The organism is Corynebacterium minutissimum (assembly GCF_016889765.1).
In the GTDB taxonomy this organism is placed as follows: domain Bacteria; phylum Actinomycetota; class Actinomycetes; order Mycobacteriales; family Mycobacteriaceae; genus Corynebacterium; species Corynebacterium minutissimum_B.
Window position 1 is genome coordinate 1493092 of sequence record NZ_CP069533.1, and the last position, 453931, is coordinate 1947022.

436 protein-coding genes, 5 tRNA genes, 10 pseudogenes and 1 riboswitch (2 of these 452 running past the window's edge) are annotated in these 453931 nt (G+C 60.9%); of the genes and pseudogenes, 248 read left to right on the plus strand and 203 right to left on the minus strand.

Annotated features, from left to right (window positions below; genetic code table 11):
- The 3 genes in view from I6J26_RS06900 to I6J26_RS06910 are tightly spaced (at most 18 nt apart) and all read left to right on the plus strand, a layout consistent with a single transcriptional unit that may run on beyond the window.
- Positions 1–7, plus strand: the end of a protein-coding gene (locus tag I6J26_RS06900) for a DUF4177 domain-containing protein (protein WP_010189965.1). 155 nt of this gene lie to the left of the window's left edge; only the last 7 of its 162 coding nucleotides appear in the window; its start codon lies beyond the left edge, outside the window; it ends in the stop codon at positions 5–7.
- A complete protein-coding gene (locus I6J26_RS06905; RefSeq protein WP_115021027.1) occupies positions 8–466 on the plus strand; it encodes a RidA family protein in 459 nt (152 codons plus the stop codon). It abuts the gene before it with no gap.
- Between the two features lie 18 nt (positions 467–484).
- Complete coding sequence (locus I6J26_RS06910) at positions 485–1297, plus strand: MBL fold metallo-hydrolase (RefSeq protein ID WP_115021028.1); 813 nt, start codon at positions 485–487, stop codon at positions 1295–1297.
- Positions 1298–1415: 118 nt separating this feature from the next.
- On the opposite strand, the gene glxR is transcribed toward I6J26_RS06910, so the two are convergent.
- Positions 1416–2099, minus strand: coding sequence for a CRP-like cAMP-activated global transcriptional regulator GlxR (glxR, locus tag I6J26_RS06915; RefSeq protein ID WP_070671488.1), 684 nt, complete (start codon positions 2097–2099; stop codon positions 1416–1418).
- 303 nt (positions 2100–2402) lie between these two features.
- On the opposite strand from glxR, the gene nth reads away from it, so the two are divergent.
- Genes nth through I6J26_RS06940 form a run of 5 tightly spaced genes read left to right on the plus strand, consistent with a single transcriptional unit; the run spans position 2403 to position 6706 of the window.
- A complete protein-coding gene (gene nth / locus I6J26_RS06920; RefSeq protein ID WP_115021029.1) occupies positions 2403–3056 on the plus strand; it encodes an endonuclease III in 654 nt (217 codons plus the stop codon).
- A 9-nt stretch (positions 3057–3065) separates the two neighbouring features.
- Positions 3066–3635 (plus strand): TlpA family protein disulfide reductase, encoded by a 570-nt coding sequence (locus I6J26_RS06925; protein ID WP_115021030.1) that lies wholly within the window; start codon positions 3066–3068, stop codon positions 3633–3635.
- On the plus strand, positions 3632–4309 hold the full coding sequence (locus tag I6J26_RS06930; protein ID WP_115021031.1) for an NUDIX hydrolase: 678 nt from the start codon (positions 3632–3634) through the stop codon (positions 4307–4309). The genes I6J26_RS06925 and I6J26_RS06930 overlap by 4 nt, the downstream gene beginning before the upstream one ends.
- A 30-nt stretch (positions 4310–4339) precedes the next feature.
- Positions 4340–5527 carry a MarP family serine protease gene (locus I6J26_RS06935; RefSeq protein ID WP_115024211.1) on the plus strand — a complete coding sequence of 396 codons (1188 nt, stop codon included), beginning with the start codon at positions 4340–4342 and terminating at the stop codon, positions 5525–5527.
- Between the two features lie 39 nt (positions 5528–5566).
- On the plus strand, positions 5567–6706 hold the full coding sequence (locus I6J26_RS06940; protein ID WP_115021032.1) for an HNH endonuclease signature motif containing protein: 1140 nt from the start codon (positions 5567–5569) through the stop codon (positions 6704–6706).
- A gap of 230 nt (positions 6707–6936) precedes the next feature.
- Here I6J26_RS06940 and I6J26_RS06945 read toward each other — a convergent pair whose 3' ends face one another.
- The 6 genes from I6J26_RS06945 to I6J26_RS06970 form a co-directional block, all read right to left on the minus strand.
- Entirely contained in the window at positions 6937–8706 is a 1770-nt protein-coding gene (locus I6J26_RS06945) for an ABC transporter ATP-binding protein (RefSeq protein ID WP_115021033.1), read from the minus strand.
- Positions 8706–9665: an ABC transporter permease gene (locus I6J26_RS06950; protein ID WP_115021034.1), complete on the minus strand. Its 960-nt coding sequence runs from the start codon at positions 9663–9665 to the stop codon at positions 8706–8708. The genes I6J26_RS06945 and I6J26_RS06950 overlap by 1 nt, the downstream gene beginning before the upstream one ends.
- Complete coding sequence (locus I6J26_RS06955) at positions 9658–10584, minus strand: ABC transporter permease (protein ID WP_070516350.1); 927 nt, start codon at positions 10582–10584, stop codon at positions 9658–9660. The genes I6J26_RS06950 and I6J26_RS06955 overlap by 8 nt, the downstream gene beginning before the upstream one ends.
- Positions 10585–10787: 203 nt before the next feature.
- Positions 10788–12386 (minus strand): peptide ABC transporter substrate-binding protein, encoded by a 1599-nt coding sequence (locus I6J26_RS06960; protein ID WP_115021035.1) that lies wholly within the window; start codon positions 12384–12386, stop codon positions 10788–10790.
- A gap of 222 nt (positions 12387–12608) precedes the next feature.
- The gene (locus I6J26_RS06965) at positions 12609–13511 is read right to left on the minus strand and encodes an alpha/beta fold hydrolase (RefSeq protein WP_115021036.1); all 903 of its coding nucleotides are present in this window, start codon (positions 13509–13511) and stop codon (positions 12609–12611) included.
- 83 nt (positions 13512–13594) lie between these two features.
- Entirely contained in the window at positions 13595–14089 is a 495-nt protein-coding gene (locus I6J26_RS06970) for a phage holin family protein (protein ID WP_039673347.1), read from the minus strand.
- 111 nt (positions 14090–14200) lie between these two features.
- Between I6J26_RS06970 and I6J26_RS06975 the strand changes: the two genes are divergently transcribed.
- Complete coding sequence (locus I6J26_RS06975; RefSeq protein WP_309473123.1) at positions 14201–14884, plus strand: oxidoreductase; 684 nt, start codon at positions 14201–14203, stop codon at positions 14882–14884.
- 3 nt (positions 14885–14887) lie between these two features.
- On the opposite strand, the gene I6J26_RS06980 is transcribed toward I6J26_RS06975, so the two are convergent.
- The 3 genes from I6J26_RS06980 to cmtR (I6J26_RS06990) form a co-directional block, all read right to left on the minus strand.
- Complete coding sequence (locus I6J26_RS06980) at positions 14888–15727, minus strand: HAD family hydrolase (protein ID WP_115021038.1); 840 nt, start codon at positions 15725–15727, stop codon at positions 14888–14890.
- Between the two features lie 340 nt (positions 15728–16067).
- The gene (locus tag I6J26_RS06985) at positions 16068–17960 is read right to left on the minus strand and encodes a heavy metal translocating P-type ATPase (RefSeq protein ID WP_115021039.1); all 1893 of its coding nucleotides are present in this window, start codon (positions 17958–17960) and stop codon (positions 16068–16070) included.
- On the minus strand, positions 17957–18316 hold the full coding sequence (gene cmtR, locus I6J26_RS06990; RefSeq protein WP_115021040.1) for a Cd(II)/Pb(II)-sensing metalloregulatory transcriptional regulator CmtR: 360 nt from the start codon (positions 18314–18316) through the stop codon (positions 17957–17959). Before cmtR (I6J26_RS06990) ends, I6J26_RS06985 begins: the two co-directional genes overlap by 4 nt.
- 621 nt (positions 18317–18937) lie before the next feature.
- On the opposite strand from cmtR (I6J26_RS06990), the gene ssd reads away from it, so the two are divergent.
- Genes ssd through I6J26_RS07025 form a run of 7 tightly spaced genes read left to right on the plus strand, consistent with a single transcriptional unit; the run spans position 18938 to position 23277 of the window.
- Positions 18938–19957: a septum site-determining protein Ssd gene (gene ssd / locus I6J26_RS06995; RefSeq protein ID WP_115021041.1), complete on the plus strand. Its 1020-nt coding sequence runs from the start codon at positions 18938–18940 to the stop codon at positions 19955–19957.
- The gene (locus tag I6J26_RS07000) at positions 19954–21090 is read left to right on the plus strand and encodes a TadA family conjugal transfer-associated ATPase (protein WP_115021042.1); all 1137 of its coding nucleotides are present in this window, start codon (positions 19954–19956) and stop codon (positions 21088–21090) included. The genes ssd and I6J26_RS07000 overlap by 4 nt, the downstream gene beginning before the upstream one ends.
- Positions 21087–21836, plus strand: a complete 750-nt coding sequence (locus I6J26_RS07005; protein ID WP_115021043.1) for a type II secretion system F family protein — start codon at positions 21087–21089, stop codon at positions 21834–21836. The genes I6J26_RS07000 and I6J26_RS07005 overlap by 4 nt, the downstream gene beginning before the upstream one ends.
- Entirely contained in the window at positions 21833–22387 is a 555-nt protein-coding gene (locus tag I6J26_RS07010) for a type II secretion system F family protein (protein WP_115021044.1), read from the plus strand. The genes I6J26_RS07005 and I6J26_RS07010 overlap by 4 nt, the downstream gene beginning before the upstream one ends.
- A gap of 37 nt (positions 22388–22424) precedes the next feature.
- Positions 22425–22613 carry a DUF4244 domain-containing protein gene (locus tag I6J26_RS07015; protein ID WP_070669696.1) on the plus strand — a complete coding sequence of 63 codons (189 nt, stop codon included), beginning with the start codon at positions 22425–22427 and terminating at the stop codon, positions 22611–22613.
- Positions 22613–22936, plus strand: a complete 324-nt coding sequence (locus tag I6J26_RS07020; protein ID WP_115021045.1) for a hypothetical protein — start codon at positions 22613–22615, stop codon at positions 22934–22936. Before I6J26_RS07015 ends, I6J26_RS07020 begins: the two co-directional genes overlap by 1 nt.
- A complete protein-coding gene (locus I6J26_RS07025) occupies positions 22933–23277 on the plus strand; it encodes an Rv3654c family TadE-like protein (protein ID WP_115021046.1) in 345 nt (114 codons plus the stop codon). The genes I6J26_RS07020 and I6J26_RS07025 overlap by 4 nt, the downstream gene beginning before the upstream one ends.
- Positions 23278–23293: 16 nt before the next feature.
- On the opposite strand, the gene I6J26_RS07030 is transcribed toward I6J26_RS07025, so the two are convergent.
- Entirely contained in the window at positions 23294–25651 is a 2358-nt protein-coding gene (locus I6J26_RS07030) for a DEAD/DEAH box helicase (protein ID WP_181815421.1), read from the minus strand.
- A gap of 106 nt (positions 25652–25757) precedes the next feature.
- Here I6J26_RS07030 and I6J26_RS07035 point away from each other — a divergent pair, with 106 nt between their 5' ends.
- Positions 25758–25961: a cold-shock protein gene (locus tag I6J26_RS07035; protein WP_115021048.1), complete on the plus strand. Its 204-nt coding sequence runs from the start codon at positions 25758–25760 to the stop codon at positions 25959–25961.
- Here I6J26_RS07035 and I6J26_RS07040 read toward each other — a convergent pair.
- Positions 25958–26551: a DedA family protein gene (locus I6J26_RS07040; protein WP_395858311.1), complete on the minus strand. Its 594-nt coding sequence runs from the start codon at positions 26549–26551 to the stop codon at positions 25958–25960. The two genes, I6J26_RS07035 and I6J26_RS07040, sit on opposite strands and share 4 nt — an antisense overlap.
- A 200-nt stretch (positions 26552–26751) precedes the next feature.
- Between I6J26_RS07040 and topA the strand changes: the two genes are divergently transcribed.
- The gene (gene topA, locus I6J26_RS07045; RefSeq protein WP_115021049.1) at positions 26752–29682 is read left to right on the plus strand and encodes a type I DNA topoisomerase; all 2931 of its coding nucleotides are present in this window, start codon (positions 26752–26754) and stop codon (positions 29680–29682) included.
- Between the two features lie 533 nt (positions 29683–30215).
- On the opposite strand, the gene I6J26_RS07050 is transcribed toward topA, so the two are convergent.
- Positions 30216–31607 carry a DUF418 domain-containing protein gene (locus I6J26_RS07050; RefSeq protein ID WP_115021050.1) on the minus strand — a complete coding sequence of 464 codons (1392 nt, stop codon included), beginning with the start codon at positions 31605–31607 and terminating at the stop codon, positions 30216–30218.
- Between the two features lie 33 nt (positions 31608–31640).
- Positions 31641–33173, minus strand: coding sequence for an adenylate/guanylate cyclase domain-containing protein (locus tag I6J26_RS07055; RefSeq protein WP_115021051.1), 1533 nt, complete (start codon positions 33171–33173; stop codon positions 31641–31643).
- Between I6J26_RS07055 and I6J26_RS07060 the strand changes: the two genes are divergently transcribed.
- Positions 33172–34419, plus strand: a complete 1248-nt coding sequence (locus I6J26_RS07060; RefSeq protein ID WP_115021052.1) for a DNA polymerase III subunit delta' — start codon at positions 33172–33174, stop codon at positions 34417–34419. The two genes, I6J26_RS07055 and I6J26_RS07060, sit on opposite strands and share 2 nt — an antisense overlap.
- 102 nt (positions 34420–34521) lie before the next feature.
- Positions 34522–34597, plus strand: a tRNA-Thr gene (locus I6J26_RS07065).
- Between the two features lie 393 nt (positions 34598–34990).
- Here the strand turns inward: I6J26_RS07065 and I6J26_RS07070 are convergent.
- The gene (locus tag I6J26_RS07070) at positions 34991–35446 is read right to left on the minus strand and encodes a DUF4442 domain-containing protein (protein WP_115021053.1); all 456 of its coding nucleotides are present in this window, start codon (positions 35444–35446) and stop codon (positions 34991–34993) included.
- A 194-nt stretch (positions 35447–35640) separates the two neighbouring features.
- Between I6J26_RS07070 and I6J26_RS07075 the strand changes: the two genes are divergently transcribed.
- From I6J26_RS07075 to nagE, 4 genes are all read left to right on the plus strand, one after another.
- Positions 35641–36519, plus strand: a complete 879-nt coding sequence (locus I6J26_RS07075) for a hypothetical protein (RefSeq protein ID WP_115021054.1) — start codon at positions 35641–35643, stop codon at positions 36517–36519.
- Between the two features lie 174 nt (positions 36520–36693).
- On the plus strand, positions 36694–37860 hold the full coding sequence (locus I6J26_RS07080; RefSeq protein WP_115021055.1) for an N-acetylglucosamine-6-phosphate deacetylase: 1167 nt from the start codon (positions 36694–36696) through the stop codon (positions 37858–37860).
- A 32-nt stretch (positions 37861–37892) separates the two neighbouring features.
- Positions 37893–38654, plus strand: coding sequence for a glucosamine-6-phosphate deaminase (gene nagB / locus I6J26_RS07085; RefSeq protein WP_115021056.1), 762 nt, complete (start codon positions 37893–37895; stop codon positions 38652–38654).
- Between the two features lie 60 nt (positions 38655–38714).
- A complete protein-coding gene (nagE, locus tag I6J26_RS07090; RefSeq protein WP_115021057.1) occupies positions 38715–40880 on the plus strand; it encodes an N-acetylglucosamine-specific PTS transporter subunit IIBC in 2166 nt (721 codons plus the stop codon).
- Positions 40881–41046: 166 nt separating this feature from the next.
- Here the strand turns inward: nagE and I6J26_RS07095 are convergent, their stop codons facing one another.
- Complete coding sequence (locus tag I6J26_RS07095) at positions 41047–42708, minus strand: AMP-binding protein (RefSeq protein WP_115021058.1); 1662 nt, start codon at positions 42706–42708, stop codon at positions 41047–41049.
- A 163-nt stretch (positions 42709–42871) separates the two neighbouring features.
- Between I6J26_RS07095 and I6J26_RS07100 the strand changes: the two genes are divergently transcribed.
- The 3 genes from I6J26_RS07100 to I6J26_RS07110 all read left to right on the plus strand — a co-directional run bounded on the left by I6J26_RS07100 (position 42872) and on the right by I6J26_RS07110 (position 45579).
- Positions 42872–43687: a GDSL-type esterase/lipase family protein gene (locus I6J26_RS07100; RefSeq protein ID WP_115021059.1), complete on the plus strand. Its 816-nt coding sequence runs from the start codon at positions 42872–42874 to the stop codon at positions 43685–43687.
- A 66-nt stretch (positions 43688–43753) separates the two neighbouring features.
- Positions 43754–44902, plus strand: a complete 1149-nt coding sequence (locus I6J26_RS07105) for an S-(hydroxymethyl)mycothiol dehydrogenase (RefSeq protein ID WP_115021060.1) — start codon at positions 43754–43756, stop codon at positions 44900–44902.
- A 56-nt stretch (positions 44903–44958) separates the two neighbouring features.
- A complete protein-coding gene (locus I6J26_RS07110) occupies positions 44959–45579 on the plus strand; it encodes an MBL fold metallo-hydrolase (RefSeq protein ID WP_115021061.1) in 621 nt (206 codons plus the stop codon).
- A 29-nt stretch (positions 45580–45608) separates the two neighbouring features.
- On the opposite strand, the gene I6J26_RS07115 is transcribed toward I6J26_RS07110, so the two are convergent.
- The 9 genes from I6J26_RS07115 to I6J26_RS07155 all read right to left on the minus strand — a co-directional run bounded on the left by I6J26_RS07115 (position 45609) and on the right by I6J26_RS07155 (position 56402).
- Positions 45609–46403 carry a cytochrome c biogenesis CcdA family protein gene (locus I6J26_RS07115; RefSeq protein WP_115021062.1) on the minus strand — a complete coding sequence of 265 codons (795 nt, stop codon included), beginning with the start codon at positions 46401–46403 and terminating at the stop codon, positions 45609–45611.
- A gap of 81 nt (positions 46404–46484) precedes the next feature.
- Positions 46485–47357 carry a DsbA family protein gene (locus I6J26_RS07120; protein WP_115021063.1) on the minus strand — a complete coding sequence of 291 codons (873 nt, stop codon included), beginning with the start codon at positions 47355–47357 and terminating at the stop codon, positions 46485–46487.
- A gap of 52 nt (positions 47358–47409) precedes the next feature.
- Positions 47410–48285 (minus strand): glucose-1-phosphate thymidylyltransferase RfbA, encoded by an 876-nt coding sequence (gene rfbA, locus I6J26_RS07125; protein WP_115021064.1) that lies wholly within the window; start codon positions 48283–48285, stop codon positions 47410–47412.
- A 126-nt stretch (positions 48286–48411) separates the two neighbouring features.
- On the minus strand, positions 48412–49845 hold the full coding sequence (locus I6J26_RS07130; protein WP_115021065.1) for an ATP-binding protein: 1434 nt from the start codon (positions 49843–49845) through the stop codon (positions 48412–48414).
- Between the two features lie 78 nt (positions 49846–49923).
- Entirely contained in the window at positions 49924–51288 is a 1365-nt protein-coding gene (locus tag I6J26_RS07135; RefSeq protein ID WP_115021066.1) for a sugar nucleotide-binding protein, read from the minus strand.
- A gap of 6 nt (positions 51289–51294) precedes the next feature.
- Positions 51295–52290 (minus strand): dTDP-glucose 4,6-dehydratase, encoded by a 996-nt coding sequence (gene rfbB, locus I6J26_RS07140; RefSeq protein ID WP_181815423.1) that lies wholly within the window; start codon positions 52288–52290, stop codon positions 51295–51297.
- Between the two features lie 41 nt (positions 52291–52331).
- Complete coding sequence (locus tag I6J26_RS07145) at positions 52332–53690, minus strand: M1 family metallopeptidase (protein WP_115021068.1); 1359 nt, start codon at positions 53688–53690, stop codon at positions 52332–52334.
- Positions 53691–53766: 76 nt separating this feature from the next.
- Positions 53767–54846, minus strand: a complete 1080-nt coding sequence (locus I6J26_RS07150; protein WP_115021069.1) for an alpha/beta hydrolase — start codon at positions 54844–54846, stop codon at positions 53767–53769.
- A 38-nt stretch (positions 54847–54884) separates the two neighbouring features.
- The gene (locus I6J26_RS07155) at positions 54885–56402 is read right to left on the minus strand and encodes an alpha/beta hydrolase (RefSeq protein WP_115021070.1); all 1518 of its coding nucleotides are present in this window, start codon (positions 56400–56402) and stop codon (positions 54885–54887) included.
- A 657-nt stretch (positions 56403–57059) separates the two neighbouring features.
- On the opposite strand from I6J26_RS07155, the gene lpdA reads away from it, so the two are divergent.
- Positions 57060–58472 (plus strand): dihydrolipoyl dehydrogenase, encoded by a 1413-nt coding sequence (gene lpdA, locus I6J26_RS07160; protein WP_039673426.1) that lies wholly within the window; start codon positions 57060–57062, stop codon positions 58470–58472.
- A gap of 600 nt (positions 58473–59072) precedes the next feature.
- On the opposite strand, the gene ramB is transcribed toward lpdA, so the two are convergent.
- A complete protein-coding gene (gene ramB / locus I6J26_RS07165) occupies positions 59073–60479 on the minus strand; it encodes an acetate metabolism transcriptional regulator RamB (RefSeq protein ID WP_115021071.1) in 1407 nt (468 codons plus the stop codon).
- Positions 60480–60882: 403 nt separating this feature from the next.
- On the opposite strand from ramB, the gene I6J26_RS07170 reads away from it, so the two are divergent.
- The 8 genes from I6J26_RS07170 (at position 60883) to I6J26_RS07205 (ending at position 68188) form a co-directional block, all read left to right on the plus strand.
- Positions 60883–61638 carry a succinate dehydrogenase cytochrome b subunit gene (locus tag I6J26_RS07170; protein WP_115021072.1) on the plus strand — a complete coding sequence of 252 codons (756 nt, stop codon included), beginning with the start codon at positions 60883–60885 and terminating at the stop codon, positions 61636–61638.
- A 15-nt stretch (positions 61639–61653) separates the two neighbouring features.
- On the plus strand, positions 61654–63717 hold the full coding sequence (locus I6J26_RS07175) for a fumarate reductase/succinate dehydrogenase flavoprotein subunit (protein ID WP_115021073.1): 2064 nt from the start codon (positions 61654–61656) through the stop codon (positions 63715–63717).
- Complete coding sequence (locus tag I6J26_RS07180) at positions 63717–64466, plus strand: succinate dehydrogenase/fumarate reductase iron-sulfur subunit (protein ID WP_115021074.1); 750 nt, start codon at positions 63717–63719, stop codon at positions 64464–64466. The genes I6J26_RS07175 and I6J26_RS07180 overlap by 1 nt, the downstream gene beginning before the upstream one ends.
- 47 nt (positions 64467–64513) lie before the next feature.
- On the plus strand, positions 64514–64885 hold the full coding sequence (locus I6J26_RS07185) for a hypothetical protein (RefSeq protein ID WP_115021075.1): 372 nt from the start codon (positions 64514–64516) through the stop codon (positions 64883–64885).
- 766 nt (positions 64886–65651) lie between these two features.
- Positions 65652–66986, plus strand: a complete 1335-nt coding sequence (locus I6J26_RS07190) for a DUF445 domain-containing protein (RefSeq protein ID WP_115021076.1) — start codon at positions 65652–65654, stop codon at positions 66984–66986.
- A 15-nt stretch (positions 66987–67001) separates the two neighbouring features.
- A complete protein-coding gene (locus tag I6J26_RS07195; protein ID WP_115024213.1) occupies positions 67002–67454 on the plus strand; it encodes a CGLAU_01105 family protein in 453 nt (150 codons plus the stop codon).
- A gap of 3 nt (positions 67455–67457) precedes the next feature.
- Positions 67458–67748, plus strand: a complete 291-nt coding sequence (locus I6J26_RS07200) for a DUF2516 family protein (protein WP_115021077.1) — start codon at positions 67458–67460, stop codon at positions 67746–67748.
- The gene (locus I6J26_RS07205) at positions 67748–68188 is read left to right on the plus strand and encodes a deoxyribose-phosphate aldolase (RefSeq protein ID WP_115021078.1); all 441 of its coding nucleotides are present in this window, start codon (positions 67748–67750) and stop codon (positions 68186–68188) included. Before I6J26_RS07200 ends, I6J26_RS07205 begins: the two co-directional genes overlap by 1 nt.
- Here I6J26_RS07205 and I6J26_RS07210 read toward each other — a convergent pair.
- Genes I6J26_RS07210 through I6J26_RS07220 form a run of 3 tightly spaced genes read right to left on the minus strand, consistent with a single transcriptional unit; the run spans position 68185 to position 70335 of the window.
- The gene (locus I6J26_RS07210) at positions 68185–68985 is read right to left on the minus strand and encodes an LmeA family phospholipid-binding protein (RefSeq protein WP_115021079.1); all 801 of its coding nucleotides are present in this window, start codon (positions 68983–68985) and stop codon (positions 68185–68187) included. The genes I6J26_RS07205 and I6J26_RS07210 overlap by 4 nt on opposite strands.
- Before the next feature lie 23 nt (positions 68986–69008).
- Positions 69009–69818 carry a class I SAM-dependent methyltransferase gene (locus I6J26_RS07215; RefSeq protein WP_115021080.1) on the minus strand — a complete coding sequence of 270 codons (810 nt, stop codon included), beginning with the start codon at positions 69816–69818 and terminating at the stop codon, positions 69009–69011.
- A gap of 25 nt (positions 69819–69843) precedes the next feature.
- On the minus strand, positions 69844–70335 hold the full coding sequence (locus I6J26_RS07220) for a DUF2505 domain-containing protein (RefSeq protein ID WP_115021081.1): 492 nt from the start codon (positions 70333–70335) through the stop codon (positions 69844–69846).
- A gap of 39 nt (positions 70336–70374) precedes the next feature.
- Between I6J26_RS07220 and I6J26_RS07225 the strand changes: the two genes are divergently transcribed.
- Both I6J26_RS07225 and I6J26_RS07230 read left to right on the plus strand, forming a co-directional pair.
- Positions 70375–71472 (plus strand): UDP-N-acetylmuramate dehydrogenase, encoded by a 1098-nt coding sequence (locus tag I6J26_RS07225; RefSeq protein ID WP_181815326.1) that lies wholly within the window; start codon positions 70375–70377, stop codon positions 71470–71472.
- Positions 71473–71546: 74 nt separating this feature from the next.
- Positions 71547–71744: a hypothetical protein gene (locus tag I6J26_RS07230; protein ID WP_042529085.1), complete on the plus strand. Its 198-nt coding sequence runs from the start codon at positions 71547–71549 to the stop codon at positions 71742–71744.
- Between the two features lie 3 nt (positions 71745–71747).
- On the opposite strand, the gene I6J26_RS07235 is transcribed toward I6J26_RS07230, so the two are convergent.
- Positions 71748–72224, minus strand: coding sequence for an S-ribosylhomocysteine lyase (locus I6J26_RS07235; protein WP_070669624.1), 477 nt, complete (start codon positions 72222–72224; stop codon positions 71748–71750).
- A gap of 84 nt (positions 72225–72308) precedes the next feature.
- Between I6J26_RS07235 and I6J26_RS07240 the strand changes: the two genes are divergently transcribed.
- On the plus strand, positions 72309–73463 hold the full coding sequence (locus I6J26_RS07240; RefSeq protein ID WP_181815327.1) for a YihY/virulence factor BrkB family protein: 1155 nt from the start codon (positions 72309–72311) through the stop codon (positions 73461–73463).
- Between the two features lie 7 nt (positions 73464–73470).
- On the opposite strand, the gene I6J26_RS07245 is transcribed toward I6J26_RS07240, so the two are convergent.
- From I6J26_RS07245 to I6J26_RS07260, 4 genes are all read right to left on the minus strand, one after another.
- Positions 73471–74271 carry a hypothetical protein gene (locus I6J26_RS07245; protein WP_115021083.1) on the minus strand — a complete coding sequence of 267 codons (801 nt, stop codon included), beginning with the start codon at positions 74269–74271 and terminating at the stop codon, positions 73471–73473.
- A gap of 58 nt (positions 74272–74329) precedes the next feature.
- Positions 74330–74770: a hypothetical protein gene (locus tag I6J26_RS07250; protein WP_115021084.1), complete on the minus strand. Its 441-nt coding sequence runs from the start codon at positions 74768–74770 to the stop codon at positions 74330–74332.
- Between the two features lie 6 nt (positions 74771–74776).
- A complete protein-coding gene (locus tag I6J26_RS07255) occupies positions 74777–75802 on the minus strand; it encodes a DUF308 domain-containing protein (protein WP_115021085.1) in 1026 nt (341 codons plus the stop codon).
- 101 nt (positions 75803–75903) lie between these two features.
- Positions 75904–84801, minus strand: a complete 8898-nt coding sequence (locus tag I6J26_RS07260; protein ID WP_115021086.1) for a type I polyketide synthase — start codon at positions 84799–84801, stop codon at positions 75904–75906.
- Positions 84802–85115: 314 nt separating this feature from the next.
- Between I6J26_RS07260 and I6J26_RS07265 the strand changes: the two genes are divergently transcribed.
- The gene (locus I6J26_RS07265; RefSeq protein ID WP_147279302.1) at positions 85116–86105 is read left to right on the plus strand and encodes a hypothetical protein; all 990 of its coding nucleotides are present in this window, start codon (positions 85116–85118) and stop codon (positions 86103–86105) included.
- A gap of 2 nt (positions 86106–86107) precedes the next feature.
- On the opposite strand, the gene I6J26_RS07270 is transcribed toward I6J26_RS07265, so the two are convergent.
- Both I6J26_RS07270 and I6J26_RS07275 read right to left on the minus strand, forming a co-directional pair.
- Positions 86108–87841, minus strand: coding sequence for a long-chain-fatty-acid--CoA ligase (locus tag I6J26_RS07270; protein WP_115021089.1), 1734 nt, complete (start codon positions 87839–87841; stop codon positions 86108–86110).
- A gap of 420 nt (positions 87842–88261) precedes the next feature.
- Entirely contained in the window at positions 88262–89974 is a 1713-nt protein-coding gene (locus I6J26_RS07275; protein WP_115021090.1) for a long-chain-fatty-acid--CoA ligase, read from the minus strand.
- Between the two features lie 76 nt (positions 89975–90050).
- Here I6J26_RS07275 and mshA point away from each other — a divergent pair, with 76 nt between their 5' ends.
- From mshA to I6J26_RS07295, 4 genes are all read left to right on the plus strand, one after another.
- The gene (gene mshA / locus I6J26_RS07280) at positions 90051–91316 is read left to right on the plus strand and encodes a D-inositol-3-phosphate glycosyltransferase (RefSeq protein WP_115021091.1); all 1266 of its coding nucleotides are present in this window, start codon (positions 90051–90053) and stop codon (positions 91314–91316) included.
- A 43-nt stretch (positions 91317–91359) separates the two neighbouring features.
- Positions 91360–92109 carry a phosphoglyceromutase gene (locus I6J26_RS07285; protein WP_115024215.1) on the plus strand — a complete coding sequence of 250 codons (750 nt, stop codon included), beginning with the start codon at positions 91360–91362 and terminating at the stop codon, positions 92107–92109.
- Positions 92110–92185: 76 nt separating this feature from the next.
- Positions 92186–93445 (plus strand): sensor histidine kinase, encoded by a 1260-nt coding sequence (locus I6J26_RS07290; RefSeq protein ID WP_181815328.1) that lies wholly within the window; start codon positions 92186–92188, stop codon positions 93443–93445.
- Positions 93442–94140: a response regulator transcription factor gene (locus I6J26_RS07295; RefSeq protein WP_039673479.1), complete on the plus strand. Its 699-nt coding sequence runs from the start codon at positions 93442–93444 to the stop codon at positions 94138–94140. The genes I6J26_RS07290 and I6J26_RS07295 overlap by 4 nt, the downstream gene beginning before the upstream one ends.
- Here I6J26_RS07295 and I6J26_RS07300 read toward each other — a convergent pair.
- Positions 94137–95018: a hypothetical protein gene (locus I6J26_RS07300; protein WP_115021093.1), complete on the minus strand. Its 882-nt coding sequence runs from the start codon at positions 95016–95018 to the stop codon at positions 94137–94139. The genes I6J26_RS07295 and I6J26_RS07300 overlap by 4 nt on opposite strands.
- A gap of 33 nt (positions 95019–95051) precedes the next feature.
- On the opposite strand from I6J26_RS07300, the gene I6J26_RS07305 reads away from it, so the two are divergent.
- From I6J26_RS07305 to I6J26_RS07325, 5 genes are all read left to right on the plus strand, one after another.
- Positions 95052–95981 carry a Ppx/GppA phosphatase family protein gene (locus I6J26_RS07305; protein ID WP_115021094.1) on the plus strand — a complete coding sequence of 310 codons (930 nt, stop codon included), beginning with the start codon at positions 95052–95054 and terminating at the stop codon, positions 95979–95981.
- A 9-nt stretch (positions 95982–95990) separates the two neighbouring features.
- Positions 95991–96770: a hypothetical protein gene (locus tag I6J26_RS07310; protein ID WP_115021095.1), complete on the plus strand. Its 780-nt coding sequence runs from the start codon at positions 95991–95993 to the stop codon at positions 96768–96770.
- Between the two features lie 32 nt (positions 96771–96802).
- The gene (gene proC, locus I6J26_RS07315; protein ID WP_115024216.1) at positions 96803–97594 is read left to right on the plus strand and encodes a pyrroline-5-carboxylate reductase; all 792 of its coding nucleotides are present in this window, start codon (positions 96803–96805) and stop codon (positions 97592–97594) included.
- A gap of 200 nt (positions 97595–97794) precedes the next feature.
- Entirely contained in the window at positions 97795–97983 is a 189-nt protein-coding gene (locus I6J26_RS07320) for a helix-turn-helix domain-containing protein (RefSeq protein WP_010189818.1), read from the plus strand.
- Between the two features lie 240 nt (positions 97984–98223).
- Positions 98224–98325: a 30S ribosomal protein bS22 gene (locus I6J26_RS07325; protein WP_003855542.1), complete on the plus strand. Its 102-nt coding sequence runs from the start codon at positions 98224–98226 to the stop codon at positions 98323–98325.
- A gap of 159 nt (positions 98326–98484) precedes the next feature.
- Here the strand turns inward: I6J26_RS07325 and I6J26_RS07330 are convergent, their stop codons facing one another.
- On the minus strand, positions 98485–99732 hold the full coding sequence (locus I6J26_RS07330) for an HNH endonuclease signature motif containing protein (RefSeq protein ID WP_239121742.1): 1248 nt from the start codon (positions 99730–99732) through the stop codon (positions 98485–98487).
- Positions 99733–99939: 207 nt separating this feature from the next.
- On the opposite strand from I6J26_RS07330, the gene I6J26_RS07335 reads away from it, so the two are divergent.
- The gene (locus I6J26_RS07335) at positions 99940–100518 is read left to right on the plus strand and encodes an LURP-one-related/scramblase family protein (protein ID WP_115021096.1); all 579 of its coding nucleotides are present in this window, start codon (positions 99940–99942) and stop codon (positions 100516–100518) included.
- Here the strand turns inward: I6J26_RS07335 and I6J26_RS07340 are convergent.
- Positions 100515–101534 (minus strand): HAD-IB family hydrolase, encoded by a 1020-nt coding sequence (locus I6J26_RS07340; RefSeq protein ID WP_115021097.1) that lies wholly within the window; start codon positions 101532–101534, stop codon positions 100515–100517. The genes I6J26_RS07335 and I6J26_RS07340 overlap by 4 nt on opposite strands.
- 109 nt (positions 101535–101643) lie before the next feature.
- Between I6J26_RS07340 and I6J26_RS07345 the strand changes: the two genes are divergently transcribed.
- From I6J26_RS07345 to I6J26_RS07385, 9 genes are all read left to right on the plus strand, one after another.
- Positions 101644–101883, plus strand: coding sequence for a glutaredoxin family protein (locus I6J26_RS07345; protein WP_070669593.1), 240 nt, complete (start codon positions 101644–101646; stop codon positions 101881–101883).
- Between the two features lie 101 nt (positions 101884–101984).
- Positions 101985–103358, plus strand: a complete 1374-nt coding sequence (locus I6J26_RS07350) for a glutamyl-tRNA reductase (RefSeq protein ID WP_115021098.1) — start codon at positions 101985–101987, stop codon at positions 103356–103358.
- Complete coding sequence (gene hemC, locus I6J26_RS07355; protein WP_115021099.1) at positions 103359–104246, plus strand: hydroxymethylbilane synthase; 888 nt, start codon at positions 103359–103361, stop codon at positions 104244–104246. It begins immediately after the preceding gene.
- Positions 104247–104408: 162 nt separating this feature from the next.
- The gene (locus I6J26_RS07360) at positions 104409–106097 is read left to right on the plus strand and encodes a uroporphyrinogen-III synthase (protein ID WP_115021100.1); all 1689 of its coding nucleotides are present in this window, start codon (positions 104409–104411) and stop codon (positions 106095–106097) included.
- Positions 106098–106160: 63 nt separating this feature from the next.
- The gene (hemB, locus tag I6J26_RS07365) at positions 106161–107138 is read left to right on the plus strand and encodes a porphobilinogen synthase (protein WP_115021101.1); all 978 of its coding nucleotides are present in this window, start codon (positions 106161–106163) and stop codon (positions 107136–107138) included.
- Positions 107139–107160: 22 nt separating this feature from the next.
- On the plus strand, positions 107161–107859 hold the full coding sequence (locus tag I6J26_RS07370; RefSeq protein WP_239121743.1) for a hypothetical protein: 699 nt from the start codon (positions 107161–107163) through the stop codon (positions 107857–107859).
- Positions 107856–108353: a tellurium resistance protein TerC gene (locus tag I6J26_RS07375; protein ID WP_115021102.1), complete on the plus strand. Its 498-nt coding sequence runs from the start codon at positions 107856–107858 to the stop codon at positions 108351–108353. The genes I6J26_RS07370 and I6J26_RS07375 overlap by 4 nt, the downstream gene beginning before the upstream one ends.
- A 38-nt stretch (positions 108354–108391) precedes the next feature.
- Positions 108392–109432, plus strand: coding sequence for a uroporphyrinogen decarboxylase (hemE, locus tag I6J26_RS07380; RefSeq protein ID WP_115021103.1), 1041 nt, complete (start codon positions 108392–108394; stop codon positions 109430–109432).
- Complete coding sequence (locus I6J26_RS07385) at positions 109433–110800, plus strand: protoporphyrinogen oxidase (RefSeq protein ID WP_115021104.1); 1368 nt, start codon at positions 109433–109435, stop codon at positions 110798–110800.
- Positions 110801–110939: 139 nt separating this feature from the next.
- Here I6J26_RS07385 and I6J26_RS07390 read toward each other — a convergent pair whose 3' ends face one another.
- The 3 genes from I6J26_RS07390 to I6J26_RS07400 all read right to left on the minus strand — a co-directional run bounded on the left by I6J26_RS07390 (position 110940) and on the right by I6J26_RS07400 (position 114238).
- On the minus strand, positions 110940–112559 hold the full coding sequence (locus I6J26_RS07390; RefSeq protein WP_239121744.1) for an ATP-binding cassette domain-containing protein: 1620 nt from the start codon (positions 112557–112559) through the stop codon (positions 110940–110942).
- Between the two features lie 84 nt (positions 112560–112643).
- Positions 112644–113660, minus strand: a complete 1017-nt coding sequence (locus I6J26_RS07395; protein ID WP_115021105.1) for an ABC transporter permease — start codon at positions 113658–113660, stop codon at positions 112644–112646.
- Positions 113660–114238: an ABC transporter ATP-binding protein gene (locus tag I6J26_RS07400; RefSeq protein ID WP_115021106.1), complete on the minus strand. Its 579-nt coding sequence runs from the start codon at positions 114236–114238 to the stop codon at positions 113660–113662. The genes I6J26_RS07395 and I6J26_RS07400 overlap by 1 nt, the downstream gene beginning before the upstream one ends.
- Positions 114239–114455: 217 nt before the next feature.
- Here I6J26_RS07400 and I6J26_RS07405 point away from each other — a divergent pair, with 217 nt between their 5' ends.
- Both I6J26_RS07405 and I6J26_RS07410 read left to right on the plus strand, forming a co-directional pair.
- Positions 114456–114593 (plus strand): hypothetical protein, encoded by a 138-nt coding sequence (locus tag I6J26_RS07405; RefSeq protein WP_169744698.1) that lies wholly within the window; start codon positions 114456–114458, stop codon positions 114591–114593.
- Between the two features lie 59 nt (positions 114594–114652).
- Positions 114653–114841, plus strand: coding sequence for a hypothetical protein (locus I6J26_RS07410; RefSeq protein ID WP_126297590.1), 189 nt, complete (start codon positions 114653–114655; stop codon positions 114839–114841).
- A gap of 40 nt (positions 114842–114881) precedes the next feature.
- Here the strand turns inward: I6J26_RS07410 and I6J26_RS07415 are convergent, their stop codons facing one another.
- A complete protein-coding gene (locus I6J26_RS07415) occupies positions 114882–115721 on the minus strand; it encodes an NAD(P)-dependent oxidoreductase (protein WP_115021107.1) in 840 nt (279 codons plus the stop codon).
- 73 nt (positions 115722–115794) lie between these two features.
- Here I6J26_RS07415 and I6J26_RS07420 point away from each other — a divergent pair, with 73 nt between their 5' ends.
- On the plus strand, positions 115795–116109 hold the full coding sequence (locus I6J26_RS07420) for a DMT family transporter (RefSeq protein ID WP_115021108.1): 315 nt from the start codon (positions 115795–115797) through the stop codon (positions 116107–116109).
- Between the two features lie 33 nt (positions 116110–116142).
- Here I6J26_RS07420 and I6J26_RS07425 read toward each other — a convergent pair whose 3' ends face one another.
- The 4 genes from I6J26_RS07425 to I6J26_RS07440 all read right to left on the minus strand — a co-directional run bounded on the left by I6J26_RS07425 (position 116143) and on the right by I6J26_RS07440 (position 120362).
- Complete coding sequence (locus I6J26_RS07425; protein WP_115021109.1) at positions 116143–117438, minus strand: ABC transporter permease; 1296 nt, start codon at positions 117436–117438, stop codon at positions 116143–116145.
- On the minus strand, positions 117435–118109 hold the full coding sequence (locus tag I6J26_RS07430; RefSeq protein WP_115021110.1) for an ABC transporter ATP-binding protein: 675 nt from the start codon (positions 118107–118109) through the stop codon (positions 117435–117437). Before I6J26_RS07430 ends, I6J26_RS07425 begins: the two co-directional genes overlap by 4 nt.
- Entirely contained in the window at positions 118106–119713 is a 1608-nt protein-coding gene (locus I6J26_RS07435; RefSeq protein WP_115021111.1) for an HlyD family efflux transporter periplasmic adaptor subunit, read from the minus strand. The genes I6J26_RS07430 and I6J26_RS07435 overlap by 4 nt, the downstream gene beginning before the upstream one ends.
- A gap of 142 nt (positions 119714–119855) precedes the next feature.
- Positions 119856–120362, minus strand: a complete 507-nt coding sequence (locus tag I6J26_RS07440) for a hypothetical protein (RefSeq protein WP_115021112.1) — start codon at positions 120360–120362, stop codon at positions 119856–119858.
- Positions 120363–120566: 204 nt separating this feature from the next.
- Between I6J26_RS07440 and hemL the strand changes: the two genes are divergently transcribed.
- The 7 genes from hemL (at position 120567) to I6J26_RS07475 (ending at position 127012) form a co-directional block, all read left to right on the plus strand.
- Positions 120567–121904 carry a glutamate-1-semialdehyde 2,1-aminomutase gene (gene hemL, locus I6J26_RS07445; RefSeq protein WP_115021113.1) on the plus strand — a complete coding sequence of 446 codons (1338 nt, stop codon included), beginning with the start codon at positions 120567–120569 and terminating at the stop codon, positions 121902–121904.
- A 32-nt stretch (positions 121905–121936) separates the two neighbouring features.
- Positions 121937–122545, plus strand: a complete 609-nt coding sequence (locus tag I6J26_RS07450) for a histidine phosphatase family protein (protein WP_115021114.1) — start codon at positions 121937–121939, stop codon at positions 122543–122545.
- Positions 122545–123144, plus strand: coding sequence for a TlpA disulfide reductase family protein (locus I6J26_RS07455; RefSeq protein ID WP_115021115.1), 600 nt, complete (start codon positions 122545–122547; stop codon positions 123142–123144). Before I6J26_RS07450 ends, I6J26_RS07455 begins: the two co-directional genes overlap by 1 nt.
- A complete protein-coding gene (locus I6J26_RS07460) occupies positions 123141–123959 on the plus strand; it encodes a cytochrome c biogenesis CcdA family protein (protein ID WP_115021116.1) in 819 nt (272 codons plus the stop codon). The genes I6J26_RS07455 and I6J26_RS07460 overlap by 4 nt, the downstream gene beginning before the upstream one ends.
- Positions 123960–123971: 12 nt before the next feature.
- A complete protein-coding gene (locus I6J26_RS07465; RefSeq protein ID WP_115021117.1) occupies positions 123972–125603 on the plus strand; it encodes a cytochrome c biogenesis protein ResB in 1632 nt (543 codons plus the stop codon).
- A gap of 125 nt (positions 125604–125728) precedes the next feature.
- Positions 125729–126745, plus strand: coding sequence for a c-type cytochrome biogenesis protein CcsB (ccsB, locus tag I6J26_RS07470; protein WP_115021118.1), 1017 nt, complete (start codon positions 125729–125731; stop codon positions 126743–126745).
- Positions 126746–127012, plus strand: coding sequence for a helix-turn-helix domain-containing protein (locus tag I6J26_RS07475; RefSeq protein ID WP_070537506.1), 267 nt, complete (start codon positions 126746–126748; stop codon positions 127010–127012).
- Here I6J26_RS07475 and I6J26_RS07480 read toward each other — a convergent pair.
- Positions 127009–127299 carry a hypothetical protein gene (locus tag I6J26_RS07480; protein WP_115021119.1) on the minus strand — a complete coding sequence of 97 codons (291 nt, stop codon included), beginning with the start codon at positions 127297–127299 and terminating at the stop codon, positions 127009–127011. The two genes, I6J26_RS07475 and I6J26_RS07480, sit on opposite strands and share 4 nt — an antisense overlap.
- Positions 127300–127342: 43 nt before the next feature.
- Here I6J26_RS07480 and I6J26_RS07485 point away from each other — a divergent pair, with 43 nt between their 5' ends.
- Positions 127343–127684: a DUF4229 domain-containing protein gene (locus tag I6J26_RS07485; protein ID WP_070537504.1), complete on the plus strand. Its 342-nt coding sequence runs from the start codon at positions 127343–127345 to the stop codon at positions 127682–127684.
- Here I6J26_RS07485 and I6J26_RS07490 read toward each other — a convergent pair.
- Genes I6J26_RS07490 through I6J26_RS07510 form a run of 5 tightly spaced genes read right to left on the minus strand, consistent with a single transcriptional unit; the run spans position 127681 to position 131909 of the window.
- Positions 127681–128565 carry a 1,4-dihydroxy-2-naphthoate polyprenyltransferase gene (locus I6J26_RS07490; RefSeq protein ID WP_070537503.1) on the minus strand — a complete coding sequence of 295 codons (885 nt, stop codon included), beginning with the start codon at positions 128563–128565 and terminating at the stop codon, positions 127681–127683. The two genes, I6J26_RS07485 and I6J26_RS07490, sit on opposite strands and share 4 nt — an antisense overlap.
- Positions 128566–128570: 5 nt before the next feature.
- Positions 128571–129425 (minus strand): metal ABC transporter permease, encoded by an 855-nt coding sequence (locus I6J26_RS07495; protein ID WP_010189755.1) that lies wholly within the window; start codon positions 129423–129425, stop codon positions 128571–128573.
- Positions 129422–130276 (minus strand): metal ABC transporter permease, encoded by an 855-nt coding sequence (locus tag I6J26_RS07500; protein WP_010189752.1) that lies wholly within the window; start codon positions 130274–130276, stop codon positions 129422–129424. The genes I6J26_RS07495 and I6J26_RS07500 overlap by 4 nt, the downstream gene beginning before the upstream one ends.
- Positions 130273–130983: a metal ABC transporter ATP-binding protein gene (locus I6J26_RS07505; RefSeq protein ID WP_010189751.1), complete on the minus strand. Its 711-nt coding sequence runs from the start codon at positions 130981–130983 to the stop codon at positions 130273–130275. The genes I6J26_RS07500 and I6J26_RS07505 overlap by 4 nt, the downstream gene beginning before the upstream one ends.
- A complete protein-coding gene (locus tag I6J26_RS07510) occupies positions 130983–131909 on the minus strand; it encodes a metal ABC transporter substrate-binding protein (RefSeq protein ID WP_070537502.1) in 927 nt (308 codons plus the stop codon). The genes I6J26_RS07505 and I6J26_RS07510 overlap by 1 nt, the downstream gene beginning before the upstream one ends.
- A 107-nt stretch (positions 131910–132016) precedes the next feature.
- On the opposite strand from I6J26_RS07510, the gene I6J26_RS07515 reads away from it, so the two are divergent.
- Positions 132017–132706, plus strand: coding sequence for a metal-dependent transcriptional regulator (locus I6J26_RS07515; protein WP_070537501.1), 690 nt, complete (start codon positions 132017–132019; stop codon positions 132704–132706).
- Here the strand turns inward: I6J26_RS07515 and menE are convergent.
- The 6 genes from menE to dcuC form a co-directional block, all read right to left on the minus strand.
- Complete coding sequence (gene menE, locus I6J26_RS07520; protein ID WP_070537500.1) at positions 132703–133851, minus strand: o-succinylbenzoate--CoA ligase; 1149 nt, start codon at positions 133849–133851, stop codon at positions 132703–132705. The genes I6J26_RS07515 and menE overlap by 4 nt on opposite strands.
- Positions 133852–133862: 11 nt before the next feature.
- Complete coding sequence (locus I6J26_RS07525; RefSeq protein WP_010189743.1) at positions 133863–134024, minus strand: hypothetical protein; 162 nt, start codon at positions 134022–134024, stop codon at positions 133863–133865.
- 84 nt (positions 134025–134108) lie between these two features.
- Positions 134109–134327 carry a hypothetical protein gene (locus I6J26_RS07530; RefSeq protein WP_039673551.1) on the minus strand — a complete coding sequence of 73 codons (219 nt, stop codon included), beginning with the start codon at positions 134325–134327 and terminating at the stop codon, positions 134109–134111.
- Positions 134328–134430: 103 nt separating this feature from the next.
- Complete coding sequence (locus I6J26_RS07535; protein WP_115021120.1) at positions 134431–135411, minus strand: 1,4-dihydroxy-2-naphthoyl-CoA synthase; 981 nt, start codon at positions 135409–135411, stop codon at positions 134431–134433.
- Between the two features lie 343 nt (positions 135412–135754).
- Positions 135755–136216: a DIP1984 family protein gene (locus tag I6J26_RS07540; RefSeq protein WP_039673555.1), complete on the minus strand. Its 462-nt coding sequence runs from the start codon at positions 136214–136216 to the stop codon at positions 135755–135757.
- A 258-nt stretch (positions 136217–136474) separates the two neighbouring features.
- Positions 136475–137884, minus strand: a complete 1410-nt coding sequence (dcuC, locus tag I6J26_RS07545; RefSeq protein WP_115021121.1) for a C4-dicarboxylate transporter DcuC — start codon at positions 137882–137884, stop codon at positions 136475–136477.
- Between the two features lie 85 nt (positions 137885–137969).
- On the opposite strand from dcuC, the gene I6J26_RS07550 reads away from it, so the two are divergent.
- The 7 genes from I6J26_RS07550 (at position 137970) to I6J26_RS07580 (ending at position 146029) form a co-directional block, all read left to right on the plus strand.
- On the plus strand, positions 137970–138989 hold the full coding sequence (locus I6J26_RS07550; RefSeq protein WP_181815329.1) for an o-succinylbenzoate synthase: 1020 nt from the start codon (positions 137970–137972) through the stop codon (positions 138987–138989).
- Between the two features lie 48 nt (positions 138990–139037).
- Positions 139038–141374 (plus strand): ATP-binding cassette domain-containing protein, encoded by a 2337-nt coding sequence (locus tag I6J26_RS07555; RefSeq protein WP_115021123.1) that lies wholly within the window; start codon positions 139038–139040, stop codon positions 141372–141374.
- A gap of 23 nt (positions 141375–141397) precedes the next feature.
- A complete protein-coding gene (locus I6J26_RS07560) occupies positions 141398–141991 on the plus strand; it encodes a hypothetical protein (RefSeq protein WP_115021124.1) in 594 nt (197 codons plus the stop codon).
- Positions 141984–143675, plus strand: a complete 1692-nt coding sequence (gene menD / locus I6J26_RS07565) for a 2-succinyl-5-enolpyruvyl-6-hydroxy-3-cyclohexene-1-carboxylic-acid synthase (RefSeq protein WP_115021125.1) — start codon at positions 141984–141986, stop codon at positions 143673–143675. The genes I6J26_RS07560 and menD overlap by 8 nt, the downstream gene beginning before the upstream one ends.
- Positions 143676–143736: 61 nt before the next feature.
- Positions 143737–144120, plus strand: coding sequence for a DUF3592 domain-containing protein (locus I6J26_RS07570; RefSeq protein WP_231913989.1), 384 nt, complete (start codon positions 143737–143739; stop codon positions 144118–144120).
- A gap of 8 nt (positions 144121–144128) precedes the next feature.
- Positions 144129–145328, plus strand: coding sequence for a glycosyltransferase family 4 protein (locus tag I6J26_RS07575; RefSeq protein ID WP_070669548.1), 1200 nt, complete (start codon positions 144129–144131; stop codon positions 145326–145328).
- 11 nt (positions 145329–145339) lie between these two features.
- Positions 145340–146029, plus strand: coding sequence for a demethylmenaquinone methyltransferase (locus I6J26_RS07580; RefSeq protein ID WP_115021126.1), 690 nt, complete (start codon positions 145340–145342; stop codon positions 146027–146029).
- Positions 146030–146050: 21 nt separating this feature from the next.
- Here the strand turns inward: I6J26_RS07580 and I6J26_RS07585 are convergent, their stop codons facing one another.
- Positions 146051–147289 carry a geranylgeranyl reductase family protein gene (locus tag I6J26_RS07585; protein WP_115021127.1) on the minus strand — a complete coding sequence of 413 codons (1239 nt, stop codon included), beginning with the start codon at positions 147287–147289 and terminating at the stop codon, positions 146051–146053.
- A 94-nt stretch (positions 147290–147383) separates the two neighbouring features.
- Between I6J26_RS07585 and I6J26_RS07590 the strand changes: the two genes are divergently transcribed.
- The 9 genes from I6J26_RS07590 to rplA all read left to right on the plus strand — a co-directional run bounded on the left by I6J26_RS07590 (position 147384) and on the right by rplA (position 151997).
- Positions 147384–148388: a polyprenyl synthetase family protein gene (locus I6J26_RS07590; RefSeq protein WP_070669545.1), complete on the plus strand. Its 1005-nt coding sequence runs from the start codon at positions 147384–147386 to the stop codon at positions 148386–148388.
- 76 nt (positions 148389–148464) lie between these two features.
- Positions 148465–148546 (plus strand) — tRNA-Tyr (locus tag I6J26_RS07595).
- A gap of 245 nt (positions 148547–148791) precedes the next feature.
- A tRNA-Thr gene (locus I6J26_RS07600) sits at positions 148792–148867 on the plus strand.
- Positions 148868–148901: 34 nt separating this feature from the next.
- Positions 148902–148973: transfer RNA gene (locus tag I6J26_RS07605), tRNA-Met, on the plus strand.
- A 128-nt stretch (positions 148974–149101) separates the two neighbouring features.
- A tRNA-Trp gene (locus tag I6J26_RS07610) sits at positions 149102–149177 on the plus strand.
- Between the two features lie 24 nt (positions 149178–149201).
- On the plus strand, positions 149202–149528 hold the full coding sequence (gene secE / locus I6J26_RS07615; protein WP_115021128.1) for a preprotein translocase subunit SecE: 327 nt from the start codon (positions 149202–149204) through the stop codon (positions 149526–149528).
- A gap of 126 nt (positions 149529–149654) precedes the next feature.
- Positions 149655–150584, plus strand: coding sequence for a transcription termination/antitermination protein NusG (gene nusG, locus I6J26_RS07620; RefSeq protein ID WP_115021129.1), 930 nt, complete (start codon positions 149655–149657; stop codon positions 150582–150584).
- A gap of 165 nt (positions 150585–150749) precedes the next feature.
- A complete protein-coding gene (rplK, locus tag I6J26_RS07625) occupies positions 150750–151193 on the plus strand; it encodes a 50S ribosomal protein L11 (protein ID WP_070520976.1) in 444 nt (147 codons plus the stop codon).
- A gap of 99 nt (positions 151194–151292) precedes the next feature.
- The gene (gene rplA, locus I6J26_RS07630) at positions 151293–151997 is read left to right on the plus strand and encodes a 50S ribosomal protein L1 (protein WP_070821634.1); all 705 of its coding nucleotides are present in this window, start codon (positions 151293–151295) and stop codon (positions 151995–151997) included.
- 103 nt (positions 151998–152100) lie between these two features.
- Here rplA and I6J26_RS07635 read toward each other — a convergent pair whose 3' ends face one another.
- The 6 genes and pseudogenes from I6J26_RS07635 to I6J26_RS12910 all read right to left on the minus strand — a co-directional run bounded on the left by I6J26_RS07635 (position 152101) and on the right by I6J26_RS12910 (position 156851).
- Positions 152101–153489, minus strand: a complete 1389-nt coding sequence (locus I6J26_RS07635; RefSeq protein WP_115021130.1) for a Y4yA family PLP-dependent enzyme — start codon at positions 153487–153489, stop codon at positions 152101–152103.
- Complete coding sequence (locus tag I6J26_RS07640) at positions 153486–154787, minus strand: FAD/NAD(P)-binding protein (RefSeq protein ID WP_115021131.1); 1302 nt, start codon at positions 154785–154787, stop codon at positions 153486–153488. Before I6J26_RS07640 ends, I6J26_RS07635 begins: the two co-directional genes overlap by 4 nt.
- Positions 154784–155800: a pyridoxal-phosphate dependent enzyme gene (locus I6J26_RS07645; protein ID WP_115021132.1), complete on the minus strand. Its 1017-nt coding sequence runs from the start codon at positions 155798–155800 to the stop codon at positions 154784–154786. Before I6J26_RS07645 ends, I6J26_RS07640 begins: the two co-directional genes overlap by 4 nt.
- A 33-nt stretch (positions 155801–155833) precedes the next feature.
- Positions 155834–156034: pseudogene (locus I6J26_RS07650) on the minus strand (FAD-binding domain-containing protein); the annotation flags it as partial.
- A 322-nt stretch (positions 156035–156356) separates the two neighbouring features.
- Positions 156357–156576 (minus strand): annotated as a pseudogene (locus tag I6J26_RS07655) (IS1249 family transposase); the annotation flags it as partial.
- A gap of 128 nt (positions 156577–156704) precedes the next feature.
- Positions 156705–156851 (minus strand): hypothetical protein, encoded by a 147-nt coding sequence (locus I6J26_RS12910; RefSeq protein ID WP_309473136.1) that lies wholly within the window; start codon positions 156849–156851, stop codon positions 156705–156707.
- A 29-nt stretch (positions 156852–156880) separates the two neighbouring features.
- On the opposite strand from I6J26_RS12910, the gene I6J26_RS07665 reads away from it, so the two are divergent.
- Entirely contained in the window at positions 156881–157258 is a 378-nt protein-coding gene (locus I6J26_RS07665) for a hypothetical protein (protein WP_070821673.1), read from the plus strand.
- Between the two features lie 54 nt (positions 157259–157312).
- Here the strand turns inward: I6J26_RS07665 and I6J26_RS07670 are convergent, their stop codons facing one another.
- Positions 157313–158053: an ABC transporter permease gene (locus I6J26_RS07670; RefSeq protein WP_309473130.1), complete on the minus strand. Its 741-nt coding sequence runs from the start codon at positions 158051–158053 to the stop codon at positions 157313–157315.
- Positions 158050–158751 carry an ABC transporter ATP-binding protein gene (locus I6J26_RS07675; RefSeq protein WP_083789488.1) on the minus strand — a complete coding sequence of 234 codons (702 nt, stop codon included), beginning with the start codon at positions 158749–158751 and terminating at the stop codon, positions 158050–158052. Before I6J26_RS07675 ends, I6J26_RS07670 begins: the two co-directional genes overlap by 4 nt.
- A gap of 38 nt (positions 158752–158789) precedes the next feature.
- On the opposite strand from I6J26_RS07675, the gene I6J26_RS07680 reads away from it, so the two are divergent.
- Positions 158790–159410 (plus strand): TetR/AcrR family transcriptional regulator, encoded by a 621-nt coding sequence (locus I6J26_RS07680; RefSeq protein ID WP_084226138.1) that lies wholly within the window; start codon positions 158790–158792, stop codon positions 159408–159410.
- Between the two features lie 43 nt (positions 159411–159453).
- Here the strand turns inward: I6J26_RS07680 and I6J26_RS07685 are convergent, their stop codons facing one another.
- Both I6J26_RS07685 and I6J26_RS07690 read right to left on the minus strand, forming a co-directional pair.
- On the minus strand, positions 159454–159747 hold the full coding sequence (locus tag I6J26_RS07685; protein WP_115021133.1) for a hypothetical protein: 294 nt from the start codon (positions 159745–159747) through the stop codon (positions 159454–159456).
- A gap of 747 nt (positions 159748–160494) precedes the next feature.
- Complete coding sequence (locus tag I6J26_RS07690) at positions 160495–161289, minus strand: siderophore-interacting protein (protein ID WP_115021134.1); 795 nt, start codon at positions 161287–161289, stop codon at positions 160495–160497.
- 125 nt (positions 161290–161414) lie between these two features.
- Here I6J26_RS07690 and I6J26_RS07695 point away from each other — a divergent pair, with 125 nt between their 5' ends.
- The 9 genes from I6J26_RS07695 (at position 161415) to I6J26_RS07735 (ending at position 175591) form a co-directional block, all read left to right on the plus strand.
- Positions 161415–162359, plus strand: a complete 945-nt coding sequence (locus I6J26_RS07695; protein WP_115021135.1) for an ABC transporter substrate-binding protein — start codon at positions 161415–161417, stop codon at positions 162357–162359.
- The gene (locus I6J26_RS07700; protein ID WP_115021136.1) at positions 162360–163427 is read left to right on the plus strand and encodes a FecCD family ABC transporter permease; all 1068 of its coding nucleotides are present in this window, start codon (positions 162360–162362) and stop codon (positions 163425–163427) included.
- On the plus strand, positions 163424–164476 hold the full coding sequence (locus I6J26_RS07705; RefSeq protein ID WP_115021137.1) for a FecCD family ABC transporter permease: 1053 nt from the start codon (positions 163424–163426) through the stop codon (positions 164474–164476). The genes I6J26_RS07700 and I6J26_RS07705 overlap by 4 nt, the downstream gene beginning before the upstream one ends.
- A 6-nt stretch (positions 164477–164482) precedes the next feature.
- A complete protein-coding gene (locus I6J26_RS07710) occupies positions 164483–165277 on the plus strand; it encodes an ABC transporter ATP-binding protein (RefSeq protein ID WP_115021138.1) in 795 nt (264 codons plus the stop codon).
- Between the two features lie 345 nt (positions 165278–165622).
- On the plus strand, positions 165623–166144 hold the full coding sequence (gene rplJ / locus I6J26_RS07715) for a 50S ribosomal protein L10 (protein WP_039673585.1): 522 nt from the start codon (positions 165623–165625) through the stop codon (positions 166142–166144).
- 88 nt (positions 166145–166232) lie between these two features.
- Positions 166233–166619, plus strand: a complete 387-nt coding sequence (gene rplL / locus I6J26_RS07720; protein WP_039673587.1) for a 50S ribosomal protein L7/L12 — start codon at positions 166233–166235, stop codon at positions 166617–166619.
- Positions 166620–166743: 124 nt separating this feature from the next.
- The gene (locus I6J26_RS07725; RefSeq protein WP_115021139.1) at positions 166744–167700 is read left to right on the plus strand and encodes a DUF3068 domain-containing protein; all 957 of its coding nucleotides are present in this window, start codon (positions 166744–166746) and stop codon (positions 167698–167700) included.
- A gap of 294 nt (positions 167701–167994) precedes the next feature.
- Positions 167995–171474, plus strand: a complete 3480-nt coding sequence (locus I6J26_RS07730) for a DNA-directed RNA polymerase subunit beta (protein ID WP_039673593.1) — start codon at positions 167995–167997, stop codon at positions 171472–171474.
- A gap of 121 nt (positions 171475–171595) precedes the next feature.
- Complete coding sequence (locus I6J26_RS07735) at positions 171596–175591, plus strand: DNA-directed RNA polymerase subunit beta' (protein WP_115021140.1); 3996 nt, start codon at positions 171596–171598, stop codon at positions 175589–175591.
- A gap of 454 nt (positions 175592–176045) precedes the next feature.
- Here I6J26_RS07735 and I6J26_RS07740 read toward each other — a convergent pair whose 3' ends face one another.
- Positions 176046–177101, minus strand: coding sequence for an acyl-CoA thioester hydrolase/BAAT C-terminal domain-containing protein (locus I6J26_RS07740; protein WP_115021141.1), 1056 nt, complete (start codon positions 177099–177101; stop codon positions 176046–176048).
- 166 nt (positions 177102–177267) lie between these two features.
- Positions 177268–177405: riboswitch (TPP riboswitch) on the plus strand.
- Between I6J26_RS07740 and I6J26_RS07745 the strand changes: the two genes are divergently transcribed.
- The 9 genes from I6J26_RS07745 (at position 177395) to I6J26_RS07785 (ending at position 186904) form a co-directional block, all read left to right on the plus strand.
- Positions 177395–178024, plus strand: a complete 630-nt coding sequence (locus I6J26_RS07745; RefSeq protein ID WP_115021142.1) for an ECF transporter S component — start codon at positions 177395–177397, stop codon at positions 178022–178024. It overlaps the preceding riboswitch by 11 nt.
- Positions 178025–178079: 55 nt before the next feature.
- Positions 178080–179489 (plus strand): ABC transporter ATP-binding protein, encoded by a 1410-nt coding sequence (locus I6J26_RS07750; RefSeq protein ID WP_115021143.1) that lies wholly within the window; start codon positions 178080–178082, stop codon positions 179487–179489.
- Between the two features lie 94 nt (positions 179490–179583).
- Complete coding sequence (locus I6J26_RS07755) at positions 179584–180306, plus strand: energy-coupling factor transporter transmembrane component T family protein (RefSeq protein ID WP_115024221.1); 723 nt, start codon at positions 179584–179586, stop codon at positions 180304–180306.
- A gap of 57 nt (positions 180307–180363) precedes the next feature.
- Complete coding sequence (locus I6J26_RS07760; RefSeq protein WP_115021144.1) at positions 180364–180942, plus strand: isopentenyl transferase family protein; 579 nt, start codon at positions 180364–180366, stop codon at positions 180940–180942.
- A 218-nt stretch (positions 180943–181160) separates the two neighbouring features.
- The gene (rpsL, locus tag I6J26_RS07765; RefSeq protein WP_039673673.1) at positions 181161–181532 is read left to right on the plus strand and encodes a 30S ribosomal protein S12; all 372 of its coding nucleotides are present in this window, start codon (positions 181161–181163) and stop codon (positions 181530–181532) included.
- Between the two features lie 6 nt (positions 181533–181538).
- On the plus strand, positions 181539–182006 hold the full coding sequence (gene rpsG, locus I6J26_RS07770) for a 30S ribosomal protein S7 (RefSeq protein WP_039673675.1): 468 nt from the start codon (positions 181539–181541) through the stop codon (positions 182004–182006).
- Between the two features lie 385 nt (positions 182007–182391).
- Positions 182392–184521 carry an elongation factor G gene (gene fusA / locus I6J26_RS07775; protein ID WP_115021145.1) on the plus strand — a complete coding sequence of 710 codons (2130 nt, stop codon included), beginning with the start codon at positions 182392–182394 and terminating at the stop codon, positions 184519–184521.
- 363 nt (positions 184522–184884) lie between these two features.
- Positions 184885–186075: an elongation factor Tu gene (gene tuf, locus I6J26_RS07780; RefSeq protein WP_115021146.1), complete on the plus strand. Its 1191-nt coding sequence runs from the start codon at positions 184885–184887 to the stop codon at positions 186073–186075.
- Positions 186076–186175: 100 nt separating this feature from the next.
- Complete coding sequence (locus I6J26_RS07785; protein WP_115021147.1) at positions 186176–186904, plus strand: hypothetical protein; 729 nt, start codon at positions 186176–186178, stop codon at positions 186902–186904.
- 154 nt (positions 186905–187058) lie between these two features.
- Here the strand turns inward: I6J26_RS07785 and I6J26_RS07790 are convergent, their stop codons facing one another.
- From I6J26_RS07790 to I6J26_RS07820, 7 genes are all read right to left on the minus strand, one after another.
- Positions 187059–188168: an HNH endonuclease signature motif containing protein gene (locus tag I6J26_RS07790; RefSeq protein WP_115021148.1), complete on the minus strand. Its 1110-nt coding sequence runs from the start codon at positions 188166–188168 to the stop codon at positions 187059–187061.
- An 85-nt stretch (positions 188169–188253) separates the two neighbouring features.
- Complete coding sequence (locus I6J26_RS07795) at positions 188254–188820, minus strand: alkaline shock response membrane anchor protein AmaP (RefSeq protein WP_115021149.1); 567 nt, start codon at positions 188818–188820, stop codon at positions 188254–188256.
- A complete protein-coding gene (locus tag I6J26_RS07800) occupies positions 188813–189391 on the minus strand; it encodes a DUF6286 domain-containing protein (RefSeq protein ID WP_115021150.1) in 579 nt (192 codons plus the stop codon). The genes I6J26_RS07795 and I6J26_RS07800 overlap by 8 nt, the downstream gene beginning before the upstream one ends.
- A complete protein-coding gene (locus I6J26_RS07805; RefSeq protein ID WP_239121745.1) occupies positions 189384–190289 on the minus strand; it encodes an Asp23/Gls24 family envelope stress response protein in 906 nt (301 codons plus the stop codon). The genes I6J26_RS07800 and I6J26_RS07805 overlap by 8 nt, the downstream gene beginning before the upstream one ends.
- Positions 190289–190483 carry a hypothetical protein gene (locus I6J26_RS07810; protein WP_042529283.1) on the minus strand — a complete coding sequence of 65 codons (195 nt, stop codon included), beginning with the start codon at positions 190481–190483 and terminating at the stop codon, positions 190289–190291. Before I6J26_RS07810 ends, I6J26_RS07805 begins: the two co-directional genes overlap by 1 nt.
- Positions 190484–190492: 9 nt before the next feature.
- A complete protein-coding gene (locus I6J26_RS07815) occupies positions 190493–190831 on the minus strand; it encodes a hypothetical protein (RefSeq protein ID WP_181815331.1) in 339 nt (112 codons plus the stop codon).
- Positions 190832–191320: an Asp23/Gls24 family envelope stress response protein gene (locus I6J26_RS07820; protein WP_039673696.1), complete on the minus strand. Its 489-nt coding sequence runs from the start codon at positions 191318–191320 to the stop codon at positions 190832–190834.
- A gap of 661 nt (positions 191321–191981) precedes the next feature.
- Here I6J26_RS07820 and rpsJ point away from each other — a divergent pair.
- The 15 genes and pseudogenes from rpsJ to I6J26_RS07895 all read left to right on the plus strand — a co-directional run bounded on the left by rpsJ (position 191982) and on the right by I6J26_RS07895 (position 199730).
- Positions 191982–192287: a 30S ribosomal protein S10 gene (rpsJ, locus tag I6J26_RS07825; protein WP_003848085.1), complete on the plus strand. Its 306-nt coding sequence runs from the start codon at positions 191982–191984 to the stop codon at positions 192285–192287.
- A gap of 35 nt (positions 192288–192322) precedes the next feature.
- The gene (gene rplC / locus I6J26_RS07830) at positions 192323–192979 is read left to right on the plus strand and encodes a 50S ribosomal protein L3 (RefSeq protein ID WP_070673486.1); all 657 of its coding nucleotides are present in this window, start codon (positions 192323–192325) and stop codon (positions 192977–192979) included.
- Complete coding sequence (gene rplD / locus I6J26_RS07835; RefSeq protein ID WP_039673702.1) at positions 192976–193638, plus strand: 50S ribosomal protein L4; 663 nt, start codon at positions 192976–192978, stop codon at positions 193636–193638. The genes rplC and rplD overlap by 4 nt, the downstream gene beginning before the upstream one ends.
- Positions 193638–193943, plus strand: coding sequence for a 50S ribosomal protein L23 (gene rplW / locus I6J26_RS07840; RefSeq protein WP_039673704.1), 306 nt, complete (start codon positions 193638–193640; stop codon positions 193941–193943). Before rplD ends, rplW begins: the two co-directional genes overlap by 1 nt.
- Positions 193944–193982: 39 nt before the next feature.
- Positions 193983–194819 (plus strand): 50S ribosomal protein L2, encoded by an 837-nt coding sequence (rplB, locus tag I6J26_RS07845; protein ID WP_039673706.1) that lies wholly within the window; start codon positions 193983–193985, stop codon positions 194817–194819.
- A 13-nt stretch (positions 194820–194832) separates the two neighbouring features.
- Positions 194833–195111 carry a 30S ribosomal protein S19 gene (gene rpsS / locus I6J26_RS07850; RefSeq protein ID WP_010189646.1) on the plus strand — a complete coding sequence of 93 codons (279 nt, stop codon included), beginning with the start codon at positions 194833–194835 and terminating at the stop codon, positions 195109–195111.
- A 3-nt stretch (positions 195112–195114) separates the two neighbouring features.
- Complete coding sequence (gene rplV, locus I6J26_RS07855; protein ID WP_039673710.1) at positions 195115–195477, plus strand: 50S ribosomal protein L22; 363 nt, start codon at positions 195115–195117, stop codon at positions 195475–195477.
- A complete protein-coding gene (rpsC, locus tag I6J26_RS07860) occupies positions 195477–196223 on the plus strand; it encodes a 30S ribosomal protein S3 (RefSeq protein WP_070673489.1) in 747 nt (248 codons plus the stop codon). The genes rplV and rpsC overlap by 1 nt, the downstream gene beginning before the upstream one ends.
- 3 nt (positions 196224–196226) lie before the next feature.
- Positions 196227–196643: a 50S ribosomal protein L16 gene (gene rplP, locus I6J26_RS07865; protein WP_070673490.1), complete on the plus strand. Its 417-nt coding sequence runs from the start codon at positions 196227–196229 to the stop codon at positions 196641–196643.
- A complete protein-coding gene (rpmC, locus tag I6J26_RS07870) occupies positions 196643–196873 on the plus strand; it encodes a 50S ribosomal protein L29 (RefSeq protein ID WP_005276944.1) in 231 nt (76 codons plus the stop codon). The genes rplP and rpmC overlap by 1 nt, the downstream gene beginning before the upstream one ends.
- A 2-nt stretch (positions 196874–196875) precedes the next feature.
- Positions 196876–197157: a 30S ribosomal protein S17 gene (gene rpsQ / locus I6J26_RS07875; RefSeq protein WP_039673717.1), complete on the plus strand. Its 282-nt coding sequence runs from the start codon at positions 196876–196878 to the stop codon at positions 197155–197157.
- 223 nt (positions 197158–197380) lie between these two features.
- On the plus strand, positions 197381–198910 hold the full coding sequence (locus I6J26_RS07880; protein WP_115024224.1) for an IS1634 family transposase: 1530 nt from the start codon (positions 197381–197383) through the stop codon (positions 198908–198910).
- 12 nt (positions 198911–198922) lie between these two features.
- Positions 198923–199030, plus strand: a pseudogene (gene rpsQ / locus I6J26_RS07885) (30S ribosomal protein S17); the annotation flags it as partial.
- Between the two features lie 97 nt (positions 199031–199127).
- The gene (locus I6J26_RS07890) at positions 199128–199334 is read left to right on the plus strand and encodes a CopG family transcriptional regulator (protein WP_115021151.1); all 207 of its coding nucleotides are present in this window, start codon (positions 199128–199130) and stop codon (positions 199332–199334) included.
- A 6-nt stretch (positions 199335–199340) separates the two neighbouring features.
- Complete coding sequence (locus I6J26_RS07895) at positions 199341–199730, plus strand: type II toxin-antitoxin system death-on-curing family toxin (RefSeq protein ID WP_115021152.1); 390 nt, start codon at positions 199341–199343, stop codon at positions 199728–199730.
- Here I6J26_RS07895 and I6J26_RS07900 read toward each other — a convergent pair.
- The gene (locus tag I6J26_RS07900) at positions 199727–200110 is read right to left on the minus strand and encodes a hypothetical protein (protein ID WP_115021153.1); all 384 of its coding nucleotides are present in this window, start codon (positions 200108–200110) and stop codon (positions 199727–199729) included. The genes I6J26_RS07895 and I6J26_RS07900 overlap by 4 nt on opposite strands.
- 435 nt (positions 200111–200545) lie before the next feature.
- Between I6J26_RS07900 and rplN the strand changes: the two genes are divergently transcribed.
- Genes rplN through rplE form a run of 3 tightly spaced genes read left to right on the plus strand, consistent with a single transcriptional unit; the run spans position 200546 to position 201786 of the window.
- Positions 200546–200914 (plus strand): 50S ribosomal protein L14, encoded by a 369-nt coding sequence (gene rplN / locus I6J26_RS07905; protein WP_070673493.1) that lies wholly within the window; start codon positions 200546–200548, stop codon positions 200912–200914.
- A gap of 4 nt (positions 200915–200918) precedes the next feature.
- Positions 200919–201233 (plus strand): 50S ribosomal protein L24, encoded by a 315-nt coding sequence (gene rplX / locus I6J26_RS07910; RefSeq protein WP_039673728.1) that lies wholly within the window; start codon positions 200919–200921, stop codon positions 201231–201233.
- 1 nt (position 201234) lies between these two features.
- On the plus strand, positions 201235–201786 hold the full coding sequence (gene rplE, locus I6J26_RS07915) for a 50S ribosomal protein L5 (protein WP_070673494.1): 552 nt from the start codon (positions 201235–201237) through the stop codon (positions 201784–201786).
- A 57-nt stretch (positions 201787–201843) separates the two neighbouring features.
- Here the strand turns inward: rplE and I6J26_RS07920 are convergent, their stop codons facing one another.
- Genes I6J26_RS07920 through I6J26_RS07930 form a run of 3 tightly spaced genes read right to left on the minus strand, consistent with a single transcriptional unit; the run spans position 201844 to position 204409 of the window.
- Positions 201844–202416, minus strand: coding sequence for a hypothetical protein (locus I6J26_RS07920; protein WP_115021154.1), 573 nt, complete (start codon positions 202414–202416; stop codon positions 201844–201846).
- Complete coding sequence (locus I6J26_RS07925) at positions 202413–203666, minus strand: hypothetical protein (RefSeq protein WP_115021155.1); 1254 nt, start codon at positions 203664–203666, stop codon at positions 202413–202415. The genes I6J26_RS07920 and I6J26_RS07925 overlap by 4 nt, the downstream gene beginning before the upstream one ends.
- Entirely contained in the window at positions 203663–204409 is a 747-nt protein-coding gene (locus tag I6J26_RS07930; RefSeq protein ID WP_115021156.1) for an ABC transporter ATP-binding protein, read from the minus strand. The genes I6J26_RS07925 and I6J26_RS07930 overlap by 4 nt, the downstream gene beginning before the upstream one ends.
- Before the next feature lie 125 nt (positions 204410–204534).
- On the opposite strand from I6J26_RS07930, the gene I6J26_RS07935 reads away from it, so the two are divergent.
- Entirely contained in the window at positions 204535–205320 is a 786-nt protein-coding gene (locus I6J26_RS07935; protein ID WP_115021157.1) for a formate/nitrite transporter family protein, read from the plus strand.
- Here the strand turns inward: I6J26_RS07935 and fdhD are convergent.
- Together fdhD and I6J26_RS07945 are read right to left on the minus strand one after the other, a co-directional pair.
- A complete protein-coding gene (fdhD, locus tag I6J26_RS07940) occupies positions 205289–206140 on the minus strand; it encodes a formate dehydrogenase accessory sulfurtransferase FdhD (RefSeq protein ID WP_115021158.1) in 852 nt (283 codons plus the stop codon). The two genes, I6J26_RS07935 and fdhD, sit on opposite strands and share 32 nt — an antisense overlap.
- A complete protein-coding gene (locus tag I6J26_RS07945) occupies positions 206137–206385 on the minus strand; it encodes a DUF6457 domain-containing protein (RefSeq protein WP_039673736.1) in 249 nt (82 codons plus the stop codon). Before I6J26_RS07945 ends, fdhD begins: the two co-directional genes overlap by 4 nt.
- A 309-nt stretch (positions 206386–206694) precedes the next feature.
- Here I6J26_RS07945 and rpsH point away from each other — a divergent pair, with 309 nt between their 5' ends.
- From rpsH to I6J26_RS07980, 7 genes are all read left to right on the plus strand, one after another.
- On the plus strand, positions 206695–207078 hold the full coding sequence (rpsH, locus tag I6J26_RS07950; RefSeq protein ID WP_039673739.1) for a 30S ribosomal protein S8: 384 nt from the start codon (positions 206695–206697) through the stop codon (positions 207076–207078).
- A 14-nt stretch (positions 207079–207092) separates the two neighbouring features.
- Positions 207093–207629: a 50S ribosomal protein L6 gene (rplF, locus tag I6J26_RS07955; RefSeq protein WP_039673741.1), complete on the plus strand. Its 537-nt coding sequence runs from the start codon at positions 207093–207095 to the stop codon at positions 207627–207629.
- 3 nt (positions 207630–207632) lie between these two features.
- On the plus strand, positions 207633–208034 hold the full coding sequence (gene rplR / locus I6J26_RS07960) for a 50S ribosomal protein L18 (protein WP_115021159.1): 402 nt from the start codon (positions 207633–207635) through the stop codon (positions 208032–208034).
- A gap of 40 nt (positions 208035–208074) precedes the next feature.
- On the plus strand, positions 208075–208701 hold the full coding sequence (gene rpsE / locus I6J26_RS07965) for a 30S ribosomal protein S5 (protein ID WP_039673745.1): 627 nt from the start codon (positions 208075–208077) through the stop codon (positions 208699–208701).
- A 3-nt stretch (positions 208702–208704) separates the two neighbouring features.
- Complete coding sequence (rpmD, locus tag I6J26_RS07970) at positions 208705–208890, plus strand: 50S ribosomal protein L30 (RefSeq protein WP_039673747.1); 186 nt, start codon at positions 208705–208707, stop codon at positions 208888–208890.
- Between the two features lie 3 nt (positions 208891–208893).
- Positions 208894–209340 (plus strand): 50S ribosomal protein L15, encoded by a 447-nt coding sequence (gene rplO / locus I6J26_RS07975; protein ID WP_039673748.1) that lies wholly within the window; start codon positions 208894–208896, stop codon positions 209338–209340.
- 450 nt (positions 209341–209790) lie between these two features.
- Complete coding sequence (locus tag I6J26_RS07980; protein WP_115021160.1) at positions 209791–210168, plus strand: hypothetical protein; 378 nt, start codon at positions 209791–209793, stop codon at positions 210166–210168.
- A 79-nt stretch (positions 210169–210247) separates the two neighbouring features.
- Here I6J26_RS07980 and I6J26_RS07985 read toward each other — a convergent pair whose 3' ends face one another.
- Positions 210248–211735 (minus strand): FAD-binding oxidoreductase, encoded by a 1488-nt coding sequence (locus tag I6J26_RS07985; protein ID WP_115024225.1) that lies wholly within the window; start codon positions 211733–211735, stop codon positions 210248–210250.
- Between the two features lie 13 nt (positions 211736–211748).
- A complete protein-coding gene (locus I6J26_RS07990; protein WP_115021161.1) occupies positions 211749–213056 on the minus strand; it encodes a class I SAM-dependent methyltransferase in 1308 nt (435 codons plus the stop codon).
- A 446-nt stretch (positions 213057–213502) separates the two neighbouring features.
- Here I6J26_RS07990 and secY point away from each other — a divergent pair, with 446 nt between their 5' ends.
- From secY to eccB, 13 genes are all read left to right on the plus strand, one after another.
- On the plus strand, positions 213503–214828 hold the full coding sequence (gene secY, locus I6J26_RS07995) for a preprotein translocase subunit SecY (RefSeq protein ID WP_115021162.1): 1326 nt from the start codon (positions 213503–213505) through the stop codon (positions 214826–214828).
- A complete protein-coding gene (locus I6J26_RS08000; RefSeq protein WP_115021163.1) occupies positions 214828–215373 on the plus strand; it encodes an adenylate kinase in 546 nt (181 codons plus the stop codon). Before secY ends, I6J26_RS08000 begins: the two co-directional genes overlap by 1 nt.
- A gap of 11 nt (positions 215374–215384) precedes the next feature.
- Positions 215385–216182: a type I methionyl aminopeptidase gene (gene map / locus I6J26_RS08005; protein ID WP_115021164.1), complete on the plus strand. Its 798-nt coding sequence runs from the start codon at positions 215385–215387 to the stop codon at positions 216180–216182.
- Positions 216183–216219: 37 nt separating this feature from the next.
- Entirely contained in the window at positions 216220–217011 is a 792-nt protein-coding gene (locus I6J26_RS08010; protein ID WP_115021165.1) for a L,D-transpeptidase, read from the plus strand.
- A gap of 296 nt (positions 217012–217307) precedes the next feature.
- Positions 217308–217526, plus strand: coding sequence for a translation initiation factor IF-1 (gene infA / locus I6J26_RS08015; protein WP_003854422.1), 219 nt, complete (start codon positions 217308–217310; stop codon positions 217524–217526).
- Positions 217527–217712: 186 nt separating this feature from the next.
- Entirely contained in the window at positions 217713–218081 is a 369-nt protein-coding gene (rpsM, locus tag I6J26_RS08020) for a 30S ribosomal protein S13 (protein WP_039673764.1), read from the plus strand.
- A gap of 3 nt (positions 218082–218084) precedes the next feature.
- Positions 218085–218489, plus strand: a complete 405-nt coding sequence (gene rpsK, locus I6J26_RS08025; protein ID WP_039673766.1) for a 30S ribosomal protein S11 — start codon at positions 218085–218087, stop codon at positions 218487–218489.
- Positions 218490–218510: 21 nt separating this feature from the next.
- Positions 218511–219116: a 30S ribosomal protein S4 gene (gene rpsD / locus I6J26_RS08030; RefSeq protein ID WP_039673768.1), complete on the plus strand. Its 606-nt coding sequence runs from the start codon at positions 218511–218513 to the stop codon at positions 219114–219116.
- Between the two features lie 69 nt (positions 219117–219185).
- Positions 219186–220196: a DNA-directed RNA polymerase subunit alpha gene (locus I6J26_RS08035; protein ID WP_039673770.1), complete on the plus strand. Its 1011-nt coding sequence runs from the start codon at positions 219186–219188 to the stop codon at positions 220194–220196.
- A 77-nt stretch (positions 220197–220273) separates the two neighbouring features.
- Positions 220274–220795 (plus strand): 50S ribosomal protein L17, encoded by a 522-nt coding sequence (rplQ, locus tag I6J26_RS08040; RefSeq protein WP_115021166.1) that lies wholly within the window; start codon positions 220274–220276, stop codon positions 220793–220795.
- A 101-nt stretch (positions 220796–220896) separates the two neighbouring features.
- The gene (locus I6J26_RS08045) at positions 220897–221730 is read left to right on the plus strand and encodes a trimeric intracellular cation channel family protein (protein ID WP_039674330.1); all 834 of its coding nucleotides are present in this window, start codon (positions 220897–220899) and stop codon (positions 221728–221730) included.
- A gap of 15 nt (positions 221731–221745) precedes the next feature.
- Positions 221746–222603, plus strand: a complete 858-nt coding sequence (gene truA / locus I6J26_RS08050; protein WP_039673774.1) for a tRNA pseudouridine(38-40) synthase TruA — start codon at positions 221746–221748, stop codon at positions 222601–222603.
- A 55-nt stretch (positions 222604–222658) separates the two neighbouring features.
- Complete coding sequence (eccB, locus tag I6J26_RS08055; RefSeq protein WP_115021167.1) at positions 222659–223945, plus strand: type VII secretion protein EccB; 1287 nt, start codon at positions 222659–222661, stop codon at positions 223943–223945.
- Between the two features lie 157 nt (positions 223946–224102).
- Here the strand turns inward: eccB and I6J26_RS08060 are convergent.
- Both I6J26_RS08060 and eccD read right to left on the minus strand, forming a co-directional pair.
- Positions 224103–225071 (minus strand): annotated as a pseudogene (locus I6J26_RS08060) (S8 family serine peptidase); the annotation flags it as partial.
- The gene (eccD, locus tag I6J26_RS08065; RefSeq protein WP_115021168.1) at positions 225068–226375 is read right to left on the minus strand and encodes a type VII secretion integral membrane protein EccD; all 1308 of its coding nucleotides are present in this window, start codon (positions 226373–226375) and stop codon (positions 225068–225070) included. The pseudogene I6J26_RS08060 and the gene eccD, both read right to left, overlap by 4 nt.
- 129 nt (positions 226376–226504) lie before the next feature.
- Between eccD and eccCa the strand changes: the two genes are divergently transcribed.
- The 8 genes from eccCa (at position 226505) to I6J26_RS08105 (ending at position 235863) form a co-directional block, all read left to right on the plus strand.
- Positions 226505–230188 (plus strand): type VII secretion protein EccCa, encoded by a 3684-nt coding sequence (gene eccCa / locus I6J26_RS08070; RefSeq protein ID WP_181815332.1) that lies wholly within the window; start codon positions 226505–226507, stop codon positions 230186–230188.
- A 26-nt stretch (positions 230189–230214) separates the two neighbouring features.
- Positions 230215–231315: a type VII secretion-associated protein gene (locus I6J26_RS08075; protein WP_115021170.1), complete on the plus strand. Its 1101-nt coding sequence runs from the start codon at positions 230215–230217 to the stop codon at positions 231313–231315.
- A 183-nt stretch (positions 231316–231498) separates the two neighbouring features.
- Entirely contained in the window at positions 231499–231816 is a 318-nt protein-coding gene (locus I6J26_RS08080; RefSeq protein WP_039673786.1) for a WXG100 family type VII secretion target, read from the plus strand.
- A 54-nt stretch (positions 231817–231870) separates the two neighbouring features.
- On the plus strand, positions 231871–232158 hold the full coding sequence (locus I6J26_RS08085; protein ID WP_115021171.1) for a WXG100 family type VII secretion target: 288 nt from the start codon (positions 231871–231873) through the stop codon (positions 232156–232158).
- Between the two features lie 418 nt (positions 232159–232576).
- Positions 232577–233020: a 50S ribosomal protein L13 gene (rplM, locus tag I6J26_RS08090; RefSeq protein WP_010189505.1), complete on the plus strand. Its 444-nt coding sequence runs from the start codon at positions 232577–232579 to the stop codon at positions 233018–233020.
- On the plus strand, positions 233020–233556 hold the full coding sequence (gene rpsI / locus I6J26_RS08095) for a 30S ribosomal protein S9 (RefSeq protein ID WP_115021172.1): 537 nt from the start codon (positions 233020–233022) through the stop codon (positions 233554–233556). Before rplM ends, rpsI begins: the two co-directional genes overlap by 1 nt.
- 184 nt (positions 233557–233740) lie before the next feature.
- On the plus strand, positions 233741–235162 hold the full coding sequence (locus I6J26_RS08100; protein WP_115021173.1) for a hypothetical protein: 1422 nt from the start codon (positions 233741–233743) through the stop codon (positions 235160–235162).
- Positions 235163–235173: 11 nt separating this feature from the next.
- A complete protein-coding gene (locus I6J26_RS08105; protein ID WP_147279304.1) occupies positions 235174–235863 on the plus strand; it encodes a hypothetical protein in 690 nt (229 codons plus the stop codon).
- 41 nt (positions 235864–235904) lie between these two features.
- On the opposite strand, the gene I6J26_RS08110 is transcribed toward I6J26_RS08105, so the two are convergent.
- The 3 genes from I6J26_RS08110 to I6J26_RS08120 are packed head-to-tail and all read right to left on the minus strand — an operon-like array spanning position 235905 to position 237660.
- Positions 235905–236567 carry a hypothetical protein gene (locus I6J26_RS08110; RefSeq protein WP_115021175.1) on the minus strand — a complete coding sequence of 221 codons (663 nt, stop codon included), beginning with the start codon at positions 236565–236567 and terminating at the stop codon, positions 235905–235907.
- A complete protein-coding gene (locus tag I6J26_RS08115; protein ID WP_147279305.1) occupies positions 236564–237115 on the minus strand; it encodes a hypothetical protein in 552 nt (183 codons plus the stop codon). Before I6J26_RS08115 ends, I6J26_RS08110 begins: the two co-directional genes overlap by 4 nt.
- Complete coding sequence (locus I6J26_RS08120) at positions 237112–237660, minus strand: hypothetical protein (RefSeq protein ID WP_147279306.1); 549 nt, start codon at positions 237658–237660, stop codon at positions 237112–237114. Before I6J26_RS08120 ends, I6J26_RS08115 begins: the two co-directional genes overlap by 4 nt.
- A 143-nt stretch (positions 237661–237803) precedes the next feature.
- Between I6J26_RS08120 and glmM the strand changes: the two genes are divergently transcribed.
- From glmM to I6J26_RS08140, 4 genes are all read left to right on the plus strand, one after another.
- Complete coding sequence (glmM, locus tag I6J26_RS08125; protein ID WP_070673517.1) at positions 237804–239147, plus strand: phosphoglucosamine mutase; 1344 nt, start codon at positions 237804–237806, stop codon at positions 239145–239147.
- 141 nt (positions 239148–239288) lie between these two features.
- Complete coding sequence (locus I6J26_RS08130) at positions 239289–239600, plus strand: hypothetical protein (protein WP_147279307.1); 312 nt, start codon at positions 239289–239291, stop codon at positions 239598–239600.
- A gap of 8 nt (positions 239601–239608) precedes the next feature.
- On the plus strand, positions 239609–241300 hold the full coding sequence (locus I6J26_RS08135; protein ID WP_239121868.1) for a zinc metalloprotease: 1692 nt from the start codon (positions 239609–239611) through the stop codon (positions 241298–241300).
- Between the two features lie 355 nt (positions 241301–241655).
- A complete protein-coding gene (locus I6J26_RS08140) occupies positions 241656–241874 on the plus strand; it encodes a hypothetical protein (protein WP_115021180.1) in 219 nt (72 codons plus the stop codon).
- 64 nt (positions 241875–241938) lie between these two features.
- On the opposite strand, the gene I6J26_RS08145 is transcribed toward I6J26_RS08140, so the two are convergent.
- Positions 241939–242769, minus strand: coding sequence for a dienelactone hydrolase family protein (locus I6J26_RS08145; RefSeq protein ID WP_115021181.1), 831 nt, complete (start codon positions 242767–242769; stop codon positions 241939–241941).
- Between the two features lie 152 nt (positions 242770–242921).
- Here I6J26_RS08145 and glmS point away from each other — a divergent pair, with 152 nt between their 5' ends.
- The 11 genes from glmS (at position 242922) to groL (ending at position 253694) form a co-directional block, all read left to right on the plus strand.
- Positions 242922–244793 carry a glutamine--fructose-6-phosphate transaminase (isomerizing) gene (gene glmS / locus I6J26_RS08150; protein WP_115021182.1) on the plus strand — a complete coding sequence of 624 codons (1872 nt, stop codon included), beginning with the start codon at positions 242922–242924 and terminating at the stop codon, positions 244791–244793.
- Between the two features lie 67 nt (positions 244794–244860).
- Positions 244861–245958 carry an alanine racemase gene (gene alr / locus I6J26_RS08155; protein WP_115021183.1) on the plus strand — a complete coding sequence of 366 codons (1098 nt, stop codon included), beginning with the start codon at positions 244861–244863 and terminating at the stop codon, positions 245956–245958.
- Positions 245948–246412: a tRNA (adenosine(37)-N6)-threonylcarbamoyltransferase complex ATPase subunit type 1 TsaE gene (tsaE, locus tag I6J26_RS08160; protein WP_115021184.1), complete on the plus strand. Its 465-nt coding sequence runs from the start codon at positions 245948–245950 to the stop codon at positions 246410–246412. The genes alr and tsaE overlap by 11 nt, the downstream gene beginning before the upstream one ends.
- A gap of 1 nt (position 246413) precedes the next feature.
- The gene (locus I6J26_RS08165) at positions 246414–248006 is read left to right on the plus strand and encodes an aspartate:alanine exchanger family transporter (RefSeq protein ID WP_115021185.1); all 1593 of its coding nucleotides are present in this window, start codon (positions 246414–246416) and stop codon (positions 248004–248006) included.
- Between the two features lie 96 nt (positions 248007–248102).
- Positions 248103–248624: a hypothetical protein gene (locus I6J26_RS08170; protein WP_115021186.1), complete on the plus strand. Its 522-nt coding sequence runs from the start codon at positions 248103–248105 to the stop codon at positions 248622–248624.
- The gene (tsaB, locus tag I6J26_RS08175) at positions 248624–249298 is read left to right on the plus strand and encodes a tRNA (adenosine(37)-N6)-threonylcarbamoyltransferase complex dimerization subunit type 1 TsaB (protein ID WP_115021187.1); all 675 of its coding nucleotides are present in this window, start codon (positions 248624–248626) and stop codon (positions 249296–249298) included. Before I6J26_RS08170 ends, tsaB begins: the two co-directional genes overlap by 1 nt.
- Complete coding sequence (locus tag I6J26_RS08180; protein WP_115021188.1) at positions 249295–249876, plus strand: GNAT family N-acetyltransferase; 582 nt, start codon at positions 249295–249297, stop codon at positions 249874–249876. The genes tsaB and I6J26_RS08180 overlap by 4 nt, the downstream gene beginning before the upstream one ends.
- Complete coding sequence (tsaD, locus tag I6J26_RS08185; RefSeq protein ID WP_115021189.1) at positions 249873–250925, plus strand: tRNA (adenosine(37)-N6)-threonylcarbamoyltransferase complex transferase subunit TsaD; 1053 nt, start codon at positions 249873–249875, stop codon at positions 250923–250925. The genes I6J26_RS08180 and tsaD overlap by 4 nt, the downstream gene beginning before the upstream one ends.
- 75 nt (positions 250926–251000) lie before the next feature.
- Complete coding sequence (locus I6J26_RS08190) at positions 251001–251429, plus strand: hypothetical protein (RefSeq protein WP_115021190.1); 429 nt, start codon at positions 251001–251003, stop codon at positions 251427–251429.
- A 330-nt stretch (positions 251430–251759) separates the two neighbouring features.
- Complete coding sequence (gene groES, locus I6J26_RS08195; protein WP_167595557.1) at positions 251760–252059, plus strand: co-chaperone GroES; 300 nt, start codon at positions 251760–251762, stop codon at positions 252057–252059.
- A 12-nt stretch (positions 252060–252071) separates the two neighbouring features.
- Positions 252072–253694 (plus strand): chaperonin GroEL, encoded by a 1623-nt coding sequence (gene groL / locus I6J26_RS08200; protein WP_115021191.1) that lies wholly within the window; start codon positions 252072–252074, stop codon positions 253692–253694.
- Here the strand turns inward: groL and I6J26_RS08205 are convergent.
- Positions 253691–253981 (minus strand): hypothetical protein, encoded by a 291-nt coding sequence (locus tag I6J26_RS08205; RefSeq protein WP_147279308.1) that lies wholly within the window; start codon positions 253979–253981, stop codon positions 253691–253693. The two genes, groL and I6J26_RS08205, sit on opposite strands and share 4 nt — an antisense overlap.
- 76 nt (positions 253982–254057) lie before the next feature.
- Positions 254058–254357: a WhiB family transcriptional regulator gene (locus I6J26_RS08210; protein ID WP_039674337.1), complete on the minus strand. Its 300-nt coding sequence runs from the start codon at positions 254355–254357 to the stop codon at positions 254058–254060.
- A 347-nt stretch (positions 254358–254704) separates the two neighbouring features.
- Here I6J26_RS08210 and I6J26_RS08215 point away from each other — a divergent pair, with 347 nt between their 5' ends.
- Together I6J26_RS08215 and I6J26_RS08220 are read left to right on the plus strand one after the other, a co-directional pair.
- Positions 254705–255319, plus strand: a complete 615-nt coding sequence (locus tag I6J26_RS08215) for a sigma-70 family RNA polymerase sigma factor (RefSeq protein WP_115021192.1) — start codon at positions 254705–254707, stop codon at positions 255317–255319.
- Between the two features lie 68 nt (positions 255320–255387).
- Positions 255388–256230 (plus strand): hypothetical protein, encoded by an 843-nt coding sequence (locus I6J26_RS08220; protein ID WP_239121746.1) that lies wholly within the window; start codon positions 255388–255390, stop codon positions 256228–256230.
- A 69-nt stretch (positions 256231–256299) separates the two neighbouring features.
- Here the strand turns inward: I6J26_RS08220 and I6J26_RS08225 are convergent, their stop codons facing one another.
- Positions 256300–256674 carry a DUF5319 domain-containing protein gene (locus tag I6J26_RS08225; protein ID WP_039673837.1) on the minus strand — a complete coding sequence of 125 codons (375 nt, stop codon included), beginning with the start codon at positions 256672–256674 and terminating at the stop codon, positions 256300–256302.
- A 136-nt stretch (positions 256675–256810) separates the two neighbouring features.
- Here I6J26_RS08225 and guaB point away from each other — a divergent pair, with 136 nt between their 5' ends.
- On the plus strand, positions 256811–258325 hold the full coding sequence (gene guaB, locus I6J26_RS08230; protein ID WP_115021193.1) for an IMP dehydrogenase: 1515 nt from the start codon (positions 256811–256813) through the stop codon (positions 258323–258325).
- 9 nt (positions 258326–258334) lie between these two features.
- Complete coding sequence (locus I6J26_RS08235) at positions 258335–259477, plus strand: GuaB3 family IMP dehydrogenase-related protein (protein ID WP_115021194.1); 1143 nt, start codon at positions 258335–258337, stop codon at positions 259475–259477.
- On the opposite strand, the gene I6J26_RS08240 is transcribed toward I6J26_RS08235, so the two are convergent.
- Positions 259474–260061 (minus strand): EamA family transporter, encoded by a 588-nt coding sequence (locus I6J26_RS08240; RefSeq protein WP_239121747.1) that lies wholly within the window; start codon positions 260059–260061, stop codon positions 259474–259476. The genes I6J26_RS08235 and I6J26_RS08240 overlap by 4 nt on opposite strands.
- Before the next feature lie 226 nt (positions 260062–260287).
- Here I6J26_RS08240 and guaA point away from each other — a divergent pair, with 226 nt between their 5' ends.
- A complete protein-coding gene (gene guaA, locus I6J26_RS08245; RefSeq protein WP_181815333.1) occupies positions 260288–261850 on the plus strand; it encodes a glutamine-hydrolyzing GMP synthase in 1563 nt (520 codons plus the stop codon).
- A 104-nt stretch (positions 261851–261954) separates the two neighbouring features.
- Here guaA and I6J26_RS08250 read toward each other — a convergent pair whose 3' ends face one another.
- The 4 genes from I6J26_RS08250 to I6J26_RS08265 all read right to left on the minus strand — a co-directional run bounded on the left by I6J26_RS08250 (position 261955) and on the right by I6J26_RS08265 (position 265986).
- Positions 261955–262533: a hypothetical protein gene (locus tag I6J26_RS08250; protein WP_115021195.1), complete on the minus strand. Its 579-nt coding sequence runs from the start codon at positions 262531–262533 to the stop codon at positions 261955–261957.
- Between the two features lie 226 nt (positions 262534–262759).
- Positions 262760–263839, minus strand: a complete 1080-nt coding sequence (locus I6J26_RS08255) for an HNH endonuclease signature motif containing protein (RefSeq protein ID WP_115021196.1) — start codon at positions 263837–263839, stop codon at positions 262760–262762.
- A 33-nt stretch (positions 263840–263872) separates the two neighbouring features.
- Positions 263873–264916 carry a threonine aldolase family protein gene (locus tag I6J26_RS08260; protein ID WP_115021197.1) on the minus strand — a complete coding sequence of 348 codons (1044 nt, stop codon included), beginning with the start codon at positions 264914–264916 and terminating at the stop codon, positions 263873–263875.
- A gap of 11 nt (positions 264917–264927) precedes the next feature.
- Entirely contained in the window at positions 264928–265986 is a 1059-nt protein-coding gene (locus I6J26_RS08265) for a PspC domain-containing protein (protein WP_115021198.1), read from the minus strand.
- Positions 265987–266099: 113 nt separating this feature from the next.
- On the opposite strand from I6J26_RS08265, the gene I6J26_RS08270 reads away from it, so the two are divergent.
- Positions 266100–267245, plus strand: a complete 1146-nt coding sequence (locus I6J26_RS08270) for an ATP-binding protein (RefSeq protein ID WP_115021199.1) — start codon at positions 266100–266102, stop codon at positions 267243–267245.
- A gap of 2 nt (positions 267246–267247) precedes the next feature.
- Positions 267248–267901: a response regulator gene (locus I6J26_RS08275; protein WP_115021200.1), complete on the plus strand. Its 654-nt coding sequence runs from the start codon at positions 267248–267250 to the stop codon at positions 267899–267901.
- A 6-nt stretch (positions 267902–267907) separates the two neighbouring features.
- Here the strand turns inward: I6J26_RS08275 and I6J26_RS08280 are convergent, their stop codons facing one another.
- The gene (locus I6J26_RS08280; RefSeq protein ID WP_115021201.1) at positions 267908–268309 is read right to left on the minus strand and encodes a hypothetical protein; all 402 of its coding nucleotides are present in this window, start codon (positions 268307–268309) and stop codon (positions 267908–267910) included.
- A 59-nt stretch (positions 268310–268368) separates the two neighbouring features.
- On the opposite strand from I6J26_RS08280, the gene I6J26_RS08285 reads away from it, so the two are divergent.
- A complete protein-coding gene (locus tag I6J26_RS08285; protein ID WP_115021202.1) occupies positions 268369–269049 on the plus strand; it encodes a hypothetical protein in 681 nt (226 codons plus the stop codon).
- Positions 269046–270578, plus strand: coding sequence for a DNA polymerase Y family protein (locus I6J26_RS08290; protein ID WP_115021203.1), 1533 nt, complete (start codon positions 269046–269048; stop codon positions 270576–270578). The genes I6J26_RS08285 and I6J26_RS08290 overlap by 4 nt, the downstream gene beginning before the upstream one ends.
- Here the strand turns inward: I6J26_RS08290 and I6J26_RS08295 are convergent.
- A complete protein-coding gene (locus I6J26_RS08295; RefSeq protein WP_115021204.1) occupies positions 270575–271201 on the minus strand; it encodes an AMIN-like domain-containing (lipo)protein in 627 nt (208 codons plus the stop codon). The two genes, I6J26_RS08290 and I6J26_RS08295, sit on opposite strands and share 4 nt — an antisense overlap.
- Before the next feature lie 98 nt (positions 271202–271299).
- Between I6J26_RS08295 and I6J26_RS08300 the strand changes: the two genes are divergently transcribed.
- Positions 271300–272166 (plus strand): sucrase ferredoxin, encoded by an 867-nt coding sequence (locus I6J26_RS08300; protein WP_115021205.1) that lies wholly within the window; start codon positions 271300–271302, stop codon positions 272164–272166.
- On the opposite strand, the gene I6J26_RS08305 is transcribed toward I6J26_RS08300, so the two are convergent.
- The 3 genes from I6J26_RS08305 to I6J26_RS08315 form a co-directional block, all read right to left on the minus strand.
- Positions 272163–272843: a methionine ABC transporter permease gene (locus I6J26_RS08305; RefSeq protein ID WP_115021206.1), complete on the minus strand. Its 681-nt coding sequence runs from the start codon at positions 272841–272843 to the stop codon at positions 272163–272165. The genes I6J26_RS08300 and I6J26_RS08305 overlap by 4 nt on opposite strands.
- Positions 272840–273883 carry a methionine ABC transporter ATP-binding protein gene (locus tag I6J26_RS08310; RefSeq protein WP_115021207.1) on the minus strand — a complete coding sequence of 348 codons (1044 nt, stop codon included), beginning with the start codon at positions 273881–273883 and terminating at the stop codon, positions 272840–272842. Before I6J26_RS08310 ends, I6J26_RS08305 begins: the two co-directional genes overlap by 4 nt.
- A 103-nt stretch (positions 273884–273986) precedes the next feature.
- Positions 273987–274883, minus strand: a complete 897-nt coding sequence (locus tag I6J26_RS08315; protein ID WP_115021208.1) for a MetQ/NlpA family ABC transporter substrate-binding protein — start codon at positions 274881–274883, stop codon at positions 273987–273989.
- A gap of 164 nt (positions 274884–275047) precedes the next feature.
- On the opposite strand from I6J26_RS08315, the gene I6J26_RS08320 reads away from it, so the two are divergent.
- Positions 275048–278185 (plus strand): error-prone DNA polymerase, encoded by a 3138-nt coding sequence (locus I6J26_RS08320; RefSeq protein WP_115021209.1) that lies wholly within the window; start codon positions 275048–275050, stop codon positions 278183–278185.
- A 6-nt stretch (positions 278186–278191) separates the two neighbouring features.
- Here the strand turns inward: I6J26_RS08320 and I6J26_RS08325 are convergent, their stop codons facing one another.
- Together I6J26_RS08325 and I6J26_RS08330 are read right to left on the minus strand one after the other, a co-directional pair.
- The gene (locus I6J26_RS08325) at positions 278192–278662 is read right to left on the minus strand and encodes a hypothetical protein (RefSeq protein WP_115021210.1); all 471 of its coding nucleotides are present in this window, start codon (positions 278660–278662) and stop codon (positions 278192–278194) included.
- Between the two features lie 7 nt (positions 278663–278669).
- Complete coding sequence (locus I6J26_RS08330) at positions 278670–278930, minus strand: helix-turn-helix transcriptional regulator (protein ID WP_115021211.1); 261 nt, start codon at positions 278928–278930, stop codon at positions 278670–278672.
- A gap of 58 nt (positions 278931–278988) precedes the next feature.
- On the opposite strand from I6J26_RS08330, the gene I6J26_RS08335 reads away from it, so the two are divergent.
- Positions 278989–279438, plus strand: coding sequence for a PH domain-containing protein (locus I6J26_RS08335; RefSeq protein ID WP_115021212.1), 450 nt, complete (start codon positions 278989–278991; stop codon positions 279436–279438).
- Positions 279435–280850, plus strand: a complete 1416-nt coding sequence (locus I6J26_RS08340) for a PH domain-containing protein (protein ID WP_115021213.1) — start codon at positions 279435–279437, stop codon at positions 280848–280850. Before I6J26_RS08335 ends, I6J26_RS08340 begins: the two co-directional genes overlap by 4 nt.
- Here I6J26_RS08340 and I6J26_RS08345 read toward each other — a convergent pair.
- The 5 genes from I6J26_RS08345 to I6J26_RS08365 all read right to left on the minus strand — a co-directional run bounded on the left by I6J26_RS08345 (position 280822) and on the right by I6J26_RS08365 (position 285782).
- Positions 280822–281091 carry a FeoC-like transcriptional regulator gene (locus I6J26_RS08345; protein ID WP_115021214.1) on the minus strand — a complete coding sequence of 90 codons (270 nt, stop codon included), beginning with the start codon at positions 281089–281091 and terminating at the stop codon, positions 280822–280824. The two genes, I6J26_RS08340 and I6J26_RS08345, sit on opposite strands and share 29 nt — an antisense overlap.
- On the minus strand, positions 281091–283022 hold the full coding sequence (gene feoB, locus I6J26_RS08350; protein ID WP_115021215.1) for a ferrous iron transport protein B: 1932 nt from the start codon (positions 283020–283022) through the stop codon (positions 281091–281093). The genes I6J26_RS08345 and feoB overlap by 1 nt, the downstream gene beginning before the upstream one ends.
- A gap of 2 nt (positions 283023–283024) precedes the next feature.
- Positions 283025–283270: a FeoA family protein gene (locus tag I6J26_RS08355; protein WP_083306697.1), complete on the minus strand. Its 246-nt coding sequence runs from the start codon at positions 283268–283270 to the stop codon at positions 283025–283027.
- A 133-nt stretch (positions 283271–283403) separates the two neighbouring features.
- Positions 283404–285266, minus strand: coding sequence for a pyruvate kinase (locus I6J26_RS08360; protein ID WP_115021216.1), 1863 nt, complete (start codon positions 285264–285266; stop codon positions 283404–283406).
- Positions 285267–285311: 45 nt separating this feature from the next.
- Positions 285312–285782, minus strand: coding sequence for a tRNA (cytidine(34)-2'-O)-methyltransferase (locus I6J26_RS08365; RefSeq protein WP_115021217.1), 471 nt, complete (start codon positions 285780–285782; stop codon positions 285312–285314).
- Positions 285783–285806: 24 nt separating this feature from the next.
- Between I6J26_RS08365 and I6J26_RS08370 the strand changes: the two genes are divergently transcribed.
- Positions 285807–286661, plus strand: a complete 855-nt coding sequence (locus I6J26_RS08370; RefSeq protein WP_070511410.1) for a bifunctional methylenetetrahydrofolate dehydrogenase/methenyltetrahydrofolate cyclohydrolase — start codon at positions 285807–285809, stop codon at positions 286659–286661.
- A gap of 8 nt (positions 286662–286669) precedes the next feature.
- Positions 286670–287038 (plus strand): DUF3017 domain-containing protein, encoded by a 369-nt coding sequence (locus I6J26_RS08375; RefSeq protein ID WP_070511412.1) that lies wholly within the window; start codon positions 286670–286672, stop codon positions 287036–287038.
- Positions 287039–287073: 35 nt separating this feature from the next.
- Here I6J26_RS08375 and metX read toward each other — a convergent pair whose 3' ends face one another.
- On the minus strand, positions 287074–288273 hold the full coding sequence (gene metX, locus I6J26_RS08380) for a homoserine O-acetyltransferase MetX (protein ID WP_239121748.1): 1200 nt from the start codon (positions 288271–288273) through the stop codon (positions 287074–287076).
- Positions 288221–289540 carry an O-acetylhomoserine/O-acetylserine sulfhydrylase gene (locus I6J26_RS08385; RefSeq protein WP_115021218.1) on the minus strand — a complete coding sequence of 440 codons (1320 nt, stop codon included), beginning with the start codon at positions 289538–289540 and terminating at the stop codon, positions 288221–288223. Before I6J26_RS08385 ends, metX begins: the two co-directional genes overlap by 53 nt.
- A 311-nt stretch (positions 289541–289851) precedes the next feature.
- Between I6J26_RS08385 and I6J26_RS08390 the strand changes: the two genes are divergently transcribed.
- The 4 genes from I6J26_RS08390 (at position 289852) to I6J26_RS08405 (ending at position 292735) form a co-directional block, all read left to right on the plus strand.
- Positions 289852–290856 carry a hypothetical protein gene (locus I6J26_RS08390; RefSeq protein WP_147279309.1) on the plus strand — a complete coding sequence of 335 codons (1005 nt, stop codon included), beginning with the start codon at positions 289852–289854 and terminating at the stop codon, positions 290854–290856.
- Positions 290801–291478 (plus strand): response regulator transcription factor, encoded by a 678-nt coding sequence (locus I6J26_RS08395; RefSeq protein WP_115021219.1) that lies wholly within the window; start codon positions 290801–290803, stop codon positions 291476–291478. Before I6J26_RS08390 ends, I6J26_RS08395 begins: the two co-directional genes overlap by 56 nt.
- 210 nt (positions 291479–291688) lie before the next feature.
- The gene (locus tag I6J26_RS08400; RefSeq protein ID WP_039673899.1) at positions 291689–292258 is read left to right on the plus strand and encodes a hypothetical protein; all 570 of its coding nucleotides are present in this window, start codon (positions 291689–291691) and stop codon (positions 292256–292258) included.
- 99 nt (positions 292259–292357) lie between these two features.
- Positions 292358–292735, plus strand: coding sequence for a hypothetical protein (locus I6J26_RS08405; RefSeq protein WP_147279311.1), 378 nt, complete (start codon positions 292358–292360; stop codon positions 292733–292735).
- Between the two features lie 6 nt (positions 292736–292741).
- On the opposite strand, the gene I6J26_RS08410 is transcribed toward I6J26_RS08405, so the two are convergent.
- On the minus strand, positions 292742–293344 hold the full coding sequence (locus I6J26_RS08410) for an MBL fold metallo-hydrolase (protein WP_115024228.1): 603 nt from the start codon (positions 293342–293344) through the stop codon (positions 292742–292744).
- Positions 293345–293354: 10 nt separating this feature from the next.
- Positions 293355–294938 carry a cytochrome c biogenesis protein CcdA gene (locus tag I6J26_RS08415; protein WP_115021221.1) on the minus strand — a complete coding sequence of 528 codons (1584 nt, stop codon included), beginning with the start codon at positions 294936–294938 and terminating at the stop codon, positions 293355–293357.
- A gap of 171 nt (positions 294939–295109) precedes the next feature.
- Between I6J26_RS08415 and I6J26_RS08420 the strand changes: the two genes are divergently transcribed.
- The 3 genes from I6J26_RS08420 to I6J26_RS08430 are packed head-to-tail and all read left to right on the plus strand — an operon-like array spanning position 295110 to position 296540.
- Entirely contained in the window at positions 295110–295295 is a 186-nt protein-coding gene (locus I6J26_RS08420) for a hypothetical protein (RefSeq protein ID WP_115021222.1), read from the plus strand.
- A 7-nt stretch (positions 295296–295302) separates the two neighbouring features.
- Positions 295303–295911, plus strand: a complete 609-nt coding sequence (locus I6J26_RS08425; protein ID WP_115021223.1) for a sigma-70 family RNA polymerase sigma factor — start codon at positions 295303–295305, stop codon at positions 295909–295911.
- On the plus strand, positions 295908–296540 hold the full coding sequence (locus tag I6J26_RS08430; RefSeq protein ID WP_115021224.1) for an anti-sigma factor: 633 nt from the start codon (positions 295908–295910) through the stop codon (positions 296538–296540). Before I6J26_RS08425 ends, I6J26_RS08430 begins: the two co-directional genes overlap by 4 nt.
- 3 nt (positions 296541–296543) lie before the next feature.
- On the opposite strand, the gene I6J26_RS08435 is transcribed toward I6J26_RS08430, so the two are convergent.
- Positions 296544–297845 (minus strand): PLP-dependent aminotransferase family protein, encoded by a 1302-nt coding sequence (locus I6J26_RS08435; protein WP_115021225.1) that lies wholly within the window; start codon positions 297843–297845, stop codon positions 296544–296546.
- Between the two features lie 81 nt (positions 297846–297926).
- Here I6J26_RS08435 and pdxS point away from each other — a divergent pair, with 81 nt between their 5' ends.
- From pdxS to I6J26_RS08450, 3 genes and pseudogenes are all read left to right on the plus strand, one after another.
- Positions 297927–298829 carry a pyridoxal 5'-phosphate synthase lyase subunit PdxS gene (pdxS, locus tag I6J26_RS08440; RefSeq protein WP_039673915.1) on the plus strand — a complete coding sequence of 301 codons (903 nt, stop codon included), beginning with the start codon at positions 297927–297929 and terminating at the stop codon, positions 298827–298829.
- On the plus strand, positions 298823–299404 hold the full coding sequence (pdxT, locus tag I6J26_RS08445; RefSeq protein WP_115021226.1) for a pyridoxal 5'-phosphate synthase glutaminase subunit PdxT: 582 nt from the start codon (positions 298823–298825) through the stop codon (positions 299402–299404). Before pdxS ends, pdxT begins: the two co-directional genes overlap by 7 nt.
- Before the next feature lie 99 nt (positions 299405–299503).
- A pseudogene (locus I6J26_RS08450) lies at positions 299504–299968 on the plus strand (phosphoenolpyruvate carboxylase); the annotation flags it as partial.
- 46 nt (positions 299969–300014) lie between these two features.
- On the opposite strand, the gene I6J26_RS08455 reads toward I6J26_RS08450, so the two are convergent.
- A protein-coding gene (locus tag I6J26_RS08455; RefSeq protein WP_115021451.1) for an IS3 family transposase occupies positions 300015–301231 on the minus strand; the annotation gives its coding sequence in 2 pieces (ribosomal slippage) (positions 300015–300970 and positions 300970–301231; 1218 coding nt in all).
- 88 nt (positions 301232–301319) lie between these two features.
- Here I6J26_RS08455 and ppc point away from each other — a divergent pair.
- Positions 301320–303566 (plus strand): annotated as a pseudogene (ppc, locus tag I6J26_RS08460) (phosphoenolpyruvate carboxylase); the annotation flags it as partial.
- Positions 303567–303739: 173 nt separating this feature from the next.
- Here the strand turns inward: ppc and I6J26_RS08465 are convergent.
- From I6J26_RS08465 to I6J26_RS08485, 5 genes are all read right to left on the minus strand, one after another.
- A complete protein-coding gene (locus I6J26_RS08465; RefSeq protein WP_115021228.1) occupies positions 303740–304768 on the minus strand; it encodes an HNH endonuclease signature motif containing protein in 1029 nt (342 codons plus the stop codon).
- Between the two features lie 163 nt (positions 304769–304931).
- Positions 304932–306965 carry a M3 family metallopeptidase gene (locus tag I6J26_RS08470; protein WP_115021229.1) on the minus strand — a complete coding sequence of 678 codons (2034 nt, stop codon included), beginning with the start codon at positions 306963–306965 and terminating at the stop codon, positions 304932–304934.
- A 29-nt stretch (positions 306966–306994) separates the two neighbouring features.
- Positions 306995–308365: a PepSY-associated TM helix domain-containing protein gene (locus I6J26_RS08475; protein WP_115021230.1), complete on the minus strand. Its 1371-nt coding sequence runs from the start codon at positions 308363–308365 to the stop codon at positions 306995–306997.
- A gap of 313 nt (positions 308366–308678) precedes the next feature.
- Positions 308679–310157 (minus strand): RNA-binding domain-containing protein, encoded by a 1479-nt coding sequence (locus I6J26_RS08480; protein ID WP_115021231.1) that lies wholly within the window; start codon positions 310155–310157, stop codon positions 308679–308681.
- 179 nt (positions 310158–310336) lie between these two features.
- The gene (locus I6J26_RS08485; protein ID WP_115021232.1) at positions 310337–312520 is read right to left on the minus strand and encodes an NADP-dependent isocitrate dehydrogenase; all 2184 of its coding nucleotides are present in this window, start codon (positions 312518–312520) and stop codon (positions 310337–310339) included.
- A gap of 182 nt (positions 312521–312702) precedes the next feature.
- On the opposite strand from I6J26_RS08485, the gene I6J26_RS08490 reads away from it, so the two are divergent.
- From I6J26_RS08490 to I6J26_RS08515, 6 genes are all read left to right on the plus strand, one after another.
- Positions 312703–313944, plus strand: coding sequence for an MFS transporter (locus I6J26_RS08490; RefSeq protein WP_115024229.1), 1242 nt, complete (start codon positions 312703–312705; stop codon positions 313942–313944).
- Positions 313945–313954: 10 nt separating this feature from the next.
- Positions 313955–314854 carry an exodeoxyribonuclease III gene (locus tag I6J26_RS08495; RefSeq protein WP_115021233.1) on the plus strand — a complete coding sequence of 300 codons (900 nt, stop codon included), beginning with the start codon at positions 313955–313957 and terminating at the stop codon, positions 314852–314854.
- Between the two features lie 64 nt (positions 314855–314918).
- Positions 314919–315110, plus strand: a complete 192-nt coding sequence (locus tag I6J26_RS08500; protein WP_115021234.1) for a hypothetical protein — start codon at positions 314919–314921, stop codon at positions 315108–315110.
- Between the two features lie 47 nt (positions 315111–315157).
- Complete coding sequence (trpS, locus tag I6J26_RS08505; RefSeq protein WP_115021235.1) at positions 315158–316192, plus strand: tryptophan--tRNA ligase; 1035 nt, start codon at positions 315158–315160, stop codon at positions 316190–316192.
- A 52-nt stretch (positions 316193–316244) separates the two neighbouring features.
- Complete coding sequence (locus tag I6J26_RS08510) at positions 316245–317327, plus strand: YhjD/YihY/BrkB family envelope integrity protein (RefSeq protein WP_115021236.1); 1083 nt, start codon at positions 316245–316247, stop codon at positions 317325–317327.
- 4 nt (positions 317328–317331) lie between these two features.
- Positions 317332–318141 (plus strand): RDD family protein, encoded by an 810-nt coding sequence (locus I6J26_RS08515; protein ID WP_115021237.1) that lies wholly within the window; start codon positions 317332–317334, stop codon positions 318139–318141.
- Here I6J26_RS08515 and I6J26_RS08520 read toward each other — a convergent pair.
- On the minus strand, positions 318116–319342 hold the full coding sequence (locus tag I6J26_RS08520) for a D-alanyl-D-alanine carboxypeptidase family protein (protein WP_115021238.1): 1227 nt from the start codon (positions 319340–319342) through the stop codon (positions 318116–318118). The genes I6J26_RS08515 and I6J26_RS08520 overlap by 26 nt on opposite strands.
- 39 nt (positions 319343–319381) lie before the next feature.
- Between I6J26_RS08520 and I6J26_RS08525 the strand changes: the two genes are divergently transcribed.
- Positions 319382–320242, plus strand: coding sequence for an adenosine deaminase (locus tag I6J26_RS08525; RefSeq protein WP_181815334.1), 861 nt, complete (start codon positions 319382–319384; stop codon positions 320240–320242).
- Between the two features lie 21 nt (positions 320243–320263).
- On the opposite strand, the gene I6J26_RS08530 is transcribed toward I6J26_RS08525, so the two are convergent.
- From I6J26_RS08530 to I6J26_RS08540, 3 genes are read right to left on the minus strand one after another with little or no spacing between them, the layout of a single operon-like run.
- On the minus strand, positions 320264–321502 hold the full coding sequence (locus tag I6J26_RS08530) for a hypothetical protein (RefSeq protein WP_115021240.1): 1239 nt from the start codon (positions 321500–321502) through the stop codon (positions 320264–320266).
- An 11-nt stretch (positions 321503–321513) separates the two neighbouring features.
- Positions 321514–322383, minus strand: a complete 870-nt coding sequence (locus I6J26_RS08535) for a C40 family peptidase (RefSeq protein ID WP_115024230.1) — start codon at positions 322381–322383, stop codon at positions 321514–321516.
- On the minus strand, positions 322383–322667 hold the full coding sequence (locus I6J26_RS08540; RefSeq protein WP_115021241.1) for a hypothetical protein: 285 nt from the start codon (positions 322665–322667) through the stop codon (positions 322383–322385). The genes I6J26_RS08535 and I6J26_RS08540 overlap by 1 nt, the downstream gene beginning before the upstream one ends.
- A 61-nt stretch (positions 322668–322728) precedes the next feature.
- Between I6J26_RS08540 and upp the strand changes: the two genes are divergently transcribed.
- The 3 genes from upp to I6J26_RS08555 all read left to right on the plus strand — a co-directional run bounded on the left by upp (position 322729) and on the right by I6J26_RS08555 (position 326147).
- Positions 322729–323364 (plus strand): uracil phosphoribosyltransferase, encoded by a 636-nt coding sequence (gene upp, locus I6J26_RS08545; protein WP_039673948.1) that lies wholly within the window; start codon positions 322729–322731, stop codon positions 323362–323364.
- 104 nt (positions 323365–323468) lie between these two features.
- Complete coding sequence (locus I6J26_RS08550; protein WP_395858287.1) at positions 323469–324665, plus strand: M20 family metallopeptidase; 1197 nt, start codon at positions 323469–323471, stop codon at positions 324663–324665.
- A gap of 57 nt (positions 324666–324722) precedes the next feature.
- Positions 324723–326147, plus strand: coding sequence for an NAD(P)H-quinone dehydrogenase (locus I6J26_RS08555; protein ID WP_039673950.1), 1425 nt, complete (start codon positions 324723–324725; stop codon positions 326145–326147).
- 18 nt (positions 326148–326165) lie between these two features.
- Here the strand turns inward: I6J26_RS08555 and I6J26_RS08560 are convergent, their stop codons facing one another.
- Positions 326166–326960 (minus strand): Ltp family lipoprotein, encoded by a 795-nt coding sequence (locus tag I6J26_RS08560; protein WP_115021242.1) that lies wholly within the window; start codon positions 326958–326960, stop codon positions 326166–326168.
- A 121-nt stretch (positions 326961–327081) separates the two neighbouring features.
- Positions 327082–328389 carry a short-chain fatty acyl-CoA regulator family protein gene (locus I6J26_RS08565; protein ID WP_115021243.1) on the minus strand — a complete coding sequence of 436 codons (1308 nt, stop codon included), beginning with the start codon at positions 328387–328389 and terminating at the stop codon, positions 327082–327084.
- A 169-nt stretch (positions 328390–328558) separates the two neighbouring features.
- Here I6J26_RS08565 and prpD point away from each other — a divergent pair, with 169 nt between their 5' ends.
- The 5 genes from prpD (at position 328559) to I6J26_RS08590 (ending at position 337470) form a co-directional block, all read left to right on the plus strand.
- Positions 328559–330070 (plus strand): 2-methylcitrate dehydratase PrpD, encoded by a 1512-nt coding sequence (prpD, locus tag I6J26_RS08570; protein WP_115021244.1) that lies wholly within the window; start codon positions 328559–328561, stop codon positions 330068–330070.
- Entirely contained in the window at positions 330071–331003 is a 933-nt protein-coding gene (gene prpB / locus I6J26_RS08575; protein ID WP_115021245.1) for a methylisocitrate lyase, read from the plus strand.
- Positions 331004–331102: 99 nt separating this feature from the next.
- Positions 331103–332566: a DDE-type integrase/transposase/recombinase gene (locus I6J26_RS08580; protein WP_115021246.1), complete on the plus strand. Its 1464-nt coding sequence runs from the start codon at positions 331103–331105 to the stop codon at positions 332564–332566.
- Between the two features lie 145 nt (positions 332567–332711).
- Positions 332712–333860: a bifunctional 2-methylcitrate synthase/citrate synthase gene (locus I6J26_RS08585; RefSeq protein ID WP_062042047.1), complete on the plus strand. Its 1149-nt coding sequence runs from the start codon at positions 332712–332714 to the stop codon at positions 333858–333860.
- Positions 333861–334038: 178 nt separating this feature from the next.
- Positions 334039–337470, plus strand: coding sequence for a pyruvate carboxylase (locus tag I6J26_RS08590; RefSeq protein WP_115021247.1), 3432 nt, complete (start codon positions 334039–334041; stop codon positions 337468–337470).
- A 157-nt stretch (positions 337471–337627) separates the two neighbouring features.
- Here I6J26_RS08590 and I6J26_RS08595 read toward each other — a convergent pair whose 3' ends face one another.
- The 3 genes from I6J26_RS08595 to I6J26_RS08605 form a co-directional block, all read right to left on the minus strand.
- Complete coding sequence (locus I6J26_RS08595) at positions 337628–338185, minus strand: GNAT family N-acetyltransferase (RefSeq protein ID WP_115021248.1); 558 nt, start codon at positions 338183–338185, stop codon at positions 337628–337630.
- 260 nt (positions 338186–338445) lie between these two features.
- Positions 338446–340218, minus strand: coding sequence for a biotin carboxylase N-terminal domain-containing protein (locus tag I6J26_RS08600; protein WP_115021249.1), 1773 nt, complete (start codon positions 340216–340218; stop codon positions 338446–338448).
- Positions 340219–340359: 141 nt separating this feature from the next.
- Positions 340360–341220, minus strand: coding sequence for a sulfurtransferase (locus tag I6J26_RS08605; protein WP_115021250.1), 861 nt, complete (start codon positions 341218–341220; stop codon positions 340360–340362).
- 281 nt (positions 341221–341501) lie between these two features.
- Between I6J26_RS08605 and I6J26_RS08610 the strand changes: the two genes are divergently transcribed.
- Both I6J26_RS08610 and I6J26_RS08615 read left to right on the plus strand, forming a co-directional pair.
- Positions 341502–342560 carry a Cj0069 family protein gene (locus I6J26_RS08610; protein ID WP_039673975.1) on the plus strand — a complete coding sequence of 353 codons (1059 nt, stop codon included), beginning with the start codon at positions 341502–341504 and terminating at the stop codon, positions 342558–342560.
- Between the two features lie 193 nt (positions 342561–342753).
- Positions 342754–344163: a DUF4282 domain-containing protein gene (locus I6J26_RS08615; protein ID WP_115021251.1), complete on the plus strand. Its 1410-nt coding sequence runs from the start codon at positions 342754–342756 to the stop codon at positions 344161–344163.
- A gap of 270 nt (positions 344164–344433) precedes the next feature.
- Here the strand turns inward: I6J26_RS08615 and I6J26_RS08620 are convergent, their stop codons facing one another.
- The 12 genes from I6J26_RS08620 to I6J26_RS08675 all read right to left on the minus strand — a co-directional run bounded on the left by I6J26_RS08620 (position 344434) and on the right by I6J26_RS08675 (position 356225).
- Complete coding sequence (locus I6J26_RS08620) at positions 344434–344850, minus strand: DUF3151 domain-containing protein (protein WP_115021252.1); 417 nt, start codon at positions 344848–344850, stop codon at positions 344434–344436.
- 76 nt (positions 344851–344926) lie between these two features.
- Positions 344927–345517, minus strand: a complete 591-nt coding sequence (locus I6J26_RS08625) for a Maf family protein (protein ID WP_115021253.1) — start codon at positions 345515–345517, stop codon at positions 344927–344929.
- Positions 345518–345521: 4 nt separating this feature from the next.
- Complete coding sequence (locus tag I6J26_RS08630; RefSeq protein WP_039673984.1) at positions 345522–345716, minus strand: acyl-CoA carboxylase subunit epsilon; 195 nt, start codon at positions 345714–345716, stop codon at positions 345522–345524.
- Positions 345717–345724: 8 nt separating this feature from the next.
- On the minus strand, positions 345725–347056 hold the full coding sequence (locus I6J26_RS08635; RefSeq protein ID WP_115021254.1) for a carboxyl transferase domain-containing protein: 1332 nt from the start codon (positions 347054–347056) through the stop codon (positions 345725–345727).
- 48 nt (positions 347057–347104) lie between these two features.
- Entirely contained in the window at positions 347105–348718 is a 1614-nt protein-coding gene (locus I6J26_RS08640) for an acyl-CoA carboxylase subunit beta (protein WP_115021255.1), read from the minus strand.
- A 231-nt stretch (positions 348719–348949) separates the two neighbouring features.
- A complete protein-coding gene (locus I6J26_RS08645) occupies positions 348950–349201 on the minus strand; it encodes a hypothetical protein (protein WP_115021256.1) in 252 nt (83 codons plus the stop codon).
- A 909-nt stretch (positions 349202–350110) separates the two neighbouring features.
- Positions 350111–351613: an alpha-amylase family protein gene (locus I6J26_RS08650; RefSeq protein WP_115021257.1), complete on the minus strand. Its 1503-nt coding sequence runs from the start codon at positions 351611–351613 to the stop codon at positions 350111–350113.
- Positions 351610–351795 carry a hypothetical protein gene (locus I6J26_RS08655; protein ID WP_115021258.1) on the minus strand — a complete coding sequence of 62 codons (186 nt, stop codon included), beginning with the start codon at positions 351793–351795 and terminating at the stop codon, positions 351610–351612. Before I6J26_RS08655 ends, I6J26_RS08650 begins: the two co-directional genes overlap by 4 nt.
- Complete coding sequence (locus I6J26_RS08660; RefSeq protein WP_115021259.1) at positions 351795–352616, minus strand: carbohydrate ABC transporter permease; 822 nt, start codon at positions 352614–352616, stop codon at positions 351795–351797. Before I6J26_RS08660 ends, I6J26_RS08655 begins: the two co-directional genes overlap by 1 nt.
- Entirely contained in the window at positions 352613–353605 is a 993-nt protein-coding gene (locus I6J26_RS08665) for a carbohydrate ABC transporter permease (protein ID WP_115021260.1), read from the minus strand. The genes I6J26_RS08660 and I6J26_RS08665 overlap by 4 nt, the downstream gene beginning before the upstream one ends.
- Before the next feature lie 211 nt (positions 353606–353816).
- Positions 353817–355103 carry an ABC transporter substrate-binding protein gene (locus I6J26_RS08670; RefSeq protein WP_115021261.1) on the minus strand — a complete coding sequence of 429 codons (1287 nt, stop codon included), beginning with the start codon at positions 355101–355103 and terminating at the stop codon, positions 353817–353819.
- Positions 355104–355235: 132 nt separating this feature from the next.
- The gene (locus I6J26_RS08675) at positions 355236–356225 is read right to left on the minus strand and encodes an ABC transporter ATP-binding protein (protein WP_070673647.1); all 990 of its coding nucleotides are present in this window, start codon (positions 356223–356225) and stop codon (positions 355236–355238) included.
- Positions 356226–356300: 75 nt separating this feature from the next.
- On the opposite strand from I6J26_RS08675, the gene I6J26_RS08680 reads away from it, so the two are divergent.
- Together I6J26_RS08680 and I6J26_RS08685 are read left to right on the plus strand one after the other, a co-directional pair.
- Positions 356301–357176, plus strand: coding sequence for a biotin--[acetyl-CoA-carboxylase] ligase (locus I6J26_RS08680; protein WP_115021262.1), 876 nt, complete (start codon positions 356301–356303; stop codon positions 357174–357176).
- A 258-nt stretch (positions 357177–357434) separates the two neighbouring features.
- On the plus strand, positions 357435–357878 hold the full coding sequence (locus I6J26_RS08685; RefSeq protein ID WP_070673649.1) for a hypothetical protein: 444 nt from the start codon (positions 357435–357437) through the stop codon (positions 357876–357878).
- Here I6J26_RS08685 and budA read toward each other — a convergent pair.
- Positions 357875–358594, minus strand: a complete 720-nt coding sequence (gene budA / locus I6J26_RS08690) for an acetolactate decarboxylase (protein ID WP_115021263.1) — start codon at positions 358592–358594, stop codon at positions 357875–357877. The two genes, I6J26_RS08685 and budA, sit on opposite strands and share 4 nt — an antisense overlap.
- Here budA and I6J26_RS08695 point away from each other — a divergent pair.
- Complete coding sequence (locus I6J26_RS08695) at positions 358580–359857, plus strand: 5-(carboxyamino)imidazole ribonucleotide synthase (RefSeq protein ID WP_115021264.1); 1278 nt, start codon at positions 358580–358582, stop codon at positions 359855–359857. The genes budA and I6J26_RS08695 overlap by 15 nt on opposite strands.
- A gap of 12 nt (positions 359858–359869) precedes the next feature.
- Positions 359870–360370 carry a 5-(carboxyamino)imidazole ribonucleotide mutase gene (gene purE / locus I6J26_RS08700; RefSeq protein WP_115021265.1) on the plus strand — a complete coding sequence of 167 codons (501 nt, stop codon included), beginning with the start codon at positions 359870–359872 and terminating at the stop codon, positions 360368–360370.
- On the opposite strand, the gene I6J26_RS08705 is transcribed toward purE, so the two are convergent.
- Positions 360371–361261, minus strand: coding sequence for a ribokinase (locus I6J26_RS08705; protein ID WP_181815335.1), 891 nt, complete (start codon positions 361259–361261; stop codon positions 360371–360373).
- 31 nt (positions 361262–361292) lie between these two features.
- On the opposite strand from I6J26_RS08705, the gene I6J26_RS08710 reads away from it, so the two are divergent.
- Complete coding sequence (locus tag I6J26_RS08710) at positions 361293–361757, plus strand: YdcF family protein (RefSeq protein WP_239121749.1); 465 nt, start codon at positions 361293–361295, stop codon at positions 361755–361757.
- A 57-nt stretch (positions 361758–361814) separates the two neighbouring features.
- Here I6J26_RS08710 and I6J26_RS08715 read toward each other — a convergent pair whose 3' ends face one another.
- From I6J26_RS08715 to I6J26_RS08725, 3 genes are read right to left on the minus strand one after another with little or no spacing between them, the layout of a single operon-like run.
- A complete protein-coding gene (locus I6J26_RS08715) occupies positions 361815–362285 on the minus strand; it encodes a hypothetical protein (protein ID WP_115021268.1) in 471 nt (156 codons plus the stop codon).
- A 38-nt stretch (positions 362286–362323) separates the two neighbouring features.
- On the minus strand, positions 362324–363364 hold the full coding sequence (locus I6J26_RS08720; RefSeq protein WP_115021269.1) for a ribonuclease HI: 1041 nt from the start codon (positions 363362–363364) through the stop codon (positions 362324–362326).
- Between the two features lie 18 nt (positions 363365–363382).
- Positions 363383–363964 (minus strand): hypothetical protein, encoded by a 582-nt coding sequence (locus tag I6J26_RS08725; protein WP_115021270.1) that lies wholly within the window; start codon positions 363962–363964, stop codon positions 363383–363385.
- Between the two features lie 85 nt (positions 363965–364049).
- On the opposite strand from I6J26_RS08725, the gene I6J26_RS08730 reads away from it, so the two are divergent.
- Positions 364050–364544 (plus strand): RNA polymerase sigma factor, encoded by a 495-nt coding sequence (locus I6J26_RS08730; protein WP_115021271.1) that lies wholly within the window; start codon positions 364050–364052, stop codon positions 364542–364544.
- Positions 364537–365586 carry a hypothetical protein gene (locus I6J26_RS08735; protein ID WP_115021272.1) on the plus strand — a complete coding sequence of 350 codons (1050 nt, stop codon included), beginning with the start codon at positions 364537–364539 and terminating at the stop codon, positions 365584–365586. The genes I6J26_RS08730 and I6J26_RS08735 overlap by 8 nt, the downstream gene beginning before the upstream one ends.
- On the opposite strand, the gene I6J26_RS08740 is transcribed toward I6J26_RS08735, so the two are convergent.
- Entirely contained in the window at positions 365583–366140 is a 558-nt protein-coding gene (locus I6J26_RS08740; protein WP_115021273.1) for a TetR/AcrR family transcriptional regulator, read from the minus strand. The two genes, I6J26_RS08735 and I6J26_RS08740, sit on opposite strands and share 4 nt — an antisense overlap.
- Positions 366141–366260: 120 nt before the next feature.
- On the opposite strand from I6J26_RS08740, the gene I6J26_RS08745 reads away from it, so the two are divergent.
- Complete coding sequence (locus tag I6J26_RS08745; protein WP_115021274.1) at positions 366261–367436, plus strand: acyl-CoA dehydrogenase family protein; 1176 nt, start codon at positions 366261–366263, stop codon at positions 367434–367436.
- A gap of 133 nt (positions 367437–367569) precedes the next feature.
- Here I6J26_RS08745 and I6J26_RS08750 read toward each other — a convergent pair whose 3' ends face one another.
- Together I6J26_RS08750 and I6J26_RS08755 are read right to left on the minus strand one after the other, a co-directional pair.
- Positions 367570–368172, minus strand: a complete 603-nt coding sequence (locus tag I6J26_RS08750) for a DDE-type integrase/transposase/recombinase (RefSeq protein WP_070523112.1) — start codon at positions 368170–368172, stop codon at positions 367570–367572.
- A gap of 93 nt (positions 368173–368265) precedes the next feature.
- Complete coding sequence (locus I6J26_RS08755) at positions 368266–368976, minus strand: IS6 family transposase (RefSeq protein WP_005326899.1); 711 nt, start codon at positions 368974–368976, stop codon at positions 368266–368268.
- Positions 368977–369232: 256 nt separating this feature from the next.
- On the opposite strand from I6J26_RS08755, the gene cmtR (I6J26_RS08760) reads away from it, so the two are divergent.
- A complete protein-coding gene (cmtR, locus tag I6J26_RS08760) occupies positions 369233–369592 on the plus strand; it encodes a Cd(II)/Pb(II)-sensing metalloregulatory transcriptional regulator CmtR (RefSeq protein WP_003849933.1) in 360 nt (119 codons plus the stop codon).
- The gene (locus I6J26_RS08765) at positions 369589–370188 is read left to right on the plus strand and encodes a cadmium resistance transporter (protein WP_115021275.1); all 600 of its coding nucleotides are present in this window, start codon (positions 369589–369591) and stop codon (positions 370186–370188) included. Before cmtR (I6J26_RS08760) ends, I6J26_RS08765 begins: the two co-directional genes overlap by 4 nt.
- Before the next feature lie 754 nt (positions 370189–370942).
- Here I6J26_RS08765 and I6J26_RS08770 read toward each other — a convergent pair.
- The 5 genes from I6J26_RS08770 to I6J26_RS08790 all read right to left on the minus strand — a co-directional run bounded on the left by I6J26_RS08770 (position 370943) and on the right by I6J26_RS08790 (position 375352).
- The gene (locus I6J26_RS08770; RefSeq protein ID WP_070523555.1) at positions 370943–371653 is read right to left on the minus strand and encodes an ASCH domain-containing protein; all 711 of its coding nucleotides are present in this window, start codon (positions 371651–371653) and stop codon (positions 370943–370945) included.
- A 253-nt stretch (positions 371654–371906) separates the two neighbouring features.
- On the minus strand, positions 371907–373349 hold the full coding sequence (gene merA, locus I6J26_RS08775) for a mercury(II) reductase (protein ID WP_005532160.1): 1443 nt from the start codon (positions 373347–373349) through the stop codon (positions 371907–371909).
- A 163-nt stretch (positions 373350–373512) separates the two neighbouring features.
- Positions 373513–374016 carry a thioredoxin domain-containing protein gene (locus I6J26_RS08780; RefSeq protein ID WP_239121750.1) on the minus strand — a complete coding sequence of 168 codons (504 nt, stop codon included), beginning with the start codon at positions 374014–374016 and terminating at the stop codon, positions 373513–373515.
- Positions 374013–374978: a cytochrome c biogenesis CcdA family protein gene (locus I6J26_RS08785; protein WP_115021276.1), complete on the minus strand. Its 966-nt coding sequence runs from the start codon at positions 374976–374978 to the stop codon at positions 374013–374015. The genes I6J26_RS08780 and I6J26_RS08785 overlap by 4 nt, the downstream gene beginning before the upstream one ends.
- Positions 374975–375352: a hypothetical protein gene (locus I6J26_RS08790; protein ID WP_034973490.1), complete on the minus strand. Its 378-nt coding sequence runs from the start codon at positions 375350–375352 to the stop codon at positions 374975–374977. Before I6J26_RS08790 ends, I6J26_RS08785 begins: the two co-directional genes overlap by 4 nt.
- 227 nt (positions 375353–375579) lie before the next feature.
- On the opposite strand from I6J26_RS08790, the gene I6J26_RS08795 reads away from it, so the two are divergent.
- The gene (locus I6J26_RS08795; RefSeq protein ID WP_369815758.1) at positions 375580–375963 is read left to right on the plus strand and encodes a heavy metal-responsive transcriptional regulator; all 384 of its coding nucleotides are present in this window, start codon (positions 375580–375582) and stop codon (positions 375961–375963) included.
- Between the two features lie 62 nt (positions 375964–376025).
- Here the strand turns inward: I6J26_RS08795 and I6J26_RS08800 are convergent, their stop codons facing one another.
- Positions 376026–376298, minus strand: coding sequence for an alkyl hydroperoxide reductase (locus I6J26_RS08800; protein ID WP_115021277.1), 273 nt, complete (start codon positions 376296–376298; stop codon positions 376026–376028).
- 297 nt (positions 376299–376595) lie between these two features.
- Here I6J26_RS08800 and I6J26_RS08805 point away from each other — a divergent pair.
- Positions 376596–377336 (plus strand): annotated as a pseudogene (locus tag I6J26_RS08805) (IS3 family transposase); the annotation flags it as partial.
- Between the two features lie 16 nt (positions 377337–377352).
- On the opposite strand, the gene I6J26_RS08810 reads toward I6J26_RS08805, so the two are convergent.
- From I6J26_RS08810 to I6J26_RS08820, 3 genes are all read right to left on the minus strand, one after another.
- Entirely contained in the window at positions 377353–377649 is a 297-nt protein-coding gene (locus I6J26_RS08810) for a hypothetical protein (protein ID WP_239107286.1), read from the minus strand.
- Between the two features lie 503 nt (positions 377650–378152).
- Entirely contained in the window at positions 378153–380339 is a 2187-nt protein-coding gene (locus I6J26_RS12980; RefSeq protein WP_115021279.1) for a 3-hydroxyacyl-CoA dehydrogenase/enoyl-CoA hydratase family protein, read from the minus strand.
- Positions 380340–381500, minus strand: coding sequence for an acetyl-CoA C-acyltransferase (locus I6J26_RS08820; protein ID WP_115021280.1), 1161 nt, complete (start codon positions 381498–381500; stop codon positions 380340–380342).
- 279 nt (positions 381501–381779) lie between these two features.
- Between I6J26_RS08820 and I6J26_RS08825 the strand changes: the two genes are divergently transcribed.
- From I6J26_RS08825 to I6J26_RS08835, 3 genes and pseudogenes are all read left to right on the plus strand, one after another.
- Positions 381780–382943 carry an NRAMP family divalent metal transporter gene (locus tag I6J26_RS08825; RefSeq protein WP_115024232.1) on the plus strand — a complete coding sequence of 388 codons (1164 nt, stop codon included), beginning with the start codon at positions 381780–381782 and terminating at the stop codon, positions 382941–382943.
- Positions 382934–383713: a putative hydro-lyase gene (locus I6J26_RS08830; RefSeq protein ID WP_181815337.1), complete on the plus strand. Its 780-nt coding sequence runs from the start codon at positions 382934–382936 to the stop codon at positions 383711–383713. Before I6J26_RS08825 ends, I6J26_RS08830 begins: the two co-directional genes overlap by 10 nt.
- A gap of 81 nt (positions 383714–383794) precedes the next feature.
- Positions 383795–384574, plus strand: a pseudogene (locus tag I6J26_RS08835) (IS3 family transposase); the annotation flags it as partial.
- Positions 384575–384707: 133 nt separating this feature from the next.
- On the opposite strand, the gene I6J26_RS08840 reads toward I6J26_RS08835, so the two are convergent.
- The 10 genes and pseudogenes from I6J26_RS08840 to I6J26_RS08885 all read right to left on the minus strand — a co-directional run bounded on the left by I6J26_RS08840 (position 384708) and on the right by I6J26_RS08885 (position 396175).
- Positions 384708–385442, minus strand: a complete 735-nt coding sequence (locus I6J26_RS08840; RefSeq protein ID WP_016456434.1) for an ATP-binding cassette domain-containing protein — start codon at positions 385440–385442, stop codon at positions 384708–384710.
- Positions 385429–387435 (minus strand): hypothetical protein, encoded by a 2007-nt coding sequence (locus I6J26_RS08845; protein ID WP_115021283.1) that lies wholly within the window; start codon positions 387433–387435, stop codon positions 385429–385431. Before I6J26_RS08845 ends, I6J26_RS08840 begins: the two co-directional genes overlap by 14 nt.
- Before the next feature lie 57 nt (positions 387436–387492).
- Positions 387493–388720 (minus strand): annotated as a pseudogene (locus I6J26_RS08850) (IS3 family transposase).
- A 46-nt stretch (positions 388721–388766) separates the two neighbouring features.
- Positions 388767–389036, minus strand: coding sequence for a lactococcin 972 family bacteriocin (locus I6J26_RS08855; RefSeq protein WP_115021284.1), 270 nt, complete (start codon positions 389034–389036; stop codon positions 388767–388769).
- Positions 389037–389419: 383 nt separating this feature from the next.
- On the minus strand, positions 389420–390019 hold the full coding sequence (locus I6J26_RS08860; RefSeq protein WP_115021285.1) for a GntR family transcriptional regulator: 600 nt from the start codon (positions 390017–390019) through the stop codon (positions 389420–389422).
- Between the two features lie 22 nt (positions 390020–390041).
- On the minus strand, positions 390042–391841 hold the full coding sequence (locus I6J26_RS08865; RefSeq protein ID WP_115021286.1) for an acetyl/propionyl/methylcrotonyl-CoA carboxylase subunit alpha: 1800 nt from the start codon (positions 391839–391841) through the stop codon (positions 390042–390044).
- 18 nt (positions 391842–391859) lie between these two features.
- Positions 391860–393407, minus strand: a complete 1548-nt coding sequence (locus I6J26_RS08870) for a 5-oxoprolinase/urea amidolyase family protein (protein WP_115021287.1) — start codon at positions 393405–393407, stop codon at positions 391860–391862.
- Positions 393407–394168, minus strand: coding sequence for a LamB/YcsF family protein (locus I6J26_RS08875; protein ID WP_115021288.1), 762 nt, complete (start codon positions 394166–394168; stop codon positions 393407–393409). The genes I6J26_RS08870 and I6J26_RS08875 overlap by 1 nt, the downstream gene beginning before the upstream one ends.
- Before the next feature lie 371 nt (positions 394169–394539).
- Positions 394540–395229 (minus strand): hypothetical protein, encoded by a 690-nt coding sequence (locus tag I6J26_RS08880; RefSeq protein WP_115021289.1) that lies wholly within the window; start codon positions 395227–395229, stop codon positions 394540–394542.
- A gap of 247 nt (positions 395230–395476) precedes the next feature.
- Positions 395477–396175 (minus strand): hypothetical protein, encoded by a 699-nt coding sequence (locus tag I6J26_RS08885; protein WP_181815472.1) that lies wholly within the window; start codon positions 396173–396175, stop codon positions 395477–395479.
- Positions 396176–396583: 408 nt separating this feature from the next.
- On the opposite strand from I6J26_RS08885, the gene I6J26_RS08890 reads away from it, so the two are divergent.
- Positions 396584–398164 carry a peptide ABC transporter substrate-binding protein gene (locus tag I6J26_RS08890; RefSeq protein WP_115021290.1) on the plus strand — a complete coding sequence of 527 codons (1581 nt, stop codon included), beginning with the start codon at positions 396584–396586 and terminating at the stop codon, positions 398162–398164.
- A gap of 80 nt (positions 398165–398244) precedes the next feature.
- Here the strand turns inward: I6J26_RS08890 and I6J26_RS08895 are convergent, their stop codons facing one another.
- The 5 genes from I6J26_RS08895 to I6J26_RS08915 all read right to left on the minus strand — a co-directional run bounded on the left by I6J26_RS08895 (position 398245) and on the right by I6J26_RS08915 (position 402778).
- Entirely contained in the window at positions 398245–398862 is a 618-nt protein-coding gene (locus I6J26_RS08895) for a hypothetical protein (protein WP_115021291.1), read from the minus strand.
- A 220-nt stretch (positions 398863–399082) separates the two neighbouring features.
- A complete protein-coding gene (locus I6J26_RS08900; RefSeq protein ID WP_115021292.1) occupies positions 399083–399892 on the minus strand; it encodes a hypothetical protein in 810 nt (269 codons plus the stop codon).
- 313 nt (positions 399893–400205) lie between these two features.
- Positions 400206–401195, minus strand: coding sequence for a hypothetical protein (locus tag I6J26_RS12925; protein ID WP_239121751.1), 990 nt, complete (start codon positions 401193–401195; stop codon positions 400206–400208).
- Positions 401196–401236: 41 nt separating this feature from the next.
- Positions 401237–402190, minus strand: coding sequence for a DUF2891 family protein (locus I6J26_RS08910; protein WP_115021294.1), 954 nt, complete (start codon positions 402188–402190; stop codon positions 401237–401239).
- A gap of 60 nt (positions 402191–402250) precedes the next feature.
- On the minus strand, positions 402251–402778 hold the full coding sequence (locus I6J26_RS08915) for a hypothetical protein (protein WP_115021295.1): 528 nt from the start codon (positions 402776–402778) through the stop codon (positions 402251–402253).
- Positions 402779–403094: 316 nt separating this feature from the next.
- Between I6J26_RS08915 and I6J26_RS08920 the strand changes: the two genes are divergently transcribed.
- Both I6J26_RS08920 and I6J26_RS08925 read left to right on the plus strand, forming a co-directional pair.
- Positions 403095–403937, plus strand: coding sequence for a hypothetical protein (locus I6J26_RS08920; RefSeq protein ID WP_115021296.1), 843 nt, complete (start codon positions 403095–403097; stop codon positions 403935–403937).
- Position 403938: 1 nt separating this feature from the next.
- Complete coding sequence (locus tag I6J26_RS08925) at positions 403939–404169, plus strand: hypothetical protein (RefSeq protein WP_039674063.1); 231 nt, start codon at positions 403939–403941, stop codon at positions 404167–404169.
- 34 nt (positions 404170–404203) lie between these two features.
- Here I6J26_RS08925 and I6J26_RS08930 read toward each other — a convergent pair whose 3' ends face one another.
- The 7 genes from I6J26_RS08930 to I6J26_RS08960 all read right to left on the minus strand — a co-directional run bounded on the left by I6J26_RS08930 (position 404204) and on the right by I6J26_RS08960 (position 411638).
- Positions 404204–404551 (minus strand): DUF2200 domain-containing protein, encoded by a 348-nt coding sequence (locus I6J26_RS08930; protein ID WP_115021297.1) that lies wholly within the window; start codon positions 404549–404551, stop codon positions 404204–404206.
- A gap of 28 nt (positions 404552–404579) precedes the next feature.
- Positions 404580–405833, minus strand: coding sequence for an ATP-binding protein (locus I6J26_RS08935; RefSeq protein ID WP_115021298.1), 1254 nt, complete (start codon positions 405831–405833; stop codon positions 404580–404582).
- 241 nt (positions 405834–406074) lie between these two features.
- Positions 406075–406656: a hypothetical protein gene (locus I6J26_RS08940; protein WP_115021299.1), complete on the minus strand. Its 582-nt coding sequence runs from the start codon at positions 406654–406656 to the stop codon at positions 406075–406077.
- Positions 406657–406659: 3 nt separating this feature from the next.
- Positions 406660–407232 (minus strand): hypothetical protein, encoded by a 573-nt coding sequence (locus I6J26_RS08945; protein WP_070669715.1) that lies wholly within the window; start codon positions 407230–407232, stop codon positions 406660–406662.
- A gap of 33 nt (positions 407233–407265) precedes the next feature.
- Complete coding sequence (locus I6J26_RS08950; RefSeq protein ID WP_181815428.1) at positions 407266–408504, minus strand: hypothetical protein; 1239 nt, start codon at positions 408502–408504, stop codon at positions 407266–407268.
- Between the two features lie 557 nt (positions 408505–409061).
- Complete coding sequence (locus tag I6J26_RS08955) at positions 409062–410378, minus strand: septum formation initiator (RefSeq protein ID WP_395858290.1); 1317 nt, start codon at positions 410376–410378, stop codon at positions 409062–409064.
- A gap of 12 nt (positions 410379–410390) precedes the next feature.
- Complete coding sequence (locus tag I6J26_RS08960) at positions 410391–411638, minus strand: arginine deiminase (RefSeq protein WP_115021301.1); 1248 nt, start codon at positions 411636–411638, stop codon at positions 410391–410393.
- 884 nt (positions 411639–412522) lie between these two features.
- Here I6J26_RS08960 and I6J26_RS08965 point away from each other — a divergent pair.
- The 3 genes from I6J26_RS08965 (at position 412523) to I6J26_RS08975 (ending at position 416776) form a co-directional block, all read left to right on the plus strand.
- Positions 412523–414190: a bifunctional metallophosphatase/5'-nucleotidase gene (locus I6J26_RS08965; RefSeq protein WP_115021302.1), complete on the plus strand. Its 1668-nt coding sequence runs from the start codon at positions 412523–412525 to the stop codon at positions 414188–414190.
- A gap of 175 nt (positions 414191–414365) precedes the next feature.
- Entirely contained in the window at positions 414366–415187 is an 822-nt protein-coding gene (locus tag I6J26_RS08970) for a PTS sugar transporter subunit IIA (protein ID WP_115021303.1), read from the plus strand.
- 11 nt (positions 415188–415198) lie between these two features.
- Positions 415199–416776 (plus strand): PTS ascorbate transporter subunit IIC, encoded by a 1578-nt coding sequence (locus I6J26_RS08975; RefSeq protein WP_115021304.1) that lies wholly within the window; start codon positions 415199–415201, stop codon positions 416774–416776.
- A gap of 329 nt (positions 416777–417105) precedes the next feature.
- On the opposite strand, the gene I6J26_RS08980 is transcribed toward I6J26_RS08975, so the two are convergent.
- Both I6J26_RS08980 and I6J26_RS12930 read right to left on the minus strand, forming a co-directional pair.
- Positions 417106–417612 (minus strand): GNAT family N-acetyltransferase, encoded by a 507-nt coding sequence (locus I6J26_RS08980; protein ID WP_115021305.1) that lies wholly within the window; start codon positions 417610–417612, stop codon positions 417106–417108.
- A gap of 37 nt (positions 417613–417649) precedes the next feature.
- Positions 417650–418084, minus strand: coding sequence for a hypothetical protein (locus tag I6J26_RS12930; protein ID WP_239121752.1), 435 nt, complete (start codon positions 418082–418084; stop codon positions 417650–417652).
- Positions 418085–418155: 71 nt separating this feature from the next.
- On the opposite strand from I6J26_RS12930, the pseudogene I6J26_RS12985 reads away from it, so the two are divergent.
- Positions 418156–418389 (plus strand): annotated as a pseudogene (locus I6J26_RS12985) (3'-5' exonuclease); the annotation flags it as partial.
- A 58-nt stretch (positions 418390–418447) separates the two neighbouring features.
- Here I6J26_RS12985 and I6J26_RS08995 read toward each other — a convergent pair.
- The gene (locus I6J26_RS08995; RefSeq protein WP_115021306.1) at positions 418448–419077 is read right to left on the minus strand and encodes a hypothetical protein; all 630 of its coding nucleotides are present in this window, start codon (positions 419075–419077) and stop codon (positions 418448–418450) included.
- Positions 419077–420582: an AAA family ATPase gene (locus tag I6J26_RS09000; protein WP_115021307.1), complete on the minus strand. Its 1506-nt coding sequence runs from the start codon at positions 420580–420582 to the stop codon at positions 419077–419079. The genes I6J26_RS08995 and I6J26_RS09000 overlap by 1 nt, the downstream gene beginning before the upstream one ends.
- On the opposite strand from I6J26_RS09000, the gene I6J26_RS09005 reads away from it, so the two are divergent.
- The 7 genes from I6J26_RS09005 (at position 420581) to I6J26_RS09035 (ending at position 427181) form a co-directional block, all read left to right on the plus strand.
- The gene (locus tag I6J26_RS09005; protein WP_115021308.1) at positions 420581–421357 is read left to right on the plus strand and encodes a GntR family transcriptional regulator; all 777 of its coding nucleotides are present in this window, start codon (positions 420581–420583) and stop codon (positions 421355–421357) included. The genes I6J26_RS09000 and I6J26_RS09005 overlap by 2 nt on opposite strands.
- Positions 421358–421551: 194 nt before the next feature.
- Positions 421552–422691 (plus strand): extracellular solute-binding protein, encoded by a 1140-nt coding sequence (locus tag I6J26_RS09010; RefSeq protein ID WP_181815341.1) that lies wholly within the window; start codon positions 421552–421554, stop codon positions 422689–422691.
- A gap of 3 nt (positions 422692–422694) precedes the next feature.
- Complete coding sequence (locus tag I6J26_RS09015) at positions 422695–423585, plus strand: ABC transporter permease (RefSeq protein ID WP_115021309.1); 891 nt, start codon at positions 422695–422697, stop codon at positions 423583–423585.
- Positions 423573–424493: an ABC transporter permease gene (locus I6J26_RS09020; RefSeq protein WP_115021310.1), complete on the plus strand. Its 921-nt coding sequence runs from the start codon at positions 423573–423575 to the stop codon at positions 424491–424493. Before I6J26_RS09015 ends, I6J26_RS09020 begins: the two co-directional genes overlap by 13 nt.
- A gap of 14 nt (positions 424494–424507) precedes the next feature.
- On the plus strand, positions 424508–425635 hold the full coding sequence (locus tag I6J26_RS09025; RefSeq protein ID WP_115021311.1) for an ABC transporter ATP-binding protein: 1128 nt from the start codon (positions 424508–424510) through the stop codon (positions 425633–425635).
- Entirely contained in the window at positions 425635–426276 is a 642-nt protein-coding gene (locus I6J26_RS09030) for an HAD family hydrolase (RefSeq protein ID WP_115021312.1), read from the plus strand. The genes I6J26_RS09025 and I6J26_RS09030 overlap by 1 nt, the downstream gene beginning before the upstream one ends.
- A 17-nt stretch (positions 426277–426293) precedes the next feature.
- Positions 426294–427181, plus strand: a complete 888-nt coding sequence (locus tag I6J26_RS09035; RefSeq protein WP_115021313.1) for an endonuclease/exonuclease/phosphatase family protein — start codon at positions 426294–426296, stop codon at positions 427179–427181.
- 126 nt (positions 427182–427307) lie between these two features.
- Here the strand turns inward: I6J26_RS09035 and I6J26_RS09040 are convergent, their stop codons facing one another.
- A complete protein-coding gene (locus I6J26_RS09040; protein WP_115021314.1) occupies positions 427308–427862 on the minus strand; it encodes a CAP domain-containing protein in 555 nt (184 codons plus the stop codon).
- 485 nt (positions 427863–428347) lie between these two features.
- Between I6J26_RS09040 and mmuM the strand changes: the two genes are divergently transcribed.
- Genes mmuM through I6J26_RS09055 form a run of 3 tightly spaced genes read left to right on the plus strand, consistent with a single transcriptional unit; the run spans position 428348 to position 430219 of the window.
- The gene (gene mmuM, locus I6J26_RS09045; RefSeq protein ID WP_115021315.1) at positions 428348–429238 is read left to right on the plus strand and encodes a homocysteine S-methyltransferase; all 891 of its coding nucleotides are present in this window, start codon (positions 428348–428350) and stop codon (positions 429236–429238) included.
- Between the two features lie 44 nt (positions 429239–429282).
- Positions 429283–429669, plus strand: coding sequence for a hypothetical protein (locus tag I6J26_RS09050; protein ID WP_115021316.1), 387 nt, complete (start codon positions 429283–429285; stop codon positions 429667–429669).
- A 58-nt stretch (positions 429670–429727) separates the two neighbouring features.
- Positions 429728–430219 (plus strand): gluconokinase, encoded by a 492-nt coding sequence (locus I6J26_RS09055; RefSeq protein ID WP_115021317.1) that lies wholly within the window; start codon positions 429728–429730, stop codon positions 430217–430219.
- A 512-nt stretch (positions 430220–430731) separates the two neighbouring features.
- Here the strand turns inward: I6J26_RS09055 and I6J26_RS09060 are convergent.
- The 6 genes from I6J26_RS09060 to I6J26_RS09085 all read right to left on the minus strand — a co-directional run bounded on the left by I6J26_RS09060 (position 430732) and on the right by I6J26_RS09085 (position 438596).
- On the minus strand, positions 430732–432126 hold the full coding sequence (locus I6J26_RS09060; RefSeq protein WP_115021318.1) for a GntP family permease: 1395 nt from the start codon (positions 432124–432126) through the stop codon (positions 430732–430734).
- 119 nt (positions 432127–432245) lie between these two features.
- Positions 432246–433403: an alpha/beta hydrolase gene (locus tag I6J26_RS09065; protein ID WP_115021319.1), complete on the minus strand. Its 1158-nt coding sequence runs from the start codon at positions 433401–433403 to the stop codon at positions 432246–432248.
- A 257-nt stretch (positions 433404–433660) separates the two neighbouring features.
- Entirely contained in the window at positions 433661–435043 is a 1383-nt protein-coding gene (locus tag I6J26_RS09070) for a hypothetical protein (RefSeq protein ID WP_115021320.1), read from the minus strand.
- 419 nt (positions 435044–435462) lie between these two features.
- Positions 435463–436071: a cation transporter gene (locus tag I6J26_RS09075; RefSeq protein WP_115021321.1), complete on the minus strand. Its 609-nt coding sequence runs from the start codon at positions 436069–436071 to the stop codon at positions 435463–435465.
- A 50-nt stretch (positions 436072–436121) separates the two neighbouring features.
- Positions 436122–437321 (minus strand): MFS transporter, encoded by a 1200-nt coding sequence (locus I6J26_RS09080; protein ID WP_115021322.1) that lies wholly within the window; start codon positions 437319–437321, stop codon positions 436122–436124.
- A gap of 144 nt (positions 437322–437465) precedes the next feature.
- Positions 437466–438596 carry a helix-turn-helix domain-containing protein gene (locus tag I6J26_RS09085; protein WP_115021323.1) on the minus strand — a complete coding sequence of 377 codons (1131 nt, stop codon included), beginning with the start codon at positions 438594–438596 and terminating at the stop codon, positions 437466–437468.
- 99 nt (positions 438597–438695) lie between these two features.
- Between I6J26_RS09085 and I6J26_RS09090 the strand changes: the two genes are divergently transcribed.
- Together I6J26_RS09090 and I6J26_RS09095 are read left to right on the plus strand one after the other, a co-directional pair.
- Positions 438696–440288 carry an amidohydrolase gene (locus tag I6J26_RS09090; protein ID WP_115021324.1) on the plus strand — a complete coding sequence of 531 codons (1593 nt, stop codon included), beginning with the start codon at positions 438696–438698 and terminating at the stop codon, positions 440286–440288.
- Between the two features lie 10 nt (positions 440289–440298).
- Positions 440299–441534, plus strand: a complete 1236-nt coding sequence (locus I6J26_RS09095) for a M20 family metallo-hydrolase (protein ID WP_115021325.1) — start codon at positions 440299–440301, stop codon at positions 441532–441534.
- Positions 441535–441559: 25 nt separating this feature from the next.
- On the opposite strand, the gene I6J26_RS09100 is transcribed toward I6J26_RS09095, so the two are convergent.
- The gene (locus I6J26_RS09100; protein ID WP_115021326.1) at positions 441560–442006 is read right to left on the minus strand and encodes a MarR family winged helix-turn-helix transcriptional regulator; all 447 of its coding nucleotides are present in this window, start codon (positions 442004–442006) and stop codon (positions 441560–441562) included.
- Positions 442007–442384: 378 nt separating this feature from the next.
- Between I6J26_RS09100 and I6J26_RS09105 the strand changes: the two genes are divergently transcribed.
- Entirely contained in the window at positions 442385–443260 is an 876-nt protein-coding gene (locus tag I6J26_RS09105; protein ID WP_115021327.1) for a hypothetical protein, read from the plus strand.
- Positions 443261–443872: 612 nt separating this feature from the next.
- Here the strand turns inward: I6J26_RS09105 and I6J26_RS09110 are convergent.
- From I6J26_RS09110 to I6J26_RS09120, 3 genes are read right to left on the minus strand one after another with little or no spacing between them, the layout of a single operon-like run.
- Complete coding sequence (locus I6J26_RS09110) at positions 443873–444673, minus strand: enoyl-CoA hydratase-related protein (RefSeq protein ID WP_115021328.1); 801 nt, start codon at positions 444671–444673, stop codon at positions 443873–443875.
- Between the two features lie 3 nt (positions 444674–444676).
- Positions 444677–445648 carry an NAD(P)H-dependent flavin oxidoreductase gene (locus I6J26_RS09115; protein WP_115021329.1) on the minus strand — a complete coding sequence of 324 codons (972 nt, stop codon included), beginning with the start codon at positions 445646–445648 and terminating at the stop codon, positions 444677–444679.
- 22 nt (positions 445649–445670) lie between these two features.
- The gene (locus tag I6J26_RS09120; protein WP_115021330.1) at positions 445671–446081 is read right to left on the minus strand and encodes an acyl-CoA thioesterase; all 411 of its coding nucleotides are present in this window, start codon (positions 446079–446081) and stop codon (positions 445671–445673) included.
- 82 nt (positions 446082–446163) lie between these two features.
- On the opposite strand from I6J26_RS09120, the gene I6J26_RS09125 reads away from it, so the two are divergent.
- Positions 446164–447348: an acyl-CoA dehydrogenase family protein gene (locus tag I6J26_RS09125; protein WP_115021331.1), complete on the plus strand. Its 1185-nt coding sequence runs from the start codon at positions 446164–446166 to the stop codon at positions 447346–447348.
- Here I6J26_RS09125 and I6J26_RS09130 read toward each other — a convergent pair.
- The 5 genes from I6J26_RS09130 to I6J26_RS09150 form a co-directional block, all read right to left on the minus strand.
- Positions 447345–448859: a hypothetical protein gene (locus I6J26_RS09130; RefSeq protein ID WP_115021332.1), complete on the minus strand. Its 1515-nt coding sequence runs from the start codon at positions 448857–448859 to the stop codon at positions 447345–447347. The genes I6J26_RS09125 and I6J26_RS09130 overlap by 4 nt on opposite strands.
- Before the next feature lie 81 nt (positions 448860–448940).
- Complete coding sequence (locus I6J26_RS09135) at positions 448941–450059, minus strand: alcohol dehydrogenase catalytic domain-containing protein (RefSeq protein ID WP_115021333.1); 1119 nt, start codon at positions 450057–450059, stop codon at positions 448941–448943.
- Positions 450060–450177: 118 nt separating this feature from the next.
- Positions 450178–451896, minus strand: a complete 1719-nt coding sequence (locus I6J26_RS09140) for a helix-turn-helix domain-containing protein (RefSeq protein WP_115021334.1) — start codon at positions 451894–451896, stop codon at positions 450178–450180.
- A gap of 18 nt (positions 451897–451914) precedes the next feature.
- Positions 451915–453225: a YkvI family membrane protein gene (locus I6J26_RS09145; protein ID WP_115021335.1), complete on the minus strand. Its 1311-nt coding sequence runs from the start codon at positions 453223–453225 to the stop codon at positions 451915–451917.
- Between the two features lie 99 nt (positions 453226–453324).
- Positions 453325–453931 carry the 3' portion of an alpha/beta hydrolase gene (locus I6J26_RS09150; RefSeq protein WP_115021336.1) on the minus strand. 374 nt of this gene lie beyond the right edge of the window, so the window shows 607 of its 981 coding nt (coding positions 375–981); its start codon lies off the right edge, out of view; the stop codon is at positions 453325–453327.

Here is a 453931-nt window from a genome sequence, read left to right on the forward strand (position 1 = left end):
ATCCTAAATGACTGCGCGCGCACGTCTGGAGGAGCTCGGCATCGAGCTCCCATCCGTTGCCGCTCCGCTCGCGTCATATGTCCCTGCCACCCGTGTGGGCGGCCAGGTGTGGACCTCTGGCCAGCTGCCCGTCGTTGACGGCGAGCTGCCTGCCACAGGAAAGGTTGGCGCGGAAGTTTCCGTTGAACGCGCCCAGGAGCTGGCTCGCACTGCGGCCCTCAATGCGCTCGCGGCCATTGATGCTGAAGTGGGGATGGATAACATCACCCGCGTGGTTAAGGTCGTGGGCTTCGTCGCCTCGGATCCTTCCTTCGCTGAGCAGGCCGCGGTTATTGATGGTGCCTCGGAATTCTTGGGAGAGCTCTTTGGCGAGGCCGGTGTGCATGCACGGTCTGCCGTGGGAGTGGCGGTGCTGCCGAAGGACTCTCCCGTTGAGATCGAAGTCATCGTAGAAATCGCTGAGTAATCGGATAGGGTTAGAACCATGGAGCATCCTGCATATAGCCAATTGCGTCCCGTGAGCAAGTCCGTCGGTGTCGTGCTGTGTGATAACCCCAGCTACACCGCTCTGGAAGGCACCAACACGTGGATTATTCGTGCGGGGGAGGATTCCCGCGCCATTGTTGTTGATCCGGGTCCCGAGGACGAGGGTCACCTTAACGTCGTCACCGCCAAGGCGGGCGAGGTTGCGCTGATCCTTCTGACCCACCGTCACGATGACCACGCGTCGGGTGCGCAGCGCCTGCGCCAGCTCACCGGCGCTCCGATCCGCTCTTTCGACCCGAACTACTGCAATGGGGCCGACGCGCTTGTCGACGGTGAAGTGATCGACATCGACGGCGTCACCCCCCAACTTGAGGTCGTCCACACTCCAGGCCACACTGCTGATTCCACCTGTTTCTTCGTGTGGTCCGACGAAGCCAAGAACTCCACCCTGGAGGGCATCCTCACCGGTGACACTATGGCCGGCCGTCACACCGTCTTGCTCTCTGAGACCGATGGTGACTTGGGCGATTACCTCAAGACCTTGGACCTCTTGGAGGAGCGCGGCAAGGACGTTCCGCTGTTCCCGGGCCATGGTCCGGACTTGGAGGACACCTCGGCGTTTGCCCGTAAATACATCGACCGCCGTCACCACCGCCTCAACCAGATCAAGGAAGTTCGTTCCCGCTTGGGTGAGGATGTCGACGTCAAGACGTTGGTGGATGAGATGTATGACGACGTTGACCCGGTCCTGCGCCACGCGGCCGAGCAGTCCACGCGGACCGCGTTAAAGTACCTCGACGCTGAGAAGTAAGCCGAAAACCACGAAGTCCCCCGGATTTCCGGGGGACTTTTTCGTATGCAGTGGTGCGCGTGGAACGCCCTCAGCGTTCCTTATGGTTCCTTATGCGGCGCTTCCAGCGCGCCACAGGTTAGCGCGCGCGGCGGGCGAGGTGCTCGGTATCGACGATGAGCACCGACTTGCCCTCGAGGCGAATCCAGCCGCGGTGGGCAAAGGTAGCCAGGGCCTTGTTCACGGTCTCACGGGAAGCACCGACCAGCTGGGCGATCTCTTCCTGGGTGAGGTCGTGGTTGACGCGCAGGGCGCCGCCTTCCTGGGAACCGAAGCGGTTGGCCAGCTGCAGCAGGGTCTTTGCTACGCGGCCAGGCACGTCGGTGAAGATGAGGTCAGCCAGGTTAGCGTTGGTACGGCGCAGGCGACGCGCCAGCACGCGAAGAAGCTGCTGGGCAATCGCCGGGTGGTCACCAACCCACTGCTTGAGCATCTCAGAGTTCATCGTTGCGGCGGTGACCTCGGTGACGCACACAGCGGAGGAGGTGCGCGGGCCCGGATCGAAGATGGACAGCTCGCCGAACATATCGGACGGGCCCATCACCGTCAGAAGGTTCTCACGACCGTCCGGGGCGTGGCGAGCAAGCTTAATCTTGCCCGAGGTGATGATGTAGAGACGGTCACCCGGCTCGCCCTCATCGAAGATGGTGGTGCCGCGCGGGAAGCGGACAGTCTCCATCTGCTCAATCAGATTCTGAACTGCCACTGGGTCAACGCCTTGGAAAATTCCAGCGCGAGAGAGGATGTCCTGTACGCCTTCCACTGTTACTCCTTAAAGCCTGCGCAGAGGATGGATTGATGCACACGCAAGCAAGTTGTGTTTGTTGTTGACGCAGCTGCTCTGGCAGTGCGTCAAGAGGCACTGTCCAATATCATACAGTGTAATTTGTCACCTTTTCCAGCGGGCTGAGAAATAATCACACGGTATGAGAAGATAACTAGTTCTCGAAGGCATTTGCCTCAAGCTTTTCCATCAGAATGGCAAAGAGCGCGAGGCCCAGCGGGACAAGCAGAACAAGCGAAATCATGCGTCCCACCTTACCCGGCCGCCAGTAGAATGAGACGCATGCCTCTCGACAATCACCGCGACTCCACCGCTACCGCTGAGCGCGCCGACCACATCCGCGCTGCCCTCGCGTCGGAATACCCGGACGCTGATTGTGAGCTAAATTTTTCCAACGCGCTCGAGCTTCTCGTCGCCACGGTGCTGTCGGCGCAATGCACGGATGAACGCGTCAACCAGGTCACTCCGCACCTTTTCGCGACCTACCCCACCGCCCCAGACTATGCTGCGGCCGACCGAACGGAATTGGAGAGCATCCTGCGCCCGCTGGGCTTCCAGCGAGCAAAAGCCGGCCACCTCATCGGCATCGGGGAGAAACTTGTCGGCGAATTCGATGGCCAGGTTCCGCACGGCATCGATGAGCTCACATCGCTTCCGGGAGTCGGCCGCAAAACCGCTCTCGTCGTCCGCGGCAACGCCTTTGGTCTTCCTGGTATCACCGTGGATACGCACGTCACGCGACTGAGCCAGCGCCTAGGCCTGACCAAGGCGAAGACGCCGCGGGCGATTGAGAGAGACGTCGCCAAGCTCGTGCCCGAAGACGAGCAGACCGCGTTTTCTCACCAAGTCATTCTCCACGGCCGGCGCGTCTGCACCGCCCGTTCGCCGCGGTGTGGGGCCTGCGTCCTTGCCCCGTGGTGCCCGTCGCGGGGTTAAGGTGGAGCAATGAGCCAATACTCCGGGTGGCCTCGATACGTGAAGGTCAGCATCATTGCCATCAGCATCCTGGCGGCACTCGCGCTGGTCGGCGTGGTCAACCTCCTTGAGAATGATGAGCCGGAAGTTGCCGTGCCGCAATCTCAAGAAGCGGACGTGGCTTCGCGCCCCAAGTGCCCGGAAGGCCCCATCGCCGGGGTGGAGCTGCCGTGCCTGGGTGCCGCCAGCACGGCCGCAGCGAAGAATATCCAAATCGTCACCGTGTGGGCCTGGTGGTGCGAGCCGTGCCGAACAGAGCTGCCCTTCTTCCAAGACATTGCGCGCTCGCACTCCACGTGGAATGTCGTCGGCGTGCACGCAGACCCGAACGCGGCAAACGGCGCGGCACTCCTGGGTGACCTTGGTGTTGATATTCCCAGTTATCAAGATGAAAAGGGCATTTTTGCCGGCGAGCTCGGTCTGCCGGGGGTCATCCCCATCACGCTGGTGGTGCGCGATGGCCAGGTCGTGGAAAAGTTCGTCAAACCTTTCACCTCTACTAAGGAGTTAGAAGAGGCTATCGATGAGGTGCTCGAGTGAGTTGCCTTCACCCTGCCCGTGCCCCTGAATGGTTGCGTCCGGCACTGGGCGTCGATACGCGCACAGTGCAAGAGCGCCTCATCCACCATGTGAGGCCCGCGAAACGTCGCCGTGAATCGGCGGTGTTAGTGCTGCTCAAAGGCGAGAGCTTCGAGGATGGCGAAGTGCTGCTCACGCACCGTTCGCCGTCGCTGCGCTCGCACTCCGGCCAGATTGCCTTTCCCGGCGGGCGCAGGGATGAGGGGGACGCCTCGCTTGTCGACGCCGCCCTGCGCGAAGCCGAAGAAGAAACCGGCCTCGACCGCTCCACGGTCACGCCTTTGGAGCAGTGGGGAAAGCTGGACATCCGGGCGACCGGCAACACGGTGAGCCCGGTTTTGGCCTACTGGCATACTCCCGGCACTGTGTGGCCGGCCAGCCCTGCCGAGACCGATGATGTCTTCACCGTCCCGCTGCGGGAGCTGGCAGACCCGGCAAACCGCATGATGGTGGGGAACAGCCGCTGGAAGGGGCCAGCCTTTCGGTCGCGAGGCTACCTGGTGTGGGGCTTTACTGCGGGGGTGTTATCGGGATTGATGGATCATGCAGGCTGGTCCGTAGAGTGGGATAAAAATAAGGTCCATGATCTGCGTGAATCACTCACTCGCTCACTTAATAATGAGAAGATAGTTTAGTTCTGCTGCCTTTGCGTGAAAGTGTTCTCCGTGTCCCTAGCTGTTGACATCGCCATTGTGATTGCCGTGCTCCTCGCCGTGCGCGTGGGCTGGCGTCAGGGTGCGCTGACCGCCGTGCTTGCAGCGGTAGGTGTCATTGCAGGTCTGGTGCTCGGAACGGTCGCCGCCCCAGCGGCGATGCAACTGGCGGACCAGCCAGCAGTGCGTTTCCTGCTGGCTGTCGGCGTGCTTATTCTGTTGGTGGGGCTGGGGCAGTTGGTGGGGGCGTCGCTAGGCGCGGCGTTGCGGGATCGTATGCGCACGCGCTCGGGGCAGCGCGTGGATTCTTCCATCGGTGCGGTCTTCCAGTCGGTGGCGGCGGTTGTGGTGATTTGGTTGGTGTCCCTGCCGTTGGCCTCCAACCTGGGTGGGCAGCCAGGCCAGGCGCTGCGTGAATCGCGTATTCTCAGCGGCCTTAACGCCGCCGCTCCTGACCGTTTAGCTTCGTTGCCCAATGGTCTGGCAGCCATGCTCAACGATTCCGGCCTTCCGCCTTTGGTGTCGCCGTGGGAACGATCCGGCACGGACGTCGAGGTGGAGGCCCCTGAGCTAGAGATTGGGGACCCGGAGCTGCTGGAGCGCGTCCGGCCTTCTGTCATCCACGTTCTGGGTGACGCTGAGGCTTGTTCGCGGCGCCTTATGGGCTCGGGTTTTGTTACGGAGCCGGATTACGTCATCACGAATGCGCATGTTGTGGCCGGTACGGATAAGGTGCGCCTCGATACGGTGTTGGGGCTGAAGGAAGCGGACGTGGTGTATTACAACTCGGACGTGGACATTGCTGTGCTGCATAGCCCGGGCCTGGGCTTGGAGCCCCTTCCGTGGGCAGAGGATGTTGCGGTGACCGGCGATGACGCAGTTGTTCTGGGATTCCCGCAGTCTGGTCCGTTCAGCGCGGAGACCGCGCGTATTCGGGACCGCCTCACCATCGCCGGGCCGGACATCTACTCCACCGGCCGCGTGGAGCGCGACGCCTACACCGTGCGCGGCAACATCCGGCAGGGCAATTCCGGTGGCCCGATGATTACCCCGGAGGGCCAGGTGCTGGGCGTGGTGTTTGGTGCGTCCGTGGAGGATTCCGACACCGGCTATGCCCTCACCGCGGACGAGGTGCGCGGCCACGTTGGTGACGTCACTTTGCTTGACGACGCCACCCCCACCGGCTCCTGCGTCGGCTAACTGTTGCGCGCGTGCCTGAGGTGTTTTAGTCTTTGGCGCATGGGGGTATTAGAAACCTACTTCCACTACCGCAACTCGGGGATCGCGCTAGTGGAACAAGCATCCAGCTCACCCGATGAGCTCCGCACGCTCGGCGCCGACACCGCCGATGCTACAGAACTCGCCCACCTTCACCGCACCTACTTCGGGCAAACTCGCTTTACCGGCAAACAACGCAAAGCCCGTGCTGCTGCGGTGGCACAGAAACATAGCCTTAGCGTTCTTGCCCTGATTGAGTCCTACACCGCCAAAGTGAAAAAAGACCTTGATGCCTGGAACCTACGCATCAAGCTTGCTGGCACCCCTGCTCACCGTATCCGCCAGGTTGCCACCACCCGCCTAAAAGAACTTCAGTCCAAGCGCACCGCTAAACCCGGAGTACGCTTCACCTACCGATCCAAGGGCCCGAACTCCATCACCATCACCGACGCCCCGACTGTCATCGCCGATATCCGAGGCACGTTAGAATCCGTTAATAAAACAAACCTGCTTGATGCTGCCCGCACCGTCATTGTCACCGGTGGTATTGGCACCAAACCCGCCGTACATGCTCAAGTCGTTGTCACTCTCAACGAGCTCGACCAAATTATTAACGGTGATGGGGAGGAAATCGAACTTAACCTCACCAACGGCGGGCGCATGACCGGGGCAGACTTTTTGGCCTACAAGTTTGCTGAGATTGGCTACGCCACCCTCATCCACCCTTTGGAAGGACCTGTTAACTCTTATAGGATTCAGCGGCATGCCAGCTGGAAACAACGCATCAGCCTGGCAGCTGAATTCCAAACCTGCTCTAGGCCCGGCTGCAACAAACCCGCTGATTACTGCGAAGTCCACCACCTCATCCCCTGGCAAGCAGGAGGTTTTACTAACCTCAAAAACCTCACCTTCTTGTGCGCCTACCACAACGGTATTAACGACGATGACCCTAAACGCCCCACAGGCAGGGGTTACATGTTCCGGCTGAATACTGGGGTGAGCTACATCCCGCCCTGGGGTGTGCCGATTACCGCCATGCCCGAATACCAAGAAGCCACAGCCCGACTCGCTTCTGAGAAAGCAGCACGACAAACAACAGAGCAACCACCCGACCCACCGCCAGGAACAGGGCAACCACCCGACCCACCGGGTGCAAGCTGAAGCTTGGCACCCACGCCGAGACGCCGAAACCCGCCAACCACACCACGGTTAGCGGGCACATCGGCGATCCCGCAGCTAGTCGAGGCAAGCGCGGAGACGACGAAACCCGCCAACCACACCATGGTCAGCGGGCACATCGGCGATCCTGGATTTGGCCGAGGTGAATGCAGAGACGATGAAACCCGCCGACCAGAGGAGGTTGGCGGGTTGGGGGCGTCGCTAAGCGCAGGCTAGTGGCCGGTACCGATTTCCAGGTGCATACCCGGAACCGAATTGATGAGGTTGCGGGTGTAGTCCTGCTGGGCGTTCTCGAAGATGTCGTCGGCGGTGCCCTGCTCGACGGCCTGGCCCTTCTTCATAACTACGATGTCATCGGCAGTCTGGCGGACCACCGCGAGATCGTGGGTAATGAAGAGATAGGAGAGGCTGAGCTCGGACTGAAGTTCGGCCAGCAGCTGGATGATCTGGTTCTGCACCAACACATCCAAGGCGGAGACGGCCTCATCGAGGACGATGACCTCCGGCTTCAACGCCAACGCGCGGGCAATGGCGATGCGCTGGCGCTGACCGCCGGACAGCTCGTTGGGGTAGCGGCGCATAGCCGAGCGCGGCATGGAGACCATGTCGAGAAGCTCGGCCACTCGGGCCTCGCGTTCCTTGCGGGAACCAACCCTGTGCAGGGCGAGGGGTTCCTCGATGCACTTATAAATCGAGTACATCGGGTCCAGCGAGCCATAGGGGTTCTGGAAGACCACCTGCATCTTGCGGCGGAGCTTGAACAGCTCGTTCTTGGACAGCGTCGACGTATCGCGGCCTTCGAATTCGATGGTGCCGGAGGTTGGCTCCAGCAAGCCCAGCACCATGTTGGCCACCGTGGACTTGCCGGAACCAGACTCGCCCACCAAGGCCAAGGTGGTGCCGCGGCGGATGTCGAAGGAGACATCGTCCACGGCCTTGAGGTGTTTCTTTTCGCCGCGCTGGCCGCGGATGTTGAACTCCTTGGTCAGGTTGCGCACCGAAATTACCGGCTCCGCAGCGCCTGGCGCTGTGGCATCAGAGGTCGCTGACTGCGCGGAAAGCGGCACAGCGGAACCAGGCTCCGCCGCAGAGGTTCCGGCGCTGCCGTGGGCGCCGTCGGCAGCAGCGGCCTCGCCGGTCTTCAGCTCCTTCGCTTCCACGCCGGCCTCCTTGGCGGCGCGGATGCGGGAGGAGGCGAGGGAGGGGGCGGCGTCGACAAGCCGGCGCGTGTACGGGTGCTGCGGGGAGCGCAGAATCTCGCGCGAGGGGCCCGACTCGACGATGCGGCCGCGGTGCATCACGATGAGGTGCTCAGCGCGCTCCGCCGCCAGGCCCAGGTCGTGGGTAATGAAGAGCACCGCGTTGCCCAGCTCTTCAGTGAGGTGATCCAAGTGGTCAAGGATGGTCTTCTGCACCGTCACGTCAAGTGCGGACGTCGGCTCGTCGGCGATGAGCAGCTTCGGGCGTGCGGCGAGGCCAATAGCGATGAGCGCGCGCTGGCGCATACCGCCGGAGAACTCGTGAGGATACTGCTTGGCGCGGCGTTCGGCGTCGGGAAGCCCGGCCTCTTCCAGCAGCTCGACGACGCGCTTGTGGCGCTCGGAGCCCTCCACGACGTTGTTAGCTTTGAGGGATTCCTCGACCTGCGTGCCGATGCGCCACACCGGGTTGAGGTTGGACATCGGATCCTGCGGGACCAGGCCAATCTTGTCACCGCGCAGCGACTCGAATTGCTTGTTGTTGTAGTGAGTGATGTCCTCGCCCTCGAAGAGGATCTGGCCGCCGGTGACCTTACCGGTGCCCGGCAGCAGGCCCAAGATGGACATCGCCGTGGTGGACTTGCCGGAGCCGGACTCGCCCACGATGGCCACGGACTGGCCCGGGTAGATGGACATGTTGACGCCACGCACTGCTTCAACCACACCGGTAGATGTGGTGAAGGAGATCTGGACGTCCTTCATTTCAAGAAGTGGGTTAGTCATTAACGCTTCCTCGCCTTCGGATCGAGTGCATCGCGGACGACGTCACCCATCATGATGAAGCTCAACACGGTCAGGCCCAACGCGCCCGCCGGGTAGAACAGGACTGCCGGGGCCACGCGCAGGGACGCCTGCGCGTCGGAGATGTCGCCGCCCCAGGACACGAACGTCGGCGGCAGACCAATGCCCAGGAAGGACAAGGTAGCCTCCGCCACGATGTAGGTACCCAGCGCCACGGTGGCATAGGAAATGATGGGGGCGGCAGCGTTCGGCAAGATGTGGCTGAACAGGATGTGCCAGTTCGAAGCTCCAATGGAGCGCGCGGACTGGACGAACTCCTCGTTCTTGATGGAGACCACCGCGCCGCGGGTAATGCGGGCGATGGACACCCAGCCGAAGAGACCGAGGACTAAGACCACCGTGATAATGGTGCGGTGCTCCTTGAACATCTGCATGACCACGATGGCGGCCAGCACCAGCGGGATAGCGAAGAAAATATCGGTGATGCGGGAGAGCACGGAGTCGATCCAGCCGCCGAAGTAGCCAGCGACGGCACCAATAAGGGAGCCCAGAACCACCACGAGAAGCGTGGTGAGGACACCCACGGCTACCGATGCCCGTGCACCGTAAATGACTCGGGAGTAAATATCGCACCCCTGGCGGTTAAAGCCGAACGGGTGGCCAGGCTCAGCCGGGGCGAGGGACTTGGACAGCTCGCACAGGCGCGGGTCCGTATTGGTAAACAGGCCCGGGACGACGGCCATAAGGACGGCGACGAGAATCATGACGGCCGCAACCCAAAACAGTGGGCGGCGGCGCAGATAGCGCCAAGCTTCGCCCCACTGGGAGGAAGGCGCGGATTCATCCTTGACGGCGTCGACTGCGCCGAGGCCCGTCTCGTCGGTTTCGGAGACGAAGTGCTCTTGGCCCGGGTAGAGGGTAGTTTTCTCGAAGTTAGGCATAGCGGATCCTCGGATCAAGTACGGCGTACAGGAGGTCAACGAGCAGGTTGGCGATGATGTAGATGATCACCAGGACCGTCGTAAAGGACACAATCGTGGTCGGCTCGCCGCGCAGGATGGCCTGGTACATAGTGCCGCCGACGCCGTTGATGCCGAAGATGCCCTCGGTCACAATCGCACCGGTCATGAGCGCACCAATGTCAGCACCGATGAAGGTGGCCACGGGAATCAGCGAGTTGCGCAGCACGTGGCGGCGGGTCACCGCGCCGTTGGAGAGTCCCTTCGCGCGTGCGGTGCGCACGTAATCAGCGCGCAGGTTCTCCGCCACGGACTGGCGGGTCAGGCGGATGACGTAGGCCAGGGACAGCGCGCCGAGCACCATCGCCGGCATGAGGAGTGACTTCACGGTGGCGTTCGCGCCGACGGTCACCGGCAAAACACCCCACTTGATGCCCACGAGGTACTGGAAGACGAAGCCGATGACGAAGGAGGGCACGGCGATGACTAGCAAAGAGATGACCAGTACGGTGGAGTCGAAGAAGCCGCCGCGGCGCATGCCGGCGACAACGCCGAAGAAGATGCCGAAGACAGCCTCGAAGATGATGGCCATGACAGTGAGCTTGACGGTGACCGGGAAGGCGTTTGCCATCACTTGGGTCACGGGCACGCCGGAGAAGGTCGTGCCGAAGTCCAGCATGAAGATGCCCTTGATATAGAGCAGATATTGGATGATGAACGGCTTGTCGAGGTTGTATTCGGCCTCGATGCGGGCGCGGGCAGCCTCAGTAAGGCCGCGGTCACCGCCGAGGGCTTCGACAGGGTCGCCGGGCATCAAGAAGACGAGCGCGTAGATGAGCAGGGTGGCTCCGAAGAACACCGGAATCATCTGGAGCACTCGGCGCCCGATATAGCGCAGCATAGTGTGGTCCTTTACTCGTTTGTGGGCAGGTGCTTGTCGACGCCCCGTTACCAGGCGTCACGTAGCTCATAAGGATTTTAGTGTGTGAACCAAGGCTAAGAGAAATCTATAGAGCGTTTCGAATCACACTTATGGGTAAAAACGTGGGGAGACCCCCGCTCCACCAAGGTTGCGGGGGTCCTAAGAAAAAGCCAGGGGAAGGCTTATTTCTTGGTGATGTTGTAGTACACCGGCTGGGACTTCCAGGAGAAGACGACGTTGTCGACGTTCTCGGAGTAGCCACCGGTGGCGTTGGCGTACCACAGCGGAATGGCCGGCAGATCCTTGAACAGGACCTCCTGGGCCTCGATGTACTTCTTGTTGGCCTCGTCGTCGGAGTGGGCGGTCAGGGCTTCGTCGAGAGCCTTGTCAAAGTCCGAGTTCGCGTAGTCGCCATCGTTGGAGGAGCCGCCGGTCCTGTAAAGCGGAGCAAGGAAGTTGCCTTGGCTCGGGTAGTCGGCCTGCCAGCCGGTGCGGAAAGCGGTCTTAATAGTGCGGTTGGTGACCTCATCGCGCAGGGACTTGAAGTCCGGGTACGGAGCGCCAACGGCCTCGATGCCGAGGGCGTTCTTGATGGAGTTGGTGGTGGCGTCTACCCAGCTCTTGTGGCCGCCGTCGGAGTTGTAGGCAATCTCCACGCTCGGGTTGTCCCACTTCTTGATCTTGTCTGCTTCTGCCCAGAGCTTCTTGGCCTTCTCCGGGTCATATTCCAAGACCTCATTGCCCTTGATGCCCTCGGAGTAGCCCGGCAGAACCGGGGAGGTGAAGTCCTTGGCCGGGGTGCGGGTGCCCTTGAAGATGGTCTCGGTGATCTCCTCGCGGTTGATGGCGTGGGAGATGGCCTGGCGGCGCAGGGCGCCTTCCTCGCCGGAGAAGTGCTCAAGGTTTTCTCCCAGGGTGAAGGACTGGAACACGGCGGTGGGCTGGTTTACAGCGCGCTCACCGAGGTCAGTCTCGTAGACGTCGAAGGCGGCGTCCGGGATGGCGTCGAGGACATCCAGGTTGCCTGCCAGTAGGTCGGAGTAGGCCGCGTCCTGGGAGGCGTAGAAGACGAACTTCTTAATGCCGTCGTTCTGCGGGGTCTGGCCGCCCTTGTATTCCTCATTCGGAACGACGGTGGCGTCTTGATTGTGGTTCCACTCGGACAGCTTGTACGGGCCGTTGGTGATCGGGTTCTGGCCGTACGCATCCATGTCGTCGTACGCAGACTCATGGAGCGGGTAGAACGCGGAGTAGCCCAGCTGTGCCGGGAAGTTCTGCTCCGGGCTGTTCAGGGCGATGGTGAAGGTGAGGTCGTCGACGACCTTGAGGCCCTCCAGCTTCTCGACGCCCTCCTTAAAGCCCTTGATGTTGGAGAAGAAGGAGGCATTGAGCTGGTCGTTAGCCACGGCGTAGTTCCACGCATCGACGAAGTTGTTCGCGGTGACTGGGGAGCCATCGGAGAAGGTGGACTCCTTGAGCTTGACGGTGAACTCGGTGTTGTCATCGTTCGGCTCGATAGACTCGGCGAGCTCGTTCTGTGCTTCGCCGTCGCCGTCGTAGTAGACGAGGCCGGAGTAGAGCGAGTCAACGATGCGGCCGCCGCCAACTTCATTGGTGTTGGCCGGAATCAGCGGGTTCTGCGGCTCGGAGCCGTTCACAACAATGATTCCGTCGCCGGAACCGGATGCAGCGGTGGAGCCGGAATTATCGCCGCCACAGGCCGCGAGTGTGAGCGGCAAGGTGGCAACGGAAACAACGGCAAGCGTCTTCTTGAGCGTCATGTGGGTCTTAGACCTCCGTGGTGCGAAAGATGTAGAAAACCTGTGGTTTTGGTTTGTTATGAAGCTACCGTGTGCCGTGACTTACATACAAGGAATCGGAAAATATGTCCTGTGATAAAAGCTATAGTTTGCTAGGTATTCGCCGCCGACCTGCGTTTTCCTAGAAGAATAAAAATGTACCCCACCCCCTGTGTGGGGTAGGACACTGAATTTCTATGTATGTTACGTACTTCGCATCCACTGGATGAGGGTCTGGGCGAACCCACGCGGGTTTTCCAGGAGGGGCAGATTCTTCGTTCCGGGAATCGTCGTGGCGGTAAAACTCCCTCGGCAGCGCTTTGCTGCGCGGCGGGCCACCGGTCGCCACAGCAATTGATCGGCATGGATGAACAACACCGGCGCGGCAACGGTCAGGTCGAGCCAACTCAGCGGCACGACGGCCGTGCGCAGACGGTGGTTCCACAAAATGCCGCGGCGCACATTGCCAATCCGGGAAGCGGCAATGCGCAAGCGAAGTGATTCCTCGCGTGCGTCAGCACTGAAGGACCCCAGCGCATCGAGATCCATTTCCCGGCGATAGGTAGATTCGCGCATCAGCAATCGCGGCGTGTGTAGCCATCCCAATCGGCATAGCGTGGCGCGCAGGAGTACCCACCCAAAATCCCACGGGCGAGCAGCAATCGCGCGGCGCAGGTCAGCCGGGTGCGCGGCGGAAACAGACACCAGTCCCCGGACACGTTCGGGGCGCTCCGTCGCCAGCGCCCACGCCACCGCACCACCGGTATCAGCACCAACGAGGAAAGCATCGTCATGGCCTAGCGCCCGGATCGCACCACTGACGTCTCCCACCGCGACACGAATATCTTGCCCGGGTTCCAGAGGGGGCTTATCCGACATTCCGAAGCCGCGCATGTCGAGGGCGGCGACGTGGAAGCCGGCGTCGGCAAGCACTGCGATAACATCCCTAAAGTCGAACCATCCGCCGAAGGACCCGTGCAACAGCACGACGAGGGGATTCTCCGGATTGCCAGCAGTCGCGGCGTGGAGGCGGATGCCGCGCGTGTGGAGGAATTCGTGTTCAAAGGGGCCGTCGAGCTCCACCACGGACGGGGGCAGGGGCGTCATTGCTGCAGGCCTTTCAATAGACGAAATCCGCCCCTCGGGGGAAGAGGGGCGGGGTATAGGGGAAAGCGAAAGGACCCTAAAATTTAGGTGTAGAGGCCGCTCTCGATGGACTTCTCAGCTCGGCCGGGCACCAGTTTCTTGAGTTCCTTCGTGGACTCAATGGTTTTCTCCGGTGCCTTAACCTGCTTAACCTGCTTGAAGCCGATAAAGGCCACAATGGCGGCGATGACCACCATGATGAGGAAGACAATCAGGAACGCAGCCCAGCGGTCGAGCCAGACCGCCAGCAGCTCTGCCAGAAAGAAGAAAAAGAAGAAGGAGCTGTACAGCGCCACGGTGCCGGCGACGCCGAACATGCCCGCGCCGATGCCGCCCTTCTTGGCGGAGGCGGCGAGCTCGGTCTTAGCCAGCTCCACCTCGGAGCGCACCAACTGGGACATCTGCTCGGTAGCGTTAGAGACCAGCTGGCCGATGGACGCTTCGCCGCGGCGGGAGGTATCGGCATCACTCAGGGGGATGCTGTCTACCTTCGGGGCGAACTGGTTGGACCCGTCAGTGAATAGTCCGTCGTTGCTCACGGTTAAAAACTCCTACTGTTTTGTCGCAATCTATATCGGCCATAGTAATGAACTTTTCAGAGTCCATGTGGTGCGGCCCGCAATTGTGGGTACGGCGTTATTGTAATGGGTATGCCTAGTTCTGACCCGCTGACCCCGCTGATGGCCCTATCCGGGGTAGAGGAGAACGCGGCGGCGGCAGTCAGTGCTATCGCCCGCGTGCACCGCCGGCCCGAGGGGTTGCGCAAGTTTGAGGTGATTTCTTCGGAGTCCCTGCTGCGCGGGGCGCGGGCGTGCGCGGCAATTGATGGAGCCTCGCTGGCGCTTGCCGACGTCCCCCCAACCGTCAGCGCCTACTCCCTCCTTGCCCCCGAGGTTCAGGCCACGACGGTGCGCACCTTCGCGCGGGCTCCGCTGCAGGTCCTAGCCCGAATCGACGTCGCTTCGGGAGGGCCCGGCAAGCCCGCCCAGGAACCTGCGGTGGCGCACGCGCTAGCGCAACTCATCACGCGTGGAGCTGGCGTGGACTATGACCGCTTGTTGCCGGTCGTGCTGCATGCGGAGATTGCCGCCCGCGAACTCTTTGGGGAGCGTAGCACCGTCGTAGCGCTCGTTGCTGCTCGCACCGCAGCAATCCATACCGGCTTCGATCCGCGCGGCTTCGCCGTGCCGGAGACGTACCTCAACCGCAACCGCACCGCGTATCGCTCGGCACTATCCACCTATGGCGAGGCCCCTACTGAGCTGCTCACACTGTTGCTGCACGCCTGGACGGCCGGCGCGAAGGAAGCCGACGGTATCGCCCGCGCGGCTTAAATTTTAGGCTCGACAGTCCGAGATCTGCCGTGACTTGTTGCGCTGGCGCGCGAGCAGCACGCCACCGACGATGAGTGCCGCAATCCCCGCCAACACCGCTGAGCCAATCCCAAATTCGCGGGCACTCGGTGGGGTGAAAAGCGGCACAGGGTCTTTAAATGTACGGGTCTCCCAGCCATTATCTGCGGCATGTTTCTTCAGGAGCCGATCCGGGTTGACTGCCACCGGGTGCCCAACCTGCTTGAGCATCGGGATATCCGTGGCGGAATCCGAGTATGCGTAGGAAGCGTCCTTGTCCACGCCAAGCTTCTGTGCCATGCGCTCTAGCGCCTCGGCCTTCGCGGCGCCTTTGCAATAGAAAAGAATCTCCCCGGTAAACCGGCCGTCCTCCTCCGCCAGTTCTGTGGCCACGACGTGTTCAATCCCCAATTCCTCAGCGATGGGCTTGACCAGCACGCTTGCCGACGCCGAAATGATCACCACCTCATGGCCCTTTTCGCGATGCGCGGCAATGAGATCACGTGCCTCGGCATAGATAGTGGGGGTAACCACCGTGTGCATCGTCTCCACCGCGATGTCATGGACCTTTTGTACCGACCAGCCAGCGACCATGGCGGCAAGCTGATCTCGGGTGGCATCCATGTGTTCGCTGCTGTGCCCGGCAAGCATGTAACTAGCTTTGGCCAGCGACAACTGCAATGCCTCAGTGTGGGTAATGAGCCCATTGTGCATGAACTCCCGGCCAAAAGCGTAGGCCGAGGAGGTGGCGATGATGGTCTTGTCCAAGTCGAAGAACGCGGCCACGCGAGCGTTGTCGCTGGGCGTAGAAAAGTGTTCGGTCATGGAGTGCACCTTGCCGGTATCTGTGCGAGTTACTGTGCTCATCGTAGCCTCTCAGCAGCACAAATCGGGCGCGCAGCGACGCTCTTAAAAGATTCTCAAGGAATGTTGCCTCAAGCTGTTGTCATCTTTTCCCAGCCGTGCCATAATGTGTGGTGCAAGGCCCCGATATACAGTGCGGCCTGCCCCGGCGCACCCCCCGATGCCGGGTTACAGATGGCCCGCGCACACCCCCCCGAGGCGCGGGCCATCACCTATTTCTGCCGAAACGGCGGTTGCCCGTTTCAAAGCCCCAAACTCATAGATCAAAGGGGTTAGGCCATAACACTCGCCGGTCGCAGCCTCAGCGCTTCGTTCGTGCGGCGCGCAGACCGTTCAAGATCACGATGACCTCGGCAACCTCGTGGACCAACACCACGGCCGCCAGGCCCAGCACGCCGGTGATCGCCAGTGGCATCAACACGATGATGATGGCCAGAGACAGCACGATGTTTTGGTTGATGATCCTGCTGCCTCGGCGGGCGTGCTGCAATGCCTTCGGGATCAGCCGGAGGTCGTGGCCGGTGAAGGCGACGTCAGCGGACTCGATCGCGGCGTCGGAGCCGGTCGCTCCCATCGCTATGCCTACCGTCGCGCCCGCCAGTGCCGGCGCGTCGTTGATGCCGTCGCCGATCATCGCCGTCGGCGTCTTGGAGGAGAATTCGGCGACGATGCTTGCCTTGTCCTCCGGGCGCAGCTCGGCGCGCACGTCGTCGATTCCGGCGATTTCAGCCAGCGCCCGGGCGGTGCGAGTGTTGTCGCCGGTGAGCATGCTTACTTCCACGTCGTTGGCGTGCAGGGCCTCCACGGCTTCGGGCACCTCGGGGCGCAACTCGTCGCGGACCCCGATCGCCCCGGCGAGAGCGTCATCGACGGTGACAAGGACGCAGGTCTGGCCCTCGGATTCCATGCGCTCAACGTCCGCTTTCAGTGGCCCGGCATCGATCCATCGGGGGCTGCCGACCAGCACGCGTCGACCTTCGACGGTGCCGCCGATGCCATGCCCAGCTTCCTCGCTGATGTCCGAGGCGGTGGGCGCTTCGGGCCCCGCTGCCGCGATCGCCGCGGCGAGGGGGTGCGTCGATTGCTGCTCAACCGCCGCCGCGAAGGAAAGCACCTGCGCCCGATCGAATCCGTCTGCCGGGACCACTCCGGTAACCTCGGGCTGGTTGCGGGTAAGGGTTCCGGTTTTGTCCACTGCCAGGTGACGGATGCCGCCGAGTCGCTCGAACGCCGCGCCGGACTTGATGACCACTCCGAACTGGCTGGCCGCGCCGATCGCGGCCACGACCGTCAGCGGCACGGAGATTGCCAGCGCGCACGGCGACGCTGCGACCAGGACCACCAGCGCACGGGTGATCCACGTCTCGGGGTCGCCCAGCAGCGAGCCGATCACGCCGACCAGCACCGCCAGGATCATCACCCCGGGCACTAGGGGTTGGGCAATTCGGTCGGCGATCCGGGCGCGGTCACCCTTCTCCGCCTGCGCCTGCTCGACCAGGTCCACGAGTGTGGTTAGCGAGTTGTCCGTTCCAGCTGCGGTCGTCTCGACCTCCAGCACACCGGCGGAGTTGATCGCTCCCGCGGGTACCTCGTCGCCGGGCGCAACTTCCTCCGGAATGGATTCTCCGGTGATCGCTGAGGTGTCAAGGCTGGAGCGCCCGGACCGAATGATGCCGTCCGTGGCGATCCGCTCCCCGGGGCGCACGAGCATTAGCTCGCCAACCTCGAGGTCCTTCGCTGCGACCTCGGCCGCTATGCCGTCGCGCAGCACCGTCGCGGTCTGCGGTACCAGCTTCAACAGCGCCCGCAGTCCGCCTTGGGCCCGGTCCATCGCCTTGTCTTCCAGTGCCTCGGCGATCGAGTACAGGAACGCCAGCGCCGCGGCCTCTCCGACGTAACCGAGGATCACTGCACCGACCGCGCTGATTGTCATTAGCAAGCCGATGCCGAGCTTGCGCTTCGTAACAAGGTTCCGGATCGCGCCGGGCGCGAACGTATACGCCCCTAGCAGCAGGCTGACCCAGAACAGTACTGTCGCGGGTGTCTCCAAGTCGGACCAGTCCAGCGCCAGTCCTGTTATGAGGGCTACGCCGGAGAATATCGGCAGCAGCAATTCTGGGTCCTTCCACCATGGCAGGCCGGCCTCTTCAACCTCCATGGCTGGTTTGTGTTCGCAACCACACGCCGAGGTCATGCGTCCGCTCCCTTCGCGTCGCAGCCGGGCACCGAGCACTCAGGGTCAATGCACGGGGCGTTTTCGTCGACAGCTAGCGTCGCGTTGACCAGCGCTTCGAGTGCCGCCGCGAGGTGCGGATCGGCAATTTCGTAGCGGGTCTTACGGCCTTCTGGCTCGGCGACGACGATGCCACAGTCGCGCAAGCAGGTCAGGTGGTTCGAGACGTTCGGGCGGGTCAGATCCAGGTCGCGCGAGAGCACAGCCGGGTAGCTCGGGCCGTCGAGTAGGGACATTAGAATTCGGGAACGCGTCGGATCAGCCATGGCCTGGCCGAGCCGGTTCATGACGTCGAGGCGTGAAGCAATAGTCAGCATGTACTGAACTATACAGCGATTGCTGAACTATGGCAAAGTGCGAAGAACCCGCCGCTCGCTCTGTCGATACCGGCGACGGTCGTCAGCGGCCCGCGACAACCGCGGCAACCGGCAGGAACTGCCTACGTTTTGCACATCGGCTAAGCTGCCTTCCCGCCGTATAAAGCGCAAAAAGGAGCAGTTGACGTGACAGATTCGTTGGGTGCGCAGTAGATCCGTCGAGGACGCCTTCGCCGATGAAAGCGCGAAACTGCTAATCATTTCACACTCTAATTCTCACTTTGAAGGTTAATCGGCGAATAAGGGCAGGTAGTGAAAGTGCGAAATGTGATCGGCTTTCATTCGCAGATTGACACGTTGATTCTCAGTTTGACGCAAAGTGGGAATCTCAGACTGCATCCGGGTAGTGCGCCAGGGCCGGGTGTCGGACGCAGCGTGCGACACCCAATCTCTTCTTATGCTTCGTTTGGGGCTCTAGCTTGCCACCAGAGCTCCGAGTTTCACAGGGCATTTGTTGAAGAGCTAACTAAAGCAGCCGAAAAGTGCAGTTCTGGCAAGAGTTATCCACAGGTGGCGAAGTGACCCTAGCGCCCGTGTGGTGCGCTCGAGCATGCTTCAGGCATGAGCACATTCCACCTTCTCATCGCCGTTGGAGATTCGGCCTTGCGAGCCGAAGCGGCCTCCACCGCTGCGGCCAGTACCGCTGAGGTCAGCACCGTTGAGGACCCGCGTGATTTCCCGCGCTACCTGCCCAAAGTAAATGCGGTGCTGGCGGATTCGCTGACCGCAGGCCTCGTGGAGGGCCACCCGCGGGTCTACTTTTTGACACCCGACCCAGGGCCCATCGACTACGAAGCGGCACTGCGCTGCCATGCTGCTGCGGCATTTATCCTTCCTGCGCAATCCAAGGAACTGTTAGCGGCCCTTGCCGCTGATACCCACCCCGAGACACAGGCGGCTGCCGCGGGGCTGACCATTGCGGTGACCGGATCTGCTGGTGGGGTGGGTGCTTCCACGCTGGCGGCAGCGTTGGCGCGGCATGCCAAGGCGGCACTGCTTGTCGATGCTTCGCCCTTGTCCGGTGGTCTCGACCTCCTGTTGGGAATGGAGAATAAACCCGGCGCGCGGTGGCCAGACCTTGCAGCAGGAACGGGAACGGTGGACCCGGGTGACCTCGCTCGTGCTTTGCCCACCACGTCAGATGGCATCGCGGTGCTTGCAGCAGCACGTACCACCAGCGCTGGTGCCACCACGCTTAGCGCAACAAGGCGTGCGGCGATACTGCAGGCAGCCTGCGCGCACCCAGGAGTCGTCGTGGTGGATTGCCCGCCGTGGGATATTCCGGATGCCGCAGACCACGTCGTCGTGGTGACCGCGGCAGAGGTGCGGGCGGCTGCTGCGTGTGCGGAAGTTATTGCTGAACTGCGGGCACGGCCGCAGGATTGCTCTGTGGTGCTGCGCCATAGGCAGTGGTCGGGGATTGATGAGGGGGACGTCGCCAAGCTCACGCACGCTGACCCCGTCGCACAGCTGCCGACAGTGCGCGGTCTAACCCGCGCGGTGGAAACTGGCGGACTCCCGCAGCGTCTTCCGCGCCCGCTCGCCCGTGCCGCGCGGGATATTTGGGAGGCGGTGGCATGAGTCTTATCGATACGATGCGCACCATCGTGGCTACGGAGCCACAGCTAGCGCATGATGCGTCGGCGTTGGCCCGGCGGATTAGGGAAGAAGCCGGCGTCATTAGTGATGTCGACGTGTTCGACCTCTTGCAGCGCCTTCGCCACGATTCCTTGGGGTTGGGATTACTGGAGCCGGTGCTGTCGCTGCCGGGGCTTACCGACGTCGTCGTGAACGGCCCCGACTCCTGCTTCGTGGACTGCGGCCACGGATTGCAGCCCAAGGAGGTCGGTTTTAGCGATGACGCAGAGGTACGTCAGCTCGCAACACGGCTGGCAGCTGTTGCCGGCGTGCGGCTTGATGATGCACAGCCGTTTGCTGATGGCCGCCTTACGCGCCCCGATGGCACCCGTATTCGCCTTCATGCGCTGTTGGCGCCGCCCTCAGCAAGCGGGACGTGCATCAGCCTGCGCGTGCTGCGCCAAGCCCAGACGAGCCTGGCACAACTGGTGGCCAACGGCAGCATTGACTCGGGGGTGGAGGGGCTGCTGCGGGGGATCGTCGATAAGCGTGCGTCTTTCCTCGTCACCGGCGGAACCGGTTCGGGCAAGACGACGTTGCTCGCGGCACTTTTGGGCTGCGTGCCGGCGACCGAGCGTCTGCTCATTATTGAGGACACTCCCGAGCTAGCGCCGGCGCATCCGCATGTGGTGACCTTGGTGTCGCGCCGGGCTAATGCGGAAGGCCGGGGTGAGATCTCGATGTCGCTCCTGTTGCGCCAGGCGCTGCGCATGCGTCCAGACCGCATTGTGGTCGGCGAGATCCGCGGCGCGGAGGTAGTCGAGCTGCTCGCTGCACTCAATACCGGACACGATGGTGGCGCCGGTACGGTCCATGCCAATTCCGTCGATGAGGTACCTGCGCGCATGGAAGCGTTAGCGGCGCTTGGTGGGTTGGACCGGGTGGCCCTGCATTCGCAGTTGGCTGCCGCGGTGCACGTGGTGCTGGGTATGGAGCGCGGCCCCGCGGGACGGCGCTTGGCTCACATCGGTGTGCTCGAGGGCAACCCCGTAAAGCCCCGGCTGGTGTGGACCGCTGATGACGGTCCGCGTTCCGGGTTCGACGAGCTGTGTGCGCGGATGGGAGTTCAGCCATGATGTGGCTTTATCTCGCCGCTGCATGCCTGTTGTCCCCACCCAGGGCGGCGTCGCGCCTGTCAGCGCCGAAGGCGCGGTCAGTGACGCCTGCCGTGCTCTTCCTCGGCGTGGGATGCTGCGTCTTCTTCGGCAGGCCCACCGTAGTGATAGCTGCCGGCTGCATCCTAGCCTGTGCGCTGTGGTTCTTAAATGATCTCGCCTCCGCCCGACGTGAGCGCCGTGGTGCTGAGGCCCTCGCCTCCTATTTCGGCACGCTTGCCGCGGAGCTACGCGCTGGTTCCACCACTGCGAATGCCTTGCGCCGTGGTACGGATTCGTTACCCGACACCACACCGGAAAACCTCCGCGGTGCGCTGAGCACCGCAGCTGGCCTCGCCGCACAGGGCGGGTCGCCGTCGGTTGCTCTCACCACGCCGGAACTGTCCCGCTTCGCTGCGTTGTTAAACGTCTCCGGCCGCCATGGCGTGGCATTGGCTGACCTAGTGGAACAGGCACAAAGTCAGCTCGATACAGCCCGGCGTCATGCACGGGAAACCGCTGCTTCCTTGCAGGGTCCACAGGCCACGGCAGTGGTCCTGGCGTGTCTTCCGGTAGCCGGGATTCTCATGGGCGGGGCTATGGGGGCGGATTCGCTTGGGTTCCTGGTGGGCGGTGGTGTGGGCGGCGTGCTTCTCGACGTCGGCGTGGCCCTCGTCTGCGCCGGTTTTTGCTGGTCACGCCTCATCCTGCGAAAGGCTGCGCAATGACTCCGACAACCTATGTCGCCACCGCACTTCTCGCCGCAGCATTGGCTGTTGCTCGTGCCTCTCCCGCGGGCCGCGTGGGGGTGGGAGGGACACGCACACCCCGGCCGAAAACCCCGCGCGATGGACCTGACTATGGTCCGCTCGATGCCGCGAGCGACCTAGAGCTTTTTGCCGCTTGCTTGGAAGCAGGCCTCTCTCCGCGCACGGCTGTCGTGGCGGTGGCCGATGCTTCCTCCGTGTGGTCAGAGGCAGCCGCGCTCATTGGTGTGGGCGTCCCTATGAGCAGCGCCTGGCAGGTTTTAGCCGCACAGGAATGCTTGGTGGATCTCGTGCGGCTGGCGAAGCTCTCAGGTGACTCCGGCACAGCCATGGCTTCTGGATGCCACCGCGTGGCGACACAGCTGCGCGCCGACGCTGCGGCGCAGGCAACCGCGAAGGCGGAGCGCGCTGGCGTGTTCATCGCCGCGCCGCTCGCCGTCTGTTTCTTACCCGCTTTCCTGGTCTTAGGACTGGTGCCCGTCATCATCAGTCTGGGCCAGCAACTTCTTTAAAGCCACAACAAAAACGACACGAAAGATAGGTACAATCATGCAGAAAACACTCGATAACAAGGCGAAACTCCTTAATGAGGACGGGATGTCAACGATTGAGTACGCCATGGGTTCACTCGCGGCAGCTGCCCTTGCCGCGGTGCTCTACGCCGTGATCAACGGCGGCCAAGTGAGCAGCGCTATCACGTCCATCATCACCGACGCGCTTTCCAATACTCCGGTCTAATGCAGATGCTTGACGACGCCGGCTCGGTCACCATCGAGGCCGCCCTCGCTCTCGCCTCGCTCGTCATCGTGGCCGCGGGAATTGTAGGCGGTATAGCGACGCTTTCTGCTCACCTCGCTGCCGTTGATGCGGCGGGTGCCGCTGCGCGATCTGCTGCAATTGGGGTGGATTACCAGCGTGAGGGAGTTGCGGTCACCATTACTGAATCCTCCGGCCTGGTTACGGCGCATGCAGCCGTCCCAGCGCCTTTGGGAACGATGCGCGCGCAGGCGGTCTTTCCTGCGGAGATCGGAGCGGGTAGAGACTCAGGAGCGCGACCGTGAGGCGTCGTCAACGCAGCTGGGGGCGAACTCTGGCCGGTGACGACGGCTATGCCACCGTCGTCACCGCCGGGATCATCGCCGCTGTCGCCTCGCTGCTGTTGGCTGTAGCAGCAGTCGGTTCTGCCGTTGCTGCACGCCACGCAGCGCAGGTAGCGGCCGATCTTGCCGCCGTGGCCGGGGCCTGGGATCTGGCCAAGGGCAGGGACGCCTGCTCGAAAGCTGAGGAGGTTGCCGCTTTAAACAACGCGCGTCTTGACTCCTGTGCCGTTGATGACCGCGACGTTGAAGTCACCGCGCTGATACGCGGCCGCAGTGCCATCGCCCGTGCTGGCCCAATCTAAGAAGCTGCAGCTCCGCTTATTTCGTCATGGTGACCAGCGCGCCGAGGAGGGCCACGGCACCGGCCTTATCCAGCGGGTTGTTGCCGTTTCCGCACTTGGGGGATTGCACGCAGGACGGGCAGCCGGACTCGCAGGGACAGGAGCGCACGGCTTCAAAAGTAGCCTCGATCCACTCGGGGAAGCGGCGGAATCCCTCCTCGGCGAAGCCGGCACCGCCGGGGTGGCCGTCGTAGACGAAGACCGTGGGCAGGCCCGTATCCGCATGTTGTGCGGTGGACACGCCGCCAATGTCCCAGCGGTCACACGTGGCAATGAGCGGCAGCAAGCCAATGGCGGCATGCTCGGCTGCATGCAAAGTGCCCGGTGTGCGTCCCGCGGTGACTCCCATCGCTGCGAGTGCCAGCGGATCGATGGTGTAGGCCACCGCGCGGGTCACCAGGCGCTGCTCTGGAAGGTCGAGGGGAACGTCCTCACCCACGGAGCCATCGGGAAGCCTGACCTGGTAGCCGGTTACCTTGTCGGTCACCTCCACCTCCAAGCTTGCCACCCATAGGCCCGGCGCGTAGTTCACGAGCTCGTCGGCCTCGCGGAGGATACGGATATCCGTCGTGGACTTCGGCTGGGTGGTGTAGTCCGGTGTCTTCGGCACGGCCAGGGCCACGCCCGGCTCAGGGGACGCAGAACCATCAGCACTACCAAGTTGTAGGTCCTCGATGACGAAGCTTTCGCCGCGATGCAGGTAGACCGCGCCGGGGTGAACTTGGCTCACGGCGCGGGCGGCGTCGATGGTGCCGAGGAGGCGGCCGTCGGAGGCATCGACAATCATGACCTCTTCGCCTGACCCGCCGCGCAGGGAGACAGCCGCGTGGGCGGTTTCCGGGGTAAGGTCAGCCGAGCCGGCAGGTAGGGGAGTAGCAAACCAGCCCTGGGGGCGTCGGCGCAACAGGCCCTGCTGCGCTAGGTCCTCGACCACGGCTTCGGCCCGGAAAGCAGCAACGTCGGCATCGGATAGTGGCTTTTCCACCGCCGCGCAATAGACGTGTCCGCCAAGGATATAGGGGTTAGCCGGGTTAAACACGCTCGCTTCGACTGGCCGTCCCAACAGGGCCTCTGGGTGATGTACGAGGTAGGTGTCCATCGGCTCATCGCGGGCAACGAGTACGACGAGTGAGCCCTGTCCGCGGCGGCCCGCGCGTCCGGCCTGTTGCCAGAAGCTCGCCACTGTACCGGGGAAGCCAGCTGTGACCACGGCATCAAGCCCGCCGACATCGATGCCAAGCTCCAGCGCAGATGTCGTGGCCACACCAAGGAGGGAGCCGTCGTCGAGGGCTTGTTCCAGTGCGCGACGGTCCTCAGCTAAGTAACCAGCACGGTAGGCGGCAATACGCCGCGCGAAATCCGGGCGGCCCAGCCTGCCGGAGAGCTCCTCCGCTGCCCGTAACGCCGTGGCTTCCGCCGCGCGTCGCGAGCGAACAAACGTCAACGTTCGCGCTCCCTGCGCCACTAACGCGGCCATCATCCACGCAGCTTCCGTGGTGGCAGCACGACGCACCGGTGCGCCGTGCTGCCCCTCGACGCCCTCCATAAACCCGGGCTCCCACAAGGCCACGGTCCGCGCACCCGTCGGCGCGCCGTCCTCAGTGACAGCGAGCATGTCCCGCCCCGTCAGCCGCAGCGCGTGGGCGGCGGGATCCCGCATGGTGGCCGAGGCGGCAATAATCACCGGTTGCGAGCCATAATGTGCGCACAGGCGCATAAGCCGGCGCACGACCAGTGCCACGTTCGCCCCAAACACGCCGCGGTACGCATGTGCTTCATCGATGACGATGAACCTTAGATGCCGCAGCACCCGCGCCCAGCGTTGATGCGCGCCCAACAGGGAGGAATGAATCATGTCCGGATTAGAGAAAATGAACCGCGCGTGGTCACGGATGCCGGCGCGTGCCTCGGTGGGGGTATCGCCGTCGTAGGGGGCGGGGTGGACGTCGTGAAGCGCGGCGATACCCTGCGTGAGCTCCAGCACCGCACGCAACTGGTCCGAGCCCAGCGCCTTCGTCGGCGTGATGTACAGCGCGCAGGCAGTAGGGTCCTGCGCCAGGCGGGTGAGAATGGGCAGGCGGTAGCCTAGGGACTTTCCCGAACTCGTGCCCGTGGCCACCACCACGTCTTTGCCAGACCACGCGGCCTCTGCCACGGCGACCTGGTGAGCATAGAGCTTGGCGACGCCCCTCCTGTCCAACTCCGCCCGCAACTCCGGCAGGACCCACTCGGGCCACGGTGCATAGTGGGCTGGCTGGGCTGGCAGCGTCGTGGAGTGCGTCAGCTCGGATTCGGCGAAGCGCTCGACCAGGTGCTCGACGAGCTCCTCGCCCATAGGGTTTTCATTCACGCTCGCCTCCACATTTCTGCCATGTATTCCCAAAACGTGGCACACTAGTGCAACAGATTGAGCATTGTATATCCGCAAAGGACAACTCTTCATGGCATACGGTACCGTCAAGTTCTTCAACGCCGAAAAAGGTTATGGATTCATCGAGCAGGAGGACGGCTCCGGCGATCTCTTCGTGCACTACACCGAAATCCAGGGCACGGGTTTCCGTACGTTGGAAGATAACCAGCGCGTTTCCTTTGAGGTCAGCGAAGGCCCCAAAGGGCCGCAGGCCACCCATGTCGAGACGGTCTAGGGAGTTTCCGCGTAGCCGCGGCGGGTATCCCACCATTCCGTGAGCTTGTTCTGGCCTTTTTGCAGGCCAAAGCCAATGATGACCGCGGCGATGATGGAAATGATCATGGCGATGGCCGGCGAGCCCGAAAAAGCCACACCGCCCAAGTAGCCAATGGCTAGCGCCTGAATTACCCATAGCAGCACGCCGATGGTGTCGAAGAAGAAAAACAGCGGCCAGGGGTAGCGCATGGAGCCCAGCAGGATCGTCATGAACAGGCGGGCTGAGGGGATAAAACGCGCAATGATGATGGCCGCACCACCGCTGCGTCGAATGTTGCGCTTGACCCACGTTAAGGCGTCGTAGGCCTTGGTGCCTTTTTGGGCTCTATTAATAAGGGCAATGAGCCGCGTGCCTAAAAGGAAGCACAAATTATCGCCCAAGATGGCGGCCACCATGGCGGTGAAAAACATCGTGGGCAGGTGCGGGAAACCTTGCGAGCCGGACCAGGCGCCCACCATGTTGAGGGGGATTTCTGAGGGCAGCACAGGGAAGAAGCAGTCGAAGAAAATCAGGGTGCCCACCAGCGGATAAATCCACTGGGTGGCCATGATGACCTCGAACCATGCGGTAATAGAAGCAATCACGTCTTCTCCCTGCGTCACGCTGTAGGGGCCTTTCTCAGACGGCAAGTATAGACCCCTCACGTGTGGACGCACAGCGGCCCGAATAACTACAGTGAGCCTTTATCTGTGTACGCTAGGGGCAATTGCCCAGCAGAGGGTTAGCCATCGGAAGGGATGAAGCAGAAGTGGCAGAAGGTACCGGCCCGGGGAAGACCCTGGTCATCGTCGAGTCAGCAACCAAGGCGAAGAAGATTCAGCCTTATCTCGGCGATAAGTACATCGTCGAGGCCTCCGTCGGTCACATCCGCGACCTTCCGCGCGGCGCTGCCGACGTCCCCGCTAAGTACAAGAAGGAATCCTGGGCGCGCCTTGGTGTGAACCCGGAGGATAACTTCACCCCGCTGTATGTCATCAGCCAAGACAAAAAGAAGAAGGTCGCTGACCTTAAAGCCAAGCTGAAGCAGTGCGATCAGCTCTACCTCGCAACAGACCCCGACCGCGAAGGCGAGGCCATTGCCTGGCACCTGCTGGAAGTGCTCAAGCCGAAGGTGCCGGTGCGCCGCATGGTCTTCAACGAGATCACCAAGTCCGCCATTCTGGAGGCCGCGGAGAACACGCGTGAGCTCGACGCCGATCTTATCGACGCCCAGGAGACCCGCCGTATCCTCGACCGTCTCTACGGCTACGAGGTCTCCCCGGTGCTGTGGAAAAAAGTCATGCCGCGCCTGTCTGCCGGCCGCGTGCAGTCGGTGGCAACCCGCGTCATCGTCGAGCGCGAACGTGAGCGTATGGCGTTTATCCCGGCTGAGTACTGGGATCTCACGGCAACGCTGAAATCCACGCCGGACTTCGATGCCCGTCTGAGTGCCCTCGACGGCAAGCGTGTCGCCGCTGGCCGTGACTTCAACGATAAGGGTGAGCTGAAGGGCGACGAGGTGGTCGTCGTCAAGCAGGCCCAGGCGGAGCAGCTGGCCAGCGCGCTTGAAGGCTCCACCATGACGGTGGCCAGCGTCGAGCACAAGCCTTATTCGCGCAAACCTTCCGCACCGTTTATGACCTCGACGCTGCAGCAGGAGGCCGGCCGCCGCCTGCACTACACCTCGGAGCGCACCATGCGCATTGCGCAGCGTCTCTACGAGAACGGTCACATTACTTATATGCGTACCGACTCGACCTCCCTGTCCAAGCAGGGCTTGGGCGCTGCCCGTGAGGCGGCAACGTCCATTTTCGGTGCCGAGTTCGTGGCCGATGGCCCGCGTACCTATGACCGCAAGGTGAAGAACTCGCAGGAGGCCCACGAGGCCATCCGCCCCGCTGGTGAGCGTTTCGCAACCCCGGGCCAGCTGGCAGGGCAGCTCGACGCCGAGGAGTACAAGCTCTACGAGCTGATTTGGAAGCGCACCGTGGCATCCCAGATGGCTGATGCCAAGGGCACGTCCATGAAGGTCACCGTGCAGGCATCTGCCGATGGCCACGACGTGGACTTCTCCGCTACCGGTCGCACGATTACCTTCCCAGGCTTCCTCAAGGCCTATGAGGATGTGGCGGCGAAGGGTTCAAACGAGGAGTCGCGCCTGCCGCACCTCAACGAGGGCGATACGCTCACGACGTCCGCCGTTACTGCCGACGGCCACTCCACCAACCCGCCGGCGCGCTATACCGAAGCTAGCCTGGTGAAGAAGATGGAGGACCTGGGCATTGGGCGCCCGTCGACGTACGCCTCCATCATCAAGACCATCCAGGACCGTGGCTACGTGCTCTCCCGCGGCAACGCGCTGGTTCCTTCGTGGGTTGCCTTCGCCGTGGTGGGCCTGCTGGAGAATAACTTCACCGAGCTGGTGGACTATGACTTCACCTCCTCCATGGAGGACGAGCTGGACTCCATTGCCGCCGGCCGTGAGAACGGCACGGAGTGGCTGAACAACTTCTACTTTGGCAACACTGAAGCAGGTGAGCAGAAGGCTGCGTCCATTGCGCGCCATGGTGGTCTGAAGTCCTTGGTGGACATTAACCTGGAGGCTATCGACGCCCGCCAGGTCAACTCCCTGCGCCTCTACACCGACGTCGAGGGGCGCGATGTCTTCGTGCGCGTGGGCCGCTACGGTCCCTACATCGAGCGCGCCGTGGGCACCAATGAGGACGGCACGGTGGAGTACCAGCGCGCCAACCTGTCTGAAACCGTCACCCCGGATGAACTCAATGAGGCTTTGGCGGAGAAGCTCTTTGCCACCCCGCAGGGCGGGCGCGAGCTGGGGCAGAACCCGGAGAATGGCCGCACCATCGTGGCCAAGGAAGGCCGTTTCGGCCCGTACGTGACCGAGCAGGTGCGTGACGACGAGCGCGAAAAAGCCGAGGCCGAAGCCGAGGAGATCGTTAAAGAAGAGCGCGCCGCCGAGGACGCCCAGCGCGCTGCCGAGGGCAAGCGCGCGAAGAATTGGGAGACTAAGACCGCGGCGAAGCAGAAGGAAAAGCGCATCGCTGAGTACATTGAGGAGAAGCTCAAGCCAGGCACGGCCTCGCTCTTTGCTTCGATGGAGCCGTCCAGCGTCACCCTCGAGGAAGCCCTCAAGCTGCTGAGCCTCCCGCGTGAGGTGGGCGTGGACCCGTCGGATGGCGAGGTCATCACCGCACAGAACGGCCGCTACGGCCCGTACCTGAAGAAGGGCAAGGACTCGCGGTCTTTGGCCAACGAGGATCAGATTTTCTCCATCACCTTGGATGAGGCGCGCCGCATCTACGCGGAGCCGAAGCGCCGCGGCCGTGCAGCTGCGCAGCCACCGATTAAGCAGCTGGGTGACAACGATGTCTCCGGCAAGCCGATGACGGTCAAGGACGGTCGCTTTGGCCCGTACGTCACCGACGGCACTACGAATGCTTCGCTGCGCCGTGGCGACGATCCGGAGCAGCTTACCGACGCCCGCGCCAACGAGCTCCTCTCCGAGCGCCGCGCCAAGGAAGCCGCTAACGGCGGTGCGAAGAAGACGACCAAGAAAGCCGCCAAGAAATCGACGAAGAAGGCCACCAAGAAGTCGACGCGCAAGGCAACCAAGAAGGCCACGAAGAAGCCCTCCCCAGGCACGAAGAACGTGGTCAAGGCCGGATCGCGCAGGAAGTAGCTAGGCCATGAAGACCAGCTTCGCGCGCGACATGCTGGACCGTACCCAGGAAGGCACCGTCGCCCTCCTGCGCGCGGTGGGCCCAGCCTTTGCCGGCCGCGATCACTTCACGCTCGGCGCGCTCGCTGCGGGGGAGACCGCCGCATGGTCGGGCCTGTTTACCTGGCGCACGCTGGGCACCGCGACGACGATTGCGGCCCCTGTGGCCTTGGCCCTGCGCCCCGACTGCTCACCAGAGACCCGCGTCGGGCTCACCGCTGCTGCCGTGGGCCAAGCCGCCAAGCGTGGTAAACCAACGACGTTTGGTGTGACGTGCGTGAGCGTGCAATACGCGGCGTTTGCCTGGCAGTTGCGCGGTGCGCGCAACGACGCGACGGGGTGGGGCGTGCGTGCGGGCGCGTGGGCGGCTGGCATCTCGCTAGCTCGTACTCGGAGCGAACGCCTTGCCACAGCTGTCGCTGGAATCCCAGCGGCTGCGCTCTCCGCGCTAGCCGGTGACCCGGCCCTGCGTGCTGCCGAATCTACGCAGGGCATCAGCCACGGCGCCAATCTTCTTCTGGCCTCTGAGGCTGCGACGGTGGCGGGAACGCGTGCGGCGCAGCTCCCTGCTGCGGGAACGGCTGTGGGAAAGCTCCTGGCTGCGGGCCAGTCGGCGGCCCAGACGGTAGGCCTGGTGCTGCTGGTGGATGGGCTGGCGCGGAAGGCACAGGGTTAGGCACAGCCCCCAACTCTGGGCGCATCGTCTTGCCGTAGGACAAGCGACGGTGAACCCACTCGAAAGGACCGGGCTTGCCTGCGGCCTCAAGCGCGCAGGCGATAAGGAGCGTTGCTAGCCACACGCCGGCGGCCAGCGCTGCCTGGCCCGTGGCACTGAACTCCGGTCCAATGTTCAGCGTGAAGGGGTAGACCAGCGCCAGGAAAAACACGGACTGCAGCACGTAGCCGGTCATGGAACGCTTGCCCAGCGCGATGAGCGGCCACAGGAACCACGGGCGCGCGCCACGGCGCTGTAGGGGTTCCAAGGCGAGCGTCGTCGCCGCCACGATGCCCGGCCCGGTGAGCATACCGATGCAGCTATTCGCCGCGTTGAGGGGCCCACCCAGCGCCGGATCAATGAATCCGCTGGCGGCCAAGCCCCAAGGCAGACCGATGAAGAGAATGATGGCCGCGGTAATCGCCGTCCAAATCCAAAGCTCGCGGCGGTGTCCGCCCGCCAGTGTGCCGCGGCGCGCCCACACGAAGCCCACGAGCATCACCGGTAGAACCATGAATCCGGTGAAGGGCAGCGAGAAAAGTTGAGCGACCACCATAAAGGCTTGTTCGCCTAGCAGTTCCCAGTAGCTTTGTGCGGAGGAAAAAGCGCCGACATCAATCTTCGACGTATCAATGAACGCGGTGCCTATCCCCATGCCGATACCGCTCAATACTGTGAGCCCGAAGAGCACGTAGGCCACAATCATGAGGACTCTATCGGAGAGGGAAAGTACGAGCGCGATGAGAATACCCATCATTCCGTACAACATCATGATGTCTCCCATAAACAGGAAGAGGCAATGCAGAGCTCCGAACAGAGCCAAGAACCCGTAGCGCTTTGCAATCACCGTCCGCGCGCGGCCCAGCGGGAAACCTCGGCGCCACAGGCTCATCGCGATAAGTCCCACGCCGAAGCCCAAAAGCGTGGAGAACATAGGCAGGCCACGCACGTGGACGAACATGGCGGCAAAGACCACATAAATCTTGTCCGCGAGGGTCTCGACGCCGCCAAAGTAGGCGTCAGGCCCCTCACCGCTGGTGGAGATCCACCCAGTGGTGATGTTGGCTAGAGCAATGCCCAGAAGGGCCATGCCGCGGGCGACATCAGGGACAAGGAGGCGAGGACTCGAGGCCTGGCGTGGTAGGTGGGGCTGGTGCGACTGATGGGGCATGGCTCCGAAGCTACCAGAGTCACAAGGACTTGCTTATCCTTGGGCGCGTTCGGCCAACGTCGGGCGAATGGGGCGTGCCAACTGCGTCATGCGACGGCGCCCACGCAACTCAATGGATTTCATCAGTGTCCAGCGTGCTTGCTCGGCCTCGTTGGCTCCGCGCAGAGTGGCAGAGTTGGTGAGCACCTGGCCCGGGGTGTCCTTGGCCAGCTCGGTCAGGCGTGCGGCTTCATTGACGGCGTCACCAATCACGGTGTACTCAAAGCGGTCCGCACCACCAATGTGGCCGGCCACCACGTGGCCCGCGGCTACGCCTATGCCCGCCTGCAGCTGCAAACCGCGCAGCTCCTGGCGCAGCTCGCGCGCAGCCTGCAGCGCCATGGAGTTGGCATCATAGACCGTGAGTGGCGCGCCGAAGACGGCTAGGGCGGCGTCACCCTGGAATTTGTTGATGATGCCCTTGTTGCGGTGCACTACCTCGACGACGTGCTCGAAGAATTTGTTGAGCTCCTCCACGACCTCTTCCGGGGTGTGGTTGACGGCGAAGGTGGTGGACCCGATGACGTCGATAAACAGCACGGCCACCTTGCGGTCCTCGCCGCCGAGTTCCGGGCGTTCTTCCAGAGCACGCTGTGCCACCTCGGTGCCGACATAGCGGCCGAAGATATCGCGCACGCGCTGGCGCTCACGCAGGCCGCGCATCATTTCGTTGAAGCCGGCCTGGAGAACACCGAGTTCGGAGCCATCGTAGATATCCACCTGGACATCGGTCTCGCCGCGGCGCACGCGGTTAATGGCGTCCTGCAATTCCAGGATGGGGTCCACCACGCTCATCATGGCGAACATGGTGCCGATAAGCCCCGTACCTAACGCGGTGATGCTCAGCGCGATGATGGCGGGAATAATATCGGAGGTTTCGGTGGTGAACATCCCCATCTTCTGGCCCACGTGGACCAAGATGATGCCGATGAGCGGGATACCGGAAGTCATGAGCCACGTGGACATCAGGCGGTACTTAATCGGCGGCTCCAAAGTGGAATCCTCGAAGCGCCGCGCCACGGCCTCCGCCGCGACGGGCCGCACGAGGCGCTCTGCCTGTAGATAGGTGAGCAACACCACGAGCGCACCGGCCAGCGTGGAGGACACTCCCACCACGATTCCCAAGCTCGCTGATTGTTGGCCGGCGAGCACCACAGCCAGGATGATGCCGAGCAACCACACCATAGCGGCAACCCCGGCCTGGTAAATGGGGATGCGCAGCACGAGGTTGCGCACCATGTTGGGGTCGTGGGCCGTGGGGTTGCGTTGCCAATCCAGTACTGGCCGGAAGATGCGCAACGTTACCGCAATGCCGATGATGACGGCGAAGATGACAAAGAGTGAACCGTAGGTCCACAGGTGCGGGGTATCGGAGATGAACTCCGAAATCTCCGGCATGGGGAGGAAGAAGACCACAAAGGTCATAATCGCGATGGCGCCGATAATGTTGGCGCCCAAGACGAGCGCGGCGTACATCGGCCATTGGGTGCTCCACAACCAGCGGGCGCCACGCATCAGTCTATTCATGGTTAATCACTTTAGTTATCCCAGTAGGCTAGGGCGAGTGAACACCTCCAGCGTTGCCGAAAGGCTTGCCGACGCCCCCTCCGTCGCCCACACCATCCTCAGTGCTGCCCGCGCGGCACGCGGCGAGGGTGACCCGCGCGCGATGAGCCATTCCTGGCTGTTAACAGGCCCTCCCGGTGCCGGGCGCTCACTGGCCGCGCAATGCTTTGCCGCGGCGCTCATGTGTACTTCTGCCGATGCGAACGGTGACCCCGGCTGCGGGCGCTGCCCGTCCTGCCAGAGCGTTTTGGAGAATCAAGAGCATACCGACTTGGTCTACGTGGACCCCAAGGAACAGTTCATCACCGTCGGCGAGGCGCGTGAGGTTATCGGGCGCGCGGCCAGCCTGCCCAGTGTGGCGCCGTGGCGCGTGGTCATCTTTAACAAAGCCGACCGCCTGCGCAACGAGGCTGCCAATGCGTTGCTCAAAACCGTGGAGGAGCCGCCGGAGCGCACCGTCATCATCATGGTGGCGCCCTCGGAGGACCCGGAGGATTTCTCGGTTACGCTGCGCTCGCGCTGCCGCCACCTTTATATCCCGGCGCCGAGCGTGGAGGGCGTCGTCAAGCAGCTCGTCGCCGAGGGGGCTAGTGAAGATGACGCCCGCCTCGCTGCCGTCACCACCTTGCGTCATGTGGGCCGCGCGCGCCACCTTGTGCAGGATCAAGCCGCGCAGAAACGCCGCGCCATGGCCATCAACCTGGCCGAGGATGTCTTCCACGGTTCCGTCGCTTTCCAATCCGTCACCACGCTGCTGAAGTTCATTGAGAAGGACGCCAAGGACTCCCATGCGGAAGCTGAGGAGGCGGAGCGCTCCAAGATTGAGCAATCCTTCGGCGTCGGTGCCAAGGGCAAGGGCGCGGCGAAGGCGCAGCGCGACGCCCGCAGTGCCCTGAAAGACTTGGAGGAGCTCCATAAGAAGCGCGCTAAGCGACGCATCGCCGACGGCCTCGACATCGCCCTGGTAGATCTCGCCGGTATTTATCGCGATGCGCTCATGCTCAAAGTTGGCGCTGAGGTGGAGATGACTCACCCGGACTTCGCGGGCCTGGCCGGTGAACTGGCACAGCGCGTGAGCGAAGACGGCCTGCTTGCCGCCCAGTCCGCCATCCGTACCTGCCGCGAGCAACTGCCGCAGAACGTCACCCCACAGGTGGCTTTCGACGGAATGGTGGGCCGCCTGCGCCTTGCCTGCGGTGCGCGCTAACCAGCACGTGTGCTGCGTGCACACTACAGGTGATAGCCCGATTTCTTTCTCAGCCCAGGCCTAGGCTAAACTCTCACGCGGTGCATAAACATGGTGCACCGTGCCGCCTTAGCTCAGTCGGTAGAGCATCTCACTCGTAATGAGAAGGTCGCGAGTTCGATTCTCGCAGGCGGCTCCATTAAGCCCCGGCTAGAACAGTGTTCCAGCTGGGGTATTTTCCTATCGTCACCGGCTACTAAATCGGCCTAAACAACACGTTTTGTCGTTTAGGCCTGTCTTGCAGGCCAAGGTGAGAACAAAGTAAAAATGCCAACCCTCGGAGCAAAGGAATTCTCAGGCCGAAGCCCTACTCCCATTCGGGAACCCAGCTTTATCCTTGTCGGGTTGACGTTGTGCCTCAAGGATAATTGGGCGCGAGGCCTTCCACAACACATAACTTCCCGGAACACATAACTTCCCGGTGTGGACAAAATGGAATCAAACTACCAGGTAAACTCGGCGCCAGAATTTTTGGGAAATACTCCGGTAACCCCAGCATCTGCGACGATGCGCAGGCTTTCGCACTCGCTGCTTATTTCTGCTTGCGTCGGTAATACACCTGCCGGCGCACATGAGCGACGACATCGCCTTCCTCATCGATGATGTTGACGTCGAACCAATGCAGGTACTTCTGACCGTTGGCGGTTTTCTCCTTGATAAGCGCGTAGGTCTCCTCCGGGATGCGCATATCGGCGGTGACTGTGCCACGGCCGGGTTTGAGGTACTTAATCTCACCAGCGGCATCCCAGATGCGGTACTCCTTGCCCAGGCGGTGCATGGAGGCGAGCATGAAGAACGGATCCGTCATGGCGGAGAGCGTGCCGCCGAAGGCAACGCCCATGGCATTCTTGGTCAACATGTTCGGCTTGTGGCTGACCACGACGCGCGTGCCGTCATCAGTGAATTCCTTGATCTTTATGCCCGCGCCCAAGAAGGGTGGCCAGAATCCCATGAAGCGCTTGAGCTGGCGTGCAGAAAAGTGGGCCATGAGGATAGCTCCGTGTGAGTTGTGGGTCAGGTGGGCTAAATGGCGTCAACTCTACCGTTGCGGGATAAGGAGCGCTCGTACTTTATTCTCCGCAAGTGCTTCCCTTCGGGGTGAGTTGGGTCGTGCGCTGTGTACAGGAAAAAGTAGTGCTAGCGCTAGTGCCTTTCGCCCTTGTGAACATCAAAATGTAGAGCATGAAAAAGCTTGTGATTGGCATGATTGCCGTGGTGGCCGTGATTGTGGTGGCGTTTGTCGGGTTTGTTGGATTCATGCAGTGGGTAGACGCAGACAGCGTCACCGGTGATGACGGCGTGGCTGCCGGATACAGCGCTGAGACGGGTGGCCCGCTGGAAGCGTCGTTCGCGGACGAGGGACCGCACGAGGTTGACGTCCGGCGTGATGGCGATGTGACCGTTGCGGCACCGATTGGCGCGGGACCGTTTCCTGCGGTGGTCATGGCTAATGGCACGAACACGCCGTTGAGCAGCTACCTACCCGTGGCGGAACACCTGGCTAGTTGGGGCTTCGTGGTCGTCGGCGATGAGACTCCCCACACCGGAACAGGGGAGAATGTCGTGCACTTAATTGAGAGATTGCCGGAACTGGATTCCCGTGTGGACCGATCGCGGGTCGGTATTTTTGGGCACTCGCAGGGCGGTGCGGGTGCTATCAACGCTGCGGCACAAGTGGAGGTAGCAGCTGTGTATGCGGCGAGCCCGGCCTCCCACAAAGTGGCACAGTCCAATGACTGGGACTACGACGCAGCCGACGTAGAGGAACCGCTTTTCCTGATGACGAGTGATGGCCGTTCAGACCGCTGGTTTGTTAGCCCATGGAAAGACCTGCAGGAAAGCTTTGAATCAGCCGGTGGTCCGGCAATCATTGCCCGCCGCCTGGGCGCGGACCACAAGGACGTTCTAGAGCTCGGGGACGGTTACGCGACCGCGTGGTTCCGCTACATTCTTGCTGATGATCCTGATGCACGAGATGTATTCGTTGGCGCTTCACCGGCGGACGCTGGTGAGCTGGCGAGCAACGAGCTCTGGGACCGAGTGGATACCCGCGGCTGGTAGTTCCCGGGGCCTTTCGCCATCCCGCGTGTACCGAACATACTAAAAGCAACCTGTGCTCACATCCCCCTCAGAAGTAGGCGTGGTTCACAAAAACCGGCAGCCCTGATAAATTTCAAATGAACTATCAACCGGGCGGGTGCCGTGTCTGCCCAGACATACAGAATCGAATGAAATATGCAGCCAGAGGGAACAGGGAGTCAAGGCCACGTCGAGGGCCTCTACATCGATGAAAATTTCGAGCTGCGCGCTGGTGCCGTCACGTTCGGGGAGAGTATTGAGGGTATAGAGCTTGGCGACGTCCCCGCAGCCGAGGCCGCCTGGCGCGCCGGGGACCCGGATGCGTTGCTCTGGGTGCCCGGTTTCGTGGACCTGCACAACCACGGCGGCAACGGCGGGGGATTCCCCAACGGCGATTATGAGCAGTGCCTGGCCGCCGCCCGCTTCCACCGCGCGCACGGCACCACGACGCTGCTGGCCAGCTTGGTTTCCGGCACGCAAGAAGAGCTGTGCGCCAGGGCCGAGCTTTTGGCCCAGCTGGCTGAGGAAGGCGAGATCGCCGGCATCCACATGGAAGGCCCCTTCATCGCGGCGGCCAAGTGCGGCGCGCAGGACCCTTCGCGCATCGTGCCGGGCGACCCGGACTTCTTCCGCGCGGTTATCGCCGCTGCCCGCGGGCACCTTTGCTCCATTACTTTTGCGCCGGAGACGGAAAACGTCGACAAGCTGCTCGAACTCTGCGCGGAGCATGGCATCATCGCCAGCCTGGGGCATACCGAGGCCGATTATGACACCACGCTGAACGCTATCGCCAAGGCCAAGGAGCTCGGCGTCACCGTGACCGGCACGCACCTTTTCAATGCCATGCCCTCCATCCATCACCGCGCGCCGGGCCCGGTGGCCGCCTTGCTCACCGCGGCGAAGGCGGGGAATGCGGCCGTCGAGCTCATCGCCGATGGCGTACATCTTGTCGACGGCACCGTGGACATGGCCCACAACCCCCGGGCGTTCGCGGTGACGGATGCCATGGCGGCCGCTGGAATGGCCGATGGTGACTATGAATTGGGCTCCCTCCCCGTCACCGTGAGCGGGGGAGTAGCGCGCGTGTCCAGCGGCGCTATCGCGGGCGGCACCTCTACTTTGTCCCAACAATTCGCCAGCTTTGCTGTTCGCCATGGTCTGGGCGAGGCAGTGCGTTTTACCTCCACCACGGCCGCGGATGTGATGGGGGAGAAGGATCTAGGCCGCATCGCGGTTGGCGCGCGCGCCAACCTGGTGGGCCTCAATGCTCAGCTGGAACCGGTGCGTGTCATTGTCGGTGGTACCGAATTTATAAACTCTTAAAAAGACTCTCACTCACATCAGGAAGGCAGATCATGGACATCCTTATCCGCTCCACCCCAGCCGAGGTCGCCGTCGCGGCTGCCGATATCCTCGCAAGCTACGCCAACAATTCCGCCACCCTGGGTCTAGCCACGGGTTCCACCCCGGTGGCTACCTACAAGGAGCTTATCGCCCGCCACGAGCGCGGCGAGGTGAGCTTCGCCGGCAGCCGCGCTTTTCTTCTTGACGAGTACCTTGGCCTTCACCCCGAGCATGAGCAGTCCTACTACGCCACCATCCGCCGTGACTTCACCAGCCACGTCGATTTCGATGATGCCTTGGTCAAGAGTCCAGAAGGTAGCGCTGCCGACCCCGTGGCAGCCAGCGCCGCCTATGACCAGGCCATTCGGAATGCCGGAGGCGTCGATGTCCAGTTGCTCGGCATTGGTGCTAATGGCCACATCGGTTTCAACGAGCCGTCGAGCTCCCTGATGTCCCGCACCCGCGTGGTGGCGCTGCACCCGCAGACTGTGAAGGATAACTCCCGTTTCTTCGACAACGTCGAAGAGGTTCCGCGCCACGCAATCACGCAGGGTCTTGGCACGATTAGCGAGGCCCGCCACCTGCTCCTCATCGCCACCGGCAGCAACAAAGCCAACGCGGTGCACGCGATGGTCGAAGGTCCACTTTCAGCGCACTGCCCTGGATCGGTGCTGCAGCTGCACCCGCGCGCGACCGTCATCGTTGATGAATCCGCCGCCTCTCTCCTGGAGGACCGCGAGTACTACCTCTACGCGGATCAGAACCGTCTGTAGAAAAACTTCTCTTTATCTTTTTCATTCCATGTCTCTTCCTGTTAGAAAGGACTCTCCCCTATGAAATTCAATGTGATGGGGCCGCTACAGCGGCTCGGAAAAGCCCTCATGGGTGCCGTGGCGGTGCTGCCCGTCGCGGCGATCCTCAGTGGTGTTGGCTACTGGATCTCCAGCGCCGCTGGCTCGGAGAACCTCGCCGCCCAGCTGCTCATTAGCTCCGGCGACGCGGTGCTGGCCAATCTGGGCTGGATCTTCGCCATTGCGATTTCCTTCGGCCTGGCCAAGGATTCCAACGGTGCTGCCGCACTCTCGGGCTTTTTGGCCTTCGCCACGTTCATGAAGCTGCTGGGCCCCGACGCCGTGGCCGGTTACCGCGGTATCGAAGACCCCACCGCGCTGACTGGCAACGAGGCACTGGAGTGGGCCGCGGAAGGTTGGAACGCCGTGGGCGGCGGCAACGTTCTCTTCGGCATTCTCGCCGGCATCATGGCGGCGTGGGTCTATAACCGCTTCCACGCCACCAAGCTGCCGGACTTCCTGGCCTTCTTCTCTGGACGGCGCCTCGTGCCGATTCTCACCGCCATTTTCGCCATCGTGGTCTCCGGAATCCTCTACTTCGTGTGGCCGTTCATCTACCACGCGCTGTTCAACTTTGGTGCCTCCATCCAAGGCCTGGGTGCTGCAGGCGCTGGTATCTACGGTGTGGCCAACCGCCTACTTATCCCGACGGGCCTGCACCACGCGCTGAACTCCGTCTTCTGGTTCGATGTCATCGGTATCAATGACATTGGCAATTTCCAGAGTGGTCAGAAGACCATCGAGGCAGCCGCCGCCGCTACCTCCGCCGCTGATTGCCCGGGTATCTGGGCTAACGGCCAGTGCACGGTCGAGGGCGTCGTGGGCCGCTACCAGGCTGGATTCTTCCCCGTCATGATGTTTGGCCTACCGGGTGCGGCACTTGCCATGTACCTGCGCGCGGATAAGAGCAAGCGCAAGGTCGTCGGCTCGCTCATGGCCGCTGGCGCCCTGGCTTCCTTCTTCACCGGCGTGACCGAGCCGCTGGAGTTCTCCTTCATGTTCGTTGCCCCGCTGCTCTACGTCGTGCATGCGCTCCTCATGGGTCTCTCCGTCTTCATCGCCGCAGCTATGGAGTGGACCGCCGGCTTCGGCTTCTCTGCCGGTTTCGTGGATATGCTGCTTTCCTCGCAGAATCCGCTGGCCAACAAGTGGTACATGCTGCTGGTCATGGGCGTCGCCTTCTTCGCTCTGTACTTCGTCATCTTCTACTTCCTCATCGGCTGGCTCAACCTCAAGACCCCGGGCCGCGGTGAGGACGATGCTGCCGCAGAGTCCACCGAGGATTCCGGTAGCGGTGATGACAAGACCGCAGTTGACGCCGCCCGCATCATCGAGGGGCTTGGCGGCAAGGACAACATTGACTCCCTGGACTACTGCACCACGCGTCTGCGTGTCGGCGTGAAGGAGCGCGCGCTTGTCGACGACTCCGTGATCAAACGCGCCGCCGTCTCCGGTGTGATACACCCCTCGGAGAAGAGCGTCCAGGTCATCGTGGGCCCGGCTGTGCAGTTCATGTATGACGAGGTCAGCCACCAGCTGCGCCACGGCTCCCCGGCCCTGGCCACTGCTGGCGCTGCGAGCTCGGCAGGTGCCGCGGGTACTGGAGCCAGCGTGCCTGCCAGCGCCGAGGGCGCCAGCAACAGCAGCGCTTCTTCTAGCAGTTCCCACGTCGAGGGCGAAGGCGTCGACGTGCGTGCCCCGTTCGCCGGAGACGTCGTCGAGCTCTCCCAAGTCCCGGATGCGTCCTTTGCGCAGGGCATGGTGGGCGAAGGTTTTGCGGTGATGCCTGATGCCGTCGATGCCTTCGACGTCTGCGCTCCCGTAGACGGCACCATCACCATGATCTTCAAGACGCGCCATGCCTTCGGTATGCAGACCGCGGATGGGCTGGACCTGCTTATCCACATCGGTATCGACACCGTGGAGCTCAAGGGCGAAGGTTTTACGGCCCTGGCCAAGAAGGGCGACACCGTCACCGCCGGCACGCCGATCATCGCGGTGGAGGCAAGCAAGCTGCGCGAGCGCGGCGTCAATCTCATCACCCCGGTGGTGTGCCCGACGGCCAAGCAGGTCGCCGGCATCGACATCGCCCGCGAGGGCCATGCCTTGCCAGGCGAGGTCGCAGCAACCATCAAGCGCAGCAGCTAATCTGCCCCCGGCCCACCTCAGGGACCGGCGGGACTAAAACCCAGACACCAAAAACTGCCCTAGTTGCCAAAACCTTCGCTCCACATCGCATGAAACAAGGTTGGTTTTGGCAACTCGGGCAGTTTTGGCTCGGAGGGTTCTATGTCTTGAGAGGAATAGGCGTGGGCTAGTCGGTGCTGCGCAGCAGGCGCGGCACCACCTTGCCGGTGGCATTGCGTGGCAACTTGTCCAGGAAGTGGACGTCGCGCGGCACGGAGTGGTCGGCGAGGTTCTCGCGGACCCAGGTACGAATGGCGTCGGCAGTCACGGCGTTGCCCAGGGCATCGCGCGTGGTCACGGCCCACACGGCGATGCGCTGGAAGGTGGTCTCATCCTCCACGCCGCCGGCATGTACCTCCGCGATGCCCGGCATGGCCTCAAGCACCTCAGTGACCGACTGCGGGTGCACGTTTTCACCGCCGACGATGATCATGTCATCCGCGCGCCCCACCACATGGAGGTAACCGTCGGGATCGATATAGCCCAGGTCACCGATGGAAATGAGCCCATCCACCTTATTGAGCGGAATCTTCGGGTTGGTATAGCCAATGAGGGCGGTCGAATTGGTCAGGTAAATTTCGCCCACTTCACCGCGGGGAACCTCGTTGCCGTCCTCATCGAGGATGCGCAGTTTGGTGCCGGAGGCAATTTTGCCGCCAATGGTGGGGTCTTTGGCCACCTCCTCCATGCTGGCCGTCGATGCCAACGCGAGCTCCGTCGAACCATAGACATTGCACAGAATCGGGCCGAAGCGCTCGTGGGTTTCCTTGACAATCTCCGGGGTCAGAGCATGACCGGCCGAGGCAATGAACTGCAGGCTCGAGGTATCGAAGCTGGAATCCGGGTCCGCCTCAACCATTTGGCGGAAGAAGACGGGGGAGGAGAGCAGACCATCGAGCTGGTAGCGCTGAATGTCGTCGAGCGCAGCCGTCGGGTCAAAGACGCGCCGCGTCACGATGGTGTTGCGCAGGCCTAGTGCAATGTTGATGCAGGCCCAGCCCCACGTATGGAAAATGGAAGCGGTCATCTGCACCTTCTGGTTCGCACGCCACGGCACCGAGCCCACGATGGAGGCAACGACCACCGGCAGCGTGGGCTCCGGGCGCATGATGCCCTTGGGAATTCCGGTAGTTCCGGACGACATGAGCACGATATGCCCGTGTTGGGGCCAGGCAGGAAGCTTGTGCTTCGCGACGTCCCGCGGGCGCATCACAATCTGGTGCAGCGTAGGGGCCGCAGCCAGCATCGCCGGACGATCCACACCGGATTCATGAGCGATGACGACGGAAAGGCCTTCAGGGAGGTCGCCAGCGGGGTAAAGGCGGTCAATGAACTCGTCATCGATGACGAGCACGTTGATGCGGTTTTCCTCGATGCAGCCGGCCAGCTGCTCCGGGGAGGAACCCACGTTGAGCAAGAAGATGTGCGCGCCCGCATAGCCCTTGGCTGCCAACGGGGTAATGATGCCGCGGCCGTTGCGGGCCATGACGCCTAAGCGGATCTCGTCGAGGTTTTTCGAGAGCAGCCAGCGCGCGAAGGTCTGGGAGTGATCGCGGAGCTGGCGGTAGGTGAGGGCCCCGTCGTCGTCGATAAGCGCCAGGCGTTCCGGGCAGGTCAGGTAGGCCTGCTCGACCTCGCGGGCGGTGGTGAAACGGTAGCGTGCCAAGACAGGCAGGGTCGCAGCCCAAGCGCGGGGCCCACCGGCGGGGCTGATGAGGCCGGCGTGGAAGAGCGAGGGGATAAACCGCGCGATCGCGTTGGCGTGGAAGGTGATATCAGAAAGCTTCATAAGATTCTCGTGGTGGGGTAGAGGCGATAGGGAGGGGATAGAAAGGCCGTCAATCAGAGCAATATGTTAAAGGTGTTGCTATTGTTACATAAGCTTCAATCGTTAGCTTAGTCTATTATGGTTTCGGTCTAGAACATACTCTTTCCCGAAAGGAACTCGTCACGTGAAGTCTACTCGGCGCCTCGCGGCCTTCTGTGCAACCCTCCTCGTGGCAGTTGGCCTGTCCCACGTTCCCCAGGCAGCAGCCGCGGAACGCAACCTCGTTGCCTTTGGCGACTCCGTCCTGGCAGACCCGCAGTTGGACACCTACCTCTCCTCGCGCTTGGGCTCGTCCGGCCGCAATCCCAGCCTGGATTGTCCATCCGGTAATAACTTTGCCAAGCGTACCGCCGCCAAGCTGGGCATGCCGGTGGCGGACTTCTCCTGCTCCGGTGCAGTATCGATGTCCCAGGGTCCACAGATGAACGCGCAGGTTGATGATGCAATTCGCCGTGGCAAGCTCACCGCTGAGACCCAACGCGTGATCTACGCCGGCGGTTTCAATGACACGTACAACAACGCTGGGCTGTCTGATAAGGACATGCGTGCCCGCTGGGTTGGCGCCAACGCGCCGATTATTCACAAGATTCGTGCCGCTGCGCCGAATGCCCGCATTCAGATTGTGGGTTACCCGACTATCGGTTCTGGTGACCGCTACTGCCTTATCCACGTTGGCCCTAAGCCGGCTGATGCCACCGCTTTGCCGATGGTCCAGCGCTATGAGAATGTCACGCAGTGGATGCAGGTGGACCTGGCTCACGCGACCGGCACGGAGTTTGTAGATATGAAGCCGATGACGTGGGACCGTGGCATGTGTGCGGACGCCAATAAGCGCCTGTGGGCGGGCCTCGTGGACTTCTCCGCGGGTCCGGGTAACCTGCCTTTGCATGTCAATGCGCGTGGTCACGAGTTTGTGGCCAACCACCTCGCTAGCTTCTAAAGGCGAACTCGAATTCCCTCTGGGCTCGGGCGACGTCGCCCGAGCCTTTCGCGTACCCTCGCGGGCATGACTGTTAATGAAAATGTAAATGAAAATAGCTCCCAGCAAGGTGCGGAGATTGTCCGCGGCGTCATCGCGCGCTCCAAAGGTGCGCCCGTCGAGACCGTCAACATCGTAGTTCCCGCCCCCGGTGAGCACGATGTCATCGTCAAGGTGCAGGCCTGCGGTGTCTGCCATACCGACTTGGCCTACCGCGATGGTGACATCGAGGATGCTTTCCCCTTCCTGCTGGGCCATGAGGCGGCGGGCGTCGTCGAGCGCGTAGGTTCTGCCGTTACGCACGTCGAGGTCGGCGACTTCGTCATCTTGAACTGGCGCGCGGTGTGCGGTGAGTGCCGTGCCTGCAAGAAGGGCGAGCCGAAGTACTGCTTCAATACCCACAACGCGTCCACGAGCATGAAGCTTGCCGATGGCGACGCGGATGCCGGCACCGAGCTCACCCCGGCGCTCGGCATTGGTTCCTTCGCCGAGAAGACCCTGGTCCACGAGGGCCAGTGCACCAAGGTAGAGGAGACCGACCCGGCCGCCGCCGGTCTGCTCGGCTGCGGCATCATGGCGGGCTTGGGCGCGGCCGTCAACACCGCTGACATCCAGCTTGGCGAGTCCGTGGCTGTCTTCGGCTGCGGTGGTGTGGGCACTGCTGCGATTGCCGGCGCGAAGCTGGCCGGTGCGGCGAAAATTATTGCTGTGGACCTTGATGAAAACAAGCTGGAGACCGCCCGCGAGTTCGGCGCAACTGACACGATTTGCGGCAAGGACCTCTCCGAGGATGAGGTAATCGAGGCCGTGCGTGAGCTTACCGACGGCTTCGGCACCGATGTCACCATTGATGCCGTGGGTATCCAGCCCACGTGGCGCCAGGCTTTCTACTCCCGCGACCACGCCGGCCGCATGGTGATGGTGGGCGTTCCCAATCTCACCGACCATGTCGACATCCCCGCCATCGACCTCTATGGCCGCGGCGGTTCCATCAAGCCGGCGTGGTACGGCGACTGCCTGCCCGAGCGCGACTTCCCGGCCTACGTATCCCTGTCCAAGAACGGCCAGTTCCCGCTGGACAAGTTCGTCTCCGAGCGCATTGCGCTAGACGACGTCGAAGAGGCCTTCGGCACCATGAAGGCCGGCAAGGTTCTGCGGTCCGTCGTCGAATTCTAAAGACAGCCGAATCTTCACAAGCATGCGCTTTACCTCAGCCCGGAAAGGAACCCGAAATGAAGATTGAACAGTTTGTCACCTCTGGCACCTTCCGCCTCGATGGTGGCGAGTGGGACGTGGACAACAACGTCTACATCGTCTCCGGTGGCCAGGAGCTTTACATCGTGGATCCGGCGCACGACGCCGAGCGTATCTACGACGAGGTGGGCGAGCGCTCCGTGACGGGCGTGCTGCTGACCCACGCGCACAACGATCACTGTGAGCTCGCTCCTGAGATTGCTGAGCACTATGGTGTGCAGCTCTACCTCCATCCGGATGACGAGCAGCTGTGGCGCGAAACCCACGCGGAGGCTAACTACGCCGCGCTGGAGGATAACCAGATCTTCAAGATTGGTGGGGAGGACCTCGTGGTCTTCCATACTCCGGGCCACTCCCCGGGCTGCGTCGTGCTGTACGACGCCGCCGATAGCACCCTGCTCTCCGGTGACACCCTCTTCAACGGTGGCCCGGGAGCTACGGGCCGCAAGTACTCCGACTTCGATGTCATCATCGAGTCCCTGCGCAACCGCGTGCTCAACCTTCCGCCGGAGACCCGCGTTCTGCCGGGCCACGGCGATGAGACCACCGTGGGCGCGGAAGCTGCCCGCATCGACGAGTACGTTGCGCGCGGCTATTAACTCCTGAACCCTGGCCTAGGGCTATGCCCCTAGGCCGGCGTGCGGGCAGCCTTAATGCCCACCGCCACCGTGGCGGTAAGGGACAGGCCGAACCAGACCCAGGCATCCGCCACGCCTTCGCTGAAGCTGCGGACCTTGTCCTGCACCGCGAACTGCGCATCCGTGCTCAGCACTGCGGGTAGCGTCGCGCTGCCATAGCTGACGATGAACAGCGCCCCGATGAGCACGAAGAAGGCGCCCGACACGATGGACAGGGTATTCGTGCGCACGGGGCCTAAAGTGACCTCGCGTCCGCGCAGCCATTTCCACGAGCCAACGTCGAGGCGCTCCCACAGCGCAGCCAGTAGGAAGAGTGGTGCGGCCATGCCTGCGGCATACGCCACCATGATGAGTCCGCCATAGAGCGCGCTGCCGGATGCAGCAGCGGTGGTAAGAACAGCGCCCAAGAGCGGGCCCGCGCAAAAACCGGCAAAGCCATATACCGCGCCGAGCAGAAACACTCTGCCCCGGGCCTTACCGGAGAGCGCATCCATGCCGGGGATGCGGAAACCACCGCCCAGTGCGGTAAAGATTCCCAGCGCGATGATGATCCAGCCTGCCACCGTGATGACCTGGCTGCGGTACTGCGCGAGGAGGGCGGCCAGCCCCATGCCGATGGGGACGAGCGTGGTGCACAAGCCGAGGAAGAACACCAGGGTCTTGACGAGCAGTTGGCGCTGCGACTCAAAGGCATAGGCAAAGAAGGCCGGCACCAACAGAGCTGAACAGGGGCTGATCAAGGTCAGCACGCCGGCGATGAGGGCGCCGAAAATTCCGATGCTCATACGCTCACCCCCACCGCATAACCGCCTAGTAGCCCGGTCAGAAGGACGAGCGCGATGAAGACCCACACAATTAGCGGCGGCTTATCCATTGGCTGCCTTTCCTAGCTGCTCTTGGATGATCTGCTCAAATACCTCGGGTGGCTGTGCGCCACCGATGAATTGGTCTCCCACCACGAATGCCGGGGTACCCGTGATACCAATCTGGGAGGCATAGCGAGTGGCCGTCTCGATGACCTCAGTGTAGGTATCGTCCGTGGCCTGCTGGCGGAACTTATCCAGGTCTGCAACGCCGGCTTGCTTGGCAAATTTCATGAAGTCGTCGATGTCGAACTCCGGGTGGCCGCTGATGTCCTTGCTGGCGGTGTAGAGCTCGTGCTTGAACTCCGCGAACTTGCCTTGTGCTGCGGCAGCGCGTCCGGCCTTGGCGGCCTCGATGGCGGCAGGGCCGTTGACGGGGAAGTCGTTCCATTCAATTCTTACCAAGCCCTTCTCCACGTACTTGGTGAGGATATCCGGCTCGGTAACGTTGGCGTGGCGGGAGCAGAACGGGCACTCGAAGTCGGAGAACTCTGAAATCACCACGGGGGCATCCACCGCACCGATGGCGAAAGGATCATCCTCCTTCTTGCGGTGCACCACCGTGATGTCTCCGGACTTGGTGTCACCGCCGGGGCCGAACGTCATCGGGTCCCCCTTCCCGTCGGAGAATTTCGTTCCGGGGGTGGCCTTGGAGGCGTCGGCAGCCATGTCCTTACTGGAGTCCGCAGGGACCGCGCTGGTCTGTACCTGCTCAGCACCCGGTGCCGCGTTATCCTTTCCCGTATTGCGTTCACCGAGTAGGAAGCCAATGACGACCACCAAGAGAAGGATGACCACCAGCATTCCCCACACGATGGGGCTGACCGTGGACAGGGCTGACTTGCGGGAGGATGAGGACTCGCGTGAATTCGGCATGCCGTTACCTTAACCGCTACACGGCGCCGCGCCAGATTAGGGGTGAATTTAATTAGTTGGGACGGCCCTCGTCGGCAGCTGCGAGAAGGTAGTGGCCGTAGCCAGACTTCAGGAGAGGCTGAGCCAGCGCGGTAAGCGCTGCGGCGTCGATGAAACCTTCTGCAAACGCGGCTACTTCCGGTGAGCCAATGACGGTGCCGGTGCGCTTCTGCATGACTTCCACATATGCGGAGGCCTCACTCATGGAGTCCACCGTTCCGGTATCCAGCCACACGTCACCGCGCTGCATGCGCTTGACTCGGAGCCGTCCGCGGCGCAAGTATTCCTCGTTGACGGCGGTGATCTCTAATTCCCCACGCGCGCTGGGCTTAATGCTCTTCGCAATGTCCACCACGGAATTGTCATAGAAGTACAACCCCACCACAGCGTGGTTGGATTTTGGTGTGGCGGGCTTTTCTTCAATGGAGAGGGCCTGGCCGGATTCGTCGAAATCGACGACGCCATAGCGCTGCGGGTCGGAGACCTCGTAGGCAAAGATGATGCCGCCATCGGGGCGGCGGCACTCATTAAGTGCAGTGGAGAAGCCGTGGCCTTCGAAGATGTTGTCACCCAAGACGAGTGCCACGTCGTCATCAGCGATGAAGTCTTCCGCAATGAGGAAGGCTTGGGCCAAGCCTTCTGGGCGCGGCTGGACCGCATAGTGGAGCATGAGGCCCAGTTGGGAACCATCACCCAACAGGCGCTTGAAGGCGTCCTGGTCTTCCGGGGTGGTGATGATGAGGATCTCCCGGATACCGGCCTGAATCAAGGTGGTCAGTGGGTAGTAGACCATCGGCTTGTCGTAAATGGGCATGAGCTGCTTCGAGATGCCCTTGGTGATGGGGTAGAGGCGCGTGCCGGAACCGCCAGCGAGGATGATGCCCTTCATGAGGTTTAAGCTTAACGGAGGAGGGGCCAGCGCTGGGGCGCGGCGGCGCGGGCTGGGGAACATAACACTTAACTTCCCACTTAACATAACACGTGGGAAGTTAAGTGTTATGTTGAGTGTTATGCTCTATTTTCGCAGCCTGTAGCGTTGTTTGGGGCTGCGGCCGGGTTCGGTCTTCTCGGCGATATTATCGCGGATGAGCTCGTTCAGCGCTTTCTGGACTGCTGTCCTGCTCAGCTTTGTAGCCTCAACCAGCTCCGTCGTAGACACGGATGGGCTGTTATGGAGAAGGTGCTCCACGTGGTCGCGAGCCGTGCCGTAGCGTTCCTGGGTGGCCACTTTGCGGCGGTGAAAAATGATGGTGAAACTATCGAGCCGGTTGATAATCTCTGGCTTCGGCATGAGCGCATCGGCCAAAGCTTGGTGGATGGTGGCGATGCCGGTGCCACGGTTTTCTGCAGCAACACCACCTTCCGGCAAGGGGATGTCCTCTAGGAATGTGGCTAGCCGCTGGTTGCGGGTAGAGCTGACCCCAGCCTCTCCCAGATTCCGCAGCGTAACCCCTCCATAAAGACCACCCGGGTTGGTGATTTCCAGGCGGTCAACAAACATGTTGATTTGTACTTGGCTGCCGCGAGCGGTGGGGGAATAGTCGCGGTGCATGAGCGCATTCACCAAGGCCTCACGGACAGCGATTATGGGATAGTCCGGAAGTGCGGTACGAGACTTATCGCCTATAAAACCCGCAGTGCGCATGTTCTTTTTCACAATATCGATGCCCTCGCTCACTAGCTCCGGAATAGTGCCGTGAAGAGTAGCGCTGTCGAGTAGGCGAATGCCCGTGGTGACGTCTCCTTTGGATGTTCCCGGAAAGAGGGCGAAGGTCACGGTGAGTCGGGGGAAGAACTCCTGAGGGTAGTCCCCCATCACGAGCAGTGAAGCCAGGGTTGGGTGGCCGTCCTTGAGGATGCGCAAACGTCTCAACGCTGTGTCATGCCCATTGGCAAAGGTCTTGGGTCGGCGTTCTCGTTGTACTGCAAGAAATGCATCGAGGGTTGCGCCCTCGATATCGTCTAGGGAGGAGTCAGGGATTGCCTCCTCGTCCCACGTGGGCTGGGTGTGCTCCTCAACGAGCCGGTTCACCTCGTACTGCGAGAGCCGTGTATCGCCATCACCTGTGCGAATATAGCTGCCCTTATACAAGCCGCGTTCGGAAACATAGCAGGGCTTGTCGCGGGCGGGGAGTTCATCAATGGCTGCAACAAGTACTGTGCTGCCTTCGAACTCAATGATGTCGATATTGGGGCGAACCGGAGGGATGAGCTGTTGGCAGCGGGTTTCTAGTTGATCTTGGGCTGTGGACGCGGAGAAGTTCTTCATGGGCGTGAAGCCATCGTCCTCTGATAGGCCAACGATGAGTGTGCCGCCGGTGCCATTGGCGAAGGCGCTCAGGGTAGAGAGCACGTCCTTGCCCACAGCGGACTTCACTTCTACGGACTGTTTATTGCTGCCGATAACGCGCAGCTGCGCAATCAACTCATCGAGCTCCGTTGGGGTCATGAGCAGGCCTTTCTTTCTACATGCCACTCAACATAACACATAACATAACACGCGGGAAGTTAAGTGTTATGTTGAGTGTTATGCTGGGTAAAGTCCCAGGTAGAGCGCCAAAGCAGCCCGCCAATTCATCGGTGTGAAGCCGGTGGATTCAATCTTGGATAGATCGAAGGTGGACTCCTTCGGGCGGGGAGCCTCGGGCCCGGCAATCTCGCGGTATTGCTCGGTGCTCACCGGCGTGACATTGGCAGGGTCCTGGCCCACGCCGGTGAAGACGGCCATGGCAATTTCATCGCGGCCCACCACGTCGCCGGAGTTGGAGATGTTGTACACCCCGTACTCGGCATTGGTCTTGAGCAGGTGGATGATGCCCTTGGCTAGGTCTTCGGCAAAGGTGGGGCGTCCGCGCTGATCGTGAATGACGGAGGGCTTGACTCCCTTATTCGCCAGCGAGCGCATCGTGGCCATGAAGTTGGCGCCATCGCCAAAGACCCACGAGGTACGGATGACGTAGTGGCGCGGGGCGGTTTGTGCGGCGGTATCGCCCGCGGCTTTCGACGCCCCGTAGGCCGAGAGAGGTGAGGGCAGTTCCTCTTCATCGTGGACCTCGTGGGAGCCATCGAAGATGTAGTCGCTGGAGACGTGCACCAAGGTGAGATTGTTCTCCGCGGCAATGCGCGCGAGCTTCGCTGGCGCATCGGCGTTGACTGCCCAGGCCGAGGCGCGATCCTCTTCCGCGCCGTTGACGTCGTTATAAGCCGCGCAGTTGATGATGGCTGAATACTGCTTCCACGGACGGGCAGGTGGGGTGGTGATATCGAAGTCCTCGTGCCCGCAGAACTCCACCTGGCCCAGACCAGCGGAGGGCAGAAACTTCTGCAGTGCGCGGCCCAGCTGCCCGCCTGAGCCGGTGACGAGGACGCGGCGAGGGGGCATGGGGGAGACGTCGCCAAGCGCGGGGTGCTCCCTGTCCTTATCGGAAATCTCCGTTGGTTCCAGCGGCCAGTCCACCATGTCCAGGTTGACGCAGGTGTATTCCGCATCCGGGGACCAGTGGTCATTGACCAGGTAGGAGTAGGCGCACGGCTCTAGCGCTTGGAATCCGTTGGCCACCCCACGCGGGACGAACACGGCCGTGTCGGGGCCAATCTCGTTGGTCACCAGTTGGCCAAAGGTGGCTGAGCCCTCGCGCAGATCGCACCATGCGCCGAACACCCGGCCAGACGCCACGGAGACGAACTTATCCCAGGGCTCCGCATGTAGGCCGCGCGTGACACCTTTCTCCGCATTGAAGGAGACGTTATTTTGCACCGGTTGGAAGTCCGGCAAGCCGGCCGCCACCATCTTTTCGCGCTGCCAGTTCTCCTTGAACCAGCCGCGGTTATCGCCGTGGACGTCGAGCTCCACAATGAGAAGGCCCTCAATGGCCGTTGTCTGCACCTTCATGGCTTTTTATTGTCCTTGTTTTGCGTAGTTGGCTTCGACTTCTTCCTTGCCCGCGCGCCACCAGTCCTCGTTAGCGCGGTACCACTCGATGGTGGCGGCGAGGCCCTCCCGCAGGTCCGTGTAGCGCGGGGTCCAGCCCAGCTCGCGGCGCAGCTTGCTGGCGTCCATGGCGTAGCGCTGGTCATGTCCCGGGCGATCCGTCACGTGCTCAAAGCGCGCCTGGCCGTTGTCCGTGGCTCCCATGAGCTCACAAATCATCTCGATGACCTGGCGGTTATTGGTATCCTCCTGGTCGGCGCCGATGTTATAGGTCTCACCAATCTGCCCGCGGTCCAGAATGGCGAGTACGGCCTCGTTGTGGTCATCCACGTGAATCCAATCCCGCACCTGCTCGCCCGTGCCATAAAGCTTTGCCGGTTGGTCCACAAGCAGATTAGTGATCTGCCGCGGGATGAATTTCTCAATGTGCTGGTAGGGGCCGTAATTATTGGAACAGTTCGATATGGTTGCCCGCAGCCCAAAGCTGCGTACCCACGCGCGCACCAGGTGATCCGAGCCGGCCTTTGTGGCCGAATAGGGCGAGGAAGGGTTATAGGGAGTTTCCTCGGTGAAGTAGGTATCCGCGCCAATGTCCAGGTCGCCGAACACCTCATCGGTAGAGATGTGGTGGAAGCGCACATCGTGCCGGCGGCAGGCTTCAAGCAACACAAACGTGCCCATGACGTTGGTGTGCAGGAAGGGCGAAGGATCCCGCAAGGAGTTGTCATTGTGGGACTCGGCGGCGAAGTGGACGACGACATCGGCGTGGGCCACGAGCTTATCGACGACCCCCTCATCCGCCACATCACCTACCACCAGCGTGGCATCCACGCCGGCGAGGTTGGCGCGGTTACCCGCGTAGGTGAGCTTATCGAGGACAGTAATCTCCACCTCTGGCCGCTGCTGGGCCACGAGTCTGACGAAGTTTGCCCCAATAAAACCGGCACCACCGGTGACAAGCATTCTGCGCATGGTGCTCAAGTGTAGGGCATGGCAGCGAAGTTTTAAGCCGGGAACTTAGGCAGCGCCTCGTGGTTAAGCCACTCATCCAGGAGAGCGTCCACGGCAGCGGGATCAACAGCCACCGCACGCAGACGGCTGATGAGGTCCTCCGGGGTCACCGTGGAATGCTGTGCGGCGGAGAGGTACTCACGAACCGTGAGGAAGAAGATCTCATCACCCAACAGGCGGCGCAGCGCATGGACGGTCAGCGCGCCGCGCTTATAGACACGGTCATCAAACATGTCGCGCGTGCCCGGGTCACTCAGAACAATGTCTTGCCGTTTGCGGGCCAACACCTGGTAATGCGAACGTGCAGAGTCATGCGCCGGGCGGCCATGGGCATGCTCGCGCCACAGCCACTCGCTGTAGCAGGCAAAGCCCTCATTGAGCCAAATATCCTTCCACTCACGCAGACCTACGGAGTTGCCGAACCACTGGTGGGAAAGCTCATGAGCGATGAGCCGCTCGAAGACGTGGTCACCCTTGACGTGGTTGGAACCGAAGATGGACAAGCCCTGGGCCTCCAGAGGGATTTCCAGCTCATCATCGGTGATGACCACCTGGTAATCGGGGAAGGGATACTCACCAAAGAGACCGGAAAAGAAGTCCAGCATCTCTTGCTGCTGAGCAAACTCATCCAGCACCAGTTGCTTGAGGCGGGCTGGCGCCCAGGCACGCACGTTGCGGCCCAGGTTGATTTCCATATATTCGCCTACCTGCACTGTGGCGAGGTAGGTCGCCATTGGGTGCGTGACGCGGTAGTGCCAGCGTGTCATGGAACCACCCGAACGGCGGCGGGAGACCAGCGTGCCGTTGGAGATCACGATGAAAGGATCATCCGCGGTGATGCGGATATCGAAGGTGGCCTTCTCACCAGGGGTGTCATCACACGGGAACCAGCTCGGCGCGCCGTTAGGCTGGCTTGCGACGAGCGAGCCGGAATCGGTCTCCTCCCACCCAATCTCGCCCCACGGCGTGCGCAGCGGGCGCGGCGAGCCACCATAGCGGATATGCAACTCGAATTCTTGGCCTTCTGCGATGCTGTCTGCAAAACTCAAGCGCAGCTTTCCGGCGGAAAGTCGGTGGCGGGCCACGCGCGGGGCATTTTTCGCGGTAACGCGGCGAGCAACCATGGCTCCACCGAGATCCAACGTGAGCTTATCCAGCTCTTCCAATGCGCGGATATGCAGTACCGCGGTGCCTTGGAGCATGTTGGGCTCCACGCGGTAGGTCAGGTCCAAATCATAATGGGTAACCTCAAACCCGACGTTGAAGTCCACTCCCGTATAGCTATCCCGAGTGTGCGCGGCGGTTCCGTGAGCGGCGGTGATATGCGAAAGGGCGGTGGAGAGCAGCTTCATAATGCCGCTATCCTACCGCCCTTATCCCGCAAGACCGAAAAGCTTGGGGCTCTTCGTGAAGGCCTCCACAGAAAGCTTAGGAGTTGAAGGCTGCCTCAAACGTAGGCCAGGACTTCTCCAGATCGTCGGTCCAGCCCGGCCAGGAGTGGGTGCCCACGTTGCGGAAGTTGTAGGTGGCCGGAATGTTCTGCTTATCCAGCTTCGCCTTGAGCATGTGGGTGCAGTGGTTGACGCCTGCCTCAATGACGCCACCCTCCACCTGCAGCTGAGCAGAGCCAACGAAGGCTGCCGCCGGGTTGTAGCCCTTGTTGATCCAGTAGGACGGGGTGTCCTTCTCACCGGCCAGGCCGCTAGCGGAAGAAATGTACAGGTCGGTTCCGCGCAGCTTCTCCGAGTTCATAAGGGCATCGTTGTAGCGGTTGTACGGCGAGCCCATCGGGCCCCACATCTGCTCCGGCTGTGCACCGCCACGGTTGACGGTGACGCGCAGGAACTCGTACTCCAGCGGGTAGGCAGTAGCGGCACATCCTGCGAAGGAGCCCGCAACGTCATAGAAACCCGGATTGTGCTGCGCCAGCAGCAGGGAGGACGTGGCGGACATGGACATGCCAGCGATAGCGCGCTTGTTGTTCGCGTTGAGGCGCTGCTCCAGTGGTCCCGGAAGTTCCTTGGTCAGGAAGGTTTCCCACTTCTGTGGGCCCTTGAGGTACTTTCCATTCGGGTCTTCCTGCCAGTCGGTGTAGTAGGAGAACGCGCCTGACTGTGGGATAACCACATTGACGTCCTTGTCCGCGTAAAAGTCCACCACATTAGAGTTGGCCAGCCAGTCCGTGTCCTGCTCGGCAGAGCCAGCGCCGTTGAGCAGGTAGATGGTGGGGCGGTCCGGGTTCTTTGCCGGAATAACGGCCAGCGGAATAACGCGGCCGTTCATGGACGGCGACGTGGCCTGCAGCTTTAGCAGGCGCGGATCATCCTTGTAGCGGTCGTACCACTTCTGGCCCTCTACCTCGGGATTAGGCTCCAGGTCCGACACGGTGGACAGTGCGGCATCACCTGCAACCTCCTGCGGCTTCAGGGTGGCGGCACTCGCAACGGGGCTGACCAGCGCGGCTGCGGTGAGGGCGCCGGCGGCGAGAAGAGAGCTAAGACGCTTCATGGGGATCCTTATTCGACAATTGTTATGGCGAGTTGAGCTTACTGCTCAGTGGCTTCAGGGTCGACCTTCGGGGCTGAGTCAGAGTCGACCGGCAAGGAGTCAGCGGGGGCAGCAGGGTCTGCCTCTGCCTCGGCCTTGTCCATATCCTGCTTATCGGTATCTTTCGCCTTGGCGTTAGCGTCTGACTCAACGTCAGCATTCTCGACGGCATCTGCCTCAGCCTCAGACTCAGCGTCCTTGTCAGCTGGTGCATTCAACGCGCTGTCCGACGTCCCGCCGCTTACCGGCTCCACCGGAAGATCGAAAGCGCGGGCAAAGGTAGGCCACGAGGAGTTGATGTCATCGAGCCAGCCCGGCCACGAGTGAGTACCGGTCTCGCGGAAGTTGAAGTCCGCGTCGACGCCTTCGCGGTTGAGCTTTGCCCGTAGGTCGTGGGTACACGCGTTCATGGCTGCCTCAATGACGCCACCTTCAATCACCAGAGTCGAGGAAGACTTGAAGGCCTGGGCGGAGCCCAAGCGCTCAATCTTGGAAGAACCCATGTCGGTTGCGCCGGCAAGGCCGGAGTTAGCAGAGACATAGATTTGGGAGTTACCCATGTTGTTCTTCGTGGCGTTGATGAGGCCATCGTTGTAGCGGTTGTAGTCCCCGCCCTTCGGGCCCCACATCTGTGTGGTGCTGCCGCCGCCGCGGTTCACGGTGAGCTGCGCGTAGAAATTCGGCAGCGGGGAGGAGGTTGCTGCACAGCCAGAGTAGGAGCCAATGGCGTCGTAGAAATTCGGGTTGTGCTGAGCCAGCACCAGCGAGGACGTGGCGGACATGGACATGCCTGCGATGCCACGCTTGCCGTTAGCGTTGATGTGCTCCTCAAGTGGTCCCGGAAGCTCCTTGGTCAGGAAGGTTTCCCACTTCTGCGGGCCCTTGAGATAACCGCTGTTCGGAGACTTAATCCAGTCGGTGTAGTAGGAGAAGGCACCTGCCTGCGGGACAACGACGTTGACGTTGCGATCACCGTAGTAATCATCCAGATCCTGGATTCCGTCCTTGTTGGGATCTAGGTCCTGGCCTGCAGTAGACACCAACCAGTCCATACCCTGTTCTGTGCCACCGGCGCCGTTGAGCAGGTAGAGAGTGGGGCGGGAGGAATCGAAGGTACCGTCCGGGGTGACGACAGCCAGCGGCACGTGGCGGTCCATGGCTGGCGCGGTAGCGTTGAGTGCCTTGACGTTCTGGCGGTAATCGGCGTACTTCAGAATGAAGCCCAACCACTGCTTTTCGTCTGGCATCTTGTTGATGTTGACGTCCTCGAACGTCACATTCTTTCCGACGGAAGCCTCGTACTCCTCACGGGAAGGGACAGTCTGACCGGCGTCATTGGTGGGCAGGTACTCCTCAATTTCGCCATAGACATCGAGCTCAGAAATGGTGGACGGCGTTGCCTCACCACGGATCTGCTCCGGGGTGACGTCGGATGCGCTGGCGATAGGGGAAGCCACGGCGCCGAGGGCAAGGGCTGAGGCCGCTGCCAGCGTCGTGAGAGAGCGCGCAAACTTCATGGTGTCTCGCTTTCTAGGTGATGAGCGGAATGTAGGGCAATTCTAAAAGATGCTCTGGATATCCCCTTCGAGAAACTGTAACTGTGCAGGCAGAAGGGTAAATCCGAACCCTCAAGATGAGGGTATCGAGTTTAAACTTACCAAGTTATTGAAGTTATTGGTGGTATTGAAGTTGAAACCGTGTCATAATCTTCACGCGCACTGTCACGCGTTATGTAACGCCGCGGGCGTCTCATTCGCTAGAGGTGCTAGATGCTGTGACTACGTTCGCGATGCCGCCGCGCTGCGGAACCTAGCCGCATGAGACTCCCTTACGCCAATAGAAAGCAGAACAATGAACTTCTTTGACACCATCCTCGTCACCATCAACCAGGTGCTGGGCCAGTTTGTCCACTCCGGTTCTTCCACGTCCTCGAAGGCCGCACTGGACTGGGGCCTCTACTAAAAGAGCACCGCACAGCGTTAGCCCTCACTCACATCTCACGTGAGCGAGGGCTTTTTCCGATCCGACTCTTCCCCACGGGTGGGGTTTAAGCCGACATAGGGACTAGGCCCTGCGATACCTCCTGCCCTTCATTACCGTGTCGTCGTTCACGTCACCCCACACATCGTGGGGGTGGTGAGACATCAGGCACAAAGTTCCGTATTCTGTAGGGCGTGACTAATGAACATTTTGACGTTGTAGTACTCGGCGCGGGCCCCGGCGGCTACGTGTCCGCCATCCGCGCTGCCCAGCTGGGCAAGAAGGTTGCTGTTATTGAGAAGCAGTACTGGGGCGGTGTCTGCCTCAACGTGGGCTGCATCCCCTCCAAAGCGCTGCTCAAGAATGCAGAGGTTGCGCACACCTTTAACCACGAGGCCAAGGCCTTTGGCATCTCCGGCGATGTCTCCTTCGACTTCGGCGTAGCGCACAAGCGCTCCCGTAAGGTTTCTGAAGGCATCGTCAAGGGCGTGCACTACCTGATGAAGAAGAACAAGATTACGGAGATTAATGGCCTCGGCTCCTTCAAGGACGCAAAGACCATTGAAATCACCGAAGGTGATGACAAGGGTAAGACCGTTACCTTTGATAACTGCATCATCGCCACGGGTTCCGTCGTTCGCTCCCTTCCGGGCGTGGAAATTGGCGGCAACATCGTGTCCTTCGAGGAGCAGATTCTTAACGACGACGCTCCGGACTCCATGGTGATTGTCGGCGCTGGTGCCATTGGCATGGAGTTTGCCTACGTTCTGGCCAACTACGGCGTGGACGTGACCATCGTGGAGTTCATGGACCGCGTTCTACCGAACGAGGACAAGGATGTTTCCAAGGCCATTGCCAAGGAATACAAGAAGCTCGGCGTGAAGCTCCTGACGGGCTACAAGACCACCGCAATCAAGGACAACGGCGACAACGTCACCGTTGAGGTCGAGTCCAAGGACGGTTCCAAGACCGATACCCTCACCGTGGATCGCTGCATGGTCTCCATCGGCTTCGCTCCGCGCACCGAAGGTTTCGGTTTGGAGAACACCGGCGTTGAGCTCACTGAGCGCGGCGCTATTGCTATCGACGACTACATGCGCACCAACGTTGATGGCATCTACGCCATCGGTGACGTCACCGCGAAGCTGCAGCTCGCCCACGTGGCTGAGGCGCAGGGCGTTGTTGCTGCGGAAGTTATCGCCGGCGCTGAGACGCAGCTGCTCGGTGATTACATGAACATGCCGCGCGCTACCTTCTGCAACCCGCAGGTTGCCTCCTTTGGCTACACCGAGGAGCAGGCGCGTGAGAAGTTCGCTGACCGTGACATCAAGGTTGCGACCTTCCCGTTCTCCGCTAACGGTAAGGCAGCGGGCCTCAACGAGACTGCTGGATTTGTGAAGCTCATTGCCGATGGCGAGTTTGGTGAGCTCATTGGCGGCCACATGGTGGGCTCCAACGTGTCTGAGCTGCTCCCGGAGCTGACCCTGGCACAGCGCTTCGACCTCACCGCTGAGGAAATTGGACGCAATGTCCACACCCACCCGACTCTCTCTGAGGCTATGAAGGAAGCTGCCGAGGGCATCGGTGGCCACATGATCAACCTCTAACAGAGCGCGACCTAGCCCGAGCCGGGATATTCGACTCGGGCAAGGCGGCGCTGACCCTACTGAGAGGCGCGGTCAGAACCGCTAGCAACGCACAAACTCCCCCTCATCCCGATAGGAATCGGAGGTGAGGGGGAGTTTGTTGTTATGCCGCTGTGGCGCCGAAGCACCTCAGCGTGTCCCACTTACTTGAAAAGGTTGGAGGACAGTACGAACGGTGCGCTCACGACGGTGATGAGGAGCTGCCAAACCTGACCAAGTGCGCCTTTTCCGAAGCTGCTCATAATAAAAATCCTTTCTGGAAGTGTTTAACGGTTCGCAGACCACTATAGACGCTTTACGGTGTCAAGATCAGCGAGGTTTTACTGTGAAAAGCTTTAAAAACATGTGATCTAGCTGAAATGGGGCGAATAGTGATAACTATGTGTGCAGGTCACGCGGATAAGTTGTAGGGATCGCCTGCCGTTCAGTGTGCGCCATCCAAAAACGGTCAGGTGGAGAGTCCTCCCCAGCCCTTTTTATTCTTCCTGGTTTACGGTGTAAAGTATGACCATTTTAATTCGGGGTTGGCGCATGGGGATATGCGGAATTACCGCTTCCTAGCTAGTAGGGGGCAATAGCGGAACGGTGAGCGTCGATAACCAGAGCCTCATTGATTGCCGGGAAGGCGCGCTGGGCACAATTCTGTCGGGGGCAGGTGCGGCAGCCGGCGCCAATCGGGGTGGCAGCGGATAGATCTTCTAAGTTGAGTCCCTCGGCATAGACAATGCGGTCAGCGTGGCGGGCTTCGCAGCCCAAGCCAATGGCGAACAGCTTGTTGGTATCGCCAAAGCGGCCTTGCGGGTAACTCACCGTCCGAGAAATCCATAGATAGTTACGGCCATCCGGCATCTGAGCCAACTGACGGGAAATGGTGTTGGGGCGCGAGAAGGACTCGTAGACGTTCCACAGGGGGCACGTGCCGCCAGAGTTGGAAAAGTGTACGCCCGTGGCGGACTGCCGCTTGGACATGTTGCCCGCACGGTCCACGCGTACGAAGGTAAACGGAATTCCGCGCTTGTTGGGTCGCTGGAGAGTAGAGAGGCGTGAGGCAACAGTCTCGTAACCTACACCGAATACATTGCACAGGTACTCCACGTCGTAGCCAGACTGTTCCGCTTCGGCATGAATTAGGCCATAAGGCAATAGTGTGGCAGCGGCGAAGTAGTTGGCAATACCGCGCTTGGCCAGATTGATGGATGCGTCTGAGGTGAACGGCTCTTCATCCACAAGGCTGTCAATGAGAGGGCCGGCTTCGAGAAAACCAAGCTCAGCCGCCATGCGGAAGGCGCGTTGGCCCACGCTAAGGCGACTAGCCAGACGGAATGTGCCGGTTTCGCTATCGAAGCGGTGCAGGGTGCCATCCATGCGGTCAGTAGTGATGATCTCCACGCCGTGCTGGGAGGCGAGCCTATCCCCGAGAGCCTTTTCAATATCGCGAATGTGGAAAGGCGCTACGCCAAGCTCGCTGGCTACGCCCTCTGCATGGATGTCTAGCTCGTCTAGGTAATTCTGACGGGCGTAGAAGAAGTCACGCACTTCGTCGTGAGGCATCGACAGGGCTTGGCTGCCATCAGAGCGGCGTGAATCTGTTGCGAGCGAGAGCTTGTCACGGATATTGCGGTAGCGCCGGTGAATATCGACGAGCGTGCGAGCAACAGTGGGGTGGTTGTACACCAGCTCGGAGAGTTCCTGAAGTTCGACGGGGGAGGGGCAAATCTCCTGATCTTGAACGACATCCTGAATCTCTGCGAGTAGTCGCGAGTCATCATCACGAGAGAAGAAGGTGGCGTCGACGCCAAATACTTCAGTGATGCGGAGTAGGACCGGCACGGTAAGGGGGCGCACATCGTGCTCGATCTGGTTTACATAGCTTGCGGAAAGCCCCAGCGTAGCGGCGAGGGAGGCTTGGCTGAGATCGCGTTCGCGGCGCAGCTGGCGAAGGCGTGAACCTACGTATGTCTTACTCATGTGAGCTAGGTTACCTATTGCCTTTCGGTCATAACAATAGTTTTGCAAATAATGTGTGAAGTATTTTAACTCCGCTGCGAAGCGGGGGTATTCACAGGGAGCAAGAGCTTAAGTGTAGGTGTGCACCTCATGCGAAAGTTTGACACCTAAAGGGGTGAGTTCGTCACTCGCATCACACGCTGTGAGCAAAGTCTCACGGGCGAAATATTTACGCAATGGCAATATTGCGTAAAAGGGAGTGATCAAGGTAAAGCGGCATAACCACATGCGTAACTTAGGTGATCCATACCTCAAGTATTTTCTGCGGGTGGAGCGAGTGTGGGTAGGCGGTGCCATCTGGCGGGGATTTAACTAGTGGCCAGCGCGAAGTCCTGCGTAAGGTAAGGACGACTATGGAGGTGTCATGTCTGTAAAAAATCCTGACCGTGAAGCCCTCGCTCACGGCCGCATTACTAATGAAACGATTCGTCCTAAGCCGGGAATTCCCTCCTGGGCTTTGAAGCTGACGATGGCTATTACCGGTCTGTTCTTTGCCCTCTTCGTAGTGGGTCACATGGCTGGAAACCTGAAGCTGTACCTGCCGGCTCATGACGGCCAGGAAGCTATCGATGCCTATGGTGCATTCCTGCGCAGTATGGGTGATCCGCTGATTCCGAGCGGCCACCTTCTGTGGATTATCCGCATCGTGCTGCTGGCCTGCGTTATCGCCCACATCTACGGTGCCTTCGCCCTGACGGCTCGTTCTAAGGCAGCTCGTGGCAAGTTCAAGCGCACCAACCTCATGGGTGGCCTGGACTCCTTCGCCACCAAGACCATGCTGGTTACTGGCGTTGTGCTGCTTCTCTTCATCGTCTTCCACATCCTGGACCTGACCATGGGTGTGCAGCCGGTGGCCCCAGAGGCTTTCGTCCACGGCGCAGTGAAGGCCAACATGATTGCTACCTTCTCGCGCTGGCCGGTGACCATCATCTACGTCATCGCTATGCTCTGCCTCTTCCTGCACCTCACCCACGGCATTCGTCTTGCAGCGTCTGACCTGGGCATCACTGGTGCAAAGTGGCGCGAGGTCTTTGTCGTCCTGGCGTACGTCGTCCCGGCCGTCGTGTGCCTGGCGAACATCGTTATGCCGTTGTCCGTCGCCCTGGGCTGGGTCAGCTAAAGGAGTTTTGAACCCATGACTAACGCGAATCCCGTGTCTGCCGCGAACGCAAACGAGAATGCGAACGCGAACACTGATCTGAAGCGCGAGCACCCCAACTTCTCGCACCCGCAGTCCGTCGTCCCGGGCGTCAAGCCGGGCCGCATCTTGGAGTCCCATGAGCCGCACGGCGTCCCGATGAAGGACATGTGGAGCTACCAAAAGGACCACATGGAGCTCGTCTCCCCGCTGAACCGCCGCAAGTTCGAAATCATCGTTGTGGGTACCGGCCTGGCTGCTGGTTCCGCTGCGGCTGCGCTGGGCGAGCTGGGTTACAAGGTAAAGGTCTTCACCTACCACGATTCTCCACGTCGTGCGCACTCCATTGCTGCGCAGGGTGGTGTGAACTCGTCCCGCCACAAGAAGGTGGATAACGACTCTGCTTACCGCCACACCAAGGACACCGTGAAGGGCGGCGACTACCGCTGCCGCGAGTCCGACTGCTGGCGCTTGGCCACCGAGTCCATCCGCGTCATCGACCACATGAACGCCATCGGTGCTCCGTTCGCTCGCGAGTACGGCGGCACCCTGGCTACCCGTTCCTTCGGTGGTGTTCAGGTCTCCCGTACCTACTACACCCGTGGCCAAACAGGCCAGCAGCTGCAGCTGTCCACCACTTCTGCGCTCTACCGCCAGATTGGTCTGGGCAACGTGGAGCTCTTTGCTCACCACGACCTGCAGGACATCATCACCTACAACGACGGTGGCAAGAAGCGCGCCGGCGGTATCGTGACCCGTAACCTCATTACCGGCGAGCTCAAGGCCTTCACTGGCCACGCAGTCATCCTCGGTACCGGCGGTTACGGCAACGTGTACCACATGTCCACGTTGGCCAAGAACTCCAACGCTGGCGCCATGATGCGCGCCTACGAGAACGGTGCATACCTGGCCTCCCCGGCGTTCATCCAGTTCCACCCGACTGGCCTGCCGGTCAACTCCGAGTGGCAGTCCAAGACCATCCTCATGTCCGAGTCCCTTCGTAACGACGGCCGCATCTGGTCTCCGATTAAGGAGAAGGATGACCGTCCGGCTAATGAGATTCCGGAAGAGGAGCGCGACTACTTCCTGGAGCGCCGCTACCCGGCCTTCGGTAACCTCGTCCCGCGTGACGTGGCATCCCGTGCTATCTCCCAGCAGATCAACAAGGGCCTGGGTGTTGGACCGCTGCACAACTCGGTGTACCTGGACTTCCGCGACGCTATTGAGCGCCTGGGCAAGGACAAGATTCGTGAGCGCTACTCCAACCTCATCGAAATGTACGAAGAGGCCATTGGTGAGTCTGCGTACGAGACGCCGATGCGTATTGCCCCGACCTGCCACTTCACCATGGGTGGCCTGTGGACCGACTTCAACGAGATGACCACCATCGACGGCCTCTTCGCTGCTGGTGAGTGCTCCTGGACCTACCACGGCGCTAACCGCCTGGGCGCCAACTCGCTGCTGTCCGCTTCTGTTGACGGTTGGTTCACCCTGCCGTTCACCATCCCGAACTACCTGGCTGATCACCTCGGTGAGGAGAAGCTGGCTGAGGATTCCGCCGAAGCTGCTGAGACCATCGCCCGTGCACAGGCACGTATCGAGCGTCTCATGACGGTAAATGGTAATGATCCGCACGGCCCGGCCCACTACCACCGTCAGCTTGGTGACATCCTTTACTGGGGTTGCGGTGTTTCGCGTAACGTTGAGGACCTCAAGGTCGCCATCGAGAAGATCCGCGCCCTGCGCGAGGACTTCTGGGCCAACGTTCGTATCCCGGGTGACGTTAACGACATGAACCAGGTTCTCGAGTACGGCCTTCGCGTCGCCGACTACATCGACCTGGGTGAGCTCATGTGTGTTGACGCTCTCGACCGTGACGAGTCCTGTGGTGCTCACTTCCGCGAGGACCACCTCACCGAGGACGGCGAGGCCGAGCGTGATGATGAGAACTGGTGCTTCGTCTCCGCATGGGAGCCGGGCGCTGCTGAGGGCGAATTCATCCGCCACGCCGAGCCGCTGTACTTTGATTCGATCCCGCTGATGACAAGGAACTACAAGTAATGAAACTGACACTTGAGATCTGGCGTCAAGCCGGACCGACGCAAGAAGGTAAGTTCGAGACCGTACAGGTTGATGACGCCGCCGAGCAGATGTCCGTCCTGGAGCTGCTCGACCACGTCAATGAAGGACTCATTGAAGCTGGCAAGGAGCCTTTCGCATTCGCTTCTGACTGCCGTGAGGGCATCTGTGGTACCTGTGGCCTTCTGGTCAATGGTCGCCCGCACGGCCCGGGCCAGAACACCCCGGCCTGCCAGCAGCGCATGTTCCAGTTCAAGGATGGCGACACCATTAAGCTGGAGCCTTTCCGCTCCGCTGCCTACCCGGTTATCAAGGACATGATCGTGGACCGCGCCAAGCTGGACCATGTCATGGAGCAGGGCGGCTACGTGTCCATGGATGCGGGTACCGCTCCGGATGCTGACACCCTGCACATCAACCACCAGACCTCCGAGTACGCGCTGGACCACGCTGCCTGCATCGGCTGTGGCGCTTGCGTGGCATCCTGCCCGAACGGTGCTGCCCACCTGTTCACCGGTGCCAAGCTGGTTCACCTCTCCCTCATGCCTCTGGGCAAGGAAGAGCGTGGCCGCCGTGCCCGCAACATGGTGGACGATCTGGAGCAGAACTTCGGCCACTGCTCGCTCTACGGTGAGTGTGCCGACGTGTGCCCGGCTGGCGTCCCGCTGACCGCTGTGTCTGCAGTTACCCGCGAACGTGCACGGGCTGCTTTCCGCGGCAAGGACGACTAAGCTATAGTCATTCACAGGATTAACAGGAACGAGAGAAAGTTTCAGCCATGAGCGACCTCAACCCGGCAGTAGCTGATCACCACAGCGAGACCTACCCGGAGTTCTCCGGCAAGATTCAGGACTCCTACATCGAGGGTTACGACCCCGTGTCCTACGGTGCACCGCACTCTTCTCTGCTGCGTACCTCCACGTGGGTAGGCATGGGCCTGATTCTCTCGCTTCTGCCGGCAGCTGGCATCCTTATTTGGGGCCTTGGCACCTGGCAGTTCCCGCAGGGCATTGCCGGTGCTGACTACCAGCCGAACATCATCGTGGGTGCTATCTCCCTCGTTGTTATCGCTGTCCTGGCCATCGGTGCCATTCACTTCGGCCGCCGCTACTACCGCCAGTACCGTAAGGAAACCGGCCGCATCAACTAGGCACCTCCTAGGACGTTGAACGCCTAAGTTTCTGTACTGCCGCAACAACCCCCACCTCCAAACACATGGGAGACCATGTGAGGAGGTGGGGGTTGCTGGCGTTTCGGGCTAGGTGTGCGGGAGGGGATTTACAAAGAAGAAGGCAGGGAGTTGGGCGCTTGGCGACGTCAAAAGCTGCAATAAGCTTCGATCGATCACACTGTGCTGTTAACCGTACGCACTAAAGAGAAGTATCTTCGTGCTGCTTCCTCTTATCATTTTTGGATCCTGCTAATGCAACCATGAAAAGAATGGCAGATGCCGCCACCTGGGTTCCCGTTACCCATAGAAAATTCGTTAGGTTGATAACACCGAACGCGAGGAACCCTGCTGTAACTACTACGATTCCGAGGGGAATCAGGGAACGAGACATTGGGACATGCATCTTATTTGCTCCTAAACTGCCCCCGGCAACCTGTGTTGTTGGTCGTGAGCGATTCATAAAATTCGCTCTATGAGGGCCTTGAATTAAGGCTACTGGCCCCTTCCAGGCACGTCAAGGGATAAGGAGAAAAGCGCAAAAGTCGGTTTCGCTTATTTCTAGAATCGTTTCGCAAGTGTGTGCTGCGCAAGACCATCGCGTACTTCGCGGCTTACTGTATGGAAGGCTATGTGGCTTAACCTTCCTAATTCAGTGTGCCCTTGTACCAACTAGTGTTGTTCAGTGGAATTGAAGATGACATGTGCCCATTCCTTTTAGCTTCTAAGACCCCAAGGAGAACCACCCATGACGCACCGCGCAGACGCAGGGCTTGAGCTGGCGCAGGAAACGTCGGCGTCGCAGACGTCGTTTGTGCCGCAGCCAGGAAACCAGGAGGCGCGCCGGGCGGACCTGCGCCGCTGGAAGGCGATTGCGCTGTCCTTCCTGATTGGTGCGGCGGTGATCTTTTTGGGGTGCTCGTGGTGGCAGGCGTCGGCAAGCGGGGCTCCTGTCTGGGTGGGCTACGTGCGCGCGGCGGCGGAGGCCGGGATGGTCGGTGGATTGGCGGACTGGTTTGCCGTGACCGCGCTGTTCCGCCGGCCGATGGGCCTGCCCATCCCGCACACGGCGCTTATCCCGAACAACAAGGACCGCGTGGGTGATGCGCTCAAGGACTTTGTGGAGGAGAACTTCCTTACCGCGGATGCGCTCAGCGCCAAGGTGCGGGAGACAGAGATACCGCTGTGGCTGGCGCGCCAGGGTGTGGAACCCGGCAAGGCGGAGGAGGTCTCCGCGTGGATTGGGCAGCGTGCGGCCAGTGTCGTATCGGATTTGGATGCGGCGGAGGCGGAGCACTTCATTAAGACCCAAGTGATGGACCGCCTCGCTGAACCCGAATGGGGCCCGCCGCTGGGTAGGCTGTTGGAGGGCTACATTGCGGACGGCAAGGCACGGCCGCTGGAGGATGACCTCATCGAGTGGGCACACGGCAAGATTCTTGGCATGGAATCCACAGTGGTCACCGCTATTGATGAGCGCATGCCTGGCTGGGCGCCGCGCTTTGCCCGCGAGATGGTGGGGGAGAAGGTCTACGCTGAACTCGTGGAATTCGCCGATGAGGTTCGCCGCAACGGCAACCACGAGGCCCGCCTAGCCATTCGCCGCAACCTGTCCAAGCTGGCTTCGGACCTGCAGTGGGACGAGGACATGCGCGGGCGCATTGAGGGCATTAAGCAGGAGATGCTGGCCTCCGAGCAGGCACAGAAGGCACCGGCTGCGATGTGGGCGACGGTCTCCTCCACGCTCATTGAGCAACTCACCGACCCGGAGTCCTTCCTGCGCCAGAAGATCACCGCCAAGGTGAAGGAGTTGGCGCACCGCTTGCTGGAGGATTCGGAGTTCCTGGCCCAAGCCAACGAGCTTGTGGACAAGGCCGCGCGCTATGCCGTGGAGAAGTTTGCGCCGGAGATTATCGCGATTATTCCGGAAACCATCAAGCGCTGGGATGCGGAGGAAGCGTCTCAGAATATTGAGCTCATGGTGGGCAAAGACTTACAGTTTATTCGTCTCAACGGCACGGTTGTGGGTGCACTAGCCGGACTGGTTATCTACACTGTTAATCACCTGCTTTTTGGTATCTAACAAGGAGTTATGACCATGTCCGTATTTGACTCAATCAAGAACGCTGGAAGCTCTGCTTTTGATGTGGCCAAAGACTTCGGCGGCCGCTTTAAGGAGGAACGCCAGCGCCAAGCACAAAGTGCGCAGGCAGACCGTATTGCCCGCGCGGCTGACGCCTCAGGTATGGGTGATGGCACTGCGAAGGAAGAATCTTTTATTGACCGCGTAACCTCCACTGCGAAGGACTTGGGTGAATCGGTCTCCTCCGCCGCACGGGAGACCCGTAAGTCGGAGTCTTTTGAAAAAGCCCGCACGGATTTCAACACCGCCTTCAACGAGACCCGTGACGGCGTGCAGGGAGCTATCAACAACGCCAAGGATCAGCGCGCTGAGCGCCCTGAGACGCAGGAGCCGCAGGGCCCGCGTAATCCGTACGCCCCGAAGCAGAACGACAACATTATTGACGGCGAAATCGTCGACGAGAACTAATTAATGCACACTTTTCTTAACATCATTGCGTGGATACCGCACTACATTTTCATGGCGGTATCCCTCTTTGCCCTCATTGGTGCCGTTCTGGCGGCGATGACGCGGGAGGATGCCTTCCGCGCCGGTGACCGCCAGAACAAGTGGGTATGGGTCGGGCTGCTCTTTGGTTCCGCCGTATTGATGAACCTGCCACTGCCTTTCGTCAGCTGGATTGGTGCCATCATCACTGGCCTGTACTGGTTCGATGTGCGCCCACAACTCAAGGCCATCATCAACGGCGATTACTCCTACTAATGCGCAGTCTTCTTCAAGCCTCCTTTGAGGAGGTACGTGCACAGTCGCCCGGCCGGCGCGTGGTTGTCTCGCCGCATCATGTCATGGCGGCCGCGGAGGCCGAGCACATCATTTCAGTTGCCGGCTATCCCAGTGGGCGCCATCACTCCTTGGTCAAGGCCGCAGAGGCGCGGTTGGCCGTGCAATCAGGTGCCGCGGAGGTGTGGGTTGCGGTGGATGCACTGCTTGGTGATACCACCTCGCTCCTCTCTGAGCTCGTCACCCTCCGCGAGGCCTGCCCGCTGCCCGTGCGTCTGGGGCTTATTCTCCCTGTGGACCCAGCCCTGTCCTATGAGGACCTTGCGCGAACCGCTGAGCAGGCGGGGTATCAGTGCCTCGTCGTGTCAGACGACGGCACCTTGCCGGAGCTGGATACCCAGCTTCCCTTTGAGCGTTTTTAGCCCGCAGGAGTGGACGCTGGTGCCGGTGCCGTGGCGGCATCGAGCTCGCTCATCGGCACGTCGTGTCCAATCATCGTGAGAGTGACCTCACCAGCACCAACGTCGACGGATTCGAAGGTCAGCTGCTGACCAGCGAGCTGCTCTTCCATGCCCTCCGCTAAGGCGTTGGAGATAGCATCCGTGGCCTGACCAGGGAGATCAAAGCCGAAAAGCGATGCATTTTCTGCATCGATGGCGAGCTTGCCGTCGCGGACCTCCGGCTTAAGGGCGAGCGTGGCCAAGCCGCCGGCGAATTCGACGTTGAGGTCATCCTCGGCGTCGTTGGCGGTAATGGCGGTGACGACGAGGTTACCCAGGGTGTCATAGCCGGACTGGTCTGCAATGGCCTTCTGGAAGCTCGCGAGCAGGAATTGGTCCGGCACCGTGGTCGAAGCACGCAGCGTGCCCGCCACCGGTTCCTTGGACAGAGTCATGTCTTCGACGTGAACATCGGCCGCCGGTTGTCCGGTGATGGTGGTGCCTTCAATCTTCAACGTGGACGGGGTCTTCATGTCCATCTGCGGGATTTTGCCGTTGAGCATGCCGAAGACCATGGGGCTAGCGCCAAAGCTCACCTCCGGTTCTTCCGAGGTCTCCACGCCCTGTTCCTTGGCGGACTGCACGAACTGATCTTTCATCTGGGTGCCAAGGAACCAGCGCAGGCCGAGCTCTGCTACCAAGATGATGAGCAGGAGTGCCACGAGCACGCCGATGAAGATTTTCCAGGCCGTTGCGGCGGGAGATTTAGAAGAAGCCATGACTACTAGTGTGGCGCACTGGCTTAAAGTCCGCCAACTACAACGTCCCAATCCACTGTGAGCACGTTATCCCGCAGGCGGCGATGGACCGGGTGGAGGGGAATGGTGTGCTGGAGCTGTTCGCGCGCCATGCGCCAGCGCACCCGCGGACCGTAGGGAGCCCAGCCGGCGGCGCGGTCCCAGGCGTCGTCGGCCGCCTGCAAGAGCTCATGGATCGGCTCGCCGGGCACATTTTTATGGATGAGGATTTTGGGCAGGCGTTCCGCGATATCGCTGGGGCGCTCAACGTCAAAAGGATCCCAGGCGAGGGTCAGGGAGCGGGGACCTGAGACGTCGAGAAGCACCCAGGCGGCCCTGCGCCCCAACTCATCGCAGGTTCCCTCCACGAAGAACCCGCCGGGTGCCAAGCGCGACGTCACTGTGTCCCAAGCTTTTTCCACTTGGTCGACGTCATACTGGCGCAGCACATTGAAGGCGCGCACCAGCTGCGGGCGGTAGCCGGCCAGTTCGAAGCCGCCCAGTTCAAAGGTGACGCCATCGCGCGGCGGCAGCACGCGTTCCGGGGAAATCTCGAGTCCCGTCACGCGCGTGCGGGGATTAACACTGCGCAGCCAGCCGGCCCACTCCACCGTGGTGGTATGCGAGGCACCGTAGCCCACGTCGAGCGCCAGCGGCTCATCCGTGGAGCGCAGCAGGGAAGAAATCTCCGGGTGCGCCACCATCCAGCGATCACAGCGGCGCAGACGATTGGGGTTGGTGGTACCCCGGGTAACCACGCCAAAAGGCCGACCAGCGCTTTCCTGTGCTCGCAGGTTATGCGCGTGATCGGCCATGACAGTAACGGAAGGTGTTACACGTTTAGAGGTTGTTGGAGATCCACTCTTCGGTGAGCTTGCCCTCGTTGGTGTAGAGCTCCTGCAGGGCCTCAGCCACCTTCGGCTCAATGGCAGCGCCCATCATCGGAATGTTGACGGAGACCTCAGAGACGTAGTCAAGAGCGGTGCTCTCGCCCTGGCCCTTGTAGGTGATGTCACCCTTGAAGTCGACCGGGGTGCCCTTGACGCCAGCGGTGAAGGAGACGGACATCTGGTCATCGACAACCTCGCCGATGGTTACGGTGCGCTTTTCCTTGAGGTCCTGGGAGACCATGGCGCGAACAGCTTCCGGCAGGAGGGACGTCGGCAGAATTTCGTAGAGCACAGCGGTGTTGCCGGTGAACTCGTGCACGGTACCCGGTTCCGGGGACAGCTTGGCCACGATGAAGTCCCAGTACTCCTGAGTGGTCAGTGCCTTGTGCACCTTATCGATGGGCTGGTTGATGATAACGGTGTTTTCGCTACGGGTTGACATGAGTTACAGACTACCTTGGTAGGCGTGCTAGATAAATTCATGACTCTCGCTGAACTAGACGGTGTCACTCTCGATTCCGAGACCACCTTTGCCGATCTCACCACCCTGCGCATTGGCGGCGCCCCGCTGGTGGCGGTGCGGTGCGCCAGTGCTGAGTCGGCGGTTGCGGCCTTGGCCGCGCTTGACGACGCCTCCCAGGACTACCTCGTCGTCGGCGGCGGCTCCAACCTGGTCGTGGCAGAAGGCCAGCTCGATGTCGTGGTGGTCATCCTCGACTTTGAGGACATCGATGCCTCCGTGGCGGATGGAATTGTCCGTGCTGATGCCGGCGCGGTGTGGGATGACGCCGTGGCGCTGTCCGTGGACTGCGGCCTGGGCGGTATTGAGTGTCTCTCCGGCATCCCGGGCAATGCCGGTGCCGTGCCGGTGCAGAACGTGGGCGCGTACGGCGCTGAGACATCCGACGTCCTCACGCAGGTCTACCTTTATGAGCGCGCTACGCGCACGGCGAAGTGGGTACCGGCGGAAGAATTAGAGCTGGCCTATCGCTACTCCAACCTGAAGTTCACCGGACGTGGAGTGGTGCTGGCCATCGAACTGCAGCTGACCACCGATGGACTGTCCAAGCCCCTGCGCTTTGGCCAGCTCACCCAGAACCCCGGTGAGCGCCGCCCCGTCGCCGAAGTCCGCGAGGAGGTGCTGGCGCTGCGACGCAGCAAGGGCATGGTGCTCGACCCAGAAGACCACGACACTTGGTCAGCCGGTTCCTTCTTTACCAACCCCATCGTGGGGCCGCAGCTAGCTGATTCCATCCAGGAAGCCGTCCGCGCTTCCCGTGGCGACGAGGATGCGGACCACATGCCGCGCCATGCGGTGCCTTCTACCACGTCGGAGAAAAAGGAAAAACTCTCCGCTGCCTGGCTCATCGAACGCGCCGGCTTTGCCAAGGGCTACCCAGGTGTCGAGACCAGTGCACGCGCAACGCTATCCACCAAGCACACCCTGGCCCTGACCAACCGCGGTGAGGCCACCGCAGAAGACATCGTCGCCCTTGCCCGCGAAATCCGCGCCGGGGTTCAGAAGGCCTTCGGTGTGACGCTGGAGCCGGAGCCCATCTGGCTAGGGGTAGAAATATAAGTACGAAATATTTAAAATAGCGTTGAATTGCTAACTCGCCGCCGCAAACACTAGGTGCCCAGAAAGGACAAAACATGTACATCCCCAAAGACGTACTCTTCGCCATCCTTCTCTTTGTCTCGGCTCTTCTCTGTGCGGTGGCGATCCTGTTAGTCCCAGGCCTGTTCGCGGAGTTCAGCGCAGCGCGCTGCACTTTGATGGCGAGTGTCTTGGGGCTCGGCGTCGCAGGGCTGTTCTTCGCCCGTACCCAGATCCGACGCCTTGAGCACTAGCGCTTAGGCCATGACGTTGAGCCACTCATCCTTGGCCGCGAGGAAGTTGCGTGCGGCCTCCTGCGCGCCCTCGAGTGAGTGGTGGGCGCCCCAGCCGCACTGCACCTCGTTGGCGGCGGGAACCTCGGTGGCGTTAAGGATGTCATTGAGCGCGCCTTCGACGGCGCGGAGCAGCTCATCCTGCTCCATGCCGTTGGTGATGGCGTAGAAGCCGGTACGGCAGCCCATCGGGGCAAAGCCAATGAGCTTGTCGGTGTAGTTGCGCATGAAGTTGGCCATCATGTGCTCCACCGAGTGAAGGGCTTCGGTGCCAAGATGCGCTTTGTTGGGCTGGCAGAAGCGCAGGTCATACTTGATAATCTCTATCCCGCCGCCCAAGTCGGTGCGGTCGGCGACGCGGATATAGGGGGCGTCGACAAGCCGGTGGTCGAGCTCAAAGGACTTCACATTGATCTTGTTCTCAGTGCTGTTCTCAGTCATGCCTCCCCAGTGTAACCACGGGCTGCATCGAGGCCCGAGTGTCCTGCCCCTGAACGCGGGCTGTACCGCATACGCTGGACAGATATGAGCGACGAGGAGATCGGGGGCAACGCCATCCCGGTCGAGAGACCAGAGACCATCGTGCCGTGGAAGAGCTCGAGCATCCTCGAGGTTGAGGGGCACGATGATGCCCGCGATCCTTTTGCCAAAGGCAACCGCCTTCGCCGGGAGAGCTGGGGACTAGTTGTGCGCCGCACGTGGAATGACTTCTTTCACGATGCCTTCATGGACCGCGCCGCCGGAATGACGTACTTCACGCTCATGGCGTTTGCACCCACGGTGCTGGCGGCCTACTCCATCGCTACTCTTATCTTCTCCTCCCGCAGGGAGGAAGTGGAGCAGCTGACCTCACAGTTCATTGAACAGTACATCCCTAGCTCCTTCTCAGAGGAGGCGAATGTCGTTGTCAGCGCGATTATTGGTTCAAGTGCCCAAGGTACCTTCGCCTTGATCGTGTCGTTGGCGATCTCCCTGTTTTCTGCTTCGGCCTATGTGCGGGCCTTCGCGCGCACAGCCAATACCGTGTACGGGCGGGTGGAAGGTCGCGGCATCATCCGCACGTGGTCGCTGATGTGGGGGCTGACCGCCATCATTGTCATTGGCGCGGTCATCGTGCTCTTTGCCAACTTGCTGCGAGATACCGTCATCAGCGGGGCCATCTACCCTTTAGCCCGCCAGGTCGGCCTTGAAGATGCCGCTACCTACCTAGTCCAAGCCTTTCTACCTGTGTGGAATTGGCTGCGTTTCCCCGTCACGGTGGTCGTGGTCCTCACCCTGATTGCGGTGCTCTATCACTTCAGCCCCAATGTGCGGCCGAGTCGTTTCCGCTGGATTACTTACGGTTCCGTGGTAGCGCTCGTGGGCACCGTTGGGGTCTGGGGCTTGTTCGGCCTCTACATCACGTATCTTGCCGCAGCCAGTGCTTATGGTGCGTTGAGTACCATCCTGGCTCTTTTCATGGCCATTTGGTTGATGAATACGTCCCTCATTGTGGGCATCAAGATTGATGCCGAGGTGCTGCGTGCAAAGGAGCTGCAGCTAGGGATGCACTCGGAACGTTTCATCCAGGCCCCGCCACGCTCAGATGCATCCTCCCGCGCCCAGGCCCGCGCGCAGAAACGCCTTGAGTACAAGGCGCGGGAGATTTCCGATAGCGCGCGGCAGGAACAGCCCGAGTAGTCGAGTGCTACTTCAGTGAGTAGTAGATAGAGCTTTTCGTGGTGGGATCAGAGACCACGATGTTGCCGCTCTCGGCATTCTTGGAGGGGGCACTAAAAATGAGTGTCTTACTTCGGGTCTTTGCCTGCGATAGGGGGTTATACAGCTCGTTGTCGGAGTTGACTGATGACCCATCTAATTTTCGGTTCTTCAAAGCCCAATGGTCGCTATAGCTAAGCAGTGGCACATTGAGGTAGTCGGGATTATCGCTTAGGTACGTGATGGTGACGTCGACCGAGATATACTCTCGCCCTTTTCTGGGCCGGGGAAGTAGGGGATGGGCGGCAACGAGAGAGCCGGAGTTATTGACCACAAGATTGCTCACTGTCAGCTGCCATTCTGGGCTAGATAACATGGTGTTCAACGGCAACGGGTCGCTTCTCGAGCCTTCGTCGCCATCGAGAATGTAGTGCTCTCCGTCCGTATTCGGGGTTAGCTGAAAGGTGCTTGTGGGACTCGGTGCAGCGGGAACTTCCTGGGCAGTAACCGGAGTGGCGTCCGTGGACTCTGGAAGCACGACAAAGGCGGCAGCAGCCACGACGCTTCCAATGACGCTGACAGCGATGGCGACAACACCAACCGGGGTGGATTGCCGGGCAGATAAGGTCGCGGCAAGGCCCGTGGCCACAGCCGCGGCGAGCACGACCCAGCCAGCGATGTACACAACGGGAAGGCACGCCAGCAGCGTGCCCACCAGCGCAAGCACCACAGCAATTAGACCGAGGCGGTCCTTCTTGGGCTGTGATTCCTTTGCAGAGGCATCGGTCATGTGAGGAACTCTTTCAGATGTGGAGAAGGTTCGTGCGGGAAGAAAGGTGCCTAACTGACTATGTGTGCTCGACCTGTTCCGTCGCGTAGCTTGTGAACGTGTCTTCCCACGAGGCTCCTTCGTCAAACATGACAAACAGTCCGATGGACAGAACAATTTTAATGATGAAGCCGAGGACTGCCCCGACCACTGCGGTGCACAGCGCGATGATGGGCCAAAGGTTCCTCTGGTCTTTCATGAACAAACCAATAAATCCCAAGATGACGGCAGTGCAGAGCACAACTCCGTCGATGAGGAACGTGAAAGGCAGACAGGTGAGCACGAATCCGAGCAGCGCCGTGATGAAGGCGATGAGCCCCAGAACATTGGATTGCGGCTGCGGCGGCTGGGGCGGCTGCTGCGCGGCACCGTAGAAGTTCTGTTGGCCATACGGCCCATTCTGGGGAGGCGGGACGTGTGAGGGCTGGAAACCGGAGGGATGCTGGGGAGGTTGTGTCATAGTGTCCTATTTCAATGCGAGGAAGAAGGGAATCTCAGTGCCAGGCGCGATAATCCCGAAGGTACCGTCTTCAGCGCCGTTCTCCGGCACGCTGACAGCAACTCTGCCGGTACGCTTCTCCTGTGGCTGGAAAGGGGTGTCCACGTCCATAAATCCGTCGACGTCCCACTTGATGGGTTGCCCGTTCTCCTCCTCGCCAGGGTCGAAGTAGAGGAACGCCATCTCCGAGCTAGCGTCGGTCTCGCTACCGGTGTACGTCAGCGTCAAGTCAAAAACTAAGTACTTTCGACCATCTTCTGGCTTCTCATAAGACGGGTCCGCCGCCATGACCTCGTCAGTGCCGTCAAAGTTGAGGTTGGCTACGTCCACTGCCCACTCAGGTCCGTTCAACGTGGTGTTGAGTGGTAGGGGGTTTGAGTGCGAACCAGGGGTGCCGTCCTCAAGGTGCTGGTTGCCGTTTTCGTCGGGAACGCTGTTGAAGTACTCCGTCGAGATGGGGGTAGGGGAGCTTGTGCTTTCCGACGTCTCCTCACCCGATGGCTGCACCGTCGTCCCCACGACGGAGCTCCCTGCATTTGGAGTTTGTGTCGTATCCGGCAGTGAATTGAGGAACTTTGCGGTGATGAAGAAGAGAAAGACTATCGAGGCAATGAAGCTACCCACCACGGAGATGAGCAGCGCGGCCACACCCCAGAACTTGGATTGGTTGTTGAGGAACAGTGCGACGATGGCAGTAATGAACCCCGCGACGAGCATGATCCAGCCCACGACGTAGATGCCGGGAACGCAGGCGATAATGGTGCCCAGGACGGCGAACACTGTGGCGATGATTCCGACGATGGAGCTTTTCTTAGGCGGTTCGGGCTGGGGTGGCGGTGCCCCGTATCCGCCACCCGGGTTGCCATAGGGAGAACCCGGCGGCGGGAAGGACTGGTTGGAATAGGGATTGTGCTGCGGGGCGCCGTGCTGAGAGGCTCCCTGCGGCCTAGGGCCCGGCGGCGGGTTGTGCGGCGGATACGGCGGCTGAGTCATCACGAGGCTCTTTCGGGGGTGGTGGGAGAGGTGAGTGGAACCTCATAGTAACCGCAGCATAACCGCCGCGTGCGGGAACAAGGGATAGGTGGGGAGTGCTCCTAGTCTTCTGGGTAGGTGCCGTCCTCGCTGAGGCGCGCGGAATCGTCGAGAAGCATCGCGATTTCCGCAGCCTTGGCGTTGTGAGCCGGCAGGCGGCGTCCTTCGATGACCTCGAAGAGCGGAGCGCGGCCCAGCATGCCGGCCTCAAAGTGGGCGCGGCCGGCGCGCAGGCGGCGCTCGGCGCGCTCGCGCCACGAGGTGGCAGCATCCGCCCCGCGCTGCTGAGCCACTGCCTGCTCGAATACGCCCGGGTGAGCGTAGACGATGAGCGCGCTGACGTGGCCAAAGCCGAGCGAGGTCAGTGCCGCTGCCTTCACATTGTGGCCTGCAGAGCCGAGATCCAGCGGCGAGCGCAGCCACACCAGGTTGGGCGCCTTCGGGGCGATGAGCGGGTCGACGCAATCCAGGGAGACGTTCGCCGGGATGCGGTGCGTGCGGAAGACATCAATGATGCCGCCGGTTTGGAAGAGAGCAGCACCCGCCTTGGAGTGGCCGGTGAGTGTCTTCTGGGAGATGACGAACATCGGCTGGTCCTTATCGCGGCCAATCGCCGGCCACAGCAGGGAGTGCAGCTCCGACTCATTGGGGTCATTGGCGTTGGTGGAAGTGTCGTGCTTGGACAAGACGCTGACATCGTTGGGAGTGAGGCCGAGTCCGCGCAGCGAGCGCGCCAGGCGGGAGTTTTCCCGGCCGCGGCCAGCACCTAGCGCACCCAGGCCAGGGGCCGGGATGGAGGTGTGGGCGCCGTCGCCATAAGACGCCGCGTGCGCGACCACCGCGAGCACTGGCAGTCCTAAGTCGGCTGCTAGTGAGGCACGAACCAGCAGGACCGTGCCGCCACCTTCGCCTTCGAGGAAGCCGCCGCGACGGCGGTCGTTGGCACGGGAGATGAAGCGATCATCGATTCCCTTGGCCGTCATTGTCGCGGTCTCTGCGGTGGCGTTCATATCGCCGAAGCCCTGGAGGGATTCCACCTGAACATCGTCGATACCGCCGGCCACGACCACATCAGCCTTGCCCAACGCAATCTTGTCTACGGCCTCTTCAATCGACACTGCTGCGGTAGCGCAGGCGCCGATGGGGTGAATCATGGAACCGTAGCCGCCCACCAGGGACTGCATGGTATGCGCTGCGATGACGTTGGGCAGGGCCTCCTGCAGGATGTCCGATGGGCGCTCCTCACCGAGGAAGCGAGAAACGAAGACCTTGTGCAGGGACTCCATGCCACCGATACCGGTGCCCTGCGTGGTGGCTACTTGGCCCGGGTGGATGGAGCGCAGCAACTCCGCCGGGGAGAAGCCGGCCTGGGTGAAAGCATCCACCGCCGTGACCAGGTTCCACACCGCCATGCGGTCCAGGGAATCGAGCATGTGCTCCGGAATGCCCCACTTGGCAGCGTCGAAGTCATCCGGCATTTGGGCGGCGACGGTGCGGGTCAGCGTGGCCTTGCGCGGGACCTTGACGGTCGCACCCTGGCGGCGGGTGACCTGCCATTCGCCATCTACCTCCGCGATGCTGACGAACTCCGGGTCCGCTTCCTGGATATCGCGAGCAGTGGCTTCCGAATCCACGGTGAAGGTGACGTCGCGGTCGAGGAAGACGGTGGTCAGGTCGATGGAGCCACGGTCGGTGAGATGGTATTTATCCGTGAGCGTGCGGATGCCACAGCGCGCGACGACCTCATCGCGGAAGCGCTCGAAGATGTCCTCTTCGGCAATCTCTTCGTCGTCGTTCACGACGAACCAGCCTGGGTGCGGGTCCTCGCGCCATTCCACTAGCCCGGTCATCCAGGCCAGCTCCAGCACGCCGGCAGCGGTGAGCTCCGCGGAACCATCGCGCTGCAGGCCATACTCGGCCTCGAAGCGCGTGCGGCCCGAACCCCACGAGGAGACCTCGCCGATACCGGCGATGACCACCATGTCCTCCAAGTCCGTAGTGATCTCACCGATCTCCTCTTCCAGGCCTGGCTGTACCGCCTGCACCTGGTTAGGCAGCGCAGTGATGGTCGCGGGAGCGTCCTTCTTTTCCTGCGCAACGTCGCCGACAGGTTCCACATCGGCAGCAAGCTCCTTGAGGGAGAAGCCTTCCAACCCACCGGTGAGGTCCTTCTCCACCGGGGCGTGAGCTGCCTGCTCGCGTGAGTCGGCGCTGGCCAGTGCCATAAGCTCGGAGGAAATCTCCTCGGGGTTCCACACTTTGATGCCGGCCTTCTCGGCGGCAGGCACCAGCGCGTCATTGCCACCCATGAGGTGCGTGCCGGCGACCCAACCGATCTTGGCCTGCGCCAGGGTGACTCCCTGCGGCCAGCCGGCCTCGACCTTCCACTTGTTGAGGATGGCATCGAGTGCTGCCTTGACCTCGCCGTAGGCGCCGTCGCCGCCGAAGGTGCCGCGGTTGGGCGAGCCCGGCAGGACGACATGGCAGCGCTTGTCGACGTCCCCCTGACTCAGCCGTGCTAGCCCCGCAATGGTGCGCTCGACGGACCACAGCAGCAGCCGGGCCTGGGCCTCGGTGCTGCCGGAAGCATCCGCCAGCGAGCCGGACACACTCGGCGCGGCGAAGGGGAAGGCCAGCGTCGGCGTGAGGGCCGGCTTGAGGATCTTGACCTCGTTGCCCATGGACTCGCGCTGCTCAGTGCCGATCCAGTCGATGAGCGCGTCAATATCGCGGAAGCTTGACAGGTTCGCCGGGACCAGCCACAGGGCGGAACCAGCAGCGCCGTGCTCGGCATAGAGCGTGCGCGCGAACTCCTTGCGGGCTTGGCTTATACGGGAGGCGGTCATGATGACGGTCGCGCCGCCTTCCAGCAGACGCTCCACCAGCGCGGTGGCGATGGAACCAGGTGCAGCACCCGTGACCAAAGCAATCTCACCGGCAAACGCGCCGGGTGTGGTGTCCACGGCAGCCTTCGCGATGTCTTCGCGCTTCCACCAGCGAGCCTGGCGTGCCAGGTCCTCGCCGGTCCCGCGGAAGCTCTCAACTGAATACTCGGCCTGGCCCAGTGCCACGCGGGCGAGGCGCTCGCGGGCGATGGCCCAGGAGTCGTCGAAAAGCACGGCCTTGTTCGCATCGAAGGACGGCGTGACGGACTTGAGCCAGCCGGAGCCGAGCTCTGCCTCGACGGCATCGATGACGGTGGTATCAGGGGCCTCAATGAGCTCCGGTTTGGAGTCCAGCCCGAGCTGGGAGAGCACTTGGCGGGCAGCGGTGGCCAACACGCCATTTTCACCGGTAACGGTCTCGGCGAAAGCATCCAATGCCGCGGAATCCACCACCGCACCGCCGCCGGCGCCACCTGCGGCAGCGCCTTTACTAACGCTAGCGCCGTGAGCAGTGGCGACGGCCTGGACGGCGGTGTCGATAAGCTCGTGTGCTGCGGACTTGGAGGTGGCACTCGTCGGCACGGTGCTCAGCGAGCCGCCGCGCACCGAGTCTTCCTCGCGGGAGCCGAGCAGGATCTCCGCCTCGACGTGGGCAATCCAGGATTCGGGCAGACCCCAGGTTCCGGTGACGTACTCAGCCACGGCGGTGGGCTTGAGGCCCGCCGCACCAAAGAGCTGGCGCAGGCGTGCTCCGACGGCCTCACCGAGCACCGGTCCGAAGGCAGCATAGCCCGGTGCCGCAGTGGAAACCTTCTCGCGCAACGTGGCTACGTCGGCATCAGCGGCACCATCGATAGCGGGCACGCCCAGTTCCGCCGACATGTCCATAAGTAGCTGGTTACGACGCGAGGATACGCCGTTGGTGAGCTCCTCCACGGTATCGGAGTCCATGATCTGGTCTACGCGGATTTTGTTCTGGAAGGCGAAGAGCACCATGATGGCCTCCGCCGCGCCGAAGCGCAGTTCGGGGGCGTCGCCAGACGCGACGCCCGGGGCTGCAGGTGCAGGAGTTGGTGCAGCCGGAGCCGGAGCGTCGACAGCCTGCGGTGCTTCCTCGGCAACGGATTCCGCAACGGGTTCTGGGGTGGGGGCCTCGGAGACGTCGGCAAGCATGACCTGGTCCTGGTCGCGCTCCACGTTGAGCACGCGGATGGTGCCCTCCGGGATACCGGCAACTGTGAGCGAGCGTTCAGCCAGGTTGGTCAGCGTTGGGGAAGAAGCCAGGCCGACCTCGATGATCTGCTCGACCTTGCCAAAGAGGAACTCCTGGGTTTCAATCCAGCGCACAGGTGAGGCGAACTGCCAGGACAGTAGCTCAATGAGGAGCAGGCGGGCGAGCTCGTTGTCGTCCATGTCCGCAGCATTGAGCCCGTCCAGCTTTCCGGACGGCGCCAGTGGTACCACGGCGTCGACGAAGTCTTGGGTGAGCTCGAAGGGTCGGGCCACCAGGTTAGGGATGTAGCGGCCCACCAGAGCATCGAGGTCCAGCTGTGCCGGAAGCAGCTCGTCGAGCTTCTCCGCAAAGGCAGGCACGCCTTCGCGCAGCACGCGGGAGTGGAAAGGCACGTCGATGCCCGGGACCATGACGGCCGCGCGCGGGGCGATGGCATTGGCCTTGTCTACCAGGGCCTTGAGTCCCTTCTTCGTGCCGGCGATGGAGTATTGCTGGCCGCGGATGTTGTAGTTGACAATCTCCAAGAACTCGCCGGTGGCCTCGGCGACCTCAGCCACCCAGGCGTCGACGTTGTCGGCATCAATACCCGCCATGTTCGGGCGCAGTGCCGCCATGGCGTACTCGGAACTTCCTTCAGCATCGCGCGGCACCAGGCTGCCCATGGCGGAGCCGCGGGAATAGACGATGTCAATAACACCCTCGAGGTCGAAGATATTCGCCAGCGAGGCCAAGGCGGTGTACTCGCCCAGGGAGTGGCCGGCGAAGTAGGAGGTCGGGGCCAGGGCGTCCTCAGCGCGCAGGCGCTCAGTTTGGGCATAAGCCACCACGGCCAGGGCTACCTGAGTGAACTGGGTCAGATGCAGCACGCCCTGCGGATGTCGGAAGGTAGTGCCGCGCACGGAGAGCTCCGCCGGGTTCTCATCGATGATCTTCTGAATGCTAAAGCCCAGGTTCGCGCGGGTATGCGCGTCGGCGCGGCGCCAGGCCTCGCGTGCCGCCGGGGAAGCTTGGCGGTCACCCTGGCCCATGCCCACTGCCTGGATACCTTGGCCGGGGTAGACATAAGCCGTCGTTGGTGCGGCGAGCAGGGCCTGGCCGCGGGAGACGACCTCGCCGTCGATGCGGCAGGTGACTTCAAGAGCCTGATGGATGCCCTTGCGGCCGACGCGCTCAACGGTGATCTCGATGTCATCACCCAGCTGCACCATGCCATACATGGAATAGGTCCAGCCCACCACGCGGCCGTGGCGCCCGGCCACTTGCTGCGCTGCAGCGGAGAGCCACATTCCGTGCACGAGAGGTGCTTCCAGGTTGACGAGCTGGGCCGCGTTATAGGAGGTATGAATCGGGTTATAGTCACCAGAGACCAGCGCGAATGGAGTCATATCCTGCGGGGCGGTGACGGTGGCGCGGTCGACGAAGGAGCGCGGTGTCGGCACCACCTTGGTGGCGGACTTGCCGCCGCCCCACTCGGGCGCGGGGCTTGGTGCTGCGGTTCCGGTAGCGCGGCCGCGGATGGCAAAGCGGTGCATCTGCGTGGCCACGACGTCCCCAGAGGCGTGGTCCTTGAGTTCCAGCTCCACCGTCACGATGCGCCCGGAAGCAGATTCCTCCACGGCGGTGCAGGAGGAGGTGACATCGATCTGGCGGTCGTCGGCAAGCTGCTCCAGCGGCACCCGCACGTCGATGACGTGGTCCAGGTGTACCGCGTTGAGCAGGCCCTCAATGACCGGGTAGCCATCCTCGAGGCGGCCGGAGCCGAGCGCGGCATAGATGGCCGGCCAGCAGGGTCCGACCAGAACGTCCGGGGTGCCCGCCTTCTCTGCGGAGGATTCGCCGCAGGTCACCGTGCTGTGGGCCGATAGCAGCGAGGCAGGGAAGTGGAAGGAGTAGCCCGACTCCACCGTGGGCATCTCCGTGATCTCATCGCCCTGTTCGGACGTGGAGCCCACACCGGCCAGGCCCTCCAGGAGAGCAAAGACGGAGCCTGGCAGGCGCTCCTCGGAGACTACCGGGGAGCCGCCTGTGGCGACGTCCTCCGGCAGGTCTACAGGAACAGTGACCTCGCGGACGTAGAAGGGGCGCTGCTCGTCAGGGAGATCATCCCAGTAGGAATCCGCGGTGATGACAATTTCCCACTTGCCGTCCGCATCCTGGCGCAGGTCGAAGGCATTCTCATCCATCTCATGCGCCGGGTTCGCCATCAGGTGGCCATGCCACAGCAGGGTAGGCGCGGTGCGCAGGAACGCGGTCTCATCGGCAGCAGAGTTCAGGCGGGAGAAGGCCTTCTGCGGGGTCGAGCCCTGCTCCAGCAGCGCATCCGTGGTGGCCTGCTCGAAGCGGGCAAGCAGGTCTGCCACCGGCTCGTTCTTCGCGGTAATACCTGCCACGGCCACTGGACCCGGGATGATGCGCACTTGGTCGGCGGTGTAGCGCTCATCCTGGGCCTGCCACAGGGTATCTTTGCCAAACCAGGACTTCAGGTCACCATCGATGGCAGGTACCCACGGCATGGGCTTGACGTGCTTGTAGTGCAGCGAAATCCACCAGGCGGCATCGCGCGCGGAGACCTCGGTGGTACGTGCAGCGGGATATTCAGCCAGCAGCTTTGCGACGGCCTGCGGGGCATCGTGGACATCCGCTACGTCAGCGAAAAGCGTTTCAATCTGTCCGTGGTCAGCCGGATTCAGGCGGGCCTCGACGCGGTGGAGGAGATCCAGGAAACGGTCATCCCAGCTCGGATCCACGAACTGGTGGGCCAGATCCACGAAGCGCTCCAGCCACGCAGCGTAGGTCATGGATTCCACGTCGCCGAAGTAGGGCTTGCAGGTCTTGGCCAGTGCACCGATGATCTCCTGGCGGTGTGCCGGGTACTCCTCGATGCTCAGGGAGGTAATCAGGCGTGAGGCAGCAGCGAAGGAATTGTCCAGGTCGTGGATGTCTGCCAGCAGGTGGGACTGCGATGATGCCACGCCGTGCGCGCCGCGGCCACGGCCTACCCATCCGCCGTTGTCCTCTGGGCCGATACCCGGAGTGTTGACCAGTAGTTCCTTGACGGAGTCGGTAGCTTTTGCCTCCTTGGTGGCCATGGCGACGGTGCCGAGGAAGACGGCGTCGACAGGCATGGCAGGCACACCATGCTTCTTCGCCCACGCGCCGGTGAGGTACTCCGTGGCGCGCTCCGGTGTGGCGATGCCGCCGCCCACGGCAAGGTAGACGTTGCTGTGAGCACGAATCTCAGCGTAAGTCTCCAGCAGCATGTCATCGAGGTTTACCCAGGAGTGGTGACCGCCAGCATGCCCGTCCTCGACCTGCATGATGATCTGATCCTCCGGGTAGGCAGCGGCGATGGCCAGCACGTCTCGGATCTGCTTGGCGGTGCCGGGTTTGAAGGAAATGTAGGGGAAGCCGTCCTCGTGCAGGCGGGCGAGGAGCTCGCCGGCTTCCTCCACTTCTGGGATGCCGGCAGAGATGCACACGCCGTTGAAAGGCGCACCGGCCGCACGGGCTTTGGGCACGATGCGTGCCTGGCCAAACTGCAGGTTCCACAGGAAGCGATCGAAGAACATGGTGTTGAACTGCGCAGTGCGGCCCGGGTGCAGGTGCTTTTCCATGACTGCGAGGTGGGCACGGAAGACCTCATCGGAGTACATGCCACCACCGGCCATCTCCGTCCAGTGTCCGGCGTTTGCCGCCGCGGCCACGATCTCACCGTCAGCGGAGGTCGGAGTCATGCCGCCCAGCATGATGGGGGAGAGGCCCGTGAGATCCGAAAAGCGCGTCTGCGTAACGGTGCGCCCGCCGGGAAGCTCAAGGATGCGTGGTGCAAAGTCGGCGTAGTTCAGTGCAGTGGACAGTTCGGTGCCGGGCGTGGTGAGAGAGTCGATGGCCTGTGGGGTGGCGGCCTCCACGACGACAACCCCGGTGCCCTCCACCGCGCGGCGCGTGATAGAAGTCAGAGCGCGGTCGAGAACGATGAGGTGAGTAGCGTCCAGAGCATCTAGCGTCTGCGGCCAATTGTGCTCAGCCACGAGGATGGCCTCTGCGTGCTCGCGAGCGGCTTGTTCATCCAAGCCGCATTTCTGCGCCAACGCCACGGTGCGTTCAGCGGCCATGGCGAGCACCGGGTTATGGAAAGGCAGGGCCACGGGCAGCTCGTCGAAACGTGCTTCAAGCTCGTCACCACCGATAGTGCGCTCCTCCAGGGCGGCATTGTGCTGCGCAACATCGCTTTCAATCGCCGCGCGCGTTGCCGCAAGGTCTTCTGGGCTGCCAGATAACACGTGGTGCCGCCGCCCATTCACCACGGCGATGTCCGCTGTGCCGTGCAGGCGCTTGACAAGGAAGTCGCGCTCGAGCCCGCGCACCGACAGCATCTGCGAGCGCGGATCGGTACCGTTTACCGCCGTAGAGGCCGTGCCCATGAGGAGGGCTAGGGCTAGGGCTTCCGCTGGCTTATCGACGGCCATCTCCCCCAAGCTTCCCTGCGAGTGCCCCGCGGTCAGGTCGAGCGAGACACCAAGGTCCCGGAGTTGCTCGATGGCCGCAATTTGTCCCAGCACGATGCCCGGGATGGAGACGGCTGGGAGTACATCGCCGGGCTCGCGTTCTGCCTCCCCGCCGATGAGTTGCTCCACACGTTCCACCGCACCGGGACATGTGGAGGCTACCGAGCGGGCTACCGGGGCGATGAGCAGGCGAGCCTGGGCGAGAACCTCCTGCAGGCGCTGGGCAGTGGCTGGAGTGTGCGTAGCGGCAGCGATGAAGCTTTGCCATTCAGAGCCCTGACCCGCGAAAAGGACGGCTGGGTGGGGCATAGAATGCAGCGGAGTTACAGGCATTTTTCCTCTTTGTGCTGGTCGGGGATAGGTCTCTGACTAGTTGAAGAGCATTAGTTTGCCCAACATAACTAATCATGATGACGCCACCGTAGTCGAAGCTCGACTAATAGAGGGCCTCCCGCGCGCAAAATGTGAGGTTTTTCTCACGTTTGATGTGGAGGTGGGGGTGCTCTCGCGCTTCTCGACGAGCGAAGATGCTCAACCTTTTGTATTCTTGGCGGCACTGCAGCAGCTCGGGGGAGAGTGACGTGTGTGGGGACCTCACGACCAGCTCGCTCAGTATGTAGGTAACACACAAATTTCTAGGGGGGACAATGTCTCAAACCGCATCTCATAAACCAGCCAAAACCCCAGCAGCACTCAGCACTAGGCGCGTAAAGAAGGCCATGGAGAAGCTAGCCGGCACGCTGGAAAACAACTCCATGGGCCTGCCTACCATCCGGATCCCGGGTGGCCGCATGAGTATTGGCGTCAACGACGAGCTGGGAGGCCTCTCCATTCTTGGCTATTGGGGTGGCTCGGTGTGCTTCGATCCAGACCGGCAGCCCTTGCGTATGGACGTCAACGACTTTAACGGTGGAGGTATCTCCGGCAATCTCGTCGCCGAGCCCTGTGGAAGCTCCATAGCGCACTCACATCTGCGCGTTTATGCACCGCCTTACCTGCCGTCGACAGCAACGAATTCGCAGCTCAAGAGCATCATTTCTGGATACGCGAAGTCCCTCTCGGCGGTCTTTGCACGCTTCGATGAGCATTTTCCGGAGGAACCCTCCGAACCTATGCGCGGTGCTGGGCTCAAACCCGTGTCTCCACACTATTTCAGTGAGGTGTACGAGGTATCAGCAGTCGGTATGTGGCGCGTGCACCAACGCGCAACGCGCCTCGTCTCGATGGAGCACCCAGTTCACGTTGTGAACCACGGCAACGGCACGGTGGGCATCACGATTGAAGACCACACGATCACGGTGCAGTCGGCATGCGACGGCTCCGACGATATCGAACTGAGTCTCGTGACCCCGTCAGGGCGGTGCCTCTGTGACCTTGATGCCCTCGTGCGCTGGGCGGAATTCAAGAATGATGTCCAGTATGCGTACTCCGCGCGCATTGAGACTGTACGTCGAGGTGCCGACGAGGACCTAGTCCTCGTCACCACGGCCCGCATCCCTACTGGCTGGGGCTACACGGACGCGCAGCTGGATCACCAGTTGAGTACTCTGGTGAGCCAGCTGATCTGGGCCGGGGAGGAGTTCTACTCAACGTTCAACCCCAGCCGCTTCATGAGCTATGCCGAACGTGCTGCCTAAGCCTATGCGTGCTCTTTGATGAGCTCCAAGAGTTCCTTCTGCACTTCGCGGCGGCGGACCTTGCCCAGCTGGTCCGACGCGAGGTGCTCGAAGTGGTAGAACCTGCGCGGAACCTTGTAGCGGGTAAGGCGCTCACGGCAGTAGTCCTTGAGGCCTTCGGGGTCGAGCACGGCGCCGTCGTTAAGCACAATGCATCCCACGACGTCCTCAGAACCATCGTCACGGGGCAAGCCCACGACAGCCACGTTGGTCACGTCTGGGTGCTGGCGAATGACGTCTTCGACCTCCGCCGGGTAGATGTTGAAGCCGCCTGTAATGATCATCTCCTTGATGCGGGAGACAATCTTGATGAAGCCATCTGACTCCATAATTGCCATGTCACCCGTGCGGTACCAGCCATTGTGGAAGGCGTTCTCGGTGGCCTCCGGCATATTGAAGTAACCTTTGAACACCTGAGGGCCGCGCACGAGGAGCTCGCCCGCGGTGCCGTCCGGCTGGGTCTCGTCGAGGTTATCTGGGTTGCCAATGCGTACCTCGGTATCCGGGAAAGGAATACCGATATACCCCGGGCGGCGGTTCTTGTTGAGCGGGTTCACCGTAACGATGGGGGAGGTCTCCGTCAGGCCGTAGCCTTCCACAAGAAGACCGCCGGTGAGGGCTTCCCATTCCTCGACGATTTCCGGCGGCAAGGCGGCCGCGCCGGAGAGGCTGTTTTCAATGCCGTGCAGGTCAATGCCTTGTTCCTTGGCTGCCTCCATAACCTTGGCATAAATGGTGGGCACGCCCGGCATCCAGGTGGGGCGGCGCTTCTTCATGATGTCCAGCAGGAGCGGAATCTTCGGGGCCGGCGCCAAAACCAGCTCGCCACCGATCTGCACGCCGAGTGCCGCGATAAGGGTGAGGCCGTACACATGGAAGAGGGGCAGGGCCGCCAGCATTCGTTCGGCCTCTTCTCCAAGTTTCGGAACCCAGGACTCCGCCATCTTCATGTTGCAGTACAGGTTGGAGTGGGTCAGCTCCGCGCCCTTCGGGGTTCCCGTGGTGCCGGAGGTGTAGAGAATGAGTGCAGTGTCGTTATGATCGACCTTCGCGTCTGTCAGCTTGTGGCCGTGGCCGCCGATGGCTCGACCAGTAAGGGCGCTCCATGGCACGGTATTGGGGGCCGGGACGGAGAGTTCCTCGCGCTTGTCTTTAATGAAGGGGATGGGCAGGCGTAGGAGCGCTTGTTTGCGGCGCGGCATCGCCTCAATCATGTTGACCGTGACGATGGTCTCCAGCGGGGTGGAATCGCGCAGCTTCTCGAAGGTCGGGCTCGCCTTGTCCCAGACCACCGCCACGCGCGCGGCGTGGTCGTTGAAGAGCGGCTCCAGCTCTGGGGCGGTGTAGAGCGGGTTGTGCTCCACGACGGTCGCTCCCAGCTTCAGGATGGCGTAGAACACCGCCACGTGCTGAGGACAATTTGGAAGGGCGACTGCTACGCGGTCACCGGGGCGGATTCCGAAGGCCTTTAATCCTGCGGCGGCGGCGCGCACGTGGGTATCGAGCTCGCGGTAGGTCATCTGGCTGCCGAAGAACCAGGTGGCTGGCCTATCTCCGTAGGCCTCGACGGTTTCCTGGTAGGAATCCAAGAGAGTCTTGTCGCCGTAGTCCAAGTGGGGTTTGGTCCACTCGGGGTAGTACTGCAGCCATGCCTTGGTCTCGTAGGCAGAGGGCGCTTTCGCAGGGGCTTCGGTCATGAGCGAGAACTCCTTAGGTGGTCAAATATGTTATGTGTGGAACAGTATAACTAATTTGTGACCGTCGTCTCGCAAAACTTTGCAAAGTTGCTACCCGTAACGAAAGGAGCTGCGCGGGGAACCATCGACACGGGTGAATAGTCGCTGGACGGTGGCAAGGCGCCTAACCCGGCGAGATGGAGAGGGAAGGTCAAGGACTCATCTAAGAGGAGCTGAGCAGCAGTGAGTCCGTCTGCCCGCGTACGACACGTTGGTTCATACTTATCCCCCGGAAAGTGTGAATCTCAATGTAGCAGCGATGAGCCCTAGGTGCGCGACAACCGTCCTAACTCTAAAAAGTCTGGGAGTTTCGAGCCTTTTCGGCGCGACTTTTCAGAGTTAGGGTGGGGTGGTCTACAGAGCCAGGGCGGTTGAAACCAGCTACTTCTCAACCTTGAGCCGCTTGAGCAGATCCTCCTGTACCTCGCGGCGGCGAATCTTGCCCAGCTGGTCCGTGGCGAGCTGCTCGAAGTGGTAGAAGGTGCGCGGAACCTTGTAGCGCGTCAGGCGCTCGCGGCAGTAATCCTTCAGGCCTTCCGGATCCATGGCGGCACCATCGGCCAAAATGACACAAGCCACGACGTCTTCCGAGCCATCCGAGCGCGGGCGGCCCACGACCGCGGCCTCGTCGACGTCTGGGTGGGAGGTCAGAACCTCTTCGACCTCGCCAGGGTAGACGTTGAAGCCGCCGGTAATGATGATCTCCTTGATGCGGCTGACCAAACGAATGAAGCCGTCTTCTTCCATAACGCCCATATCGCCGGTGCGGAACCAGTCACCGTGGAAAGCATTCTGGGTGGCTTCCTCATCATCGAAGTAGCGCTTGAATACCTGTGGGCCGCGGGCGAGGACCTCGCCTTCTTCACCATCCGGCATGGTCTCATCGAGGTTCTCCGGGTTGGCGATGCGAATCTCGGTATCAGGGAAGGGGACGCCCACGTAGCCGGGACGGCGGTCGGAGCTCATAGGGTTACCCACGATGATGGGCGAGCACTCAGTGAGACCATAACCTTCAACCAGCATGCCGCCGGTGTACTTCTCCCACTTCTCCACGGTGTTGACCGGCAGGGTAGATGCGCCGGAGAACGCTGCGCGGACGCCATCGAGGGACACACCGTCTTCCTCTGCCTTGGCCACGATGCGCTCGTAGAGAGTCGGCACGCCCGGAATCCAGGTGGGGGTGTGCTTCTTCATGAGATCCATGATGAGTGGCATCTGCGGGCTCGGCAGGAGGACCAATTCACTAGCGATGAGGGGTGCCAAGGTGGCGTTCATAGTGAGGCCATAGGCGTGGAAGAACGGCAGGGCAGCCAACATGCGCTCCGGGGAATCGCCCAGGCTAGGTACCCAGTGCTTACCCATGAGCAGGTTGGAGAAAAGGTTGCCGTGTGTAAGCTCCGCGCCCTTAGGCTTACCCGTCGTCCCCGAGGTGTAGAGGATGATCGCGGTGGTGTCCTTGGTGACTTCCTCCGGGGAGAGAACGTTGGAACCATCGCCACCGATGGCATTGCCCACGAGGGACTCCCACGGCACCGTGTTCGGGGCTGGGGCAGTGAGCTGATCGCGCTTGGACTTCAGCGGTGGAATCGGCAGGCGCAGGGCCAGACGCTGCGGCGTCGGCATGGCGTTGACCATGTTGATGGAGACGACAGTCTCCAGACTCGTCATGGCGCGCAGCTTTTCCAAGGTGGAGGCCGTCTTATCCCACGCGATGGCGATACGTGCGCCGTGGTTCTGAAATAGACCTTCGAGCTCGTGGGCGGTGTACAGCGGGTTGTGGAGAACCGCGATAGCGCCCAACTTCAGCACGGCCCAGAAGGACGCGATGAACTGCGGGCAATTCGGAGCCACGATGGCGACGCGGTCGCCTGGGCGAACGCCGAAGGCGCGCAGACCAGCAGCTGCGCGGCGCACCTGCTTGTCCAGCTCGGCATACGTTTGTGTGCGGCCGAAGAAGTAGGTTGCGGACTTGTCGGGGTGCAGGGCGAGGTTGTTGTCGTAGACATCGAGAAGCGTGGTGTCCCCATATTCCAAGCTGTGCGGGGTCCATTCTGGATAGTGCTGGAGCCACGCCTTGGACTCGAATGCCGACATCTCTACACCTTTCGGTCACGTCTTTGAAGTTGGGAGCCAGTATAACGTGGCTGCTTTCCAGATACACTGGGTGACTATGCGCATCGCGATGATCTCCATGCATACTTCACCCCTCGAGCAGCCCGGTTCCGGTGATGCCGGAGGCATGAATGTGTACGTGCTCAATACTGCCCGCCAGCTCGCGCGCCTGGGCGTCACCGTGGATGTTTTTACTCGCGCCACGCGCCCGAGTCAGGGGGAAGTGGTGGACGTCGAGGAGCGCCTGCGCGTCATCAATATCGTTGCTGGCCCGTACGAGGGCCTGAGCAAGGAAGAACTGCCTACGCAGCTCGCGGCGTTTACCGGCGGAATTTTTAACTTCGCGCGCTGCTTCAACGTGGATTATGACGTTATTCATTCCCACTATTGGCTGTCCGGGCAGGTGGGCTGGCTGCTGCGAGACTTGTGGGACGTACCGCTGGTGCATACGGCACACACCTTGGCTGCGGTCAAGAACGTGCACCGCACGCTTGATGACACCCCCGAGACCGAAGCGCGCCGAATCTGTGAGCAGCAACTGGTGGATAACGCCGACATCCTCGTGGTCAATACCGCGCAGGAAACACGCGACTTGGTGGAGCACTACGATGCGTCACCAGAAAATATCGTCGTCGTATCGCCCGGCGCCGACACGGAGCTGTTCACCCCGGGCACTGACCGCATGACGGAGCGCGCTCGCCGCCAGCTGGGTATTCCGCTGCACACGAAGGTCGTGGCCTTTGTTGGCCGCCTGCAGAAGTTCAAGGGTCCTGAGGTCCTTATTCGCGCAACGGCGGAGCTGATGGAGCGCGATCCGGATCGCCGCCTGCGCGTCATTATCTGCGGAGGTGCCTCCGGTGCGAATTCCTCCCCAGACACCTATCACAACTTGGCGCGCAAGCTGGGCGTGGAACGCGTTGTGCGCTTCCTCAGCCCGCGCCCGTCGCAGGAGCTAGTGGCTATTTATCAGGCGGCGGATATTGTGGCGGTGCCGAGCTATAACGAGTCGTTCGGCCTCGTGGCCATGGAGGCGCAAGCATCGGGCACGCCCGTTGTCGCCGCGGCCGTCGGCGGTCTGCCCATTGCCGTGGCGGACGGGGATACGGGCTTGCTCGTGCATTCCCATGGAGCGGAGGACTGGGCGGATGCCTTGGAGCAGTTGCTTGACGACGACCCCCGCCGCATCGCCATGGGCGAAGCCGCCGTCGATCATGCCCAGCAGTTCAGTTGGGCGGCCGCCGCAACGCAGCTCGAAAACATCTACGCCGACGCCATGAGTATCGAAATTCCGGATTGCCATGCGCGCCGGGCAATCGGATATTAAAACCACCTGACGCGCTGCCGAAAAACGTGGCATGCTGGTGTTTATGAGTAACGGAAAGCTGATTCTTCTTCGACACGGACAGTCCGAATGGAACGAGTCCAACCAATTTACCGGTTGGGTAGACGTCAACCTCACCGCCAAAGGTGAAGGCGAGGCCAAGCGCGGCGGCGAGCTGCTCAAGGAGCAGGGCATCCTGCCGGAGGTTGTGTACACCTCCCTCCTGCGTCGTGCCATCCGCACCGCCAACATCGCCCTCAACGCGGCTGATCGCCACTGGATCCCAGTCGTGCGTGACTGGCGCCTCAACGAGCGTCACTACGGCGCGCTGCAGGGCCTCAACAAGGCTGAGACCAAGGACAAGTACGGCGAGGAGCAATTCATGGCATGGCGCCGCTCCTATGGCACCCCGCCGCCGGAGCTCGAGGATGGCGCTGAGTACTCCCAGGCTGGGGACCCGCGCTACGCCAACCTGGATCAGGTTCCGCGTACCGAGTGCCTGAAGGACGTTGTCGAGCGCTTCGTTCCTTACTTCGAGGAGGAGATCCTCCCGCGCGCCAAGAAGGGCGAGACCGTTCTCATTGCTGCACACGGTAACTCTCTGCGTGCGCTGGTCAAGCACCTGGATCAGATTTCCGATGAGGAGATTGCTGGCCTCAACATTCCGACGGGCATCCCGCTGGTCTACGAAATCACCGGGGACGGCTCCGTGGTGAACCCGGGCGGCACTTACCTCGACCCGGAGGCCGCCGCTGCTGGCGCCGCCGCCGTTGCTGCACAGGGCGCCAAGAAGTAACTACGCCTTCGCGTACTGCGCACAATCCCCAGGGAGTCTATACTCCGTGGGGATTTCTTTTGAGGTGTGAATCATCGTGGAACTTGTCTTCGCTTTCTTAGCCGGAGTGGCGGCCTGTGGCCTTGCCATACCGGTTCTTAGGCGTATCCGCGAAAGACTGGAGAGCCGCCGCGCCCGCGACGCTGACTCCAACCAAGTCACCAGCGTGAGCCAAGTCCTCCACCTGGCGGTGGGCGGATCGCCGTCCGGGATGACGGTGCTCTCGCGCTCCAAAGAGGTCATCTTTTCCAACCCGGCGGCGCACGAGATGTCGATGGTCCACGATCGCGCCGTGAACCCGGATATTTGGTCCGTGGCGCAGGAGGTCTTCGAGGATAAGGAGACCCGCACTCTGGATTTGTCCATCCCCAAGCGCCGCACCGGCAACCGCGTCACCCAGGTGCGTGCAGTGGTCAAACCGCTGACGCTTAACGACGACCGCTTCATCATCGTCTACGGCACCGACGAGTCCGAATCTGTCCGCATGGAATCCGCTCGCCGCGACTTTGTGGCAAACGTGTCCCATGAGCTCAAGACGCCCGTCGGCGGCATCGCGCTGCTGGCCGAGGCCCTCCTGCAAGACACCGGGGACCCCGAACACGTCGAGTACTTCGGCAGCAAGGTCCAGAAGGAAGCCGCTCGAATGGCGGATATGGTCAACGAGCTAATCTCTTTGTCCAAGCTGCAGGGTGCAGAAGCCCTTCCGGAGATGGAACCGGTTGACCTCGATGAGATCGTCGACGAGGCCATGACGCGCAACCAGCTGGCTGCCGACGCCCACAATAATCAGCTCACCCGCGGCGAATCCGTCGGCGTGCGGGTGATGGGAGATAAATCCCTGTTGGTTACCGCTATCTCAAACCTCATTTCCAACGCTATCCACTACTCACCAGATGAGATGCCGGTGTCAGTTACTCAAAAGGTGGTCAGTGGAAACGTTGTCCTTGTCCGCGTCACTGACCGTGGCATCGGCATCGCTCCGGAAGACCAAGAGCGCGTATTTGAACGCTTCTTCCGCGTGGACAAGGCCCGCTCTCGCCAGACCGGTGGAACCGGACTGGGCCTGGCCATTGTTAAGCACGTCGTGGCCAACCATGGCGGCAATATCAAGCTGTGGTCTCGGCCGGGAACTGGCTCGACGTTCACAATCGAGCTCCCTATCTACACCGAAGAAAAGCCAGCGGATACTGTAGATAATAAGGATAATAAAGAAGACGGGGCCGTCAGCTCCGCCGCTCCTGGCCTGCAGCGTGCAGTCGCGCGCGTAGCCGCTCGTCGAAAGGATAAATCGCAATGACCACCATCCTCATCGTCGAAGATGAAGAGTCGCTTGCAGATCCCCTTGCATTCCTCCTTCGCAAAGAAGGTTTCGATGTTCTCCTAGCCCCCGACGGGCCCAGCGCCTTGGAACAGTTCGCGGCCAACACCGTGGACATCGTCTTGCTGGATCTGATGTTGCCGGGCATGTCTGGCACGGACGTCTGCAAGCAACTGCGCGCTACCTCCTCGGTGCCGGTCATTATGGTCACCGCGCGTGATTCGGAGATCGATAAGGTGGTTGGCCTTGAGCTCGGTGCCGACGATTACGTGACCAAGCCTTATTCCTCCCGCGAACTCATTGCCCGCATCCGCGCGGTGCTGCGCCGTGGCCACGAGGTGTCCTCGGAGGGCGGCGAGGAGGAGCCGCACAACCAGATTCTGGAAGGCGGCCGCGTGCGCATGGATGTGGAACGCCACACCGTGCTCGTTGCCGGCCAACCGGTCTCGATGCCGCTCAAAGAGTTTGATCTCCTCGAGTACCTCCTGCGCAACGCTGGCCGCGTGCTTACTCGCGGCCAGCTCATTGACCGCATTTGGGGCGCGGACTACGTCGGTGACACCAAGACGCTCGACGTTCACGTTAAGCGCCTCCGCTCCAAGATCGAGTCGGAACCTTCCCACCCGAAGCACCTCGTCACCGTGCGCGGCTTGGGCTACAAGTTCGAGGCCTAAGCGCGGGGATCCGCCGGGTGGTGCGGGAAATCTACTCCCGAGCGTGCCCGCGCTTCGCAGTGGCGGGCCAGGATCTCATAGCAGTCTTCGCCTAACAGCGCGATGAGCTCGGTTTTTTGAGACTTCCACAGCGGCTCCTTTGCCGTGTGGCAGGCTGGAGCAGCTGAGCACCACCAATCAAAATCTTCGCCACCATTGCCCCAACCACGGCGGTCATACTCGCCAATGGTGGTGCGCAGAATCTCTTCGCCATCAGGACGCTCCTCGTAATCCTCGTGGCGGCGAATGGGCACCTGCCAGCAGACCTCTGGCTTGACCACGGTGAGCTCCTCACCAGCGTCGAGTGCCCACTGATGGATGGCGCAGCCAGGGCCCGTGGCCCACCCGTCGCGGTTGGCGAAGATGCAGGCGCCGTCGACAAGCGGCGTCTTCAACGCCGGCTCCGGCTCACCGTCATCACCGTCGAGCTCATCCCATTCCAACCACGGCTCTAGTTCCTCGGGCTGACCATTCTGGAGATACTCGTCGACGCCCTCGGGGCGGTGCTGCCAGTAGCGTGCGGGCATGCGCGCCACGGCGTCGGCAAGCTGGTCGCGGTCGATGTCATCGGCCATGTAGGCGCCATGTACACAGCAACCAACGTCGCGCTGTTGCTTATCGATGCCGTGGCATCGTTCGGTTCCAAACTGGCATTCATAATGCGACTCGAGCCACGTGAGGTCTATCGAGTAGACGTGTAAAGGGTCCTCGGGATCGGTGAACTCAAACCACTCTCGTGGGAAGTCAGGGGCCTTTTCGCGGCCCGAAAGGATGGACTTGGCAGCGGGGGAAGAGGTGGGAAATCCCAGGTAAACCTCATTTGATTTCGGGCGATTCACACCTACCCACGGTAGACCTACTACTGTGGGGGTGTGCGATTAGGTGTATTAGACGTCGGAAGTAATACCGTCCACCTCGTTGCGGTCGATGCCGCAACCGGTGGCCGGCCCACCCCGATGAGCGACTGGAAGACGCCCCTGCGTCTCGTGGAGCAGCTCGACAAAAAGGGCAACATCCACGAGAAGGGCTTGAAAAAGCTTATCTCTGCGGTGGGTGAAGCCAAGGAGCTGGGCGACAAGCTGGGATGCGATGAGCTCATGGCTTTTGCCACCTCTGCGGTGCGTTCAGCTACGAACTCGGCCGAGGTTCTTGATGAAGTGGAAAAGAACACCGGCGTCCGCCTAGAAATCCTGTCTGGTGAAGAAGAAGCCCGCCTGACCTTCTTGGCCGTGCGCCGCTGGTATGGCTGGTCCGCGGGTCGCATCACCAACCTCGACATCGGCGGCGGCTCCCTCGAGCTGTCCACCGGTACCGACGAGCACCCAGAGCTCGCTTTCTCTCTCGACCTCGGCGCTGGCCGTCTGACTCACAATTGGTTCGACACCGATCCGCCGGAAAAATCCAAGGTGAATCTCCTCCGTGACTATATTGATGCGGAATTGGTTGGCGTTGCCGATCAGATGCGCGCCCTGGGCCCCTCCGGCTTGGGTGTCGGAACCTCAAAAACCTTCCGTACGCTGGCCCGACTCACCGGTGCCGCACCGTCTTCGGCGGGTCCGTATGTGAAGCGCACCCTCACCGCACCGGGTCTGCGTCAGCTCATTTCTTTCATTTCTCGCATGACTGCAGCTGACAGGGCAGACCTTGAGGGTGTAAGTTCTACCCGATCGCACCAAATCGTCGCGGGTGCTCTTGTGGCCGAGGCGAGTATGCGTGCCCTGGGAATCGAGAAGCTAGAGATCTGCCCCTGGGCTCTCCGTGAAGGTGTCATTTTGCGCCGTACCGATAAGGGACTGGAATAGGAAAGAAACGTGGCTGACGAGAAACAGTTGACAGTTGCGGAGCTGCTGGCCCGCAACCAGAAGGATCGCTCCGGTGGAGAGAAGAGCTCGCGCCGCCGTCGCCGCAGTCTTGAGGAAGGCGGCATCTCCGTCGCGGAGCTGACCGGCAACCTCGAGAAGGTGAAGGCAACCCCGGCCGAAGCGAAGCACTCCAACGTCTCTATCGATGAGACTGCGCCTGTTATCCCCGCTCCGCAGAAGGACGCCGAGAAGACTGACTCCACGCCGCAGGCAGACGCCGTACGCGTGGAGCGGCCGGACAAGGTCGATTCTGAGCCCCAGCGTTCCCAGCCCTCCACCGAGGACACCCGCGTCATTCAGCGCGTCAAGGACACGCCTGAGAAGAAGACTGATACAGAGGTCGAGGAAGAGGCTCAGACTAAGACTGAGGATAAGACTGGGGACAAAACCGAGGACACCTTCACCACGGGTGAACTCGAGGCCGTCGAGAATGACGTCGAAGAATACGACGAGTATGACGAGGACTACGAGGAGGAGAAGCTCAACCCCTTCGCCGTCGTCCTGCTCGCCCTCGTGGGCATCGTGCTGGGCGCCATCGTATTCAAGGGCTTTGAAATCCTCTGGGACCGTTTCGACCGCCTCGTCGTCGTGGTGCTCGGCGTTGTCGTCACCGGTGTCATCGTCGGTATCGTTCACGCTCTGCGTACCAGCCGCGACGGCTTGTCCATGTTCCTCGCTGCCGTGGCGGGCCTCGTGCTTACCTTTGGACCACTGCTCGTCGTGATGTAGCCGTGACCCAGGGTTTCTGGCACCCTGGGATCATGACTAAAATTGCAGTACTTGGTGGAGGACAAATCGGCGAAGCCCTAGTTTCCGGGCTGGTGAGCGCAGGCTACGACGCTGCAGACATCGTGGTGACCAACCGCCGTTCAGAGCGCGGTGAAGAACTGCACGGCACCTATGGTGTGACCGTCACCAGTGATAACGCGCAGGCGATTGATGGCGCTGAGTACATCTTCGCGTGTGTGAAGCCCTATGCCATCGTCGAGTTGCTCGACGGTCTCGATATTTCCCAGGACGCAGTCGTGGTGTCCATGGCTGCGGGCTTGACCCTCGACACCCTGGAGAAGGCCGCAGGCGACGGCGTACCGGTCGTCCGCGTGATGCCCAACACCCCCATGCTCGTCGGCAAAGGCATGTGCACGTGTGCGGGCGGTCAGCATGTGACTGAGGAGCAGCTCGGTGGCGTCGTCAAGCTGCTCGAGGCCGTCGGTGAGGTTGCTGTCATCGAAGAGAAGCACATCGATGCCGCGACCGCCTTGGCTGGCTCCGCGCCTGCCTACTATTTCCTTGTCACAGAGGCGCTTATCGACGCCGGCGTACAGCTCGGCCTCACCCGTGACGTTGCCGAAAAGCTGGCCACCCGCACCGCCCAGGGCGCAGGCACCATGATGACGGAATCGGGCAAAGATCCCGTCGCTCTTCGCGCGGGGGTGACCTCTCCGGGGGGAACTACCGCGGCGGCCCTACGCGAGCTTGAGGAGTCCGGTATTCGGGGTGCTTTCTTCCGTGCGGCGGAGGCATGTGCCCAGCGTGCGCAGGAGCTAGCCTAGTTTTCTCCTTCCTCAATGGGAATGGTGTGACGATTGTTGTGCGGCGAGTTTCTGGGGAACAACGGTGCGAATGTGGAAAAAATTGGCACTTGGGTCGCATTAGTCACAGGTTTCACGCTAAGCTTGCAGGAGCGCGTGCGTGATAGTCCTGTGGGAGGGGAAGCCTACAGCGCGTCACGTGCTGAAGGGTTAAATAAACTATGACGAATGAAGATAAGGGAACTTTCCTGACTATTGCCGAGGTTGCGGAGATCATGCGTGTCTCCAAGATGACGGTGTACAGGTTGGTTCACGCAGGTGACATGCCGGCAGTGCGCGTGGGACGTTCGTTCCGCGTTCATGAATCCGCCGTCAAGGAATACCTTGAGGCATCCGTGTACGGAGCCTAGCGTTCATCTCTCTCTGACAGCGCCCACCTCTGTGGATTCCTACGGTCCACGGCGGTGGGCGCTGCCCTTAGTTTTGGTGCTGGGAACGGCGCTAGGTAAGATGGTGGGCATTCGTGTCGGCAACGGTACGCCTGTGTCTCCCCGTTGTGTGGGGCCGCATCGAGTGCACCGTGCGGTTTCATTCCAGGCGTTGTCGGCCGGTTTACGTACGTACTGATACCGAAAGTGAGGAAACCTGTTATGGGTTCTGTCATCAAGAAGCGCCGCAAGCGCATGTCCAAGAAGAAGCACCGCAAGATGCTGCGCCGCACCCGCGTTCAGCGTCGCAAGCTGGGCAAGTAAAACGTGGCTCGCAGCTCCCCGCATAGTCCTTCGTGATTGTGACGGGGAGTTTCTGCTGTCTGGGCTTCTCGTCGCCTCAGACGACGGAGGGGTCATAGTGTGGGGTCCTTTCTGTAGTGGCTGCCGGGTGGACGCCGTCGAGTCAGACGACGGCGAGGTTTAGAACGGGATGTCCTCTGGGGGAGTGCTGGGAGCCTGGGCTTGCGCCGCAGCCTTGGCGGCTGCCTCGGCGTCTAGTTCCTTCTTGAGCGCCTGAGCTTGCTCGTGGGCGCGCTGGCGGATAGCAGTGATCTTCTGGGCTACGGTTTGGGCCCAGCGCTTGGTCTTGTTCGCCAGCGGGCCGGTGGGCTCCGTCATGGCCCAGGTTCCATCCTCGAAGAGCCATACGATATCCCCGGTTATGGGGTCCATGATGTAATGCGCACGGCCATCGGTCTTCATGTTGTGATGGTGCTGGCACAGCGAGGCGAGATTACTCGGATGGGTTGGGCCGCCGTCGGCGTAGTTGACGCGGTGGTCCATCTGGCACAGGTGGGCCGGCCGATTGCAGCCAAGAGCGCGGCACGTGCCGTCGCGCCCCTCGACGTATTTTCGGATGAGCTCCGAGGCAACATAGCTATCCGAGGCTTCCGGCTCCGAGGACAGGTCACGAGTGCGGGTCGTAGGCATCTCTTGAGACGTCCAGCCATAGCCCTGTACGAGCGTCGGTGCGTTCTCGATATCGGTGGCCTGATACGTGTGCAGGATGACCGTCGACGGTGGTGTAATGCTGCCGGCGATGAGCTTCTTTACAGCATCGGCTGTGGACACCCCGTTTTCCTTCGCGGCTTCTTTGATGTATTTATCCAAGATGATGCCCGTGGCGCTATCCGTGTTGAGCTCCAGGTTGGCGCGCTCACCATTGTCCGTCATGGTGTAGGAATCCTTCTTCCGTGTATCGCGGAAAGAAATCGTTTTATCGATGCTCTTGCAAATATCGCGCACTTTGCGGCCGATCTGCGGAGGTGTAGGAAAAGTCTGGTTGGGGGCGGTGGGGATGAAGTAGTTGGCCAAGGAGGCGTCGATAAGCGCGAGCGTCTCCTGGGGTACTTCCCCCAGCTTGGTCATGGTGAAATCGATGGCGATGAGGGCTCGCATATCGAGCAGGAAGAGCTCTTCCTGCATCGCTTTCACCTGGGGAAGGTCCTCTAGCCGGTGTACGGCAAGGCAACATTCGGTGATGGTGTGTGGGGCGAGCCCAAGCTTGGCGACGAGCCTCTGACACGCCACATCGAAATCTTCATCGAGCGGAGGCATGGCGGCCGCCCAAGAACGGTAGTCGGCGCGGCGCGCGGCGCTGCGCTCCATGGCGAGGGCGCATTCAGGGTTCATGTGGGAAAAGTAGGCGGTAGGAGTAGTGGTTGTCACGGTGAATCCCCCGGATTCTTGAGGCTATAGACTAAAAAGTGTAAGAACTAATGTTCTAACAGTAGGCTATATGACGCCTCGGACATCTATCTCTACCTGCACTAATACGCGTTTTAGAAGGTGATGTTGAGTATCTATTTCCGAACAGATGGGGAGTGTTATCCGTGAGCGCCCATGACCTTCCGTGTGTACGTATGATGGCGAACTATGTTGCCCCGAATTTTGACGCTCGACACCCTCGTAATCTCGCAGACGAAGTCCTTCCTTCAGGATCAATTCCTCATTGCGGATGAGCAAGGTGTGCCTGTTGGCACGATTGTGCAGTCCGGAAGCCTGAAAGACATGTTCTTCAATTCCTCCCGCAGCCTGGAGGTGGCCTTCACGGATGATCAGGGCAACCCGCAGCAGCCGCTCATGCTGATCAAGGATCCGCCGAACTTCGTGCGGGATACGTATGAGGTGTACCTGCCGGGCATCGAGAAGCCTATGGCGGTGGTGACCAAGCGATTCGCCATGTTTAAGACGCGCCTGACCATGGAAATGGAAGGTTTCCCAGAGATTGAGATTACGGGTGATATTTGGGATTGGAACATCACCATTAGTAGTCAGGGGCAGCCGCTGGCGCAGGTGACTAACGAGTGGTCCGGCGTAGGCAAGTTCCTTTCGGGGAAGAATACCTACCGCCTCAGCATTGCGGGAGGGCTAGACCCACAGCAGCATGCAGCTCTTATCGGTGCAGTGATGTGTATGGATATGCTGCGCACGAAGGCGCAGCAGAGCAGCTAGCGGCGATGGGCAATGCGCCAGCCGCCATAGGAGAACAGCGCAGTGACAAGTGCGGGGATGCCGTAAGTGCGCACGGCTTTGCGGACGGAACGGTAATCGCGAATGAGCCAGCCTTTCTCTTCCGCAATATCGCGCAACGTTGAATCGGGGTTAATAGCCACCGGAGTACCCACCATGGAGAGCATGGGGACGTCGTTGGCGCTGTCGGAGTAGGCCGTACAGCGTTCCAAGTCGAGATTCTCCAGCGTGGCCAAGGCGGCTACCGCATGCATCTTGCCGGGGCCGTGGAGAATATCGCCCACGAGGCGTCCGGTGAAGCGGCCGTCCTCGACTTCCGCCACGGTGCCCAGTGCACCCGTAAATCCGAAACGCTGCGCCAAAATCTGCGCCAGCTGGACCGGAGTGGCGGTGACGAGCCATACCTGTTGGCCGGCGTCGAGATGCATCTGTGCAAGTTGCTTTGTACCGGGATAGGCCTTTTCAGCCATCGACTGGTCGACGATTTCCTCGCACAGCGCAACCATCTCTGCCACCGAGCGGCCCTTGACAAATTCGAGGGCCTGCACGCGTCCAGCCGCTACGTCCTCGGTGTTTTCAGAGCCGGATACCCGAAATTTCAGCTGCTTCCATGCGATAGGCAGGATTTCGGAGAGCGAAAAGTAGCGTCGCCGTGCCAGGCCCAAGGCAAAGGAGACCAATGAGGAGCCTTGTACCAGCGTATTGTCTACGTCGAAGAAGGCAGCGGCGCCAAGGTCCTGGGGGATGTCGGGGTCTGGCTGCGTGAGGGAGCGCGAGCCCGCAGACTCGAAGGAGCCTTGGACGGAATCCACGCCGGAGGAAAAGGAATCTAGGTCGATGCCGAAGAGCTGTTCCACCGCCGCGGCTGCCGACGCCTCACCTGCCGCACGCTGGTGCTCTTCGCCGAGTGGGGCAAAGGCCTGCTGCTCCAAGAAATTGCGGAGGTTACCCCTACTCGCGGTCCAGTTGGCAAGGAACTCGCGGGGGGAGTCGGGCATACCGGGTGGAAGGGGGAGGGGCACGCGTTCAGCTTTCAACGGGTGGGCAGGCTAACGTGTCCATAGTAAACCGCGAAAAGTTTTGAGTCTCACTAAGGAGCCCCTTTTTATGTCTCACACAGTTGAGCTCATGGTGCGCACCACGTGCGGGTCGTGTGAGCGTGTGCGCGAGCAGATCACGCCTGTGGTTCAGCAGGCGGGGGACGAGCTCATCGTGCGTGTAGTGGATGAGGACCCCGAGCTGGCCATGGAATATGGTGATCGAGTGCCCGTCGTCGTCATCGACGACGAGGAGTTTGCCTGCTGGGAAGTGGATAACGAGGAGCTCGCGCAGGCGCTGGCGGATTAATCCCCGGAGTTCTGGTGAGTTTCAGAAAAGAGCTTTAGGCTAGTAGTCTTTTGGTTGATTTATGTCATCCAAAGGGATGATGAAGAACTGGAGGGTAGTGCATGAGTGTGCTCGTCGTGGGCATGTCGCATCAGTCAGCGCCGGTAGCGCTGCTGGAAAAGCTGAGCATGGACGACGCCGTGCAGAATAGTGCCTGCCAGACCCTGGTTCAGGCGGATTCGCTCTCCGAGGCGATGATCATCTCCACATGTAACCGTATGGAGGTCTATACGGTTACTAATTCCTTCCATACGGGCGTCCAGGATGTCGTTCGCACTGTGGCCGAGGTGTCCGGGGTGGACGAGGAAGAACTGCGTACTTACCTGTACGTTCGCTATGCCGATGCCGCCGCTGAGCACCTCATGACGGTGACCTCCGGGCTGGATTCGATGGTGGTAGGCGAGCAGCAGATTATCGGACAGGTTCGCGCCGCCTACCAGTCCGCCACGGATCAGGGCACTGCAGGTCCACGAATCCATGCCTTGGCGCAGTCGGCACTGCGCACCGGCAAGCGCGTTCATTCTGAGACGGATATCGATGAGGCGGGTGCGTCCATGGTGTCCTTCGCTTTTGATCAGGCGTTGAGCCGCATGGGGCGGGAGCGGCTGGATGGTGCCCGTGTGCTCATCCTGGGGGCGGGCGCGATGGCGTCGCTCGCGGCCAGCCATGCGGGTCGGCTTGGTGCGCAGCTGGTCATTGCGAACCGGACGCTTGCGCGCGCGCAGCGCGTCGCCCAGCATGCACACGAAGCGGGTGTGTATGCGGATGTCATCGACTTTGCCGACCGTGCTCAAGAACTCCGCAGCGTGGACATGGCCATTTCCGCCACCGGTGCGCAAGATTTCACCATTACGGCTGCCGACGTTGAGCGCTACCACGTTGCCAACCGTGAACTGATGCTCGTGGACTTGTCCCTGCCACGCGATATCGATGATGCGACGGCTGAGGCCGAAGGGGTTGACCTGGTCAATATTGAGCGCCTGAGCAAATCCCTCGACGCCGCCGATACCGATATCGCTGCTGGAACCAGCCCGCACGTCCAGGCGCGGCGCATCGTCACCGAGGAGCTGGAGGCCTATGCCTCCGCCCAACGCGTGCGCGATGTCGTACCGGCGGTGTCGGCACTACGCCAGCGAGCTGCCAACCTCGTGCAGTGCGAAATCGCACGTTTAGAGCAGAAGCACCCAGAGCTGGATGAGCGCCAACTGGGTGACGTGAACCGTGCGCTCAAGCGCGTGGCCGACAAACTCCTCCATGAGCCCACGGTCCGCGCGAAGCAGTTGGCGGCGAATTCCGGTACGGTCAGCCACGAAACCGCACTTCAGGAACTCTTCGGGTTGCACCTCGAAGGCAGCGGCGTGGCCGTGGATATGACGGAGCTACCGGATGCCGCACAGATGAAAGCCGCGGAAAAGAACAAAGAAGAGGACGCATAAATGTTGAAGATCGGTACCCGAGGTTCCCTGCTCGCCACCACGCAGGCGGGTCACGTACGGGACTGGCTCAAAGAAGCTGGCTACGAGGCCGAACTGCACATTGTGACAACGCCGGGTGATGTCAACATGGCACCCGTCGAGCGCATCGGCGTGGGCGTGTTTACGCAAGCCCTGCGTGAGGCCGTAGACCGCGGTGAGTGCGACATTGCCGTGCATTCTTTCAAGGACCTGCCGACGGCTGCCGACGACCGCTTTGACCTCGTGGTTCCGGAGCGCCAGGACACGCGCGAGGCGCTCATCGCCCGCGATGGCCTCACGCTGAAGGAGCTGCCAGAGGGTGCGCGCGTGGGAACCTCTGCTCCGCGCCGTATCAGCCAGCTCAGGGCGTTGCGCCCGGACCTGGACATTCGTCCGCTGCGCGGCAACATTGATACCCGCATGGGCAAGGTGACTAGCGGTGAGCTTGATGCCGTGCTCTTGGCCTACGCCGGTCTTGTGCGTGCGGGCTACGCCGAGCGTGCTACCGAAGTTTTCGACCCGGAGTTCTTCATGCCCGCCCCGGCGCAGGGAGCGCTCGCAATCGAGGCAGTGAAAGGTACTGAGGCTGCGCAGGCCATTGCGCTGCTTGCCGACGTCCCCGCTATCGCCGCCACCCGCGCCGAGCGCACCGTGCTGTCCGAGCTGGAGGCTGGCTGCACCGCTCCAGTCGCGGCGACCTCCCATTGGGAAGGCGAAGAACTCGTCGTACGCGGTGGTGTGTTCGCCCTCGATGGCTCCCGCCAGCTCATTGCCCAGGCGCAAGGGAAGGCTGAGGATGCGCAGGTGTTGGGTCGCGCGGTGTCTGAGGACCTCTTCGCGCAGGGAGCTGCGGAGCTGCTTGCTAACTAATTTTTGGTTTCGGACCTTTTCCTTTAGTGTGTATCTAGCACACAATCATTGACGCCAATGATTCAGCCCCCCTTAAACCACACGTGAAGGGTGGGCTTTACTCTCCCGCCGTGGTGAGCGGCGCAGGAATCCCCCGGAATCCACAAACTAGAAAAGAACCTTATGAGCAATGCCGTGCCGGATACCCAGGCTGAAGTGGGCAAAGTTGTTTTCGTCGGCGCCGGCCCTGGCAACCCTGATCTGCTAACTGTCCGCGCCCGCGAGGTTCTGGAAACGTCTGCCATCGCTGTGACGGACGCTGAAGTTTCCTCCGGCGTGCGTGAGATGGTCGCCCTACAGGTACCGGTGCCGCAAGAACTTCTCGACGCCGCCGCGGAAGAATACGAGCGCATCTGCGCCGCCGCGAGGGAAGCAGGAGCTCGTCGTAAGCCGCCACGTCCGGCACCGCCAACGGCGGCGGTGTTTGAGGAACCTGAGGGGGACGTCGTCAAGCAACTGCGTGGCGCGCTTGAACGCGCTGAGGGCCGCGACGTGATTCGCCTCGTCACGGGTAATCCGCTCAACCGTGAGTCCATCAAGGCGGAGATTTCTGCCGTGGCGAATGCCGGAATGGAGTTTCAGGTGGTACCGGGCATGTCTCTGCCGTCGACGGTGCCGTCCTTTGCGGGCATTGCTCTGGGAGCGACGTATACCGAGGCCGATATTACGGAAGGCGCTGACTGGGACGAGCTGGCATCCGCGACGCAGCCGCTCGTTCTGCAGGCCACTGCTGATGACTTGCCGGTGATTTCTCGCGAGCTGGTGGAGCGCGGTATGCCCGCCGAGACCGAGGCATATGTCACCGTGCATGGCACGACGCGTCTGCAGCGTACCCATGAGACGACTCTGGGTACTTTGGGCAAGCTCGATGCGGAGTTGCCGGGCGTACTCGTGGTGACCTTGGGACGCAGCTTTGATGACCGGTCGAAGTATTCGTGGTGGGAAAACCGTTCCCTGTACGGCTGGCGCGTGCTGGTGCCGCGCACGAAGGAGCAGGCGGCGGCGATGAGCGCCCGCCTAGCAGGGCACGGCGCTATTCCGCAGTCGGTGCCCACTATTTCTGTGGAGCCGCCGCGCAACCCGGCGCAGATGGACCGCGCTATTAAGGGCATCGTGGAGGGCCGCTACAAGTGGATTGTCTTCACCTCCGTCAACGCGGTGAGCGCGGTGTGGGACAAGATTGCCGAGCTCGGCCTTGATGCTCGCGACTTCGCCGGCGTGCACCTTGCTGCGGTGGGGCAGAAGACCGCCGATGCCATTCGTGCGAAAGGCATGATCCCGGAGGTCATGCCGAAGCCCACGAAGCAGAATGCGGAGGGCCTCGTGGAGGTTTTCCCGACTTACGTGGAGGACATCGATGCGGTGGGCCGCGTGCTGCTGCCACGTGCCGACATCGCTGGTGATGTGCTGGTTGATGGCCTGTTGGACTTGGGCTGGGAAGTCGATGACGTCGTGGCCTACCGCACCGTACGTGCGGCCCCTCCGGCGGCGGAAATCCGAGACATGATCAAGTCTGGTGGCTTCGACGCTGTGGCCTTTACTTCGCCGTCCACGGTGCGCAACCTCGTGGGCATCGCGGGCAAGCCGCATGCGCGTACCATCATCGCGTGCATTGGGCCCTCCACCAAGGCTGCGGCCGAGGAGGTGGGCCTGCGTGTAGACGTCGTCCCGGAGATCGCCGATGTGCCGATGCTTGTCGACGCCCTCGCGGACCACGTCGCCGCCCTCCGCGCTGCCGGCAATTTGCCTGCTCCCCGCAAGAAGCGCCGCTCCCGGAAGAAGACTGCATCGACCACATCTGGGCGGTCCTAGTAGGGAAGACTAGAGTCGGGGAAGGTATAGATTGTCTCGAAGCTCGAAGGAGAGTTCCTACTCATGAGCATTGTTCGCCGCCCCCGTCGTCTGCGTCAGACTCCGGCACTCCGGAACTTGGTTGCGGAAACGTCGCTGCGTCCTTCCGACCTCATCCTTCCGATGTTCGTCGTCGACGGGCTGGATGCGCCCCGCGATATCCCGTCCATGCCAGGTGTGCAGCAGCACACCGTAGATTCCCTCAAGCGCGCCGCACACGAGGCTCTTGATGCTGGCGTGACCTGCGTCGACCTTTTCGGTGTTCCGCGCGAGGAAGACAAGGATGCGACTGGCTCCGTGGCCTGGGATCCGCAGGGCATCCTCAACGTAGCTATTGCGGAACTGCGTCAGGAATTCGGCGATGACCTCATCGTCATGGCGGATACCTGCCTGGATGAATTCACCTCTCACGGGCACTGCGGTGTGCTCGATGACCAGGGCCGCGTGCTTAACGACGAAACCGTGGAGCTCTACCAGGACATGGCTCGCTCCCAAGCCCGCGCCGGCGCACACATGGTGAGCCCGTCCGGCATGATGGATGGCCAGATCGCCGCCATCCGTGAGGCTCTCGATGAGGCTGGCCACGAGGACGTCGCCATCATGGCTTATTCGGCCAAGTACGCCTCGGCCTTCTTTGGGCCTTTCCGCGACGCTGTGGGCTCGTCCCTGGAAGGCGATCGCCGCACCTACCAGCAGGACCCGCGCAATTACCGCGAATCCATGTTGGAAGTGGACCTCGACATCGAAGAGGGCGCGGACATCGTCATGGTGAAGCCAGGCCTGCCGTACCTCGATGTGCTGGCGGGTGCTGTTGAGCGTTCCGCCGTTCCGGTTGCCGTTTACCAGGTGTCCGGTGAGTACGCGATGATTCAGGCGGCCTCCCAGAACGGGTGGATTGACGGCGAGGCCGTTATGCTGGAGTCCTTGACCGCGTTCAAGCGCGCTGGTGCGGATCAGATTCTGACGTACTTCGCCACGGACGCTGCCCGCCTGCTCGCATAATCTGACCGCTTCAAGGAGAGTCGTGACGCTCAGCCCGAATACCGCGCCGTCTGACAAGCCGCAGGACGGGGCCGCCAAGAAACCCAAGCGCGCCGAGGCAGTCTCCCTCATGCTGAAGGTGTGGAATGTTGCTTTGATTCTCGAGGCAGTGCACCTCGTCCTGAGCATTACCCTGACGCTGCTCAACCGCGATGAGCTTTTCGCTCAGGCCCGTAGCACCGCGGAATCAGCCGCGGAGCGCTCCGGGCAGGAGATGACGGATTCTTTCGTCCAGATCGTGGGCTACGGCTCGCTGGTGTTGAGCTCGCTGATTTCCCTGGCCATCGTGGTGCTGTTGGGCATCATGCTGTGGATGATCAACAGCAACGCTAAGGCCGCCGGTACTGGTCGGCGCCTCTGGTTTGCTTTTTCCCTTTATTTTGGCTTCCGCGTGCTCATCGTCTTTCTCAGCAGCCCGGCTGGGGCGAACGTGCCGGATTGGCTGTTTGTGGTCGATGGTGCCGTGCAGATTCTCGTTGGCGTAGCCGCCATCATGGGCCTCATGTTCTCCACTAAGGAAGAGGTTCTGGAATACACCGGCGAGATGGAGCAGATGCGCCAGATGCGCAAGGAAATGGAAGAGCAACGCCGCTTGGATAACCAGGCGCAGCGCGATAAAGACAAAAATAAAGACAAAGATAAGAACACCGACAAGAAGAATTCAAAGGACGACCGCCCATGACCGATCGCCCAGGCCCCGCGGACTATAACCGCAGCCCTCGCCGGAAAAAGAAGAAGGGCGATCAGGACTATTCCTCGTGGCCCTCGCAGCTGCGCATTGCCTATTGGCTCTTCGTTGTCGGAGCCGTCGTTATGCTCACCGCTGGCATGGTGGGCCTGTTTGGTTCTTATTCCCGGATCAACAACCCGGACTTGAGCATGGAGCAGGTGGACTATATCCGCTTCAATACCCGCTTTGCCGCCATCTCTCATATCGTCAGCGCGGTGGTTATCGCGGCGTGCTCTGCGCAACTGGCTAGTGGCTGGGTATGGGCTCGCCGCATCATCACGGCAGTGTCGGTCTATGCCATGTTCGTTAGTGTGGCTGCGCTCATCGCCGGTGTGGGTGGAATGGCGTTGCTGATTATTCCTTTGGTGCTCATGGTGGGGATGTACTTCCTCTTCCATCCAGAATCCACGGCCTTCATCAAGGCCCGCCGTGCTGAGCGGTCGTAATTAGCGTCGGCTCCAACTTTTGATTCATAATGGACGGTATGTCTCGACTGTCTGCCGCGCCGCTTATTGAGGCCGCTTCCGGCCGTACCCCGTCCCGCCCGCCCGTCTGGTTTATGCGCCAGGCGGGTCGTTCCTTGCCGGAATACCGCAAGGTTCGCGAGGGAATCGACATGTTGGATTCCTGTTTCATGCCAGAGCTGCTGGCGGAGATTACCCTGCAGCCGGTGCGCCGCCACGACGTTGATGGCGCCATTCTCTTCAGCGATATCGTTGTCCCGCTCAAGGCAGCGGGCGTGGGCGTAGAGATCGTCCCCGGTCGCGGCCCCGTCATGGATGCCCCAGTGCGCACCAAGGAGGACGTGGCCAACCTGCCGGTTCTCGACGTTGACGTGCCCGAGGTCCGCCAAGGCATCGAGATCATCCTGAACGAGCTCACCGACAAGCAGGCCCTCATCGGCTTCGTCGGCGCGCCTTTTACCCTGGCTAGCTACCTCATCGAAGGTGGGCCCTCGAAGAATCACGAGCGCACCAAGGCGCTGATGCATTCCGAGCCGGACACCTGGCACCGTCTCATGGAGCGCCTGACCCCGACGATCATCGCCTTCCTTGAGCTACAACTCGATGCTGGCATTGACGCCATGCAGCTCTTCGATTCCTGGGCGGGCTACCTCAACGAGCGCGATTACCGCGAATTCGTGCTGCCGTATTCGGCACAGATCCTCAAGGCCGCTGAAGGCCGCGTGCCGCGTATCCACTTCGGCGTGGGCACGGGGGAATTGCTCGGCGCGATGTCGGAGGCCGGCTCCGAGGTCATGGGCGTGGACTACCGCGTGATCATGGACGCGGCGGCTGCCCGCGTCAACGCCGACATCCTGCAGGGCAACCTTGACCCCGCCGTGCTCTTTGCTGGCGACGACGCTGTGCGCCAAGCCGTGCGTACCATCAAGTCTGAAGTCGATTCTGCACGCGCTCGCGGCGACGTGAAGGGACATATCTGGAACCTCGGCCACGGGGTTCTGCCGACAACCGACGCCGACGCCATCACCCGCGCCGTCGCCATCATCCACGAGGAGGGCTAAATGAAGATCGCGATCATCGGTGCTGGACTAGCAGGACTCAGCGCCGCCTGGGAGCTGCGTTCCCACGAGGTTTACGTTTTCGAGGCGGCCGAGCGCATCGGAGGAAAACTGCACACCGTGCCGTTTAACGGCGGGCCGACCGACATGGGCGCGGAAGCCTTTATCCGCCGCCGCCAAGACGCCGTCGATTTCTTCACCGAGCTGGGCCTACATGAGTCCATCGTGGAACCCAATGCAGAGCTGCGCCCGCGCGTGTATACCGGCGGCGAGCTGCACTTCCTCCCGCAAGGCGGGGTCATGGGTATTCCGTCCCAGCCGCAGGACTTCTTCTCTGCGGCCACCAACGAGCGCATCACCAACGAGCAGCCTTTCGAGTGGGAGATTGGCGGTGATGTGTCCGTCGGTAAGCTCGTGCGCCAGCAGTACGGCGATGACGTCGTCGATCACGTGGTGTCTGCGCTGCTCGGTGGCGTCTACTCCTGCGTTGCCGATGACCTGGGCCTGCGCGCCACGCTTCCGCACTTGGCGGCGACCTTGGACACTATGGCGCAGGATGGCCCGGTGACGCTGTCTGCTGCGATTAAGCAGATCGAGTCTGGCCGCAGCCCCGCTGAGGGTTCCGTCTTTGGCACCTTCAAGGGCGGCTACGCCGAACTCTACGAGGCACTGGCGGAAAAATCCGGCGCGCAGATTCACCTCGATACGTTCATCTCTGGCGTTACTCGCAAGGGCGATGCCTTTGAGGTCAAGGGCGCGCCCGGAGAACTCGGGCCCTTCGACCGCGTGCTCTTTGCCACCCCTGCCCCAACGACCGCGCGACTGCTCAAGGCCGTAGCTCCGGAGGCCGCTGAACACCTATCCACGATTCAGTTGGCCTCCTCCGTGGTCGTCGGCTTCAACTTTGCTTCCGCCACGGACCCAGAGGGCAACGCGCTTCCCGACGCCACCGGCATCCTCGTCGCCTCCGACGAACCGGACCTGCGTGCTAAGGCCTTCACGCTTTCCTCTAACAAGTGGCCGCACTTGGGCGAGCGCGAAGGTTTCCTCGTGCGTGCGTCCTTCGGCCGCTTTGGCGATGACGCACTTGTCCGCGCGGACGAGGATGATCTCGTGGACTATGCCCTTGATGACCTGCAAAAGATCACTGGCTTCGACGGGCGTGCTGCCGGCGTGGAAGAGATCTACACGCAGCGCTGGTTCGGCGGTATCCCTCGCTACGACGAGAAGTACCTGTCTACGCTCGCTGCTGTCCGCGCCGCGCTTGCCGACGTCTCCGGCATCGCCGCCACCGGCGCCTGGGCAGGCGGTGTGGGCGTGCCCGCCGTCATCGCTGATGCCCGAGCCGCTGCGCAGGGGCTTGTCAGCTAGCTCGCTGTCTCTCCTTGTGGTGCCTCACAAAGGGCGCCTCACGAAGGGCGTCCCGCAAATGGCGTCTGTCAAAAGGCATCTTTGGGCCTGAAAACGCCATCTGCAATGTGTAAAAGGCGTTTTTAGTCTTAAAAACGCCTTATGGTTGATGCCTTTTGTCAGATGCTTTCAGCTGGTCGATGGAGCCACGCAGACGCTCTGCGTTGCGAACGGAACGCAGAAGATATTCCGTTTCGCGGAGCGAGTTGTAGTCATCCATGGAAACGGTCGTTGTGAGGTTTAGCTGCTCGCACACGTGCTCATCGTGGCTGACCAGAATGAATGCCCCGCGGTAGCTCGTGAGCACCTCAACCAGCCAGTCGGTGGTGGGGATGTCGAGGTTGTTCGTCGGCTCGTCGAGGAGCAGAAAGCGCGGGGCCGGATCGCTGAGCAGGACTCGGGCGATTTCGACGCGGAAGCGCTCGCCACCGGAAAGCTGTCCCACCGGCTGGTGGATCTTGTCGTTGATGAAGAGCATCTGGGCCAGCTGGTCGCGCAGGAATTGCGGGTCCGCGTTGGGGTTGGCCTCCCGGACGATGTCGAACACCGATTTCTCTTCAGGCAAGACGATGCGCTGGCGGATGTACCCGCAGGGCAGCGCGTACTCGACGTCGCCGCGAGCAACGCGGTTGAGAAATGTGGTCTTGCCGCTGCCGTTGGGGCCGGCGAGGCGAACGCGCTCGGGGCCAGTAATGCTGAGCAGATCGCTCACGAGCACGCGGGTTCCCGCGGGCAGCTCAGTGCCGGGGAGGTCGATGTGGACATGGGTGTCGTCGCGAAGCGCGCGCTGCGCCTTGTCGTGCGCCGACTGGGCGGCAGTCACTGCATCGTTGGCCTGTTGAGAACGCCCGGCAGCGGAGCGCTCAGAACGGTTCTTGTCATTGCCCATGGCCATGCCGGGTTTGCGCTTCGAGTTGGCGAAATTCTTGCCGCGGCGGGCATCGCGAGCAAGGCGGGTCTGCATGGCGGCGCGCTCGCGAATTTGTTTGCGGTGTTCGGCCTTGGTTTCCCGGACCTTGGCCTGCGCGGAATCCTGCTCGGCATCAATCGTTGCGCGGTAGGAGGAGTAGTTTCCCTCGAACTCGCGCAGAGTTCCGTGGTAGAGCTCCGCAATGCTATCCGCGTGCTCGAGGAGTTCGCGGTCGTGTGAGACGACGAGAACCGGTATCGGTGCGGTGCGAATGAGCTCGAGTAAGCGCTGGCGTGATTCGGAGTCCAGGTTATTGGTGGGCTCGTCGAGGATCAGGAAATCCGGCTTGCGAAAGAAAGCTGCGGTCAGCGCCACGGTCACGGCTTCACCGCCTGACAGTGTCCCGATGGTGCGCTCTAAGGGGAAGGGGATACCCGCAGCGTTGAGAGCTGCTTCAATACGCTCTGCTAGGTCCCACTGCTCACCAACAGCGGCGGCGAGCTCTTCTGAGTATTCGCCAGCCTCAATGCGGGCAATGGCGCTGAGGATCTCTGTCGCGCCAAAGACATCGGCGATGGTGTCAGACGTGTGGAGGCCTAAATCCTGGTCGACATAGCTGACTGAGCCCGCGGATACCGTTCCCGAAGTCGGGGCAATGAGGCCTGCAAGTACCTTGGCCAGCGTTGATTTTCCGGAACCATTCGCCCCCACTAAGCCCGTGAAGTGCGAGGAAAACGAGCCGGTGAGATCCGTGAAACAGCGGGTGCCGTCGGGCCAGGTGACGGTGAGATGAGAAAAAGAAATAGGCATGAAGAAATCCACCTTCGAGTAAGTCGCGTAAAAGAGTGACGTCGAATTAGGAAAAAATCTTCATGCCCGAAAGACTAGCCTCGGCTAATGCCCCAGCGCAAGGGCCGCCACGCCAAGACCGAGAGCGCCGCGGGTAACGTAGTGCAGCACCTCGGGGGAGAAGGAGACGCCGAAGCCGCCGCTATCCAGCATGGACATGCTGTCTACCCGTGCCGGGCGGGAACGCTTAAACGACGCCCAGCTAAGACCGGCGATGATGAGCGCCACTGCGATGGCAGAGAGCTTCCACACCAAGGCGAGGATACCGGCGCCAAGGAGTGCCGTGCCCACAGAAGCTATAAGGGGAAGGCCCCAGTCTGGCCATGCATCGTCGTTGACGCGGCCGAAGGAGGCGGCGCGCCCAACCGCCGCGCCAACGATGCCCCACGCAGACATGAAGCCGACCATAGCCAGCGCCCCGAACTGTGGGGCGAGCCCCAACGTCAAGCCGAGGGCCGCGAGCGCACCGACGCCGATGTACCACCGTCGTCCCAAACGACGGAAGAAGAGACCAGACAACGTGGAGGGCGCATGGGCGCGACGAGGAATCCAGGCGGACTGGCTCGCAATGGCATCAGAGGTGACTTCCGAATCGAGAAGGCCCAGGCCAGAACCGCCGACTAGGCGCGTGCGCCCAGCGCTGAGAAGCGAAGCCAGCGTGAACGAGCGCCACCCCACGGCAAAACGCAGGGCCGGGACTACCAGCGCGAACCACGGGGATAGCTCGGTGGACACGCAGATGCCGAGGCCCAAGATCCCGAAGCCGATCAGCTGCGTCCATGTGATCCAGTCCGTACCACGGAGCTTGCCGCGCGGGCGATCAACGTACACCCAACGCTCCCGGGATAGCGCGCGCAGGGGATAGAGAACTTCGGTGAGCACCATGAGCGCGAGCAGTCCCACGATGCCGGCAATCGGAGCGATACCAGTCAGCGTGATGCGCGCCGGGATGGCAGGTAGAACTGCGCTGAGCTCGTGCCATCCTGTGTAGCCGAAGCCGATGACGATGCCGGCGAGAATGAGGTACCAGATACCGTCGCCCAGTCGAGATAGAGCGCGCATCACAGCTGCACCACCTCGTCGCAGGCCTGGGTGATGGTGTCGGAATGTGAGGCCACGACGATGCAGCGATTCTCCTCGTCGGCTAGGTAGCGCAATTCGCTGGCGAGGAACTCGGTCCAGGCGGCGTCGAGGTGGCGCTCGGGCTCGTCGATAAGCAAAGCACGCGCCGGCTGGTATAGCTGCGCGGCTAGGAAGACGCGCTGGCGTTGGCCCGAGGAAAGGCGCGAGGCAGGGTGGGGAAGGAGAGACTCAAGTGCCCAGAGTTCGCAGAGCTTGGCGACGTCCACCCCTGTCGCCTTTCCCATCAAGTCCAGGTGCTCGCCCACGGTGAGGTCGGGGAGGAAAACCGGCTCGGCCACCGTAATCACAGCGCCCGGCTGTTCCTTCGTGCCGATGGGGTGACCGTCCCACTCCACTGTTCCATCGAGAGGCGCAAGCTCCCCGCCGAGCGTTGCGAGCAACGTGGACTTACCCGAACCATTGGGGCCAGCGAGGCCATAGATGTGGCCTAGGGCAAAGTTTTTCTCAAGGTGTCCAAGGGGCGTGGAATGCCCATAATCGGCGTCGATGGAAAGCATTGCTGGGCAGCGATCTCCTTACATTGTGTGACAAGACAATAGTGAAAACTTATTGATTGAGTGTAGCAAAATGCACGCCCTGAATGTTCTTCTCGAGATGGGAAACACCCTTGGGATTGGTGTTATGAGCTGCTAAAATGAGGTCAATTAAAGCTGGTAACTCGGGAGGGCCTAGTTGGCAAGGGTAGCAAGTCAACAGAAGAGCGTTGAGGAAAGCGTGACTTTTGCAAAGGGGGTTTCACTGCTAGCTGGACACAATATGGATGCGGAACAGGAATCGCTTGTCCGTGCCGTCGCTTCAGGAGACATGACGGTCGAGGAAGCAATTGCTATCGCTAAGGCGCAAGTTAAATAGGGATTGCTTCAATTATCGTGCCGTCAGGAACGCTTTTTCGTCGCGTTAGGAGTCGTGTATTGAATCCGAATCTAGTAAAAGATGAAGACCCCGAGCGTGATCCGCTAGCGCTGAGTGACGCTGCGATGCGTTTGGCAGGCCACGATGTGACTGATGAGTACGTGCGCCAGCTGGGCCGCGAGGTAGCCGCAGGGACACTATCTGCCGACGAAGCAATCGCTCGTGTACGGCGTGCTTCGTTGAAGTAGAGCAAGAGTTCGTCGGAAAGCAGGTCGCCTAGCTGCTGGGCTATCCCTTGTTGCGGAAGACGAAGATGGAGGAGAAATCTTGGTCGCCGTGGCCCATGGCCTGCTGCTCCTCAAAGCGCTGAATGACGGCGGCGAGGGCCGGGAGTGGCTTGTTGGCGGTCATCTCCATGAGCTTGGCGTCCTTGCACAGGGCATCCACGGTGAAGTCGCCCGGAGTAGTGTTGCGCTCGCCGGTGATGAATGGGCCCTTCATGTTCTTCATGAAGGCGAGGCCGGTGATGTCGAGCATCTCGAGGATGACCTCAGAATCAAGGCCTTCGGACTCGCCGAGTTGAAGAGCCTCGAGCAGACCCTCTGCAGTGACGGCGAGGGCTAGGTTGGCCAGGAGTTTGCCAATTGCCGCGGTGGCGGCGGATTCGACGCCGATGAGCTTGTTCTCGTCGGCCCAGAGCTCGGCAATGGTCAAGGCGAGCTCGCGGCGGTCGTCGTCAGGCGTGCCCACGTAGACACCGAGCTTGCCCTCGCGCGCCGGGCCTAGCGAACCGACGACGGGCGCGTGGACATAAGAGTCGACCGCGGCGGCGAATTCACGGGCGGCATCGGGGGAGATGGTCGTGGTGTCGATCCACGTAACCCCTTCGGGGATGAGTTCGGTCTCGATGATTTGCTCGCGGATGTCATCCGGGCCGAAGAGAGAGGTGATGATGACCTCTGCGCCCTCTACGGCGGCGGAAGGGGAATCAGCAAGAGCGGCGCCGGCGTCAACTAGCGGTTGTGCGCGCTCAGCGGTGCGGTTCCAAACGGTGAGCTCATGGTGGTCGAGGAGGTGTCGGGCGAGCTCGGTACCCATGCGGCCAGTACCCAGGAATGCAATCTTCATGCCGCCCAGTGTGCCATCATTGTGGTCAGGCTCGCCGCGATTCCTGCGAGCCCCGGACGAGGAAGGCTGAGAAATGGCGTGGTTTGTGTTGATTTTCTCCGGGGCCTTCGAAGCTGTGTGGGCGGCGGCGCTAGATAAATCGGAAGGCTTCAGCCGCCTGTGGCCGTCGGTCATCTTCTTCGTTGCCTGCGCCATCTCCATGGGTGGTTTGGGTTGGGCCATGAAGTTCATTCCCGTGGGCACAGCTTATGCGGTGTGGGCAGGTGTGGGCGCGGTCGTTACCGTGGTTTACTCACTCGCCACGGGGCAGGAGGCAGCCACGGTGTGGAAGCTGTTGTTCTTGGCCATGATTATTGGCGGAATTATGGGGCTGAAGGTGGTGCATTAGGAGGCGTCGTCGAGTGAGACGACGACGCGGTACTTATTCGTAGCGCAGCGCCTCAATCGGGTCCAGCTTCGCGGCCTTGCCCGCGGGGTAGTAGCCGAAGAAGAGGCCAATAGCCAGCGAGAAGAGCAGCGAGAGGATGACTGCCCAGAGCGGTGGTGCCACGAGTGAGCCGATGGCGGCCGCGCCCGCCATGCCGGCGGCGGTGCCGATGGCGATGCCGATGAGACCGCCGATGAGGCAGACCACGATGGCCTCAGTGATGAACTGGATGCGGATATCGCGGCGGCGTGCACCAAGCGCCTTGCGGATGCCAATCTCACGGGTGCGCTCCGTGACGGTGATAAGCATAATGTTCATCACGCCGATGCCGCCGACGAGCAGTGAGATACCGCCGATGGCTGCGAGAACCAAGCTCATCGTGGTGAAGATCTGGTTGAGGGACGCGAGGTCATCGCTGAAGTCGGTCACCTTCACCATGTAGTCGGGGTTGTCCTTGTAGTAGCTATCGAAGACGCGCTGCAGGTTGCTAGCCACCGCGGCCTTGTCCAAATCCGGGTTGCCGCGAACGGTGACTTGGCTGAAGGCGGTGCCAGCACCCGGGGAATCGGAGAACTCGGCCTCCAGCGGGTAAGGAACGAAGGCGGTTTGGCTGGGGCCGCCGCCCACCAGAGGTCCGGTCTGAGGCTCTTCAAAGACGCCGATGACGGCCAGCTCAATCGGGGAGGCCTCGTGGGTTTCGAAGCTTACGTATTGGCCAATGGCGTCTTCAGGAGCGTCGAAAAGCTTGGTGGCCGTTTCTTTATCCAGCATGGTTACTGACCGGCTGGAATCGATATCGTCTTCGCTGAGGAAGCGCCCGGCCACGATGGAATAGGACGAGCCGGAGACATAGTCCGGGTTGGTCGGGCGGACGAGGAGGTTGGCGGTCTCCTCTTGTTCGTCGCCTTCGGCGACGAACGCGCCGGAATAAGAGTTGTACTCGCCGATATTGATACCGGCGATCTGATCCCCCATGACCTCTTTAGCGCGGTCCAGCATGTCGGGGGTGAGCATCGAGGACTCGTCTTCGACAAAGCCGCCGCCCATAAAAGGATCATCGGCCTCTTCCTCTTCGCCTTCCTCCGGGCGCTCCTTGACCTGGACGGTGAAGTTATTGGCGCCCACCTTGTCCAAGTCTTTTTGAACCGAGGCTTGTAGGGAGTGGCCGAGCGTGACGATGGCGATGACCGCGGCAATACCAATGATGACGCCCAAGAGCGTCAGTGCCGAGCGCATCTTGTTGGTGCGCAGGCTGGTCAGCGCCATCTTGGTGGATTCAGCGAAATTCATGACAGAACACCGTCCTTCATCGTGACGGTGCGGCTGCACTCATCAGCCAATTCCGGGTTGTGGGTAATGAACAAGATGGTTTTTCCATGTGTGCGGTGCAGTTCGTGGAACAAGTCCATGACCATGCGTCCCGTCTGCGAATCGAGCGCGCCGGTGGGCTCGTCTGCGAGCAGAATCTCCGGCTGGTTGGCCAAGGCGCGGGCTACAGCCACGCGCTGCTTCTGACCACCGGAGAGCTCATTAGGCAGGTGGTTCATACGGTCGCTCATGCCGACCATCTCCAGGAGGTTCTGTGCCCGCTGGGTGCGTTCGTGGGTGGAAACACCTGCATAAACCATGGGCATCTCCACGTTCTTCAGCGCGGACATACGGCCGATCAGGTTGAAATTCTGGAAGATGAAACCGATTTTTTGGCCGCGGAAGGAGGCCAGTTTGTCGTCGCCAAGCGCCAGTGCATCCACGCCAGCCAGGTGGTACGCGCCGGCGGTGGGGCGGTCGAGCAGGCCGATGATGTTCATGAGCGTGGACTTACCGGAACCAGACTGGCCCACCACGGCCACGAACTCACCTTCGTCTACTGAGAAATCTAGGCCGGGGATGACGGTCAACTCGCTATCGAGGCCCTCGTTGAAGCGTTTGACAATGCCCCGCATCTCAATGAGGCGGCTCATGCGTTCTCATCCGCGCCGGCGACGGAGGCTGCCTGGCCGACCATGTCTTTGTACATATCGGCCTGGGTGATGACGGTATCGCCTTCCTTCACGCCGGAGGCGATAGCGGCGGCGAAGGCCGACTCGGTAGCTACGGTGACCGTGCGGGCGTGGATTTCGCCATTCTCCACAACGAGGACGGACTTCTTTCCGTTGTCCTCAAAGATGGCGGACAACGGCACGGTGATGGCGTTCTTGTTTTGTTCCGTGATGATCTTGGCCTTCGTGGTGGAGCCTAGGCGCAGGCCCTCGCGGTTACCTTCGACGCGGATATCCACGGGGAATTCGGGCTTGGACGAGCCGCCACCGCCACCGCTGCCGGAGGACCCAGCGCCGGATTCAGCGGCCATGGGCTGCTCAGCGGTGGGGGAGATGAAGGTGACCTTTCCCTTGTATTCCTTGCCGGGGCTCGACGGCGTGGTGAACGTGACTTCGTCGCCGACCTTGATCTGGGCGATGTCGCCTTCCTTGACGGTGGATTTCACCAGGAGTGTGGAATCATCCGCCACGGTGAGGATGGGACCCTCAGCGGGCATGCCGGCTTCACCGTTGACGGCGGTGATGACACCAGCCAACGGGGAGCGCAGATCGGCCTGGGAGAGCCTGTATTCGAGTGGCCCATTTTCCTTGGCGTTGCTGGCGCTTGCCGACGCCGCCGTTTCCACCGCATGATTCACCGCTTGGGATTGGGAGGCGATTTGCTGCTCAATGGCCAGGTTGCTGGCCTGCAGTGCACGTTCGGCATCCGACACTGCCTGGTAGGAGGCCGAGGTGGCGCGCTGTTGCTCGCCGAGCTCGCGGTCGATGCCGCGGAGGACGCGGTGGTAGGAGTCTTCGGTGTCCTTCAGTTGGCGCTCGGCTTCTGACACGGCCTCATCAGAGTCGAGGTAGCTCAAGATGGCACTGGCGGTCTGAACGCCAGAAGGGTCTTCAGCGGCAGTGCCAATGGAAGCGAGTGCTGCCTGGAAGGACTTCGACTCGGCATCGCGCACCCCAGTGCGTGCTTGGTCCACGGCAGCGCGGGCTTCCGCAACTTCGGGGCGGTCGCCCTTGGTGGCGAGGGCTTCATCGAGCTTTTTCTGCGCTTCGGCGTACTCGGTCTGCGCCGAATTGACGGCGGACTGGGCGCTGTTGACCTCAGGGTTGAGGCCTTGGTCGAGGGAGTCTTGCAGTTGGCGCAGCTGCAGCTGGGCGTCCTCAATCTGGTGGACGGATTCCAGTTTGCTTGCCTCTTGTGCTGTGCGCTGGGCTTCGAGCTCGCGCTCGGTGTCGGTGGTGTCCATCCGTCCAAGCAGTTGCTGGGCGTCGACGCGGTCGCCGACCTTGGCGTCGAGGGACTGGATAGGCCCCGTGAGCGAGGTGGTCAGGGAAAGCTCGCGTTCAGCAGCTACCGTGCCGGTTGCGGACACCGAGCTGATGAGGTCCTCTTTGGCCGCAGTGGTGACGTCGGCAGCAGTCAACTGGATATCAGAGGAACCACTGGTGAGCGCGTAGTAGCCACCACCGCCGGCGAGGAGAACCGCCGCGAGGGCTCCTGCTGTGATGCCGAGAGCTTTCTTGTTCATGAATTCCTAACCTTTACGCCGTGAATAAAACTGGATTCAGGTTAACTCTAGAAAGCGCCCCTTGTCATGCCTGGAGGGGGAATATCGGAGGTAGATCAGGGTATACCCCTAGAGGTTTGTGGGTTATGCGGTGTAGTGGCGTTTAGAAAGGTACGTCGATGTAAACATCCTCTGCCTTGGGCAGAGGCGGCAGCTTGGGGAGCTGGTCAAGGCCATCCTGAACTTCTGGCGGGATAGGGAAAGATGTCGGTACGCGCGGCGGCTCGGGGAGCTCTAGTTTGGGCTTGCGGCGCTGCGGTGGCGCGGGACGCGGAGCCGGTGCATGAACGGTGACGGTGGCCACCTGTGGCGAAGGCACGTGGGTAGGCGAAGGTGCTGCGGCTGGTGTCTCGACTAGCGGCTCGGCTGCTGGCGGTGCGGGTTGCTCCTCGACGTCATCAGGCGTTGGCGCTACGGAAGTGGTGTCGCCGAAGCGTGTGACGGGTTGGGGCGCAGCACCCGGCTGCCAAGAATCTGTGGCAATTCCAGCGGCCGGTGAATGGCCAGCAGTGGACGTGGGCTGGGCTGGCTCAGTGGATTCCGTTTGCGCAGTAGCGCAGGAAGCGAGTGGAAGGCAGGCAAGAACAATGAGAATGCGGCGCGTGGCCATGTGGATCCCCCTCGGTGTAAGGCTCGTCCGCAGCGCACCCCCTGTGCGAAGGACGAGTCATAAGAATGTGGTTGTGCTGCCAGCATAGCGGTACTGGGGTAACGCTGCAGGATGAGAACAGGACCGCGACAGGATGAAGCGTCTGGGTGGAGGGATAACTACTGGCAGGGACTCAAACTTTTGTATAGGGCTAAAACCGATACAATGTGGGCTATGCCTAACTCTAGCCAGCAGAATTCCTCCCAGAATACGACTCAGTCCGCCCAGTGGTTTGACCGCGCCACCAAGGTCACCCCAGGCGGTGTGAATTCCCCGGTTCGCGCCTTCGGCTCCGTGGGCGGCCAAGCTCGCGTTATCGCCCGCGGCGAGGGGTCCCGTTTGTGGGATATCGATGGCAACGAATATGTCGACTTGGTGAGTTCCTATGGCCCGATGATTCACGGCAATGCTCACCCCGCCATCGTGGAGGCAGTGCAGAAGGCCGCTGCCGATGGCCTTTCCTTTGGCGCCCCGACCGAGGGCGAGACGCTGCTGGCGGAGCGCATCGTGGAGCGCACTGCCGCCGAGCAGGTTCGCCTGGTGAACTCCGGTACCGAGGCAACGATGTCTGCTGTGCGCCTGGCCCGAGGTTTTACTGGCCGCGCGAAGGTCTTGAAGTTTGAAGGCTGCTACCACGGTCATGTGGATGCGTTGTTGGCGTCGGCAGGCTCCGGCGTGGCGACATTTGCGCTGCCGGATTCCCCGGGCGTGACTGGTGCCTCTGCTGCTGACACCATCGTCGTCCCGTACAACGATCTAGATGCCGTCCGCGAGGCTTTCGCCGCGCATCCAGGAGAGATTGCCTGCATCATCGCCGAGGCAGCTGCCGGCAACATGGGCACCGTTGCCCCGGAGGAGGGGTTTAATGCGGCACTCAAGGAGATCGCGCATGCGGACGGCGCCCTGCTTATTCTCGACGAAGTCATGACGGGCTTCCGCACCTCCCACAAGGGCTGGTTCGGTGTCGATGGCGTGGCTGGTGACTTGGTGACCTTCGGCAAGGTGGTCTCCGGTGGTCTGCCGGCCGCTGCCTTCGGCGGCCGCGCTGATGTCATGGCATCGCTGGCACCGGCGGGCCCCGTCTACCAGGCAGGAACCCTTTCCGGAAACCCGGTCGCCATGGCCTCCGGCCTGGCGTCTTTGGAGTTGGCCAACGAAGAGCTGTACCCGCGCCTGCAGGCTAATGCTGACCGCCTCACCGGCCTGATAACGGCGGCACTCGATGCCGCCGGCGTGGCGCACCACATTCAGCGAGCAGAGTCGATGTTCTCCATTCGCTTTGCGGAGGGCCAAGGCCACAACTTCGCCGACATGCAGGCGGCCGATACCTGGCGTTTCGCACCCTTCTTCCATGCTCTTCTGGAGGGCGGCGTCTACGTTCCGCCGTCAGCTTTTGAGACGTGGTTTGTGTCCGATGCGCTCACGGACAATGATTTTGAGGTAATCGAGGCCGCGCTGACGCCGGCCGCCCAGGCTGCCGCGAGCGCGCAGCGCCCGCAGTAAATCAACCACTACGAGGGGATACCACCAGGCTTATGTCCACCACTATCGTCCACTTCGTCCGCCACGGCGAGGTCTACAACCCGGACAAGATCCTCTACGGACGCATCCCGGGATACCACCTATCCTCCCGCGGACATTCCATGGCAGCGCGCACCGCGCAGGCCTTCGAAGGCCACGACGTCACCTACCTGGCAGCATCGCCGCTGCAGCGCGCGCAGGAAACTGCGCAACCGATTGCGAAGGTGACAGGGCTTGAGGTGGACGTCGACAAGGGCGTCATCGAATCCGGCAACCGCTTCGAGGGCCTGCGCACCAAGGGCTGGAACTCGCAGCTGTGGAACCCGCAGCGCTGGCCGCTCATGGTCAACCCGCTCAAGCCCTCCTGGGGCGAGCCTTTCGAGCAGATTGCCGCGCGCATGATGGATGCCGCCGAGCGCGCCCGCACCAAGGCTGAGGGCCATGAGGCCATCGTGGTGTCTCACCAGCTGCCCATCGTGATGGTCCAGCGCACTGTATTGGGCAAGCGCCTGGCACATGCGCCCTGGGACCGGGAGTGCGACTTGGCGTCGGTGACCTCGCTGGTTTACCGCGACCGCGAGATCGTGGACATCTTCTATTCTTCTCCTGCGCAGGACATCTAATGCGGGGCCTCAAGATTGGTGCCGCAGTAGTCGTGGCCGCGCTGGCGCTTGCGGGTTGCTCGCAGAGCGAGGAGAATTCGCAGAACGCAGTGGCCTCCGGCGGTACCTTCCAGTTCATCTCTCCCGGTGGTCAGACCACCATTCGTTACGACGAAGCTGACCGCAAACCGCTGAAGGATTTCTCCGGTGAGGATCTGCGGGATGAGTCCACGACGATTCGCCTATCTGATTTCAAGGACCAGATTGTCGTGCTCAACTCCTGGGGCCAGTGGTGCGCGCCGTGCCGTTCCGAATCGGATGATCTCCAGGCCATCCACTCGGAGCTGCAAAAACGTGACATTGGCACCGTGTTGGGCATCAACGTGAAGGACTTTAACCCGGAGATTTCCCGGGACTTCATGGCTGATAACGGCCTAGAGTATCCGTCTATTTACGATCCGCCCTTCAAGACGGCCGCCGCCCTCGGTGGTGTACCGACGTCCGTGGTGCCCACCACCGTCGTGTTGGATAAGCAGCACCGCCCGGCGGCAGTTTTTCTGACCGAGATTACGGAGGATAAGGTTCTCGAGGTCGTCGACGAGCTGGAGAAGGAACAGTGATCCTTGCCGCCGATGGGGTAGAGCAGAGCTTTGCCGACGCCGCCGCAGCCGGCCCTCTACTTCTAGGAATTCTGGCCGCTGCCGCGGCGGGTTTGGTGTCTTTTGCCTCGCCCTGCGTGATTCCCCTCGTGCCCGGCTACATGTCTTACCTCGCCTCCGTGGTCGGCGGTGAGGTGAGTTATGACGAGGAGTTGGGGGTGGGCGTCGGCAAGCGCAGGCAATGGGCCGTCGTCGCTGCCGCAGCACTGTTTGTGCTGGGCTTTACCGTCGTCTTTGTGCTCGCCACGGTGTCCGTCTTCGGTGCCATCTCGGCGCTGACGCTCAACGCGGACATTCTTATGCGCGCTGGCGGCATCATCACCATCCTCATGGGCGTGGTGTTCATGGGCGTGGTGCCGGTGCTGCAAAAAGACACGCGCATGGCGCCGAAGCGCTGGACCACCTGGCTCGGAGCGCCGCTGCTCGGAGGAGTGTTTGCGCTGGGCTGGACTCCCTGCCTAGGGCCCACGCTGGCCGCCATCCTCTCCGTGTCTGCAGGCACTGAGGGCACGACGGCGCTGCGCGGCACCATCCTCATAATTGGATACTGCCTGGGCCTGGGCCTGCCCTTCCTACTCGTGGCACTTGGTTCAGCCAAAGCCATGCGCACCATTTCCTGGATGCGCAAACACTCCCGTGCCATCCAGATTGTCGGTGGCATCGCCATGATCCTCGTGGGCCTAGCCTTGCTGACTGGCCTGTGGGAGAGCTTTATCAACGCCATTCGCCAGTGGACTGTGTCATGGTCTGAGTCCAACGGCACGACGCTGATTTAAGGAGAGATTTTCGTGAGGTACATCCGCAAGGCCTGGCACTGGCTGACCAGCATGCGCACCGCACTGGCGCTGCTCTTCCTGCTGGCCATCGCCGCGATTCCAGGATCCCTCCTGCCGCAGCGCTCGCTCAATGAGTCCAACGTCGATGACTTCATCGCAACCAACGGCAAGGTGGCGGAGATCTACGACAAGCTGCAGCTTTTCGATGTTTTCTCCTCCGTCTGGTTCCAGGCCATCTACGTTCTGCTCATGATTTCTCTGGTGGGCTGCATCATCCCGCGCTCCTGGGATCACTACAAGGCCTGGAAGACGCCGCCCACGCGTGCGCCAAAGTACCTGGAGAAGATGCCGCTCAACGCTACCGGGCACTCAGAGAAGTCCCCGGAGGAGATCGCCGCGGCGACGACGACCATGCTGAAGAAGTGGCGCGTCTCGGAGGTGTCTGCGGAGCAGGACCGCGCTGGCGCCCAGTCTTTCTCCGCTGAGCGTGGCTATGCCCGTGAGCTGTGCAACCTCATCTTCCACATTGCGCTCGTGGCCATCCTGCTCACCATGGCGGCCGGCCGTCTGGTCACCTACGAAGGCCAAGTCATTGTGGTGACGGAGAAGAACTCACGCGGCGAGACCCAAGAACAGACGCAGTCCACGGAGTTCTGTAATACCTCTACCTCTGTGTATGACTCCTTCCGTGCGGGCCCGCTTTTCGACGGCACCGGGCTCCACCCCTTCTGCTTCCTCGCCCACGACTTCACCGCGGACTACCTGCCGAATGGCCAGGCGGAAATGTTTACCTCCAACGTGTCCTATGCTGCTGGTGACGATATTTTTACCGACCCGAAAACGTGGGAGGACTACCAGCTCCAGGTCAACCACCCGCTGCGCATTGAGAGCAACCGCGTCTATCTCCAGGGCCACGGTTTTGCGCCGACGATGACGGTGGAGTGGCCCAATGGTGAAAAGCGCACGCAGACCATCCAATTCCAGCCCAACGACATGACCTACTTCTTGTCCTCGGGCGCGATGCGCTTCGACCCACCCGCGGGCATGTACCCGGACTTGTATGAGCGCCGCCAAAACCAGATCGCCATCCAAGGACTTTTTGCCCCTACTGCTGAGTGGTCGGGCGAAAACGGAAAACTCCTGCAGTCTTCCTTCCCGGCAATGAATGATCCGGCCGTGGCTATCGATATCTATCGCGGCGATGCCGGCCTGGACACGGGCCGTCCCCAGAGCTTCTTCTCCCTTGACCCGAGTCTGCTCCAGTCGGGCCAGCTGCAGAAGATTGACCGCGTCAACCTCACACAGGGCGAGTCAGTCACGCTCGATGACGGTACGAGGATCAGCTTCGACGGTGCCTCCGAGTTTGCGAACTACCAGATTTCCTATGACCCCTTCCAGGGATGGGTTCTGGTGTCCTCGCTCATTATGTTGGTCTCCCTCGTTGGTTCTTTGGTGATTAAGCGCCGCCGCGTGTGGGTACGTATCCGCCCGGCAGCTGATGGTGGCACCGATATTGAGATGGGTGGCCTTGCGCGCACCGACCGCGCCGGCTGGTCTGAAGAGTTCTACGCGTTGCACCGCGAGCTTCTCGAGCTGCCGGATCCGGATGAGGTTGAGGAAGACGTGCTGTACTCCGCCGACTAAAGGTGAGCAACCTATCAGTCAAAAGTTGGATACTGTCAGGTAAGAGGGGTAGCCTTATGAGCACTATTCATCTCTCCGTTGAGTGAGCACTTTCTTGAGCACTGTGAAGGCAAGGTTTCTCATCCATGCAGATTGATCAGAATCTGTCCAACTTCTCCGACATCGCCGTCCAGACCGCGTTCGTCATCTACGCCCTCGCGCTGGTGTTGTCCTTGGTCTACTACGGCCGCATGCAGAGCATCATTGAAGGACTGCGTGCGCGTTCTGCCGCCGTGGCCCAGCAACGCGAACTGGCTACTGTCGGCGGCCCGGCAGGGGACGCGGTGCTTGGCGACGCCCCCTCGGCCGGCTTTAGCGAGGACGCCGACCTTGCCAAGAAGCAGGAGAAGGCGGACAAGCTCGGCGGAATGACGCAGATGCTGCTGTGGCTGGGCATCGCACTGCACTTGGCCGCCATCGTGCTGCGCGGCTTGGCCACCAGCCGATTCCCGTTTGGCAACCTCTACGAGTACGTGCTCATGGTGACTGCCGGCGTCATGGTGGTGGCGACCATCGCGATGCAGCGCAAGGAGTGGCGCACCCTGTGGCCATGGCTGCTGACCCCGATCCTGGCGCTCATGTTCTACGGCTCCACGAAGCTGTATGCGGAGTCCGCGCCCGTCGTTCCGGCGCTGCAGTCACACTGGCTGCCCATCCACGTCACCGTGGTCTCGCTTGGTGCCTCCATCGGCATCGTTTCCGGTATTGCCTCCCTGCTCAGCGTGCTGCGCGTACACCAGGGCAAGGGAAGCGAACATGGCTTCTTCGGCGCGATTGCCCGCCCGCTGCCCTCCGCAAAGAAGTTGGATCAGCTGGCTTACCGCCTAGGTGTGGTGACTTTGCCGACTCTGGGCTTGGGTATTGTGCTGGGCGCGATTTGGGCGGAGTCTGCCTGGGGCCGCTACTGGGGTTGGGACCCGAAGGAAACTGTCTCCTTCGCCACCTGGATCCTCTACGCTGCCTACCTGCATGCCCGCGCCACCCCGGCGTTCCGCAAGGCCGCCCCGTACCTCAACATCGCGGCGATGCTGTTGATGGTCTTCAACCTGTTCTTCATCAACATGGTTGTCTCCGGCCTGCACTCCTACGCGGGGCTGAACTAAATGGCGGATACACATAAACCCCGGCACAAACAGGGCAAACCGGCCGGCGATAATCCGCAGCTCATTGCTTTAGGTGATGTCTTTGCTGAGCGACGCCGCGAGTTAGGCATCCTCCAGCAGGAGTTAGCTGAGAAAGCCGGTCTGTCGCGCTCTACCTTGCACACCATCGAGCACGGCGGCTCCGGTGTGCGCTGGGAAAAGATTGCGGCGGTGGCGGAGGCCCTCGACCTGGAGATGACGTTTACGCCTAAGACACCAAAGAACTAGTTTTCTTCCCCGGTGGCGTCAGGGTCTTCCGGCTTCTGGGGCTTGGGTGAGCGCCGGCGGCGCTCTTCTTCTTTGCGCTGTGCCTCGCGCTCTTTCGCGCGGCGCTCTTTGAAGCGCTGCTTTTCCAAGTTCCAGAGGAACTCTTCGTCATCATCGGGGCCCTTGATTGCGGGGCGCTGCGGCTGCTGTTGCTGCTGTGCCTTATTCTTCCAGCTGGATGGCCCAAATGCCTTCCACACGAGAAGTGCCGCGAGGATAAACAGGACTAGTAGTATCAAACGACCCATGCGTTGTATTCTACGGAATGCCCGCGAAGCAGAAGTGAGAATGATGAGCCAGACAGACAACATGCCCAACGAGTCCCACATCCCTGAGCCTCCTCAACCAGACCCGGAACTCAAGCGCCGCTCACGCATAGCCTTGTGGAAGTATGGTGCCGCCCGCCTGGTGCTCTTTATCCTGCTGACCGTGGTGATTCAGCTGCTGGCTATGGCTATTGGCGTGGCCATCCCCGTGCTGGTGTCGGCCCTGTTGGCGTTGTTCGTGGCGCTGCCGCTGTCGATGCTGATTTTCTCCTCGTGGCGCGTGGAAGCTACTCAGACTTTGGCGGAGTATTCCGCACAGCGCAAGGCCCACAAGGAGTGGGTGCAGGCAGAACTGGCTGGCCGCTAAACCAATGCCAACGCGAGGGCGTTAATGATTGCCCACACCAGCATTGCGCGGCCAGTCATGCCGAGCACCGGGATGAGTTTGGGCCCGCGCGCACCGCGGTTGACGGTGCGGATAGCGCCTAGTGCGAGGGGGAAGTACAGCAGGGAGGCCAGCGCTGCCCAGGAATCAAAAGCCAGGCCCACGGTAAGAAGTACCGGGAGCAGGAGCAGCGTCATAAACAGCGTGCGGGATTTCTTATCACCCAAGCGCACGGCCAGAGTGATCTTTCCGGCGGCTGTATCGGAAGGGATGTCACGGATATTGTTGGCCAAGTTCACCGCGGAGCTCATGCCGCCAATGCCCACGGCCAATGCCAGGCCGGTCCACGTGATACGGCCGGCTTGCGTGAATTCGGTGCCGAGAACCGCGACGAGTCCGAAGAAGATGAAGATGGCGATTTCCCCAAACCCGCGGTAGCCATAAGGGTTCTTGCCGCCGGTGTAGAACCACGCGCCGGCGATGCACACGGCGCCGACGAGGATGAACCAGGCTGCGTTGGCGGCCAGCGACAGTGAGATGCCCGCGATGGCGGCCACGCCGAAGCAAGCGAAAGCGGCGAACTTGACGTGCTGTGGTTTGGCCAGCCCGCCCCCGGTAAGCCGCTGGGGGCCGGTGCGGTCATCATCGGTGCCGCGGATGCCATCGGAGTAATCGTTGGCGTAATTCACGCCGATGATAAGCGCCCAGGCCACGATGAGCGCCAGCAACGCCCGGCCCCAGTGCAGGCCGTGGGCCGCGGCAGCGGCACCGGTACCAGCGATAACGGGAGCAAAGGCATTGGCCCAGGTGTGCGGGCGAGCACCCTGGAGCCAATCGGCAGGAGTGGCGGAATAGGCAGACATGCTCACTATTGTGCCACTGGTGTGGTGTGCTGCGGCAATGAGCTGGTGCGTTGGCGAAAGCGGTAGATGATGAGCACTGCAACGAAAATAACGGCATTGGTGACTGTCATTGCGGCAGAGGTAGCCGCGTCAAGGACATAGGCAACCCAAAATCCCACGACCGCGCTGATAGCGGCAACGCCACAGGCGGTCAACACCAGCGTGGGCACGCGCTGAGTAAGCAGCCGCGCGGTCATCGTCGGGAATACCATGAGAGCGATGACCAGCATGGCACCGGCAGCGTGAAAGGCGGCGGTGGCGGTGCAGGCAACCACGGTCATAAATATGATGTGAAGAACGCGCGTGGGCACCCCGCGTGCGGCACAAAAATCGGCGTCAAAAGTCGTGGCGGATAAACGCGGCAGTGTAAGGGCGAGGAAGAGAGCATTGATACCCAGCACTGCGGCCATGATGTAGCAATAGTTGGGATTGGAGAAGGCCGCGAGGTTGAGATCACCGACGAGAACGGCGTGGACATCAAGGTGCACGTGGCTCATGTGCGTAGAAATCAGGATGACTCCGGCGGCAAACAGGGCGGGAAAGACCAATCCGAGGGCGGAATCAGCAGTCACCAGCGGGCTGCGCTGTAGTGCGTCAGTTCCCAACGCCACCACCAAGGCGCCAGCGGCCGCGGTAACGAGCAAGATGGGTGAATCTAGATCTGCGGTAAAGAGGTAGCCGACGGCAATTCCGGGAAGGACGGCATGGCCGATGCCGTCGATAAGCATGGCCTGGCCTTTGAGGACAACAAAGGTGCCGGGGATAGCACAGGCCAAGGCCGTCAGAACGGCAAGGAGACAAGCGGTCGCGGCGAGGGTCATGAGGCTAGCTTTCTACTGGTGAGGCTGATAGTGACGAGCGCCGCCTGAGCCAGGACGATGACCGGACCGGTGGGCAGCGGGCCGTGCGCAATGGAGACATAGCAGCCGAGAGCAGCGGTGGCCGCGCCGAAGAACCCGGAGAGCGCGATGAAAGGTAGCAAGCGCGTGGTCCAGGGGCGGGCAGCGGCGGCAGGGCTGATGACCACGGCGACCATGAGCACTACGCCGACGACTTTGACGCCGAGCACCGTGATGGCGGTGAGGGCGAAGAAACTAGCCGCGTTGAGGAACGAGGTGCGGATGCCGGCTACCTGGGCAAAACTTGAATCAAAAGTGACTGCGGCCTGCCGGGTGTGAATGAGGAAAAGAAAAAGCAGCACGCAGCCACCGATGATGAGTGTGGACCGTACATCCGCGCGAGTGAGCGTGGAGGCATTTCCCAGCAAATAATCCTGGATTCCGGCCTTGCCAGGCAATGGTCGGCGGGAAATATACTGCATGAGCAGCATTCCCACCGAGAAAAATGTGGTTAGCGTGGCCGCCATCGCAGTGGTTTGCCCCAGGGGAGTTAACCGCGGGATGAGGTGAATGCACCCCACCGCGAGGGTTCCGGTGAGCAGGGCGCCGCAAGAAAGAAGCCAGACATTTCGCCCGTCCCAGCCAATGGCGGTGGCCACGAGGAAGGCGGTGAGCAGTCCAGGCAGGGAAGAATGCGAGATGGCATCGGCCAGCAGGCTGGTGCGGCGAACATATACCAGTGGGCCTAGCGCGCCAGCGCAGCCACCGATGAGCACGGTGCCCAGGAGTGCCTGGGTATAGGTGTAGTTCTGAAGAAGCTCGAGTGGGTTCATGATGGCAGGGAAAACATGTCGGCAATGGCGGACTCGGTAAGTACCTGCTCGGTGGGGCCAGCAGCAATGAGCCGGCCGTGGCCGACCATGAGGACCTCATCGCAAAAGTCGGCGACCTCCGCCAGGTTGTGATGCACCAGCAGGATGGTCACGCCGTTCTCGCGCAGTTCCTTGAGTACATCCATGATGGCGCGCTGACTCGCGGCATCGACACCAGCGAAGGGCTCGTCGAGGATGATGAATTCCGGCTCGCTAACGAGCGTGCGCGCCAACAACACGCGCTGGCGCTGACCACCAGACAGGGCGGAAATCGGCAGCTGCGCGTGTGCCTGCATTCCGGTGCGGGAAAGCGCGGCGTGAGCGGCGTCTTTGTCAGCGCGGCTGGGCCACTGCCACCAGCGCAGCCCGGCGGTGCGGCCCATCAGGGCGATGTCGAAGGCGGTGGCAGGGTAATTCCAGTCGATATCCGCATGTTGTGGCATATATCCGAGACGCTGCCGAAAATGTGCCAGATCGACGCCATCGAAGGTCATCGACCCGCAGGCTAGAGGCGGAAGGAGCCCTACCAGCGTGCGGACCAGAGTAGACTTTCCCGACCCGTTCGCACCCACCAGCCCGGTGATAGTCGCGGGGGTGAGGGTGAAGGAGGCGTCGTGAAGCACCGGCGTGCGGGGATAGCCGGCGGTGAGGTTTCCTACGCTGAGCATTAGCTTAGTGCTTTCGCCACGGCGCTAGCGTTATGTTCGAAGGCTCCGAGGTAGGTATCGGTTGGGGCTTCCGGGCCGAGGGTATCGGCAAAGAGCTCTTCATCCGAGATGGTGACTGTCCAGTTGCGGGTTTCTACGGCTTCCTTGAGAGAAGTGATGGCCTGTGGGTTCGCCTGGTTATCTTGGAAGATAACGGGGACCTTCTTCTCCGCGATGGTATCCGCGAGCTCGGAGATCTCAGTGGCGGACTTGGTGGCTTCGGTGGTCACGAAGTCGGTGGCTTGGACTTCAAAGTCGAAGGTCTTGCCGAAGTAGTTGAAGGCGTCATGGCCGGTGATGAGAACACGCGGGGAGGCGCTTTCGAGTTCCTTAGCGGCCTTGTCGTGCGCGGCTGCAATCTTGTCTTCATAAGCATCGGCGGCCGCGGCATAGTCTTCGGCATTGTCAGAGTCGATTTCGCCGAGTTTGGTGCCGATGTGATCGACGACCTGGCTCCACAGCTCGGGGCTATTCCAGATGTGCGGGTCGTAGAGTTTTTCGCCCTTGTCACCTTGCTCGGGCCACGGCAGGAGGTCGGCAGTATCGAGTTGTTCGCCAACTGCTAGCTGCTTCTCACCGAGGGAGGAGAGCTGGTCCACCATTTGCGCCTCGAGGTGAAGGCCATTCCAGAGGACGAGGTCGGCGTCCTGCATCTTTTCAATATCGCGCGTGGTGGGCTGGTATGTGTGTGGATCGCCGCCGGGGCCGACCATGGTGGTGATGTCGGCGTCCGGGGCGATATTGGCGGCCGCATCAGCCAAGTAACCGGTCGTGGCGAAGATCGTCAGATTGTCGTCCTGGGCTTCGGTGGAGTCGCTGCTGGTGCAGGCGCTCAGCGTGCTTGCGACCACGAGGGAAGCGAGGGGAAGGGCAATAATTTTCTTCACAGGAAACCTCTCTTATTAAAAGTGAATGTCGATGTTCAACAGATTGAACTTGAAAGAGCATAAGTGCTGAAACCTTTGGAAGCAATAGGCTGAACTACGATGGGGGTATGCACATCAGCGAGCTACCCGAACGCACCCAGGATTACCTCAAGCTTCTCTGGACCCATGAGGAGAAAGAGGGCGCTAATACCGCGATGCCGCTCGGGGATCTAGCCAAAGCGGCTGGACAGAAACTGCCCACCACGTCGGAGGCGGTCAAGCGCCTGGCCGCGAAGGGACTGGTGGAACATGAACGCTACTTTGGAGTCCGGCTGGTAGAGGAAGGCCGGCGGCTGGCTGTGGCAATGGTGCGCCGGCATCGACTCCTGGAAACCTTCCTCGTGCGCACTCTGGGCTATACCTGGGATGAGGTGCACGATGAGGCGGAAATGCTAGAGCACGCGACGTCCGACAGGCTCGTTGAACGCCTCGATTCTTTCCTGGGCAACCCCGCCCGCGATCCGCATGGTGATCCCATACCTGCCCCGGATGGCACTGCCGAGCCGGTCTCGCGCATTACGCTTATCGACGTCCCCGCGCAGACCCCCGTCACCGTGGAGCAGGTCACTGACGCTGACGGCGAATTTTTGCGCTACCTGGATAAATATGGAGTGCGGCCGGGAGTGGAATTGACCGTCGTTGCCCCCTCGGTCGCGGGTGTGCTCGAGGTTGCCGTCGACGGCGGTTCACACTTCCCCCTCGGGGAATCCGCTGCGCGCGGCATTGCCGTACGCAGCATCAGCGAAGCGGAGGATTAGCTGCCCCACGTGCGGGCGACGGCGAGGCGGTCTACCTTGCCGGGGCCGGTGGTGGGGAGTTCAGGCAGGCGCTTGAAATCCTTGGGGATGTGCCACCGGGGAAGGCCAACGTCATCGAGAGCCACGAGGATATCGCCGACATCCGCCCATCCGGTATAGGCGGCGACGATCATCTGCCCTAAGCGTGGGTGGGGGATGCCGACCACGCATACTCCTTCCACGCCCGGCACGCGAAGGATGTGCTGCTCGAGCTGCTCCGGGTGGAGCTTGAGCCCGCCGGTGTTCAGGATGTTGTCGAGGCGCCCGGTGACGGTGAGGTGGCCGTCGTGAAGCGCGCCGGCGTCGGAGGTAGCAAACCACGAGGTGCCGGACTCATCGACCACGAAGGCATCTGAGTCCACGTTCCGGTAGCCTCGCGCAATCATGGGGCCGCCGAGGTAAATGCGCCCCTCGTCGCCGATGCGAACACGAGCGCTATCGAGAGGACGACCGTTGTAGACGCAGCCGCCGGCGGTCTCCGAGGAGCCGTAGGTGGTGACGATATTGATGCGCAGCTTTTTCGCAGAGTCCAACAACTGTGGGTGGGTGGCAGCACCCCCGACGAGGATGGCATCAAAGGTGCGCAAGGCCTCGATTCCTTCTAGCGAATCCATGGCCTTGGCTAGCTGCATCGGGGTCAGGCCCGTGTATGAGCGATCCCCAGTGGCGGCCAGCTCGTGCGCGGCGCGGGCGAAATTGGGGATGGAAAAACCTTCTGACAGGTCAAGGCAGAGCGGCTCCACGCCCGCGACGAGCGAGCGGATTAATACCTGGATGCCCGCGATATGGGAGGCGGGCATGGCTAGCAGCCACTGGCCGGCGCCACCGAGAGCGCGGTGCGTGGCATCGGCGCTAGACACCAAGTTGGCAGCCGTGAGTTGCGCGCCCTTCGGCGTGCCCGTGGACCCGGAGGTGGCCACGACCAGCGCGATGGGAGAATCAATGGGTTCTCCTGCGCGCATGTGGTTGCGTAGCAGCTGCGCGCGGGTGCGGTCTTCCGCCGGGACGGGCAGGAAGGTGGCTTGTCCTGCGATGGCCGCTTCCAGATCAGGGAGGATGGCGGCAGGGTCACGCGGATCGACGGGCAGAGGAGAGAGGAAAGTCACGGTTAGTTAGGTTACCGCCCGCGGTGCTCATAGGGGTTGATGAGTTCGTCCTCCTGATCGAAGGGGCGCTCACCGTCCCTCTGAGCCTGCTGGATGCGCCGCAACATCCACACTCGCGATGCAATGACGGCAATGAGCGCGATGGCCGCGAGGGCAATGGCGAAATACAGCACTTCAGGCTCTCCCTGGGTGAAGGTGATTGGTGGTAATTAGGATAGCTGGCAGGTCCCTACCTGCCCTCCCTACTGGCTTAAGCCTTAAGAAGTGGCCTCGTGTGTCTCGGGGGTGTCTTCTTCCGTGGAGAAGCAACCTAGGACAAAAATCAGCACCAGCATGGCGGCGATGGTTGCGCCAACGGCGACGCCCGCCCGTAGCAGCCATGACCATTCGGTAAAGTGCCGCAGGGAAACCAAAAGGATTAGGCAGAGGACAAGTCCGATTGGGCGGGTTATCTGATTGATTTTCTCCGTGGTCAAGGTTGCCTCCGTGGGAGCTATAGTTACTGGCGTTAACTGTCCTAGATATTACTCCGTTTTTATCTTTCGGGTGGAAGAGAAGGCACTAGCCCTCGATGGAGGCCTAGTAGTAGTACGGGAAGTCATCCCAGTTGGGCTCGCGCTTTTCCAGGAAGGATTCCTTGCCTTCGACGGCCTCATCGGTCATGTAGGCCAGGCGCGTGGCTTCGCCCGCAAAGACCTGCTGGCCCATGAGCCCGTCATCGGTGAGGTTGAAGGCGAACTTGAGCATGCGCTGGGCGGTGGGGGACTTCATATTGATTTCACGTCCCATCTGGATGGCGGCGTCCTCCAGCTCGGCGTGGTCAACCACCTCGTTGACCGCGCCCATCTCGTACATGCGCTGGGCGTCGTAGGTGCGCCCCAAGAAGAAGACTTCGCGGGCGTACTTTTGGCCCACCATCTTGGCTAAGTAGGCCGAGCCGTAGCCGGCGTCGAAGGAGCCGACGTCGGCGTCGGTTTGCTTGAAGCGTGCTTCTTGGCGGGAGGCAATGGTCATATCGCACACCACGTGTAGGGAGTGACCGCCGCCGGCGGCCCAGCCGTTGACCACGGCGATGACCACCTTGGGCATGGTGCGGATGAGGCGCTGGACTTCTAGGATGTGCAAGCGGCCGCCTTCGACCTTTTCGCGGGCGGTGTCTACCGTGGATTCGTCTGCAGTCGCGTCATCGTGCGCGTGCTCAGTGGCGTAGCGATACCCGGAGCGGCCGCGGATGCGCTGGTCACCGCCGGAGCAAAATGCCCAGCCGCCGTCTTTCTGGGATGGCCCGTTGCCAGTCAGCAGCACTGTGCCAACATCCGGGGTACGACGCGCATGGTCCAGCGCGCGGTAAAGCTCATCCACCGTGTGCGGGCGAAATGCATTGCGCACCTCGGGGCGGTCAAAAGCGATGCGGACGATGCCATCTTTACGCTGTGGCTTCGGACTATCACTGATGAGCCGGTGATAGGTAATATCCGTCAGGTCCTCAAAGCCCTCGACGGTCTGCCAGAGCTCCGGCTTGAAAGGATTATCGGTGCTGTAGTTCTTCTGCTCGCTCATGGCACACCAGCTTAATTGGAAAGTAGTGCGCCGGAAGTATAGTCCCCATTCCCAACCCTCACCCACACTCCCCGCCCAGCGCGGCGGTGATAAACAATAAACAATACTGCGGGATTTTCCCCGTCAATGTACACGTGTAATCCGTACCAGCGCGGTACACCATACAGTGGGACGGAATCGAACCTCCCTGCCTTCCTTGCGCTACGAAGGCGCCTGAGAAGCACTGGACTTTTCCCTGCCCAGTAAGGGTTGCGCTCGCTGCGAAAAGTGTGGGCTACCGTCGCGCGCACAGCGCGCGACATGACTACGTGCCGCAAGGATGCGGCACAACTAGCGGCAGACCTTATTTAGTTATGAGTTCCGTATTCCAGTTCAGCTGCTGGATGCGGGTATCGAGCTCGCGGTACTGGCGGGCCAGGTCATCGGCGCGCTCGCGCAGCTTCGGCACGGGCACGGTGGCCACGAACTTGATCTCTGAACGAGAGAAACGATCCTGGCGTGCACCAGCCTGTTCCGCCAAACCCTGGTAGATGCGGCGCTTGCGCAGGAGGCCATCGCGAAGTGCCAAGGCCTCCATCAGCGTGATCTCTTCATCGAACTTCGTAGCCGTGTTCGTCGCGTTGATAGCGATAACGAGTTCATCAATGCGTGCAGTGACGCCCTCGAGCTCCCGGAGGAGATCCGTCGGATTCTCGTCCGGTTCATCGCCTTCCTGCACGCGGACCGTCGCCACAAGACGATCCTTCAGGGTGTTGAGGCGCTCCTGCGCCTGGGCGCGTTCGGCCAGGGCTTCAGCAAGTAGCATGGGTCCTCCTTAATGGGAATCTTTATCTGCACAATCGTACAGAAGGGATGGGGGGAACGCCGTATGGTCGTGACGGTTTTAACAAATAGCTCCCCAAAACTTCGATGATCTGGGGCCTTATTTGATCGATATGTACGTCGTGGGCGGTTGGTTGGTACGTTTTCGTAGATATGCCCGAAATTTTTCGGATTTGGGGGACCTTATTTACCAAAACGTACCGCGGACTCCGTGATTAACGTTGAGCCCGCGCGAAAACCGCTACCCAATAAACATGAACGCAAACAGCGTGTTGAGCACCGTCGCCACGATCATGGGCACGGAGGTGCGCTTGACCAGTTGGATGGGGTTGACCTTGATGGCGCCGGAAACGATGAGCACCGCGGCGTTAACCGGGGAGACCTGGCGCATGAGGTTCGACGTACCCCAAATGGCGGTGAGCATCTGTGGGGCGTGGATGGAGGTCTGCGAAGCCAGGTTGGGCACCACTTCAGAGAAGGCGAAGTACGGTGCAGTACCGGAACCGGTGAGTGCGGCCATCGCGGCGGTGGCGGCGACGAAGATGAGGACGATGAGGACGGCGGCGCCGGAGGAGCCTTCGGCGGCGTCGATAAGCATGTCGATGACACCCATCTGCGTGATGCCCTCCACCAGGACGGCGGCGGCGACCAGCAGGGCGACCACGCCGGCAGCGCCCTCGCCCATGCCTTTGAAGAAGGTAGCCATGGAGTCCACGGCGCCGGAGACGGTGCGCTTGCGGATGGATTCAATAATCATCGCGATGAACAGGGACACCACGGTCACCGGCAGGATGCCGCCTTCGAAGGGGATGATGCCCATCTGCTTGAGGATGGCGGAGATGATGATCAGCAGCAGCGGCAGGAGCGGGAGCACAGCATAGTAGCCCGGTAGGGAGGCGGCGCGGGCAATGGCTTCCTCGGTGGCGTCATCGTGCATCGAATCGGCGCTGACCTCGCCGGAGCTTTCGGCCTTGCGGGCATCCACCTTGTCGCAATGGCGCTGCCACCACATGTGGACGAAGGCGGTGATGAGCAGGGTGGGAACCGTTGCGCGGGCAACTGCGCCGTAGACGAATTCTGTTGGCGTCATGTTGGTGAGGTCAGCGCCTTGGATGAGGCCTGCTTCCAGCGGGGTGGGCACGATGGTTGAGGAGGTCACCACGATGGCGCCCACGGTCAGCGGCGTGAGGCCCGCGGCGATGAGCGCCGGCAGGAGCGTGGCCACGAGCAATAGGGATAGCGCCGCGGCCGAGGGGATCACCAGCGAGAGCAGCGTGCCCAGGATGAAGCCCACCGGAACCAGCCAGTACGAGCCTTTGAAGCGCTTGAGCGGTGAGGAGAGCACCACGACGGTCTTGGCATCCGCACCGATGTGGCGCATATAGGACACGAAGCCAAAGAGCACCATAATCGCCATACCGATGCCGGAGAAGCGCGCCTTGAACAGTGCGTCGACTACGAGCAGCTGGTCATAGAAGGCATTGCCGGTTGCTTCAATTTCGGTGGTGCGGAAGTCAGCACGCCCGGTGAGCGCGGCGAGCATGAGCAGGACGACGCCAACGGCGAAGATGGAAGCCGCGGCGTGGACTTTCTTATAGATGAGGTAGACAACTGCAGCGATGGCCAGCAGTGCGATGAGCAGATAGAGCATATCTGGTCCTTCTTCTGGTTATAACCAATTACCGTATTAATTTATCACTATCCATTACGGTTGTCGCATTCCGGGTCAACGTACGATGAGCGTCATGCATATTGATGACGTCTTTGATCGCGCCCACGTGGTTTCCCTCCCACTCGCCGTAAAGTTCCGCGGTATCACCACGCGGGAAGCACTGCTTATCGATGGCCCCGCGGGCTGGGGTGAGTTCGCCCCCTTCCTGGAGTATGGCCCAGAAGAATCCGCGCGCTGGCTCGCCGCCGGTTTGGAAGCCGCCTACGAGGGTTTTCCGAAGCCAGTGCGTGAGTGGGTAGAAGTCAACGGCACCATCCCCGCGGTTCCTGCTGCGCAGGTGCCGGAAGTGATGGCGCGCTACCCGGGCTGCCGCACCTTCAAGATCAAGGTGGCGGAGAAAGGGCAGACGCTGGAGGACGACATTGCGCGCGTGGCCGCGGTGCGTGCCCACATCGAGTCCCAGGGCCGTGTGCCGGTTCTGCGCGTTGATGCCAACTGCGGCTGGAGTGTCGAGGAAGCCGTTACCGCAGCGAAAGAGCTTATGCCGCTGGATTACATGGAACAGCCTTGCAAGACCGTTGAGGAACTCAAGGAAGTTCGTGCCCAACTCATGCGCGCCGGGATTTTCGTCCGCGTGGCGGCTGATGAATCTATTCGCAAGGCCAGCGACCCGTACCGCGTGGCGGAATTGCAGGCTGCCGACGTCGCCGTGGTCAAACCAGCCCCGTTGGGCGGTGTGCGTAAGGTCCTTGAGGTGGCGCAGCACCTGCGTGAGCGCCACATGGACATCACGGTGGCCTCTGCGCTGGATACCTCCGTGGGTATCTCGATGGGGCTGGCTGCGGTGGCAGCGCTGCCGCAGATCTATGACGACGAAGACATCGACGTCACCCCAGCCGCAGCCGGCCTGGCCACGGGGTCGCTGTTTAAAGAGGATGTCACCGCGCCGCGCGAGCTTGTCGATGGTCACCTGCGCGCCGAATCCCTCATCCCAGAACCGGAGCGCCTCAGTTCGCTTGCCGCACCAGCAGATCGACGTGAGTGGTGGTTCGAGCGCGTCCGCCAGTGCTGGCCGTACCTATAAAAGGACAGCTCACGGTACATGTCCTAAGGCCCGCGTAGGCTGGCTGGCATGACCATTTCAGTGAGAGACGCGCATCTACACAACCTTCGCAATGTCGACGTCGACATTCCCCGCGGCAAGCTCGTGGCGGTAACGGGCGTGTCTGGCTCCGGCAAGTCCTCTCTGGCATTCGGCACTATCCACGGTGAGGGCCAGCGCCGCTACCTCGAGTCGGTGGCACCTTTTGCTCGCCGCCTCATTGCTTCTGCCGTGGATCCGCAGGTCGGCGGTATCGATGGCCTGCCGCCGACGGTGGCGCTGCAGCAATCGGCATCGGCAGGTGGCGCACGCTCCACAGTGGGTACCATTTCCGCCATCTCCAACTCGGTGCGCCTTTTGTACTCACGGTGTGGTGACAACCCCGAAGGGTTGTACTCGGATTCCTTCTCACCCAATACTCCGGAGGGCATGTGCCCAGAGTGCCAAGGCACCGGAGTAGTCCACGAGCCGACGGAAGCCTCCATGGTTCCGGACCCCTCCTTGAGCATCGAAGAAGGTGCTATCAAGGCGTGGCCCGGTGCCTGGGCGGGCAAGAACTTCCACGACATCTTGGAGGAGCTGGGCTACGACCTAGATTCGCCGTGGCGAGACTTACCGCAGAAGGACCGCGACTGGATTCTCTTCACCGAAGAGCGCCCGGTTGTCACCGTCAAACCGCACCGCGGTGCAGACCAGATCCAACGCAACTACGAAGGTACGTGGCGCTCCGTGGCGTCCTATCTGCGTAAGACTTACGCGGAGACGAAGTCGGACACGCTGCGTGCGCGCACGTTGAGTTTTATGGAATCCCATGAATGCACCATGTGTGAAGGCCGCCGCCTCAATCCGCGGGCACTCAAGGTGACCTACGCTGGGCTGCCTATCGATGCTTTTAATAACCTTCCCCTCGCTGAGACCCTCGAGCTTCTTCAGTCGCGGTCCCCGCAGCCGAATGATGCAGAAGACTTGCTGCTCAAAACGATTCGCCCGGCCCTGGAATCCGCGCTGGAATTAGGGCTGGGACACCTGAGCCTGGACCGTCCTACCGAGACTCTCTCCGCCGGCGAAGTACAGCGCCTGCGTCTAGCCGCGCAGCTGCGCTCGGGCCTTTTTGGCGTGACCTACGTCTTGGATGAGCCCTCTGCGGGACTCCACCCGGCGGAGCGTGATGCGGTACGGGATATCTGCCGCCGCTTCATCAACGAGGGCAACTCTGTCCTCCTAGTGGAGCACGACATGACCTTGGTCAAGGACGCGGATTGGCTGGTTGACGTTGGACCACTGGCCGGCGAGCGCGGCGGCCAGGTGGTGTACTCGGGGACCGTTGCGGACTATGATGCTGATACCCCCACCGCCCGTGCGTTGGCGCGCTCGCATCCGGAGCCCAAGTCGGAACCGCGCCAGGCTCATGGTGAGGTGGAACTGCGCAACGTGCACTCGAATAACATCGACGGCCTCGACGTGAGCTTTGGTCTGGGCCAGTTCACCGTCCTGACTGGGCTTTCGGGATCCGGTAAATCCACATTACTGCACGTTCTTGAAGAAAAACTCACGGGCGAGGACAGCCCACAGGCCGTCAAGCGCGTGGTGTCCATTACCCAGAAACCCATCGGCCGCACGCCGCGCTCCACCGTCGCGACGTATACCAACCTCTTTGACAACGTGCGCAAGCTCTTCGCTGCCACTCCGAAGGCGAAGAAAAAGAAGTGGACGGTCTCTCGCTTTTCCTACAACGTGAAGCAAGGCCAGTGCCCCACCTGTGGTGGTGCGGGCCAGATTGAGGTCGAGCTCGTCTTCCTCCCCGGCTCTTACACGCAGTGCCCGGACTGCCAGGGCAAGCGCTATAACGAGGACACCTTGTCCATCCGTTGGAAGGGCTACACCATCGCGGATATCTTGGACCTCACTGTAGAGGAGGCCCTCGAGGTCTTCGCCGAGGAGGAACCGATCCTCCACGCCGTCCAGACCCTTGATGCTGTGGGTTTGGGCTACCTGCGCTTGGGCCAAGGTGCCCCGGAGCTTTCCGGTGGCGAAGCCCAGCGCATCAAGCTGGCCACCGAGTTGCAGCGCTCGCGCAACTCACGCCGCGGACACACTGTCTACTTGCTGGATGAGCCCACGACGGGCCTGCACCCGGCCGATATTGACCTGCTCATTAAGGAACTGCATTCGCTGGTGGACGCATCCCACACCGTCGTCACCGTGGACCATGATCTTCACCTCATCGCCGGCGCAGACCGCGTCATCGAGATGGGCCCTGGTTCCGGTGCTGAAGGCGGAAAAATCGTGGCAGACGGCGCGCCGGGTGACGTTGCCAAGGGCGAAACACCTACTGGCCGGGTCTTGAGCGGCGTAGGCACACGTTAAGGACGCACGATAAGGTGAATCCCATGACCAACCACAACGGCGAGAACGAGACGCGCCAATTCAACCGCGTCAACGGTGACAACGAAACCCGCCAATTCGGCGCACCCCAGCCGGGCCTGGGCAACCAGCAGCCCCGCCAGCAACCACCGCAGCGCCCCCAGCAGTACTTCCCAGAGCCGGGTTCCCAGAACTCGTCGGGATTCGAGCAGAACTACCAGCAGCCGCAGTATGACCCGGTGCCTTCGAGCTACCAGGTAGAAGAGCAGAAGAAGAGCGGAAGTGCACTGGCCTACGTCTTTGCCGCAATCGCAGCCATCGCGGTTGTGATTGCCGGCATTCTCTTCTTCCTCTGGCGCGGCGCTGCGGAGGATGCCAACAAACCTGCTCCGGAGCCTGTTACCGAGACTCAGACCGTGACCACGGAGGTTCCCACCACGGTGACGACCACAAAGGACGCACCGCGAGAGGAAGATTCACCGGAGCCGCCGGCGGACCTGCCGACCGAACTCCCGCCAGAGCTGCAGGACCAGTTGGATGAGAGCGGGTCCGACATCGAGAGCTTGCTCAACGATCTCCTTGGTGACCTTGAAGCGAACGGTGGCAGTGAGAATGTCTAACACCGCTGCCGCAGATAGCGCTGCCTCAACTGAGCAGCCAGAGTCGATGGAGCTGGCCCAAACACTGGCAGCGCAGCTCTCGCGGCACCTTACCGATGTCGTGCTGTGCCCCGGTTCGCGCAATGCGCCGCTCGCGCTGGCGTTGCTCGTGCGCCCCGATATTCGCGTGCATACCCGCCTGGATGAGCGCTCGGCGGCTTTTGCTGCCTTAGGTTTGGCGCGCGTGCAGCGTCGCCACGTGGGCGTTGTCATGACGTCCGGCACTGCGGTGGCTAATACTCTGCCCGCGATGGTGGAAGCGCACTACTCGCATACCCCGCTGGCAGTGATTAGCGCAGACCGTCCTGCCCGCATGGTGGGAACCGGCGCGTCCCAGACCATTGAGCAGCAGGACATTTTTGGTGTCTATGCCTCCACCACTCAGGTGGAGAAGACCAGCGATATTCCACTCATTGCTGAGCGTTTCCTCACTGACCGCCAGGTACACATCAACGTGGCCTTTGGTGTCCCGCTGGTGGGGGAAGAGCTCCCCAGCACGCCGAGCGATTTCACCCAGCACCGCGCGCGGACCCCACGCTGGTCCAACCACGGTGAGGTTGCCGTGGACCTGAGCCGTAACACGCTCGTCGTCGCGGGCGACGAAGCCTGGGAGGTGGAGGGCCTCGAGGATGTGCCGACCATTGCCGAGCCCACCGCACCTGCGCCTTATCACCCGGTACACCCAGCCGCCGCGCACCTTTTCCGTCGAGCGCAGGTCTCCGCTAATGACTACGTGGTCAACACCAAGGCGGAGCAGGTTATTGTCGTGGGCCACCCCACCCTGCACCGCGGGGTTTTGGCGCTGTTGAGTGACCCCGATATTGATCTCATCTGCCTGTCGCGCACCGAGGACTTCACCAACCCTCGCGGCGAGTCCGCGCAACTGGGTACCACGGTGAAGACCAGCGGCGAGCCTACCCGGGACTGGATGAAGATCTGCGAAGGCGCAGCCCAGATGGCGGCCGACGGTGTTCGCGAAGTCCTGGCGGAGACCACCAGCGAGGAAGCGACAGGCTCCGACATCGGCTTTACCGGCCTGCACGTGGCCGCCGCAGTGGGAGACACCCTCGCCGTCGGCGACACCCTCGTCCTGGGCGCCTCCAATCCCGTGCGGGATGCCTCCCTCATTGGCCTTCCCTTCGATGGCGTGGAGACCTACTCGCCGCGAGGTGCTGCCGGTATTGACGGAACCATTGCCCAAGCCATCGGAATCGCGCTAGCCACGCAGTCCCGCGAGGCAGACGCACCGCGCGCGCCGCGCACCGTAGCGCTCATGGGGGACGTGACGTTCCTGCACGACGCCACCTCGCTCATCCTCCCCGAGGACAATCCGCGCCCGGAGAACCTCACCATCGTCGTCTCAAACGACGACGGCGGCGGAATCTTTGAGCTGCTCGAGCAGGGCCGTGAGCCGCTGCGTGCATCCTTCGAGAAGGCGTTTGGGACGCCGCATGGGGTGGGCGTCGCCAAGCTTGCGGAAGCCTGCGGTGCTGACTACCGCGAGGCGAGCTCGGCGCAGGAGCTTCTCGACGTCCTCGCGGAGCTCAAGGAATACTCCACCGGGATCACCGTGGTGGAAGCCCACACCACGCGGTCTACGCGGCGCGCACTGCAGGAAGCTCTGGCGGCTAAGGTAGGCCAGTAACGTGACGCGGCGGCGGGTGCGCCAAATTATCCTGGTGCTCTATGCGGCGGCGCTGGTGGGCATGGCGGGAATGGTCATTGGGCCCTTTCTCAATGACCGCGCCATTAACGCCAACCCCGGGCGCGCGCTGGCCACGGTCACCGATGTGGGCCGTCTGCGCACCTTCGTGGATTTCCAAGACGGCGAGGGCATCTATCACTCCCCGCCGACCGGTCTGCTCTATCCCACTGGCCTGGGAGAGGGGCAACAGGTGTGGGTACTCTACGCCAAGAACAACCCTGACCTGGTGAAAGTAGAGGGCCGTGAGTGGACGCTCTCTATCATCCCGGGGTTGTCTTCGGCACTCGTCGCCACGCTGATTGCGGGCGCGTTGTGGTGGGGGAGTGGAAAAATTAACCGGAATTTAGCGCATCCGTTACCAACGGAGAACTCGGACAAGGAATGATGGGGCGCATGCGTGTAGCTATCGTCGCGGAATCCTTCTTGCCTAACGTCAACGGTGTGACCAACTCCGTGCTGCGCGTGCTCGAGTACCTCCACGAGCACGGCCACGAGGCCATTGTTGTTGCCCCCGGTGCCCGGGACGGGCAGGAGGAAATTCCTGACTACTTGGGGTTCAGCATCGTCCGCGTCCCCACCGTGAGGGTCCCGCTGGTGGATTCCCTCCCGGTGGGCGTGCCCACGAGTGCCGTGGACGAAGCCCTCCGTGCCTTTAAGCCGGACATTATCCACCTTGCCAGCCCGTTCGTTCTCGGCGCGGCGGGAGCCTTCTCCGCGCGCCAGTTGCGCATCCCGGCTGTGGCGTTGTACCAGACGGACGTGGCGGGATTTGCTACTAAATACCACGCTTCCGCCCTGGCTTATGGCGTGTGGGAGTGGCTGCGCACCATTCACAACGCCTGCCAGATGACCCTCGCGCCGTCGTCGCTCACCATTGCTGACTTGGAGAAGCACCACATCAAGAACGTGCGCCATTGGGGCCGCGGCGTGGACTCGGAGCGTTTCCATCCGTCGAAGCGCTCGGACGCGCTGCGCCGCGAGTGGGAGCCGACCGGCCGTAAGAAGATCGTCGGCTTCGTCGGCCGCTTGGCCGCGGAAAAAGGCGTGCACCGTTTGTCGGCGCTTAATGATCGTGAGGATATCCAGCTCGTCATCGTTGGCGATGGCCCTGAGCGCCCATTGCTGGAAGCGCAGCTGCCCAGTGCGGTCTTTACTGGAGCACTTGGCGGTGAGGAACTCGCTGCGGCCTATGCCTCCCTCGACGTCTTCGTCCACGCCGGCGAGTTTGAGACCTTCTGCCAGGCCATCCAGGAGGCGCAGGCTTCTGGTGTGCCGACCATCGGCCCGCGTGCGGGCGGCCCGGTAGACCTCATTGAGGAGGGCTATAACGGGCTGCTTCTCGACGTTTCAACGTTCGTCGAGGACCTCCCCAACGCCGTCGATGCGCTGCTTAACCCGGAGATCCACGAGGAGCTGCGCGCGAATGCTCGCGAGTCCATCTCCACGAAGACGTGGCCTGCACTGTGCGAGCAGCTGCTGGGTTATTACGAGGAGGTCTTGGAGGATGTGCGCGAGGTTCCCCTGACCATCTTGGGCCAGCGCCCAGAGCTGCCGCGTTGGGCCGCTCGCGCCCTCGGTGCACGCGTAGCCTAGACTTGGCTTTTGTGTCTAAGGCAGATCTGGATAAAAAGCCCTTCGATGTCGCGCGCATGTTTGACGCGGTGGGCAAGAAGTACGACATCACCAACACGGTGCTGTCCTTTGGCCAGGATGCGCGCTGGCGCCGTCTGACCCGCGAGCGACTTGACCTTAAGCCAGGGGAGAAGGTTCTCGACCTCGCTGCCGGTACCGCAGTGTCCACTGTGGAGCTAGCTAAGTCTGGTGCGTGGTGCGTGGCCTGTGACTTCTCGCGCGGCATGCTCGCGGCCGGTAAGGACCGTGACGTGCCGAAGGTCGCCGGCGATGGCATGCGTCTGCCTTTTGCCGATAACACCTTTGATGCGGTGACCATCTCCTATGGCCTGCGCAATATCCACGATTTCGAGCTCGGTTTGCGCGAGATGGCCCGCGTGACCAAGCCGGGTGGGCGCTTGGCGGTCGCGGAGTTTTCCAAGCCCGTCATTCCGGTCTTTGGCACCGTGTACAAGGAATATCTGACCCGCTTGCTGCCGCCGATTGCCAAGGTGGTCTCCTCCAACCCGGAGGCCTACGTTTACCTCGCAGAGTCCATTCGCGCGTGGCCGGAGCAGCATGAACTCGCGGCAGCCATTAACCGCAATGGGTGGGAGCAGGCAGGCTGGCGCAACCTGACGTGCGGCATCGTGGCACTGCACTCGGCGGTTAAACCTGCTTAAGGGGCCTAAGTCCCACAGGCCTTAGGCCCAGAGAGGCGTATCGCGGCGCAGCGCGGATACCGCGCCACCAGCGAGCCGCCAAGCGCGGGCGATGAGGTCTTTGTCTTCTTCCGTGATGAGGTTGCCCATAAGGCGCGCGGCGGCAGGCATGAGCATGCGGCCGACGGGACCGCGCATGGCGATAGGCCCGGCAAGCGGCAGAAACTGCGGGTAGGTCAGAAGACGCGCGGCCGTGCGGGCCAGCAGGAAAGCCTCCCCGTACTCGGCGCGTAGGCGGTCTGGCCAGGCCAAGGTGAGATCCTTCGTGCCGAGCATCTCGACGGCGAGAGCGGCCGTTTCCAAGCCGTAGTCAATCCCTTCGCCGTTGAGCGGATTGACGCAGGCGGCGGCATCACCGATGAGCATCCAGTTAGCGCCGGCCACGCCAGAGACCGCGCCGCCCATGGGCAGCATCGCCGAGGTAACGTTGCGCAGTTCGCCCAGACCCCAGTCCGCTCGCTGTTGATCGGCGTAGAAACTCAAGGCTTTCTTCGTGTTGAGCCGTGCCGGCCGGGAAGCTGTGGAGAGCGCGCCGAGGCCAATGTTGACACCCTGGCCAAGCGGAAAGATCCAGCCGTAGCCGGGCTGGACTATGCCGTCCGAGTCCTTGAGCTCGACGTGGGAGTGCATCCACTCCTCGCCATCGTGTGGGGAATCGGCATAGGCGCGCGCAGCGATGCCGTAAACCTCATTGCGGTCCCACCGGCGGCCCAACTGCTTGCCGAAGGTGGAACGCACGCCGTCCGCGACAATGACCCATTTAGCACTTACACGCTGCTGGCCTACGGCGAAAGAGGTGAGGCGGTTGCCGGTGAGCTTGGGGTCGGAAGCGGTACCGGTGAAAAGACGCGCACCAGCGTCCTGGGCGGCGGTGACCAGGAGCGCGTCAAACTCATAGCGCGGCAGGGCCGTGCCTTCCTGCGAGGGATACGTTGCCGGCCATGGTGCAGTAACTGAACCGCCAAAGCCATGCAGCTTCAGCCCACGGTTGCGATAGGAGGCGTTGGGCTCGATGCCGAGAAGATCCAGCTGATGCATGGCGCGGGGAGTGAGGCCATCGCCGCAGGTTTTATCGCGGGGGAAGGGGGAGGCGTCGATAAGCACAGTGTCGTGACCGGCTCGCGCGGCATGGATAGCGGCCGCGGCGCCAGCGGGGCCGGCACCGACAACAGCGACGTCTGCATGGATGGAATCGATCTGCTCCGACATGGGGACTATCATTGCACGGGATAGTGGCCTTGAGTGTGTTGAGGGCCGTGCTATGGGCTACGGTAAGTAAACACTAGGATTTTTGAGTTAATAAGGAACGCGTTTAATGTCACACGGCCAAACTCACGCCAAGCACGTGAACTTGGGGGATGCGCAGCTCACCGAGCGTATCAACGCCGGGATGACTGCCGTTGAAGATCTGCTCAGCGCGGAGCTCGACCGCGGGCAGGACTTCCTCAAGGAGAAGGTACGTCACCTCTCGATGGCTGGTGGTAAGCGTTTCCGTCCAATGATGGCGCTGCTGGCCTCCGAATTCGGTGAGCGCCCGGAGTCTCCTGAGGTGATCAAGGCAGCCACGGCTGTGGAAATGGTGCACGTGGCTACGTTGTATCACGACGACGTCATGGATGAAGCTGACCGTCGCCGCGGTGTGGAATCCGCAAACTTCCGTTGGACAAATTCCGTAGCGATTCTGGCTGGTGATGCCCTTCTTGCGCATGCTTCGCGGTTGATGAGCCAGCTTGATACGCACACCGTCGAGCACTTTGCCGAGACCTTCGAAGAGCTCGTTACCGGCCAAATGCGTGAGACAATCGGCGCTGGTGAGGCCAATGCGGTGGAGCACTACACGGCGGTTATTCGGGAAAAGACGGCCGTGCTTATTGCCTCCGCCGGCTACCTGGGTGCTTATCATTCAGGTGCAGGTCCCGAGCAGTGCGAGGCCCTGCGCCAAATTGGTTCGGCCGTGGGCATGATTTTCCAGATCGTGGATGACATCATCGACATCTTCTCCGACCCGGAAGAATCCGGAAAGACCCCGGGTACCGACTTGCGCGAGGGCGTCTTTACGCTCCCAGTGCTCTACGCCTTGGAGGAAGAAGGTGAGGTCGGCGACGAGCTGCGTGGCTTGCTCACGGGCCCGCTGACTGATGACGCCTCCGTGGACCGCGCCATCGAATTGTTGTGGAAGTCTACCGGTCGCGACAAGGCCATGGCGGATGTCAACGCCTACCTGCGCGTGGTGGAGGATCAGCTCTCGCTCTTGCCCGAGTGCACGGCGAGCGAAGCGCTGCGTCAGCTCGCGGATTACACGGTCCAGCGCGTGGGCTAATTGGGGCTCCTGCCAGCTGATTTGCATGTTGGGCGGGACTTCGTAGTAAAGTACATAACCGCACTCACGAGTGCATGCCAGGTTGCCCGAGCGGCCAAAGGGAGCGGACTGTAAATCCGCCGGCATTGCCTTCAGAAGTTCGAATCTTCTACCTGGCACAGAAAGAATCCCGCAGACACAGAAATGTGCCTGCGGGATTTTGTGTTGCGCGGGGACGCGATCGCGGGCGCATGGGGGGCTGGGGCGGCCTAGGGTGGCGTTGAGGGTGTGTTTAAAAGCTTCTTCTAAAGGCTTAAAAACATTCACTATGCTGGCGATTTGTGTTGTTTGAGCGTTTCGGGTTAATCTTTTCAAGGCTTCAACGAGAGCACAGCGGAGATTCTCCGTGACTCACAGAGGCTGTGCCCCCTTAGCTCAGTCGGCAGAGCGTTTCCATGGTAAGGAAAAGGTCGACAGTTCGATTCTGTCAGGGGGCTCCATTCATGTTTCCAGACATTTCTGGAAGGTGAATATGGCGGTGTAGCTCAGTGGTAGAGCAAGCGACTCATAATCGCTGTGTCGCGAGTTCAATTCTCGCCATCGCTACCGGGAAGGAAAAGCGCCCGTGTTCCGGGCGCTTTTTTACTACCGACTCCCAGCCTTACACGGCACGTGGTTTCCATGTGGGATCACCGTTCTGGTAGGGTTGTGCGTTGTCCCAAAAGGGCACGCAAAGGGGCGTGGCGCAATTGGTAGCGCAACGGTCTCCAAAACCGTAGGTTGCAGGTTCGAGTCCTGTCGCCCCTGCCACATCACTTCAAGGAGGAAATCGCCGTGAGCGATGAAAAGCAGCCGAGCACCGGGGCGGCCCGCCCAACCGGCAAGCGTCAGCTCTCTGGCGCAGCGACCACCTCTACTGAGTCCTACGCTGACAAGCGCGTTGTGCGCGTCGAGGACAATAAGGAAGAATCCGCCGGTGGCTCCGTAGCCTCCTTCCCGAGTGAAGTTGTCTCCGAGGTAAAGAAGGTCGTCTGGCCTACTGGCAAGGAAATGGTCCAGTACGTCCTCGTGACCTTCGCCTTCCTCATCGTGCTGACTGCACTTGTCTGGGGTGTTGACACGCTGACTGGCCTCGGAGTTGAAGCGGTCCTCGCACCTTAGTAGAATCAACCGCATACTTTCATCCCGCCGAATCCCATCAGGGGAACGGCGGGATACTTTTTGCCCTAGCTACCCCCGGGTACCCTGGTGGTGACTAGACGGATTAACATACAGATGGAGCAAACAATGAGCGACGAAACCACTGGCACTTCCCTTGAACAGGCCATGATCGATAACGTCCAGGACCAGGCAGCTGAGGCCGCTGAGGCAGCGGAAGCTGCCGAGGAGACCACGGACGCAGCTGCCGCCGAGGAACAGCAGGAGGAACTCTCCGCCGAAGAGCAGGAAGCTGCCGAGAAGGAAGCCGCTGCGAAGGCCGCTGAGGCAGCGCTGGGTGGCGGTGCTGAGGAAGGGGACGAGGAGGCGTCGGAAAGCGCAGCAGCCCCTGGTGCTGATGCCGCCGCAGCGGAGGCTGAGTACAAGACTCGCCTGCGCGCCTTTACCCGTGAGCTGAAAAAGCAGCCGGGCCAGTGGTACATCATTCAGTGCTACTCCGGTTACGAGAACAAGGTGAAGACCAACCTGGACATGCGCGCCCAGACGCTTGAGGTGGAGGATTCCATTTTCGAGGTCGTCGTGCCGGTCGAGCAGGTCCTGGAGAAGAAGGACGGCAAGAAGAAGGTTGTGAAGCGCAAGCTGCTGCCGGGCTACGTGCTGGTGCGCATGGAGCTTAACGACGCTGCCTGGTCCGTCGTCCGCGATACCCCGGGTGTGACTTCCTTCGTGGGCAATGAGGGCAACGCAACCCCAGTGAAGATTCGAGACGTAGCCAAGTTCCTCATGCCGAACGACGCAACTGTTACCCCGGAGAGCTCGGCTGCCGACGCTGACGGTGAGCAGGTCGTTGCCATGCCGGAGAAGGAAATGGCCAAGGCTTATGCGCACGACTTCGAGGTGGGCGAGGCTGTCACCATCCTGTCTGGCCCGCTAGCCTCTGTTTCTGCCACCATTTCCGAAATTGATCCGGAGACCGGCAAGATGCAGGGTCTGGTGTCTATCTTCGGCCGCGAGACCCCGGTGGAGCTGTCCCCGACGGAGATCGAGCGCATCTCCTAAAAAGCGATTTTGAGCTGGGCGCACGGTGTTCTAAACTTGAACGCCGTGCGCTTTTGCGCATGTTAAAACGTTCATCCTCCGGTGGCCCACAACGCGTGAGCATCCGGACGGGGTGCTGTTATTCATCGTGGCGGCACCTCGGTACCACAGGAAAGAGGTAATTCGATGGCTCCCAAGAAGAAGGTTACTGGCCTGATCAAGCTCCAGATCGAGGCAGGCGCTGCTAACCCGGCTCCTCCGGTTGGTCCGGCACTCGGTGCCCACGGCGTCAACATCATGGAGTTCTGCAAGGCTTACAACGCTGCTACCGAGTCCCAGCGCGGCAACGTCGTTCCGGTGGAAATCACCGTGTACGAGGACCGCTCCTTCGACTTCAAGCTGAAGACCCCGCCGGCTGCAAAGCTCCTGCTTAAGGCTGCTGGCATCAAGAAGGGCTCCGGCGTTCCACACACCGACAAGGTTGGCTCCGTGACCTGGGATCAGTGCAAGGAGATTGCACAGACCAAGTTCGAGGACCTCAACGCTCGTGACATCGAGAACGGCGCCCGCATCATCGCTGGTACCGCTCGCTCCATGGGCATCACCGTTGACGGCATCCCGGCTAAGTAATAATCGAATCTTTAGTGCGCGGCACGTCGTGTGCCGCGCGTGGCAGGGCCAGCTTCGGCCCGCTATCACCACATCAATCCAAGAAAAGGAATTGCACTTATGAGCACCAAGTCCAAGGCATACAAGGCTGCCGCTGAGCTGGTAGACCGTTCCCGCCTGTACCGTCCGATCGAGGCCGCCAAGCTGGCCAAGGAGACCTCCTCCAAGAACTTCGACGCCACCGTGGACGTTGTCTTCCGCCTCGGCGTTGATCCGCGTAAGGCTGACCAGCTGGTTCGCGGTACCGTTTCCCTGCCGCACGGCACCGGTAAGGACGTCCGCGTAGCTGTCTTCGCTGAGGGCGACAACGCTGAGGCTGCTAAGGCTGCTGGCGCCGACATCGTGGGCACCGAAGAGCTGATCGCTGCCATCAACGAGGGCAACATCGACTTCGACGTTGCTATCGCTACCCCGGATCAGATGGCCAAGGTTGGCCGCGTTGCCCGCGTTCTGGGCCCGCGTGGTCTCATGCCGAACCCGAAGACCGGTACCGTGACCGCTGACGTGACTAAGGCTGTTGCTGACGTCAAGGGCGGTAAGATTTCCTTCCGCGTTGACAAGGCTTCCAACCTGCACGCCATCATCGGTAAGGCTTCCTTCGACGCTGAGAAGCTGGCTGAGAACTACGGTGCACTGTACGACGAGATCGTTCGTCTGAAGCCGTCCTCCGCCAAGGGCGTCTACGCCAAGAAGATCACCATCTCCACCACCTCCGGCCCGGGCATCCCGGTCGACGCTTCCGTGGAGAAGAACTACACCGAGTAAATCGGTCTAGCGCATCGCGCTAAATGACAAAGGGCTTCGAGGTTTACCTTCGGAGCCCTTTTCATTTACCCAGCCAGTCCCGTGTAGATAGCGGCTGGGATCGCTAGGCGTCGATATCATCCGGCACCCAGTCGCGGCTGTCTACGTCGAGGTAGACATTGCGCGCTAGCGGAATCTGGTGGGAGGCAGATTCCAAAATATGCATGAAGTAGCCGGCGGTGTTCGGGATAGCGAGGGTATCGCCCACCGCAATGCCCTCGGGGAAGTCGAGTTCGCGGCGCAGGATGACTTCATCTTCGATGCAATAGGCACCCACCACGAACCCGGTGCGTGGTTCGCGGTCCACCGCACCGCGCTCTCCGGCAGTGGGGACGAGGAGTGGGTCGAGCAAGATATCATCCGCCGCGGTACGGCACTGGGTGCGGTTCATAGCTGCGCCGATGAGGGGCAGGCCGTCGGAGCGCTTTTTGAGGAAGCTGACCTCAGCGAGAATGATACCGCAGCCATCGAGCAGGCTGCGTCCCGGCTCCAAGTGAAGAGAAATATTTCGCTCGTTCAAGGCACGGGCGGCGGGGCCAAACCCGGCCACCTCACCAGAAAGGAGTTGGTCTAACCACTGGCCGCGGGTGGGCGTCTGCCAGAAGGGGTAGGTATTTGAGAGCGGGTCGGACTTCCACGTAAAAGGCTCACCGGTGCCGGCGCGCTGGGCTGCGATGCGCTGCTGGTAATACCCCCATTGCTCGCGGGATTCGAGGTAGCTCATGGGAACACCGCCGCCGATATCGATGAAGGAAGCAGGCTGGCCAACTAAGCGCAGGTGCTCGATGAGGGCGATGGCCTCCGCGAGTGCGGTGCGGCGGTCCGATTCGCTATAACCATGCAGGTGTACGTGAACGCCGTCAGCGTGGATGGTTTCGGGCCAGGCATGGCTTTGCCATGCGTGAAGGAGCTCACCGAAGCGCGTCGGCGGAAGGTTATCCGGGTTGGGGGCAAGGCGCGGCGCGACGTGCGCGGTGTGGTGGAGGGCCTTGGCAAGGGCAGCGATGCGCTCGGCTTCCGCTCGCGAATCGCAGGAAATGGTGACTCCGCGGTCGATAGCTAGGCGCAGCAACGCGTCGGTCTTAATAGCCGCGCTGAGGATAATCCGCTCGGGCGCGACTCCACGGTTGAGCACTTGGCGCAGCTCATCTTCACTGGCGACGTCCACGCCCAGGCCAGCCTCGCGGGCGGCGTCGACGAAGCACAAGGCTTTATTGGCCTTGCGAGCGAAAAATACCTGGGTGTCCACGCTATGAGAGGCGCCGGCATCGAGGAGCTCTTGGGCGTTGCGGCGCAGCGGTGCGGGGTTGAGCACATTAACGGGCGAGCCATACTCGGAGGTGAGGCGGGAGACTTGCTGTGGGTCAGCCACCAATTCTGACATCCATTCTTCCCACCGGGCGCGCAGCGCAACGGTGCCATGAACGGGTAACGGGGTGGTGTGGTTGGTCATGGGTTTACTACTTTCTCCGCCCAGCGGGGGATGTCATCGTGCACGGAACGGTTCAACGAGTCATGGCCGGGAAGCTCAAGCTCATTCATGCGGCCGATTTCCACGACGCCGGGGACATCGTGGAAAGGGGAGGGGGTGGCTTGGGGAGCTACGGTGGCGTCGATAAGCAGGTCAATGTCACCTTGTGTGCGCCATAGGTCAACCTGGTCCGGGGCTACGAGGTAGCGGGTATCTACCACGCCTGTGCGGATGAGCTCGAGCAGGCGCCGCGCGGTGACTGGGGGTGGGCCAAAGGCCACGCGCTCGAGAGTGCGCGAGAGCTCACGGAATCCGGGCATGGGTCCATGAGCCTTGTGCCAGTCCACGCATTCTTGAAAGAGCCCCCGAAACGCCGCGCCCACAGCCGCCGCCGGGGTAAGGGGCCCTGTGCCCTCAGCGGCGTGGAGGGAGGCGTCCAGCTCCGCGACGGCATCGCCGGAAAAGTCGTGGCCGTCGAGCACTGCAGCGAGGTCCCCGGTGGAAAACTCACCCATCGATCCGGCGGCCGCTAGGAGGACGTCGCGCAATTCATCGGCATCTATCACGTCAGCACAGGCGCGCCTCACGTCGTCCGGAATCTCAGGCTGGGGCGCACTCGGAGCGGGCTTGACCTCCATGAAACGCCCGCTGCGGCTCACCGGGAAGATTACCTCGGCGGTATCGCCATACAATAGGCAGACATCGATGAAGCTCAAGGCAGCACCGCGCACCCCAATCCGTCGCGGGGCACTGGGCAAATCGGCGCCGAAGTAGAGTCCGGTGATCAGAACGCGGGAAGGCTCGTGGACTAAGGCTCCGGGGTGGAGGTGATCGTGGCCGGTGCAGACGAGGACTTCGTCGAAGGGCGAGCCATCGACGATGAACCCGTCGTCAGCGGCAGACACCGAACGCACACGCTGGGGTAGGTGTCGAATGCGCACGTGCTGCGGGGCGCGGTGCAGGGCAGCAGCCCACGTATCGGCCAGGAACTGCCCCACCTGCGCGCGTGGCGGGAAGGCATCGGTGGTGGATTCCCCGCGGCGGGTACGCCAAGCGTTGAAACTATCGTGTGCGGTGGTGACGATGGCGCAATTGACGTTAAGGCGCCATTGCGGCGGCTGCTGCGGGCGATACACCGCGCCGGCGCCGGCGGGGTAGGGATCAAAGACGGTGATATCGACGGGGATGCGGGCGCGCTCGATGAGCTCTTCTACGGCCCACAGCCCGCGTGGGCCGCCGCCGATGATGGCGATGCGGCGGGAAGGCTCCTGCGGGCTCACTCTGAATCCCCTTCGACGCGCGCGGCGAGCTCGGGAGGAGAGATATCGAAGTGCTCGTAGACCCAGGAATCGCTGTAGATGGTATCGAGGTAAGGCTGGCCACCGTCGTGGAGTACGGCCACGACCTCCGCACCGGACGGAAGGGTAGGCGCGAGACGCTGGAATGCCGCGATGACCGCGCCGCCGGAGGCCCCAGGCAGAAGGCCTTCGACCTGGGCGAGGCGACGGGCTGCCACAATGGCATCCAGATCAGGCACACGCTCTACTGAGGACGGCGAGAATTTGGTGGATAGATCGGTGACAATGCCAGCACCATAGCCCGGCAGCATGCGGGTGCCGCGCTGGCCCCCAAACAGCACGGAGCCTTCGGCATCGACACCGATGGTCTCCGTATCGGCGCCAAGCTCAGTGAGCTTGCGCACGCAGCCGCCGAGAGTGCCGGTGGTGCTCATAGCGACGAGCAAGTGGGTGGGCGCCTGTCCGAGCTGGTCCACGATTTCCGTCATTGTGCCTTCGGCGTGGGCGTAAAAGGCGGCCTCGTTGGAGTACTGGTTGAGATTGAAAGAATCGGGGATCTCTTCTAGAAGCTCGGCCACGCGGGTGCGGCGAGCGGTGAGCCAATCGCCGGTTTCCGGGTCCGGGTGATCCAGCAATTCTACGTGGGCGCCGTAGGCCCGCATCGTGGCCACGGTGGAGGAATTGACGCGCGGATCGACCACGCAGTGGAATTTCATACCCGCAAGGAGGGCCTGGCGGGCCAGTGCCATGCCAAGGTTGCCCGAGGAAGACTCCACAAGTGTGGATCCGGGGCCTATGTCACCGGCGTCAAGCGCGGCTTGGATGAGTGCGCGTGCCGTGCGGTCCTTGGCGGATCCTCCCAGGTTGAATTGCTCTAGCTTGAGGTAGAGATGCACATCGGTACGGGGGTTAATGGCCTCCACTCGCATCAGCGGGGTATGGCCAATAGGTGGTTGGGCTTGAGAATGAATCCGTGGGCGCATCATTAGCCCCATGGTAGACCTCAGCCTGCGGCTTTTCTTGCCGGCTTAGTCTTTGATCTCCGCATAGGCATCGGGGGCAGCTTGGCGCGATTCCTTGCCGCAGCCGGCAACCCACTGCCAATTAAAGGGGTTGGAGGCGGCATCGGCATCCACCAAGGTGTCCCAAAACCATTCCTCGCATAGGCGTCAGTGAATGCCCAGGTTCATCGGGAGGAACGAGCCCATCACCATGCGCACGCGGTTGTGCGTATCAGTGCTAACGGAACTTTTCTCACTAACAGGCAATTGGCAGGTTGGTGGTATGGCATTACAAGGAACCTGCCGCATAATAATCTTGTGCGTTTGAGAGAGGCGCATGAGAGATAGAGAGAACACCCTGAGTCTTGCAGGGCGGGCGGCGTGAGAAACCGCCTGATAAACAAGACCCCTAGCAACGCGGGTCCCGGATTTTCCTGGGCCCGCGTTGTGCTGTGCGCTGCGTCCCCCACCCACCACGGCCTAAACGACAAAATGTGTTGTTTTACGGCGTGTCGAGTTAAACGACAGATTGTGTTGGTGGGGTTGGGGTTTAGTGTAGGTGGCCTTTGCGTATTCCCATAGAGTGGTTGTAGGCAGTGTCAATGGCGCTGTCGTAGGTTGCTGGTCGGCCGTCCTCATGGCCGCTGGTAGCTTGTGTTTCCTGGTTGGCTAGGGTTTGTTGCTTTGGCGAGTGCGTCCTGGCCCCAGTTTTGCTGCCTGGCGATCTCTACAGGGTCGTCAGGCAACTGCGTGTGGAGGTAGAGCCACCAGCTCTCGCTCGGCAAGGATGGTCAGCAGTTGATGCGCGGTTGCGGCATCGATTGGGGTGGTGAGGAAATCATCCAGCACGAGCACATCCGCGGTGTGGAGTTCCTCGAGGAACTTCATCCGCTCAATGTCACCGTGTTTGAGCACTGCTAGGTGGTTGGCCAGGGTGTCGGTGCGGAAGAACTTGGCTGTGTAGTCCTTTCGGTCGGCAGGCGGCGTTGAGCAGTGCGAGTGCGAGGTAGGTTTTGCCGACGGAGGATTTGCCCAGGATGACAATGTTTTGCGCGCTTTGGCACCATGAAAGCGATGTTCATCGCCGCCTGGGAGGCGGCCTGCGACCGCATCATCGCAACTCTGACGGCTGCCGTCGAGAACACTCCAGCAGAAGAACGTCTCCCTGTACTCGCCGCCAGCTACGACGACCTCGTCGCAGAAGACCGTGACCTGCTCACGATTCAGGTCCATGCCTGGGCTGCCGCCACCTCTGACGATGAGATCGCCGCCGCGACCAGAAACGGGGTCGAACGCCTACGCGCCTTGGCTATCGAACACCTCGACGTGAACCGTGACCAGGCGACCCGAATTATCTCGGTGATGGCGTTCTGCAACATCAATGCCAGCATCAACCTAGACAACGCCGAAGAATGTTCAGTCGCTCACCTGCTCGGCGACGCCATGGAGTAACACCGTCTAGGCTCACCACGCGCTCTCGTTGTTCACCTCGGGCGCTCAGACCTCCTAAGGTGTGTTCCGGCGCAAGCTCACTGCGCCGAGCGCGACGAATGCCGCGCAGAATCCAGAAAGAATGGCGATATCAGTTACCAGATCGCCCTTGGGAAACGCAGACGGGGTAGGAGCTTTGCTTAACGCGAGCATCGCGTCGACGACGTAGCTGATCGGCATGGTGTGCGAGAGCAACTCGAGGGCATGTGGCATTTCTTCCCGGGGCACGATAACGCCACAGACCAGGAATTGGGGAACGATAGCAGCGGGGACGAATTGCATAACCTGGAACTCCGTAAGGGCAAAAGCAGACGCCAACAATCCTGCGGTGGTGCCGGTAAGAGCGCTGAGCAAAGCGACCACAACGAACGCAGCGAGTGATCCCTCGATATCCAAGTCGAGTAGCCGGGTGCAGACAACAACGGTGATCAGCGTTTGTGCGACCGCAACCAGGCTGAAGGTCAGCGTGTAACCACCGATGATGTCGATCCGGCGCACCGGCATTGTGAGCGCTCGTTCCAGTGTTCCGGAACTGCGCTCGCGAAGCGTGGTCACGGATGCGACAAGGAACATGACGAGGAACGGAAACACCCCGAGGACTGCGTGCGCGATGCGGTCAAATAATCCAGTGTTGCTCAAGATCCAATACAGCAAGGACATTAAGACAGCTGGCAACACGAAGATGAGTGCGAGAGTTCGTGGGTCCCGTCGCAACTGGTTGCCGACCCGCTTGGCCACTGCAAAACTTGCCCTCACTTGGTCATCGCCTCCACGAATGCCGCTTCAAGCGTCGCTGCACCGGTTTCGCGTTTGATGGTTTCCGGGTGCGTGTGGCTCACCTTGCCGTCGCGAATGAACAATACGTTGTCGCAGTGCTCGGCTTCATCCAGGATGTGGCTCGAGATAATCAGCGTGGTGCCCTTGTGGGCCAGCTCCTTGAACAGGTCCCACATCTGGGCTCGCAGGATGGGGTCGAGGCCGACCGTTGGCTCGTCGAGGACAACAAGTTCCGGATCTGGCAGTAGGGCGACCGCAAGACTTACGCGGCTGCGTTGACCACCGCTGAGCTTGCGCACCGGCTCGTCGATCTTGGCGGTCAGATCGAGCTGGTCGACCACTCCGTCGATTCGGTTGCGGCGAAGCCCGTAAATGTCTGCGACATAGCTAAGGTTCTCTCGCACGGAGAGTTCGTCGAACACGCTAGCTTGCTGGGTTGCGTACGTGACCTTGGTGCGCAGTTGGCGATGACCTGCGGGCAGTCCAAGCACGTGCACAGTGCCGTCGACACGAGCCTGCGTGCCAACGATCATGCGCATCAACGTGGTCTTGCCTGATCCTGAAGGGCCGACAAGCGCGCTTATCGAACCTCGAGGCAAGGTGAAGGAAACAGGCTGGAGGATTCGGGCTCGCGCGTTCCGCATAGCAACTGCGGGAGTATCCGGGTCTGGTTTCATAGTGACAGTGTCACCGTTCGCCAGCTAGTATTTCCAGCATGGTGAATAAACGCCGCGGTCGCCCGAGCGGACCATCGGAGCGTCGAGAACTCATTCTGCATGCAGCTAGGATGCAGTTTCTCCAGAATGGATATGCAGGCACGACGCTTCGAGCAATCGCAGCTGAAGCAGACGTGGATCACGCTTTGGTGAATTATTATTTTGGCAGCAAAGATGCGTTGTTTTGCGAAGCGGTGCTCGATGGGTTGAGCGCGTCCGCGATATTGCGCTCAGTAAGTTCGGTCCCGGAACTCCCGCCTGGCCAGTTCCCTCAACTGCTTGCCCGCACGTTCGTTGCCTATTGCGAGTCGTCTCCCTTTCAAGAGCGAGTACTGCCAGCGTTTCGATACGCAATGAAAGACGACGACACCAGGGCAATCGTATCCGGTTACTTCGAGCGTGAAATTCTTGCCGGTGCCGAAGAACTCCTTCTCCGATTACGGGCACAGCATCCGGGCCACCCTCGGCTGAGCACCGCCGACGCGGTAGTGCAGAACTCGATTGTCCTGCTGGGGGCTCTGGTGTCGCGTTATGTGCTGCAGGTGCAGCCCCACGCGTCAATTTCACCCGATCAATTCGCTTCAGTTCTGGCACGCCTGATTCGAGTGTCGCTCCTGTGATTGCCCTGGGGCGGCAGCGAAACTCTCGCCCACAGGCTCCGGATCACTGGTTCTTTTCGGGATCCGCGGAACCAGAAGAGCCGTCGGTGTCGTAGCTTGCTTTAGGACGAGCCCAGTCGTTGGAACCGTTTTCCTGCTGGCTCGATTGGTTCCAGCTGGTCGAGCCTGAGCCGGACGGCTGCTGGTTCCAGCCGCCGGCGTTCTGCTGACTCGGCTGTTGCCACGAGTTCGAAGACTGCTGCGGAGCAGCGGGGTTGAAGGGGGCTTGGTTCACGGGCGCCCCGGCTGCACCGTTTTGACCCTGGTTGGCAGCTGTCGATGCACGAGCTTTGTTCACCTGTGCGTCGAGCTTGTCTTTGCCACAGCCCGGCTAATGATTCACTGCTCAATCCCGCGAGTTGGGCTTCGGTAGTGATCCCTGAAGCTTCGAGCGCCTCGCGGGCTTTTTGGACTGTGGTGTGCGAACACCCCACGGTGGTACGGATTTGGCGGACGGACCAACCTTTGAGCACAAGGTCCATCACCGCCCGGTAGTCAGTCACAACTGGACTCCTCTGGCAATGCCGCGCGCCCTGTAGTCGCGCGGTCACCTGCCTCGTCCCCCAAGGCGTTACTGGATACTCACCATCGCGTTACTCGAAACCCACCACGGTGTTACTAGATAAACCCGCGCAACACCCGAGGCTGGGTTATCCCTCCGGATAAGTGAAATCATCCTAATACCAGCATGCCAGGCCGGCTAACCAGACAACCTCACCAACACATCCTGTCGTTTAGGCCCCCACCACCGCAGCTAGGTGATTAAGGGTCAAATGCGTGTCTTAGTCCGTAGCTCAGGGGGTGAAGCTTGGGGGTACAGGCGAAGACGGGGGCTAGAGGACCAAACTAAAGACACCATTTGGGGCGCTGAATCAAGAAAAGCCCAGGTAAAAGCATGCAAGGTTTGGCATAAGGTGCCAATACTTTGGTCCTTCTTCTTCCTTCCAAGTAGCACCGGCTCCGTAGCGTCCTTCATGTCACTGAAGCATACGGGTCCACCTTAAGGTGGAACGATTGCTTTCCTGTTGTGACGCGTACAGAGGGTTTAGGGCCGCGGCTTTCCTTGAATCCAGTAGACGGACCAGATGACGTCCTCGCGCGGCACACCCCAGTCGTGCACGGCTATGGCACGCACTGCTTTGGCGAGGTCCCCTTCGCCGGATACCCATACCGAATCGGGTGCAGTATCCGGGGTGAAACGAGAGTCAAGGAGCTGTCTGGCACGCGCAATGTGTTCCTCGTGCGGAGCGGAAACCATGGTGAGCGAGCGAACCTTGCCGCTCCACGTTTCCTCAAATCCATCCTCAATTTCGTCGTCGCTTGCGACCAGTGCAACGACGTCGACCCCGCCCAAGGCGTCCGGTGAGAAAGCTTCGTAATGTTCCAGGATGTGCCACAGCGCCGGAAGAGCGGAGGCGTCTGCGAGTAACAGTTGTGATTTCCTAGGTTCTTGCCACCGTGCTTGTCCCGTATATATTCCTGCGGTATCCCCAGGTTGAGCCTTGCGGATCCAGTGCGTGCCCGGGCCATTATCGCCATGGGTTACCACGTCGACGTCGATAGTGTGGGCGTCATGATTGAGCCTGCGAATCGTGTACCACCGCAATGCTGGGCGAATCTTGGCGGGCAATCCCGTGACGGCGGCGCGAACATTGGAATCTTCAACCGGAAATGGCGAAAACTCCTGCCCGTCTTGGGGCATGAGGAGCCCAAAGTATTCGTCAGGCCCGGCTAACGGGTAGGAACCAAACGCTGGTGAGTGAAAAGTTAGTCGGTGTAGCCGTGGCTTGAGGCGGGTGTTCCCGGTGAGGGTGACGGGTAGTAGGCGGTGATGTGTCAAGGGGTGTGTTCCTAGGTAGGAGGGAGATTTGAAACCATCATAAAGTATAGGTTAGGCTAGGCTCAAATAAATTAGGGGGTGCGTATGCTCACGTGCCCGTTCGCAGTGAAGGAAAGGTTTATTCCATGGTTGCCATCAACCGGCGCGCGAAAGCCGTGCTTGCGATTGTCTCGGCGGTAGCGATTGCTCTGACGGGCTGCTCACGTGGAAGCGGCGATGACAGCGCGGGCGTGGCCGGCGCAGACGAGCCCAGGGTTGCAAGCCTTGGGCTGGGAGATGCCGATACCGTGCTGGCGCTCGGACTTACTCCCGTTGCTGTGGCCCCCTGGGGTGCGAAAGGGGATGGTGATCCCTCCGGAGTTGGTCCATGGGCGAAGGAGCTTTTGGGAGATGCCCAGCCCGAGGTGATCTATAACACCGCCTCCGGTTTCACGGCCGAGGTTCTTGAGCAGGTCACTGCCTCGGACCCCACACAGATCATCGCCGTGAACCAGGCAGTGGACCAGGAGGCAAAGAAATCCCTCGAGGATATCGCCCCGCTGACCGTGAAGCCCGAAGGTTTCGAGGACTGGCAGATCCCCTGGGATGAGCAAGTCAAGACCATCGCCTCTGCCGTGGATAAGGAAGAGGAGGGGGAGAAGCTCATTGACCAAGCAGAGGGCGCCTTTGAGCAGTTCAAGGACTCCCACCCGGAGCTGCAGGGCAAGCGCGCAGCCATCCTCATGCCCTATGGCGGGAAGCTGGGCCTCTACACGGCAGAAGACGGCCGTGGCCAGTTCATCGAAGACCTCGGCTTTGAGATCCCCAAGGAACTGCAGGGTGATGGTTCCAGCTTCTTCGTGGACTATGCCCCGGAAAACTACTCCCAGCTCAACAATGTGGACTATCTGTTCGTCTTGGATTACAACGGTGCGGTCGATGAGCTGAAGAAGGATTCCACATTCCAAGGCCTGGACGTGGTCACGGATGGCCGTGTTCGCTACCTGGACACAGACACCGGCAATGCGATGAGCGTGCCGAACCCGCTGACGATCCCGTGGGCCGTCAACAAGTTCGAAGAGCAGCTCTAAGTGCTCGCACTACCGAGGAAGGCTGACGCTATCCACGGTGCTGCGGGCACACACCACGACGACAAGGCGGCCACGCTGGACTCGCGGGGGAGAAGCCGCGCGCGGCTGACCACGGGACTCGTTATTGCGACCCTTCTCCTTTTCCTGTGCTCGCTGGTAGTGGGGTCAAGGGCTATCCCGTTGTCTGATCTGTTTGTTGCCCTCCTCCACGGGGGCGAAGCAGATATCGAGAACATCGTGTGGGATTTGCGTATCCCCCGCACGTTCGTGGCCTACTTCGCGGGAGCAGCAATCGCGGTATCGGGTGTCATCGCTCAGTCCTGGACTAGAAACCCCTTGGCTGATCCGGGCTTCATCGGTATCACCGCGGGAGCATCGTTCCTGGTTGCCCTCGGGACGGCGCTAGGTGTCGCCACCTCAACCGGGATGCGGACCGCGCTCGCCCTTGTAGGCGCCGGCCTGGCCACGGCATTAGTGCTGGGTGTATCTCGGCGGTTTCAGGATCCCTTGACGCTGGTCTTGGTCGGCGCAGGAGTTGCTGCTGCCTTGAGTTCTGGCGCCATGCTGATCGGCCTGTACTCCACGGATGTCCTCGACAGTATGCGTCGGTGGACCATCGGCTCCACGTTCGGGCGCGGCCCTGAGGATGTCGCCATCGCGGGTATCGGATTGCTCGTCGGGCTTATCATTGCCGTACGTGTGGCACGCCCGCTCGATCTTTTGGCAATGGGGGAGGAATCCTCGGTTGCCTTGGGTGGCTCGCCCTCGCTAACGCGGCGCGGAGCGGCCTTGAGCATCGTCATCTTAGCGGGCTGCGCTACCGCAGCGACGGGACCTGTTGCCTTCGTCGGGTTTGCCATTCCGCATCTGTTGCGCCGGCTTACGGGGCCAGAAGTCGCCGCAATGATCGCTCCTGCCGCATTACTCGGTGGTTGTTCCGTGCTCGCTGCGGATATTCTCGGCCGCCTCATCGCGGGCCCTTCAGAGTTGGAGATGTCCATCGTTGTGGCCTTTGTCGGCGCACCATTTCTCATCTGGGCCGTGCACCGAGGGGAGTACAAACTATGAGTGGGCGGGTGAAGGGGGACGTCGTCAAGCATCTGCGTTCCCAAGAGCGGCAACGCCGGACATGGATATGGGTGGCCACCTGCTTCTTTGTTCTGGTCGCGGCAAGCTCCTATGTCCTCCTGTTGGGACAAGGCCCAGTGGGCTTGAGCCCGGGGCAGGTTGTGGAGATCCTCAACGGCGGGGGAAGCCGAAGCGAGATTCGTGTTGTCTGGGACCTGCGCATGCCCGTAGCGCTAGCGACCCTCATCGTGGGTGCCGCGCTCGGCTTGGCGGGCTCGTGGACGCAATCGATGTCGCGCAATCCACTGGCTTCGCCGGACATCCTTGGCGTGACTGGTGGCGCGTCCGTCATGGTGGTCATCGGAACGGTGCTCTCCCGGCCTCTCCTCGCTGAGGGGCTCTCCATGTTCTGGTGGCGGGCGGGACTTGCGCTGCTGGGCGCGGTGCTAGCAGCCATCCTGCTCGTAGCACTTGGGGGAATCGGTACGAGCAACCGCATTGTTATCGTCGGAATCGCGCTGTCGCTGCTGTTTCATGCACTGGTGGCGTATTTGTTGCGTGCAGCCGAGATCCTCCGTGCGGCGCAATCCCAGCTATGGCTGGCAGGAACGACAGGCTTTGTTCGGATGGACGTCATTGTTCCACTGCTCGTGGGGTTGATGCCTTTCGTGGTTCTCGGCCTGTGGTGTGCTCGGGAGCTACCACTCCTGGCACACGATGATCTTTCGGCCCTCTCCTTGGGGGTCAACATCACGCGCACACGTGCTCTCCTGTTGGTTGCGGCTACGGGCATTTGCGCGGTGACCGTTTCCGTGGCTGGGCCTATCGGCTTCATTGCGCTTCTGGCCCCGCATGTGGGGCGCATTGTTGCCCGGACGCCCACGCCTGTGCCGCTGGTCTCCGGCGCTGCCGGCGCTGCCTTGTTGAGTGTGTGCGCTGTCATTGCTGGAATGCTTCCGATGGACGCTCCAGTGGGTGCGGTGTCTTCCATTATTGGTGGGTGTGCCTTGGTCATCTTGGTGTGGAATGCCGCACGGCGGAGAGGATAAAAGCTTGTGAATGATAGAGAAATTACGGCTACCGGCATTTATGCCGGTTATAAGGACGGGGAAGACATCCTGTCCGGCGTTGACCTGGTAGCCCGCCCGGGAGAAATCACCACGCTCATTGGGCCTAACGGCTGCGGAAAGTCCACGTTGCTGAAGACCCTGTCTAAGATTCTTCGCCCGCGGCAGGGACGTGTGCATATCGGCGAGATGGACGTGCACGCCATGAGCGCGAAGGAAGCAGCTACCCACGTGGCCCTTCTCCCGCAGCAGCCGACGGCGCCGGACGGGCTGCGGGTGGGCGAACTCGTCGCGCGTGGGCGCTACCCGCACCTGGGCCGCGGCAGGGGCCTGTCCGCGGAAGACCGCGACATCATCGCGCAGGCCTGCGTGGAGACTGGTATTACTGACTTCATCGATCGGGATATTGCGGCGCTCTCGGGTGGCCAACGCCAGCGGGTATGGCTCGCGCTTGCCTTGGCTCAGGACACGCCAGTGCTGCTTCTCGACGAACCCACCACCTTCCTCGATCCAGCCCACGCAATCAGCGTGCTGGAGCTTGTGCGTGCACAAGCCGACGCCGGGAAAACGGTGGTCGTTGTGCTGCACGATCTCATGTTGGCCGGCCAGTACTCCGACACCATGGTGGTCATGAACAACGGCGAGGTCATCGCGCAGGGAAGTCCCCGGCAGGCGCTGACGAAAGAAGTGCTGGCAGCCGCCTATGGCATCGACGTCGAGATCTGGGATGACCCGCGAAGCGACGCCCCCGTCATCGTTCCGCGTGGGGTGCTCAGGGACTAGGAATTCTCGTTGGGTGGCACGGGGAGAAAGAAGTCCCGAGAGCCGCGATTTGGAGTTGGCTAGCGTGGCTTGTATAGTTCCTAGCGAAGTTTGAACGGCCTGAAAGGTCGAGTCAAAGTTCACCGAAGACCGTCGGTCATCCGGATACCCGGATCGAAGGTTCCTCATCCTAGGGGACGGCCCACGCAGGAGACACTTTGCGATTAATCGCGGCATTCTCTTATGCCGCGCGCCCTGTGCTCTTGCACGGGGCTTTTGTTGTTTCGGTTGTCCATTGGGCAAGCGGAGTAGGGAAGGCCCCGGCGGAAAACACAAGAGATGTTTCGAAAGGAGGCGAAGTAGAAAATGGCAAACCCGAAGAACACCGCAGACCTGGCAAAGCTGAAGGAGAAGCTCGATGGCGCTAACTCCATCGTGCTGACCGAGTACCGTGGTCTGACCGTGGGTCAGCTCCAGGAGCTGCGTAACAACCTCGGCTTTGACGTTGAGTACTCCGTCGCCAAGAACACCCTCTTCAAGATCGCTGCCAACGAAGCTGGCATCGAGGGTCTTGACGAGCACCTGACTGGCCCGACCGCTATCGCGTTCATCAAGGGCGAGGCAGTGGATGCCGCTAAGGTCATCAAGAAGTTTGCTGATGACAACAAGGCATTCGTCGTCAAGGGTGGCTACATGGACGGCAACATCCTGTCTGCCGACCAGGTTGCAGCCATCGCTGAGCTGGACAACCGCGAGACCACTCTCGCCAAGCTGGCTGGCGCCATGAAGGGTTCTATGGCAAAGGCTGCTGCCGTATTCAACGCTCCTGCTACCAAGATGGTCCGCACCGCTGCGGCCCTGCAGGACAAGAAGGCTGCAGAAGCTTAAGACGCCGGCATACGGCGCACAACTTAAACACACACACTTTTATCTGGCCGCCTAGGGTGGCCAGGAACACTGAGAAAGGATGCCAATCATGGCTAAGCTCACCAAGGACGAGCTCATTGAAGCTTTCAAGGAAATGACCCTCATCGAGCTCTCCGAGTTCGTTAAGGAATTCGAGGAGGTCTTCGACGTTGAGGCCGCTGCTCCGGTTGCTGCCGTTGCTGCTGGTGCCCCGGCTGCCGGCGGTGCCGCTGAGGAAGAGAAGACCGAGTTCGACGTCGTTCTGACCGACGCTGGTGCTAAGAAGATCGGCGTTATTAAGGCTGTTCGCGAGATCGTCTCCGGCCTGGGCCTGAAGGAAGCCAAGGAAATGGTTGAGGGTGCTCCGAAGGCTATCCTCGAGGGCGCTTCCAAGGATGACGCTGAGGCTGCCAAGGCTAAGCTCGAAGAGGCTGGCGCTTCCGTCGAGCTCAAGTAATTCACCTGAATTACTCAAGCTTTCCTGCGCGGCACTCTCGCTGCGCACCAACAACCTCGTTCCGCATGTGCGCGGTGCGGGGTTGTTCCCGTTTTAATGAATGTGGGCTGTAGAATGAGCCACCATGCTGCCCAAGTCCCGCATCTTCTCCGTCCTCCTGCTCGGCCTCGGCGTTGCGTTGATCGCGGCCGGCCTGGCGGCGTCGAGCTTCTTGAGCTTTAGCCCGCGCCTGCCGCTGGACATCAAGGACACCACGTGGACGATGCAGGATGAGAACGCCACCGCGCAGGAGCTGTCCGCAGAGGGCGTCTCGCAGTACGAGGGGCCGATGACCTATCAGCTCAACCTGGACATCCAGGATCCGGCGGACAAGGAGACAGCAACGCTGCGAGTCGGCGAATCCGCCATCCGCGGTGGCACGGGCAACGTGGAAGACTTAAGCTTTGCGCGCGTGTGGAATTATCCCGTCGACCGCCTCAGCGGTGAGGCCACGGGCCCGGCAGCACTTTCTCATACCATGGGCTCGCCCACGGCGGAGGTTCCCGTTGAGGGCTACTGGTTAAAGCTTCCCGCCGATGCTGAGCAGACCACCTATCCGGTCTTCGACCCGGTGCTGCGCAAAGCAGCCGACGCCGTGTTCGAGGAGTCCCTCGAGATCGACGGCCGTACGGTCTACCGCTACCACCAGGAGATTGAACCCACCAACGTGGCTACCCTTTATGCCGGGAACACGACCACCACGCTGAGCAATGAGGATGGTTCCACCGAGCAGGGCTATCTTTTCCACGCTGCAACACGGGACCTCTTTGTGGACCAAGCCACCGGGCTCGTCGTGGGTATGGACGTCGATATCAAGGACTACTGGGCTGACCGTGAGGGCAACGAACGTGAGGTGCAGCTCGCGTTTCAGGGTGCAACTGATGAGGAGTCCCGCGCGGAGCTCCTTCAGCAGGCCGGGCGCTTCCCACGCAGTGCTGTGGGGCAGTGGGTACGCTGGGGCGGCGTTGGAGTCGGTGCCGTTCTGGTGTTGCTTGGGGCGCTGGGCGCTTTCCGACGTCCCACCAACCGCCACTCCCGCTAGCCGCTCGCGCTAGAGGCCCGCGCGTGCGGATCTCGGTAGCGACACGCCGCGTGCGCGTTTCGCCTTTACAAGGCTGCCCTTATGCTATAGGCTAATTCGTTGCGCTGGAATCTGGATCTTTAGTGCACATTTAGCCTTTCGAGCGGTGATGGCAAAACCGACTTGACAAGGTGATTTTGTGCATTCTAAACCCAGTCACTCCACAGCAGACCGAATGCTAAATCTACCAGCGGTTTTGCACCTCACCGGCCAGGGTGGGGCCGCAATCCGCCAGAGGTACTGGAAGGACCCATCTTGGCAGTCTCCCGCCAGACCAAGTCAGTGGCCAACATCCCTGGAGCCCCGAAGCGATACTCCTTCGCTAAAATCAGCGAGCCCATCGCTGTGCCGGGCCTCCTTGATCTACAACTCGATTCTTACGCGTGGCTCATCGGTACCCCCGAGTGGCGCGAACGCGAGCAGGCAGAGCGCGGCGACGACGCACGCGTGACGAGCGGCCTTGAGGATATCCTCGAGGAGCTTTCTCCGATTCAGGATTACTCGGGCAACATGTCCTTGTCCCTGTCGGAGCCTCGCTTCGAGCCGGTGAAGAACACCGTGGACGAGTGCAAAGAGAAGGACATCAACTACTCGGCGCCACTGTACGTCACCGCAGAATTTATTAATAACGATACCCAGGAGATTAAGTCCCAGACCGTCTTCATCGGCGATTTCCCGATGATGACCGATAAGGGCACCTTCATCGTCAACGGCACCGAGCGCGTTATTGTCTCGCAGCTCGTGCGTTCCCCGGGTGTCTACTTCGACCAGACCATCGACAAGTCCACCGAGCGCCCGCTGCACTCCGTGAAGGTTATTCCTTCCCGCGGTGCGTGGCTCGAGTTTGACGTCGATAAGCGCGACACCGTCGGCGTTCGTATCGACCGTAAGCGCCGCCAGCCGGTGACGGTTCTGCTCAAGGCCCTGGGATGGACCGAAGAGCAGATTAAGGAGCGCTTCGGCTTCTCCGAGCTCATGATGTCCACCCTCGAGTCCGATGGCGTGGCCAACACCGACGAGGCTCTCCTGGAGATCTACCGCAAGCAGCGCCCGGGCGAGCAGCCCACGCGTGACCTTGCGCAGGCCCTGCTGGATAACTCCTTCTTCCGCGCGAAGCGCTACGACCTGGCCAAGGTGGGCCGCTACAAGGTCAACCGCAAGCTCGGCTTGGGCGGTGACCACGATGGTCTGATGACCCTGACCGAGGAAGACATCGCTGTCACCCTCGAATACCTCGTGCGCCTGCACGCAGGTGAGCGTGAGATGAAGGCTCCGAACGGCGAGATGATCTCCATCCACACCGACGATATCGACCACTTCGGTAACCGTCGTCTCCGCACCGTGGGCGAGCTCATCCAGAACCAGGTCCGTGTGGGCCTGTCCCGTATGGAGCGCGTCGTGCGCGAGCGTATGACTACTCAGGATGCAGAGTCGATTACCCCGACCTCCCTGATTAACGTCCGCCCGGTTTCTGCTGCCATCCGAGAGTTCTTCGGTACCTCCCAGCTCTCGCAGTTCATGGACCAGAACAACTCCCTGTCTGGCCTGACCCACAAGCGCCGTCTGTCCGCGCTGGGCCCGGGCGGTCTGTCCCGTGAGCGCGCCGGCATTGAGGTGCGAGACGTCCACGCGTCGCACTACGGCCGTATGTGCCCGATTGAGACCCCTGAGGGTCCGAACATTGGTCTGATCGGTTCGCTGGCTTCCTACGCTCGCGTGAACGCCTTCGGCTTCATCGAGACCCCGTACCGCAAGGTTGTGGACGGCAAGGTCACCGACCAGGTGGAGTACCTCACCGCCGATGAAGAGGATCGCTACGCCATCGCCCAGGCCGAGGTGGAGAAGGATGCTGACGGCACCCTGACTGCTGACCGTATCGAGGTCCGCCTCAAGGACGGCGATATCGGCGTGACCGATGCCTCCGGTGTCGACTACGTTGACGTCTCCCCGCGTCAGATGGTTTCCGTGGCAACCGCCATGATTCCGTTCCTCGAGCACGACGATGCTAACCGTGCCCTCATGGGCGCGAACATGCAGCGTCAGGCCGTGCCGCTGGTGCGTTCCGAGGCCCCGTACGTAGGCACCGGTATGGAGCAGCGCGCTGCATACGACGCGGGTGACCTCATCATCACCCCGAAGGCGGGCGTGGTGGAGAACGTCACCGCGGACCTCATCACCATCATGGATGACGAGGGCCAGCGTGATACCTACATGCTGCGCAAGTTCGAGCGCACCAACCAGAACACCAACTACAACCAGACTCCGCTGGTGTCCTTGGGTGACCGTGTGGAGGCAGGCCAGGTGCTTGCCGACGGCCCCGGTACCCACAACGGTGAGATGTCCCTCGGCCGCAACCTGCTGGTTGCCTTCATGCCGTGGGAAGGCCACAACTACGAGGACGCCATCATTCTCAACCAGCGCATCGTGGAGGAAGACATCCTCACCTCGATTCACATCGAGGAGCACGAGATTGACGCTCGCGATACCAAGCTGGGCCCGGAGGAGATTACTCGCGAGATTCCGAACGTCTCCGATGACGTTCTGCGTGACCTTGACGAGCGCGGCATCGTCCGCATTGGTGCCGACGTCCGCGCCGGCGACATCCTGGTGGGTAAGGTCACACCGAAGGGTGAGACCGAGCTGACCCCGGAGGAGCGCCTGCTGCGCGCCATCTTCGGCGAGAAGGCTCGCGAGGTGCGCGATACCTCCATGAAGGTGCCGCACGGTGAGACCGGTAAGGTCATTGGTGTCTCCCGCTTCTCCCGCGAGGATGACGACGACCTGGCTCCGGGCGTCAACGAGATGATCCGCGTCTACGTGGCTCAGAAGCGCAAGATCCAGGACGGCGATAAGCTCGCCGGCCGCCACGGCAACAAGGGTGTTGTGGGCAAGATCCTGCCGCCGGAGGATATGCCGTTCATGGAGGATGGCACCCCGGTCGACATCATCCTCAACACCCACGGTGTGCCGCGTCGTATGAACATCGGTCAGGTTCTTGAGGTTCACCTCGGCTGGCTGGCGCACGCTGGTTGGAAGATCGATACCGAGGATCCGGCCAACGCCGATCTGCTGAAGAAGCTGCCGGAAGAGCTGTACGACGTCCCACCGGAGTCCCTTACCGCAACCCCGGTCTTCGACGGCGCTACCAACGAAGAGATCTCCCGCCTGCTGGCTTCCTCCAAGCCGAACCGCGATGGTGACGTCATGGTGGATGAGCACGGTAAGGCCCGCCTCTTCGACGGCCGCTCCGGCGAGCCGTACATGTACCCGGTATCCGTCGGCTACATGTACATGCTCAAGCTGCACCACTTGGTCGACGAGAAGATTCACGCTCGTTCCACCGGTCCGTACTCCATGATTACCCAGCAGCCGCTAGGTGGTAAGGCACAGTTCGGTGGCCAGCGCTTCGGTGAGATGGAGGTGTGGGCAATGCAGGCATATGGCGCTGCCTACACCCTGCAGGAGCTCCTGACCATCAAGTCCGATGACGTCGTCGGCCGTGTCAAGGTCTACGAGGCAATCGTCAAGGGCGATAACATCCCGGATCCGGGTATTCCGGAGTCCTTCAAGGTCCTCCTGAAGGAGCTGCAGTCCCTGTGCCTCAACGTGGAAGTTCTTTCCACCGATGGCACCCCGATGGAACTGTCCGGCTCCGATGATGACGAGTTGGATGGCGCCCCGTCCCTGGGTATTAACCTGTCCCGCGACGAGCGCTCCGACGCTGACATCGCCTAATAGCTGCCTAATTACTGTCTAGTTGCTTGGTCCGCCCCACATGGAGGGCGGGCATAGAAAATTACTAACTCATAAAAGCCATCAACTTCCCCCGCCACGGGGGATGAAAGGGAGACATTACGTGTTTGACGTAAATCTCTTCGACGAGCTCCGTATCGGTCTGGCCACCGCCGATGACATCCGCCGCTGGTCCAAGGGCGAAGTCAAGAAGCCCGAGACCATTAACTACCGAACCCTCAAGCCGGAGAAGGACGGCCTCTTCTGCGAGCGCATCTTCGGCCCTACCCGCGACTGGGAGTGCTCCTGCGGTAAGTACAAGCGTGTCCGCTACAAGGGCATCATCTGCGAGCGCTGCGGCGTTGAGGTGACCAAGTCCAAGGTGCGTCGTGAGCGCATGGGCCACATTGAGCTGGCCGCGCCGGTTACCCACATCTGGTACTTCAAGGGCGTTCCTTCCCGCCTGGGCTACCTGCTGGACCTGGCTCCGAAGGACCTTGAGCGCATCATCTACTTCGCTGCCAACATCATCACCTCTGTGGACGAGGAAGCTCGCCACAATGACCAGTCCACTCTGGAAGCAGAAATGCTGCTGGAGAAGAAGGACGTGGAGGATGACGTCGAGGCAGAGATCGCCGAGCGCGCTGCCAAGCTTGAGCAGGATCTGGCTGAGCTGGAGGCCGCCGGCGCTAAGGCTGACGCGCGCCGCAAGGTCCAGAACGCTGCCGACAAGGAGATGCAGCACATCCGCGAGCGCGGTGAGCGCGAGGTTGCTCGCCTCGACGAAATCTGGAACACCTTCATCAAGCTGGCTCCGAAGCAGATGATCATTGATGAGACTATCTACGAAGAGCTGGTTGACCGCTACGAGGATTACTTCACCGGCGGTATGGGTGCTGAGGCTATCCAGACCCTCATCCGCAACTTTGATCTCGAGGCTGAGGCTGAGGTTCTCAAGGAGATCATCAACAACGGCAAGGGCCAGAAGAAGATGCGTGCCCTTAAGCGCCTCAAGGTTGTCGCAGCCTTCCTGCGCTCGGGCAACGACCCGGCCGGCATGGTGCTCGACGCTATCCCGGTCATCCCGCCGGAGCTGCGCCCGATGGTGCAGTTGGACGGTGGCCGCTTCGCCACCTCCGACCTCAACGACCTTTACCGTCGCGTCATCAACCGCAACAACCGCCTTAAGCGCATGATCGACCTCGGTGCGCCCGAGATCATCGTGAACAACGAGAAGCGCATGTTGCAGGAGTCCGTCGATGCGCTGTTCGACAACGGCCGCCGCGGCCGTCCGGTCACTGGCCCGGGCAACCGCCCGCTGAAGTCCCTGTCTGACCTGCTCAAGGGTAAGCAGGGCCGCTTCCGCCAGAACCTGCTGGGTAAGCGTGTGGACTACTCCGGCCGTTCCGTGATTATCGTTGGTCCGCAGCTTAAGCTGCACGAGTGTGGTCTGCCGAAGCTCATGGCACTGGAGCTGTTCAAGCCCTTCGTTATGAAGCGTCTGGTGGAGAATGACTACGCCCAGAACATCAAGTCCGCCAAGCGCATGGTGGAGCGTCAGCGCCCTGAGGTGTGGGACGTCCTTGAAGAGGCCATTTCTGAGCACCCGGTGATGCTGAACCGTGCACCGACCCTGCACCGCCTGGGTATCCAGGCCTTCGAGCCGAAGCTCGTGGAGGGTAAGGCCATCCAGCTGCACCCGCTGGCTTGTGAGGCGTTCAACGCCGACTTCGACGGTGACCAGATGGCAGTCCACCTGCCGCTGTCCGCCGAGGCACAGGCTGAGGCCCGCGTTCTTATGCTGGCCTCCAACAACATTCTGTCCCCGGCGTCCGGTAAGCCGCTGGCTATGCCGCGCCTGGATATGGTTACCGGCCTCTACTACCTCACCATGGACAAGGGCGAGGACGAGATCGGTGGCGCGGGACGTTACCGTGAAGCTACCGAGGACCAGCCTGCACAGGGTGTCTACTCCTCCTACGCGGAGGCCATCATGGCTCGTGACCGCGGTGTGCTGGGCCTGCAGGCCCCGATCAAGGTGCGCATCTCCCACCTGCGTCCGCCGGCAGATATCGAGGCCGAGCACTTCCCGGATGGTTGGCAGAAGGGCCAGGCCTGGATGGCGGAGACCACCCTGGGCCGCATCATGTTCAACGACCTGCTGCCATGGAACTACCCGTACCTTGAGGGCGTCATGGTCCGTAAGGGCGGTGCTGGCAACAAGATGCTGCTCGGTGACGTCATTAATGACCTCGCCGCGAAGTACCCGATGATCACCGTTGCCCAGGTTCTGGACAAGATGAAGGACGCTGGCTTCTACTGGGCCACCCGTTCTGGCGTGACCATCACCATGGATGACGTTCTGGTTCTCCCGAACAAGCATGAGGTGCTCGAGTCCTACGAGAAGGAAGCAGAGCGCATCGAGCGCAAGTACTGGGAGCAGGGTGCTCTTACCGAGCGCGAGCGCTACGACCGCCTCGTTGAGCTGTGGAAGGATGCTACCGATACCGTCGGTGAGGCCGTCGAGAACATGTACCCGGATGACAACCCGATTCCGATGATCGTGAAGTCCGGTGCTGCGGGTAACATGCGTCAGATCTGGACCCTGGCCGGTATGAAGGGCATGGTTGTGAACTCCAAGGGTGACTACATCACCCGTCCGATTAAGACCTCCTTCCGTGAGGGCCTGTCGGTTCTGGAGTACTTCAACAACTCCCACGGTTCCCGTAAGGGCCTGGCGGATACCGCTCTGCGTACCGCCGACTCCGGCTACCTCACCCGTCGTCTTGTGGACGTGGCACAGGATGTCATCGTCCGCGAGGAAGACTGTGGCACCCGTCAGGGTGTGCGCGTCCCGCTCGGCGTCGAGATCGCCGAAGGTTCCTACGACCTGCACGAGCTGTGGGAGACCTCCGCATCTGGTCGCGTCGTCGCTGGCGACGTCAAGGATGAGAACGGCGAGGTTATCGCTGAGGCTGGCGCCGACCTCACTGAGGAGCTCAGCCGCAAGATCGTCAACGCTGGCGTTCTGGAGATCAAGGTCCGCTCCGTGCTGACCTGCCAGACCCCGGCTGGTGTCTGTGCGAAGTGCTACGGCAAGTCCATGGCCTCCGGCCAGCTGGTCGACATCGGCGAGGCAGTCGGCATCGTGGCCGCACAGTCCATTGGTGAGCCGGGTACCCAGCTGACCATGCGTACCTTCCACCAGGGTGGTGTCGGTGGCGATATTACCGGTGGTCTGCCGCGTGTTCAGGAGCTCTTCGAGGCCCGCAACCCGAAGAACCGCGCACCGATCGCTTCTGTCGACGGCACCGTGTCCCTGTCGGATGAGGGTAACTTCTGGACCCTGACCATCACCCCGGATGATGGCTCTGACAACGTGGTCTATGAGAAGCTGTCGAAGCGCCAGGGCCTGGCTCAGGTCCGCCGCCCGATGGAGTCCAACCCGGATGCCATGATTGAGCGCTCCCTGCGCGATGGCGACCACGTGGAGACCGGTGACCGTCTGATGCGCGGTGCTGCTGATCCGCACGACGTGCTGGAGGTCCTTGGCCGTCGTGGTGTGGAGAAGCACCTCATCGACGAGGTCCAGGCTGTTTACCGTGCACAGGGTGTGGCTATCCACGACAAGCACATCGAGATCATCATTCGCCAGATGTTGCGTCGCGGTACCGTCATCGACGCGGGTACCACGGACTTGCTGCCGGGTAACCTTATTGACCTTTCTGAGGCTAAGCAGGTTAATGCTGCTCAGGTTGCTGAGGGTGGTCAGCCGGCTCAGCTGCGTAGTGAGATCATGGGTATCACCAAGGCCTCTCTGGCTACCGAGTCCTGGCTGTCTGCGGCTTCCTTCCAGGAGACCACGCGCGTGCTTACCGACGCCGCCATCAACAAGCGCTCGGATCAGCTCATTGGCCTGAAGGAGAACGTCATCATCGGTAAGCTGATCCCGGCCGGTACCGGCATTTCCCGCTACCGCAACATCAGCGTTAAGCCGACTGAGGCCGCACGCAACGCTGCGTACTCCATCCCGACCTACGGTGACTCCATCTACGGCGACGATGGCTTCGGTGAGTTCACCGGCGCTTCCGTGCCGCTGGAGGAGGACTACACCTACTAAGGCTTCGATTCTGAAGTGAGAGGCGAAAAACACTCACCGCTAAAGACCCGATTCCCCACCTGCCACAGTGGAGCAGGTGGGGAATCGGGTCTTTTACCATCAGCGAGCATGGGCGAGTTGTTCGTTCGGCTAGTTCTTATTTCTTCTTAAGGAAGATTTCCACCCTTTCGGGCTGAGCTTCCTCAATATCGCTGGTTAACGGTGTTAAGTTGCGCCTGAACGCCCATCTCATTAACCTGAGCGAAGGATAAGTTAATAGTCATTTTGTTCATACAGAGAGTTGGCTGCGCACACGACCGCACTAGCATCTCTATCCAGGCTTGGGGGCTCGCGATGAAGCTTTTCCTTTCCTTAAGCAGTAGGCGAGAGTCCCCTTGGGGGTCGGTGCACTAAGGGCCGGCCTCAGTGTGCCCCGCCGTGGGGGTCAGAGACCACGGCGGGGCACTGCGCAGTTTTACGGGGCCGCGGGGGCTGGGCCGTGCCATTGCGCAAGGCTGTTAAGGAGGACCTCGTCAGAATCGCGCTTGGCCTCACGGTTGGCCGCCACCGTGCCACCCATCATGACCTCCCAGGAGGGGCCGACGAGCTCATCAATGTTCTCGTGAAAAAGGTGGCCGGCGCCCTCGTAGATGTGAGGTTCAAGGTCGTCGTTCTGCTCGCTCAGAGCCTTGGCGGCGACATCGGCTTGCCACATTGCGTCCTCCGTCCCGGCGAAGAGGAGTCCATGACCATCGAACTGGCTGAGGTCAATGACGGTTTCTGGGTCGGCAGCGGCGGCGATGGCTTCATAGCCAGCGCGATAGGACACCGGCAGACCAAGGGCCAAGCGTGTCATGAGTTTGCCAAACTCGGCTCCCTGCTCAGCAGCAAATTTGCCAAACTCGGGTCCCTGCTCAGCAGCAAAGGGGACGGGTTCGCCCTTCCATGTAAAGCTGCTCCGTGTGCCGCTATCACGCTGGTAGTTGAGGTTGCCGTACGTGTGATCCGCAGGGGTGTAGAGCACAATGTTGCTGATCTCTGGGTAACGAGCCGCCAAGTTTGCAGTGAGCTCCGCGCCCTTTGAGGTGCCGATGACGGTCAGCGGTTGAACACCATTGCCCTTCTCGTTGGCATAGGCAATGACCTCATCAAAGAATTCGAGTGGGACTTCATCAATAAATTCCTTTTGGCCGGGTTGTCCAAAGAAGTAGAGGTCGAGCACATCGTAGCCGTTATCGCGGAGGAGTTGAGCCTGTTCCACGTTGGCGCCGCCGTCGGAGCCACCGAAGACGACGACCGTGCCGGGGTGGGCGTCACCAAGCGGCGAGAGGTGGAACCCCTTCATGTAGTCGCCGTTGATTTTCTCCACGCCGTTCTCGCTGAGAATTCGATCATCCCCGCCCTCGGGGTTTTCGGGGATTGCATAACGATTGGTGTTGATGGAACGGGCAATCCATACACCCGCGATCAGGAGGACCAAGCACAGGAGAATAATCCCTAAGATCGTGAGAATAGCTTTGATAGCTCGCATGGCGGATGTCTCCTTTATTTCCTGATGTGGTGTGCGCCGCTATCTCCATTGTATTGCGTGGGAGTGCTGAAGGTGCTGGATGTGCCCTTATCGGGGCTGCTTGCTAAGCTGTCACTGCTTTTAAGCTTTCTGTGGCAGCACTGTGAAGAGCTCGCCGCTTTCAACTGCACATCGTCACGGGTGCTTCCTGTCTGCATGCTGCTTCGCAGCGCCCGGGAGGAGGCTGAGATGCCGCCAAGGTAGCGGCGAACCGTTGAACCTGATCCGGGTAATGCCGGCGAGAGGGAGGAAAAATGAATTCTGTATCCACGTCCGGTGCAGGTGTTTCTGGCGCTGCACCGCGGAGCCTGAACTGGCGCATCGTGGACATCGTGGTGGCATCCGTATTGGGTGTAGCCTGTGGTTTCGTGTTCCTGGTGTGGAACACGGTGGGCTACGCCTGGTTCCAAGCCATGGATGCGTTCACGCCGGGACTTGGTGGTATTGCCACGGGTATCTGGCTGATTGGTGGTGTCATCGGTGGCCTCGTCATCCGCAAGCCGGGTGCAGCACTCTACGTCGAGCTGCTTGCTGCGATCGTCTCTGCTGTACTGGGCTCGCAGTGGGGTATTAGTACTTTGTATTCGGGTATTGCGCAGGGCATTGGCGTGGAGATCGTCCTCGCCATCTTCCTCTACCGCCGCTTTGGTCTGGGCGTTGCCATGCTCGGCGGTATGGCGGCCGGCTGGGGCGCATTCGTGCTGGAGCTGTTTACCTCCGGAAACCTAGGCAAGACCCTGCAGTTCAACATCATCTACTTCGTCACCCTGAGTATCTCCGGATCGATTTTGGCCGGTGCGGTGGGCTTCTTTGTAGTCAAGGCGCTGGCGAAGACAGGCGCGCTGGATCGCTTCGCGGTTGGCCGTGAACAGCATTCCGCCTAGTTGCGGAGTGCTGGTGAGGTCAATAGCGGAGTGCTGGTGAGGTTATTTTCGCAGTATGAGTGAGGTAAGTGCTGCGGGGGCCACGAAGGTTACGGCCCGCGGCTACGGCTGGACCCATGCGGGCCGCGCCGCGGCAGCCCTAGCGGATATTGACTTTGTCATTGAACCGGGGGAGAAGGTGCTGCTGTGCGGCGATTCCGGTTCGGGCAAATCCACGCTGTTGGCTGCCATTGCTGGCGTGCTCGGTGGAGATGATGAAGGAACTCGTGTGGGGGAGATTCTTCTCGAGGGTGCTGAAGGAAATGTTGAGCAGCCCGGCCGTACCATCCCGGTGGGTTTGGTGCTCCAGGACCCGGATTCCCAGGTGATTGCTGCACGCGTGGGCGATGACGTGGCTTTTGGCTGCGAGAATCTGGCTTACCCCCGCGAGGAGATCTGGCAGCGCGTGACCGCCGCGCTCGAGATTGTGGGGCCTTATGTTGACCTCGACTTTCCTACCGAACGGCTCTCCGGCGGGCAGAAGCAGCGCCTGGCCTTGGCGGGTGTGATTGCGATGGGCGCGGGCGTCGTTCTGCTCGACGAGCCCACGGCGAACCTGGACCCGGAAGGTGCGCGCGATGTCATCGAAGCCGTTTCCACCATGGTGGAGCGCACCGGAGCTACCCTCATCGTGGTCGAGCACCAGCACGCCGCGTGGAAAGGCGTGCTGGACCGAGCTATTGAGCTCAAGGACGGGCGCATCGTGGCGGATGGGCCGCTTGACAGCGTCGTGGCGAACCGCGCAGTTACTGATTTGCCGAACGCGAGGGGCGTCGCCAAGCACAGCGAACCCGCCCTGTGGAGCACCGATCTGGTCACGCGCTTCGGCCCGCCGCGCAGTTTTGAGCTGCCGCGCGGTGCGTCAACGGTGATCACGGGGCCGAATGGTGCGGGTAAGACCACGTGGATGATGACCGTGGCTGGGCTCCTTCCTGCGGAGTCGGGTGAGATTGGGGTCGCGGACTTCGTGCGGCGTGGTCTGAAGGGCTCACCCTTGGAGTGGAAGTCTAGGGAGCTCGCTGACCGCATCGGTTTCGTCTTCCAGAACCCCGAGCACCAGTTCGTCGCCCGCACGGTGGCTGAGGAGCTGCGCGTGGGACCGAAAGTTATGCGTCGTGAAGTCCCCGAGGCGCACATTGCCGAGCTGGTCGAGTCCCTCCGCTTGGGGCACCTCCTCAACGCCAACCCGTTCACGTTGTCGGGAGGGGAGAAGCGCCGTCTGTCCGTAGCTACGGCACTGGTGAGTGCGCCGGAGGTGCTGCTGCTCGACGAACCCACCTTCGGCCAAGATCCCCACACCTTCAGCGAGCTGGTGTGGCTGCTGCGCCGCATGGCCGATGAGGGAACGACGATTGCCTCCGTGACGCATGACCCGCTCTTTATTTCCGCCCTCGGCGATCACCGTGTGGAGGTGACCCGTGGCTAATCTTTCTTCGTCTCGTCCCTCCTCGGTGAGTACAAAGGGCCCGCCTTCTGCCGGCCTCTTGAGCGGAGTTAATCCGCTGACACGCATCTTCCTCATGTTCGTGTGGGTCACCCCATTGTTGCTCTCCGTGGACGTGGTTTTCGGGGGAGTGTCACTGGCGCTGACCATGCTCGTTGCCCCGCTGTGTGGGGTGTCGTGGCTGCGCATGCTGAAGGCGGGCTGGTTCCTTTTCCTTATCGCTCCGATTTCTGGCATTTCCATGCTGCTCTACGGTGCCCCGGGTGGGCGCGAATACTTCACACTGTGGCTCATTACGGTGAGCGATAACTCGATTGAGCTTGCCATCGCCATTACCCTGCGAGTCTTTGCGGTGGCGCTGCCCATGGTGGTGCTCGCGCGCGCTATCGATCCCACTGAGCTGGGCGACGCCCTCTCCCAAATCCTCAAGCTGCCGTCCCGCTTCGTCATTGGTGCCGTGGCCGGCGTGCGCATGATGACGCTGTTTAAGTCGGATTGGCAGTTCCTCGCCATGGCGCGGCGCGCGCGTGGACTGACGGATGAAGGTCGCATCAAGCACCTCATCACCATGTCCTTCGGGTTGCTTGTTCTTGCCCTGCGCCGCGGCGGCAAGCTTGCCACGGCGATGGAGGCGCGCGGATTCGGCCGTACTCCGCCCGGCGGTGGCCAGCGCACATGGGCCCGCCCTTCGCGTCTTGTGCAACGAGACTGGCTGGTGATGGCCGCGGGTGTGATCCTCGCTGCACTTCCGGTGGTAGTTTCGGTGCTAAGTGGTTCGTGGAGGTTCTTCGGTCTCTAAAGCCTCCACGACACCGAGACTGCACACGCAAACCCAGAAGTGGTGAAAAGAAAACACATGCAGGAGACACAGGACGTCCAGGACGTTGACTACAACAGCCAGATGGAACGGCTCTTGGAGGACGTGGTTAAGCTCTCCGCCTCCCGCAAACGCCCGCTCAAGCCAGTAACCGTACTGATTGACGGTCCCTCAGGCGCCGGCAAAACGTGGACCTCAGTGGCCTTGGCGGAACGTACAGGCTGGCGCGTGGTTCACCTCGATGAGTTCTACCCCGGCTGGCGTGGGCTGGAGGCCGGTTCCGTCATGGTTGCTGAACAGGTTCTGCGGGAGAACAACCCGGGCTACTGGCGCTGGGATTGGGATACCAATGCGCCGAAGGATTGGGCCAGCCTTGACGCGCGCGATGACCTCATCGTGGAAGGCGTTGGTTCCGTCACCGCGGAAAATATTGCCGCGGCGAAAGAGCGCGGATCCGTCGTGACTGTCCGCATTGATGGGCCGCGTGAGCAGCGCCGCAAACGCGCACTGGAGCGCGACCCCGCTTATGAGGAATGGTTCGAAACCTGGGAGAACCAGGAAAAGAATTACTTTGCTGATATCGCGGTCGAAGCCGACCTCACCTGGGAGTGGACGTAGCCACACAGGGGATTTTGGCAGATCAGGAGGCTGGTGGTAATCTAACCCACGGTTTCATCTTTGTCTGAGATGAAAAGTCTGATCAGTTTCTCGGCCACTACCGGTCGAGGGAAGTTCTGGACATGCGGAAGGGCCCCGGAGAAGAGCCCCTATTTTTGCATGTTTGACTCACCTTCCTTGATCAGTTGAAGCCGAAGTCATACAGAAAGACTAGATTTATGCCAACTATTCAGCAGCTGGTCCGCAAGGGCCGCCACAGCAAGAAGGCCGAGGTCGCTACGGCAGCCCTCAAGGGTTCCCCGCAGCGTCGCGGCGTGTGCACTCGTGTGTACACCACCACCCCGAAGAAGCCGAACTCCGCTCTGCGTAAGGTTGCTCGTGTTCGTCTGACCTCCGGTATCGAGGTTTCCGCCTACATTCCGGGCGAGGGCCACAACCTGCAGGAGCACTCCATGGTGCTCGTCCGCGGTGGTCGTGTGAAGGACCTCCCGGGTGTTCGCTACAAGATTATCCGTGGCGCACTGGATACCCAGGGCGTGAAGGACCGTAAGCAGGCTCGTTCCCGCTACGGCGCAAAGAAGGGACAGTAATCAACAATGCGTAAGAATGCTGCACCGAAGCGTCCTGTAGTCAAGGACCCGGTTTACAACTCCGAGCAGGTCACCATGCTGGTGAACAAGATCCTCAAGGACGGCAAGAAGTCCACCGCTGAGCGCATCGTGTACGGCGCTCTCGAGGCTTGCCGTGAGAAGACCGGTACCGACCCGGTCGGCACCCTGGAGAAGGCTCTGGGCAACATCCGCCCGGATCTTGAGGTTCGCTCCCGCCGTGTGGGTGGCGCTACCTACCAGGTCCCGGTTGAGGTTAAGCCGGCTCGTTCCAACACCCTGGCACTGCGTTGGTTGGTGACCTTCACCCGTCAGCGTCGTGAGAACACCATGATCGAGCGTCTCGCTAACGAGATCCTGGATGCATCCAACGGCCTGGGTGCTTCCGTCAAGCGTCGTGAGGATACTCACAAGATGGCTGAGGCTAACCGCGCCTTCGCCCACTACCGCTGGTAATTCCTGCGGAAAATTGTTGCCGCATGGCTACCTGGCCCGAACAACGACATCATCGTTTACCTGCGCTGATAGCGTGAGGGGACGTCCTTGAAGAAAGGACCCCGCCACGCGCACAGTGCAGAACACAACTTTAATAGCGTTGTTCGGGCCATTTTTGTGTACTGGGGAGATGTATGCCCTGCGTGCACAGTCAAAAACCTCATGCAGTAACATGCACAGCGGGACAGTGGCAGCCCATATGTGAGGTGCCCTGAGTTCCTCACGCTGCCGCGCTAGCCTAGACGTGGCAAAATAGATCAAGACCTATCCATGAAGACGTCTTTGTAATGTGAGTCAGTGCCGAGCTGGCTCCGGCGTCGACGACAATTAAGTTGGGGTATAAACCGTGGCACAACAAGTGCTTAAGGATCTGAACAAGGTCCGCAACATCGGCATCATGGCTCACATCGATGCCGGTAAGACCACCACGACCGAGCGCATTCTCTTCTACACCGGTATCAACCGTAAGGTCGGCGAGACCCACGACGGTGCTTCCACCACTGACTGGATGGAGCAGGAGAAAGAACGCGGCATTACCATTACGTCCGCTGCTGTGACCTGTTTCTGGGATAATAACCAGATCAACATCATTGACACCCCGGGCCACGTGGACTTCACCGTTGAGGTTGAGCGCTCCCTGCGTGTTCTCGATGGCGCCATTGCCGTCTTCGACGGTAAAGAGGGCGTTGAGCCGCAGTCTGAGCAGGTGTGGCGTCAGGCTGCTAAGTACGACGTGCCCCGTATTTGCTTCATCAACAAGATGGACAAGATGGGTGCGGACTTCTACTTCACCGTTGACACCATCATCGAGCGCCTTGGTGCCAAGCCGCTGGTTCTGCAGCTTCCAATCGGCGCAGAGGATGACTTCGACGGCGTCGTCGACCTCATCGACATGAAGGCCATCACCTGGCGCGGCAAGGTCGAAACCGGTACCGAGGGCACCATCGAGGAGATCCCGGCTGACCTCCAGGAGAAGGCTGAGGAGTACCGCGAGAAGCTGCTCGAGTCCGTCGCTGAGTCCGACGAAGAGCTCATGGAGAAGTACTTCGGTGGCGAGGAGCTCACCAAGGAAGAAATCCAGGGCGCCATCCGCAAGATGACCGTCAGCTCTGAGGTCTTCCCGGTCATGTGTGGTACCGCATACCGTAACAAGGGCATCCAGCCACTGCTCGACGCTGTCGTGGCTTACTTGCCGAACCCGCTCGACATCGGCGAGATCCAGGGCCACGCTGTCGGTAACGAGGATGAGGTCATCACTCGTAAGCCGTCCGTAGAGTCCCCGTTCTCCGCTCTTGCCTTCAAGATTGCTGCTCACCCGTTCTTCGGCCAGCTGACCTTTACCCGCGTGTACTCTGGCCAGGTTGTTCCGGGTACCGAGGTTATGAACTCCACCAAGGGTAAGAAGGAGCGCATCGGTAAGCTCTTCCAGATGCACGCCAACAAGGAGAACCCGGTTGAGCAGGCAGATGCCGGTAACATCTACGCCGTCATTGGTCTGAAGGAAACCACCACCGGTGACACCCTCTGTGACAAGGATGACCAGATCATCCTCGAGTCCATGGACTTCCCAGACCCGGTTATCAAGGTCTCCATCGAGCCGAAGACCAAGGCCGACCAGGAGAAGCTGGGTACCGCTATTCAGAAGCTCGCTGCTGAGGACCCGACCTTCACCGTTGAGCTCGACGAAGAGACCGGCCAGACCGTTATCGGCGGTATGGGCGAGCTCCACCTCGACGTTCTGGTTGACCGCATGAAGCGCGAATTCAAGGTTGAGGCGAACATCGGTAACCCACAGGTTGCTTACCGCGAGACCATCCGCAAGAAGGTCGAGTCCCTGGACTACACCCACAAGAAGCAGACCGGTGGTTCCGGCCAGTTCGCAAAGGTCATCGTTACCATCGAACCGTACAACCCGGAGCCGGAGGAGCTGGAAGAGGGCGAGTCCGCAACCTACAAGTTCGAGAACGCCGTCACCGGTGGTCGCGTGCCGAAGGAGTACATCCCGTCCGTCGATGCTGGTATCCAGGATGCTATGCAGTACGGCTACCTCGCTGGCTTCCCGCTGGTGAACATCAAGGCCACCCTTGAGGATGGCGCGTACCACGACGTTGACTCCTCTGAGATGGCCTTCAAGCTTGCTGGCTCCCAGGTCCTCAAGGAGGCCGTTGCCAAGGCAAAGCCGGTTCTGCTGGAGCCGGTCATGGCCGTCGAGGTTGTTACCCCGGAGGAGTACATGGGTACCGTGAACGGTGACATTTCCTCCCGCCGTGGCCAGGTCTTCGCTATGGAGGACCGCTCTGGTGCCAAGGTGGTTAAGGCTAAGGTGCCGCTGTCCGAGATGTTCGGCTACATTGGTGACCTGCGTTCTTCCACCGCTGGCCGTGCAAACTTCACCATGGTCTTCGATTCCTACGCTGAGGTTCCGTCCTCCGTGGCCCAGGAGATCATCGAAGAGCGCACCGGCACCAAGGCCTAAGCGGCCCCGCCGTTTAGCCCGCAAAGCGGGGCTGGTAATCTTCGCCAGTAGACCGCCAGCTCCCTGCGCTGGGGGTAGCGGTCGGCTGAACGCGCAGGCACATGTGTGCGTGTTGAGCCGGCCGTTACCCTCCCAGGATCCTTTAAATTGATTCTTGTCGAGGGTCAACGACCGCACGTTATGCGCGGGGTTACCTCCTATTGAGGCAGTTTGAAAAAACTGCGGCATAAATCTAGGATCGTGTAACTGGCACGTAAAGAAAGCGTCATTAGCGCTTATGGGCTTCGGCTCGAAGTGCCAATGGCAATACAAACCACGTGGCTGCGAAATACGTAGCCGCCATAGAGTCCAGGAGGACAAACAGTGGCAAAGGAGAAGTTCGAGCGTACGAAGCCGCATGTGAACATCGGCACCATCGGACACGTCGACCACGGCAAGACCACCACCACCGCAGCGATCACCAAGGTTCTGGCTGACGCTTACCCGGAGGAGAACACCGCTTTCGCCTTCGACATGATCGATAAGGCTCCGGAGGAGAAGGAGCGCGGTATTACCATCAACATCTCCCACGTTGAGTACTCCACCCCGAAGCGCCACTACGCACACGTGGACGCCCCGGGCCACGCCGACTACATCAAGAACATGATTACCGGTGCTGCTCAGATGGACGGCGCTATCCTGGTTGTTGCTGCAACCGATGGCCCGATGCCGCAGACCCGCGAGCACGTTCTTCTGGCTCGCCAGGTTGGCGTTCCGTACATCCTCGTTGCACTGAACAAGTGTGACATGGTTGACGATGAGGAAATCATCGAGCTCGTTGAGATGGAGATCCGTGAGCTGCTCGCTGAGCAGGACTACGACGAGGACGCTCCGATCGTTCACATCTCCGCTCTGAAGGCTCTTGAGGGCGACGAGAAGTGGGCACAGTCCATCGTTGACCTGATGCAGGCTTGCGATGACTCCATCCCGGATCCGGAGCGCGAGCTGGACAAGCCGTTCCTGATGCCGATCGAGGACATCTTCACCATTACCGGCCGCGGTACCGTTGTTACCGGCCGTGTTGAGCGTGGCTCCCTGAACGTTAACGAGGACATCGAGATCATCGGTATCAAGGACAAGTCCATGTCCACCACCGTTACCGGTATCGAGATGTTCCGCAAGATGATGGACTACACCGAGGCTGGCGACAACTGTGGTCTGCTTCTGCGTGGTACCAAGCGTGAAGAGGTTGAGCGTGGCCAGGTCTGCATCAAGCCGGGCGCTTACACCCCGCACACCAAGTTCGAGGGTTCCGTCTACGTCCTGAAGAAGGAAGAGGGCGGCCGCCACACCCCGTTCATGGACAACTACCGTCCGCAGTTCTACTTCCGCACCACCGACGTTACCGGCGTCATCAAGCTGCCGGAGGGCACCGAGATGGTCATGCCGGGCGACAACGTTGAGATGTCCGTCGAGCTGATCCAGCCGGTCGCTATGGACGAGGGCCTGCGCTTCGCTATCCGCGAGGGCTCCCGCACCGTCGGCGCTGGCCGCGTTACCAAGATCCTCGACTAATCCACGCTGATTAGCGGGATGTTGTAACATCCTTGAGCCGCTCAATCCCAGCAGGGGTTGGGCGGCTTTTGTGATCGTGGGGAGACTAGGCTGGGGAGTCATGTTTGATCCGACTCGCATCGATCGCACTCTTGCCGCCTTACGCACCGCGTGGGAGGGGCAACCCGACCTGCCCCTGGGCACCCTCTTCGGCATGCTTGCATCGGAAGGCTATGGCTGGGGTGTATCCGACGACGATCTCACGAGGCGTTTAGAGGACATGGCTCGAATCCACCCGCCCCTGCTACCGCTTTCCGACGCCTCCCTCATCACCCACGGCCTTTGGCTCACCGTCACCGAAACTCACCGCGTGACGCTCTCACCTGGAGCCTCATCGGAGACGTCCCACGCTGTAGTTCGCCCCATTCCAAAGGAAGGGGTGAAGGGCCAGCCCGTCGCATGGTCAGTGTCCGCTTTACGGCCCGTCGGCCCGGGCCGCCCCTTAGTCATTGCCGACAGCGAAGGTTTCGAGCACCGCTTCGGTATCGTTCACTCGGTTACCCGGCTGAAGGAAGATAGGCGCTCGTTGGACGGTCTCAAGCGTCGCAGTGTTGGTGACCGCGTATGGTTCATCCGGACCGCAGCCGAGACCATCATCCTTGACCACGGTCTCCATGTCATCGAACGCAAGAACCGCGAGCTCGCACGCGCCGACTTCTCCTGGGACCGTATCGAGAAGTGCGAGCCCGGCTCACCACTCGATGTCCACCTATCTCGGGGCACACAGCACTCATTTGGCGTCGTCGAGGACATCATTCTCGTCGAAAACGAGCCGTGGTCGCCGTCCTAGGATACCTAGGATCGCCGATGCGCCCGCTGACCGTGGTGTGGTCGGCGGGTTTCGCCGTCTCGACGTTTACCTCCACTAGCTGCGGGATCGCCGGTGTGCCCGCTAACCGTGGTGTGGTCGGCGGGTTTCAGCGTTGCGTCGTGGGTGCGAAGCTTCAGCTCGCACCCGGTGGGTCGGGTGGTTGGCCTGTGGTTTGTCCTGTTGCCTGCTCAGCGGCGAGTCTGTTAAGGGCTTCTTGGTATTCGGGTGTGGCGGTTATCGGTGCACCCCAGGGCGGGATGTAGCTCACCCCGGTGTTCAGCCGGAACATGTAGCCCCTGCCGGTGGGGCGTTTAGGGTCATCGTCGTTAATACCGTTGTGGTAGGCGCACAGGAAGGTGAGGTTTTTGAGGTTAGTAAAACCTCCTGCCTGCCAGGGGATGAGGTGGTGGACTTCGCAGTAATCAGCTGGTTTGTTGCAGCCGGGCCTAGAGCAGGTTTGGAATTCAGCAGCCAGGCTGATGCGTTGTTTCCAGCTGGCATGCCGCTGAATCCTATAAGAGTTCACCGGCCCTTCAAGGGGGTGGATAATGGTGGCGTAGCCAATCTCAGCAAACTTGTAGGCCAAAAAGTCTGCCCCGCTCATGCGCCCGCCGTTGGTGAGGTTAAGTTCGATTTCCTCCCCATCACCATTAATAATTTGGTCGAGTTCGTTGAGAGTGACAACGACTTGAGCATGTACGGCAGGTTTAGTGCCAATACCGCCGGTGACAATGACGGTGCGGGCAGCATCAAGCAGGTTTGTTTTATTAACGGATTCTAGGGTTCCGCGGATATCAGCGATGACGGTCGGGGCGTCGGTGATGGTGATGGAGTTAGGGCCCTTAGAGCGGTAGGTGAAGCGGACTCCGGGTTTAGCTACACGTTTGGCACGAAGCTCCTTTAAGCGCTTGGTGGCAACCTGGCGGATTTTGTGGGCGGGGGTGCCGGCAAGCTTGATGCGTAGGTTCCAGGCATCAAGGTCCTTTTTGACTTTGGCGGTGTAGGACTCAATCAGGGTGAGAACGCTAAGGCTATGTTGTTGTGCCACCGCGGCAGCACGGGCTTTGCGTTGTTTGCCGGTAAAGCGAGTTTGCCCGAAGTAGATGCGGTGAAGGTGGGCAAGTTCTGTGGCATCAGCTGGGTCGGCGCCGAGTGCGCGGAGCTCATCGAGTGAGCTGGTTGCTTGTTCCACTAGCGCGATCCCCGAGTTGCGGTAGTGGAAGTAGGTTTCTAATACCCCCATGGCCACGAAGCTTAAAACAGGCCCACCAACCCCGCAACCGGAACGAGAAAAGCCTCATCGCGAGGGGCTGAACTCAAAAGCCTACTTAGGCGATGGCGCTGCGCACCTTGGTGAAGTGAACCTTGTAGGTGGTATCCAAGTCCGCGTCCGGGAAAGCCGCGCGGAAGTCGCGGTCATTGACCTCGATGGCATCTTTGATGCGCAGCAGCGGGGTGTCGGGGTCAGCGAGAATCTCGTACTGCATCGTCGGACGGCCGCGGTCATAAGCAACCAAGCGCGAGACCTTCTCCACACCGTCGATATCGGACAAGGTATCGGCCACTGCACCGGCAATGGCAGTCATGCTGGTCTTGATGGCACCGTCTTCATTGGAGGCATCGGAATGCACAGTATTGAACCGATGGTGGCGCAGATTCGCAATGATAAGCCACAGCCCCACTAACGCCAACACCACCGTGGCAGCAGCCAAGGCATAAACCCACCAGGATTGCTCCGGCAGCCCAGCCCACGTGTCATGGTCAACCCACTTCGCCAGGTACGTAGCGAATTCGACGTTAAAGTGAATGAGAATCGGCCATGTACCCAACGCGATGAGCACGATACCCAGAATGGCGAGGATCGTGCGGTCCACGCCGGCCAGCTTTTTAGACATTGGCAATCTCCTCTTGGTCGTTCTCAATGGCAACGGTGAGCTCGGGGGCCGGGGAGATACCGGCAAGCGCAGCTTCCACTGCATCAGTAACGCGCTCTTTGAGTTGGGAATCCTCGAGATCACCCGTAGCAGTGACGGTTAGGCTGGCTCGGTTCGCGGAAATCTTCGCCCGGCTGCGCGCAGCACTAGCACCCGGAACGCGGCGAGCGGCAGCAGAGGCGATACGTGCGATGTCGACCGCTCTCAGCCACATGGACGCGTCGTCCGAGGCGATGTTCACGTGCGTGGTTTTACGCGGCGCGCATGCCGCCCACAGAAGGATGAGCCCCACAACAATGCCGATGCCGCCTCCGATGAGCATCCACGTCTCAACGTCAGGTTTCGACATGACGTCGATGAACGGCTGCAGCCAGGACTGGCCGCCTTCGTCCGCGCCAACTACCCAGGCTTCCCGGCCTGTTACCACGGCGGCGGCGAGTAACACGATGCCCAAGATGACAGTCCACGTGCGTGCCGGTGGTGAGGCCTTAGGGCGCTGGCCGAACGCGATGGGTTGAGTTTTCTCACTCATGGTGGGCTCCTTCGCCGAACGGGGTAATGGTAATGGCACGCAACGGGGCCGGCCGGGGAACGTCCACTCGGCGGGTGAAGTCCGCCGAGGGGCGAATCTCTACCGGCCGCAGAGCGCTGGGCTGGGGCGCGGACACGCGGCGCGGTTGTATCGGGTGGGGTGCTTCGACCGAACGCGGCGGAACCGGCCGGGGTGTCTCAACGCGCTGCAGGCGGAATTCACCAGGCATCTCCACCGGCCGCACGGGCACAGGCGGGGGAGTGTGGACGTCGCGCAGGCGCTGCTGGGGAGCAGTGCTGATAGGCCGCAATTCCTCGTAGCGCTGCGTCGAAGGGGCAAAGCCGGAGGTCCGCACGGGGGCATCGCCTAGCAATCCCACCGACCGCACGGCTGTTTCCGCGGGAGCCTCAACGCCTCGCACCGCAGGCGGGGTAGGAGTTGCAATCTGACGCACCGCCACCCCGCGCGAGGTCGTGACGGGCCTAAGCTCACGGGGTGACACGGAGGCCGGAACACGCGCAGCAAGCGGCGAGCGTGCGGCCACCTCAAGTGCTGACGTGCGCTCGCCAGCCACCGCGCCACCAACGGTCACGTTGACGCGGGTCGTCCGGAAGCCAGTGAAATCCTGCACGGCCTCCGAAATTGCAGTGCGCACTGCCGACGCCACATCAGTCACCGGCGACGGCCAGTACACGGCAATGTCCGCATCAACCGCCACGACCTTCGTATCCGGGTCCATCTGCGCCATAACACGCGGAAAGGCTCGGCCAGCGAGGCCGGCCAGTTTGGCGTCGACAGCCGCGGTTCCCGGCACACTGGCAATGGCGGAGCTAATCACCTTCTCCATTGCCCGCAGTGAGAATTGGGTACGGCCTGCGTCGTCGAACGGAGTCGTCACTAGCCTTGGCCTCTATCCTGGCCAACCACGCCTTTCCATACGGCGGTGAGGTCGATGCGGCCGTCGAAGTGCGCGCCAACCACGCCGCCAATCGCGGCCAAAAGAACCGCGAGAACGACGTACCAGACGCCGAGGTAGATGAAAAAGGCGAGAACCAAGCCGGCGAGAACGCCGAGGGAGGTGTAATTCTTCATGGTTTTCCTTTAGTTCTGTGGGGAGGCAGCAGGGCTGTCAACTGCATCGGCGAAGACCACGTCCACGGTGCGTGCGGCGGGCCACGTGCTGTGGACGGTGTCCCGGATGGCGTCGCCAAGCTCGGCGAGGACGACCTCGCTCCTCACATCGACGACGACGTGCAGCTCGAGGTGGGTATCATCGCGCGGTGAGGGCCGGGAGATGCCGTGGACTCGCTTGCCCGGGAAGAGCAGGGCCACTTCGCCGAATCTGCCGGGGCTGAGCTTGGCGACGCCCCTCAGTCCCGTCACCGCCTCCACAATCGCCCGCGCGTCCTCCGCTGTAAGTCGTGGGGTCTGCTGACTCACTTAAGCCTGGCCCTGCGTGACGGCCGGGGTGGTGTCCTCGGACTCTTGCTCCTCGCGCGGCAGCTTGACATCGTGGACTACCACGTCGACGCGGTCCACGGACAGGCCCGTCATGCGCTCCACGGCATTCATGATGTTGCGGCGAATGGCCTCAGCCAGCTCGTGAATGGCAACGCCGTACTCAGCGATGATGGCGATGTCAATGGAAGCCGTGCCGTTGGCAACCTCTACGGACACACCCTGACGGACATCCTCGGAGGCGCCGAAGGACTCACGGATGGAGCCCATCATGCGGGCACCACCGCCGCCCAGGGCGGCCACGCCGGAGACCTCGCGAGCAGCGATACCAGCGATCTTGGATACCACGACGTCGTCAATGCGGGTGGTGCCGAACTCCGTCTCCAGGTTCTTGTTGCGTTCCGGGGCGGTTGCCGGGGTGGCGGCTTCAGTCTTCTCAGCAACGTCCTTCGGGGTGGTGTTTTCAGCCATGGTGAATCCCTCTCAGTTCTCGGGGTGGGGTGATCTAGTCGGGCGGCACATGCCCGCTATCCCCGAGCTTATCCCTGAACTACGACTTTGTCGGGTCGAGAGCCAAACTTTAGTTGAAACGTGATTTTAGGCACGGTTTTCGTAGCGGTTTGGAAAACGGGAGGCTACATGCTTAAATACAGGGGTTGCTTTAACACAGCAACGTAACCGCAGGCACAAGCTTGTAGGGCGTTGTTGCTGGTAAAGCGAACATGACACCTTTGTTGTGGGGCTTGGATGAGTCGCACTCGAAGGTCATCTGATCGGGCTAGGTCCGCGTTTGAGCAGAGACACCCCCGAGACGATGGACCGGAGAAGGAGCATGGCAAATAAACAGCGGCAGTATATGAATAAGACTTTGGTTGCAGATCTGTGATCGAACGCCCCAGTCTTCTTCCTATTGACTTTGACTACGGGTCTTGTACCCCGTCATGAGCACTGCACGGGCTGGGCATTTGCCTAGCGCTGTATCTCATGGTCGTCATGACAGTCAGACAACTGGCGTTGTGCCAAGGCTCCAGCCCGGACAACGTTATAGAGAAATCGAGAAGCAATTTCCCACCGCTTCACGCCCCGGAAAGGCCGGGAATGTGAAAGTGGGGAAGCGAGGAAGAGGATAAGCGTGGCGGGACAAAAGATCCGCATTCGGCTGAAGGCCTACGACCACGAGGCTATCGACGCTTCTGCAAAGAAGATCGTTGAGACCGTAACCCGTACGGGTGCTCGTGTTGTTGGTCCGGTGCCGCTCCCAACCGAGAAGAACGTATACGCCGTTATTCGTTCTCCGCACAAGTACAAGGACTCTCGCGAGCACTTCGAGATGCGCACTCACAAGCGCCTCATCGACATTCTCGACCCGACCCCGAAGACCGTTGACGCTCTTATGCGCATCGACCTTCCGGCAAGCGTCGACGTGAATATCCAGTAAGCGATCGACACAACGTATTTGGTGGAGAACTAATTATGAGTGAAAACGAGATCAAGGGCATTCTGGGCACCAAGCTCGGCATGACCCAGGTCTTCGACGAGGAGAACCGCGTTGTGCCGGTCACCGTCGTCGAGGCTGGGCCGTGCGTGGTTACCCAGATCCGCACGAAAGAAACCGATGGCTACGACGCCATCCAGATTGCCTTCGGTGAGAAGGACCCGCGCAAGGCCAACAAGCCGGCCGCTGGTCACTTCAAGAAGGCTGGCGTGACCCCGCGCCGCCACGTGGCTGAAATCCGCATGGATGACACCTCTGCATACGAGGTGGGCCAGGAGGTCAAGGTGGATATCTTCGAGGGCGTGACCTTCGTTGACGTCACCGGCACCACCAAGGGCCACGGCTACGCCGGCGCCATGAAGCGCCACGGCTTCGCAGGCCAGGGCGCTGCCCACGGTAACCAGGCTGCTCACCGCCGCGTCGGCGGTATCGGCGGCGCTTCGTTCCCGGGCCGCGTCTTCAAGGGTAAGCGCATGGCTGGCCGCATGGGCCAGGACCGCGTGACCACCCAGAACCTGAAGATTCAGAAGATTGATGCCGAGTCCAACCTGCTGCTCATCAAGGGCGCTGTCCCTGGTGCGCGCGGTGGCCTCGTCACCGTTAAGACCGCAGTGAAGGGCGGTGCACACGCATGAGCAACCTCAAGCTAGACGTCCAGACCGCTGACGGTAAGACCAACGGCTCTGTTGAGCTGCCGGCCGAGCTCTTTGACACTGAAGCATCCATCGCTTTGATGCACCAGGTTGTCAACGCTCAGCTCGCTGCTGCTCGCCAGGGCACCCACAAGACCAAGACTCGCGGCGAGGTCCGCGGCGGTGGCCGTAAGCCGTTCCGCCAGAAGGGCACCGGTCGCGCCCGCCAGGGCTCCATCCGTGCACCGCACTACACCGGCGGTGGCACCGTGCATGGCCCGGTTCCGCGCGACTACTCCCAGCGCACCCCGAAGCGCATGATCAAGGCTGCTCTCTACGGTGCACTGTCTGACCGTGCACGTAACGAGCGCATCCACGTCATCGAGGAGCTCGTCCCGGGTCAGACCCCGTCCACCAAGCAGGCCAAGGCCTTCATCGAGCGCCTCACCGACCGCAAGAACGTTCTTCTGGTCATCGGCCGCGAGGACATTAATGCTCGCCGCAGCGCCAACAACCTGCCGAACGTCCAGATCTTGGACGCCGGCCAGCTGAACACCTACGACGTCCTCTACTCGGACGACGTTGTGTTCTCCGTTGAGGCTCTGCACACCTTCGTCGAGCGCGCCACCGGCGCCGCCGAGGAAGCTAAGGAGGAGAAGTAATGGCTAAGCTCGCTAACCCGCGCGACGTCATCATCGCACCGGTTGTGTCCGAGAAGTCCTACGGCCTGATGGAGCAGAACGTCTACACGTTCTACGTCTCCACGGACTCCAACAAGACCCAGATTAAAGATGCCGTAGAGCAGATCTTCGGCGTGAAGGTTGCTTCCGTCAACACCGTCAACCGTGCAGGTAAGCGCAAGCGCACCCGCACCGGTTACGGTCAGCGTAAGTCCACCAAGCGCGCCTACGTGACGCTCCGTGAAGGCAGCGACTCCATCGACGTCTTCGGCGGTTCTGCTAGCTAGCAGAACGGCTTAAAGAGCCGATAAGGAAAAGGAAGAATTATGGCTATTCGTAAGTACAAGCCGACAACTCCGGGTCGCCGCGCATCCTCCGTGTCTCAGTTCGAGGAAATCACTCGTTCCACTCCGGAGAAGTCCCTGCTGCGCCCGCTGAGCAAGACTGGTGGTCGTAACAACTACGGCCGCATCACCACCCGCCACATCGGCGGTGGCCACAAGCGCCGTTACCGTCTCATCGACTTCCGTCGTACCGACAAGGACGGCATCCCTGCAAAGGTCGCTCACATCGAGTACGACCCGAACCGTACCGCTAACATCGCCCTGCTGCACTACGCAGATGGCGAGAAGCGCTACATCATCGCCCCGAAGGGCCTGAAGCAGGGCACCGTCGTCGAGTCCGGCCCGAACGCAGATATCAAGGTGGGCAACAACCTGCCGCTGCGCAACATCCCGACCGGTACCACCATCCACGCTGTGGAGCTCAAGCCGGGCGCTGGCGCTAAGCTGGCTCGCTCCGCTGGTGCCTCCATCCAGCTGCTGGGTAAGGAAGGCAAGTACGCCATCCTGCGTATGCCGTCCTCCGAGATCCGTCGCGTCGACATCCGTTGCCGCGCCACCGTCGGTGAGGTTGGCAATGCCGAGCAGATGAACATCCGCTGGGGCAAGGCCGGCCGTATGCGCTGGAAGGGCGTCCGCCCGACCGTCCGCGGTGTCGTTATGAACCCGGTCGACCACCCGCACGGTGGTGGTGAGGGTAAGACCTCGGGTGGTCGCCACCCGGTGTCGCCGTGGGGCCACAAGGAAGGCCGCACCCGCAACCCGAACCGTTACTCGAACAACATGATCGTGCGCCGTCGTCGCCCGAACAAGAAGCGCTAAGAGGAGGTAAACAATGCCACGCAGCCTGAAGAAGGGCCCGTTCGTCGATGAGCACCTCCTCAACAAGGTAGATGCTCAGAACGAGGCCGGCACCAAGCAGGTCATCAAGACCTGGTCTCGCCGCTCCACCATCCTGCCCGACTTCATCGGTCACACCTTCGCCGTCCACGACGGCCGCAAGCATGTGCCGGTGTTCGTCGAGGACTCCATGGTTGGTCACAAGCTCGGCGAGTTCGCACCCACCAAGACCTTTAAGGGTCACGTCAAGGACGACAAGAAGGGACGTCGATAAGCGATGAGTGACACCATCACCTCCGCATCTGCAACGGCTCGCTACGTCCGCGTTACCCCGATGAAGGCACGCCGCGTCATCGACTTGGTTCGCGGAAAGTCCGTATCCGAGGCACTTGCAATCCTGAAGTACGCTCCGCAGGGCGCCGCTAAGCCGGTTGCCAAGGTGGTTGCTTCCGCAGCTGCCAACGCTGAGAACAACTTCGGCCTGGATCCGCGCACCCTGGTCATCTCCGAGGCTTACGCCAACGAGGGTCCGACCATGCGTCGTTTCCAGCCGCGCGCACAGGGCCGCGCATTCATGATTCGTAAGCGCACCAGCCACATCACCGTGGTTGTCGAGAGCCAGAAGGAAGGGGCCAAGTAATGGGCCAGAAGATCCATCCTCACGGCCTACGTTTGGGCATCACTTCCGACTGGAAGACCCACTGGTACGCCGATAAGGACTACGCCAACTACGTAGCCGAAGACATCAAGATCCGCCAGTACCTGGAGAAGGGCCTCGACCGCGCCGGCATTGCCGACGTCGTCATCGAGCGCACCCGCGACCGCGTCCGCGTCGACATTCACACCGCCCGCCCGGGCATCGTGATTGGCCGCCGCGGTGCTGAGGCTGACCGCATCCGCCGCGAGCTCGAGAAGCTCACCGGCAAGATGGTTGCCCTCAACATCCTCGAGGTCAAGCAGGTTGACGCCAACGCAACCCTGGTTGCGCAGTCCGTCGCCGAGCAGCTGGTAAACCGCGTGGCTTTCCGCCGCGCAATGCGCAAGGCCATCCAGTCCGCTATGCGCCAGCCGCAGGTTAAGGGTATTAAGATCCTCCTGTCTGGTCGTCTGGGCGGCGCTGAGATGTCCCGCACCGAGCGCTACCACGAGGGTCGCGTTCCGCTGCACACCCTTCGCGCCGAGATCGACTACGGCACCGCAGAGGCCCACACCACCTTCGGCCGCATTGGCATCAAGGTGTGGATCTACAAGGGTGACGTTGTCGGTGGCGTGCGCGAGTCCGAACTGAACGCTCCGGCGCAGGGCCGTGGCCGCGGTGACCGTAACGGTCGTCCGCGTCGTGGTGGCCAGCGTCGTCAGCGCGCACAGCAGAAGCAGGAGGGCTAATCCATGCTGATTCCTAAGCGCGTCAAGTACCGTCGCCAGCACCGCCCGAACCGCTCGGGTGTGTCCAAGGGCGGTAACCGCATCAACTTCGGTGACTACGCCATCCAGGCTCTTGAGCCGGCGTACATCACCAACCGTCAGATTGAGGCCGCACGTATCGCCATCAACCGCCACGTCAAGCGTGGCGGTAAGGTCTGGATTAACATCTTCCCGGACCGCCCGCTGACCCAGAAGCCGCTCGGTGTTCGTATGGGTTCCGGTAAGGGCCCGGTCGAGAAGTGGGTTGCCAACGTTAAGCCGGGTCGCGTCCTCTTCGAGATGACCTACCCGAACGAGGAAACCGCCATCGAGGCACTGCGCCGCGCTGGTCAGAAGCTTCCGTGCAAGGTCCGCATCATCAAGAAGGAGGACCAGTTCTAATGGCTACCGGTACCCCCGCCCACGAGTTCCGTGAGCTCGACAACGCTGAGCTGGAGACCCGCCTGAAGGACGCGAAGGAAGAGCTCTTCAACCTTCGTTTCCAGAAGGCCACCGGCCAGCTGACCAACAACCGCCGCATCGGCACGGTTAAGCGCGACATCGCCCGCATCTACACCGTTCTGCGCGAGCGCGAGCTGGGCCTGTCCGTTGCTCCGGGAGCTGAGGCTTAATCATGAGTGAGGCAAACGTGAACACTAAGAAGGAAAAGGGCGCTCGCAAGACCCGCACCGGCATCGTTGTCTCCGACAAGATGGACAAGACCATCGTTGTCGAGCTCGAGGACCGCAAGCAGCACGCCCTTTACGGCAAGATTATGCGCACTAACAAGAAGGTTAAGGCGCACGACGAAGAGAACACCGCCGGCATTGGCGACCGCGTTCTCATCTCCGAGACTCGCCCGCTGTCCAAGGACAAGCACTTCCGTCTCGTCGAGATCGTGGAGAAGGCTAAGTAAAACCTAGCCCGCCCTACGATGCACGAACCCCGGCACCCCACTCGGTGCCGGGGTTTTCGCGATCCCAAACGCGGTGCCATTGTGGTATCACTGAGACCTGACTTAGGTCATGGGCGGGTGAGTAACGTCACTCTGACACTGTAACCTGTTGGTTTTCGTCGGTGGGGAAGAATTTTTCCGCACTAAGTGGGTAGTGCCGGGGGTGTTCAGTAGTCTGATTTTTGTGAGTCCTTATATTCGCACTGTCAAGACCGCTTCTGGGGCGATGGCGGTGCAGGTGGTGTTCTCTGAACGCAAAGGTGCGAAAAGGATGAAGCATATCGGCTCAGCGCATTCAGAGTCTGAGCTTGCACTTTTAAGAGCTGAAGCTCAACGCATCGTCGATGGTGACCAACTCGCAATGGACTTCGGAGAGGTGAAACACATCGCACCGGCAACAGGCAGCGTTTCCAACCCGCTGCCGGTAGTCGGTCAGCGGGCCGGATACTTACTGGACTGTATTGATGCGTGTTTCGACGAGTTAGGCCTTGCTGCAGCAACCGGTGATGATCCGGTGTTTCGCGATCTGGTGCGTGCCCGGATCATCCATCCCGGCTCAAAGCTGGATTCCATCGAGACTCTTGCCGAGGTTGGCATCACCAGCGCAAGCTACCGCACCATCCAGAGGCGTCTTTCCTCCTTCGCCACCGAATCGTTCGGAGAGATACTCACCCAAGCGTTGGCCCATCATGCAGGTATCGGGCCAGGCGCATTCATCTTGTACGACGTGACCACCTTGTACTTTGAAACCGATACTCCTGATGAGCTTCGCAAACCCGGATTTTCCAAAGAGCGCCGCCTAGAGCCACAAATACTTGTCGGGCTGCTTACTGATGCCACCGGGTTTCCACTGCATGTGGGCGCGTTTGCTGGCAACTCGGCAGAAACCCACACGATGCTGCCGATGATCACACGGTTCCAAGAGGCCTACCAGCTCGACGAGGTCACCGTCGTTGCTGATGCGGGGATGTTTTCCGCGGCGAACAAACAAGCACTCATTGATGCAGGTCTGCACTATATTTTGTCGGTGAAAACCCCCACCGTGCCTGAGGTGATTGAAACCTGGCGGCGGGAAAACCCCGGTGAAGACTACGCCCACGGCCAGATCTGGACACAAGCCTCGGCAAGCGATGGGCGCAAACACACAACCCCGAATACGGTGACGCATTACCAGTACTCTCACGACCGGGCTAGGCGCAGCCTGCGCGGAATCAAAGAGCAAGTCGCAAAAGCTAAACGCGCTGTTGACGGCGATATCGCAATCAAGCGCAACCGCTATATCGATCTTTCCGCCCCGAACAAGAAGGTCAACTACGCTCTTGCTGCCAAACACCGAGCCCTAGCCGGAATAAAAGGTTATGAAACCGACCTGACCGCTCTTGACGCTAGTGAGGTTATCGGGCATTACCGCAGGCTATTTAACATTGAGAAATCGTTTCGGATGTCGAAATCAGACCTGAAAGCCCGCCCAATCTACGCCAGAAAACAAGACTCAATCACCGCACATCTCAACATTGTCATCGCAGCACTAGCAGTGGCCCACCTAATGGAGACCCGCAGTGGTCAATCCATCAAACGCCTGGTGAGAACACTCAAGAAATACCGCAGCTTTGAACTCAACATTGGTGGCGAAACCATCCACGCCGCCGTACCACTCCCGCCCGATACCACCGCCACCATCCAAGCAATCACCGGCCGCGAACTTCCGCACTAAAGTGGCCTAAGTCAGGAGAACACCGCCGGCATTGGCGACCGCGTTCTCATCTCCGAGACTCGCCCGCTGTCCAAGGACAAGCACTTCCGTCTCGTCGAGATCGTGGAGAAGGCTAAGTAAAACCTAGCCCGCCCTACGATGCACGAACCCCGGCACCCCACTCGGTGCCGGGGTTTTCGCGATCCCAAACGCGGTGCCATTGTGGTATCACTGAGATATGTCAATCAACTTGAGGCTTACGGAAGAGCAAGCGAAACATCTGACGCTGCTGGCTGGTCAGGCCGGTCTTTCTAAGCAGCAGTACATGGTGTCGATTATTGAGAAAGAGTTCGAGAAGCTGGTAGCTAGAGACTACGTAGCCCGCCATTTTGCGGATATCTCTGAGTCCCGTTCCGAACTACTAGAGCGTCTCAAGGATGCTTAAGGGCTAATGGACATCAGGCAGGTCTTCTCGCTCGAGGTGATCAAACCCCTGCTCGAAGAGTTAGGGTTTGTCGCCCGAGATTGGGGGCTGGTCGATGCTGCACTTCAACCTCCGTTTTCGACCTTTGGCGGACATGAGTTCTACCCAGATGCTTTTTCAAAGACAGCTGCGCTTATCTCCTCTATTGAAGACGGACACCCGTTTATTGATGGAAATAAGCGAGTAGGCCTCTACCTTGCAACGCTGATGCTGAAGGCCCACGGTCTCGATTCCTTTAGAGTCCCGGACGATGAGTTCTTCGACATTCTCTGTAGGAGTGCTCGGGGAGAACTTGATGTTGGAGAGATTGCAGCGCTGCTGCGACGCCATTTCCCTAGTACGCCAGGCTGGTCTTAGCGCTTGATGGACGCGATGGCAATGCAGAACACGCTGAGCACCGCGCCTACCCCGAGTAGGAAAGTGCCGATGCGGTAGGGGGTAGCTGCTGTGGCGTCGATAGTGCTGTAGAGGTGGTTCCACACCAGCCAACCCGCTATGAGGACGAGGGCGCCGAGCGCTGAGTTCAAGCGCAGCCCGCGCGTGGGACGCTGGGTGGGGGAGAAGGCGTGGAAGGAGGCGTCGACAAGCGCGAGGCCAGCAACAACCACCGAGGTCCGCGCAGCAACTGGCACCGGTAACAGAGCGCCGGCTCCGAGGATGACCGGCAGGATGAACGACACCGCAACGAGGACAAAAAGAAGGCCATGCAGGATGGCTGTGCGCAGTGAATACGTCATAGTTGTCGCTCCTCCTTGGCCCGAGTGGTCACCACAACGAGTCCTTCTCTACACACGATGCTGTTCATAGAGCCCATAGTATCGAGGGAATGCATTCTCGATGCGCATTTCCACAGGTGCAGACCTGAAGGGCGGTGGATAGCCTGGCGCGGAGGACGTGGGTGGCCTGGCGCGGAGGGCGTGGGTGGTCCGGGGCGGGGGAGAGCGCGTGGCGCAGACGCGTGATTTGGGGAAATGGGGTAGGGCATGGTTGAATATACGGGTTGCATATGGCCGGTCGGTGCAGCGCGATGCGTTTCCGAATCGCCGCACCGAGACCCTTCGACCGCTGTCAACAGCGCGTTCGTCGCACAACCTATGCCACGTAAGTAAGTAGACCAGGTGTGTCAAGGACGGAAATCTTGACGCACGTTAATCCAGGTCAGGAGACCCATAGTGATTCAGCAAGAATCGCGTCTGCGCGTCGCCGACAACTCCGGTGCACGAGAGATTCTCGTCATCCGCGTTCTCGGTGGCTCCGTTCGACGTTTCGCTGGCATTGGTGACGTTGTTGTCGCCACTGTCAAGGAAGCCACCCCGGGTGGCAACGTAAAGGAAGGCGATGTCGTCAAGGCTGTCGTCGTCCGCGCCAAGAAGGAGACCCGTCGCCCGGACGGCTCCTACATCGCTTTCGATGAAAATGCCGCAGTTATTCTCAAGGGTGACAACGAGCCGCGCGGTACCCGCATCTTCGGCCCGGTTGCTCGCGAGCTTCGTGACAAGAAGTTCATGAAGATCGTTTCTCTCGCACCGGAGGTGATCTAGTCTTATGAAGATTCATAAGGGCGATATGGTGATTGTTATTTCGGGCCCGGACAAGGGCGCGAAGGGCAAGGTCATCGAGGCATACCCGAAGCGTGAGAAGGTCCTCGTTGAGGGCGTTAACCGCGTTAAGAAGCACGTTGCTAACTCCGCTACCGAGCGTGGCGCCGAGTCCGGCGGAATCGTAACCCAGGAAGCTCCGATCCACGTGTCCAACGTTGCGATCCTGGACTCCGAGGGCAACCCGACCCGCGTGGGCTACCGTTTCGATGAGAACGGCAAGAAGGTCCGCATCGCACGTAGCAACGGGAAGGACATCTAAAATGAGCGAGAACTACACTCCGCGTCTGAAGACCCGCTACCGCGAGGAAATCAAGAAGGCTCTCAACGAAGAGTTCAAGTACGACAATGTGATGCAGATTCCGGGCGTCACCAAGGTCGTTGTCAACATGGGTGTGGGCGACGCTGCCCGCGACTCCAAGCTGATCAACGGCGCTATCGAGGACCTCACCGCGATTACCGGCCAGAAGCCGCAGGTACGTCGCGCCAAGAAGTCCATCGCTAACTTCAAGCTCCGTGAGGGCATGCCCATCGGCGCACGCGTCACCCTGCGTGGCGACCGCATGTGGGAGTTCCTGGACCGTCTGCTGACCATCGCTCTGCCGCGTATTCGCGACTTCCGCGGTCTCTCCGACCAGCAGTTCGACGGCCACGGCAACTACACCTTCGGTCTTACCGAGCAGACCATGTTCTACGAGATCGACATCGACAAGGTGGACCGCCCGCGTGGTATGGACATCACCGTCGTGACCTCCGCTACCAACGACGAGGAGGGCCGCAAGCTCCTGCGCGAGCTCGGCTTCCCGTTCAAGTAAGTAGCGCTTGAGGCAATCCCTCGGCACTCCGAAAGGAGTCCGGGGGATTGTTGCGTTTTAGTGGCGAAGCCACGCAGCCGCGCCTGCCACGAAGAGGGCGGCGCACACGATGGCAACGATGGGAGACATACCTTGGCCGAGGGAATTGCCCAGCGGCGTGGTCTCGCCCACGTACCAGGGGAAAAGGGGTGCCAGCAGCGACAGTGGGAGCGCAATTCCCGCAGAGGGCTTCGAGCTCAGGCGGCTACGCAGCGCTAGTACGAGGCCAACCGCAGCGAGGCAGAAAAAGATCGTGGATACAGAATGAATCGGTACCACCCCAAGGAACAATCCGAATCCAAACACTGCAGTCCACGCTGCGGCAGCCGAGCCCAACAAGGTAACTTTCTCCTTGCGCATCGAACGGGCGGTGCTTGCGGCCTCGTATCTCTCGTCCCACGAACTGCTCAGCAACGCCAGTATGGAGCCTGCGACGAGCAGTGGCAGCAGATTGAAAACGAATACGGGACGGTTCAGTGGTGCTCCGAAGAGCTGTGGGACGGCCAGGTTATCAAGGAACTGCGTTACCACCCCAAGGCTGAGGATCAAGAAGAACTCCGGCCAACGGCGAAGTCTCAGGTAAGGGTTCATTGTTCAACCTCCAGGGGCGGTAGCTCGGAGCCGCACGTCTGCATGGTGTGCACAAAGGGAGCCAGAGCCTTGGCTTGCTCCGCGGGTGAACGGTGCGAAAGCTCGTTCTCAATCCAGGCACGCGCGGGAGTAGTTGAGCCTTGCGCGCTGAGTGTGGAAAACTTATCGTCCTCTGCTCTGAACGCATACGTGGCCCAGCCCGAGAGCACCTGGTGTGCGTTACGAGAGGCAGCGGTTTCTTCGCAGGGGCGCTGAGCGCGTAGGGCCGCAGCTTGCGCTTCATAAACGCGGGTATACAGGGCCGCTGGGCTAGTAACTGTGTGGGATAATTCCGTGGCGTGCTCCGAGCCAGGTTGACCGTATGTGCCGGTGAGGGGAGGAAGGCCGGCGTCGACAAGCACCTGCGTGAATTCCTGCCAGTGCGCGTCTGCAGCTACGACGAGCGCGTGGTCCTCCGGCCAACTGCAATATCGCTGTGTGTTCGCATCCCGAGTGCAGCTTGCCGACGCCTCCGTGGTGTCCCGTGCCCGCGTACCCTGCGGCCCCACTGCCGCGGAGCCAACAGCGGCGACGGTGATGATGACTAGAAAACTCAGCGCGGTGTAACGCGGGGCAGGGTGGTGGCGTGTCAGTGCAGCAAGGACACAGGCACTGAGGGCTACCACCATGACGGCAGAAATTGCGGCCGAAGCCACCCGTGGCTGTCGGGCGATCAGCTCGTACCCATTGCCGGGGAAGAAAAGAAAGCGTGGGCAAGCCGGTATGGAAACCGCACACGCCGATACCACGCACAAAGCTAGCGTGAGGAGTGCTGCGAGTAACGCGGCGAGAAGCCGGCGTCGGACAAGGACACCCAAGCCTGCGCCGAGAACCGCACATAGCACAACCCACACAAGGCTGCTGATGATGACAAGGAACCACGGCGAGCCTCCCACGGGCGCGGTATACACAAACCCTGCCAGGATTATGAAGCCGATAAGAATGCTGGCCAGTCCCCACGCCAACGCCGGGCCGACGAGAAGTGCTGCTGTGCGAGCGCGCGAGGTGGATGTGGAGCGCAGAAACGTAGCGTCCTGGCTTCCTGAGTCCCATGCAGCAATACTTGCGAGAAGTACGCCTGTAGCCGCGGCGACAACAGCACAGATTGCGGTGGCCTCTGGCCAGGAACCGGCGACGTTACTGCCCCGCGCAGAGGCAAAACTCAGCAGCGCGGTGAAGAGTACAACAGGAATGAAGCGAAGGCGTCTCACACAGCAGCCCCTCCCTGTGTCCCGTCGGTAGCTTGTTCGGTGACAGTACAGAATCCTTGCTCTACGGAGCCATACCTTTCGATGAAATCTGCAACAGAAGAATCGGCTGCGATGCACCCACGATGAAGAATGAGCGCGCGATCGGCGGAGTCCATATCAGCCGCGATGTGCGTAGACATGAGGACACTGGTGCCGTTCGAGGCCATGTCACGCAGTGCGCGGATGAGCGAGGACCGATGGTGTGGGTCGAGGCCTGCGGTGGGTTCGTCGAGAAGCAGCACATCTGGCTCGTGGACAATGCCCGCCGCGACCATGGCGCGGCGCTGCATTCCACCGGAAATCGCGCGTAGGCGAGTAGTGCTGTGTTCCTCCAAGCCCATTATCCGCAAGGCGTTGACCGCGTGGTGGCGTGCTGTTGCGCGGTCCAGTCCGCGCAGCCATCCAACGTCTGCTACGAAATCCACTGCGCGTTGCGCCGGATCAAAGACACTGCGTTGCGGAACCCAGCCGATGCGCTGCCGCCACGAGTCGGAACGGCGGACGTCTTCACCACCCACGAAGATGGTTCCTGTCGGCGGGCGTAGCTCACCGGCGATGAGCTGCATGAGTGTGCTTTTCCCCGCGCCATTTGCGCCGAGGAGGACGGTGAGCCCTGGGGCGAGGTCGAAGGATATATCGCGAACAACCTCAGCGCGGGCGGAGTAGCCGTAGCTGAGGTGCTGGACAGACAGGAAGGGTGTCATCCCACAAGGTTTTCATAAGTGAAAAGTGATTGCAATTGTTCATTGTAGGTCAGTGATTGACCTGCGGCGCGTGCGGAGGAGTACGATACAAACGTCTCTGAAATCTCAATCGTGCGAGGTAATCGATGTCCTTGAATGATGCTGCTGCGGCGGCCGTGACGAAGAAAGTCACGCTCCTAGATCAGTCCTTCTCCCGCTTTGCTGTCCGCTCTACCTTGGCGGGCGTGTACCTGGCCATCGGTACGGCGTTTGCGGCGGTGCTGGGAATGGGCGTCGAGAAGCATATGGAAGGCATGGGCTCGCTCGTCTTTGCCTGCCTATTCGGCTTGGGCCTGTTTGCCATCGTCATTCTGGGCGCGGACCTGGCTACCGGCAACATGATGTACATGGTCTATGGCGCCGTGAACAAACACGTGAGCTGGGGCAAGGGCATGTGGCTCTTGGTCGTCACCACCCTGTTTAACTTGGTGGGCGTCGTGCTCTTTGCCGCTGCCATGGGAATGTCAGCGAAGCTGGGCGGTATGGATCCGAATCACCTCATTGCCACGCTATCGATGGGCAAGCTGACCAAGGGCCCGGGCGGTATGTTCGTGGAGGCCATCCTGGCTAACTTCGTGGTCAACATGGCGATTGTGGGTGGCGTCTTTGCCAAGGACATCGTGTCCAAGTTTTTCGTCATCGTGCCCATCATTGCCTGCTTCGTGGGTCTGGGCCTGGAGCACGTGATTGCAAACTTCTGCCTCATGCTACTGACCTTCTTCTGCGCCAGCCCGCTGCCGGAGGGCTTTACCCTCGGCGCGGTGCTGCTCAACTGGTCCATCGTGTGGGTTGGAAACCTTATCGGCGGCGGCTTCCTTATTGGTGGCGTGTATGCCTGGCTTAACTCCGGCCCGGAAGCGTACCGCGACTAAGCTCGCCCGAATACAGGTTAAAGCGATCCCCGCGGGCAAAGCCCACGAGCGCCATTCCGGTCTCCCGCGCGGTCTCAACCGCCAGCGATGAGGCGGCGGAGACCGCGACGAGCATGCCGAAGCCGGCCATCGCTGCCTTGTTGACGAGCTCGAAGCTGGCGCGCGAGCTCATGACCAGGATGAGGTCGCTGGCGGGGAGCATGTCCTCCATAAGTAGGTGGCCAATGACTTTGTCGGCGGCGTTGTGGCGGCCCACGTCCTCGCGGACGACGACAGGTTCGCCACCGAGGGTAAACGCGCCCGCGGCGTGGATTCCGCCGGTCTTGCGGAACTGCTTCTGCTCCCGCTTGAGGGCATCGGGCAGCGTGGCGACGATCCCCGGATCCACCGGAATCTGCGGAATCTCGTAGCGCGATTGCTTCATGAGCGCCTCGATAGAGGAGGTACCGCACACGCCGCAGGCAGAGGTCGTCGTGGTGAGGCGCAGATCCGCGAGGGTAAGCGCATGGGGGTTGGTGAGTTCCACGTCGAGAAGGTTATAAGGATTGCGGCCATCCACGGACGCGCCGGCGCAGTAGCGGGCCTCGTGGACGTCGGTGACCTTTTCAATGTGTCCTTCGGAGTGGAGGAAGCCGTGGGCCAGCTCGACGTCGTGGCCGGGCGTGCGCATCGTCGTCGTAAGCGTCTGGCCGCCGACGCGAATCTCCAGAGGCTCTTCGCCGGCGACGGTATCGCCGCGGGTATCGACTTGGGTGACCTGGCCCTTCTCATCGAGGCGCACCTTGGTCACCGCAAAGGTGGCGTTGATGCGCCCGCTCATCGGTTGAGGGCCTCCTTCAAGGTGGCGATGTGCGCGCGAGCTTCGTCGACGTCCTTCGAGGCCAAACCAACCAAATACGCCGTCAGCGGGGCAGCGGGGCGGGATTGGGTATGGGCCACGTCTTTGGTGAGGTCAAGCAGCTCCTTGATGAGGGCGGTGGCGTCGGCCGGGGAGACGTCGACAAGCACTGCAGCCTCCTCAAGCCACTGGTGTGCCGTACGGATGGGGTCTTGTTCTTCACTCATAACCAACAATGCTAACGCGTTTTGGAAAACAGCATGTCAACGGGTAGAGTAAGCCGACGGACTTGCATTTTTCCTCATCCCGCGCCGAGAAAATGGTGCGCGAACAGCGGAAATGTGCCAAGCCGGAAGAATTGAACACATCTACTTTGTTGTAGGCCCCTCGCCGTAGATAGCGGACCGTTGTCTGTATCAAAGGGTGGCGAGCGCCTCACGGTATTGACCGTGGGGAGCGTGAGTAGCCCGAAATCACACGGAGAACGCTTTGGTGAGTTACGGGAACCGCAACGAGAAAGGTTACAGGTCACTCATATGACTATGACTGATCCTATTGCCGACATGCTGTCGCGCGTGCGCAATGCATCTAATGCGCACCACGACTCCGTGTCGATGCCGACCTCCAAGCTCAAGGTGAACATCGCCGAGATCTTGAAGCAGGAAGGCTACATCGCTGACTACTCCGTCGAGGGCCGCGAGCTGTCCCTCGAGCTTAAGTACAACAACCGTGAGCGCTCCCTCTCGGGTCTGCGTCGCGTGTCTAAGCCGGGTCTGCGTGTGTACGCAAAGTCCACCGAACTGCCGCAGGTTCTGGGCGGCCTGGGCGTGGCCATCATTTCCACGTCCCACGGCCTGCTCACCGACCGTCAGGCTCAGGAGAAGGGTGTAGGCGGAGAAGTTCTCGCCTACGTCTGGTAAGGGAGGATTGACACATGTCTCGTATCGGTCTAGCACCTATCGCCGTCCCGAAGGGCGTCGACATCACCATCAACGGCCAGGTCGTTAACGTCAAGGGGTCCAAGGGCACCCTCGAGGTTGAGCTGCCGGAGCCGATCACCGCAGCCGTCGAAGACGATGAGATCAAGGTCTCTCGTCCGGACGATGACCGCAAGAACCGCGCTCTGCACGGTCTGGCCCGTTCCCTGGTCAACAACGCCGTTGTTGGCGTGACCGAGGGCTACACCAAGAAGATGGAAATCTTCGGTGTCGGTTACCGTGTCCAGCAGAAGGGTAAGGACCTGGAGTTCTCTCTGGGCTACTCCCACCCGATCCTTATTAAGGCTCCGGAGGGCATCACCTTCGCTGTGGACGGCGCAACCAAGCTCTCCGTATCTGGTATTGACAAGCAACTGGTTGGACAGGTCGCCGCGTACATCCGCCGCCTGCGTAAGGACGATCCTTACAAGGGCAAGGGTATTCGCTACGACGGCGAGCAGGTCCGCCGCAAGGTCGGAAAGACGGGTAAGTAAGCAATGGCTAACACTGAAAACGCAAAGCGCACCCCGGTTGGCAAGGACATTTCCTCGCGTCGTCGTGAAGCACGCGCACGCCGCCACTTCCGCATCCGTAAGACCCTCCGCGGCACCCCTGAGGAACCGCGTCTGGTCATTCACCGCTCCTCCCGCCACATGCACGTCCAGGTCATCGACGACCTGGCCGGCCACACCCTGGCTGCTGCTTCCTCCATGGAAGCTGACGTGCGCGCACTCGAGGGCGACAAGAAGGCCAAGGCTGCCAAGGTAGGCGAGCTCATCGCTGAGCGCGCCAAGGCCGCTGGCATCGAGCAGGTCGTCTTTGACCGTGCAGGCTACAAGTACCACGGCCGCGTTGCTGCGCTGGCCGACGCCGCTCGCGAAGGTGGTCTGCAGTTCTAATGATTAAGGCACACGGAAACATCAACGGAAGGAACGCCTAATGTCGGACCGTGAACAGCGTGACGGCGGACGCTCCGCCGAGAACAACAACGACCGCAAGGGTCGCAACAACGGCCGTCGTAACGACCGCCGCAACCAGCAGGACAACGAGCGCGATAAGTACATCGAGCGCGTTGTGACCATCAACCGCGTCTCCAAGACCGTTAAGGGTGGCCGCAACATGTCCTTCACCGCTCTCGTCGTCGTTGGCGACGGCCAGGGCATGGTTGGCGTCGGCTACGGCAAGGCCAAGGAAGTCCCGGCCGCAATCCAGAAGGGTGCTGAGGAAGCTCGCAAGAACTTCTTCCGCGTCCCGATGATTGCCGGCACCATTACCCACCCGGTTGAGGGGCGCGACGCAGCTGGCATCGTCATGATGAAGCCGGCCGCTCCGGGTACTGGTGTCATCGCCGGTGGTGCTGCTCGTCCGGTGCTTGAGTGCGCTGGCGTGCAGGACATCCTGTCGAAGTCCCTGGGCTCCGACAACGCTCTCAACGTCGTCCGCGCTACCGTGGACGGCCTCAAGCAGCTGGTTCGCCCCGAGGAAGTTGCCGCACGCCGTGGCAAGTCCCTCGAAGAGGTCACGCCAGCCCAGATGCTGCGCAAGCGCGCAGGTCAGGAGGCATAAGCAATGGCTCTGAAGATTACTCAGGTAAAGGGCCTTGTGGGCACCAAGCCGAACCACCGCGCCAACATTGAGGCTCTTGGCCTCAAGCGCATCGGACACTCTGTTGTTAAGCAGGACACCCCGATCATCCGCGGCATGGTTCACAAGGTGCGTCACCTGGTCACCGTCGAAGAAGTGGCAGGGGAGTAAACCATGGCTGATATCATCAAGCTCCACGACCTGCGCCCGGCCGCAGGCTCCAACAAGCCCAAGACCCGCGTCGGCCGCGGTGAGGCATCCAAGGGTAAGACCGCTGGTCGCGGTACCAAGGGCACCGGTGCTCGCAAGCAGGTTTCCGCTGCTTTCGAGGGTGGCCAGATGCCGCTGCACATGCGTCTGCCGAAGCTCAAGGGCTTCAAGAACCCGAACCACGTTGAGTACCAGGTAGTTAACGTTGCTGACTTGGCTGAGAAGTTTGCACAGGGTGGCGACATCACCGTTGCTGACATTGCAGCTGCCGGCCTCGTTCGCGCTAACCAGCCGGTCAAGGTTCTGGGCAACGGCGACATCAACGTTAAGCTGAATGTCACCGCTGACAAGTTCTCCAAGTCTGCTGTTGAGAAGATTGAGGCTGCTGGCGGCACCGCCACCACCAAGTAAATCTTTTCTCGATTCGCGGAGAAGCTAAATGCACCCTCCCATGGGCCACCATCTCGGTGTCCTGCGGGAGGGTTGCGGCGTTTTCGCTCACGCATGGCCGCCGGGGGCGTGGTGTGCTGGAAGGCAACGAGGGCGCGGCTTCTCTCTGGGCGCTAAATGGTACTAGTGCCTTTTGAGGGGCACCTTATGGCCGAATTCTTATGCGGTGACCTGGGGGTTTGCCGAATCGGTGCCGCAAAAGGCATTTCTTAAAAGGTTCCAATGCTCCGCTAGCGCGCTACTTGTGTCCCGCTAGCGCGCTAATTGTGTCTTGCCAGCGCCCTGCTTGTGTCCTGCTAGTGTGCTGCAGGTGTTTCGCCAGTTCCCTGCTAGTGCCCGGCTAGCTTATAAATCCATGAGGTGATATATTTCCGTCTCAGGATTACTGTATGGCAGTTTAAGGAGAAGCTCATGACCTTCGTTAACCAGCTCGTCGCGGGTGTTATAGCCACCGTTATGTCGTTGTTCGGCCTCGCCGCACCGCTCGATAACAACGGTGTTCATTCTCAGGCCGCTGCCGCGCACGTGGAGAATGCCACCACCGGTGAGAGCGCACCTGCTGCGCTGCCGGGTGAAGAGCTGAGCCCTCAGAAGGCTGTGGAGCGCGAACTGTTCCTCGTCACCGAGGAGCTGGGCCACGAATTCATGACTATTCGCTTTGAGGGCACCACGACTGCCCACATCATTTTCCTTGAGTCCTACAACCCGGACACCGATCAGCCAGCTGTTGACCGCATGATGAAGTCCCTGGCCGACAACGGCTTCGATCGCGTGGACGCAGTCGCGTAACCCCTCCTGAATGTAGCAAGACCCCCATGGCCAGGGATGAGCTCCTGGTGATGGGGGTCGGGCTGTTTAGCAGCCCATCTTAAGCGTCGTTGACCGTCTTGTCGTAGAGGGTCGGGAAGCGGTTGTCTGGGTCGGCCACCGCCTTGATGTGTTCGGGTAGTTCGCCGCCGTAGAGTGACGCGAACTCTTCGGGGGAATAGAAGGCCTCCGAGTATAGGGACTTGTGCCCACCGAGTTCGCTTACTTTGGCCTCAATGATGCGGTTGAAGGCGCCATTGCCGGGAGCAGTCGGGTCGACGTGGTTGCCCTCCACCCCTGACCAGAAACCAACGTTGACCCAAGTCTGGCCTGGCAATAGCGGGTAGAGCGGCCAGGGATCAGGCGAACTAGCCGCGATGTCACCGGTACCGATGAGGTCTTCCACACCGTCGCGCAGGCGGATCGGACACAGCCATACTGGCTGGATATCGGAGGCCTGAAAGAACCAACGCAGAAACTCCGGCAAGTTTTCCGGAGTGACCTCGATGTCTTGCACTACCCGCTCGCCGCGAGGAAGACCCTTGGGCTTTTTGATGAAGTTGTACTCGAGCTCGTACTTGCGGTCCAAGCGCACGAGCTTCCAGTAGAAAGAGCTGCGCCGCAGCTCCCGGGGCCATACTTTGCGTACCCGCGGGTTCTGGGCACCGAAGGCGCGGGAGCACCAGAACCAGTCGGTATCCCAGCGCCAGATGTAATCGCGCACTGTCAAACGGTCGTGGCGGATACCGCGGGCATGCTGGAGACTGCGATAAAAGATCTTGTCCCTCGTGTAGTCCGAGGTCGGCCCCTCCTCATCCGTGAAACGCGCCATGACCAGATACGCCTCGTCCGGGGAGAAAACCACTCCATCGAGCCCGTGGACGTCGAGGTCGTTGTAGGTGTGGGTACGGGAGACGTCGTCAAGCACGCGTGCGAGTGAGTCGACGTCGTTGAAGCGCACTTCCCGCAGCTCCACGTAGGGTTTCACCTCCCGCAGCTCAATCTTCAGGCGCACCGCGTATCCCAGGGAGCCATATGAGTTGGGGAAGAGGCGGAACAGATCGACGTTCTTGTCGCGCGAGCACGTGACGATTTCCCCGGTACCGGTGAGGATATCCATCTCCACCACCGATTCATGCGGCAGGCCATCGCGGAAGCTTGTGGATTCCACGCCCATACCCGTTACGGCGCCGCCGAGCGTGATGGTTTTCAGCTGCGGCACCACAAAAGGCATGAGTCCATGCGGCAAGGTGGCGTCGACTAAGTCTTCGTAGGTACACATGCCCTGAACCTCGGCGGTCTGCGCGATGGGGTCTACCTCAATGACACCGGTTAGGCCGGAGACATCGAGCCCCATCTGCTCGCCGCTGCGGCCGCGGAAGAGATTCGAGGTTTTCTTGGAAAGGCGGACGCGCTTATCCTTCGGCACGGCGCGGAAGCTACGCAGGAGCTTATCGACGCCCTCCCTATGCGCTCGCCAGCCCACCGGCGGGATCTCTACGGCATCGACACTGCGGTGATGGCTGATTCGGTTAATGAGACGCGACATCATAATTCTCCTCCTAGAAACGCGAATCTTCCCACCAGCGGCGTTCAGGAACACCAGCGCGGGAGCCGGCGTCCCCCAGCTTGACGCCTAGGAAGTGGTAGAGGTTGATGATGTTGTGCTCGAAGCCCCACTCGGACCCCGCCATGTAAATGGCCCATAAACGTGCAGTGGGCAGGCCCACCAGGGAGCAGGCCTCCTCCCACGTCTCTTTGAGGTTCTCGCACCAATCGTGGAGCGTGCGCATGTAGTCGAAGCGCAGGGACTCGGTATGCACGACTTCAAATCCGGCGTCCTGCATGCACTTGGTGATGGTGCCGGAGCCGGACAGCTCGCCATCGGGGAAGATGTAGCGGTCGATGAAGCCGCCCTTGGGGGTTTTGTGGTTATCCGGGTAGGTAATGCAGTGGTTGAGCATGAGACCGCCGGGTTTCAGCTTGCCGTTAAGGAAGCGGAAGAAATCGGGGTAGTTCTTCACGCCGATGTGCTCGAGTAGGCCGATGGCAGAAATGGCGTCGAAACCTTCTTCAGTGACGTCGCGATAATCCATAAAACGGATCTCTGCTAGGTCCTCGAGGCCCTCTTCCTTGATTTTGGCTTGGCCCCATTCGGCCTGTTCCTTAGACAGGGTCACGCCGAGGGATTTCACGCCGCGTTTGGCTGCATAGCGCACCATGCCGCCCCAGCCGCAGCCGACGTCGAGGTGGCGGTCGCCTTCCTTGAGCCGCAACTTGTCGAAGATGAGGCGGTACTTGTTTTCCTGTGCCTCATCCAAAGTGGCGTCGGGGGAGGGGTAGTACGCGCAGGTGTACGTCATCGAGTCACCGAGGAAGAGCTCGTAGAAATCATTACCCACGTCGTAGTGGTCAGAGATCACCTCGGCATCGCGTTCCTTGGAGTGCTTGGACAGACCCTCGTGCAGCTTGCGCCGCAGCCAAGAGGCGCGCTCGACGTCGGGAACCGGTTGAATCTGGAACGCGCCCAGGGACGCCAGTGAGCGCACCACGCGCGCAAGGGTTGCCGGGTCGGGTTTGGTGAACTTGTCGTACATGACATGGAGGGCGTTAAAGATTCCGTAGGGGTGTGCTGGATGCTCACCCTCAACCGTGATTCCATCGGTAACGTACGCGCGGGCGAAACCAACATCACCCGGGCGGGTAGCGATATAAGCCAAGCCTTGAAGACTATTGATGCGCACTGTGAACTTCGCTGAGGTCGGCCCTGTGGCGGAACCATCGAAAGCTTCCCAACGGAAAGGGTTGGGATGTGGGACGAAAGCATCGATAATCTCCGCCACGGTCATAGGCGTAAATCGAGTACTCATAAAACTACATACTTCTTTCGCTTCATCGTCAGGCTGATACAACACGGCCGTACTCCGAGGCGCCCCGGGCGTCGCGGGAGAGGTCGAAGAGGAGTAGGTCACCTTGTAGTGACATTGCCGGAAGGCAACACAGACCATGGTAGGCCGGAATAGGAAATACCGCTAAGGACGAAACTATTTCCAGTAGGCAGAGGTGTCAGCCATCGACGGAATTACTGTCTGAGAGCTTCCGTGGGGGCCTGAGATGCGCCCACTGTGCTGTGAATTCGGAGGGGTTGATGTGGAGAAAGAGCGCGCGGCTGGTAGGGTAATGGGGTCAAAAGTGTTCAACCGTTCCTATGATGTGCCTGAAAAGGCTCTCATACAGTAGGAACAGATGAGTTCCACCTCCGTGCGCGGCAGTTACGGCCCGCAGTTTAAGCGCGGTAGGCCAGGAGGATTGAGTAGTGTCCGCCATTTTGCAGGCTTTTAAAGACGCCGACCTGCGTAAGAAGATCATCTTCACACTCGTGATGATTATTCTCTACCGCGTTGGCGCGCAGATCCCGTCCCCGGGCGTCGATTACGCCACCATTGCTGGCCGTCTTCGCGAGCTGACGGAAGAATCCGGCAACCTCTACTCGGTGATTAACCTGTTCTCCGGTGGTGCGCTGCTGCAGCTGTCCATCTTCGCCATCGGCATCATGCCGTACATTACGGCGTCGATTATCGTGCAGCTGCTGACCGTGGTCATTCCGCACTTCGAACAGCTGAAGAAGGAAGGCCAGTCGGGCCAGGCCAAGATGACGCAGTACACGCGTTACCTCACCCTGGCGCTGGCGCTTCTGCAGTCGGCCGGCATCGTGGCTCTGGCGGACCGCGAGCAGCTGCTGGGACAAGGTGTGCGCGTCCTGGCGGAGGACCGCAACTTGTTTACCCTCATCGTCCTCGTCATCACGATGACGGCAGGTGCTGTCCTCGTGATGTGGATGGGTGAGCTCATCACCGAAAAGGGCATCGGTAACGGCATGTCCCTGATGATTTTCGCTGGTATCGCCACGCGCTTGCCTACCGACGGTCTGAACATTCTGCAGAACAACGGTGGTCTGGTCTTCGCCATGGTCGTTGCCGGCCTCATCTTCCTGGTTGTCGGTATTACCTTCATCGAGCAGGGCCAGCGCCGCATCCCGGTGCAGTACGCCAAGCGTATGGTAGGCCGCCGCCAGTACGGTGGTTCCTCCACCTACCTGCCGCTTAAGGTCAACCAGGCCGGCGTTATCCCGGTCATTTTCGCGTCCTCGCTGATCTACATGCCGGTGCTCATCACGCAGATCGTGAACTCCGGCTCCCCGGGTGTTTCGGATAACTGGTGGCAGCGCAACATCATTGCTCACCTGCAGGCGCCGAGCTCCTGGCAGTACATCGTCCTCTACTTTGCGCTGACCATCTTCTTCTCCTACTTCTACGTGTCGGTTCAGTATGACCCGGCTGAACAGGCGGACAACATGAAGAAGTATGGTGGATTCATCCCGGGTATTCGCCCGGGCCGACCGACCGCCGAATACTTGGGCTTCGTTATGAACCGTCTGCTGTTCGTCGGCTCGATCTACCTGGCACTCATCGCCGTCCTGCCGAATATTCTTCTGGACTTGGGCATTGGCAGCGCGGGTGCCAGCGGAACCTCCGCGTTCGGTGGTACCGCTATCCTCATTATGGTCTCGGTTGCCCTGACCACGGTCAAGCAGATCGAGTCCCAGCTCCTACAATCCAACTACGAAGGACTGCTTAAGTAATGCGTTACGTACTCCTTGGCCCTCCCGGTGCCGGCAAGGGCACCCAAGCCGCTCTCCTCAGCGAGAAGCTCGGCGTCCCGCACATCTCCACCGGTGACCTTTTCCGCGCCAACATTGGTGAAGGTACCCCGCTCGGCGTTGAGGCCAAGTCCTACATTGACGCCGGCAAGCTGGTTCCGACGGACGTTACCGCTCGCATGGTGGAGGATCGCCTCAACGAGGATGACGCTCAGGACGGCTTCCTTCTGGATGGGTTCCCGCGCACCGTCGAGCAGGCAGACATCTTGGAGAAGCTGCTCGCCGACAAGGGCCTGAAGCTAGACGGAGTTCTCAACTTCGAGGTGTCCGAGGATGTCGTCGTTGAGCGCATGCTGGCCCGCGGCCGCGCTGACGATACCGAGGAGACCATCCGTACCCGCCTCGGTGTCTACCGCGACGAGACCTTCCCGCTCATCGAGCACTATGGTGAGGCCATCATCCCGATCCAGGCTGAGGGGTCCGTCGAGGAGATCAACGAGCGCGCGCTTACGGCGATGGGCAAGTAACTCCCTTCGCTATGGCTTTTCGACGACGCACGAGGACCATACCTGCCCGCACCCCGGGCGAGCTGGATGCTATGCAAGCAGCCGGTGAAATCGTCGGCCGCGCCCTGCAGGCAGTGCGTGCTGCCGCCGCGGTTGGCGTGAACACGCTGGAGCTCGACGAGGTAGCTGAGCAGGCCATTCGTGATGCCGGTGCCGTGCCCACCTTCAAGGGCTACGGCGGCTTTCCAGGTTCTATCTGTGCGTCCGTCAACGAGGTCATTGTCCACGGCATTCCCAGTAGCGATATCGTCCTTAGCGACGGTGACCTCATCTCCATCGATTGCGGCGCCACCCTCGATGGCTGGGTAGGGGATAGCGCGTGGACGTTTGGCGTCGGAAAGCTCAGCGCTGAGGCCCAGGCCCTGTCCGATGCCACCGAATGGGTCCTCCACGAGGGCCTCAAGGCCATGGTTCCGGGCAATCGCCTCACCGATGTCTCTGCTGCCCTCGAGCAAGCCACTTACGCTGCTGAAGACAAATTTGGCGTCGAGCTTTACATCGTCGACGGCTACGGCGGCCATGGAATCGGTCGTGAAATGCACGAAGAACCCTACCTGGCCAATGAAGGCAAAGCCGGTCGCGGCCCTATCATTCAAGACGGATCGGTTCTGGCCATTGAACCGATGCTTACCCTAGGCACGGAAGATAACGCCGTGCTTGACGACGACTGGACGGTCGTTACCACCGACGGTTCCCTCGCCGCCCATTGGGAACACACCGTGGCGGCCACGGAGAATGGTCCCCGAATCCTGACGCAGCGCTACGCTTAGGTAGGAATTCATGGCGGTAAGGTTTATACTTTTTGCCATGTCTAAAATTCGTTCCCACTCTGGTGCTCGTTCCCTACGCCGAGCAGCCGCAGCGGGCCTCGTGTCCGTCTCTCTTCTGACCGCTCCTGCTGCCAATGCGCAGACTGCCCCATCCTTCGATACTTTGTCCTCCGACGTTCAGTCTCAGGTCGATAGCTTCCTGGGCCAAACGCGGGAGAGCGCATGGACGTCCCGCAACGACATTCTCGAGTCCCTCCGAGCTTCTAACCCGCAGGCAGCCGACGCGCTTCGTCCCGTCATCGACGGTGCCATCGAGCTGATCTTCCCGGGCCTTATCGAGCAGAAGAACGCGGAGATTCGCGCGGCACGCGAAGCTGAAGAGCGCGCTCACGCTGAGCAGGTGGCACGTGAAAAGGCCGCAGCCGAGGAAGCTGCACGTAAAGCTGAAGCCGAGCGCAAGGCCCAGCGCTTCGATACCGGTCCGTGCCCGGCCGATGCCCGCATTTGTGTCGACCGCAGTGGCCACCGTTCCTGGCTGCAGGACGGCAATGGCAACGTCACCTACGTTGCTCAGGGTGTGTCCACCGGTAAGCCGGGCGAGGAGACCCCGGCCGGTACTTTCTACATCAACCGCAAGATCAAGGACGAGATCTCCTGGGAGTTCGGCGACGCTCCGATGCCGTACGCCATGTACTTCACCAACAATGGCCACGCCTTCCACGAAGGTTCCCCGGCTTATCAGTCCAATGGCTGCGTCCGCCTGACCCACCAGGACGCCGTGCGCTACTGGAACGATGTGCCGATGGGCTCCAAGGTCTTCATCTACTAAGACGTGTGAGGGGCTCTCCTTCACACCGTATAAAAGTAGATGTTCAACGCCCGTTGCCTAACCTAGGCGACGGGCTTTCGGCGTGTCATGGGTCATTTATAGAGTGTCCTGCGCTAGCGACATTTGGAAATGGCGTTGTCGCAGCGTATGCTTGAGAGCTGGTGTCTGCACGTCGTGCTTCCCAATGCTGGAGTACAGGCAGAGGACACCAGGCAGTAGACATCAAACATGCAGGTGAAGATGGGGACGTCGCCAAGCGCGGCGTACTCCCAACGCTCACCAGAAAAGTAGAGGTTATGGCTAAGGAAGGCGCAATCGAGGTTGAGGGTCGCATCGTCGAACCCCTGCCCAACGCAATGTTCCGCGTCGAGCTCGACAACGGACACAAGGTTCTTGCACACATCTCTGGCAAGATGCGTCAGCACTACATCCGCATCCTCCCGGAGGACCGCGTTGTTGTAGAGCTGTCTCCTTATGACCTGACCCGCGGACGCATCGTCTACCGCTACAAGTAAAGACAGTAAGCCTCCTTATCCACGGGACGCACTTGATGCGTCCCTTTCTACCTCAGGCTGCGATGGCCTGAGCCCGCACTGCTAAGCATGCCCACTGATTCCCCGGCACGGCCCGGGGCGAAGCGCATGCGTGGTGGGGGACGGATGAGGAGAAAACCATCGTAACAACCCGAAAGGACTAGCCATATGGCACGTCTAGCTGGTGTTGACCTCCCGCGCAACAAGCGCATGGAGGTTGCTCTCACCTACATCTACGGCATTGGACCTTCCCGTGCCAAGGAACTGCTGGAAAAGACCGGCATTTCTCCCGACCTGCGCACCGACAACTTGGATGATGACCAGCTGTCGGCGCTGCGTGACGTTATTGAAGCTACCTGGAAGGTAGAGGGTGACCTCCGCCGTCAGGTTCAGGCTGACATCCGTCGCAAGATTGAAATCGGCTGCTACCAGGGCATCCGCCACCGCCGTGGCCTGCCCGTACGTGGTCAGCGCACCAAGACCAACGCTCGTACGCGTAAGGGTCCGAAGAAGACGATCGCAGGAAAGAAGAAGTAAAACATGCCACCGAAGACTCGTTCCGGCGCGCGCCGTGGTGGTCGTCGCGTCGTAAAGAAGAACGTGGCCGCTGGCCACGCTTACATCAAGTCCACCTTCAACAACACCATCGTGTCCATCACGGACCCGCACGGTGCTGTCATCTCTTGGGCATCCTCCGGCCACGTTGGCTTCAAGGGTTCCCGTAAGTCCACCCCGTTCGCAGCCCAGATGGCCGCTGAGAACGCTGCCCGCAAGGCAATGGACCACGGTATGAAGAAGGTTGACGTATTCGTCAAGGGTCCGGGCTCCGGCCGCGAGACCGCCATCCGTTCCCTGCAGGCAGCAGGCCTCGAGGTTAACTCGATCACGGATGCCACCCCACAGCCGCACAACGGCTGCCGTCCGACCAAGCGCCGCAAGGTTTAAGGGAAAGGAAGAGGTAAAACAATGGCTCGTTATACTGGCCCCGCTACCCGCGTATCCCGCCGTCTGCGCGTCGACCTGGTCGGCGGCGATATGGCATTTGAGCGCCGCCCGTACCCTCCGGGACAGGCTGGCCGCAACCGCATCAAGGAATCTGAGTACCTGCTGCAGCTCCAGGAGAAGCAGAAGGCAAAGTACACCTACGGTGTGCTGGAGCGTCAGTTCCGTCGCTACTACGCTGAGGCTAACCGCCTCCCGGGCAAGACCGGTGACAACCTCGTTGTCCTGCTCGAGTCCCGTCTTGACAACGTGATCTACCGCGCTGGTCTGGCCAACACCCGCCGCCAGGCTCGCCAGCTTGTCTCCCACGGTCACTTCACCGTGAACGGCAAGAAGATCAACGTTCCTTCCTTCCAGGTCACTCAGTACGACATCATCGATGTCCGCGAGCGTTCCCAGAAGATGGAATGGTTCGAAGAGGCCCAGGATCGCCTGATTGACGCCAACGTTCCGGCGTGGCTGCAGGTCGTCCCGGACACCCTGCGCATCCTCGTGCACCAGCTGCCCGAGCGCGCTCAGATCGACATCCCGCTGCAGGAGCAGCTCATCGTCGAGCTTTACTCGAAGTAAACTTTCGATATCTGATTCTTTACCCCTTCTACCGGCGTCATATAGCGGGCGCCGACAAGGAGAAATTCCATGCTTATTTCCCAGCGTCCTCAGCTCACCGAGGAATTCATCGACTCGTCTCGTTCCAAGTTCGTCATCGAGCCGCTCGAGCCGGGCTTCGGCTACACCCTCGGTAACTCGCTTCGTCGCACGCTGCTGTCCTCCATTCCGGGCGCAGCAGTAACCTCCATCAAGATTGATGGTGTACTCCATGAGTTCACCACTATCAACGGTGTGAAGGAAGACGTTTCCGAGATCATCTTGAACATTAAGGGTCTGGTCCTGTCCTCCGACTCTGATGAGCCGGTGGTCATGTACCTGAGCAAGGAGGGCCCGGGTGAGGTGACTGCAGGTGACATCCAGCCGCCGGCTGGCGTGGAGATCCACAACTCGGATCTGCACATTGCATCCCTGAACGAGTCCGCCAAGCTGGACATGGAACTCGTCGTCGAGCGCGGCCGCGGCTACGTCCCGGCTGCCGCTACCTCTGGGGAAATCGGCCGTATCCCGGTCGACCAGATTTACTCCCCGGTACTCAAGGTCTCTTACAAGGTCGAAGCTACTCGTGTTGAGCAGCGTACTGACTTTGACAAGCTGATCATCGACGTCGAGACCAAGAACTCGATTTCTGCCCGCGACGCCCTGGCTTCTGCCGGCGGCACCCTGGTCGAGCTCTTCGGCCTGGCTCGCGAGCTGAACACCGCCGCTGAGGGCATTGAGATTGGCCCGTCCCCGCAGGAGACGGAGTACATTGCTGCCTACAGCATGCCGATCGAGGATCTGAACTTCTCCGTTCGCTCCTACAACTGCCTGAAGCGTCAGGAGATCCACACCGTTGGTGAGCTCGCCGAGTGCACCGAATCGGACCTGCTGGATATCCGCAACTTCGGTCAGAAGTCGATCAACGAGGTAAAGATCAAGCTGGCTAACCTGGGCCTGGCTCTCAAGGACACCCCTGAGGACTTCGACCCGACCCAGCTCGAAGGTTACGACGCAGAAACCGGTGACTTCAAGGACCCGGCTTCTGAGGATTCCGAGTAAAGAATTCCGCTGAATCGTAACGGCGCTTGTGAAGCGCTCGTTGCGCGCTCAATTTATCCGCACACGAGGAGTACACAATGCCAACCCCTAAGAAGGGTGCCCGTCTCGGAGGCTCCGCCAAGCAGCAGGCTCACCTGCTGAGCAACTTGGCAGCTAGCCTGATCGAGCACGGCGCAATCAAGACCACCGATGCCAAGGCGAAGGTTCTTCGTCCGTACATCGAGAAGATCATCACTAAGGCTAAGTCCGGCACCGTTGCTGACCGCCGCGCTGTTCTCAAGCTCATCCCGCACAAGGATGTCGTTGCCCACCTCTTTGACGAGCTGGCACCGAAGTTTGAGAACCGTGAGGGTGGCTACACCCGCACCATCAAGCTGGAGAACCGCACCGGTGACAACGCCCCGATGTCTCAGATCTCCCTCGTTCTCGAGGAGACCGTGACCTCCGAGGCTAACCGCGCTACCCGCGCAGCTGCTTCCAGGCAGGCTGAGGAAGCTAAGGCCGAAGAGGCTGAGGCTGAATCCGCTGAGGAAGCAAAGGCAGAGGCAACCGAGGCAGAGGTCGAGGAGACCGCTGCTGAGGAGTCCGAGGAGAAGTAAACTTCTCTCGCCTTAACTAGGCCGCAGTACCACCTTAGGTGGGGCTGCGGCCTTTTGTTATGCTTTCTGGGCTATATAACCCCGACCAGAACGTATACTCTATGACCCCGCTGTTTACTGTGCTGTACGTAATCGGCATCGTCTCCGAGGCGATGACCGCTGCGCTGTCCGCTGGCCGGCAAAAGATGGATCTGTTTGGCGTCATCATGTTGGGCGCAGTCACCGCATTGGGCGGCGGCACGATCCGCGACATGGTGCTGGGCGCCTACCCGTTGACGTGGGTGGCGGAACCGCGCTTCCTCTTGGCCGTGGTGGCCGCCGCCGTCGCCACGGTTTATATGTCCTTCCTAATGCACTATTTCCGGCATGTATTCTTGCTTCTCGACGCCCTGGGCCTTGCGGTATTCAGTGTCCTTGGTGCTCAGAAGGCCTTGGAACATGGCCATGGGTTGGTTATCGCTGCCGTGGCTGCGGTGCTGACCGGTGTCTTTGGCGGTATTTTGCGTGACTTGTTGTCCGACCGTATCCCGCTGGTCTTGTCCGCCGAGCTGTACGCCTCCATTTCTGTTCTTGCAGCCTTTTCTTATGCGGGATTGATGGAGCTGGGGCTCAGCGATGAGGTCGCTGGCGTCGTGACGGTATGCCTAGCGCTGGCGCTGCGCGTGGCTGCGATCTACTTTGGATGGTCGCTGCCGGTGTTTGAATACCGGGGAGCCGAACAACCCATGGACCCGCGCCTGCGCTTGTCTGCCCGCATTGTTCGGGATGGCGCCCGCAAGGCCAAGCGCAAAGCCGGCCAGGCCAAGAAGAATCTAAAGCACCCCAAGCGGGCTGGCTATGCCGCTTTGAGCAAGCTGGGCGTGAGCAAGAGCGCGAAGCGCCAGCACGCGGCCCAGGATTGGGAACTCAATCGCGAGTGGAATGCCAACGACTAGGTAGAATCAGCATCCATGACTAACGTTCGCCTTCGCCTAGACTTGGCCTACGACGGCACCGACTTCCACGGGTGGGCCAAGCAGAAGGGCGGCCTGCGCACTGTTCAGCAGACCGTTGAGGAGAAGCTGAGCATGGTGCTGCGCCACCCAGTGGAGCTCACCGTGGCTGGGCGCACCGATGCCGGAGTGCATGCCAGCGGTCAGGTGGCGCACTTAGATACCACACGGGCGGCGCTGGGACAGCGCAGCATTGACGGCGATCCCACCAAGCTGGTGAAGCGCTTGGCCAAGTTGCTGCCTGCCGACGTCCGCGTCCACGCCTGCACCGAAGTTCCCGCAGATTTCGACGCGCGCTTTTCTGCCTTACGCCGCCGCTACGTCTACCGCATCACCACCCATCCGCGCGGTGCACTTCCGACTCGCGCACGCGATACCGCGACGTGGTTCAAGCCAGTGGACCTGGAGCTAATGCAGGCCGCGGCCGATCAGCTGGTGGGGCTCAATGACTTCGTGGCTTTCTGCAAGGCGAAGCCGCACGCCACGACCATTCGCGAGCTCCTTGCCTTTGAGTGGAAGGACGTGTCGACGCCCGCGGAGCCGCAGCTCTACGAGGCGCACGTAACCGCGGATGCCTTTTGCTGGTCCATGGTGCGCTCGTTGGTGGGCTGCTGTTTGCGGGTGGGGGAGGGCTCGCGCGGAGTTGACTTCGCCGCCCATATGCTGCGGGAAGAAAGCCGGTCCTCAGAGATCCCGCTTGCTGATGCTCAAGGTTTGAGCCTGGTGGGCGTGGATTACCCCGATGCGGACCAGTTGGCCGCGCGGGCGGCGATGACCCGTGGTCGTCGCGCTGCGGAGGATACCGAGTTGGGTTAATCTAGAACCCACTGCGCCGTGGGAGGGTGGCGCTCAGATTCGGGGGAGGATTCTCATGGCACGCGCGTTGCCAACGACCAAGGCCCAGGTGTCGGGCCACAAGTTCCTTTTGCGCCGCCTCGAGCACGGACTCGTGTTTGGGGACATCCGCATGATTCATGATCCATTGAAAAGGCGCCAGCGCGCTTTGCTTGGCGGGGTAGCCGCAGTAGCCTTCTTGAGTCTTGGCTCGGGGCTCATCGCGTGGATGCAGCCGGACCCGCAACCCGGTGATGCACCGGTTGTGCGCTCGTCCGAAGGACAGCTTCTAGCGCTGGTCAACGGAACCTACCACCCGGTGGCTAATTTGGCTTCCGCCCGGCTCATCGCCAACGAACCGGTGGAACCCAGCGCTGTTGGGGAGAGCTTCCTAGAGCAGGTCAGTCTGGGCACACCGTTGGGGATTGTGGATGCACCGAATCTTTTGGCGGCCGGGACAGGAGAGGAACCGGGCTGGGCGGCGTGCCTGGAAGAGTCCACGGAGGGGGAGAACTGGCAGTCCAGCAACCGCGTTGGCACCGTGACAGTTGTGGCCCATCATGGTGGGCGTGGCTTCGATGAAGAGCAGGCCGCCGTGGCGGAAACTGATGGAACCCAGTGGTTGCTCACCGGACAGGGCCGCGTCGTCCTGCCGGAGGCCACGAGTACGCAGGGCCGTGTGCTGCGCCGTGCTTTGGGCATGACTGCAGAAACAGCGGTGTGGAGCGTTCCGACGGAGCTGCTCAATGCCTTCGCTGAGCTGGAACCGCTGAGCTTTCCGGCCGTGCCGCCGGAAATCCTCGATACCGGCGAGCAGCTCTGGGCCCGCACGGAAGAAGGAGTTTTCGCCATTACGCCGACGCAGGCAGAGATGCTCGTGGGCGTTGGCGCGCAACGACTCCCCGCGCAGGCTCAGGACGTTGCTGTGCTCAGCGACGTCCCACCGACCTTCCACCTGCCCACCACCCGCGTCGAGTTCCTCTCGCCTGAGCAGGGATGGTTGTGCGCGACCCACCACCATGGCGCGGGAAGTATTCAGCCGGTCACCGCCACAGTGGACCTGCCGGGTGAATCGGCAGCACAGCGTTTCGCTGGCCTGCAGGCAGGGGTAGGTGTGGATAGCGGGCACGGCTATCACGTGGTCTCGCCCACAGGCAGAAGGCACGAGCTGGCCAGCGCTGCCGAGCTTAATTCCCTGGGGCTTGGTGAGCCGGAACAGGTGCCATGGGAAATTCTGCGCTTGCTGCCGGAAGGCTCCGCGCTGAGCCGCGCTGAGGCCTTAAAGCACGAGCGCTCACTGCTGTCACCAGGAGAAGGCAAGTAAGAAGCGCCAGCAACCTACGGACTCGCGGCCAACCGGCCGAGGCCGGTGGGGTGTGCGGTACCACGCTGATGTCGCGGTATGGGTTCTCGCTTTCCAGCGGACGGTAGGTCAGCGCTGCAAGCGGATCGACCACCCCGTTGCCTGGCTCTGCCGAGCCGATGATGCGCTCGCGTAGCTGGGCCGGAGAATCATCGGGGTAGCGCTGCGTGAGTAGGGCAACCGTTCCACTGACCAGAGGAGCGGCGAAGGAGGTGCCCTGGAACAGCGTGTCTCCCTTGGCAGTGGCCCACCCACCACCAGGTTCGAGAGCAAGGGGCACGTCGCCCTCGGCGCTCAAAGGTGCCCCAATGGAATAGTCGGCGAGTTCGTGAGGCGTGGCCAGGGCACCGACGGAGAGGACCGTTTCTGCCACGGCGGGGAACACGACGTCTCCTTGTTCACAGCCACCGGAGGTCGCGTTTCCTGACGCCGCCACGACCACCGCCCCAGCATCCTCCGCGCGTTGCAGGGCGGCATCCAAGCCAGAACGATCGACCCGTGCTGCAGAATCCGACGGCACGCAGGAGACGACAGACACGTTGATGACGTGGGCCCCGGCGTCAACGGCATCCTCAATGGCTGCCGCCAGGCTCGCGAGCGTGCCGGAACCCGCCTGCTCAGCATCCTCGCTTGGACCCTCTGCACCTTCCGCATCGGCGGGCGGCGAGGTCCGATAGTGCGCGCTGGTCTGCCGGATGGAGTAGATTTCCGCATCTGGGGCCACGCCGAGGTCACGTCCGGCAATGACGCCGGCCACGACAGTGCCGTGCAGGTCGCAGTCACGCAAAGGGTCGGGTTCCTCCGGAGTCACGAAGTCCGCCCCAGGTGTTACCCGCAGCTGCGGGTGGGCGGCCACGCCGGTATCAATAACTGCGACTTTTACCCCAGCACCCGTGGCAAAGGAATGCAGGCGCGAGCGGTACTCCTCATACTGCGCCGAGGGCTGCGGTCCCTGTGCCGCACGAGTAGCTTCCGCGCAGGGGGTATCCGGCTCACGCGCGACAGCCTGCGGGCTATCCACTGAGGCCCCAGCCCAGAGCAGCCCGACACTGAGCGTCATCATCCCGACGTGTCTGCTCGTTGTCATGAACCCAGCCCCCGGATGAACTCGAAGAGCCCTGCTACGTGTGCCGCAAGCGGTAAGCAGGCCGCCAATGCGAGGGCCTCAGCCCGCTCAAACCACACGATGGTGGTCGGTTCCACGTGGGTAAGGGTGCCCGCCCACACTGGGGCTGAGAGCATCGCGATAATGACGAGCCCAGCAACAACGCTGAGTACCCACGTTGTCGCCGTCGGGGAGGACAACAGCTGCCATTCCCGCACCGCCACGGCCACCGCAGCACTGGCAGCGGCCACCCCTAGAAGCCCTAGTGCCCAGGCAGCCACGGTCCGGGCATGCCGTGCTGCATGGACGATGACCCCGCCCGCGATACTCAGGCATAAGGCTTGAGAAGCCCTGACTGTCTCAGCGTCGTGGGCGCTCAGCGCGATGAAGAGCACTGCGGGAATACCGGCCAGCGCGCAGCCCACAGCGATTCCTTCATAAGCCTCCCCGGCGCGCCGGGCTTTGTCAGCGTTATCTGTAGGGACGTCGTCTGAGATGCTCAAATCTTGACCGGCGGTGGGCAGCTGCGGTACGCGCAGACCCGCTAGTCGCGTGGTGAGCAGGGGAGCGCCTGCGAGAAGCCCCAGGATTGCGGCGAGGAGCGGGGCAGCACCCAGCAGCCCGATGACCGCGAGCACGCACCACGTCGCGGCTATCGCTCGCGCCCGTAGCCCGCCTAAGCGCAGGAGGTGGGAAAGGAGCGCCAAGATGGCCAGTGCTGCAGCTGAACCGGCAAGCGCCGCCGAACTCGCGTCAGAGCCACCCACGCCGAACCAGCCGGCTAAGCCGGCAGCGATATGCGCTGCGGCCAACAGCGTACCGCGCTGCGTCCACACCGCCAGCACGACAGCAAGAACTGCCGCGGCGGTGCATCCCACTGCTGGGGACAAGGCAGCCGTGAGGAGCGCGCCGATGGCGATGATCGCGGCGCAGCCCCACACGCCCGCGAGACCCTCCAGAGTGGTTGATGGTGCGTCGGCAGCGAGCGCTTCCGCCGCATCCCGGACAATCGGGGCGGGCGGTGATTCCTCCGGGCTAAGCACCAACACGGAGCCGTCCTCGAGCGGAGTGCGGTCAAGCGGTGCGGTCATTGATACGGCCTTGCCCGAAGCGGTCGTGGCGCGCCAGAGGATGGGGGCGGGAGGGACGTCGACAAGCACGAGCAGCTCTCCCAACACCTCCCCGACGCTCGAGGACAACGGCAGGGATACATCTGCCTCTTTGCGTGCTTGGCCTGCATGGATGCGGACGGTGACGTGAATGGAATGCGCGAGTGCGCGGGTCATGGAAAGTACCTCCCCCGAGAAAAATTTCTGGGCTACCCCTTGCCCATTGCCGTTCATTGTGGCTTACTGGTGGCACGCTGTCCACCGCTGAAGGAGGCGGTGGAGTACTTCGGGGGGAAGGACTTTCGCATGCGCGTACCTACACGCGTCGTTGATTCGGGGCCGTCAGCTTATAGGGAGCCGGCGCCGCCATTGCCGCAGGGCACGATCGAAGCCGAGGCTGTGCCCGAGGCTGTGCGCGCCCAGCCAGTGCCGCTCGTGCGCCTGCTTATGCCGCTGGTCATGATTGCAGCGATGCTGGGCATGGTGGCGCTCATGGTGCTGGGCGCAGGCGACGGGCGCCGGATGAGTCCCATGAGTCTGATGTTCCCGCTCATGATGCTGGCCAGCATGGCCATGATGTTCAACCCATCAAGTGGTAGTCAGGATCCGGATGAAACGCGGCGCACCTACCTGCGCCACCTTAAGGCGTTGCGGGAACAGGCCGTGGAACGAGGTGAGGCGCAGCGCGCGCACGAGGAACACCGCAATCCCACGCCGCGCCAGGCGGCCGCGCTGATAACAAGTCTGCGCCTGTGGGAACGAGGACCTGATGCACCCGATGCGCTGGAGGTGCGGGTAGGAACGGGCCCGATGGCGCTGTGTACGCCCATCACCGTGCCGGATTCAGGTGCGGCAGAGGACCTCGATCCGGTCTGTGCGGTGAGCGTGCGGCAGACCGTGCGGGCGGTGGGAACGCTGGCGGATATGCCCGTGGTCATCCAGCTGCAGGCCTTTCCCATTGTAGGCCTGGCCGGGGACGATGCCGCGGGGGTAGCGCGAGCGATGCTGCTGCACCTCGCGGTGCTCCACGGCCCAGAGACCGTGGGGATTGAGTACGACGGCAACGAGTGGGACTGGCTCAAGTGGCTGCCCCATACCCGCGAACCGGAGCAGGCGCACTTTTGCATTCGCGTCGTCGAGGACGACCTTAAGGATGGAGTCGCCGCGCTTGCCGACGTCCCCCTGAACCACCCCACGGTCACCCTCGCCGTGGGTGTTACACCGCATTCACCTTTGGGCCGACGGGCCGAGGAAGAAGGCATTTACCTGCACACCGAAGGCACGCTCTCCGTGGTGACCGCCGCGGGCGAGGAGAACCTGGGGCGCTGCGAGCATATCGATGCCGCCAGCGCGCTGTTGTGGGCGCGCCAGCTGGCGCCCTACCATCGGCCTCTCGGCAGCGAAGCCGGCTCGACCCCGCGGCATGGGCGCGATGCCGACCTGCCCGCGCTCGTAGGTTATCGCGACGTCGATGAGCTCGTCGCCTCCGGAATGTGGCACGGGCGAACCCCCTCTGAGCGCCTGCGCGTGCCCATTGGAGTAGACGACTCCGGGCAGGCAGTGTTTCTTGACCTGAAAGAATCCGCCCAGGGAGGCATGGGGCCGCACGGGCTGTGCATCGGTGCAACCGGCAGTGGAAAATCGGAACTTTTGAGAACACTCGTCGTCGCTCTTGCCGCCACGCATAGCCCGGATGAACTCAACCTCGTCCTCGTGGACTTTAAAGGTGGCGCGACCTTCCTCGGCTGTGATGAATTGCCGCATACTTCCGCGGTCATCACCAACCTGGAAGAGGAATCCACCCTGGTGGAGCGCATGTATGACGCCATCTCTGGTGAGATGAACCGCCGCCAGGAACTGCTGCGCAAGGCCGGCAACTTTGCCAACGTCGGTGAGTTCAACGCCTCCGACGATGCGGTAAGTGAATACGGCCCACTTCCTGCGTTGGTCATTGTGGTCGATGAGTTCTCCGAACTTTTGGGCCAGCACCCAGATTTCGCGGAACTTTTTGTTGCGGTAGGCAGGCTTGGCCGCTCGCTCCACGTGCACTTGCTCTTGGCATCCCAGCGCTTGGAGGAAGGCCGCCTGCGCGGTCTTGATTCCCACTTGTCTTATCGCATCGGTTTGAAGACCTTCTCCGCTGGCGAATCCCGCCAAGTCCTTGGAGTGACGGATGCCTACCATCTGCCAGCTCAACCCGGCGCGGGCTACCTCAAGACCGATGCGGATGCGCCAACGCGTTTCCAAGCCTCCTATGTTTCTGGTCCCGTAACGCGCCGGGTGGTGCGCGAGGGGAGTAGCCGCGCAGTGTCGCGCGTTGAACTGTTTACTGGCTGGCAGGCAGCGGAGGAAGACTCGGAGTACACGATGCTTGTGGATTCCTCGACGACATTGTTGGCCACCGTAGTGGAGGCAGCCCGCGAGGAAGCAGCTCAGCGCGGCCACTCAGCACGGCGCATCTGGCTGCCACCGCTACCACCGCTAGTGGAGCTATCTGCCGTGGCTGCGTTGGCCGGCGACGCACACGCTGAGCTGCGCGCGGAGGTCGGCCTCATCGATCGCCCCTACCACCAGCGGCAGGACCCACTCAGCGTGGATTTCACTACGGGTGGTGGACACTTAGCGCTATGCGGCGGGCCGCAGTCAGGAAAATCCATGGCCTTGCGCAGTATCGTCGCTGGCCTGGCACTGAACCGCTCGCCAGGAGAGATTCGCTTCTACGTCATCGACCTCGGCGGCGGGCAGCTTAGAGTCTTAGAACGCCTGCCGCACGTGGCGGGAGTTGCCGGCCGCGACGAGCCTGAGAAGGTTCGACGCATTGTTGACGAGGTGGCCGGCCTTGTCCGCCGGCCGGAAGAACGTCAGACCTTCCTCATCGTCGACGGGTGGCATCACATTGGTACCTCAGGCGCAGACTTTGAGGATCTGTCCGAGCCTATTACCCAGTTGGTGGCCGATGGCGCCTCCGCTCGCATCCACGTGCTTATTGCTGCTGCGCGCTGGACCAGCTTGCGCCCGTCTATTCGTGACCTCATCTCGGCGCGCCTTGAGTTGCGTTTGGGCGAGGCTATGGATTCCCTTATTGACCGCAAAGCGCAGCAGAAGCTTCCGGCCGCACCTGGGCGCGGTATTACGGTGACAGGGGAGAACCTTCTCTTTGCTTCGACCTCCGCGCAAGACATCGCCCACATTTGCGGAGTCCATGCGGATGCAGAAGCCGTACCAGCACTCAAGATGCTGCCCGCGCTTCTCACCGATCTGCCCCAGCCTGCCGACGGGGTAATACCTCCTGGCATCGCATGGGGAATTGGTGGTCCGGATCTTGAGGTTCTCACGTGGGATCCGGCGACGCAGCATCACCTTGTGTGCATTGGCTCGCAGGGAGCCGGAAAGTCCCAATTCCTCAGCGTCATCATGGCCGGAATCAGCCGAATGGGCAGGGAGGCAGCGCGCCTGGTGGTCATCGACGAGCGCCGCGCACATTTGGGGACGCTGGATGAGGAGATGGTGGCGGCGTATGGGGCGTCGGCAAGCGCGGCAACCCAGACCATTATCGATACCGTCCGCACCCTGGAACAGCGCCTGCCCGGCCCGGAGGTTACTCCCGCGCAACTTGCCGCGCGCAGCTGGTGGGACGGCCCTGAGATCTTCCTCGTCATTGATGACCTTGACCTGGTCAGTGAGATTGCGCTCGCGCCTTTGCTCGAGCTTCTTCCGCATGCCCGGGACGTGGGTTTACACCTGGTCCTGGCGCGCAAGTCCGGCGGCATTGGTCGCGCGCTGTTCGGACAATTCCTCTCGGCCGTGCGCGATCTGCAGCCAGTACTACTGCTTCTCGACGCCGACCGTGACGAAGGCGCCATCTTCGGCATCAAACCCACCGCCCTTCCGCCAGGACGTGGCCAATGGGTAGTGCGCGGCGCGGCCCAAGGCCTGGCCCAGGTGTATGTACCGCGCGAGCACAGCCCAGTTCACACCACAACTGATTAAGACACGACTCATTCAGGAGAAAACTCATGACTGCTAGCCATGCGCTGCGCAGCACCAGCACCCCAACGACGACCCTGACGGTGACGGTTCTCGACGCCGCGACCATCTATGAAGGCCCTGAGACTGTCTACCGCTATGACCTCCCCGGAACCGGAATTGTTGAAGGATGGGCCCTCGATACCGTCCTTGACCAGGTGGAAAAGATCTGCGGAGCCGACTGGCCCGACGTCACCGTTGACATCATCGACGATCCATCCGGAACGGAAGTAAGTACGGAAGCAGTGGCAATTCTGCGCCGCCAGCTGCGTGCCGCAGGCGCCAGCGTGGTGGAACCTGAACCCCCAGCCGTACCAGCGCCGCCGCCCCCGGTGAGACGAAGCGCACTGCAGGATAGTGATGATGCCGACGATGATGCGGACCTCATACCTGGCAGAACGCGGCCGCCTCGGCCGCGTCGTTCACGCCGCGCTGCAGTCCCACGGTTCCCGCTTGACATCGACCCTTTCTACATCGCCATTGCGGTGATGGTGCTGTTGGTAGCTGGGGTGTCGTGGTGGGCGGTGGGCCGTAAAGACGCAGCCCTTGCGGCGAGCTCGGCTCACGACGCCTCCACGACCACCGCCTCAGCCAACGCGTCGCCGTCACCCAGATCAACGGTGGAGGCGCCAGTAACAGCCACCGCTGATACTCAGGATTCTTCCGAAAAGGATTCTGGCAGTCAGCAGTTGCGTCCGGGGCAGCAGGTCATCGAGGTCGAGGGTATGTCCCTGGTCTTGCCCCAGGGGTTTCGCACCAGCGTGGAGGATGGCCTAGTCACCGCTGCAGGAGAGGACCCGAACCTGCGCATCCTCCTGGCAGCGGATCCGCTCTTCAACGTGCCTGTTGACGTCCTCTTTGACGAAATCAGACAGCAGATTGAGTCCGACCCATCGCTGCACGACCCAGCCGAGGAATCCGGCCGCCTGTCCTATACCGAGGACCCTGGTGATGGCTCACGGGTGACATGGATGATGTGGGAAGACAAAGGCCATCAGATGTCGGTGGGATGCCACACCAAGTTTGAGCCCAACGTAGTGCAGAAAGCTGCCTGCCGGATGGCGGCAGAATCGCTGGTCAAGAAGGAATAGCACAAGCTAATCGAAGAAAAAATAAAAAGTTTGGAAGGGCCGGGAACCGATGGGGTGCAGCTTCAGTCCAATAAAGATGAGAAGGACAACAGGGTGCTTCTCGGGGGGACAGATTCACGAACTAAAAGCCCTTGCACTGAAGGGATTGGCCCCACGAAGGGATACAGAAAGGGACTAAATACTATGACTCAAACTTTCCGCACTGAAGCCGACGTCATGGTGGCCACTGCCGGCCGCGTTGACTCCACCAATGATGAAGTTCAAGGAGAGCTCACCCGCCTGCAGGGCGTGGTGGATTCGGTCCGCGCCAGCTGGTCGGGCCGCGCACAGGTGTCCTTCGACAACCTGATGCAACGCTACAACACCTCCGCGCAGCAACTGCGTGAGGCCCTGACCTCCATCAGCGAAAACATCCGCGACAATGCACGCAACTTTGATTCGGTTGAGGCTGACAACGCCCAGTCCTTCGACAACGTCGGCGGCGCGGGCCTAGCCCTCTAGCGACGCACTGAATAACCACCATCTATCCACTGAACTACACGCAAGGATTACTTCATGTCTGGAATCAAGTATCAGTTTGGCGCCATTGCTGGTGCCGCCGCTGACATCAACTCCACCTCCGGCCGCATCAATGGCCTTCTCGGTGACCTTAAGTCCACCCTGCAGCCCATGGTCTCCACCTGGGAAGGTGAAAGTGCTACCGCCTACAACGCTGCGCAGGCCAAGTGGGACAAGGCAGCCGAGGAGCTCAACACCGTGCTCGCCACCATCTCGCAGACTGTCTCGCAGGGCAATGACAACATGAGTGACGTCAACCGCCGCGCCGCCGCTAGCTGGGGCTAAGCGGTCTGGCTCGACGTCTTTCGCGGCAAGCAGACCCAAGCACCCTTCTTCATCATTCATTCATAACCGTGAGCGGTGAATGGCGTGGATAAGGGACGAGGAGAAGCTGGACGCACCACCATCACCTCGTGCGTGGGAAACACTGCTTGCTGTGCGAAAGGCGCCGGTATCGCTTCTCGTCAACGTTTCTTCCCCTGATTCCCCCATGCCCATTCACAGGGCGGGGAAACGTTGGCGGGGGGCGATATCGGCGTTTTGGGTTTTTAACCTGCTGCGTACTAAGGTGAAACACCTATGTGTCCGCATCCTTTGTTGGGTGCGCGCGGACTGCAGGTCCCCACCGGCCGCTGTAGGTATCCGCGTATGGGCTTACATAGCGATGGCCGGCAGTTCCGAGACAGACTTTCAAGGAGTCATTTTGTCTACTTTCCACCCGAAGAGCGGTGACATCACCCGCAAGTGGTACGTCATCGACGCTACCGACGTGGTTCTGGGCAAGCTCGCTTCCACCGTTGCTGACATGCTGCGCGGTAAGCACAAGCCCCAGTACGCACCGAACGTTGATTGCGGCGACCACATCATCATCCTTAATGCGGACAAGATCCACATTTCCTCCAACAAGCGCGAGCGCGAGATGCGCTACCGTCACTCCGGTTACCCGGGCGGCCTGAAGTCCATGACCCTTGGTCAGTCCCTGGACGCCAACCCGGTCCGCGTTATCGAGGAAGCTGTGAAGGGCATGATGCCGCACAACAAGCTTTCCAACGCCTCCATTAAGAAGCTGCACGTTTTCGTGGGCGAGGAGCACCCGTACGCCGGCCAGAAGCCGGAAACCTTTGAGTTTAAGCAGGTGGCACAGTAATGACCGAGCAGAACATCGACAACAACGTAGCCGACGCTGCCGACATCGCTGCAGCAACCGCCGCTACCGAAGAGTTCACCAACACCATTGGTGATTCCCTGGCACCGGAGACCGAGGCAGAGGCTGAGACCGCTGCTCCGGCTATCCACGAGGGCCCGATCCAGACCGTTGGTCGCCGTAAGCGCGCCATCGCTCGTGTTCGCCTCGTTGCTGGTTCTGGCAACATCTCCGTCAACGGCCGTGCCTTTGACGAGTACTTCCCGAACAAGCTGCACCAGCAGGACATCCTGCAGCCGCTGACCATCCTTGAGCGTGATGGCCAGTTCGACATCAAGGTCACCGTCAACGGTGGTGGCCCGACCGGTCAGGCCGGCGCCCTGCGTCTGGCTATTGCCCGCGCACTGAACGTCTACAACCCGGCTGACCGTGCGGCCCTCAAGAAGGCTGGCCTGCTCACCCGTGACGCTCGTGCCGTGGAGCGTAAGAAGGCTGGTCTGCACAAGGCACGTCGTGCCCCGCAGTACTCCAAGCGTTAATCTGCGCTTACTGCATTTTCCGAAAGCCGCTGCTTCCTTTATTGGAGGCGGCGGCTTTCGCCGTTGTTGAGAACCATAACGGCTCTAACATGATGCAGCGATTCCGTTGCTTCGCATGGGGAGCGCTCCAGAACCTTTATTGTTTGTGCAGCGCACGGAAGTGATTCTCCTTATACTAAGCTGCGTGAAAGTCATTCTTGAGAGCGCACGGGACGCACTATCGGTCCCACTGGACGCAGCAAAGCTGCTGTGGCGGTACCTGCCGCAGCTGGTCACGGTGATTTGCCTAGCGCTGGCAGCGCGTGGCGCCGTGCTGTGGCTTGCCGTTGTGGTGTCAGCATGGTCACCACTTGCCGCAACGTTGATTTTCCCGTTCGCGCCGCTTTCTGTGATGACCGGTGTCATTATCTGCTTCTGGATCATGCAGCCCTCTATGGATTTCTTTGGTGGAGAAACACGATTTACCAAGCTCGACAAAGCCACCTTGCTTACTGTCGGCGGACTTCTCATTCCGTTCCTCACCGTGTATTCGTCCCACGGATTGCTGCGCGATGACGGCCGCACATTTGTCTATGATTCGGTCACCATCGAAGTGGCTAACAGCTTCTTGGATTATGACTTTGATCGTTCCCTCATTGATTCTGGGTGGCTGTTTGGCGGCTTTATCCTTTCTATCCTTGTACTGCGCAAGCTTATTGGTGCGCTCAAACTAGGTGAACGGGCCTTTGGCGTGGCCACTGCGGCGGCTTATTTGGAGGTGCTGTGGATGGCTACGGCATCGCTGAGTATCGCCAGCAACCTTGAGAAAATTCGCTCGTGGATTGTCACCCGAAAAGGAATTGGCCCCGTATGGGATGGAATTGTCACCGCTAAAGATTGGGTCGTAGACCATACATGGATCGTTGGTGACGTGATTGGCTGGCTGTGGAGTAATGCTGCCCAGATCGGCAACTTTATTGTCGTGCCGTTTGCCTGGCTTACCCTCGGCGCGGTGGTGTACAACACGAGTTTGACTAGGGACAAAGACAAGAAGTCGGCCTTGGAAGAGGACGCGGTTCCGCCGGAGCAGACGGTAGCTGATGCACCGATTGAAGGTCCGGCGGAAAAGGGCAAACTTTCCCCGCACGATGAACAAAAGATGTGGGCCGAGTACGGTCGCCGCTATTCCGAAGCAGCCTTCCGGACGACGAGAGACATGCTGGACAACGCCGCACAGCCCCTCGTGGGACCATTCCGTAACGCGTGGCGCAACTTTAAAACGCTGACCGTTGCCGGCGCTGTGCCGATGTTGACGTTCTGCTTCGTCTTTGTCTTGGCCTCGTGCGCGGAGCTTGGAGTCATTTATGCCTTGCGCGCAATTATCAAGCCAATGGCGCTTGGAACCATAACCATCGGACTTGAGCCGTATGTTTTGGTGCTAGCCCGTGCAGTGTATTTCATCGTGGCGCTTCCCCTAGTTGTGGCGGCTCTCGATCGCTTCCTGAGCGCCGAGTATTCCGATGAAGATTTGCGCGGAAATACTGAGGGACAGGCTGCCGATTCGGAGGCCAAGGCGGGAGCTGCTGCTGTAGGCGAGGTTTCGGCTGTTCCTATGGAAGAGAAGTAGGTGTGGATCCAGTGACCGAGAATGCAGCCCCTGTCAGGGCGTCTCAGAACAAACAAGATGAGATACCAGAGGAAGACCGTGCTCAAGCAGCAGTCGAGGAGTCGTCGACGCTGAGCTCGCGCACGCTGAACATTGCGACTTTAGTAGTTGCAGTGCTGCTTATCGCTGGTGGAATTACGGTCGAACAGATACAGCGGCACGAACCTGAAGAAGAACTCGCACGCCCCGACTTGCACGAAGAGCACATCGTGAACCTCCGTCCGGAGACCAAGGATGTTCTCCCAGAAGCATTCATTGAGAAGATCGCAAATTGCAGTGAAAGAACCCTGGGCGGCTCCATTGATGGCATTTACACCGGAGCTCATGGATATGTGTGTTGGCCATGGCTAACAAAAGAACAGGATGATAACCCGATCATGACCTATCATTCGACTCGCTCAGTGATAATCGGCGAAGAGGCCTCCAGAATTCGTGCGGAACTCCCAAACTTTCACAATGGCGAAACTGATACGAAGATTCTCCAGGAAGGAAGCGGAGACCAGCCAGACATTTTGACCAACACGTGGGATGACGGCGAGTATGGAACGGGCGACATCTACATCTATTACCCTGAAGAAAAAGTAATGGTGACGTGGGGCTGGAACAAATCTGATCCGGGGGCCGCTAATATCGAGGACGTGATTCGTGAGGAAGGTTTCTAGCCACTGCTAAAAGTTCGCTTGGGATCATGCTGGTTGCGTGCTTAGGAGTCGGAGACCAACCGCACTTCATAAGGGCCATTCCATGTGATTACAAGTTCTTTTGGCTGAAATCCCTTGTTGGTCATGAAATAGAATGTCATTTCCCATTCATTGGGGCGGGGGCTAGGTTCGGGAAGTATGTGTGATTTCAGGTCAAAAGGATCGATCGCAGTAGGGCCAAACGCTCCCTTAGGCTCACAGGTACTAAAGCTGTATAAATCGATCTCGTCAGCGCGTTCTTGCGGGGATAGCGCGAAACTAACAGGGTGCTCGAGCCCCTCAGCATTGCTCAGACGGACGTGGCATCCGTCGAGAGGGGTTTCTGGGTTAGCCTGCCATAACACCGTAGCCTTGAATGTCTCGGTGTTCTCATTCAGCTCAGGTGGGTCCCATGTAAGGGCCTTTTGATGGCCTTCATCGAATTCTGATCGCTCGATCTGGGAGATTGAATCAAGCTTAACGGTTGCAGCTCGGTGGTACTGTTCGTTATCTATGTTGTACCTAAAATCAAAGGTCACAGGCTTATTTGGGGCCGATCTCTCCGCTGAGTACACGGACAAGGGCCGGTAAGCATGAACCATTATTGAAGAAGATGCCGCAATCATTGTGGCGATGGCAGGGACCGTAGCTGCCCACCACCATGGTTTTGATTTTCGCTGACTCATGCGCTCAACTCCACTGAGGCTTGGATTTCTTTGTACATGGGAAGAGGCTGGTCATGGAACCCCTCACCAAATACGGCTTCTACTTCGATTCTGAATGTGCTCGGGCCGAGTGCGGAGGCGGGGATTATAAATGAGCTCGTGCATGCCGTTGGAAGAGAACGGACTTCTTCTTCGCACTCTGCTGCTTTGCCGCGGAAGACCCGGCCTTCTGAGTCCTCCAGTTTGATGATGAGCGGATAATTGCGAATGCGCTGTAACGTGAAGTCGACTTTGGCTTCGTAAAGTTCTTCAACGGACGAAGCATTGTCTGCTTTGAACGCTGCAAATTCATCTGGTTCAAGCTTGCGAGTGCTGCCTGAAACATCACTCAGGCGGCTATGTCCGGGGATCTCGTCGGTGTATTTGAATCCTGCGGATTCTACCTCGCGAGGATTAGGCAATTGCTCGCTGACAAAGATACCCAAAGACGTGATTGCAGCGGCTACCGCTACCATGGGGATTTTCTTACGCCTGAGCAGAGGAAATTGTGTGGATCTACGGTGGGTCACGCCAGTTCCACCTTTGCTACTTGCTTAGGATCAAACCAACGAAAAGACATATCCAGACTGGATTTACGCAATGTCAGCTCATTGAGCACTAATGATGTGCCGGGTGCCGCCTCCACGCTGATGTCGACGGAAAAAGGAACCCCGGGATTTGGCGTCTGTACAAGTCCATTTGAGTCTGACGGTGCAATGGTGAATTGGTCGAATGGAACAGGTTCGCCATTACGAGTGAGAGTGAACATGTCGTGGTAGCCAAGGAAGGTGACATCCTCAAGGTTAAGGAACGTCGCCGTGACCTGAACCATTCCCTTGTCGATCTGGGGCTCGTCGACGACAACTTCTGCTTGCTTTAATTCCACAAGTTCGCCCGGAGCGATGGTTGCAGGTTCCTCCGTCTTCGCGGGTTCAGTGTTTCCGAGCGCTAGAAAAACCGCAGCAACGGCGAGCGCTGCCATGTTGAACTTAGTCAGCACACCATCGGTGAGGGTCGTGAAGAGTTTCACTCCCTTCGATTCCCTCAGGCGCGTTAAGCGGGTCACATCAGCCATGGTGATTATTCAAGCAGAGGTTGGCCGATTGCGCGCGTTGGTTGGGGAAGTTTCCCCAGCGCACGGCATCGCACTGAAGCTTCAGGACGGGTGTAGAGCCCCAACCTGCGGTAAGTGGGGGTCAAAGGGCATAATTAAGAGCTATGACTCGACTTTTTGGAACCGATGGAGTTCGCGGCCTCGCGAACAAGAAGCTCACCCCGATTCTCGCGCTGCGCTTGGGCCAGGCCGCGGCGGAAGTTTTTACTTCAGACCGTGAATCTTATGAGCGCCGACCGCTCGCCATTATTGGCCGTGACCCGCGCGTGTCGGGTGAGATGCTGGATGCAGCGATCGCTTCGGGTTTGGCTTCGCGAGGTGTCGACGTCGTCCGTGTAGGCGTGCTGCCTACCCCGGCCATCGCGTTCCTTACCGATGACTTTGGGGCAGATCTTGGCGTGATGATTTCTGCCTCCCATAACCCGATGCCGGACAACGGTATTAAGTTCTTCTCCGCCGGTGGCAAGAAGCTGCCAGATGAGGTCGAAGATCGCATCCAGGCTGCCATGGACAATCTCAAGGAAGACGGCCCCACGGCGACTAAGATTGGCCGCATTATCTCTGAAGCGCCGGAGGGTCGCGAGCGCTACCTCAAGCACCTTGCTGAGGTGGTCACCACAGATTTGAGCGGCATCAAGGTTGTCGTGGATACCGCGAATGGTGCAGCCTCCAAGGTGGCGCCGGAAGCATACGCCGCAGCAGGTGCTGAGGTTATTGCCATCCATAACAAGCCGAATGCTTTCAACATCAACGAAGACTGCGGTTCGACGCACATCGATAAGGCACAGGAGGCCGTCGTGGAGCACGGCGCCGACTTGGGCTTGGCGCACGACGGTGATGCCGACCGCTGCCTAGCTGTGGATGCTGAGGGCAATGTCGTCGATGGTGACCAGATTATGGCCCTGTTGGCGGTGGGCATGAAGGAGGAGAATGACCTCCGCTTTAACACGTTGGTCGCTACCGTGATGTCCAACCTCGGTCTCAAGATCGCTATGCAGGAGCAGGGCATTAAGGTCAAGGAGACCGCTGTGGGTGACCGCTACGTGCTCGAAGAGCTCAACCGCGGTGACTTCTCCTTAGGCGGCGAGCAGTCCGGCCACGTTGTGCTGCCGGATGATTGCACCACCGGTGATGGAACTCTGACCGGCCTGTCCATCATGGCGCGCATGGCCAAGTCCGGGAAGTCCCTCAAGGAGTTGGCTTCGGTCATGACCGTACTGCCGCAGGTTCTCATCAACGTTCCGGTATCTAATAAAGCTGCGATTCTCGACGCCCCCGAGGTCAAGGAAGCCATCGCTGCTGCGGAGGCGGAGCTTGGCGATACTGGCCGAGTGCTCCTGCGACCATCTGGTACCGAGGAACTTTTCCGCGTCATGGTTGAAGCTGCTGAGGAGGAACAGGCCCGTAAGGTGGCGGGCAAGCTCGCTGCAGTGGTTTCCGCAGTCTAGTTCGCTTCACTCAATTGCGACCCCGGGCCATGTGGCCTGGGGTTTTGCGTTTTGTGTGTGGTGGGGGAACCGAGGGGAGGCTTTCTCAGTCCAATAAGGGCAGGAAAACTGTTCGTTGTGGACGAGAAGGAGGGCGCGTTTATGCCCGACGTATTTTTTGATGAGGATGAAGCAACAAGGCTTCTGAGTACTGTTATTGACCAGACCGCCGTGCAAAGCGACGCCCACGGCAGTGATGTACCTGTTTATCCGCAGGCGTCTGCTGGCAGGGACTTTGGCGGACACGGGGCTCAGATCCAAGCCCTCCTCAACCGGTTGCATGAGCGCGGCGGGTGGCGTCTGAACAATATGTCTGCGACGGCCGATGCCGCCCGGGCACAGCTGCACGCCTTCGGCGATGTAGATCGTGGCCTGGCTGGCCACCTAGGTGCGCAGACCTCGGGGGTGAACTAGTGTCCACAATGGCGAAGTCCCTGTTGGGGGACTATTCACAAGCAGTGTCTCAGTTCCAGGCCGCGAGCATGGGCAGTTACGCCGGCCCCAGAACACCAATTGGGCTGTTAGGGGATATGGTCGGCTCGGTCGATGGAATCAACACGGAGGACCTTGTTTCCAGCACTGCCTCCGCAATGGGAGCCCGCCGCCCAGATGGCGGTGGTAGGGGGCTGAAGGAATTCCTCCTCGGAACCGTTCTGTCGTTGGCTGGGGGTGCGATTATGGAGCATCTACGCGGCGTTCAGGATGACTTTGAAGAGGAACGCCGCGAGGCCGATGACCTTGTAGAGTCCGCGCAGCAATGCTCGGATGCTATTGAGGATGTTGTCGATGTCTCCGACTCCGCTTTGGTGGAGCTCATCTCTGCAGTCATTCCGCTGCTCAACATCCTGACAATGCTGCTGCAGCGTCACCCGTTGGGCAAACTCATTGCGCCAGGGATTTCTTCGATTGGCAGCGACCTCATTGAGCACACAAATGACACGATCACGCAGACCTGTCGTGACCGCGACACCGCTATAGAGAACTGCTATTGCGAGTTTGAAAGGCGCTGCAGTGAGGTGTGTGAGCGCGAGCTTCCCGAAACACCTCCAAACCCCGAGTGCGGCCGCGAGGAGGAAAAGCAGGAGTGCCCGCAGCCAGCCCCTGAATCATGTGAGCCAACCGCGCCAACTACGCCGACTGCGCCTGCTCAGCCTGCTGCGCCAGCTGCGCCAGCTGCGCCGTCGAGCCCACCTGCCCCAAGCCAACCCTCGGAGTCTGAACCGACTCCGAAACCGCAGCCGCCTGCTAAGCCCGAAGCCCCACAGCAGCCAGCCCCAGAAAAGGACTCCGATCCACAGACAGAGCCCCAGCAGGTGTCCGAGCCGTGCCCACCGGAGACCACCCCACAGAGCGTAGTCACGCCGAAGCCAGAGGAGAAGATTCCAGAACCAGTACGAGAGCCTGAGCCTGATTCAGCTGAGGACACCGTGAAACCTTGTGGTTGCCAGGAGGATCAGGAAGAGAAGGACGCTCACTCTTGTGGCTGCGACAAGAGTGAAAAGAGTGAGGAGGAGCAGGACTGCACTACCACGCCAGCAGATGCGGGAACACCAATTCCGGTAGAGGAGGTTCCTTCGGAGGAATTGATACCGCCAGAACAGCCAGTAGAGCAAGAAGAACCTGAGCAGCCGGAGGATGCTGACATTGTAGAGGAGGACATCGAGGACTGTGAAGACTCGGAAGAGGCTGCCGATGAAGAGGAATGCACTCCTGAACAATCATGCAGTGGTGTTTTGGGAATCCTTGGCGTGGGCATTGCTCTGGTGGGGCTGGGGCTTCTGGCTGATGCCGCAAAGGATTTCTTTGAGAACTTGCCTGAACCGGAGTTTGAGCCGGAACCCGCACCAGAGCCTGAGCCGGCGCCTACGCCCGAACCCGAGCCGGCGCCTCCTAGTGATGATGGCGTGATCGCCCCACCACCGGAACTCAATACCGTGCCGGAACCGACTCCGCCGCCGGAGAAAATCGCACATGTACAGGCGGCTGAGGCTCCCGCGCCCGCCGCCCCGGCCCCAGAACCAAATACAGCTTCGCCCATTGAACAGCATGATGTTCACGATGCACCAAGTTCAGAACCTCCATCCGTACACGCACGAAAGGCAGGGCAGTGGTAATGCCGCATAACGATTTTGATGAATTCGCCCGCGGGTTCCGTGAGCGCACCGCAGCTCGGTTATTGGAGTTTGAAAAGGTGATGGCCAAAGCACAGGAAGACCTAGAAAAGTCTGCGCAGCGCGCTACCCAAGCCCAAACGCACCCAGAAAGACAGGGACGAAGTCCAGCTTCTAGAGGCGTTATGCATGGACAAAGCCAGGGACAGGGCCAGAACCGCCCGCGTGGTCAAGTGCAATCGGTGCTCAGGCGCAGCTGATGCAGCAGCGAGAAACCAGTCTGGTTCCTCGCAGTCACAGGTGATACTGTGAGGTGGCTGACTACTGCACGTATCAACCAGGGTGAGGAGAATGCCGCATGACAGTGCCTTGGCTTCATGACGTGTTGTGGGGCGTTCTTCCCATGCTGTACCTCTTGGTGGCTTTTGTTGTGCTTGGCATTGAGATTAAATACGACAGAGAGATGGCGCACATAAAGCTGTGGACGGCCGCGCAGTTGCTTCTTCCAGGCATTGCCCTTATCGCCTGGTACCTTATTGAGGTCCCTCAACTAAAACGGCTAAAGCAGGACGGATAACTGACCGTCCTGCTTTAGCTGAAGGAAGAGTTGCGCCTTGCGGCGCCTTCTAGTTGATACGTATTTAGTCGCGTTCGAAGCCAGCGCGCTTGGCCAAAGCCTCGCCGGTAAAGCTTTCCACGCCCTTAGCGGAAGCGTCGGCAGCCGCGAAAGCGTCGTACTTGGACTCACCAGCTAGCTCGCTAAGAAGGAACCCGGTAACGAGACCGCGGGCGGTCTCCACCGCAGCGCCCTGGAAAAAGCCGGAGCCCAGCGCGAGCTTGAAGAACTTATCTTCGCTGAAACCAGACTGCGTGCCCTTAGCAATCTCACGGTAGGCCACCGGTCCGCCCCAAGCATTTGCCAGCTTGGCGGGGTTACCTGCGCGGAAGATGTCATCCTGGCCCGCGCCGATAATAAGACCATGTGCCTTCACAGTGGGGGCGGCCTTGACCGCGGACGGTGACGTGTCAGCCGGGTAGAGGGCCGCTACTGCACGGACCTTGGGGTTATCCACGGCTGCGAGTGCGGCCACACCGCCGCCCATGCCGTGGCCGACCACGCCCAACTTGGAGGCGGACACCGAAATTTTGCCAGCGCCCAGCTTGACGCCGGTAGCTATTTGTAGGGCTGATTCGACGTCAGCAACGAGGTTGCGGTGCTTGGCAAAAGCACCGGTTTCCGTATCGGGAGCAACGACGACGATGCCCCAGCTAGCAAGATGGCGCAACGTAGCGTGGTAATCCTTGATGCTCTTCGTCCAATCATGGGCAAAGGCCACAGCAGGCAGGCCTTTTCCTTCAGACGGGGTGTACACCTTGCCCTCAATCCCTGCATAAGACAGGTCACCAACGAGGACGCGGTGCGGGCCGCGCTTGGACAACGTACCGAGATGCTTCTTCAAATTCGCAGACACGCTTTACAGAATAGAGGAAAGACTGCCCGCACAGGTGGAATAGGCCGCGGGGAGGGGGATTAGAAAGTGTTTCTGCAAAGGTCAGACCCGCGGCAGAAAACAACCCCTCTCAGACCGTCAACATGGTGATACGTGCTGTAAAATCCTGTTCCATGTGTGGAATTGTTGGATATGTAGGCCATAACACTGATGGTCGTGACTACTATGCCCAAGACGTCGTGCTGGAAGGCCTGCGCCGACTCGAATACCGCGGGTATGACTCCGCGGGCGTTGCTATGTATGCCGATGGTGGCATCGGCTGGCGCAAGAAAGCCGGAAAGGTAGCGGCGCTCGAAGCCGAAATCGAGGCCCGCCCGCTCAAGGACTCGGTCCTGGGCATTGGCCACACTCGCTGGGCCACCCACGGTGGTCCGACGGATCTTAACGCCCACCCGCACGTGGTGGATGGCGGCAAGCTCGCTGTCGTGCACAACGGCATCATCGAAAACTTCGCCGAGCTGAAGCACGAGTTGGAGTCCAAGGGCCACAACTTCGTGTCCGAAACGGATACCGAGGTTGCCGCTACGTTATTGGCAGACGTTTTTCACAACGAAGCTGGTGAAAATCTCACCAAGGCGATGCAGCTGACCTGCTCTCGCCTTGAAGGTGCGTTTACCCTCCTCGCTATTCACGCCGACCAGGCTGACCGTATTGTGGCTGCACGCCGTGACTCGCCGCTGGTTATCGGCCTGGGTGAGGGAGAAAACTTCCTGGGGTCGGACGTTTCTGGGTTCATCGACTACACCAAGTCCGCCGTGGAGATGGACAACGACCAGGTCGTGACCATCACCGCGGACGAGATTGAAATCACGGACTACGACGGCAAGCCTGCCCAGGGCAAGCCTTTCGAGATCAAGTGGGATGCCGCAGCTGCGGAAAAGGGTGGATATAACTCCTTCATGGAGAAGGAAATCCACGACCAGCCCGCTGCCGTGCGCGATACGCTGCTGGGCCGTCTCGACGAAAACGGCCACTTGATTCTTGACGAGATCCGTATTGACGAGTCAGTACTCAAGTCCATCGACAAGATCATCGTCATCGCCTGCGGTACCGCCGCGTACGCCGGTCACGTTGCGCGCTACGCCATCGAGCACTGGTGCCGTATTCCGTGCGAGGTCGAGCTTGCCCACGAGTTCCGTTACCGCGACCCCATCGTGAACGAAAAGACCCTCGTCGTGGCCCTGTCGCAGTCGGGCGAAACCATGGATACCCTCATGGCCGTGCGCCACGCCCGCCAGCAGGGAGCCAAGGTGATTGCCATCTGCAATACCCAGGGTTCCTCCATCCCGCGCGAGTCCGATGCCGCACTGTATACCCACGCCGGCCCGGAGATCGCCGTGGCGTCCACCAAGGCCTTCCTGGCACAGATCACCGCAACTTACCTGCTGGGCCTATACCTGGCGCGCCTGCGCGGCAACATGTTCTCCGACGAGGTCACCGCGGTACTCAACGAGCTTCGCGCCATGCCGGACAAGGTCAAGGCGGTCATCGAGAATGAGGGGCAGGTCTACGACTTGGCCAACGCCATGGAGAACGCGAAGTCGGTACTTTTCCTGGGCCGCCACGTCGGCTTCCCGGTGGCACTTGAAGGTGCGCTGAAGCTCAAGGAGATTGCGTACCTCCACGCAGAGGGCTTTGCTGCCGGCGAGCTTAAGCACGGCCCGATTGCCCTCATTGAGGAAGGCCAGCCGGTCTTCGTTATCGTTCCGTCCCCACGCGGTCGCGATTCCCTGCACTCCAAGGTGGTCTCCAACATTCAGGAGATCCGCGCCCGTGGCGCCATCACCATCGTGATTGCGGAGGAAGGTGACGAGGCCGTCGAGGCCTACGCCAACCACATCATTCGTATCCCGCAGGCGCCGACGCTCATGCAGCCCCTGCTGGCGACCGTGCCGCTGCAGATTTTTGCCTGCGGTGTGGCCACCGCCAAGGGCTACGACGTAGACCAGCCGCGTAACCTGGCGAAGTCCGTCACCGTGGAATAAATCCACCTTCCCTAACGAGCGGGCAGTGAGTCTAAGGCTCCTGCCCGCTCGTGGCACAATAAGGGGCATGCTGAGAACCACCGTCGACCTCGAAGCCATTGCCCATAATGTCGCCTACATGAAAGACGTGGTCGCCCCGGCCCGCCTCATGTGCGTGGTGAAAGCGGACGCCTATGGGCACGGCATGGAGCGCGTCGCCCCGGTCATGGACACGGCAGGTGCCGATGCCTTCGGTGTAGCCACGTTGGGAGAGGCGGTGGCATTGCGCGACGTTATCCCGAACACCCCTATCGCAGCGTGGCTATGGAATCCGAAGGAGGACCTCACGCCTGCCTTGGATGCGGGGATCCAGATCGGTATCCCGTCTCTCGAGCACGCTCGCGCGCTTATTGCTACTGGGCGCCAGGCTGAGGTCTTCGTGATGGTGGAGACGGGGATGCACCGCTCGGGCGTCGACAAGCAGCAGTGGGAAGAGGCCTTCGCACTGCTTCGCGACGCCCCCACCCTCACCGTCCTCGGCCTCATGTCCCACTTTGCGTGCGCAGACGAGCCGGCGCATCCACACAATGACCACCAAGAGGCAGAATTCCGGGAAGCCCTGACCTGCGCCCGTGGCGTCGGCCTCGAGTGCCCGGTGAACCACATGGCCAATTCCCCGGCGGCGCTTACTCGTCCATCCGCGCGTTTCGACCAGGTCCGCGTCGGCGTGGCCCTGTACGGCCTCGAACCCGTTGCTGGGCGTGACCACGGACTCAAACCGGCAATGACGTGGGAGAGCTCCGTGGTGGCTGTGAAGCCGATTTCGGAGGGAGAATCCACAAGCTACGGACTGACGTGGACCGCCGACAGCGACCGCCAGCTCGCCACCGTGGCGGTAGGCTACGCCGATGGTCTGCCGCGAGCCTTTCAAGGAGCGCTCAAGGTAGGCCTCGGCGGCGAGCTATACCCGCAGGTCGGGCGCGTGTGTATGGACCAGATCGTCGTGGATCTCGGCGCCAATGAGCGCGGCGTGAAAGCGGGGGACCATGCCGTTATTTTCGGCGAAGGCGGCATGAGCGCAACGGAGCTCGCGGAGGCGACGGGGACGATTAACTATGAAATTGTATGCCGCCCCACTGGGCGCACCGAGCGCTTTTACCGTGAAGGAGACAACAATGCGAAGTGATTTTCCCCACGAGGGCACTCGTATCGCCGCTACAGTTGAAGAGACCTACGCACTCGGGGAAGATCTCGGTGCAGCGCTGGAAGCCGGGGATTTGGTCATTCTAGATGGGCCTCTGGGAGCTGGAAAAACAGCGTTTACCCAGGGGATTGCCAGTGGTATGCAAGTAAAGGGGAGGGTGACCTCGCCGACATTTGTCATTGCTCGGGAACACCCTTCACTCGTGGGCGGGCCGGCGTTGGTTCACGTCGATGCGTACCGCCTCCTTGACCACTCTGATGATCCATTAGGAGAGTTAGACGGTTTAGACTTGGACACCGATATCGACGACGCCGTTGTCGTTGCCGAATGGGGTGGTGGCTTCATGGAGCGTCTGTCGGATTCCTATCTGGTCGTGTCGATCAATCGCGACGCAGAGGATGATAGCCGTGTCTTTTCGTGGAAATGGGTGAATTAATGTGCTGACGTTTCTTGCCGAACAACCCCTGTTGACTCTCTTCTTGATCATGGCCGTGGGTTTGGCCATCGGCAAGATTAATTTCTTTGGCATCTCGCTCGGTGCAGCGGCGGCGATGTTCGTGGCCCTGGGTCTGTCCGCAGCTAACCCGGACATTGTGGTTCCGCCATTCGTGTATCAGTTTGGCCTCGCCATCTTCGTCTACGTCATCGGTCTAAACTTCGGCCGAAGCTTCTTTGAAGATTTCCGGCGCCGTGGTTGGAAGATGTCGCTGGTCGTTATCGTTTTCTTCTTCGTTCTCGCCGGACTGACTGCCGGCGCGGTGCGCCTGTTTGATCTTGACCCAGCGCAGGCCGTCGGCATGCTGGCCGGCTCCCAGAGCTCTACACCCGGTATGGCTGCTGTGGTGGAAACTTTAGGCGGAAACAGTGCCCCAGTCGTTGGTTACTCCCTGGCCTACCCAGGCTGCATCATCGCCACCATCTTGGTGGCTGCGATTGGCGCCAAGGTCTTCCGCGTCAACCACGTCAAAGATGCCAAAGAGGAAGGCATGCTCTCTGAGCCCCTCAAGTGGAAGGCCGTGCGCCTGACCAAGGACCCTGGTGTAACCGTGGGCGAAATTGCGGAGTACACGGGTCAGGCGGTCATCGCTACCCGCTGCCTCCGCAAGTCACACGAGCACGTCCTTGCTGATCCAGACATGAAGCTGCGTGCCGGTATGGAGCTTCTACTCAACGGCACTATCCCATCGCTGGAGCGCGCGATTGCCATCCTGGGCGAAAAAATCGAACTGCAACTTCGTGAGGAAGACGGCCTTATTTACCGCCGACTCACGCTGTCGAACCCGAAGGTAGCCGGCCGCACCATTGGGGAATTGAACACGCTGAAGCATGGCTTCCTCATCGCCCGTATCCGCCGCGGTGATACCCAAATCGTGCCGAATGACAACACCGTGCTCTACTACTCGGACCGCGTCCGTGTGGTCACTGCTCCGGGCCGGCTTGACGACGTCCGAACCTTCCTCGGTGACTCCGAATCCAAGCTCGGCAATGTGGACTTGTTCCCCTTCGCCCTCGGCCTGCTTATTGGTCTGCTCTTCGGAGCTATCCCGATTCCCCTGCCCGGCGGCACGACGCTGTCCTTCGGTTTCGGTGGCGGCCCCATCGTGGTGGGCCTCATTCTTGGTGCCCTGGGCCGTACCGGCCGCATTCACTGGCAGATGCCGTTCCACGCAAAGCAGACGATTTCCACCTTGGGCCTCACACTCTTCCTGGCGGGCGTGGGCACTTCTGCTGGCGGTCAGTTCCGTGATGCCCTCTCGGATCCGGTGTCGCTGAAGTACATGGGCGTGGGCCTTGTCCTGTCCCTCGTCGCTGCCATCGGCTTGGGCATTGTCTGTACCTTGGTTCTGCGCCTCAAGTTTGATGAGTCCATGGGCGTGGCCGCTGGTATGACCACCAACCCTGCCGTGATGGCATACCTGAACTCGCAGACCGGTACCCAGCTGGCAGAACGCGGCTATGCCACGGTGTATCCGACCACGATTATCGGCAAGATTCTTATGTGTCAGATGCTGGCATTAATCATCGTCTAACGAGTCCCTGCACTGGGTGGTGCAGGGGCAGGGGAGGGCAGTCACGTAGGATGAGCACGTACTGCACCTCCCTTTTTTAGGAGCGATTTAATCTTTATGAACAAGCTTGGCCAATTCATTACCACTGTCGTCATTGGCGGCTTTGCCGTTTTCCTCGCCGCTCTCATCGCCCTGTCGATGACCCGCACGGAGGAAGACTCTTCCTCGACTTTGGCGGAAACCCTGGAGAAGTACCCGAAGAACCTCGACTTCGCTGCGCTCGTTGTGCCGGATGTCTATGGCCCTGAGGAGGTTGCAGGCCTCATCGTGTGCCCGGGCACCACGGAGGATCAGCTTTCTGATATTCCTGCAGCCGAGGCTGGCATCGACTTCGAGGACGGCAAGGTGGCTGATGACGTGAACTACTTCATCACCATGTCAACTGAGCAGGAGTACTCGGCGGAGAAGCTGCAGCGCTCCAACGTGGACCTGTGCCGCGACGTACTCACCCAGGTCGAGGCGGCTAAGGCGCAGGGCCAGGACGTGGCCGCGGTGTACCCGGTGCAGCCGCAGCAGCCGATGCAGTTCCTCCGCGCTGAGAAGGATGACGACTCCACTCGCTGGCACTTCGCAGGCTAATGAAGGTTCTCGCACTCGATACCGCCACGACTGACCTCGTCACGGGCATCGTCGATACCGCCACAGGAGAAAGCATCGACCGCGTGGTGAGTGATACGCGTGCTCACAACGAGCAGCTCATTCCCACTATTGAGCAGCTGCTTAACGACGCCTCCCTGACCTACCCCGACCTCTCCGCCATCGTCGTCGGCACCGGTCCGGGCCCCTTCACGGGCCTGCGTGTGGGCATGGCGACGGCCTCCGCTCTGGGCGTGGCGTTAGGGCTGCCCGTGCATGGCGTGTGCACGCTCGATGCCATCGCGCAGGGCCGCGAAGGAGAGTGGCTCGTGGCCATCGATGCCCGCCGCAAAGAGGTTTATTGGGCTACCTACTCCGAGGGACGCCGCGTCAGCGGACCGGAGGTGACGCGGCCGGAACATCTCACGGTGCCTGAGGGCTTTTCCCCGCGCCTAGTTTTCCCGGAGGCCATCGCCCCGCGCCTGCCCGAGGCCCTTGCTGGTCAGCTAAGCGAGTGGGACACCCCGCGTGCTGCGGGCCTCGTTGCTTGCGCCGATCTCGAGTCTGAACCGGCCCCGCTCGTACCGCTCTACCTGCGCCGCCCCGATGCGAAAGTCCCGCAGGCCACGCCTCGTTCAACGGCGCTCATCGGCGGTGCTGAATCTTCTGAACCATGAGGCTACGCCCACTGACGCTTGGCGACGTCTCTCGCTGCGCCGAGCTGGAAAAAGTACTCTTCCCCGGAGAAAGCCCCTGGCCCGCCCGCGCTTTCGAACAGGAACTCGCCGCGGGGCACACCACCTACTGGGCGGTTGACATGAATGTCAACCGCGTGGGCCATAATGACAACCACGCAGACCACGACGACAACCGCGTGGGCCATAATGACAACCGCGTAGACCACGACGACAACCGCGTGGGCCATAATGGCAACCACGTCGACCACGAGGTTGTAGGCTATGCCGGCGTCGGTCGCATGGGCCCCGCCGCGTGGCCGGAGTATGAAATCCGCACCATCGGTGTCGCACCCGAGGCCCAGCGCCGCGGCATCGCGCGGATGATGATGGATGCCATCGTCGAACTCGCCGATAGCCACGACGCACCTATTTTTCTCGAAGTCCGCGTGGGCAACGATCCCGCCATTCGCCTCTACGAGGCCTATGATTTTGTCATCAATGGCCTGCGCCGCAACTACTATCAGCCCTCCGGCGCGGACGCCCACACCATGTACCGACCACGAAAGAGTGAGAGATGATAATCCTCGGCATTGAGTCCTCCTGCGACGAAACCGGAGTGGGCATCATCGAGCTATCGGACGACGGCCACATGGAGATCCGTGCCAACGTCGTCGCCTCCTCCATGGAGCAGCACGCCCGCTTCGGCGGCGTGGTCCCGGAAATCGCCTCCCGTGCCCACCTTGAGGCCATGCCGCAGGTGATGAAGGCGGCGCTGGAGGAGGCGGGCGTCGACAAGCCTGATGCGGTCGCCGCCACCGTGGGGCCGGGCCTGGCCGGCGCGCTTCTTGTGGGCGCCTCCGCAGCCAAGGCCTTTGCCTCCGCATGGGGTGTGCCTTTCTATGGCGTCAACCACCTCGGTGGCCACGTGGCGGTGGCTAACCTCGAGGGCGAGAAGCTGCCGCACGCAGTCGCCCTGCTCGTCTCCGGCGGGCACACGCAGCTGCTGGAAGTCGAGGCCGTGGGCAAACCCATGAAGGAACTGGGCACCACGCTTGACGACGCCGCCGGTGAAGCCTACGACAAAGTCTCCCGCCTCCTCGGGTTGGGGTATCCGGGAGGGCCGGTCATCGATAAGCTCGCCGCCCAAGGCAAGCCCACCATTGATTTGCCGCGTGGTTTGTCCAAGGCCGAGGACCTGCGCGGGCCCAACCGCCACAACTTCTCCTTCTCGGGGCTTAAGACTGCGGTGGCGCGCCACGTGGAAAAGGCCGAGCGCGAAGGTTCGACAATCCAGGTGGAGGACCTGTGCGCTTCCTTCCAGGAAGCGGTGGCTGATGTTCTGACCGCCAAAGCGGTGCGCGCCTGCCAGGACACTGGCGCCAAGGTGCTCCTGCTGGGTGGTGGCGTGGCCGCTAATTCCCGGCTGCGCGGGCTAGCGGCGAAGCGCTGCGAGTCCGCCGGCATTGAGCTGCGCGTGCCGCGTTTTTCCCTCTGCACGGACAATGGCCTCATGATCGCCGCTATTGCCGCCCAACTCATCCATGAGGGCGCAGAACCCTCCGGGCTGGACTGCGGGACCGATACTCAACTAGAGGGGGAGATTCCGCTCGTCGCCGCTGCGCGCTAGCGGATGCGGAAAGCCCAGCGCACCGGTAGTCTGGCAGGCGACTCTTTCTCACCCGCCTAACAAGGAGCTGTCGTCATGACCACTGGTTTCCTCGTCAATCCGGACCTGTCCCGCCGCACCATCGAATTCGAACTCGAGCACGCCAACCAGTTCCTCGGCGGTACCACCGAGGACCGCGTTTCTGTTGCCTTCCAGGATGATGGCCAGACCTACGCCGCACTGTTTAACCCGAACGCGAAGGCCGAGGGCGCCGACCCGAACCCGGTAGCGTCGCTGGCCCGCAACGCCGCTGATACCGGCAACTCCGCCTTCCTCCAAGATCCCATTCGCTCCATCTGTGGCCCGGTTATTTTCGTCGCCGCTGATGGCGATGACAAGAACATCGACGAGGTCAAGGAAGCCGTCGAGTACGGCATCCGCGCCGTGAAGACCTACCGCGAAGACAACCCGGAGGAGTACCAGCTGTGGCGCGCGGCCGTTATGAACTCAGATAAGCAGGTCTAAGCCGCGCTAGCGCCCTTTCGCCCCCGACGCAACGGTCCTTTATGGACCCGAGCGTCTTTTCTTTTATTCACACCTCTGCGTTTCTACTGTTGTATTAGTCGAGGTGGTGGGGCGAATCGTGATAACTCTCGCGCGCGCGAGAGCTGCCGTTCGCGCAGGGCGAGCAGAGTTAGCGCCCCACAACGTTGAGGGCTAGCAGTCGCGCGGGTAGAGTGCTAGTCAGGTTGTTTTGACCCACAGTTGTTCACCCGCGACGACGGCTGTGCTGGGCTACCCACAACCGGCACACGCGCGCTCATGTGGGCGCGCATTGAGAACACTTTGGAGGAAATCATCATGGCAAACATCAAGCCGCTGGAGGACAAGGTCCTCGTCCAGATCGTTGAAGCTGAGACCACCACTGCATCCGGCCTCGTCATCCCGGACTCCGCGAAGGAGAAGCCGCAGGAGGCCACCGTCGTAGCCGTCGGCCCGGGCCGCACCAACGACAAGGGCGAGGTTGTTCCGGTTGGCGTCAACGAGGGTGACACCGTCATCTTCTCTAAGTACGGCGGCACCGAGCTGAAGTACGACGGCCAGGAGTACCTCCTGCTGTCCGCCCGTGACCTGCTTGCTGTCATCGAGAAGTAGGCGATTAACCCTATGCCAAAGCTGATTGCATTTGACCAGGAGGCCCGCGAGGGCATCCAGCGCGGTGTAGACACGCTGGCCGACGCCGTCAAGGTCACCCTCGGCCCCCGCGGCCGCAACGTCGTACTGTCCAAGGCCTTCGGTGGCCCGACCGTCACCAACGACGGCGTCACCATCGCCCGCGATATTGACCTCGACGATCCGTTTGAGAACCTTGGCGCCCAGCTGGTGAAGTCCGTGGCCGTCAAGACCAACGACATCGCCGGTGACGGCACCACCACCGCCACCTTGCTGGCCCAAGCACTCGTCTTCGAGGGTCTGCGCAACGTTGCTGCCGGCGCTAACCCGGTGGAGCTCAACAAGGGCATCGAGGCGGCGGCCGAAAAGGTCGTCGAGGAGCTCAAGAAGCGCGCCACCCCGGTGAACTCCTCTGCGGAGATCTCCCAGGTTGCTACCGTGTCCTCCCGCGATGCGGAGGTCGGCGAGATGGTTGCCGGCGCGATGGACAAGGTGGGCAAGGACGGCGTCGTGACCGTCGAGGAGTCCCAGACCATCGAGTCTGCCGTGGACGTTACCGAAGGTATTTCCTTCGACAAGGGCTACCTCTCCCCGTACTTCGCAACGGAGGAGGAGACCTACAACGCCGTGCTTGACGACGCCGCAATTCTCCTCGTCCGCAACAAGATCTCCTCCCTGCCGGACTTCCTGCCGCTGCTGGAGAAGATCGCGGAGTCCTCGCGCCCGACTCTCATCATTGCTGAAGACATCGAGGGCGAGCCGCTGCAGGCACTCGTGGTGAACTCCATCCGCAAGGTCCTCAAGGTTGCTGCCGTGAAGTCTCCGTACTTCGGCGAGCGCCGCAAGGGCTTCATGGATGACCTGGCCGTTGTCACCGGCGCGACCGTCGTCGACCCGGAGGTTGGCATCAACCTCAAGGAGGTCGGCCCGGAGGTTCTCGGTTCCGCACGCCGCGTCACCGTGTCCAAGGAGGACACCGTGATCGTGGATGGTGCCGGTACCGCCGAGGCCGTCGAGGAGCGCCGCGAGCAGCTGCGCCGCGAGATCGAGCGCACCGATTCCACCTGGGACAAGGAAAAGCTCGAGGAGCGCTTGGCCAAGCTCTCCGGTGGCGTCGCTGTTATCCGCGTGGGTGCTGCTACCGAGACTGAGGTCAACGAGCGCAAGCTGCGCGTCGAGGACGCCATCAACGCCGCCCGCGCGGCCGTCGAGGAAGGCGTTATCGCCGGCGGCGGTTCCGCACTGGTCCAGATCTCCAAGGAGCTCGAGGCTTTTGCTGAGGGCTTCGAAGGTGAGGCCAAGGTGGGGGTGCTGGCAGTGTCCCGCGCGCTGACCCGTCCGGCCTACTGGATTGCGGAGAACGCCGGCCTCGACGGCTCCGTCGTGGTGTCCCGCGTTGCCGAGCTGCCCAACGGTGAGGGCTTCAACGCCGCCACCCTGGAATACGGCAACCTGCTGGAGCAGGGCATCATCGACCCAGTGAAGGTGACCCACTCCGCTGTGGTCAACGCCGCCTCCGTGGCCCGCATGGTTCTCACCACCGAGGCTTCCGTTGTGGAAAAGCCTGCCGAGGAAGAACCGGCACAGGCCAGCCACGGCCACGCGCACGCGCACTAAACCGTGCGCGTGGGAAGCAGGAGCTTCCCACAAAGCCGTAAGGAAGGCCCGCCACCCCGCAATGACGTGGGGCGGCGGGCCTTTTCGCCGCGTGTGGGCCGTGGTGCGCCCCACGCCTCGACGAGCCACGCGAGGACATCGAAACGTGGCGGACGCTTTCCGACGCCACCCTCATCCCCATCGAGCTCCACCGGCTCGGTCGGGCGCATGCGGATCACATCGTCGCCCCTGGCCCCGGCGCAGGTTGTGCGGGAGGCGAGAGTGTCGCCGCGGGAGTTCTTAGACACGGGTAGGTTGACTGCCCGTCATCTGGCCCACGTTGCTTCTAGCCCAGCTCGAAGACGGCGCTTCGAGAGGGGGAGCTTAGGCGCTGACGGTGGCGTGGGTACGACGCGAGCGCAGGGCCACCACGCGCTCGGACTCGCTCATGCCACCCCACACGCCGTAGGGCTCGCCGGAGGCCAGGGCATGCTCGCGGCACAGCTCGATGACCGGGCAGGTGTGGCAGATGGCCTTGGCGCGGTTCTCGCGCTGAGCGCGGGCGCGACCGCGCTCGCCGTCCGGGTGGTAGAACACGTCAGAGTTTTCTCCACGACATGCGCCCTGGAGCTGCCAATCCCAAAAGTCCGCGTTCGGCCCGGGGAGCAGGAATGACTGAGACACGTTCGATTCTCCTTCGTTGAAGATAGAGCGCCCGGACCTGAGGACACGGCTGCCACAGAAACCATGACTCCGTGAGTGCCGGGGTGAGACGAGAATGAAGTGTGACCGCCTTGGGTGAACGACACGTTACGTCTTGTTGACATTCAGGTATAACAGTGTCGCTATCGCCGGTTTTGTACTGATTGACCTGCTGTTATGCTGAAAGTGAACGGTGTATGAACTTTTTCATGGTGGGATAAGAATGGGGAATATGCCCGTCGTTTCGGGATTCAGCCCGTGGGTGTGACATGATATTCGTGCACAACGTGAAGAAATAAAGAGTAATACGGCAAGAAGAACAAGCAAGGATGGCAGTGGCTACCAAAGCTACAGACGCGAACGATGCGGCAACGGCATCGAAGCGCGACAGCGATAAGGAATTGGCGGACCTCGTTCCGCTGGCTGTCGACGGTAGCCGCCGCGCCCTGCAGGACATCATGCGCATCATCCACCCGCAGGTCCTGCGCTATTGCCGCGCGCGCATCGGCGGCCACCGCCAACCCACGGCAGAGGACGTGGCCCAGGAGATTTGCTTGGCCGTGGCGACGTCGATAAGCACGTACAAGGACAAAGGCCGCCCCTTTATGGCCTACGTGTACGGCATCGCCTCCCACAAGGTCACCGACGCCCACCGCGCACTCAGCCGCGACCAGACCAACCCCACCGACGAGGTTCCCGAAGACGCGGCTGACGACGCCACCCCCGAAGAATCCGCGCTGGTCATGGACGGTAGTAACAGAGTGCGTGCGTTGCTCGATACGTTAAGTGACAAGGCCCGGGACATCATCATCTTGCGTGTGTTCGTAGGACTGTCGGCAGAGGAAACCGCTGAGATTGTGGAATCAACCCCTGGCGCAGTCCGCGTGGCACAGCATCGTGCGCTGGCGCAATTGCGCACGTCTCTCGATTCGCGCGCGGACTGAGATAACTGAGATATCGGCACTTGGCACGGACAATTAAACACATTCTCTATCAAGGAAGGGAGGACATCATGGCAAAGAAGGACCAGGTTCAGCTGGGCGTCGCTGAGCAGCTGCAGCCCTTAGTTGACGATGATGCATTCCTCACCAGTCTCTCCGAAGGCAGTGACCCCACGGGCGGCGATGATGAGCTAGCGGGACTTCTGTTGGAGCTGCGTGGCGACGTCGAGAAGCAGATGCCTCCGGCTCCGCTTATCGAAGGCGCGGACGAAGAACCTGCCGTTATCTCCCTGGCTTCTGCGCGCCGCCGCCGTCGCAGCAAGCCGCTCATGCACGGCCTCATCGGTGCGGCTGCGGCAACGTTGCTCATCGCCGGCTCTGGTGCGGTGATCGTTAATGCTGGCCCGGGTTCCCCGCTCTACGGCGTTAATCAATCTCTTTTCGGTGCGCAAGATCAGGAAGTCTCCGTCGTGGAGCTGGCCGGCACGCTCGATGAAATGGAAAAGCGCTCGGCTCAAGGAGACATGGACGGTACCCGCCAGCTGCTGGAAGAAGCCCGCAAGATGGTGGACCAAGCCAAGCAGGAACGTGCAGAGCAGCCCGAGAGCCCGGCTAAGCCGCAGCCTCGCGCCACGGTGACGACAACGCACACCGTGGAGAAACCCGCCCCGACGGAAGAGGAGCAGCCGCCGCAGGAGCCAGTGACCGTAACCCAGACCCAGACTGCGGTCTCTACCGTCGTGGTCACGAGCACGGTCTCCGTAGGCAACCCGCTGAACCCACCGGCGCAGAACTACCCGGAGCCCGCTGAACCGGGCGGTGGCGAACAAGCCCCGCAGCAGCCGGCGCCGGATACGGCACCCGAGGACGCACCAGAGGGCAACGGCCTCCCGCCGGCACAGTTCCAGCAGTAAAACAACAAAAAGAACCTCTTCCCCGCACGCCATTGGGGGAGAGGTTCTTTTTAGGTGTCCAACCGCGGGCTAGTAGCGCGAATCCATACCGTCGAGATAGCCCACCGCATAATCCCACGGCACATACCGCGCCGGGTCCGGCTCCGCGCCCGGCTCATGGACCGGTGCCAGCTGGCCCTGGAGAGTGGCCTGCATATTGGCGGCCAAGATGTGCCACTCGTAGAAGTGGTTTTCCTCGCAGTCTTCGCAGAAGAAGAAAATGCCGTCGATGCCGCGCGGGCTTAAGACACGCGCAAACTCCTGGACCATGGCGAGATCATGAATGACGCCGAGGCGGTCCTCTTCGGACAGCGGTTCGACGTGGTCCTCTTCCTCGAGGAAAGAAGCCGGGTCGTTCGGATCGTCCGCGAAAGGATCGCGGGGCATGTTGGCGAAAAAGTTCACGTCTGCGAGCCTATTGACTCTGCGGCCGCATAGCAATTCTCTTGCGTGGGTACGGCTACCACTATGGGCTGCACACGCACTACAGTGAGGATCACCGCATACAACTATTCGGTCAGTTTAGGAGAGCTTTACCCTCATGAGCCACGTCCACACCGGCGGAGACAACCCCGACAAGATTGCACTCTACGGCCTCACGTTCGATGACGTTTTGTTGCTTCCGGCAGAATCCAACGTCGTTCCCTCCGAGGTGGATACCTCGGCGCAGTTCACCCGCAACATTCGCCTCGGCGTGCCGCTGGCCTCCGCTGCGATGGATACGGTGACCGAGGCCCGCATGGCCATCGGCATGGCCCGCCAGGGCGGCATCGGCGTGCTCCACCGCAACCTGTCCGCTGAGGACCAGGCGCAACAGGTCGAGATTGTGAAGCGCTCCGAATCCGGCATGGTCACCGATCCCGTGACTGCCACCCCGGACATGACTATCGACGAAATCGATACGCTGTGCGCGCGGTACCGGATTTCGGGACTGCCGGTCGTCGATAAGCAGGGCGTCCTCGTGGGTATCTGCACCAACCGTGACATGCGCTTCGAGCCGGATTTCTCCCGCACCGTCTCTGAGATTATGACGCCGATGCCGCTGGTTGTGGCCAAGGAAGGTGTCAGCAAGGACGAGGCGCTGGCGCTGCTGTCCGCTAATAAGGTGGAGAAGCTTCCTATCGTCGATGATGGCAACAAGCTCGTCGGCCTCATCACCGTCAAGGACTTTGTCAAGACCGAGCAGTTCCCCAATGCTTCCAAGGACAGCTCTGGGCGCCTGCTCGTGGCGGCGGGTATCGGTACCGGCGAGGAGTCCTACCAGCGCGCGGGCCAGCTTGTCGACGCCTCCGTGGACGTCCTCGTCGTCGACTCTGCCCACGCCCACAACAACCGCGTGCTCGAGATGGTCTCCCGCGTGCAGAAGGACTTCGGTGACCGCGTCGACGTCATCGGCGGCAACCTAGCCACCCGTGCTGCCGCCCGCGACATGATTGAGGCCGGCGCGGATGCCATCAAGGTCGGTATCGGCCCCGGCTCTATCTGTACTACCCGCGTCGTGGCGGGCGTGGGCGCGCCGCAGATTACCGCCATTATGGAAGCCGCCTCCGCAGCTGGTCCGGCGGGCGTGCCGGTCATCGCGGATGGCGGTATGCAGTACTCCGGCGATATCGCCAAGGCCCTCGCGGCCGGCGCGGATGCGGTCATGCTGGGCTCTATGCTCGCGGGCACTACCGAGTCCCCGGGCGATATCGTCGTGGTTCAGGGCAAGCAGTACAAGCGCTACCGCGGCATGGGCTCGATGGGCGCGATGCAGGGCCGCGGGCTCACAGGCGAGAAGCGCTCCTACTCTAAGGACCGCTACTTCCAGGCAGATGTGCGCAGCGAGGACAAGCTGGTGCCGGAAGGCGTGGAGGGCCGCGTGCCGTTCCGCGGTGACATTGATGCCATAGTTCACCAGATTGTCGGCGGCCTGCGTGCCTCCATGGGCTACACCGGTTCCGCCACCTTGGCCGAGCTGAAGACCAAGCAGTTTGTCCAAATCACCGCTGCAGGACTCAAGGAATCTCACCCGCACCACCTTCAGCAGATCGTCGAAGCTCCGAACTACCGTTAAGGACCCAATATGCGCGATTACGTAGAAATTGGCGTCGGCCGCGAGGCACGCCGCACCTATGACCTCAGCCAGGTTTCCCTGGTGCCCACTCGTCGTACGCGTTCCTCCAAGGACGTGGACACGTCCTGGAACATTGACGCCTACACCTTCGACGTTCCGTTCGTCTCGGCGCCGACTGATGCTCTTGCCACTCCCGAGTTTGTCATTGAGATGGGCAAGCAGGGAGGCCTTGGTGTCATCAACGCAGAGGGCCTGTGGGGCCGTCACGAGGACTTGGAGGGCGCGATTGCCCGCGTGACGGAGAACTTCGGCGACCTGTCTACGCTGCAGGAGCTGCATGCCGCGCCCCTCAATGAAGAACTGCTGGCCGAGCGCATCGCGCAGGTGCGCGATTCCGGAGTGACCGTGGCCGTGCGCGTGTCCCCGCAGCGCGCTCGCGAGTTGGCGCCCGTGGTCATTAAGGCCGGCGCGGAGCTGCTGTTCATCCACGGCACCCTGATTTCCGCCGAGCACGTGCAGACCGGCGGCGAGCCGCTCAACCTCAAGGAATTCATCGGTTCGCTGGACACCCCAGTTATTGCTGGTGGCGTGGCGGATTACACCACGGCCCTGCACCTTATGCGTGCGGGCGCGGCCGGCATCATCGTCGGCTCCGGTGTGAACACTAACCCGGAGACGCTCGGCATTGATATCCCGATGGCGACCACCATCGCAGACGTTGCGGCCGCTCGCCGCGATTACCTGGATGAAACCGGGGGCCGCTACGTGCATGTGCTTGCCGACGGCGACATCCACACCTCCGCAGACATCGCCAAGGCCATTGCTTGTGGCGCCGATGGCGTCGTTCTGGGTCCGGTCCTCGCGCGTGCGGCGGAGGCAGGCGGTAAGGGCTGGTACTGGCCGTCGACGGCCGGCCACCCGCGTTTCCCGCGCGGCGTCATCGAGCCGGTTGGCGTGGCTGGCACCCTCCTCGGCGCTGCCGACGACGAGGATGCCCCAGCGGGATCGCCGTCCCTCGAGGTCGTCGTGCATGGCCCATCCAATGAGCCACTGGGTGAGCTCAACCTCGTCGGTGGCCTCAAGCGTGCCATGGCCAAGTGCGGCTACACGGACCTGAAGTCCTTCCAGAAGGTGGGCCTGGCCGTCCGTTAATTCTGCGGGCGGCGGAAGCGCCACGGGGCTCGGGGGCGGCGCGGGCGCAGTGCAATTGTGCGGAAAATGATGTGCCCGCGCGCCGGCACCATCGTTTGGACAACCGATGCCAACACCACCAAGGCAATGGCCGTGAGCTTTAGCGCGGTCACGCCCGGGGATAGGAGGAGCCAGCCGAAGAAGGCGGCGAACACCGGCTCGAGGGCGATGAGGATGGAAAACACATTGGGGGCAAGGCGCTTGAGAGCGATGAACTCGAGTGAGTAGGGGATAAGTGATGCCAGCACGCCCGTTCCCAACGCCACGAACAGCAACCACGGATCGCTGACCAGCACTAGCGCGCCGCGCGGGTTGAGCGGCTCTCCGGTCAACGAGTCCACGCCCAGTAGGGCCATGCCGATGAGGGCGAGGGTGACGCAGGTGGCGTCGCGAAGCGACCGCGACAGCACCGCCGCTAACAGCAACGGGCCCACGAACTCAATGGTTACCGCGGGGCCTAGCGGAACCACGCGTAGAAGAAGCCATTCATCAACCCCAATGACACGCCAAACAGCGCAGCCGAAATCCACTTTTAACGGTTCCACGTGTGCGCTTTTGGACGCGCGATGAGCAACAGGATTGCCGAGGCTACCAGCAAACGCATCGACGCCGTTCCCCACGTTCCTGCATGAGGAAAGAGCTAGATGGCTAGGCTCGCGCCCAGCTGCAGCGAGATGCATGAGCCAATGACGCACAGGATAGCGAGCGGGCTATTGTCCTACATTCCCTCGACATTCACTGCGAAAGGAGCACTGCGTTAAACTGGTGGCCGTGACTACCCCAAATACAACCCCGCGTCCTGTCCTCGTGGTGGACTTTGGCGCCCAGTACGCGCAGCTCATCGCCCGGCGCGTACGTGAGGCCAACATCTACTCCGAGGTTGTCCCAAACTCTGCGTCGGTAGAAGACATCAAAGCCAAAAACCCGGCTGCGCTGATTCTTTCCGGCGGGCCGTCGTCGGTGTATGCCGACGGCGCCCCAGCGCTGAAGCCGGAGCTGCTCGAGCTCGGCATTCCGGTCTTTGGTATCTGCTACGGCTTCCAGTCCATGACTCGCGTCCTCGGTGGCACCGTGGCCGCCACCGGTGCTCGCGAGTACGGCCGCACGGACATGACCGTGTCCGGCGGCGTGCTGCATAAGGGCCTGGAGGAAACCCACAAGGTATGGATGTCCCACGGCGATTCGGTCTCTGAAGCTCCGGAGGGCTTCGAAGTGACTGCCTCTTCCGATGGTGCGCCTGTGGCCGCTATGGAGTGCTTGTCCAAGAAGATGGCAGGCGTGCAGTACCACCCGGAGGTCCTGCACTCGCCGCACGGCCAGGAGGTACTCACCCGCTTCCTTACTGAGGTGGCTGGTCTGGAACAGAACTGGACTGCTGAGAACATTGCGGAGCGCCTCATCGAGGATGTGCGTGAGCAGATCGGTGAGGAAGGCCGCGCGATTTGTGCCCTGTCCGGCGGCGTGGATTCCGCCGTGGCCGCCGCGCTGGTGCAGCGCGCCATCGGTGACCGTTTGACCTGTGTCTTCGTCGACCACGGCCTGCTGCGCGCGGGCGAGCGTGAGCAGGTGGAGAAGGACTTCGTGGCGTCGACTGGCGCGAAGCTCATCACCGCTGATGAGCGCGAGGCTTTCCTTTCCAAGCTGGCTGGTGTGACCGAGCCGGAGGCTAAGCGTAAGGCCATCGGTGCGGAGTTCATCCGCTCCTTCGAGCGCGCCGTCGACCAGGCGCTGGACGGCCAGGATGCCGCCTTCTTGGTGCAGGGCACGCTCTACCCGGACGTGGTGGAGTCTGGCGGCGGTGACGGTACCGCGAACATTAAGTCCCATCACAACGTGGGCGGCCTGCCTGACGACGTCGAGTTCGAGCTCGTCGAGCCGCTGCGCCTGCTCTTCAAGGACGAGGTTCGTGCGGTTGGCCGTGAACTGGGCCTGCCGGAAGAAATCGTGGCGCGTCAGCCTTTCCCGGGCCCGGGCCTGGGCATCCGCATCATTGGTGAGGTCACCGAGGAGCGTCTTGAGACCTTGCGTCAGGCAGACCTCATCGCGCGTACTGAGCTGACCAACGCTGGCCTGGATGGCGAGATTTGGCAGTGCCCGGTGGTGCTGCTTGCCGACGTCCGCTCGGTCGGCGTCCAAGGCGATGGCCGCACCTACGGCCACCCAATCGTCCTGCGCCCGGTGTCCTCCGAGGATGCGATGACCGCGGACTGGACCCGCCTGCCGTACGACGTGCTGGAGAAAATCTCCACCCGTATTACCAACGAGGTCAAGGATGTTAACCGAGTCGTGCTCGACGTGACGTCGAAGCCGCCGGGAACGATTGAGTGGGAGTAAACGCGTGGGGATAAAAATCCCTCGCAGATGTGCGCGGCCGTGCCCTAATGATTCAAGGGCGCGGCCGCGCTGTGCATTGTGCCCGGCGGTGGTTGCTGGGCGGTTTAGGGAATGATGGTGGGCGGGCCGCTGATCATGTCGTTGTAGAGTGCGATGTCACCACTGATCGGCACGAGCTGGTCGCCTTGGATCTGGAGCTGAACGGTAGCGCGCTCCGTGATCCCTTCCGCCGTGGCGCCGCCGCGGCGGCCGAAGGTGGCTTGGAGGGTGTCGTCGCTTAGCACCTGCACATTCTCGATGCTGGCTGCCGTCACGCCGGTGTTGGCCAATGGGGTCGAACCCGACCAGACGATGAGGCCTTGGGCAATCGACGAACCGAGCCCGCCTGGCCCGTTGAGGTTGCCGTATGTACCGCTCAGCACGGAGTAGCTGATAGGTGCGCAGGGATTGTAGCCGCCATCGGTCACGGTGAAATAGAGTCGGGGCACGACGTCGCTGCGCAAAGCGGTGGCTCCCTCAGCACCGAGGCCATAGCGCGTGTGGAAGTAAGCGTTTTCGGTGGCGCAGGTGTCTGTCGTGCCGGCATGTGCTCCGCCGGGGTTGAAGGCAACGGCGGCGGCAGGGGAGCAGGCGGCGAGTGCCGCGCAGCCGAGGATGCAGGGAAGAATCAGGGAATATTTCATGACCCGAACGCTAGCAATAGGCCGCTTTCAGTCGGAAGGGGATGATTCCCCAGCGCTCCAATAACGCATTAATTCCAGCCCGGTGAAGGCGAAGAAATAGCCCTCTGAACGGGTCTTTTAGAGTGGCGCGCACGTGTAGCCGCGCACCGAGGACTATTCCTCAGTGAGCGGCTGGTCGGAAGCTTGGACGCGCGGTGCGTCGGTGAATCGGCGCGGACTACACGGCCTAACCCGGCGGTGGTTCGCCTGGGCGAGGGCTGACTGAACCACCAGGCGGTGAGGACGAGGGCGGCGGGTGCGCGGGGCTGGGAATAGGAACGGGTGGGCCCGCCCACGGCGGCAGGTAATGCACGCGGCCGTCGATGCGGTCGAGGCGTCCACGGCCGGTAGGGCGCTCGGGGTCATCGTCGTTGACCGCGTTGTGATACGCGCACAGCGGCACCATATTGGCCATGTTGGTCGGCCCACCATCTTGGAAGCGAATGAGGTGATGAATCTGCGAGTCCTCAGCAGGCGCATTGCAGCCGGGCCACGCACACGTGGGATGCTCCGCCGATAAAGCAAGACGCTGCTTCGGGCTGGCAAAGCGGCTGGCCATGTAGAGGTTGACGGGGCCGTGGTGGGGATGGATAAGGGTGATGAGGCCGACGTCGGCAAGCTTTTCGCGCACAAACTCCGCACCGGTCATCGTGGCACCGTTGGTCAGCTGCAGCTCAATCTCCTCACCATCGCCGTCAATGATGCGGTCCATCTCATCGAGGCGCACGATGACGTTGGATTGGAGCTTCTGACCCGAGCCGCCCCCGCCGCGGAACACGGTATGCGCTGTGGTGAGCAAGTCCTTGTCGGTCGTCTTGAGTACGGCCAGCAGCTTCGAGATGTTCAACGAGCTATCCGTGATGCTCAGCGTGTGGTTGCGGCCTTCCCGGCGCGTCACGCGCACGCCCGGGGCGGGGTCCTTGGGCGGGCGCCATTCCTTGAGCTTCGCCTTCGCCACTATGGCGATCTTCTCCCGCGGGGTAGCGGCCAGCAGCTGGCGCAGCTCCCAGGCCTTGCGTGCCTTGAGTCGAGAACAGTAACGCTCGATATCAAGGAGCGTGAACACATCGTGGCGCGTGCGGCGCGCTTTGCGCTGCCGGGAGCGGAACATGGTATCGCCGAAGTACACCTCGTGCAGGTTGAGAAGCTTCGCCGCGAAGTCGGGCTGCGCGCCCATCTGAACCAGTTGCGCGCGCGTGACACCGGCGCACTGCTCGACCACGTCGAGCCCATGCGCTAGTGCCTGAATGTAACCCCCCAGTTGCATAGGCCACAGCCTAAACCAGGTCGTGTGATCGCGCTACTTGAGCGAAGAAATCGCAGTACACAGCTTATCGACGTCCCCCTCCTCCGTCGACCACGCCGTACAGAAACGCACCACGCGCTTATCTTCATGTTCGCCAAAGAACTCGCACACAAAGTTTTTCTTGAGCTGGTCTTCCTGCTCGCGGGTAAGAAGTGCAAACTGCTGGTTGGTGGGGGAGTCAAAGAGCATGTCGATGCCGACGGCGCGGAATGCCTCGGCGATACGCTGGGCCTGGGCGTTGGCGCGGGCGCAGATTTGTTCGTAGAGCGTTGCCGGAGCTGCAGCCTCAGCGGGCGTGCTGAAGAGGGCGGAGAACTGCGCACCGAGCAACCATCCTTTAGCTAGCAGCCCGCCGTGTTGTTTCATGGCGTGGCGGAAGCGCGGTGCACCTGCGGGGAAGACGATGGCCTCGCCGAAGAGGGCACCGCATTTGGTGCCGCCGATGGTGAAGACGTCGACAAGCGCGGCAAGATCCGGCAGGCTGACATCCGCGGCAGAAAGGCCGTAGCCGAGGCGGGCGCCGTCGACAAACAGGCGCAACTCGTACTCGTCACACACCTCGCGCAGGGCCACGAGCTCCGCGCGGGTATAGGTGGTGCCGTATTCAGTGGGCTGCGTGATGTAGACCAGCGCGGGTTCGGGCATGTGCTCCTCAATCCCAGAAGCGCGGTACTCCTCCACACACGCGCGGACCTGCGCGGCGGTGATCTTGCCCAACTGGTTTGGCAGCGTGATGACCTTGTGTCCGGTGTGCTCGATAGCGCCCGTCTCGTGCGTGGCGATGTGCCCGCTATCCGCCGCAATAACACCTTCCCAGGGGCGCAGCCGGTGGGCGATGACGGTGGCGTTGGCCTGGGTGCCTCCGACCATGAAGTGCACCTCGGCATCCGGCGCCTGGCAGGCGGCGCGCAGGGTATCGGCGGCCGCAGCACAAAGCTCATCGGTGCCGTAGCCGGCATAGGCCCCGCCCGCCCCCGGGATGGCATCAAGGACGCGGGGGTGAGCGGAGCGGTGGTAATCGTTGCCGAAGTGTCTCATAGTGGGCCAGTTTAGCCGGTGACGGTGAGCTCGCCGATGCCCTCGTCGATGTGGATATCCAGCAGCGCATCATCGTCATGGCGGTCGGTGCAATTGCTTTCGCCCAAGCCGCCGTCGCAGGTGAGCGATACCGGGACGTCCTTCGGGAGGATGACCTCCACGGTGCCGATGCCGATATCGATGGTGACGTCGTGTTTGTCTTTCAGGTCGTGCAGCTGGCTCAAGTCCACCGTTGAGGTGCCGATACCCAGGTCATAGTATTCCTCGAGCTCCTCTGCGCTGGTAGGGGCGATGTGCTGAGAACCGACATTGAAGCGGGCGCGGAACCCGGACTCATCGCCGTCGACTTCTGACTGGAAGGAGACCCCGAGGAAGGCAACCGTCAGGGCGACTCCCACAGCACCAAGAGCAATCGCGGCCTCAGCCCACTGCGAACCACGCTTCTTTGTCGGTTCTTCTCGCGGGCCCGGTTCCGGCAGGTCCCAAGCTTCAGGTACCACGCCGAGCGGATCCCAGGACGGCGGGGTGGTGCGGCCGGGCGGGAAGGGGTGGCCTTCCGCAGGGCTATAACTGTTGAGGTTAACGGGCTCCTCACGCACCGGCTGCTCAGCGGCTAATAGCCCGCCGGGCGGCAGCGGCTCGCGGTGGTGAAGGGCGTACCAGGCCAGCGCACACAGCCCGAAGGTTAGCGTGGCAGAGGGAAGACCGGCGAAGTATTGCTCGCTCAGGAATAACGGGCCGGAGCCTAAAGTGAGAAGGACTCCGATAATCAGCATCCAGCCGAGCTCCTGCTCCTCCTTGGCGCCATCTTTGCCTAAGGCCGCATCGAGCGGACAGTAGGGCGAGCCGTAGCGCGGCATGATTGCCCAGGCAGCGAGGTAGGCGGCGATGCCACCGCCGAAGGCGAGTGCTGCGACCACAAAAGCCACGCGCACGAGCGTGGGGTCAATCTGGTAGCGCACCGCGATGCCTTCGCAGACACCGGCGATGTGCGCGTCGCCGCCCTGTTTCTTGGGAAGGCGGACGGGGCGGGTCGTCCACATCTGGTTGAGTGTGTTGTTCTTCGTCATACTTTTATGGTGCCGTGCGGGGCCTCGCGGCGGTATCGGTAATCGCCCTGATTTTTCCGCCTCGGGGTTGTCCCTGATGTGCATGCGAGGTTCGCCGTGCAACGATAGTTGGTATGACTTCGCCCTATGTGCCTGCAGAAAACGCGGCGCCTTATCCCTTGATGTCGCGGCCCCAGTCCGATCGCGTGGTGGCCGGCGTGGCTGCGGGGCTCGCCCAGCATCTGCAGGTTCCGGTTCTCTACGTACGCATCGCTCTTACCGTGCTGACGGTGATGGGCGGGGTGGGCGCGATGGTCTATGCCGGGTTGTGGATGTCCACGCCTGCGCTTGACGACGGCCCCTCCTCCCGCAACCCTTCCTCCCTCCTGCTGGTGTTCTTAGCGCTGGTAGGAGGGGTAATTGGGGTGTTGGGGGTATCGGGGGCGTCGCCAAGCGCATTGGTGCCGTTGGCTGCTGTGGGCGTCGGCGCGGTCTTGGCGTGGCTAGCTTACGACCGTGGCTTGAATACGCCGGTGGGCATGGTGAGCGTTGTGGCTGGTGCCGCGTTGGTCATCGTGGGCGTTGTGGTGGCGGCGGTGACGTGGGAGAGCGGATCTGGTTCGGCGATTGTGGCTACGGCGCTAACACTCGTGGGTTTTGGTGCGCTGGTGGTGCCGCTGGTGCTCAAGCTGTGGCGTTCCCTGTCGCAGGAGCAGGCGGCGAAGGCGGTGTCGGAGGAACGCACGGAGATTGCCGCCCGCCTGCACGATTCGGTGCTGCAGACGCTGGCGCTCATCCAAAAGCGCGCGGAGGATCCGCGCGAGGTGACGCGCTTGGCGCGTGCCCAAGAACGTGAGCTGCGGGCCTGGCTTTTCGACGCCCCCTCCTCCGCCCCCACCACCTGTTTCGGCGCTCTCGACGCGGCATGTGGGGAAGTGGAGGATCTTTTCGACCTGCGGGTCTCCCTGGTGACGGTGGGCGAGGACGCGGAACTGACGGAGTCCGCCAAGCTTGCCATCCAGGCAGCGCGCGAGGCGATGGTGAATGCCGGCAAGCACGCGGGCGTGGATACGGTGGACGTGTATGCGGAGCTGTTGGCCGGCGAGTTGAGCATTTTTGTCCGTGACCGTGGGGTAGGTTTCGAGGTGGAGGACATTCCCGCTGATAGGCACGGCATTCGTGATAGTATTCGCGCGCGCGTAGAGAGTGTCGGTGGGCATGTGAGAATTTCCTCGACCCCGGGGGAGGGCACCGAGGTGGAGCTCACGGTAGCGTTATGAGCATGGTGAAGGTGTTTCTGGTTGATGATCACTCTGTCTTCCGTGCCGGCGTGCGCGCGGAGCTGGCGGAGTCCCCGGAGATTGAAATCGTCGGGGATGCGGGGACCGTTGCGGAGGCGCTGGAGGGTATTGCGCGTACCTCGCCGGACGTGGTGCTTCTCGACGTTCACATGCCCGACGGCGGCGGCCTCGCCGTGATGAACGCGACGGCGCACCAGCCATCGCGGCCGGTGTTTCTGGCGCTGAGCGTGTCGGATGCGGCAGAGGATGTTATTGCGCTAATTCGGGCGGGCGCGCGTGGCTATGTCACCAAGAATATTTCCGGCCCCGACCTAGCCCAAGCGATAGCGCAGGTCAACAGTGGGGATGCGTATTTCTCGCCGCGCCTAGCAGGTTTTGTCCTCGATGCTTTTGCCTCCGGCGCGCCCGCACCGGAGCCGGAGGAAGGTCATGACCCAGTGGTGGATGCGCTCACGAGGCGGGAGCTGGAGGTCTTAAGGCTGCTTGCCCGCGGCTATACGTACCGCGAGATTGGCAAGCAGTTGTTTATCTCTGTCAAGACCGTGGAGACGCATGCCTCCAACATTTTGCGCAAGACCCAGCAGTCCAACCGCCACCAGCTCACTCGCTGGGCTACCTCGCGCGATTTGGCTTAAGTCGCGTTAGGCGTAGGCGAGCTTGCGAGAGCCGTCCACGTGCGGGAACAGCAGGAACGCGGCCCCGAAGACTAGTGCCCACACTAGGGCGCTGCCCCAGGCTGGTAGAGCGATAAGTGGGGCAGCCATGATGGCGAGCCACAGCACCATGAGCGGTAGCAGCTGTGCCGCGGAGGGCAGCAGGGAGACGTTGTGATCCTCAGCGAACTCGCGCATGCGCTGGCGGTAGGGGTGGAGGAATACCAGCGCGCAGGCTGCCAGGATCAAGACCAGACTGAGCCCGAGCGTTAGGCCGAAGTGGATACGGCTCGTGCCCACCGCCACGGCGGCACCGGCCAGCAGCGAGGCGCCGAGGCGTACCCACAGTGGAGTGGGGATGGGGGTGGTGTGCGCGTGGAGGGGGTTCATGGCGCCTAACGCTACCAGTGCAATTGCGCGTGTCCGGTGAGAGGTTCATAATAGGAGCTATGAATCAAACAGGTGTTCGCGTCGCGGGTGGCTCACGGGCCGACCAGATCGCGGCTTTGCGCGCCCAGATTCAACGTCTGGAAACGCCAGACGTGGCCGCAGATGTTCAGCCGGATGTGGACATGCTTACCGTCCCCGAAGGTCTATCTGCGCTGCTCCCAAGTGGTGGACTGCCCCGAAAGCGGGCCACCGCGTGCGCCGCATGTGCGGCCTTAGTGGTGGAGCTTGTCTCCCATGTTAGCGCGGCGGGCGGACATGTGGGCATCGTAGGCTGGCCAGACCTCTTACTCGCACAGGTGGCCGAGGAAGGGGATGTCTCCCGGGTCATCGTTGTGCCCGATCCGGGAGCCGAGCCGTGGGCGGTCACCGGGGTGTTGTGTGAGGGGCTGGACCTCGTCGTGCACAAAGGTCTCGGCGAGCTCAGCCCCACGCGAGCACGGCCGGTTCTGGCCAAGGTGCGCGGCGGACAAGCGGCACTGCTGACCGTCGGTGCACGGCTCCCGGGTACGGTCACGGAGATTGGCGCAGACGTCGTGGCGGTGCGCGGCGTAGGCCGCGGCAGCGGGCGTATCAGGGGAGTGGATATTGAGGTGCGGGTGGCGTCGAAAAGCGCACGCCCACGCCGAGGGGTGCTCACCTGCGGTGATCGGGCTGAGCGCCCACGCCTGGAGGTGGTATGAGAGTCGCGGCCCTGTGGTTCCCGGATTGGCCTATCCAGGCGCTGCAGGACGCCGACAGGGCAGCGTGTGTGATTGCCTCCCAGCACCACGTGGCGGTGTGCAACGCGGCGGCGCGCCGGGCCGGAGTGCGCCGCGGGATGCGTGTGCGCCAAGCCCAAGCAGTGCTGCCGGACGTGCGAGTGGAGGAGGCTAACCCGGACCGCGATGGTGCGGTCTTCGCGGAGATTGCTGCCGGGCTCGATGCGGTGGCGTCCTCGGTGGAGGTCCTGCGTCCGGGCCTAGTCATTGTGGATGCGGGTGCTGCGGGGCGTTTCCACGGAAGTGAGGATAGGGCAGTGGAGATGCTTGTCGACGCCTCCTCGAGAGCCCACCTCGACGCCACCGTCGGCGTTGCTGACGAGATCGCTACCGCGCTCATTGCCGCGCGTCATGAGAACCTCGGAGCGGTGGTTCCCCCAGGCGGATCGCGGGAATTTCTGTCGGAGCAACCGGTGGGAGTGCTCGCCGCGGAGGTGGCGTTGGGCTGTCCGCCTGAGACGGTCCATACCGTGCAGCGCCTCGGCGTGCGCACGTTGGGAGAGCTCGCGGGTTTGCCGCTGCGCCAGGTCACCACGCGCTTCGGGGAAGCCGGGCGGCGCTGTCACGCGGTGGCTTCAGCTGCACCCGATCGGCGCGTGGCGCCGGAGCTTGCCCGCCCCGATCTGGGCGTGGAGCAAGCCTTCGAGGAGCCTCTTGAGCGCGTGGACGCGGCGGCCTTCGCTGCGCGCCAGCTGGCAGCACGCCTGCACGCGGTGCTGGATCGCGCGAGCCTTATCTGCATGCGCCTGCGCGTCATCGCCGAATTCGAGGGCGGTACGCGCCTCGAGCGCATCTGGCGCACGCAGGAAGCGTTGAGCGAGGCCGCCACGGCAGACCGCGTGCGCTGGCAGCTCGATGGGTGGCTGAGTAGTGCGCGGGCGGGCGAAGGTGGGGGCGTCGAGAAGCTTGTGCTGGAACCGGTGGAAGTCGCCCCACCTGGGGATAGTGTGCTGTGGGGCGCGGGTGAATCGACGGAGCACGCCAAGCGGGTTATTGCGCGCGTGCAGTCGCAGCTCGGTGTGGATCGCGTGCTGCAGCCGCGCCCGGCCGCAGGCCGCGGGGTGGCCGAGCGTATCGAGCTGATTCCCTATGGCGAGCAGCGCGACCCTGCCCCGGAGGGCACGTGGCCTGGGCGCATCCCCGCGCCGCTGCCGGCGAGCTTGGCACACCCCGCCGCGCGCATCCGGCTTATCGACGCCTCTGCAGCCGACATCATCGTCACCGCCGAAGCCCTCCTCTCCGGTGAACCTGCGGGCCTAGGGTGGGGCCGCCACCGCTACCGCGTGACCGGGTGGGCCGGACCTTGGCCAGTAGATACCGGCTGGTGGGATCCGAACGAGGCGCAGCGCTGCGCGCGCCTACAAGTCGTGGGCGAAAACGACAACGGCCAGCGCGCCTGGCTCCTCGTGTGGGCAGGCGGGCGCTGGTCGGTGGAGGCGACGTATACCTAGTTCTGGATATCGATAACCAGACGCGTCGGCGCCTTAAGTACCTGGACGGAGTACGGGTGGCGCCCGTCGAGACCGACGACGAACTGCGAACGGGCCTCGAAGGTGCCGGCGTTAACCACCTGGGTCACCATGCCGCCAGCGCCCTTGACGGTGCCGATGTTCGGGTCTTCCATATCGAGCTGGAAAGGGTACGCCGTGCCGTCAATGCTGACGTTTAGCGCCGTGGCTCCCTCATAAGAAATCGGGTTGCCCGAGCCTTGCTGGGCGGGGGAGTCGGCGTAATCAATAAACCAGCCCGGTGAACCATTGCCGGTGAACTCGAAGACAACGCGGTCAAAACCATCATGCCTGCCCACGCGCACATCCGTGACCACCAGCTCGGACGGCACTGGTGGGCGGAGGGTTTTCATCTCCAGGTTGGCGTCACCCAGTGGGGTCAGCCCAGCGGGCGCCGTGGCGTTCTGAGCAGTCGAGGTGGACACGCCGGACAAGGTGGCGTCGACAGTAGCGGTCGGCGCGGAGGTGTCGTCGGAGGACACGGAGCAGCCCTGCAGCACGAGCGCACTCGAGGCGACGAGTGCCGCCATGGAGGTGGCTGCGCGCGAGAGAGTGTGTTTCGGCATAACTTCGAGCGTAGCCGCCCAAGACGGAATTCTTGGAACCGAAGTGAACATCGTAACCACATTGTTGTGAAAGAAGTGATGACAGTTAAACTGGCGCCATGACCTTCTGCTCCGATATCCAGGTAGAACCCTTGGCTGGTACCGCTAAGCAAGAATCCGTCTATGTCCTCTTCGAGTGGCCCGCGGCGTGGTCCCGAGATGTGCTCGACGGCCACACTTTTGGCCCCGGCCTGACGGAGAAACTCAAGGGCAAGCTTAAGGGCGTAGCCGGCCTGCAGCTCATCCGCCGTCCAGGCCGCGCTGGGCGCGAGCGCGGTACGGGGCATTTCCGCTGCTTCGTGGTCTGGGCCCGCGAGGGCCTTGTGCAGGACTACATTCTCAACGGCCCAGAGGACATTCTGGACCTTGACTTGGAGAATCCGCGCGGCACGTGCCTGCCGTTGGTATTGGTGTGTACTCACGCCAAGCGCGATGCCTGCTGCGCGGTGAAGGGGCGTCCGCTGGCCGCCTCGCTCGCCTGTGAATACGAGGAGACCGTATGGGAGACCTCGCACACTAAGGGCCACCGTTTCGCGCCTTCGGTGTTGCTCATGCCGTGGGGCTACTCTTTCGGCCGCCTCAACGTGGAGGCCGGCCGCGAGCTTGTGGGCAAGGCGTTGCGCGGCGAGTATTTCTACCCGGCTAACCGCGGCTCGGGGCTGAATACGCCGAAGGGCCAGGTGGCAGAACTCGCCGTGGCGCGCGAGCTTCTCGACGCCTCCGAGAACCTCCACTACGGCGACCTCCACGTCGCCGCGGCGGATGAGCCCGCGGCGGGGGATAGCGTCACCGTGCGTCATAGCGATGGCCGCGCGTGGGTAGTGGAACTCGAAGAAAAAGAGGCCTCCGGCGTCGTCTCCTCCTGTGGAGACGAGCCCAAGACCTCTCGCTTTTATACCGCGCGTCGCGTCTTGCGACGCGGTTAGCGGCGCATAATCTTCGCCGAGAGCCAGTTGCCGAAGAACTGGGCTGCCTGGACCAGCACGATGATGATGAGGGTAGCCACCACGGTGACTTCCCACTCGAAGGCGCGGTAGCCGTAGACGATGGCGAAGTCACCCAAGCCACCGCCGCCGACGTAGCCAGCCATGGCGGACATGTCGACGATGCCGATGAACAGGAAGGTGTAGCCCAGCACCAGCGGGCCCAGCGCTTCCGGAATGATGACCGTAGTGATGATCTTCCACGGCGAGGCGCCCATGGAGCGGGCTGCTTCAATCACGCCCGGGTCGAGCGCCACGAGGTTCTGCTCCACGATGCGCGCCACCGCGAAGGTAGCCGCAATGACCATGACGAACGTGGCGGGTTCGCGGCCGATGGAACTTCCCAAGACCGCCACCGTGAGCGGCTGGACGAAGGCCAGCAAAATAATGAACGGAATCGGGCGAACGAAGTTCACCAGGATATTGATGATGAAGTAGATGACTTTGTTCTGCAGGATTCCGCCTGGGCGGGTGGTGTAGAGCAGGATGCCGAGAACCAAGCCGATGATGCCCGCAAGCACCATGGTGGTGGCGACCATGATGAGGGTGTCCTTGATGGCGTCGACAAGCGTGCCACTTAGACGGCTCCAGTTGGCCTCCGCGAGGTAGGTGACGTTCATCGTTGAATCTCCTCAATGTCGGTGGTGCGCTGCATGTGCGCGTAGAACTCTTCGATAGCAGCATCCGGGCCGTTGAGGCGCACGGTGATCTTGCCAAAGGAATGCTTCTGCAACGTCGTAATACCGCCGTGGACCACGGCAATGGACACGCCCTTGTCCGCGAGTTTGCCGGCGGCGCCGAAGAAGCCGGAGTTTTCGGTTAGGTTGATGGTGAACAGGCGGCCCTCGTGGGCGAGAAGGTCATCGGCCTCAACCACGTCCGGGGTATTGCGCAGCGAGGTGGCCACGAACTTTTCTGCCACGCTGGTCTGCGGATTGGAGAAGACCTCGTAGACGCTGCCGTCCTCAATGACGCGGCCATTTTCCATAACGGCGACCTTGTCGGCGATGGAACGCACGACGTCCATCTCGTGGGTAATAACCACGATGGTGATGCCGAGGTCGCGGTTGACCTTGCGCAGTAGGTCGAGGACCTCGTGCGTGGTAGTCGGGTCAAGGGCTGAAGTGGCCTCATCCGCCAGCAGCAGGGAAGGGTTGTTGGCCAAAGCGCGGGCGATGCCGACGCGCTGCTTCTGGCCACCGGAGAGCTGCTCCGGGTAGTTATTGCCCTTGTCCGCCAGTCCGACGAATTCCAAAAGCTCCTGAACGCGCTTCTTACGCTCCTGCTTCTCGACGCCCTGCAGCTTCAACGGGTACTCAATATTGCCCGCCGCGGTGCGCGAGGACATGAGGTTGAATTGCTGGAAAATCATGCCGATATTGCGGCGGATGCCGCGCAGTTGCTTTTCGGGCATGCCGACGACATCGGTGCCGTCGAGAAGCAGCTCTCCCGACGTTGGGGTATCGAGGCCGTTGATCATGCGCACCAGCGTGGACTTGCCGGCACCCGAGAAGCCGATGATGCCGACAATCTCGCCGGACTCGACGGTCAGTGAGACGTTATCGAGTGCTTTCGTAGTGGTCTTTTTGTTTGTGAAGACTTTGGTGATGTTGCGGAACTCAATCCGGGTGCCTCGAGGGGCGCCAGTGTGGTCAATCACGTGAGGTGTCCTTGTGGGGGTTATGTGAATCGTGTGTAACGGCCAAATCCCCCGGCCACACACTGAAGCGTGAACGCGGGGGGACATGTGGAGTAGCGGGGGCTTAGGCTTCCTCTTCGAGGCGGTCCAGAATCTCCTGCAGCTCTTCTTGCGGGCGGTCCACAGCCACGGCGGTGTCGCCGGAGGACTTCAGGACAGCTTCGGTGACCTTCGGGTCCTTCCACAGCTTGGCCAGCTCGTGGAGGGTCTCGTTGTCAGCATCCTCGGCGCGTACGGCCCAGACGTTGATGTACGGCTCTGCCTCGGTGGAGTTCGGGTCATCCTCTGCCACAGCGGACTTCGGGTCGATGCCCGCGCGCTCCAGGAAGGAGTTGTTGATGACGGCCGGCTTGCCCTCGCCGTATGCGGCCGGGGTCTGGGCGGCGTCGACCGGGGTGACCGTGACCTTGGACTTCTTCTCGTCGATGTCGAGCGGAGTCGGGATCAGCGGGCTGTCCTCCTTAAGAGTGACCAGGCCCTCCTGGGCCAGCAGGCCGATAGCACGGCCCTGGTTCGTGGAGTCATTCGGGATGGCCACTTCCTGGCCCTCAATGTCGGAAAGGTCCTTGTGGTCCTTCCAGTAGATGGCCAGCGGGTAGATCTCGGTGGAGGCGAGCGGGACGAGGTCGGTGCCGTTGCCCTGGTTGTACTTGGCCAAGAACTGCAGGTGCTGGAACTTGTTGGCGGTCAGCTGACCCTGATCCAGAGCCTGGTTCGGGGTGTTGTAGTCCGCGAAGTTCTCCAGCTTCACGTCGTAGCCGGCCTCCTTGGCCAGGTCCTGGAAGACAGCCCATTCTTCCATGTTGGCATCGGTAGTGCCGATGGTGATGGTGGAGTCCTTGGTAATTTCTTCGCCGCCGCCTTTGGCTTCAGAGTCCGAGGAATCGGAGGAGCAGGCGACCAGGCCGGTAGCGGCGATGACAGCTGCCGAGGTGGCAGCAAGTACGCGACGGATGCTCATGATGGGTCTTAGTGTCCCTTCTTGGTTGTGCGGCACGGGGTGAGGCACCGCAGGTGATTACACTGCTCGAAAAACTAGCAACGATTGAACCGCTTTGTCTATTCCGGTAATTGTTCAACGAAAACCTTGACGGGAATGAGTGTTCGATTATAAGGTGTGGGGCTATGAGGTTCAATGGGGGTGCAGCGCTACCGTGGTCCCGCGTCGAGCGGATCTTGTCTGGCCGCCCAGGCCCCATTCCCGTGTCGGTGGAGCATCTGCCGGACGCTACGGACGCCCCGAAGGCGGGGTACTCTGCCGTGCCCTTTGCGGAGCTGCATGCGGTGAGTTCCTATAGCTTCCTGCAAGGGGCCTCTGAGCCGGAGGAGCTTGTGGCGCGGGCGGTCGAGCTGGGACTGCGGGGAATGGCGCTGGTAGATAGGGATGGCTTCTATGGGCTCATGAAGTTTGCGGAGGCTGCCGCCAAGGTCGGCCTTCCCGCTGTTTTTGGCGCGGAACTGAGCCTCGAACCAGCGCCGCTGACCGTGTTGGCGCGCACTCCGGAGGGCTATCGCCGTTTGTCGCGGCTCATCTCCCGTGCACGTATGGAGGCGGGGGAGAAAGATGCGGTGGTCTATCCGCCGTTGGCGGATATTGCGGCGGAGTTGCAGGAGCATTGTTTCTTTCTTGTGGGGTGGGAATGGGCAGAGAAGTTCGACTATCTGAGCGAAAGAATTAAAATAGACAGCATGGTTTTGGAGTACTCCTGTACCCAAGTTCCGGAGGACGTTGACCACCACGCGCTGCTGGATTCCTGCCCGGTTCCGCGCGCTATCGCTACGGCCCGCCCGGCTGCCGCCACACGGGAACACGCGCGGTTGGCTGGGGCCAAACAAGCCTTGTCCCGGCGCCTCGCGCTTGCCGACGCCTCCCCCAACTCCCACCCCATGGGCTCGTCCTGGCTGCGCTCTGGGGAGCAGATGGCGCAGCTATTTCCAGACCGTCCAGAACTTATCGCGGAAACCGTCCGAGTGCTGGAGGACTGCAGCTTCACCTGGGAAGCCCTAGCGCCCAACCTGCCGGATTTTGACGTGCCGGAGGGACATACCGAGATGTCCTGGTTGGAGCACCTCACCTTCGAACGTGCGAAAGCGCGCTACGCCACGCGGCCTAAGGAGATTAGGGAGCGGGCGTGGGAGCAGATGAGGTATGAGTTGGGCGTCGTGAAGCAGCTCGGTTTTCCGGGCTACTTCCTTATTGTGTGCGACTTCGTGGATTTTTGTCGGCGGGAGAACATCCTGTGCCAGGGGCGCGGGTCGGCGGCAAATTCCGCGGTGTGTTTCGCGCTGGGGATTACGAATGCGGAGCCGATTTCCGCCGGCCTGCTCTTTGAGCGCTTCCTTTCCCCGGACCGTGATGGCCCGCCGGATATTGATATTGATATTGAATCAGGCCGCCGCGAGGAGGTTATCCAGTACGTCTACGCCACACACGGCCGCGAGCGTGCCGCGCAGGTGGCTAACGTGATTACGTATCGCCGCAAAGGCGCGCTGCGGGATGCTGCGCGAGCGTTGGGCTACCCGCAAGGTTCGGCCGATGCGTGGTCGAAGGGGATTGCGCCCGCGCCTGACGACGTCGAATCCTTAGCCGAGCAGTTCCTCGGTCAGCCGCGCCACCTGGGCATTCACTCTGGTGGCATGGTGTTGTGTGACCGGCCGATTGCGGATGTCGTGCCCGTGGAATGGGCACGTATGGAGAATCGTTCGGTGTTGCAGTGGGATAAGGACGATTGCGCCGCGGCGGGGTTGGTGAAGTTCGACATGCTGGGTTTGGGCATGCTCGAGGCCCTGCATCACATGATGGACTTGGTGGAGGAGACCACCGGCCGGAAGGTCAACTTGTGGGAGCTGGACCTGGCGGACCCGGAAGTCTATGACATGCTCTGCCGCGCGGATGCGGTGGGCGTGTTCCAGGTGGAGTCGCGCGCGCAGCTTAATACGCTGCCGAGGCTCAAGCCCCGGGTTTTCTTCGACCTCGTCGTGGAGGTAGCGCTCATCCGTCCGGGTCCCATCCAGGGCGGGTCGGTGCACCCGTACCTGCGCCGCCGCGATGGTAAGGAGCCGGTGGAGTATGACCACCCGGTGCTGGAGAAATCCCTGGGCAAGACGCTGGGCATTCCGCTTTTTCAGGAGCAGCTTATGCAGATTGCCGTCGACGCCGCCGGGTTCAGCGGTGCGGAAGCTGATGATTTGCGGCGCGCGATGGGCTCGAAGCGCTCGCCGGCCAAGATGGCAGCACTCAAGCAGCGTTTCTACGACGGATTGCAGGAAACCAACGGGATTGCCGGGGAGGTCGCGGACAAGTTGTGGGCCAAAATTGTCGCTTTCGCCGCCTATGGTTTCCCGGAGTCGCACTCGCAGTCTTTTGCCTCCTTGGTGTATTTTTCGGCGTGGTTTAAGCGCTATTATCCGGCGCAGTTTTGCGTGGGTCTGTTGCGCGCGCAGCCGATGGGTTTCTACTCGCCGCAGTCGCTTATTCAGGATGCACGCCGTCACGGCGTGGAGGTGCTGCCGGCCACCGTCAACGATTCGGGCCGCGAGGCCCGCGCCGTGGTGGGGAAGGATGGCCAGGTACGTATCCGTTTGGGGCTCAACCTCATCAAAGGCTTGGGGGATAAAGCCGCCGACCGCATTGAGGCGGCCGCGCCGTTTGCCGACGTCCCCGATCTCTCCCGCCGCGCCGATCTCACCGTCGATCACGTGGAGGCCCTCGCGGTGGCGGGGGCCTTGGATGTCTTTGGGGTGGATCGTCGCCAAGCGCTGTGGCAGGCAGGTGTGGCCGCGACGGAACAGGCAGGGATGCTACCGGGACTTTCTGCCATCGAGGCGCCGTCCTTGCCGGGAATGAGTGCTTTCGAGCTCATGGCGGCGGATGTAGCAAGTACCGGCGTGACCCACAACCAGCAGCCTATGGAGCAGATCCGCGGGGCGCTGCGTGCCCGCGGCGTCCTGTCGGCGGCGGACCTGCCGGCCGTGGAGGATGGCACGCGCGTGCGCATCGCCGGGGTGGTCACGCACCGCCAGCGCCCTCAGACCGCGGCTGGTGTGGTGTTCTTCGGCCTGGAGGATGAGACCGGGCTGATGAACGTGATGGTCTCGCCCGGCCTATGGGCCCGAGACAAGGTCACCGCCCGCACCGCGCCCGCGCTCATCGTGCGCGGTATCGTGCAGAATGCTTCCGGCGCGGTCACCGTTGCCGCCGACCAGCTGGAGCCGCTGGCCTTCGGCGAGGCCCTTTCGCGCGGCTCGCGAGATTTCCGCTAGGGGTGCTTACTCCTTTGAGATGAGCTCGTCGCGGTTCATTTTGCCGGCCAAGGAACGCGCCACGGAGAAGGGCACCCACACCATGAGCAGCAAGATGATCTTGAGGTAGAGCTGGGATACAAACACGCCGTCCATGATGGGCATAGTCCGCGCGCCCCAGGCGATAAGACCAGTGACTGGCAGCAGGATGACGAGTGCGGCGAGGGAGAACTTGAGGCCGTCGTCGCGCGCTTCGACGTGCTGCTGCATCTGGTACTCATCAAGTTCTGTCCTGGGCAGGTCTGCTGCGTTGATGGTGGCGCGCAGGCGGGCAGTCAACAGCGCGCACAGCAGCGTTCCAAGGCCGGCCACCATGAGTGAGGTGAAAAGGCTCCAGAACTGCAGGGGGAGGGACAGGATGATGAGGCAGGAGGAGAGATCGGCCAGGGTGATGTAGCGCTTGCGGGTCTTAACGGAATCGGGAATAGAGGCGGACATGTGCGGGCTAGTCCTTTCGGTAGATTTCGGAGGACATGGGGGTGAATTCGGTCCGGGAGAACACGGCTTCCACGGGTAGGTTGAAGACTTCGCAGATGTTGAAGGCGAGGTCCAAGCTGGGGGAGTGGTCGCCGCGCTCGAGTGCGCCGATGGTTTGGGGGTTGACCCCGATGGCGTCGGCAAGCTGTGCGCGCGTCATGTCCCGTTCAACGCGGAGCACGCGGACCCGGTTAAAGAGTGGGCGGGTAGGTTTTCTCTTTGGGGACATACATCACAGTGTTGTATAAACCCAACAACTTGTCAAGAGTTCGTGTTAGGGTGTTGGCATGAACCCCGTATCCCCGTCACTCACGAAAGCCCGCTACATTACGAATTTAAGCTGGGATGTTATCCTCGCCGCCCTCGCTGCCGCCGCAGCGTATTTCTGGTGGGACTGGCTCTATTGGGTCGCTGGCGCGCTCGTTGTGTGGGCGCTCTACGAACTGTGGCTCATCCCCGCGCAGGTCAAAAACTTAGGCTGGCAGGAAACCGCCGACGAACTTTTGGTCACCCGCGGCAAAATCTGGCACACCTTCACCGTCGTGCCGTATGGCCGTATCCAATTCGTCGACGTCACCGCCGGCCCCGTGGAGCGCGCAATGGGGCTCAAGAAGGTGAAGCTGCACACGGCGTCGCCCAGCAGCGACGCCACCATCCCCGGCCTGGTTGCCGCGGACGCCGATGCCCTGCGCGAGCGCCTCGCCATTAAAGCCCGCGAGAGGATGAGTGGACTGTGAAAGACCGCGCGCTTGTCGACGTCGACGGCTACACCCGCGTCCACCGCCTCACCCCGTTGCTACGCTTTTGGTCGCTGATTCTGGCGCTGCTCGCCATCTTTGTTCTCAATATCAACGCCTCGATGATTGAGGACGTTGTGTCCTACCTGCAGGGCGGACATCTGGGCGAGGTGGGTCGCGGCACTCTGCTGGGAATCGGTGGTTTTGTGCTGGTGTGTGCCGTGATCTGGCTGGTGTCTGGAGTGTGGTGGCGCAAGCTGGGCTACAAGCTCACCGATGATGAAGTCGCGCTGCGCCACGGCGTGATTTCGACGTCTTTTCGCTCCGCGCGCTATGAGCGCATTCAGGCGGTGGACGTGGTGGAATCCGTCATTGCCCGACTGTTGGGTCTCGCCTCGGTGCGCATAGAGACCGCGGGCGGTACTTCTTCTGTGATCCAGATCCAGTATCTGTCCAAGGCGAAGGCGGAAGAGCTGCGCGCCGAGCTGCTGCGCCGCACGAACGGTGGACAGACTGAGCAGCCAGAACAAGCAGTGGAAGAGATAGCAGAACCGGCTCTCATTCCGGAGATTCCCATCGTGCGCACCATTGCTGCGGAGGCACTGCGACTGCCTACGCTGATTACCGCGCTCATCATCGGCGGCTTGCTCTTCATCCCCGGCATGTGGACCGCACTGTTGCCCATCATCGTGGGCTTTGTGGGCCGTGTGTGGAGCCTGGTGGATTCCTCGTGGACCTTCACCGCGCTTCACGACGCCCCCTCCCACGCCCTCAACATCTCCTACGGCCTTGCCGACCGTCGCCGCCAGACCATCCGCATAAGTCGCATCCACGGCGTGCGGGTAAGCCAGCCTTTCCTGTGGCGGCGCCTCGGCTGGTATGAGGTACACGTGTCCGTTGCTGGCTACGGCACCAAGGGAGGCGGTAAACAGTCCGGCTCGACGCGCATCCTGCCCGTGGGGACCCGTGAGCAAGCGCTGGAATTGCTGGCGCTCATTTCGGACTTGGACCGCGCACAGATCGAGGATTATGCCCGGCCCGAGGGGCACACGCAGCCCACGTATACCTCGCCGCGCCGAGCATGGTGGGTCAGCCCCATTGATCGCAAGCAGCAGTCGGTAACGCTGGTGGATTCGCCTGAGCCTGTCACCATCGTGCATCGAGGCCGCATCAACCGCCGCGTCATGGTGATTGGCACCCCGCATATCCAGGAGCTCACGCTCAAGGTGGGGCCGCTAAGCCATCTTGCGGGCGTGCGTACTGTGCGTTTCGACCTCGTGGCGGGTCCAGTCAGGATGGCGGGTCAGGACCTTACGCCTCATGATGCCTCCGAGCTCCTCACCCGCCTGCGCACCCGCCGCCTTCCGGTTCTGGAAGGCCCGCTTAACGGTCCGCTGGACGGCGAAGCTTAAGCAACACCGGACCCCGGGTGCTGCTGGGGCCCGTGCAGGCTGACGCCGCCGAGCAGGACCCGCAGCCGCCCGATGGGCACGAGCCCAGCGGCTCCATGTCCAGCACGCCGCTGGCAGTGAGGTGTTCCAAGATGAGGTCCACCGTGCCCGGTTCCAGCCCCGTCTCCGCGGCGATGACCGCCCGTGAACGCCCACCGGATTCGATGGCTGCGTGCACAGCCTGGATAGGGGAGGTGGGCATTAGATGAACACCTTCAGAATGTGGAAGGCACCCACCGCCAGCACCCACGCGGTGGCCAGCTGCATGCCGAAGCCAAAGAGCGTCCAGCGCCAGCCAATCTCGCGGCGCTGCGCGGCAATCGTGGCCACGCAGGGAGTGTAAGCCAGCAGGAAGAGCATGTAGGCCCACACCGCCGCCAAGGTATGCCCGCCGGAAGCCTGCTCGAAATCTTCACGCACGTGGTCGCTGAGTGCACTGTGGGATTGTTCTTCGGCAGAGGCGTCGGTGACATCCTCGACGGCATAGGTCTGCGCCCACGTCGAAATCAGCGCTTCCTTGGCTACGAAACCGGTGACCAACGGGCCGGCCAAGGACCAGGAATCGAAGCCAGCCGGGGCAAAGGCCGGGGCGATTGTGCGCGAGACCGCGCCATAGGCTGAATCCTCCGGGGCCGGTGGTTCACCCCACGACGAATCCTGCGCCGCCGCGCCCACCGGGATGGCCATGAGCAGCCACACTACGACCACAGTGCTCACGATGATGCCGCCAGCGGTCTGCAAGAAGCCCTTCAGGCGCGTCCACATCACGCTCAGCGCTAGGCGCACCGTGGGCAGCTGGTAGGTCGGCAGATCAATAACGAGTGCTTCTTCCGGAACCGCGCGCCACAGAGTCTTGCGCAGCGCCAAACCCACGAGCACGAGCAGCGCGATGGAAATGACGTACATGATGAACACCACGCTGCCGGCATGCTCCGGGAAGAACGTGGCCGAGAGCATGACGAAGACCACCAAGCGCGCCGAACACGACGTAAACGGGATGAGCAGCGCGGTCATGATGCGATGCCGCGGGCTGCCCAGTACACGCGTGGCCGAAATCGCCGGCACGTTGCAGCCAAAGCCCACGACGATCGGGATAAAGGCCTTGCCCGGCAGGCCAATGGCCCGCATCAGGCGATCCGTCACCACCGCTGCTCGCGCCATGTAGCCGGAATCTTCCAGCACCGCCAAGCACAAGAACATCAGCGCCATAAGCGGGGCGAAGGTGAGGACCATGCCGGCGCCGCCAATGAGGCCGTCGACAAGCAGGCCCGTAATGAGGGGGTGGCCTAGGCCGATGGCCGCAAGTCCCGCCCGCGCCCAGTCGCTCAAGGGCCCAGACACCAGCGCCTCCAGACCGTCCTGGAGGGGAGCTGCTACCGTCGTCGTGATCTGGAAGACCAGCCACATTACCGCTAGAAACAGCAGGGGACCGACAACCGGGTGCAACGCCACCGCATCGAGGCGGTGAGACAATGGCGTGGCGTGCTCGACCTCGCGTACCGAGGCCTTCGCAGCCGCGTCCAGCTCCGCGAAGCGCCCCTCCAGCCCGGTATCCTCACGCAGCTGTACCGGGTGCTGCGCCAAAGACTCGAGCACGACCTCGCGCAGCTTCTCGACGCCCTCCCGCTTACGCCCATCCACAACCACCACCGGGATGGAGGTGACCTCGGCCAACGCAGAGGCGTCGACGACCTGTCCCTGGTTGAGCGCCACATCCGTCTTCGTCAACGCGATGATGAGGCGGTAGGGCTGTTCCGCTAGCTGGAGCGCGACATTGAGGCCGCGGGCTACGGCGGTGGCATCGACGACCACAACAACGGCATCGGGGCGCTCGTCCTCCGCGCACTCGATGAGCATGGCGCGGGTCAGCGCCTCATCCGGGCTGAGTGGATCGAGCGAATAGGTGCCGGGGAAGTCGATGAGATCGGCCGTGCGCTCACCTAGTTTCCACGCGCCGCGACTGACCTCAACGGTGGTCCCGGGCCAGTTGCCGGTTTGGGCCTTCGCGCCGGTCAGGGCATTAAACAGTGTGGATTTTCCGGAGTTAGGGGAGCCAACGAGAGCGACGATGGGTGCGCCGGCAGGGGCAAGCGCGCCGCCCGGATCGCCGTGGCAGCTAGGGGCGGAGGCCATGGCTAGACCTCGATGGCCTGAAGTGTTGCCTTATCGATGGCGTAGCGGCACGTGCCCACCGACACCACGCGCGCCCCACCCGCCACGCGTGGGCCCATGGTCAACGTGGCGCCGGGGCGGATCCCCAGCTCACCGAGACGCACTGCCAAAGCGGCGTCGCACGTGCAGGAAATACATTCTTTACCCAAGGTAACGGTGCATCCCATGGGGATGGCGTCGGCAGTTTGCCGTGGGCACCCAGACAACATATCGGTCGGCTCTCTTCCTATCCTGTTTACCCATATAGGGTACCCTAAGCAAAGATAGGCAGGTCTAGTCTTTGGGGTGAGAATCTTAGGTGATCCTCACCACGTGGCGCGGTTTCGCCACGGTGGAGCCGGATTAGTAGGTCCAGCTGCCGACCTGACGCAGCATCTGGCGGTTCTTCAGGCGCGAGCGGCCCAGCTTGCGCGACATCCGGTCCAAAATACGGATGGCCTCCGTGATATGCGGGCCCTTGTTGAGCATGACGCACTCGGCGCGCAGCGCATAGCCGGCGTCGGTGATTTCGGCACGTGAGGGAAGGCCGGTCTTCGCCAAGGTCTCCAGCACCTGTGTGGCCATGATGACGGGGATGTGCGCGGCCTCCGCGAGCTTCATGATGCGCCCCGGAACCTGCACCATGCGCTCGAAGCCCAGCTCCACGGCGAGGTCACCGCGGGCAATCATGATGCCGAATTTCTCGTGGCGCATGCCTTCCAGCAGCACGGTGCCCAGTTGCTCGTATGCTGGCACCGTTTCGATCTTGAGCACAATACCCAGCTCGCGCACGCGCTGCGCTAGCTCCTCGGTTTCCTGTGCCGCGGCAATCTCCTCGAGGGTGTCGAAGAGAAAAGCCACGTCACTCGGCGTACGGATGAAAGATACGGCCGCGATGTCGCAGTGCGTGGCGACGAAACGCAGCGCTGCAACATCGTCCTCAGTAAGGCTGGGCAGCGGAACATCGGTATCGGGCAGATTGATGCCCTTATACGCCGCCAGGTTCGTGCCGGTGGGCCCGGCATGGTCGATGGTGATGACAGCTTCGCGCTCGGCCCCGTTGTCCCGAACCTCGGTAACGCGGCCGGAGATGGCGCCGTCATCGAAAATTACGGCGTGCCCCACCTCGAGCGCGGTGACCACCTCCGGGAGAGTACAACCAATCGTCGTCACCTCTCCCTCCACGACTCGCGCCGGCTCCTGCGACGTGCTTAAGACCAGCTCGTCTCCGCGGTGCAGGCGAATCTTCTGCTCGAGCGCCGGAACCCCGTGCACCTGCGTCGTCGCCGATTCATGGCTGAAAACCGTGCCTTCCGCCAGATAGCAATTGCGCTCGCCGCGCAGCACAGCAACGCCGTCCTCGACAGACTCCACGGAGAAGGTTCGCGAACGGCCGCGGGCCTCAGCAAACCGCACCTCATCGCCCGGCTCCAGCGCAGCTACCCACTCGGAGTCTACTTCGAGTGGCACGGCCGGCCGCGCCGCGCTTGCCGACGCCTCCCTTGCCACCTCCTGGGCTTCCTTGGCCCGGGAGACGTCGGAAAGCACCAGCGTCGGGTAGGTCAGAAGCTCGCCCGACGCGGTGCGTTCACCACGCACACGGATAACCTGCGGCCCCGGCTCGATGGCACCAGTGCGCACCTTGGGGCCGGCGATATCGCAGGAAATGAGAATCTCGCGCCCTACCTCCTCGGCGGCGCGGTGGACGTTCTCAACCATCTTTTCCCAGGCGGCCTCACCATCGTGGGCGCAATTGATGCGGGCTAATTCCATGCCCGCGCGGGCAAAGTCCAGAACGAGGTCGTAGTCTTCGGCGGCTTCGGAGGGCAATGTCACCATGATGCGCGCGTGCGTGCCGTCCTGCGTGGGGCCAAGAAGTGCCTGCGTGTTGGCATCGAGGATGTCATCGGCATCGGCATACGCCGAGGCGATGGCCTGCATCGGGTAGGTCAGGGCTTGACCGTCGAAAGCATCAAGCACGTTACGGGCCGCATGTAGGCGCTCCAGCACCGCCGGCTCCGGGTGGCTCAAGCTCGTCGCGCCCAACGCACTGAGGCCTTCTTGCAACTCCACCGCGTCTTGGGAGCGCAGTGCCATGTAGCGCACCAGGTTCACCGCGCCGGGCCGGTGCGTGGGCGCCACTCGGGCAATCTGCTCGGCGTACTCGGTCGCGGCGTTTTCAACGCGCAGGGTGAGGGAATCAAGAAGTGGGCGCAAGTTCGACATGGTGCTCCTTCGTCGTGGCTGTCACCCACATTGTGCCGCGACTTCCTAGACCGCGCCACGGAAGCCGAGCTGCCGCCAGGCCTCATACACGGCTGTCGACGCCGCGTTAGACAGATTCATCGAGCGCCGCGCCGGCATCATGGGAATGCGCACGCGTTCGGTGACGCGCGGGTGGAAGGCGTGTTCCTCTGGCAGGCCGGTGGGTTCGGTGCCGAAGAGGAGGACATCGCCCTCCTGGTATTCCACGTCGCTAAACCACTTATCCGTGTGGGTCGTGAAGGCGAAGACGCGCGCGCCGGGCAGAGCCTCCATGCAAGCGTCGAAGTCCTTGTGGATCTTCAGATCTGCCAGGTCGTGGTAGTCCAGGCCCGCGCGCTTGAGGTGTTTGTCGTCGAAATTGAAGCCCAGCGGCTCAATGAGGTGCAGGCGCGCGCCCGTGACGGCGGCGGTGCGGATAGCGTTGCCAGTATTGGTAGGGATCACGGGGTTGTCGAAGACAATGTGCAGGCGGCTCATAAGCATCAGTCTAGGATGGTGGGCATGAGCGCTACCAAACTAGATGGCAACCTGTACCGCGACGAGATTTTTGAGGACCTGGCCCAGCGCGTGGCCGCCCTTAAAGAGAAAGGCATTACCCCGGGTCTGGCCACGGTCCTGGTGGGCGATGACCCGGGTTCGCATTCTTATGTGAAGATGAAGCACCGCGACTGCGAGAAGCTGGGTATTAACTCGATTCGCAAGGACTTGCCTGGCGACGTTACCCAGGAAGAACTCGAGCGCGTCATCTCAGAGCTCAACAACGACGACGCCTGCACCGGCTACATCGTGCAGCTGCCGCTGCCGAAGCACCTGGATGAAAACCGCGTGCTGGAGCTCATCGACCCGGCCAAGGACGCCGATGGCTTGCACCCGATTAACCTGGGCAAGCTGGTGCTCAACGAGGACGCCCCGCTGCCGTGCACGCCGAACGGCTGCATCCACCTGCTGCGCCGCTTCGGAGTGGAGCTTAACGGCGCAAAGGTGGTCGTCATTGGCCGCGGCGTGACCGTGGGCCGCCCAATTGGCCTCATGCTTACCCGCCGCAGTGAGAACTCCACGGTGACGCTGTGCCATACCGGCACCAAGGACCTTGCGGCTGAGACTCGTCAGGCTGACGTCATCATTGCTGCGGCCGGCAAGGCACACATGCTTACTGCCGATATGGTCAAGGAAGGTGCCGCGGTTCTCGACGTCGGCGTCTCCCGCGTCGACGGACAACTCGCCGGCGACGTCGCCGAGGACGTGTGGGACAAGGCCGGTTTCGTCTCCCCTAACCCGGGTGGCGTGGGCCCGCTGACGCGTGCATTCCTAGTGAGCAACATCGTCGAGCGCGCTGAGAAGCTGGCCGCGCAATAAAGCCGCAGATGACTACGCAGGGTCCACGGGAGGGGCGTCGAGAAGCGCCGGCAGCGCCGCCGGTGTCCTTGTCGAACCCACACGACGCGCACCTGAAGCCTTCGCCGTTGCCCCCGGCAGTGCAGTGGGTCGCCATTGGGTTGTTCGTGGCTGCGGTGGCGGTATCGGGAATCTATGCGGTATCCGAGCACTGGCGGCGCGCCACCATGCTGCTGGGAGGGGCGCTTATGTGGCTTACGGTGGTGCGCCTGACGTGTGATTCCTCGCGGGTCGGCGTGCTGGCGGTGCGCTCGCGGCGCTTTGACGCCTGCTTTACCGGGGCCTTGGGCGCGGCGATGGTGTTCGTGGCCTTTTCCATCGACGCGCTTGGATCATGACGCGTGTGGCTCCTAAAAAGAGCCAAACGGCTCTATCAGATGAAATACTCGTCGCCCACGTAGGCCGGTCCCACATCAAGGCCATTCGGGGCTGACAGCAACAAGAAGTTGCGCAGGATGCGGTTCATCTGGCGAGTTTCGGTGAGGAAGGCATCGTGGCCGACGGGGGAGACAATCTTGGCCATGGCCAGCAGCTGGTTGACGTTGCGGGAGATGTGTTCCTGCTGGTGATAGGGGTAGAGAATGTCGGTGTCCACGCCCACGACCATGGTCGGCACCTGGGAGGCGGCCAAGGCCTTGATGAGCCCGCCGCGCCCGCGGCCGACGTCATGGCGGTTGAGCGCCTCCGTCAGCGTGACATAGGAGCCGGCATCAAAGCGTTCTGTGAGTTTCTTCCCCTGGTAGTCCAGGTAGGAGTTCACCGCAAAACGCTGAGTGAGCTGGCGGTGCGGGCCTAAGGGGTTTTCGCCCTGCTGCGCGGAGGCACCAAAGCGCTCATCGATTTCCTGCTCGCCGCGATACGTCAGGTGCGCGATGCGGCGCGCAGCGGCGAGGCCATCGCGCGGGGTTTTGTCCGTGAGGTAGTAGTTTCCGCCGTGCCAGAAGGGATCGCGCTCGATGGCGGAGATTTGCGCGGACTGGATGCCAATCTGCCAGCCGGAGGCCCTTGCCGAGACCGCAATCACGCACACCGCGGACACGCTTTCCGGGTGCATGAGGCTCCACTCCAGCGTGCGCGCGCCGCCCATCGAGCCGCCGATGACCGCGTGCACGCGCGAAATGCCCAGGTGCGTCAGGCAGTCGTGCTCGGCCTCCACCAAGTCCCGAATGGACAGTGCCGGGAACCGCCCTCCCCATGGCTTGCCATCCGGGTGCAGGCTGCTCGGCCCGGTGGAGCCATTGCATCCGCCCAGCGCATTGGTCGCGATAACGCACCAGCGCGTGGTGTCCAAAGCCTTGCCAGGCCCCACCAAGTCGGACCACCAGTCCGCCACGTTGGAGTCTCCGGTGAGGGCATGCTCGACGAGGATGACGTTGTTGGTCCCGTCGGGGTCGCCGGCGAAGGTACCCCAGCGTTGGTAGGCCAGGGAGGCGTCGGCAAGCACGGCGCCGGCTTCCGTGGTGAAGTCACCGATGGGGACGTGGGCGAGCTCGCCTTCGGGCGCGAGTTCCGGAATCGGGTTAGCCAATGGCCGCGAACCCGCGCTCGAGATCGGCGATGATGTCGTTGACATCCTCGATGCCCACCGACAGACGTACCGTGGCCTGCGTAATACCCGCGGCCTTGAGCGCCGCTTCGTTGGACTGGGAGTGCGTAGTGGTCGCCGGATGCACGACGAGCGAGCGGGTATCGCCGATGTTGGCCAGGTTCGAGTGCAGCTTTAGGGCGTCGATAAACGCCCATGCCTCCTCACGGCCGCCGTCAATGTCGAAGGAGAGCACGGAGCCGGTGTAGGCGTACCCCAGCTTCTCCTTGACCTCCTTATACGGTGAGGAGTCCAGGCCGGCGTAGTTGACCTTCGTGACCTTGGCGTGGGACTCTAGGTACTCAGCCACGGCCTGGGCGTTGGCATTGTGCTTATCGACGCGCAACTGCAACGTCTCAATGCCATTCAGCGTCAGCCACGCATTGAAGGGCGAAATGGCGGCACCCGTATCGCGCAGCAGGCCCGCGCGCGCCTTAATGGCGAAGGCCGGCGCGCCGAGGTCAGCGTACTTGAGGCCGTGGTAAGCCTCGTCCGGGGTGACGAAGTAAGGGAAGACGGGGTCGCCGTCGCGCTCGACGGTCCAGTCGAAGGAGCCACCGTCGATGATGGCACCGCCGATGGCCGAACCGTTGCCGGTGTAGAACTTCGTGGTGGAAACTACGACGATGTCCGCGCCCAGCTCCAGCGGGCGGGCCAGCGCGCCGGTAGCGATGGTGTTGTCCACGATGAGCGGGACCTGGTTCTTGTGTGCCACCTCCGCGATGGCGGGGATGTCGAGGACATCGGCGACCGGGTTGCCGAAGGTCTCGCCGTAGAAGGCCTTGGTGTTCGGCTGGACGGCTTCTTGCCACGAGGCCGGGTCATCCGGGTTCTCCACAAGGGTGACGTCGATGCCGAGGCGCTTGAGGGTGACGGTGAATAGGGTAGAGGTTCCGCCGTAGAGGCGCGGGGAGGTGACGATGTGGTCGCCGGCGGAGGCGAGATTTAAGAGGGCCGCGGTTTCAGCTGCCTGGCCGGAAGCAAAAGCCACGGCGGCGACGCCGCCCTCGAGGGACGCGAGGCGCTCTTCCAACGCGTCCTGCGTGGGGTTGGTCAGGCGGGTGTAAATCGGGCCTGCGTCCGAGAGGTTAAAGCGGTTGGCCGCGTGCTCGGCGTCGTTAAAGACATAGGACGTGGTCTGGTAAATCGGCACGTTACGTGCGTTGGTGGAGCCGTCCAGGTTCTGGCCGGCATGGAGGGAGCGGGTGGCAAAAGACCACTCGTTTACTGCGGAATTGTCGTATTTGGTGCTCATGCTTGGCAACGGTAGACCAAGCGGTTCAGAACTGTAAGTGACCTACCGGAAAATGCAGGCGAGCGGCGGAATAAAAATAGACCGAGCGGTTGATTGATGATCGTCTCATCGTGTTCGAAGCTCCCCAACGGAGTTGATAGATCTTTTCCAGTTTCGTGGTCGGACAAGCATGTAGGCGATAAAATTTAGAAAACCGGAGGAGCGTCTTTATGGTGTCTACTGTTGATCGCGGAGTGTTGCTGATACATAGGTTCGTGGTCGGCTTGGCAGTCATAGTGTCCTGCGGGGCGGCGCTTGCCGAGTGGAGTGCCATGAGTCTTCTTTGGCTGCTACTGGCCTTGGGGATGACTATCTCTAGTATTTGTCCACGAGTTTCCATAGCGATTGTTTTTGCTCTGTTTCTTATCCTTAACGCTCAAGGGCTCAATGGATACGCGTTGAACGCGGTCAGTGCATTGTTCATTTGTTGCTTAGCTGTTCTCGGTTTTGTGCGAACGGGGCTTGTAGGAATATTTCTCGTTGGATATGTTCCGCTGGTGTTTGTTCTTTTTCCTTCCTGGGCAGAACCAGGAGAACCATTTTCTACGTCCCTTTTTGCGGCGTCAACAACAGTGATGGGAATTGCTGGGCTCTTATGGGTACTAGGATTTGGCTTGCAGGCAACGGTGAAACGAAGCACCGATGTCCGGCGTGAACAAGAGGAATCACTGCGGGAGTACTTGCATGACAATGTGGGTAATCCATTAAGCATTGCCACGTTGGGTGCGCAATTGGCGGCAGCTCAGCATGGTGATTCGGGGCAGTTAAATCTTGTTATGCAGGAAGTTCAACGGGCTGCTGAGGCATTATCACATGTCGCAAGCCAAGCGGGGAAAGGCCGTAGACGCACTGTTCGAGGCGCGGCGATGGAATGGGCTGACAAGATGCAAGCATGTGGATTGTCCCCGTCAGTGTCGGTGGAGAGTAGCGCGGGAATTTCTGAAGTGCACAAAGCAGTTCTTCTCAGAGCAATGGATGAGCTGTGCTCTAACGTGATAAGGAATTCCGAAAAGGGAGCCGTAGTTTCACTCAGGCTTGAATCGAATCGGTCGACCCATGCTTTAACTGTCTCTAACGAGCTTTCATCATTGGGGCACCCTGCGGGTGTCAGTGGGATGGGAATTGGCTTAGACAATCTCGAAAAGGTTGTACGCGCGCACGGCGGAACAATGGTAGTGAAGAGGGAAGCACATCAATGGGTCAGTGAGATCCGGCTTGAACATGAAGAAAGCGGTGAAATCGGGTATGGGAATATCACTGCTTATCGTGGAAGATGAAAAGAAGTACGCTGCGCTTCTCCAGTCGATTTTTTGGAACCACCCCGATATTTCACATGTAGAGACAGTCCATGATGCTGAGACTGCCGCCGAAAAGCTGAGGGAGTCAACCTACGACGTTGTGCTTACAGATTTTCGCCTTCCAGGGGCTGATGGCTTTGAATTGATGTGCTCTCAAGACAGGGGCGAGAAGGCGCCTCCGTTCGTCGTAATGACCTCCTTTGACACCGATGAAGCGCTGCTTGAAAGCTATTCACTTGGGGCAATGGGATATGTTCCCAAGACGGCTGGCCCCGAAGCTTTCGTTTCTAGCGTTGTTAATGCGGCTGTGGGTAAAAAGACCATCGAGGCCGATGTGGCACAGCGGATTCTTGCGAACAGTTTTGGCTCACCGAGAGTGCAACATACTCAAAAAATGGTTCGACGATTAAAAACCGAAGATCAGAGGGTTCTACGCCTGCTGGTAGAGGGGCACTCAAACTCCGAAATTGCTCATCAGCTCCACTACGCGGAATCAACGATTAAACAAAAGGTACGCGTGCTGTTCGATCACTTTGGTGTGACCTCGAGAACCAAACTTATTGCCCGGCTCCAGGGTGTCCCTCTTGGACTTTTGCGCTGAGAGTTTGGGATTCTTGGTCCCGAAGCGGCAGTGGGTGGGACCCTTGTTCTGATTTAGGGCCTTTTCCTATTTTTCTTCCTCCGGCGGAGGTCATCAAGCCCCTCGGCCGAATTGCCTACTTTCGTCGGTGAAAGGACGAAAACTCTTGCAGGGAGTTAATGGCGCCACAGATACTGTGCCTGTCAGTTATCGAAAGAAGGGAATCCTGAAATGAAGAAGCTTGCCTTGGGCGCTGTCGTGTTTAGTGGGGTGATCGCCATGCAGCAGTCAGTCGCAGTTGCGCAGGAGCGACCTCACGAAGTTTCCGTTGAGCAGCTGCTGCAGGTCAATGGCAATGGGTACGAGTCCAATTTTGAAGCTGAGCTTGAGCCTTACAAGTATTCGATTGGCGCAGAGATGCCCCTGATCGATGTGGAGAGAGCAAAAGAAGATGGGCTATCTAGCGAGGCAATTCAAGTAGCAATCTATTACAACGATATCGTCTCGCATGATTACGGTAGCGGGCCCAGAGACCGTGCTTCTCTAGCCGATAGGTGGAACTGGTGTGGAAAGTACCGGACTGGAGGGAACGTACTAAATAGTGCGGATGGAGTGTGTAAGCGTCACGATTTATGCCTAGCTAATGCAGGAAATCAGAGGGCAGCAGAGATCGCGTGTGATAACCAATTCATTGACGGGATGAACAAGGTCAAGGGAAGCTACCGCGGCGCTGATCGCGTATATATTGAAGCTGCAATTCTGGCAATTAAGGGAGCCCGAGTCTGTCGGCCGGGCTGCTAAAAAGTTAAGAGCGATGAAGTAAAGAGGAGTGTGACAATGCTAGGCCTGCTTTTTGGAGTTTTGCCACTATGCGCTGTAATCGGGCTGACATGGTTCGTTGTGGCTAATTCACAGAACTTTGCGCTCCGAATCCCCTGGATTGGAGCCTTAGCCGGGCTCGGTATTGCCCTGTGGATTGTATGTGCTCCCGAAGCCGTGAGTGATTCCTGGTGGGAATACCTAGTGCCGCTTTTCCTTGTGGTGATTGCCGCTTGGGTGGGGGCGCTGCGTCGTCCTTCTATAGCAAATTCGATGGTGGAGACCAGCGCTGCTTCGGCAGTGGTTGTAGCAGGGCTCGTCATTTATTCGCTGGCTGACAAGGGCGATGGAACCGGATTGGATGCGGTGGCCTTTGTTCTTTATTGGTTTGGGATTTACCTTCCGGGAACTCTGGTCGGCACGCTTCTCGGCGGACTAGCCAGCCGCCGGAAAGCCTAACCTTAGTTACACTAGAACAGCTTCGCCGAGCGCGGGGCGCTGATAGCCGGTCACGCCGGCGCGTTGGAGCATCCCATCGGTTACGCGCTTGCCGACGTCCGACAGCACCGCATCATGTATCGGCATCGTCAGCCGCGCACCGATGCGCATGGCGTAGTCCGCAGCGTCCGCCCCGCGCACCCAGGGCCCAGCGATGGGGAGCAGCAGAACCTCAACTGTGCGTCCCTCAGGGACACACCACTGATCACCCGGGTGGAGCACACCGCCGAAGAAATAACCTAGGTTCTCCGGACGTGGGATGTTCGGGTGGATTTCCTCGTGGAGGCCGCCCAGAGCCTGAATCTCAAGGCCCAGAACCGTAAACGTCTCACCCGCATGTACGACGGTGCCGGAGCCGAGGGCGTCGATAGCCTCCTGCGTTCCCCACACCGGCAGGTCGCTAGCCCGCACGACGTCGACGTCGAGGTGGTCTCCATGCGCGTGCGTGAGCAGCACCGCTTTGGCGTCCTCAAGACAGCACAGGTCGGAGAAGGGGCCGGGGTCGATGACGATGCGTCCCTGGGGCGCCTCGACGGCCACTGTGGATTGTCCATGCAGCGAAATCTCCATGAGCCCCACGCTAGCCAAAAGTAAAGGAATACAGTGAGAGCCCTTCGCTAACCTCCAGCTCGATGGTTTCGGTGTGGTTCTCGGGATCCCGGATGAGATCCACCGTGCCGTCCTCGGTGATGTCGAAGGTGCGAACCGAACCATCGGCGCGATGCAGGCGGATGGTTCCGCGCCCAGAAGTGACCAGCTGTACCCATCGGGCATGGTAGTTGAGGCGCAGGCGGGCGTTGGGGCCGGCACTAATGGGCTGGTCAGCAAGCGTCCACGTGCCGCCCAGTGAATACTGTTCCAGCAGGGGATTCCCCAGAGTGAACTGGTGCGTGCCATTGCGGTAGTCGGCATGGGCGAAGAATTGCGCGCGTGCGGTGCCGAGGTACGTCTCCGGTGAACGCGGCGCGCTGTTGTGAGCATCGGCGGCCTCAATCGGTTCGGGTAGAGCCACGGAGGGGTCGCGCTCGATAAGAAGCTCACGAATGAGGCGCTCGGTCTCGGCGTAATCACCCTCGCCATGGTGGGAGTGGCGTAGCATGCCGTGCTTATCGACGACATAATGCGCCGGCCAGTACCGATTCTCAAAGTTCTTCCAGGTGGCGAAGTCGTTGTCCTGGGCCACCGGATACTCAATGCCCTGCTCGCGGGCCGCTCGGCGCACGTTGTCGGCCTCGTGCTCGAAGGCATACTCCGGTGCGTGGATGCCGATGATGTCGAAGCCGTAGTTCTTGTAGTGCGCATAAAGCTTGGTCAGGTGAGTGTTGTTGCGCTGGCAGTTGATGCACGCGTAGGCCCAAAAATCGATGAGCGTGACCTTGCCGGAGGTGCGCGGATCGATGGGGGCATCCGTGTTGAACCAGCCGGTCAACCCCGCGAACGCGGGCACTGGGGTTCCTTCCGCAGTGAGGGCGGCCTGCTCAACGGGGGCGGCACCGACGTTGATGCTGGGGAGTTTTTGTTGCAGCCAGGCGGGTGCGCCCAGGGAGATAGCGCCGGCCATAGCGATCACCACAATTCCCGCAGTGATGCGCACCCCGCGCTGGTGGGAGCGGAAAGCATCGACGCGTTTGCCCACTTCGTTGCCGCCTAAGGCGAAAGCTAGCAGCGGGATCGCCACGCCGAGGGCGAAGGAGAGGCAGAGGGTGAGGATGTGGGCGTCGACAGTCCCGGTGGCACCCGCTACGGAAATTGCGGCGAGTACGGGACCTGCGCAGGGAACGAAGACCACGCCCATAGCTAGGCCGACGATGAAGCCTCCCTTGTCGCGGGCTTTGGCTTGCAGGCTGCCGGCTTTCGGGAGCTTCTGGAAGGGCCACTCGAGGATGTCCTGCACGCGGGGAAACACCATTCCCAGGCCCACGAGAACGAGCAGCGCGATTCCCACCTTCCACAGGATGTCGCCGGGCAGGCCCAGGGCATTGAGCAACGTTGTGGCAAAGAGCGTGACGAGGCTAAAGCTCGTCACCAGCCCGCCGACGACCTGCCATGGCCGCCACCGTGAGCCGCCGCTGACTGCGAGGACGAGAGGTAAGACGGGCAAGATACAGGGCGAGATACCGGTGATGAGACCACCGGTAAACCCGATGAATAGCGTTGATAACATCCTGTGCTCCTTCGCTTGTAGTGCGGTATGGGTATGCAATCAGTTCGGAGCACAAGCGCTACACGGATTGGTGTGAAAATCCTCCAATCCGTTTCAGCGGGTGGCTCCGAATAGTGAGATACAGGGCCCGGAAAGGCCGGACCCGAAAGCTTGAAAAGGAGCACCGAAATAATGAAGAAACTTGTGACGACCGCCGCTGCGCTTGCCGTTGCCGCCAGTGGGCTGGTTGCCTGCAACGACAAGAAGGAAGATATGGATATGATGCCCAGCTCTGAGATGTTGGCTCCCAGCTCTGACGCCATGATGTCGGATTCCATGATGACCGAGGACAAGATGAGCGAAGAAATGAGCAAGTAAAACTGCCATGCCTGCCCCGCTGCTGGAGGTAAGCTCTACATCTGTGCCTGCGTTGTCACCTGATGAACACGCGCGGCTGAACCACCTGCTCGTTCAGACCGCTGCGGCAGACAAGCATGCCTTCAGCACGCTCTACGACGCCCTCGCGCCCACCGTCTACAGCGTGTGCCTGAGCGTTCTGCGCAATCCTGCCTTGGCAGAAGAGGTGGCCCAGGACGTCTTCGTGGAGGTGTGGACTTCCGCGGCGAAATTCGACCCGCAGCGGGGAAATGCCCGCTCGTGGGTGGGTAGGTTGGCGCATGGGAGGGCCGTCGATAAGCTGCGCAGCCACGTTGCTGCCGTGCAACGCGATGATCGCGATGCGATGCTGGCCCAGGCCACCTTCGCTGAGACGCTTGAAGATAAAGCCCTCGGAAACGTCGAAGCGCAGCAGCTGCGCCAGGCCATCGACAAGATCGGGGAACCGCATTCCACCGCGGTGGCCCTCGCGTTTTTCGATGGCCTGACGCACGCTGAACTGGCAGAATCAACGGGAGTACCGCTGGGTACGGCGAAAACGCGCGTGCGCGATGGTGTTAAGAAGTTAAAAGCGGTCCTCGGAAAGGAGGGAAGATGAGCAATACACATGAGTTTTCTGATGAGACTTTCGATGACTTCCTCGATTCCCTCCCCGAGGTCGAACCGCCGGCGCGGATGAAAGATGCCGTCTTTGCGAAAATCGACGCCGCTAGTGATGCCGAGGTTGTGGAGCTTCCACGTCGCCGCTGGCGGGCTTTCGTGGCGGTGCCAGCGGCCGCGGCAGTGCTCGTGGTGGGCGTGGTGGCCGCGCCGCAGCTTCTGCAGTTGGACCAGCCCGATACAACGGATAGCGCGCGAGTAGAAGCCGAATCGCCCGGCGAGAAATCGATGCACGACATCATGGGTGCAGAGGATCTCATGCAGGGCAATGCTGATGCTTCGGGCGCGCAACTGGATATTGTTTCTTCGGCGTCGATGGCGAAATCCGGCGCGATGGTGGATGGCCAGCCGCATCTCGCTGACGGCATGGGCGCCCAGGTGTGGGCCGTCAGTGCTGACGGTGAGATGGCCTCAGCAGGGGTTATCGGCCAGGACCCACACGATGGGGTGTGGATGCCCTTTGAAGGGGCGGCGGTCAAGGTCATGGTCACCGAGGAACCTGCGGGTGGCAGCGAGCAACCCACCGGTCGTACCCTCGCCACCGTTACCTTGGCCAGCGCTGGCTAGGACTCAGTCCGTAAGCGCCTGCTTCACCAGCTCGAGGGCGGCGGCGAGTTCGACGTCGCTCAAATGCCCGAAACCCAAAACCACGCCCTCCTCGGCGGCCACGCCGCCCCAGTAGTCGCTGAGTGGGGTGAGCGTGAGACCCAAGTCGGCCGCGCGCTTGACGACGCCCTCCTCACACAACAACACCGCATGGAGCCCACCATGGATGGGCAGGAGGGTGGCGGGGGTATCCTCCAGCGCGGCGCGGACGAGGTCGCGGCGGCGCTTGTAGGCGCGGCGCATCCTGCCCGTATGACGCCGCAGTGCGCCGCTGGCTAGATAGTTCGCCAAGGCGGCCTGGGGGATAGCTCCGACTGGTTGACCAAAGACCTCCCGCACCTGATCCACCGCCGAGCGTAAGCTCGGCGGCACCACGAGGTAGCCACACGCAATCGACGGCGAAATCACCGAGGAAAAAGTACCCAGCAACACCGTGTGCTCCGGGGCGAGCGCCGCCAGCGCAGGAAGCGGCTGGCCGACGTAGCGCAGCTCGGAATCGAAGTCATCCTCGATGATGAGCACATTATTGTCCCGCGCCCACTCGACGAGCTCCGCGCGCCGAGCTGCCGGCAGGGATCCGCCGTAAGGGTGCTGGTGGGACGGCGTAACGATGAGAACGTCGAGGTCCACGGTGGGGACGGTGACGCCGTGCGCGTCGGTGGGGACGTCGATAAGCACGTGGCCCAAAGCCTGGGGAACGCGGCGCAAACTGGGATAGCCCGGCGATTCCACGCCCACGCGAAGCTGGCCGCCCAAGGCACGCAGCAGCACCGACAACCCGTCGCGGGCGCCGGCGGTGATGACAACGAAGGCTGGGTCGACGGTGAGCCCGCGCATATGGCGCAGGTGCGCGGCCACCTCGCGGGGTAGATCGCCGGAGGGGTCCACCGCGGCCTTGCGCCACGCCGCCCTCCATTCGGGGGTGAGGATGCCGTCGGTATCGGGAAGCCCTGGGGTTAGCTCCACCCGTGTCGGGGGAGGTTCCGGACGCGGTGACGGTGCGGGTTGTGGGGCGCGAGCGTGGGGCAGGCGCGGGTTGATGACGGTGCCTGACCCGACCTCCGCGGTGAGGTAGCCCTCGGCGGTGAGCTGTTCGTAGGCGGTGACCACGCTGCCTCGGGAAATCCCGAGCTCGCCCGCCAATGTGCGGGTGGAGGGGACCTGCTCGCCGGGCAGCAGAATTCCAGCAGCGACTTGGGCGCGGAGGGCTTCGGCAATCTGCACCGGGAGGGCGCGCGTATCAGACGGGTCGAGGCGTAAAGACACGCACCCATCATAAGTGGTCTAATCCAACACTCGGAAAATGGCTCTTGTCTTGGACCAATTTTTGAGGCCATGATGTGAGCTATGACTGAACAGAAGAATGAACAGGGACGCGCCACGACGCGCGTCAAGCGTGGACTGGCTGACATGCTCAAGGGTGGCGTCATCATGGACGTTGTCACCCCGGAGCAGGCACGAATTGCGGAGGACGCGGGTGCGTCCGCCGTCATGGCGCTCGAGCGCGTGCCGGCCGATATCCGCGCCCAGGGTGGCGTGGCCCGCATGTCGGATCCGGATCTCATCGAGGGTATCGTCAATGCCGTCGACATCCCGGTGATGGCGAAGGCCCGCATCGGCCACTTCGTCGAGGCGCAGATTCTGGGAGAGCTGGGCGTGGACTTCATCGACGAATCCGAGGTACTCAGCCCGGCCGACTACGTCAACCACATCAACAAGTGGGACTTCGACGTGCCGTTCGTCTGTGGCGCTACCAACCTGGGTGAGGCTCTGCGCCGCATCACCGAAGGTGCGGCCATGATTCGCTCCAAGGGCGAGGCTGGCACTGGCGACGTTTCCGAAGCCGTCAAGCACCTGCGCACTATCAAGGGGGAAATCGCGCGCCTTCAGAACCTGGACCGCGACGAGCTCTACGTGGCGGCCAAGGAACTACAGGCACCGTACGACCTCGTTGCCGAGGTGGCAGAGACCGGCAAGCTGCCGGTCGTGCTGTTCGTCGCCGGTGGCGTGGCCACGCCTGCCGACGCCGCCCTCGTCCGCCAGATGGGCGCCGAAGGCGTCTTCGTCGGCTCCGGCATCTTCAAGTCCGGTGAACCTGCCAAGCGCGCGGAGGCCATCGTCAAGGCAGCCACCCTCTACGATCAGCCGGCCGAGCTGGCGAAAATCTCCCGCGGTCTCGGCGAGGCCATGGTGGGCATCAACGTCAACGACGTCCCCGCCCCGCACCGCCTGGCTGAACGCGGATGGTAACAACGGTCGGCGTCCTGGCGCTGCAGGGAGGCGTCGAGGAGCACCTGCGCATCCTTGACGAGCTCGGCGTGGCGACGCGCCGGGTGCGCCTGCCCCAGGACCTCGACGGACTCGACGGCATCATTTTGCCCGGCGGCGAATCGAGCGCGATTGACAAGCTGGCACGCTCTTGTGGCGTCGCTGAGCCGCTGCGCCAGACTGAGTTACCGGTGCTCGCCACGTGTGCGGGCCTTATCTACAGCGCCCGCGAACTGGAGAACCCCGCACCGGGACAGCAGACGCTCGCGCTTATCGACGTCACCGTGCGCCGCAACGCCTTCGGCAACCAGCGCTTCTCGGAGGAGCGCACCGTACCCGTCGCGATAGGCATGGAGACGTTCGAGGTGGAAGCGAGCTTCATCCGTGCCCCCATCGTTACCCGAGTGGGCGAAGGCGTGGAGGTTATCGCTACCGTGCCGCGGGAAGTTGGCGAAGCGGTGGTGGGCGTGCGGCAGGGTAACGTTACGGCGCTGAGCTTTCACCCGGAGGAAAACGGGGACTCCCGCCTCCATGCCGCGTGGTTGGCGTCGCTCTAGGCGGAGGCAGCTAATTTAGCGGTTTAACTATCGGTCGATAGTGGTCTGGGCTACATTGAAGGCTAAACGCTGAACAGATCACGTCCAGAAAGGTCCGCTGTGAGCACACCCGCCCCAGAACAAGTCCGCGAAGATATCCGCCTTCTTGGCCGAGTGCTGGGCAGGGTCATCGCCCAACAAGAAGGCGAGGACGTCTTCGACCTCGTCGAATCCACTCGCCGCATGGCCTTCGACGTCGCCCACGGCGATGCCAAGCCCGAGGACCTCGTCGCCATCTTTCACGACCTCGACATCACCAAGGTCAACCTCGTGGCCCGCGCCTTTAGCTACTTCGCGCTCATTGCCAACCTTGCAGAGGACTTGGAAGACGAGTCCGTCGACGCGCCGGTCTCGCTGCGCAAGACCTTCGCCAAGCTCAAGGCCGAAGGTGTCGCGCCTGCCGACGCCGCCGCCACCGTCCGCGGCGCCCACGTCGCTCCCGTGCTCACCGCACACCCCACCGAAACCCGCCGCCGTACCGTCTTCGATACCCAGACGCGCATCAAAGACCTACTCAAGGAATCGTGGGGTTGCCCGCAAATCGTGGACACGTAGTGGAGCTACCTAGTGGCTAGGCAGCTATTTCTTTTCTACTGGTGGTTAGACCAATGTGGTTTTCGAAGTCGACGGGGCTGACCATCCCGAGTGCAGAGTGCCGGCGCCGGCGGTTGTAGACGACTTCAATCCAGTAGGCAACGGCCTTGCGTGCAGCATCACGGGTCGCCCAGCGCTGCCGGTCATAGAATTCAGTCTTTAGCGTCGACCAGAACGACTCAGCCATCGCGTTATCGAAGCACACACCAGTACGCCCCACAGACTGGGCAATGCCCAGGTTGCGGCAGACCTCCCAGAGCTTCTCACTGGTAAATTGCGTTCCGCGGTCAGCGTGAAACACCAGCCCATCAGGAACATCACCGCGTAGCGTATGCGCCATCCGCAGGGCCCGTTCAACCAGGTGTGTGTCTTGAACGCTATCCATAGCCCAGCCCAGTACCCTGCGGGAATGACCATCGCGGACCGCGCACAAGTACAACCAGCCCTCACCGGTGCGCAGGTAGGTAATATCTGACATCCACACTCGGTTGAGCTGACCAGTATCAAACATGCGCTTGACCAGGTCAGGAAGAGTTGACTTACGCTTGGCTTGAATCGTTGTCACCGGGACAAAGGCACGCGGTGAAATCCCTTCAATGCCCATCATGCGCATCCGTTTAGCCACAGTCTTGCGATTCAAGGTGATCTGGTAGCGCTCGGCAAGCTCTGCGGTGATCCGCGGAGCACCATAAACCTCATCGGAGTCTTTCCAAATCTGATGAATCTTTCGGTCAACATCATCGTAAAATGCTGCCCGATCATCTTCGCCGGATAGTCGTTTCTGCTGCGCATGGGCCCATTTGTAGTATCCAGACCGAGATACTTTTAATAGTCGTGCCATGCGCTTGATGCTGTAGTTCGCCTTCTCCTGCTGCATTAGTTCGAACTTTTCTGCTCGCGTTGCTTCGCGGCGAAGAAGGCTGTCGCTTTTGACAAAAACTCGTTATCCATCTTGGCTTCTGCCAGCTCCCGGCGCAGACGAGCATTCTCAGCTCGGAGGTCAGCCTCGCTCATCCCATCGGAGGATCCTCGGCGTTCACGTTCGAGTTTGACCCACCGGCCCAAAAGCCCGGCGGAAACACCGATTTCCTTAGCCACATGAGCGATCGGTCGCTCTGACTCGATTACCAGGTTCGCGGCTTCACGCCGGTACTCCGGCGTGTACTTCTTGCGCTGTTGACTCACAATGAACATCCTCTCTTACGGACACAAGATCCGTACAAATAGGGTGTCCACTAAACGAGGGTAACCTCAATCGCACCGCGGCGGCGACATGGCGGCGATCGAAAAAGAGATGTACCTGCGCATGACGCTGCTGTGGCAGACCGCGCTTATCCGCATCGCGCGCCCCACCTTGGAAGACGAGGTGGACGTTGGCTTGCGCTACTACAAGCTTTCCCTGCTCGACCAGGTCCCCGCCCTCAACCGCGCCATCCGGCACGCCATGCGCGAAACCTTTGGCCAGCAGCTGCCGGATTCCCCGGTCGTGCGCCCGGGTTCTTGGATCGGCGGCGACCATGACGGGAACCCCTATGTCACCGAGCACACCCTCACCTACGCCACCCGCAAAGCTGCGAAAACGGTATTGCGCTACTACGAAGAGCAGCTGGCCGAGTTGGAGCGCGAGCTTTCCCTCTCCGACCGCTACTCCTCCAGCTCCAAGGAACTGGGCGCGCTTGCCGACGCCGCAAATAACACCGAAGAATCCCGCGTCGACGAACCATACCGCCGCGCCATTTACGGCATCCGGCACCGTGTGAAGGCAACGCTGCAGGAGGTGAAGGGTGAGAAGAGGGGGACGTCGGCAAGCGCGTATGCCTCGCCGGAGGAACTCAAGCGTGACTTGGATGTGATCGACCGTTCGCTGCGCCAGTTCAATGACGACATCATCGCCGATGACCGCCTCGCACGTTTGCGCTCTGCCGTGACGACCTTTGGCTTCCACCTCTATTCGCTGGATATGCGTCAGAATTCGGAGTCCTTCGAGAACGTGCTGACGGAGATTTTCGCGGAAGCGAGCATCGTCGAGGAGTATCGCGCGCTCGGCGAGGAGGAGAAAATCGAGCTGCTAGTAAAGGAACTGCAGACCAACCGCCCTCTGCTTTTCCCAAATGCTGAGTTTAGCGAGGACACCGCCAAGGAGCTGGGGATCTTCCGAGCGGCCGCGCGGGCGGTGCGGGATTTGGGGCCGGAGTCGGTGTCGCACTGCATTATCTCCATGACGGGAACGGTCTCCGATATTTTGGAGCCGATGGTGCTGCTCAAGGAAGTGGGGCTGAAACAGGTGGACGTGGTGCCGCTGTTTGAAACCATCGAGGATCTGAAGGCCGGCGCCGGGATTCTGGAGAAGCTGTGGGCAGTGCCGGTGTATCGCGAGCACCTGCGCTCGCGTGGTGACATCCAGGAGGTCATGCTGGGCTACTCCGATTCCAACAAGGATGGCGGCTACCTGCAGGCCAACTGGGCGCTGTACGACGCCGAGCTTGACTTGGTGGAGCTGTGTCAACGCTTCGGTATTGGTTTGCGCCTCGCGCATGGCCGGGGTGGGGCGGTTGGTCGCGGTGGCGGCCCGACCTATGATGCGATTTTGGCGCAGCCGAAGGGCGCGGTGTCGGGTTCGGTGCGTATTACCGAGCAGGGCGAGGTGATTTCTGCGAAGTATGGAGCGCCGGAGACCGCGCGCCGCCACCTGGAAGCCTTCGTTTCTGGTGCGTTGGAGGCCTCGTTGCTCGATACCGAGCCGATCGCGGACCCCGAGCGCGCCTACGACATCATGCGCGAGCTGGCGTCCTTGAGCGGTACGGCGTACCGCCAGCTTGTCGACGACCCCGGCTTTATCTCCTACTTCACCCAATCCACGCCCCTGCACGAGATTGGCGAGCTTAACCTCGGCTCGCGCCCGACTTCCCGCAAGCAGACCACCGCGATTTCGGACCTGCGCGCGATTCCGTGGGTGCTGTCGTGGTCTCAGTCCCGTACCAACATCCCGGGCTGGTTCGGTGTGGGAAGCGCGGTGACGTCCTGGGTACAGCAATCCTCCAGAGGATCGACAGCCGAAGAGGGGGCAGCAGGAGTGGGGCAGGCCGGCGACGGAGAAGCAACAGCCACTGGAGACGTGGAGGCGCGCTGGGAGGAGCTGCGCGAGCTTTATCGCACGTGGCCTTTCTTCCGCTCCGTGTTTTCTAACATGGCCCAGGTGATGGCGAAGGCGGAGATGCAGTTGGCGCGCCTCTACGCCAACCTGGTCGATGATAAAGCCACCGCCGACCGCATCTTTACCCTCATCTCGGAGGAATTCGAGCGCACCCGCGAGGTCTATCTTAAGGTCACGTGCAACGCGGACTTGGTTAGTGAGAACCAGCGCCAGGCACGCTCGCTCAAGCGCCGCTATCCATACCTGCTTCCGCTCAACGCCGTGCAGCTCGAGCTGCTGCGCCGTTACCGTCAGGGCGATGACCAGTTCCTCGTGTCCAAGACCATCCAGGTCACCATGAACGGCCTCGCCACAGCGCTGCGCAACGCAGGCTAATCAGCCCCCCAATTTGTCCAAACCCAGAGTAAACACGCGCAGGCCAATCGCGCCCGAATTCATCAAGCGCGCCGAAGCCCCCGCGAGGAAGGCTACCAAGCGGGGTGTCAGCAAGAGAAGCGTGGTGGTGGGCGAGCAACAGCAGACAGCGGTGCTGGTTGAAATTGCTGGTGCTAGTTGAAAGGGCTGGTGAAGACTGGGGAGGCGTCGTAAGGCGGAAGCCATGCGGTGCGCCCACCGATGCGATCCATTCGGCCCCGTGAGGGCGGGGCATCGGGGTCATCGTCGTTGACGCCGTTGTGATACGGGCACAGCGGCACCAAGTTGAGGATGTTGGTCGGCCCGCCGCGGGCCCAGGCTTTGATGTGGTGGATCTGGCACTTCTCAAAAGGAACCTTGCAGCCCTTCCAGGCACAGCATGGATTCTCCGCGGCCAGCGCGAGGCGCTGCTTTGAGGTGGCAAAACGCTGGGAGCGGAAGACATCGAGCGGGCCGTGCTCGCGGCTGACCGCCACGATGATGCCCTTGTCCAGCATGGTGCGTTCCACCAGCTGCGCGCCGGTCATCGTCGCGCCATCGGTAGTGCGGACAATGAATTCTTCACCATCTTTGTCTGTATTGCCCTTGAGCAGCTCGGCGTAGTCATCGATCTGTAGGACTGCCATGGCAGTTACCTGAGTCTTCACGCCGCCGCCCTCAAGGTTTTCCAGGAAGCTTGCGCCGGGGCGGTCTTGGTCGATGCCCTTGAAGACGTCGGTAAGCTCCAGCGAATCCGCCGTCACCGTGAGCGTGGCCAGTCCGTTGTCGTGCTGGGTGAGCTTGGCGCGCTCGGCATACGTGCGAGGCTTACGCATCTCGCGCAGGCGCTTGCGGGCGACATTCTCCACCAGCTCCGCGCTGGTCTGGCACAGCTCTACGCGCAGGTCCCACGCTTTATTGTGGTCCCGGACCTTGGACACGAAGCTTTCGATGAGCTGCAAAGTAACCAATCCGTGGCCTCGACGGCGGGCGGATTCCGCGGCGGTGCGCTGCTTCCGGGTGGAGGCCGTGTGCCCGAAGTAGGTGTGGTGAAGGGAGAGGAGGAGGGAGGCGTCGGCAGGCGTAGCACCAAAAGACACGAGGTCGGATTCAGACAGGCCCGCGCACTCGGCCACCAGGTCAATGGCCCGGCCGAGTGCGGCGAAGAATGTCTGTAATCTCATGCCCGCAGCTTAAAAGCACCCCATCCTGCCGCCAAGCCCCGGTCTAGCCATCCGACGAAATCTGTGGATAACTAGTCGGCACTCAGCTTGAGAGCTCGGCATTAGGCGCCGAGCTCTTGGTGTGTGCTCGTCAGCGTTCTGCGCGGGTCAGGCTTCGTGGGTACTAGGCGCCGGCGAGGCCGCGGCGCTTGAGCAGCGGGGCGACGTCCTTGTCGCGGCCGCGGAACTCGCGGTAGGCCTCCGTGAAGTCGCGGGACGCGCCCTTGGACAAGATGACCTCCCGGAACCTCTGGCCGGCAGCGCGCAGGTCGGACTGATCTTTGAACCACTCGAAACCATCGGCATCGAGGGCCTCGGCCCATAGGTAGGAGTAGTAGCCCGCGGAGTAGCCACCGGCGAAGATGTGATTAAAGTACGTCGAGCGGTAGCGCGGCGCGATGAGCGGGTTATCCAAGCCAGCAGCGCGCAAGGCTTCGGCCTCAAATTCGGCGACGGCCTCTGGGGTGGCCTCAAGCTTGGCGGCCTCGGCAGCACTCAGGGAATGCCACGCGAGATCGATGATCGACGCCCCCAGATACTCCGACGTAGCGAAACCTTGGCCGAACTCGGAGGCGGCAGTGATGGCGTCGAGAAGCTCGTCGGGGATTGGCTCGCCGGTGTCGACGTGGTGCGCATACTCCTTGACTAGAGACCTATCGAGCGCCCAGTTCTCGTTGATCTGCGACGGGAATTCCACCCAATCGCGCGGGACGTTGGTGCCGGCGAAGGTGGGGTAGTAGACGTCGGAAAGCAGGCCGTGCAGGGCGTGACCGAACTCGTGGAAGACGGTGCGGACTTCGTCCATGCTCAGCAGGGGCTGCGAGCCGTCGGCGGGTTTGGTGATGCCCATGACGTTGACGATGACCGGCTTGCGCTCCAGCAGGCGGGATTGGCCCACGAACTCGCTCATCCACGCGCCGCCGCGCTTGGTGGGGCGCCCAAAGTAGTCGGTGAGGAGGAGACCGATTCCTTTGTCCCCGTGATTGACGTCTCCGTCAATCACCTCCCACACGCGGACCTCCTCCGCGTAGCCCTCGAGGTCATCGCGCGGGGTTACGGTGATGCCGTAGAGGCGTTCGGCGGCGGCAAACACGCCTTTCTCCAGAACCTGGTCAAGAGGAAAGTACTTGCGCAGCTCTTCCTCATCGAGGGAGAAATCGCGGGCGCGGACCTTGGACTCCCAGTAGGGCCAGTCGGCGGCGGTGAAGCCTTGGCCGTTGAGCTCAGCCTCTTCAGCGAGGAGTTTCTGCTCACCGGCGGCGTTGGCCGCGGCGGCGGGGGCGAGGTCGTGGAGCATGGAGCGGGCGGCGTCGGCAGTCGCGGCGGTTTCTTCGGCGATGACGTAGTCGGCATGCGTGGCGTACCCCAGCAGCTCGGCCCGCTCGGCGCGCAGCTGGACGGCCTCGATGAGCCCCGGGATGTTGTTCTCGGAGCCCCTGCTTGCCGACGCCCCGTACAACCTCGCCCTCGCATCCTCCCGCACCAGGCGGCTCAGCTCCGACTGCACGGTCGGCAGCTCCAGCGGGATGACAAAACCGTCGCGGCCTAATGCTTCGGCATCGGCCTTGGCGGAGGCGATGCGCTCGGCGGGCAGGCCCTCGAGTTCCTCTTCGGTGAAGGAAACCGCACGCTCGCGGGTGGAGGCCATGAGGTTGCGGCCAAATTCTTCGGAGAGCGCGGATAGACGCTGGTTGATCTCGGACAGGCGGGCCTTGCCGTCAGCATCCAAGTCCGCGCCTTTGCGGGCAAAGGTGCGCAGGAGGTGATCGTGGAGGCGCTGACCTTCCGCGTCGTCGGCAGGCGGTGTGGCCTCCTTGAGGCGCGCATACAGCACCTCGTTCTGGTAGATCGCGTCGTAATGCGCGGAGAGGCGCGGGTAGATGTCGGCGGCGATCTCCTCCATCTCCTCGGTGACATCCGTGCCGGAGAGGTTGCCAAACACCGCCATGACGCGGTCGAGGTCCTGGCCGGAGCACTCGAGCGCCTCCACGGTGTTTTCCCACGTGGGGTCGGCGGGGTTGTCGGTGATGGCGGCGATTTCGGCGTCGTGAAGCGCTAGCGCCTTGTCAAAAGCGGGACGGTAGTGCTCGACCTTGATCTCCACAAACGGCGGGAGCTGATAGGGCAGCGTGGAGGGAGTTAGAAGTGGGTTAGTCATAAGAAACTACCGTACCTATGCACCCTGCTCTATGTGATGGCTTTCACTAGCTTCTTCTGTTGTGGCTTGCGGCTGCGGTGAATGAGGATGACGTCGAGAACTAGGAACGCCGCTAGCGTGATTCCCAAAAGCGGCAGGAAGACGCCGACGGTGGCGGCAAACAGCGCGCCCAATCCCGTCGTGGCCCACGAGAAGTGAGTGGTTGGCAGGAAACGCGGGCGGCGCTTCCACCACATGTAGTACCCCAGCACCACGAGCGCGGCGGTGGCGAGGCCCAGCGCGAGGAGCGCAATCTGCAGTGGTAGCCCGAACATGATGCCCATGTGCAGGTAGATGCCCCAGCTGCTGAGTTTGCTGAACAGCGGCAGGCTGGAGAAAGGCTGGCGGTCGATGACCTCGCCGGTAGCGCCGTCTACGGAGACCGCATCGGAGGTGGTGCGCCATTCCACCCAGCGTTCGCTGACCTGCCAGGCGGAGTGGGCGTCCTCCGGCGGGTACATACGTAGTGGGCCGGTCAGTCCCTCGGCGCGGCCGGTGGCGAGGACGCGCTCGGCCTCGGCAGCCACGCTCACGCTTGGCGACGCCCCCACGGCCCCACCGTGCTCATGTCCTGCATGTCCCGAGTGCTCGTGGTCGGTCGAAGCCGGTGCATCCGCGAGGGAGGTGTTGATGGGGGTGGCCTTCCAGTGCATGCGCTCGACTAGAGAATTGACGTTGTCGCCGGCCAGGCCCGACCAGGTGATACCGGTGGCAGAGAGGCCAAGAAGACCGATGAAGATCCAGGCACCAATGGTGGAATGCAGACGGGTAGCTTTCCAGCGTGCGGAGCGCTTGGGCTGCAGTTGCGCGGTGTTCGCGGTTGCCTTGTTCTTGGGTCGGCGGCGAATCCACCACATGTACAGGCCACCGCAGGCCATGACCCACAGCCAGGATGCGGCCAGCTCCGAGTAGAGCTCGCCGACCTTGCCCAGGTGGAAGCTTTCGTGCAGGGAGGAAATCCAGCGACGCAGCGGCATCTCTCCCAGGCCGGAGTACGTGGGGTAGTCCCCGATGACCTTGGCGCTTGCGGGGTCGATGAAGACGGTGCGCTGGAGGCTCTCATCGATGCTGTCATCGGACACCAGAACGCGCGTGGAATCCGTCGGTGTCGTGGCTGGCCACACCTGCGTGACTGGCATGTCTGGGTGCTCGTGCTGTGCGGCCTGGATTTGTTCCTCCAAGCTCACTGGGTACTCGACCGCCGGAACGGTCATGACGTCGCGGTACACCACCTTCTCCAGGGAAGGCGCCACGGCGTAGAGGCAGCCAGTCAATGCCGCAATGAAGATGAAGGGGCCGACGAACATGCCGCCATAAAAGTGAATGCGCTGAATGAAGGATCGCAGAGCCGTCCGACTCATATGTAGTGCTCTTTCGGGGGTCTAGGGGTAAAGGGCACCTGCTGAACGTTCGCGGGACGCTCAGTAGGGGCGATGGACAGGCGCTGATATCAACTGCACTAGTAGTCGGAGGCGATGGTTTCTCGGTTCCCGAAAATTGAAAAACTTTTTAACTAACTGGGTTCCTCGGTGTTCAAAGGATGAAAACGCGCGAAATAAGGCGCGAGAAGCAAGAAACAGTCAAGAAAAAGTTCTCGCAGCTCAATGGGTAAAAATAGCGCCCGAATCTGTGGTTTTGGGCCGGTTTGCGGCTAATGAAGCAAGAAAGCGGTTCCTATTCGCTCCAGAACGGAACATAACGCAATGAGCGCGGGCCTGCGCTGGGATCGTAAGGGTGGATGAGGCCTTCCTCGACGGTGGCAGCAAGCAGGCGAGTGGCCTGAGCCGCTTGCGAGTCTTTCAGCCCGAAGCGCTGACGGATCGACGAATTGTTAACGGGAAGGTTCTCGAGGAAGCGAAGGCAAGCATGTTGATATACGGCTTGGGTCTTTTCCTCCATAGTCATCAGCGCGAATGGGCGGTAGGCGCTGAGGGACACTGTGGTACTTCCGTTGGCGCGGATGAGCGCAGGTGGGAAATGCTCCGCTTCAAGTGAAGAAACGATCTTGTCCCAGCCGCTTCCTCGCTGTTCGACGAAGTGTGCCAGGCGCAAAGCCTCGCCAAGATAGGTATTGCGGGTGGTGGAAGCCGAGTCAATGAACCTTTGGGGATCGATGAGAGGGGTACCAGGGTTGGTTACTTCGACTCGATCGCTGAAAATCTCTACGGTCAAGAATCGGCCACGTTGCTCGAGATCCTGGTGCATGAGCGCATTTGCTAGGACCTCGCGGAAGGCCACCGTTGGTAGCAGTGGAGTTACCACGCGCTTGCCGCTGGAATCAATATGTTCGCCGCCTGGGCGAATGGTGTTAAAAAGCGTGACTATGTGAGTGAAGGAAGATGCGTATCCTTCAGTGAATTCCCATTCACGTTCTACTTCGGTGCGCGAGGTGCCTTTGAAATGCATGACGCGGGGAGCACGCTCGCGCAGCTCTGGAAAGTCCTGAAGGGAACGTGCGTACATGAGCGCGGACCATGCCGGAATATGCCAGCCTTGCTCGTGTGAGTAGGAGATGGCCTTAGCGGTTCGTAGCGTATCGATCAGGGCATCGCCGGTCGTGCGAGGGAGCTCTGGTCGGTTGAGGAAGAAGGCTTCGGGATCAAGAAGTTCGGTGATTGATTCGGGCTCAAGGTTCTCAGCAACTACAGTGTTTTCAAATTCGAACTGGTTGAGTTTCTGCCAGAGCTGACGTTCTTCATTGGGAAAATCCATGAGATTCTTGACATAGCTGCCCTTGCGAAAATAACGCTTTTCATCGAAAGAATACGGGGAAGACAAGGCAGCTGGTATACGCAGAAGTACAACAAGGTGCCCATCAACCGTTACCTCGTCGAAGGTCAGATCAGGTGCCGGACTAATGACGCGGTTGAGCCAGGGGAGTAGGTCTTCGTTGCCTTTCCCTTTTGCGCGTTGCCAGTTAAACGACGTCCCAACGACTTTGTGGTCATCGTTTACTCCCCATATGAGGTATCCCGCTGGTTCATCGTGCAGACGCGCTGAGTTGCCTAAAGCGCAGGCATACTTTGCAATCTCCGAGCCAGAGGAAAGCCCGTTTACCTTTAATTCGAGCCACGGTAGCTCAGCAGGAAGTGCTGTAAACCGTTTTATGCGGGCAACAAGCTGTTCCTCGGGCGCAGAATTGATGGGAGTCATGCTTAGAGTATGCGCGAGAAGCAAGAAACAGTCAAGAAAAAGTTCTCGCAGCTCAACGGGTAAAAATAGCGCCCGAATCTGTGGTTTCGGGCCGGTTTGCGGCTAATGAAGCAAGAAAAGACCGCCTCGAACTCCAAGGAGGAGACGAAGCGGTCTTTTGTTAAGCGCCTAGCGCAGATTTACTTCTTCAGGCCATCAATGATGTCGTTGAAGGCAGCGACTGGGCGCATGGTCTGGTTGAGCTTCTCCTCGTTCGGGGCGTAGTATCCGCCGAGGTCGACGGGGGAGCCCTGGACGTCGAGAAGCGCCTGCTCAATCTCGCCAGCCTTGGCCTCGAGAGCCTCAGCGACCGGCTTGAAGGCCTCGGCCAGCTCGGCGTCGTCGGTCTGTGCAGCCAGCTCCTTGGCCCAGTTGAGGGTCAGGAAGAAGTGGGAGCCGCGGTTGTCGTTCTCGCCCACCTTGCGGGACGGGGACTTGCCCTCATCCAGCAGGGTCTCGGTGGCCTTGTCCAGGGCAGCGGCCAGGACGCCAGCCTTGGCATTGCCGTTGGTGTTGTGCTCGTGGCGGAAGGACTCAGCCAGGGCTAGGAACTCGCCGAGGGAATCCCAGCGCAGGTGGTTCTCCTCCTGGACCTGCTGGACGTGCTTCGGGGCGGAGCCGCCGGCGCCGGTCTCGAACAGGCCGCCGCCAGCCATGAGCGGAACCACGGACAGCATCTTTGCGGAGGTACCCAGCTCGAGGATGGGGAAGAGGTCGGTGTTGTAGTCACGCAGGACGTTACCGGTCACGGAAATGGTGTCCTCGCCCTTGCGGATGCGCTCGACGGAGATCTTGGTCGCGGTGACCGGATCCTCGATGGAGATGTCGAGGCCTTCGGTGTCGTGATCCTGCAGGTACTTCTTAACCAGCTCGATGAGGTTGGCGTCGTGGCCGCGCTCCGGGTCGAGCCAGAAGATGGTCTTCATGCCAGACAGGCGGGCACGGTTGACGGCCAGCTTGACCCAGTCCTGGATCGGGGCGTCCTTGGTCTGGCAGGCGCGCCAGATGTCGCCCTCCTCCACGTCGTGGGAGATGAGAACCTCGCCCTTGGAGTTTCGAACCTCGACGGTGCCGGCTGCCGGCACCTTGAAGGTCTTGTTGTGGGAGCCGTACTCCTCAGCCTTCTGAGCCATGAGGCCGACGTTCGGGACGGTACCCATCGTGGTCGGGTCGTAGGCGCCGTTAGCCTTGCAGTCCTCAATAACCGCCTGGTAGACGCCGGCGTAGGAGGAATCCGGGATGACGGCGAGGGTGTCCTGCTCCTCGTCGTTCTTGTTCCACATGTGGCCGGAGGTGCGGATCATGGCCGGCATGGAGGCGTCGATAATGACGTCAGACGGAACGTGCAGGTTGGTAATACCCTTGTGGGAGTTGACCATGGCGAGGTCCGGACCGTCGACAAGCGCGGCGTCGAAGGCAGCCTTGATCTCAGCACCATTCTCCAGCTTGTCCAGACCCTCGTAGATAGCGCCCAGGCCGTTCTCGCCGTTGAGGCCAGCGGCCTCGAGCTCCTCGCCGTACTTCTCAAAGACGTCAGCGAAGAAAGCACGCACCACGTGGCCGAAGATGATGGGGTCAGACACCTTCATCATGGTGGCCTTGAGGTGAGCGGAGAAGAGAACGCCCTCTTCCTTAGCGCGCTTGACCTGCTCGATGAGGAACTCATCCAGAGCCTTGGCGGACATGAAGGTGCCGTCGACGACCTCACCGGCAAGAACCGGCAGCTTCTCCAGCAGGGGCTGCTCGCCCTCGGCGGTCTTCAGGACGATGGAGAGGGTGTCTTCCTCCGGGATAATGACGGACTTCTCATTGTGGCGGAAGTCATCTGCCTCCATGGTGGCCACGTTGGTCTTGGAATCAGCAGACCACGCGCCCATCTTGTGCGGGTTCTTCTTAGCAAAGTTCTTGACAGCAATCGGGGCGCGGCGGTCGGAGTTGCCCTCACGCAGAACCGGGTTCACAGCGGAGCCCTTGACGGCGTCATACTTTTCCTGAGCCTCTTCGTACTCCGGGAGATCAAAGCCAGCGGCCTGCAGCTCAGCAATGGCCTTCTTCAGCTGCACGAGGGACGCGGAGATATTCGGCAGCTTGATGATGTTAGCTTCAGGGGTCTTCGCCAGCTGGCCAAGCTCAGCCAGGGCGTCGGAGACCTTCTTGTCACCAAGGCGCTCCGGGAACTGGGCCAGGATGCGACCGGCCAGGGAAATGTCGCGGGTCTCTACCTCAATACCTGCGGTGGAAGCGAAGGCCTCCACAACCGGCTTGAAAGAGTAGGTCGCCAGCAGCGGCGCCTCGTCGGTGCGGGTCCAGATAATCTTAGCCATGGTTCTCCTCGATTAGTTGAAAACTGTTCAACCTAACAGGATACCTGTCTTGTTATCGCCGCGTGGCGGCCCCCGTGTGACACGTGCCACCTGTGGGGGAGGTGTGTTGACTTGGCGCAACCTGCCCGTCTGAGCTTACGGGCCCCGCAAGGGAAGTACTAAGGTCTGCCCACGTGAACCCGATGAAGCCAGCTACCCGCATCAAGCGCCGCCCTGTCCCACGCCAAACAGAGATTTCCCGATCGCGCCGCACCATCGTCATGATTGCCATGGCGCTGGGCGCTTTCGCCATCGGCACGACGGAATTTACGTCGATGGGCCTCTTGCCGCTCATCTCGGATGACTTCGGCATTACGGAAGATGCGGCGTCGGTAGTCATCTCCGTCTACGCGCTTGGCGTCGTCGTGGGCGCGCCGGTCATTGCGGCGCTCACGGGCACACTCCCACGCCGCCGCCTGATTATCCTGCTCATTGGCTTTTTGCTCGTGGGTAACCTGCTCACAGCCCTGGCCCCGAATTACGGAGTCCTCCTCGCGGCCCGCTTCATCGCGGGTCTGCCGCACGGCGCATATTTTTCCGTAGCAAATCTGGCGGCAGTGTCCATGGCGCCTCCTGGACGGCAGGGGTTTGCCATGTCGATGGTAGGCATGGGCCTGTCCGTTGCCACCGTGATTGGTGTGCCAGCAGCCCAGGCGTTGGGCCAAGAGTTGGGTTGGCATGCAGCGTACTTCTTAGTCGTGGCCATTGCTGGGCTGACGATGGTACTGCTCTTTTTCCTCTTTCCGCACATGACGCGCATGCCGCAAACGGATATGTTTACTGAGCTCGGTGCGCTGAAAAACAGCCAGGTGCTTCTCACCGTGTTCCTCGGCACCGTGGGCTTCGGCGGCATGTTTGCCGTCTATACCTACATCACGTGGACTATGACGGAGGTCGCCGGTATGGACCCGAGCCACACGTGGCTTGTACTCATGGCGTATGGCATCGGCATGACCACCGGCAACGTCGCCGGCGGTGCGCTGGCGGACCGCAACCTGGAATTCGGCATCATTTTTGCGCTCATCTGCATGGTCGGTGTGTCCGTGACCTTCTACTTCGTGGCGCACAACGCGTGGGCGGGCACGGTTGTCTTCGGCGTCCTCGCCTTCTTTGGCTCTATCCTGGTTCCGTCGCTGCAGCTGCGTCTAGTCAACGTGGCGGGGGATGCGCAGACCCTCGCGGCGGCGTTGAACCAGTCTGCCCTCAACATCGCGAATGCGGCCGGCGCTGCGATTGGCGGCGTGGTCGTGGGCGCGGGCTATTCCTATAATTCCACCGCGCTGGCGGGTGCTGCTTTGGCCGTGTCTGGCATTCTTACCTGGTTTGTCACCATGTGGGACAAGCGTCGCTTGGGCCCTTCCGTAAAGATCATCGAACACCGTTAGACTGACCGGCATGAGTTTCACCATCGCCTCCGTTAACGTCAATGGCATCCGCGCGGCCTGCAAACAGCGCAATGACGACAACCCCGGTATGAATGCGTGGCTGGAGACTACGCCTGCCGACGTCGTCCTCATGCAGGAGGTGCGCGCCAACCCCGAGCAGACTCAGAAGGCCCTGGCCCCAGCTCTGGAGGCCGGATGGAACCTGGTTCAGGCCGAATCTGCCGCGAAGGGTCGTGCGGGCGTGGGCATCCTATCGAAGCATGCGCTTGGCGACGTCTCCGTGGGCTTCGGCTCCTTCGCCGAATCCGGCCGCTTCATCGCCGCCACGGTGGAAGGTGTGCGCGTTGCTTCTCTGTACCTGCCTTCCGGTGATGTGGATTCCCCGAAGCAGGATGAAAAGTACCTCTTCTTGGATGAGTTCTCTGAAGTTTTGGATGACATTGCTGCGACCTACCCGGAGGCGGTTATCGGCGGCGACTGGAACATCTGCCACCGCGCCCAGGACTTGAAGAACAACAAGGCTAACGAGAAGAAGTCCGGCCACCTGCCGGAGGAGCGCGCCTTTATGGACCGCGTTTTTGGCGCCTTCCCGGATGCCGAACCACAGGCCAAGAAAGGGCTCGGGGACTGGCTCGGCGTGGTGGACTATGACACGAAGACCGCCTGGGAGGCGGCGGCGGACCCGCAGTGGTTTGACGTCGCCAGGCGCCTTGCCCCGGAGGCGGACGGGCCTTACACGTGGTGGACCTACCGCGGCCAAGCCTTCAACAACGATGCAGGCTGGCGCATTGACTATCAGGCCGCCACGAAGGCCATGCTGGAGCGCGCGCAGCGCACCTGGGTGGAAAAGGCGCCGACGGTGGAGCAGCGCTGGTCTGACCATTCCCCGCTTCTCGTCGAGTATAAGTAGCCGAATACAAGTAGTGGTACGATAAGTCCGAATTAACGTCCTTTCTATTTCGCAGGAGATCTTCATGACCCGCGCACTCATCTACTTCGTCCTCGGCGCTATTCTGCTTGCCTTGGGTATCTGGTGGTGGACCATTGTTGGCCCGTCCTTCGCCTTCCTTGGACCGATTGTCCTCCAGGGCGTCGGTGGTGCATTCATGGTGGCCGGTTTCGCCGTCATGATGGACGTTATTAGCCCGACTTCCCGCAAGATTTAAGGCCCACAACGCCGCGCGGAGGCGGCGGCAGAGTAGAGTGGTCAACCATGACTGACTCCACTTCTGCATCGTCCTCCGCATCCCGAGTCCTCTCGGGAATCCAGCCCACGGCGGATTCCTACCACTTGGGCAATTACCTCGGAGCTCTCAAGCAGTGGATTGACCTGCAGGAGAGCTACGAGGCTTTTTATTTTATCCCGGACCTGCACGCCATCACGGTGGAGCAGAACCCGGAGGAGCTGCGTCACCGCACTATCGCGGGTGCCGCCCAGCTCATCGCTTTGGGTATTGACCCGGCGAAATCTACCCTCTTTGTGCAATCCCACGTGCCCGCGCATGCGGAGCTGACCTGGGTGCTGCAGTGTCTGACCGGTTTCGGTGAGGCTTCGCGCATGACCCAATTCAAGGACAAGTCCTCCAAGCAGGGCCAGGATCGCACCACGGTGGGCTTGTTTACCTACCCCATGCTCATGGCCGCCGATATTCTTCTGTATTCCCCGCACTATGTGCCGGTGGGGGAGGACCAGCGCCAGCACCTCGAGCTCACCCGCAACCTGGCGGAGCGCTTCAACAACAAGTACGGCGAGGTCTTCCGCGTTCCGGAGCCCTTCATCCCGGAAGGCTCGGCCAAGATTTATGACCTGCAGGAGCCGACCTCCAAGATGTCGAAGTCAGGCGCGAACCCGAAGGGCATTGTCAATCTTCTCGACGCCCCTAAGACCTCCGCCAAGCGCATCAAGTCCGCCGTGACCGATGACCTCGGTGTGGTGGCTTTTGACCGCGAGAAGCAGCCGGGCGTGTCCAACCTGCTGGCCATTCAGTCTGCGCTGACGGGCGAGAGCATTGATGCCCTCGTGGAGAAGTACGCCGGCCAAGGTTATGGCCACCTCAAGGTCGATACGGCCGAAGCCCTAGAGGCGTTTACCACTCCGCTTAAGGCTCGCTACGACGAGCTCATGGAAGACCGCGGCGAGCTCGAGCGCATTTTGGCCGAGGGTGCTGCGCGCGCGACGGAGATTGCTGCGCCACTCGTGGACAAGGTTTACGAGGCGGTGGGCTTCCTCCCCGCACGTCGCGGCTGAGTTGGTTAGCATATGAGGGACGTTTAATAGACAACATAAAAGGGGTGTGCCCGTGGCACCAACGACACGCACTGATGAGAAGAAGACCGATGAATACGGTATCGAGCGCGCGCATGCCGATGAACCGGGTGCGGTAGACAAGGTCCGTGAGAAGTCTGGCTTCATCGACCACATTATGAAGATGCTGGACCGCTACGGCAGCCAAGGCGGCAACCAGTTTGCCGCGGGTATTACCTACTTCTCGGTTCTGGCTATCTTCCCGATTTTCATGCTCGTTGTCGCCGGTGTGGCTACGGTGCTGGCCAACCGCCCAGACTTGATGCAGCAGCTGGAAGAGCAGATTGCCAACTCTGTTTCGGGTGATCTTGGTGATTCCATTACTGAGCTGCTGAAGACGGCCATCGATCAGCGCGGTGCCATGTACGGCATCGGTGGTCTGACCACCCTGTGGTCCGGCTTGGGCTGGATGAACAACCTGCGTATTGGCATTTCCGCCATGTGGATGCAGGATCCCAATGACGCTCCGGGCAACTTTGTGACCAAGAAGCTCAGTGACCTGCTGGGTCTTATCGGCCTGCTTCTTGCTTTGGTGGTTGCGTTCGGCGTTACCGCGGCTGGTTCTTCTGGTCTGACCCAGAAGGTCTTCGAATGGGTAGGCATTGAAGCCTTCCCCGGCATGGATGCGGTGCTTGTTGTGGCAGGTATTGTCATTGGTCTCATCGCGAACTTCCTTGTCTTCTGGTGGATGGTGGCCTTCCTGCCGCGCACCAAGGTGCCCACCAAGTCTGGTCTCATTGGCGCGCTTATCGGCGCTGTGATCTTTGAGGTCCTGAAGCAGCTATCCACCGTCATCATGTCCTCAGCGACGGGTAACCCAGCGGGCGCGGTCTTTGGACCGGTCATCGTCCTCATGGTTGTCATGTACCTGGTGTGGCGCGTTGTGCTCTATGTATCTGCTTGGACCGCCACCACCGAGGAATCCCTTGAGTTGCTCGAGCCGCCTGTCCCAGCTCAGGCAGTCATCCGCGTTCGCAACGAAATCAAGAAGGGCCCGAGCACGGGCGTGACCCTGGGCGCAGGTGCTGCCCTGGGTGCGGTTGCTGCCAGCGCTGTGGCCCTGTTCCGCCGAAAGTAGGCTCGTGCTTCCCGAAACCCCTGCACCGAATCTGTATACCCACTTCACCCTTGAGCCACAGGCGACGTCGAACGAACTAGGCGTGCAGCTCGCGGCAGCCGATACCAACCTCGAGGACATCGGCTACATCCCCGAGGACGTCGAGCGCCAGGAGATAGCGGTGGCCGCCCGCATTCTGTGCGAGCCTTCGTCCCGCGCCACCTACGATCAGGGATTGGGCAGCGGGCGCCAGCCGACGTGGCGCCAACTGGAAGAGTTCGCGGAAACCGGGCGCTGGCGCACAGAAGCTCCGAGTACAGACGCTTCGAGTACACAAGCTTCCAGCGCAGAAAGCTTTAGCCCCGAATCTCAGCCGGTTTCTATCGACCCCAGCCCGGCTCCGTCGCACGATTCCCAGCGCGCTACCCCCGGCAACCGCGTGCTCATGGCAATTCTCGATTACATCATTGCAGCCGTCGTCGTCTCAGCCGTCGTGAGCTTTGGCCTCTCTGATCCCAATGCGCACGCCGCCCTCGTGATGGGGGCATCCAGCCTGTTTACAGTGGCCTACTACCTTGTTTCCGAGGTCTACCTCGGTGCTACACCCGCAAAGCTGATCGCTGGTTACACCGTCCGTGACGTGACAACACACAAGAATCTCTCCTGGCAGCAGAGCATTAAGCGCAACTGGTGGCGCGTGGCCTCCCTGGTGCCGCTCATTGGACCACTTGTGGCTTTCGTTGGCGCGCTTTACGTGGTCACCACCATTGGCCCCAAGAACGCGCTGCGCGGCCAGCACGACATCATGGCTAACGCCGAAGTAGTGAAAAAGTAGCCACTACCACCACGAGCAAGGCGACGAGCCCCGCCACCATCCAACCGATCCAACCCTGCGAATCTTCGAACGATGAGGATGAGCGGGGCTGAGTCGTTTCTGGGGCCTCGGTAGGGGTAGGCGGAGTGGGCGTCGGAACGACTGTGGTTTCCTCAGCCGCCTGCGCTGAGAAATCCTCCAGCTGGCCTACGCCATGACCGGGGGTGACGGTGGAGGATTCGTCGAGAAGCATCTGCGCCTGCTCCCAGGCCCTAAAACCGTGATCGACGGTGGTGTCCAAGATGACGGCCTGCAGGCGGCGCCCGTCGCGATCAATGGCACCGACGAAGGTGTGCTGCGCGTCCTCGGTATATCCAGTTTTGCCGCCGATGCCATCAGGGTCATTGAGATAGAGCCCGTTGTCATTCCAGAGCTCGTAGCCGGGCATCTCGCCCCAGCCAGGAAAATCCACGTGTTCGGTATCGACGATGCGCGCAAAGGTGTCATTGGCAAAAGCCTCGCGATAGATGAGCGAGATATCCGCGGCAGATGTCGACATCCCCGCCGCATCGAGCCCTGAATAGCTCGCCGCGACGGTGGAGCGCGTGCCAATCTCGCGGGCCTTCTCATTCACCTTGCGGAGGGTGTCCTCGTCGCCACCTAGCGCGGTTGCCAGAGCATGTGCGGCATCGTTGCCTGATGCCATGAGCAGGCCCTGCAACAGTTGCTCCACCGTGTACGTACCTTCCGGCCCAATACCAACGGCGGAACCTTCAACAGAAGCGTCTTCCAGCGTGGCGGTAATGCGCTGGTCCAACGGGAGCTCCTCAATCACCACGAGCGCCAGCAGGGCTTTAATGATCGACGCCGGGCGGTAGCGCCCATTGGGATCTTTCATTGCGATGATTTCACCCGTGTCGAGGTCACTGACCATCCATGCTGAGGCCACAACGTCTTTGTTGACCTTAAAACCACGCGGCGCCGTGACCCCGCAGGCGGCGCCGTCCACCGGCGGCAGAGGAGTAGGCGTGGCCTGACCGGGGGCGAGCTCCTCAGAGGTCGTGCTCGGCTCGGCCGGGACGAGCGAGTGCGGGCAGGAATCAGTATCGGGTGCTGTGGTGCGGGTGGGCAGGGACGAAGATGTCTCGTCGGATTCCTCCGCGTACGCCGGTGGGGTGATGAGCAGCGTGAGGGTAGCGATAAGCGCGGAGACATGTTTCATAACGTGCTTAATCCTAGACCCCGCCCTAGGATGAACCCCATGCATGACGCACCTTTGATTAGCCCCGAAAACAAGGACTCTGGAGCCGAAATTTTTGCCTCCCTGCCCAAGGTCACGCTGTTCGTACCGCTGCCGGCGGACGCTTCCACCCCGGAGGAGCTGCGCGCGGCCACTCGTTCCGTGGTGCAGGCGCTTGTCGACGACCACGTGGTCTACGCCGAACTCCGCCTCCCCGCCGACTCGTTCCCCTTCTCACGCGATGAGGCCTTGGCGGCAGCCGCTGAGGGTCTTGAGGTACCGGGGATCGATGCGCGACTGGTTGTCCACGGCGATGCTAGTGAGCATGCGGCGGGCGTGGTGCTTAGCGATCTCACCAAGGCTCCTGCGCTGCGCGAGGAGTTTATTCCGTGGGACTTCGATGCCACGTCCTATGACGAGGCGGTGGCGGCCGTGCGTGCGGGTGCCACCCGCCTTGTTCACGCGACGGATCTCATTGATGATTTCAGCGCTGACCTTGATGGTGTTCGCCCAGGTAAGGCGTCGGGATGGGTACGTGATCGCCGCATTGCTCTGACTTTCGCGCCTCTTGAGGAGCTTCCGGCCGAGGAGCTCGCCGACCACCCCCTGCCGCTTTTGCAGCAGCTCGGCTTCACTTGCACCGTCGCGGGCAACAAGCTCAGTGATGTCTTCGTGGCACTCAGTGAGACCTTTGGTTACGGTCTCGAGGAGTTCTTCGACCTGACCATCAAGGCCATCGAGAATTCCTTCGCCAGCGAGGAGGACCGCCAGCGCCTCATCGAACAGGAAATCCTGCCCGCGTACGAAAAACTCGCGGACCCGGAGTTTGCTGAAGACGCTGACGTTGCAGACGATGAAGAAGACCTCTCCGCCACTGACTAGGTGCTGATTTTTAGGCGCTCATTAGAAGCGCGAGAAGCGCTTCGTCAGCATCTCCTCCAGGCCTTTCCATGACTCCGCGTGCTCGGTGTAGGGCTTGGAGGGAACGTAACCTGCGTGCTCGGTGGAACCCAGCATGTAGCCCAGGTAATCCTGGAAGCGTGGGTTCTGCAGCATGTAGGAGTTGATGGAATCATCGCCAGCCCAGTCGGCGGCATCGGCGCAGATTTCATAGCAGCGGCCCATCTGGTCGCTATCGACAGACTCGGGGCCCTTCTCAATGTCACGGACGATGCCATTGAAGGTGTACTGGTTATCGGGGTGAACGGTGACCTCGAGCTCGCCCGCGTTGGCTGCAGCAACGACTTCTTCCCAGGTGGAAACCTTTGCTAGGTCGTGGTCATCGTTTTCCATGATCCAGCGGGTAAGCACCTTGGAGGTGGGGAAGGTGAAGATTTCGCCCCACTTGCCCAGGAAGACTGGCTTGCCATCCAGGTAGGTGCGCAGGGTGTAGACCGACTTCTGGTTAGCGGTGATCTTTACCGGGTCGATACCGGCGGCAGCCCACGGGGAGCTGTCATATGGGTCAGCTGCCTCTGCGGCGGCCTTGCGATCTTCCTCAGCCTTCTTGCGAGCTTCGGCGGCAGCCTCCGTGGCCGCGGAGATGCGGGTAGCCGCGTTCGCCGTTGCATCCTCGGCAAAGTCAGAGGAGGGCACGATCTTGACTACCTTGTCGAGGTCCTCAATAACCCCGCGCCAGTTCGCATGAATGACACTGCCCAGTCCAGACCACTCGTTCAAACCTGCGTCACCGGCGTAATGATCCGCGCCGCGCGCAGGGTTGCGCAGAATAGAGTGCGAGGCAAAGAAAATGACCGTGTGCTCTGCGGCGGAGACTTCGGCGAGCGCGTGCGCAACCTCCAAGCAACGAGCTACCGAGGATACGTTCTCGTGGCTGGGGCGGCCTGCCAGGTATTTCGGCATTCCGACGAGGTCATAGACGTGCTTCTTGACCGGCACGACTCGGTCCGCAGCCTGGGAGTTAAAGACTTCCCACTTGGGGTGGTCAAGCAGGTCATGCTTCTTGTCCGACTCGAGGAAGCACAGCATGTCGGCTTCGGTATGGAACAACAAGACCGACTCATCGTCGCCAAGGAAGGCTTGCCATTCGGAACCATTCTGACGCCACTTCGGCGCCCATAGGGTATAGAAATCGCCTTCAGACAAAGAGAGCTGGATGGGGACAATCGCGCGTGTGTTCATGGGGAAACAGTCTACCCTGTGGGCCTCCAGAAGCCTTTGAAAGCCATCCCCATGTTGTTGGTGCGCAGTGGTCCAGTCTGTACCGGGCTGCCCGCTTCAACGATCTGTCCGTCGCCGGAGTACATGGCGACGTGCCCATCCCACACCACGAGGTCACCTGGCTGTAGCTCTTCGGCGCTGACTTGCCGGCCCACTGTTTGGCTTTCCGCGGTCCGGGGCAGCTCCACTCCGGCTTGCCGCCACGCCCACTGCGTCAGTCCTGAACAATCGAAGTTCCCGTTGCCCGTTCCTCCCCATCCATAGGGCGTTCCCACCTGTGATAGGGCTGCCTGTGCTGCGGCCTGTCCCTGCTCGGAACCGCCTTCGACTGCAGGTTCCCTAAGTGCATGGCGCGCCACGGTGACATCGGTGCTGTCCTGACGGCCGCGGACTGCGGGCCGTACGGCACGCTGACCGATCGGCACTAGGGGAGCGGCTGCCTGGAGTAGTTCTCCAGCAAGGCGTTTGATGCGCACCATCGCTTTGCCTATGTACTCCATGGCCAGAGCCTGCAGTGCGGAACGCGCAGCGGCCTGAGCAGCCGGGTTGGGGACAAGCAAACCTAGGGCGAGCGGAAGGCCGCGCTGCAAAAGCTCAAAACCCAGCCCTACGAGGTCCCGGATGGTTGCTGAAATCAAACTCCGCGCGGAGCCCAGTGCCGAATGCACGGTGGAGATGTCTTCGGTGGCCTGCCGGGAGACGTCGAAAAGCGCCTGCGGATCTCCATGCGCAATCTCCGCCAAGGGGCCCGCTGCAGTGAGGTCCGGTACGGTGGGCAATCCCACATTGGGTAGCTGTGCTGGCTGCATCCGGGCGATCTGGGCAATAGCTGATTCCAACATCACAGACCCCCACACGCGCTGGCGAGCGCATGATCGGCATCCTCAGCCTCACGCGCCATGCGGAAACTAGACTCCGCCACCGCAGTGGCATCGGCTCTGACCTGGGTAAGCCGAGCAGACAGGTTCTCTAAGGCTGCATCGAGTGCACTCGTAAAACCCTGTAGGACGGGGTCATTCGGCAACACAGGAGGGGGAGTAGGGGAGTCTTGAGAGGCCTCAACAAGCTCGTGCGCCAAGCGGCGCGTGTATTCGGTATCAATGGCAAAGGTATCGAAGTCAGTCATGTCCTATTAGACTGCCCAACCTGCCAATCGGTTCCCGCCCAACTCTTATAGAGTGGTGGACATGGATATCCACGTTGTAGACCACCCCCTCGCCACATCCCGTCTCACCCTTATGCGCGATGCCCGCAGCGATAACGCCGCTTTCCGCGCTGCCCTGCGTGATCTCGGCGCCATGCTTGTCTACGAGGCAGCCCGCGACCTTCCCGTTGAGCATTTCGACTGCACGACTCCCGTTGCAACTGCGGACGGCACGCGCCTGCAGGATCCGCCGATTGTCGTCCCCATCATTCGCGCTGGCCTGGGCATGGTCGACCCGGCCCTGTCGATGATTCCTGATGCCCAGGTGGGATTCATTGGCATGGCGCGTGATGAGACGACGCACCAGCCGGTCCCGTACCTTGAAGCCTTGCCGGAGGATCTCAGCGGTCGCAGTGTTTTCGTTGTCGATCCTATGCTCGCCACGGGTGGCTCCCTACTGCATTCCCTCAAGCTGTTGGCAGATCGCGGTGCCACGGATATCACCGCCATTTGTATGGTCTCCGCGCAGCCGGGCGTTGATGCCCTCGCCAACTCTGGCCTGCCGGTTCGCCTCGTGACTGCGGCTATCGACCCCGAGCTCAACGACGATGCCTACATCGTTCCAGGCTTGGGCGACGCTGGTGACCGCCTGTACGGTCCGCGCAATATCGATCTTTAAAAGTCACCCTGGGAAACCGCAGACCACTCAGTATATCTAGTGTCTGACCTGCCCGACTAACTGAACCGCATGGTCTAGTTGTAGACTCTTCCCCATAGAAAACCATGGAGGAGGAAGCAGTGATCTCAGATTATGTGAGTGAGTGGTTCACCAACCACCGCGCAGAGGTCATCGCGTGGCGCCGTCATATTCACCGTCACCCGGAAACCTCCAACAATGAGGTGGAAACCACTCGCTTCCTCGCCCGCACCCTGCGTGAGTATGGCCTGGAGCCGCAGCTTTTCCCTGAGACCGGACTCATGGTGGACATCGGCCCTGACACGGAACTTGGCCGTTTGGCATTCCGTGCGGATATCGATGCCCTTCCGGTCACCGAGGTCACCGGGCTCGAGTACACCTCTGAAGTACCCGGCGTTATGCATGCGTGCGGCCATGACATCCACACCACCATTGCGTTGGCCACTGCCTGCGCGTTGGCTGATTTCCACCGCGAGCACCCCCTCGACTTCGGCGTCCGAGTGATCTTCCAGCCCGCTGAGGAAGTGTGGGTTGGCGGTGCCACCGACGTTATTGAGTGGGGTGCGCTTGAGGGTGTGAACTCCATCTTCGCCGTCCATGTCGAGCCCAAGCTTCGCGTCGGGCGCATTGGCGTTCGCGCGGGCGCTATCACTTCCGCCACCGATGTCCTGGAAATTAACGTGACTGGCCCGGGTGGTCACACGTCGCGCCCGCACCTCTCGGCGGACGTCGTCTATGCGCTGGGCAAGCTCCTGACTGATTTGCCGGGGCTATTGTCGCGACGCGTTGACCCCCGTACCGGTACGGTGTTGGTCTTTGGCCAGGTCAATTCGGGATATGCCCCGAATGCCATTCCGGAGACCGGTACCGTATCGGGCACCATGCGCACCGCGGACATTGGCATCTGGCGTGAGATGCAGACTCTGTTCTCTGAACTCGTGGATCAGGTTCTGGCACCACTGGGCGTTGAGCACGAGTTGGTCTACCACCGTGGGGTTCCGCCGGTGCTGAACGACGATGTCTCGACCGCCCTCCTCGCCAGCGCCGCCCAAGCCATCGACCCACAAGCCGTGGTCCAGGCGCCTCAGTCCTCCGGCGGTGAGGATTTTTCCTGGTACCTAGAAAAGGTTCCCGGCTCCATGGCCCGTCTGGGCTGCTGGTCTGGCGAAGGTGAGCAGCACGATCTCCACATGGGCGATTTGGCTCCAGACGAGCGTGCAATCGGCGTGGGCATCAAGCTCTTCGGGTCGGTGGCGGAACAATTCGCCAACGTGGAGGATTAGGGCCTTAAGCATTAGACTGTGACACGGATTTCCCAGAATTTAATTTAAGGAGCGACATTGTCACAGGAAGCCCCCCGCATCGTAATCATTGGTGGAGGCCCCGCTGGCTACGAGGCCGCGACTGCCGGCGCCAAGTACGGCGCACATATTACGTTGGTTGAGGAACAGGGCCCTGGTGGCTCCTCCGTTCTTTTGGACTGCGTTCCCTCGAAGTCCTTTATTGCAGGCGCCAATATCCGCACCGACTTCCGCCGCGCGGATGACATGGGCCTGAATCACGAGCTCGGCTCGCTGCAGCTCAACCTGCAGGCGCTCAATGGGCGCGTGCAGGCGCTGGCCGCTAATCAGTCCCGTGACGTGCGTGCGGGCCTAGAAAAGATCGGCGTTCAGGTTATCGATGGCCGTGCCGCATTCTCCGAAGACCAGCACGGTGTGAAAGGTGCAGCTCACAAGGTCGATGTCACCCATAAGGATGGCACCACCGAAACCCTTGAGGCGGACCTTGTCCTCGTTGCCACCGGTGCCACCCCACGTATCCTGCCGGGCGCGCAGCCGGATGGCGAGCGCATCCTGACCTGGCAGCAGGTCTATGACCTCAAGGAGGAACCGGAGCACCTCATCGTGGTCGGTTCCGGTGTGACCGGTGCGGAGTTCGTCTCTGCCTTCGCCGAGATGGGCGTGCGCGTGACCATGGTGGCGTCCCGCGACCGCATTCTGCCGCACGACGACGCCGATGCTGCCGACGTCCTCGAGACCGTCCTGGCCGAGCGTGGCGTGGAACTGGAGAAGAACTGCCGCGTGGAGACCGTCTCCCGTACTGAGGATGGCAACGTCGTGGTCAAGACCCAGGACGGTCGCGAAATCCACGGCTCCCACGTCATCATGTCCATCGGTTCCATCCCGAATACCAAGGACCTAGGCCTGGAACATGTTGGAGTGGCCACCACGAAGTCCGGTCACATTGAGGTCGACCGCGTCTCCCGCACCAACGTTGCTGGTATTTACGCCGCTGGTGACTGCTCCGACCTGTTCCCGCTGGCTTCCGTTGCTGCGATGCAGGGTCGTATCGCGATGTATCACTCCCTGGGTGAGGGCGTGTCCCCGCTGCGTCTGAAGACCGTGGCCACCGCCGTGTTTACCCGCCCGGAAATTGCAGCTGTGGGCTTTACCCAGGCTGAGATTGAGGCCGGCGAGGTTGCTGCCCGCACCGTCATGATGCCGCTGAACACTAACCCGCGCGCCAAGATGCGCTCGCTGCAGCACGGCTTTGTCAAGCTCTTCTGCCGTGCGACCTCCGGCCGCGTCATCGGTGGCGTGATCGTTGCCCCGACTGCCTCCGAGCTCATTCTGCCCATCGCGGTCGCCGTGACCAACCAGCTCACCGTGAACCAGCTGGCAGATTCCTTGGCGGTCTACCCGTCCCTGTCCGGCACCATCACCGAGGCCGCCCGCCGCCTGGTTGCCCACGACGACCTGGAGTAGAGCTTCCTATTCCCCGGCTTAGAGGCCCAGCGTGCTGACCGCATGCTGGGCTTCTTCCATAGTGAACTTCTCGCCGTACTCGCTGGTGAGTTGCTCGAGCAGCGCCGGGCCCGACATGGGCATCATCTCTTGGTAGTTGTTTGCTGCTTCGACGGCCTCGGCCATCCAGTCACCGTTTACTGAATCGACGGCGTACTGAGCCTGTTCTGGAGTAAAGCTGTCGCCGTATTCAGAGGTGAGCTGGTCATAGAGCTTGGCTTTAGAAAAGGCGGAGAAGTCAAGATAGTTTTCTGCGGACTCGAGAGCTTCAGCATTCCAGTCCACGTCGAGCTGATCCATCGCGTACTGTGCCGCCTCGGGGGAGAATTGCGAGCCGTAGTCGCTCGTGAGCTGGTTATACAGCTTGGCTTCGGAGAAAGCTGAAAAATCCAGATAGCGCTTCGCTGCGCGTAGCGCATTCGTGCAATCCTGAGGCACTGCTTCATCATTGCTGTCATCGCCGGCATCATTGCCCGAAGTTGAGTCTAGTTCAGCTGCGGCGTTAGTGATATCAACCGTCGGGGTGCTCAGTTCGGCGTCCAGCGATTCGGTAGCCGTGATGCTGGTGCGTAGTTCCGGTGCGGCGGTGTTTGAGGAATCGCCATCAGAGCCTGCGTTGAGAGTGGCGCTGCCAAGTACGAATACTGCGAGTGCGCCCGCACCCCATTTGAGGCAGCCACCCTTCTTCTTTTTCTTCGGTACTGGCTGCTTCGGTGTTGGCTGCTCTGGGGTTGGTTCCGAGGGGAACTGCGGAGCTGCATATGGGTTGGACATGAGAGTAAACCTCCTGCGTTAGAGAGAGACAGAGGCTCGGCGCGGTGCCGAACGAGTTCTATCTTGGCAAGCCCTCTGGACATGGCCGCAGGAAATTCGAAAGCCTAGGCGAAAAGGCGTACTAGGAGGTGGCGTAGGCAGAATCGGGAGAGACGTTGAGGTCGAGGCTGACAGGTCTGCCTGCCTGCGGGAAAGCGCGCTGCGGGCAGGCAGGGCGTGGGCACGCGGCGCAGCCGGGGCCGATGGGGGTGGCTTCGGACGGGGAGTGGTTCAGGGCGTCGGCGTAGACGACGCGGTCGGCCTGAGAGATGTCGCAGCCAAGGCCCACGACGAATTCTTTACGTGGTGTGCCCCACGCTTGTGCTTGGCCTTGAACGAAGCGCGCGATCCAGAGGTAGGTGTGTTCGTCTGGCATGGAGGCCACTTGGCGCGTGATGCGGTTGGGGGTTTCGAAGGCGCGGTGGACGACCCACAGGGGACAGGAGCCACCGCTGCGGGCGAAGTGGAAGGCGGTGGAGGATTGGCGCTTGGAAATGTTGCCCGCGCGGTCGGTGCGGATAAAGGAGAAGGGGACACCGCGGTGGCCGGGGCGCTGTAACGTCGATAAGCGCTGCGCGGTGGTCTCGAAACCGGTGCCGAAGGCGTTGGCGATGACATCAATGTCGTAGCGCGTCTCTTCCGCGGTGGCGAGGAACTGGGTATAGGGCATGGTCACGGCGGCGGCGAAGTATTGGGCAAGGCCGAGTGTGCCGATGGCTTGGGCTTCCTCGCCGGGGAGCTCGGCAACGAGCTCGGCGCAATGCTCGGGGTAGGCCAACAAGCAGTACTGGAGTGCCATTTCAAAGACAAGTTGGGCCTCAGAGAGGCCAGCGCGCAGCTGCAGTTCGCGGTCGCGGAAGGTGCGGCGGCGTGGGGACGGGGAGGAGAATCGTGTGCTGACACCGAACTCCTCCTGCAGAAGGGAGGCGAGGCGGCCACGGCGCAGGACGCGGTCGCCGAGGAGCTCCGATAGTTCCTCGGCGGCGACGTCAAGACTATGAACGTAGTTGTGTGCGTCGTAGAAGAAGTCCCGGACAGCCTCGAAGGGGCCGGTTTCCGCTGGGGTGTGGGTGGCGGCGTCGACAAGCCGGGGCAAAAGTTCGGGGAAACGTCCGCTGAGGTCGGTAAGCGTTGCCTCAGGCGCCTCGGGGAAAAGTTGGCGTAGCTCGGCGAGGGCCCGCAAGTCACGGTCGCCGGCAAAGTACGTGGAGTCAACGTCGAAGCGCTGCGTGAGCTGCATGAGAACAGTGACCGTAAGGGGACGTTGATCGTTTTCCAGTTGATTGAGATAGCTCGTGGACAGGCCAAGTTGCTTGGCCATGGCCGCTTGAGTGAGCCCGCGTTCCTTGCGCAGCGCGTGGATTCTCGCCCCCGCGTAGTGCTTTGTCATTTCTCGAATCCTCCGAAAATGCCGCATGAACTGCATGTTCCACAAGTTTCGCTAATAACGCAAAGACTTGCAACAGATTTCCACAGTTTACACATGTGGCGGACCGCACGCGTGAATAACTAGTGTGATGGCTATCGCAGTCGCAGTCATTGCCTAGGAGGAGAACACGTTGATTAACCACGAAGTACGGACCCACAAGTCCGCCGAAGACTTTCCCATCGAAGAGCATCTCGCACACAAGATTGCCAAGGTAGCCGCCGATCCCGTCGAGGTTCCGGCCGAGACCACCGAGATGATCATTAACCGCATCATCGACAACGCCAGTGTTGCTGTGGCCTCAGCTACGCGTCGCCCTGTGACCTCGGCGCGAGTGATTGCGCAGGCCCATGAGACGTCGGAAAGCGGCGCCACCATCTTCGGCGTTGACGGTACCTACTCCGCCGAGTGGGCAGCATTGGCAAACGGCACCGCCGTGCGCGAGCTGGATTACCACGACACCTTCCTTGCTGCGGATTACTCCCACCCAGGCGATAACATCCCGCCGATTCTCGCCGTGGCTCAGCACAAGGGCCTGACCGGCAAGGACCTTATCCGCGGCATCGCCACCGGCTATGAAATCCAGGTCAACCTGGTCAAGGGCATTTGCCTCCACGAGTGGAAGATTGACCACGTGGCACACCTTGGCCCGTCCGTCGCCGCGGGTATCGGCACCATGCTGAACCTAGACGTGGACACCATCTACCAGGCCATCGGCCAGGCACTGCACACCACGACCGCCACGCGCCAGTCCCGCAAGGGCCTCATTTCCTCCTGGAAGGCCTACGCCCCAGCGTTTGCCGGCAAGATGGCCATTGAGGCGGTAGACCGCTCCATGCGCGGCGAGGGTGCCCCGGCCCCGATTTGGGAAGGCGAAGACGGCTTCATCGCCTGGATGCTCCACTCCCCGGAGCGCACCTACACCGTCCCACTGCCGGCTGAAGGCGAAGAAAAGCGCGCCATCCTGGACACTTACACCAAGGAGCACTCCGCGGAGTACCAGGCACAGGCCCCGATCGACATGGCCTTCGCACTCAAGAAGACTCTCGCGGAGAAGGGCCTGAAGACGGAGGATATCGAGTCCATCGTCCTCCACACTTCGCACCACACGCACTACGTCATCGGCACCGGCGCCAATGACCCGCAGAAGATGGATCCGAACGCCTCCCGCGAGACCCTGGACCACTCCATCATGTACATCTTCGCCGTGGCCCTCCAGGACGGTGAGTGGGATTACGAGACCTCCTACTCTGACGAGCGCAAGCACCGCCAGGACACCATCGACCTGTGGCACAAGATTTCCACCGTTGAGGATCCAGAGTGGACCCGCCGCTACCACTCCAACGATTTGGAGGAGAAGGCATTCGGCGGCAAGGCTGTCATCACCTTCAAGGACGGCACCGTGATTGAGGATGAGCGCGCGGTGGCCGACGCCCACCCGCTCGGCGCCCGCCCCTTCGGCCGCGAGGAGTACATCAACAAGTTCAAGAAGTTGGCCGCGGGCAAGGTTTCTGAGGAGGAGCAGGAGCGCTTCCTTAAGGCTGCGCAGGACCTAGAGAACCTCACGGACCTTAGTGAGCTCAACGTTCGCCTCACCGACGAGGCCATCGCTACCGCACCTGAGACCCCGAAGGGACTGTTCTAAATGGCTGGCCTGTTTGGTTCCACTATCAGCAATGCGGACAAGCGCAAGAGCTTTCGCGAGGCGCTGAACGCACCAGAAATCACCACGCTGCCGGGCGCGTTCAATCCGCTCACCGCGCGTCTTATCCAAGACCTTGGTGGCTTCGGCGGCGTCTACGTCTCCGGCGCGGTGCTGGCTAACGACCTGGGTCTCCCGGACATTGGACTGACCACGTTGACCGAGGTAGCGCAGCGCGCCGGGCACATCGCCCGCGCCACGGATTTGCCGGTGCTTGTCGACGCCGACACTGGCTTCGGCGAACCCATGTCCGCCGCGCGCACGGTCGCCGCGCTGGAGGACGCTGGCCTGGCCGGCTGCCACCTCGAAGACCAAGTCAACCCGAAGCGCTGCGGCCACCTCGATGGCAAGGAAGTGGTGCCGACGGATCTCATGGTTCGTCGCATCACCGCCGCCGTCAACGAGCGCCGCGATGAGAACTTCATCATCTGTGCCCGCACGGATGCCGCCGGTATCCACGGCATTGATGACGCTATCGAGCGCGCCAAGGCCTACGCCGATGCCGGCGCGGACCTCATCTTCACCGAGGCCCTGTACTCGCCCGAGGACTTCGAAAAGTTCCGCGCCGCCGTGGATACCCCACTGCTGGCCAACATGACGGAGTTCGGCAAGACCGAGCTGCTGTCGGCTAAGCACATCGAAGACTTGGGCTACAACGCCGTCATCTGGCCGGTGTCCACCCTGCGCGTGGCCATGGGCGCTACTGAGGAATTCCTGCGCGACATGCAGGAAACCGGACTGCAATCCGAAGAGTGGCTCGAGCGCATGCAGCACCGCTCCCGCCTCTACGAGCTGGTGCGCTACGACGAGTACAACGCCTTTGACCAGAGCGTGTTCACGTACTCCAAGGACAGCTACAAGCCCACTTTTGACTAATACTGTGATGTCTAGCGACTTTTTGGACACGGAGTCCAGGATGTTTTTGGACGGGATGTCTAGTGGCTTTTTGGACGTTTGCGGCGGTGGAATAGCCGGATGGCTATTCCATTGCATAAGCGTAGAAAGGTCGCAGATTTCGATCCCGTTCGTGACGGCAAGACGGTCACACAGTTTTGCAAAGAATTAGGAATCTCGCGGCAGACGTACCACAACATCAAAAGCCGGATAGCGCAGAAGGGTCGCGCAGGTATTGTGCCTGATTCGACTGCCCCGAAGAATCCGATTAAGAAATTTAACGAGGCCGATAAAATCGCAGTCGTCCACGCCAGGCAGGAGTTGATGGAGCAAGGCTTGGATTATGGGCCTTGGTCGATCTACTACTTCTTGTTTGACACTGTAGGCCCAGATTCCACACCGTCGCGTTCTACAATCGCCTCGTGGCTTCATGAGCTGGGATTTGTTGATGCCAATGCCCGCAAACGGCCACGCAGCTCCTATAAGCGCTTCGCCCGTGATCTCGTCGGTGAACTCTGGCAAATCGATGGACTGGTCTACCGCCTCTTTGACCATGCCCACACACATGTCACGATTTACCAGATTATCGATGATGCCAGCAGATTCGATGTCGGAACCACAGCGTTCGCTCTGCCAGAAAACGGTACTGATGCCCGCGCCGCACTGGCCGCAGCGTTCGCCGCCTACGGCAAACCTCAAGAAATCCTTTCCGACAATGGCGATGCGTTCGCCACCTATCACCGTGGTTTTCTCTCTGCTACTGAAACTTGGCTCGCTAGCCAAGGTGTACTTGCTATTGCTGGTTTCGCCCCGACAACCCAGGGAAAAGACGAACGCTCTCACCGCACGTTGACCCAGTTCCTCGATGCACGCCACCCAGTTTGCCTTGCTGAGGTCAACACATATCTGGCTGAATATCGCCAGGTCTACAACGAACGACGACGGCACCAATCACTGCTGGTCGGCAAAATGCACATCACACCACGCCAGGCCTTCGATACCTTCCCCAAGGCACCATCACCTACACATCCACTCGATCCCGAGCAGGTCTGGGCCCGCGTAGTCGCCTATAACCAAGCGCACAATCCACACGCTGTATCCGAAATGCTAAACGGCCCCGCGGAAGCGGCAACTTCACACGAGGCCTGCACCGATGACATGGCAGCTTTGCAAGGCATACCTCCCACCGATACCCCCACACTAACGGCGCCGACGACAAATTCAACAAACCATTGGGGTATCCCAGACCAGCTCTGCGTAAGCAAAGACGGCGTTGTACGCGTGTGCGGCTTCGGTCTCTACATTGGTCTGAGGTTTAAAAACCGCAGACTCTACTCCACAGTCACAGCCGAAAACGTTGCGGAGTTCTACACGGCCCATGACGGTGAATTCCTCTTCAGCGTGCCCCTGCCGATCACGTTGAGCCACAGACCACCAGGTGGCCAGATCAACATCAACCTCGTTGAAGGAATGAAACACCGCCAACCACCACGGATGAACCCGAAACTATCCAAACCCCGGCCGAAACGCAGGCCACAACCATAAACCGCTAGAAGTGTCCAAGACCTCCATGGACTCCGTGTCCAAAAAGACACCGGACTCCATGTCCAAAAACCCTATGGACATAACAACTTTTGACTAATACCCCGGCCTAGCCCACACGCTAGGCCCCCACATAAGGAGAAATACCATGTCTGAGACCCCAGAGATTCGCAAGGGCCTGTACGGCGTCGTCGTCGATGAGACCGCCATCTCCAAGGTCGTCCCGGAGACCAACTCCCTGACCTACCGTGGCTACCCAGTTCAGGAGTTGGCGCGCTACTGCTCCTTCGAGGAGGTCGCCTACCTGCTGTGGAACGGTGAGCTGCCAACCCAGGGTGAGCTGGTGCGCTTCTCCGCCCGTGAGAAGGCACTACGCCACCTGGACCGCCACCTCATTGACCTCATCACCTCCATGCCCAAGTCCTGCCACCCGATGGACGTTCTGCGCACCGCAGTCTCCTTCATTGGTTCCCAGGACCCGGAGGAGTACACCAAGGACTCCGAGCACATTCGCCGCACCGCTCTGGAGCTCATGGCGAAGCTGCCGACCATCGTCGCACTCGACATCCGCCGCCGTCGCGGTGAAGGTTACATCGAGCCTTCCCGCAAGAAGGGCTTTGCGGAAAACTTCCTGTGGATGGTCTTCGGCGAGGAAGAAGGATCGCCGGCCCTGTCGCGCTCCGATATTGAGGCCTTTGATAAGTCCCTCATCCTCTACGCTGAGCACTCCTTCAACGCGTCCACCTTCGCTGGCCGCGTGGTGACCTCGACGATGTCGGACACCTACTCCGCCGTCACCGCTGCTATCGGCGCACTGAAGGGTCCGCTGCATGGTGGTGCCAACGAGGCTGTGATGAAGAACTTCCTCGAGATTGGTGACCCCGCCAAGGCAGAGGAGTGGACCCTGAACAAGCTCAAGAACAAGGAGCTCGTCATGGGCTTCGGTCACCGCGTGTACAAGAACGGTGACTCCCGTGTTCCGACCATGGAGGCTGCTTTCCGCGAGCTGGCCAAGGACCACGGCCAGGAGCAGTGGGTGGAGATGTACGAGAAGATGGCTAAGACCATGTACGAAAACACCTCCATCAAAATCCAGCCGAACCTGGACTTCCCGGCTGGCCCTGCGTACCACATCCTGGGCTTTGACATCGAGTTCTTCACCCCGATCTTCGTGATGGCCCGCATCACCGGCTGGACCGCACACATCGTGGAGCAGAACGAGAACAACTCCCTCATCCGCCCGCTGTCTGCCTACAACGGCAAGGAGCAGCGCTCCGTGCCGCCGAAGGAAATTTAGCGAAGGGTGAATTAGACCAGCGTGCTCACGCAGTGCGCTGGTCTTTTCGCTTTTATTCTCCTAGTTCATGTACAGGTTGCGGATTTCTGTTGACCTATATGTCGAATTCCGCCTCACGTGAACCCGAAGGGCACTACTCTGAGATCTGTATCGTGCTTATCTGAAAGGATTACTCCCAGTGTCTGATACCGCCCACAAATCCTTCTCCAAGGTCTTGGTGGCAAACCGCGGCGAAATTGCCGTGCGTGCTTTCCGCGCGGCCTTCGAGGTTGGTGCCAAGACGGTCGCCATTTACCCCAAGGAAGACCGCAACTCCTTCCACCGCGCGTTCGCTAATGAGGCAGTGCGCATTGGTACCGAAGGCCAGCCGGTCAAGGCTTACTTGGACATCAATGAGGTGATTCGCGCCGCCAAGAAGTCCGGTGCGGATGCCATTTACCCAGGCTATGGCTTCCTCTCTGAGCGTGCGGATCTGGCCCGCGCATGCCGCGACAACGGCATTAAGTTCATCGGCCCCACCGCTCAGACCCTGGACCTGACCGGCGACAAGGCTGCCGCTGTGGCTGCGGCCGAGGAGGCGGGTCTGCCGACTCTGAAGGACTCGAAGCCCTCGACGGACGTCGACGAGCTGGCGGAATACTCCAAGGACTTTGAGTTCCCCGTCTTCGTAAAGGCAGTTGCCGGCGGTGGCGGCCGCGGTATGCGCTTCATTGAGAACGAAGCAGAACTGAAGACCAAGTGTGCGGAGGCATCCCGCGAGGCGGAGGCCGCCTTCGGTGACGGCCACGTCTACCTTGAGACTGCGGTGATTCGCCCGCAGCACATTGAGGTGCAAATTCTGGCGGACTCGCAGGGCAACGTTATGCACCTGTATGAGCGTGACTGCTCCGTGCAGCGCCGCCACCAGAAGGTCGTGGAGATCGCCCCGGCCCCGACGCTGGACCCGGAGCTGCGTGACCGCATCTGTGCGGACGCCGTGAGGTTCTGCGAGCACATCAATTACGAGGGCGCCGGCACGGTTGAGTTCCTCGTGGATGAGAAGGGTAACCACGTCTTCATCGAGATGAACCCGCGCGTGCAGGTCGAGCACACCGTGACCGAAGAGGTCACGGGCGTGGACATTGTGAAGTCCCAGATGCAGATTGCTGCGGGATTCTCCCTCGAGGAGCTGGGCCTCAAGCAGGAGGACATCCACATCACCGGCGCGGCTCTGCAGTGCCGTATCACCACTGAGGATCCCTCCAACGGCTTCCGCCCGGATACCGGCACGCTGACTCAGTACCGTTCGCCGGGTGGCGCGGGCGTGCGTCTCGACGGTGCAACGGCGGTCGGCGCAGAGATCTCCCCGAACTTCGACTCCCTGCTGGTGAAGATGACCTGCCGTGGTGCCACCTTCGAGCAGGCGGTATCCCGCGCCCAGCGTGCACTCAACGAGTTCACCGTGGCCGGCGTGGCCACCAACATCGGCTTCCTGCGCGCCCTGCTACGCGAGCCTGACTTCGTCAACACCCGCGTGGACACCAGCTTCATCCCGGAGCACCCGGACCTGCTCAAGGCTCCGCCGGCCGTCGATGAGTCCGGCCGCATCATCGACTACATCGCTGACGTGACTGTTAACAAGCCGAACGGCGAGCGCCCGACCACCCTGCGTCCCTTCGATAAGCTGCCGGATCTTGACTTTAACTCTGAGCTGCCACGCGGTTCCCGCGATGAGTTGCTGGAGCTCGGCCCGAAGAAGTGGGCTGAAAAGATCCGCAAGCAGGACGCCCTGGCGGTCACCGATACCACCTTCCGTGATGCCCACCAGTCCCTGCTGGCCACCCGCGTGCGCGGTACTGCGCTGGTTACGGCCGCTGAGGCCGTAGCCCGCATGACCCCGGAACTGTACTCCGTGGAGGCATGGGGCGGTGCCACCTACGACGTGGCCATGCGCTTCCTCAAGGAGGACCCGTGGGTCCGCTTGGACCTGCTGCGTGAGGCCATGCCGAATCAGAACATCCAGATGCTGCTGCGCGGCCGCAACACTGTTGGCTACTCGCCGTACTCCAATGATGTCTGCAATGGCTTCGTCCAGGAAGCAGCCAAGTCCGGAGTCGATGTCTTCCGCATCTTTGACGCGCTGAACGACGTCACCCAGATGCGCCCGGCTATCGACGCCGTCCTAGAGACCAACACCACCGTGGCCGAGGTCGCCATGGCCTACTCCGGCGACATGTGCTCCCCAGATGAGAAGCTCTACACGCTGGATTACTACCTCAAGCTGGCCGAGGAGATCGTCAACACCGGCGCCCACGTCTTGGCCATCAAGGACATGGCGGGCCTGCTGCGCCCGGAGTCCGCATCTAAGCTGGTTATGGCTCTGCGCAAGGAATTCGACTTGCCGGTTCACGTGCACACGCACGACACCGCTGGTGGCCAGCTGGCTACCTACTACGCGGCAGCGCTTTCCGGCGCCGACATCGTGGATGGAGCCTCCGCTCCGCTGGCGGGAACTACCTCTCAGCCTTCGCTGTCCGCCATCATCGCGGCGTTCTCGAACTCCTCGCGTGATACCGGCATCTCCCTCAAGGCGGTCTCCGACCTGGAGCCGTATTGGGAGGCCGTACGCCAGCTCTACCACCCGTTCGAGAAGGGCATTCCTGGACCGACCGGCCGCGTCTACCGCCACGAGATTCCAGGTGGCCAGCTGTCCAACCTGCGCGCGCAGGCAACCGCGCTGGGCTTGGAGGACCGCTTCGAAATCATTGAGGACACCTACGCGGCAGTGAATGAGATGCTTGGTCGACCGACCAAGGTCACCCCGTCCTCCAAGGTGGTCGGTGACCTCGCCCTGCACCTCGTGGGCGCTGGTGTGGATCCGGCCGATTTCGAGGCCAACCCCACCAAGTACGACATCCCAGATTCCGTCATCGCCTTCCTACGCGGTGAGCTCGGTACGCCTCCAGGTGGCTGGCCGCCGCTGCGTGACAAGGTCCTTGAGGGCCGCGCGCCTGGCGACGTTACCGTGAAGCCAGTTCCGGAAGAAGAGAAGGCACACCTGGTTTCGGATGATTCTGCTGAGCGTCGTGACAGCCTGAATCGCCTGCTCTTCCCGAAGCAGTTTGAGGAGTTCAACGAGTTCCGCCGCACGTACGGCAACACCGAGGCGCTCACGGATACCGTCTTCTTCTACGGGCTGGAAGAGGGCAAGGACTACATTGTTCACCACTTCCCAGAGGGGTCCAACGACCGCGCGGATCTTAAGCCCATCACCTTGCGTCTTGACGCTATGGGCGAGCCGGACGAGAAGGGCATCCGCAACGTAGTTCTCAACGTCAACGGCCAGATCCGCCCGCTCAAGGTGCGCGACAACAACGTCGAGTCCACCGTCGCCACCGTGGAGAAGGCTGACCCGTCCAACGATGGCCATGTGGCCGCACCGTTCGCTGGCGTGGTAAACCCGACTGCCAAGCCTGGTGACGAGGTCAAGGCCGGCGACCAGATCGCCGTCATCGAGGCCATGAAGATGGAAGCCTCCATCTCCGCCACCAAGGATGGCACCATCAAGCGCGTCGCCATTGGCGCCGCCACCAAGGTTGAGGGCGGCGACCTCATCGCCGTCATCAACTAGAAAAACCGCTGAACCCCCTCCTGGCTGCTATAAAACTAGCCAGGAGGGGGTTCGGGCGTTCGTTCACTGTCGGTGAAGGTGTCGAGTATAGTCGACACTTTTAGAAGAAACCGAGGAAGTGTCGAGTATAGTCGACACCTTTCGTCGGCTTGCGGTACTAGAAGCGCTTGAGCATCACGTGGGCATCTGGGCGGCCGGGGACGTCGATGTCGACGAAACCTTCGGATTCATACAGCTTGCGAGCGCTGGTGTTCTCCGGCTCAATCCACAGCGATACGGCGGGAGCCTCCTGCGCCTCGGCGAGGTCGCAGGTGTTGCGCAGGAGGCGTCGCCCAGCGCCTAGGCCCCTGTAACGGGACTCCACGGCAAGAAAGAGCTCGGGGATTTCCTCCGGATCTAGGTCGGTGGCCCACTGGGATTCATCAAAAGGATCCGCTTCCGGATTGCCGGTGTAGGCAGCACCCTTAGCCTCGGTGGTGTAATAGCGCAGCCACGCACCGCCGACGGGGACACGGTGGCTGGAAACGGCGATGACGCCGCCGTCGACATGGGGAGACCATTCATCGACGTATATTCCCACGTCAGGTGTGTGGAAATCCCCGATATGGGCGTCCTCGTCACCGAGGACATCGGCGAGGAAAAGGAGACGGGAGAGGTAGGTACGGTCGTGCTCCTTGGCCAACCGTACGCCGAACTCAGAATCGTTAACGCTCATGCCTTCCGAGGCTACTTGAACTCTGAATTTTGTCACTCGCTGAGTGGTTCGAGGGGAGTGGGTGGCGCAATCCTGATGCGCTACTGCTGCATCCCCCCGGAGCGACAAATCAGCACCCCGGTAAGTAGTACTCAGCGGGTAAGTAACCCGGAGCAGAGCTCCACCGGGGCATCACGTCAAAGAGTATTTAACAGTGCTAATCGAGGCAAGGTTTGTCGCAGTTTTGCGCTGTTCTCTGCCGGCAGAGACGCATTAGCGAACTACTTGATCTCCAGGATCGGCTCGCCCTTGTTGATCTGCGTGCCGGTGGACACCTTGAGGTCGGTCACGGTGCCGGACTTATGGGCCTTGACAGGGTTCTCCATCTTCATGGCCTCGAGCACCACGACGACCTCCCCTTCTTCGACTTCCTGGCCCTCTTCTACAGCGACCTTGATGACGCTGCCCTGCATCGGCGCGGTCACGGCGTCGCCGGACACGTTTGCCGCCGTGCCCTTCCCGCGACGCTTCTTCGACTTCTTGCGCTTGTTGCCCCCGCCCAAGAGCAGGTTGCCCGGCAGGGCCACCTCGATGCGGCGACCGCCGACCTCGACGACGAACTTCTGGGAGGCATCCTGTTCGTCGTCCTCGGGAACGTCGGCGGTGTCGGTGTACTCGGGCAGCTCGTTGACCCACTCTTCCTCGATCCATTTGGTGTAGACCGTGAAGTTGCCGTCCTCGGCGGTGAAGGCAGGATCGGTGACGATGGCCTGGTGGAAAGGGATAACTGTGGGCAGGCCGTCGATGCGATATTCGGCTAGGGCACGGCGGGCGCGCTCGACGGCAGTGGCGCGGTCAGGGCCCCAGACGATGAGCTTGGCCAGCATGGAATCGAACTGGCCGCCAATGACGGAACCTTCACGCACGCCGGAGTCCATACGGACACCGGGGCCAGAAGGCTCGGAGTAGGAGACGATGGTTCCGGGGGCCGGCATGAAGCCTGCGGCGGCGTCTTCGCCGTTAATGCGGAATTCGATGGCGTGGCCGTGCGGTGCCGGGTCCTCGGCGACGGAAAGCTCGCGGCCTTCGGCGATGCGGAACTGCTCGCGAACCAGATCGAAGCCGGTGGTTTCCTCGGTAACGGGATGTTCCACCTGGAGGCGCGTATTGACCTCAAGGAAGGAGATGAGACCGTCAGAACCGACGAGGTACTCCACGGTGCCCGCGCCGTAGTAGCCGGCCTCGCGGCAGATGCGCTTTGCTGACTCGTGGATGGAGGCGCGTTGCTCATCGGTGAGGAATGGGGCAGGGGCTTCTTCGACGAGCTTCTGGAAGCGGCGCTGTAGGGAGCAATCGCGGGTTCCCATAACAACGACGTTGCCGTGCTGGTCAGCCAAAACCTGGGCCTCGACGTGGCGGGCCTTATCCAGGTAACGCTCCACAAAGCATTCGCCGCGGCCGAAAGCGGTAACGGCCTCGCGGGTGGCGGACTCGTAGAGCTCCGCGATTTCCTCGCGGGTGTGCGCGACTTTCATGCCACGGCCACCGCCACCGAAGGCGGCCTTGATGGCAACGGGGAGGCCGTGCTCATCAGCGAAGGCCCCGACCTCCTCCGCGCTGGCAACGGGGTCCTTGGTGCCCGGGGCCATAGGGGCGTCGGCACGCTCAGCAATGTGGCGGGCGGTGACCTTGTCACCCAACTCCGAAATGGACTTCGGCGACGGGCCAATCCAGATCAGGCCGGCATCGATGACCGCTTGGGCAAAGTCGGCGTTCTCAGAGAGGAAGCCATAGCCGGGGTGGATAGCGTCGGCGCCGGACTTGGAGGCGGCGTCGAGAAGCTTGGTGAAGTCGAGGTACGACTCTGCGGAGTTCTGGCCGCCGAGGGCAAAGGCTTCGTCGGCAAGCGTGACGAATGGGGCATCGGCGTCAGGCTCTGCGTAGACGGCTACGGATGCAATGCCCGCGTCGCGGGCCGCACGGATAATGCGGACCGCAATCTCACCGCGGTTGGCCACGAGGACCTTGGTGATGTTCTTGGTTTCAACTGCCACGGCAGGAACCCTCCTCCATGATTTCTGATAGGACTGCGTACTATTCTTGCACACCAAAACATGAGGATACCGTCACATCTTGGTTTCGTGTCAAAAAATAAACCCGCACCAGTAAGGATGCGGGTTCATTTCGGCGTGTTGTTAGCGCTCAACCGGCATACGCACCATGTTGCCCCACTCGGCCCAGGAACCGTCGTAGACGCGCGGGTTGTCGAAGCCAAGCAGGTATTTAAGGACAAACCACGTGTGGGCTGCCTGGGCGCCAACGTGGGAGTAGAGGATGGTCTCGGTCGCTGGCTCGAGTTCGCCGTAGTTGACCTTGAGCTCGCTGAGCGCGCGGAAGCAACCGTTGGGGTAGATCGCGCGATCCCATTCGAGGTTCGCCGCACCGGGGATGTGACCATAGGTCATCGTGGTGCCGTAGGGCGACTCGCCATTGCCGGATTCGCGGGTGGCCTCGCCGCAGAATTCCTCCGGACTGCGGGTATCTACCAGCGTTGCTTCTGAGGAGCGCAGTTCGTCAACGAAGACGCGCGCGGAATCGTCGCGGGTGACCTCGGGGTAGGAGGAGGTGGTGGGCTCGGGCACCATGAAAGAGGTATCGCGTTCTTCAGACATCCAGGCGTCACGTCCGCCGTCGAGCAGCCGGACGTCCGGGTGGCCGTATAGTTCGAAGACCCACAGAGCAAAGGCGGCCCACCAGTTAGATTTATCGCCATACAGGATGACGGTGTCGTCGCGCTCAATGCCCTTGGAGCGAAGGAGCTCGGCGAAAGCTTCCTCATCGATGATGTCTCGCGTGGTGCTATCGAGCAGTTCCGTCTGGAAATTAATACGGATGGCGGTTGGGATGTGGCCAATGTCGTAGAGGAGGGAATCCTCATCGACTTCGATGACGCGTAGGCCATTGACGCCCAGACGCGCGGACAGCCACGGGGCGGAAACGAGACGCTCAGGGTGCGCGTACTCCTGGAAAGGGGGATTCGGGTCGAATTCGGCCACGGTCCACCTACCTTTCTCGTTGAGAGGGGGACGGTCGACTCAACCTTAGCGCGCTTCGCACATAAGTGGTCACTCAAGAGAAACTTTTGTGGTGTTGGATACATTTATCTAGTGGTATTTTCCACGGCACAGGCACTGGTTATAACAAGAGTGCTGGTCAGGAGCTTTGCGGGGCGGATGAGCACGCCTTTTGGTGGAAAATGCTTGTTCAGCGCGCGATGCAAACCTGGGTTATTTTAAGAGGTGACCCCCACATAAGTACCCAACGAAAGGGAATCGCTGTGCATAAGGCAATCGTCGTCTTCGAGGTTGAGGGCGGATCCGACAAGCAGATCAACGGCCACCGCAAGGACACCATGCCCATCGTCGACAGCATCAAGGATGCTGGCTGGCACGCAGAGGTAGTTTTCTACCGCCCCGAGTGGTCTGAGCAGCTCTTCGAGTACGTCTCTGAGAACTTTGATGCCTACATTTCCCGCGTCAACCCGGGCAACATTCCGGGCGGCGAGAAGGGCTACTTCGACCTGCTCACCAAGCTGTCTGAGGCCGGCCTGGTTGGCATGTCCACCCCGTACGAGATGATGGCCTACGGTGCTAAGGACGCCTTGGTCAAGCTCAACGACACCGACCTTGTGCCGTCCGACACCGCTGCCTACTACGACGTCGAGTCCTTCCACAACACCTTCCCGACCTCCCTGTCCTACGGCGAGCGCGTGCTCAAGCAGAACCGTGGTTCCACCGGCTCCGGCATCTGGCGTGTGCGCTTGGCTGACGAAAAGCTGGCCGAGTCCGTCGAGCCGGGCACCGCACTGCCGCTCGACACCAAGATCAAGTGCACCGAGGCTGTGGACAACCACACCGAGGAGCGCGAACTCGGCGAATTCATGGACTTCTGCGACCAGTACATCATCGGCGACAACGGCATGCTCGTGGATATGCGCTTCATGCCACGCATCGTTGAAGGCGAGATCCGCATCCTCCTCGTTGGCCCGGACCCAGTCTTCGTGGTGCACAAGAAGCCGGCTGAGGGCGGCGACGCTTTCTCCGCCACCCTGTTCTCTGGTGCTAAGTACACCTACCAGAAGCCGGAGGAGTGGCAGGAGCTCGTCGACATGTTCGCTGAGGTCCGCCCGGTCATCGCTGAGAAGCTCGGTGGCGACAACATCCCGCTGATTTGGACCGCGGACTTCATGCTGGCAGACGGCGAGAACGGCGAGGACACCTACGTCCTCGGTGAAATCAACTGCTCCTGCGTGGGCTTCACCTCGGAGCTCGACATGGGCATCCAGGAGAAGGTGGCCGCTGAAGCCATCAAGCGCGTTGAGGCCAAGCACGCCTAAGCGTTCATCCGTGAATCCCTCGCCTTCGGCGGGGGATTTTCCTTTATTGGGGCTTAGGGTGGATTCCAGCGTTGTGGGGCGCGTTCCCCAATGAGCGCTGCCAGTGAGCCGGATCTCAGGTACCTTCGGAGAAGTAAAAATTACACGTTTGTGTACTGCTCTGCGATTTTCTCTGTGAAAGGACAACCGAGCGATGACTAACCCCAACCAGTTCGGCGAAAACGGCGACAACAACGATCCTTCTAACCAGGGTTTTGGCGGCGGCTTCGGCAGCGGCTTTGGCTCTGATTTCAACCCGAACAATCCGGCGCCGGAGCATTCCGCTGAGGGCTCCGCCGCAGCAGAGAACGGTTCCGCTACCGACAATTCCCAGCCGGGTTTCGGTGAAGGCTTTGGCAGTGGCTACGGCAATGACAATGCTGCTGCTGGTTGGGGCTACCCGGGTGCTCAGTCCAACTCCAACTCTGGCTTCGGTTGGGGCGGCCAGGCTGGGTACGGCGATTTCTCCCAGACTCCGTCTGAGCCTGCACAGTCCAATGAGTCTGGTGATTCGGCCGCATCAGCGGATTCTGACTCCTCGTACTCTGCGTCTTCCTCCTCTTCGGCGTCCGACTCGTCTGATTCTGCGTTCGCCTCAGAGACTGCAGCACGTGACTCGGCTTCTTCCGACACAGGAGCGTCTTTTAGTGATTCCGGTTCCGCTGTACCGGCTTCCGAGTCCTATGGTTCGGCTCAGGGCGCTTCCTACGGCTCTTCCCAGGGCTTCGGTGCGGAGTCTTCCTCCAGCAATGCCGACGGTGCCGCCAACTCCTCGAACGCTGACTACTCTGCACGCTCCGCTGACTATGGCTCGTCCAACCAGAGCTTTGGCGCTCAGAACGCAAGCTTCGGCAGCTCTTCGGCCTCCGGTCAGGGCTATGGCTTCGGCGGCCAGCAGCAGACGGAGAGCTTCGGTGCTCAAGCCTCTCAGGATTCCCAGGCCGCCCAGTCGTTTGAGTCCTCCCAGGGCGAGCAGGCTAACCAGAACGCAGGTTTCGGCGGTTTCTCCCAGCAGCAGGGCTTTGCCGCGCAGAACAACGGCTTCGGTGAGCAGCCGCAGAACCAAGGCTTTGGTGACCAGAACTCTGGCTTTGGCCAGCAGGACCAGAATCAGGGTTTTGCCGCACAGAACAATGGATTCGGTGAGCAGTCACAGAACCAGGGCTTCGGCGACCAGAACTCGCCGTTCGCCGCCCCAGCGCCGCAGCAGAGCAATCAGTCCGCTGATTCCTCTAGCAAGGGCTCAGGCTTCTTCAGCGCACTGTTTGATTTCTCCTTCAAGGACTTCATTACCCTGAAGTTCGCGTCCGTCATCTACATTCTCGTCGTGGCTTTGGGCGCTGTCTTTTGGGTAGGTACGCTGCTCACAGCCCTGGCCTCTTTTGCTCAAGGCCCAGTTTCTGGTGTCGTGTCCTTCCTCGTGGTTCTGATCGGCGGTGGCATTGCCTACCTCCTTTACATCATCCAAGTCCGCCTCATATTGGAGTTCTTCGCAGCCAGCATCCGCACGGCGCAGAACACCAGTGAGCTCGTAGCTAAGGCTGACCGTGACGACACGGAGTAACTCCTCCGCACGGTTCTGACTCCGAACAGCAAAGCCCTGCGGCCTCGAATGTGAGGTCCGCAGGGCTTTTGTGTGCTGATAGCGTGCAGCGAGGGCTGCCTCCACGCGTCGTAAGAGATGTCAGTTAGCTGGTTTGTCCAAGGGAAAACAATCCAGCAGCGCATTCCAGGAAGGGTCGCTTGCCCCCGCGTGATCCTTCTAAGTCGAACTGTTTGAGCAGAGCCATGTGTAAGGCATGAGGACTGGGGTGCTGGGGCGGGGGAAAGAAGCTTAGTCAAGGAGGGTGGCGACGCACTCGGGGTCGGCATCGGAGAGCATTTGGCGGATGCGGTCATACTCCGCGTCCTCGCCGATAGCCTTCGCGGCGTGGCCAAGAGCAGCGATGGCACGCAGCACGCCTTGGTTGGGCTCGTGGGAGAAGGGGACTGGTCCCCAGCCCTTCCAACCATTGCCGCGCAGGCGGTCGAGGCTGCGGTGGTATCCGGTACGCGCATAGGCGTAGGCGGTGATGAAAGCGGTGGGCTCAGCGCCCTTGTGCTTGTCTAGTTCCTGCTCCGCCAGCAGTGCCCACAGCAGTGGAGAGCCTGGGTGGGCCACGATTCCCGCGGTGAGATCGGAAGTGCTGTCAGCACCCGGATCGGCGGGCAGCTTGATGGGTTTTGGGGCGAGCATGTCTTTCATTTCCATGCCGCCCCACTGTAGCCCTGTGGCGTCACGACCACCACAGGGGGGCGAAACTAGAAGGATTCGCCTGACACCGGGGCTAAGCCCAGAAGTCAGAAACGTTGAGCCCGAAGGAATACAGCGCGCGCCGCAGCACTGGCAGCGAAAGGCCGATAACGGAAGAAGGATCGCCCTCAATGCGGTCGATGAACCAGCCGCCGAGGGCCTCCAGGGTAAAGGCGCCGGCGCATTCGAGTGGCTCGCCAGTGCGGGCATAGGCCTCAATATCGGCATTAGAGGCCTGCGCAAAATGCACCGTCGTGCGCGAAGCCTCGACGAAGCGCTCATCGCCGTGGAGCACGCAATGCCCGGTGATGAGCTCTGCGGCGCGGCCGGCCTGCGCATGCCAGCGCTCCACGGTGGCCTCGGGGGTGTGGGGTTTGCCTTGGAGGGAGCCGTCGAGAAGCAGCATGGAATCCCCGCCCACCACGACGTCCTCGGGATAGTCGGGGGCGATGGCCTCGGCCTTAGCCGTGGCGAGGGCGCAGACGATCTCCGCGGGTTCAGCACCCGCTAGGCGCTCTTCGATAGCCCGCTCGTCCACGTCGGCCGGGGCAATGACGGGCTCCACGCCGGCGCCGCGCAGGATGGACAGGCGGGACGGCGACTGGGAGGCGAGGACGAGGCGCATGTGTTTAGTAGTAGCGGACGTTGCGGAAGGCCGACGGGTTGAACACATCACCTGGCTGGCCCCATAGGTTGCGCTCGGAGCGGGTATCGGCAGCCTTGGCGCGCGCCTCAGAATCGAGCTGGGTGAGCACCGTGGACAGTGCCGCGACCTCGGCGTCAGTAGGGTTGCCGCGCAGGACGGTAAACAGGGAATCAGACATGGATACCTCTACAAAACGATATTGCCGTGCTTCTTCGGCAGAGTCGGGACAATCTTGCGGTCCAGCAGGCGCAAGCCCTCAACGAGGGAACCGCGGGTGGCTGCTGGGGTAATAACAGAATCGACGAGGCCGCGCTCAGCCGCCTGGTAGGGAGTCAGGTAATCGGCGGCGTCGTCTTCACTCAGCTCCAGCTCAGCGGCCAGCGCGGGGCCGTCGGCTACGGAAATCTCTGCTGTTGGCCACGCATAGGACAGGTCGGCGCCAAGGTCCTTGGAACCGAATGCGATGTAGCCGGTGCCGTGGGCGCGGCGCACGATGACGCTAATCTTGCCCACGCTGGCGGCGGAATACGCATGCACGAGTTTTGCCAGGGCGGCCTTTTCCACCTCGAGGGCGGGGGAATCGACGAACTCGATGAGAGGAGTATTAAAGGCATCGCACAGGCGGATAAATCGTGCTGCCTTGGCGGCGGCTGCGGCATCGAGGGCGTCGCGGTTGGCAATGATGCCCACCGTGCGGCCCTCAATGCGGCCGAAACCGGTGAAGACGCCGCTCACCTGAGGAGTGAGTTCAAAGACATCCTCACAGGTGGCGGTGACAACATCGGCAAGGTCCACGGTGCCGTCATCGGCCACGAGGCGATCGAGCTCGCGGTCAGCATCGCTGATGTTGGACTCGACCGAACCGGAGACGATGGTGGCCTCGGCACGGGGAGCAGCAGCACGGTTATTGGAGGGCAGGTAGGAGAGCACGCGCTTGGCGACGTCCACCTCATGCTCGCCCTCCGCCTGCAGGTCTCCGTCGGGAGCAATGACAACATCGGAGAGTGCAGCGATAAGCGAGGCATCCTTCGAGTCCGCGTAGACCGCGGTGACCTGCGGGATGAGGCCGGACGCAGTGGTGGCGCGGGCGAGGATGCGCGCCTGCATGGCGGAAGAAATAATGCCTTCCTGAGCACGCGGCTTATCGCCGGCGACCAGTGCGACGATCGGCACGCCGGTCTTAATGGCTAGGTCATAGAGTTTGGTGACCTTTTCGCCGTAGACCTCGCCCATGGTGCCGTCGAAAAGCGAGGCGTCCTGAGCATAAGCGCAGACCTTGCGCCCATCGACGGTGCCGAAACCAGTGATGACGCCGTCGGTGTAGGGGCGGTTGTGCTCGCGGCCGAAGTCGGTGGAGCGGTGGCGTGCCAGCGCGTCAGTCTCCACGAAGGAGCCGGCGTCAAAGAGCGCTTCGATGGCGCTGCGGGCAGCGGGAACCTCTCCCTGCGGCGCGCGGGACTCGGTGAGCTTGGCGCCCAGGTCCTCGATCTTGCCAGCGGTCGTCTTCAAGTCAGTCATGAAACACTAGTGTAATACAGCGCAGCCGTGCGCTTTAAGGCGTGCTGTTTACAGCGGAATGTTGCCATGCTTGCGGGATGGGCGCGGGACAGTCTTATCGGCGAAGAAGCGCAGATTCTTGGCGATGGTGCTGCGGGTTTCGGAAGGGAGAATGACGGCGTCGATAAGCCCGCGCTCCGCGGCCTTATAGGGGTTGAGCATGTGGTCTTCGTATTCGCGCTCGAAAGACTTGGTGAGCTCAGCGACGTCGAGGCCCTTCTCGTGGGCGGCCTTGATTTCCTTGCGGTAAATGAAGCCGACGGCGCCGGCCGCGCCCATGACCGCAATCTGGGCGGTGGGCCATGCTAGGTTGACGTCAGCGCCAAGGCCCTTGGAACCCATCACGCAGTAGGCGCCGCCGTAGGCCTTGCGCAGGGTGACGGTGATTTTGGGAACGGTGGCTTCGGCATAGGCGTAGAGCAGCTTAGCGCCGCGGCGCAGGATGCCATCGTGTTCCTGATCGGCGCCGGGGAGGAAACCGGGGACGTCGACCAGCATGATGATCGGGATGTTGAAGGCGTCGCAGGTGCGCACAAAGCGGGCGGCTTTCTCCGAAGAATCGATGTCGAGGCAGCCGGCGAAAACCTGCGGCTGGTTGGCCACGAAACCGACGGTGCGGCCCTCGATGCGCCCGAAAGCGGTGACGACGTTATCGGCGCGGTCGGCCTGGATCTCCAAGAAATCGCCATCATCGGTGAGAGCCTCGATGACCTCCTTGACGTCATAGGGCTGGTTGGGGGAATCCGGGATGATGCTATCCAGCACGAGGTCATCGACGGTTTCTTCGCCCAGTTCTTCGTAGGGTTCTGCCGGGGTCAGCTGCCGGTTATTGGAAGGCAGGTAGGTCAGTAGATCGTGGACCCAGTCCAAGGCTTCTTCATCGCTGGCCGCGGTGTAGTGCGAGGTGCCGGACTTGTGCATGTGGATGCCCGCGCCGCCGAGTTCTTCCTGGCTGACTTCCTCGCCAGTGACGGTCTTGATGACATCGGGGCCGGTGACGAACATCTTGGACTTCTTGTCCACCATGACCACGAAGTCCGTGAGGGCAGGGGAGTAGGCGTTTCCGCCGGCGCAAGCACCCATGATGACGGAGATCTGCGGGACGACGCCGGAGGCCATGACGTTCTGGTAGAAGGTCTTGGCAATCCAGTCCAGGGAGACGGCACCATCCTGGATGCGAGCGCCGGCGCCCTCGTAGAGGCCGATGAGTGGGCGGCCGGTGGTGATGGACAGCTCCATGATCTTGATCATCTTCTCGCCATAGACCTCGCCGAGCGCGCCGCCGAAGACGGTTCCGTCTTGGGAGAAGATGCAGACCTCGCGGCCGTCGATGGTGCCCCAGCCGGTGACGATGCCATCGGTCAGCGGGCGCTTCTTGCCCATACCGAAGTCCGAGGTGCGGTGCACAGCGAGCATGTCCGTCTCCACGAAGGAGCCTTCATCGAGGAGGTAGTCCAATCGTTCGCGGGCGGTGAGGCGGCCTTGTGCGTGGACCTTTTCGTGGGCTTTCTCGCCCATGGGTTGGGCCGCTGCTTCACGACGCCTCTTCAATTCAGCGATCTTGCCTGCGGTGGTGTCGGCGCTGAGGGAGTCCAGCTCTGACAAATGTGAGGAAATAGTCATGTTTGGCAGTGTAGAGAGGTTTTGGATAGGAATGTATATCGGCGCTCGGGTGATTTCCCTCACAATTCATGTTTGTGCAGGTAAACGGTGGTGAAAAATATGAGGAAATCCTCGCGATTGGATGGTTGGCGGCATGTCTTCACAGTCTAGTGGGTGCGGAATGCGCACTGTGTGGGGGTGGCCGTATGGGAAAACCCCGCCCGTGGTGGGGGCGGGGTTATGTGAAGGGGGCTAGGCGAGCCAGCCGAAGCTGTGGAGGAAGAGTTCTACCTCGGCAAGGTCACCTTCGGCAGGGAAGTTGCCCGTGAGGACGGCGTAAGACTCTTCGATGTCGTTGCGGGTGGCTGGGATGAGGTCGTGCTTGAGCAGGTCCTCGGCGATGTGTGTTACCAGGGGTGCCGGCTGCACAGGGTCAAGGTTGATTCCGGTGGCGCTTTTGACTGTGTTGGTAATGGCGGAAAGGAATCCGTTCAGGGTATTCATTTTCCCACCTCTCTATTCTCTTGTAGTGATGATGTGGCTGTCCACATCATTGGGTTGAACCAACTATATAGCTATAGGGGAGAAAAGTCCGCATTTTGTTCACTCTGAGTTAACTTTTGGGCAACCTGGCGTGCGGGGTGAGGTAGGGCACAGTATCCGTTTTAGCCCTCGACCGGAAGCCAGGCATAGCCATAGGGGCCCAGCTCTACAGGTCCCAGGTCCGCTGCTTCTTCGGTGAAATTATCCTGACTTAGGTCTTGGGTGGGTGAGCAACGTGACTCTTTACACTGCTACCTGGTGGTTTTCGGCGGTGAGGTGGGATTGTTCCGCACTAAATTGACCTAAGGCAGGAGGGTGTTTTGTAAAAGGCATCTGGCAAGGGGCATCTTTGGGTCTAAAAACGCCATCTGTAATGAGTAAATGGCGTTTTCAGCCGTGAAAACGCCTTATGATTGATGCCTTTTGTCAGACGCCTTTTGTAAGATGCTTCCAGCATGTCGATGGAGGGATGCAGACGTTGCGCATTGCGAGGGGAGCGAAGGGGTAATCCGTTTGGGAAGAGATGTGCAGTGCTCTACGGAAACGGTCATTATGGCTTGACTTAGGTCTTGGGTGGGTGGGCAACGTGACTCTTGACACTGCTACCTGGTGGTTTTCGGCGGTGGGGTGGGATTGTTCCGCACTAAATTGGCCTAAGTCCGGTTTGACTGAACTGGTAATGGCGGAAAGGAATCCGTTCAGGGTATTCATTTTCTCACCTCTATATTCTCTTGTAGTGATGATGTGACTGTCCACATCAATGGGTTGAACCGACTATATAGCCGTAGAGGGGAAAGTCCGCATTTTGTTCACCCTGAGTTAACGTTTGGGTAACCTGACATGCGGGGTGAGGTGGGACACAGTGGCCGTTTAAACTTCGACTGGAAGCCAGGCATAGCCATAAGGTCCGAGCTCCACCGGACCAAGGTCCACTGCTTGGTCGGTGAAGTTATGCAGACAAAGCAGACCTTCGCGTTGGAACCCCAGCACGCCCGTAAGGCCGGTTTCTACGGCCTCGAAAGGTGCGGTGCCGAGTTCCGGATGCGCCTTGCGCTGCTGGATAAGACCGCGCAGGCGGTGGAGAAGAGAGGCGTCGTCGGCAAGCTGCTCCTCCACCGAAATCCCCACGCCACCGACGATGGGACGGCGGGTGTGTGCGGCTGTACTGAAACCAGCGCCGTCGCCAGGCTCCCACTGCATTGGAGTACGCACGGCGTCACGGTCCGGAAGCTCCGGGGCATCATTCATGCCAATCTCATCGCCGTAATAAAGGAAAGGTGCACCGGGCAGCGTCATGAGGAGGGAGTAAAAGAGCTCAATCTTGCGGTAATCATTGCCCAACAGGGGTGCCAAGCGTCGCGCGATGCCCACGTGGGCACGCATCTGATCATCGGGCAGGTAGTGCTCGTACATGAGGGCGCGCTGGTCCTCGTCGACCATCTCCAGTGTCAGCTCATCATGGTTGCGCAGGAAGGTTCCCCACTGGCAGCCCTGGGGAAGTTCGGGAAGCTCGGCCATGATGTCGTAGACCGGTGTGGCATCGCCCAGCGCGAGTGCCTGATACAACCGCGGCATGACTGGGAAATTGAACACCATGTGGAAGCGATTGCCCGTGCCATAGAACTCCATGGTGTCTTCTGGGGGCTGATTCGCCTCGGCGAGGATAACGGCCTCAGGGTAGTTCTCCTCCAGGAAAGTACGGATCTTCTCCACGAAGTCTACGGTCTCTGGGAGGGATTCACCGCCCAAGCCATCGCGCTCATAGAGGTACGCAATCGCATCGAGGCGGAAGGCATCCACACCTTTGTCCAGCCAGAAGGAGAGAATCTTAAAGATTTCCTCGTGGACCTTCGGGTTGTCGTAGTTCAGATCCGGCTGGTGCGAGTAGAAGCGGTGGAAGTAGTACTGCTTGCGCTCCGGGTCCCATGCCCAGTTTGAGGTCTCCGTATCGGTAAAGATGATGCGAATCTCCGGGTAGCGCAGCGGATCATCTCCCCACACGTAGTAGTCGCCATAGGGGCCTTCGGGATCGGTGCGCGAGGCCTGGAACCACAGGTGATCCGTAGAGGTGTGGTTGAAAGCCAAGTCCGTCATGAGGCGCATACCGCGGGCATGCAGCTCGGCAACGAGCTCGTCAAAGTCCTCCATGGTGCCGTAATCCGGGTGGATGGCGTAGTAATCGGCGATGTCATAGCCATCATCGCGCAACGGGGAGGCATAGAACGGGGAGAGCCAGAGACAATCGACGCCCAGCCATTTGAGGTAATCGAGCTTCTCAATGACGCCGCGCAACGTGCCAACGCCTTCGCCGCGGGTGTCCTTGTACGAGCCCACGAGGGCCTGGTAGAAAATGGCGTTATCGTGCCAGCTCATTGAAGATCCTTCCGTTTAGCCCGCCAGAGCAGGTACTCCGCCAGCATGAGCGCGCCGGCAAGGAGCCCTGGCCAGAGGGCGGGGGAGGGCTGATAAAGATTAAGAACCGCCTGCAGGAGCGCTAGGGCGGCGAAGAAACCGACGAAGCCTAGCGCAGTATCCCACAGCAGTGCGCGCCGCATTAAGCCTTGACACCTCCGGCGGTGAGGCCGGCAACGATGCGGTGCTGGAAAATGAGAACCATGATGATGAGCGGAATCGTCACCAGCGCGCCGGCTGCCATCGTGGCGGCGTAGGGGTACTCGAAGGCCGAGGGGCCAGAGAAGCGTGCGATGGCCACGGTCACCGGCTCGGTAGCGGTGGTGGACAGCTGCTTGGCCAGCATGAACTCGTTCCAGGTTGTGATGAAGGCGATGATGGCGGTGGTAAACAGTGCCGGTGCGGCCAAGGGTAGGAGCACGAGGCGGAAGGCCTGGCTTCGCGACGCCCCATCGACTCTCGCCGCTTCCTCCAACTCCCACGGCAGCTGGCGGAAGAAACTCAGCAAGGTGTAGACCGTGAGTGGCAGCGCAAAGGAGATGTTTGGAATGATCATCGCGCGGTAGGTGCCAATCCACTCAAGGTTGCCAAAAAGCTGGAAAAGCGGGGTAACGAGCGCGATAGCGGGGAACATCGAGGCCGCCAGGATGATGCCCGTGACGATTCCTTTTCCAGGGAAGTCATATCGGGCTAGCGCATAGGCGGTAAACACGCCGATGAGTACGGCCACTGCGGTCGTGGCCAAGGAGATGATCAGAGAGTTGCCCAACGCATTGAGGAAGTCGTTGCCCTTATCCGTGGCCAGAGCGTCGCGGAAGTTGTCCAGGGTCACGTGCGTAGGCCACGGGGTGGTGTCAAAGGTATGGGCTTTATCGCGAAGCGCTGTGACAACCATCCAGTAGAAGGGGGCTAGGCCCCAGAACATGATGAAGAGGATACCGAGGTAGTGGCCGAACTTTTTCATGCTGCAGGCTCCTTATCCTTCTTAGTACGTTTGTCACGCGCCACACCGCCGACGTCCGCGCCCAAAAAGCGCACGAGGATGAAGGCCACGGTAAAGATGAGCAGGAAGATCAGCGTGGACAATGCGGAGGCGGAGTTGAAGTTTCCTTGGCGCATATCTTCCACCACCAGCTGGGAAATCGTGGCAGTGGGCGAGTTGGAGGACGCCGAGATCATGATGACCGGCAGGTCGTACATACGCAGTGCATCAAGCGTGCGGAAGAGAATAGCTACCATGAGCGCCGGCTTCACGAGTGGCAGGGTGATGGTGAAGAAAGTTTGGATACGGGAGGCGCCGTCGACGCGGGCGGCGTCGTACACATCACGCGGAATCATCTGCAGACCGGCCAAGATAAGCAGGGCCATAAATGGTGCGGTCTTCCACACGTCTGCGATGATGACCGCAAGGCGCGCATAAAACGGGTCCGTGGTCCACGCGATGCGCTCACCGATGAGCGAGTTGATGATGCCATCCGGAGCGAACATGAATTGCCACAGTTTTGCCGTTACCGCAGTCGGAATAGCCCACGGAATGAGCACCGCAGCACGAACGAGGCCACGGCCGCGATACTCGCCGTTCATGACCAGCGCCATGACCATGCCGAGGATGGTTTCCAGAGCCACGGTCACGACGGTGAAGAAAAGCGTAATCTTCACCGCCGGCCAAAAGTCCGTCGCAATAACGCCATCGGGACACGTGGCGGCCTGGCCCGTAGCGGACATGCACCTGTTGGTAATCCAGTAGAGGTAGTTCTCTAGGCCCGCAAACGAGCCTTCCTCGAATACGCCCGTGGTGGGGTTGAGCCGCTTATTGCCCTGGAAGGACAACATGACAGCTCGCACGATGGGATAGCCAATCACCACGGCCAGCGCAATGAGCGCGGGCGCGATGAGGCCGGCTGCCTGCAGATACTGCTTGCGCGAATCCGCAGTACGCGTTCTACCAGCCATGCGGTGCCTGCCTTTCTACAGTGTGAAAGTTGTAGGGGGTGAAAGTTGTCAGGATATTAGGGGACAGTTGTGAAAATCATAGCGGGTGCTCCGGACATCGGTGTTATGCACGCAGTACCCGCTGCTTTGTAGCTCGGGTTGGCCAAGATCAACGAAGGGGGCGCGGGCAAGTCTCGGTGGACTTACTCGCGCCCCATACTCGCGGGGAGGATTAACCCTGTGACGCTGCCTCGATGGCTGCCTTCATGTCCTTCGTAGCGTCATCGACGGACTTGCCGGCGGTCAGCGCTGCGTAGGCGTTATCCTGCACGGCCTTGGAGATGGCGGTGTAGAACGGGGAGACCGGACGCGGAGCGGCGTTCTCCAGGGACTCCTTCAGAGCCGGGAGGTATGGGAACTCCTCGACCAGGGATTCATCATCGTAGATGGAAGCCAGGACCGGCGGGAAGGATGCCTCAGCGAAGGACTTCTGGTTCTCTTCGTTGATGATGAACTTGATGAAGTCCAAGGCAGTGGCCTTGTTTTCCGAGTTGATGTTGATGCCGTTGTTGTAGCCACCCAGGGTGGATACACCAACGCCGTCCTTGCCCACCAGCGGCTGAACCTCGAACTTAATGCCCTTGTCCTCAGCGTTGGTGTACATGTACGGCCAGTTAATGGCAAAGGCGGTCTTGCCCTCGGTGAAGGCGAGGTTCGTCTCCTCCTCCGTTGTGGCGGTGGAGTCCTTGGAGATGGTGCCGTCCTCGTAGGCGTCGACAAGCGCCTGCAGGCCTTCCTTGGCCTCGTCGGAGTCGACGGTGACATTGCCCTCGTCATCCAGGATGGAACCGCCCCAACCCTCAATGAAACCTGCGGTGTTCACAGTCAGGCCCTCGTACTGCTTGAGCTGGGTGGTCAGGCAGGCAGCATCGTCCTTGATGGCTTCACAGGCAGACGCGATGTCCGCGAACTTCTCCGGAGCCTTGTCCGCCAACTCAGTGTTGCGGAATAGCAGCTGTCCGTTGGTGTTCTGCGGCAGCGCGTAGAGGGTGCCGTTGTAGGTGGCGGACTCGACGGTGGGCTCCAGCAGGTCGGAGGTGTCCACCTCGAGGTCACCGGTCAGCGGCGCCAGCCACTGGTTAGCGGCGAAGTCAGCGGTCCACACCACATCGAGCGCCATGACATCGTAGTCAGAGTTGCCTGCCTGCAGGGACTGCACGAGGGTCTCACGCTGAGCGTCGGCCTCGCCAGCGAGCTCCTTGAGCTCGACCTTCTCGTCCGGGTGCTCGGCGTTCCACGCTTCGATAATGGGGGTGATCTTGTCGGTATCGTTCTTGCCCATGGCAAAGGTGATGGGCCCGCGGCCGTCCGTGTCCTTGGTGGCGGCGTCCGAGCCAGCGTCGGAGGAGGAGTCATCGCTGGACGAGCATCCGGCCAAGGTCAGCGCGAGTGCAGCTGTGGTGGCAATGACACCGCGACGAACCGTACACAGGGAGCTGGGAAGAAACGGCTTCTTCATGGAATATTCACCTTTCGGAAAACTTCTGGTGACTTCAAAATAAGGGATCAGGTCCACAGTGCATGTGGTTTTGGCGTTAATCTCACTAGAAACGGGGGTGAAACTACCCCCTATTAGCCGTGGATGCGCTCGTTAGTCGTTAATGCGCTCACCGGTCTCCGGATCGAAGCGGTGCGCCTCGCGGGGATTGAAGGTCAGCACGACGTCGTCGCCGCGCTGGGGTGCCTCGCCCTGTGCCCGGGCGACGAAACGCTGTTCGCCGACGGTGACATACACGAAGGACTCGGCGCCGAGCTCTTCTACGAAGTCCACGACTCCTTGGAAACCCAGCGGGCCTTTGTTAATGAACATCTTCTCCGGGCGCACGCCGATGCGGCCGCCGTTGTAATCGAAGATATTCATGGCCGGGGAACCGATGAAACCCGCGACGAACTCGTTCGCCGGTGCGTCGTACAGCTCGCGCGGCGGGGCTACCTGCTGGAGCACGCCATCCTTGAGTACGGCAACGCGATCTCCCATCGTCATAGCTTCCACCTGGTCATGGGTGACGTAGATGGTGGTGGTGCCTAGGCGCTGCTGGAGGCTTGCCAGCTCCGCGCGGGTCTGCACGCGCAGCTTGGCGTCGAGGTTGGACAGCGGCTCATCCATGAGGAAGGCCTTAGGTTCGCGCACGATGGCACGGCCCATGGCCACGCGCTGGCGCTGACCGCCGGAAAGGTCTTTGGGTTTGCGCTTGAGATAGTCGGTCAGCCCCAAGGTCTTGGCGGCTTCTTCCACCTTGGCCTTGATTTCTGCCTTTGGGCGCTTGGCCAGCTTGAGGGCAAAGCCCATGTTCTCTGCCACAGTGAGGTGTGGGTAGAGCGCGTAGTTCTGGAAGACCATCGCGATGTCGCGCTCGCCCGGCTCGAGGCCGGTGACGTCTGTGTCGTCGATAAGAATGCGACCGCTGGAGATCGGCTCCAAACCAGCCAGTGCGCGCAGGGTGGTGGACTTACCGCAGCCGGAGGGGCCAACGAGGACTAGAAACTCGCCGTCCGCAATCTCGAGATTGAGGTCCTTGACCGTGGGGTTCTCGGCACGGGGATAAGTAATGCCGACGTTCTCAAATGTGACCTTTGCCATGCAGTAACCCTAACACTCGTTACTGACACTCAGCTGCAGTGAGGTGCTCGACAGCAGCGAGTAGGATCGGGCACCATGACTGCTCTTGATCTGGACCGTATCCGTGAAGCCGTGGCGGATGACTTCGCCGTCATTGAGTACACCGAGTCCACTGGCTCGACCAATACCGACCTCATGCAGGCAGACAAGGTGGCTGATGGCACTGTCCTGCTAGCCAATGAGCAACTCGCCGGCAAGGGCCGTTTGGGCCGTCACTGGGTCAGCCCGGCCGGCTCGCAGCTTATTTTCTCCGTGCTTATCCTCCCGGATTCGCTGGATCATTTAGGAACCCTGCCGCTGGCCGCGGGCCTGGCTGTGACCGATTCCGTCGAAGGAGCGGTACTCAAGTGGCCGAATGACGTGCACATCGGTGGTAAGAAGCTGTGCGGCATCCTCGCCGAGGCCGGCCCAGTGGGCGAGGCTTTCAAGTCCGCGCCGAAGACGGAGGTCTCCAAGGCAGAGGTGGCTAAGGCTGAGGTCTCCAAGGCGGAAGTGAATAAGGCGGAAATCAACAAGACCGAGGTGGCGCCGAAGACCCAAGCGGCGAACCCGCCGTCCGCGCGCGTCGTCGTGGGGATGGGCATCAACGTCACCTTGACTCGCGAAGAGCTGCCTATTGAGGCCGCGACCTCTTTGGCGCTTGAGGGCTTGGACACTGACCGCACTGAACTCGCTATCACCGTGCTGAAAAACCTGCACCGCAGAATCAACCAGTGGGAACAACAGGATCCGCAGCTCATGGCAGATTACCGCAAGGTCTGCTCTTCGATTGGCCAGGAAGTGCGCCTCGAAGCCCCGACCGGTGATGTTACCGGCACTGTTGAAGGCGTGGCTGATGATGGCCGCATCAATGTTGGTGGCGAATACTATTCCGCCGGCGATGTCATCCACCTGCGGCCCGCTGCACAGTAGCTTTTGAGCTTTTGTCGGGAGGGGGAGCGTCGTTAAGCACGCGCCCCTCTCTATCAGGCATCCGCTAAAAGGCATATCTCAAAGGGCGTTTTCATCCCTGAAAACGCCATATGGAGACCCCGCAAGGCGTTTTTAGAGGCAAAGATGCCCGTTGACTGATGCCGTCTAGAAGATGCCGTTTAGAAGGCGCTCTCTGCACCACCATGAACTGAGTGCCGCTTAGTCGGGTTGCGTGAGCAGGTGGGTATCATGTGCCCCATGAACCTCATGGAGATGGGACGCGGCGAAGTGGCCCGCGCGGATATGACAGCGCCGTTTCGCACGCTGCTCTTCCCGTTTCTCGAGCTCGTCGTGGTCACCGGCGTGTGCTGGATTGCCATCGGCTGGTGCGATTACAACGGCATTGACTTGGCACTTCGCAATGGCCTCGTTGCTCTGTGGGCGCTGCTGGCGGTGTGGCGCTTTATCGTTCCTCTCATCAAAGCGCGCCGCAAGCGGTTCATCGTGACTAACTTGCGCGTCATCGCCCGCGAGGGCAAGCGCGTCGACTCGATTCCGCTAAGCGATATTCGCGGGGCTCGCCGACGCCGCGGCGGCATTTCACTCGCGCTGCATGGCTATGAGCGGCCGATGTACTTTCCGGCCATCCCCAAGGCCAAGCGCGTTGAGGATATCCTCAACGAACAACCGGTCTGGGGCTAGTTCTTAATCTCAGTCGTGTGCAGCTGGGAATCGAGATCTTCCGGTGCCAGGTTCGCTGAGCGGAACTCGTGGGTTAGCGGCAGGCGCAGCTCCAAATCGGTTCCCGGGCACAGCTCAATCGTGGCTTCATCCACGGTGTAGTCCAGCACATGGCCGCCGGACGTACGCTCAGCGTCAATGAAGTGAACGTGGCAGCCTGGTACCGAAATGCCCTTCTCAAAGACCGGGGTACGGAAGCCGCCGATGATGCCATCGACGTCGCTAAAACGGAGCTCCTTATCGCCGCCGACCGCCTGGGTCAGAGGCGGATAGGGCTTGGATTGCTTGACCACCGTGCGGGTCACCACGGAGCTGAAACGGCCGGTGATGCGAACCGCATACATGTAATTGGCCGAGGGCTCCAGATCATCAATGAAGGAGGACAGCTCCTCGCGCTTGAGACCCTTGGGCGCGGCCACCTTAATGCGGGGTACGAAATTGGTGGCGACGGCGAAAGGGGTGCCCTGGTCAAGGTCGGCGACGGTTGCGGTGCCATCACCGCGCAGCTGGTAGCAGATGCCGTCGAGGATGATCATCTCCCCATCCAGCGCATCGAAGGTGCCGATGCCGAAATTGCCCTTTCCCAAAAGCTCGTCGATGGTCATTTCGCCGTCGTAAATACCGTCCAACAGGGCGGTCATGAGCGAGTTTTGGAAGATGGTATGCCGGACAATCATGGCCCCAAGGCTAGTATTGAAGGAGTGAGTGAACAACACAAACCTACCGTTACTGTTTTTGGAGATGGCCAGCTTGCGCGCATGATGCAGCCGGCCGCGGCTGAGCTCGACATCCACCTGCGCCTCCTGGCATCCGAGCCGGGCAAGTCCGCCGCGCAGGTCATTCCCGACGTCGTTCTTGGTGATTACCACGACTATGACGTTCTGGTTAAGGCTGCAGAAGGCGCAGACGCGGTGACCTTCGAACACGAGCATGTACCGGCGGAGCATGTGCGCGCGCTTATCGACGCCTCCTACAACGTCCAGCCCCAGCCTTCCGCACTCCTCTACGCGCAGGACAAGCTGCTCATGCGTCAGAAGCTTTCTGAATTGGGCGCCCCGGTGCCGCGCTTTGCCGCCATCGAGTCGGTGGAGGATGCGCGAGAGTTCGCCGCGCTTGTCGACGGGCACGTGTGCCTCAAAGCCCGCCGCGGTGGTTACGACGGCCACGGCGTGTGGTTTCCCTCTGCGGAGGAATTAGAACCGCTGGTAGAGGAGCTTCTGGCCGCTGGCACGCCGCTGATGGCGGAAGAAAAGGTGGCTTTGACTCGTGAGCTGTCCGTGCTCGTTGCCCGCCGCCCTTCCGGTGAGGTCAAGGCATGGCCGGTAACCGAGTCTGTGCAGCGCGACGGTATCTGTGCTGAGGCTTTCGCGCCTGCCCCGAACCTCTCGCCGGAGTTGGCGGAACATGCCATGCAGGTCGGCATTCAGGTCGCCACCGAACTCGGTGTCACCGGAGTCTTGGCGGTGGAGCTTTTTGCCTTTGCCGCTGAGCAGGATGCGGGGGCCATTATTGCCTCAGCCTCTGGTGCCCCGGGGGCACACATCCGTGAGGACATTGCCGTCAATGAGCTGGCCATGCGCCCGCACAACACCGGACACTGGACCCAGGATGGTTGCGTGACCTCACAGTTTGAGCAGCACCTACGGGCCGTGCTGGACCTGCCGCTGGGCTCCACTGAGCCGCTGGCTCCGGTGACAGTCATGGCCAACGTCCTCGGCGCAGAAAAGGATCCGGCCATGCCGATGCCAGACCGCGTCCGCGAAGTCATGGAACGCTACCCAGAGGCCAAGATCCACCTCTACGGCAAGGATCACCAGGCTGGCCGCAAGATCGGGCACGTCAACGTCACTGGTCAGGACGTTGCTGAGACGCGCCGCATTGCCGCCGATGCTGCCCATTACCTCGTCCACGCGCAGTGGGCGGAGGATTCCAACGCTTAAAGGAGAGATGACATGGAACCGCTTGTTGGTCTGATTATGGGCTCTGATTCCGACTGGCCCACTGTAAAACCCGCAGCTGAAATGCTCGCCGAATTCGGTGTGCCCTTCGAGGTGGGCGTGGTGAGTGCTCACCGCACCCCGGAGAAGATGCTGGCCTACGCCAAGTCCGCCCACGAGCGCGGACTTAAAGCCATCATTGCGTGTGCCGGCGGCGCGGCGCACCTGCCGGGCATGGTCGCTGCCGCCACCCCATTGCCGGTCATCGGCATTCCGCGCGCGCTCAAGGACCTTGATGGCCTTGACTCCCTACTGTCCATCGTGCAGATGCCGGGCGGAGTGCCGGTAGCTACGGTGTCCATCGGCGGCGCGAAAAACGCCGGCCTGCTTGCCGTGCGTATCCTCTCCGCTGGCGACCCTGCGTTGGTGGAGAAGATGGCCGCGTACCAGGAGAACATGGCCGCCGAGGTGGAGAAGAAGGACGAGAATCTGCGTTCCCAGCTTCTGGGGGAGTAGTTAGCTAGGTAGCTCGGTGTCCCGGTCGGGGTAGGAGGCCTGCGCGCCCGCGCCGGTCACGGCGAAAGCCCCGACCCGGGCAGCATAGCGCGCCGCCTCCACCAGCGAATCGCCCTTCAGAAGTCGCGCGCACAGCGCGCCGGCGAAGGCATCGCCCGCGCCCGTCGTATCAACGGGAGTGACCTGTGGAGAAGCAATCTCCGTGAGGGTATCCTCCGCCACCAACGCGCCGCGCGCCCCGAGCGTCATCACGACAGAGGAAAAACCAGCCTCGCGTAGTCGCTGCGCCAGCTCCTGCGGCGTCCCCTCGCTATTGAACCCCAGCTGTTCCAGGATGAGCCCGGCTTCGTGCTCGTTAGCCAGCAGCGGATCCGCGCGCAGCAGAGCCTGTGGGTCAACCTTCACCACCGGCGCGAGGTTCACCACAACCCTGCCCGTGGCCAGCGCGATAGCCTTAGCACACCCTTCCGCGGGAATTTCGCCCTGCAGGAGAACCAGCTCCGATTCGGTGATGGGGGAGGAGTGGGTGGTGACGAAGGGGGCGTCGACAAGCGCATTGGCTCCCGGCACCACGATGATGGTGTTTTCGCCCTGCCCATCCACAGTGATGACGGCGAGGCCCGTGACCTCGTCGGTGCGGGCAACATGTTCAAGGTTCACGCCGCTGGCCTCAAGGTAGCGCATGGCGGGCGCCGCATAAGCGTCGCTGCCTACCGCGCCCACAAAGGTGACCGGCGCGCCCAGCAGTGCGGCCGCCACCGCCTGGTTAGCTCCTTTGCCACCCGCAGTAATCTCACCGCCGTGGCCCAACAATGTTTCGCCCGGCTTCGGATGCCGTGCGGTGTGGACCACGAGGTCAGCGTTGATGGACCCGACTACGCACATGCTCATGCAGACCAGTATGCACGTTAAGCTAAATGGCATGCAGTTTCCGGTTCTAGTGTTGGGCGCGCGCGTGGTGGATGGCCAGCCGGGATCGCTGCTGCGCAGCCGCCTCGACCGGGCGGTTGTTATGGCGCGAGTGCTGCCAAGCGAGCCCATCATTGTGTCCGGCTATGGGGAGGCGGACGCGATGCAGCGCTACCTTATCGAGCGCGGTGTAGCCCCGGAGCGTATCCGTGTGGAGCCGGTGGCAACCAGCACCAATGAGAACCTCGAGCGGGCCCATGCGCTCTGTTCGGATTACTCATATTTTCGCGTCGTGACGAATGATTTTCACGTTCTGCGCACCCGCGTGTGGGCCTGGCACCTAGGGATTCGGGTTCGTATACACGGCGTTCGCACGCCGCAGGAAGCGCGGGCGTGGAATTACCTGCGTGAGGTGGTAGCGACTCCGCACTCGCTGCTGCGCATCCTATGGCGGCGTGTGGTGGCCCGGCTGCGGTGATTGTGCCCCGCCGCCCTCCATACCTCTTGCGGTGCAAGCCAGAGCTGGGATTAAAGGCTAGGCACCGATGATGATCAGCAGAATCGCGATGAGCCAGATGACAAACCAGTGACGCTTTTGCGGCTCGGTAGGGTTGGCCTTCTGCTGCAGAGACTTGATGAAGTACCACGCGCCGGGCAGGCCGAATCCAATGCCCCAGAGGACCTCGGCTTCGCCAATTGCGTTCAGACCAATGAGAACCGAGAAAGCACTGAGGACGGCTTTGAAGAGAGAAAAATGGTGAATTGTGCCCGCTGAGGTTGAGGCCGGGGCTGGGGCTGGGGCGTGCTCCGCGGGTGCATGATCCGGCATGGGGGCTGGGGTGTAAGTGCGCTTCGGCTCTTCGAAAGGCTGCGCATAGGACTCGGCGAACGGGTCTGGGGTGGGCTGGGCGGAAGACTGCGAAGGCTCCGCGAATGGATTAGCCCCGCGGCCACGGGATGCCTCGGCCGACTCCTCGAAGGGGTTTGAGTCAAAGGGATTCGACATGGGATTTACCCTAGGACACGGAGCGGATAAACCCCGAATTAGAGTTTCGCCAATGCTTTACTAATGCCCTCTTTGAGCGTGGGCTGCGATTGTTTCCGGGGATGCGCGATGGCGCGCAGGCCCATGTACGCAATCTGGTCGGCGGCCCTGTTGAGCGGATCGCCGGCGTGGCCTAGCACGCGGCGAATCGTCACATCGCAGACACCCTCGACATCATTCCACGCCTGCTGGAAACGCGAACGCGACCCCGAGGAGAGCCCGCGCCACACACCCCGCGACCGCATGGCCTTCGACCCCTTCGTCCGAATCTGCTGCACCGCATCGAGTGCGGCAGCGGAGTCTGACTCGATGATGGCCTTGGTAGCACCGACCTTGAGCAGATATTTCAGCGCCAAGGTGAGGGACTCGAGCTCGAGCTCATCGGTACTAGCAGTGGTGTCGCGCGTGCGCAGGCGGTAATCACCATTGCTCGCCACGAAGCACATGGCCCCCTTGAACACGGTGTCGGAGGATGCGTCGGTGGCAATGCGCACCGTGGCGCCCTCTGGCCATGAGCTGGCCGTGGAGAAACTCGGCCACCAGTGCGCCTTGGGGGTCTCCACCTTCACGGCCTGCTTTGTGCGGGGAGCCTCGCCCTCCTTCTTGGCGCGCCGGGCAGTAATGCCTGCCTCCTTGCGCCGCACGGAGCTCGCGCTTCGCGCAGCGCGATTTTCCTCCGCAAAGCTTCCCGTCACGGTATAGCCGCGCTCCTCCAGAGCTGCACGCAGGGCGGTTTGGCGGCGGCCCGTGACGATCCACTTGCGGCCCTTCACGTTCTTCGTGGCCTTCACAAACTCGCGGACGGCCACCTCGACGATATCGCCTGTGCGGATGTGGCCCTTGCGTACGAAGCGGGTGTTCTTGGTGTTGACGGCGATGACCCAGCCGTTAATAGTCCCGCCTTCCGCGGAATCCCAGCGCTCATCCCACAGGGCGATCGCCACGTGCACCGGGGCCGAGACCATGTCTTTGGTGATCTTGCGGGTGCCGTACGTTCGCGACTGGGTGCCCGTGAGGGCAGAGAGCTCGAGTGGTTCCATATCCCTATTAGTAAACCATTAGGAGCGGTCCACGACCCAAGCTACGGGCAGTTCCTCACCCACAGAAGCCACCCGATTCAGCAGAACCGGCCGGGTAATCGTTAGCGTATAGCCCTCTGGGTTATAGGACACTTCAAGCCCTGTCTCCTCTGAGACCGCGACCGCGCGGGCACGGACGAAGGCGTGGGCGGAGGGATCGACGAGGACGTCGTCAAGCGCAACGTGGCACCGCTCACCATCGTTGAGATCGGCAATGAGGGACGCCAGGAAGCGTGGCGGTACCGTCTCGGAGCGGTGCGGGGTCTGCTTAAAAGGATTTTCTCCGAGCGGGGCGGTGGCCAGATGGCGCTCCGCCTCGGTGCGGGCACGCTGCGGAATAGGGGAAAGCGGTGCGTTGGCCTCCAACTTATCGGCGATGAGCAGTGCTTCCTGCCACGCCATCGCATCGAGGGCACCCGAAAGAAGCGCGGCGAGCACCTCTGAAGCTGAGCGTGCGCCCGTGTCCTCGGGTATCGCGGCAAGGATGCGGTTGCGCTGCTGATCAGAAAATGTCTTGCTCCACCAGGACAGGAGGCCATAGGCCTTGAGAAGAGAGAACATGTTCACGAGTTTACTGTTTGGCTGTAACGCTGGGCTATCAGTTGCCACATACCTAGTGAGCCCATCAGTAATCTGGAGATTTTTAGTGTCTGTTTTAACTTTGCCTGGTTCGCGGAAGCGGGAGTTTTCCCGTCTCTTCCGCGAGCATTACCCGGCGGTGTTGGCATATCTGCGCCGCCGCGTCCCACCAAGCCATGCCGAAGAGCTGGCTGCTGACGTCTTCGAGCGCGCCTGGGCCGGCTTCGACTCGATGCGCGGCACGCCACTGCCCTGGTTGTATGGCATCGCCCGCAATGTCATGCGCGAGTTCTACCGCACCCGTAGGGAAACGGAGAACCTCGACGATCATGAGCTGGAATCCTATGCCGGCTACGATGCCGTCGACTTAAGCCTCGATATCAGCGAAGCTTTCCTGCGCCTTCCCTATGCCGACCAGGAAATACTGACCCTCCATGCCTGGGAGGGGCTCGACCACCCGGAGATCGCCGAGGTCCTGGGCATTTCCCGCAACAACGTCCGCGTGCGCCTGCACCGCGCTCGTACTCATCTATCTGAACTCACAGGAGAAACCGATGCCTAACTCTCTCGACCAGCTACGTCAGGCAAACCCCGTTCCAAACGCCGCGCTTTCCGACGATTCCCTCAAGCACTCCGAAGCCACCCTCGCCCGCATTACCAAGGGGCGCCCGACGTGGACCTACGCTGCGGCCGGTGTGGCGGTCCTTGCGTTGGTCGGCGGTGCGTTCCCACTGCTGAATAACTCGGAGCCGGTGGCCTCGGCTTCGGAGATTTTGACCCAGGCCGGCGAAGCCGCCGGTGCGCAGCCGGATGCCGTAGATAAAGGTGTTACGGCCAAGGAGTACATGAAGCGCGTCGATACCCTCGGCGATGCCACCGCGATTACCGAATATGCGGTGGATGCGGGTGGAGCCGTGGAGGTCTCCTCGCAGGGAGAGGTCCCGGGCTTTGACCCGCAGCCTTCGGTGAATCCAGAGGACCTCGTCATCGCGACCGATCGTGCGCAGCTGGAAAAACTTGCGGATACCTTCCCCAACCGCGCTCTTGGTGCGCTGGAATTGCTGCTCCAGCCGGGGCTGAGCAGTGAACAGCAAAAGATCACCTACGACATTTTGGCGGATACCGACGGCAACGATGTGGGCAGCGTCGAAGGCGAAGGCGATGACGAACTTGTCACCGTGATTCGCGATTCCGACCAGGTCTCCTTCTCCGTCCTCCCCGCCAGCGGCCAACTGGTGCGCGTGGTAGGTCTGGTAGGCCCAGACGTGGAAACCACCGTGGACGCCACGGCCATCCTGGACTGCGTCTCCGTCACGGGCTTGGAGGGGCCGGACCGCATCTCGCTGGCATGCGCTGACAATAACTACCTGGTTAACCAGCTGGAATGGAAGAACTGGGGAGCCGATTCCGCGGAGGCGGAAGGCGTGGCCATCGAAAATGACTGTGACCCCAACTGTGCGGAGGGCACGTTTAATGAGGAGAGGGTAAAGGTGGTCGTCGATAAGCGCGAGGCGTGTGGCTACCACGCTGAGGTGTACTCCCGCGTCCGTGTGCAGTACCCCGATGGCCGTGAGGAGGAACAGCCGATTGGCTGCGCTCCCTAAGTAAGTTGGCGCAAGGCGAACTGGCCGTACATATCCCCTAAAGCCTCGGCGGTGTATTCACCGTCGGGGCTAAACCATTGGGCCACACCGATCCCCATATCGATGAGTGACCAGCAGGCGATTTTCAAGTTTTCGGCGCGGAAATCGCCGGCATTGACGATGGCCATCCAGCGCGCAACATAATCGCGACGCAGTTGGAGCACGACTGACTTGTGGGGTTCTTCGAGGTTGGTGAGCTCGTTATTGACCACGCGGACGCGCCGGGCATGGGTGGCGTGGAAGATGACGTGGGCTTTCATCGTGGCGACGAGCTTGTCGCGCGGTTCTGTCAGGCCCGCGAGTCCGGCGGCGTTGGCGCGGAGGAGGTCCTCCATGGCGGTGATGGTGACCTCGGCGAGGAGTTCTTGCTTGGAGGAGAAGTGGTTGTAGAGGCTGGAGGCGCGCATGCCGACGGCCTTGGCGATGTCCTCCATGCCCGTGGCGTGGTAGCCGCGCTGGTCGAAGAGGTCGAGCGCGGCGGCGGCGATCTGGTCGCGGCGTTTCTGGTTGGCCATGGTGGGCCTCCTCCTGTTTTAGCTAATGGTGGTTAGTGTACCGTGCAGCTTCTTGACAGGTGACGAGATTCAAGTCACAATTGTGACTAATACCCATTCGTATTACCTGGAGAAGCAACCATGTCCCACAACCTCTTCGAGCGCACCACTGACTTTCTCGGCGTCTTCGATGACCTTTCTTCAGCCGACGCCGCCGGTTGGAACCGTGCCGCTCAGTTCCGCGAGTACTCCGACCCGGTAATCAATAAGCACTGGCAGGCCTCCGAGTACCCGCTGGACCTGGTTGCGCGCTTAGGTTCCTTGGACGTGATGACCGATGGGCTGGCTGTGGAAGGCCACGAGCAGATGTCCACGCTTGGTGCTGGGCTGGCGCTCATGGAAATCACCCGCGCGGATGCCTCGATGGGTACGGTCATCGCGGTGCAGGCGGGGTTGGCCATGCGCTCGATTGCGATGCTGGGCTCGGAGGAACAGAAGGCTTCGTACTTGCCGCAGATGGCTAACTGCTCGCTGCTCGGCGCATTCGGCCTGACCGAACCCGCGCATGGATCGGACTCCATCGCGCTGGAAACGACCGCGGTGCGCGAGGGCGACGAGTGGGTCCTCAACGGCGAAAAGAAGTGGATTGGCAACGGCGCTTCCGGCGGCATCACCATCATTTACGCCCGCATGGAAGACGGCAACGTCGGCGGCTTCATCGTTCCGCAGGACAGTGCCGGCTACTCCGCCACCGTGATTGAGGGCAAGCTTTCCCTGCGTGCCATCCACCAGGCACACATCTCGCTGACTGACTGCCGCATCCCCGCCGCCAACCAGCTTCCAGGCTGCCGCAGCTTCAAGGATGTCTCCCGCGTCCTGACCTCCACCCGTATCGGCGTGTCCTGGATGGCGCTCGGCTCTGCGGTGGCTTGCTACGAGATTGCCCGCTCCTATGTGCTCGAACGCGTTCAATTCGGCCGTGAACTGGCCAAAGCCCAAATCATCCAGCAGCGCCTTGCCAACATGGTCTTGGATCTCAGCCAAATGATGCTCACCTGCCGCGAGGTCTCCCAGCGCGAGGAAGCTGGCACCTTGGCCCCGGAGCAAGCCTCGGCGGCCAAACTCCACAACACGCGTGCCGCGCGGCGCATCGCCGCTGACGCCCGCGACATGCTCGGTGGAGTCGGCATCCTGCTGGAAAACGATATCGCTCGCCACTTCGCGGACATTGAGGCCATGCACACCTACGAGGGCACCGACACTGTGCAGTCCCTCATCATGGGCAAGAAGATTACGGGCTTCTCGGCCTATAAGTAACCAGCCGGCCGGGGATGTGGAAAGGCTCGCTTGGTGGTCCTTCTAGTTTGGTCCTCTTACTTTGGTCCCTTTGCCCTCGATCGGCGCCTGCCTTTGAGTTGTGAACATCCCCCTGTTTGACGTGGTTGTTACTTTACGCGCTCGATGTCTCGGGCGCTAGGGGTTTGCCGTTGTTGATTTCTACCGTTTTAGGTGGTGGCTTGTAGACGGATTTCCGGGGTCTGGGTCTGCGGTGCGGGTGCGTCGCGTAGTAGACGGTTTCCTTTGCTCGGCGATGTTCAAGGATGTCACGCCACGTGCCTGAATACACTTCACTAGGTGTGTATCCATTCAGCCCGCTGTGGCGGTCACGGTTATTGTATTCGTCGATAATCCTGCCGATGACTTTCTGCGCATGCTGGATATCATCATAGGTTTCTAACGCATAGCGGTGATGCTTGATTGTGCGATGTGATGACTCTTCAAATGGGTTGTCATTCGAAACATTCGGCCGAATTAATGACAGCTGCACGCCGTGTTCATCCAGCATGTCCTTCATCATGTGTGAGGTCATGACTTTGCCGTTGTCGGTGTGTACGACTTCAACGCTGTGACCGTTGAGCTCCTGGTCAGCAATGACTTGTTCAATCAGGCGTGTAGCGATGGTCTTTTCCTGTCGGTGTTGGACAGTCCATCCCACAACCTTGCGCGAGTACAAATCCAACGCTGTGTAAAGATGAAAGCCTTTAGCTGGCATGTACTATATATGATAGGTGCTGTTGCAAAGTTGGGCGGAGAGCCGAGACGACCCAGTTTCTCATTTCCTGATGGCCGCTGCGTGCTGGCGTTCTCAGGCCGTCTCGAAGACCCGGTTGACGATCACCGCGTCCGGATTGGGGTGCCCATAAGCAAACATCGTGCCCTGACCTTTCCGTAATGAATGCATCGCTTCCATCCCTTTCAACGTCCGGTAGGCGGAAATTCGGTTTTTGAACGCCCCCTTCGGTCCCAGGATTCTTTTAAGTCGGCCATGATCTCCCTCGAGAACGTTGTTCAGGTATTTCACCTGCCGGTGCTCCACCGTCTGAGGGCAGATTCCCTCCGCCTTCAGCTCGGATATTGCCTTGGCCAGAGCTGGTGCCTTGTCGGTGTTGATGACCCGCGGGGACCCGGCTGTCGTATTCGATCGTAGCGTCTTGGCCAGGAAACGCTTGGCCGCAGCCACATTCCGTTTTGGTGAGAGGTAGAAGTCTAAGGTCTGCCCACCGGCGGTAATAGCCCGGTAGAGATAGCACCACGTGCCGCCGACCCGGATATAGGTCTCATCCACCCGCCAGGACCGGGCCTGCCAGTCGGGTACCTGCCGGTACCAGCGAGTGTGCTTATCCAGCTCAGGGGCGTATTTCTGCACCCAGCGGTAGATCGTGGTGTGATCGACTGGCACACCCCGCTCGGTCATCATTTCTTCGAGGTCGCGGTAGCTCACGCCGTAGCGGCAGTACCACCGCACTGCCCACAGGATGATGTCACGGGGGAAATGCCGACCGGAGAAGATGCCCATGGCTCTGATTATTTCACGTCGGTCTTTCTACTGCCCCAACTTTGCAACAGCACCACTTCGAGCCAATTCGGTTGCCTTCGGCGCGGCACAAATCGCACATGGGCCGATCATCAGAAACGAGCGTGGTTCAGCTGTTTTCGCAACTTTGCCGGAATCTGCGCCATCTCTGCTACTTTCACTGTCTCTTCAGCAGCGCACACAGCTGCACCGCTACCCGGAACTTGACTAGTTCAGCGATCGCTGTATAGTTCAGCGCATGCTGACTATTGCTTCGCGTCTCGACGTGATGAACCGCCTGGGTCGTGCACTGGCCGACCCCACTCGATCCCGGATCATCTTGACTCTGCTCGACCATCCCGCCTACCCGGCGGAACTGTCCCGAGATCTGGACCTGACACGCCCGAACGTGTCCAACCACCTGACATGCTTGCGCGATTGTGGGATTGTCGTCTCCGAGCCCGAGGGGCGTCGGACGCGATACGAGATCGCCGATCCGCACCTGGCACAGGCACTGACAGCACTGGTCGATGCCACCTTGGCAGTAGACGAAGACGCCCCGTGCATCGATCCCGTCTGCACGCTTCCCGGGTGCTACGCAGCTGGGGAGGACGCATGATTCTCACCTCGGTCTTGCAGGCGATAGGCCTGTTCGCAGCTACCAACATCGACGACATCATCGTGCTCTCCCTCTTCTTCGCGCGAGGGGCAGGCCAGCGCGGCACCACCGCCCGCATTCTGGCCGGCCAGTACCTCGGATTCGCCGGCATCCTCGGTGCCGCGGTTCTGGTGACCATGGGCGCCGGAGCATTCCTGCCCTCGACAGCCATCCCGTACTTCGGTCTCATCCCACTGGGCCTCGGCCTCTGGGCCGCATGGGAGGCCTGGCGCGGAGACGGTGACGACGATGACGAGGCCAAGGTTGCCGGCAAGAAGGTCGGCGTTTGGACAGTCGCAGGCGTCACCTTTGCCAACGGTGGCGACAACATCGGTGTCTACACCCCTGTATTCCTCAGCGTGGAGCCTCTCGCAGTAGTCGCCTACTGCGTTATCTTCCTCGCGCTCGTTGCGGTCCTGGTGGCCCTGGCAAAGTTCGTCGCAACCCGCCCCCCGATCGCGGAAGTGCTCGAACGCTGGGAGGGCATCCTCTTTCCCATCGTTCTCATCGGCCTCGGTATCGTGATCCTCGTCAGTGGCGGAGCCTTCGGGCTCTGACGGAGCAGCAGTGTTCCAAACGGCCCCGACCGGGCGTTATCGGTGGCTCCTATAACGCCCGGAAGGTCTTTTTGAAGCGCTGTCGGGGCGTGTGAATCTAATCACACAGAGTTTACAGAATCCCAGCAATTAAACTTTCGGCTACCCAATTTCACCCGCGGACGCAATGAGACTAGCACCGACGCTTTCCCCAACGCGCCACCGCTTGCGGCGTAGCCCGACCAAGGCCACCGGCTGGTTCTCAAACGAGGACGAAGCCCGTGGCCTAGAGCTCGTGGTCGAGAGCCGAAATTCGGCCTAAAACCGCGTTTAGCCAAAGAAAAATGACCCCTAGAATCCGCCCCTTCCAGCCTTTCTTTGAGGCTGGTGGCTAAGTCTAGAAGTTCGTCGGGATTATCTGCGGGTCGTTGTTGAGACAGATTTCCCTGTCCCGCGCGCACAAACTTAGCGAGCATGCCGGCGTCGCGGTCCAGTGGGGAAGTGGCAGGCAACTCCGCTTGTATTACCTGTAGGTGCTTGGCGGCACTGTTGGCTGCGTCTAGTGCGTACTCGTAGTCTCCAGTATCCCCGTGCGCTCCAATAAACAAGGCGCACAGGTGCGTGTCCTAGGCTTTTGGTTAGTGAGCTGACACACAGAAAAAACAAGAAATTAGTCGTCGGTTTTGCAGATGTGAAGCACTCCCCTAAGTCACAAACTCTGGTGTAGTTTTACTGCTTCTACAAAAAGGGTAAGTGCGCTTTTAGATTGTTTGAATTACTGGAGTTTGAACTCTACGAGGTCGACTTCGTCATCGGCAGCTAATCCGGGATAGTGAGTATCTAGCGCTTCCTGAAGCTCGGTGAGAGAACCAAAACCGTCATTTCTAGCTTGCTTTTCCGACAATTCACTTCGCTGGGTCGAGACAACGGACGTGACCTGTGCAGGAATGGTGACGACCTCTCCGGATTCTTTCTCGAAGACAATTTGGGCACTTCCTTCATGGAAAGGATCATCTACCCGGATGGTTTGTTGCTTTTCTCCGCTACGAATTGATTCCTCGTAGCCTTCCCACATGTAGATGCGCTGCTCTTGTTCCATATCTCGCCAGTTGAATGCGAAAGGCAAGAGTTCTTCTACGGTAAGTGCTTCAAGTCCATTGCTTCCGCGCACGATGCACCGAATGGACGGATCAACATCAAAAAGCACCTGGCGGCATTTACCGCAGGGAGGAATAACTTGACCAGTAGGTCCGTATACGGCGACTACTGCTTGGATTGGGTCCTCTGGATAACTAGCAGCATGGTTAGCTAAAGCCGAGACTTCCCCGCAAGGACCACCGAGGAAGTGGTGCGCGTTCAAACCGAGTACGTGTTTGCCTGATTTGGTGAGGAGTGCTGCGGCTACAGTGTGGTCTTCTCCGTCTTGAAAACGCTGTGCATGGGTGGTTGCTTTGGCTAGTAAATTTCGAAGTTCGTTGGTAATCACTCTTTAAGGGTAATAAATGCTAACGCGCTTTATCTATGCGAAGACAGAGATCGGGAACACCCCCCCCGGATCATTTTCAGACAGGGACGAAAATAAGCCATACCGAAGCCAGCGACTAGTTCCACTGCCACAAGGCAGAAGGAACGCAGATAAACATAGCCTGCCCCAGCATGGGGCTAGGAGTACGAATCCTGGGCTCCTTCAAGCGGAACTGCCAACAACGTAATGGGATTAGGCTGGGATCTGGCGCGGGTCAGGAGGCGCAGCAGGAGAGTTTGGAGACGTCGGTGGTGAAGGACTGTGCGGCGATTTTGATCCCTTCGGCCATGGTCAGGTATGGGCACCAGAGGTTCGCGACCTGGTCAACGGTCATGCCGGCCTCGAGGATGTAGACTCCGGCGGCGGCCAGGTCACCGGCCTCCTTGCCGACGGCGGTGATCCCCACAATCCGTCCGGTGTCGGCGTCGGCGACGATTTTGATGAAGCCGCGGGTGTCCCGGTTCACCAGTGCCCGGGGAACGTATTCCAGGGGCAGGACCCGGCATTCACACCGGATGCCCGCCTCGTTGGCTTCCTTGTCGGTCATGCCGACCGCGGCCAGTGACGGGCTGGTGAACGTCACGCGGGGCAGGTGCCGGTAGTCGACCTCGCGCCCGGCGTTGTTGAAGGCGTTCTCCACCATCAGGGTTCCGTGGGCGGACGCGACGTAGACGAATTCTCGGTGCCCGGTCACATCCCCTGCGGCCCAGATCCTGGGGTTGGAGCTGGCGAGTGTGCTCTCGACCAGGATCTGGCCGGTGTCGCCGGTCTTGACGCCGACGGCGTCCAGGTTCAGTCCGTCGGTGACGGCGCGTCGGCCGGTGGCTACCAGCAGCTTTGCGGCGCGGAATTCCTCCTGGCCCCCGGCGACCGTGGCGGTGACAAGGACCTCTGCGCCGGCGGGATCTGTGCGGACCGAAGTTACGGCTGCGCGGCGGACCACGCGGATGCCCTCGTCGGCGAAGACGCCCATCAGCGCACGGGAGGCTTCCGGTTCCTCGTGCGAGGCAAGCCTGGAGCGGACCAGCAAGGTCACTTTGGATCCGAGGCGGGCAAAAAGCTGCGCCTGCTCCAGGGCCACGTACCCGCCGCCGAAGACGATCAGGGACTCGGGCACCTCGTTCAGTTCCATGGCGGTGGTCGAGGTCAGGTAGTTGACTTCATCCAGTCCCGGCACCGGGGGTGCCCACGGGGTCGAACCGGTCGCGACCAGATAATGGGCGGCGGTCAGGGAGTCGCGGGTGCCGTCGGGTCCGGTGATTTCCAGGACCGGTTCCTCCGGGGTGCCGGCGAACACCGCGGTGCCCTGGCGCAGGTCCCATCCGTAGTCGGCGGCCAGATCCACGTATTTATCCGAGCGCATTCCCTCGACCAGGGAGCGTTTCCCGTCTATCAGTACACCCATGTCCACCGGGGCGGCGGAAGTGCTGATCCCGGGGAACCTTCCGGTCGCATCCACAGCGACATGCCGGGCTTCGGCGGCGGCCAGCAGGGCTTTGGAGGGAACGCACCCGGTGTTCACACAGGTCCCGCCCACCGTGGAGCGTTCGATCATCACGACCCGATTGCCCAGCTTGGTGGCCCGGATGGCGGCGGCGAAGGCGCCGCCTCCGGAACCGATCACGGCTAAATCAAAATCTGGTGCTGCCTCAGGCATTAGTCCTCCTTGGAGTCTCGAATGAACACCCCGGGGGCGTTCCTTTTTGCATGCTGTCCCCAGTCTGCACCTTCCCCTGCACGGGAAGGTCAAGAACGGGAGCGAAGAGATCGGTGTTGCTACGGAAGTGTTGTGTCAAGAAATTCCTTCAGGGCATCGGCCTTCATGGGCCGGGAATCGGCCCGGCCCAGGATGTCACCGTCAGGTGCGATGACGACGGTACTGTCCAGGGATGTGACCGCGTACTTTTGGGTGAGTTCCCCGGTCCGGTCGACAACGAAGGGGTATCCGGGTGTGCCGGCCATTTCGCGGAACTGGTCCACTTGGGTTTTGTGGTCTCCGGCGTCACGTCCACGGCGACGAAGTCTGCCTTATCGGCATATTCCTGTTCCAGTTCCTTCATCGCTTCTGCCTGCGGAACGCAGGTATAGCACCAGCTCGCCATGAAATACAGCACTGTCGGGCGGGTGGAAGGGACGGTGAGGGCCTTGCCGTCCACAGATGTGATCTCGATCCTGTCCACGTTGTTTGCGCCCGCTGGCCCGGCGGCGGGAGCGGTTTCGCTCCCGCGGTTCAACGCAGTGAGGGCCAGGACCAGGATGAGGGCCGCGGCCGCTACGACGGCAGTAATGGTGAAGATCCGCCGGTGGTTTCTGGTCGTTGTCATGGGTTTCCTTTCTGGTTGGTGCGCCCTGGCGCCGTGTCGGGAAGAAGACGTTCCGGGCCGCAGCACGCTTCGGTGCTGTCGCTGCTCTCAGCCCCATCCGTGATTGCGCTGTTGTCCTGTGCCTTGCTTTTACTGCGGCGCCGCAGGGCTAGGGCCGCGGCGGCGAGGACGGCGGCCACCGCGGTGAGGGTGATGATGGGCCAGTTGCCCGAGATGAAACCGGACAGCGCCACGCTGGCTTCGGTGACCGTCCCGCCCATGATCTCCCCGGCCTGCCCGCCGGACAGGGCCGGAACCCAGTAGAGCAACAGGTAGATCCCTGCGAGGATAAGCGCGGCTCCGCCGAGACGATTAACAAACGGCAGGATCCTTCGGACGTGGCGTGCCAGGACGTCCCGCGCTACCGCTGCACCGAGGGACAGAAGGACCAGCACCACCGAGGAGCCCAAGGCGTAGGCGGCGAAGACCGCCAGCAGCCCGGCCAGGCTCCCGGTGGACACAGCCTGGGCGACAACAGCCAGCAGCAGGGCCAGGCTGCAAGAGAGCGCAGCCACCGCATAGGCCACCCCGTAGCCAAAGACCGCCCTGAGGCCCGAACTGGTCCCGTCCGTCTTCAGAATCCGGGGCAGGTTCAACCTCGCCCCGGGCAGCTGCCATCCGAACACCATGCCAAGGCCGGCAACCACAATAACCGCTCCGATCAGCGCCGCCGCCCAGGGAAGCGCCGACGCCACCGACCGCAGGCCTACAGCGGCGAGCAGGCCGGCCGTAACAAAGACAGTGGCGAAACCGGCGCTGAGGGCAACCCCGGCCTGAAGACCTGCAAGCAACGGCCGCTTCCGTCCCGCACCGGGGCCTGAACCAATGAAATACGCCAGATAGGTTGGCAGCATCGCAAACCCGCATGGATTCACCGTGGCAAGCATTCCGGTCAGAAAGGCCAGACCCAAAACACCCGTCATCCCTGTGACCCCGCATCCTCAGAAGCACCGGCCCGGGACTGCCCGGACCGCTCCTGCTCCGACGATGAATGAGGTGTTGGAGTAGAACCCGCGGACAGGCTGGCCCCCGGGCGGGAACGGGCGCAACAATCCGTCCCCGGGCTGCCCCGACGCTGCGCCCGCAGGAGCAGGGCCCCCGCGGCAAGGGCTGCGGCGGCAATGAACCAGAGGTTGCCGGCCATTGCGCCGGCCGCGGCGAAAACACCGGCTGCAGCCGTCAGAACGGGTACCCCGCAGCACACGAGCGCCACCATCACAACACCAAGGGAGGACAGCAGAGTGCCTGCCGCAAGCACCAGGCCAGAGCGCTCCCGGCCCTTCACTTTTATTGACATGATCATCCCTTCATATGTCCGGCTCGTGTCCGGGACCCCGACAGGGGACCCCAACACGAAACCGGACGGCCAATAGTACGTCACACCCCATTATCAACCTTCCACTAAGGGGGAAGGTCAAGCTGGCGACGGGACCTGTTGGTTTGCGGGTGCCGATGCGGAACGTTCCAGTACGATGGAAGGGTCATATGCGATTTTTTGGAACGAGATGAGGACCCGAAATGCGAATCGGTGAAGTTGCTGATGCTGCCGGTATAACAACCAAGACGATCAGGTTCTATGAGGACCGGGGCCTGCTCCCACCGGCTGAGCGCTCGGCCAACGGCTATCGTGACTACACCCACGACACCCTCAGCCGCCTCGAATTCATTCGCCGCAGCCAAATCGCCGGGCTGACCCTGGCGCAGATCCAGGGCATTCTGCGGATCCGCGATAGCGGTTTGACGCCTTGCACCCACGTACGGGATGTCCTGGGGAAACAGTTGCAGGACCTGGACCGGAAAATCGCGGAGCTCACCGCGCTCCGGGTGACCGTGGCCGAACAATATGCAACCGCCGAGGTGGCCGACCCTCAGCGCTGCGATGCTGAACAAATCTGCAGTTACATCTGAGCCCGCCGCAGGCTAAGGGGCTTCACTGAGCCGGCTCCCGCCGCGGCCAGTGCCGTCCGCAGTTACGCAGCACCCGGCTCCACGGCACGGAAGACCTCCGCGCCCGCGGCGTCCAGGATTACAGCGGTGCTTACCTGGTTTATCCGGTAGGCGGTGATGAGCCGCGTATCGGTATCAGAGGCAAAGGCCAGGGATGACGCCCCATTTCCGGCCAGGAATTCCCTGATTTCATCGGCCGTCTCGTAGGACGCGATGTCCACCGCGACATAGTTCACGGCAGCAGGAGAGCTTCGCTGGACCTTGGCAAGCACCCGGGCTCCCGGCTCGAAGGTCAAGCCCCATGGTGATGCCGTGGCCCGGCGAGTGAGCGAGGTCAGGCCGGTTGGCGGCGGCTTTCGGTGGGAATGATCTGGGGTAGGAACCGGACGTAGAGGATCATGCTCTGATTCTTATCCTCTCCGAGACAGATAACACTTGTAAAAGTTGATTACACCCTATTGTTACGCCGGTATGCGGCAGAATGTTTCCTGTAAAATAGGGCCGTTCCTAGCATTGTTTTACACGTGTCTAGCGGGGTCTAGGTCTTATGTCTACAGAAAAGTGGTGAGTGTGATGTTGCCGTCGGATTGACACGAATCAAGGCCATCTTCGATGATGAGCACGGGCTTTATGGTGCTAAACGCATCGCTGCAAGCCTCAACGACGATACGGACTTTCCTCCGATCAATCACAAGAAGGTCGCACGCATCATGAAATCCATGGGCCTGAAAGGCTTTACTAAACGGCGTCGGTGCATCACCAACAGGCGCAAGCCTGGCCACCGCGTCATGCCAGATTTAGTAGGCCGCAAATTCACCGCTGATAAGCCGAACCAGGTCTATGTAGGCGATATCACCTACCTGCCGTGTAAGGGAGGCAAGAACATGTACCTTGCCACAGTCATCGACGTCTACTCGCGCAAACTCGTCGGACATGCACTCGCCGATCACATGCGGGTATCGCTGGTTATCGAGGCTTTGTCTCATGCCAGGAAAGTCCGCGGAAGCCTTAAAGGGGCAATTTTCCATTCCGACCACGGCAGTGTGTACACCTCACGGGCATTTAGGGACCACTGCGCCCAACTTGGTGTACGCCAATCCATGGGAGCAGTGGGTACAAGTGCCGATAATGCCCTAGCAGAATCGTTTAACGCCACCTTAAAGCGTGAAGTTCTGCGTGATCGGAAAGTCTTTGACAATCCCATCGTCTGCCGTCAGGAAGTCTTCCGGTGGTGCATGCGCTACAACACGCGCAGACGGCACTACTGGTGCAACCTTCTAGCCCCTGATGCCTTCGAAGCGCTCACATCAGCTACACTGACCCAAGCAGCATAGCTAACCCCCGACGTGTCTACTTTCCGGGGGTCAGGCCCTGCCGCTGGTCAGCACACGCACATGCAAAGAGCATCCCTGAATACGGCAACAAAGCAACGAAAATGGTGACTTTCACCCCCGGTGTGCTTGAAGGGTCGTACAGGCGCATTTTCGTACCTGCCCAATCCACCTGCATCGTATGCCCTGGTGCATGGGTGATCCGGGCGGTCAGCCCGGCCGCGTCGACATGGGAGGCAACCAGTTGGCGGAACCGGTCGTAGCTGTAGTGACGCTGGCCCGGCTGGGCCAGCGTTGTGGTGTAGCGAGCCCACAATACTTACAATGTTAGCTTCACACGTCTTGTGCGTGCTTTGACGACCGCGTCAAAGTCAATCGGGACGAACGTGCCTTGCCCGCTACTGCGCTTATCTACGAAAATCGCGTCCAACTCGTTATTGATGGGCATGTGAAATATGACGGAATCACCTACGGCAAACCGGTGGATGAGGTCATCCGGGCGGAGCGGCAGCGTGAAAAGCATATCCAGAATCTAGGCTTTGTTGTCTTGCGGTATTCCCCGAGCGAATTGCTTTATGAAAGACCACGAGTGGTCAGTGAGATGCGGGCAGCGCTCAAGGCTGTGAGGTCGCGCCGTAGCGCATAGTCGTGGGGGTGGAAAGCAAGCCTCAACAAGCACTGAGTTTAGATGGTCCTTCTACTGTGGTTTCTTAGCGCTGATAAGGGACCATCTCCACATCAAAAACCTCATACAAATGGTCCCTTTGCTGAGTAAAGGGACCAGAGTAAAGGGACCATTTGCGATGAGGGTGGCGCAGGCTAGTTGTTCAGCGGCTTGCGGGTCGCGGCCATGTGCTTGGCGCGCTCCACGTTGGCGGGCAGGAGGACCAGCGGTACGTCGTACTCCACCTCGCGGTCGCAGAACTCGGTGAAGCTCAGCGAGCCGGAGCCGGTGTACATCTCCGCGAGCTTGGCCACGATGACGTGGTCGTTCTCGGTGGTGCCCTCGATGGGCCAGTCGCGGTCCAAGGCGGGGGAACCGGAGTACATCTCAATCTGTTCATCTGCGGGTGGGGTGTAGGAGTCGGCGAGGTTGCCGGCCTCCTCCACAGCGCGGGCGAGGACGTGGTCGTAGGACATGAGCACGACATCATCCGAGGAGAGGAAACCGGCCTTTTGGGCTTCGAAAGCCGAGGAGAAGTTGCGGGCGGAGGCGATGAAATCAAAGGCCTTCTGGTGGTAGTCTTCAACGCCGGCCGCCTTGAGGCGCTCCAACGAGGAGATGGTTCCCGTCCACCCGGGGTAGAGGCCCACGGTGCGCTCCGGGAAGCCGAGGCGGGTATCGGCGTGAGCAACAACGCGGTCGCAGGCCAGCGCGGTTTCAAAGCCGCCGCCTAAGGCCACGCCGCGCACAGCCGCTACGACCGGCACCGGGGCGAACTTGAGGGCGCGCAGGGTGGTGGAGCCGTCCGAGAGGAGGGATTCGACGAGCGAGGCATCGCCGGATTCGCCTGCGGAGGCGATGGAAGCGAGGTCTGCGCCCGCGCAGAAAACTGGCTTGTCGTTGCCAATCACCAGCGCGACGAGGTTCTCCGAGGTCACGGCGCCAAGAGCAGCCCGAATGACCTCGAGAGCTGGGGTCGGCAGAGAGTTCATCGGCGTGTGCAGGTCGATTATGCCAATGCGCCCAGCAGATGTAGACACCGCGTGGACCTCGCCTGCATCCAGAGACACGATGGTCTCTGCATCCAAGGAAGCCAAGGTCACGACGCCCTCGCGCGGAGTGAGCTCCTGACGCGAACCGGTCGAGGAGAGCACCGAGCCCTTGCCGTAGAAACCGCCCGCCGAAGCCGCGGCGGAGACCAAAGCCGGGACGTTGGAGCCGTAGGCGGAGGCAACCCAGTCGATGCCGATGGCGTCGGCAAGCGCGAAGATGCCCTTCTTCCAGCCGAAACCAAGAGTAAGGCCCTCGTCGATGAGGCCCACGTGGTCCGCAATGTCAGGTGCGACCTCGCAGCAGTACGCCAGCGTGTCGAGGAAGACGGCGCGGGCGAAGCGGCCGCCCGGCGAATCGGTCTCCATGACCTCGCGGGGATCCTTGAGTCCCACGACGGGATCAGTTGGCTGCGTGCGCGGCACGTAGTCATAATCAGCATTGATGACTTCGTCACGGCCGCGGTAGAAGCCGCCGTCACCGGTGCGGCCGGTGAGCCCCCGAGAGACGAGGCCCTCGATGAACTTGTCATCGCCGAGGGGGACGTCGAGAAGCGGATCACCTGCAGGCAGGGCCGTCTCCAAAGACTTCCAAATCGGCTTGACCAGCTGGAGGCCGATGTAATCGAGCAGCCCGAGAATACCGGTGCGGGGGATGCCGAAGGCGCGGCCGAAGGCAGCGTCGGCAAGCTCGTAGCACACGTCGAACTCGCGGGCGCGGGCCACACCGGCGGCCATCCAGTAGCAGCCCACGCGGTTGGCAATGAAACCCGGGGTGTCGCGGCATTCGAGCGCAATCTTGCCCAGGGTTTGCTCGATGGTCGTGCGCAGGGTGGCCTCCGTGGAGCCTGAAGCGATGAGCTCCACCAGGCGCATGACCTTCGGCGGGTTGAAGAAGTGCGTGATGGCGAACTTGTCGCGGCGAGCCTCCGGCACGCCCTCAAGGAGAGAGGCCAGCGGCAGAGTGGAGGTGTTCGAGCTCAACAGAGCATCCGCAGACAAATAAGGCTCGATGGCCTCGTAGAGCGAGTGCTTGGCGCCGAGGTCCTCGAAGATGGCCTCGATGACCCATTCGCGGTCCTGCAACAGGGCGTAGTCGTCGCTAGCGCGCACGCGCTCGGCGAACTCTGGCAGGTGGAAGCCTTTGCGCTTGAGCTGGATATCGACGCCGCGCTGGGCGCCCTCCACATTCTGGTCAAGCAAGACCACGTCCATGCCTGCGGACGCGCAGAGCGCGGCGATGCCAGAACCCATAGAACCTGCGCCGACAACGGCTACCTTGGTGATGTTCATTTACTTCGCTCCATTCTCAATAATCATGGCGATGCCCTGACCGCCGCCGATGCACATGGTGACCAGGCCATAGCGCTTGCCCTGGTGGCGCAGCGCATAAGCCAGCTTGGTGAGCAGGATGACACCGGTGGCGCCCACCGGGTGGCCGTGCGCGACGGCACCGCCGTAGACGTTCGTCTTGGCCGGGTCGAAGCCCAGCTCGTCTTGGACAGCAATGGCCTGGGCAGCGAAGGCCTCGTTGGACTCGATGAGGTCGATATCCGCCAAGCTCAGGCCTGCCTTCTCCAGGGCCTTCGGCACGGCGGCGATGGGGCCAATACCCATGCGCGTCGGGTCCACTCCCGCGATGGACCAGGACACAATCTTCGCCAGCGGGTCTAGGCCACGCTTGTCCACCTCGTCGGCGGTGGCCAGAACGGCGGCCGCTGCACCATCGTTGATGCCGGAGGCGTTGCCGGCGGTGACGGTTCCGTCCTTAACAAAGACCGGCTTGAGTTTCTCCAGCTTCTCGACGTCCGTCTCCCTCACCCCCTCATCAAAGTCCAACTCGCCGACCGGGACGATTTCCTCGGCATGCACGCCCTCCGCGCGGGCCTTGGCGGCGCGCTCCTGGGATTCGGCGGCGAATTCGTCCTGGCGCTCGCGGGAGATGTTGTTATCTGCGGCGACGTTTTCTGCGGTCACGCCCATATGCCCGGTGCCGAAGGGGCAGGAGAGTGCGCCGGTCAGCCAGTCGTAGAGCTTGCCGTCACCCATGCGCTTGCCAAAGCGCGCGCCTTCGACGGAATAGGGAGCGTTGCTCATGGATTCCACGCCGACGGCAAGGGCCAGGGAGCCGTCGCCGGATTGCAGAAGCTGCGCCGCGCTGATGACGGCCTGGACACCGGAGCCGCACAGGCGGTTCACGCCCATGGCGGTGGATGAGTCCGGCATGCCTACGTTTTTAGCGATGGTCCGCGAGAGATAGAGGTCCTTCGGCACGACGGGCATGACGTTGGAGGCCACGGCGGTATCGAGGTCTGCACCCGAAAGCCCCGAACGCTCAATAGCTGCTTCTGCTGCGAGCGAGCCGAGTTCGGTAAGCGAAAGGCGGGCGAGGCTGCCGCCAAATTTGCCGATGGGCAGGCGCGCAGATCCTGCAATGTAGATGTCCTGAGTCATAGGGTCCTCCACAAGTTAAGCGAATGGCTATTAGTTAACTCAGTATCCTAGGTCACTTTTTTGCATCGCGCAACGACCTGTCACGTCCGGGGTGCGGGTGTACCCAACCGCCTAGTTGTTTACAGATTGTTGAACAACCCTTATGCTTTGACCATTCAATAATGCGACCTGCGTCACGAAAGGTTCTCTCTAGTGAGCTCTGAATCAACCACCCCCTCCGCAGTTCCGGCCTCTGACCAGACACCTCAGCAGGCTCAACCGCCCAAGGGTATCGGCGCCATGGCCGGTGCCATGTTCCTCATGGCCACCTCGGCCATCGGCCCGGGCTTTTTGACCCAGACCTCTGTCTTTACCGTCCAGATGGGCGCGGCCTTCGCCTTCGCCATTGCGTTGTCGATCATCGTGGACATCGCCATCCAGCTCAATGTTTGGCGCGTGTTGGCCGTCTCCGGCATGCGCGCCAACGAGCTGGGCAACACCGTTCTCCCCGGATTGGGCTGGTTCCTTGCCGTGCTCGTCTTCATCGGCGGCATGGTCTTCAATATCGGCAACATTGCCGGCTCTGGCCTCGGCCTTAATGCGCTACTCGGCATCGAGGCGCGCTGGGGTGGCGTTATCGCCGCGACTGTCGCTGTCTTCATTTTCCTGTCTAAGCGCGCCGGCGTGGCTCTAGACCGCATCGTCGCGGCCCTCGGCGCGGTGATGATTCTGCTCATGCTCTACGTAGCCATCGTGTCCCAGCCCCCGGTAGGTGAGGCCCTGAAGAACACCGTCATGCCGGAGAGCATCGACTTCTTTGTCATCACCACCCTCATCGGCGGCACGGTAGGCGGCTACATCACCTTCGCCGGCGCGCACCGCCTCATCGATTCTGGCCTCTCGGGCCCAGAGAACGTTGGCGCCATTACCAAGACGTCCGTGCTCGGCATCATCGTTACCGGCATCATGCGCGTGCTGCTCTTCCTCGCGGTCTTGGGCGTTGTCGCCACGGGCGTGGCCCTGTCCGAGGACAACACGGCTGCCGATGCCTTCCGCCACGCTGCCGGCGAGTTCGGCCTCCGCGCCTTCGGCGTCGTCCTCTTCGCCGCCGGTCTGTCCTCCGTTATCGGTGCCTCCTACACCTCGATTACCTTCGTGACCACACAGAAGACCAGCTCGCGTACCCGCAACTTCCTCACTGTCGGTTTCATCGTGGTGTGCACAATCCTCTTCGTAATTCTCAACTCCGCCCCTCAGAAGCTGCTCATCTTCGCCGGCGCCTTCAACGGCATCATCCTGCCCATCGCCTTCGCCATGGTCATGTGGGTTGCCTTCCGCCGCCACGACCTGACCCACAACGTGAAGCAGCCGCTGTGGCTGCTAATCGCCGGCTTGCTAGCCCTGATTCTGGAAATCTACATCGGTATTAAGTCCATCTCCGGCCTGGTGAACCTATGGGCGTAATGCAGACTCCGGCCGAGGTGCGCGCTTTTGCCCGTTCGCACGCCATGGCCACGACGGCGGGCCATGCGCGCGGCTTCATGCAGGCTAACCTCATCGCCCTGCCGCGCGAGTACGCCTTCGACTTCCTCCTTTTTGCCCAGCGCAATCCCAAGCCGTGCCCCATCGTTGGCGTGCTGGAAGCAGGGGAGTTCACCTCGGACCTCATTCCGGGTGGGGACATTCGTACCGACATTCCCGCGTACAACATCTACGAGGACGGCACGCTCACGCAGACGCTTGCCGACGCCACCCCCTTCTACACCTCCGACACCGTCTCCTTCCTCATCGGCTGCTCGTTCACTTTCGAGAACGCCCTTCTGGAGAACGGCATCTCTATCGCTCACATCGACCAAGGCCGCAACGTGCCGATGTATCGCACGTCCATTGCCACCACCCCAGCCGGCGTCTTCTCCGGTCCCATGGTCGTATCGATGCGCCCCATTCCCGCGAGCCAGGTCTCTGACGCCGTGCGCATCACCTCCCGCTACCCGGCCGTCCACGGCGCCCCAGTACACGTCGGCGACCCGGCAGCCATCGGCATCGAGGACCTCTCGCAGCCGGATTTCGGCGAGGCCATCGACATCCCCGAGGGCACCATCCCCGTCTTTTGGGCCTGTGGCGTGACCCCGCAGGCCATTGTCATGAACTCACGGCCCAGCCTCGCCATCACGCATGCGCCCGGCAAGATGCTTGTTACCGATATCCCGGACCGCGACTACCTCATCCCCTAAACTCCGCCCATTCGGGTGGTGGGCGAAAGGGCCAGGCGGCCCCGACACTGTGGTCCCCTCGGTTTAGTCCCCCGCGAAAATCGCAGGTTAAAGATATGCTCTGATGCTCTTATTGGTGCAAGAATCAAGACCATCTTCGATGATGAGCACGGGCTTTATGGTGCTAAACGCATCGCTGCAAGCCTCAACGACGATATGGACTTCGGCCCGATAAATCACAAGAAGGTTGCACGCATCATGAAATCCATGGGGCTAAAAGGCTTTACCAAACGGCGTCGATGCATCACCACTAAGCGCAAGCCTGGTCACCGAGTCATGCCAGATCTAGTAGGCCGCAGATTCACCGCTGACAGGCCGAACCACGTCTACGTAGGCGATATCACCTACCTGCCGTGTAAGGGCGGCAAGAACATGTACCTAGCCACGGTCATCGACGTCTACTCGCGCAAACTCGTCGGACATGCACTAGCCGATCACATGCGGGTATCGCTGGTTATCGAAGCTTTGTCCCATGCCAGCAAGGTGCGCGGAAGCCTTAAAGGGGCAATTTTCCATTCTGATCACGGCAGCGTGTACACCTCACAAGCCTTTAGGGACCACTGCGCCCAACTTGGTGTGCGCCAATCCATGGGCGCGGTGGGAACTAGCGCCGATAATGCCCTAGCAGAGTCATTTAACGCCACCTTAAAACGTGAAGTGCTACGTGATCGGAAAGTCTTTGACAATCCAATCAGCTGTCGCCAAGAAGTCTTCCGGTGGTGCATGCGCTACAACACCCGCAGACGGCACTCCTGGTGCAACTTTCTAGCCCCCGATGACTTCGAAGCACTCACATCAGCTACACTGACCCAAGCAGCATAGCTAACCCCCGACGTGTCTACTTTCCGGGGGTCAGGCCCGTGCTCGACAACCCCAGCGGACTCAACGCCCACGCCAGCGTCGCGGACCATGCGGCCGGGTACCGGAAGGTGGCCAAGGCCGCGGGCATCGCGATTTAATCCCGCGCAGAGCCGGAGACTGTGACCTGGCGATCATTGATGCGCAAGGTGCTGTCAGCGGCAGCAATAACTGCGGCATCGTGCGTGGCGGCCAGAACGAGTGCGCCCCCGTCCGCAGCTCGCCGCAGGAGCGCGATAACTTGGTCGCGGTTAGTGGGGTCGAGGGAGGCGGTCGGCTCGTCAGCGAACACATAAGCCGCGCCGCGGAGCAGGGCTCGGGCGATCGCCAGCCGCTGCTGCTCGCCTCCGCTGAGAATAGCTGCCGGCCCGTCGAAGGGGACATCAAGACCGACTTCGCCGAGGGAGTGCAGCAATTCTTCTTTGGAGTATTGCTTCCTGGATAGCCCGAGGGTGAGGTTATCTTCGCAGCTTAGTTCGGGAATGATTCCGTGGTCTTGGTGGATTATCGCTGCGCGTTCTCGCCAGAACCTCCGCCTCCGCTTCATCCTCCACGCGGAGGCATTCTCACCGTCTATCCGGAGGAGGCCGTCCGCCGGCGGCAGGAGCCCGGCCAAGGTGTTGAGCAGCAAAGTCTTTCCGGAACCGCTGGCTCCACAGATGGCGACAAAGCCTGGCCCGGGTAGGGAAAACGTTGCATTTTCCACGAGGGACTTCTTCACCATCCGCGTGCTGCGCCCCACAGAAAAAGTCGACTCCGCGGCGAGACAGAGATGAGAGGTGGAAATCTCCGGCGGCAGAGTGGGGGACTGATTGGGGCTAGCCAATGACATTGTGACTCCTAGGGGAGGCGGACATGTGCTGAGAAATACTGAGACGGACAAAACCGAGGTAGACGATTAAGACAAGGCAGCTTAGCGCGGTGAAGGTGTAGAGGAACGGGTTGGGAAGCAGTAGCGGAGCCAGGACGGACAATATGACGACAACTGTCAGGCTGACCAGTTGGCTTTTGAATAGTCGCCACATCGTTTTGTCCGGTGATTGCCCAGCGCTGTGGAGGAGTACCAGGAGGCGACGGTGAACTCGGAGCTGGATGCGCGCCTGGACTATCAAGGCCGCAAGCGTGGCGAGCAAAGCTCCGAGGACGCTCAGGATACTCAGCCAGAACAGCGCCGTGCTGGCTACTAGTTCGGCCAGACCGCGATCGGCGGCGTGTACCGGGTACACGTAGCCTTCGAGGCCGGCAGCGGTAAGTTCTGGACCCAGTTCCGAGAAATCCGCGAAGAGCAAATTTTTACTCGAAGCTGTGGAGCTTAGGAAGTCTGCGTCGAAGCCGGATAGATCGTCCGTTTCAAGCACGTAAAAACAATCGCCGGGAACCAGTTCCCCCGACATTGTTCCACTAATGAATCCGACCGCATGATCGGCACTGACCGGACCAATTTGCGCAGACTTAAGGAGCAGGTCGCCGGATTCCTGAGCCCACAGATCCACGGAAGCTGCGAAATGCTCTTGGGCTGCGGAATAGTCGACCGAGTGGTTGTCGTCTCCGGGACGGAACTGATAATCCTGCAGATCGTGCCATTGGCGGTTAGCAAGTGCCACGGGGCAGGAGTCCGGCACACCGGTACCTTCTTTCGGCAAAGTATGGCTGAGGACAGCCCCGTGCTCCCGTTCCCAGCTGAGCACGAAGTCGCGGAAGTTCTGCTGCACACTGGGCGGCAAGAGCTCGCCTCCTTCCGCGCGGCCAGCAGGGCCGTCGAAGTTGGCTGAAAAATGCAAGGCTCCAAACTCCGCGAGAGATTTCCAGGTCTGCTGGGCCTCGGATTCCTGCTGGTAGGAGCGGAGCGCAGCCGCTGAGCTAAGACCCGCTGCTACAAAGGTCACGCAGGTAAAGACCGAAATTACTTTCAGCGCTTTTCCCGCCGCCTTCTCTGCGGGGGCACGCTGCCCCAGCAGCGCTACTGCGCGGCGCAACAATGGGGCGGTGACGGCTACGGCCAAACCGGTGGTAGCCAGGGCCAAGCCTATCCCGGCGGCGTAGAACCTGAGGAACAGGAGAGCAAAAGAATAGCTTCCTTGGCGGGCGAGGAATGTACTCGCAAGGCCAATGAGAACTAGGTGCGGGAGGATGACAAAGGCCCATTGCCGCCAATTGCCTTTTTGACTGCGGTGCCCTCCATTTATTGTGCGCAGCGCTGCCAATCTAAGACCGGAAACCCGAAGAACAAATACCAGGGCAAAAAGGGAAACGACAAATAGAAACAGGATCGCCACCAACGCGGGCAGGCGGAATACGACCGATTGGATGAGGTGAAGGAACTGCGTCTTTTCGCTTAGCCTGAGCCCGTCATTCCTGGCCGATTCGTAGAAGTGGTTCGCATTGCCACCCGTTGCTTTGGGAACCAAGACGTAGTCACCGTGGTAATCCAGCGACCCAAGCTCACTGGACGCTTGGCTCAAGGCATCCGGCCGGTTGAGCCGGGGAATGCGTTCCGGTGCTGGATAATTTTGCTCCAGCGGGATGAAAACCTCGTGGGAAGTCCCGCTTGCGTCATCGGTGCCAGTCAGCCGGTAGATGGAGTAGCCGTTCTGCTCGGCCAATGAAACCAGTGAGTTACGGATTACCGTCGGTGCGTAGTCTGACTCAAGTTCCTCCGCGAGTGAAGTCTTAGGCTCGACGTAGTCAAGACTAAAGGTTGATTCGACCCCTAAGGACAAGGGCTTGGTGGAGTCAACCAGGGCTGTCAGCAGCCACCCAGTAGTCGCGATGACTGCAGCAAGAAGTAGGCTCAAAAGCCCAAGTACTAGGGGTCGAATGCGCATGAGTTCTAGCAGAAGTTGTAGTAGTAGTGAAGCGTCCTGGGTTTAGTTCCGCTTCTTTTACGGCCCTGTGTTGATGGGCTGGGTGAGATAGTACTCGGTTTCTACTTCTTGTGGGGTGGCGTAGTCCAAAGCTTCATGAACCCGCTTAGTGTTCCACCAATGCACCCACCGCAAGGTGGCCAATTCGACTTCTCCGACCGACGTCCACGGACCCTGGGCATGAATCAGTTCCGCCTTGTAGAAACCGTTGACTGTTTCGGCTAGAGCATTGTCATAAGAATCGCCGACTGTTCCCCACACTCGGGCGGATTCCTGACTCAGCTAGCGCGGTGGAATACTTCAGTGACACGTACTGGCTGCCCCGATCGCTGTGGTGAATTAGCTGGTTTCCATGGATTCGCCCTGCAGTCGTTAACGCATGCTCCAAAGCCTCCATCGGCAGCGCGTCGGTGCGCATTGTCGAGCGTGTAGCGACACCAACAATTTTTCGGCTGAAGACATCCACGACAAACGCGGTGTAGGCGAATCCTGACAGGGTGCGAACGTAAGGTAATGTCGGCAACCCAAAGCCTGCCTGGTGCCTGCGCACGGAAGTTTCGGCGCACAAGGTCTGGGCGATGATCCGGTGCCTTCGGGCTGATCGTTGTTACTGGGGTTCGCCCACGTCTGCGGCCAGAAACGCCTGCGAGTTTCATCAGTCGTGCAGTCTTGTCGCGGCCGATATGAAAGCCTTCACGGTTCATCGCGTGCCACATTTTGCGGATGCCGTAGACCGAGAAATTCTGCGCATGCACACGCTGTATCTCTGGGATGAGCAGGCTATCGCTTAAGGCTCTTGCGCTGGGAACACGGGTGGTGGCTTTGCGGTAGCCGCGTGAAGTAATGAATCCACGATCTGCTTGTTTAAGGACTCGGCAGATGGCCACGGGCCCCAAACTGATCTTTATACGCGTCGATGTAGGAGATCATTTGGTCGTGGGTCGGTCGAGTTCCGCTGCGAAAAAGCCGAAGCTGTCTTAAGAATCCCGTTTGCTCGTTTCAGCTCACGGTTTTGCGGCACAGACGCCCCAAGCTCTTCTTCCATTGTTTCGCCGCCTGAAGCGTCAGAGTCATCGCGTACTGAAGCGCTGTCACGGTACCAAGCCCGCAACGAGTGGTGAGATACTCCAAGGAGCTCGCCGACCTTCGTGTAGGAGCGTTGCAGTGAGCAAGACTCCAAGCAAACCAAATCGATGATCTGGTAGAAAGCCTTCTCCTTGAACTCGACGGGATACTTTCTAGGCATAGTTCAATCCTTCCTTAGCTGAGGTAGGAACTAAACCCAGGACGCTTCAGTAGCTGTCCTTAGTGCCCGGCAAATTCGTTGCCCAAAGCTCGGCGATCGACTTCTGGCCGCCGCGGGTGTTGATGCTTCGTTGCGTTCTGCCGTTGACGGTCACAGTCGAAGTATGGCACCGATTCACGGTGAAATAAGAACGCGCCTTAGCGTTCCAGAATCCGTACTCCCAGGTACCGCCACCTGCAGGGTAGCGAACTTTCCGGCCGGCAGATGCCCAGTAGGTTGTGAAGGCGGGTGCTGCCTCGCCGAGTAGCTCGGCCATCACACCGGAAGCAAAGCCTCCCTTGGCGCCGTGGTCTTGGAATTCTTCTGCGGAAGCAACGGCTGAGTTAGATACGGAAACGCTCAGAGCAGAGGCAATCAGCAGCGCTGCAAACTGCCGAGTGCGCTTTTTTGGGGGTCATAACAGTCTCCTTTGAGAGAGGAAATGAGGCGGGATTCCCTTCAGTTTGGTCCCCTTAGTTTGGTCCCTTGTCGCTGTAAAGGGACCACGTGGAGGCCAAAAATCCGGAATACATGGTCCCTTTTCGCTGCAAAGGGACCAGAGTAAAGGGACCTTTTGGAAATGCTGTGCGACGGCAAGCGGCGGGACGCAACGGGACGCAACGCGAAGCAACGGGACGGCTGATATGGCCTGCGACGAGGCTAGAGAACGCGAAGAATGGAGTCCATCGCGCGCATGAGGTCGGCGCGGCAGGCGTCGGCCGCAGCGTCGCGCTCGCCTTGCGCGATGAGGTGCGCCAACTCGATGTTGGGCTGCACGTGATTATCGTGAATTAGCGGGTAGCGCTCCAGCGTGAGCAAGAAAGTCAGCCGCATGCGGGCGAGCAGGTGGGACATGGTGCGGTTCAGTGTCGGCGAGCCCAAGCCCGCGACGAGCTGCTGGTGGAAGCGCTGGTTGAGGAGGGGGCGGGGAGCGTCGCTAAGCACGGCGGATTCCGTGAGACTAACGAGCTCGCCTGGATCTGGGAACGTACCGTAGCGCGCCGCAGCAGGCTCGATGGCGGCACGAGCGAGGTACAGGTCGCGCACGAAATCCTCATCCGGGGTCGCGATGAAGACGCCGCGGTGCGGGATGCGCTCGACGATGCGCTCCGCCGCCAGCATGGCGAAGGACTCCCGCAGCGTGTTGCGGGAGCAGTCGAAGCGCTCGGACGCACGGACCTCGTTGAGCTGCTGGCCGGGCATGTACTCGCCCTCGGAGATGGCGGCGCGCAGCGCGGCGGCGACGGAATCTGCAAGCATGCGACTTACAGTAGCCTGCCGCCTAGCTAATGGTGGCGATTACCGCGCCCGGCTCGAGTCGCGCGCCTTCCTTGGCCACGAGCGAGACCGTGCCCGCGGCCGGAGCCTTGACGGCGGATTCCATCTTCATGGCCTCGATGGTCGCGATGGCCTGGCCTTCCTCGACCTTCTCGCCCTCGGCGACGTTCCACGCCACAAGGTTGGCCTCGTAGGGGCAGGTCACGTCGTTTCCTCCGGTGCTAGCACCGGAGCCTGCGCTTGCCGACGCCCCCGATACCTGCGCGCCCTGCGTACCTGCTGCCAAGAGGTCGGAGGGGAAGCCCACGCTGACGAGCTTGCCGTCGATTTCCAGGGCAACTCTCGTGCGCTTGGCGTAGATGGCCTCGACGGGCGCGACGTGGCTGGTGGCCTCGGCAGACGGGCGGTAGTTGTGGTCTAGCCAGTCGGTGTAGATGCCGGCCGTGGCCTCAGGATCTCCGTGGTCCACGAGGACCTGCGAGGCCACCATGTCGCGGTGGAACGGAAGCACGGTGCGCACGCCTTCAATGTCGAACTCCTTCAACGCCTGCTTGGCGCGGTTCAATGCAATCTCGCGGGTTGGTCCCCACACCAGGAGCTTCGCGACGAGCGAGTCATAGTAAGGCGGGACGATAGAACCGGAGCGCACGCCCGAATCGACACGAATGCCGGGGCCCGTCGGCGGCTCGAAGCGCACGACCGTGCCTGGGCACGGCGCAAAGCCGTTGAGGATGTCCTCGGCGTTGATGCGGAACTCGAAGGCGTGGCCTTCGGACACAGGGTCCGATGCTTTCGCATCGGACGAAGATGAGGAATCAGACAGGGAAGAAGACGCGAAGGAGAGGGGTTCGCCGGAAGCGATGCGGAACTGCTCCGCAATAATGTCCACGCCGGTGACCATCTCGGTTACCGGGTGTTCCACCTGGACACGGGTATTGACCTCGAGGAAGGAAATGGTGCCGTCCTCGGAGACGATGTACTCGACCGTACCGGCACCGGTGTAGCCGACCTTCGCGCAGATGGCGCGGGCACCCTCGTGGATGCCGTGGCGTTGGTCGTCGGTCAGCGCGGGTGCGGGGGCTTCCTCGATGAGCTTTTGGAAGCGGCGTTGCGTGGAGCAATCGCGGGTGCCGAGCACGGCGACGTTGCCGTGCGTATCGGCCAGAATCTGGGCCTCGACGTGGCGTGGGTGGGTAAGGAACTTCTCCACGTAGCACTCGGCGCGGCCGAAGGCCTCCTTGGCCTCGCGGCCAGCGGAGTTGAAGGCCGCCTCGATGTCCTCGAGATTCTCAACTACCTTCAGACCGCGGCCGCCACCGCCGTAGGCGGCCTTAATGGCGATGGGCAGGCCGTGCTCCTCTGCGAAGGCGCGGGCTTCCTGCCAGTCATCGATGGGATCGGAGGTACCTGGGGCCAGCGGGGCACCGACCTCCTCAGCCACGCGTCGCGCAGCAATTTTGTCACCGAGCAGCTCGATGGACTCAGGCGATGGGCCAATCCACGTCAGGCCAGCCTCGGCCACGGTGCGGGCAAAGTCAGCGTTCTCTGAGAGGAAGCCGTAGCCCGGGTGGATGGCATCGGCACCGGCGCGCACAGCGATATCGAGGAGAGCTGGGACGTTCATGTAGGTATCTGCGGCGGTGTTGCCGGGCAGAGCATAGGCTTCGTCGGCTACCTGGGTATGCAGGGCGCCGGCATCGGCCTCCGAGTAGATGGCGATGGAACGAATACCCAGGTCGCGGGCGGTACGGGCGATACGGACGGCGATCTCGCCGCGGTTAGCAATAAGGACTGCAGAAATCATGGTTAACCTTCTGGATGTTTAAGCGAGTTCAAAGCGGACCGTAGCCCCCGGCGGGAGCTGTGCGGCAATATCAATATCTTCTTCGAGGACGGTAGCGATGACCGGATAACCACCGGTGACGGCGTGGTCACGGAGGAAAATAACCGGCTCGCCACTCGGCGGAACCTGGACGGAACCGGCCACCATGCCCTCCGACGGCAGTTCGCCTTCGCGGGAGCGCTGCAGGCCGCTGTCATCCGAAGGGCCCAACAGGCGCACTCCCACGCGGTTGGACTGTGAGGTCACCGTCCACTCGGTGGACACGAAAACGTTGAGGCTATCGGGCGTGAACCAGTCATCGCGCGGTCCCAGCACGCAGCGCAGGACGCCCTGAGTTTGGCCCTGCGCACCGGAACCCACACGCAGCGGATTGGCCAGCTGCGCATCGGTCATGGCGGTGGAGCGGGGGAGGACACCGATGACGTCGCCAAGCCGCACAGGCTGAGGTCCCAGCCCGGAAAGGACATCCGTGGACGCCGAGCCCAGCTCCGCATCCGCCACAATGCCGCCGCGGATGGCGATGTAATTGCGCAGGCCCACCGTGGCCGGTTCCACCGTCACCGTGGACCCTGCCGTAACGAGGACCGGGCGGGCGAGGGCCACTGGCATATCGTCCAGCAGGACGCGGGACTGGGCGCCGGTGACGCACATGACGGCGTCGGTCAGCGCGCGGAGGCGAATGCCGCCGATGTTCTCCAGCACCGTCGCCCCGCGCGGATTGCCCACGGCCACATTCGCCGTGGCTGCGGCGGCCTGGTCCGCTGCGCCGGACGGCGTGACACCCAGATTGCCGCGGCCCGGGCGGCCTTGGTCCTGGAACAGCGTGAGCAAACCAGCATCAAGGACTTCCATTCGGGGCAAGCGCGCCGGGGTACGGCGACCAAAAGGCGTGGTCGACACGACATCCGGCAGCGAGCTCACCGCGCGGTAGCGCACGCGGTCACCCGGCTGCACGAGCGCGGGTGGCTGGGCATCGGACTCCCACATGGGGGTCGTCGTGGTGCCCAGCAGCTGCCAGCCGCCAGGGGAGACGCGCGGGTACACCGCGGAGAAACCACCAGCAATGCCCACCGCGCCGGCCGGAACCGCGGTGCGCGGAGTAGCGCGGCGCTCGATGTTGAAGTTCTGCGCTGGGTCCGCCGGCGTGCAATATGTAAAGCCAGGCGCGAAGCCGCCGAACGCCGCGAGCCACTCCGTCGACGTGTGCCAATCAATCAGACCCTCACGAGACATGCCCATCAATTCGGCGGCCTCATCAAGATCGTCGCCGTCATAAAGCACATCAATCTCCACCAGGCGCGGATCCTCGCCCGTATGCGCGGTGGGGCGGAAACCCTGCAACCTCTCGGCGGCCGCTGCAGCAGAATTCGGGGTGGCAAACGTCAATAGCAGTGTGGTTGCTGCCGCGATGGCGTCGACTTGGTCTTTGAGCGGATGGGCATCCAGCGCCGCATGCCACGCCATGACCTGGGACAAATCCTCTAGTTCAATGAGCAGCGCGCGGGTTCCCACAGGGTGGATATGCATTAGACAACGCTCCGAATCTCAATGCCGCGCGCCTTCAGCTCCTCCACGACGCCGCGCAGAAGTGCTACCGCACCGGGCGAATCTCCATGCGTGCATACCGACTGCGCATCCACGTTGAGGACGGTGCCGTCGATGGCCGTGATGGAGCCGGTTTCGGCGACGTCGAGCACGCGCTTGACGACGTCCCCCTCATCACCCATCACCGCATTCGCCTCTCGCCGCGAGACGAGCGTGCCATCGGGGTTGTAATTGCGGTCCGCAAAGGCTTCGCGAATGACGGTAAGTCCCTTCTTCTCTGCGATTTCGACAGCCACGCCGCCCGGCAGGAGCATAACCGGCAGATCGCCACATGCCTTAATGCCGTCGATGACCGCTTGTGCTTGGGCTTCGTGGTGAACGATGGCGTTATACATCGCGCCATGTGGCTTAACGTAGGCGACCTTCGTGCCGTTAGCCTGGGCCAAAGCCTGCAGGGCGCCGATTTGGTAGGTGACCTCGTCTGCCAGCTCAGCTGGGTTGTAATCGATGAAACGACGGCCGAAAGCAGCCGGATCGTTGTAGCCCACGTGCGCGCCAACCGTCACACCCGCCTCAGCGGCCGCTTTCAGCGTTCCTGCGATGGAGTGCGGGTCACCTGCGTGGAAACCGGTGGCCACGTTGGCGGAAGAGACCAGCTGGAGCATGGCCGCATCGTCGGCGACGGGGTTGCCCGCGGTGGTCTCGCCGAGGTCGGCGTTGAGGTCTATGTGCAGCGCGCTCATGGTTCTCCCTAAATCCCAAATTGTTGAACAATCTTAGGGTGTTTAGTGTAGCCCGCGTCACGTAGGTTTGTGAAGTGTGTCCCTCGTTTGCGTGAAGATGGGGGAGTGACCTGCGCCGTCCGGGCTGCTTGGTGGTCTGCTGGTGGTTTCGCCTCTGGCTCAAGTCAAAAGGTATTACTCATCGGGTTTGTTTTGGGGAAACAGACCTTCTAGAGCAGTGCAGATGGTTCGTTTCCGCCAGAGCAAACCATATGGCTCTAACGATGTGACTTGAGCCTGATACGCTCCACCGGTTCAGCGTCGCGAGCGAAAAATGCCCGCTCCTCACGACGATGCGTGGGAGCGGGCATGGAAGCGTTAGCTGCTACTCTTTAGAACGGAAGCTTGATGCCGAGTGCGCGTGCAGCGTGCGGGGCGGCCGCAGCCAGTGCACCAAGAACACTAATGACGATGGTGGCAATGCCCAGGCCGGAAGGCTTGCCATCCTCGGAGGACAGTGCGTCCTTAAAGGAGCTCTTCTTGTCCTTGTTCTGGTCGTCCTTGTCCTTGCCGGAGTCAGCGTCGTCGCCATCCTTACCGGAGTCAGCGTCGTCGCCATCCTTGTCGGCGTCATCCTTGCCGTCCTTGTCGGCGTCATCACCGTCCTTGTCGGCGTCATCCTTGCCGTCCTTGTCGGCGTCATCACCGTCCTTGTCGGCGGCATCATTGTTGCTGTCGTCCTCGGAATCGGAGTCGTCGTCCTCGCGCTCGTCACTTTCGGAACCGCTGTCGTTGTTGCCAGTCCCCCAATCGTCGAGGTCGATAGGCTCGGAGGAGCATACGTCCTCCTCTTCGTTAGCCAACTGGAAGATGTCGGCGCGGCTCAATGTGACGTCTTCATCGTCGGTGGCCTGCCACAGGAATTCGGTGACCTTCTTGAAGGTGTGCTCCTTGCCATCAACGGTGGCGGTGAACTCAGCGGACGGGGTGCCGCAGTCATTGGCGGAAGCGACAGCAGTGCCGGAAAGGGCGAGGGAACCAGTCAAGGTAGCGGCTAGCAGGCCGCGAGAGAAGGTAGACATAAAAACTCCAAGGATAGGTAGTAGGTGAAAAAAAGATCGTGAAAGGTGGATTGAGCCTTTCCGTTAACCGATATCGGTTGGCTTCGGAGTGTAACCCAGATCCCACGCCGGTGATTGGTGATTGGCGAAAAACCCGCGATTTTTGGGACTACTCCCCATGAACACACAAAGGCACCCCCAATCCACGCGATGGTGGTGGGGGTGCCTACGCCTATCAACGTCCCTCAGGACGCTCAAGCTTCAGTAATTAGAATGGAAGCTTGATGTTCAGAGCCTGGGCAGCGGCCGGAACAGCAGCAGCGATTGCGCCAAGGACACCGATAACGATGCCTGCGATACCCAGATTGGTCGGCTTGCCGTCCTCGGAGGACAGCTTGGACTTAAAGTCGTCGAAGGAGCTCTTCTCCTTCTTGTCAGCATTGTCCTTGCCCGGCTTCTTGTCCTTGCCTGGCTGCTTGCCCTCGTCCGGCTTCTTGTCCTTGCCTGGCTGCTTGCCCTCGTCCGGCTGCTTGCCCTCGTCCGGCTGCTTGCCCTCGTCCGGCTTCTTGTCCTTGCCTGGCTGCTTGCCCTCGTCCGGCTGCTTCTCGCCTTCACCCGACTGCTTACCTTCGCCAGCGTCGTCGCCGGCCTCGCCCTCGGTCTTGCCAGCGTCGTCGCCGTTCTCGCCGTCCTCAGCAGGGGCGGAGATCGGGACAATCTTGTCATCCTTGTCATCGTCGGCCTCGCCCTCGGTCTTGCCGGAATCGTCGGTGCCGGTGGTGCCAGCATTCTCGCCCTCAGCCTCGCCGTTGGCGCTGTCGTTGTTCTCGCCGGCCGTCACTACGGCGTTAACGAGGTCGTTGCCGTTGAGCTCGGTGTTCTCCTCGGCGGAGGCAGCTGCAACGCCGGCCATGGTCAGGGAGCTGGCCAGAGCGGCAGCGGTGAGGTTGCGGGAAATGCGCTTCATATTTCTTCTCCTAGGGAATTCGGGGACGTTGTATGAAAATTCGATGCCGACGTCAGTGGGCGTAACCGCGTACTGAAATCGACTTCCCACATGCTAACGAAGGTCGGCAAAGGATTGGCCAATCTGTGAACAGTTATATGGGTATTCCACGGCAGCTACCAAGGGCTTATCAGTGCACGATAATGTTCGCCGGCGCGGTTATGGTGCTACGAAAAAGTAAAAATGTCTGCATGATAGTGGTGTGGTCGGGTAGATGGTGTGGGGAAGGCGCCGAGGGCGTTGACAGGCTTTATGTAGGAAATGTGCGAATGGCTCCGACGTCGGAAGTGGGTTTAGTGGGTGAAATGCGACATATGGAGATGTGATTATGAGACAATTCACACACCTGCAACCCCCTAAGGAGAACTCATGCAATGGACAAGAGTGGGCGCGAGCCTCGTCGCCGTTATCGCAGCGGCTGGCCTGACTGCATGCGGAGGAGACGGTTCCGGTGATGCGGCGGATGTTGATTTCATCAGTACTAACTCCACCGAACCCCAAAAGCCGCTCATCCCCGCGGACACCAGCGATGTGCCGGGAGCAACGCTCATCGACCTCATCTACTCAGGGCTCGTGTACTTCGATGAGAACGGCGAGGTGCACAATGACCAAGCAGAAAGCATCGAGAAGACCGATGATGTGACCTACAAGGTCACACTTAAGGAAGACGCGGTGTTTTCCGACGGCTCCCCGGTGCGAGCCCAGGACTACGTCGACACATGGAACAACGCGGTAGAAAACAGCATGCTCTCTGCCTATTTCTTCGAGCCCATAAAGGGCTACAAAGAAGGTTCAGCGAGCATGGAGGGGCTCAAGGTTGTCGATGAGAAGACGTTCACCATTGAGCTCGATGAGCCCACTGCGGATTTCGAAACGCGCTTGGGCTACTCCGTTTTCTTCCCAATGCACGAATCAGCCTTCGATGACATCGATGCATACGGCCAAAACCCGGTAGGAAGCGGCCCCTATAAGCTGCAAGAATGGAACCATAACCAAAACGCGATCCTCGTTCCCAACGAGAAGTATGAAGGTGACCGCAAGGCGCAGAATGATGGTTTGAACTTCGTATTCTATGCCGATGCCAGCGCAGCATATGCGGATCTACTCTCGGGGAATCTGGATGTTTTGGACTCGGTTCCGTCCTCGGCCATGGCCAACTTTGAAACGGATCTCGGCGAACGTGCAGTGAATGAACCTGCTGCTATCTTCCAGTCCATCACTATTCCCGCAGGGGATGAGAACTTTAGCGGGGAGGCGGGGGCGTTGCGTCGACAAGCACTGTCCATGGCCATTGACCGCGACGAGATTACTAAGACCATTTTCCAAGGGACGAACACTCCGGCGGTGGATTTCACGTCGCCTGTGCTTAACGACGGCGCCACGGACATCCCCGGCAACGACGTCCTGACCTATAACCCGGACAAAGCTCGCGAGCTGTGGGCCAAGGCGGAAGAGCTGAAGCCGTTCGAGGGGCCGTTCACCGTGGCGTATAACTCCGATGGCAGCCACAAGGAGTGGGTTGATGCCGTCGTGAACTTCATCCGGAACACTCTTGGCATTGACGCACAACCAGCGCCGTATCCGGACTTCAAATCGCTGCGCGATGAGGTCACCAACAAGACGATCGAGGGCGCCTTCCGCACCGGCTGGCAGTCGGTGTATCCGTCGCCGTCGAGCTTCTTGGAGCCGCTGTATGCCACAGGCGCTGCGACTAACGACGCCGACTATTCCAACCCCGAGTTTGATTCGCTTCTGAAGAAGGCTGCTGCGGCATCCAGCGGCCAGGAGAGCGTTGAGCGTGTCAATGACGCCCAGGCGGTACTCATGAAGGACCTTCCGGCAATCCCACTGTGGTACACCAACTCCACCGGTGGCTACTCCGAGCGTGTTGATAATGTGATCTTCACGTGGAAGTCGAAGCCGCTGTATTACAAGGTGACTCTCAAGTAGAAGGTTTCACGTCGTGCTACATGAAAGCGCTCCTCCACGATTTGTGGTGAGGAGCGCTCTTTACGGAGAATTCGAAGCTGTTAGAACGGCAGCTTGATGCCCAGGGACTTAGCCACGCTCGGAGCGACGGCGGCGATAGCACCCACAACACCGAGGACAGCCGCGATGATGGCGGCAATACCCAGATCGGTCGGCTCACCGTCTTCGGAGCTCAGTGACTCATCAAAGGAGCTGGACTCGGCAGTCGGGGTCTCACTCTGAGATGGGGTCTCGGACGGCGTGGAAGGAGTTTCAGAGGCCGGGGTCTCCGACGTCGAGGTCTCCGAAGTCGTGGTGGTGGACGTCGTGGTGGTGGACGTCGGCGGGTTGTTGATGATGGATTCCTGGATCTGCACCGCAGCCTCATCCTGTTCGCCGCAGGCCTGAGTGTCAGCCTTAGCAATCTCCATGACCTCAGCGCGGTTGAGCGTCAGGTCCTCGTTGTCAGCAGCGCGCCACAGGCCGAAGGATTCCTGCTTAAAGGTGTGCTCTTTTTCGTCGACAGTGGTGGTGAACTCCGCGGCCGGTGCCCAGCAGATATTGATCTTGGTGTCGTTCTCCTGAGTAGCCTCTTCATCGGCGGAAGCGATGGTGGTACCGGCCAAGACGAGGCAACCAGACAGAGCGGTGGTGGCGAGAGTGAGCGAAGTCTTCTTCATATTCTTCTCCTAGGAAAATCAGCGATAGACGCAGGGAAAACGAGACGATTTTAGATTAGCGGATATGGATGTGAATGGTGTGCTCAACGGCGGCTTGTTGTGCTCTGAGCTCCGAGGTGTCATCAAAGACACACAAACCGCATGCCATCACTTCCGATAAAGGGGGGCGATAGCATGCGGTGCTCCCGCGGCTTAGCGCGGGCGTGGACACGTGAGTGTTTTAGATGAAGAGCTTTCGGCGAGCAACGAAGGCGCCCGCAGCAATCATGACTGCGATAGCCAGTGCGGCGAGGCCGCGAGCAACGGTGTTGGAACCGGTCTCGGCGGAGATACCACGGGACTGCGACTGGCCAGCGGATTCAGCCTGGCCCTGAGCCTTGTCGGCGGTGCTGTCAGCAATCTTGCCGCCCTGGGCGATGACCTCGTCCTTGTTCTCCTTGAGCATCTGCTCAGAAGCTGCCTTCTCCTCAGCGGAAGGAGCGTCCTTCTGAGCAGCCTCTTCGGTCTTAACGTAGGTCTTGCCGTCCTTTGCGAGGTACCAGGTCACGCCACCGATAACAAGGGCTGCCGGAAGGGCGAGCCATGCCAGCTTGGTGGTGTCAAACTCAGACTCGGACTCAGATTCGTCAGCGATTGGGTAGTCAACCGAGGACGGCGCAGCCGGCTCGTCACCAGGGACGCGATCGGAGGCATCAACGTCCGGAAGGAAGGTCTTAGTGGTGGATGGGATGTTGGCCTCATCCTCTTCCACACCGTCAGCCTCGGGGAGCATGGACTTGGTGGTGGATGGGGCACCTTCCTCGTTGCCTTCTGGCTGAAGAGCAGCCAAGGCTTCGTCCACCTTGGAGGAGTCGAGCAGGGAGCCGTCGGTGGCAGACTTATAGGTGCCATCATCCTGCTTGTAGTAGGTAGTGCCTTCAACTACAAGCTCAGCCGGTGCGGGAATTTGTGCGGAAGCAACGGCGGTGCCGCCGAGTGCGAGGGCTCCGGAAAGGGCCACTGCGGTCAGTGTGCGGGTCATGCGCTTCATGAGCGGGATTCTCCTTTGTGAGGTCTGTGAGAGGGAAAATAATTTACTCCAGTCACAATAGTCGCAACTTTCACATCTGTCACGAGTCTTGTGCAAGTTTTCCTTCTTCAAGGAGTGTTTCTGCCGGTAACAAGGAGTGCATTCTCGGGAGGTTAGACGTGCTTAAGGCATGACGTATGGCCTGCTCAGTTGGGAACGATGAGCTGAAACATGATGAATGGATGCCTTGCTCTTCTCGCCAAAAGTTAAAGCTTAGGGAAATCCCCCTGGTTGGGGCTATAACAATGCTGCGCGCACTGGGGGGATTAGAGGACTAGTGAGCAGCTTCCGGCGCGTTGGTTACGCCTTCAAACTGCCAGCCCACAACCGCATTGCGTACGGCAGAAGCCAGCGGATTAGCTGGCTGGATGCAACTGATGGTGAGCAGGCGGCCGGGCTTGGCATCGGCGCCCCAGATGCTTTCGTCTTGCTCAAGGCCTTCCTTGGAAGGGGCGTGCAGATCCGTAGCGGTATACACCAGCCACTGTTCGCCGGAGTTCTGTGTGCGCAAGAACAATTTGTCGCCTACGGAGGCCTTGTGTGTATCAGCGCGGCCGTCGTAGAGATTATTGAACACTGCTGGCACGCCCGCGCCGGTGTGCCCGGCAATGACGACGATGTCCGGCGAATCCGTGCCGGGAAGCGCGTAAGGCTTATCGTCCGCAGTGTAGGTGCAGGCCTTATTCATCGAATCCGGGTTGATCTTATTGTCCTTGACTCTGCAGGAGCCTTCCTCGAATTCGGCGCGCACATCGATCGCTGGGATGTACATCTCCACGGCGGGGGAGGGCTCGATGACGGCGGCGGGCTCCGCCACCACCTCTGTTGGCTGCGGTGCCGGTGCATCTGATTCCTGGTTGAGGTTGAGCGCGGCAACGATACCGATAAAAACCAGCGCCAGAATAAGGAGCATCCCCATCCCGCGGCGACTGCTGGGCTTGCGGTGACGCGGCGCTTGTCGACGCCCCCCAGTTCCCCTCCTAGCCGTGTCCGGCACCGCATGGTTGGACGCCTTCCGAGCGGACGCCGAAAGGGAAGCGGACCTCCGGGATGGGGTCGGCGTGGTCGGGGTAGCAGGGGAAGAAGCTATGCGCGTGTGGTCGGGACGCCGACGCGGCCGGTAGGGTGCGCGCTCCGTGGCAGAGCCCTCGTGGGCTTGGGAAGAGCGGTCGCGACGGCGGGCGCGTTCTTTCTGAATATCAATGCGGATCCCCTCTTCCGGCAGGCGGTAGTTGTCGCGCCGCGCCGAGTAGCGAGAATCCATGGGCAAGCTCCTGATAGTGAGGTGATTAAAGAAATAGGGTACTACTTCGTAGCAAGCTGATAACGCAGCGCATACGTGATGAGCCAGTGGGTAGACATGAAGTCGCCGTCGATAAGCTGAGGCTCCGCACTAGCCGCCAGCGCTTGGGCGCGCGGTAGGGCGGAAGTATCGAAATGCTCGGCGAGTTCAACAAGCATCCACACCCTCGACAGAGCTAGGCCGTAGAGGTGAGCTTGGCGGCCATCGGTGGGGTCGAGGACCTCCGGGATCTTTGTCAGAAAGTCCAGTGCTTCGGCGCGGTGAGGAAGGAAGCCATCGAACCACTCGTCGAAATCCGGTAGCACGCGGGACATGAGTAGCGCTTCTGATAACCCGTTGGATAAGAAGTCGTGCCCGGAAAGCTCCCACTCGAGCGGGTAGTCACGGTCATTACCGAACAGTCGAACAGCAGCTTCGCGCACTGAAGCTGCTAAGGAATTTAGCTGGAGTTTCTCTGCTGCTTCGAGGATGAGGAAGAGGTTGAAGGCGGTATTGGAGTGCATGCCGTGGCGCACCGGTTGGTTCAACGAGACAAGCCAGCTTTGGCAATGCTGCGCGGTCAATTCAACGAGCCTATCCATCGCTTCGCTGGGTCGGACCGACGCCAATTGGAGCAGCCAGGCACGCCCATAAGGCATTTCATAGCCCGGATGCTGCGTGAGGTACTCATGTTCCACGGCGAGGGCGTTGGGGCTGAGGCGTTCGTCGAGAAGCGCGGCAAGTTCGGCCGGGGACTCTGGGCCGAGAGTTGCGTCCAAAAGCACCCCTGAATACTGCATATGGACACTGGAATGCCAGTCGAAACACCCATAGAAACTCGGGTGCAGCTCGCGCGGGCGCACGTGGCAATCATCGGCGGACGCGCTCGTATGGTGCATGGCGGCGGGAAACTCGCGCTCGAGGACGCCCACAATCCCACTCGCCCAGGCACTAGCCATGGTCTCAAACTCTGTCATGAATCAAGTATGACAGAGACCCCGGACATCTATTATGACCTGCAGTTTCGTGGTTGTTCGCTACAGGGAAAGTGCAGCCTTCAACTGCGGGAGGAAAAACTCTGCTGCCTTCACAAGCCCAGCCACCGCCGCGGTGACGAGAGCAACGACGCCACCGGCTGCGAGCAAGGAGAGGCGCTTTTCCTTCGCATCAATCTGTTCAAGCTCGCGCTCGTGCTCGTCGCGCAGCGCGTCTTTGACGTTGATATCCATGCTGAACTCGCCCCACGCCTGGGAGGCGAGCCGGTATTCCTCTTCGGCAGCTTTTATCTCTTCCGCTGAAGCGCCGGAATTCTTCAATTCTTCTAGCTTGAGGCGGGCGTCTTCAGCGTCCTGCCACATCTCTTTAGCCCGGGCTTCATCTTCTTCAGATGGCTTGTACTCTTCGGTCTCGTCTGCCTTGCTGCTAAAAGCACTGAAGCATTCTTCGCGCAAGCACCGAGAGGACTCCACGTTGAGCTCCTGTGCTGTCGCAGTAGGAACCGCTACGAGGCCTGCGGCGATGACTGTTGCCATTCCAAGGCTGGACCGGCGATGCCACGAATTCATAGAAGTCTCCTTCAATAGGGAAAGTAGGGAAGTGGCTTTACTGTATCGCGGGACGCGTCCGAGCGCTGAAAAATGGGAGGCTTCTATTGGTCAATACGCCATTCTTTCCTACCTGTATAGCCAGTATTCGTGTGCTATCTATCGTTTTAATCGAACAAGTGAGCGGGTGTATGAGTTTTTGTCTTAGCCTCTTTCTAGTGTGTAAGGCAGACATCTGAAGCGTTGGGGAATCGGTTCATTGTGGGGCGCAAGGGTGTCTACAGAACAGGATGCAGTTCACAGAAGAGGACCGCTGCACAACTCACGAGGGGGAGCCATGAGGTTCTTAGAACAAAAGCCGACAACTTTTAGTAAAGGGCAGATACATCGAATAGGCAGTGCGCTGCGCGCTGGGAAAGAGATCGATGAGGGGCTATACCGGCTCATATTGGTTCAACAGTCTGCCCTATGCGACCATCTTGAGTCCTTGGCCGTGTCAGCGTTGGGCGAATCGGGCGTGCCACTGGAGCGTTCGACAAATGCCGTTGTGGAGCCGGATTCGAATCGTTTCTTCATCGGCTCGAGGGTTAAGACCCGACCAGTGCTTGTTGAGAAACTAAGGAGAATGCCGAGCTTTCCCATGGAGAGCATCCAGGATTTTTCGGGAGTGCGAATGGACTTTGATGTCTCGCTTTCGGAGCAAACAAAAGTCGCTGAATTACTTGCCCAATACCTTGAAGAGCAAGGCGCTGCTCGCGTCAAAATTCAGGATATGAGAGAAAAGCCGCACTCTGGGTATCGGGCGATTCATCTGCACATTTATTCTCCGGCAGGCCGTGCCGAGTTCCAACTACGTACAGCACTCCAATCACGTTGGGCCAACCTCTACGAACTGGCTGGTGACTTATACGGTCGTGGCATTCGGTACTTGGAGTTTGGTGAGCAAGTACCGCGGCAATTCAATACCCAGGTCCGCTCACTCCATGAGCTTTCAGACGTTGTGTATAAAGTGGAGAGGTATTTCGATGTGCTTTCCCCTCCGTTTGCCGAGCATATCGTCGAAACAGTAGAGCTGCGTGAAGCCCGTTTATTGCGGCAAAAGACTTCTACGATGTTGGATAGACTCATTAGTGAGCTTGACAAGCGACGGGCAGACAATGAGTCGGAAAGGAGCGAATAAAATGCCGGCTTTTCTCATCAAGTATCACCGACCGACGGGTGCATTGAATGTCACCGAGTTTGAAACCTTGACTGAGGCAACCCTTGCCCGTCATGACCTCGATCAAATCAACGATGACCCCGATGTTGAACTCGTTGCTATTGGTGCTAAGAACTTGGAATCCGTCCGGCACACGCATGCGCGTTACTTCTTCCGTGAGAAAACCGCGCCGCCGTACCCTTTCGTGGCTTAAGTCCGGAGGCTCTGAATATCGCAGCGAGAAGAGTTTAGCTGCGCAGTATCTTCTCCATGGCCTTGCCTTTGGCGAGCTCGTCAACGAGCTTGTCCATGTATCGGATGTTTTGCATCAGCGGGTCCTCGATGTCCTGCACCTTGTATCCGCAAATGCTCCCGGTGATAAGTGAGCGGGACGGGTTGAGATGTGGTGCCTGTTCGAAGAATTCCTTGAGGGTGACCTTCTCCTCTCGCGCCCGCTCTAAGCCCTCAACTGAATAGCCAGTGAGCCAGGAGATAACTTCGTGGAGCTCGCTGACAGTCCTGCCTTTGCGCTCTACTTTGTTGACGTAGTGCGGGTAGATGTCGGCGAAGGGCACGGAAAAGATGCGGTGGGACATAGGGCGCAGTATATCCATTGTCGCTGGTTTAGCCGTGCCACAGCGTGGAAATGGGCATTGCCCATAGGTTCTTGCCCATTGGTAGGACGTCTTTGCCTGTATACAGGACGATTCCTGCGCGGAAGGAGGAGCCTGCAACCTGCTGAAGGTAGCGCAGTCCGGCAAAGTCTTTCGGCTGAATCGACATCGCAGCTTTGACTTCGATGCCAACAATGTCCCGGGAACGCGATTCCAATACGAGGTCCACTTCTTTGCCAGTGGACGTACGAAAGTGGAAGAGGCGATAGTCAATCGAGGACCAGGCCTTCTGCTTCAAGAGCTCGTTGGCGACGAAAGCTTCGCAGATACCTCCAGTAATCGTGCTGGAGATATTCATCTCCAAAGCCTCTGGATCGAGTCCTGCAAGGCTTGTAGCAAGTGCGGTATCCGAAAGAAAGACCTTGGGCTTAGAAATAGCCCGCTTCTCTAGATTGGTTCCCCAGGACGGCAACTGGTTGAGCAAGAAGGCATCACTCAATGCAGTTACATAGGTAGGGACCGAGCGTTGAGGAATATCGAGCGCGCGCCCAATGTGTGCCGCTACAAGCTCGGCAGTTCCTTGTGCCGCCAACTTGTTGAGAAGATTGCTCAAGCGGTCGGGGAATTGAATGCCGTAGAGCTCAGTAGCATCCTTCGACAGTACTCGTTCAATGTAGGCGTCGAACCAGCGGTGCTGTCGCCGCCGGCTAGCATCTCTAAGTCCTGGGAAACTCGGCGTGCAGAAGAGCTGAAAGTAGTCGCTCCGGGAAGGGGCAAAGGCGGGATTTAGCCCTGAATCCCCTAATGACCACACTCGGCCAGCAAAGTCATCGTAGATGCCCAAGCGTTCACCCACGCTAAGGCCGTGAAGACGAATTGTTTCTGCACGGCCAGCGAGAGACTCTTCAGCTCCTGTGAGACTGAGGAGATTGGAGGAACCAGTGAGGACAAAGCGCCCGGGTCGTCGATCTTCCTCTAGTGCGCCTTTGATGGCACGAAAGAGCTCGGGCGCGCGTTGAATTTCATCAATGGCTAGTGTCCCCTCGGGGAACTGCCTGACAAACCCATCTGGGTCCTCTTGTGCAGATGCCAGCGAAGCGCTCTCATCAAGATTAAAGAACCGATGCTCTCTATCTTCGAGCAATTGATGAACGAGGGTGCTCTTTCCCACCTGGCGTGCGCCAGAAATAGTCAGCACAGGCGTATCCGACAGGATTTCCTCCGCCAGATCTTGTGCGTTTCTATGTAGAAAAGAATCAGTCATGACACTCAACCTACCTGCGATATTGCGTTTCTGCAAGGCTCTCGTTGCCGTTCTGCAAAGAACTCATTGCTATTCTGCAATGCCCGCGTTGCCATTCTGCAAGAGTTCCGTTGCCGTTCTGCAAGGCTCTCGTTGCCGTTTGATCACGCCGTAAAACGCCAAAAAGAGGGCACCCGCGGCCGTCGTAAAGCGGCGCGAGGGTGCCCTCTGTGGTGGGGCTCAGGGAGGTGAGCTAGTTCGGTTAGTTCCAGACGGGGGCGTCGCCAAGCTGCAGCTCGGAGTAGCGCGCCTCCGGAACCGTGGCGGAGTAGGGCTTGCCCACGGGATCCCATTCTTGGTCGGAGTTGCAGCGCACGTCCTGGCCGTCCGTGTCGAGCATGGTGAAGCCCCACACCAGCTTGCCCTGGGAGTTGGCCGGCAGCTCATAGGGGCCGACCTCCTGGTTAAGCTTCCAGTGCTGCTCGTTGACGTAGGTGAAACCGTAGGTCTGGGTCAGCACCTTGGCCAGCTCGCCCACGCCCTTGATGGAGCCAGAAACTTCGATGGTCTGCGTGCGGGCCTGAGTCACGGTGTTGCTGACCGGTACGGGTTCGTCGTTGCGGTTGGCCACGCTCGTGGCGTCGGTTTGCTTAAACCAGCGGCGAGTAGCGGTGACATAGGTGCCGTTCTCACCGGGCGTAGAGCAGTGCGTGCCCGGCTTGTGGTCCTCGTTCCAGCGCTGGGGCAGCTCGAAGTCCCCGCCGAAGTCCGCGGCGTGGGCAATAGGAGCGGCCGCCAGCAGGCTCAGTGCGGCACAGGTGCTCGCGATGGACTTCTTCAGCACGCCTTAACCCCAATCGTTGTTATCGCGCGTGGAGACCTCAATGTGGCGTTCCTTCGGCAGGGTAGCGGTGAAGGTCTCGCCGTTAGGCTGCCAGGTGTTATCGGAACCGCAGATGGTCTTCTGACCCTCAAAGTCGGAGACAACCCAGCCGGCACGCAGCACGGCGGTCTTACCCGGGGCGATGTTGTACGGGCCGACCTGTTCGCCGACCTCGTAGGACTGGGAGTCCGTGTAGCTGGAGGAGAAGGTGAAGTTGATCAGATCCAGCAGCTTGAAGTCAACGCCGGCGGAAACGTTCCAGGTCTTGGTCTTGGTTTCCTTGATGGAGCGAGTAACCGGAAGCGGCTCGTCGTTGTAGTTGGACACGGTCCAGGAGCCAGCAGAACCGTCGAAGTAGGTGCGCTTGATGTTCACGGTCTGGCCGGTGTCACCCGGGTTGGCGCAGTGCTCACCGATGGTCGTCGGGTTGGCCGGGCCTAGGTCGCGAGCCGGCAGCGCGTTAGCAGCCGGAGCGAGGATGAGGCCGGAAGCAACGGCCAGAGCAGCGGTGGTGGAAGCAATCTTGGTCTTGAACATGTGGGTCTTTCTCCTTGAGATGGTGAGGTGCGATTAGTAGATGGTCTGGGTAGGAACCGGAAGGTCGCGGTACTCGTCTGGGGTGACGTCCTCGGTACGGGTAGAGCCGTCCTTGCTCGTGATGGTGGCCTCCGCCCAGAAGCCGCTGGGAGCGGTGGTCTGCTTGTAGTTGGAGGTCAGGCTGTACTTTCCGTCCTTGCCGCAGTGGATCTCGCGGTAGTTGATGCGGGTCATGGTGGTGCCGTATTCCACGCGGACGCGCTCGCCCGGGGCGAGGTCGACGTGCTCGAGCTCAGTTCCCACCGGCATGTAGGCGCGCTTGACCGCACCGACGGATTCCAGCCAGCCCTTCGGGATGTCACCCCGGTTGCCCTGCCAGTTGGTGTACGGTGCGTGCTCCGCGCCCACGACGAAGTCAGTAACCGGCGCGTACTCGTAGTCGCCCTTAGACCAGTTGAGGAAGTCGGTGGAGTAGCCCGGCTTGCGGAACGTCGGGGTGACTGCGGTGATGTCCAGCGGGTACCAGGAGCTATCGCGGCCCTCGCAGGTCTCGCCCTCCTTAGGCCAGGACGGATCGCGCTGCAGCTCCTCAGACGGCTGCATGATTTCGTCCTTCTTTGGGTCCGCAATCTTCTCCAGGCTCGGGCCGGACACGGAGGTGTAGTTGCCCTCAATGGGCTTGGAGTTCGCGCCAGGGGAGCGGGAGGGAATCTCCATGGCTAGGTCCGAAATGGAACCGTCTGCCTTGATGATGTAGGCAAAGGCATAGCGCTCAGCTGGGCCCCTGCCGCGGATGACGTTGGCGCCCGGCATGTTCTCTAGGCGGTCATCGTTGCAACCGACGAACATGGAGATGAAGTCCTTTTCCACCACGCCATACTCCACGCGGAAAGACTCGCCCGGCTTGAGCGTGATGGGGCCAAAGGTCTCTTTATCGTGCCAACCATTGCTCAGCTTCAGTCCGATGTCGGACTTGGCCGTGGTGTCCCATCCGGAGGGCATAGCGGCCTTGGAGTTGGCCTCAATCTTGTGGTTGGTGCCCGTTTCCACAGAGGCGGTGTAGGGCACCTCCTGGTTGGTGGTGTTCTTAAACTGCAGGGTGCCGTCGCTAATGTAGCGGCGTCCCGTCTCAGCAAAGCGCCACTCCGGCGTGGCGTTGTCTTCGCCGGCCGCACTGCAGCTCTTGTAGAGGTTCGTGATGGGGTAAGCCTGCGGCATAGGCGGAATGGTAGCCGCCTGTGCCACGGGCGCGATGAAGGTTGCGCTCGCCATCGCGGCTGTAGCCGCCAGCGGCGCGAGCGCGCGCAGTCCCTTGATGTGCACCTGTATACCGTCCTTAAATAAACTTAAAGAATAATGGGTAACTTCTTGAATCTTGGAACAATCTTAGGAGTCAGAAACGCCCGCCTCAATAAAGCGAGAAAAATAATTTTTACACTTGCAAGGAAGTTAGCAACGTTAAGTAGCTGGCTGCCAGTGCTTTGACCGTTCGTGCCCCATAATTTGATTGACTCAATCTGGGGTCGGTGGCATTTTGGTCCGGTGCGTAAAACTGCTGGCAGAAAGCTGAAAACTAGATGTGCGCTTTTGTGGCCTTCGAGTCGTGCCGTGGTGGGCGCGTCCCCGGCACTCTGCTCGCGCACACTGAGTAGGGTTCCCGGGACGGGCAGTGCCGAGGTGGATGGTGCTGTGCTTGGCAGTGTTCCTCCCCGTGCCACCCATTCCATCTTCTGTGGTTGGCTCGAACGTGTTTGCGTTCTATTGAGCTAGGGGTGTGCTCGTTCAGACTTCGCACGGGGAGGAGAACAATGCAGGATTCTGAGAGTGCTCTAGAACAGGTCCCAGATGGTGATTCCAAGGATGATGGAACCTAGGGCGAATACAAAGTAGTTCCACGGATCGCCACGGAACTTCTTGTATTCCTTGACCTTGTGGAACATGTAGACCGGCAAGAGGAAGATAAGGATGGCATCGAATACACCACCCACCAAGTAGATGAGGTTGATGATGGGTGGGTCGAAGACGGAGACCACTGTGCCTGAAATGAAGATGAAGGTGTAGACGATGGTCAGCAGACTGCGGCGGTTGAGCCGGTTGGCTGTCCGTGGCGACAGGAGCCGAACCATGTAGGCGGTGCCTTCTTCGGCGCCGAGCATGGTGCCGAAGTATGACGTAATGACAGCGAAGATAACAATCAGTGGCGCCAAGAAGGCAAGGGTATGCACACCGGTCACGTTGGCGAAATAGGACAGGACCGGGAGGTTTTGCTCCGAGGCTTCGCGCATGCCATCAGCGCCGAGTGCGAGCACGCACGACCAGACGAAGAACATAGTGAACACGACCAGCAAAGCGGCGGTATAGAGCTCAATGCGGGAGACCCGCTTTTCAGTGTCTTCTCCGTAAGTTGGCTGCATATCCACCGACATTTGGGAAAGCGCAGCCATGTGCGAAAAGGAGAAGGCGAGAACTGGCAGGATAAGTACGGCGCCAAGCAGGACGTATGGCCAGCTACCGTCTTCATACTTCACCTCCACGAAGGACTGGAAGTCCCAGCGCGGAATGAGGTAGATCGAGGTAGCAGCAAGAGAAATGATGAGGGGATAGACCAAAGCCTGCGCCAGCCATAGCATGGGTTTGCGGCCGAAGGCGAAAACACCAGTCAGAGTACCCACGCACAGTACGGAGAGCACCCAGCGGTTAATGGATGGACCGTGGAGCTGGTTAACAATAAAGCTATCGATGGCGTTGGTCAACGAGATGGCATAGATGAACACCGTGGGTACGTTGGCTAGGGAATACATCAGGGCCACGAAGAGGCCAGTGTTGCGCCCTAGGTACTTGCGCACCAGCTCCAGAATGTCCATGCCGTAATCCTGGACAGGCGCGCCTGCAACGATGCGTGCGTAGGTGCGGTGGGAGAAATACACCAAGGGAAAGATGAGCACTGTGGCGAAGGCGAGTGGCCAAAAGCCAAAGGAACCTGCCTGCAACGGCAGAAAAAGGATGCCGGCACCCATTGCGGTGCCGAACAGTGCCAGTATCCAGCTCAAGGCGGTGCCTTCGGATTTGTGTGCGTCACCGTTCATCTGGGAAGAGAGTGGGACAGCGTTAGCGCTGCCCGTTGTGCGGGGCTTGGTATTAGTCATCACGTCTACCCTCTAATATTCAACGGCCTCGCGGATAATCGGGCAGGTCATGCAGTGGCCGCCACCGCGGCCGCGGCCAAGTTCAGCCGAGCCGATCTCTACTACTTCTATGCCTGCGGCTCTCAATTTCTTATTGGTGTGCTTGTTGCGGTCATAGGCCACGACGACGCCGGGTTCAATTGCTACAACGTTGTTGGCGTCGTCCCATTGCTCGCGGGCAGCGGTGTAGGTATCCCCGCCCGTTTCTACGACCTCAAAGGCGCCAATACCGAGCGCCTTGGCGACGACCTCAAGGAAGGAGTCGGTGGGCAGTTCGACGTCGAAAGGCGCGGTGTCGGTGGAGGGGTGCAGGACGATGGGGCGGATGGTGTCCACAACCTTCGGATAAGCGGTGACCTTGTCAGCGTCGAGGAAGGTGAAGACGGTATCGAGGTGCATGGATGCTCGGTCTTTCGCCATCGCGGCGATAATGATCTTGCTGGCGGCACCTTCTTCGAAGAGCCGCATGGCCAGCTGGCTCACGCCCTGCCACGTGGTGCGCTCGCCCATGCCGACGAGGACGATGCCCTTACCAATCGGCATGATGTCTCCGCCCTCCAGAGCTGCCAGCCCCGGCTCCTCATCGGTATTGCCGTACCAGAATTGGAAGTCTGCCTGCGCAAACCGTGGGTGGTAGTTGTAGATTGCGCGAGTAAGCATGGTTTCCTGGTGACGAGCCGGCAAACGCATGGGATTTAGCGAAACGCCGCCGTAGATCCATGCCGAATTGTCGCGGGAAAACTGCGTGTTGGGAAGCGGGCGCAGGGCGAACGCTGCGGGTCCGTAAACATCCCGCATCGTATCGATGATGCCATGGCCGAGGCCTTCCGGAATGTCGGCGAAAGGCACGCCCCCGATGAGTAGTTCGGCAAGGCGCTTGGTGGGCATATCCTCAAACCAGTGGCGAAGCTCGCCGCCAATGCCCGCACCCACATTCCTATCGAGGAGCTTGTAGTCGAGGATGAAATCCCGACCACCCGGGGTGTCCAGAGTTTCTTCCAAGAGCTTGTGCATCTCCAGCACTTCGACGCCGTAGCTGCGCAGCTGGGCGACGAACTCCGCGTGATGCTTCTTGGCTTCGTCGACCCAGAGGACGTCGTCGAAAAGCAGCTCGGCGCAATTGTTGGGAGTAAGCCTTTCGTGCGCGAGCCCCGGCGCACACACCATTACTTGGTGAAGCTTGCCGACCTCGGACCAGACGCCCAATGGGGGAGTTGTCATGTGTTTCAACCTTTCTTGGCGCGTGCACAGCGCCATCCTTCAACATGGTGAACTGGTTCACCAGAACTATTGAACTGTGAACTATGTGACAAGTGTATGGAGGGTGAGCGTTTTTTCAAGCCTCCGTGGGCGACAGAAAGGCCACGTAGACGCAGGTTTTGCGGCACTGTGCATAATATTATTCATTTTTATTCATGTATTACTGATGGGGAAGTGGGGCAGCCTCGTGCCGTGCTTGCCGACGCCCCATCCCTCCATCACTGCGACGACTCTCACGGTGCCAGCCACCGCGGCCCGACAGTGAGCTGGGTGCATAATTTTGGGCAGAGTGGAAACTCTGCGCGAATAGTAGGGATCGGGGTGCGGGGGTAGGCGTGGCGTGCAGCGCACGGGAGTGGGGTGTCGTTGCGGGGTTTCGAAGTCTTCGGCGGTAGGGAAGAAAATTTCCTCAAGGAGGCGAAGGCTTTTGGTCAGACTCCAGGCTGCCGTGCTTTTGAAGTCTTGTGAAGTTTATGAAGTTTGTGAATTCTTTGAAGTTAATGAGGTTTATGAAGAGCTTTGAAGTTTGAAGGGGGGCGCGCCGCTAAACAATGGGAAGTGGCGGCGCGACCCCAGAGTGATAGGGAAGAAGGGCGGATTCCCAGCCTTCTGTGTAGGGGCGTCTTTGACATCAGGACCGGGGATGGACATCGCTGCGAATGATTCGAACATGCGGGTCGAACGCCCCGCTCGGGAAAAGGAGTGAAAGGTTATTGAGGATTAGACCAGCGCTATTCAGCCGTATAGGAAGAGGGGGCTGCTAGTAACCATGTAGACTCCGAAAATTCATCTCGATTTCCCTCCTATTTCTGAACTCCTCCAACAAGACAAGACAAGATTCCTCTATGCGCAATCGTCACATCTTTCTGGCTTTGACCACCCTCTTCTCACTTAACGCAGCAAGCGCCGTCGCAGCTGAATCTGTTCCCGCTGAGCCGGCTATGGCTTCTGGAGACGTTGTCTACTTCCAAGACATGAAGGAGTTTGAGCCCCGTGCGTGGGATGACGGCAGCCACCAGGGTGGTATCGCTTACTTGGCAACTGCACTCGACACTCTCCGGGAAAAAGAAGGCGATCCCATCGTTGCTTTCGGTGGGGAACTGGCCGCTGGAAGCCTATTTGGCTCGGTATTTCGCGGTGAGCCTTTTGTAGAGGCCTTTAATGAGCTTGGTGTGGACGTTGGCAATTTTGGTAACCACGACTTTGATTACGGCTTGGACCACACTCGCAGCCTTATCGAAAAAGCTGAGTTTCCGTGGATTTCCAGCAATCTGACTACTGAGAATGGTGAGCCGATCAGTGAGGACGGGACTACCTACACTGCCAAGTCCGGCGAACTCACGGTGGGGTTTGTATCCCTGACCGCGGACCTTGATCGGACTGTAGCTGCCAAGGAAGTTGTTATGGGAGATTTCGTCGATTCCACGCGTGCTGGCGTAGACAAGCTGGAGGAAGAAGGCGTGGATGCAATTGTGTTGCTGAGCCAGATTTCAAAGGAAGACACTACGCGGGTCATGGAAGAGGTTCCGGAGCTTGCAGCAGCACTGCGTGAAGAAAACGAGGCCCAGTCACCAGAAGAAGTAACTTACACTGCCGATGAACGCCCGATCGTTGCACCGCGTGCTGATTACGGAACGCTGGTTCACCTTGACATTACTGTTGACCGTTCCACTCAGAAGCGCACAGTGAAGGTCGTGAATCACCCGGTCAATCCATCGCTCACCGCTAACGAAGAGTGGAAGGCCCGTTCCCAGAAGCTCTACGGGGAGCTAGACCGCCAACTGGGCGAGGAACTCGGCACTGCGACCCAGCCTTTATCGAAAGCAGAACTTGGGCCCTTGGTAGCGGATGCATACCGTGAACACTTTGATACCCAACTCGGATGGCAGAACGGTGGCGGCCAGCGTGCTGACATGAAAGAAGGGGCCCTGACCCGTCGCGATGCTCAATCGGTTCTCCCTTTTGGCAACTCACCAATCTCAATTCAAGCAACCGGTGCTCAGATCAAAGACGCGTTGGAAAAAGGAATCGAATCCAACCCGGACGGTGGGAACGGCTTTCCACGAACTGCTGGATTCACGTTTGAATACGACCTGTCTGCGCCGTTTGGTGAACGCGTCAGTGCGATAAAGCTCGATGACGGAACTCCCATGGAAATGGAGTCCACCTACTCGCTGGCTATTAGTAACTACGTCGTCAATGGTGGCGACAAGGTCGATTCATTTGCCGATGCGCCTGTGACTTCTGAGGGCACGGCAATCGACGTCGATGTCTTTTCCGAGTACATCAAGCGGCACCGCGAGCTTTCGCCTTTGAAAATTTCCGAAAATCCAAACGGTCCAGCAAATGGTGGAAAGACAGGAGAATCGTCGATTGGTTCTTCGCATGGGGCAGCCATTGTCATCGGGGTGGTAACCGCAATAGCGGCCGCGCTGTTCGCCTTTACTCCCAAGCCGGTACTGGAAGACATCATTCGCTACTTAAAGTCTTTATTACCGAGTTCCTGGCAATAGGGCTCCGTAAACAGCGGCCCCAGTTTCAAAGCCGCAGCTATGGAGCAACTCACCGCGGCCAACTAACAGTCGACCTCACGGGTGCTTTGTCTACGTCCTTTGAACTGGTAATAACTATGAGCAAGACCGGTGATCACATCGTCGCCGGTACCTGCTAACCAGAAGGACTAACACAATGTCCAGATTGACTACATTGCTTGCGCCGGGAGCCGTTGAGCTGCATGGCCATGCTAAGGATTGGCGCGAGGCAATACACCTTGCCGGCGGGCTGTTGGAAGATTCCGGCAATGCCACCAAGGAGTACACGGCCGCAATGGTGGCCTCGGTTGAAGAAAACGGGCCTTATATTGTGGTGGCACCCGGTTTTGCTTTTGCGCATGCTCGTCCCTCAGAGGCCGTCAAGAACACAGCGCTGTCCTGGGTACGTCTTGCTGAACCTGTCGAGTTCGGCCACAAATCCAATGATCCGGTCATGCTTGTCGTTGCACTCGCGGCCCGTGATTCCTCCGAACACCTAGCCGCCATGAAGGAACTAGCTGGAATTCTGGGGAATCCCGCAACGCACGGCGCCTTGGACAACGTTTCCAGTGAGGAAGAGTTGCGCCAGGTGCTTGAGTCCGCGGGCAAGAAAAAGAAGGACACTCAGCCGGTTGCTGCGGTACCGCAGCAAGAGACTGCGCACACCGCGAAGAATAGTGACTCCGTGGCTTCCAAAGGCAAGATTTTGACCGTGTGTGGAAATGGGTTGGGCACCTCACTCTTCCTCAAAAATACTCTTGAACAAGTACTTGATGCGTGGGGATGGGGCCCGTACCTCGACGTCGAAGCGACCGACACCATCTCGGCCAAAGGCCGCGCCAAGGAGGCTGACTTCCTACTGACCTCGGGGGAGATTGCTGCCACGCTCGGTGATGTGGGCGTGCCCGTTCACGTTATCGAGGACTTCACGTCCATGTCCGAAATTGATGGGGCTCTGCGCGAGCTTTACGACGTTTAAGGCGGCCTACAATGGATTTCCTACTATCAATCGCAAATTTTGTTGTTAATGAGATCCTTTCGGTCCCAGCGTTTCTGATCGGTCTCATTACCGCTGTGGGTCTCGCCGCGATGGGTCGCGGTGTGGGCCAAGTTCTGGGCGGCGCTATCAAAGCGACACTGGGCTTCCTGCTCATTGGAGCCGGCGCCGGCCTTGTTGTGGCATCGCTTGAACCATTGGGAACAATGATCGCGGGTGCAACCGGTGCTCAAGGCGTGGTTCCTACCAATGAGGCGATCGTGGGCATTGCCCAGGAGCAGTTTGGTAGCCAGGTCGCCTGGATCATGATTCTCGGCTTCGTTGTGTCCCTGCTGCTCGCCCGCTTCACCCCGATGAGCTACGTCTTCTTGACCGGCCACCACGTTCTGTTCATGGCTACCATGCTCACCATGGTGTTGGCCCCGGCTGGCTACTCTTCCTGGATCGTCGTCCTCTTCGGCGCCGTGCTGCTCGGTATCCTGATGGTCTCCTTGCCGGCGATTGCGCATCCGTGGACCCGCCGAATCACCGGCGATGATTCGATTGCCATCGGCCACTTCGGTACGGCCGGATACCTCGCAGCAGGTGCGGTGGGCAAGGCCGTCGGCGGCAAAGGAAAGAAGATGTCGCCTTCCACGGAGGAGCTCAAACTTCCTGAGGGCCTGCGCTTCCTTCGTGATTCCATGGTTGCAACAGCCTTGTCTATGGCGCTGATGTACATCGTCCTTGCGCTTTTGTTCATCGCCCGTGCCGGTTCCGAAGAGGCATTCACCGCTTTTGAAGGTGGTGCAACCAACGTGGGCAACTATCTCATGCAGTCCTTTACTCAGGGCCTTCAGTTCGGTGTTGCCGTGGCGGTAATTCTGTTTGGTGTGCGCACCATTTTGGGCGAGCTCGTTCCTGCATTCCAGGGTATTGCAGCCAAGGTTGTCCCCGGCGCTATCCCCGCGCTTGATGCGCCGATTGTCTTTCCGTATGCACAGAACGCGGTTTTGGTGGGCTTCATTTCTTCCTTCATCGGCGGCCTCATTGGCTTGGCGGTTCTGTCGCTGTGGCTTAATCCGGCTTTCGGCGTTGCGCTGATTCTTCCTGGTCTTGTACCGCACTTCTTTACCGGTGGTGCGGCCGGTGTGTATGGCAATGCCACGGGTGGGCGTCGTGGCGCAATTTTTGGTGCCTTTGTCAACGGTCTGCTCATCACCTTCCTTCCGGCCTTCCTGCTAGGCGTCCTTGGCTCCTTTGGCTCTGCCAACACGACATTTGGTGACGCTGACTTCGGCTGGTTCGGCCTCCTTCTGGGCTGGTCCACGCGCGCCAATGGCGCCCTGGGCCTCGTCTTCGTTGCGCTGTGCGGTGCGGCTGTCTTCGTGCTGGGTTGGGTATCGCAGCGCAAGCTTGTCGACGGGCACTGGGACCCCACTCCCTGGCGCCCCACGCCGGGCGAAGGATCAGCAGCCACCACCGAGAGTGATGTAGAACCACTCGCTGCCGGCCAGACTGCAGCCTCCAAGAAGTACCCCAAGGTTCTGCCGCCTGACAGGGCGCCGTTGCCGCCCTCGCGGATCTCATAATACGGCTCTAGGTTAGAGAACGTACGCGTATCACGGAGGGGCCGCGCCGCAAAGCAATGGGAAGTGGCGGCGCGGCCCCAGAGTGATAGGGAAGAAGGGCGGGTTTCCAGCCTTCTGTGTAGGGGGCATCTTTGACAGTAGGGGTGGGGTTGGACATCGCTGCGAATGATTCGAACATGAGGGTCGAACAGCCAGTCGGATAATGCAGCAAGCAAGGATGTGGGCACACTTGAGGCGGTCCTTGACTCACACGACGACGTGATGTGTCAGTGCTTTACCGATGATAAGCGGTACCCGGTTGAGGGATGAGAGGCGTGGGGCGCCTAGCTCTAAGAAAGCCTGTACACCTCGTAGTCATTCGGCACTCCTGCGCCGGGGACGTGCTGCAGACCGAGCTTCAAGGCTAGGGCAATCGACGCCTCGTTGGTGGGATCGATGATGGCAACGACAGGAAGCTGTGGGAAGCGCTCGCGCGCACTGGTAATTGCAGCGGCAGCCGCCTCCTTGGCGTAGCCTTTCCCTTGGGATTCGGGTGCGAAGCGGTAGTAAAGGTTGAGCACTTCTTCACCTGCTTCCTCGCTATGACGCACACCGGTAAAGCCTACGGTCCTGCCATCAAGCGTGGATACCACGTAATAACCCAGCTGCTTCTCACGCCAATTGGCTTGCCATGCGCGAGATAGCTCCACGGCTTCTTCTCTAGTCTTCATGGCAAGTTCAGGTCGGTGCTCGTACGTACGGGCATCCGAGTGAATGGAAAAGACGGCGTCAATGTCGGTATCCGTAGGCACCGACAATGAAAGCCGCGGGGTGTGGAGGGCGAAGTCGTGTTTCATGGGGAGTCCTGTTATTGAAGTTCGCAGTGCTCCCAATCTATCCAATCTGCACGCGTGTGGTGCAATCAATCTTGGCGTAGGGGCGTCCCTTTTTATCAACGCTGGTCATTGCGTAGTTGCCACCGTAGGCGCGGCAACCTGTGTAGTTGTCCACCGGATTGCCGGGCGCCGGTGCAGCTGGCACTTGGTAGGCGGGTGCAGCTTGCTGGGCTTCCTGCTCCGCACGACGGGCAGCCTCCGCGGCCTCTTGTTCCGCACGGCGAGCTGCTTCTTCTGCTTCACGTTGCGCGGCTTCTGCAGCTTCGCGCGCGGCCTCTTCTTCGGCGTGCTTCTTTTCGCGTTCCTCATTGGCAAAGGAAATCTCGTGATCCAAAGACTCTTTTCGCTCAGTGGAGTCCTTCTTTAGTTCGTCGAGAAGCTGTGCTTGTTCCTTGCCAAACGCTTCTTTCTGAAACTCAGACTGCTCCGCCATGGCCTTCTCCAATTTGGTTATGGCTAACTTGGCGGTTGAGCACGGGGCGGCGTACCTCCCGGGAGCGCCCGGTGGCGGTGATGACGATGCACAACGCCAAGGGCTTGGAGTTCACGCACGTTATCCTGCTCGACGTGAGCAGCGAGGCCTTGCCGCAGCGCTACCTGTTGAAGGGCCTAGCGCCCGCCGAGGCCGATGAAGCGCTGCAGCGCGAGAGGGCCTTGCTCTACGTGGCGGCCTCGCGTGCCCGTGACGTGCTTCTGGTGAGAGTGGTCGGGGAGGCTTCGGAACTGCTGCCGGTTTAAGAATCGAGCAGCTTGCGCGACCTGTTTCCGACGTGACCGGTCTATTGGACAGGTGCCATTAGAGAGTCCGAATTAGGTCTTCGCACCTTCTGTAGAGCTCTTCGAAAGAGGGACAGCCTTTGAGATAGCTAACATTGGTGATGTTTTGCAACCAAGTTGAACGATCCCGTTCAAAGCGGTCCCGGCGATTCCGTTTTCCTCCGCGATCTTCGGCCCATTTACTGTGGATTTCGAAGAGTCGTTCCTTAGCTGAGCAATGCTCAATGGTCTTGTATGGAACCAGATCTGGGGAATCCATCCCCGGGATAGTGCTTCGAAACTCGGGGTGATGGAGAGCCCACAGGATCCAGGCTTCGGTTTCTTTAACTGGGATGACAGGGATCACCGGGGCATCTGTGGCGGTGTCGATACTGGCTTGGTTCGCAGCTTCCTGGATTTCCTTTAGGCGGTCATCGGCACCGGCATTGTCGGCATCGCGGTGAACAAAAACAACATGAGGTTGGACTTGTTTGAGGAGATTGTTCAAACCACCGAGCACAGTCTTATCTCCACTGGGGTAAGGGGCAATTTCAACCCGTGAATTGAGATCGCATCCGACAGACAAGAGGGTTGCCTCTAGGATCGATCGGAGGCCATCGTCACTGGAACCTTCGCGGAGGAGCTGCGCGTAGATATATGGCTCAGCCATTAAGCCACCTCGTACGGGCGTTTCAGAGACACGGTGAGGATTTCATCGACGGCAGTAGTGATGACTGCAGGGGTCGTGGGATCCTTAGTACGCCAATTCTTCCGGCTTTGAACTGGAAGTAGCCGAAGTGAGTTGTCTCGTCGACGGCCTTCGGCCACCAGCAACTCATCCCATTTCTCCTGGTGCAGGGAAAGATAGGCAGGGGAGTGAGAGTTAACAATCATTTGCTGCAGGGGATTTTCCTCCCCAACTTCTTCAGAAGGGTCTACCGCAAGTTCATGCAGCAACTCATACATTGCGTGGAGCTTATCGGGGTAGATTCCGTTTTCGGGTTCTTCGAAACACAGGACATCGCGTGCAGTGGGATCGATGGCAAGCAACCCCAATGCAATGAACCGGAGGGTTCCGTCGGAAAGTGCACGTGCAGGGAGCAAAGGAGCGTTGCCAATTTGAGCTTGCAAGGTAATCAGCTGACGTGAGTTGTCGATATCAAGGTCGAGCTTGCGAACATCGACGAGATCCAACAGCGTGTCTTCGAGCTGAACCGTGGCCTGAGAACCCATGACTTGGGAAAGTCGCGCCAATGTAGCTGGAAGATTGGAGCCGCGTTCATCGATTTCAGTTGGTCCGTTCATCGCGCTGGGTGAGCGCATAGCACTGGGCTCAAGACCGAGCAGTTTCCACGAACTCAGTTCCAAACAGGCAGCGTAAATCGCTGAGTAGTCTGAATTTCGTCCAAAGGCGTAAAGCACCGTGTTACCTGCTTCGCTGAGCGGACTGCGTGGATTCCTACCTCGTTGTCCGGACGTTGCTTCGATGAAACCGTCATCAGTTGGCCATATGAAGGGCTTCGTGGAACCTTTACCTTTGATGGCGGTTTTCCTGAATTTGTCACTTGCCCAGCCAAGTCGTGCTTTGGCGTCACCCTTTGTGAGTGGGGCGAGCCTTTCCCGTTCTAACTGAATTTTTCGAACGATCTGTCCTAGACTGCCGGTTTCCTCGATGAGCTTGATGTCGAGCTCATAACGAAGATAAGTCGTTGTGACATCAACCTCCTGCCCAAAATCGTCGTAAAACGCCGGCGGAACAATCATTTCCGCTGCGAAGCTGATGCGATTATCGTCGCTTCCAAAAATTTCACCAATGTCTCCGCGAAGACCACGAAGACTGACGGCTGCGTCATTGAGCTTCGAACTGGCGGTGGAGCCGAAGAAGGAAATGGCATCGAAGATGTTTGACTTACCGACAGCGTTACGCCCGACGATGCACGTGTAGGGGCCAAAATCCACACTGAAATCCTTGAGATTTTTGAAACCGTCTACTTCGAGTCGCGTGAGCATAGGTTCACTATAACGTGGTTGCAGATATTGAGCGCCGAAGTTGCACATCCCAATGGTGCTGCGCATTGCTTCATTTTGTTTGAGCGCGAAGTGAAGAATGAACCCTACTTTGTAGTTGACTACTGTGGTTGTGAAGCTGCCGTACGTGAAAGGAAACCGGACCATGCCTGAGCAGCAACCTAAACGCCGCCCGCGTTATGCGCAGATCGTGGATGCGCTGCGCTCGGACATCGACAAGCAGGTGTTCCCTGTGGGCAGTTACCTGCCGTCGGAGGCGGCGTTGGCGGAGCGCTTTGGAGTCGCGCCAGGCACCATGCGTCAGGCCTTAAAGGTGCTTGTGGAGGAAGGCGTGCTCAGCGCGCGGCGCGGGGCGAAGAAGATTGTGCTGCGTGCGCCGCGGAGTTCGTCAGAGTTTGGGGAGTTTCGTAGTTTTGCACAGTGGGCGTACAGCCAGGGCAAGGAACCTGGGGGAGAGGTTCTGTCGCAGTCTTGGCTGAAGGCTAGTGAGTTGGACGCTCGGTTGCTGCGCGTGGAGGAAGGCGCACCGGTGCTCAATGTAGTGCGTGTGCGCACGCTTGACGGTGTGCCGGTGATGCTGGAGCATACGCACTACCCGCAGAGTATCGGTGTGCTGGTGGCAGATTTGCCTAAGGACACGCCGTCGGTGACCAACGTCCTGCGAGCAGAAGAGGATGTTGAGTTCGTTGCGGCGGACCACGTATTTGGCGTGGGGGCCGTGACGGAAGCGGAGGCGGCGGCCTTGCAAGCGGTGGAAGGCACACCGCTGCTCGTCCATCGACGCGTGAGTCGTGACCGCTTTGGCACGCCATTGGAGCGGTCGGAGGATAAGTATTTGCCTAACTCGGTGTCTTTGGCGGTGTCGAATACGGAGGCAAGCAACTCGTTGAATTGGACGTCCGACCAAAGCTTCGATTTGTAGCTCTGGGGGCTGTTTTAGGATGTGCTGATGGGGGTCAGCGAAAGTGGGGAGGGGGGTGTTAAACCGGGGGATCTGTTTTGTTGGTCAAATCTGCACGTGGAGTTAACCCGCCGTTCATAAGGTGCTGATTACCTAGTCGTTGGAAAGTTCACTAGTGAGGTTTTTAAACCTCGGCACAGAAAGCACCTACTCTCATGTTCAAGAAGTCACTTCGCACAGTTCTCGCCGTTCCGCTGACCGCACTCACTGTTGTCACCATGACCGCCTGCTCCTCCGCCGGAGAGAGTGAGGAAAGCGCCAACTGGCGTGAAGCCACCACTCTGGAAGAGGGCGGAGGAATGGACGCCCTCATCGAGGCCGCACAGGCCGAGGGTGAGTTCAACACCATGGGCCTTTACGAGGATTGGGCCAACTATGGTGAGCTGCTCAAGGTCTTCGGTGAGAAGTACGACATCAAGATCAACAACGACGTGTCCTCCGGTGCATCCCAGGATCTCATCAACGCCGTCAAGAACCGCAAGGGGCAGGACAACTCCCTCGACTACCTGGATACCGGCGTGGGCTTTGCCGAGCAGGCCTCCAAGGACGGTCTGCTGGCTGAGTATGCTCCGGAGACTGTCGGTGACATTGACAAGGACAAGCAGTCCGCAGAAGGCACCTGGTACAACCACCTCGGCGGCAACATGGCCATCGGCTGCGACGCCTCCCAAGTTAAGGAGTGCCCGAAGGATTGGGATGACCTGCTCAACCCAGAGTACAAGGGCAAGGTTGCCATGGCCGGTGACCCGACGTCCGGTGAGGCCGGCTTCATGACTGTCATGGCTGCTTCCCTGGGCAATGGCGGTTCCCTTGATGACATTCAGCCGGGTATCGATTTCTTCGGCGAGCTGAAGAAGACCGGTAACTTTCTTCCGGTAGCCGCTTCTGCCGGCACCATTGAGACCAACGAAACCCCGATTGTTATCAACTGGGACTACCTGCTCGCACCGATTGCTCGCGACCTCAAGTCTTCCGGTGTTGATCTGCAGATTGCTCTGCCGGAGAAGACCGTCTCTTCCTACTACGCAGCCTCCATCAACGATGATGCCCCGCACCCGGCCGTTGCCCGTCTGTGGTTCGAGTTCCTCTTCTCCGATGAGGGACAGAACCTACTGCTTGAGGGCTTTGTGAAGCCAGTTCGCCTGCAGTCCATGATTGATGCCGGCACGGTTAACGAGGAAGCTCTCAAGGCCCTGCCGGAAGGCTCCCGTAAGGATTACCCGCAGCCGTCACTGGAGCAGCGCGATAAGCTGCACCCAGTCATGGTTGAAGGCTGGGGAAAGGTCATGGGCTAGTCCATGACTACAAAGACTGATACAGCGCACGCGGCCCCCGTGGGAAAGGCCAAGAAGGCTTCCACCTCGAAGGCCGCATGGGCCACTCTGCTGCCACTCGGTATCATCCTTACCCTCTTTTTCATCGTGCCGATTGTGGGTATGGCGATTACCTCCTTGCAAAGCGGTTCCGATGGTTCGTGGACCACGGAGAACTACCAAGCCATGATGCAGGGCAACCGGCTGCGCGCCATGTGGAACTCAGTTCTGGTGTCTCTGATTTCCTCGCTCGTAGCGCTGGTTATCGGTCTCATCGTGGCGTGGTGTATCACCTACATCAAGTCCCAGGCACTGGACTCAGTCACCGCAGTGGTGTCCTCGGTGCTGTCGAACTCTGGTGGAGCACCGCTGGCCTTCTCCTTCATCGTGCTAGCCGGCAACACCGGCTACCTCGTCTCGCTGCTCGTGGCGGTAGACAAGGGATTCTCCCTGTACTCCATCAAAGGCTTGGTCCTCATGTACCAGTATTTCCTTATCCCCACCGTGGTGCTGCTCATCCTTCCATCCATCAAAGCGCTGCGTACTGCTTGGAAGGAAGCGAACACCTCCCTGGGCGGTTCTGCACTGACCTTCTGGAAACGTGTCGGCCTGCCAATCCTGGCGCCGACCATCCTTGGCGTGTGGATTCTGGAGTTCGGCGCGGCTTTCGCCACGCATGCCTCGGCAGCAGTACTCATCGGTACGGGTACCTTCCCGCTCATCGTTCTGCAGATTGCTGCGGAGATGGGTGCCTCTGCCACCAGCGGTGGTGAGCACATCGCTATGGCTATGGGTCTGACCACCACCGTTATCGCAATCATCACTCTCGTGGCTTTTAACGCCCTGCAGAAAAGGAGCGCACGATGGCTCAAGTAAGCCCTAAAACCGGCAAAGCTCTGGCCTGGATTCCGGTGGCGCTGCTTGGCGTCTTCATCGTAGCGCCCCAGCTGGCCATGATCCTCTATGCCTTCTTTGCCAACGGTCAGTTCACCCTCTCCGGGTTCCAAGGCTTGTTCGATGATTCAGCCTTTTACTCTTCGCTAGGTCTGTCAGTCATCATTGCGGTCACTACCGTGGTGGTTCTCATTATCACCCTGGTTCCGGCCGTTGTTGCCGTGCACCTATGGGCGCCAAAGCTCAGCGGAACCCTGTCTATCCTGTGTACCCTCCCACTGGTCATCCCAGCCATTGCTCTAGTGGCGGGTCTGCTACAGATCCTGCGTACTATGTCTGCGACCGGCCGTGGTACCCCGCTTAACGCTTTGTCGATGACGTTGCAGAACAATGATTTTCCCATCGCGCTCATCGGCACCTACGTGGTGCTGTGCCTACCGTTTACCTACCGCTCAATTAACGCTGCGTTGAGTTCGATTCCTCTGAAGGTGTTCTTTGAGGCGTCGTCAAGCCTCGGCGCCGGCACATGGAAAACACTGTTCTCCATCGTGCTGCCAAACATCCGTGGCTCCATCTTGTTCTCCGCATTCTTTGCCTTTGCACTGGGCTTCGCGGAGTACACCGTGGCCTCCGTGATGTCCGTGAGGACCTTGCCGGTGTACATGACCACGCTGTCGGCCACTAACTTCCGTGCATCCATTGCACTATCCATTCTGTCCAACTTCATCACGTGGGGACTGCTTGCACTGGCTATGGTGACCGCCGAGCGTGCGGGAAAGAAATCTGCGCGCAACGCACGCCGCTCGAAGGCCTCCGAGAAAGCAGAAACCCTCGACACAGCCGCCGCCGTTGCGACACCTGCGACGTCTCCTGCACAGTCCGCATCATGACAAGGAAAGATGACATGACTACACCAACGACAAAAGCCAGCGTTAAGAACGCGGACAACCGCGTCCACAGCCCGGCTCCCATCGCACCGAAGTCTGAGCCGCTGTCCGTGAGCTTTCAGGGCATCAACAAGTCCTACACCGCCAACGGCCCGCTTGTGCTCAAGGATATGAACCTCGACATCAAGGCCGGTGAGCTGCTCACCGTGCTGGGACCATCCGGCTGCGGTAAGACCACAACACTGCGCATCCTTGCTGGTTTCGAAGCGCCGAACTCCGGCGACGTTCTGGTGGGTGGAAAATCCATCGTGCGTACCCCTGCAAATAAGCGCAACATGGGCATGGTATTCCAGTCCTATTCGTTGTTCCCCAACCTCACCGTGGCGGAAAACATTGAGTACGGTCTGCGTATTCGCAAGATGGACAAGGCAGCCTCGCACCGTCGTTCAGCCGAACTGCTCGAGGTTTGTGGCCTACCAGGTTTTGGTGACCGCTACCCAGATCAGCTCTCAGGTGGTCAGCAGCAGCGCGTGGCCCTGGCCCGTGCGTTGGCCATTGAGCCGCAGGTGCTGCTCCTAGACGAACCTCTCTCCGCACTTGACGCCACCGTGCGTTCCCAGCTGCGTGATGAGATTCGCCGTGTACAGCAAACAATGGGTACCACCACGCTGTTCATTACTCACGATCAAGCAGAGGCTCTCGTCATCGCGGACCGCGTGGCTGTCATGAACGGCGGAATTGTGGAGCAGCATGCCGCACCGGTAGAGCTGTACTCCCGTCCTGCCTCGCCCTTCGTGGCGCGCTTCGTGGGAACAATTAATGAATTTGCGGTGCCGAAGGCATGGACGAGCGCAGACGACCTGCCACTGAGCATGGACCCAGACAAGGGAGATGACATTGTCTTCATCCGCCCGGAGGCTCTGCAGCTCACTGCGGACGAGAAGTCCGATGCGATCGTCACCGATCACGCCTACATGGGTGATCACATCCGTGTATCCGTGAAGCATCCTTATGCCCGTGGCGGACACTGGACCGTTCAGATCCCATCCCGCGAGGCCTCTGAGACGCCGGTAGGTGCACGCGTGACACTGGGGCTTATTGACGACGTCGCGCTTCGCCTCCCCGCCTCCGAGGTCACCGATTAATGGCGGAGCTTACTTGTTCTGCTGCGGTCTTTGACTGCGATGGAACACTTATTGATTCCGAGCGTGTTTGGCTCGATTTAATGACCCGACTCCTCGAAGAGCGTCACCTTCGTGTTGAGGACGTAGGTAGCCTGCAGGGTATCACCGCCGCCGAGGCTGCGGAACGTCTTGCTGTCGCCACAAGCTCGCGCCGCGACGAGTGTGAAGAGGAGATTGGCCGCCGCTATAGTACTGCGCTCGCCTCTATTACTGAGCCCATGCCTGGGGTTCTGGAGCTGCTCACAGCACTGGACGGCGTGATCCCCATAGCGGTGGCCACGAATGGGTGTCGAGTGGATGTGGAAGCGATGTTGGGCCGGGTGGGCGTCGCCAAGCATGTGCCCCATATGTTCACCATCGATGATGTGGAGTGTGGCAAGCCCGAGCCGGATCTATATATCAATGCCTGCGCCGCGATGGGACACAGTCCTGAGACAGTTGTGGCTTTTGAGGACTCCGCTGTGGGTGCTCGCGCTGCGTTTGCAGCCGGGTGCCGTGTCGTGGGCCTAGGCCCGGACGTGCCTTCTGAACTCATCGTTGCTCGGGCTGCGAGTCTCGCCGCCGTGGGCTTTGATGCTGCTCGACGCACTTTCACCCTGTAGAGAAAAGAGGAGATAAGATGTTTAGCTTGCAAACGTGGAACCTATGGTGGGGCGGCACAAAAGTTGATGACGGACACCGCAAAATGGTGGAGATTGTGCGCAACCACGGCGCCGATATCATTTGTACTCAGGAGTGCTACAAGGATTGCGCCCGCGCGGTTTTCGAAGAAATCGGCCACCACCACGCGCAGCAAGACTTTGATTGCGCGGTGTCCACTGCCTTCGACGTGGAGCTGCTTGAGACCCCGACCGCGCCCTACGCTACGGCAGCATGGGTAGCGATACCTGCTGCATCGGGAGTTCCGCGCCGGGTACTGGTGTGGTCTGTGCACTTGGCACCGTGGGACTACGGGCCTTACGCCGCACTGAAGGGCGAAGACCCGACGGTAATTAATACGCAGCCGGAGGAACGCCAGCGACAGGAACAGATTGCAGAGATACTGAAACTGACCGCCCAGTTAAGTGACTCCTCCACGCCTGTCATTATCGCTGGTGATTTCAACAGCCCTGCCACTATGGACTGGACGCAGCGCAGTGATAGGCCGGATTACCAGTGGCTTCCTACGGATGCGCCTCTCAAGGCTGGCTTTACCGATGCCTACCGAGCTATCTACCCCGATGCCGCTACGGTGTGGGGTGATACGTGGTCTCCCATCGAGCCGCTGGACAAGGAACCGCGTGACCGCATCGATTTCATCTTTGTGAAGAACCTGGTGGTCTGTGGGGCTCTTACCCGCGGCGCCCTCGTGGAGAGGGAGGAGGGCTACTCAGAGCCTGAGCTCGGTAGCGTCTCCCGATCTTTTGCTCCCATTGGTACCTCCGCTCAGCTCATCCCGAACCAGTCCGGCAACGAGTACCCGAGTGACCACAACATTGTGGAGGTACAGCTCGACTTCGTGGATTAACACCGCGACGGCACCGAGGCAAAACGTGACCACATCGACCGTGTGGAGATGCCGCCAGAGTGGCGTGGCGGCAGCGGTCGGCCGAGGGGCGTTCTTGATAAACGTGCGGTGCGTAATTATCGCCGTTTAGCGCCCGAAGTTCTGTACAGCGTACAGCTTGCCTTCGGGGGTGGTGGCCAAGCCGATGCCCACGGACTTGGCGCGCGGGTCAAGCAGGTTCTTGCGGTGGCCCGGGGAGTCCATCCACAGCTGCACCAGGCGGGCATCGCTGTAGTCGGTCCATGCCTGGAGAACGTTCTCGCCACCAGCCGGCAGATTGGCAGGGTAGTGGGTCCAGTAGTTCGGGCGGTGGCGGGTGACGCCATCGCGGCTGAGGGTGTTGGCCCAGTCCTGTGCCAGGTTGGTTAGGTTGGCATCAACGCGCAGAGGAGCGAGGCCATTAGCCTTGCGGTGTGCATTAGTTTGATTAATGAGACCCTGGGCGCTGGCGGAGGTGGACGGAGCCTGCGCAACCGGGCCAGCAGCGGCTGGGGTGGCGAAGCCGAAGGAGGCCGGATTGAAGGCGCCGAAGGAACTACCAGCCTGAGCAGGGGCGTTAATGGAACCAGCGAAGAGTGCGGCGGCTGCTGCGACCGGGGCAATAATCTTCGTGGCGGTGCGTCCAAGCTGAAGGCGGAACATTGTGGTTCCCCTTTCTATATCGGGCCTCAAGCGGCGGTATGAATCCCGCGTGGCGTGCGGTTGTTTCCACCTAAAATTAAAGCTTGCGATGCCTTGGAAATGCTAGCTGACCAGCACCGTTAAGGATTGCACTTAGGTTTGCGGCGCTTCTCCACCTGGTTCTAAGGGTTTATTGACTTTCGGGCTCTTTTTGCCTAAATTTGCATAGTTTGATTCAGAAACTAGGGCGAGTGGGGGCGGGGATCGGGGGTGGCTGCTCAGGGTCACAGTCGCGCATCCCGGGCCTTTAGTTGATGACGGGTCAACTATGTCTAAAACCTTGGGTGTTTCTATGGAAAATTATGGATTCTTCCTGGGAATGGATAATTTGCACTTATGTGTGGCGGTTGAGGGAAAGGCGACGCCTTCACACACAGCGCCACTGTGGACGCAGTGCGGGGCATAGCTCGGCCACTGGATACAAGCAGCTGTTAGGCTCAAACAGCATGGGACTTTTTGATGCGCCACTGCTTTTCGACGGCGGGCTCGGAACCCTTCTCGAAGCCCAGGGGTACGACATTTCAGGCCCGTTGTGGTCAGCGCGAGTGCTGCGTGAGAACCCCGCGCTTATCAAATCAGCCCATGCTGCGTTCTTTGCCGCTGGCGCCCAGGTGGCCACCGCAGCCTCCTATCAAGTCACCTTCGATGTTCTTGGCGAGGAGGCGGAGGCCCTTCTACGCCGCAGTGTTGAGGTGGCTCGTGGGGCGGTTCGGGAGGTCGTCGATAAGCGCAGTGCTCATCCTCACCTGCTGGTCGCCGCATCCATTGGCCCCTATGGTGCGGGTCCGGGCACGGGTACCGATTATGACGGGGCCTATGGCCTTACCCGCGGTGAGCTGAAGCGCTGGCATGCTCGCAGGGTAGCGGTGCTCGCGGATACGGACGCGGATTTCCTCCTTGCAGAAACCATCCCCAACGTTGATGAAGTCGCAGCCCTGCTGGAACTTCTCTCGGATCAACCCAAGCCCTTTGCGCTGAGCATTACCGGTGCTATTGCTGCTGACCCGGCGAAGCTATCGCGCGTTATCGAATTGGCCAATCACGCACCGCGGTTGGGCGCTATGGGTGTGAACTGCGTGAGTCCTTCGCAGGCGCTCGCGGTGGTGAATAGGCTTCGTGCAGGGACAGATAAGCCGCTGCTGGCTTGTCCCAACAGTGGTGAGTCCTGGGATTATGGTGCTCATGACTGGGGGCCGGCTCCTGCCGAGACGATGAGCCTGCCCGAGGCTGCGGTGGAACTGCGCGCGGCTGGGGTTCGCCTGCTGGGTGGTTGTTGTCGCGTGGGTCCTGCTGGGATTCGGCGGATACGCGAAGCTCTCTTTGTAGACAGCAAATAGCAAACGCTGAGACAATCCCTCTGTTGTGGGGATACAGTATTCCTATGAAAAAGTTACGCCTTATTGCCGCAAGCGCTGCGTTACTCGTTGCGTCTTTCTCCGTGCCCGCCGCCAACGCTGAGCTAACCCAGACTGAGCGGGACCAATTCCGCACTGATCCCGTCGGGGCGATTGCTTGGCAGGCAATCAAGGGCTCCTCGGAATACGTGCGCGCCGATGGCAACACCATGATGGCCGCGTCTTTCTTCTCCATGACGAGGCCGGGGCAGGACATCGGCCTGCCTGCGCTGCAGAACTGCGCTGAGCGTGTGGGCTCGTCCTCCCCGGAGGGCGGTGTGCGCTACGTGGCGGCCGCTCTGTGCGCCACCTTTGACCCGAACGCTCGTGGCGAAGTGCAACGCGGCGACTTTGGCTACGCGCCACTGCGCTAAGCGCGCAGCGTTATATCGCGCTACGTCAGGTAGCGCGCGGCATTCTTAAGGAGGATTGATGCGCAAGCACGTCGTGGTTATGGGAGTCTCGAGCTGTGGCAAGTCTACGGTCGGGGAGTTGCTAGCACAGCGCACTGGCCTGCCCTTTCGGGATGGGGACGATATGCACCCGGCGGCGAACATCGAGAAAATGGCCTCGGGGCAGGCGCTCAATGACCTCGACCGGCAACCCTGGCTCGAATCGATCGGGCGCTTCCTTGCGGAGCACGAGAATGGAGCCATCGTCGGTTGCTCTGCACTCAAGCATTCCTACCGCGAGATCATTCGTGCCGCAGCGCCGGACACCGTATTTGTGCATCTGCACGGCTCTTATGAGCTGCTCAAGGAGCGCATGAGCCATCGCGTTGGGCACTTCATGCCAGTGTCCTTGCTTGATTCACAGTTCGAGACGCTCGAGGATCTGCGGCCAGAGGAAGCAGGGCTGGTGCTGGATGTCAGCGCCGCGCCGGAGGACCTTGCTGCCGCGGCGGCCGAGTACTTGCGGGCTTAGCTGGTGCTTCCTGACTTAAGTCATGGGTGGATGAGCAACGCCACTCTTGACACTGCTACTTGGTGTTGTTCGGCGGTGGGGTGGGATTGTTCAGCGCACTAAAATGGCCTAAGTCTGAAGGGCGTCCTGCAGAAGGCATCTGGCAAAAGGCATCTTTGGGTCTAAAAACGCCATCTGCAATAAGTAAATGGCGTTTTCAGCCGTGAAAACGCCTTATGACTGGTGCCTTTTGTCAGACGCCTCCAGCATGCCAATGAAGGCACGCAAACGTTGCACGTTGCGAGGGGCGCGAAGAAGGCATTCCGTTTCGCGAAGGCAGATACGTGCAGTGCACTTCGGAAACGGCCGTTGTGACCCGGCTTAGGCCGTTGGAGGGTGAGCAACGTCTCTCTCGACGCTGCTACCTGGTGGTTTTCGGCGGTGGGGTGGGATTGTTCCGCACTAAAATGGCCAAGTCAGGTTTCCGGGTTGGCTGGTGCTTTCGAGATCCTGCCGCTGCTCCAGCTGCGGCGCTAGAGCAGCGCGGCGGCGCCGTAGAAGATAAGGACAATGCCGAAGCCGATTGAGGAAATCAGCGCTTGGTTTACCGTCCAGGTCCGCAGCGTGGTCGATACGTCCATGCCCATGAGCCGGCCGACGAGCCAGAAGCCCGAGTCATTGACGTGGCTGCCAAAGACGGAGCCGGCCGCGGTAGCAAGCGTGATGAGGACCAGCTGAATTTCATTGAAACCGCCGGCCTCAACGGCGGGCACCATCAGTGCGGCGGCCGTGGTGAGAGCAACGGTGGCTGAACCTTGCGCCAGGCGCAGGGCTACAGCGATGAGGTAGCAGGCCAGGATGACCGGGATGCCGAGACCGGACATGGAATCTGCCAAAGCATCACCGATACCGCTTGTGCGCAGCACACCGCCGAACATGCCGCCGGCACCGGTGATGAGGATGACAGAACAAATGGGGCCGAGGGAAGACTCCACAGTCTTTTCAATTGCGCTCTTGCCTTCGCCGCGGCGCAGACCCAGCACGGCCATCGCCACCAGAGTGGTAATCAGCAAAGCGATCGGAGTCTGTCCCAAGAAGATGAAGAAGCGTACCCACGTGGCAGAAGGATCGACAACCCCAGCCGTGCCCAGTGTGGTCAACCCGGTATTGCCAAAGATAAGCACCATCGGGATGAGCAGAACCCCGATAACCGAGGCAGGGGAGGCCGGGCGATCCGGCAGCTCGGCGTCGCTGACGAGCGCACCGGTTACGGCTTCTTCCAGACGGAACGGGTACTTCTTTCCCAGGTGAAGTCCGAAGCGGTAGCCGGAGAGATACCACGTGGGCAGTGCAACGAGGAGACCGAAGATGAGGATCAGGCCGATGTCCGCGCTGAAGAACTCACCGGCGGCGACAGGTCCCGGGTGCGGTGGCACGAAGACGTGCATGACGGAAAACGCGCCGGCGGCGGGGATACCGTAGGCCAGGACTGGGCCATCCAAGCGCCTGGCGACGGCAAAGATGACCGGCAGCATCACCATGAGTCCCGCATCGAAGAAGATGGGGAAGCCCATGATGAGCGAGGCTACGCCCAGTGCTAGGGGTGCTTTGTTTTCGCCGAAGAGTTTTACGAGGGCGTCGGCAAGCGTTTTGGCGCCGCCGGAAGTCTCCGCCAAGCGTCCGATCATGGCGCCCAAGCCCACCAGCAAGGCCACGGAACCCAAGGTCGAACCGAAGCCACTCGTCATGGTCGGAACCACGCCATCCAGCGGGATGCCAGCGGCGAGGGCAGTCAGCGCGGAGACAGTGACGAGGGTGACGAAGGCGTGCACCTTGAAGTGGATGACGAGGACGAGGATGACGGCGATGGCCGCCACCGCAATTCCCAACAGTGGTCCGGTGCCCAATGTGGGCTCCCAAGTATCCATAACATTCATAAGCACTGACTTTAGTTCGACAGTGTGCGGTGTTCTAGAAGTTCACTGGTGGGGAACCTCACGAAAGAAGGGGGTGAAGAGGGGGTGTGTCGGCAAACTCAGCGGACGCGTTACTCCACCCCGAGTACTGGGCCCACCGTGGCCCAACTGATGGCCAGTTCACGGCGGAATAGGCCCCACGTGTGTCGCCCTGCCGGAAGCTCGTAGTAGTCAAGGTCAACGCCGGCGGCGGTGGCTTGCTTGGCGTAATGGGCACTGCACCAATAGTCCAACCTTTCATTAAGGCCCAGCGCGGGTAAAGGTGAGTCCTCAATGTCGACGTCAAAGTCTGCCGGGGCACCGCGAGAGACGATAGCAAAGGTCTTCCGTCCCTTTTGTTGATCGAGGTTGAGAACCGGTGAGTGCTGTGCCCACGCCGGATCCCATGGCGCGCCGAAGGAGCGTGCCGGGTCTGTGCCGTAATACGCCGCACTGACCCACGCAAATCCCTGCGCGAGAACACCCGTGGTCGAGGGGCAGCCGGAAAAGGAACCAGCTACTTTGAACCGCGGATCAAAGGTGGCCAGTTCCAATGCCGGGCCACCAGAGTTGCTGAGGCCGGCGATGCCGTCACGGCCAGTGCCATGAAACTCAGCGTCGATGAGCTGGGGGAGCTCCTTGGTCAGGTAGGTGGCCCACTTGTATTTTCCGTGGGTGTCGTGAGGCTGAGCCCAATCCGACATCATCGAGCCATAAGCACCGCGTGGCGATACGACGTTTACGTGCTTGTCGCGGAAGAACTCGGACGCGCCGCCGCCATCCCACCACAGTGCGTCCTCACCGCCGCCCGCGCCACCGAGCAGGTAATAGGTCGGGCGGGGCTGTGTATTCTCCACTCCTCCCGGCGGGAGAATGATGTCATTGGTGATGACACGGTCCATAGCAGGCGAATAGGCCTTGAACTCCCACACGTTGTCTTGGATGTGCCTCAGCTCGCGCAGCTGTGCTGGTGCTGTGGTCGCTGGCGGGCGAGTCGCTTCTGGTGGTACGACGGGAAGCTTTAGTTGCTGGAGCACGTGGCCCCAGGCGGCGAAGACGTTCTCGCTGAAGAGTACTGGTGCTAAAGGACCCAGCGCGATGGGATCGAATGCAGAGGCGTACTGATCAATATTGGTGAGAGCGCTGCTCATCGTGTCTGGCGCCTGCGCCTGTGCCGGCTGCACGTGGGTAGGGGAGAAGATCAGCCCCACCGAGAGAAGGCCCGCAAGTGCGGAACGAGAGAAATGCATTTGTTCACAATAGCCAACTAGGGGTGCGCAGCGTAAATGGCCTGTGTGCTGCCGCTCGTTGGCGCGAAGGTCGTGTGGTGTTAGTAAAAAAGGGAAGGGCCCGCTACAGAGAAGTAATAGAGGAGCCCGGAGTGTTTAGACAGAAAGAAAACCCCGACCTTGTCGGTCGGGGTTTACTCACTCTCTCATTACCGGACTAAGCGCCGGCGGGCTGCACTCTCTCTGCTGCAAGGGGGCGGCGAGGAGGGGACTGTTACTTAGAACAGGCCCTCAGCCTTCTTGCCGGTGTCCTTTACGGTGATCTCGCGGGAGTCAACGTTCTGGTCGTTGTCGCTGGAGTCGTCACCCTTCAGGCGGGAAATCTGAGTGACCTCGATGTAGTTCTTGATGCGGCCTTCCTTGGTGTTGCCATCGCCGAAGTCCAGGTTGGCAACGCGAGCGGAATCACCAGCGTTAATCGGGTTGGCCAGGGTGACCTCGAAGGAGCGGGTGGAGGTCTTCTCGTTGAAGCCCAGGTCACGGATGTGAGCACCGTTGGAGGAACGCGGGGTGATGAGGCGGTCAACGCCCTTCGGGCCCTCAGCGGTCTTCACGTCAACGCGGTACTGAACAGCCGGGAAGTCGCCGTAGTAGCGCTCGGTACCGACGTTCTCCAGGCGGAGAGCAACGGTGCCGGCGAAACCAGCGTGCTTTGCGCCAGAGGTGGTCAGAACCGGCTTGAGATCGAGCTTCTTCTGAGCCTCGGTAGCCTCGCCCTTGTCAACCTTGTCCTGAAGCTTCTTGTCAGCTTCCTCTTCCTTCTTGCCCTCGGCCTCGGAGACAACCTTCTCCTCCGGAGCAACCTCGTTGTCCTTCAGAACCTCAGCGTCAGTCTCCGGGGACTTCTCCTCCTCAACAACCTTCGGGTCGTTGACGTCGGTGGTGTTCTGAGCGTTCTTGTTCGGAGCGTAGGAGTCAGCGATGTCGTCGTAGAGCTTGACGCGAACTTCGTTCTTCATCGGCTGCATGGCGGACCAGAAGGTCGGGGTGGACCAGGTGCCGTTCGGCTTGCAGTACTGCTGGGTACCGGTCATGTTCAGAACGCGGAAGCCGTAGGTAGCCTCACCGGTGTGGTTCGGCGGAACGTCGTACGGGCCGATGGACTGGCCAGCCTCCCAGGACAGGGAGTAGGAAGCGGAAGCGCCGAGCTTGGTGGCAATCTGGTGGGAGACGCCGAAGGAGCCCTCAGCGCCCTTGCCGGAGCCCTTGCCGCCCATGTTCATGGAGGTGGTCTCGGTACGGTCACCGTTGACGGACAGGGTGATGGACTGGGACTTGGACAGGTCCTGCTGCAGCGGGATGTCCTTCTTGGTCTGGTTGGTGGTGGAGATGGTGCCAGCCGGCATGAAGGTGTCGGTCACCTTGTAGACCACGGTGCGGTGGTCCTCCCACGGGTTACATACCGGACGCGGGTTGAGGACGTTGGCCTTCATGTGGTCGGAACCGTGGGAAGTGTGAACGATCGGAAGCTTGGCGTTGACGGCCGGGGTCTCCGGGTAGGACTCGGTGTGGGTTGCTGCGGATGCAGCCGGTGCGATGAGGGCGGTGCCTGCAATCGCAAGGCTGGCAACGAGGCCAGCGGTACGACGACGCATGGTCATGATTGTTCTCCTGAATGAAAATGCTTGAAAATGTTTGGGGCAATGTGGTGACGCACTTCGGTTTCGCTGTGCTGCGCTGTATCGCTCAGTGCGTGACGTGAAGCCACTCTAAGAGAGCTTTCAGGATCCCGCATCCTGAGGATTGTTAATATTTTTGGGATGCAAAGCACATTTCGATAGGGTGACACGCAGGTAAACAATTGGCTAAGAAAATTGCGTTTACCTCGTCCTTGGCATCTAGACCGTATTCTGGGAAAACGTCTTCTTGACCGTTTGGGCATCAACTAAAGGATGACCTAATCCGGGGGTGAAATGTGTTCAAAAAGAGAGGCTGGGAAGTTACTTTTCGAGTCGCAAGGTGCAAGCAAAATTGCAGAAATTGACGTGCTCGACTTAAAACATGCTGAAGTTAACGACGTCTAGTCCTCTTCGATTTCTGGATCCTCTGCGCGCGCCTGCTCGAAAACCTCAGCTGCCGCGCGCAGGTTGATAGCGCCAATCAGAATTCCCACCACGATGTCCGGCCAGGGACTTGCCCACACCATCATGAGAAGACCCGCGCCAATAATGAGGATGTTGGCGGCCACGTCATTGCGGGCCGCTAGCCACGCGCCGCGCGTCAGGGCGCTTCCATGGCGTAGCTGAATGAGTAGTACTGCGCATACGAGGTTGATGACCATGGCCACGAGGGCGGTGCCAGACAGAGCAAGTGGCTCGGGAATAGCTCCGTTGATGATTTTCCATATCGCCATGCCAAATGACGCCAGCGCAGGAATCAAAATCAGCCCTGCAAGGCCGTAGCTCGCTTTCCGACGCCCCGCCGCCGACCACCTCAGTGCCGCGAGTACCAGCGCGTTGATGAGGAAGTCCTCGAGAAAATCGGCTGCATCAGCAAACAGTGATGCCGAGCCGATGATGCAGCCGACGATGAACTCGCCAAAGAAACCAATGAGGTTCAGGGCTGCAACCCACGCAACGATGCGACGAGCGCGTTGGTTCAAGGACGAAGATGAGAGCTCTTGAGGCATAACCATCGATCTTACTTGGGCGGGCCTCGCCGGCCCACATCGGGCTTGGCTTAGTCCTTGATGACGACATCGTCGTGGCGACGGTGCTTCTCGCCAGCGAAGCCGCCGAATGCAGTGATCAGTGCTACTGCCGCAAGGATGATGATGCCGGGAATTGAGCTCGGGGTGTCGTTAGACGCATTCATAGCTGTGGCCAGGAAGGGAAGGAGTCCCGAAACTGCGGAGGCGATGTTCGCAGAGATGGCCACGCCGGAGTAGCGGACGTTGGCTGGGAAAACCTCGGAAAGAAGGACACCCGATACCGAATACGTAATTGTGACGAGGGAGAGGCCAATGCACACCGCAGCGAGAAGCGTTGCATTGACGACAGTTTGGCGTTCGAAGCCGAGGGCCGTTGTGGCGTACGACAAGACGTAGGTGCTCATGACAAAGAAGCCGCCGATGCCCAGGAAAGCCGCTGCAGAGGCTAGACACAGCTGGGGGAAATGCTCGGTGAAAAGTTCCTTGAGAGAACCTTTCTGGGCGTCTTCATCGGCTTCTGCCTCTTCCTCAAGAGCTTTGTACACCGGGGACTCTTCAGCTTTGTTACGAATCCACAGTGCGATAGCAAGAAATGGGAAAGCGATGAGGAAAGGAATCCTCCATCCCCAGGAGCTGACAGCATCGTCGTTGAGCATGAGGACGAGGGCGAAAGCGCCGGAGGACATCAGGGTGCCGGCGGGGGAGCCGATCTGGACAAATGCGGCATAGCGACCGCGCTTTTCGGCCGGTGCATGTTCGATGGCCATGGTGGTGGCGCCACCCCATTCGCCGCCGACGGCGATTCCCTGAAGTAGGCGCAGAATGACGAGCGCTATGGGTGCCCATATGCCGATTGAGCCGTATGTTGGAAGAAGCCCAATGACTCCGGTTGCCACACCAATAACCACGATGGAGATGATGAGCGCTGGTCGGCGGCCCATTTTGTCACCAATTTGGCCGAAAATAATCGCGCCGAGCGGCCGGGTTAGAAAGCCAACTCCAAATGTGGCTAGGGAGGCGAGGGTTGCACCCGTTCCTGACATGCCGGAGAAAAAGAGCTCGTTAAATACGAGAGCCGCGGCAGTGCCGAAGAGGAAGAAGTCGTACCACTCCAGCGCCGTTCCGACGAAGGCGGAACTGGCAATCCGGAAGACATCTTTGGATTCAACGTGAATTTCCTCGGCACTGGGCGGTGCTGAGGCTGCTGGGGGTTGCTGAGTTGTGGTCATGACGAATGGCTCCTTGTGTGATATGGATGACCGTTCGTGCTGATAGTAGATCTACATCACCTTTAAGCAAAGGGGGTGAGGGCAATTCTTATGCAGTAGCCCAGGTTTTAGAAGCAGCGATGTGAATCTGCATAGTCTTCTTGACTATGGCTGTGCGCGATAAAGGCTAAGAAGCGCGAGCGCCGCACCTTTGGGTTGGGTGACGTCGAGGCTGGTGGCTGTAGTTACGTGGTGGAGGCGGTTGATAACCGTGTTGCGGTGGCAGTGGAGGGCCTCAGCGGTGCTCTTAATGGAGCCGGTGTCGAGGTAGGTCGCGAGGGTGTCGTAGACCGGAGCATTCGTAGTGCGCAGTGTTGTGATGGCTTCCGTGGCCTGAGTGATGGGGCTTCCCTCGAAGTTGGCGATGGCATCGCCGGCCACTGCCCAAAGGAGATCGGACGCATCGATGAGGCGGGGGAGTGTTCCAGTGGCATCGAAGAGGCGTGGGGCTTGGCGGGCGGCCGTGCGGACGCCAGCGAGACCTTTCACCGTGGAGAAGCGTACTCCTGGAATCGCCGCCAGCTTGTGGCTGTCTACTGAAGCGTGTGCGCCTGCGCCTGCGGGCCAAAAGGCCACGAACATGCCGCGAGTGCCGTGGCCAAAGGCGGTGCCGGAGGCAATGGGGGCGTCGAGAAGCGCGCGTAAATCCACAGCGGCGGTGGGATGTGCGACAACGACGTGGACGTGGGTATCTGCGTCCACGTCGAGGGCGCGAGCAATTTCGGCGACCACGAGTGGGTCAATGTCCTCGGCTGCGAGAAGGCGCTCCAAGTGGCGCGCGTGGGCTAGGCGCACGTCGTGCTGGCTGCGGGCTTCCTCCACCCGGTAGGCATCGCGCACCATGAGGTTGTACAACGTCACAACGGAATGCAGGTGGGCCACGTGCTCAATGAGCGTGGATTGGTCCGTACCGGCGGCCTCGCGCAGGCGGGTCCAGAGGACGTCGAAGTCGAGCTGGATGGCGTCGATAAGCGAGGCCAACTCCACGCCCTGCTGCGCGCGCCGCCGGCCCAGATTCTGCGCGTGAGTGCGCAACTCCGACTTGTCCATGGCGCCTACCAGCACTTCTGTAATCCGAGCAAAGACTTCGAAGGCTGTCAGGCGCAGCTCATCCTCGCTCACGAGCGAATCGCCATAGCGGCCAGCCGCGGTGAAAGCAGTGAGAAAATCCTCCACTAATCGGGGGATATCGCTATGAACCTCCGTGACAATCTCACGCCACCGATCCTCGTGCATATGCACAACCTTACACCGCCGTGGCTAGTACAACGCCCTAACGCTGAGGTATGCGTCATGACGCGCATTAGTATGTGGTGAACGACACAAGGAGGTTACATGATTACGCTCATCGATAACGCTCACATTCTTACTCAGGACCCTGCCCGCCCAGTGGCGAGTGCGGTGGCCTTTGCTAACGGCCGTATCCTCGCGCTGGATGATGCCGCACGTGCACTCCCCGCGGGTGCCACGTGGGACGCCGGCGGGCATACCCTGACCCCGGGTTTTAACGATGCGCACTCGCATACCGTGTGGTTTGGGCAAACGCTACTCGAGGTCGACCTTTCCCAAGCCGCCACACCTAACGACGTCTACTCGGCCCTCAGCCCCGCCGAGCCCAACCCGGACGGCTGGATCATCGCCTCTGGATTTAGACCTTCGGGCCTGGATGCTCCGGTAACTATTGCGGAGCTGGACCGCGCCACGGACGGCAGGCCGCTGCTCATCAAACACAACTCTGGGCATGCGTACACCGTTAATACTGCGGCCTTGCGCGCAGCGGGCATTGACCCGGCCGACCCGCCGGAGGTGGAGGGCGGTGAGTTTGTCCGCGATGAAGAAGGAAACTGCACCGGACTCGTCGATGAAAACGCCATGCGACTCATTCAGAACGTCACACTTCCGGAATCGGGCGAGGAGATTGCGCGCGCCTTGGAGCTGGCCACGCGCCGCTACCTCGAGCGCGGGCTTACCTCAGTGACAGATGCGGGCGTGGCCGGCGGCTGGATCGGACATAGCCCCCGTGAAATCGCGGCGTACCAGAACGCCACCCTGCACACCCGCATGCAGATCATGGTGACCATGGACGTCCTCCACGAGATTTCCGGCCACGCATCCGATGGGCCCGGCTGGGGCCTCGATGGCGGTGTACGCACCGGTTTCGGCGATGAATGGCTGCAGATCGGACCAGTGAAGATGTTTAGTGATGGCTCTATCCTCGGCACCACTGCTGCGCTGACGGAAGAGTATGCCTGCTGCCAGCACCACGGATACTTCCAGGGAGATCCTGAGCAGATGCGCGAGCGCGCGCTCAAGGCCGCAAATTCCGGCTGGTCTCTGGCCATCCATGCCATCGGTGACGCAGCAGTGGACTTTGCGATTGAGACGCTGGAGATGGCTGTGGAGAAAAATGGAGTTCCAGACATGCCGCACCGCATCGAGCACGGCGGCATTGTGCGCCCCGACCAGATTGAGCGCCTGCGCGGCAAACCCATCGTGGTGGTGCCGCAGCCACTGTTCATCTCGACGTTTGGCGATGCGATGGCGAAGGCGCTGGGGCCGGAGCGCGCCGCGTGGAGCTACCCGGGCAAGCGGCTTCTCGCCGCCGACCTCATCCTCCCCGGCAGCTCCGATCAACCCGTAGCGCCCGGCGTGCCGCTCGACGTTATGAAAGCAGCCATCGAACGCCGCACTGAGACCGGCCAGGACTTTGGCCCTGCCGACCGCCTCACGCCCGCCGAAGCGCTCTATGCCTACACCGCCGGCTCTGCCGCAGCAACTGGTTGGGCGGGCCGAAAAGGCCAGGTTATTCCAGGACAGCTTGCAGATTTCGTGCTGCTCTCCCAGGACCCTCTGAACACTGACGATTTATCCACCATCGACGTGGCCGCCACCATCGTGGGCGGCGAGCTGCGTTACGGAAGCTTCTAAGGAGATATTGATGCGAGAAACCACCAACGAACAATTTCTGGCCGATTTCCAGGCCATGTCCGCCAACGGCGCTACCCCCGGCGGCGGCGTGGAACGCCAGGCCGCCAGCGAGGGCGATAACCTTAACCGTGCCTGGTTCCACGAGGTCCTCGAATCCCTCGGCGCACGTGTTATCTATGACGAGATTGGCAACCAGTACGGACTCTTTGAACTCAACCCCGGCGTTCCGTTCGTCGGCCTAGGGTCGCACTTGGATTCCCAACCTTTGGCCGGCCGCTTCGACGGCGCCTATGGCGTGCTTGCGGCGGCACATGCAGCAGGCCGCGTGGCCCAGTCGGGTGTTGACGCACGCTACAACCTTGCGGTCATCAACTGGTTCAATGAGGAAGGCTCACGCTTCGCACCGTCCATGATGGGCAGTTCCGTATTCACGGGAACGCTCACGCTTGCCGACGCCCACTCAGCCACCGACCTCGCTGGCGTCACCGTCGCCGAAGCGCAGGAGGCCGCGGGCTGGGCCCCGCGCAGTGAAGCCCCCAAGCTCGCGTCCTACGCGGAGATCCATGTCGAGCAAGGCAAAGAGCTCGAAGCCAACGGCAACACCATCGGATTGGTCACCGCCACGTGGGGAGCAAAGAAGTTCCAGGCAGTAGTTTCCGGTGAACAAGGCCATACGGGATCCACGCTCATGGCTGATAGGAAGGACGCCCTTTTCGGTGCCTCTCTCATCATCGCGGAGGTTGAGCGCCTTACTCACGAATTCCCGGAGGGGCAGCTGCAGGCTTCGGTCTCCCAGCTCACGCTGGAACCAAACTCACCGGTAACGATTGCCCGTGAGGTGCGCTTTAACATCGACGTGCGCTCACCCTCCACGGAGGTTCTCGATGCTGCCTTCGAGCGCTTGCAAGAGATCATTTCTGCTGCGGAGCAAGAATCCCGCACCTCAGTGGAGCTGACCCCGACCCACGAGTGGGCTCTGAACCCTTACCCGGCCGTTGGCGTGGCGTTGGCGCGCGAGGTCGTTGAGGAGCGTGGCTACCCCTACCAGGAGATCTATACGGTGGCCGGCCATGACTCGACCAACCTTAAGGAGATGGTGCCAACGGTAATGCTCTTCATCCCCTCCGTTGACGGCATCTCTCACAATGAAAAGGAGTTCACCACTGAGGCCGACTGCCTAGCGGGCCTCGACGTGTTTACTCACGTGGCGCAGCGCCTCGTTACCACCGGTTGCGGGGAAAATTAGACAAGCGGTAGCGAGAGCTGGGCGGCTAGTCGACATCACTCCAGTTCTCATAACCGAAGGCGGTTAGCGCGATCTCAAAGCCGCGCTTCATCGCCTCGAGCTCTTCTTCGCTGACCTCATAGGTGCGCAGACGCGCCGGGCCGGTGAGTGGCACATGGAGCAGGAAGTGACGGCCTTCTTCGGTGATGGCGCACAGACGGCGGCGAAGGTCTGCAGGGTCTTCGACAATAGAAATGAGGTCATCGCGCACCAATCGCTTCACCGCTTGACCAATGGTGGCTGGCTGCCAGCCCAACTCCTTACGCAGCTGCAGAATCGGGATGGGGCCTTTCTTATCGATGAGGCGAAGAAGATTGAGATGGGAACCGGAAATGCCGTGCTCTCGGCGTGCTTCCGCATCAAACCGCGCGCGGGCTCGCTCCAGCCTGCGCCACTCCGCAATAGTCTCCGAAACCTTTTCGTTATCAGCCACGCGACTAAGCGTATGAGTTGGGGACTGGTGGCCGCAACCGGATTTCCATAAGGAATTTCAATAGGCGCTCTATCTCGTTGAGGGTGTTTCCCTGACTCTCCGCTACCTCTCCGGCATAGTGACTACCGCACGATGGGGGTAGCCCACGAAATCTTTTTAGATTTTTTCGACGCGACAGGGTCAGTCAGTGGTGCTAAACAAAAATGCCAGATAGCCACGAATTTTCTACGGTTCCACGCGCGTAGGTTGAGCATTCTTTCTTTTTCGCTCACGGGGGGTATAAAGCGAAATTTCTACGAAGCTACAGATGAATGTGACTATCGTTAGTGTCGGTCAAATCTTGGCTCCCTAGTATTCGAATCCCTATAGGAGATACTCATGAAGATTTCGCGCACCCTTGCTGCAGCTGCCCTGTCCAGCGCCCTCGTTCTTGGTGGCACCACCGTCGCCTTCGCCGCAAACGAAGGCGTTTCGCTGTCTGACACTTTGGTCTACAACGGTGTGACCTACCACAAGAACTCTAAGGGTGACTTTGTTCCTGCCCCTGATTCCAAGGATGAGTCTGGCAAGGACGTCGATGAGGTCATCACTGCAGCGGATATGGAGACTCACGTAAAGAACGGCGACGCTAAGGCTCCTGAGTCCGCAGACGAGGAGTCTGAGTCTGAGTCCTCCAGCTCTGAGGCAACGAGCTCCGAGTCTGAGGCTCCCGAGTCCGAAGAGACTACCGAGCCGAAGGAATCTGAGTCCGCTTCCGAGACCAAGTCCTCTGAGGCTTCTGCGTCCGCTACCACCACCAAGTCCTCTGAGGCTTCTGCGTCCGCTACCACCACCAAGTCCTCTGAGGCATCCGAGAGCACTTCCGCTACTAAGTCCTCTGAGGCTACTTCGTCTGCAAGCACCACCAAGTCCTCCGATGCTTCTTCGTCTGCAAGCACCTCCAAGTCCTCCGATGCTTCTTCGTCTGCAAGCACCTCCAAGTCCTCTGAGGCTTCTTCGTCTGCAAGCACCACCAAGTCCTCTGACTCCTCCACGACCGCTTCTGCAACCACTACTCCTTCTGAGTCCAAGTCCGCTGAGCCGACCCCGTCTAAGGACAAGAAGAGCTCCGCTCGCGACGCTCTGTCCTCCAAGGACGGCAAGCCGACCCCGCTGGCTATCTTCGGCATCGTTGCCGGCGTTCTGGCCGCTGTTGCTGCTGCCTTCCCGGTAATCGCCAAGACCCTGAACCTGAACATCAAGCTCCCTTTCTAAAATAGGAAGCTCCTAGGTTCCTAGGTTCCTGCGCCCCTGCCTCATTGAGCTGAGGCGGGGGCTTTTGCTTTTGCCGATCTTGGGGGCACGACGTGAAGGGCGAAGGGTGGGTTGCCTGAAGCAAAACTTCAGCGCCCGGGCCACACGCTTAAGGGGGCCACGAGCGCTGAAGTCTCTCTATCTCTCTCTGTGTGCGTTCTCTCCAACGCACGAGACTTAGTATGCAACTTTTTTATTCAAAATGCTCGTTCGTTACTGGGAGGGGTAGCGCGTGTGCACCGTGTGTTTCCTGTGTGAGAGCGATTGTGCTGGTTAGCGCTATCGAAGCCGAGAAAGAAAGGTGTGGGGAGTTGTCCCCGGGGTTAGGGACGGGGGTAAGGCAGGCCTAAGGTCAGGCGAATGAGGAGTCGAAAACGTCGACGAGCCCCCAGGGAATAGGGGGCTCGTCGGCGTCTCTATCACGTCCCTCCGTGTATCGGCTTAAGCCGCCCTCCGGAGGGAGGAGGGGTTCTCTCTCTCTCGCATGCGCTCTCTCAAACGCACAAGAATGAGTATGGCGGGCCGTGCTGGCATCGCCATGGAATCAGCCTGGCAATCGACTGTGCGTCTTTTCTAGTCGAACGTGGCCGGGCGCTTCTCCAGAAAGGCCATAACACCTTCCTTGTGACCAGCAGAGGCCATCTGAGCGTACTGCGTGGACTCTTCCCACGTGAGCTGCTCGTCGAGTTGGCTCAGCGCGGTGCGGTTGATGGCCTCCTTGGCCTTGGCCAGAGCATCGCGCGGCGCGATGTGCAGGCGCTCTACTGCCTTGAGTGCGGTCTCCAGCGCCTGGCCTTGAGGGGCGCGCTGAGCGATGATTCCCGCCTCCGCGGCCTCCTCAACCCCCAGCTTGTCCTGCAGCAGGGACAGCGCGAGTGCACGATGACGGCCTAGTGAGGCGACAGCAGTCAGGCTTACGCCGCCGTCGGGGATGAGGCCAATCTTTCCAAAGGGCAGCGTGAAATAAGATTCCTCGCCGGCCACGATGAGATCGCAGGCAAAAGCCAGCGAGGCGCCGGCACCGGCGGCAGCGCCCTCAACGGCAGCAATGACGGGCACCTCAGCCGTCTGAATCGCGGAGATGAGGGCATTGAGTTGCGGCAGCATCGTCGACTGGGCTGGGTTGGGGGCCTCGCCCGATTGCTGTGCTGCAGCCGCGGCCTGGGCCGCCGCCACGATGTCCGCGCCTGCACAGAAGGCAGTCTCATCACCGGTGATGATGAGGGCGCGGATGGAGGGGTCCTGTGAGGCGTCGGAAAGCGCGGCAGACAGTGCCACGCAGTGCTCCTTGGCTATGGCATTGCGGCGCGAAGAGTTGTTGATCTGGGCAATGAGGGCAGAACCTTCACGGCGGGTCAGGATGGCTTCGGTCATGGGTTAGTCCTTAACAAGCGTGGTGAGGGAGGAAATGATGCGCTCGGCATCGGCAGTGATGCGGGAGACGATGTCGGCACACGAGGCGACGTCGTGGATAAGTCCCTGCGAGGTACCACAGGTCCATACACCTGCATCCAGGTCACCGGTTTCGTAGACCGCGCGGCCGCGCTTGCCGGCGACGAGATGGCGGATATCGCCAAACTCTGCGCCCTGGGCCAGGCGCTCGGCTACCTCGTCACTGACGGCGTTCTTAGCCACGCGGGTGGAATTGCGCAGCTCGCGGAGGATGAGTTGGGTATCGAGCTCGGAGCGCTCGACGATGGCCTGCTTGACGTTCTCGTGCACAGGCGCTTCCGTGGAGGCAACGAAGCGGGTACCCATGTTGATGCCCTCTGCGCCCAAGGCGAGCGCGGCAGCCAAACCGCGGCCATCAGCAAAGCCACCGGAGGCGATGATGGGGATATCCAGCTGGTCTGCAGCTGCCGGAATGAGGACGAGGCCCGGAATGTCATCTTCGCCGGGGTGGCCGGCGCATTCGAAGCCATCGATGCTGACGATGTCGACGCCGACCTTCTGGGCACTGATCGCATGGCGCACCGAGGTGCACTTGTGAATGACGGTGACGCCCGCGTCCTTGAAGGCTGGCATATGGTCCTTCGGATTATTGCCGGCGGTTTCGGCAATCTTTATACCTTCTTCAATGATGACGTCGCGGTATTCCGCGTAAGGCGGCGGAGTAATCGCCGGCAGCATGGTGAGGTTGACGCCGAAAAGCTTGTCGGTAAGTTCGCGGGCGCGGCGGATCTCCTGACGCAGATCTTCTGGGGTGGGCTGGGTCAGTGCGGTGATGACGCCGAGGCCGCCGGCATTGGATACTGCGGCGGCGAGCTCGGCGCGACCGACCCACTGCATGCCGCCTTGGACGATGGGGTGTGAGATGCCGAGCATGTCAGTAACGCGGGTAGAAATCATGACTAACTCCTTAGGTGAATGACTATTCGGAATAATGGGCGCGCATACGCTTAGTGAGGTCCTCGGGGAGGGGGATGGGGCGGCGCTGTGAGACGTCGATAAGCACCAGCGTCGCCGTGGCGAACACACAGGACTTCCCGTCCTGAATGAGCTCGTGGGAGACCTGGTAGGACGTATTTCCAATGCGTGAGACCCACACGCGCGCCTCGATGGAATCGGTGTAGGTGAGCTCAGCGTCGTAGACCACCTCGAGGGAACGGACCACATGAGCGTAGGTATCCGTGGAGAAAGGCCCGGTGAGGTCCTTCGCGGCGCGAACGCGAGCTTCTTCGATGAGGGTGACCATCGTGGCGTTGTTGACGTGGGCGTTCGCGTCCTGATCGGACCACCTCAGGGCGAGGGTGACCGATATGGCGTTGTCGGGGGCGCGCATTGATCCTCCTTGAAAGGTAAAGTGTTGCGTATCACTATACATACGAATTGTGGTTCGTATCGCTAATTGAGAGGAGAGCGCCATGACAACGGATCTGCTCGGCATTGAATCCCTGTTGACCGATGAGGAAAAGGCCACGCGGGATCGGGTGGCTGCGCTGGTCAACGAGCACATCCGGCCCCACATTGCCCAGTGGTACGAGGATGCCGTCTTGCCAGAATCCATCTTCCCGGTACTCGCGGAGGCCGGTCTGTTTGGCATGCACCTCGAGGGCTACGGCTGCGCTGGGCGCTCTGCGGTGGAGTATGGGCTGGCCATGCAGGAATTGGAGGCAGGGGATTCCGGAATTCGCACGGTGGTCTCCGTGCAGGGGTCGCTGGCGATGTCCGCCATTTATAAGCACGGCTCGGAAGCTCAAAAGCAGGAGTGGCTTCCCAGAATGGCTTCGGGCGACGTGATTGGTTGCTTCGGGCTGACGGAGCCGACCGCGGGCTCGGACCCGGCAGGTATGGCGACGGCGGCGCGCTACCACTCTGGTGAGTGGGTACTGGATGGGGCGAAGCGCTGGATTGGTCTGGCGAGCGTGGCCAAAGTGGCCATCATCTGGGCCAAGGTTGCTGAGGAGGATGCTGCCGCTGCCGGTGTGGAGCCCGGCGTGCGCGGCTTCATCGTGCCGACGTCGACCCCGGGGTTTGCAGCGACTCCCATCACGAACAAACTGTCCATGCGCGCGTCCATTCAGTGCGATATTGCGCTGAACGGCGTTGCACTGCCTGGCGACGCGCTGCTGCCCAAGCACTCGGGGCTGAAGGGGCCGTTCATGTGTCTCAACGAGGCGCGTTTCGGCATCAGCTTTGGTGCTTTGGGTGCTGCGCGTGATTCACTCGAAGCTGCCCTGGCCTACGCGAAGGAGCGTAGACAGTTTGACCGCTCCTTGGCGTCCTTCCAGCTCACGCAGAAGAAGCTCGTTGACATGGCAGTGGAGCTCAACAAGGGCCAGCTTCTCGCTCTTCAGCTTGGTCGCGCCAAGGACGCTGGCACGTTGGAGCCTTATCAGATTTCCGTGGGCAAGCTGGCCAATTGCCGCACGGCCATCGAGATTTGCCGTGAGGCCCGCACCATCCTCGGCGGCAACGGCATCACCACGGACTACTCGCCGCTGCGCCATGCTGCGAACCTGGAATCGGTGCGGACCTACGAGGGCACCGATGAGATCCACACGCTGATTCTGGGCCGCGTGCTGACGGGGGAGCAGGCGTTTAGTTAGTTCGTTGTGCCCTTCGGCTTCGGGGCGTTGGGGTCGATGGGGCGTCCGTCAGCATCCAGATCGTTGAGCTCGGCCAGCTCCGTGAAGTTCGCTTGGGCGTCGGCGAAGCCCTCCTCTGGGTCGATTTCGTCGAAGTTGCGGATGGTGCCGTCGCGCTCGTCCTTGAACATGTCCTTGCCGTAGATGACCAGCACCATGATGATGCCGGCAGCAAAGCCCCAGGCTGCGCCTTGGGTGGCCAGCACGCCGGCGGTGACACCCGCGATGCCAAGATCCTTCTGATTCTTAGCCTCCATGATGCCGACGCGCACAGACACGAAGCCCTGGATGATGAGCGTCAGTGCCAGACCCACCGGCAGGATGGGCTCAACGAAGGAGGTAATCGGTAGCAGCAGAAGACCCGTGTTGGTACCCCAACGGAAGGAGCCCGCGCCACCGAAAATGGAGCGCATGGCGCGCTTGCCCTGCTTGTAGCGCTCGACGATGACCACGTGCATTGCCGCCCACAGCGGGCCGCACATGGCGATGTCCGGGCCGATGATGGACATCAGCATGTTACGGCCACCAAAGAGCAGGTGTGCGCGCGATGGGCTGTAAACCACGGCCTCGTCCGTGCGGACGTGATCTGCCTCCTTAAGCACGGCGTTGGCCTGCAAGACGTCACCGAAGACCACGATGTAGGCGGCCAGTACCGTCGGGATAGCGGTGAGGAACATGTGTGCCGGGGGCAGGCCCACACCGAAGACGGTGTACTCAGACCACAGGGTCATGAAATCCGGTTTGGAGAAACCCCACTCTACGTCCGGCCAGGGAGCCTCACCGGCCAGGGGCGCGACGAAGACCGCGATGAAAATGGCGGGCAGAATGCCCAGCGAGGCCAGGAAGCGCCACCCGGCGGCCTTCTGTCGCAGGGATTGGAATCCACGGGAGTACATGAGGAAGAAGGCCACGGCCACCGCGATGGTGATGGTGATGGGGAAGGAGTGGAAACGTCCGTCCTCCTTAAACACCGAGATGATGGCGGCGATACCGGCGCCGAGAACAATTCCCGCGCGCAGGCCAGACGGAATAAGGCGAACGACTTTCGATGCTAATCCTGTTGCACCTAGCGTTAAAGAGAATATGCCCAACATGAGCTGGAAACTGATAAGCGCCCAGACACGCTGCTCGCCCTCCGGGAAGGTTTGGATGTAGACGGTTAGCAGTGGGATAGCCGGAGTGATCCAGCCAGGAATGACAGGGTCACCGAGCAGGTGGTGGGTCAAATAGAGAAGGCCGTTGAGCATGACGACGGCCAGTGCCGCCTCGTAGGGCATGCCGAGGGCCTCGGTCATCAGGGGGATAGCGCCCAGATCCACCACGCACATAAACAGGCCTTGGGCGAAGTCCGGCCATTCCATGCGGTAGTGCACGAAAGGCAAGCGGACGTCAAAGGGGCCCATCTTCCAGTGCGGTGATGCTTGACCGATGCCCTGATCGTCGGGCTCGGCGGCTGCGTTAGTTTCGGCCATGACGGCCTCCTTTCAAAAGGGTTAAAGCCTCGCACGCAGCGGCGCGAGGCCCGAAAGAGCAGGGGAGCGGGAAGAGCCGATTTAGTCGAACTCGATGATCTGGCGCAGGGCCACACCGTCAGACAGGCGGTCCATGGCGGTGTTGATGTCCTCGAGCTTGATGTGGTCAGAGATCAGCGCCTCGGCGTTGAGCTTGCCCTCACGCCACAGCTGCTCATACTTCGGAATATCCTTCGACGGAACGGAGGATCCCAGGTAGCAGCCGTGGACGCGGCGAGCCTCGGCGGTCATTACGAGCGGGTCGATGGTGATGGTGGAGCCTGGTGCCGGCAGACCTACGGTCACGGTCAGACCGCCCGGTGCGGTGACCTTATAAGCGGTCTCCAGTGCCTTCGGGTGGCCAGCGGCCTCCACCACAGCGGTGAACTTCTTGCCGGACTCTTCTGCCTCCTGCGGGGTCATCGCAGAGGTAGCGCCGATTTCGATGGCCTTCTCGCACTTGTCCTTCTGCATATCAATGCCCACGATCTCCTTCACGCCGAGCGCGGCAGCGGTGATGATCGCGGCCATGCCCACGCCGCCGAGGCCGACGACGGCGATGCTGTCCTCCGGCTTCGGATCGATCTCGTTGAGGATGGCGCCGCCGCCGGTGAGGATGGCGCAGCCAAGGATGGCGGCGATATCCGCCGGGACATCGGAGCCGACGGGGACGACAGACAGTTCGGAGACAACTGCGTGGGTAGCGAAGCCAGAGACACCCAGGTGGTGCTGGATCGTCTCGCCGTCACGAGTGAGGTGGCGGGTACCGCGGATGAGGGTGCCCTCGTTGTTGGTCTTGGAGCCGACCTCACACGGCATCTTGCCGTCGGTCTTGCAGCCGGCGCACTCGCCGCAGCGCGGGAGGAAGGTCATGACCACGTGGTCGCCGACCTTGACGTTGGTGACGCCCGGGCCAATCTCCTCGACGATGCCAGCGGACTCGTGGCCCAGCAGCATCGGAAGTGGGCGCGGGCGGTTGTTGTTGACCACAGATAGGTCGGAGTGGCAGAGGCCAGCGGCGGTGATCTTGACCAGGATCTCGCCTTCGCCGGGGCCGGTGAGCTCGAGCTCGCTCACGGTGATGGGCTTGGACTCGGCGTACGGGCGCTCATCGCCGGAACGCTCCAAGACGGCGCCGCGAATGGTAATCGTGTCAGACATTGATACCTCCAGACATCGGATGGGGTTAATGCCTCGCAATGTACGCCACGTCACGTTTAAGAGGGCAGAAACGATATGGGAAAAAATACACCCAACATACATGAGGGTGGGGAATTCTCTACCCCCTGAGCGCGTGGGCGCGCAGCGCTACGAAGACATCAAGCCCGCGCTGGCCGACGGCCCACTTATCACCCATGAGCTCCGCGATGCGATCGAGGCGCTGGCGCACCGTGTTGGGGTGGATGAACATGGCTCGGGCAGTCTGCGGGATGCTGTGGCCGGAGAGTAAGTAGTGATGGGCGGTATCGGTTAGCTCCGTGGAATGCTCTTCGTCATAACGGACCAGCGGTCCAATCGTGCGCGTGGACAGCGCGCTCAACGCCTGCGGGTCTGCGCCTAAGATGAGGCCGACTGTGCCCAGGGTGTCTTCGGTGACTAAGTGGCCCCGCATTCCCAGTGCAAGGGCTGACTCCAGGTAGGCCATGGCGGAATCGTGGGCGCTGCGTGCCGAATCCAGCCCATCGAAGGTGATGGCGGATACCGTCACATCAGGAAATTCAGACAGCAGCGGGGCCAGCGCCTTATCAATTGCTCGATCAGGTTGGTACAGCACGCACACGTGCTGGTCGTGGTGCGTGATAGCGGCATTACCTGGCAAGAGGTGCTCTAGCTGCGGGCGAGTCGGTAGCCCCTTAGCCGAGTGCACGCCAACGAAATACAGCTGCGCTGAAGAATTCAGGCTAATTCCTGTCAGGTGGCGCAGACGGGCGACTTCTTCGCGCCCAGCGTTACCCAGCGCCACGGCGTAGACGAGGTCGTCGACTTTGCGCGCGGTGGCGTCGACAAGCGCTTCGGCAAAGAGCGCAATTGCGGTAAAAGCAGCAGAAGCATGGCTGATGACACGGAGCTCGGTGTCGCTCAGCTCCTTGTCCACGCCGATTGTGCCCAGTTCACGGCCGTTAAACTCGACGGGGAACGTGCTGGTCGGGGGAGTATCCGGGGCCTCCTCCGTGGTCCACAGCGTCACGGAAGCGTCGAGGCTTTTCGCCAGCACGCGTTCGAGCTCCTCGAAGCTGGCATTGTTCATGAGCACGTGGAGCAGCTGCGTGTTGACCTCATTAAGCCATTGCAGCTCTTCGATGTGGCGGCTCAATGCGATCTGAGAGCGGGTCAGCTCGGCAACGGACTCGCCCTGGCTCTCAATGACCTGTGCATTCTCCAGTGCTACGGAAGTGATAGAGCCCAGCACCTCGAGGGCCGCGATTTCTTCGTGCGTGTAGTGGCGTGGGTGGCGGTCACCCACGAGAAGCGCTCCGATGGTTGTGCCCCCGATGCGAATCGGGGCTCCGAGGATGCCGCGAATACCCTCCGCCTGCACCGCATGGTCGACGTAGTCCACGTGGGTGACATCAGGATCGGCGGAATGATCATAGGTCCACGCCGGGCGGTTGGTGGCGGCCACGATGCCGAGGATTCCGGAGCCCATCGGCATGTTGATGGTGCGGAATTCCTCGGTGACCACGCCGCTGGTGGCCAGCACCTTGGTAAAGCCGGTGTCCTCATCGTTGAGGCTGAGATAGCCCACGTCGGTACCGATGGTGGAGCGCGCATGCCGCACAATAGCCTGGAGGATGTCTGTCGAATCGCGGCCAGCGTTGAGCATGTGGGAGACATCGAGAAGCTTCGTCGACATCACCCGCCACGTGTGATTGGCACGCATAGTTTCTTCCACAGCCCGCAGCGCGCTAAGCTCCTCGGCCGCCAGTTGCTCGCGCAGCTCGTCGGGGACACGGGTGCCGCTGGCGAGGTGGGAGAGGACGGGGCCGAGGAGAGACATGCCTTTAGTTTATTAGGGTCAGACCTTCTTCTTGGTACGCGGGATGGGCTTGCCCGTAATGAGTGCGTGCAACTTTCCGTCGCCGATCTGCATTTCCTCCGGAAGGTCCGCAGAATCGACCTCGGTCATGATTTCCCTGATGAAGTCTGACTCGGGGATGGAGGAATTGCGGGCGATGGCGGTGAGCTCGTGCATCTCCTCGTTGGAGAGGTGGTTGTCATTCTCAAAGCGCTTCTTGAGCAGATCACGCGCGCGGCGGCGCAGGTCCGCTTCGGACTGCAGGTCCTTGCGGTTCTTGAGCCAGGCGAAGCCGATGATGAACATGATGGCGATGCCCATGTAGCCCAGAATCGGGTAGACCCAGCCGATGAGGTTGGAGAAACCAATGAAGGAGAGGACGAAGCCGATGAGCACGGATATGACGTAGACCTTGTAGAAGTGCTGCGGCTTGCCGCGGGTCAGGCGCTTGGCAAAGGCATAGAACATGCCGATGGCGGTGTTATAAATCATGCCGTAAATAGCAATGGACATGGCGATGCCAAGCCATGGATGGATCTGCTCAATCATGGCCAAGGTTGGCATTTCGGCCTCAGTGATCGGGCCCACGGACACGTAGAGGCCGCCGACCAGGACTGCGAGCAGAAAGAGGAAGCATAGGCCGCCGAGAATGCCGCCGTAGCCTACTTCCTTGGCATCCAGGAAGTTACCGCCGATGACGATCATCATGGAGACCACCACGATGACGTTGAGGCCGAGGTTATTGATGGCAGAAACCCACCAGTTAGGAAGAGTGGTGGGAATGTTCTGTGCCTGCTCGTTGAGGTGCGACCAATCGGGGTTGGACGTGAGTACGGTGTATACGGTGCCGATGGTGAGCAGGACGATGATGAACGGGGTGATAGCACCGATGGCGATGGTCACCTTGTCCACGTCAAGCAGGCCAGTCAGCAGCGTGAGAACGAGCATGAGGACCGCGCCGATCCATACCGGCCAGCCCCACTGTTGATTGAGGTTGGTGCCGGCGCCGGCAAACATGGCGAAGCCGATACAGAAGAGACAGGTCAGCGTGGCGACATCTAGGATTTTCGACACGATGGGGGTGGATACCGCGTTGAACACGGAGGTGTGCTCCTTGGCGCGGTGATACGAGCCTAATTGGAGAATGGTGATGCCGGAAATGGTCATGGCGAGGGCTGTGACGATGGCGCCGACAACACCCATGTTGCCGAAAGCAACGAAGTACTGGAGGGCCTCGCGGCCCGAGGCAAAGGAGGCACCCGCGAGCACGCCAATAAAGGCCATCGCGATGCCGAATGAGCGTTTGAGCATGTTAAACCTAACTGTTAGAGGATAGAAACTTCTGCTTATGCGAACGGGGCAGGCTGCCTTCAAGAATGGGAGCCTGCCCCGTGGGAAAACTGGTGGCTGTTAGCTAGTCACCGCCTTGATGAACTCGGCAACGCCAGCGAGCTCTTCCTCGCCGCGGTCAATGATGGCGGCGGAGGTAAACAAGCCGTGGTGATAACCCAGGAGGTGCTTGTGCGTGACATCCACACCAGCCTTGGCCAGCTTGCCGGCATACTCGATGCCCTCGTCCGCCAGCGGATCGTTGTCCACCGTGATGACGAGTGACGGGGGTAGTCCCTCCGGTAGCTCTTCCAACAACAGCGGGGAGAGATCCGTGGCGGTGCGCTGCGATTCCTCCGTGACGAAGGTATCGATGAACCAGCGCATGGTGTCCGACGCCAGCGGGAAGCCCTCCTCCAAGCGCTTGTAGGAAGCACCGTTCTCGGTGCGCTCGCGGGAGCAATCCGTGATCGGGTAGAGGAGGATTTGGGCGCTGAGCTTGGCGACGTTCTCCTCGCCCACAAACTCGTTCGCCAGGGTAGCGGCGAGCTGGCCACCGGCCGAGTCGCCGGCGACCGCGATAGAGGTCACGGTCAGTCCGTGCTCAGCCTCCGGGTTGGACAGCCAACGGTAGGCGGCGCGGCAATCGTCGATAGCCGCCGGGTAGGTGTGCTCTGGGGCGAGACGA

Coding starts and splice junctions, on each gene's coding strand:
- I6J26_RS06905 (WP_115021027.1), top strand. CDS start 8: ATGACTGCGCGCGCACGTCTGGAGGAGCTCGGCATCGAGCTCCCATCC.
- I6J26_RS06910 (WP_115021028.1), top strand. CDS start 485: ATGGAGCATCCTGCATATAGCCAATTGCGTCCCGTGAGCAAGTCCGTC.
- nth (WP_115021029.1), top strand. CDS start 2,403: ATGCCTCTCGACAATCACCGCGACTCCACCGCTACCGCTGAGCGCGCC.
- I6J26_RS06925 (WP_115021030.1), top strand. CDS start 3,066: ATGAGCCAATACTCCGGGTGGCCTCGATACGTGAAGGTCAGCATCATT.
- I6J26_RS06940 (WP_115021032.1), top strand. CDS start 5,567: ATGGGGGTATTAGAAACCTACTTCCACTACCGCAACTCGGGGATCGCG.
- I6J26_RS06945 (WP_115021033.1), bottom strand. CDS start 8,706: ATGACTAACCCACTTCTTGAAATGAAGGACGTCCAGATCTCCTTCACC.
- I6J26_RS06950 (WP_115021034.1), bottom strand. CDS start 9,665: ATGCCTAACTTCGAGAAAACTACCCTCTACCCGGGCCAAGAGCACTTC.
- I6J26_RS06955 (WP_070516350.1), bottom strand. CDS start 10,584: ATGCTGCGCTATATCGGGCGCCGAGTGCTCCAGATGATTCCGGTGTTC.
- I6J26_RS06960 (WP_115021035.1), bottom strand. CDS start 12,386: ATGACGCTCAAGAAGACGCTTGCCGTTGTTTCCGTTGCCACCTTGCCG.
- I6J26_RS06965 (WP_115021036.1), bottom strand. CDS start 13,511: ATGACGCCCCTGCCCCCGTCCGTGGTGGAGCTCGACGGCCCCTTTGAA.
- I6J26_RS06975 (WP_309473123.1), top strand. CDS start 14,201: ATGCCTAGTTCTGACCCGCTGACCCCGCTGATGGCCCTATCCGGGGTA.
- I6J26_RS06980 (WP_115021038.1), bottom strand. CDS start 15,727: ATGACCGAACACTTTTCTACGCCCAGCGACAACGCTCGCGTGGCCGCG.
- I6J26_RS06985 (WP_115021039.1), bottom strand. CDS start 17,960: ATGACCTCGGCGTGTGGTTGCGAACACAAACCAGCCATGGAGGTTGAA.
- cmtR (WP_115021040.1), bottom strand. CDS start 18,316: ATGCTGACTATTGCTTCACGCCTCGACGTCATGAACCGGCTCGGCCAG.
- ssd (WP_115021041.1), top strand. CDS start 18,938: ATGAGCACATTCCACCTTCTCATCGCCGTTGGAGATTCGGCCTTGCGA.
- I6J26_RS07000 (WP_115021042.1), top strand. CDS start 19,954: ATGAGTCTTATCGATACGATGCGCACCATCGTGGCTACGGAGCCACAG.
- I6J26_RS07005 (WP_115021043.1), top strand. CDS start 21,087: ATGATGTGGCTTTATCTCGCCGCTGCATGCCTGTTGTCCCCACCCAGG.
- I6J26_RS07010 (WP_115021044.1), top strand. CDS start 21,833: ATGACTCCGACAACCTATGTCGCCACCGCACTTCTCGCCGCAGCATTG.
- I6J26_RS07015 (WP_070669696.1), top strand. CDS start 22,425: ATGCAGAAAACACTCGATAACAAGGCGAAACTCCTTAATGAGGACGGG.
- I6J26_RS07020 (WP_115021045.1), top strand. CDS start 22,613: ATGCAGATGCTTGACGACGCCGGCTCGGTCACCATCGAGGCCGCCCTC.
- I6J26_RS07030 (WP_181815421.1), bottom strand. CDS start 25,651: ATGGGCGAGGAGCTCGTCGAGCACCTGGTCGAGCGCTTCGCCGAATCC.
- I6J26_RS07035 (WP_115021048.1), top strand. CDS start 25,758: ATGGCATACGGTACCGTCAAGTTCTTCAACGCCGAAAAAGGTTATGGA.
- I6J26_RS07040 (WP_395858311.1), bottom strand. CDS start 26,551: ATGGCCACCCAGTGGATTTATCCGCTGGTGGGCACCCTGATTTTCTTC.
- I6J26_RS07050 (WP_115021050.1), bottom strand. CDS start 31,607: ATGCCCCATCAGTCGCACCAGCCCCACCTACCACGCCAGGCCTCGAGT.
- I6J26_RS07060 (WP_115021052.1), top strand. CDS start 33,172: ATGGTTAATCACTTTAGTTATCCCAGTAGGCTAGGGCGAGTGAACACC.
- I6J26_RS07055 (WP_115021051.1), bottom strand. CDS start 33,173: ATGAATAGACTGATGCGTGGCGCCCGCTGGTTGTGGAGCACCCAATGG.
- I6J26_RS07070 (WP_115021053.1), bottom strand. CDS start 35,446: ATGGCCCACTTTTCTGCACGCCAGCTCAAGCGCTTCATGGGATTCTGG.
- I6J26_RS07075 (WP_115021054.1), top strand. CDS start 35,641: ATGAAAAAGCTTGTGATTGGCATGATTGCCGTGGTGGCCGTGATTGTG.
- I6J26_RS07080 (WP_115021055.1), top strand. CDS start 36,694: ATGCAGCCAGAGGGAACAGGGAGTCAAGGCCACGTCGAGGGCCTCTAC.
- nagB (WP_115021056.1), top strand. CDS start 37,893: ATGGACATCCTTATCCGCTCCACCCCAGCCGAGGTCGCCGTCGCGGCT.
- nagE (WP_115021057.1), top strand. CDS start 38,715: ATGAAATTCAATGTGATGGGGCCGCTACAGCGGCTCGGAAAAGCCCTC.
- I6J26_RS07095 (WP_115021058.1), bottom strand. CDS start 42,708: ATGAAGCTTTCTGATATCACCTTCCACGCCAACGCGATCGCGCGGTTT.
- I6J26_RS07105 (WP_115021060.1), top strand. CDS start 43,754: ATGACTGTTAATGAAAATGTAAATGAAAATAGCTCCCAGCAAGGTGCG.
- I6J26_RS07110 (WP_115021061.1), top strand. CDS start 44,959: ATGAAGATTGAACAGTTTGTCACCTCTGGCACCTTCCGCCTCGATGGT.
- I6J26_RS07115 (WP_115021062.1), bottom strand. CDS start 46,403: ATGAGCATCGGAATTTTCGGCGCCCTCATCGCCGGCGTGCTGACCTTG.
- I6J26_RS07120 (WP_115021063.1), bottom strand. CDS start 47,357: ATGCCGAATTCACGCGAGTCCTCATCCTCCCGCAAGTCAGCCCTGTCC.
- rfbA (WP_115021064.1), bottom strand. CDS start 48,285: ATGAAGGGCATCATCCTCGCTGGCGGTTCCGGCACGCGCCTCTACCCC.
- I6J26_RS07130 (WP_115021065.1), bottom strand. CDS start 49,845: ATGACCCCAACGGAGCTCGATGAGTTGATTGCGCAGCTGCGCGTTATC.
- I6J26_RS07135 (WP_115021066.1), bottom strand. CDS start 51,288: ATGAAGGTGCAGACAACGGCCATTGAGGGCCTTCTCATTGTGGAGCTC.
- rfbB (WP_181815423.1), bottom strand. CDS start 52,290: ATGCTTGTCACCGGTGGTGCCGGTTTTATTGGGGCAAACTTCGTCAGA.
- I6J26_RS07145 (WP_115021068.1), bottom strand. CDS start 53,690: ATGAAGCTGCTCTCCACCGCCCTTTCGCATATCACCGCCGCTCACGGA.
- I6J26_RS07150 (WP_115021069.1), bottom strand. CDS start 54,846: ATGAAGCGTCTTAGCTCTCTTCTCGCCGCCGGCGCCCTCACCGCAGCC.
- I6J26_RS07155 (WP_115021070.1), bottom strand. CDS start 56,402: ATGAAGTTTGCGCGCTCTCTCACGACGCTGGCAGCGGCCTCAGCCCTT.
- ramB (WP_115021071.1), bottom strand. CDS start 60,479: ATGAGTAAGACATACGTAGGTTCACGCCTTCGCCAGCTGCGCCGCGAA.
- I6J26_RS07170 (WP_115021072.1), top strand. CDS start 60,883: ATGTCTGTAAAAAATCCTGACCGTGAAGCCCTCGCTCACGGCCGCATT.
- I6J26_RS07175 (WP_115021073.1), top strand. CDS start 61,654: ATGACTAACGCGAATCCCGTGTCTGCCGCGAACGCAAACGAGAATGCG.
- I6J26_RS07180 (WP_115021074.1), top strand. CDS start 63,717: ATGAAACTGACACTTGAGATCTGGCGTCAAGCCGGACCGACGCAAGAA.
- I6J26_RS07185 (WP_115021075.1), top strand. CDS start 64,514: ATGAGCGACCTCAACCCGGCAGTAGCTGATCACCACAGCGAGACCTAC.
- I6J26_RS07190 (WP_115021076.1), top strand. CDS start 65,652: ATGACGCACCGCGCAGACGCAGGGCTTGAGCTGGCGCAGGAAACGTCG.
- I6J26_RS07195 (WP_115024213.1), top strand. CDS start 67,002: ATGTCCGTATTTGACTCAATCAAGAACGCTGGAAGCTCTGCTTTTGAT.
- I6J26_RS07200 (WP_115021077.1), top strand. CDS start 67,458: ATGCACACTTTTCTTAACATCATTGCGTGGATACCGCACTACATTTTC.
- I6J26_RS07205 (WP_115021078.1), top strand. CDS start 67,748: ATGCGCAGTCTTCTTCAAGCCTCCTTTGAGGAGGTACGTGCACAGTCG.
- I6J26_RS07210 (WP_115021079.1), bottom strand. CDS start 68,985: ATGGCTTCTTCTAAATCTCCCGCCGCAACGGCCTGGAAAATCTTCATC.
- I6J26_RS07215 (WP_115021080.1), bottom strand. CDS start 69,818: ATGGCCGATCACGCGCATAACCTGCGAGCACAGGAAAGCGCTGGTCGG.
- I6J26_RS07220 (WP_115021081.1), bottom strand. CDS start 70,335: ATGTCAACCCGTAGCGAAAACACCGTTATCATCAACCAGCCCATCGAT.
- I6J26_RS07225 (WP_181815326.1), top strand. CDS start 70,375: ATGACTCTCGCTGAACTAGACGGTGTCACTCTCGATTCCGAGACCACC.
- I6J26_RS07230 (WP_042529085.1), top strand. CDS start 71,547: ATGTACATCCCCAAAGACGTACTCTTCGCCATCCTTCTCTTTGTCTCG.
- I6J26_RS07235 (WP_070669624.1), bottom strand. CDS start 72,224: ATGACTGAGAACAGCACTGAGAACAAGATCAATGTGAAGTCCTTTGAG.
- I6J26_RS07240 (WP_181815327.1), top strand. CDS start 72,309: ATGAGCGACGAGGAGATCGGGGGCAACGCCATCCCGGTCGAGAGACCA.
- I6J26_RS07245 (WP_115021083.1), bottom strand. CDS start 74,271: ATGACCGATGCCTCTGCAAAGGAATCACAGCCCAAGAAGGACCGCCTC.
- I6J26_RS07250 (WP_115021084.1), bottom strand. CDS start 74,770: ATGACACAACCTCCCCAGCATCCCTCCGGTTTCCAGCCCTCACACGTC.
- I6J26_RS07255 (WP_115021085.1), bottom strand. CDS start 75,802: ATGACTCAGCCGCCGTATCCGCCGCACAACCCGCCGCCGGGCCCTAGG.
- I6J26_RS07260 (WP_115021086.1), bottom strand. CDS start 84,801: ATGCCTGTAACTCCGCTGCATTCTATGCCCCACCCAGCCGTCCTTTTC.
- I6J26_RS07265 (WP_147279302.1), top strand. CDS start 85,116: ATGTCTCAAACCGCATCTCATAAACCAGCCAAAACCCCAGCAGCACTC.
- I6J26_RS07270 (WP_115021089.1), bottom strand. CDS start 87,841: ATGACCGAAGCCCCTGCGAAAGCGCCCTCTGCCTACGAGACCAAGGCA.
- I6J26_RS07275 (WP_115021090.1), bottom strand. CDS start 89,974: ATGTCGGCATTCGAGTCCAAGGCGTGGCTCCAGCACTATCCAGAATGG.
- mshA (WP_115021091.1), top strand. CDS start 90,051: ATGCGCATCGCGATGATCTCCATGCATACTTCACCCCTCGAGCAGCCC.
- I6J26_RS07285 (WP_115024215.1), top strand. CDS start 91,360: ATGAGTAACGGAAAGCTGATTCTTCTTCGACACGGACAGTCCGAATGG.
- I6J26_RS07295 (WP_039673479.1), top strand. CDS start 93,442: ATGACCACCATCCTCATCGTCGAAGATGAAGAGTCGCTTGCAGATCCC.
- proC (WP_115024216.1), top strand. CDS start 96,803: ATGACTAAAATTGCAGTACTTGGTGGAGGACAAATCGGCGAAGCCCTA.
- I6J26_RS07320 (WP_010189818.1), top strand. CDS start 97,795: ATGACGAATGAAGATAAGGGAACTTTCCTGACTATTGCCGAGGTTGCG.
- I6J26_RS07325 (WP_003855542.1), top strand. CDS start 98,224: ATGGGTTCTGTCATCAAGAAGCGCCGCAAGCGCATGTCCAAGAAGAAG.
- I6J26_RS07335 (WP_115021096.1), top strand. CDS start 99,940: ATGTTGCCCCGAATTTTGACGCTCGACACCCTCGTAATCTCGCAGACG.
- I6J26_RS07340 (WP_115021097.1), bottom strand. CDS start 101,534: ATGCCCGACTCCCCCCGCGAGTTCCTTGCCAACTGGACCGCGAGTAGG.
- I6J26_RS07345 (WP_070669593.1), top strand. CDS start 101,644: ATGTCTCACACAGTTGAGCTCATGGTGCGCACCACGTGCGGGTCGTGT.
- I6J26_RS07350 (WP_115021098.1), top strand. CDS start 101,985: ATGAGTGTGCTCGTCGTGGGCATGTCGCATCAGTCAGCGCCGGTAGCG.
- hemC (WP_115021099.1), top strand. CDS start 103,359: ATGTTGAAGATCGGTACCCGAGGTTCCCTGCTCGCCACCACGCAGGCG.
- I6J26_RS07360 (WP_115021100.1), top strand. CDS start 104,409: ATGAGCAATGCCGTGCCGGATACCCAGGCTGAAGTGGGCAAAGTTGTT.
- hemB (WP_115021101.1), top strand. CDS start 106,161: ATGAGCATTGTTCGCCGCCCCCGTCGTCTGCGTCAGACTCCGGCACTC.
- I6J26_RS07375 (WP_115021102.1), top strand. CDS start 107,856: ATGACCGATCGCCCAGGCCCCGCGGACTATAACCGCAGCCCTCGCCGG.
- hemE (WP_115021103.1), top strand. CDS start 108,392: ATGTCTCGACTGTCTGCCGCGCCGCTTATTGAGGCCGCTTCCGGCCGT.
- I6J26_RS07385 (WP_115021104.1), top strand. CDS start 109,433: ATGAAGATCGCGATCATCGGTGCTGGACTAGCAGGACTCAGCGCCGCC.
- I6J26_RS07390 (WP_239121744.1), bottom strand. CDS start 112,559: ATGCCTATTTCTTTTTCTCATCTCACCGTCACCTGGCCCGACGGCACC.
- I6J26_RS07395 (WP_115021105.1), bottom strand. CDS start 113,660: ATGCGCGCTCTATCTCGACTGGGCGACGGTATCTGGTACCTCATTCTC.
- I6J26_RS07400 (WP_115021106.1), bottom strand. CDS start 114,238: ATGCTTTCCATCGACGCCGATTATGGGCATTCCACGCCCCTTGGACAC.
- I6J26_RS07415 (WP_115021107.1), bottom strand. CDS start 115,721: ATGAAGATTGCATTCCTGGGTACTGGCCGCATGGGTACCGAGCTCGCC.
- I6J26_RS07420 (WP_115021108.1), top strand. CDS start 115,795: ATGGCGTGGTTTGTGTTGATTTTCTCCGGGGCCTTCGAAGCTGTGTGG.
- I6J26_RS07425 (WP_115021109.1), bottom strand. CDS start 117,438: ATGAATTTCGCTGAATCCACCAAGATGGCGCTGACCAGCCTGCGCACC.
- I6J26_RS07430 (WP_115021110.1), bottom strand. CDS start 118,109: ATGAGCCGCCTCATTGAGATGCGGGGCATTGTCAAACGCTTCAACGAG.
- I6J26_RS07435 (WP_115021111.1), bottom strand. CDS start 119,713: ATGAACAAGAAAGCTCTCGGCATCACAGCAGGAGCCCTCGCGGCGGTT.
- I6J26_RS07440 (WP_115021112.1), bottom strand. CDS start 120,362: ATGGCCACGCGCCGCATTCTCATTGTTCTTGCCTGCCTTCCACTCGCT.
- hemL (WP_115021113.1), top strand. CDS start 120,567: ATGTGGGCTATGCCTAACTCTAGCCAGCAGAATTCCTCCCAGAATACG.
- I6J26_RS07450 (WP_115021114.1), top strand. CDS start 121,937: ATGTCCACCACTATCGTCCACTTCGTCCGCCACGGCGAGGTCTACAAC.
- I6J26_RS07455 (WP_115021115.1), top strand. CDS start 122,545: ATGCGGGGCCTCAAGATTGGTGCCGCAGTAGTCGTGGCCGCGCTGGCG.
- ccsB (WP_115021118.1), top strand. CDS start 125,729: ATGCAGATTGATCAGAATCTGTCCAACTTCTCCGACATCGCCGTCCAG.
- I6J26_RS07475 (WP_070537506.1), top strand. CDS start 126,746: ATGGCGGATACACATAAACCCCGGCACAAACAGGGCAAACCGGCCGGC.
- I6J26_RS07480 (WP_115021119.1), bottom strand. CDS start 127,299: ATGGGTCGTTTGATACTACTAGTCCTGTTTATCCTCGCGGCACTTCTC.
- I6J26_RS07485 (WP_070537504.1), top strand. CDS start 127,343: ATGAGCCAGACAGACAACATGCCCAACGAGTCCCACATCCCTGAGCCT.
- I6J26_RS07490 (WP_070537503.1), bottom strand. CDS start 128,565: ATGTCTGCCTATTCCGCCACTCCTGCCGATTGGCTCCAGGGTGCTCGC.
- I6J26_RS07495 (WP_010189755.1), bottom strand. CDS start 129,425: ATGACCCTCGCCGCGACCGCTTGTCTCCTTGCCGTTCTGACGGCCTTG.
- I6J26_RS07500 (WP_010189752.1), bottom strand. CDS start 130,276: ATGAACCCACTCGAGCTTCTTCAGAACTACACCTATACCCAGGCACTC.
- I6J26_RS07505 (WP_010189751.1), bottom strand. CDS start 130,983: ATGCTCAGCGTAGGAAACCTCACCGCCGGCTATCCCCGCACGCCGGTG.
- I6J26_RS07515 (WP_070537501.1), top strand. CDS start 132,017: ATGCACATCAGCGAGCTACCCGAACGCACCCAGGATTACCTCAAGCTT.
- I6J26_RS07535 (WP_115021120.1), bottom strand. CDS start 135,411: ATGAGCGAGCAGAAGAACTACAGCACCGATAATCCTTTCAAGCCGGAG.
- I6J26_RS07540 (WP_039673555.1), bottom strand. CDS start 136,216: ATGCTACTTGCTGAAGCCCTGGCCGAACGCGCCCAGGCGCAGGAGCGC.
- dcuC (WP_115021121.1), bottom strand. CDS start 137,884: ATGCTCTATCTGCTCATCGCACTGCTGGCCATCGCTGCAGTTGTCTAC.
- I6J26_RS07550 (WP_181815329.1), top strand. CDS start 137,970: ATGAGCGTCATGCATATTGATGACGTCTTTGATCGCGCCCACGTGGTT.
- I6J26_RS07555 (WP_115021123.1), top strand. CDS start 139,038: ATGACCATTTCAGTGAGAGACGCGCATCTACACAACCTTCGCAATGTC.
- I6J26_RS07560 (WP_115021124.1), top strand. CDS start 141,398: ATGACCAACCACAACGGCGAGAACGAGACGCGCCAATTCAACCGCGTC.
- menD (WP_115021125.1), top strand. CDS start 141,984: ATGTCTAACACCGCTGCCGCAGATAGCGCTGCCTCAACTGAGCAGCCA.
- I6J26_RS07570 (WP_231913989.1), top strand. CDS start 143,737: ATGGCGGGAATGGTCATTGGGCCCTTTCTCAATGACCGCGCCATTAAC.
- I6J26_RS07575 (WP_070669548.1), top strand. CDS start 144,129: ATGCGTGTAGCTATCGTCGCGGAATCCTTCTTGCCTAACGTCAACGGT.
- I6J26_RS07585 (WP_115021127.1), bottom strand. CDS start 147,289: ATGATAGTCCCCATGTCGGAGCAGATCGATTCCATCCATGCAGACGTC.
- I6J26_RS07590 (WP_070669545.1), top strand. CDS start 147,384: ATGTCACACGGCCAAACTCACGCCAAGCACGTGAACTTGGGGGATGCG.
- nusG (WP_115021129.1), top strand. CDS start 149,655: ATGAGCGACGAAACCACTGGCACTTCCCTTGAACAGGCCATGATCGAT.
- rplK (WP_070520976.1), top strand. CDS start 150,750: ATGGCTCCCAAGAAGAAGGTTACTGGCCTGATCAAGCTCCAGATCGAG.
- rplA (WP_070821634.1), top strand. CDS start 151,293: ATGAGCACCAAGTCCAAGGCATACAAGGCTGCCGCTGAGCTGGTAGAC.
- I6J26_RS07635 (WP_115021130.1), bottom strand. CDS start 153,489: ATGACCAACCACACCACCCCGTTACCCGTTCATGGCACCGTTGCGCTG.
- I6J26_RS07645 (WP_115021132.1), bottom strand. CDS start 155,800: ATGGGGCTAATGATGCGCCCACGGATTCATTCTCAAGCCCAACCACCT.
- I6J26_RS07665 (WP_070821673.1), top strand. CDS start 156,881: ATGTTCATCGCCGCCTGGGAGGCGGCCTGCGACCGCATCATCGCAACT.
- I6J26_RS07675 (WP_083789488.1), bottom strand. CDS start 158,751: ATGAAACCAGACCCGGATACTCCCGCAGTTGCTATGCGGAACGCGCGA.
- I6J26_RS07680 (WP_084226138.1), top strand. CDS start 158,790: ATGGTGAATAAACGCCGCGGTCGCCCGAGCGGACCATCGGAGCGTCGA.
- I6J26_RS07695 (WP_115021135.1), top strand. CDS start 161,415: ATGGTTGCCATCAACCGGCGCGCGAAAGCCGTGCTTGCGATTGTCTCG.
- I6J26_RS07705 (WP_115021137.1), top strand. CDS start 163,424: ATGAGTGGGCGGGTGAAGGGGGACGTCGTCAAGCATCTGCGTTCCCAA.
- rplJ (WP_039673585.1), top strand. CDS start 165,623: ATGGCAAACCCGAAGAACACCGCAGACCTGGCAAAGCTGAAGGAGAAG.
- rplL (WP_039673587.1), top strand. CDS start 166,233: ATGGCTAAGCTCACCAAGGACGAGCTCATTGAAGCTTTCAAGGAAATG.
- I6J26_RS07725 (WP_115021139.1), top strand. CDS start 166,744: ATGCTGCCCAAGTCCCGCATCTTCTCCGTCCTCCTGCTCGGCCTCGGC.
- I6J26_RS07740 (WP_115021141.1), bottom strand. CDS start 177,101: ATGCGAGCTATCAAAGCTATTCTCACGATCTTAGGGATTATTCTCCTG.
- I6J26_RS07745 (WP_115021142.1), top strand. CDS start 177,395: ATGAATTCTGTATCCACGTCCGGTGCAGGTGTTTCTGGCGCTGCACCG.
- I6J26_RS07750 (WP_115021143.1), top strand. CDS start 178,080: ATGAGTGAGGTAAGTGCTGCGGGGGCCACGAAGGTTACGGCCCGCGGC.
- I6J26_RS07755 (WP_115024221.1), top strand. CDS start 179,584: ATGTTCGTGTGGGTCACCCCATTGTTGCTCTCCGTGGACGTGGTTTTC.
- I6J26_RS07760 (WP_115021144.1), top strand. CDS start 180,364: ATGCAGGAGACACAGGACGTCCAGGACGTTGACTACAACAGCCAGATG.
- rpsL (WP_039673673.1), top strand. CDS start 181,161: ATGCCAACTATTCAGCAGCTGGTCCGCAAGGGCCGCCACAGCAAGAAG.
- rpsG (WP_039673675.1), top strand. CDS start 181,539: ATGCGTAAGAATGCTGCACCGAAGCGTCCTGTAGTCAAGGACCCGGTT.
- I6J26_RS07785 (WP_115021147.1), top strand. CDS start 186,176: ATGTTTGATCCGACTCGCATCGATCGCACTCTTGCCGCCTTACGCACC.
- I6J26_RS07790 (WP_115021148.1), bottom strand. CDS start 188,168: ATGGGGGTATTAGAAACCTACTTCCACTACCGCAACTCGGGGATCGCG.
- I6J26_RS07795 (WP_115021149.1), bottom strand. CDS start 188,820: ATGTCTAAAAAGCTGGCCGGCGTGGACCGCACGATCCTCGCCATTCTG.
- I6J26_RS07800 (WP_115021150.1), bottom strand. CDS start 189,391: ATGAGTGAGAAAACTCAACCCATCGCGTTCGGCCAGCGCCCTAAGGCC.
- I6J26_RS07810 (WP_042529283.1), bottom strand. CDS start 190,483: ATGAAGAATTACACCTCCCTCGGCGTTCTCGCCGGCTTGGTTCTCGCC.
- I6J26_RS07820 (WP_039673696.1), bottom strand. CDS start 191,320: ATGGCTGAAAACACCACCCCGAAGGACGTTGCTGAGAAGACTGAAGCC.
- rplC (WP_070673486.1), top strand. CDS start 192,323: ATGAGTGAAAACGAGATCAAGGGCATTCTGGGCACCAAGCTCGGCATG.
- rplD (WP_039673702.1), top strand. CDS start 192,976: ATGAGCAACCTCAAGCTAGACGTCCAGACCGCTGACGGTAAGACCAAC.
- rplW (WP_039673704.1), top strand. CDS start 193,638: ATGGCTAAGCTCGCTAACCCGCGCGACGTCATCATCGCACCGGTTGTG.
- rplB (WP_039673706.1), top strand. CDS start 193,983: ATGGCTATTCGTAAGTACAAGCCGACAACTCCGGGTCGCCGCGCATCC.
- rpsS (WP_010189646.1), top strand. CDS start 194,833: ATGCCACGCAGCCTGAAGAAGGGCCCGTTCGTCGATGAGCACCTCCTC.
- rplV (WP_039673710.1), top strand. CDS start 195,115: ATGAGTGACACCATCACCTCCGCATCTGCAACGGCTCGCTACGTCCGC.
- rpsC (WP_070673489.1), top strand. CDS start 195,477: ATGGGCCAGAAGATCCATCCTCACGGCCTACGTTTGGGCATCACTTCC.
- rplP (WP_070673490.1), top strand. CDS start 196,227: ATGCTGATTCCTAAGCGCGTCAAGTACCGTCGCCAGCACCGCCCGAAC.
- rpmC (WP_005276944.1), top strand. CDS start 196,643: ATGGCTACCGGTACCCCCGCCCACGAGTTCCGTGAGCTCGACAACGCT.
- rpsQ (WP_039673717.1), top strand. CDS start 196,876: ATGAGTGAGGCAAACGTGAACACTAAGAAGGAAAAGGGCGCTCGCAAG.
- I6J26_RS07890 (WP_115021151.1), top strand. CDS start 199,128: ATGTCAATCAACTTGAGGCTTACGGAAGAGCAAGCGAAACATCTGACG.
- I6J26_RS07895 (WP_115021152.1), top strand. CDS start 199,341: ATGGACATCAGGCAGGTCTTCTCGCTCGAGGTGATCAAACCCCTGCTC.
- I6J26_RS07900 (WP_115021153.1), bottom strand. CDS start 200,110: ATGACGTATTCACTGCGCACAGCCATCCTGCATGGCCTTCTTTTTGTC.
- rplX (WP_039673728.1), top strand. CDS start 200,919: ATGAAGATTCATAAGGGCGATATGGTGATTGTTATTTCGGGCCCGGAC.
- rplE (WP_070673494.1), top strand. CDS start 201,235: ATGAGCGAGAACTACACTCCGCGTCTGAAGACCCGCTACCGCGAGGAA.
- I6J26_RS07920 (WP_115021154.1), bottom strand. CDS start 202,416: ATGAACCCTTACCTGAGACTTCGCCGTTGGCCGGAGTTCTTCTTGATC.
- I6J26_RS07930 (WP_115021156.1), bottom strand. CDS start 204,409: ATGACACCCTTCCTGTCTGTCCAGCACCTCAGCTACGGCTACTCCGCC.
- I6J26_RS07935 (WP_115021157.1), top strand. CDS start 204,535: ATGTCCTTGAATGATGCTGCTGCGGCGGCCGTGACGAAGAAAGTCACG.
- fdhD (WP_115021158.1), bottom strand. CDS start 206,140: ATGAGCGGGCGCATCAACGCCACCTTTGCGGTGACCAAGGTGCGCCTC.
- I6J26_RS07945 (WP_039673736.1), bottom strand. CDS start 206,385: ATGAGTGAAGAACAAGACCCCATCCGTACGGCACACCAGTGGCTTGAG.
- rpsH (WP_039673739.1), top strand. CDS start 206,695: ATGACTATGACTGATCCTATTGCCGACATGCTGTCGCGCGTGCGCAAT.
- rplF (WP_039673741.1), top strand. CDS start 207,093: ATGTCTCGTATCGGTCTAGCACCTATCGCCGTCCCGAAGGGCGTCGAC.
- rplR (WP_115021159.1), top strand. CDS start 207,633: ATGGCTAACACTGAAAACGCAAAGCGCACCCCGGTTGGCAAGGACATT.
- rpsE (WP_039673745.1), top strand. CDS start 208,075: ATGTCGGACCGTGAACAGCGTGACGGCGGACGCTCCGCCGAGAACAAC.
- rpmD (WP_039673747.1), top strand. CDS start 208,705: ATGGCTCTGAAGATTACTCAGGTAAAGGGCCTTGTGGGCACCAAGCCG.
- rplO (WP_039673748.1), top strand. CDS start 208,894: ATGGCTGATATCATCAAGCTCCACGACCTGCGCCCGGCCGCAGGCTCC.
- I6J26_RS07980 (WP_115021160.1), top strand. CDS start 209,791: ATGACCTTCGTTAACCAGCTCGTCGCGGGTGTTATAGCCACCGTTATG.
- I6J26_RS07985 (WP_115024225.1), bottom strand. CDS start 211,735: ATGTCGCGTCTCATTAACCGAATCAGCCATCACCGCAGTGTCGATGCC.
- I6J26_RS07990 (WP_115021161.1), bottom strand. CDS start 213,056: ATGAGTACTCGATTTACGCCTATGACCGTGGCGGAGATTATCGATGCT.
- I6J26_RS08000 (WP_115021163.1), top strand. CDS start 214,828: ATGCGTTACGTACTCCTTGGCCCTCCCGGTGCCGGCAAGGGCACCCAA.
- map (WP_115021164.1), top strand. CDS start 215,385: ATGGCTTTTCGACGACGCACGAGGACCATACCTGCCCGCACCCCGGGC.
- I6J26_RS08010 (WP_115021165.1), top strand. CDS start 216,220: ATGTCTAAAATTCGTTCCCACTCTGGTGCTCGTTCCCTACGCCGAGCA.
- infA (WP_003854422.1), top strand. CDS start 217,308: ATGGCTAAGGAAGGCGCAATCGAGGTTGAGGGTCGCATCGTCGAACCC.
- rpsM (WP_039673764.1), top strand. CDS start 217,713: ATGGCACGTCTAGCTGGTGTTGACCTCCCGCGCAACAAGCGCATGGAG.
- rpsK (WP_039673766.1), top strand. CDS start 218,085: ATGCCACCGAAGACTCGTTCCGGCGCGCGCCGTGGTGGTCGTCGCGTC.
- rpsD (WP_039673768.1), top strand. CDS start 218,511: ATGGCTCGTTATACTGGCCCCGCTACCCGCGTATCCCGCCGTCTGCGC.
- I6J26_RS08035 (WP_039673770.1), top strand. CDS start 219,186: ATGCTTATTTCCCAGCGTCCTCAGCTCACCGAGGAATTCATCGACTCG.
- rplQ (WP_115021166.1), top strand. CDS start 220,274: ATGCCAACCCCTAAGAAGGGTGCCCGTCTCGGAGGCTCCGCCAAGCAG.
- I6J26_RS08045 (WP_039674330.1), top strand. CDS start 220,897: ATGACCCCGCTGTTTACTGTGCTGTACGTAATCGGCATCGTCTCCGAG.
- truA (WP_039673774.1), top strand. CDS start 221,746: ATGACTAACGTTCGCCTTCGCCTAGACTTGGCCTACGACGGCACCGAC.
- eccB (WP_115021167.1), top strand. CDS start 222,659: ATGGCACGCGCGTTGCCAACGACCAAGGCCCAGGTGTCGGGCCACAAG.
- eccD (WP_115021168.1), bottom strand. CDS start 226,375: ATGACCCGCGCACTCGCGCATTCCATTCACGTCACCGTCCGCATCCAT.
- eccCa (WP_181815332.1), top strand. CDS start 226,505: ATGCGCGTACCTACACGCGTCGTTGATTCGGGGCCGTCAGCTTATAGG.
- I6J26_RS08075 (WP_115021170.1), top strand. CDS start 230,215: ATGACTGCTAGCCATGCGCTGCGCAGCACCAGCACCCCAACGACGACC.
- I6J26_RS08080 (WP_039673786.1), top strand. CDS start 231,499: ATGACTCAAACTTTCCGCACTGAAGCCGACGTCATGGTGGCCACTGCC.
- I6J26_RS08085 (WP_115021171.1), top strand. CDS start 231,871: ATGTCTGGAATCAAGTATCAGTTTGGCGCCATTGCTGGTGCCGCCGCT.
- rpsI (WP_115021172.1), top strand. CDS start 233,020: ATGACCGAGCAGAACATCGACAACAACGTAGCCGACGCTGCCGACATC.
- I6J26_RS08110 (WP_115021175.1), bottom strand. CDS start 236,567: ATGAGTCAGCGAAAATCAAAACCATGGTGGTGGGCAGCTACGGTCCCT.
- I6J26_RS08120 (WP_147279306.1), bottom strand. CDS start 237,660: ATGGCTGATGTGACCCGCTTAACGCGCCTGAGGGAATCGAAGGGAGTG.
- glmM (WP_070673517.1), top strand. CDS start 237,804: ATGACTCGACTTTTTGGAACCGATGGAGTTCGCGGCCTCGCGAACAAG.
- I6J26_RS08130 (WP_147279307.1), top strand. CDS start 239,289: ATGCCCGACGTATTTTTTGATGAGGATGAAGCAACAAGGCTTCTGAGT.
- I6J26_RS08135 (WP_239121868.1), top strand. CDS start 239,609: ATGGCGAAGTCCCTGTTGGGGGACTATTCACAAGCAGTGTCTCAGTTC.
- I6J26_RS08140 (WP_115021180.1), top strand. CDS start 241,656: ATGACAGTGCCTTGGCTTCATGACGTGTTGTGGGGCGTTCTTCCCATG.
- glmS (WP_115021182.1), top strand. CDS start 242,922: ATGTGTGGAATTGTTGGATATGTAGGCCATAACACTGATGGTCGTGAC.
- alr (WP_115021183.1), top strand. CDS start 244,861: ATGCTGAGAACCACCGTCGACCTCGAAGCCATTGCCCATAATGTCGCC.
- tsaE (WP_115021184.1), top strand. CDS start 245,948: ATGCGAAGTGATTTTCCCCACGAGGGCACTCGTATCGCCGCTACAGTT.
- I6J26_RS08170 (WP_115021186.1), top strand. CDS start 248,103: ATGAACAAGCTTGGCCAATTCATTACCACTGTCGTCATTGGCGGCTTT.
- tsaB (WP_115021187.1), top strand. CDS start 248,624: ATGAAGGTTCTCGCACTCGATACCGCCACGACTGACCTCGTCACGGGC.
- I6J26_RS08180 (WP_115021188.1), top strand. CDS start 249,295: ATGAGGCTACGCCCACTGACGCTTGGCGACGTCTCTCGCTGCGCCGAG.
- tsaD (WP_115021189.1), top strand. CDS start 249,873: ATGATAATCCTCGGCATTGAGTCCTCCTGCGACGAAACCGGAGTGGGC.
- I6J26_RS08190 (WP_115021190.1), top strand. CDS start 251,001: ATGACCACTGGTTTCCTCGTCAATCCGGACCTGTCCCGCCGCACCATC.
- groL (WP_115021191.1), top strand. CDS start 252,072: ATGCCAAAGCTGATTGCATTTGACCAGGAGGCCCGCGAGGGCATCCAG.
- I6J26_RS08215 (WP_115021192.1), top strand. CDS start 254,705: ATGGCAGTGGCTACCAAAGCTACAGACGCGAACGATGCGGCAACGGCA.
- I6J26_RS08220 (WP_239121746.1), top strand. CDS start 255,388: ATGGCAAAGAAGGACCAGGTTCAGCTGGGCGTCGCTGAGCAGCTGCAG.
- guaB (WP_115021193.1), top strand. CDS start 256,811: ATGAGCCACGTCCACACCGGCGGAGACAACCCCGACAAGATTGCACTC.
- I6J26_RS08235 (WP_115021194.1), top strand. CDS start 258,335: ATGCGCGATTACGTAGAAATTGGCGTCGGCCGCGAGGCACGCCGCACC.
- I6J26_RS08250 (WP_115021195.1), bottom strand. CDS start 262,533: ATGAAATATTCCCTGATTCTTCCCTGCATCCTCGGCTGCGCGGCACTC.
- I6J26_RS08255 (WP_115021196.1), bottom strand. CDS start 263,839: ATGCAACTGGGGGGTTACATTCAGGCACTAGCGCATGGGCTCGACGTG.
- I6J26_RS08260 (WP_115021197.1), bottom strand. CDS start 264,916: ATGAGACACTTCGGCAACGATTACCACCGCTCCGCTCACCCCCGCGTC.
- I6J26_RS08265 (WP_115021198.1), bottom strand. CDS start 265,986: ATGACGAAGAACAACACACTCAACCAGATGTGGACGACCCGCCCCGTC.
- I6J26_RS08270 (WP_115021199.1), top strand. CDS start 266,100: ATGACTTCGCCCTATGTGCCTGCAGAAAACGCGGCGCCTTATCCCTTG.
- I6J26_RS08275 (WP_115021200.1), top strand. CDS start 267,248: ATGGTGAAGGTGTTTCTGGTTGATGATCACTCTGTCTTCCGTGCCGGC.
- I6J26_RS08280 (WP_115021201.1), bottom strand. CDS start 268,309: ATGAACCCCCTCCACGCGCACACCACCCCCATCCCCACTCCACTGTGG.
- I6J26_RS08285 (WP_115021202.1), top strand. CDS start 268,369: ATGAATCAAACAGGTGTTCGCGTCGCGGGTGGCTCACGGGCCGACCAG.
- I6J26_RS08290 (WP_115021203.1), top strand. CDS start 269,046: ATGAGAGTCGCGGCCCTGTGGTTCCCGGATTGGCCTATCCAGGCGCTG.
- I6J26_RS08295 (WP_115021204.1), bottom strand. CDS start 271,201: ATGCCGAAACACACTCTCTCGCGCGCAGCCACCTCCATGGCGGCACTC.
- I6J26_RS08300 (WP_115021205.1), top strand. CDS start 271,300: ATGACCTTCTGCTCCGATATCCAGGTAGAACCCTTGGCTGGTACCGCT.
- I6J26_RS08305 (WP_115021206.1), bottom strand. CDS start 272,843: ATGAACGTCACCTACCTCGCGGAGGCCAACTGGAGCCGTCTAAGTGGC.
- I6J26_RS08315 (WP_115021208.1), bottom strand. CDS start 274,883: ATGAGCATCCGTCGCGTACTTGCTGCCACCTCGGCAGCTGTCATCGCC.
- I6J26_RS08320 (WP_115021209.1), top strand. CDS start 275,048: ATGAGGTTCAATGGGGGTGCAGCGCTACCGTGGTCCCGCGTCGAGCGG.
- I6J26_RS08325 (WP_115021210.1), bottom strand. CDS start 278,662: ATGTCCGCCTCTATTCCCGATTCCGTTAAGACCCGCAAGCGCTACATC.
- I6J26_RS08330 (WP_115021211.1), bottom strand. CDS start 278,930: ATGTCCCCAAAGAGAAAACCTACCCGCCCACTCTTTAACCGGGTCCGC.
- I6J26_RS08335 (WP_115021212.1), top strand. CDS start 278,989: ATGAACCCCGTATCCCCGTCACTCACGAAAGCCCGCTACATTACGAAT.
- I6J26_RS08345 (WP_115021214.1), bottom strand. CDS start 281,091: ATGCCCACCTCCCCTATCCAGGCTGTGCACGCAGCCATCGAATCCGGT.
- feoB (WP_115021215.1), bottom strand. CDS start 283,022: ATGGCCTCCGCCCCTAGCTGCCACGGCGATCCGGGCGGCGCGCTTGCC.
- I6J26_RS08355 (WP_083306697.1), bottom strand. CDS start 283,270: ATGTTGTCTGGGTGCCCACGGCAAACTGCCGACGCCATCCCCATGGGA.
- I6J26_RS08360 (WP_115021216.1), bottom strand. CDS start 285,266: ATGTCGAACTTGCGCCCACTTCTTGATTCCCTCACCCTGCGCGTTGAA.
- I6J26_RS08365 (WP_115021217.1), bottom strand. CDS start 285,782: ATGAGCCGCCTGCACATTGTCTTCGACAACCCCGTGATCCCTACCAAT.
- I6J26_RS08370 (WP_070511410.1), top strand. CDS start 285,807: ATGAGCGCTACCAAACTAGATGGCAACCTGTACCGCGACGAGATTTTT.
- I6J26_RS08375 (WP_070511412.1), top strand. CDS start 286,670: ATGACTACGCAGGGTCCACGGGAGGGGCGTCGAGAAGCGCCGGCAGCG.
- metX (WP_239121748.1), bottom strand. CDS start 288,273: ATGTCAACGACATCATCGCCGATCTCGAGCGCGGGTTCGCGGCCATTG.
- I6J26_RS08385 (WP_115021218.1), bottom strand. CDS start 289,540: ATGAGCACCAAATACGACAATTCCGCAGTAAACGAGTGGTCTTTTGCC.
- I6J26_RS08390 (WP_147279309.1), top strand. CDS start 289,852: ATGAGTCTTCTTTGGCTGCTACTGGCCTTGGGGATGACTATCTCTAGT.
- I6J26_RS08395 (WP_115021219.1), top strand. CDS start 290,801: ATGAAGAAAGCGGTGAAATCGGGTATGGGAATATCACTGCTTATCGTG.
- I6J26_RS08400 (WP_039673899.1), top strand. CDS start 291,689: ATGAAGAAGCTTGCCTTGGGCGCTGTCGTGTTTAGTGGGGTGATCGCC.
- I6J26_RS08410 (WP_115024228.1), bottom strand. CDS start 293,344: ATGGAGATTTCGCTGCATGGACAATCCACAGTGGCCGTCGAGGCGCCC.
- I6J26_RS08415 (WP_115021221.1), bottom strand. CDS start 294,938: ATGTTATCAACGCTATTCATCGGGTTTACCGGTGGTCTCATCACCGGT.
- I6J26_RS08420 (WP_115021222.1), top strand. CDS start 295,110: ATGAAGAAACTTGTGACGACCGCCGCTGCGCTTGCCGTTGCCGCCAGT.
- I6J26_RS08425 (WP_115021223.1), top strand. CDS start 295,303: ATGCCTGCCCCGCTGCTGGAGGTAAGCTCTACATCTGTGCCTGCGTTG.
- I6J26_RS08430 (WP_115021224.1), top strand. CDS start 295,908: ATGAGCAATACACATGAGTTTTCTGATGAGACTTTCGATGACTTCCTC.
- pdxS (WP_039673915.1), top strand. CDS start 297,927: ATGACTGAACAGAAGAATGAACAGGGACGCGCCACGACGCGCGTCAAG.
- pdxT (WP_115021226.1), top strand. CDS start 298,823: ATGGTAACAACGGTCGGCGTCCTGGCGCTGCAGGGAGGCGTCGAGGAG.
- I6J26_RS08465 (WP_115021228.1), bottom strand. CDS start 304,768: ATGAGATTACAGACATTCTTCGCCGCACTCGGCCGGGCCATTGACCTG.
- I6J26_RS08470 (WP_115021229.1), bottom strand. CDS start 306,965: ATGACTAACCCACTTCTAACTCCCTCCACGCTGCCCTATCAGCTCCCG.
- I6J26_RS08475 (WP_115021230.1), bottom strand. CDS start 308,365: ATGAGTCGGACGGCTCTGCGATCCTTCATTCAGCGCATTCACTTTTAT.
- I6J26_RS08480 (WP_115021231.1), bottom strand. CDS start 310,157: ATGACTCCCATCAATTCTGCGCCCGAGGAACAGCTTGTTGCCCGCATA.
- I6J26_RS08485 (WP_115021232.1), bottom strand. CDS start 312,520: ATGGCTAAGATTATCTGGACCCGCACCGACGAGGCGCCGCTGCTGGCG.
- I6J26_RS08490 (WP_115024229.1), top strand. CDS start 312,703: ATGAAGCCAGCTACCCGCATCAAGCGCCGCCCTGTCCCACGCCAAACA.
- I6J26_RS08495 (WP_115021233.1), top strand. CDS start 313,955: ATGAGTTTCACCATCGCCTCCGTTAACGTCAATGGCATCCGCGCGGCC.
- I6J26_RS08500 (WP_115021234.1), top strand. CDS start 314,919: ATGACCCGCGCACTCATCTACTTCGTCCTCGGCGCTATTCTGCTTGCC.
- trpS (WP_115021235.1), top strand. CDS start 315,158: ATGACTGACTCCACTTCTGCATCGTCCTCCGCATCCCGAGTCCTCTCG.
- I6J26_RS08520 (WP_115021238.1), bottom strand. CDS start 319,342: ATGAAACATGTCTCCGCGCTTATCGCTACCCTCACGCTGCTCATCACC.
- I6J26_RS08525 (WP_181815334.1), top strand. CDS start 319,382: ATGCATGACGCACCTTTGATTAGCCCCGAAAACAAGGACTCTGGAGCC.
- I6J26_RS08530 (WP_115021240.1), bottom strand. CDS start 321,502: ATGAACACACGCGCGATTGTCCCCATCCAGCTCTCTTTGTCTGAAGGC.
- I6J26_RS08535 (WP_115024230.1), bottom strand. CDS start 322,383: ATGTTGGAATCAGCTATTGCCCAGATCGCCCGGATGCAGCCAGCACAG.
- I6J26_RS08540 (WP_115021241.1), bottom strand. CDS start 322,667: ATGACTGACTTCGATACCTTTGCCATTGATACCGAATACACGCGCCGC.
- upp (WP_039673948.1), top strand. CDS start 322,729: ATGGATATCCACGTTGTAGACCACCCCCTCGCCACATCCCGTCTCACC.
- I6J26_RS08550 (WP_395858287.1), top strand. CDS start 323,469: ATGGAGGAGGAAGCAGTGATCTCAGATTATGTGAGTGAGTGGTTCACC.
- I6J26_RS08560 (WP_115021242.1), bottom strand. CDS start 326,960: ATGTCCAACCCATATGCAGCTCCGCAGTTCCCCTCGGAACCAACCCCA.
- I6J26_RS08565 (WP_115021243.1), bottom strand. CDS start 328,389: ATGACAAAGCACTACGCGGGGGCGAGAATCCACGCGCTGCGCAAGGAA.
- prpB (WP_115021245.1), top strand. CDS start 330,071: ATGGCTGGCCTGTTTGGTTCCACTATCAGCAATGCGGACAAGCGCAAG.
- I6J26_RS08580 (WP_115021246.1), top strand. CDS start 331,103: ATGGCTATTCCATTGCATAAGCGTAGAAAGGTCGCAGATTTCGATCCC.
- I6J26_RS08585 (WP_062042047.1), top strand. CDS start 332,712: ATGTCTGAGACCCCAGAGATTCGCAAGGGCCTGTACGGCGTCGTCGTC.
- I6J26_RS08595 (WP_115021248.1), bottom strand. CDS start 338,185: ATGAGCGTTAACGATTCTGAGTTCGGCGTACGGTTGGCCAAGGAGCAC.
- I6J26_RS08615 (WP_115021251.1), top strand. CDS start 342,754: ATGACTAACCCCAACCAGTTCGGCGAAAACGGCGACAACAACGATCCT.
- I6J26_RS08620 (WP_115021252.1), bottom strand. CDS start 344,850: ATGGAAATGAAAGACATGCTCGCCCCAAAACCCATCAAGCTGCCCGCC.
- I6J26_RS08625 (WP_115021253.1), bottom strand. CDS start 345,517: ATGCGCCTCGTCCTCGCCTCCCAGTCGCCGTCCCGCCTGTCCATCCTG.
- I6J26_RS08630 (WP_039673984.1), bottom strand. CDS start 345,716: ATGTCTGATTCCCTGTTTACCGTCCTGCGCGGCAACCCTACTGACGCC.
- I6J26_RS08635 (WP_115021254.1), bottom strand. CDS start 347,056: ATGACTGACTTGAAGACGACCGCTGGCAAGATCGAGGACCTGGGCGCC.
- I6J26_RS08640 (WP_115021255.1), bottom strand. CDS start 348,718: ATGACTATTTCCTCACATTTGTCAGAGCTGGACTCCCTCAGCGCCGAC.
- I6J26_RS08645 (WP_115021256.1), bottom strand. CDS start 349,201: ATGAATACCCTGAACGGATTCCTTTCCGCCATTACCAACACAGTCAAA.
- I6J26_RS08650 (WP_115021257.1), bottom strand. CDS start 351,613: ATGAGCTGGCACGATAACGCCATTTTCTACCAGGCCCTCGTGGGCTCG.
- I6J26_RS08655 (WP_115021258.1), bottom strand. CDS start 351,795: ATGCGGCGCGCACTGCTGTGGGATACTGCGCTAGGCTTCGTCGGTTTC.
- I6J26_RS08660 (WP_115021259.1), bottom strand. CDS start 352,616: ATGAAAAAGTTCGGCCACTACCTCGGTATCCTCTTCATCATGTTCTGG.
- I6J26_RS08665 (WP_115021260.1), bottom strand. CDS start 353,605: ATGGCTGGTAGAACGCGTACTGCGGATTCGCGCAAGCAGTATCTGCAG.
- I6J26_RS08670 (WP_115021261.1), bottom strand. CDS start 355,103: ATGAAGAAGCCGTTTCTTCCCAGCTCCCTGTGTACGGTTCGTCGCGGT.
- I6J26_RS08675 (WP_070673647.1), bottom strand. CDS start 356,225: ATGGCAAAGGTCACATTTGAGAACGTCGGCATTACTTATCCCCGTGCC.
- I6J26_RS08680 (WP_115021262.1), top strand. CDS start 356,301: ATGACTGCTCTTGATCTGGACCGTATCCGTGAAGCCGTGGCGGATGAC.
- I6J26_RS08685 (WP_070673649.1), top strand. CDS start 357,435: ATGAACCTCATGGAGATGGGACGCGGCGAAGTGGCCCGCGCGGATATG.
- I6J26_RS08695 (WP_115021264.1), top strand. CDS start 358,580: ATGCCGGACAATCATGGCCCCAAGGCTAGTATTGAAGGAGTGAGTGAA.
- budA (WP_115021263.1), bottom strand. CDS start 358,594: ATGATTGTCCGGCATACCATCTTCCAAAACTCGCTCATGACCGCCCTG.
- purE (WP_115021265.1), top strand. CDS start 359,870: ATGGAACCGCTTGTTGGTCTGATTATGGGCTCTGATTCCGACTGGCCC.
- I6J26_RS08705 (WP_181815335.1), bottom strand. CDS start 361,261: ATGAGCATGTGCGTAGTCGGGTCCATCAACGCTGACCTCGTGGTCCAC.
- I6J26_RS08710 (WP_239121749.1), top strand. CDS start 361,293: ATGCAGTTTCCGGTTCTAGTGTTGGGCGCGCGCGTGGTGGATGGCCAG.
- I6J26_RS08715 (WP_115021268.1), bottom strand. CDS start 362,285: ATGTCGAATCCCTTTGACTCAAACCCCTTCGAGGAGTCGGCCGAGGCA.
- I6J26_RS08720 (WP_115021269.1), bottom strand. CDS start 363,364: ATGGAACCACTCGAGCTCTCTGCCCTCACGGGCACCCAGTCGCGAACG.
- I6J26_RS08725 (WP_115021270.1), bottom strand. CDS start 363,964: ATGTTCTCTCTTCTCAAGGCCTATGGCCTCCTGTCCTGGTGGAGCAAG.
- I6J26_RS08735 (WP_115021272.1), top strand. CDS start 364,537: ATGCCTAACTCTCTCGACCAGCTACGTCAGGCAAACCCCGTTCCAAAC.
- I6J26_RS08740 (WP_115021273.1), bottom strand. CDS start 366,140: ATGGCCAACCAGAAACGCCGCGACCAGATCGCCGCCGCCGCGCTCGAC.
- I6J26_RS08745 (WP_115021274.1), top strand. CDS start 366,261: ATGTCCCACAACCTCTTCGAGCGCACCACTGACTTTCTCGGCGTCTTC.
- I6J26_RS08750 (WP_070523112.1), bottom strand. CDS start 368,172: ATGCCAGCTAAAGGCTTTCATCTTTACACAGCGTTGGATTTGTACTCG.
- I6J26_RS08755 (WP_005326899.1), bottom strand. CDS start 368,976: ATGGGCATCTTCTCCGGTCGGCATTTCCCCCGTGACATCATCCTGTGG.
- cmtR (WP_003849933.1), top strand. CDS start 369,233: ATGCTGACTATTGCTTCGCGTCTCGACGTGATGAACCGCCTGGGTCGT.
- I6J26_RS08765 (WP_115021275.1), top strand. CDS start 369,589: ATGATTCTCACCTCGGTCTTGCAGGCGATAGGCCTGTTCGCAGCTACC.
- merA (WP_005532160.1), bottom strand. CDS start 373,349: ATGCCTGAGGCAGCACCAGATTTTGATTTAGCCGTGATCGGTTCCGGA.
- I6J26_RS08780 (WP_239121750.1), bottom strand. CDS start 374,016: ATGACAACGACCAGAAACCACCGGCGGATCTTCACCATTACTGCCGTC.
- I6J26_RS08785 (WP_115021276.1), bottom strand. CDS start 374,978: ATGACGGGTGTTTTGGGTCTGGCCTTTCTGACCGGAATGCTTGCCACG.
- I6J26_RS08790 (WP_034973490.1), bottom strand. CDS start 375,352: ATGTCAATAAAAGTGAAGGGCCGGGAGCGCTCTGGCCTGGTGCTTGCG.
- I6J26_RS12980 (WP_115021279.1), bottom strand. CDS start 380,339: ATGAACATCACCAAGGTAGCCGTTGTCGGCGCAGGTTCTATGGGTTCT.
- I6J26_RS08820 (WP_115021280.1), bottom strand. CDS start 381,500: ATGACTCAGGACATCTACATTGCAGGATCTGCGCGCCTGCCCATCGGC.
- I6J26_RS08825 (WP_115024232.1), top strand. CDS start 381,780: ATGGCCGGTGCCATGTTCCTCATGGCCACCTCGGCCATCGGCCCGGGC.
- I6J26_RS08830 (WP_181815337.1), top strand. CDS start 382,934: ATGGGCGTAATGCAGACTCCGGCCGAGGTGCGCGCTTTTGCCCGTTCG.
- I6J26_RS08840 (WP_016456434.1), bottom strand. CDS start 385,442: ATGTCATTGGCTAGCCCCAATCAGTCCCCCACTCTGCCGCCGGAGATT.
- I6J26_RS08845 (WP_115021283.1), bottom strand. CDS start 387,435: ATGCGCATTCGACCCCTAGTACTTGGGCTTTTGAGCCTACTTCTTGCT.
- I6J26_RS08855 (WP_115021284.1), bottom strand. CDS start 389,036: ATGGCCGAGCTACTCGGCGAGGCAGCACCCGCCTTCACAACCTACTGG.
- I6J26_RS08860 (WP_115021285.1), bottom strand. CDS start 390,019: ATGCTTGCAGATTCCGTCGCCGCCGCGCTGCGCGCCGCCATCTCCGAG.
- I6J26_RS08865 (WP_115021286.1), bottom strand. CDS start 391,841: ATGATTTCTGCAGTCCTTATTGCTAACCGCGGCGAGATCGCCGTCCGT.
- I6J26_RS08870 (WP_115021287.1), bottom strand. CDS start 393,407: ATGCATATCCACCCTGTGGGAACCCGCGCGCTGCTCATTGAACTAGAG.
- I6J26_RS08875 (WP_115021288.1), bottom strand. CDS start 394,168: ATGAGCGCGCTGCACATAGACCTCAACGCCGACCTCGGCGAGACCACC.
- I6J26_RS08880 (WP_115021289.1), bottom strand. CDS start 395,229: ATGTCTACCTTCTCTCGCGGCCTGCTAGCCGCTACCTTGACTGGTTCC.
- I6J26_RS08885 (WP_181815472.1), bottom strand. CDS start 396,175: ATGAAGCGCATTTCCCGCAACCTCACCGCTGCCGCTCTGGCCAGCTCC.
- I6J26_RS08890 (WP_115021290.1), top strand. CDS start 396,584: ATGCAATGGACAAGAGTGGGCGCGAGCCTCGTCGCCGTTATCGCAGCG.
- I6J26_RS08895 (WP_115021291.1), bottom strand. CDS start 398,862: ATGAAGAAGACTTCGCTCACTCTCGCCACCACCGCTCTGTCTGGTTGC.
- I6J26_RS08900 (WP_115021292.1), bottom strand. CDS start 399,892: ATGAAGCGCATGACCCGCACACTGACCGCAGTGGCCCTTTCCGGAGCC.
- I6J26_RS12925 (WP_239121751.1), bottom strand. CDS start 401,195: ATGGATTCTCGCTACTCGGCGCGGCGCGACAACTACCGCCTGCCGGAA.
- I6J26_RS08910 (WP_115021294.1), bottom strand. CDS start 402,190: ATGACAGAGTTTGAGACCATGGCTAGTGCCTGGGCGAGTGGGATTGTG.
- I6J26_RS08915 (WP_115021295.1), bottom strand. CDS start 402,778: ATGAATTCGTGGCATCGCCGGTCCAGCCTTGGAATGGCAACAGTCATC.
- I6J26_RS08920 (WP_115021296.1), top strand. CDS start 403,095: ATGAGGTTCTTAGAACAAAAGCCGACAACTTTTAGTAAAGGGCAGATA.
- I6J26_RS08925 (WP_039674063.1), top strand. CDS start 403,939: ATGCCGGCTTTTCTCATCAAGTATCACCGACCGACGGGTGCATTGAAT.
- I6J26_RS08930 (WP_115021297.1), bottom strand. CDS start 404,551: ATGTCCCACCGCATCTTTTCCGTGCCCTTCGCCGACATCTACCCGCAC.
- I6J26_RS08935 (WP_115021298.1), bottom strand. CDS start 405,833: ATGACTGATTCTTTTCTACATAGAAACGCACAAGATCTGGCGGAGGAA.
- I6J26_RS08945 (WP_070669715.1), bottom strand. CDS start 407,232: ATGTTCAAGACCAAGATTGCTTCCACCACCGCTGCTCTGGCCGTTGCT.
- I6J26_RS08950 (WP_181815428.1), bottom strand. CDS start 408,504: ATGGCGAGCGCAACCTTCATCGCGCCCGTGGCACAGGCGGCTACCATT.
- I6J26_RS08955 (WP_395858290.1), bottom strand. CDS start 410,378: ATGACTAATACCAAGCCCCGCACAACGGGCAGCGCTAACGCTGTCCCA.
- I6J26_RS08960 (WP_115021301.1), bottom strand. CDS start 411,638: ATGACAACTCCCCCATTGGGCGTCTGGTCCGAGGTCGGCAAGCTTCAC.
- I6J26_RS08965 (WP_115021302.1), top strand. CDS start 412,523: ATGCGCAATCGTCACATCTTTCTGGCTTTGACCACCCTCTTCTCACTT.
- I6J26_RS08970 (WP_115021303.1), top strand. CDS start 414,366: ATGTCCAGATTGACTACATTGCTTGCGCCGGGAGCCGTTGAGCTGCAT.
- I6J26_RS08975 (WP_115021304.1), top strand. CDS start 415,199: ATGGATTTCCTACTATCAATCGCAAATTTTGTTGTTAATGAGATCCTT.
- I6J26_RS08980 (WP_115021305.1), bottom strand. CDS start 417,612: ATGAAACACGACTTCGCCCTCCACACCCCGCGGCTTTCATTGTCGGTG.
- I6J26_RS12930 (WP_239121752.1), bottom strand. CDS start 418,084: ATGGCGGAGCAGTCTGAGTTTCAGAAAGAAGCGTTTGGCAAGGAACAA.
- I6J26_RS08995 (WP_115021306.1), bottom strand. CDS start 419,077: ATGGCTGAGCCATATATCTACGCGCAGCTCCTCCGCGAAGGTTCCAGT.
- I6J26_RS09005 (WP_115021308.1), top strand. CDS start 420,581: ATGCCTGAGCAGCAACCTAAACGCCGCCCGCGTTATGCGCAGATCGTG.
- I6J26_RS09000 (WP_115021307.1), bottom strand. CDS start 420,582: ATGGTCCGGTTTCCTTTCACGTACGGCAGCTTCACAACCACAGTAGTC.
- I6J26_RS09010 (WP_181815341.1), top strand. CDS start 421,552: ATGTTCAAGAAGTCACTTCGCACAGTTCTCGCCGTTCCGCTGACCGCA.
- I6J26_RS09015 (WP_115021309.1), top strand. CDS start 422,695: ATGACTACAAAGACTGATACAGCGCACGCGGCCCCCGTGGGAAAGGCC.
- I6J26_RS09020 (WP_115021310.1), top strand. CDS start 423,573: ATGGCTCAAGTAAGCCCTAAAACCGGCAAAGCTCTGGCCTGGATTCCG.
- I6J26_RS09025 (WP_115021311.1), top strand. CDS start 424,508: ATGACTACACCAACGACAAAAGCCAGCGTTAAGAACGCGGACAACCGC.
- I6J26_RS09030 (WP_115021312.1), top strand. CDS start 425,635: ATGGCGGAGCTTACTTGTTCTGCTGCGGTCTTTGACTGCGATGGAACA.
- I6J26_RS09035 (WP_115021313.1), top strand. CDS start 426,294: ATGTTTAGCTTGCAAACGTGGAACCTATGGTGGGGCGGCACAAAAGTT.
- I6J26_RS09040 (WP_115021314.1), bottom strand. CDS start 427,862: ATGTTCCGCCTTCAGCTTGGACGCACCGCCACGAAGATTATTGCCCCG.
- mmuM (WP_115021315.1), top strand. CDS start 428,348: ATGGGACTTTTTGATGCGCCACTGCTTTTCGACGGCGGGCTCGGAACC.
- I6J26_RS09050 (WP_115021316.1), top strand. CDS start 429,283: ATGAAAAAGTTACGCCTTATTGCCGCAAGCGCTGCGTTACTCGTTGCG.
- I6J26_RS09055 (WP_115021317.1), top strand. CDS start 429,728: ATGCGCAAGCACGTCGTGGTTATGGGAGTCTCGAGCTGTGGCAAGTCT.
- I6J26_RS09060 (WP_115021318.1), bottom strand. CDS start 432,126: ATGGATACTTGGGAGCCCACATTGGGCACCGGACCACTGTTGGGAATT.
- I6J26_RS09065 (WP_115021319.1), bottom strand. CDS start 433,403: ATGCATTTCTCTCGTTCCGCACTTGCGGGCCTTCTCTCGGTGGGGCTG.
- I6J26_RS09070 (WP_115021320.1), bottom strand. CDS start 435,043: ATGACCATGCGTCGTCGTACCGCTGGCCTCGTTGCCAGCCTTGCGATT.
- I6J26_RS09075 (WP_115021321.1), bottom strand. CDS start 436,071: ATGCCTCAAGAGCTCTCATCTTCGTCCTTGAACCAACGCGCTCGTCGC.
- I6J26_RS09080 (WP_115021322.1), bottom strand. CDS start 437,321: ATGACCACAACTCAGCAACCCCCAGCAGCCTCAGCACCGCCCAGTGCC.
- I6J26_RS09085 (WP_115021323.1), bottom strand. CDS start 438,596: ATGCACGAGGATCGGTGGCGTGAGATTGTCACGGAGGTTCATAGCGAT.
- I6J26_RS09090 (WP_115021324.1), top strand. CDS start 438,696: ATGATTACGCTCATCGATAACGCTCACATTCTTACTCAGGACCCTGCC.
- I6J26_RS09095 (WP_115021325.1), top strand. CDS start 440,299: ATGCGAGAAACCACCAACGAACAATTTCTGGCCGATTTCCAGGCCATG.
- I6J26_RS09105 (WP_115021327.1), top strand. CDS start 442,385: ATGAAGATTTCGCGCACCCTTGCTGCAGCTGCCCTGTCCAGCGCCCTC.
- I6J26_RS09110 (WP_115021328.1), bottom strand. CDS start 444,673: ATGACCGAAGCCATCCTGACCCGCCGTGAAGGTTCTGCCCTCATTGCC.
- I6J26_RS09115 (WP_115021329.1), bottom strand. CDS start 445,648: ATGATTTCTACCCGCGTTACTGACATGCTCGGCATCTCACACCCCATC.
- I6J26_RS09120 (WP_115021330.1), bottom strand. CDS start 446,081: ATGCGCGCCCCCGACAACGCCATATCGGTCACCCTCGCCCTGAGGTGG.
- I6J26_RS09125 (WP_115021331.1), top strand. CDS start 446,164: ATGACAACGGATCTGCTCGGCATTGAATCCCTGTTGACCGATGAGGAA.
- I6J26_RS09130 (WP_115021332.1), bottom strand. CDS start 448,859: ATGGCCGAAACTAACGCAGCCGCCGAGCCCGACGATCAGGGCATCGGT.
- I6J26_RS09135 (WP_115021333.1), bottom strand. CDS start 450,059: ATGTCTGACACGATTACCATTCGCGGCGCCGTCTTGGAGCGTTCCGGC.
- I6J26_RS09140 (WP_115021334.1), bottom strand. CDS start 451,896: ATGTCTCTCCTCGGCCCCGTCCTCTCCCACCTCGCCAGCGGCACCCGT.
- I6J26_RS09145 (WP_115021335.1), bottom strand. CDS start 453,225: ATGCTCAAACGCTCATTCGGCATCGCGATGGCCTTTATTGGCGTGCTC.